Here is a 325,799-nt window from a genome sequence, read left to right on the forward strand (position 1 = left end):
GAATTTGCTTTCGATCAACAACACCAACCACAAATCCTGCAAGGTCATAGTGATTGTTACCATACATTCCAGGCATTTCTGCAGTTTCTCCACCAACTAATGCTATTTTAGATTCCTTGCACCCTTCTGCAATTCCCTGGATTACAGACAATAAAACGTTTTTGTTTAAAACTCCTGTTGCAAAGTAATCAAGAAAAAATAAAGGTGTTGCTCCTTGTGCAAGTAAATCATTTACACACATTGCAACTAAGTCTATACCTATAGTATCATGCTTATTCATCTCTTGAGCTATTAATAGTTTTGTGCCCACTCCATCAGTTGAGGAAACAAGTACTGGATGGTCATATTTCTTACTCAGCGAAGAAAAGTCAAACAATGCGGAAAATGATCCTACTTCACTAGTTACTTCTTCTCCTTTAGTCCTTTCAATAATAGGTTTAACTTTTTTTATTAGTTCGTTATATAGTTTAAGGTCTATTCCAGATTTAGCATAAGTATTCATAACGCCTTCGTAAATCTTATAATTATTAATACTATATTAATGCTTTGACACAAAAAGCGCAACGAAACTTTCTCTTAAATTGACTACCACGTGCCTACTAATATAGGGTTAACTTAAATCATTTATACTTTTATCCAATGAATAAAAACATAATGTTAATAACAGAATGCCTATCAGGACGAATTCTTCATGATTTTGCTAGTTCTATGCAAGGAATAATGGGTGGATTGGAAGAGCTTGAAGAAAACAACTCTAATATGCAAAACGAAGCATTGTCATTACTCAAAGAAAGCTCCGATGATTTAATATATAAATATAAAGTTATGAAGCAAGCGTATTCTCATTCATCAGATAATTTCAGCTTTGTTAAGACTAAATCCAATATAGAAAATTATTTATTAAAAAAAAAGTAAAGCTTCAGTGGAGAGTAAGTGAATGTCCTACAGAAAACTTAATTGAAAAAATAAATAAGATAATTTCCAATATGGTGATAACTATAATCAGTGCAGTGGCACAAATTGAATTAGTGTCTATTTTACTGACTAAAACAGAAGATAAAACACTGCTCACTATAAAAGTAGTAAATGAGCATAAATCAATAAGTACATCATTAGTGAGCAAATTAACAAAAAAAAATGATATTCGTTTGGATACAAAAGACATTATTATCTATATGACTTCTTTACTGTTAGAACAGTATAACACTAAAATCAATTGCACTTGTGAAAGTAATTCACTGAATATAGGCTTAACTATAACTTGAGATGGCTTCATATTTCATAAAAACGAATCGATACTATAAATTTGAATCTTGGATAGGGAAAGGAAAAATTTTGTGGAGTAACTTAGACATAAAATCTGTAGTTAATTTGCAGGAAGTGTTAAATAAACCATAGGCGTCAAGTTAAGGAAATATCGTGAAATATAGCGACATTTGAGATAGGTATTTTATTTGTTACATTTATTTTTAGGGAGTTCTTATCTAGAAGAAGGTAATTTTTTCAGAATAGTCTATAAATTAATAACTTTATTACTTAATATATAAAATAGTTTTTTTTTCGTTTCCTTTCTTCCTTATACCACTTTTCCTTAACTTGACGCCTATGGTTTATTTAACACTCCCTAATTTACCTCACAACTCATTTTAACATATATGAAAATAATGTTTAAAGAATTTTTTCCTGCAGTAATGAATTATTATGAAGCTTGCATTTTCTGTCGCTTACTACTGGGATAGTTTGATAGTTGCAGTACATATCTATCAATGATAAAATAAAGATCAGTTTATTTTGATACTATGATTAGGGTACTCTTTGTTGCACTATTATTTTTTTGTGGTGGTTATGCACTTGCAAAACAGGAACCAAGACCAATAGCTGGTGATAACCACATAAAGGTAATGAATTATAATCCACAGGCTATACATAAGTACACGGGCTTTTATGGTTATCAATCCAGCATATTGTTTGAGCCGGGGGAGGTAATAGAGAGTCTTTCAATGGGTGATGCAGCCGGTTGGCAACTCCTTCCTCAAGGTAATAGATTATTTATTAAGCCTATAGATGATATTGCCGATACTAATGCAACTATAATTACCAATAAAAGAGTTTATTATTTCGAATTTCATGCCGAAGAAGCAACCGGGCTAGATGATCCAAGGTTAGCATATGAAGTAAGGTTTCTTTATCCACTGTTCAACAGTGATGAAATTTATTCAACGAGTAATGGTGATATTCTAGAGCAAGCTAGCTATACCACTATCCCTGATATAAGTGATATTGAGGTTATAAAGAAAGGCTTGAATTTTAACTATTCCATATCGCACGTTAAAGGCAGTCAATCAATAATACCAATTAAGGTTTTTGATGACGGAAAATTTACATATCTACAATTTAATAAAATAAACTCTGATTTCCCGGCAGTTTTTATGGTTGATTCTGCAGGAAATGAGTCCTTGATAAATTTTCGTACAGTTGATGACTACCTGATAATTGAAAGAGTAAACTCGGTATTTACCTTAAGAAACGGATCAAGTACAGTCTGCCTGTTTAATGAAAACATACCTTTCAAAAAAGGTAAGTGATTAAAGGCTATAGTATTCTTATAGGTGCAAAATTCTTTCTATGGTGCTTCGTAATTCCATGAAGGCCAATAGCGCTGAGGTGTTCTTTTGTTCCGTATCCTTTATTTTTATACCAATTATATTGAGGATGTTTATTATGCAATTCTTCCATAAGTCGATCTCTTGTAACTTTTGCAACGATTGAAGCGGCTGCAATTGATATACTTAAACTATCACCATTCACTACAGACTTTGTTTGCCATTTCACTTCAAGTGGTTGGTTACCATCAACTAACACATAATCTAGTTCTAAATCTAAATTTACCAGCGCACGTTTCATTGAAATCTTTGTTGCTTGCAAGATATTGTATGAGTCTATCTCCTCTACACTTGCCATTCCTATACCAAATTTTGCAACAGACGTTATTTTTTCGTATAGAACTTGCCTACACTTAGGGGTTAGCTTTTTTGAGTCGTTTATTCCATCAATAACCGTATCTATATCAGTAAATATTACAGCTGCAGATATCACTGGACCGGCAAGCGGACCTCTTCCAACTTCATCTACTCCTGCTATAATTCCTGATAATGTATTTTCTAATGTGAAATCTGGATATTTCATAGTTCCTATAATAAGAAAGTTAAAGCAAAAATCGAACAAACGATAGAAATTATCCAAAATTTTATAACTATTGTATTTTCTGACCACCCTTTCTTTTCAAAGTGATGATGTATTGGTGTCATAAGGAAAATTCTTCTTCCTGCTCCATATCTAAATTTTGTATATTTAAAATATGATACCTGAATAATCACAGATAAAGTCTCTGTTACAAAGATTACTCCAATAATGGCAAGAAGCATTTCTTTTTTAATTAGAACACTAGTGAGTCCTAAAGCTGCACCGATTGATAGGCTCCCAACATCACCCATAAATATTTTTGCTGGATGTGTGTTAAACCACAAGAAACTTAAAATAGCTCCTATAAATGCAATGCAGAATAAAGTAATGTTTACATCTGCTTGAGTTACGTATGCAATTATTCCCAAAAAAGCAAAGGAAGTAATGGCTTGAGTTGCAGCAAGGCCATCCAGGCCATCTGTAAGATTCACAGCATTAGAAGAGCCGACAATTACAAATGCAGCAAACGGAAGATATAGATAGCCAAAGTCGATTGCTACCTCTCTAAATAGAGAAATTTTTGTAAAACCTTCAGCAGATTGTAGCTTAAGTATAAACATACAGACCAGAGTAACGACAAACTGAATAAGTATTTTGGTTTTTGCACTTAAACCTCGGTGGTGATTTGTCTTCAATTTTAAATAGTCATCAATAAATCCAAGTAGAGCAAAAAATACAGTTATAAATACCAGCAATGAAATTTCTGGTGTTAATTGAGTCCAAAGCAGGATTGGTAATAAAGCAGAAGTTAGTATTATTATTCCGCCCATAGGTGGTATATTCTTTTTTGTTATTAAATGGCTTTCTGGTCCATATGATCTGATTGGCTGTCCATCTTTACTTATCTTTTTTAGAAGTTTTATAAAATAGGGAAAGAGAATAAACCCAAAAATAAATGAGATAAAAAACGTCTTTGTAGCTGAGGTCACCTGCCTATTCAAAATTAACTAGGTATTATACCAAAAGCTTTACCTAATCTCAATTTATACCTTTTTATCAGCTCATTTTATTTGGAGTAAATTCAGTTATTGATTAGTTATAGCAAAGTTTGCATAAGGATCGTCTAGCATTCAGAATGCAGTATCAGGCAAGAACAAGCGTGGATATATCAAATTAGACAGTGATGAAGAATGGGATGAATTCTTTGATGGTAATAATGGTGCAACTCTCCTTGAAGGCAACAGTGTTACTGCAGAGCAGTTGCGTGCAAATAAAGAAGTCAAAATAGGTAAGAGACGTGAGCCAAAATCTTTATATGAAGAGTTAGTACCGCAATTGCAACGAAAGAGCTCTGAATCAGTCAAGGTTTTACAGCAGCCTTCAACAGATGCAACAAATGTGACAACAACACCAACTTCTACTTCTCAGAGATGCTCTTGACTAAATAAATAAGAAAAAGCGAAAATAGTATAACTTGCTTACAAGTGTAAGTAACTTGTACTTCTATGATGAATAACACAATACTACCAAGAAATTTCTATGAATGGCCAACTTTAACCGTAGATGGGGAGCTGCTAGGGAAGATGCTGAAATTTGCTAATTTTAGTGGAATAATAACTGAAGTTGAAGCGTATATAGGAATGGATGACCCATCTTGTCATGTAGCAAGAGGCTATACTAATCGAACCTCAGTAATGTTTGGTACGCCAGGGTTTTCGTACGTATATTTTATGTATGGAATGTACTACTATCTAAATATTTGTAACAGAAGTAGAAGGATTCCCAGCAGCAGTGTTAATACGAGGATTAAAGCTCACTGAACCGCTTGAAGCAAATTTAGGCGGGCCAGGGCATACTGTGCAAAAATTAAACATTACAAAAGAACATAATAAACAAGACCTTACTATAAGTCATGAATTTTGTCTCTATGAATATCACCTCAAACCAGACTGGCTTTATTGCATAGGACTGATAGGCATGTAAATCAAAGTAAATTTACGCAGATAATTTAAATTTAGCCATACCTATATCAGTAAATATGTTCAATAAGTAGCACTTAATTAACAGCTCTTTTTCATGATTTACCTCTGATTTATTTTTCAAGCTAAACACAAATATTTGCTTCAACCTATAGAAAAAGACTTCAATATAAGACCGTGCTCCATACTTAATTTTTTTCTTCCATTCATTAATACCATCTTCATAATTCTCATATGACCTAATTCTACTAATATACTCGTTTCCTTCTGATAAGTAATCAGCTAAACAAATTTTAGTATCCTTTCTAGGGCGAATAATAGGCACAATATTGTATTTTCTGCATTCTTTATACACACTTTTTATATCATAAGCCGCATCTGCTCGAATAGAACAAATATTATACTTATCACTGACTTCTTCTCACATATCACAGACCGGCAAATAGTCTACAGCAACACTACTAGTGTAGTTCATGCTTATTGCTTTCTTATCATTCACGTTTAAAACAACATGTAGTTTTCTTACTTGACCATAACCACTGTATTTTCTTTTTCGAGTATTAAGCTTACTGTGCCCACCGTTATTATTGTAGATACTAACTCTAGTGCTATCTACGGCAATTTCAATATTTTCAAAATCATCTTTATTGGCTCTATTGTCATCAATCTTCAAATTAAGCTTTTTAAATCTTCTGGAAGCTTGTGTATAGCTGATAATCTTAAGTTTTTTTGCCTATTTGTACCATATAACCTTTTACAAAACCTACAGCTTGCCTCAAGCCAATTCTAAAAAGATGAACTATTATGTGTATTAAAATCACAACCTTATCACTATAAGTAGTATTGCCACCTGCAACTTTTGGACTATTTTCATACCAATTTTCTATAGCTTGATTAACAAAATGAAAAATATTTCCTCTTTTTTTTGAGAAATTCGTTATATTCTCTTTGGTTGCTTACTCTCACTTTTTACAGCATAAGTTATGCTTGTTTGGAAAATGCCTATTCTACAACAAAATTCGTTAGTAGTCATATATTGAAAAGCTTTTCTTCTTACAATAACCTCTACCAACACTAGCTATGCAACAAAGCCAGCCCGACTAAGCTAAATAATGTAGAAGTGTTTTATCATTACTATCTGCAAAATTCTCCAATTTTATAATCAATTCTCTGCCCATACCAAGAATTAGAGATACAGCTATTTCAATATGAATATCATAATTCCTATTTTTCTTTTGTTCTTTCCCAATTCTTTCAATAGCCACTGTTAATAGCGAATAACCATCATTACTTGTTATATTCTATCCATCTTGACGAAATTTTTCAGCTAATGAATCACTTATATTTTCTGCTAAAATCGTGCTTTTTATACAATCAAGATTATTAGTACATATATTATAGTTTTCTTCTTGAGTTACTTTATTAATATAATCATATATGATTATTAGGTCTTGCTTATTGACTTTATTTTCTGAATTGCCTTGTAATCAAGAGAGTTCTATCTTACTAATTGCTCTGACCATACCAACGTTTCCCGCAACCAATAAACCTGAACTGGGTGTCTTTTCGCTTGTACTAGATTTAGCTTTGCAAACACTAGTAACTGTATCAAATTTATTTTTGAACATACTGCACCTCATAAATAATGATGCCGGTAGTGAATAAGGCTTTAGTAGATACCACTGTAATTTTTAAGCCTACAAAAATTCACCAGCGGCCGCATTGTATAGTAGATAATTTTTTGTGCTAGTAATATTTTTATAATTCCCACTTTTGCCTTGGTGCAAAGTCAAGAGAGTCTACATAGTTTCTCTGTAACCTTTCAATACCTGTCCATCCAACCATCACTGCATTGTCTGTACATAAATTGCTTGGAGGAGAAAGCACGTTCAAGTCTATGTGCTTTTTTAATCTCTCTTTCAGGAAATTATTTGCCGCAACTCCACCAGTAATTACAAAATCATTGATTTTAATATTTAAAGATACAGCGATACCAATAGCATTTCTGACTCTATCGAGTAATATGTCGCTAATACACTCTTGAAACGAAGCACACATATCACACACATCCTGTTCACTCATTACAAATTCTCGTGCTAAGTTTTTTACCGCTGTTTTAATTCCAGAAAATGAAAAATCACATCCAGAACGTTTTATCATTGCCCTTGGCAGCTTAAATCTCATACCATCACCTTTTTTAGCTAACTCTTCAATTAATGGACCTCCTGGATAGCTTAGACCCAGCATCTTAGCGACTTTGTCAAATGCTTCTCCTAATGAGTCATCAAGCGTTTCTCCAAGTTTGATGTATTTACCTACATCCTGTGCAATTAAAAATTGGCAGTGACCACCTGATATCAGAAGGACTAAAAACGGAAATTTAACCTCATATAGTAGTCTAACAACTAACGCATGTGCTTCTAAGTGATTAACTGCAATAAACGGTTTTTGTGTTACGTGTGCAATTGCTTTAGCTATCATTGTACCAACTATTAATCCACCTATGAGTCCTGGTCCTGATGTTGCTGCAATTGCATCCAAATCACAAAAATTAAGGTTATATTTTTCCATAGCACTTTTTATTAAACCACTTAAATGCTTCATATGAGCACGTGACGCTATTTCAGGTATTACCCCACCGCGTTTTTTGTGTTCTTCCTGAGAAAGAATTTCGTGAGCAAGGACTTGCTTATTACTATTTACAATTGCTGCTGCAGTTTCATCACAGCTTGTTTCAACAGCTAATATAGTTTTCATATATATTTGAACTCTTTAATTGTGAGAACTATAACTTGAAATGTTGAAGAAGTGAACTTTGTTCTGTTAAGCTAATTATCATCTCCAAATATAGAACCAATTTTTTTACTCCCAGAGGAAAATTTGTTAGTCCAGCTGCTTTGTACTTTATTTATATCTTTAAAGGCAGTTTTATCGCTATATTCCTTTACTTCTTTATCTATTCTCTCCATTATTTGTAGATTCAGGTAGCTCTTTTTCCATTGGTTGGTAGCAAGAAATAATTTATTTAAATCTTGAGTGCGAATTAGATATTCTTTATCTTTAGGATAAACTTCCTGAGCCCAAGCAAACAGCTCAAAATAGCGTGCGAATAACTCAGACGCACGTGATTTTGGAGTTTGATAAACTTGTATCTCTTCAAATATAATTTGACCAATAATTTTTTGTACCAGAATATTTGACTGCTTTAAGTTCTGCTCAATATCCTGATAAACTTTATAGAGAAATTCTTGCTCTAAGCTCAAGTTCAGTTCATTTTCAACCATATGTGAAAGTTCATGTACTATGATGTAAGGATTTGACCTTCTTAGCACAATAACATACTTATTTAAACCAGAAGAACGAATTGTCTTACACACTCCCTCTTCCATGTTCACTAATCCTTCTTGATATATTTCAAACGAGAGTCTATTTTGCTTTATTAGTGACAAAGTGAGGTTGAATGTATTTCTAAACTTCTCAAATTGATAGAGATATTTGACATATTGTATTAAGTTTTCACTATTTCCTACTTGAGTTGCTTGTTTTATTAAGTTCCTGATTAGCATGCTTCATGATTAAAGGAATTTTCTTTATGCTCAAGAATTATAAAGTGTTTTCAGGAAGTATAGCTAAAAAAGTTTAATTTACTTACATTCCGCTACTTATTATTAGCTAAGAGGCATCACGTCAGTATGACTTAGGAACGTACTAGATATAAAAGTGCAATATCAAATATATTTTACTAAAAATCAATCAACTTTTCACATGTTTGCTCTTCATAAAAGAAGCTCAATGTTATCGTAGTACCAAGTTTTGCTTCACTTTGAATGTTGAAAGTCCCACCCATTAACTCTACTAGTTTCTTGCTTAGAGGTAATCCGATACCTGTGCCTTCGTTTCTATATCCCGAATCTGCTTGGCCAAAAACGGACATAACTTTATATATGTCCTGCTGCATTATCCCTATTCCATTATCATGAAACTCAATAGTTAATAAATTTTTTTCTATATTCTCTTTAATAATCATTCTTATTAAACCACCTTGAGGAGTGAACTTGATTGCATTTGATAACAAATTTATTATAACTTGCTTCATTCTTTTTGGATCGGCGATAACTAATAATTGTTTATCAGATATCTCTTTCTTTAAACTAATACCTGTTTCTTTTAGTTTAGGTGATAACATTTTTAAGCACGAATCTATTATCTTATTCAGATTAAACTTCACTTTCTCTACTGTTAAACTACTTGATTCAGCTTTAGAAAAATCGAGCACATCATTAATCAAAGCAAGTAAATGTGTACCAGCATTATATATATCGTCTACGTATTCCTTGTATTCAGAGTGATCTACCGAACCTAAAGTTTCATTTTTGATCAACTTTGCAAATCCAATAATAGCATTCAGAGGTGTACGCAACTCATGTGTAACACTTGCAAAAAATTTTATCTTATTTGCGTTTTCTTGCTCTAATGCCTCTTTAACCCTTTGTAATTCAATATTAGTTTTATGCTGCTTGGCTAGCATTTGGGTATTGGAAAAGTGCAAATAAAGCATTATTAGTATTACGATAACCAGTAATAAGCCAATTAATATTGAAAATAGACTATATACCATAATATAAGAGTCATTATAGCTTTGAATGATCTTCAAAAAAAATGAAGGCTTAATGTCATCTTCATGAAATATAGGGAAAGTAGAAGTTAATGTATTTCCTGTAGCGTAAAATATTTCTTGATTGCTTAGCAATTTATCAATTTCATCATTTGTAAGCAACTGCTCACAGTCATGACCTTGAGTATTAAAATTACTGAAAATTACTCTGGCATTTTGATCATACAGTATTAAGCTAAAATTTCTTACTTTGCTTACTGATTGTAACAATTCAGCACGCAATTTTACCAACTGGTTCATGTAATCAAAACTGTTATATTTAGTATGATGTTTTTCTATTAGTAAATAATGATGTTTTTTTATTATACTATTTTCCAATATATCTTTTAAGTTTGCATTTGAATTGCGGTAAAAAGACAGAAAATTATTCTTTAATGAATAATTGCGGTATATTGTGCCCAATAAGACCACAAAAATTAATAAGAATAGCGAGATAATTTTTGTATCTCTATTTGTTTTTAGTGTAGTAAACATTAATTTACTTAATTTATACATATTCTTCTCATTTTCTTCTCATTGTGAAATAACGTCTTTTATGGTATTAATAAAAAATTAGCATATCATACTTTTATGACAATTTCTCCTATCTTGCCAGTTTATTCTCCTACTAACATAAATTTTTCTTATGGCAAAGGTATTTACTTGTATGATATCGATAATAAGCGCTATATAGATTTTCACTCTGGAATAGCTGTTAGCAGTTTAGGTCATGCCAACCCACGATTAACTGATGTCCTAAAATTACAAGGAGAAAAACTATGGCATATATCAAATACCTATAATATATCTACTGCCAACAAATTTGCAGAAAATTTAATAAACAACAGCTTTGCTAATACTGTATTTTTTGCAAATTCTGGATCAGAAGCAGTGGAATGTGGACTTAAAATCGCTAGGGCCTATCAAAATGGAAAAGGTAATAAAAATCGCTATAGAATTCTAACATTTCATGGTGCATTTCATGGAAGGACATTTTTAACTTGTGCAACAAACGATAGACAGAAATTTTCTGAATTACTGAATCCTTATATTGACTGGTGTGATAACATAGAGCCCAATATTGAGAGTGTAAAGAAAGCAATTTCTAATGGCATAGGTGTTATATTAATAGAACCAATACAGGGACAAGGTGGTATTAAAGTAATGAGTGAAGTCTTCATGAAAGAGCTAAGAGAACTATGTAACGAAAACGACATACTGCTATTTTTTGATTGCGTTCAGTGCGGTGCTGGCAGGACAGGAAAGTTATTTGCATATGAACACATAGGAATTAAGCCTGACATATGTGCTCTTGCAAAAGGAATAGGAGGAGGTTTCCCTCTGGGGGCTTGTCTTGCAACTGAAAAGGTTGCTAAGTACATGGCGGTTGGTATGCATGGTTCTACTTTTGGTGGTAATCCACTTGCAACTTCAGTAGGTAATGCTGTATTGGATGAATTGCTCAGCGCTGGCTTCTTAGAAAATGTTGAAGTTAGAGGTAAGTATTTAAAAAACAAACTAGAGGACTTAGCAAGCAAGTTTCCAATGATAGAAGAAGTGAGAGGGAAAGGGTTGATGCTAGGAATAAAAGTAAAAATGAATAACCAAAAATTTGCAGAAGAGCTAAGTCAACGTGGTTTACTTACTGTTGGAGTAACATCAGATAATGTTCTAAGAATCTTGCCTCCACTCATTATCACTGAAAAAGAGATTGATGAAGGCATTGAAATCCTCACTCAGTATTTATCTAAAAAGTTCTAGTTAAAAATTAAACCTTCCTGCTCACTAGTTGTTGGCTGTATCAAAATTGCAGATAAAGGAGTAGCTACAACTTTATCAGCTACTTCATTTGTACACTTTGCCTTTTCCTGTTCTATAAACCATACGCGTCAAGTTAAGGGAAAATGAGGAAATTTAGTGCACTCAAAGTTGATATTCTTGTTTTTCTATATTTGTCTTTTAAGGAGAATTTTGATCAGGTTAAGACGAGTTTTTTTGAGGAAAATTTGTACCTTACTGACTACACAATTTAATGTTAAGAATAGCTGTCTAACTCGCCTTTTAAGCTCAATAAATTCCTTTATTAGACTAAGTTCTGTACTCTTTTTTAGTTCTGTACAACCAACTATTCCATGAAATATAAGAATTGCGCACAATTTAGCGTATAGTTTACACCATACTCTGTATGGTTTTCCTGTAAGTTCGTCAAGCCTGATGTGACTCTTATACAATCTAAATAATAATTCAATCTGCCATCTTACTCGGTAAATTATTAATACCTGATCAGCACTAATTTTATTTTCTGGAACGTTAGTTATGAATATCGACCAATCCAGCAATTTTTGATTCTTTTGAGAAGATGTATATCCATGTGATTTTGCTAACCTATTAGCCCTTCTTCTAATTATAGACTGTTCTTCAGTTAATTTGTGACATATAATTCTCACTTTAATTTTTGTTTCTTTTCCTAATAGCACCTCATTTTCTAGAAACAATTTATCCTCTAAACATTCTAATAACTCTATTTTTTGATTTGTTTCTGTACCATATATGTTGGTACCAGATTTATAACGACTTATAAAATAAGCTCCGGCTCCATTGATTTGTTTAAAGGAACTTGGCACAAAATAACCCAAATCAGATATTAGTCAATCATTGCTCGATATATTGCTTAAATGTCTTCTATACCCCTGATCTGACCTTATTCCCTCAGTTATATTAAGCTGCTCTAATGTCTGGGTTAGGTAGTCAAAAACTAATTGTAACTTTATTCTATACTTAGTATTACTTTCATAAACACTGTAGCTAGTACCATAACCTTTATATATATTTTCCATACCATTAGGTATGGCTGATATAGCTACTATCCAATAGCTTAACACTTCTAAAGTGCTTCAAAATTCTGCAATCAACCTTTAAGATATTTTTAAATAAAACTAAAGACTCATTATACATTCTTTTCATAAATTCCACTGCTTCCTTGGTAAATCTAAAGTCCAGACCTTGTTTTGTTATATTTATCGAGTCTCCATTCAATAATTGACAAATTGTATCTATACTACAATTATCAATCCCTATATTACCCAAGACTATGGCTTTTACAAACGATGAGCCTTTTAGCTTCCTCTTTACTTTTTATGAATCCTGTTGTAGTTGAGATTTTATCTGCTTTTTCATTAAAAAATTCTTTGAGCTTTTTTGAGATGCAAACTATTCTTTTTATTGTATAAGTTCTCCATTTTGTTTGTTAAATTTAAGAGAACTTATATCTTCTTTTTCTTTTCTTTACACCAACTTTACCTCACTTCTTCTTAACTTGACACGTATGGTCTTGAATTGGAGACAGTGCCAACGATGTGCCATATTGCAATGTTTGTACAGTTGCGACTTAAGTCAATAAGGAAAGGTGCTATCCATTACCTCCTCTCTTGTCATCCCAGTATGGAATCCAGGAGTATAAAAATGGTGAATAAAATTTATGTAAAAAAATTGCTTGTGCTGACAATTGATTCTTAATATACTCGTTACATAATAATTTAATTTAGAGGTTGATATGCATGGTAACGATGATTCAGGCAAAAGAGTATTTGATAATACTGCTCCAGGAGGAGGAAAGATTAATCTGAAAAATTTGAGGGGTGAAAATGTTACAATAGATGATTTTAGAGACAGGATTAAACGTGAAGAGGAAAGAAAGAAAAATCAATCTAGTGGTCAAGGTAGTAGTAAGTAATTATGTTAATTTAATTTAGGGGGTGGTGTTATGCCTAGTAAAAGTAAAATAAATCGAGAATTAGTAAGAGCGTTTAACGTTATTATTCATTATAATAATGCTATTGCTACTAATCTGGTCGTAGAAAAAGGTTCTTACAGGGATCATATAGTTATCTCATTTGATGAAAACATGAATAAAGAGAAATGCATGAACTACCTGAGTAAGTTGAAAGAAAGTATAGTAGATAAGTATTATGGAGAATATGAAACAGGTGAGAGGTATGATGTAGCTAGATTGTCTTTTGATATGGATTCTTTTCCTTTTAAAGGTGATAAAAAGCTTTTAAAAAAAGATAAAGGGAAATATAAATTTTCAATACCAATAGATAATAAGGTGGTTTTTAATTTAAAATGTTTGGTAGCCAATGAATTTGTACATAGTCGAAAGAACTATTTAGTAAAAGAAGATCCAGATTCTATGGATAAGTATTGGGGGGAGGAGTTAGAAGTTAAGGATGGAAAAAATCACCTATATGCTGTACGTTTTGATTCCAATGGTAGAGAATTACAAGACAGGTTTAAAGATTTATTGTTATCAAAGATAAGAGAGTATAGGAAGTATCCTGAGGAAGCTTTAGAAATCAAGGGTAATGAGATACGTATAAAGTCAAACGTTTTTGATGAGATCCAGTTCATTAACAATATTGTAAGAGAAATCTCAATGATTGAGTATCGTGTTTTTGAAGTTTCAAATGATGATAATCCACTTTTTGTAGACGCAAAATTTTCGTTCATTGATTTATGTCGCAAAGCAGTCAGGTCAGTTAATACTACAATGCGTGTCCCTTGCTCTGATAAAGGACGCGCTGACTATCTGAGCAAAGGAGAAAAGTCAATTTTAATCCCTGCTTTTAAGTATAATGATGATCATCTTATACTTTTAAAAAGAGAAGAGGTTGATCATCTTAATAAGATATTTGGCATGGATGTATTAAATAATATGGAAGATTATATTGACGAGAGTGTGCTATCAAAGCTAGAGCTTAGTGGTGAAGGAATATATGCAATAGATTGTGCTAATCCAGACATTGCTTACTGTGTGATGAATAAAGTCATAGAAAGCTCTGTAATCAATGAGGATTACAAACTGTCCATTGATCCTGCGCGTGTGCCAGCTATGAAACCACAAACTCTTGCCCCTTCTGAAGAAAGAGTAGAGACGGATAAACAAGGTGCAGATACAAGTGCAGATAGTGGTTTTGTTGATTTACCTAATAGTTCAGTTAGAAGTAAATCATATACTGGAAACTTAAGCAAATTCCTTAGGCCCGACCACTATGGTGAAGGTAAAGGTGGGGATGATGCTTCACCACGATCTTCTTCTAATAAGCCCAAAACAAAATTTAACCAACCTTCTATATCACAGCCTGACCAATGTCCTACAAAAAAGCGGACATCAACTAGTAAAAAATCAGCTTGTTGTATTTCATAGCTAAAGAAAATTAGACTATTCGAGGACGAATTGTGAATGAAAGTTTATTTGCCAAGGTAGAGCTGCCTTGGCCTACAAATCTTGGTTTCTTTATCGTTTACCATTTCATACCACTGGGCAACCCAACCAGTGGTTCTCGCGAGTGCAAAAATGGGTGTAAACATACTGGAAGGGATACCAATAGCATTCATTATTATACCTGAATAAAAATCAACGTTTGGATACAACTTACGTGTAATAAAATACTCATCCTTTAAAGCTATCTCTTCAAGTTTTTTTGCAATTTCAAGTAATTCGTTGTTTTGCTCTAGTTTGCTTAAAATCTTATGACAAGCATCCTTTAATATAAGCGCACGCGGATCATAGTTTTTATAAACACGATGCCCAAATCCCATTAGCTTAAATGGATCTTTATCATCTTTAGCTTTCTCAATGAATCTATCTACACTTCCACTTTGCTCTATCTCTTTGAGCATATTTATAACTGCCTCATTAGCTCCACCGTGTGCTGGACCCCAAAGTGTAGCAACTCCTGCAGAAAGGCTTACAAATAGATTAGAACCGGCTGACCCTACCAACCTGACAGCTGCTGTAGAAGCATTCTGTTCATGATCAGCATGGAGAGTAAATATTTTATCCAGGGCTTTTACAAAAAGGGTGTTATTAACAGCACCGCCAAATATCATATTTAAGAAATTCTCACTATAACTTAATTTATTATTAGCATTTATGAATTCCTGATTGTTGATATGTCTATAAATCATAGCAACAATTGCAGGAACTTTTGCTATTGCAGAAATTCCAAAATCTAAATCTTCACCATTGACATTTTTGCCATGCATTTCATGGTAAGACGCTGACAAATTTGCAAAACATGCAACTAAAATCGACATAGGGTGAGCAGTTTTTGGAAATGCTTTGATTACATTTGTAACTTGCTCTGATACTTTGGATGATTCTTGTATTTTGAGAAGAAATTTTTTGTGTTGCTCTGAACTGGGTAATTCACCATAGAGCAATAAATAAATCACAGCAGTAAAATTATTATCCTCTGCCAAATCAGCTATATTATGTCCCCTATATTTAAGAACTCCTTCATCTCCATCAATAAATGTAATTGAAGAAGAACATGAAGCTGTGGAAACAAATCCTGGATCGTAAGTGAATAATCCTGTCTTCTTATATAAATCCTTAATATTTAACACATCAGGACCTACTGTTCCACTCAATACGGGGAGGTCAATTTTTGACCCATTACTTAGTTCCAATAACGCTTTTTTATCTATCACTTGAGCTACTTAATTTTATACAAAATATACAAACTGAAGAGTATATATTAATACAGCTAACTTTACATTAACCGTATCAAGCGGTCATCAATGCTTTTACTTTTGCATTTAAGCGACTTATTTTACGCGCAGCAGTATTCCTATGAATGACACCTTTATTTACACATTTGTGTAAATTGGATTCAGCATTCCGAAATGCCAAGACAACATTGTCTTTATCACCAGAATTGATTATATCAACTAATCTTCTAATAGCAGTACGAGTCTTGCTTTTTCGCATCTTATTTACTAAAGTACGCTTTGCTATTACCTTCATCATTTTTTTAGCACTCTTATGATTCGCCATATATTAATACCTGTACTTTTCTCTTAATTATAAAGTTTTTTTGTTAATTTGCAATATCAGTTTTTTCTGCAATTAATCTACTACTTCTTTCTTCAATGATTTTTTCTAAACTTTGCAAGAATTCATTTTTGTTTAACCCAGGATATATGGGAGGTAATATTTCTATTACCGCCTTTCCGGGATTCTTTCTCAGAGAAAGTATGCTTTTTGGCCAAAACAAACCAGTGTTTAAAGCAATCGGTAACACAGGAACAGATAATACGCTATATAAAGCAGCAATACCCGATTGATATTTCATATTTTGGTTTATAGTTGTTCTTGTACCTTCAGGAAATATTATTATGCCTCTATTTTCTTTTATACACACTTTTGCTAATTTCATGATATGACGCACAGAACTAATACCATCTGAGCGGTTAATAAAAATCATTTTTAATGCCATGAGATGCAAACCAATGAATGGAATCCATTTCAATTCACGTTTTAAAATAAAAACTGCTTTTCTAAAGAGTAGTATAAAAATAAATGTTTCAAATGGAGATTGGTGTTTAGATGCAATTATAAAAGGTTGCTTAGGAATGTTTTCCATTCCCCTCACTTCATATTTAATGCCACATAATAAACGCAACATGAACAACACAACTCTCACCGAGCAAACAAGGAAAATGGTTATTACACACTCAGGAAAGAAAATTACAGGGAGAGTAATTAAAGTATAGAATACTTCCCATAATATAAGGAATAAATTAAACAATAAACTTGTAATCACAAACACACGTAAACTTATTTGAATTTAACTTTACTACAAAACTAAAAGCAATAAGTTTAATTATTGATCATCTGAGTAATAGGATGAGAATCAGCTAATTTGTCCTTTAACTTTTCGTTAGCAATATGAGTATATATTTGTGTTGTGGAAAGATTAGTATGGCCAAGAATTTTTTGTATCAGCACAATATTTGCTCCGCTATTCAGTAGATGGGTAGCAAGAGAATGCCTAACCACATGTGGAGAGATTTTATTTTCATCAATATCGCACTTTCTTGCTAATTCCTTTATTAATTGACCAACTCTTTGCCTTGTAATTGGTTTATTAGGTTTATCACCTGGGAATAGCCAATCAGATTTTTTGTTGTTAGGGAGCAGATCGTCACGAATTGATAAATAATCTTTAAGGCTTTGCAATGCTTGCTCATTAAAAAAGATTTGCCTTTCTCTACCACTTTTTCCTTTTATTATTATATAGCCTTCTTTACCTTTACTGTTTACTAAATGTGATACTTCACATAACTTCATATTAATCAGTTCAGAAACACGCATCCCGGAAGAGTAAAGGATATCTAAAATTGCACATAGCCTTTTACTGCTTATCTTTTTATTCGATCCGCTTGCTGATTTTTTTACTGTTTCCATGAGCAAAAATATTTCTTGAACACTTAAATGCTTAGGCAAAGGACGGGAAACCTTTGGATTTCTTAATTCATTATCACTAGCTGGTGCTGGATTAAAGTCTATTATTCCATCATTAAATAGGCACTTATAGAAATTTTTGATAGCAGATATTTTTCTTGATATAGAGCTAGTTTTATATTTCTTTTGTGTACGTAAAAAGTTTACATAATCTTTAATATTAGCTTTACTTGCACCAACTAAGGTAGTGCCTCCTTCTAATAAAAATTTTTCAAGTTGGTGTAAATCTGAACGATAACTTTCCAAAGTATTTTGTGTAGAGGATTTTTCGGAAACCAAAGTATCTATGTAATACGTTATGTAAAGATTCTCTTTTTTATTTTGTAGTTGTTTATTTTTCATTATCAGCTCCTATATTTATTTCTTTGACTACAATCTGATTGAAAGTATTTTTTGTCTTTTTTGTAAGAAAATATGAGATAAGCAAAGCATTTATCAATAAAGCAAGTACTACAAACCTTTGTTTTAACCTTTTTTTTAAATTTGATCTTATTTTTACCATGTTTTCATTATAACATCAAATCTATAAAAAACATCCTGTAAAGTAAGTTTTACTATCGTATAAAATATCCCTTAGCTATGTCTGTTTATTCTTATTACATCACAGCATTTATTATAGTTTAAGAATAAAGAAATAGCGATTCCAACTTCATTATTGCATGGTTATTAATAAATTTCTAATATATAGAATAAACACTCTACAAAAAAAGCAATCAACTGGCACCTTTTTTTAATAAAGTGTTAATAAAAGGAATGGTTACATTTGATCCCATAGATTCATTATCTATTTTTTCTATAACTTTATTAATGCTGTGGAAAGAACGTTCTATTCTTGCTAGAATATAATCAATTACCTTTAGATCAATTTTTAACTGTTTATCTGAAAATTGTTTTATTAGCATTATTCTTAATAATTCCTCGCTTGCAGGTAAAATTTTTACGCTGATAGTTGATAATATTCGCGAGCTTAAATCTTTTAGTTTGAAATTAAGCTTTTTCGGTAAAATCGAAGAAGTAATTAGCAGTCTCTTATCATTTTCTTTCATGTAATTATAACAATGTAATAACATTTCCTCATCTTTAATGTTTTGTACATCTTCTAAAATAAACGCATCGCTGTACCTTATTTCACTTACAAAATTATTTACATCAATGAAAATAGCATCGTTTTTTGATTGCCAGATATGAGCAAGGTGGGTTTTCCCAGAGTTTTTAGGCCCAAACAGAATTAAGCATTTCCAAGATAAATCATTAATTATCGAGTTATATATGTGCTTGTTTTCGTCTAAGACGATATAATTTTGCCAACAATAATCAACTTGATTATTGTTAAATAAATTTAATTGCACGTAAAGCCTCTTACATTACTACTTTTTGATAATAATTTTTGCATAAAAATTTACTTGCATCTCTCAAATGTATCAGAGGTCCTTTTTCTTTTTATCGTGAACTAATTAGCCATTTTTATAAAGCTCACTTTCAAAATATTTATTAACTGTATATTCTACTAATACACTGAACATTGCTATTATTGGAATAAAAAATAATATACCTATAAACCCAAAATATGAGGTACATATGACAACTCCTAAAATCATGATAATTGGATGTATATGAACTTTTTTTCCTATTAATAAAGGCACTAATATGCTTGAATCTATTAATTGACCAACACTAAATAATAGCAAGACAGCAGCACTTTCAAACCATCCACTAAATTGAGTAATGGTGCTCAAAAATCCGATAATAGTGTATAATAATGGCCCTATATAGGGTATAAATGTTAATGTCCCTGATAAAATTCCAATAGCTACAGAATGCTTCAGCCCAATTATGCTAAGGCCCACGGAGTAAAAGATCATCATAACTATACATACGTTTAGCTGTCCCTTTAGGTAATTAGATATAATCAAATCTACTTTGGAAAAATAACCTACAGCTTTTTCTCTGTAAAGAATGGGAATTAGTTTACTAACCTTTTCTACAATTGAAGGCCAATCACGTAATACATAAAAAAACACCATAAGCGTAATAGCTATTAATGATACCATGTAAATAAAACTAAAGCTTGAACTTAGCACTTGAATTATAAGATTACTGCCCATGCTAAGAGCATTTATAAAATAAGATATATAATCACTGTAATTTTCTACTAGATTTTTAGACAAGTGACCAAATAAACTATCTTCAGTTTTTATATTAAGAAATTCTAGCACAGAAGGAATCACTTTAAGTTTTAGTGAAGGTATCTTATTCACTAAGAAATTTAATATTAAAGTAATTTGAAAATATATAATAGGTAAAACAAACGTAATAACTAATATAAAAGCTATCAATAAGGCAAGTGTTATAAAAACTACAGAACATGAACGCGGTATTCTGTATTTTTCAAACTTGGTTACTAGAGGGTTAAACAAATGTGCAACAAAAACGGATGTTAGACACGGAGCAATTATAGGACGCATCAAAAACAATGCCCCTATTATAAAAAGTAGTACACAACAAATAGTTATATGACGTTTTTGCATATGTCTAACATAGTCAATTTACCAAAAAATATACAGTTTTTTGTAAATACTATCTATGCATTGTTTTATTAAGTATCAGATCAGCTAAATTTTCATCCAATTCACAACCAGATAAAACTCCGTTGTGCGGGTCATATTCAAAGCTTTCCAAATTAACGATTTTGGTCAAATTGTTATTTAACGATTGATTATCTTCTAGTCCTTTTGCTAATTGCGCAGGATATGGTATTAAGGTGTCTCTTTCATGATTAATGATCGCTATTAATATATCATTTTTGTAGCTTTTGTATATTGCTTACTATATCAAAGTCTAAACTTAGGACCTTAAGCATTTTTTTAACAAACAAGAGGGTAATATGCTTAGAATTTTTGTCTGAGAAATTGGAAAATGCTTTATTGAATTGTAAAAAGAGCTGAAAGTGCTGGTAAAAATAATACCTCCGAGCTTAATATCTCTGTCTGTAAAATATTTCAGCACTTCTGATGCAATTGCTTCTCCAAAGGAATGGCCGAGAAGTATAATGTTTTCAGGCTTCACACCATTGTCAATTAATTTACTGATTTCTTTTACTGAAGGCTGAGACAAGCTTTGATTCTTATTTATAAGGTGCAAGTTAAAGCTGCTAAGATGGCTAAGCTTGATGTCCTAGATTTCATTGGATTAGTAAGTAATATTAAAGTTTGTAATAGTATTGATATTCCTAAAAACAAGAAACTAGCTGTTGCGTAAGTTATATAGTTTTGAAATGCAATTGGGTATTTATGTGCATGAGTGTGAAAATTAGACCTATGGAGATATGTAGATCTATCTTGTATATACCTGGCCACATTCTTATAATTATCACCTATTCCATGAAAAAATATAAGATGTATCTCATTTTCTTTATTATACTTAGCAACGTGTATTATTTTCCTCTAGCATATATTAGACCTAGTGAAAGAATATTCTTTTTTGAGAATTGGATCAACTTTTTTAAAATGCTAGATGACTTGTATTAACACCGAAAATGGTAAGCATGTACACTAACAGACTTGAGGAATACAAGATAGCAGCATTAATAGTTGCAGCAGGAGTAGGCAGTAGATGCAATGCCAAAATCCCTAAACAGTATATAAAATTGGCAGGTAAGTCTGTTTTATTTCACACAATTAGGAAATTCTTAGCTAATCAGTACATAAGTTACATAAGAGTGGTAGTGAATGAAAGTCAAAAAGATTTCTATAAAGAAGTTGCGTCATCAACTATAGATACTAAATTGCTGAGTCCAGTATGTGGAGGAAAAAGCAGGCAGAGTTCAGTTGAACTTGGACTGGAGAGTTTGCAAAAGATCAATCCAGATTTTGTTATTATACACGACGCTTGTAGGCCTTTTGTATCAAATATTCTAATAAACAACTTGATTGAATCTATGATTAATGGTCAATATACAGGAGTAGTTCCAGCAATAGAAGTCGAGGATACTATATCGTTGGTGAGTAATAATTTCATTGAATCTACGATTTCAAGAGAAAAACTTAGAGCCATGCAAACTCCTCAAATTTTTAATTTCAGAGAATTATTATCGTGCCATCAATCAGTCAAAGAATTTACTGATGATTCATCACTAATAGTGGAGCATAAAAAACATGTTGCGATTATTGAAGGTGAGAAAAAGAATTTTAAGTTAACTACAAAAGAGGATATCAATATGGCAAAACTTCTCTTTGGAGAGCCAAAATTCCGTGTAGGAACCGGTTATGATATACATAAATTTGTTAAAATTCAAAATGATGCTAAGAGCTTTATAAAAATTTGCGGTGTGGAAATTGAGCATAATATGGCAATAGAGGCACATTCCGATGGTGATGTTGCAATACATGCAATCGTTGATGCAATACTCGGAGCACTAGGATTTGGCGATATAGGAGAACATTTTCCTCCTAATTCCTCTAAATGGAAGGATTGCAATTCATCTCATTTTCTTGACTTTGCTGCTAAAAAAGCACAGGAAAAAGGATATAGCGTGTCTAATTTAGATATTACTATAGTTTGTGAAGAGCCTAAAATATCGCCTTACAAAGCAGGAATGAAGGAATTCATATCAAAAATATTAGAAATTAATGGTGAATTCGTAAGTATCAAAGCAACCACAGCGGAAAAATTAGGTTCTATTGGCAGAAATGAGGCAATAGCAACGTATGCTTCTGTGCTATTGCGTGCAAATTTTTATTGAAGGTAGAAACGAAACAACTTACTTGACAAACTCCACCATTTCACTTCCATTGCAAGGAAACTGGGAAGGTTTCTCAAGAAATTTCTATGAGCTACTTTCGACATTAATAGCTGATTCAAGTCTTCTATTCAAAATTTTCAATATAAAATCCAATTCATTTGAGTTGTTATAACGTATCATGACTTTACCCTTAGAATTACTTTCACTAATTTTGATCTTTAAACCAAGCTGAGAAGATATAGCTCCTTCTAATGCTGCCATATCTTGATATTTAGCACACTTATGCTCTTTTCGGTCGTTATTTTGTTGTAAGTCTTTTATCAATTTTTCAGTTCTCCTAACGCTCAGGCCCTGAGAAACTATTCTTTCTGCAATACTTTCCGCATTTTCAACATTAATCAATGCTCTTGCATGACCCATAGACAATTTTTTCTCGTTGATCATTGTTTTTACTCCATTAGGGAGTGACAGCATTCGTATCATATTGGTTATGTGACTGCGGCTTTTACCTAAAGTTAAGGCTAATTCTTCGTGTGTATAGGAGAATTCATCTATTAGTTTTCTGTACGCCTCACCTTCTTCTATTGGATTAATATCTTGCCTCTGTATGTTTTCAATTATCGATACTTCTAAGCATTCCTTGTCATTTAAATCTTTTATGATAACCGGCACACTATCAAGATTTATGACCTTACTTGCCCGCCAACGACGTTCCCCTGCTACTATTTCATAACCTTCATTATTTGGATCTTTGCGCACCACAACAGGTTGTATTATACCATTTTTCTCTATCGAACCTGCAAGTTCTTTTAATGACTCCTTATCAAAATATTTTCTCGGCTGAAATTTGCTCGGGTGTAGTAATGAAATAGGTAACCGATCTTCTTTATTACCATAATTATCTCCTATGAGGCCAGCAAGACCTCTACCTAAGCGCCTATTGTCCTTCACGCTGCACCCTCACTTATCAGCTTTTTCTCTTTACAGATGCTCATGTGTTTCTTTAAAATCTCTTTTGCCAAACTTATATATGCTTGTGCACCAGGACACTTAAGATCATATACAATAGCAGGTTTTCCATGAGAAGGCGCTTCTGATAACCGTACATTACGTGGAATAATGGTCTCATACAAGGGGATAATAGTTTTATATACTTTATCATCTAAATATTGGCAAATATCATTTTTAATCTGCTCACTAAGTTTGTTGCGTCTGTCATACATTGTGAGCAATATTCCCTCTATTAACAGGAAAGGGTTTAGGTTATTTCTTTTTATCAGCTCTACAGTCTTAACTAAATGGCTCAATCCTTCCAGAGCGAAAAATTCACACTGAAGAGGAACAATAATCGAGTCAGCAGCGGTCAGAGCATTGATAGTAAGCAGACCAAGTGATGGAGGACAATCGATAATTATGTACTCATAATTATTACGTACTTTCTCTAGCGTATCTTTTAGTACGAATTTTCCCTGCTCAAGTTGTGATAGCTCAATTTCTGCAGCTGATAAGTCAACCACTGATGAAATCAGCGATAGATTTGGAATTTCCTTTATATTGAAAATTGCCGATTCCACCAATTCACTTTCGCTGCTCAGCAGTATTTTATATATATTTTTTTCTTCCCTGCTACGATAAGAAATCCCAAGCCCTGTACTAGCATTTCCTTGAGGGTCAAGATCCACCAGTAAAGTACTTTTTCCCACAGCAGCAAAGGCTGTTGATAAATTTATACTAGTTGTAGTTTTACCAACTCCACCCTTTTGATTTACTACTGCAATGATCTTGCTCACGCCTTTTATCTTATGTATGAAATAACTCTATTGTATATATGCAAGAAATTTTTGCATTAGAAAATTTTTTTTGTTGCCAATCATGCTCAAAGTAAACTGCCTTTTTTTGTCTTGTGTAACACACTTTGAACCTTATTTCCTAACTCATTCAGAGTAAATGGTTTGGGTAAAAAATGGAAGTCTTCTATATTGATTTCATCGCTCTTTAAGAAAGCATCCTCTGCATACCCAGAAATAAAAATAACTTTGATGTTTGGCCTATGTATCAATGTTTCTTTAACTATTTCTGGACCACTCACCTCTGGCATGATTACATCAGTGATTATTAGATCTATGTGTTGATTTTTTTTTCTAATGATCTCTAGTGCCTCGCTGCCTATACTCGCTTCTATCACATTAAATCCTTTTCTTGTAAGAGCCTTAGCAGTAAATTCCCTTACTGAATCTTCATCTTCAATTAATAAAATTATACCATTACCTTTAATCTCTACCGGTTTCTCTATTTCTTTACTATCTTCCTCTTTATCATTTTCATCCGATATGTAAACTATGGGCAAAAATATGCTAAATTTAGTTCCATGATTTACTTTGCTGGCAACATAGATGTATCCTTCGGTTTGTTTAATAATGCCATATACAGTAGAGAGGCCAAGACCTGTACCAGAAGTAATATCTTTGGTAGAAAAAAATGGATCAAATGCCTTTTCAATTATATCACTCATCATTCCACATCCAGTATCAATCACTTCAATCACAACATAATTCCCATGTTCAATCGTTTCCTTATCTGGAGAAAACATATCCTGAGGTGTAGAATTTAATGAATCAACCTTTTGATTAAAGGTTCGTATGGTTAACTCTCCCCCCTTTTCCATAGCAGCACCAGCATTAACTGCTAAGTTAAGCATAACTTGCTCTAATTGTCCTTGGTCAGCCCTAACAGCACCCAAATCGCTACCATAATAAATATTAAATTTTATATTTTCACCTATTAATCTTTTGATCATTTCATAAAGATTAGCTATCGTACCATTTACATTAATAATCTTTGGCTGCAAAGTCTGTCTTCTTGAAAAAGCAAGCAGTTGTCTTACTAAATTTGACCCACGTTTTGCATTTTGCTGTATCTGTATTATATCTCTAAAAGATGGGTCGCTAGCTGAGTGCTGGAGTAAAAGCAAATCACAAAATCCTATTATTCCGGTTAATATATTATTGAAATCATGTGCAATACCACCTGCTAATTGCCCTATAGCTTGCACCTTTTGATAATGCTCAAGTTTTATCTCTAGTTTTTTACGTTCAGTATTATCAATAAAATAACAAAGTATGAACATCACTTTATTATGAAGAAACTTATTAAAATATATTTTCATGTTATTACCGCCATTGAGCTGCACATCAAAGGACGCATTATTTATCCTATTACTTGAAAAATATTCACGCACTTTCATATGATAACCATCTGATATCAATGTAAAGATAGAACCATTGTTTGACCCCGCAAGTTTTACTAATGCTATATTTTTCTTTATAAAATTGCCATTTATGTCGCATTGTGCAATAGCAATTGACGAATTTGTAAAACAAGGGTGTAGTTGATAATCAACAATATTTGATTCAGTTGGTGTTATAAAGCCGTGTATATAGCTATGATTGTATTTATCACAAAATATAGCAGTACTCATATAAGCCTTAAATGGAGCACCGTTTATAGTAAAAAACATAATTTCATTTTTGGTTATTGTATCGTCATACTTAGATTGAGATATAAAATCATTGATTGAGCTACCTTTTTCCAATTTTTTTAGTTCAAACATGTCTAAAAATCTTTTATTTACAGATAAGATACATCCCTTTGTATTTGCAACGTAAGTTGCTATATTGTGTTTCTCTATCAGCTCTTCATATACCTGCTCTTTGTTTACCTGAGTTGCCTTCAGTACAAAATACCCATTCGGTCTTGCTATTGGGGCTAATGATAAATTTAAAGTCTTGTTACTATTTATAGCAATTTGTGGATTATCCGGTATTGGTTCAGAGAGCAAAAGAAAGTTAGATATTCTACTCTTCTTGCTTAAGGAGATGCATATTTTTACGGAAGTGTTATTTCTTAACGCATGATAGAGTGATTTTCTGTCTTTTTCTGACACGTCTCCTGCTTCAAGAATTTTATCTAGCGTAACATCATCGTTTATGTGATCTTTAAACCTTTCGTAGAACCTCGCATCAGCATAAATAATACCCTCATCTTTATGTAAAATAAGACAAAACTCTGTATTATGATTCAGCGCATTTGCAAATATTGCATTTTGAAACTCTATGATATTGAGTAGATACTTGCAACGTTTTATATTATATACCACAAAGAGAGTCATTAGAATGCTAATTAATAAATTAATCTCTATATTAACATGCTGACTATATACATTAGAAAAATAGAGCACTGATATTGCTATTGGAGGTAAGAACATAATGACTGCCATCACAATAATTGATATCTCATAATTTCTTAGTATGAAGTCAACTCTGTTCTCTTTTTTGTTATCTATGTATCTTTTACCCATTATTATTGCTTAGCATCCTTGCACATATAAAAATATTCTACTATATTGATTAATTATTATAGATTTATTAACATCCTTGATGGGTAGTTACTATCCCAATCTAATCAAGTTCTGTAAATATAGAGTACAGTAATATTAACAAGCCAACAGAAGGCATTATGGAAAAACAAAAGATACAAGCATTTGAATGGTTCTGCGCACTGAGAAACAAGATCACCGAATCTTTCTTATCAATTGAGGTACAGTCATTCACACAACCAAAAATCGAAAAAAGAAAGTGGAACCGACCAGGTGGAGGAAGTGGTGAATCTACAATTATCTTTGGTAATATTTTTGAAAAAGTTGGAGTAAATGTTTCAAGAGTATACGGAAAGCTCGAAGACTCAGCCATTAATGAAATTCCTGGTGCAAGTGAAAGCAATGGAGAGTTTTGGGCAAGCGGTATATCTTTAGTGTCTCACATGCAATCTCCCCTTATCCCTGCAGCACATATGAACACAAGGCTGATATATACCTCAAAACAATGGTTTGGTGGAGGAATGGACTTTACTCCAATTTATAAAGATGAGGGAGATTGCAAATATATTCACGAATCAATTAAAGCAACTTGCGATGAGTTCAACATCGAATATTATCCTAAATTTAAAAAGCAATGTGATGATTACTTTTTTTTACAACATAGGAAAGAGCCACGTGGTATTGGTGGAATTTTTTATGACAATCTAACTTCTGGCAACTGGAAAAATGATTTTGAGTTCACAAAAGCAGTAGGTGAAGCCTTTTTAGAAATTTACTTACACATCATACACAAACATATGCAAAAATCTTGGACAAAAGAACAACGAGAAGAACAATTGATAAAACGTGGCAGATATGTGGAGTTCAATCTTCTCTATGATCGTGGCACAAGGTTTGGTTTAATGACTAATGGTAACCCCGATGCAATTATGATATCGATGCCGCCTCTTGTTAAGTGGGTGTGAAAAGCGGTTATTAATATAAAATAAATCGTTATAGTTTAAAATTGTACCAGAATGGTGATTTTGTATAGAGGGGTACAATCATGGGTTAGTAGATAGTTTTTTAATTAAATCCGCTAGAAATAGCAATATAAGAGGCGTGAGGCTAGCTTTAAGTCTTCATAATATAGTAAACAGCTTTGAAAAACTCTTTTCTAAAATTAATCCTTTTAGGAACAAGGGGTCATTTGGCTTGAATAATGATCAAACTTTAAATCGAGCTTTAGAGTATGCGGTAACAAATCTTGATCATAATGCAATGACGTTACTTGTTAGTGCTGGAGCAAATATTAATGAAATAAATAATATTATAGGAAATGTAATCCTTCAATACAAAATAGCATCAGAAGATATGCAGTACGGAGATAAGGAAAGTCTCAAAGATCCTAAAGAAAAATGTTGTTTAGCACTTGGTGAACTAATAAAAAAGAAAGAAAAGAAATATTGGAGATTTTGAAACAAACGGAAAGTTGTGACAAGCTTAAAGAGGAAGTAGGGCTAAAATTTAAGGCCGACTCACCTAAAAAACCTCCTAGAATTTTTGAGCATGATGATTTTACTTTTAAAAGAGCCCATTTATGATGAGGTATATGACGCTAAGGTTAGTAACTCATTAGAAGAGTTGAGAGCATCGGAAGAATCCATTTATGCTGAAGTATATGATATGCATAAAGGATCTGCTGAAAATTTATTATTGAAAGATAGTGGTTGTTCTAGTATATTGGGAGAACCTATTTATGAAGATGTATCAGATACAAAAGTTGAACAAATTAGAATTAGGATCTAAAGCTCCTAAATCTGAGATAGGTTCAGTAAGCATTGAACATGGGGTAATAGGAGGCTGTCGATATAAAATCACTGATATATCACTCTAACTGTGTGATTCAAAATAATTGAATTGACTTTATATGTATAATCGATATAACTCAGTTAGATTCAAAGCGACTCTTTCGTCTAGTGGTTAGGACACCACCCTTTCACGGTGGTAACACGGGTTCAAATCCCGTAAGAGTCACTCAAACAGAATGCAAATAACTAAAGTTTTAAATGAAAAAAATTAGGCTTTATGTTGAAGAAGCTTTATCACAAAATGTAACTTTGGTGCTTCATCCACGACAAAGTCACTATATTTACAATGTAATGCGGCTTAAGAAGCATGATAACATCTATCTTTTTAATGGAAAGGATGGAGAATGGTTAGGAGAAGTAGTGAATATATCAAGCAAATCGACAAAAATTATAATAAAAGAACGCACTAAACAACAACAACATGAAAAAAATCTATATTTGTATTGTGCTCTGGTAAAAAGCGGCGCCTTAAGCAACATAGTAAGACAAGCAACTGAAATGGGAGTAACCTGCATTCAATTTATTTCAACAGAACGTACAGTAGTAAAAAACATTAACCTAAGTAGAGCGAAATTACATGCAATTGAAGCTGCGGAACAATCCGGTAGGACAAGTATACCACAGATTTTTCTTCCTATTAATTTTTGTGAATTATCCGATTCTCAGAATAAAAATTTTGTTTTATGTGATGAAACAGGTGAAGGAAAACCTCCTAATAAAGTTCTAAAAGGCAAGAAAAACGTTGCTATTATTGTTGGCCCCGAAGGTGGTTTTTCATCTTGTGAACTTGATTCTGCCAATAAATTTTGTCAGAAACTGAGTCTAGGAAAAAGAATTTTGAGGGTTGATACTGCTGTAGTTGCTGCATTAACCTTCACTAATTGGTATAGCTAGATTTTTTAATACGGCTAGTGCAACTTGACACTCTATATAAAGAAATCTGCATTATATTTTTCCTAAAAGAAATAAATGAAACTTGCATTTTTCCGAACTATCGATACTCTTAGTAAAGAAGTCGGGGCGTAGCGCAGCCTGGTAGCGCATTTGGTTTGGGACCAAAGGGTCGGGAGTTCAAATCTCTCCGCCCCGAGATTAGAAAAATTACAAGAGCACTGTAGCCCAAGAGCAATTTTTATCAGCAAGTAAATGATTGACAGCAAAATGAAGATTTTTCATATGAATCACTGTATATCATATTCTATCGTTCAAGTTTGTAAAATAATTGACAATGTTAATTTTCTAATCTATAAATGGATCTTGAAGTGATTACCGAAGGAGGTGTAGAGTTTGATTGAAGTATCAGTGCATTATGGTGATGTAGATAGAGCTCTTCCAGTATTGAAAAAAATAATTCAAAAGGAGGGAAGAGGGATCAAAATGAAAAAAAAATATCACGAAAAGAAATCGGAGAAAACAGCTAAGAAAAAAGCTGAAGCAAGGAAAAAGAGGTATCAGCAGGAATGCAGAAGACAGCGTTATGGTTGGTAGCTTTTACTAAGGTTAATAATTAGTTATCTTATGAATATTCACGAATATCAAGCGAAGGAAATTTTACACAAGTTTAATGTTCCAGTACCAAAGGGTTTTGTTGCTACGTCTGCAGAAGAAGTAGCAACTCAAATAAACCAACTAAAATCTGACGTGTTTGTGGTTAAAGCTCAGATTCATGCAGGTGGTAGGGGTAAGGCTGGTGGCGTAAAGCTAGCAAAGTCAACTGAAGAGGCTCAACAACTTGTAAAGGACATGCTTGGCATGACTTTGGTTACTCATCAAACAGGGCCAAGCGGACAGCAGGTAAAGAGAGTATACATTGAAGAAGGTTCAAGTATTAAAAAAGAGTACTATTTGAGTCTAGTAGTCGATCCAAAGCTTAGTAGGCTAGTATTTATATTTTCTTCGGAAGGTGGAATGGATATCGAAGAAGTAGCAAAAAATTCTCCTACAAAGATTGTGAATTTTAGTATTGACCCTGCTACTGGTTTTACAGGTTTTGGTAACAATAAGCTTTGCAATAGCTTTAATCTGAGTTCAGAACAAATAGGAAAGGTAACGAATATTGCAAAAAATATATATGATGCGTTTATTACAACTGATGCGAGCCAGATAGAAATTAATCCACTAGTTGAAACGAATGCTGGAGATTTTATTGCACTTGATGCTAAAATTAATTTTGATGACAATGCTCTATACCGTCATTCAGAAATCGTGAGCCTACGTGATTACGATGAAGAAGTCAAAGAAGAAATAGAAGCTTCAAAGCATGGTCTCAGTTATATAAAAATGGATGGCAATATTGGTTGCATGGTGAACGGTGCAGGTCTTGCTATGGCAACAATGGATATAATAAAGTACTATGGAGCAGAGCCTGCTAACTTTCTAGATGTTGGTGGTGGAGCAAGTAAGGAAACTGTCACTGAAGCATTTAAAATTATATTATCTGATAGTAATGTAAAAGGAATTTTGGTTAATATATTTGGCGGTATAATGCGTTGTGATATCATTGCAAATGGAGTAGTTGAAGCTGCAAAAGAAATAGATATTAAGGTCCCTTTAGTGGTTAGATTATCAGGCACTAACTTCAAAGAAGGAAAAAGAATTTTAGAAGAGTCAGGGCTAAATATTATTGCTGCAGACGAACTTGATGAGGCTGCACGGAAAATAGTACAAGAGGTGAAGTAGAGTATGTCTGTTTTAGTAAATAAAGATACAAGGTTAATATGTCAGGGCTTTACTGGTGCACAAGGTACATTTCATTCAGAACAAGCAATTAGCTATGGAGTCAAAATGGTTGGCGGTGTAACTCCTAGCAAGGGTGGAAGCACTCACCTTAATTTACCAGTTTTTAATACCGTAGCAGAAGCTAAAGAAAAAACTGACGTGAATGCTACTGTGATATATGTACCTGCTAAATTTGCAGCTGATGCGATACTTGAGGCAATAGATGCAGAGATAGAATTAATAGTTTGCATCACAGAGGGCATTCCTATACTTGACATGGTAAAGGTAAAGCACGCTCTCGCTGGTTCAAACAGTCGATTGATTGGCCCAAACTGTCCAGGGGTTATTACACCCGAAGAATGCAAAATAGGAATTATGCCAGGACATATTCACAGACGTGGACATATAGGAATTATGTCTCGCTCTGGAACTTTAACTTATGAAGCGGTAGCACAAACAACCGCTGTTGGTCTTGGTCAGTCAACATGTATAGGAATTGGAGGGGATCCTATTCATGGTATGACGTTTGTTGATTGTATGGAGTTGTTTTTGAAAGATGATGACACTCATGGTATTATAGTTATTGGTGAAATAGGTGGAAACGAAGAAGAGGATGTATCACATTTTGTGAAAACAGAAAAAACTAAAAAGCCAATCATTGGTTTTGTAGCAGGTCAAACAGCACCTCCAGGAAGACGTATGGGGCACGCTGGGGCTATTATCTCCTCTAGTGGCGGAAGTGCTGGTGCAAAGTTAGAGGTTATGCGTAGTGCTGGGATTGCGATTGCAGAAACCCCTGCTGTGATTGGTAAAAAGGTGTTAGAAGTAATGAGTGTCAGTGCCTAGTCTAGGTCATAAAAACCCTATATCCCCAGTCATCAGTATATTTTGCGACCACTCAATCAGTAACTGACCTCCTGGTAAATGCACTGAAGTTTGTTTGGTAGCTAAGCACTGACGAAGTATAGATGCAACGAGTGCTGCACAAGCCGCACTACCACATGAAGCAGTAATACCTGTTCCTCTTTCCCAAACTCTTAAGTTTATTTCTCCAGATTTTTCTATTTGTGCAATACTAACATTTGTTTTCTGAGGAAATAATTCGTGATTTTCTAGCTTTGGTCCTAAATTCTGCAATGGTATTTCGCTTATGTTATCAACAAAAAAAACTATATGAGGGTTACCAATATTTACTGCAACTGGCTCTTTCAGCATTTCAAGCTCTATAGGTAGATAAAGGGGATCGCATTCACAAGAAAGAGGAATTTCATTCCATTTAAGCAATGGTTTACCCATATTGACCTTTATTGATTTATCACCTACTTTAAAACATTCTAAGATACGATTATTTATCAGCTCAATAGTGATATATTCAGTACCTTTTTCTAACATTATCAAATATCCAACACAGCGTGCTGCGTTTCCACACATTTCAGCTCGACTACCGTCAGCATTGTAGATATGCATAAAGCAGTTTGCAGCATTAGACATTGTTATAATTATCACTTGATCATAACTGCCTTGATCAGCAATTTGTCTATAATTCCAGTCTAAATTATTTGCTGAACGTGAGTCTATGATAACAAAACTATTGCCAGTACCATGCATCTTTACAAACGGGATCTTGTCTGTTAGGTTACTTACCATTATAGCAAAATTATATAAGTGAAAATTTTTCTTCTAATTACAGCTGTTTTGTATTCTATAGTTTTCTGTAATGTGAGTGCTAAGTCAATACCGGAGAACAGCAAAATGCTCTTTTGGCACACTGGAGTTAGAAAGGGAGCAAATGTTTTCAATAGAAAAGTTGATAGTGACTTAATCAAAGCAGCAAAGGAATACAAAATTGGTTTTATTCGTCTTGCTCCTGACAAATTTGAAACTACGCAACTTTACTCCCTATTAGGCAATGCAGACAATTATCCGGGCCTGATTTTCCAAAGACCTGAAAGTTCTGAAAGATGTTTTAGATACTTTTCATCAACAAAAAATACCAGTAGTGTTAACGATGCTTAGCTTACCTGGATCTAGATGGAAGCAAAATAATCACGATAAAGATGATTTACGTTTATGGTCAGATCAAGCTTTTCAAAAACAAGCAGCAAAATTTTGGCAAGATCTTGCGAAAGAGCTTAAAGATCATCCTGCTATTGTTGGATATAATATCTTAAATGAACCGCATCCAGAAAGGCTTTATAATACTGCAGAATCGGCTATTTATAACGTAGAACAAAGCAAAGTTCAGAAGAATCTATTTGGCTTTTATAGCAACGTGGTAAACAGTATCCGCCAAGTTGACTCAGATACCCCAATAATACTTGATAGCAGCAGTTATGCTGACTCTAATACTTTTAACAAATTTGAACCTGTTAGTGATAAATGTTCTTTATTCATTTCATATATATGAGCCCTTTGCTTATACAAACTTAAAATTAAACCAAGGTAACTTCGCCTACCCTGGACATGTTCAATCTTTTGATGCAAAAAAAGTAGAGTATTGGAGTAAAGATAAGTTAAAATCATATATAGAACATGTAAAAATTTTCCAAAAGAGGTATAATATACCAGATTATAAGATCCTTGCTGGAGAGTTTGGCGGGCACCGCTGCTCAAAAGGATTAGAGCACTATTTTCGAGATCTTACTTCTATTTTTAATGAATATAATTGGCATTTTGCTGTTTATGGCTTTCGAGAAGATATATGGGATGGACTATGAACTTGGAAATAAGAAATTATCGTGGAAAGATTGGCAAGCAATTGAAGAGGGTAGGATGAAAAAAAATTATTTGCCAAATAGTTCAATTTTTAAGATATTAAGAGAAAAATGGTCAAGTCAGCTCGCTGGCCATTCGTCATAAAAGAATATTTCTTTTATTGATCTTCTTTGTTTTTCTTTGACTTCAGCACCCTCTTTTTCGTAACCAACTGCTATCACTGACATTACATTAAAATCATCAGGTATATTGAATCTCTTAACTATTTTATCTCTATCAAATCCACCCATTTGATGAGCCACTAAGTTCATAGCTGCAGCCTGCAGCATAAGTGCATAATTTGCTGCACCAGTATCATGCTTAGCCCAAAAATTTTCTCCTTTACCTTGTTTGCGGAAGTTCTTAGCGCTTAGAGATATAATTAGTATTTGTGCATCTTTTGCCCACTTTTGATTAGATTCATCAAGACAACCGAGCAATTTTTTCCATGCGCTTTGATTGTTCTGTTTGTTGCATATCACATATCGCCAAGGTTCATCACCAAAACATGAGGGTGTGAGCCTTACAGCTTCTATTAAAATATCCATTTCTTTCTGAGATATTGCTCTTGTAGGATCGTATGAACGTCCGCTGTGTCTTTCTTTCATCAAAGATAATAGATCTTGTTTACTCATCGTTTTTAAATAGTGCATAAACAATTCATTGTAGCGCAATATAAGCAAAATTTAAATTGCAAAACCTCTTATACACATATATTACATTTAGTAAGTTATTTTTATTGGGAAGATATGTTTATAACACAATCAAGCAGTAGGTCAACACTGGCTGAAATATTGTCTTGTGTTTTACTTTTATTCTTGATGGCTCAAATAAGCATACCATTGCAGCCTGTGCCTATCACATTGCAAACTTTAGGATTAATGCTTGTTGGGCTTAAATTTAACCGCAGAACAGCATTCTATTCTGTGCTTACATATCTATCACTTGGTGCAGCAGGATTTCCTGTTTTTGCGAATTTTTCTGGTGGTCATCACATTTTTCTCGGGCCAACAGGTGGATATTTGATTGGCTGTTTAGTTGCTGTTGTAGTAATGAGCAGAGTAAATGAATTACTGAACTCTAAACATAAATCATTTATGTGTAATTCTTTAAGTTGTCTGGTGGGTACAGTCGTAGTCTTGATTTGTGGTATTAGTTGGCTTACTATTTACGTGGGTCTGAAACAAGCAATAATGGTAGGTGTTTTACCATTCATCCTTCCTGGTTTGGTAAAAATTTTTCTACTTGTAGCAGCTTTGCAGTATTTGAAAAAGTGATAAGGTTTCGTCCTCATCATTTTATGTGCACTCTTGCATTTCAAGGGTATGGATATTCTCAGAGCTTTGTAGAAAATTACAAAAAGATAGCAAGTAAAGTAATTAGTGATCCTAATACTAAAATCGAAGTAGTTGATAATCTTGACACTATTTGCAGTGTTTGCCCAAACCAGACTAAACAAGGTAAATGTACCACACAAGCTAAAGTTTTAGAGCTAGATAGAAGACATATGGAAATTTTAGGAATAAAAATTGGCGAGATTTTGACCTGGAGTGAAGCAGTCAAAAAAATTAGAAAGAAAATGTCTTTAGAGAAATTTGACTACGCATGTGAGGAGTGTAATTGGCAACCATATGGAATGTGTAGAAGTGCTCTTTTAACTCATTCTAAATAGTATCTGCCAATTAATAATATCTTTATTATTATATTAGATAAGTAATTTAGCATTTATGAATTTGTAATGTGTCGCGTATAGTTCAAAGAAATAAGATTTACTGGTTACGCTCTGCAGCCAATGCCACAATACTAGGATCTATCTTTGTCTGCATGTTAATTTGCTTTGTGATTTTATGGAGGTCTTCTGTTACCTATGCTAGTGAAAATTTGGAGATACAGGAGGTCTTTGATAGTGTTGTCAAGCATATAAAAGATGATAAAAAATATAAAGATCTTGATGTTCTCGAGAGAAAAAGTGACAAATTTAACATCAAAATTTCTCATAATTCTGGAAAGAATTTTGATATATACTCTATTTTAAAAAAAGCAAGAGATTCCTTTGAGTTAGGAGATAGTGAAACAGCTACTTCTCTCCTCAATCAGATTATTGCAAGATTTCCTTATCATGAAAGTGCTTTAATTGGACTAGGGAATATCTATTACGCTAACAAAGAATTTAAAAAAGCTGTAGAGATTTACACAAGACTGTTAAAAGAATATCCTGGCAACCCTTATGTATTAAAGAATTTTCTGACGATAATCTCACAATATGATCCTAATTTAGCATTGAGTGAAATGTTGAAATTGTATGATACACTCAGAAATAGCGCCCCTTTATCAGCAAATTTAGGTTTGATCTATATGAAAAAAGGGGATTACGTAAAAGCTAAAGAATATATGAAAGCAGCAACTTCTTTAGATCAAAATAATATTTTTTATACCTATAATTTAGCTGTTATTCTAGATAAGCTCTCAGATTTTAAAAATGCCACAGCATGTTATTCAAAGTTGTTGAACATGTCAAAAAATGCAAGTGAAAGAATACCTTTATACAAGGTAGCAGCAAGACTAAAATTTATACAACTCCATAATGCGCACCCAGCGATTCCATAATAGTTGCTTGTATCGCTATTTTTGTTTACAACAACAACATTGAACTCTAGAATTATATCTAGAGGGGCAATTAGCTCAGCTGGTAGAGCATCTCGTTTACACCGAGGAGGTCGGCAGTTCAAGTCTGTCATTGCCCATTAGCCTAGCTGAATATTAATATTACGATTATTTCAATCAAAGTATAGGAAATGCAAGACAACATAGTACCAGTTTCAATAGTGAAAGAGCTAGAGGATTCTTATCTCTCCTACGCAATGAGTGTGATCATAAGTCGAGCTATACCTGATGTGCGAGATGGATTTAAACCTGTTCATAGGCGCATATTATACGCAATGTCGAGGGCTGGGTTCGATGCCGGTAAACCGTATAAAAAAGCAGCTCGTATAGTCGGGGATGTAATGGGAAAATATCACCCACATGGCGACATGGCTATCTATGACTCCTTGGTCAGGATGGCTCAAGATTTTTCTCTTCTTTTACCACTGATTGATGGGCAAGGTAACTTTGGTTCGATAGATGGAGATCCGCCAGCTTCAATGCGATATACAGAAGCAAGGCTCCACAGAGTGTCGCATTTTTTACTAAATGATATTGACGAAGATACAGTTGATTTTAGGCCAAACTATGATGGAAATGAAACAGAGCCTGTTGTACTGCCTGCAGAATTTCCGAATCTATTGGTAAATGGTGCAAGCGGTGTTGCAGTTGGTATGGCAACCAATATTCCTTCTCACAACCTTGGAGAAATAATAGATGCTTGTATGTTATATATAGATAATCCTGAAGTTACTTTGGATGAGTTACTTGAAGTGATGCCAGGGCCGGATTTTCCAACTGGGGGAACGATTCTTGGAAGGTCTGGAATAAGATCAGCATTTGCAACGGGTCGTGGATCAATTTTTGTGCAAGGCAAGACTCACATGGAAGACCTGACACAAGATAGGCAAGCAATAGTGATTGATGAAATACCTTACCAGGTAAATAAAGTAAAATTAATTGAGAAGATAGGTGAGCTTGTAAAAGAAAAAAGAATTGATGGCATAACAGAAATTAGGGATGAGTCTGATCAGTCTGGTATTAGGGTAGTAATTGAGCTTAGAAGAAGTGCTGAAGTAAGTTTTATACTTAATCAAATATTGGGACTAACTCCACTAAGAAGTAGTTTTAGTGTTAACACTCTAGTCCTCAACAATAACAGGCCTGCTTTGATGTCATTAAAAGAAATCATAGCTGCTTTTGTTGATTTTAGAAAAGAAGTATTAATCAGAAGAACAGAATTTCGTCTAAGAAAAACGAGGGAAAAAGCTCATATATATATAGGGCTCTACATTGCGGTCTTGAGCATAGATGAAGTGATAAAAATCATCCGTGGTGCAAAAGATCCTGCGGAAGCAAGTAGAGAACTTTTAAATAAAGAATGGAAAACTTCAGCTGAGATAAACACAATTATTGGATTAATCTCAGACAGCATGAGCTTTTTGAAAGACGGAGTGTATAGATTAACTGAGTTGCAAACGAAAGCTATTCTTGACATGAAATTGCAACGTTTAACAGGCCTTGAAAAAGACAAATTAGAAGCTGAGCTAAGTTCAATGATCAACCTGATAAAAGAATATATCGCTTTTCTTGGCTCAGGAGAGAAGTTGATGAAAGAAATAAAAAACAATCTACAAGAAATAAAGAACAGATTTGCTGTGCCGCGAAAAACTTCAATAGAGGAATCAGATACGGATATTGAAGCTGAAGATCTAATTCCACAAGAGGATATGGTGATAACCGTAACTATGAATGGTTATATTAAGCGTGTGAAGCTTTCTCATTATAGAACTCAGCGTCGTGGTGGAAAAGGAAAGCTAGGACAAGGATTAAAAGAAGAGGATGTAACCACAAAATTATTTGTTGGGAATACCCATACTAGCCTTTTATTCTTTTCTAATATTGGCCGAGTTTATAGATTAAAAGTTTATAAGTTACCTCTTGCAGAGCCAACTGCACGTGGAAGAGCACTTGTTAATATATTCCCGCTTAGCGATGGTGAAACTATAACTAATATAATGCCATTACCAAGTGAAAATGACGAAAATCAAAACATAGTTTTTGCTACTGCTCATGGGAACATAAGGCGCAATTCTTTAGCGGATTTTCACTATATTCCAAGCAATGGAAAAATAGCAATCAAGCTCGATGAAGGAGATAAGTTAATATCAGTTAAAGTATGCAATGAAATTGATCATGTTTTTCTTTCAACAAGATTCGGCAAAAGTATCAGATTTGTTGTGAGTGATGTGCGTCAATTTAAAAGTCGCAATTCAGATGGCGTAAGAGGTATCAAACTTGCAAAGAATGACGGCGTGATATCCATGACCATATTAAATGGGATAGGTGTAGCAACAGAAACAAAAGAACTTTACTTAAAAGTTCCACTTGCAAAAAGACTGGGGGCTGCGATTAATAACTCCATTGATTCTAAATTGGAAAGGACTTTGAATGATTTAGGAATAGATAACGAATTATTCTTAAAACTTGCAGTGAATGAGGAGTTTATATTAACTATTACCGAAAATGGCTTTGGTAAAAGAACTTCTGCGTATGAGTATAGGGTAACAAATAGAGGTGGTGTTGGTATTACAAATATCCTTACTACCGATAGAAACGGTAATGTTGTTGCTAGCTTTCCAGTTGAACGGGGTGATAATATCATGCTTATTACAGATAAAGGAAAGTTAATTCGTATTTCAGTAAATGATATCAGAATTGCAGGACGTAGCACTCAAGGAGTCACTCTGTTTAAAACAGAGAGTAGAGAAAAGGTGGTGTCAGTAGCGAAAATTGAGGATCCTGATTCCACTGAAGATAGTATTTCCGAAATTGAAAACTCTGTTTCTTCTTAACTGTATAGCAAAGGTTAAGCAAATAGTGCAAATTTCTATTGATTAATCTATAGTATTTAAATTAGAATATATGTCTATGTTCAAGTAGAGATAGATGGATAAGAAGTTAACTAAAAATAAAAAATCATTGACTAATGAGAAGAATAAAAAAATATCTCTTGTTAAAGATTTTGCCAAAAATAAGAGTAGAAGAGATTTTATCACATTAACTGCATGTGCCATGGCAGGTATAGGAGCTGCAAACGGTCTTTGGCCATTGGTTGAGTCTATGAGTCCTTCTGCTGAGGTTTTAGCGATGTCTACGGTTGAGGTTAATCTATCTGATATTCAAGAAGGACAAGGAAAAAAGGTAAAATGGCAAGGTAAGCCAGTATTTATCCGCAAGCGCACAAAACAAGAGATTGAGGCTGCAAGAGCCATAAATGCAGAAAATTTGAGAGATCCTGAATCAGATGAAAAAAGAGTATACAAAGGGAAAGATGAATGGTTAATTATGATTGGAATATGTACCCATCTTGGATGTGTACCAGTTGATCACGCTACGAAAGACGGCAACGGTTGGTTCTGCCCTTGTCACGGTTCGTATTATGACACATCAGGCCGAGTAATTGGCGGTCCTGCACCAAAAAACATGGCCATACCTGACTACTTTTTTCCAAGTGAAAATATTGTAGTAATTGGCAAGAAGGCTTAACGGATTTTTATAATTAAAGTAATAAAAGTATACTCCATTTCAAGAAGCACACTGACTTCATAGGCAAAGCTCTTGAAGTCTATCAAGCTAATTTTATACTATGCACATATTCGGGTGATAATTAAGAAACTTGCCTGCCAAATCTTCAGAGTTGATAGCTAAATTTAAAACTTGTTCCTTTGCGTCAGAAAAATGCTGACTAACTTGCTTAAAGTTATTTTCTAACTCTTCGAGGATGGAGCTGAAATTAAAAAACTTTTCTGCATTTTATCAAGATTTTGAGTTATATAGCTTAATACATAAAGATAGAGACAAGAGGGGAAGAGATATGGTAAAGCAAGAAAAGGTTGAAAGTGAGGGATAAATGGAGTCAACATATCAATATGAATTAAGGGAAAGAGTGATTTCAGTGGAATCGGGAGTCGCAATAGTAAAAGTGAAAGAAATCTTCAAAGTAGAACTATCCCCCAAAGCTGCACATGGACATAGAATATCCTTTATCAGGTATGGACGTAAACATTGAAGATCTTCCCCTAGAGCTGGATATAGATATAAAGTCATTTATACCATTCCCTATATTCGGGAAAAATATCACATGCCAAGAACCTTGTCAAAATTATATAATCTATCTCTAGAGCAGGTTATTGAGAATGTCAATTCACATAAAAGAGCCAGGTATTCCTAACACCACTAAACTCATAAATTCATTTGCTAGAGTTTATAAGTATCTTGTTTATAATAATTTTGTTATATCGTAAAACCATCTATATCGGCCTATTTAAACAGTATTTTACTTTCCTTAAGGATTTTGAAAGACCACCTATTGAATTCTATGATATTATTTTTTGTGAGATCGTTATGCACGTTATGGCAAGGAAGGCAGAGAAATTTGTTAAGTAGTTTTTGCATCTATATGAGCTACTTGAATAATGGTTACAATATTTGTACAATCGTACAGCATGAGCTGAGTTCGCTTAGCCCCTATCTACATATTCAGTTCCACCAACAGTTATTGCATCGACCTTGAGTGTTGGCTGACCAACTCCAACAGGTACATTTTGCCCGTCTTTTGAGCACGTACCAACACCAGGATCTAACTTTAGATCATTACCAATCATTGATACTTTTTTTAGCACTGTTGGCCCATCACCAATTAGCGTTGCTCCCTTGACTGGTTGTGTAATTTTACCATTTTTTATTAGGTAAGCTTCCGAAGATGAGAAAACAAATTTTCCTGATGTTATATCAACTTGTCCACCACCAAAACTTACTGCATATAGGCCTCTCTTTACACTGGATATTATTTCTTCTGGTGTATATTTTCCTGGCAACATATAGGTGTTTGTCATGCGTGGCATAATAACTTCTTTGTAACTTTCTCTTCTACCATTACCAGTTGGATTTACACCCATAAGTTTAGCGTTCATATGATCTTGCATATATCCTCTTAGAATTCCATCTTCTATAAGCACATTATAGCCAGGTAAAGCACCCTCATCGTCTATGCTAATAGAACCACGCAAATTAGGCAGAGTTCCATCATCAATTACAGTAATGTTACTGGCTGCCACTTGTTTACCCATAGAATTTGAAAATGCAGAGATCCCTTTACGGTTAAAATCACCTTCAAGTCCATGACCTACAGCTTCATGCAATAATATTCCTGGCCAACCTGAACCTAAAACAACTGTCATCTCTCCAGCCGGAGATGGAATTGCCTCAAGATTTACTAGCGCTTGCTCTAACGCTTGGTTTGCAACTTCTTTCCACTTCTTCTCAGAAACAAATTTACTATAAGAGTCTCTTCCACCGTGCCCTGCAGAACCTCTCTCGGCTCGGCCATTTTTCTCTACGATGACTAGTACATTAAAACGTACCAAAGGCCTAATATCGCTTAACCTGTGATCATCTTTTATTATTTGTACAACTTGCCATTCTCCATTTAGAGTTATTTTTACCTGCTTCACGCAGTTATTCTTCGACCTTACATACTCATTAATCTCATTGAGTAGTTTAATTTTTGAGCTCAGATCCATTTCATTTATGGGATTAATCGTTGAATATAGGCTTTTTGCCTCCTCATTTAAGTTTACTGAATTTGTTTTGCTTAAAGATGCTGAACTTTTTACCATAGAAGCAGCTTTACTAATTTCTTTTTCGCTAATCTCAGAAGAGCAAACAAAAGACGTACTATCTTCACAAAAAGACCTTAGACCAAATCCTCTTCTGATATTTAAATCCATATGTTTTAATATATTATCATCAAAAATTAGGGATTCTGATTGGCAAAACTCTAAAAACAGCTCACCACCATCACTATTGCTCAAAGCGTTGTTGACTATTTTATATATATTATTAATATTCACATTGTTCTGAGTAAAAAATATTTGATCTAGATTTGGCATCACCTTTGAGCTAAAAACTACTTGAGTATATTATTTTATTTTAACATGGTAAATCACAAAAAGCCCGGGTGGCGGAATTGGTAGACGCGCTAGCTTCAGGTGCTAGTAACTTTTCAAGTTGTGGAAGTTCAAGTCTTCTCCCGGGTACTCTGTATTGATTTTCAAGTCAACTAATGTTATGATATAATGTGCGTTTGCTGCTAAGTTTGTGAGTTATGAGGAAGAGAGGCTTATTTACAGGAGAAAATACGAACTTATTCAAAACACTTGGTTACTGCACTATCTATTGTTTCTTTGATGGGGTATACAGCAGCATTAGCCCTAAATATTTCTTCCTTAAGCTTGTACTGTACTATTGTCAGCACTATGCTAGGTGAACTTTCGCTTGCTTTGAATATATGGTCATTAAATGATCATTTAAGGCAGTGTGGCCTTAATAAGCAACTCGATACCTCTTGGCAAGATAAATTAATGAAGATCTGCCTCGACATTACATCTAACGTTTCATTTTTAATAGGAGGAATTACATCTATATTACCTCTTGAATTTCCTATTATCCCCTTTATTTCCGTTGCTTTTTCTATTCTAGGCTGTACCTTTATGGCAAACAATTTCATTCGAACTATGATTAGTCAGCCGCAAATAGATGAAACCAAAACCTCAAAGCTAGTGAACATTCAATCTGCAATAGCTCCCTGCATTATTACATGTTAATAACTTAGCTTATTTAACTTGACAAATTACGCCATCTCCCTTACTACACTAGCGATAGTATTTATCCTTGTTTTTAATATCCGCGGATTTAACAGCAAAACTCGTTAAAAAATCAGATATTTATTGGCAAATTACATAAAAATTATAGCGGCTGTATGCCTTTTAAATTTTTTCTACATTTAACCAAATCGCGCCTAAAATAAGAGTTAGCACATTATTATAACGCCAATTTACATTATTATAGGGTCAAAACTCACTGCTGGGGGGTTTTGCCTTTTTTTTGGTAAATTTCTTGATATTTATTAAGAAAGTAATTTAAAAAGGTGTCATTCCAGCGCGTGACGCTGGAATCCAGCTTTTTCATAATCATCGGAAACATTGTATTTTAACATTACTTTTATACTCGTAAAATTCACTAGATCCCAGTGTCTAGCACTGGGATAACAGCATCATAAAGGAATCAATGTCAGATACTTGAATGACATCACTATAAAGTAGATTCCTGTGCTGAAATAGAGGCTACTTAAGTAACAAGATAGATAGAACTGGCATTAATCTGATTTGAGTTACTCAAATGACCAATGAAAACTGTAACCCTAAACATTGAAGCGCTATTATGCACTAAGTGATAACTTTCATACACTTATCATGGCAGTCGTGAAAGAAATAATTCATACAATAAGCATGAATGAAATGATTTGGAAATTTATATATTATAAAGTATTAATAGTTAGTTAATTTATTAGGTGGGGATATGGGGTATAAGTTAAGAAAAAGAGAATATAATTATAATGAAAGTTTATTTAAAGAGATAGGCATTCAGGTATAAGAAGTAGAAGGTCGTAACTTCTTAGAAATATCTAATATAACAGTAAAAATTATAGAAGGTTATCAAGAAAGTGTCACCCAGATAAACCAGGAGGTAGCGATGAAAAAATGCAGGCCTTTAACAGAAATAAAGCAGCACTTTTGCAATATATTAAACCACTAAGTGGAAGAATCAGGGATTAATCATTCCTGAGGAATGGAAAAGGTGTTTACAGTCAATTCAGCAAGGTCAGAATGATAAGCGTACAAAGTATTATTTTGTTTTTAGTTTAGTAAGATTCCTACTGTCCGTCTCGTCATTAGTGTCGTATATTTACTTGGGGTTGAAGCTATATAAGGCTGCTAATTTTACTGATGCACCTGGCATTTTGTTTAGTGCGAGCCTAATAACATTTGTTACAACTTTTTTTCTTATCTGGTTATTTGATAGCTTCTGTAGTTAAAGAAGCTGTGGACTTGCAAAATTCTCAACGGGAACAAGTTGAAAATTTAGATCAAGAAGAGAGACGGGAAGAAATATTAAAAAGCAAAAGATTTAAATATTTCATTTTTACTTCCCAATGTTCGAGTTATCTCCCTCCTATTTTATTAATAGCAGGTTTGGTGTTACAGTACCAATCTAGTTGCTTAAACAGTAAAATAATCATCGGATTCGCTGCATTATTAGGTTGTAGTTTATTACTACACTTAGCAAGTGAAATCTGCGAGAGAAAAGTTGTAAATCTTGTAAAAACTGAAGGAATAGGTGATGAACAAAATGTATCTATAGGAGCATTAACCGAAAAGCCAAGCAGCATTGTAAATCCTGATGGTGCTTTTAACGTCTCGGCTCATCAAGTAGGTTGATTATTCTCCATACTCAAATCTCTGGCTAAAAATAACGAGCCACAGATTAGTATGGTTTTGACGTTTTGTATAGAAGCTTTTAGTATGTGATTTGATATAGCATCTCTGATTGATTCACATTCAATAGCATTTACTCCTATATTATGAGCTCTTTCTCTGATTAAATCTGTACTTGTTGCTTTAGGTTCAGATTTAACACAAACGGCGCATAGTAGTTTGATGTATGGCTTTAAGTGCTCTAAGAACTCTGCCACATTTCTATTGCGAGTGACACCAAAGATCGTATAAACACCTTCAGCAAAATTGTCTTTTATCCACCCAGCTAACACTCTGGCACCATCACTGTTGTGTGCACCATCTAGAAATAATTGCCAATCTTTTGGTAATAAAGAAATTAAATTACCTTCTTTTATAGACTCTAGCCGTGCAGGCCAATAAGTGCTCTGTAAACCTGAAGCAATATCCTCTTCTCCAATATTAAATCCATACTTCCCACTCAAAATGCTACATGCTGCAATTGCGTTTCCTGCATTGATTATTTGATGGTCTCCTTTTAAAGATGGCAAAGAAAATTCTATTGATTGAATAGTCGATTGAAAGACCATCCTGTTATTCTGTTTTTTGCAATTCCATTCAAGTCCTCCTCTATACAGAGGAGATTTCTTGTTTATTGCATGATGTTCTAATGTGTTCGTTATAGATTTTTCTTGTGGTGCTATTACGCAAGGAACATTAGGTTTCATTATTCCAGCCTTTTCACCTGCTATGGTTTCTACGGTAGGACCAAGATATTCTGTATGGTCAAGTGCAATGGAAGTGATGATCGTTAGAATCGGATTATCTATAACATTTGTTGCATCAAGCCTTCCACCCATACCCACCTCAACTAAAGTAATATCCGCTTTATGGCGAGCAAAAGCCAAGAAAGCTGCAATTGTTGCGGCCTCAAATAGAGTGATAGGTTGTTCCGCAACTGCTATACGGCATTCTTCCAGTGAGTTATGTAATTCACTATCATCGACATCATTGCCTGCAACAACTATTCTCTCATTAAAATTCACTAAATGTGGAGAAGTGTACGTATGAACTTTATACCCTGCTGCTTGCATTATATATCTTATAAACGATAGCGTTGATCCTTTGCCATTAGTGCCAGCTATGTGAATTATTGGCGGTATTTTTTTCTCGGGATTACCCAATTTATTTAGAAAGATTTTTATGCGATCAAGAGAAAAATCCTTTGGCCTACTGCCAACCAGCTTAGGCCAATGAGGCATGTATATCATAAATTATTGTTACGTTTTAATTCATCTATTACACTTGCCATGCCATTCGTGTCGATCTTTTCACTAAATTGAGAACGTTGATTAATAGCAATACTTATTCCACTCATTACAACATCGTTTATTAAGAAAGAACTGTCACTTTTAGTAACTTTAAAGTCAATATTTGTAAATTCCTCGTCACTATAAGAAAATCTTGTTCCTATCAGGCAAGTTTCATCGTCAACTGCTCTTGTACTCATTATGATCATTTCACTATTATTTATGTATTTATACAAAATTTTAGCGCACAAGCGCGCGAGATATACTTCATATTCTTTTAGAAACTCTTCTTTTTGTTTCTGAGTAGATAAATTCCAATATTTCCCCATTACAAATCGAGATATTTCTTTGAGGTTAACATTATTCTGAATGATCTTCCGAAGCTTTTCGTGTATATGTTCTGAATTTTTTCTATTCCCTTTCATAGACGTATTATCTACTTGCTGCTTCATGGCAAGCACAAAAGTTTTGTGACCTATACAACTCGCGTAAGCACTTGAGGATATTAAAGTAAAAATGGTTAAGAGCTTAATAACATTCATAAGATATATTTATTAGCTATGATACTTAGAATGCAAAATTTAACAAAGGCAAAATAATAATCGCTAGCTTTAATATATCCATAGACATACTCTATATAAATAATCTATAATTGTTAGGGGTCTGTGCTATACGTTGTGAGTTAAGTTAAATTTCCCGAGCGATAATTCTGATAAAGGGAATTGCCTCTGCTAATTTCATTGAAATTGGTACGTGATGCCCACCTTAACTTTAGGTCTCAGGAGTATACTAAGACTGACGGTAGATATGGATCCCATTTTTATTATTCAGATTTATGTTACACCAATATAAAGAACAAGGTGTTTTTTTCTGTTCATCTCATAGGGTGTTTCAAGTTGTAATTGACGTTGAGAACTATCCTGATTTTGTTCCTTGGTGCAAAGCTGTTTATATAAAAGAAAAAACTGATAGCCAAATGATTGTGGATCTCCTTGCAGCTTTTCATGGCATTAAAGGAAGTTACACATCAGAAGTGACCTCCCTTGCTCCAAATGGAATAAGTGAAAGTTGGATAAAAGCTGTCTCTTCAAATGGAATATTTAAAAATTTATACAACGAATGGAAATTCACTCCTATGAGCAAAAATAAAACTATGGTAGAGTTCTATGTAGAATTTGAGTTTAAATCCAATTTGTTTTCTACTTTATTAAACTCGGTGTATAAATATGCACAAAATAAAATAATTACTGCATTCAAAGACAGACTAGAAAGTCTTGCTGAGTAAAAGTTATCTTGACATCATTTATATAAATGCATAAATTTTTAATAAGTTCAGTATTTACATTGTAATGATTTTTAGATTATTATTCTTACTTATTTTTACAAGTGTTAGTTCTTATGCAACTATTGAACAAAACTTACCCAACACTCAAAAAACTGATAAAATAACGCCAAAAGAACTACTGTCGCTATTGCCTGATGATAAATTATTAGGAGATCGAAAAGCACCAATTTTAATGATAGAATACGCCTCGCTCACTTGTTATCACTGTTCTCTTTTTCATAAGAAAGTTTTTCCTAAAATCAAAGAGAAGTACATAGATACAGGTAAGATGTTGTACATATTCCGTCATTTTCCTCTAGATTACAGAGGATTAAAGGCTGCAATGCTAAGTTATTGCTATGAAAAAGAAGAAGACTATTTTAATTTTAACAGAGCTGTGTTTAATGCAATAGACTCGTGGAACTACTCTAATTTTAGTGATTTAACTATACTACAAAAAATTGCTGCACTAAGCAATTTGAAGCGAGATGTATTTAACCAATGCATTAACGATAAAAAGATGATGGACAAAATTATAAATGATAAATCACTTGCAATTAATAAACTTGATATCAAAGCTACTCCTGTATTCATCATCAAGCTTAACAATGACAAATCATACGTAGAGAATGGCAAAATCAAACATGAAGGATACAGAGACCTGGAATACTTCACTAATGTAATAGATGAGTTATATGGAAAAGCTATAGTGAAGTAATAACACCGTAGCTTACCATATACAAAACCTATGCTGAATCAGTATTTTTTGATACTGTTTGTTGCTTTTTACGCTCAAACTCCCTTTTTTTACTGTGCCAAGCATAATAATACATAGCAATTTTATTCTCTATTAATACTATCGTTCCATCATAAAATTGGACCATATCCATAACTTTTTTCTGAGCCTCGTTAAAGCGTTCTTTGTACTTCTCGCGATAAGCTGGATTGTGCAGTAATTTCACTCCTTCATTATTATTAGATTTCTTGCTTAACTTTTCAACTTCGTTAGCGATGTTATAAGACATATAACCCCCTCTAATTGATCATAAAAATTACATTTTAAGAGAGATGTAAATAAACGATCCCTTAATTCTAGTATAACAATCGATTGTTATACTAGTTAACCATAGTAAAATATATAATAATCTTTGTCACTTAAAATTTTACTTTATAAAATAACAACTTAAAATAAAAATTTATTATTCTTAAATCTATTGTTATCTTTATAAATCCTATATAGATTAAACCTCCTTGGTTTATATTATAAAACTTAATGCGTCATAACTTTAGCAGAAAATCGTTGTACATAAGAAGCTTATTTGCAAAAGAGTATAAAAAAATAGAAGAACATTGTACTCTTGATAAGAAACAACGTATTCAAATTACTCCTGAAGAAGGAAAATTATTAAATTTATTTATCAAAATCCATAAAGTTAAAAGCATAGTTGAAATTGGCACGTTATATGGTTATTCGTCAATTTGTATGGTAAAAGCTTTACCGAAAGATGGTCATATCTATACAATAGAAAATAATCCTCAACACTCAAGAATAGCAAAAAAAAATTTTAGTGCTTTTAATCTAAGTGATAAAATTACTCTAATAGAAGGTGATGCACTGGAAAAAATTAATGAATTATCAGCAAAGGCACCATTTGACATGATATTCATCGATGCTGACAAAAGTAGTTATCCTAAGTATTTAGATTGGGCAGAGTCATACATTAAACAAGATGGGCTAATCGTTGCAGATAACACTCTATTATTTGATACAGTATTTTTAGAATCGCCTCCAAAAGAGGTATCAGAAAAGTCATGGCATGCTATGAGAGAGTTTAACGATAGATTGTCAGATGAAAAAAAATATTTCTCCATATTGATCCCTACTGACGAAGGAATGACTGTAGCTTTAAAACTAACGCAAGTTAAAAATCAAGGTCAGCGTAATGTCTAGGGGGAGTTAAGCCAAAAACTCTCTCTAACAATATTTCGCGAAAACAAGGCCTTGATTTAACAATGGAGTACCATTCTTTTAAAATCTTACTTTTTTCCCACGGGAAACTATTTACGTAGTCTATTATAGAAATATGTGATGCTAAAGTAATATCGGCTAAAGTGAACTTATCGGTTGCAAGCCAAACGTTCTTGTTAATTAAGTGTTCGATGTATTCCATATGGCAAGGCAGGTTATGCTGAGCTGCATGAAGAAATCTAGAGTCAGGGCTGCGGCTAGTAATTACTTTTTCATTCATAATATACTTAGTAACTTCATTGTAAAATTTGCTATCGAACCAATTGATTAAAGCGCGTATTTTAGACTTAATAATAGTGGATGAACCAAGTAATTTGACGTCACTATTGTAAGTCTCTTCCATATATTCACAAATGGCATTACTATCCGCTATTACAAAGTTATTATCTATTAATACTGGTACTTGTCCGATTGGATTGATCTCCATGAATTCATTCCGCTTTTCCCATGGATTTTCATATACAAAATCACAGCTCAGATTTTTTTCCTTGAGAAGAGCTCTAACTTTTCGTGAAAATGGACAAAGAGGAAAATGATATAAAATCATAATATTCCTCTTTTGTTATTCCAATACCTATATGTTGTCATTCCAGTACGTGACATTGGAATCCAGCTTATTTCATTACGGACACTACTTTTAACATATACTCCTAGAATCCATTGTCCATCGTATAATTTCCAAATATTTTTATACTTGGATCCCAGTACAACTGTACGAACATTGTAGTTTGAGAGCAATCCCCACCGGAAGGGTGTCATTTCAGTGATTGACACTTGAATCCAGTCCTTATTATACAACAGGCTAATGTATTCATTTAAAATTAAGTTTTCTGGATCCCAGTGTATGGGCACTGGGATGACAGAAGAAGAGTATTTTGGGTAACAGCTGTTTACTCCAAAGTAATGTTGCAAAAGGTCTAACATATAAATTATAATACTAATATAGAATATACCTTGCTAAAAAAAAAAAAAAGTATAACCTTTTGTAAGGTATGCAGGCAAAAATTCTGTAACTTGGTCAGGTCAGAAATGAAGCAACCATATCAGAATCTTTTTGGGTTGCATACCTATTTGTACTATTTGTTTTATTCTAGGCTATGAACATAGCATTGAAATATCGTCCTAGTAGCTTTAAAGATTTAGTAGGTCAAGATATATTAGTGCGTATACTAGAAAATGCTTTTACTCTCAACAAAATTCCACAATCTATGCTGCTTTCTGGTAGCAGTGGAATTGGTAAAACCACCACTGCAAGAATAATAGCTTTATGTTTGAACTGCTCATTGGGGCCAACTTTTGAACCTTGTGGATCATGTACAAGTTGTCTGGCAATAAAAAATTCAAGCCATCCAGATGTAGTTGAAATCGATGCGGCAAGTCACACTAGTGTTGAGGATGTTAGAGCGATCTTGGGAGATATTTGCTATTTACCAATAAGTTCTAAGTTTAAAGTTTACATTATAGATGAAGTACATATGTTATCCAGCAATGCATTTAATGCATTACTTAAAACTCTAGAAGAACCACCATCTAGCGTAAAGTTTATTCTAGCAACTACAGAAATAAAAAAGATACCAATAACTGTTATTGCACGTTGTCAAAGGTTTGACTTACATAACATTCCTTCAGCTAAGATAATGGAGCGTTTAAATGATATTGCACAAAAAGAAAATTATTTTATTGAAAAAGAAGCATCGGAATTAATTGCGCACCACTGTAGCAATTCAATGCGTAACGCTTTATTTTTGATGAATCAAGCAGTGCTGTATAGCAAAGATGGTACAATATCCACTCAAAGTGTTACAGACATACTTGGTCTAGTAGATAGAAACGTTATATTTGATCTACTGGAGGCAGTATTAGACAGTGATTTACAGAAGGCTTTGTTAGTATTCGACAATGTGGTAAAAACAGCAAATCCGCTCAATATTTTTGAAGATCTACTGCAAACAATCCAGTTAATATGCCGTTTTTTAATTACAAAAGAGATTGATACAGAATATGAGAAGAGCAGAGTAAAAGATTTGAGTGCAAAAAAGTCTTTAATATTTTTTTCGAGATTGTGGAAGGTGCTGCTTAAGGGTATTCAAGATATAAAGGTTTCAACATGTAATGAAATTGCCGCTGAAATGATATTAATTAGCCTTTGTTATCTTTCTGATTTGCCTTCTCCGGAACAGGTAATCAAAAAAATTCTTTCACAGAATGTGGAGCAAGGAAATAGACAGGGCAGACCTGTTGCACCTTCCCCTCCTGTCATCCCAGTGTGTGACACTGGGATCCATGTGAAAAATAAACAACAAAATTACGATTTTGATAAGATTTTGCAACTATTAAAGCGGAGTAACCAAATTTATCTTTACAAACAACTGTGTAGTAATCTACAATTAATAGATTGTAGATTTGGGTATTTAAGATTAAAAGCTGTATCTAACTTGAACAGTAATTTTTGTAGTGACTTGAAAAGTTACTTAAATCGAGCTACTAATCGGGAGTGGGTTATTATAGTTGATACGAGTTATATGAATGAGGAAGTGAGTAGTTTAAATTGTGCACCTGCAGTTAAGGATATATTAGATACGTTTAAAGGTGCAAAGATAGTTAATGTGGAAAATAAGGAGTAGGTTGTGGATTTCAGTCAAATAATGAAGCAAGCACAAGAAATGCAAAAAAAGCTTGCGGAAGCTCAAGAAAAGTATATTGGAAAAGAGTTTCAAGGTATTTCTGGTGGTGGTAAAGTTTCTGTATTAGTGGAAGTGATAAAAATAGGTAGCTATAAAGCTAAAAAGGTAAATATAGACTTAGAACTTATGAGAGATGAAGAAAAAGATATAGTAGAAGATCTAGTGACAGCGGCATTCAATGATGCCATCAAAAAAGCAGAAGAAGGTATGGCAAATGCAACCTCTGATCTTGCAGGTATGATGGGGTTACCACCTGGATTTAAACTTCCTTTTTAAATTTACTACTGAAGTTTGCCTGAGTTCAGTAACATAAGTGTTTTCCTTTTATTCCAGTACTTCCATGAAGTACATTCATATTACTGCATGAATACGCAGCAATTCACAATGATGAATCCAGATCAGAAGACAAAAAGACATTAGTGAAATAGGTATCAGAAGATCAAGAGTAAAAAAAAAAGTAGAGTAACTCTATTTATTAATTAATAAAATCTTTGTATTTTCCTAAAAGTTAGTTAAGATACAGAAGGTTTTGTGTTATTAAGTTAGCACTTGACATAACTTTAGTTATTATTTAGACTACTAGAGTGGAATTTTAATTTTTTAACGAGGGCAATTATGTATTATAAAAAGTTTTTTTCGGCAGCTGCTTTAGTGACGTTGCTAAGCCTATCAAACTCTGCTTTTTCATCAGACCCTATTGGTCCAATGAGTGATGAAGAAACTAGCTACTACGTTCGTTTACAATACAACGGTGAAATTTTACCTTTTTATACAAAAGTTGATGGTATTAAAAATGCAACAAGCAAAGAGAAGGATAGTCCTTTAAAAAGATCTTTTATAGCTGGTGGTGTTGCATTTGGTTATAAAATGGATGACATCAGAGTTGATGTTGAAGGGCTTTACTCACGATTGGCTAAAAATAAAGCTGTAATAGATGCTTCTGAAGCAAATGTTGCAGACAGTTTAACAGCATTTTCAGGATTGGTTAACGTTTATTATGATATAGTGATTGAAGATATGCCTATCACTCCATACGTTGGTGTTGGTGTTGGTGCAGCATATATCAGCAATCCTTCAAGCGCTGCTGACGTTAAAGATCAAAGGAGATTTGGTTTTGCTTATCAAGCAAAAGCTGGTGTTAGTTATGATGTAGCCCCAGAAATCAAACTCTTTGCTGGAGCTCGTTACTTCGGTTCTTATGGTGCTAGTTTTGATAAGGCAGCTAAGGGTGATGATGGTATCAAAAATATTGTTTACAACACTTTTGGTGCAGAAGCTGGAGTAGCGTTTAATTTCTAGTCTGTCTCAGTCTTGTCATCCCGGTGAGTTTTCCTTGTTATTCAAGTGGCTGGGATCTAGAAAAAAAAAGAAATGTGGGTTCCAGTGTTTGAGCACTGGAATAACACATTACTCATTTAGTGTAGTTCTTATCGTTATGCGCTAGCAATTTTGATGCTACATTTAGGTAGCTGTTGTTAAGATCTCAACTAGGTATAGGGTTGTACTTTTTTAATTAAACCTTGAATTTTTTCCTGAGAGTCAATATGTTATATACGTTGATTTTTAATTTGAGTTGTTATGTTGGCCCCAGTAGCAAATTTGTCTGTTAATAGTAGCACTAATCTCATGCAGTATATTGCTGAAGTACGAAAATTTCCTATGCTTTCCCAAGAAGAGGAAGTGCGATTAGCAAAAAATTGGCAAGAATACCAGGATATTTCTTCTGCTCACAGGTTGATTACTAGCCATTTGAATTTGGTAGTAAAAATTGCAATGAAATTTAAGAATTATGGTCTACTGTTGATGGACCTGGTCATGGAAGGAAATATGGGTTTAATGCATGCAGTGAAAAAGTTCAATCCTAACTTGGGATTTCGTTTTTCAACTTATGCAGTATGGTGGATTGAAGCTTCAATGAAAGACTTTATATTAAAATCTTGGTCACTTGTAAAAATAGGTACAACGCAAGCACAAAGGAGATTGTTTTTTAGTTTACGTAAAATAAAAAAAAGAATTTTACAATACACAAACAGAGAAACTTTGAGTAACGAAGAAATAAAAGCAATATCAAATGAGCTTTCTGTATCTGAGGAAGATGTTGTACAAATGAACTATCGTTTGGCTTGTAAGGATCAGTCGTTAAATAATTGTGTAAAAATAGGTGATGACTCTAAAAAGGAGTTACAAGATATGATTCCGTGTAATTTAGTTAGTCAAGAAGTAGCTTACCAGAATCATGAAGAAAAGGCATTAAAAGAAACAATTTTAAGCAATGCGCTGGCAAGTCTTAATGAAAGATCAAGAGATATTTTCATTAGCAGATATTTATCTGAAAGTACTCAGACTTTGGATGAGCTTAGCAAAAAATATTGTGTTTCAAGAGAAAGAGTAAGGCAGTTGGCTGAGCAAGCAATGAGTAAGGTAAAACAACATGTAAAATTAGAGAGTTTGAAACTCGGTTTACATGCGTAGTCTTTTTGTATTTCTAATATTTTTTTCAATAGGTATCCTTGCATCGGTTAGTAACGTACAACTGAAAGAAAAATATAAAGATTGGCTTGTGTACACTGCATTGGAAGATGGTGAAAAAGTGTGTTACATTGTATCTCATCCTAAGAAAAAAAGTGAACATTATACAGCTGACCGCAAGCCGTATGTAATGGTCAGTTACGTTGATAAAAAAGCAGATGAGGTGAGCGTCACTTCTGGCTTTCAGTATAATAATGAGCCTGTAGTTCTCAATATCGATAAAAAAATTAAATATCAATTGCCAATAATACAGGGAAGTTTTGCGTGGACAGATGATACAAAAATGGACCAAGATTTGATTCTAAAAATGAAGCAGGGATTATCAATGGTGGTTAATGGAAAAGTAAAAACATCAAATGTTGATGATACTTATTCCTTGCTTGGCTTTCAAAAAGCGTACCAAAAAATGCATGACTTATGCAATACAAAGTAAATTATTGATCACTAAAGTATAAGATAGTCTGTTTTGTCTCTCGGACAAAAATATGGATATCACTTTACATAGAATATCAATATCATTTAAATATATTTTTGAGAATTAATATGTCAAAAATTGTAGATATAGGAATCAAAGAACAAAGTTCTGTGTGTGAACAAATGCGTTTTAGTGTAAGTCGTGCAAGCCTTTTAAATACGCTATCCAGGGTAAGTGGAGTGGTTGAAAGGCGCAACGCGATAGATGTTTTAGCGTGTATAAATATCAAAGCACAACATGGCAGCATAAAATTGAAGGCTACTGATCTTGACATTTCAATATTTGCCTCACTTACTGCAAATGTATCAGCAGAAGGAGAAGTGAAAATCTCAGCACATACTTTACATGACATAGTGAAAAAATTGCCAACTAATTTGGATGTCAATTGCGAAATGAATAATCAAGGAAAATTATTGATATCCTGTGGAAATGCAAATTTTTCTTTACCGAACGTAGTTTCAAATAACTTCCCTGTTCTTGAAGAAGTTGATCATCAATACGATTTCACTCTACTAAGTACAGATTTGGTAGACTTGTTGACTAAAACGAAGTTTGCTGTGTCGCTGGATGATACAAGGTATAATTTAAACGGGATATATCTGCATACAGATGAGCAATTTCTGTACTGCGTTGCAACTGATGGCCACCGTTTATCATGTATAAAAAGGCCTAAACCTGAAGATATCAACGGAGAATTTGGGGTGATCATTCCACGTAAAACTATCATGGAACTGTTGAAAGTATTGGGTGATTGTAATGAGATAAATATAAAACTTTCAGATAGAAAAATCAAATTTACATGTGGTGAGTATATTCTAATATCAAAATTGATAGATGGGACTTTTCCAGATTACAAAGCTGTCATTCCAACGTCTCAAGATAAACAAATGATTGTTGAGAGTAGCGAACTTGCTAGTGTTATAGACCGAGTTTCCGTTGTTGTGTCCGATAAAATAAAATCAATTAAATTTTCATTGCAAGAGAATTTATTAACTCTACATTCAAATTCCCAAGAGTGCAGTGATGCAACTGAGTCTATAGAGGTGGATTACGATGGAGCTCTTATGGAAGTAGGATTTAATTCTCGTTATTTGCTTGATGCTTTATCTTGTATAAAAAACAAATGTAAGGTCAGCCTATCAGATGGTAATAGCGCTACAATTATCACTGATGAAGATGATCCAAGTGCACTATATATAGTAATGCCAATGAGGACTTAAGGCTAGTAATCTATCTTTACTAAGTATAAGCCGTGAGACGGCGCAGTGACCCCAGCGGCGTTTCTTTTACATTGACTTAATATGTTTAGCATTTCTTGTGGATTAGTTCTATTTTTTCCAAATTCAACTAAAGTACCAACAATAATCCTCACCTGGTTATGTAAAAAGGAAATCGCAGATATTTTGATGTATATGTGACTTCCGTTTTGTACTATATCAATATCATCGATTGTTCTGACCGGATTTGTAGCTTGACAATCTTTTGAGCGGAAGCTTGAAAGATTATGTTTTCCAAGCAGGTGTCTAGCAGCTTCACGCATGATGTTTACGTCAAGTGGGTTAAATACTTGCCACACATAACCGATTTCCAGAGCTGCAGGAGCGTAACGATTAATTATTCTATATTCATAATATCTTTTTTTTGCTGAAAATCGTGCATGAAATGCATCATCTACAGCTTCTGCACTAAGCACAGCTATAGGAATCGCTTTTAAGTGATAGTTTATTCCATTTCTTATTCTGTAAAGCTCGAATTGCCTTTCCATATTGAAATGAGCAACTTGCCCTAAAGCATGAACCCCTGTGTCAGTTCTGCCACCACAATGCAAAGAGACTCTCTCGCCACTGAAATTAAATATAGCGTTTTCTATGGTTTCCTGAATTGAGTTAGCAGAGTGTTGTTGCTTTTGCCAGCCAGAGAAACCACTACCATTGTATTCTATCGTTATTTTGTATCGCACTACAAAGTCTATCTATCCAATTTTAGGTAACTAACGTTCTTCGTTATTAAAATGGTTTCCTGAATTGAGTTAGCAGAGTGTTGTTGCTTTTGCCAGCCAGAGAAACCACTACCATTGTATTCTATCGTTATTTTGTATCGCACTACAAAGTCTATCTATCCAATTTTAGGTAACTAACGTTCTTCGTTATTAAAAAAGCCTTGGCAGATTGGTTGCGTTCAATTACCATGGAGACTACACAAGTTAATAAGTAATCCATGGCACATAATCCAGAAGAAAGGAATAATGATAAGCAAAAAGCACTAGATAATGCAATAAGTCAAATTGAAAAAGCATTCGGTAAAGGTGCAATAATGAAGCTAAAGCAAAACCCTGTAGAAAAAATAGACACGATATCTACAGGGTCGATTGCACTTGATTCAGCTCTGGGTGTTGGGGGATTGCCAAAAGGACGTATAATTGAGATATTTGGCCCTGAGAGTTCTGGTAAAACTACCCTTGCTTTGCATGTAATTGCTGAAGCACAGAAAAAAGGAGGTTTATGTGCATTTATCGATGCGGAGCACGCACTGGATGTTATATATGCTCGTAAACTTGGAGTAAACACCGATGATTTAGTGATTTCACAACCAGACACTGGCGAACAGGCGTTGCACATTGTTGAGTATTTAGTATGTTCTGGTGCAGTTGATGTAATAGTTATTGACTCTGTTGCAGCACTAACTCCAAGAGCTGAAATTGAAGGAGATATGGGCGACCAGCACATGGGACTACAAGCGAGACTTCTAAGTCATGGGCTACGAAAGCTCACCTCTGCAGTTTCAAAAGCAAACTGTATATTGATATTTATTAACCAAATTCGTATGAAAATAGGAGTAATATATGGAAATCCTGAAACTACCACTGGTGGGAATGCGTTAAAATTCTATACTTCTATAAGACTTGATATAAGAAAAGTTGGTGCGATAAAGGATAAGGAGAATATTACGGGTAATGAAACGAGAGTTAAAGTTGTAAAAAATAAAGTTGCTCCTCCATTTAGAGAAGCAAAATTCGATATAATGTACAATGAGGGCATATCAAAATTTGGAGAAATAATAGATATAGGAGCAAAGCTTGGTGTGCTTGAAAAGGCAGGTGCTTATTATTCATATAGCAATACGCGTCTTGGTCAAGGAAGAGAAAATGTAAAAAGTTACCTCAAGGCAAACAAAGAAATTGCAGATGAAATAGAAACAAAAATCAGAGATTTATTTAAAAATCATGATAATTCTATTGCAATAGAAGAAGAACGCGAACAACTTCTAGAAGAATCAGTATTCTAATCTAAATTAGTTTGTATTGGGCGGTATTCGTTTACTATACTAAAGTTTCACTCTCAACCGAGTTGATGAAAGCTGCGTTATCTCCTTGCAGCATTACGTTTATATTCCTTGCTATTTTTTCCACTAAGAGGATAGTATTATCAAAATTTTCAAATTTTGATAATACATAATCTGCTAAGCTTTTCCGATTTTCAGGCCTACCTACTCCAAATCTCAAACGCCAATAATCGTTACCAATAAAGCTATCTATAGACTTAAGTCCATTGTGTCCAGCAGAGCTACCGCCTTTTTTTACTTTTATTCTTCCGAATTTTAAGTCAGCATCATCATGTATGACAACAATATCGTCTAGCGATAATTTGTAAAAATTTTTTATTTTCGCAATAGGAATACCTGAATTATTCATAAATGAGTAAGGTTTTATCAGCATGATCCGATTATTATTCATTATGCCAGAGGTTATCAAGTAATCAGCTTTATTAGAAAATGACTGAAAATTCCAATATTTGTGAATTGCGTCAATAACTATGAAGCCAATGTTATGGTGAGTTAGTTCATATTTACTACCAGGATTACCAAGACCAGCTATTAAATGCACTACTCCTCTGTTTTTGTTTGAGGATCTTCAACATCACTATCAGCAGCAGAGATTGTTACAATGGTGAAATTTTCTTCTTCATGAGCTACAAATTTAACACCTTCTGGCAATTTTACATCATTGATATGTATAGACTGACCAATCATTTTGCCAGACAAATCAATTTCTATGACTTGAGGTATTTTCTCAGGAGAGCATTTGACAGTAATAGAACGACACAAAACATTGAGCACTCCACCTAATTTGATTCCTGGTGATTTACTTTCATTGATGAATGATAAAGGTATATCTATTTTAATTTCACTACCTTTATCAACAAACTGAAAATCAACATGTTGCACAGTATCCTTTACTACATGCCATTGAATATCACGAACAAGAGCATATTCTTTTTTCCCTGAAATATCTAGTTCTATTAAATGTGCAGAAAGAGCACCTGATTTATATTGTTTAGTAAATTCCTTTGCAGACAATGTCAAATTTACGTTATCATGCCCTTTACCATATATAACTGCAGGTATACTTCCCTTCTCCCTCAGAGCCTGCATCGCTTTCTTTTTTTTTACATCACGTAACTCTGCATTAATTGTTACCATTTCTTGCTGTGCCATTGATTACTCCTATTCAGCTAATCCTTTTAGTATAATTTAATAATATAACATAAAAATATTTATTTCAAACTTCATTCTTTCACACTAATTCTTTGTGGAAAAGTTTATTTAGACATATACTTAAGACTACGTAGTAAGGACTATGAGTATTGACGATCAAATAGTTTTTAAGATTTATAAGCCAACAAAAACTGCAACACAATCTGGTTTAGGTAATACAAAATTCTGGCACCTAAAAATTGAGCCTTGTTCTTACTATATTGAACCTTTGATGGGGTGGTTTGGATCAAAAGATCCCCAAAAACAGATTGTATTAAAGTTTGATTCTCTTGAAAAAGCAGTATCTTACGCAAAGAAACACAACACAAAGTACACAATTGAAATGCCAAAAGATGTTAAAAGACTGCCAAAATCTTATGCGAATAATTTCATATCAAAGTAAGTTTTATCGTAGTGTGTTTATCTAAAAGCCTAAATTTAAGAGCATATCTTGAAAGGGCTTAAGTGGTTGAGCATATATTAAAGAGTTCTTGAAGTAAGGAGAGCACGCTTATACGTCAAGCAAACAATGTTACCTAAAATTCTTTGACATTAGCAGCTTTCTTGCCCCGTTTTCAGTAACAGTGATTTTGTAATTCTTCTATATATTAGAAAAATTTTTATTTTAATTAGCCATAGGCGACTATTGGTTTTTAGCTAAAGTAAAGGTCAAGTATCTGGAATACTGGACATAAAATCCTCCTGTGTAAAAAAGATTAGAAAAAAGTTCAGCACACATATGACAGAAATTAAGCACACTTACATGCTCTGAAGAAGACACGCTACGCTTTTCGATTAAAAATTTGACTGAAAAGTCTGCAGACAAAGATAGATTTGAGCTCTTAAAATATCTCTAACTGTAGTGATAATCAGATTTAAAATATATGGAAGCAATTTTTTACGTTAATATTCCAAATTTCCCTTTCAAGATAGGTTCTAATTGTTACTCTAGGTTTTAAATTGTGCTAACGCACTGCGGCTATTTGGAGAGTTGAACCTGGCTAGCTAGTATCAAAGAGTTATTTTTTATATATTTCTCCATAAGCTTTACAAGCCCATTTTGGATTACTCAAATAACTTCGTTCTGCTTGAAGAACTTTTATGTTGCTTTGCACTAAATTAATTTCACGTTCTATTTGTGTTAGCTATTTATTTAGTGATTGGACATGTAATTTTACCTTAAATGACCCTATAATAAAAACATAGTTACTGAAATAATACAGAAGGTTCTCGTGACAACCTCTGTATAGCTCTTAATTTTGCTGAACGCGCACGCGGATTTGCATTTATTTCTTCCGCACTTGCTTTAATCACTTTTTTGTTTAAAAGGGAGAATGTCTTGGTAGGTCCTGGTTCACACAAATCTTTAAAAAGGGTTTTAACTATACGATCTTCTAGAGAATGAAAGGTAACTACAATTAATTTGCCGTTTTCACTTAAAATCTCAGATGCAGCTTTAATACCCTTTTCAAGCTCTCCTAGCTCATCATTTACCCATATTCTGATTGCCTGAAATGTTCTAGTTGCAGGGTCAATCTTGCTTTTTCCACGAAACACTACAGAACGTACAATATCCGCAAGTTCAAATGTAGTTTTGATAATTTTCTTCTTCCTCGCATTTACTATCGCTCTTGCGATTTTACGAGAATGATGCTCATCCCCATAATTATATATAGTGTTCGCAATCTCTTCTTCACGTAAAGCGTTAACAAACGTCGAAGCATTCATATGAGAATAGTTATCCATTCTCATGTTAAGTGGGCCATCACGTAGAAATGAGAATCCTCTATCTCCATTATCAAGCTGCATAGATGAAACTCCAACGTCGAAAACTATTCCATTGATACCTTTAATGTTATTACTATCTAATATATTTTTAATATTACTAAATTTCTCAATAAATAGATTTATTCTATCAGGGTATTTAACGTTCAGGTCATCATAAAATTTGGTAACTGTTTCATCCCTATCAATTGCGTACACTTTGCAATCAGCGGCTTCCAATATTGCTTTGCTATATCCTCCAGCTCCAAACGTGGCATCCACATATATACCACCACTGTGTGGTGACAATTGCAGTAGCATCTCTTTTAACAAAACTGGAATATGTGTCATATCAAGAGACTTTGTGCACTTAAATTAAAATAATTTTCTCGCCAAAAAATATATGGAAATATATAGGTATAGTATAAGAATATTTAAATATAATCAACAATATAAAAATATAATAAGATAATATTATTAATATAACATTTACATAATTCACGTTTGAAAAAGTAAGTAATATTACTATAATGTCAAACAAATTACGGAAGATTTCGTGCAACAAACAACAAAAGCAATACTATCAAGTTTAATTTGTAACACTTTGTTGTGGTATGATCACATGCTTTTCAGCCATCTAATAAGCATAATCGGGGATGTGTTTTTCCATCAGACGACAAATTAGTCAGCATACTTAAAGCTTTTGGAGTGTTTGCAGTGGGTTCCTTAATAAGAACAATTGGTGCTGCTATATTTGGCCACATTGGCGATAAATATGGAAAAAGGATTGCTCTATTTCTCTCTATCGTACTGATGACTCTATCAACCGTACTTATTGCATTTGTTCAAGGGTATCAGAACATTGGGGTACTCGTATCAGTACTGGTGGTATGTTTAAGATTATTGCAGGGTATATCTCTTGGAGGAGAGTCAGGAAATGCCCAATTTTTAGAGCATGCTCCTAAAAATAAAAGAGGATTCTTTGGCAGTATTGAAGTATTGAGCGCAATTCTTGGCTCAATATTAAGTCTTATAGTGGTGCTTATATGCAAAAAAGTATCCGATTTTGAATCTTGGGAATGGAGATTGCCTTTTATTTTCAGTTTTATAATAGGATTAATCATTATATATGTGAGATATATACTCGATGAAAGCCCAGAATATAAAAAGCAGGAAAAGCCACATGAATTACCGTTAAAAGAACTGTTAAATGGCTATAAAAAAACCTTTTCTAATATCAATTGGAGTTGACATAGTTGAGAATGCATCTCTTTACATATATTTAGTGTTTTTTAATCTACTTGCATCGACAATAAACACTCACTTTAATCACGCAGTAGAAATATTGAATCAGGTTGCAATTGGAGGATTGACTATACTATTTGCAATACTTTCGGATAAGGTAGGGAGAGAAAGAGTCATGAAATTTGCATTTGTGACTTTTATAGTAGTAAGTTATCCAGTTTTTTTCAATGATACTAAGTGGTAATAATTTGCTCACCATAATGGCGCACGTTCCTTTTTATAATCCCAATAGCTGCTTCTCTTGGTACTGTTAGCGCGTTTATGTGCGAATTATTCCCAATAAAGGTACGATAGAGTGGATTTGGTTTATCAAGAAATATAGCTTCAGGATTTTTTGGTGGTCTTGCACCATTTATATGCACAACTATTATCAAAGTTACAGGACAAGGAACTTTAGCAAATTTTTACATGATTTTCTGTGCACTAATTGGGTTAGTTGCTATATCACAAGTTAAGAGCTAGATTTTTTTCAAAAACCAAGTGTTTAAAAAATCTAATCATAAGGTGGAAAATGCCAATTTTTAGGTGATAGTGTAAATATTTCAACTCCATCTTTTGTGACTCCAAGCGTATGCTCAAACTGTGCAGAAAGTGAAAGATCACGTGTTGTCACTGTCCAGCCATCTAGCTTGCTGAGAAGAGTTTCATGTTTTCCAGCATTGATCATTGGTTCTATCGTAAAAAACATGCCTTCTTTTAAGATAAGATCCTCACCTTCATCATAAAAATGTACAACATTTGGTGGAGCATGAAAAATCTTTCCTATGCCATGTCCACAATAATTGCGTACGATAGAATATCCAAAATCTTCAATATATTTTTCTATAGCAAATCCTATTTCATTTAACTTATTGCCAGGCTTAACTTGTTTTATCGCTTCCATTAGGGCATTGTAGGCAGCATTACACAAACGCTTTGCTTTTATTGAGGGTTTACCAGTCCAAAACATGCGACTTGTATCACCATACCAGCCATTTAAAATCACTGTAACGTCAATATTTAAAATATCTCCATCTTTAAGAGGTTTATCATCAGGAATACCATGACATACAACAGCATTTTTCGAAGTACAAATTGATTTCGGATATCCCTTATAATTCAGTGGTGCTGGAATCGCACCTGCATTGATTATAAAATCGTGACATAGATCATTTAATTCATTAGTTGTTACACCTACTTTGACGTATGGTGCAATAAAATCAAGGGTTTCAGCTGCAAGCCTGCCAGCTTTACGCATAAAGTCAAAATCTTCTTGTGAATGTATAGTTATGTTCATGTTTCTTACGTTTTTATTGTAATTTTTTGCTTTTCTTACGGATACATCAGTGTAATAATACTATAAAAACAAGCTCCTAGATCAAGCCATTTGTACATTAAGAGATAAAGACAGAAATCTAGACTGTGACTTTTGATTTAACCCAATGGTATAACTTACTTATTTTGCCATCGTGACCAATCATTCCAGAACTATTTCTATAAAAGGTGTCAACTATTAGCTTTATAGAGCCTAAAGCAGCAGAAAATACAGGATTTTTGTCGTATTCGCCATCAAGACCGCTACAAGATTCAGGGCATCCGATACGGACTTGTTTATTGAATATATAGCTTGCAATTTCTTTCATGCTTGTGAGTTGACTGGTTCCACCTGTGACCACCACTTTATTAATTGGATCTTTCTGTTCTTGAAACTGTTCTCTTATCAGCTCAAGTATTTCCTCAATCCTTGGTCTTATGATGTTAACAAGTTCAGACTTAAACACTTGAGTTGGTTCATCGCTTTCATTACTTTGCACTGCAATACATTCATTCTCATCTATTGAAGTTACAATAGTGCTACCGTATAGTATTTTTATGCGTTCAGCATGCTCTATACTTGTGCATAGTCCATAAGCTATATCTCGGGTAATGTGAATGCCACCAATTGGAATGCTGCTTGTGTACACAAGTTTTCCTCTCTTAAAAATTCCAATTGCAGTGCATCCACCTCCTATGTCAACAACGGCAGTTCCTAGCTCTTTTTCATCTTTACTTAGACAGGCAAGGCCTGCAGAATATGCAGAAGCAACACAACCAGCCATACTTATCCCACTATTACTAGTTATACAATTTTCGATATTGGTAAGCGCTGGACGCGAAGCAGTGACAACATTAATATCAGCAGATAATCTTTTTCCATATAATCCACTGACTTCCTTTATGTCAGTCATATCATCTAAGTGATATTTCAGTGGTATATTGTGAATGATGACATTTTCTTCGATATATTTCTCAAATGTCTGAAAGACTACACGTTTTACGTCTCGGTCTGAAATTTCGTGATTAGCTGCAATTATTTCGTTATGTACGTAAAAAGATGAGATTCCACATCCGGCTACATTCACATATATCTGGTCTATAGTCTCTTCTGATACTTGTTCAGCTAAACCTACAGTTGATGAAATAGAGTAACGTGCATGCTTTGCGTCAGTTATTGATCCGCCACTTATACCTTCTGCACTTTTATAACCCGTTCCTATTATTTTATAGCTGAAATTGCTATTGATCTTAACGATGAGGCAGATAATTTTTGTTGTACCTACGTCTAAAACAGCAAAAACATTCTGCTTTGGTTTTGTGATTACTGCAGAGTACATTAGTTGACCTTATGACTCGATTCCATTTAAATTGTAGCTTCCCTGAATGAATTTATATTTCTATCATAAATTTAGCAACATTTTAATATACCTAGACAAAAAGAAAAATAAAACACAGAATTGCAATTTTTATGTCTAAGTTACCAATTGTAATTGCCCCTGACGAAAGATTAACCACACGCGCCAGCGAAGTAATGAGTATAACCGATAAAATTAAAGAATTAGTAAACGACATGTTTGAAACTATGTACGATGCAGAAGGTCTTGGTCTTGCTGCAGTACAAGTTGGAGTGCTGAAGAGAATTTTTGTCATGGACGTTAGTCCAGAGAAGGAAGAAGATGAGCTAGCAAGGTATGACTCAGTTGGCAAGTTTTGTATGATTAACCCTGAAATTAAGGAATTATCTGATGAACAAGTCATTATGAGTGAAGGATGTCTTTCAATTCCGGAGCAAAGCCATGAAATCAAGCGTCCAAAATATTTAACTGTAAAATATAAAAACTTAAATAACGAAGAACAAACGCTAAAAGCTAGTGGTTGGCTTGCAAGGTGTATTCAGCATGAATTGGATCACTTAAATGGTATATTATACATTAGACATTTATCTAGGTTAAAGTATGATTTGGCTATGAAAAAAGCACAAAAGGTTAAGAGGCACTATGAGCAATGAAGATCTAGAATTGTTGAAGTTCTATTATGAAGTGGGAGTTGATTGCACACTAACTGAAAGTGAAGAGGAAAAAAAAATGGAAAATGAGAGAGCTGCACAATCTTCTGTCATCGAGCAGAAAAAAGAACAACGAACCATGTTCCCAAGTGACTGGATCATTGAAGCAAGGAAGCTTGCAAGTCAATGTAGTAGTGTAGATGAACTAAGAAGTGCAGTTAAGTCATTTGAGGGTTGTGAAATAAAAAAAACTGCAACTAATACTGTTTTTTCTGATGGTAATCCGAATGAAAAAATCATGCTTATTGGTGAAGCACCAGGAGCAAATGAAGACCTGAAAGGCATACCATTTTGTGGTGCAAGCGGAATGCTGCTCGATAAGATGCTAGGTGCAATTAGTCTGGACCGGACTAAGGTGTATATAAGCAACGCGGTGTTTTGGCGTCCACCAGGTAATAGAAAACCAACTGACCTAGAGCTTGATATGTGCAGACCATTTGTTGAGAAGCACATTGCTCTTATTTTACCGCAAATTCTGATTTTTGTCGGAGGAATTGCATGTTATAGCCTTCTTGATAACACAAAGACTATATCGAACTTGCGTGGCAGATTTCATACTTATACTAACCAATATTTATCTCATTCAATTACTACATCCGCTATATTTCATCCAGCCTATCTACTTCGTCAACCAGCACAAAAACGCTTAGCTTGGGAAGATTTGAAGAAGATTAGGGAATATCTTGATAATACCAATAACTACACGGATGTTTAGCTTACTACTCGTTATCATCTTAGTACCGGCTAATTGAATTAAATATTGAAAAATCTACTAAACAGAGAAAAAGGCAAAAGAAAATCTATCAGCTACTACCTATTTTTTAATTGGCGTTTTTCATTCTGTTAAATCCTTCGATAAGCGCATTTTAGCTTATGTGGGTAAAAGTTTTATAAAGACATAGAGTGCACATAGTGCAAAAAAATTAAACATCAAGTATACTGAGCTTTTTGTCGCTTTATCTGCACAGACTGAAGATAAATAATACATCTTCACCCTTATTTTAAGGAGAATGGCGGAGTCCGTCGAGTAACTCTTGCCGTTGCTATAGCTGCTTGAGTTCCTATAATCACAATGTTGGTGCAATGCACGCATGGAATTTTATTTACTCTATAATATGTTGGTTTATAGTAGTACTAATGCAGAAATAAGTGGAGGAGACATTGGAAAGCAATATAAAAAAATTGAAAGGAAATTTTTTAGAACAAGCAATTAGAGTAAATCATGCTGGCGAATATGGAGCCATTTGTATTTATTCTGGTCAAAAATTTATTCTTAAAAAATCTTCCATAATTGACAAAATAATTGAAATGGAGGAGCAGGAAAAAAAACATTTCCACTATTTTAATGAGAAAATCAAGGAGCAAAGAGTTCGTCCTACTGTTTTGTTGCCAATTTGGGGTGCTTTAGGGGTGTCACTTGGTGTTGTAACTGCTATGATGGGTAAAAAAGCCGCTATGGCTTGCACTGCTGCAGTTGAAGAAGTGATCGGAGAGCACTACAAGGAGCAAGTCTTACATTTAGAAGATGGGGAATTAAGAGAAACCATAAGTAATTTTCGTGATGAGGAGTTAGAACACAGAGATATTGCAATTCAGCACAATGCCGAAAGCGCACTTGGCTACAACGTTTTATCTTTGTTCATAAAAACAAGCTGCAAAGCTGCTATTTATCTCTCTAAATTGATTTAATCAATCACTATTTGACAACCAACCACATTTGCCTTTAGTTCTTGTGCTAATTACTGGCCCATATCCTCTACTCCAATCGAATGCGTATGAATGTTTATGATTAATTTCTTAATTATTATCCTAAAAATACATTAATTTAATTCCCTATTAGAGTTTTCTTGTTGTTGTAAACATGTTTGCATAAGACTAGTAGATGGAACGTTTTTAATATTCTGAGTTAACTCCTCAGGAATATTTTCAAAACTCTTGACCATAACTTCTAAAACACTTTTCCCCTGTATAAGACAATTCCCTCCAAAGCTTGATTTGTTCTCCAACTTGCTAAATCTTATTTAGCTTTTCTCATCAATTTCTACTACCATTTTATTACCATCTTTCCGTAGATAAATACTAGTCTCTCCTATTTTAGTAGTAAAAAATATTTCAATACTACCTTTCAAGATATCTGTGTAATTTCAACTTTTACTATACTTCCCTCAATCTGAAATATGCCAACTTCTAAATCCTTAGCTTTTTCATTATTTAAAGTTCTTGCAGTTTCAACAATACTACCTTGTGGATACTTAGTATAAAAATATTTATTATCTACTTCTACTTCAAGATCATATTTATCAATTTGCTTGTTATTTTCTTTCACAATACCTTCATATTCTAGACCCTCTAGCATTTTTTTCTTACTCTTACATTGTTCGTTAAGATCGTTTAAATAATTAGATCCGTAATATCCGTCTTCAATATCGCTATAAAAAGATAATCCTTTTTCTACCCTACCTTTTAACACTAAATTATGAGTGATCTTTTGTATGATATTTTTTGTAGTTGAATTGTGTGGATTTGCATGAAAGCGATTAATTAATTCTTCCATTTTTTCAAATATAAAATATGTTACAGTCTTATTATCCTTACCGTAATATGAGTTTAATCTTACTCCTTGATTTAAATAATCCTCTATTGTGCGTTCCATGTACTTTAAACGCTTTCTTGCTCATCGTGTTCTGTTATACCTTTTATCATCTCATCACAAAATTTTTTAACTAGAATTTGTTCATCTGCAGTCAATGATATTTGCAATTTCGTAGAAGATGGGTCTCGCTCAAAAAGATAAATTATTGACAATTCCTCTGCTCTTTTAATAAAGTCACAACTCCTTAGATATTCTGCAACATCTTTGTTTTTTGCGTACCTTTTCTTGGTTAAATCCATATGCCTATCTTTACGACTTATAGTCGGTATTTGGATTTGATGAACTACTCTGTTGACTATTGAAGAACCTGTTAGAGAACTGTTCAGGCTCTAAAATAAGATTACTTTCACCTTGTTTACCTACTTTCTTAGAAATATTATATACCATAACCACTAAAACTTCTTAGTGATTACTTCAGTACATAGATAAGTTAATAAAATATCTTTTTCTCTTCAGTGCTAAAAAATTGTCAAAAATCTCAAAATTGGTTAATTGCATATAACCTACTTTCTAGTACACATCAAAGCTACCGTAGCAAGCTTCAAATTTGAAAGGGATTAACAAATAAAATTCTTGTACTTTGCCTCTACTAAAGTACAATCAGGCTTTATTAAATATTTTTCATGCTTGATGAAGTACATGAGGAGTGTGGGGTATTTGGCATAAGTTACAACCAAAGTGCTGCTTTTAACTCTATACTTGCTCTCCACGCTTTGCAGCATAGAGGTCAAGAGTCTTTTGGCGTAGTAACCAGTAACAACGATAAGCTGCACTCTTATCACTTTCAAGGCCAAGTGAGCAGTGTACTCTCTGATATAGATGAAATAAAGAAATCCTTACCTGGGGATTGTGCAATAGGTCATGTTCGATACTCAACAAGTGGTAGTAAATTTGGAGTGCAACCCATGTTTGGCAAAAGTGGCAAATTTGGGGATTTTGCCATAGCACATAATGGTAATTTAATTAATATTTCTCCGATACGCGAACAATTAATTAAACAAGAGTGCGTTTTTCAGTCAGATATTGATACAGAAGTAGTAGTACATCTGACAGCAAGCAGTGAAAAAGATAGCTTTTTAGAGAGTTTTATATATGCATTAAAGCAAATACAAGGTGCTTATTCTTTTGTGGCAATCAATCAAGAAGTAGTTATTGGAGTACGTGATCCATCTGGAATCAGGCCTCTTGTTTTAGGAAAGTTAAACGGTTCTTACGTTCTTGCATCTGAAACTTGTGCTCTTGATATAATAAATGCAGAGTTTATTAGAGAAATAGAACCAGGCGAATTAGTTACCATCAGTGCGGATAGTAAGCTAGCCTCAATGTTTCCTTTCCCACAGCAAAAATCAAGTTTTTGTATTTTTGAATACGTTTACTTCTCGAGACCAGACAGCATAATGGGGAAGAGGTCCATATATGATATAAGAAAAGAAATAGGAAGAATACTTGCAGAAGAGAGCCCACCAAAAAACAATGTAGATATGGTTGTACCAATACCTGATTCTGGAATACCTGCAGCTATTGGATATGCAAAGCATTCAGGATTACCCATGGAACTTGGGATAATTCGTAGTCATTACATAGGAAGAACTTTTATACAACCCACCGCTGAAGTACGTAAAGTTAGAATAAAATTAAAATTCAATGCTAATAAGCACACTTTGAAAGGCAAAAACATAATTTTAATGGATGATAGTATAGTGCGTGGTAGTACTCTCAGAAATATAATAGTTATGCTAAAGGATGCGGAAGTAAAAGAGATTCACCTCAAAATTTCAAGCCCACCAATTAAGCATTCTTGTTTTTATGGAATAGATACGCCAGAGAGCAAAGATTTAATTGCTGCAAATAAACCTGTAGAGGAAATTAAGGAAATTATAGGAGTAAATAGCCTAGCCTTCTTGAGTATTGATGGACTATACAGGGCTGTTAAAGAAGAAAAACGTAACAACGCTACACCGCAATATTGTGATGCTTGCTTCACTGGTGACTACCCACTTGGTAAGTAATCTATTATTAGTGAAGGTGAGGTTTTTTCTATGTTATATTAACAGTTTTAAAAATAGATTTTTTGCATAACCATATAATTTTTGCCTGGGCGTCATTTGAGTAAAAACTACTTTACAAATTTCGTCATTCCCTTTACTATGATACTGACAGTGTTTATGCTTGTTTTTGACCTACAGTCTCAATCACAAAATTCAGTAAAAAAACTCGATATTTACTGGCAAATTACACAAAAATTATAGCGGCTGCATGTCTTTTAAATTTTTTCTACATTCAGCCGAATCGCTCTTAATTTTAAGCGTTAGCACATTATTACAATGCCAATTTAATTATTATAGGATCAAAACTCGTTATACGGGGACTTTTTTGCATTTTTTCTTCGTTTAGTAAATTTCTTAATATTTGTAACTAAAGTAATTTTAGAGAGGCGTTATGTAAGTAGCTGACACACAGCTGTACGAGCATTCATTTTTGAAGATAGCAAAGGTGTCATTCAAGTAGCTGACACCGGGATCCATCTCTTGATACAGGCTCATCAAAAATATTGTGTTTTAACATAAAATTAGCTGCTTCTATGCTCATAAACTTAATATCCAATCAATTTCCTGGATCCCAGTGTCACGCACTGGGATGACAAGGGAGGGACTACTCGAATAACACCTTTATGGTGGCTTAAGTCACAAGTTCGTGCAATGATGGTGCTCCTTAAAGAAGCACCATTTGCTAATGTTTTGAAGCTTTAATGCTTATTATACGCATGTATTTTTTGTTGGATCCCATCTTTTACCATCAGGGCAAGCAGTTGTACCATCTTTACAAATCACACCACCTGGTACTATTTTTGAAACAACTACAGGTGCACCAAAAAACACAGCAATAAATGTACCAAGTGCAAAAAGCGCTGGCCATGGCATTCTGCCAAATATTGCCAGCAAAGCTGCACCTATTATCACTATTGTAATCATAGGTCCGCCTATACCGTGAGTATAGCCTACTATTTTGCATATTGTATTGGTTGTTGCATCATCAGTAACATCAGCAGCAAAAGCATTATCAAATGCAAAGGAAAGAATTAAAGCTACAAGTAGAAGAAAGTTTTTCATTATGCCTCCGTATTTAACGCTGTATTATCTATCATTTTGATTAAATTTAAGTAAACGTTGAGGATTTTTTGCTTAAAAGTATGCTTTATTTCATTTAGAATAGTTTTCTTAGTTTATTTATATATACAAGTGCTACAGAAATTTTATAGTATCGTTTATTGCCTTTATCGTGCTTTAGTTGACACAATTTATAATGATGGAGTGGAGCATGCAGGGTATCTATCATTTTTAATCCTGTTATCAATATTTCCTTTTCTTATTGTTTTAATAGCCATGGCATCAACGTTCGCAAATTTCTTAGATCAATACAATGTCGGCTGGGCATTTATTATTGATAACATGCCACAGGATATTTTATCATCTTTGATGCCACGTATTAGGGAGATAATATCAGGCCCTCCGCAAAGCTTACTAACCTTGGCAATTGTAGGCGCTGTTTGGACTGCCTCATCAACAATTGAAGGATTTAGAACGATATTGAATAAGGCCTATAAAGTTCCGGTTTCATCGCCATATATATGGAGAAGGGTGCTCAGTATATTACAATTTTTAGTAATTACGCTTATTACAACTCTGACTATAACATTTTTTACATTAGTGCCAATGTTAATTGATTTTTCTTACCAAGGGCTAAGTTATACTAGATATTTACTTATTGAGTTTGTGCTTTTTACCATAGTATCTTGGCTATATTTTACATTGCCAAACATAAAGCAAAACTTATCAGACGTATTTCCCGGATCTTGTGTAGCTGTTATTCTTTGGACGATCTCTGCTTCAGCTTTCAAGCAATATTTAAAAGCTTCCTTTGATCAACTGAATTTGATATATGGAAGTTTAGGTGGTGTGGTGATGTCGTTGCTATTTTTTTATGTGCTAAGTTTGATTTTTATATATGGAGCAAAATTTAATTTTCAGCTAAAATATTTCAATCAATCTTACTAAAGAGAAAGAAATGGGTAAGTTAGAAGGTAAAATAGCTTTAATTACCGGGGCTTCAGGTGGAATAGGCTCTTCTGTTGCAAAAAGATTTGTAAAAGAAGGTGCATGTGTGATTCTTATTTCCAGATCTCTTGATAATCTCAAGCCATTGTATAACGAAATTGAAGAGCTTAAAGAAGGCTCTGTAAAACTAATTCAGCTTGATCTTTTAGACTTTGAAAACGTAGAAAAACTGGCAAATATGATAGAAAGCCCAAAATTATCAGAATCTGGAACACTCGATATACTGATTACATGCACTGAAATTTTAGGTAAGTTGAGCTCTGTTCATGATTGTGAGCTTGAAGATCTACAGAACGTAATGAATACAAATTTTACTGCCAGTTGGTACTTGCTAAAAAATTTGGGTCCAATACTAAAAAAGTCTAATGCTGGAAGAGCGATATTCATGACCTCAGAGATAACACTTTCTCCTTCCTCTTATCCATATTGGGTGCCATATGCTGCAAGTAAGACTGCACTGGAAGTAATGGTGAAGATATATGCATCTGAGACAAAGCATACGAACTTATGCATAAATGCCGTGTATTCGGAAGAGCCTATCGATAGTGAAATGTATAAGCAAGCATTTTCGGGAAAAGATATATCTGAATTAGTATCGCCTGAGAAGTTAACAGATAAATTCGTAGAGTTAGCTTCTGATGACTGCAGTATATCAGGACAAATCTTGCCACTTAGCAAATCTACCGAGTAAATTACCGTAGTATCCGCAAAGACACCGTTAAGCCCACAACTGTATGAACGTTGTGATTTGAGTCCACTAGGAAGGATTTCATCCCACTGCCTCTATGGTTTCATCCCAGTCTGGGATGAAACCTCTGGGCACTGCCGTCATAAAGGAACCAGTATCAGCTACTTGAATGACATCATTTGCTGTGCAATTTACCTTGAAAAATGAATGTTTGTACACCTGTGTGTCAAGCACTGGAATCTGCCACGCAAATTGCAATGTTCGTACAGTTATGCGTCAAGCCTAAAAGTAGTTAGCTAATAGGTTTAATAAAAATTCACATACACAGGAAAGATTGGTAACATCATTTGAGACGAGACTATTATTGTAATTATGCCAAAACGCACAGATATAGAATCTATATTAGTAATAGGAGCAGGACCAATAGTTATAGGTCAGGCATGCGAGTTTGATTATTCCGGAACGCAAAGCTGTAAAGTATTAAAAAGTGAAGGTTATAAAGTCATTTTGGTTAACTCCAATCCTGCAACTATAATGACAGATCCTGAATTCTCTGATGCAACTTATATTGAGCCGGTACTGCCTGAAATCATAGAGAAAATTATAATCAAGGAGATGCCAGATGCAATATTGCCAACAATGGGCGGGCAAACAGCACTCAATTGCGTAATAAAACTTGCAGATGATGGAGTGTTAGACAAATACAACGTAGAATTAATAGGGGTAAATAGAGAAGCAATAAGAAAAGCAGAGGATAGAGAGTTATTCCGTAAGTCCATGGACAGAATAGGACTGAAATACCCCAAAAGTATCATTATAAAAAATCAAGAACAAATAAAAGAGGCTTTGTACTACATTGGATTACCAGCAATCATCCGCTCATCATTCACTCTTGGTGGTGCAGGTAGCGGCATAGCATACAATAAAGAGGAGTTTTTCAATATTGCAGAAAGTGCTCTCAAAATTTCGCCAATAAATGAAGTCCAGATAGATGAATCAATTATCGGCTGGAAAGAATATGAAATGGAAGTTATCCGTGATTGTAAAGATAACTGCATAATAGTTTGTTCAATAGAAAATATTGATCCAATGGGAGTGCACACCGGAGATAGTATTACGGTTGCTCCTGCTTTGACTCTGCGTGACGTAGAATACCAACAGATGAGAAATGCATCTATAGCAGTGCTAAGAGAAATTGATGTTAGTGCCGGTGGTGCAAATGTTCAGTTTGCAGTGAATCCTAAAGAAGATGGAAGCCTCGTTGTGATTGAAATGAATCCAAGGGTTTCTCGCTCTTCTGCACTTGCTTCAAAAGCAACAGGTTATCCTATTGCGAAAGTTGTAACTAAACTTGCTATCGGCTATTCACTCGATGAGATACGTAATGATTGCGCTCCAGTTATACCTGCTGCATTTGAACCAGTGATTGATTATGTCGTCACTAAAATTCCTCGTTTTGAATTTGAGAAGTTTAAGGGGACGAATTGTGAACTATCAACTTCCATGAAATCGGTGGGGGAAGTGATGTCTATAGGCCGCACTTTTAATGAGTCACTGCAGAAAGCTTTTCGTTCACTTGAAACTGGTCTTACAGGACTTGATGAAGTATTGCCTGAGAACATTGATATTGATCACGTAAAATCTCAATTAGCAAAATTGCTACCAAACAGGTTACTGATTGCTGCTGACGCAATGCGTCACGGAATTAGCATAGAAGAAATAAATTCGATTACAGGATATGACTTGTGGTCTTTGCAGAATATACAGCTAATTATATTAGCTGAACAAAAAATCAAGGAAAACGGTCTTCCTGAGACTGCATATGAAATGTTAGAGCTGAAAAAAATGGGGTTTTCAGATGCAAGATTGGCAAAATTAAGCAATAAGAAAGTAGAACAGATTGAAGCAATGAGAAAAAAATTTGGTGTTAATCCAGTTTATAAACGTGTAGATACTTGTGCAGCTGAATTTGAATCGAGCACTGCTTATATGTATGGCTGCTATGAGGGTGATGTTGAAAATAAAACGGAATGTGAGGCGAATATTTCGGACCGAAAAAAAGTTGTCATTTTAGGAAGTGGTCCAAATCGCATTGGTCAAGGTATTGAGTTTGATTATGCATGCGTACACGCAGCTTCTGCCGCCAAAGAAATGGGGTATGAAACAATAATGATTAACTGTAATCCGGAAACCGTTTCAACTGATTATGATACCGCTGATCGTTTATATTTTGCCCCACTGATTGCAGAGGATGTGCTTGAAATACTAAGCAAAGAGCAAGAAAATGGCACACTGGTTGGTGTAATGGTTCAAATAGGTGGTCAAACACCTTTAAAGTTAGCCAAAGTGCTTAACGAGAGAGGTTTCAAAATTCTGGGAACTTCGTTTGATTCTATTGACCTTGCAGAAGATCGCATGAGATTTAAAAATCTTGCTTTGCAACTTAATTTAAAACAACCCGAAAATTCTATCTGTCATTCAGTAAAGGAAGCGTTAATCAACGCAGAAAAGGTGGGGTTTCCACTAGTAGTTAGGCCATCATATGTCCTCGGCGGTCAGTCTATGTCGATTAGACACGATACTCAGAGCTTTAAAGAGTATGTCTTGAATCAAACCAAAATTTTTGAACACGGGTCACTGCTTCTTGATAAATTTTTAGTCAATGCAGTTGAGGTTGACGTTGATGCTGTATGTGATGGGAAAAAAGTTTTCATTGCAGCAGTCATGGAGCACATTGAAGAAGCTGGTATCCACTCTGGCGATTCAACATGCTCAATACCGACAAATACATTGAGTGACAAAGTAATAAAAGAGATCGATCTCCAAACTGAAAGAATAGCTCTTGCACTAGAAGTGAAAGGTCTGATAAACATTCAGTTTGCTGTTCAAGAGAGTGATGTATACATACTTGAAGTGAATTTAAGGGCTAGCCGTACAGTTCCTTTTATTTCCAAGGTAATCAATATTCCTATTGCAAAGCTTGCCACTCAGGTTATTTTGGGTAAAAAATTGAATCAGGAAAATAAGCCTTTCAATCATTTTGCAGTTAAAGCTGCTGTTTTTCCATTTACGCGTTTTTCGGGAATTGACACTTTACTTGGTCCTGAAATGAAGTCAACAGGAGAAGTGATGGGGATTGACTTATCTTTCGGAGCTGCACTTGCAAAAGTGCACATGGCTGCAGGATACAAGTTACCAACAGAAGGAACAGCTCTGGTTTCAGTAAAAGATGATGATAAAGAGTATATATTGCCTGTTGTACGAATGTTGAAAGAACTGAGTTTTGAAGTATATGCTACCAAAGGCACAGCTTTGCATCTGAACAATAACGGCATTGCTGTAAAAGCTGTAAATAAAGTGAGAGAAGGCAGACCCCACATAGTTGATATGCTCAAAGATGGAAAAATAAATCTAGTAATCAATACTTCAAAAGGTGTGAAATCAGTCTCAGATAGCAAAGATATCAGGAGAACTGCTATTTTGCAAAATATAGCTTATAGCACTACAGCTTCTGGGAGTAAAGCGTTAGCACTTGCCATTCAATATGTAAAGAATAGCAAATTGGAAGTGAAATCATTACAGCAGATACAAAATGTTTAAATATCAAGACTATAATAAATTATTACTTATTTCAAAATGAGGATCGTGTAAGCTAAGGCGAGAGAAATTTAATTAAAGGACTTTTTGTGTCAGTATCAATATATAACTGTCTTGAGCGTTTGTTGAAAGGCTTTGTACTAATTTTCTTGATTCAAACAATATGCTAGACTTTAACTTAAAAATCTTTGTAAGTGATCACGACTGAAAGTTGTTTTCATGTATTTTTACCTGAGTGCAATAAGTGTAATTCATGGAGTTTACAAAATTGATAATGAAGAAAAGCATTACTCGTCTAATAAAAGCAATTCAATACTCCTGTGAAGGAATAAAATCAGCTTTTATATCAGAAATTGCGTTCAGACAGGAGTTACTACTTTTTATGGTATGTGTTTCAACTTTGTTTGTTTTAGATGTAAATAATTTAGAACGTGTAGTAATGGTAAGTAGCCTATTTTGGTGTTAATTGTAGAAATTATTAACACTGCTTTTGAAACAACAATTGAGCGTATTTCAAGTGATCAACATATACTTTCAAAAAAAAGTGAAAGATCTAGGTAGTGCAGCAGTTTTTCTCTCATTAATTAACTTCTTGATAACATGGATGATAATATTGATATGAATGTTGTTAAGATATATTTTCAAATTCACCGATTAAGACTTGTATGTCTTGTGGTAAATCAGAAACAAATTCTATATATTCTTTACTTTTTGGATGATATAAGCCTAGCGTGTGAGCATGTAGTGCCTGTCTATTGAAATTACGGATAAAGTCAGAGTTTTTAGCATGTTTTTCACTTTTACTACTATTTTTTCCGTAAACTTGATCACCAACTACAGAATGTCCTATGTGGCTCATGTGTACTCGAATTTGGTGTGTTCTGCCTGTATCTAAAGTACATTTAACCAGGCTTGCTTGCCCTATAATTTTCTTCACTGAATAATGAGTGATTGCTAATTTACCTGCTGTTTTTGTGACACACATCATTTCTTTATTACTGCGTTTTGGAGTAATATGGGTTTTTACTGTTCCTTGCAGATTAGGTAATGCTCCCCAAATTACTGCTAAGTATTCCCGTTTTATTTTACGATTTGATAGCAGTTCAGACAAGAAGCTGTGGGATTGTTCATTTTTTGCAATTACCATGAGTCCACTAGTATCTCTATCAAGCCTGTGAACAATTCCTGGTCTTGTATTTATATATGGAATTTTGCCAAGGTGAGCGATCACTGCATTCAGGAGTGTATCATTGTTTGTTCCAGCACCTGGGTGTACTGTTAATCTACTTTGTTTACTCAGAACTATAATGTCCCCATCTTCGTAGATGATATCAAGCTTTATATTATAGTTAGGTTCAATTGATGTGGATATGTCAGGTTGAACGCGATGTACTATATACTCCTCACCTGGTTTTACTATGTGGTCATTATTAATTATTGGCGTGCCAAGTAATGTTACCCGCTCATCTTGTATCAATCTTTGTGCTTTACTGCGTGATATGTTATACCTTTTAGCTATGTAAGTATCTAGCCTTAATTTTTTTTTCGTCACTATTAACATTTAAGATTATATCTATGGTCACTACCCTGAGCAAGCTACTTTGAATGCTGCATGAACATCTGGATTCACAAATTCAACTTTTGTACTAGGTTGAATTTGAGGGCCGTCTTGTTTTTTAATATGGCAAATTGTTTGAGAGCCATCTTTCCAGTAAATTATTATTTTATTATCAAAATCCCGTAGCGTTAACTCCCTCTTTTCTTCTTTTTTATCTTTTTCTTCTAGCTTAATAGACTCTAATAAACAATATAGAAAGCCACTTGCTTTACCGTTAACTTTTTTTCTCCATTCATCCATTTTTTCTTGTTCAGATAATTCTTTTTCCAATTTTGCATTTTCCTGCTCCAGCTCTTTCATCCTTTTTTTTGATTTTAATAATCTATGTTGTTCTATTGCTTTTTTTTCTCTTCATCTCGCTGTTTTTCAAGAGAAGTAGCAGTAATACTGCCTTCACTGCTATTAGGTTCGGTTGATTGAGTTTGTTTATTCTTTAATTCTTCTAGTTCATCTTTTACTTTTTTTAGCTCGTGCTCTAATTTCTTCCTTATCTTTTCCGCCTCTTCTTTTTGCTTTTCCAACATATCTATAAACAAATGATCATCACTAACTGTGCTTTCCCTAGATTTAAAAAAGCCAATCAATCTGCTTAGTTCAAATCGCTCAACCTTATCTTCAGCGATTTTGATAGCATTATCTAAACTAGAAAAATACTTTCAATGTTTAGTGAACTTGCTCTTTTACCAGCCCTTTAGCTTCATTTAAAATGGGCGAGATTTCCTTGTGCAACTCATCCAAATCTTCTTTGATGTCTTCTCTGACTCTTCGTAGATGAACAAGTGTTTCTTTAATTTCATCATTTGCAGGCTTTATAAGCTTATTATCGAGTAGACCTTTAACTTCATCTAACTGCTTATCAAGTGAGTCAACAATTTTATCTGTAAAATCAGTCAAGTGCTTATCAAGTAATTTTATCAATCGCGATGTAGAATCATTTTCTTCCTCATCTTTTGTCTTTTTTTTTCCATTACTGATACAACCCACCTCTTCTGAATGGAAAGAGAATATCCAAATTGTTAAACTTTTTAACAATATTATGATTATTGTTTATCTCATTGTTTTTTAGCTTGCTGAATGTTGTACATATCACAACAACAGCAATGATACTAGCCAGTGTAACTATGGCCCATTCCAAATCCTGAACATTGGCAAAGCTAAATCTATTTTGTATTAACGCACTAACCATGATTGCAGTACTAACTACATATGGTATGGCAAGAAAAATGCCCTCATTCTTATTCTCTTGTCTTTGATCATCTAATATTTTTTTTGATTTTTAGAGATTGGCAAAATTATGATCTACTTTAACATTGAAGCGATTTGTTGTATCTAAAGGCATAAATCTCCTTATATCCTAATTAAGCAATTATATATAAATGATACTTTAAAAACAAGTTTTTGGCTTATGCCAAGGATGATTAGAACGCACTTTACTAACCTTTATACCACTATCTGTTAGCCAAACAGAGTGTGTGCCATATGCCTCTAAGTCAGCATATTTGATGATTTTAGTGTTGCAAGCTGGATAGTTAAACTTGCTTAATTGAATTACTAGATCGACATTGTTACAATTTTCTAAAATATCTTCTCTTTTGTGAGCTGGCAACACTGACTTACTATTTCTTTTATTACATATGCAGTCATAATCATTACATTTTAGCCTTTTGTTTGAATTACTGAATTTAGTATGATTCACAATTTGATTCTGCCCGTTTTGCTTTGCCCACGTTTTGACAACAAAATTTCTGTTTTTTTCTAGTAAGAGAATATAGTAAATTGTCATCTTCTTTTACAACAAGATTATCAGCACTGACTAGAATATCAGGAGTTGTATACATAGCCCTAGAGAAAATACCTAGCACAATAATAGCCCAAGCGTTATTATAATAATTAATGAGGCAGGAAAAGTGCGAATAGGAATAACCAAATACTGAAGACTGGCAATTGCGTTTGTTATATATAAAACGCTGTCAATTGGGCTTTCCATGAGAAGCGTTATAATCCACTGAGTACCTAAAGGAATCAATAAAACATAGATTATTCCAAGTGGAATAATAATGAGTGTAACTATTGGTATAGCAATCAAATTTGTGATAATGCCACTGATTAAAAAATAGTTAAAATTGTATATTGTGTACGGAACAGTTGCTGAACTTGCTATTATTGAGCTGATCATTATCGACACAAAATATTTTATTATTTTTATTTTCAATAACTTATTAGCATTGATCTGATAGCTGGCAACTAGTGCCAAAAAGCAGAAAATGACATTTGAAAACCTGGCTTTAAGATTGTTTCTGGCTCCACTATGAGTATCACCGAAGCAGCAAACGCAATTGCTATTAATCCTCGATATTTCCTTTCTATGATTATTGCAACAAGTACCAAGATCACCATGATGTAGGCACGCTGAGCAGAAATTTGCATACCGGTAATCAACAAAGAAAAGGTAGTTGGCAAGATAGTAAAGAATGAAGATATTTTTTTTAGTGTTATATTTAAGAGTCAAAGTTTCAGATATTGCAGATAAATTACGGAATACTATAAAAAAACAGACCAGCAACAAACGATAAATGTAAACCAGATATAGCGAATAAATGTGCTATACCTGAATCTCGCATCGCATTCATAGTTTTTTGATCTATCCCGTCTTTTTTGCCAATTAATAATGCAGAGATTATGTCCGCGTGTGGCTTTTTGGTATTTTGCTGTAGGTTTTCATAGATATGTTGACGGAAAGATTCTATATACTCTTGAAATTTTCTTTCTTCAGCTTTTTGTACAGGACTATTTTGCTTGTTGCAAAGCCTGTTGCACTTATTTTCTGATAATATGCTATTCTTGCAAAATCATATGCATATTCCGAAGGCGCAATTTTTGGAGGAAAGAGTTTTGCTGATAATTTCACTTGATCCCCTATTTTAATGCCTTCTTCCGCTTTGCTTCTAACTGATATTCTGATGTTATCCAGCTTGAACTTCGTGTTTTTTATTTCATAAAGCAAAAATTGCTCATACGAGCCCTTGTTATTAATATCCTTCACTGTAGCAACAATATCTTTCACATACCTTTCCTTATCAAGAATGTGAGTATTAAATGAATCTGTTCTGAATTTGCTGGCTTTAAATCCCATGAGCACTGCAATTAAAGAAATGCATAATATTGCGTGTTTCCTGTATAATATTGCAATCAGAATTAGTATGAGTGAAAGCAAGAGAAAAATAGATATAGTGAAAGCACAGCTTGGTTCAAAATTTAATGAGAAATAGGTTAAAATTCCTGCACACTGAAAAACAGGGAACCACAATATCAAGTTATATTTTTCATTGCACAGATTATTATGTATATAATTTACTATCATGTTAAGAAAGGTTAATAGATATATAAATATATGTAATAGTGTGATTTTATTCTTTTATTTATTATTATTACGCATATAATAATAGATAAGCAACGACGCGGGATGGAGCAGCTCGGTAGCTCGTCAGGCTCATAACCTGAAGGTCGTAGGTTCAAATCCTACTCCCGCAACCGTCTTTCAATTGTACAAACATTGTGGTTTCTCTTTATAATAGCAATGATGTTTCTAACTCGAAGCTTGTTTTTGACCTGTGGGCTCAATCGTAGCATTCAGTAAAAAAACTCAGGGTATTTATTGACAAAATTATAGCGGCTGCATGCCTTTTTTCTTTTTTCTTATTACATCAATAATTTCACTATACACTTTATTGTTGTCTTTATCTGCAATTACAGTAATAACATTACATCTATTAGGTTCTTTTACGGCTATTTCTTGAAATCCTTTTCGAATTTTGTGATAGAAATCAATGCTCATTTCTTCATACTTATTTTTATCCTTTGCTCTGCTGAGTCCAATTTGAACATCAATATCTAAAATAAATGTGATATCTGGATATTTAATTTCCACTAATTTGTGTAAGTCTCTTATTAGACTCAAGTCAACACCTAGTCCATACCCTTGATACGCAATAGTTGAATCGATAAATCGATCACAAATAACTGTCTTTCCCTCTTTGAGAGCTGGCAATATTAATTTTTTCATATGTTTGTGCCTCATCGAGATAAGCAGCAAGAGTTCAGAAATAGGATCAATATTATCCTTAAGTAGTAATCCTCTTATTTTTTCTGCAAAATCAGTACCACCTGGTTCTCTAGTAAATACGACATTATTTTCACCGTGAATTTGCTTGAAATAATTTGCAAGTAACTCAGACTGTGTTGTTTTACCAGAACCATCTATTCCTTCGAAGGTTATGAACATAAATTTTATAGTTACAATGCTAAATGCAAACAGTGTACATAGAAAACATTTGACATTTAAGCAATAAGATCATAGATTACGGTATAGAATTCTCTATGAGCTATGGTTACGCTAGACACTCCTAAGACAGAGTTAGACTTTGATGCAAAGAATTTTAATCTCCTGGGAGTGGATAACAAATATTATACATTAAGTGACTGCTATGGGGAAAATGGTCTCATTATAATGTTTATATGCAATCACTGTCCTTACGTTCAATCAATTATTAGCAATCTAGTAAGCGATGTTAATTTGTTGAAAAAAGATTATCAGGTAAACGCCGTTGCAATCATGCCAAATGATGTAAATGAGTACCCAGAAGACTCCTTTGAAAACATGATTAATTTTGCGAGGGAAAATAAGTTTACATTTCCATATTTGATTGACAATAACCAAGAAGTAGCTAAAGAGTATGGTGCTGTTTGTACCCCTGATTTTTTTGGCTTTAATTCCAAACTAGCCCTCTGCTATCGCGGGCGTTTTAACAACACAAAAAAAGAGAAAGTTCAAAATTACGAAGTAGGAAGTAGTGATCTATTTCAAGCCATGAAATTTATTGCAGAAACTAGCAATCCTCCAGTTGACCAAAAATCAAGCATTGGTTGTTCAATAAAATGGTCTAATTCTACAGGTTAAATATTATGCACAGCGGCTCTCAGCATTTGTTTGATATTATAATTTTACTCTCTGCTGCTGTGTTTATAGTCATAGCGTTTTGGAAAATGAATATTAGCCCAGTACTTGGTTACTTTGTTGCAGGTGCATTGATTGGTTCTCATGGATTTAATCTGATACATTCAGTTGAAGTAATGGATAACTTTGCAGAGTTTGGCGTAGTTTTCCTATTGTTCATTATAGGTCTTGAATTGACATTTGAACGCCTTATCGCTATGCGTAGGCATGTGTTTGGGTTTGGTTCCCTTCAAGTTATAGTTACCATGATAGCAATATGGTGTATTGCTCTTGCCTTTGGAGTAAATACAAACATGGCAGCAGTTATCGGTGGTGGACTTGCACTATCCTCAACAGCAATAGTGTTGCAGGTTCTGCAAGAAAAGGGTTCTCAAGCAAGCCAAGTTGGTAGATTGTCAATAGCAGTGCTACTAATGCAGGACTTTGCAGTGGTACCTCTAATAGTACTAGTGCCCCTGCTTACTGGCAATTCTGAACACAGCTTAATAAGCTCGTTGGCAGGCTCATTAGTGCAAGCAGCTATTGCATTGGTGTTGATATTTGTAACTGGTAGGTTGTTACTGAGGCCATTGTTTTCGGTTATTGCCAAAATGGAGAGTAATGAAATCTTTATATCAACAACACTTCTGATAATATTAGGATCAGCATTTATTACTGAACAATTTCATTTATCAATGGCATTAGGCGCATTTGTTGCTGGGTTACTAGTTGCAGAAACAGAACACAGGAATTCGGTAGAACATGCAGTATTGCCATTTAAAGACTTATTTCTTGGTTTATTCTTTATGACTGTTGGCATGTCTATTGATATTGACCTTTTATTCAATAAGTTACCAATCGTTACTTTATTATCAGTTATCCTTATCGTTTTAAAGACGTCCATTATATATACATTGTGTAGATTTTTTGGATTTAGAAGTGCACCTGCAATACAAGCTGGATTACTGCTTGCACAAGGCGGTGAATTTGCATTTATTTTATTCCGTTTAGCAAATGAATTAGATGTACTATCAAGTGAAATCGCTCAAGTGCTTATGATGGTAACTACAGTAACTATGGCTTTTACTCCTCTTTTATCGGGAATTGGAGACTGGATAGCAAATTCATTTAGCACTGAAAGAATAATACTAGACGATGAAGCAATCGAAACAGACACACAAGATCTTTATAACCACGTAATAGTTGCCGGTTTTGGTAGAGTGGGATATATGGTAACGAAAATGCTTACTGCGGAGCATTTAAGTTATGTTGTTGTTGATATTCAATCAAAAATAGTGAAAGAAGGAAAAAATGACAGTTTCCCTATATATCTTGGAGATGCTACAAGATATGAAATTTTAAAATCAGTAGGAATAGAAAGAGCTCAAGCTCTTGTGGTTTCAATAAAGAACGAAGTCACTATAAAGAAAATAGTTTCTCTAGTTGCAACAAACTTCCCGCATGTAAATATTATAATACGTTTACCAGATTTGAATAATGTGGAGGTTTATAAAGATCTAGGGGCTAGTAAAGTTATTCCCGAAACGTCTGAAATTGGATTGCAGCTGGGTGGAGCAGCATTAAGTTTAAGTGGTATTAGCGAGAGCGGAGTTACATCTTTAAAAGGTAAATTTAGAAAAGGCAACTACAGTATGTTAAAAGACCTTGGTAGTGATAAAGATGAATAATCCTCTATCACTTTAATTAGTGACCAGAAAAACGCATTTATTGAGCAACTATACTCTCTAGAAAGGTGAAATTGACCTTATTGTAACTATGAACAAAATAATAATAAAAAAATTTGGTGGTACTTCGCTAACTGACTTAAATCGAGTTGCAAATCTAATAAAAAACGATATTGAAAAAGGTTATAATGTAATTGCTGTTGTATCCGCTGCTGCAGGATTCACTGACCAAATGGCTTTTCAAGCCAGGCAAATTTCAAATTTAAATTGTAGACAAGAGTTATCAGAGTATGATGTCCTGCTTTCAGCAGGAGAGCAAGTCTCTTGCGGGTTATTAGCTATCACTCTTCTGTCTATTGGAGTTAATGCCAAATCATGGCTCGCCTGGCAGTTACCAATTCTAACGGATAATTTTTATTCTGAGTCTAAAATAAAAAAGATAAAAATTGACCATGTAAAAAGATCTTTTTCTGAGGGTTATACTACTGCAATCATTGCTGGTTTTCAGGGTATATACGATGATAGAATCACTACTTTTGGTAGAGGAGGATCTGACATCTCAGCAATTGCCTTTGCTGTAGTTTTTGGTATTAGGACTTGTGAAATTTTTACTGATATTGACGGAATATACACAGCAGACCCAAAAATTGTTCCAAGGGCACGCAAGCTTAAATCTATCTCTTACAATGAAATATTGGAGATGTCGTCATCTGGTGCTAAAATATTGCATAATCGTTCAGTACAACTTGCAATGAAGCATAATATTAAGGTGCAAGTGTTATCCACTTTTGAGAAAGGAGAAGGCACTACAGTACTACACGAAAAAGATGTACTGGAAAGATACTTAATTACTGGAATAACTTATAGCACTCACGAAGCTCTTGTAACTTTTACTAACTTTGCAAATACTCTGGATACTTTAAGAGATATAGCAGGAGCAAACGTTAAAGTTGACATGATACATGGGTCGAGCGTTTTGATTTCTAAATTTGATGTTGATTTAATGATAAAGTTATTGAACAAAAATGAAAATTATGTCGTAAACAATAATATAGCTAAAATTTCAATAATTGGTATTGGTGTTATGTCTAACACTGAAGTGATGTACCGCACACTCAAGGTTTTAAGCGAAAAAAAGATAGAAATACTTGCTATCACAATGTCCGAAATCAAGATCAGTATAGTTGTTCAAAAAAAACACGCTAAGGCTTTAATTAGAGATTTACATACCGAATATGAGCTTGATGTATGACAGCACGCTTGAAATTTATTTACTTGATAATTCAAAAAACTTGAAAGAGCAAAGATAGTTATTGAAATTATCTTGATTTACATCGGTTATCCAAGTTTGACATTGAATGCTTAACACCTCCTCAATTAACACCTTTCTGTAATCTTTATCCAGATGAGACATTATATCGTCAAGCAGGAGAAGAGGTGCTTTATTGTAATGAATACACCTTGCTTTTACACTAGATAAGATGATAGAAAGCAGTAATAGCTTTTGCTCTCCAGTAGAACAAAGATTTATTGGCATGTCCCCTTTTTGGCAAAAAACCCGAAAATTATCATTATGTACAGAAAAGGTTACTCTACCAGTTAATGAGTCTTTTTCTCTATTTTCCTTTAGACGATTCTGAAAATATTCTGCAGTATCGTTCAAAGTTAGCTGACTGCTAAATTTCAAACTTGCCTTTGGAAAAGACTCACAAGAATGGTTATCAATTGTGCTCTGTAGTATTTTTAAAACAGACAAACGCATACGTAAAATATCAACTGCATTGGTAGCCATGACATTTTCAAGGCTAGAGAGCCAATTTTCGTCTAAAATATTCTCTCTAAGCAGTTTACTTCGCTCATGTTTAGCTTTCCTGTATTTCATATAGCAATAAGTGTAATTTTCTTCAAACAGTGAGACGATACGATCTAAAAATTTTAATCTGTCACTCGGAGAATTAAGAAGAATATAGTCCATTTGTGGAATGAGCCATATTACATTGGATATTCTATACAGAGATGAATAACTTGATTGTGTTTTTCCATCAATTTGTATTAGTTTATTATTAAGATTCTTTCCTATACCAATTGAGTTAAAGTATGTTCCATTAAAAAAGTCATAATGCACTGCCCAATCTTCATTACTGAGTCTATTTTGCATCTCACTAATTTTTACTTTTTTCATGCCATTACTTTTAGCAAGCAATGAGATTGCTTCAAGTATATTAGTTTTACCAATACCATTTTGACCAGTTATTACAACCGATCTATTGTCTAAATCCAGTTCGAAATTTGAATGACTACGGAAATTATGTAATTTCAATTTTTTTATATAGCAATGGGTAGCCATTCTTTAATTTATATTCTGCTTACTTCCTCTAAAACCTCATCAACATGTCCACTCACTTTTACATTTTTCCAAATCTTCACTACTTTACCTTTTTTATCTATTAAAAAAGTAGTACGCTCTACTCCCATATACTTTTTGCCAAACATACTTTTCTCTACCCAAACACCATACTTTTCCAACATTTCAGCATTTTCATCAGAAACTAAAGAAAATGGCAGAGAATATTTTGCTTTGAAGTTAGCGTGGCACTTAACGCTATCTTTTGATACACCAATTATCACTGTGTCAAGAGAAGAAAAATTTTCTATATTGTCTCTAAAGCCTTTTGCCTCCATTGTGCAGCCCGGAGTATCGTCTTTAGGATAAAAATAAAGAACTACATTTTTTTTATCAAAAAATTCACTCAGTGATAAAATCTCACCAGAGTCTATTGGCAAGCTAAAATCAGGTGCATTATTTCCTATTGTTAATTCCATACTTTTCTCCATTATTAACACTTTTATGTTACAATATTATATTGTAGTAGGAAGGGAGGATAAATGAAAGTAGCTTTTCAGATGGATGAAAGTATAAATTTTGAAGCTGATACTACATTTTCATTAATAAAAGAAGCGCAAAGAAGGAGGTACGAAATTTTTGTTTATGTACCTAATAATTTAGCACTCAAGTTAAATCAGCCAATTGCCCTTGCTCAGAAAGTCAGTGTTGATGATTATAGCTTCATTTCAAAAGAGGATGTAGTAATCAACCTAAATGAAATTGATATCATATTTATCAGACAGAATCCACCATTTGATATGCGGTACATTACAACAACCTATATCTTAGAAAAGACTAATGCGTTAGTAATAAATAATCCAACAGAAATAAGAAACTGCCCTGAAAAATTAATTACTTTACTGTTTCCAGAGCTAATTCCTCCAACTTTGATCACTGAAAATATATCGATGATTAGAAATTTTTGTCACGACTATCAAGATATCATCTTGAAACCACTATATAGTTATGGAGGAAATGACGTAATAAGAATACAAGACCAAAATAGCATTCAAGTAGTAGTCGATCTCATGATTGCAAAATATGAATGTCCTGTAATTGCACAAGCGTTTTGTAAAAAGATAAATACAGATAAAAGAATACTGCTACTGGATGGAAAGCCAATAGGAGTAATGAAGCGAGTTCCAAAGTCTAGAGGAGAAATCAGAACAAATTTGAGACTCGGAGCAAGTTTTGAGCCTGTCCAAATGAATGATAGAGACAACGAAATATGTAATAAAATTGGTCCTGAGCTAAAGAAAAGAGGGTTAATATTCGTTGGCATTGATATTATAGATGACTTCCTTCTTGAAATTAACACAACTTCGCCTACGGGAGTAGTTTATATCAATAAGTTATATAGTAAATCACTAGAAAAAGAACTATGGGATGCATTTGAAGAAAAAGCAATTCGTCAACTAAGTTCTTGAGCTATTGCCTTAATAAATTCAGCAACTCCATTCCTTATTCTTGTTTTCTTAGCATTATTAGTCATGTCAAGCAATTTTTGACAATTTTGCAATAAATCAACTAGCAACTCTCCTAGATTCTTTTTCGCGTTACTATTTTGCTCAACCATTACAGCTGCTCCCGAATCTTCAATATGTTTTGCATTATAAAATTGATGGTTATCTTTTGAGTGAGGATAAGGAATATATACAGCAGGACGCTCAGCAAGAGTAATCTCTGCTATTGAAGTTGCCCCCGCTCTGCTAATTACCAAATGAGCATTGGCCAGTTTATTTTCCATATCATCGAGAAACTCACTTAACTCACAATCAATTCCTTCACTTTTGTATAGACTCTTGACCTTGTTTATATTTTTCTTCGTACATTGCTGCGTTACTCTAATCCTCTCTTTTACTTCAACAGTTAGATCACAAATTACGCTGCTCACTACATCATCAAAAAAATTTGCACCCTGACTGCCTGCTACTATTAACACGTTTAAAACTGTTTCAGCTCTAGAATAGCCTTGTGCTTCTATATCGACAAAATTTCCTGTAAAAACGCATTTACTACCTTCTGCATACTTAGTCTCTGGAAAGCTAGTTGCAATTAATTTTGCACTCTTGAAAAACAATCTATTTACTCTCCCTAAAACTATATTTTGTTCATGTAAAATTATAGGTATAGAAAAAATCTTTGCTGCAAAAAGAGTTGGAAAAGAAGCGTAGCTACCAAAACCAATGATTAGCTTTGGTTTTAGTTTTCTTGTTTGATACAGTGCTAATACGCAACTATACATTAATAAAAAGAGAAACTTCAATTTGTTGCCACTTGGCTTGCACAATGGTAAAATATAACTTTCTGCATTGATGGTTTTTTGATCAGTGAATAATATACAATTGTGCCCTTGTACCTTTAGTGCTTTTGCTAAGGTTATAGCTGGAAAAACATGCCCACCTGTACCGCCTGTTGCTAGAATAATATCCATCTGTAAATAGCAATTTGATAATAGATTATTAATCATTTTTTAATAACCTGCATGTTAAATTTTATCAAGCTTTATGATAGTTGAGTTTAAAATGCCTGAAAGTAGCAACAGTAAAAACGTGAAAAACAAGCCTCAAGAGCAAAGAGAAGGCGAAAGCCGAGGTTTTATAGGATTGTTGAAAAGCATAACAAAAGCTCTTTTTAACTCAGTTGCTGATCTACCTCAGCAAGAACAACTCAATAAAAATATTGATAGACGACAAGGTTTAGACAGTAAAAGAACAAGCCCAGAGGATCTTAATAAGGAAAAAAAACTTGAAGTGAAAGAAGCAGCTGAAGGGTTAAAAGAAAAGTTAGAAAAATCCGATATTGGTAATCAATCTATTAGAATTCAATCGCCTAATCAGGATAATTGTAGCTCTAAAACAATGAATCATTAGCTTAACTATTTAACGATTCATCATCTGCAGCAAGTACTGATTCGTGTATCATTTCCGAAATAGTTGGATGAGGAAAAATAGTAGATTTTATGTCGCAGTCTGTTCCCTCTAGTTGCTTTGCAAGAGCGAAATTGCTAATTAACTCTGTTACTTCCGCTCCTATCATGTGAGCTCCAAGAAGTTCGCCTGTTTTTTTGTCTATAATTGTTTTCACTAAACCTTCAGTTTCACTTAGTGCAATAGATTTACCATTAAAGTTGGAGTGAAACTTTCCTACTTTTATATCGCATCCACTTTTTATTGCCTGTTCCTCAGTAAGGCCAACGCTTGCTACTTGCGGATGAGAGTAAGTGCAATTTGGTATGCACTCTTTTTTTAACTTATGAGCATTTTTACCAGCAATTTTCTCAACACAGATTACAGCTTCATGACTTGCTTTATGCGCTAAACATGGGGGACCAGCTACATCACCTATTGCATACACACTTGATTCACTTGTTTCATACCACTCATTCGTTTCAATGAAACCAGAAGGACTCAACTTAATTTTTGTATTTTCTAAACCTATATTTTCAGTGTTTGCTTGAACGCCAACTGCAACAATTACTCTATCGAATTCTTTATTATCACCACTACTTAGCTGCACTTGAACAGAGTCTTTATTTTTAGTGAGAGTTTTTACACTATTGCTCGTATATATTTTTATTCCTTGTTTTGTAAATATCTCTTGTACTAAATTTGAAATGTCTTTATCTTCCAGCGGCAAAATAGTGTCTTTTACTTCTATAATTGTTACATCAACCCCCAAAGTACTATAAAAACTTGCAAATTCTATTCCTATCGCACCAGAACCTATGATTAGTAGCGATTTTGGTAACTTCTTTGGAGTCATAGCGTGCTGCGCATTCCATATTAAATCTCCATCCACCTCTATTCCAGGTAGATTTCGCGCTCTAACACCTGTTGCTAGAATGATATGATTGGAAGAAATTTCCTCCTCCTTTTTGTCATTAAGAATTTTTACAGTACGATTACCTGCAAGTTTACCAAAGCCTTGATGAACTTTGATGTTATTTTTTTTCATCAAATATGCAACACCGCTTGACAATTTATCAACAACGTTTCTTGAGTATTTCACTATTGATTGTATATCAAAACTTACATCCTTTACTTTTACGCCAAATTCTTCTGATCTTGTTATTAACCTATAAATTTCAGATGCTCTAAGTAGCGATTTTGTTGGTATACACCCCCAATTTAAGCATATACCACCCAAATTTTCTTCCTTTTCAATAATTGCAGTTTTCAATCCAAACTGTGCCGCTCTAATTGCTGCTATATAACCACCAGGACCGCTGCCTATAACTGTAATATCATACTCATTCATCAGCTTTCTTCGTATTCAAAAAGATTATATATAACAGATGGAACCCGTATGATCAATGCTCAGGTGCATAGAAGCGGCTTGACAAACCTTCCCACGTTTCTTCTTATACTAATAAGAGTATTTATCCTTATTTTTAATCTCCGCGGGTTTAACAACAAAACTCAGATATTTATTGGTAGATTACATAAAAATTATAGCGGCTGCATGTTTTTTAAATTTTTTCTACTTCAGCCAAAACACGCTTGTTAGCACATTATCAATTTACATTATTAAAACTCGCTATATAGGGATTCTTTTGCCTTTTTTTTACTTGGTATATTTATTAATATTTATAGCTAAAGCTTTAGGACAGCACTTGATGCTGAAATCTTTACTACAAATAGGCATATTGAGCACAAAATTATGCTAAAACACAACGTTTTGGTGAGACTATGGACAAACTTAATCCCAGTATCTGGGCACTGGGATGACAAGAAATAGGCTAGTTGAATAACAACGGAAGGTTATTTAGATGATAGTTACACCTCCAGTGTCAGCTGCTCGGATGACAAGAAAGAGGGCACTGACATGCTGAACCATAATGCTCGTACAGCTGAGCAAGAATCAGAGGGTGTGACTTGCCAAATTTTTAAATTACGGACAGCACCAAGTAACGTACAAGTACAGCGTCTATACCAGTTATTGTTGTGCCTTATTTCTTTCTCCACAATAGATTTTACCCGATAAGAATAGAGCTACTATAAGATAAATAAGATTCCATGTTGCTAACGAAACACCAAAGATATAATGAGGTCTGTCACAAGACGGAGAGTAGTTAGGGTTTAATAGATTATTTCTTAGCTCTTCTATGCTAACGTTACCACTTGCTTGCTCTGTACAGCCTAAAACATCATGAAATAAGTGGAGTTCAAGACCTACATGATAAAAAGATATTATTGCACCAATGAGATAGCTGCAAAACATCGCATAGATTAGGATTTTGTTTTCTTTGAACATGTACGCAACTGCAAGTAGCCCTGTAACATAGTAAGCTACTCGCTCATATATACATAACTTACACGGTATCATATTGAAAAAATACTCTAGCACATATGCAAAAATTAAAGCGACAGCGCTTGATAAGAGAAAAATTATAGAACTGTTATTTACACCTGACATAGTTAATGAATTACTACAATATCTGCGAATAGTCAACTCTTGTTTGACAACGTTTCATGTAACGATAGAACACTAAGTACTATGTTACCACTTTTACACCCTATACATATGCTCGACGTTGTATATTGGTTCAGTAATCAGCCCTTTCATATCAGTTGCAACTCTAGTATCACTATCTATTTTTGCAATTTCTTCTTTGGTATACAATTCATCCTTGTTTTTCGTCCAGCTATTGTCATATTGAATATCAACTTCTCCTCCATTGGTTTTTAAGCCAAATATTTCTTCTATAACTGATTTTTGTCAAATGAGTATTCATTATAAATTTCTGTAATCTTTATTCTACCAGCATCACTTACAGCAATGATAGCGTTCTCAATATCTATCATACCGCTGTAGCTGTGGCCTTTTCCTTCATTTTCAGCAAGTAGAAAGCCCTGTTTATCATGAATCTCACCAATTTTCTTGTCTTCTGTAGGTAAGATATCAAAATCAAAATAGATCATAGGAGACGTCAGTGCCAACAACATAAATATACGTATGCTGTCTATCTCAACACCAAAAGATAATCTTTCATCTTCTGGAGTGTAGGGTATAGATCTCTAAAATATTGAGACACCTTGTATAAAGAACATTTAGATTTTTCAATTTGCCACATTTTTTGTAAATGAAAGCTAAACTCATATTCCCCTAAATCCAGCTCATTAAAATCTATAAGTTCTATATTTTTGTTTGGGTTAAATTTTCTGTTTGATATTTTATTCTCCAACTCTTTACGTTGCATAGGAGTAAAACCAGATCCATTTATTACTAATTTCTCTACACGTATACTTTCCCTCTTTGCCCATTAGCTCAATCTCTCTAAGTATTTTCTGGGATTAGATATCCATATTTTCGGGGAAGCCACTGAAACACTAAGGATGTATCAACAAATCTTTTCCTTTATAATTCATAGCAAAAGTACTAAATAAGTTAATACTTTGCTATACAATATTAATTTATCAACTACTTATTTAAGTAATATTATTTATTAAAAATATTACTTAAATAAGATTACCTACTTTACATAGGGATTTTTGTTCTTTTTCAAAAGCAATCTGACTGGTACGCCTTCAACAAAGAAGTTTTTTCTAAGACCATTAGTCAAATAACGTTTATAACTCTCATCAACACTTTCCGGGACGTTGCATACCAAAGAAAAAGCTGGAGGTTTAGTGCCAATTTGAGCAATATACTTCATTTTAATTGCTCTACCTTTTATAAGTGGGTGAGAATGTTTTTCCACAGCATCTATTAGCCAATTATTCAGTTTTGCAGTGCTGATCTTCTTGTTTAAGGATTCACTCACTTCAAGACACTTATCTATCACATCACCACAGCGCATACCTTTCAATGCAGAAATTGTTACAGTTGGCACTTCCAAAAATAACCTAGTCACTTCCTTTTGTTTGACAAATTTTATTAACTTACTTCTGTCATCCTTACCTATTAAATCCCACTTATTTAAAACAATGATAATTCCCTTCCCCCCTTTAATTGCAGCTTCAGCAATTGATAAATCCTGCTGCTCAACACCAAGTAAGGAATCTAGCATTAAAATCACTACATGAGAGCGCTTTATTGACTCTATACTTTTTTCAACAAATCTTGATTCTAAGTTATCAACAACATTTGCCTTTCTGCGGATTCCCGCAGTATCGATGAGAGTGATTAATTTCCCATTATGGTCGTATGAAATATCCACAGAGTCACGCGTGGTACCAGGTTTTGAGCTTACTATTAGTCTATTTTCTGCAAGTAAACTGTTTAAAAAAGTTGATTTTCCAACGTTTGGGCGACCGATGATTGCAATCCTCAGTCTAATAGACTCACTTTCAGGCAGCTCAGTTTTTTTGTTAAAATCTTCAATAACACCAGCTAATATATCATAAAGATCAATCATACCAAGATTATGTTCGGCTGAGATGTACACCGGACCTATGAAGTTGAAGAACTGCAAATAATCAACATTTTCCGATTTATGACTTTCACATTTGTTTGCTATTAGTATTACAGGTTTGTTCGTTTTTCTCTTCAGCCACTTTGCAAACTCTTTATTCTTCTCGTTTTGCACTTTTGCATCAACAAGAAAAAAAATTACATCTGCGCTTAATAAAGAAAACTCTATTTGTTCAATAACTTGTAGTGAAAAAGTGGTTTGGTCATTCCATCCTCCTGTATCTATAACTTTAAACTCTAAATCACCAATTCTTCCAATTCCTTCACGCCTATCTCTCGTTACTCCTGGAATATCACTAACTACCGCTGCTTTTCTTCTTACTAGCCTATTAAACAGAGTTGACTTGCCTGCATTTGGAAGGCCTATTATGACTATTTTCAGCATAGTTTAAGAGCGTATTTTATACATAGTAAATTATAATCAAAATTTTTCATTTTAACTATTGACTTGATAGATTATACATCTATCCTAAAATTAGTATATTTTATCTTAAGTTTATTATGTAGAATTGGAGGCGCTATGCATAATGCAAATGAAACTTTAATAATGAATTTCGATCAAGTTGCTCAATTAACTCCTCAAATTTATAAATTAGGGACACCTTATAACAACAGGACACGTATATATAACTTTAGCTAAAGCATTGGAGAATCTCAATGATCGATACGTGTCAAGTTAAGAAGAAGTGAGGTAAAGTTGGTGTAAAGAAAAGAAAAAGAAGATATAAGTTCTCTTAAATTTAACAAACAAAATGGAGAACTTATACAATAAAAAGAATAGTTTGCATCTCAAAAAAGCTCAAAGAATTTTTTAATGAAAAAGCAGATAAAATCTCAACTACAACAGGATTCATAAAAAGTAAAGAGGAAGCTAAAAGGCTCATCGTTTGTAAAAGCCATAGTCTTGGGTAATATAGGGATTGATAATTGTAGTATAGATACAATTTGTCAATTATTGAATGGAGACTCGATAAATATAACAAAACAAGGTCTGGACTTTAGATTTACCAAGGAAGCAGTGGAATTTATGAAAAGAATGTATAATGAGTCTTTAGTTTTATTTAAAAATATCTTAAAGGTTGATTGCAGAATTTTGAAGCACTTTAGAAGTGTTAAGCTATTGGATAGTAGCTATATCAGCCATACCTAATGGTATGGAAAATATATATAAAGGTTATGGTACTAGCTACAGTGTTTATGAAAGTAATACTAAGTATAGAATAAAGTTACAATTAGTTTTTGACTACCTAACCCAGACATTAGAGCAGCTTAATATAACTGAGGGAATAAGGTCAGATCAGGGGTATAGAAGACATTTAAGCAATATATCGAGCAATGATTGACTAATATCTGATTTGGGTTATTTTGTGCCAAGTTCCTTTAAACAAATCAATGGAGCCGGAGCTTATTTTATAAGTCGTTATAAATCTGGTACCAACATATATGGTACAGAAACAAATCAAAAAATAGAGTTATTAGAATGTTTAGAGGATAAATTGTTTCTAGAAAATGAGGTGCTATTAGGAAAAGAAACAAAAATTAAAGTGAGAATTATATGTCACAAATTAACTGAAGAACAGTCTATAATTAGAAGAAGGGCTAATAGGTTAGCAAAATCACATGGATATACATCTTCTCAAAAGAATCAAAAATTGCTGGATTGGTCGATATTCATAACTAACGTTCCAGAAAATAAAATTAGTGCTGATCAGGTATTAATAATTTACCGAGTAAGATGGCAGATTGAATTATTATTTAGATTGTATAAGAGTCACATCAGGCTTGACGAACTTACAGGAAAACCATACAGAGTATGGTGTAAACTATACGCTAAATTGTGCGCAATTCTTATATTTCATGGAATAGTTGGTTGTACAGAACTAAAAAAGAGTACAGAACTTAGTCTAATAAAGGAATTTATTGAGCTTAAAAGGCGAGTTAGACAGCTATTCTTAACATTAAATTGTGTAGTCAGTAAGGTACAAATTTTCCTCAAAAAAACTCGTCTTAACCTGATCAAAATTCTCCTTAAAAGACAAATATAGAAAAACAAGAATATCAACTTTGAGTGCACTAAATTTCCTCATTTTCCCTTAACTTGACGCGTATGGTTTATAGAACAATCCCTTTTTGAAAGTTACAGATCGCTAAAAATATTTAAACAACTAATTTTTATAACTTTGCACCAATAAAACTATTCCACCTTAATTATCAAACAGTAACGTATAGAACTACAAACTTTTGTATATTAAGAAATTGTTTAAATTGCATATCTGGCTACTATGTCCCCTACTTCCAAGATAAAGTACCTTTCACTAAAAAATAGTGAATTTAATTTTTGTAATCACTTAAGTCTAGTATTATTTTGTTAATGTATCGTTCATTTGCATCCTTGATGATAAATTTTATACCATTTTTATATCTTATAACTTCATCTACAGAAGGTACCTTACCAGCAATTGAAAGAACCAAACCACTAAGTGTGGCATAATGCTCTTCAGAGTCACACAACTCTATTTTTAGATTTTCCTCTATATCCTTTATAAGGGCCCTTGCCGATATTTCAAACTTATTTTGAGATAATTCAGTAATGGTGTGCTCTGAATTTACCTCATTCTCGTTATCAATATTTGGTATCAATTCTTCTATAAGATCATTTATCGAAATTAAACCATCAGTTCCGCCATATTCATCCAGTACAATAGCTAAATATGACTTGGAAGATTTCATTCTAACAAAAAGATTTGTTGCTTTCATTGAGGCTGGAACAAATATTACATTTTGTATAATATTTCTCAGATTAAAATCTTTATTCTTATTGAAAATGACATCTTTTACGTAAAAAAAGCCTATTACGTTGTCAAAGTTATTCTTATAAGTTGGTATCTTAGCATGGTAAGTGTTCTTCACCTTCTTTATTACCTCATCCTTGCTCGATTCAATTTCTACTGCACATATCTCCTTACGTGGAGTCATTATATCCATGACACTACAATCACGGAATTTTAATAGACTATTAAGTATGTCAAGACCTGAAAGATCACCCATTAATGCCTCAGCCGCACATTTTTTTAATACAGAAGTTTTGTTGAAGAGAAAGAGAAAAATTCTATATGCTATTTTTTCTACTAAAGTTCTTTTCTTATTCAATTTATTCCCTTTAATGGTGAAAATATCTTTAGATAAGGTCTATCAAGATAACTGTTATTAAATGTTTAATAAGCATGTGAATAATGTCAAATTAATTTGTGAATTATTTGTTGAAATAAAATACTAACAATTGATCAACAATTTTTTCAATGACATATACATAATTATATAACAATCCATGATAGTAAATCTTTTTTCCATAAAAGAAAATTACTAACATTCTAGACATTCCACTTATACACATAAATAATAAAGGAAAATCAATAGTATAGAGAAGTTATTAACATATTTATTCACAAGCTAAGTAATATTAATTTTTACTGAATTTTAAGTTAATAACAATTTATTGATAGAACCACTACTACTGTTATACTTTAGTTTAGATAAAAAGTAGATAAAGTAGATTGAAAAGAAGTAAAGCAAAAGTAGCAAAAATCATCAGCCAGAACGAGTCAAATGAAAAAGTCCCTATTTGGTTAATGCGTCAAGCTGGTAGGTCTCTTCCTGAGTATCGGAAGGCAGTGAAAAACATGAATAATTTCATGGAGATATGTTATAGCACAAATTTGGTAACAGAGTTAACGTTGCAACCAATAACAAGGTTCGACATGGATGCAGCGATAATTTTTTCTGATATTTTGATAATAGCTGACATTTTAGGTTGTAATGTGAATTTTACTCGAGGTGTGGGTCCAATAATAAGAACTATAGAAAGTGCTAAAGAATTGAAGAGTCTACAAGGAATTGAATCTAACACATTACCAATCCTAAATGCTATAAAAGAAGTAAGAAGCCAATTGCCAGAAGAAAAATCGCTTATAGGCTTTGCTGGAGGGCCGTGGACGGTAGTTTCATACATCATAGAGGGCGGTGGTAGTAAAACTTTTTCCAAGGTGCTAAATTTTTGTCCATTGGCACTAGAGGAAATAATAAAAAAAATAACGGAGGCGACAATTATTTATCTGATCAAACAGATAGAATCTGGAGCAGATGTTATTCAGTTATTTGACAGCAATGCTGGTGTATTGAAGGGGAAACTATTTGAAAGATACATCATCAAGCCGACAAAGGAAATTGTTTCGGCAATAAAGAGTAGATTTCCCAATTTTCCAATAATAGGTTTTCCGCGCTCTGCTGAAAATCTTTATACAGATTACTGCGAACAAACAGGCGTATCTGCAGTAAGTATAGATTATAATGTTCCAATAGAATGGGCGAAAGAAAATCTAAAAATTCCTCTGCAAGGGAACCTTAATCCTAGTCTTTTGGCCTATAATAAGTCAGAAGCAATTGAAGAAGCAAAGCGTATAATAGATTGTTTTAGAGGGTTACCTTTTATATTTAATCTTGGACATGGAGTGCTTCCTGATACTCCGGTTGAAAATATTGCTGAATTAGTGGACCTAGTAAGAAACTACTAAAACTCTTGTATGAAAAGCCTTTATGAGTGTGGAATGAAACCCTTACTTGACAAACCTCATTCTCTTCCTTACTGTAACGATGAGAGTATTCATCCTTGTTTTTTGGCTCAAGGACAAAATTCAGTAAAAAAACTCCAATATTTATTGGTAAATTACATAAAAATTATGGCGGCTGCATGTCTTTTTTATTTTTCTATATTCAGAAAACGTGATTGTTAGCACATTATTACAGCGCCAATTTACATTATTAAAACTCGCTATACAGGTGTTTATTCGCCTTTTTCAATTTATTAAGCTTTTTAATATCTATATTTAAGAATACAAAAATACCAACCTTTATGTAAAATAATAAAACTTCTAGCTTTTTTATTGTGTAGAGTTTATCATTTTTATTTAACTTTAGTGAGATTATGTCAGACCTTGCAAAGAGGATGTCTCTGATAAAACCGTCGCCTACAATTGCTGTGACTGATAAGGCAAACAGATTAAAAAGCGAAGGAAAGAAAATTTGCGTTTTAGCTGCGGGAGAGCCGGATTTTGACACCCCAGATCATATAAAAAAGGCAGCTATTCAGTCGATAAATGAAGGTAAAACTAAATATACTGCTGTTGATGGAACTCATGAGCTTAAAGAGGCGATAATCAATAAGTTAAAAAGGGATAATAATCTAGAATATACACTGAACCAAATTTGTGTCGGCGCAGGCGCTAAGCAGGTGTTATTCAACTTATTTATGGCAACAATTGACCCTGGAGATGAGGCTATAATACCATCTCCTTATTGGGTTTCGTATGTTGATATGGTAAATCTTTTTGGCGGACTGCCAGTTATTGTAGAGTGCAAACAAAACTTTAAGCTTACACCGGAGTTACTGGAAAGCAATATAACTGAGAAAACTAAATGGTTAATTCTTAATTCACCGAACAATCCAGCAGGAATTGTCTATACATACGATGAATTGAAAAGCATAGCGAGAGTATTGCTTAAACATCCACATGTGAATGTTGTTACAGATGATATTTATGAGCACATAATATACGACGAAAAGTTTTTTACCATTGCTAAGATTGAGCAAAAACTTTATGATAGAGTTTTTGTGGTCAATGGAGTATCAAAAGCCTATGCAATGACTGGCTGGAGAATAGGTTATATTGCAGGTAGGAGTGATATAGTAAAAGCTATTTCTACACTGCAGTCTCAAAGTACTTCTAATCCAAATTCAATAGCACAAGCAGCAGCAGTTGAAGCGTTAAACGGTGATCATAGTTTTTTGAAAGAAAGAACAAAAATGTTTAGGGAACGTAGAGATTTTGTAGTAAAAAAGCTAAATTCTGCTTCAGGCTTGTCAGCATCTATTCCACAAGGTGCATTCTATTTGTTTGTCTCATGTGAAAGTTTATTGGGTAAGAGTACGAAAAGTGGTAAAGTAATAAATAGTGATCTTGATTTTGCCGAATATTTATTAGAAGACCATTTGGTTGCTGTTGTTCCAGGAATTGCATTTGGTCTGAAAAATTTTATCAGAATTTCTTATGCAACCTCTCAGGAACAATTAGAAATTGGATGTGATAGTATTACTAAAGCATGCGAAATGCTAAGTTAACTTTTTAATATTCCTGTGTGTAATATTTCAGTAAGATAGAGTTGATTTATGGCTTGGGTGTATTTGCTATTAGCTGGTTTGGTTGAAATAATATGGAGCACAGCACTGAAATATAGCAATGGCTTTACTCGTGTTATACCCGTAGTAATTATTTTAGTTAGCGGTTCTGTGAGTCTTTACTGGCTATCGTTAGCAATGAAGTCTATTCCTCTTGGAACATCTTATGCAGTTTGGACTGGTATAGGCTCTATAGGTGCAGCGATAATAGGAATAATGTTTTTTAATGACCCAGTAAATTTGGGGCGTTTATTTTCCCTTGCTCTGGTAGTGCTGGGTATCATAGGATTAAAAGTATTTTCCAATTAGGAAAAGTTAAGTACGTCTATTTTACCATCTCAGGACTTTCTAATAAAGTTGCTTTGGATTTTTTAGCTCTCGAAGAGGGCATTCCTATTGATTTAGAAAGTACCTTTCTAATGTTCAATATTTCACTCATTTTGTTGGATTAAGTTAATATCGTTTATTTTATTCACTAAATCTTTTCCTTCCTTTAAAATTTTTAAATCTCTTTTGTTGATATGATGTTCATTTTTAAATTCTGCAACGATTTCTTTCTTTTTTGGATGAGTATTCAGAAATTCTAATATCTGGTGTTTAGCAACAGCTTGAATAAACTTCTTATCGTGAAATATTGAATTGCTATGTAGTTCTTCTAGGCTTTTGTCATATTGTTTTTCTTCGTTTACAGTAAGTTTATTATTACTTCTGCACTACTTAAAAGTTCCCTGTATAACCTGTCGTATCTATTGTCTGTGTGTGCGGTAAATGTTTGTTCAATGTATTTTGTTATGTAGTTTTGCAGCGTATTGCCTATTTTACCTATTTTCATTCACTCATCTTGCCCTTATATTATGCTTTACACACGAAAAGGTTAATATTTAGTTAACTGCAGCGTTTTTGATACTGAATTTCATTAAAAATTATATTATTTAAAGTATAATCGTTATCACGAAATGAAAGCGTAAATAAAATGAACTTTGTAACAAAACTAAAACTTATAATAAAAAAAAATAAAGCTTAAGATGAACAAGGGTAAAATTATAAAAATCCTTATCATCCGTAGTATAATTTTTTTTCATATACCTTATCCATGAACCAGTTATAGATATGCTAAAAGTTCTCTTTTAAGAAAGATACTCGGATTAGAATAGATATCTAAAAAAGTATTGCTCCTTGCTGATAAAATACATATAATCCTGTTTTTTAAGTAATATTAGCATTGAAGAGAAGCTTTTTCATATGGTTGCTAGCATCGCTGTTTTATGCATACCAGTATATATTACGTGTAATTCCAAATATAATCGCGCCTGAATTAATAACGAAATTTAACATAAGTATTACAGATGTTGGTCAATTTGGTGGGCTATATTATATAGGCTATACGCTTGCTCACATACCTATTGGTCTTGCCCTTGATAGATTTGGACCAAAGTTTGTTTTTCCTGTGTGTATTGTCTTAACGTTTGTTGGTACATTACCACTAATATGCTTTGATGAGTGGTATTACTCAATACTTGGTAGAATGATTGTTGGAGTTGGGTCATCTGCTTCGTCAATTGGGCTCTTTAAAGTTGCAAGTATGTATTTCTCACAAGAGAAATCAGCAAGGATGGCTAGTTTATCTATAATAATAGGGTTACTGGGAGCTATTTATGGTGGATTACCTCTAGACTTTTTGCTCAATAAATTTGGTTGGAATTATGTTATATATACTTTCTCAGCGTTTGGTTGTTTGCTTGCTCTGTTGTTGCTTTTAATAGTCCCAAAAAGTAACATAGAGGAGAGTATAAATGACAACATACTTCAAGATTTAAAGACTGTACTTTTCAATAAAAATATCATTCTAATCAGCTTTTTTGGTGGCTTAATGGTTGGACCATTAGAAGGTTTTGCTGATGGTTGGGCAAAAGCGTTCTTATGTGAAGCATATCAAATCACCGGGGATCTGGCATCTTCGCTTTCTTCCCTTATGTTTATAGGTACGGGAGCTGGATCATTCTTTTTAGCTTATTTACTGGAAAAATACCCAGGCAAACATTACGAGGCAATTATTGCCTGTTCTTTTGCAATGATTGCTAGCTTTATCTTGCTTTTTATACAAGCTGGAGGTTTATATATTGCGCTAACTGCACTTCTTGTTATCGGCTTTGCGTCTGGTTATCAGGTAATTACTATTTACAAATCAATAAGTTATGTGAACAATAACTTGGTAGGCTTGGCCACAGCCATATCAAACATGATAGTTATGGCTTTTGGCTATTTTTTTCATACAGGAATTACAAAAATAATAGATTTATATTGGAATGGGATGGTAGTACAAGGAAATCCTGTGTATGGTACTGGGTTACTAGTAAAAGCAATATCAATTATTCCTATATTTTTGCTTTTAGCTGTTTTTGGATTTATATGGTTAAAGAAAAGTTCTTATGACAAGTATTTCAGAAAGAATTTATGACTCTAAAAGTAGTCTGAAGTCTTTTGATGATGAAGTTTATCAATCTATAGAGAGAGAACTGCGGCGACAAAAATCACAGTTGCAACTGATTGCATCAGAAAATTTTGCGAGTAAAGCAGTGATGGAAGCACAAGGTTCTTTTCTGACTAATAAATATGCAGAAGGTTATCCTGGTAAGAGATATTATTGTGGTTGTGAGTATGTGGATGAAATTGAAAGTCTAGCTATGGAGAGGCTCTGTAAGCTGTTTGGTGTTAAATTTGCAAATGTTCAACCTCATTCTGGTTCTCAGGCAAATCAAGCAGTGTTTGCTTCGCTGCTTACTCCGGGCGATACTATACTTGGATTGTCACTCAATTGTGGTGGACATTTAACTCATGGTGCAGCACCAAACCTTTCTGGTAAGTGGTTTAAGTCGATTCAGTATACAGTTAATAGAGATACTTATCTACTCGATATGGACGAGGTAGAAAAGCTAGCGCTGGAGCATAAACCGAAGCTAATCATTGCTGGTGCTTCTGCTTATCCAAGAGAAATAGATTTCGAGCGCTTTTGCAAAATTGCGAATAAAGTTGGTGCATATCTGCTTGCAGATATTGCTCACTATTCAGGACTTATTGCTGCAGGTTGTTACCCGTCACCTGCTGAATATGCGCATGTTATGACTTCTACAACTCACAAAACTCTACGTGGTCCTCGTGGCGGAGTGGTAATGACAAATGATGAAGCATTACATAAAAAAATTAGTTCTGCAGTTTTTCCAGGGTTGCAAGGTGGGCCACTTATGCATGTGATAGCTGCAAAAGCTGTTGCATTTAAGGAGGCATTAACGCCAGAATTTAAAACTTATAGTAAAAAAGTTGTAGAAAATGCAAAAGTGTTAGCTCAAGCGCTGCAAGAACATGGAATAAACGTTATAACTGGTGGCACTGACTCTCATATTGTGCTAGTTGATTTAAGGTCACAGAAGTTGACGGGAAAAGACGTTGTAAATAGCCTTGAGAGAGCTGGCATTACCTGCAATAAAAACTCTGTGCCATTTGACACGGAAAAGCCAACCATTACTTCAGGGCTACGTTTTGGTACCGCTGCTGAGACAACGCGTGGACTTGAGAGAGAAGATTTTAAAGAGATAGCTGATCTAATAAATGAAATAATTCAGGGATTAATCAATGGAAATAGTCCTGATATTGAAAGAGCAGTAAAAAATAAAGTTGAAAAGATTTGTAGTAATTTTCCTATTTATTAATTTATTTGGCATTCACATTTCCTTTCTTTACTTTGGGTTAAACTATTGTATAGCTATCTTATAGCTCTTTAATTTTATGATAAATGTACTTAGCATAGAGAGTTGTGATTTTCACAATAAAAATGTTCTGCTCAGGGTTGACTTCAATGTTCCTATAAAAAATGAAAGAATTTGTGATGCCACTCGTATTTTAAGAGCGCTACCTACCATTCAGTATTTGGCAAATGCGGGTGCAAAAGTTATTATTATCTCACATTTTGGGCGTCCAAAAGCCAAAGACAGTAACTTATCGCTAAAAAACGTAGCTGAAGCTTTATCGCAGCTGCTAAGCAAAGAAGTGAAATTTATTGATGATTGTATTGGTGAGGGAGTACAAAGAGTAATAAATGCGATGGATGGAGGAGATATAATATTACTAGAGAATCTGAGGTTTTATAAAGAAGAAGAGCAGAATGACTCAAATTTTGCTAAACAATTAGCATCTCTAGCAGATATATATGTAAATGATGCATTTTCTTGCTCTCATAGAGCTCACGCTTCTATTTCACGTATTACGGAATTTTTACCTTCTTATTCAGGATTTTGCTTGCAAGATGAGCTAAAATATCTTGAGAAAGCCATATCGTTTGATGCTAAACCTATTACTGCGATAGTTGGTGGAGCTAAAATATCCACTAAAATAAAAATGCTTATAAAACTAGCAGAAAAGGTTGATTACCTTATTCTGGGAGGCGCAATTGCTAATAATTTTTTATTATTTAATAAAGTTAATATAGGCAGGTCTTTTTTTCAAAATGGCGTTGATGATCTTCTGCACGATATTGTTAAGAAGGCAAATAAAAACAATTGCAAAATAGTTGCGCCAGAAGATGTTTTGGTTGCAGTAAATTCTGATTATAGCACTGGCGTTTTAAGAAAAACTGAATCCATTTTGGACGGTGATATAATTTTAGATATCGGACCTCAAACTTTAAGCACAATAAGCGGTATAATAGAAAGCAGTAAAACTCTGCTGTGGAACGGACCTATTGGTGTTTTTGAACATTCAGCTTTTGCAAATGGTACAGTAGAGGTGATGAGAGTAGTAAGTAATTTGACACACGAAGGAAAATTAACCAGTGTAATAGGAGGAGGAGATAGCCTATCTGCAGTAAATGCTGCAGGTCTTACTGATAAAGATTTTACATATATTTCAACTGGTGGGGGAGCATTTTTAAGTTGGCTCAGTGGTGATAAAATGCCGGGACTGCGATTAACATCTAATTAAAACTTTTTTAAGCTGTTGCTTGTACCTTAGCTTTTTTATACGTTGTGTTATGGTTATGTAGAAAGTAGCTAAATTAATCTTATGCTCAATACTACCAGTAGTAGGACTTATTTTTTTACATTAACGAGAATTACTTCAACAATACAAATTCACAAATTAAATCTGAGCCATTCTTCAAAACAGATTCTTCAGATCCAGACTATATTCTACTACTTCCGGAGCTGACTAACTTTAACAGAGGAATATTAAGGGTTTGTGGAGATTGGGGAACACAGCCTGATGAAGAAGATTTCAGAATTTTGCTTGATTGTCCGCAGCATCAAGAAGTGGTGAAAAAGATATACGATAAGCTTGATTATCAGGTGATTACACCCAGTGCAGACTTGGGGTTGTTTAAAGATGAATTGACTAAGATTTGGTTTACCAATAGCGGAACTGAAAAAGAAACTATAGGGTTTGGGCATATTTTTTGTGGTGAACCAGATAAATTGGGGCTTGGTAGTATGCATTTTGTAGGTAGATATGTTGAGGCTCAAGAGAATAAGTGGACGGGTGCGATTTTGGATAATGAATCTCTGTGCAATAAATTAGATATTAAGCCACCTGTTTACACATTTGGAATAAAATATCCAGGTAAGGATTGAGAAGTGAAAGTTAAGTGCCCAAGTGGATACGCGTATAACCTTCATACTGATGATATTTTAGTTTCTTCGACTAATGCGTTTAAGGAGCTGGGAAAAGATGGAATGTGTCTGTATAAAATGGAAGATGACAATTATCAATCAGTGTTTGTGAGAAAGAAAGACACTATACTCACATTCTATCCTGACTTAACACCAAAATGTAATGATAAGAGTATTAATTGTAGCTGTAGCAAGTCTTGATTCGCTGAAAAAAATAAACATTTTATGCTAATTTAGTTATATTAAGGGCAATTTGTAGAGCTACATGAAACTTATAGTAAAAAATGTTTGTCTGTTTTATTTCTGTTGCTGCTTGTAGCGCCTCTTGTATATGGACAACAATCTTGTTTAAGTGATATTGAGAACAATTTTCAAGATTTGAAAACATGATTAAAAATCCAATATTTTTAGATCCTGAACCGAGTTTAAATTATGATGATAGAGAAGGTAAAAAAGTGTTGATGGTGGTGCACCATACTGAATCACCAACATTAAAAAGTACAAAACACGCATTAAATTCTTCAGGGATATCAGTACAGCTTATTGTTGATAGAGATGGTAGCGTTACTCTGATGGTTCCACTTGAAAAACGAGCATGGTATGCTGGTATAAGTTATGCGAAAGTTCAAGTAGATAATGTGGTTGAAGAGCTACGAAAACTGAATGATTATTCTATAGGTATGGAGATTGTAAATACAGGGCTTGAGCCTTTTCCAGAAGAGCAAATGAAATCTGTCAAAGATCTGATTTGTACCTCATGAAGCGCTTTAAGATTAGAAAAGATATGATATTTAGTCACGCTGAGATAGGCACTATAGTGTACAACTCAGCAATTGAAGGTTACTCAATGCGTAAGCCTGATCCACATAAGTTATTTGATTGGGAGTTATTAGAGAAAAGTGGTATCGGATTGCATATAGGTGATAGAATCAGTCCTCAAGACGCAGAACAAAAAGTAAATGAGGTTTTATATAAGTTAGGCGATAAGGGTGAAAATATTTTGAAATTAAAAAAAGGTTAAACTGTTTTTTTATAAAATACTGCCTTGGAATGATAGGGAAGGTAATATGATTTTTCCTGACAATAATGCTAATTACTCAAATGAGTTTGATGAAAATTTTGCGTGGGTTATCAATCAGTTTTCAATGCACTACTTGCCGAAAGAGATTAGAAAAGACTTGCCTCTAAAATTAGAACAAGAAGATATTTTTCCTGAATTTTTAGTTAAGTATAGTAATCTTATTTTTAGTGAATTCTTATCTTTAAGTGATAAAACTAAATTAAGCTTAAAGCCACCATTTTTGAATGAAGAGGATTATAAGCATTTATTATCTTCTCTTGCAGAATATGAAAATAATATTTCTTCTGATGCATTTGCTATGCTCATGTACAAGATTAAGCTATATTATGACTCTTATCTAAGATACAATATAAGATCTTCACTTTATATTCCATTTAGACTTAATTCATTTGAAAAGCTGGATGTTTTAAAGAATGAAATATTATCTTTTAAGTCTATAAGCCCTGAAAAGGCTATAGAAGTCTCGAATTTGATTAATGAGTTTAGGTCGCAAGTTTTATCTAATTTCCAAAATTTTGAGAAGCAGTGGTTTCAAGAATTTAAGGACACTTGGAAACAAAAATTTATAACGAATATGGAGAAGCAAATGTCTTGGACTGTGGCTACACGAAACTGTGTTGGAATATTTAGAAAAGGCGAAGAAAGAAGTCTAATGAGTATTACAATGACCAGATGCATGGGCAGAGAAAAATAAAGGAATGGTTTCACATGCATCTGGAAGGATACAAAAATTTCTAAATGAGATTAATATAGTATTGGGATGACAGAGTTTAAAAAATAAGTTACTTTTTTTTATTTTTGGTAAATAGTAGTCTATGGGTATTAAAATTGCACCTTCTGTACTTTCAGCAGACTTTGCAAAATTAGGAGAGGAAGTAAAAAGAATTAGCAACTTGAATGTAGATTATATACACATAGACGTTATGGATGGAAATTTTGTTCCAAATATTACAATAGGTCCGAATGTTATCTCTGCGATACGTAAATATAGCAATCTTCCTTTTGATGTACACTTAATGATTAAATCTCCTGGTAACCATATTGAAAGTTTTATAAATGCTGGTGCTGATATTATTACTATACATGCAGAAGCAGAGATACATCTTGAGAGGCTAGTAAGAAAGATAAAATCATATAAAAACAATACAAAAAAAATAGTACAAGTTGGAGTTTCAATTGTTCCTTCAACTTCTCCAAGCGTGCTTGAGTATATAATAGATGAGCTAGATATTGTACTAATTATGACAGTCAATCCTGGATTTGGAGGACAGGAGTTTATTCATTCGCAGTTGAGTAAGATATCTACCGTGAGGAAAATGATACAGGACCGTAATCTTAAGACACAAGTTTCAGTAGATGGTGGAGTTAACTTTTCTAACGCAGCTGATATAATAAAAGCAGGTGCAAATATATTAGTTGCTGGATCAGCAATATTTAAAGCTGAAGACATGAAAAAGGCTATAAACGATCTTAAAAATCTTTCGTTATAACCCTATAGACAACACAAACCATTTTTGTTATCTTGTCAGTTTTAAAAATTCCTATTATCCCAGTGCTTCGACACTGAGATAACAGAAAGTAAGTTCAACCTCAATAGAAACCTGATGATGAGTCATTATTACCAAATTTTGGTCTGTGTCTATTACTAAAACCAGAACGAGGACGAGTAGGTCTATTACTATGATAATTATCTCCAGGTTTTTTATTAAACGAGCTGTTATAATAATTATCCCTATTATTTAAACCATCTCTCCTTTCTTGATTATAAAGCTTACCTTCAAAAAATTCACCTGTTTCTTGATCAACACGACGTCTTGATAATTTTGGACATCCACCTTTTTCAAAGTCAATTATCAAAGCTTTGAAGGTATCACCCTGTTTAAGTATATCCTCAATGGACTCTACATGTTGATTGGCTACCTCGCTTATATGCATTTTTCCTTTCCTTCCATTAAGAAGTTCTAGCTCTACAATAGACTTCTCTATCTTTACAACTTTAGCATCAATTATAGAACCTTGTTCTAGCTCTGTTATTGAATCAATCATCATATTTTTTGCAGCTTCAGCTTCAGTACTACTAATGGCAAAAACAGAAACTTTACCGTCATCCCCTATTTCAATTTTTGCATTACTTCTTTCACATACACTGCGTATATTTTTTCCTTTAGCACCAATAGCTGCAGAAATTTTATCTTTATCTATATAAAACGATAACACTCTTGGTACATGATCTTTTATATCCTTACGATGTTCTGAAATTACTGCATTCATTTTTTCTAAGATATGTAATCTTCCGACTTTTGCTTGTTCTAAAGATTTTTCAACAATTTCAAAGCTTATACCAGGAATTTTCATATCCATCTGCAGTGCTGTAATCCCTTCGCTAGTTCCTGCTACTTTGAAGTCCATATCACCAAGATAGTCTTCATCGCCCAGTATATCAGAAAGTATTATATGCTCATCTTTGTCTTTGATGAGACCCATAGCAATTCCTGCAACGGGAGCCTTTATTGGCACACCTGTATCCATTAATGCAACGGAAGTTCCACAAACTGTTGCCATAGAAGAAGAACCATCAGATTCCATAATCTCAGATACTACCCTTATTGTATAAGGAAATTCAGATTTATCAGGTAAAACAGGATGAATTGCTTTCCAAGCAAGTTTACCATGACCAATTTCTCTCCTTCCTGGTGCGCGTATAGAAGAAGCCTCTCCAACAGCAAATGGAGGAAAATTATAATGCAACATAAAATGTTCACGTCTATCCCCTTCAATGTCATCCACAATTTGCTCATCTTGTGTAGTACCAAGAGCAGTAACAACCAGTGCCTGAGTGCTACCCCTTGTAAATAGCGCAGAACCGTGAGTCTTGGGTAGAATGTCAGCCTCAATTTCTATCTGGCGTATTTCATCATACTTACGGCTGTCTATCCTCACACTTTTCCTTCTAATCATTTCACGCACTAAAGATCTTTCAAAGCTTTTTACTGCATAAGTAATTAACTTTTCGTCTTTTCCAGCCTCTTTAAGAGTATTCAATATATTATTCCTGACCACTTCTAGAGCTTGAACTCGCTCTTGTTTTACTATTTTTGAATATGCTTCTTCAAAGTCTTTTCGATATTTTTCAAGTTCTTGAGTTATATTTGATATATCAAAAGGAGCAAATCTTTCAGGTTTATTGCCTACTGTATCAGCAAATTCTTTTATAAGCTCAATAACAGGTTGAAGATGTTCATGGCCGAATTTTATTGCACTCAAAAGATTTTCTTCAGAGAGCTCTTTGACTTCCGATTCGACCATTAAGATCGAATTTTCATCACCAGACAAAAACAGATCCAAGTTGCTTGCTTTCATCTCTTGAACGGAAGGATTTAGTATATAATTGTTATTTTCATCACAACCGACCATAACTCCAGCTATAGTAAAGTGGAAAGGAACACCAGAAATTGCAAGAGCTGCGACGGTACCTATCAATGCTGGCACTTCAGGAGAATTGACCGTATCGTAAGTTAATAGATTACATACTATACTAATTTCATCATGAAAACCTTCAGGAAATAACGGCCTTATACTTCTATCTATTACTCTTGAAATTAAAGTTTCCCTATCAGATGGTTTTCCTTCTCTTTTAAAAAAACCACCAGGAATCTTACCCATGGCATAACTTTTTGCAATAAACTGCACATTTAAAGGGAGAAAATCAACACTTTCTTCCTTCTTTTTTCGTACAACAGTGACTAAGATAGAAGTATCTCCATAATTTACAACTACTGAACCACCAGCTTGACGTGCTATTTTCCCAGTTTCTAAAGACAAGGTACGCCCCTCCCAATCTATAGATTTTTTTATAATTTCAAACATACAAAATTCCTCGATTATTTTCTAATGCCTAACTTCTCTATTAACTCTTGATAGGCTTCATTACCAAATTTACGTTTTATATAATTTAAGTGCTTGCGCCTTCTACCTATCAATACAAGTAAACCGCGCTTAGAATTATGGTCATGCTTGTGCTTTTTAAAATGCTCAGTTAAATTACTGATTCTCTCGGTTAAAATTGCACACTGTACAAAAGATGAACCTGTATCATCTTCCTTAATTGCATATGTATTAATCAAACTTTTTTTCTTTTGGGATGTTATTGACATCTAAACCTCATTTCAAAATATTAAAAACACGAACAGGCTTCACATAACCATGAGTAAAACTGCAAATTGCAATAGGTAGATTACCCACTTTCGTACAAAAAGTATCATAACTCTTTAAATTACGCAAGTTATTTAATGTAATTTCTTGACCTTTTCTGATTTTATCCGCTTCCTCTAAGGAAATTTCAACTTTGAACATCGATTTTAAAGCCGATTCAATGGGGATGATGAAACTTTTTGTATTACCTACATCATCTTTTGCCATCCCACCTTCCTCTGTCATCCCAGTGTCAAGAACTGGGGAGAGTAAGTTTTTTTTAGTAAGTTGCTCAATTGTCACTGATTCATTTTCCCTAAAATCACCTACCATCGTTCTTCTTAATTGTGTAATATGTCCAAAACAATTTAATTCAATTCCAAGATCTCTTGCAATTGATCTTACATATACGCCGCTACCGCAGATCATAGAAAAATAGGCACTATTATTTATGGTGTCCAAAAATATCATCTTCAGTTCATGTATTTTGACGTGTCGAGGTTTTATATTTACCTTTTGCCCACTTCTTGCTAATTTATATGCTCTTGCTCCCTTGATTTTCACTGCTGAAAATTGAGGAGGAGTTTGTGTTATCTCACCAATAAAATTCTTAATCACACAATTTATTTGGTTATATTCAGGTTTTATAGTGCTAGTTCTAATAATATCACCATCTAAATCGTCCGTAGTTGTTTGCTTTCCCCATTTGATTGTGAAATTGTATGCCTTTAGGTCGCAAGATAAATACGGTATAGTTTTTGTTGCTTCACCAAGAGCGATCGGCAATACACCTGAAGCCAAAGGATCAAGTGTTCCCAAATGTCCGGCTTTTTTTATTCCAAAAATCCTTTTAATTTGAGTTACAGCTTGTGCAGAACTCATTCCTGTTGGTTTATCAAGATTCAGCCAGCCATTTACCATGTATCAATCTTACATAATTAGTAACAATTTAGAAAGTAGATAAAATATTAAGTTGTTAATAAAATGCTTGACTAGTGTGCATTGTTAATATACAATTAACTTTTTATTAATCTTAATTAAGGAGGAAGTAATTATGACTACTATATGGAAATTGAAAAATATAGCACCTATAACAAAAATTAGTATTGAAGGTACAGTTGCAACTGCATCTTTGGCAGCAGCAATAACAACAGTATTGATTGCTACTAAAGTAATTGCTGGACCTGCTTAGCACTTGTTGCTAGCCCTGCTGGAATTGCAGTTCTATTTATTGCCGCTGTATATTTTGCCGCAGCAGCTTATGCTTCATATCAGCAAATGAATGCAATAGAAAATGTTAAGGGTGAAAAAGGCGATAAGGGTGACCAAGGACCTGAAGGTACAGTGCTTTCTGACGAATATTTGAAAGAAAAATTTAAAACTTTCTTATTAGATACTGATGTTGTTAGTAAAGATGTTAAAGCATTATTTAAAGAATAATAGCTTAATAAATTAACATGACTAGAGGTGGATTTTCTACCTCTTTCTTTTTCCTTTCATCTGAACATGAAAAAGTTACAATAGCCTATCCCACACCTCAACTACATCCTCACTGAACTGTATTATCTTTACTTTTTTGAATCGGTAGCAGTTGTTTATGGATTGAATCCCTAGATCTCCTATAAAAGGAGTGGCATCGTTGCCTAGAATTTTACCACTGCGACAGATTATCAACCTGTCGATTAAGTTATGTTTTAATAATTCTGTAACTAACACTCCTCCACCTTCAACTAATAACCTTGTTATTCCAATTTCTGAAACAAGTTTTGATACCATGTCTTTTAAGCAGACTTTGCCGATAACATCATGTTCCGATGTCATTCCAGCGCGTGACCAGTTTTCACTACGCAATTGCTTGAAGTTTTCTGGATCCCAGTGTCTGGGCACTGGGATGACAGGAGAAGGCATTGGAATGACAGGAGAGTGTGTTGGGGTAACGGAAGAGTGAGCTGGAATGACAGGAGGTTTGTGGTTTGAATTGACTATCAAATAATTAATGTTTTTTATTTCTCTCTCTATTTCTCTGTTTGTAATTACCCAAGTTGTTACTTTATCTGCAGTTTTTGCAATATTATGCTCTTCCTTCAATTTCCCTTGGCTATCGATAATTAGCCTTACTGGCGACCTGTCTTCGAGTCCTGGCAATCTGCAAGTTAAAAGTGGATCGTCATTGATAAGGGTACTACTGCCAATCATAATTGCATCATATTTTGCTCTGAGCTCATGTACCCAATTTCTCGTATCTTCGCTTGTTATCCATTTGCTATCACCTGTAAATGTTGCGATTTTTCCGTCAAGAGTTGTTGCGATTTTGCAAGCTATAAATGGTCTATGGAGTTTCTTAGTGGTAAAAAAGCCAACATTTAGTTTCTCTGCTTCTTTCTGCATAATCCCTTGCTCAACTTCAATTCCTCCATCTACTAAGGCTTTTATGCCTCTGCCTAAAACTCTATTATCTGGATCAATTGCTGCAATCACTACCTTTCTTATTCCTGATTTTATGATTTCTGTAGTGCAAGGTTCTGTAACTCCAAAGTGGCAGCATGGTTCGAGAGTGACGTACATAGTTGCACCATGAGTTAAGTCTTTAGCATTTTGTAAAGCAACTACTTCTGCATGTGGACGTCCACCGATTCCTGTGTAGCCTTCACCGATCACCATACCGTTTTTTACAATGATACATCCAACAGTGGGATTTGGTGCAACACTTCCAAGACTTTTTTCTGCAAGTTTTAATGCGATCGACATGAAATAATCATCGGTCATTAGAAAGAAGTCATTTCGTATGAGGTATCAAAAATTCTTCTGTGCTCGTGTATGGCAAATCTATCTGTCATACCTGAGATATAATCACATATTATTACTGAACGTTGAGATTCACAAGCAAGCTTGTTCCACTCTATAGGTAATAACCCTGGGTTTTCATAAAAGCATTGCAAAAGCTCCTGTACTATACGTTTTGCTTTGTTCATTGTTCTATTCAATTTATAGCTTCTGTATATTTTTTCCATGTTAAATTTTTTCATCTCTTTTGTGGCATTTGAAATTTCTGGTGAAAATGTGACTAGCATTGTATTTAGACCTCTTACATCTTCTACGCTTTTTATTTCGTAGTCTTTAATATTTTTTTCAGTCTGAAAAACAACATCATTTATCATAATCCCTATAGTTCTACTCAGTGATTCATGTATGAGTTTGCTCTGAGACAAGTCTGAATATTCACTCCTTACGTTTTTAAACATTTTGCCAATTAAGGGAACATTAAGCAAATCTTCAATAGTTACTAAATTTGCTCTGAGTGCATCATCAAGATCATGCACACTGTAAGCGATGTCATCCGCAATTGAAGCAACTTGTGCTTCAATGCTTGAAAATTCCTCAAGTTTTAGATCATATTTTTCATTATATTTTAATAATAGCTGATTATTTGTAGAAGACTCTGCGTTTTGACCAAGCAAGGGACCGTTATGTTTTGCAACCCCTTCAATCACCTCCCAACTTAGATTCATACCATCAAAATCGGCATGTTTTTGTTCAAGATAAGTTAAAATCCTTATAGCTTGAACATTATGATCAAACTCATACTTCTCATTATCAAGATTCAAATCTTGAACTGATTTCTTTAGAGCATCTTCACCTGCATGACCAAATGGAGGATGACCAAGATCATGTGCGAGCGCTATGCATTCAGTGATATCCTCATTTAAGCCAAGTCTACGAGCAATGGACCTTGCAATTTGTGCAACTTCAAGGCTATGAGTAAGCCGAGTGCGATAGTAGTCGTGCTCATAATTGATAAAAACTTGTGTTTTATATCCTAATTTCCTAAACGCATTAGAGTGAATAATGCGGTCCCTATCACGCTGAAAGCAGCTGCGATTTTCATCTTCTGACTCTTTAAAATTTCTTCCTTTTGTTTTATTTGGAAAGCACGCGTAACTTAATAGAAAATTATTGTTTGACATGTAAAATTCCCACTATAATAGGTTATCAATAATGAAGGGTGGTTGTTATGTCAACAGATTACAATATTAGCTTAACTGACAACGCATTAAGGAAAATCCACTCCCTTGTAGAACAGGAAGGAGATGAGAGTTCTATTTTGCGGGTTGCAGTTTCAGGTGGTGGATGCTCTGGCTTCAAGTATGATTTTCTTATGGATCAAATAAATAAGAAGATGTCTTTGGATGACGATTTTGACGATGACGAAGATAGCGAGGATTATAGAAGCCACTCCAGTTTTAGTGAAAAAGGTAAAGATATAGTAATTAATGATGAGAATGGAAACCCTGTATTAATGGTTGATAATTGTTCAGCTAAATTTTTAAATAACTCAACTATAGATTATACTGAAGATCTAAGTGGTTCTGGTTTTCAAATCAAGAATGCTCTCGCTAAGTCTCGATGTGGGTGTGGTAACAGTTTCTCGGTCTAATTCTCCCTCCTGGATCTTTTTATAATATGGGTGATGGTGTAACACTAGAGCTAGCTTCTGTAAGTAAGAGCTTCAAAAAAAGTCCCGCTATTGTCGAAGATATCAATCTGAGTCTTACAAGAGGGCAAGTGGTTGCATTGATTGGTAGTTCGGGATCAGGAAAAACAACTATACTACAAATTGCAGGTCTATTGGATAAGCCAACTTTAGGTGTAGTGACAGTAGATGGAGTAAATTGTACGCAAGCCAACAATAAATATAAAACTCATGTAAGAAGAAATTTTCTTAGCTTTATTTATCAATTTCACTATTTATTACAGGAGTTATCAGTGTTGGAAAACATTATGCTTCCTCAGCTCATTGCAGGAAAAAGTAAAGCTGAAGCAGAAAAAAAATCGCAAGCAATATTGGAAAATTTTGGTCTGGAAAGTAAAGCAAGTAGTATGGTATCTAAAATTTCTGGTGGAGAAAGGCAGAGGGTTGCAATTGCAAGGAGCATTGTAAACTCTCCAAAGCTTTTACTTGCAGATGAGCCAACGGGAAATTTAGACCCAACAAATTCTTTGAATGTATTTTTGCTGTTACATTCATATGTAAAGGAAAATAACAGCTCTATGCTTGTAGTAACACACAACTATATCCTTGCAGAAAAAGCAGATCACATTTTTCAGTTAAAAGACCGATCATTAGTAAAGTTGTGAATGGAAGAAATAGTACAATACAAAGCTACCTATAACTTGTACTTACTTAACCAATGATCATTAACGGAGTATAATTCGCATGAAATGCCTTCATTGCTTTTTATGCACGGACTCTTTAATTTATGCTTTTTACTTGGAAGGCATCCTGACAGCATAAACATCGCTAAAACGAGAAATAATAATTGCCTAAACATAACAAGACTTTTTTTTATTTATATTAATACATTCATTTCTCTCATTTGTAAAGTTAGGCATATTCCTTTACCCTTATCTCTTTTTTTACTTTTTTGGAGGAAGTGACTGCACTGTTTAAGCGTATTTTTATATAATTATCTATAATTTGAGCTACTTCCTCTTCTTTATCCCTTAAAAAGTGGTTAGTATCGTCTACTATATGGTATTCCATATGGTTATTTTTTACCGAATTTATTAACCTTTGTGCTAATTCTGTTACATCGCTTTCTTCTGAAATTGTATCATTGTTACTTTGTATTATAAGTCCAGGAACTGGGCAAGGAGAGAGGAAAGAGAAATCGTATTTAGTTGTTGGAAGAGAAAGGGCAACAAAACTTACTATCTCTGGACGGCGCATTGTTAATTGCATAGCTACCCATGCTCCAAAAGAAAAACCAACTATCCAAATTGGAACGTTGTTAGAGTTATGCTCCTGAAGCCAATCAATAGCTACTGCAGCATCAGTTAATTCTCCTATACCCTTATCAAAAGTTCCGGTAGATTTTCCGACGCCACGAAAATTAATTTTCAACGCAGAAAAGTTATTATCGATAAAAGATTCATATATACTATGTATAATCTTACTATCCATATTACCACCATATTGGGGATGGTGATGTAAAATTAGCACAACCGGTGCATTGGTATCTTTGCTTTGATGGTATCTACCTTCTATCTTTTTCGTTGAATTATTTAAAAAGACTTCTACCATGATGACTCCTAATAAAAACCTGTTCTGACAGGGGTTGGTAATGTAAATTGCTTATTAATTATGTATTAATTTTGCTGTTTTTGCAATAAATTTTTATTGTGTTAAAGTTAACATGCATAATTAGTTGATGGTAAGTGACAAATAAGCCTGTGAGTTTATTCACCCTGGAAGATAGTAATTACGTGTATGCTGATTATAATGCAACTGCTCCAGTGAGTAAAAATGTAAAAAAAAGTATACTTGAGATTTTATCAAAACAAACACTAAATCCATCATCCCTGCATAAAAGGGGACAAGAAGCGAGGAAGATTCTTAAAGAGGTAAGAGATAACGTACGTGATGCTCTTAGCATTCCAGATGATAAAGAAATAGTTTTTACGTCTGGTGCAACTGAAGCAAACAACCTAGTCATGAGAGGAATGAAAGGCTATCTGCATGTAATTTCAGCTACAGAGCATCCTTCAATTCTTAATTCTGCATATAATCCACATATAATACCCGTTAATCAAGAGGGTATTGTTGACTTTTTAGAGCTAGAAAAAATTCTAAGCGAACTTGAAGGGAGTAAAGTAATAATTTCAGTGATGATGGCTAATAACGAAACTGGAGTTATCCAGCCTGTTAAGGAAATAGCTAAAATAGCACATAAATTCGGGGCAATCTGTCACACTGACGCTGCTCAAAGTATTGGGAAAATCGAATTAAATATGGAAGATTTAGAAGTGGATTTACTTACTTTATCTGCTCACAAATTTGGTGGTATAGCAGGTAGTGGAGTTTTGATATTTGACAAAAAGCTTGTAATAGAACCTACTATAACAGGTGGTGGCCAAGAAAAAGGGTTGCGTGGTGGTACAGAAAATATTATTGCAATAGTAGGTCTTTCTGCTGCGTTGCAAAACATTCCAGATCTTCTATCAAAGATGGATGAAGTAGAGAAGCTGCGTGATCAATTGGAGTGTGGGTTATTAAGTCTTGTCAGTGATATCAAGATCTTTGGCAGAAATTCTAAAAGATTGCCAAATACAAGTTTCATTTATATGCCGAGAGTGAAGAATGATCTGCAGCTCATGCACTTCGACTTAAATAATATTGCAGTCAGCAATGGTTCTGCATGTTCTTCTGGAAAAGTTGGACCTTCTCATGTTTTGCTTGCAATGGGAGCAACAAAAGAGCAAGCAGAATGTTCAATTAGAATCAGTATAGGTCCAGAGGTTAAACCGCGAGACATAGAAAAAATAGTGGATTGTTGGTATAGTGTCTATGAGAAGAATGCTTTAGTAAATGCAAAAACTACTTTCACCATTCCCCTTAAATCATGATAGAGGGAATGGTGAAAGTAGTTTCTATTGCCAGAGGTTGTTATAATAGTTAAATGCTGCTGAAAACCGATTTGCTTATAGTTATAGAAGAATTCTCTAATTGCATACCACGCCATTCAATTGGCGTATGTCATTTTATACTTGATAAAAACGCTGTGTTGTATTATAATATATCATCAAGAGATAATAAGGAGTTGCATATGTCTTATATGAAAAACGAACAGGATATTCGCTCTCAGGGCGTTTGTTATAGTGCTGGACTTAGGAGTTACCTAACTAAAGTATACAATTATATGGCTTTAGCTTTAGGTGTTACAGGGCTTGTTGCGTTTTTAACAGTGTTCTCTGGTCTTTTCCAGGTGATTTATTCCAATCCTGTTCTATCGCTTGTGGTAACGCTATCTCCAGTTGCATTGGTGTTTTATATGTCTTTTAGGCTTCAACACCTAAGTGCTCAGTCAACACTTACTGTATTTTTTCTATTCTCAGTTTTAATGGGAATTTCTTTATCTCATGTTTTTATAATTTATACTGCAGAAAATATAGCGAGAGCATTTTTCATTACGTCGATTATGTTTGGTTCTATGGCTTTATATGGTAATACTACAAAAAAAGATCTGACCAGCATGGGTTCTTTTTTGATTATGGGAATCTGGGGATTAATCATTGCATCTATAGTTAATCTGTTACTTGGGAGTAGTCCACTCTATTTTGCAATATCATTTGTGTCAGTAATAGTGTTTACTTTAATGACCGCGTACGATGCTCAGAGAATCAGAGATGTCTATTATAGGTATAATGATGGCTCAGAGGTTGCAGCTACTAAGCTGGCAGTACTTGGTGCAACTAATCTTTACTTTGACTTCATCAATATATTCCTCAATTTACTCAGGTTACTTAATTTATTCAACAATAAGGATTAGATGATTTCCTTTCTAAGGGGAAATAACAGAAATTCTATAGTTTTTTTCCTAGTATCTTTAGTGGTATTGATGCTGTGTCTTGCATATGCTTCAGTGCCATTGTATAGTATCTTTTGCAAAGCTACTGGATATGGTGGGACAACGAGAAAAGCAACTAATACGACAATAAATGCAACTGACCAAAAAATCAGGGTTTACTTCAATGCTGATGTAATGTCCGGTCTGCCTTGGGAATTTAAATCAGAAACTAACTATATTGATACGAATATAGGGCAAAAAAGTTTAGTGTTTTATTATGCAGAAAATTTATCTGACCAGCCTTCACTTGGAATGGCAGTGTATAATGTCACACCTTTTAAAGCAGGTAAGTATTTCAATAAAGTTGCATGCTTCTGCTTTGAAGAACAAATTTTGCAGCCAAAACAAAAAACAGCTATGCCAGTATCCTTTTACATAGACCCTGAAATAATTCGTGACAATAGTACAAAAGATTTAAGTGAAATAACACTATCATATACGTTTTTTAAGCTTAAGTAACAAACCTGTGCCTATTGTCGATTTAAATAATAGTTATGCAACAGATCTATTTAATTGGGCAGAAGCACTTATTTGTTTTTTTTGCACACTAAGTACTTGTATTGCGGTTTTTGGTATTGCGAATTCCCATTTCGTTTTCCAGATTAGTTCCTGCTTTTATTAAAACTTGCGCTAGATTTGTTAAAGTGTACGGTTTATAGTTAATGGCGATGAAAAAAAAAGACTATCTATTGGAAAGTCATCATAATCTTTCAAGTCAAATCTGTGGTTAACATCAAATCCTTTTTTTTCCAAGAAGTATATAAATATTTACAATAATCTCTTTTTTTTATCTGATTTTTGTATTCTATATTCTAACCTTTCTTTTATTTTTTTATTACATTGTTAACATCCAAATCATTATCTTCATCCACTTTGCACAACACATTGAATAAAACACCATAAAGCCAAATTTCTCTGTTCATGATAATTTGTGCCTCAAAACTATTAACAATACGCTTATGTAGTGTATAAACTCTAAATAACATTTTGCAAAATACTAATTGCTAGATAAGATAGTTAAAGTTTTTGTCTTACATTTATCATGGTTAGAGCTATACAAATTAAAAAAACTGGGGGTCCAGAAGTATTAGAATTTGTAGATAAGAGCATAGGTGAACCAAAAGATGAGGAAGTCTTAATACGTCATACAACTATCGGCTTAAATCGTTATGATTTAGAACATAGAAAAGGTATACGCAAAATTAAAGATTTGCCATCATTACTTGGAGTAGAGGCAGTAGGAGTTGTTGAAAAGCTTGGTAAAAAAAATAGTGATGGATTTAAGGTTGGAGATAGAGTTGGATATTGCACAGCTCTTCCAGGGGCATATTGTGAAAAGCGCATTGTACACCAGAAATATTTGATAAAAATTCCGAATGATATACCTAATGAAGTTGCTGCTGCAGTATTGTTTAAAGGTATGACAGCTCACTATTTAGTTAATCAATCTTATAAAATCAGGCCTGGTGCTTTTGTACTAGTTCATGGAGCTAATGGTGGTTTGGGGCAAATAATATGCCAATGGGCAAACGATAAAAAAGGTATAGTGATAGGTTCTATAAGCTCTGACGAAAAAATGAAGATAGCTTTACAAAATGGCTGCACATACGCAATAAACTACAATGATAAAGATTTCGTTTCTAAAATCATGGAGATTACGAAAAATAGAGGAGTAGGTGCAGTGTATGACCCTATAGGTTACGCTACAAGCAAGCTCTCTTTTGAATCTTTGGGTAAGTTTGGCATATATGTTTCCTATGGGCAGATATCAGGTAATACTCCTATTACTTTCTCTTTACTTAGTTCACGTTCGTTATTTGCAGCTGGAACTTCGATATATCATTACAAGCATAATAGACTTACGTTAGTGCTTACTGCAATGGAGATTTTTGAAATGATAAGAAAAAAACTTTTAATTGTACGAATTAATAAAAAATATAAATTTAATGAAATAATAGAGGCTCATCGTGACATAGAAAATAGAAAAGTAAGTGGGCTAAATATTATCAAAGTTTCTTAAATAACTTAGTAACCTAAAATAATTATTCATTAAGTCATATCAACAAGAATTTCACATGGTTAATTTTCTTTCTGGGAGAGTTAAAAGCATACAGCTGTAGCTAAACTGACTGAGATTTACCAACAAGTTTGGAAAACTTGTCATTCTGCTACTCGTTAGTGGCGTGGTAATGAAATGTTTTATCTATAGATATTATGTTCACAGTAGTTTCAAAAGAAGCTGAGTAAATAAGTTATATTTCAAATTAGATTTGATGTCACATCTAACATTTAAGTATTATAACTTCAATAGTATATGGAGCTGTTATTCTCCTTTTAAATAACTACTTTTCTCTATTTTACAATAATTTTAGGGTTAAAGTTATAGTACTTAGAAAGTTTACATTACCCTATGATTGTTTCTGTTGCTCTGACACATCCAGTAATCATAAATTCTCCTTTAATGGCATTCTGTTCTCATATTTTATATACCATTACACTCTTGGACCATACATATAGGCTAAAGTGTGCTGAAAGTCAATTAAAATTCCTTAATAAGTTGACTATATAAATTAAAAATGCTAGTATTATATTATTAATTTTAAGTAAGAGTGCATACTATGAGCTATACAAGAGAACAGTTAAAAGAGGCAAGGCAAGCAAAAAGTAGCCTAGAAAAGAAATTTGAATCAAAACTAGCAATAACAATAGCACTAGGAATGGCAGCTGTTACTGGGGCTCTTGCAGGTTTAACTCTAAGTTATGTTAACTTGCCACCTCTCATTGCAGGTGGAATCATTGGTTCTGGAATGTTATTAGTACGATGTGTAATCAGTGCTTGTTCTTTCTCAAAAACTACAAATCTCAACGATATACCAGAAAGCATGTCCGAAGAAAACAAACAAATTTTGAGAGAATATAGCAACAGTGCTGAATATAAAATTAAAAATTATGCACATACTATCAGTAGTATTGGTGTTTCTTTTGGAGTTGGAGCAGGGCTAGTTGCTCTTGGTGTAAAATCACCAGCAGCTATAGGTGCTTTAACTTTTGTAGTGAATATGATTCCTTGTATTTCTTTAAATTTATTAATTGATAAAGCAATTGAGTGCTTTTTTCCAGAAGGAAATAGACAGCCAGGCAGCTCAGTTGATAGCGACGTAAAAATTGTTGATGGGGATACGTGCAGGAGAGTATTTTAAGAAACGATAGATAGAAGTTTTTGAAGAGGATTTAGCACATTTTCATGTTAAGCATAATTGAATTATCCGCTCAAGTCCTCATCCTGAATAGTTAGTTGATTTTCCCACCCAAGAATCATTTTATTAGCTTGTCTTAATGTTTCAACGGAAGGCAAGTCTTCTGTGCTCAGTGGCAGACGAACAGTTTTGTCTTCTATGAGCCCAATATCATGCAGGAGTGCTTTAGTAGGTATTGGATTACTGGCAGTAAATATAGCTTTGCAAGCTTGTTGCCAACTGTATGCTTGAGGGTTCTTGCCACTCATGCATTGCTTAACATATTTATGTACTACACTTGGCCAAACATTGGCGGCAACAGAAACTAGACCAGCCGCACCCTTAGCAGCCATATCGGGTATCATATTATCATCTCCACAAAACACCTTAATATTTGGTGCAACTTTTTTATACTCAATTAAAGTGTAAACAGTTCCACTTGAATCTTTGATAGCCCAAAATTTTTCGTGGCTGGATAAGTTGAGTACAGTTTCAGCGTGAAGACTCACTCCTGCTCTTGATGGAATATTGTAAAGCATGGCTGGCACATGTGCTTTTTCAAGCAGCTTTTCAAACCATAAAGTTTGCCCCATGATTCCAGGCTTTGCATAAATGGGAGTTGTCATTAGATAGCCATGAATAGGGATATCCTTGCAAAAATCAAGCCATTCAAGAGTCTGATATAGATTCACTCCTGGTACACCAATTATAATTTTCGTATTTAATTTTAGCTCACATACAAATTCAACTAAGGTGCGCTTTTCAGAATCAGTAAGTGATAAGCTTTCACCTGTACTACCGAGCAACACTACACCATTTTTAGCTTGGGCCTGCATTACAAGCAAGCACTGCAAACTTTTGTAATCTACGCTATCTCCATTAAAATTAAAAGGAGTAACACAAGCAGTCCATAAAAATGTAGGTTTCAATTGAAGTTATTAAAATGGTATTTCATCATCGATTAGTTCATCTTTTATATCGTTGTCAAAACTTCCGTATTTATCTTTTTGTTCTGTTTCATTCTGTTTGTATTCACTTGGCTTGTAATCAGAGTTTGACATACTGTTTCGTGAATCTAAAAGGGTAAGGGCACTATTAAAGTTGTATAGCACCACCTCTGTTGTGTACTTTTCAGTACCATTTTGGTCAGTCCATTTTCTAGTTCTCAGAGAGCCTTCAACGTACACTTTACTACCTTTCCGTGCAAAGTCTTTAACAATTTTCACTAGTCCTTCACTAAAAATTACAATATTATGCCATTCTGTCTTTTCAGAGCGAGTACCAGAAAATTTGTCAGTCCAACTTTCAGACGTGGCTATTGAAAAACTTGCCATCTCTTTTCCATTTTGTGTAGTCCTAATTTCAGGATCTTTTCCTAAATTACCAACTAATATGACTTTATTTATAGTACCACTAGACATAATTGTGCTTTAGAATAAACATCCTTATTATCTTATGTGAGAGTATTATTGTCAAATTTAATCAGAAACGCGCTTGGAGGGATTCGAACCCACGACCTTTGCCTCCGGAGGGCAACGCTCTATCCAATTGAGCTACAAGCGCAGATGTATTAGATTATTTAATAGATAAACTTTCTAAATCAAACTTTTGTTCTGGATAAAGAGTAAACATAATACCCTCATGTCCAAAATTTACATTTTTAGAATTGCTTATCCTTTCTTTTGTTATCTTTTGGTTTACGTCCCATGAAAAAGTTACATAATTTTCAGTTACTGAATGCACTTTTAAATCCTTAGTATTTATAAACAACTTTCCATTTACCCATATTTTCCATGTATCAGGGGAAAAGTATAAAATTGAATCTAAACTGACTACTTTACAATTGAAATTTTCTTCCTCTGTAACTCCTGAAGACTGTAAGTTAAACTTTTCCATCTCACTAACTATTCTATTAACCTGCTCTTCATCAAAGAAAATGCTTTTTATGCTACCATATTGCGATAAAGTACTCTCTGCTGCCTCTTTTATTATATCGTCTCGATCTATATAGCTTAGTTCATAATTGTTGATAAAAAAACACTCCTTCGCACGCAAATTTGCTATATCAACGAAATCATTTATTTCTTGATTTCCAACTTTAAAAATACTTTTTAAGTACTCCTTTTCTATAATCATTCCATTGTTGGAATAATGACAGAGCATTTCATCATCGCCTCGTCTTTCTATATATACACACAAATTTTCACTATTTAACCCTAATATTTTATGCTCAATAAAATCTTCATCACTAATATGCTGTTGGCAAGAATATTTTTTACAAATCCCTATATTTTCCACAAGATCTTCACAATTGCAATATGCACTAACATTAAAAAATAGCAGCGTAAAAATAAAAAACAACTTTATATTCATCTACTTAATATGGTATACCAATCAAAAACTATACTAGCTCTCACTATCTCTATCATATTACCACTTAAAATCTGGTTTATAGCTGCAGAATCTATATTTCTCTGCTTATTCAAGGTAAGAGATCTGATCATAACATAACCAGGAAGATTTGGAAGAGACTGTAGAAATAAAAAAATATGCTTATCGCTAATTGAGCTTAAACTTAGAACCACTTCACTTCTTATTACTTTTGTACATTCACTTTTGTTGTGGAGTTCAGCTTCTTCAGGTATAGAAATTGATATTTCAGGTTCTAACATGTAGTGTTTTTTATATAGCTTGTGAAGCTCAAAATTTAAATTTGTAACATATCTGCTACTATGTAAGTTTGAAGAAGAAATTCTTTTCCATAAATCTAGGTTTTTATTTAGAACGACTTCTTTCTTTTGAATTTCAATGATCTGTAAATTAATAGAGCGTATTTCCTCAGCTGCAGTGTGATTTTTATTATAAACCTTTTTGTTATAGAGAATAAAACACGTTGATAACCCTATTAATACAATAGATAACAATAAATAATATATGCACTGAATTGTAGCTTTTCTTTTTAGTTGAGAGATAGTCATCAATCTACATTGCCTCTCCTATTTCAACATCAATAGGTAGATTTTTCTCTTTAGTAGTGGGTAAGCTAGAAATACTAATATCATGAGTACGGAAATTATCGTTTAAATTTTTCTTTAGTTTCTCGTATTGATAAGAAATGTCTTGACCAGATTGAAAATTAAACCTTAAAGTTGTGGTAATATAACTTTTTGCCTCATTGTAATTCCACTCAAACGATTGAAGCTCTGCACCTGGTACTTTTAACTTTTCTACATACTTAATTTGTGTAAGAGGAGAGTACTCTATTTTTGATAAAATATTATTTATATTAATAAAATCGTAAACTTCATCTATCTTTTTTACATTATAGCTTTGGCTAAGTTTTATTAGTTTGTTATTTAAAGCACTCCGCTTTGCAGATAAATTATCAGCAACATTAAAATTTGAATACAAATTTTGCAAACAAAAGGCGTTAATTACAACTAAAACCAAGAGTAGGTATAGAAAAATTTGAGGAGAATTTAAATAAAAATAATTAAATAGATAAAATTCTTTAGTTTCTTTTGTGTTAAAAATATTTATTGGCTTATTCTTAAAGCTATGGAACAAAATTGTAGTATCACAAAAGCTATCTTTTTTGCATATAGCTAATTCTGCTCCCAATAGTTTACCTAGCTCATATGGAGTCAATATGTTCACACTATTCTCTGAAAAATTTATAACTGATAAACTAGATTTAATAGCTTCTGATACTATGATGCAAAGGTCGATAGGGTCATTTTTTTCACATCCAAACTTAGTTAAAGATTGAATTGTATTTTTCACTTCCTGATATATTTCACCAGCAATGATTCCTGGTAAATTATCATTAGTAAATGGTATTAAACGTGTAAATATCATTTTGTTCTCTTTAAGAACCACTTGTCTATAGCCACCTGTTTTAGTTGCAGCAACTATAATTTTCCAGTTACTAGGATCTTTGTGTAGAATCTTTTTTGCTATACTGACTAGTTCTATAGGAAACATTAATATTCCTTTAAAGTTAGAGCCTATTTCAACAAACACGTCCAACCAATATGCTACTAAATGATTTGCTTTTGATGAAACAAATAGATACCACCAGTTCTGATTAAATTTATTCGGCTTTTCGACCAAGAGAATAGAATTTATATCATTATTATGAGCAAAATGCTCTACTTTTGTTTTTGCTGATAGATAAGCACTAATCCTATTTACTCTTGGGATAGACTGTAGCAAATAGTTCTGATCAGTGTGATTGAGAACCAGATATAAGTGTGCTTTTTTATCTGACGAGAGACATGAAATTAAGTCAGAAACAACTTTATTATTTTTGTCCTTAGCAAAATATCTTTTATTTAAAGTATCATTCTTAAAATATAGTAACATTGTGCCTTCTTTTCCTATAAAAAGCATAAACTTACTTTTTGGTTTTGACCCAAACATATTAACAAAGTGCATACTCAAAACATTAGATGACAATATTACTTATATTATAAGTTTTTGATAAAATTAGTAGTAACATTAACCCTTTTGTATGATGAAGGTTTTTTATATTTGTGCTAGACACAACTTAACCTGACAAACGAGGATTAATTATATCTCAGCTTGATATTTTATTCTCCAACAGACTGAAAATTGAATTGAGCTAAAGACTTGATTTGACGCACTTTGTTGCACATTACCATTTAGTATACTTGAACTGAACATTTTCAGTGAATCCATCTGGCATGACTGAAACTTTTGTATTCATATTTATTTTTAAGTAATTTACTAGCTCATCAACTAATATATCAGGAGCAGAAGCACCTGCAGTAATTCCTATTTTTTCTGCGCCCTGTAACCAATTTTTGTTCATACATTTATAATTATCAATCAAATAGGCTCTTTTTCCTCTGGAAATACACAGGTCTAATAAACGGTTTGAATTTGAACTGTTTTTACTTCCTACAATCAACACTACATCTGTAATTTTAGCCAATTTTTTAACAGCGTTCTGCCTATTTTGTGTTGCATAGCATATATCCTTTAAGTCGGGTCCTGTAATGCTTGGAAATCTGAGCTTCAGTGTAGCAATAATTTCTTTGGTATCGTCAATACTTAACGTGGTTTGTGTTACATAAGATAAATTATCTGGGTCTTTGATTTTTAAATTGTATACGTCTTGCATAGTTTGCACTAGAGATATAGGATTACTTACTCTTCCTATAATTCCTTTAACTTCTGGATGATTTTCATGTCCAATTAGAATTAATTCTTTACCACTATCCTCATACCTTTTTGCCTCTTTATGTACTTTGCTAACTAATGGACATGTTGCATCAATCACTTGAACACCCTTTCTTTTTGCCTCATCCTCTACACTTTTCGACACTCCATGTGCGCTAAAGATCAATATTCCTCTATTGTCTTTAATGTCTTCTATGCTGCCTACAAAAACCACTCCTTGCTTCTTGAAGTCCTCTACTATATACTTATTATGAACGATTTCGTGTAATACATAAACTTGGCGTTCATTTTTGTATTTCTTTAAAGTGATTGCTAATATCTCTACAGCTCTTTTAACCCCTGCACAGAAACCGCGTGGTTCAGCTAAGATAATCTCCATCTTTTTCAAATCAAGTAAGTATGTAAACATTGCTAAAAAGTAAGCTCCGCTCACTATGTTTCATATCATGACTGCTTTACTATAATTTCAAATTTATCATTACCAAGATTCTTATTAATATACCAGGAACCGTCATCTTTAATTACAAATTCAGGACCCTTGAGGTCTCTTGTTATTGTCCTTCTATCTTGGTCATCCATGGCAATATGGATATCGAATGTAGCGATGTCTAGATTTATTATAGCCTTTTTTCCCACTGAATGAATTTAGACTAAACTTGCCCAACATGACATCATTGACACTCACTCCTCCTGCATAAGTATCACACTGACCATCTACATAACACTCACTTTCAATATAAAAAAGGTCTGACATATTTACATCTATAAAAAAAAGAACTAAACCTACATACTAAATATAGCTTGCTATTAATAAGCAATTACAGATTACTTTGTCTACAACAATAATGCAACTGGAAGTATAAAATAATTAATTGTATAAGAAACTACACTTTAGAGAAATGGTTGTTTGGCTTTTTTATTAATTTTTCTCACCATACTGTCAATCATGTGTTTTATTCCTTGATATACAGAGTGTATACTTTCGTCACTACGCATATAAGCAGAGCAGGAAAATGTATTATGCTTTTCGTCTTCTATTGATAGCTTTGTATCGCATGTTATATGTTCGCCGCCGAGCTTCTCTATCAACTGGTCTTTGTCCTCCCCTATAGTTACCTTGATCTTACTTTCTTCTTTACCCATCTTGCTACTTAAAATTAAAACAATAATGGCTGAAGATATACATATAGTTCCTATTGGCTTTTTTGCAACAAAGAACTCTGAGACTAATCTTTCAAACTCAGGCATCACTGTTTTATTTTCAGCTAAGTCAGATAAATTTTTCGTAACTCCATATCCACCAGGTACGACTAGCATGTCAAAATTTTCAGCTTTTGCTTCTCTTAAATCATTTATCTCACCTCTTGCAATTCTTGCTGCTTCTACAAGTACATTCCTTTTTTCTTTTACCGCCTCTTTTGTTTTGTGGTTCATAACTTGTGTAATATCAATGTCAGGAGCAAAACATTTGACTTCAACTTCCTGCTGATCAAGCACAAGCAGAGTTAAGACCGCTTCTCTCACCTCTGTGCCGTCGAGGTGGCCGCATCCTGATAAAACCACAGCGGCTCTTAATTTTTTCTCACCCATAAAATACCTTGATTTCATATAATCTAGGTATTGTAATACAAATTCCATATTTGGAAAGGAGTAATTATATATATTAATTATAATATAATTAATATATATATAATTAGGCATATTTATAATTGATGGGAGTTAAATATGGTACAAGGCGGTACAGCAAGCCTAACCAATTCGGATAAGTTCATTGAAAGTATAGTAAAATATATGAGTGGAAAAGAAGATTTGTTACGAAAATTGCAAGATCTATCAGTACTACATAAATTTGAAAAGAAAGGTAAAAATTCTGATGAATCAACTATCAATGATATGTCTAAATTTCTGATGGAAAATAAAGATTTTTTTGGGGATGTAATAAGTCTTATATTGGAAGATTTTGAGAAAAACAAAGTTGAATCAAAAAAAAATTTGGAACAAGTAAATAAAGTAGAAGGCATGGAGAAAGAGCTTGAAACTTTAGGCAATTAACTGTTAGCTCAAGGATTGATAAGTGGAGCAGCAGTGACAACACTGACAGATGCACTAGCAGATTTATTAACAGTAGGAGGAGTGACCGGTGCATTAATTGTTGGTGGAGCAGCATTTGTAGGGTTTGTAGCACTAGTTGCTATAGCTGCTATTGGTTATGCTATATATCAGCATAGAGGTGAGATAAAAGAAGGAGCGATTGAAGCAGGAAAAGCAGTGAAAAGTTTTGTGAAAGATGTGATCGATAAATTAACTACGATTCAAGCAAGAGAGAATAATTTCGGAAAGTTAATAAGCAATTTAACAAAACAGGGTCACAAAGCTAATGAAGAAGAAAGAACAATTCTTGATCATAAAGTAAAAATAATAGAAATGCTTCAAAACAAAGAGCAATTAATGGCAATAAAGGAATTAGTAAAAGATCGAACCATTCAAAATTTTTCAAAAGATGATATGAGTAGACTTCTGGAAAAGGGCCTCAGTACTCATGAGAGTGATGAGAAAGCACTTGAGGATTCTATGGACAAATGAAAAGCTGCAATTACTGCAGATAGAAAAGCAGTAGAAGATTTTATACAAGAGATGAATAATAAAGCTAAAGAAATGAAGCCAAGTTCTAAAGTGAAAGAGTCAAATTCTGAACAAGTTGATGGAAACAACATTACAAAATAGAATTGATACATTTGGAGAGCGTTTTGATGTAAAAATGTATCTGTCTATCTTATTTTGCCACCCTGCTAAGTAGACACAAAAAAAAATTACTTCCGCATATTTTAAATCTGATTATAATAACGATCATAGATATTTTTAGAGCTCAAAAATCTATCTTTGTCTGCAGACCTTTTTATTAAACTCAAAAAAAATGTAGCGTATCCTCTTCAGTGTATACTTAATTTCTGTCATATGTGCGCTGCATTTTTTTTCTAATCTTTTTTACAGGGGGATTTTATGTCCATAATTCCAGATATTTGACTTTTACTTTAGCTAATAAAAACCAACTGTTACCTGCGGTTTTTATAGCTACGTTTCTCAAACAAGTTTCAAATGAATAGATTTCTTGCATGACTGGAATTCAAAAGTTGATGTCATTCTAGCACGTTACTCTAGAATCCAGTACTTTTGTGCAAAAAACGTTGTAAAGTGTTTACCAACTTAGTTGGGTCCCAGTGTCAGCTACTCTGATGACAAGAAAGGGAGTACAGGTTTCAATATTTCCATGTATCTGAACAGATAAGCAATGACTATCAGAAAGAGGGAGACTATGCTACTCCTTTCTATCCTCCTTCTTGAGCAATTCACTTTCAAATCTAACACATATCTCAGTGATTATAATATCCAATTTTTGATCATGTTTTTCTACAGGTAAATTTTTACAATATTGCTTCTCATAGGCTACACCTATAAATATTTTTCCAAGTGGCCGTGATTTTTTTATCATTTCATCATACCAACTACCGCCAAAACCTAACCTATTAAAATGATCATCAAAAGCAATAACAGGAGTAATGATTGTGTCGGGAATTATATCTTCATCTGCTTTATTCCATTCCTCAAATTTTAATAACTTATTTTTATTAGGAATTGCTACTTTATATCCTAAATCGAGTAAATGATGCATCAAAGGCACAACATTAATTTCTCCGTCTGTTGGAATGTACGCTGCTATTGTTTTACCTTTAACGCAACTTAAGTTTTTGTTAAAGAGATTAATAAGAGAATTTGCTGCATAACTAGAATAACTTTCATCAACATCTTTTCTTATGGTTCTATATTGCTTCCTTAGTTCCTCTTTGTTCTGTTTACTGTCTTTGAACATGTTCTATCCATTTTGTAGTGAGCTTTTCTTGTAAACTATTTTGCTTCAAGCGCTCACTTAAAAAATCAAAGTCAATAAGCTCCATATCCTGGTCTTGATTGCTGCAACTATAAACAAAACTTATTTCTCTTGTTTCCTTATTTATGTGTTGCTGAATACATTGAGCGCAGATTTCTTTCATCATGCACTGCATAGGAGAGTTAACTGATGATATTGCTATGTGTTTTGGTTTCAGATATAGCTTTAAAATTGTTTTTCTAGCTTCATTTATAGCTTTCATCATTTTATCAGAACCAATAGTGATGATTTTATCTATAGTGTTTAAACTAATAGTAATTTTACCTAACTTTCCTTGCTGATATGAGATTATTGCATCAACTATATTACCATGAAAGGATTTATCCTGTTCTCTGCTTGTTTCTATCAATCCTTCTTCACATGCCCAAATTACTGTACTTGATGCACGTTCTATCAGTGCTCGTTTAAATACATCACTTAATTTTTTATAGCCAGCGAAATATAAAACCTTATGATTGTTTTCAAGACATGCCTTCCCTATTGAAAATAACACTGCATTTCCAACTCCACCGCCAATGAGCATTATATTCTTCATAAACTTTTTATGGAGTAGAAAACCTCTCTAACTTCAATTAAACTGATAACTAACAGCTGCATTTTTACGTATATTATCCAATAATAGGCTGCTTTGTATCATAATCTTTTGTTGATACATTTCCTGTTTGATTGCTTCTATATCCATTGCATTATTTTTGATATCGCATAACATCATCAACTTTGCAGTGCTATTTTCTCTTAATTCTACTATTTCATTCATATTTGTTTTACTAAATAAAATCTGTAAATCAGGATTTAAATTTCGCATTTTTATTTCAAACTCTTTTGCGCTTGGCAACTTGAAATCATCTGCTAACTTGTCAAAATTTAAACAATTGACCTTTTGCTCCTTAAAATTAGAGAGTAAATTTTCTGAATCTTTAACCACAACTTGTTTTACTTTTAAAATACTTTCCAGCAGTGTATGATTGAGCTGTACCTTATCTATGACTTTTATAACAGAGTAACCTTCGCTTAAACTAATCGGACCTGCTACGTCATTGATTTCTGATCTTTCCAAAACGTCCTTGAGGTTACCTTTTATCTGACTTAAATTAACGGTTGCTTTGCGCATCTTTATTGAAGATTCTGGATTATTACTGGTACATAATTGTTTTATTAAATCTTCAGCCATCTTCTGATCAGGAATTACAAACTCCTGAAATGTAATAAGGTAGTCAGGTTTCTCTTTTTGTTTTCTTACATCATCCACTTCTTTATCGCTGATGTTGACAAGTGGCACAATTCCTACTTCAATAATCTTGTTCCACAGTAGCTGACACTTTACTTGTTTTTTTAGAGTATTGAGATCTATGTTATGCTTTTTTACGTATTGATCAACTTCATCAGCCCCAAGTTTTAAACTTTGAGTTAAGAATAACGTGACAGCATTATTTAACTCCTCGTTACTCAATTCTATATTCATCTTTTGTGCTTCGCTGACAATGATAATTTCGTCTATTAACTGTCTTAGAATTTGAGATTTTACCTCTTTTTGATTAATCTTCTGAGTGCCAAGCAATGAATTTATGAAGTTGATACGTCTTTCGATATCTAAATTTGAAATTGGCTCACCATTTACATCTGCAACAATTTCAATCTCAGTTGCAAGTAACCTAAGCGGCAGCATTATTAATATCAAAATTAGCATTTTATGCATATAAAATTATTTAGCTAATAACTAATTCTATAATAAATACTGAATAAACGCTAGCTAACTTTTTAATAATTAGAAAAGAGGCTGAAATTACTGTAATGAGTACCTAAACAATAATACACGGAAGGAGAGGGATTCGAACCCTCGATACGACTTTTCAATCGTATAACGGTTTAGCAAACCGCCGCCTTCAGCCGCTCGGCCACCCTTCCAAGTTTAGAACCTAATATTATATAATATCAAGACCTTTACTGCCTGTCTAATGCTTTTAATTGCAATATTTGTATCTGTTCAGATGCATGCAAATATTGAAACCTGTACCCCCTTTCTTGTCATCAGAGTAGCTGACACTGGGATCCAACTAAGTTGGTAAACACTTTACAACGTTTTTTGTGCGAAAGGACTCGATTCCAGTGGGCTTTGTTGCATAGCACCTTAAGCAGTGATGGTTTACGAAAAATTTATGTAATGATTTCAAATTTAGCCATACCAATATCAGTGAATTTGTTGAGCAAATAGCACTTAATTAGTAATTCTTTTTCACGGTTTACTTCAGATTTATTCCTACACAAATACTTGCTTCAACCTTGAGAAAAATCCTTCTATGTAAGATCTTCTTCCATAAATTGCTTCCTTTTTCCACTCTTTTACACCATCTTGTCCATATAATTTTTTTACCTAATAGCAGGATTTCTGTCAGACATATAATCTATTTGAATGTTCTGCTGCATCCTTTTTTGGTAGAACTTTTGTCTTTATATCGTATTTCTTACACAATTTATAAAGTTTTTGCCTATCGTATGCCCTATCTGCATATAATGCTTTTATTTTGTGCTGAAAATTAACTTCTTCAAGCAAGCTCCATAGTGGTCAGAGCAGACGCCATTACTGTATCTTGCAGCTATAGCTTTTTTACTATTCACACTTAACATAACATGTAACTTTCTTACTTGCTCATAGCTTCGGTACTTTCTATCTGCACTGTTTTCCTTACTGTGGCCAGGAGTGTTACTGTAAATTTGTACTATCTATGATAATTTCAATGTTTTCTATGTTGCTTTTATCAATCCTGCAATCATTTATCTTAATATTAAGTTTTTTTTTGATGCTTGTGAATAGCTGATAACTGCCAAATTTTTTCCTATTTGTTGCAGATATCCTTTTACAAACCCTACCGTTTGTCTTAAACCAATTCTAAAAAGGTTAACGATTATACACACCAAAATCACAACTTTATCACTATAAATATAGTTGCCGCCCTGCATTTTTGGACTGTTTTCATACCAATTTTTGATAGCTTCACCGATGTAACGAAAAATATTCCCCCTTTTTCAAGGAATTTGTTATACCCATTTTGGTTACTGACTTTCATTTTCTGTGGCATATTTTCTTCAACAATTAAATGGCTGTTTTATAATGAATTTTGTCAGTAGCCACCAGATTTTTTTTCAGTTGCTATGCAACAAAGCCATCCCAGTGTCACGCACTGGGATGAGAGGAGAGGAAATATTGGAACATTTATTTTTGAAAGCAAGTTGAATAGTAGATGATTTCATTCTAGTACTTGATACTGGAATCCAGGAATTTTGATTCTAAATTAGGTATTGGTCTTAAATTAAAATAAAAGTTTGTGATGAGATTATATGAACACTGGATCCCAGTGTCGGGGCACTGGGATGACAGGAAAAGGAAACGCTGGAATGAAAATAGAAGATCTAATTCCTTATATCAATTAATTCTCATCCACCTTTTATGTTACATAAACTCATCACTTTTATAGAACATCTCATTAAAATCATTCAAAATTCCAAAATCTTGATTTTTAATAAATAGATGCCCATCTGCAATATAGGACTCAGCAAGAGTAAATGGTTCATCATGATGCTGTGATGCTGGCCTAACAATTTCATTGTACAAAACCATTACTTGCTCATAATTGTATCCACTACCATCATGATATTTACCACGTATAGTGTCATAAAAATTTCTTACATCATCATACGTAACTTGCAGTTCTACCTTATATTTCCCTATTTCAACAGCCTCACCCACTTTGATTTTTAAAGGATGCTGTGATTCTTCTTTTACATTATCTATAACAATTGTTTCCTCTTGCTTCTCTTCGTCTCCTCTTATCGATCTTTTACTCCTTTCTTCACTTGCAGGTTGATCTGCTGGCATTTGGTCTATATCGTTAGAATCTTCTTCTTGCATAGTAATTTTTTTGAGATAGCTAAGCATATCCTTTCCAGCTTTTTCCCAAGTTGCAGCTTCTTTTGAAAGCTCACGATAATAAGAATCATTATCGCCTTTGCTATCTATTACATCTCTTGCTAGTCCTTTCTCTTCTGCCCATAACTCAGCATGTTCAACAAGTTTCCTGCCATCTTTACCTACAACGTCAACGTCAGCTTTGTTTTTTATTAGATATTCTATTGTATCTAACTTTCCATGCCTCACTGCATGAACTAAAGGTGTCCAACCATCATTATCCTGAGCATTAATATTCGCACCTTTTTCAACTAACTGCTCTATCATCTTCTTATTCCCAAGATCAACAGCAAGATGCAAAGGTGTTAAGCCGTAGCTATCCTGAATATCAATATCCGCACTATGCTCTATGAGATATCTAACTACTTCCATATTTTTCATGTGCATCGCAAAATGTAGTGGAGATTTACCAGAGCTAATATCACGGGTATCAACATCTATACCACGATCTATTAAGTATTTAGCAATTTCCGTCTGTTTTAGCTCAATTGCATAGTGCAGCAGTGTTTGAGCTGACGTGTTTTTGATACCAAGATCTGCGCCATGCTCAATTAAACTCTTAACTATTTCCGCATTCCCTAGCTTAATAGCAGCAAGTAACGGAAAAGTATAATAACTTTTGCTATTAGGATCTGCGTTATGATCTAATAGATACTTCACTATTTCTGTATTACCTGAATAAATAGCACTGTATAATGGCGTTTTGGAATAAGCATCTTGAATATTAGGATTTGCACCACGATCTATTAAGTATTTAGCTATCTCCATATTTCCAGACTCAATAGCATAGTGTAAAGGTGTCTTATAATACACATATTTAGTATTAGTTTTCTGATAATAATTGTCATGAACATTAAGATTTGCTCCATGATCAATAAGATATTTTGCTACTTCCGTATTTCCTGACTGAATAGCATAATGTAGTGGCGTTTGTCCATTATGGTCTCTTGTATCAATATATGAACTGTGTTTTAGTAGCGTTGCTACTTTGCTTAAATCTCCCAATGAAGCAGTAAAATGTAAACTAGTCTCACCTGTTACCTTATTTATCTCGTTTACTTTTCCTATAGTATTTTCTACATTATTGTCATCAATATTTGCCTTTAAGAAAGGCTGTTTATTATACTTTATAATTTTTGTTGTAACAGCTTTTCCTTGTTCGTCTTCACTCGCTTTTTTAGCAGGTTGCATAGAATCTTCTCTACTGACACTTGATTTAGATTCTATCTTGGTTTTATCACCACTTACATTATGTACTAGGCTATAACCGTATAGACCCTTACCTGCACTTTGTTGGCTTGTTGAACTTTCAACACTGTTAGATTCAACAACATTATATTCCATATGTTGTTCACCACTCAGTTCAGCTTTGACCCACTGTTTAAATTCCTGAGTATAACCTTTTAGCTCAGTCAAAAAATCCTCAAATGATTTATTACCTTGAGACCTATTTGCACCAGATTTAGAAAGGATCTTGAGCAAATTATCAATCATATCTGGGTGTTTATCTTCAAGAAATTTGATCACTTGTTCAGCATCCGAATGATAATGTTCCCCTTTATTACTCCAAATATTATTGCGCAATATTTCATCTGGTTTGAGACCTTTACTCTCTATTGCAATCAAGGCCTCTTTATCTCCCTGGTCATTGACATGCCGACCATCTTCTAAACTTGCCATATAGTTAGCAACCCCTTCATGCATAGCCTTAGATAAGACATCACCTGTACCATAATAGGAATTAATGATAGTTAAGGCGTGTCCCAATTCGTGTTTCAAAGTTTTACACGAGTCATCAAATTGTTCTTGTAGATAAAAATAAACATGAATTTCTGAGCCACGCCCTTGAACTGTTAAGCCAGAAGCGCCTTTATAGTTAACGCTCAACTCCTTAAGATAATTTTCGTAGTCACTCTTTGTATTAAATACGAAAACATTAACTTTATTTGGTATGTTGTGCCAAGGATGAGAATTATTAATGCCAAATGCTGAATCAAAATCTTTTATAGTACTCTCGATGGCATTTTTTACACTACTCAATTTGCTCTGAGTTAATTCCTCATCATCATATTTTATATTTATTTGAAGCTTGTGTTCGCCGAAAGTCATAACTTCATTATCTGGCACAAGATCTGCCACAATTTTATCGCCACTTTTTACATCCATCCACTGCTTAAATTCTTTTTCAACTTCTGAGTTATTCAAAAGATGCTTGAATTTTGATATCGCTTCTGCTCTATCGAAAGACATCTCAGTAAGCAATTGCTTTATGAATTGAGGATGTTTTTCTTGTAGGAATGTCACTAAGCAATCTGATATTCTACAGTCGTTAGACATACTTGCTATTTTATATGGTGTATCATGCCCAGATTCATTCATTTTATTGTACGCTTCTTTTATATAATGCATATCGCGAGTGCTTTCTTTTTTAGCCGCATCATAGCTCCACATGAAAAGCTTCATACCGGTACGTAAAACTTCAGGTACTGTATCCATATTACCGGTAGAGTACTCAAGAAATGCATCGCTCATTTTTTCCATTAAAATTTTAGATTTTGCACAAAGTAAGCCATTTACATCTCCAACAATAAAAGTCTTTGCTATCGTGCCGTCAGCTTCGTGTGCTCTCACTGTTCCACCACCCCATAATTCTCTATGGTCTTTACCACCTGAAAGTTCCTTTATGTGAGCCTTGTAATCATCGTAATTTTTCAGCACATAAAGCTGCAATTTTACTGGACCAGAATGAACGCTTTTTTGTGAATAGAAATTATCAGACCAGGCTCCGTAAGCATCTTGTACAGTTTGTTTTATATACTCAGGGGTATAACCAGCCAATCCACCATATTTCACTTCTATCGTAAGCTGATCGTTTATTACTATACTTTCCTTATTTGGAAATAACTTTTTAATCAACGTTTGTGATTTATCACATTCAGAATTTGTTTTAAATTTCATATTCACCTCTTAAAAATTTTCACTATAAATAAGTCTTGAGAAAAATGCGTTAACTTTAGATTCAGCCTTTACCTTATTTTTGCACAACTGCTGAGACAGTTGATCATCGCTGAAAAGCCGATTCTTAGTATTGAGATATTTAGCATAGCTTATAGAATTAAATTCAGGGATTGAGTAGAACCCACTTTCAAGTTCAAGATAAGAGCTGCTATTCAGAACAAAAAATAAATCGCTCTGGTCAAGCAGTACGTCATAACCAGAGCTCGTGCAATGTAAGTATTCATTGCTTTCGTACTCTGCTATGTAGTATTTACTTGCATCAAGATCACCATTAAGCTGTAGAATTGCTGCTGAACGTCCATTTTCAGTACTATGGCCTTTTATTACTTTAAGTACTTTAATCTCATCATTTTCTATGAGTTCTCTTAACTTTTCATTCTCTTGATTTAATTCTTCCTCTGCTTTTCTTCTGTCTTCTTCTAATTTTGTTTCTTTTTCAACAAGCTCATTTTGTATTTGCAAAAACATATCTTGAATGGTGAAGCCATTTAGAAAGTAATCCAATACACTTGACACAAACGGCTGCAATTCACCAGTATCTTCAAAGCTCTTTTCCTGCTTTTTATCATATTGAGTGGGATTATAGATTGCATACAGAGGATAAAAACCATAATTCACCTCGTCGAATGATAACTCTATCGAAAATCCGCTCTGATCAAGTGGAAGTTTAGTAGCTAAATATCTACCATTATCATCTCTGACATGTAGCTCATTTATACCATAGTGACCACTATATTTGTTGTAATAAATGTAAAAATTTTCAGGACTCAGATCAAAGTAATTATCTAGATTATCAAGCTGAATTGTACTTCCAAGCTTTTTACGCAAAAGATTTTTGCTCTTATCTGTAAGTTTGGCACGTGTAGAAAAGTAACACCGATCTATTCGGTCACCTTTTTCTACTTCAAAGTCTAGGACTATTTTATCGCTAAACATACAGAATTTCCTAACATTTCCAGTATTTATGATTATAAATGTGTACTATGAAAAAAGCATTAAGGCTTCTCTATGTATCTAAAAACAGCGCTAACTTATGACAAGAACAGTTGACGTATTACTGCCACTTCCAATTGATCAGCTATTTTCATATGCAGTTGAGGAAGATACTGAAGTTTCAATTGGAGATTACGTAGTGGTGCCGTTTGGCAGAAAGCCTTTGATCGGAATAGTTTGGAGAGAAAATAGCAAAAGCGGTCGAGAATTAAAATTTATTGAACAAAAGGTCGATTTGCCAAGCATCAGACCAAAACTGATCGAATTTGCAGAGTGGGTTGCGCAATATAATGTAATACCTATTGGTATGCTTGCCAAAGTGATAATGGGAGGAGTATTAAAGGTAAATCAAATAGATAAGTTAGTTTGCACTAAGCAAAAGCAGGAAATAAGTGAAATAGATTACCAATTAAACCCTGAGCAGCAAGCAGCTCGAGATAAAATAATAAGTAATTTGAATGAGTATTCAGTAACTTTACTTGACGGTGAAACCGGGTCTGGAAAAACGGAAGTTTATCTCTCTGTAATTGCACAGTTGATTAAGAATCATAGCATTTACGAACATTGTGATTTGGGTCTACGAGTAAGGTGTCATCCCAGTGCTCAGACACTGGGATCGAGTTTTTCATATAATCTCATCACAAATGTTTATTTTAATTTAAGACCAACACCCAACTTAGAATCAAAATTCCTGGATTTTAGTGTCAAGCACTGGAATGACACCTTTGCATTTAAGGCAAAACCCTCTGTAACATTTAGCATACTGCTTTTGCCAAGTACTGGAATGACACCATTTGCTATGCAATTTACTTTCAAAAATAAACGTTATGTCATTCCAGCGTTCAATACGCAACTAGACGAATGTTACAATATAAGAGTAATTTTTACCAACAAGGATGTCATCCCAGTGCCCCGACACTGGGATCCAGAAAACTTAATTTCAAATCAGTACACTAAGCAGTTGTACGATAAAGACTGGATTCCAGTGTCAAGCACTGGAATGATATCATCTACTACTAAAACTACCTGCAAATGTTCAAACACCAAAAGGTTACACACTGGAATGACACCAGAAGAAGGTAATGCACAAGTGCTAATCCTCTTACCTGAAATTGTCCTAACTTCACAATTGGTAAATCGCGTTCGCAGTCAGACATCTGGAAATATAGCTGAGTGGCATTCAGGACTTACTCCAAAAGCTCGCCGAAATAATTGGCTCAGTATTGCAAATGGAAGTGCGCAGATCATTATTGGGGCACGGTCAGCGCTTTTTTTGCCTTGTAAAAACCTAAAATTAATTATCGTCGATGAAGAGCATGACTCATCCTTTAAACAAGAACAGGGGATTATATATAATGCTCGAGATATCGCCATTATCTTAGCCAAGCTCGAAAATATTCCGATTATTTTATCATCCGCCACTCCGCTACTTGAAACAATTTATCACGTTAAAAAAGGGAATTACAATCATGTAAAGCTAATCGAACGATTCGGTGGTGCGGAGTTACCGCATATAAAAGTAGTGAATAATAAGCAATGGATTTCCAATGAGCTTTTCGAAGGAATAAAACAAACCATAGAGAAAAAACAGCAAGTTATGCTCTTTCTAAATCGCAGAGGATACGCACAACTTGCAGTTTGTAAAAAGTGTGGATACAAAATTTCCTGCTCAAATTGCACTGTATGGCTTACTTACCACAAGAAAAAGAACGTCCTTTTGTGTCACCATTGTTCTTATCAATCAAAACTTCCAGAAAAATGCTCTAATTGTCGAAGTGAGCAGTCATTGATTCTTTATGGTGTGGGAATTGAAAGATTAGTTGAAGAAATAGTGAAATTAATACCAAATGCAAAAACTGCAATTATCAGCAGCGATCAGAAGTCGCTTGGTAGCGTCATTGACTCAGTGCTCAAGGAAGAGGTGAATATTATAATCGGTACACAAGTGATTGCGAAAGGACATAATTTCCCTAAATTAACTTTAGTTGGAGTGATAAATGCAGATTTAGGACTTGAAAATTCTGATCTTAGGGCAGCAGAAAAGACGTATCAATTATTGCATCAAGTTGCGGGTAGATCTGGGAGGTTCAACGAAAAAGGAACGGTAATAGTGCAAACTAATAATCCTGAAAGTTTGATAATAAAAGCATTGCAGCAGCAAAAAAGGGATTTGTTTTATGAAGTTGAACTTGAGTCAAGACGCAAAGCTAAAATGCCCCCATTTAGTAGACTAATAGCGCTTATAGTTTGTTGTAAGGATCAATTTGCAACGCAGAAAGCAGCAAGTGAGATAACAAGCTTTTTGCATGATCAATGTTCAGCTACTATTCCTTCTGCGTTGTCATTCCAGTGCGTGAATAGAAAAGAAGAACTCGAAATTTTTGGTCCATCACCAGCAGCAATAAATTTTTTAAACAATAAATATCGTTATAGAGTGTTACTAAAGATACATACTAAACATAGTCTATTCATAAAGAAAAAGCTGAAACATTGGATTAAAAACTGTAATTCGAGTTCAAACATTACAGTAACAATAGATGTTGATCCTGTGAGTTTTTTTTAACAAAATTACGGAATTTATTTGACATTCACAGAATTAATTGTATTAATTTTTTAATTAAGAATTTGACTTTTATTAGAATTAATTTTATTTTTAGTATAAAATAGGTGGATAACATGACTTTACTTGAACTTGTTGCTAATAGAAAAATCAAAGAATTGCAAGATTATCTTAATTATAATAGCGAATTGTGATTAACAAGACGTTATTCATACAAGCTATTTCAAATAGAACCCCTGTAAATGGTGATCTTATCAATAAGGAAGGAGGAAAGATAGTATACCTATCTTGCATTACTGTATTAAACACGATAGCGCAAGGTCTGAAGAAGGAGATATATTACCGTTTCAAAACGCGTGAGGATTTTAGATGAAGCGGTGAATAGATTTGTTACTCCTCAGTATTTCTACAGATTGATCAATTTTCGAGATCAAAGTAGTGAAAGTACATTATTACACCAAGCTGTTATAAGTAATAACACTGACGCAATAGAAGCACTTTTGAAATATGGTGCAAATCCTTTGTTAAAGAATAAAGAAGGTAATATTCCATTAGATTTAGCTCAAGGAAATGCAAGAGAAGCACTCATTCAATCTATGAAAGACCAAGCTCAATCGAAAAAAAAGAAAGTGCTAGATGTAATAGTTTGATTGGCATTATACCTGGCGTTTTCTTGGCATTGGACTCGTTGTTGGTGGTGCTTTAGTCCCTTCAATGACTATTATATTATGCGCACTCGCGGTATCTGCTCTTGTTGCTGGAATAGCAATTGGAGTAGCTATATATTTCTTAAGTGAGGACTATAAACAGGCTAAATTAATAGAAGAAGCTGTTAACCCTCAACTCTCTTCTGTCAAGCAGAAAAAGTCTTATACAAATGAAGCAATTCTAAAAGATGAATAATAACTGTGAGTTTTTTAACATTAGATTCTTGCATAACTGGAATTCGAAAGTTCCAGCACATTTTTCTTATTGGATCCCAGTGTCAAGCACTGGGATGACATCTGATTGTGCAAGAAATCTATTCATTTAAAACTTATTTGAGAAAACGTAGCTATAAAAACCGCAGGTACCAGTTGGTTTTTATTAGCTAAATTAAAGGTCAAGTATCTGGAATTATGAACATAAGATCCCTCTGTATAAAAAAGATTAGAAAAAATGCAGTGCACATACGACGGAAATTAAGCACACTTACATGCTCTGAAGAATATACGCTACATTTTTAATGAGTTTAATTAAAAAGTCTGCAGACGGAGATAGATTTGTGAGCTCAATAAATATCTCCAATTGTAATTATAATGAGATAAAAACATGCGGAAGTAATTTTTTGTATCCGTTCAGCAGAGTGGTAAAATATGATAGACAAAAACATAGGAACAAATGGTGTCATTTGGCACGGGCATGACAGGGAAGGGCTTTAGGACGATGAAGGGAACGAGTAGCAGATGGTGTCATGCCAGTGCTTGACACTGGCATCCAGCTTTTTCATAATCATCAGAAACGTTGATTGCTTTTATACTCATAAATTTAACTGGATCCCAGTGCCTAGACACTGGGATGACAAAAAAGAAAGCGCTGGTTTCAATATGTTCACATTAGCCATGCATCTGAAAAGATGAGATACCCTACCTGAAATGCAACTTCTGTAAAAAAGAAATATGAAAGGCGAAATAAACGCTGCAGCAAATTTTCAATCAGAAGACTTTGTATCTAAAATACGGGTTTGATTGTTTAGCTAACTCTATAAGTGCTTCGAATGCAAAGCTAGAGAATAGTGTTAAAGCTAAAGATAAAAAGAATGAGGCGCCTTTTTCCAGTAGAAGAGGCAGATCGCATGTTTTAGAACTTTTTCTAATGAAAATATTGAGATTCACATTCAAGATAAAACGCCTTGTTCTGCTCGGAGTGAATCAGGTATAGCTGGAATATTTAGAGGTATAGCGGGGTTGTTTAAAGGTAGGAATAGTATGAACGCAACCCTTTCAATCTAAAGTGCAACGTAGCTCTGCAATTGATTACAGTACTACAGAAAGTATAGGGTCACGGCTACTAAATATCTGTGAAGGAGAAGAAGATATCTCTTTTGATCAAGAGATTAATTTTATATAAAGAGGGTTGTTTGTATGATGCCTTATTGTTGCAAGATGAAAAAAAATCAGGATACACCTTTACATGTGGCTATTAAAAAATCATGCTTATTTTGTAGAAAAGCTTTTGTGTATCCTTAATGAGCCATGCCGTGCAAATGAGTTTTAAAAGCACAAATATTTTGAACATGAGGAAGAGAATGAAAAGCCGCTTTTCAAAGTTATTAATACTAGGAACAAAGACGAAAAAGACGTAATTACTCTGACTATTGAAGGTAATAATTCAGAATGCATTTCAGCTCTTTTTAACTACTTAACTGATAAAAATATTAACAGAAGAAAAGATGTTGAAAATGAGTACACACCTCTACACGAAGCTGTGCTTCTTAACAAAAATGAAGCAATTAAAGAGCTTCTCAAGTCAAAGGATATAGATACTGAACTCATAGATAAGGAATCTTACAAAGCATATAATTATACTAATAACCAAGAGGCAATAGAATTGTTTATTAAGCACTATGGTAGTAAAATTAGTGAGTTGCGTATAAAATTAGAAGATAATAATAAAAAACTAGCGCGAATTAAGTGCATCCTAAGCAAAACAAAACTTACTTGTGTATGCTTAGCAGCCTTTGGCTCTTGTTTTAGAATGTATAGAAATTCCCATGACATAATAAATGAAGAAGTGAGCGAAGATATGTTATATTATTCTCTTGTGTTGCTTGTCAAAACTACAGGTCTAATATTATTCTTAATTATTTGATCGATACAATACTTTCCAAGTATGAAGAAAAATTCTAGTTTGAATAAAGAATCAGACAATTATGCAGAAGAAAGAAACATGTTGAAAAATAAATTGCGTCACTTTCAAAAAAAAAGAGGTACTGTGGCAACTATGCAAATGTATGAGATAATTTCAGTTACACCCGAGTCAGACTTAAGTTACAGTAGATTGTGATGAAATTACTTTTTTCAAGACAGTTTCTGAGAGAAGTGGAAAAATTTTTCTATAGATAGTCAAGATAAAGACTTACTACTTTCTTTACGAAAGGTTTGATGTTATCATTTTTGAACTATCTTGAATTTACTGAATGAACATTAATATAAGGAATTTAGTTCATGCTTTTTCTAAATTGCCAAGTTTAGGGCCATCGTCATCAAGAAGGTTAGTTATACATTTGCTCCAAAATAAAGAGAAAGTTATGCTACCGCTTGCATCTTTGATTAAAGAGCTAGCGAATCTTATAATAGAATGTAAGATCTGTGGAAACCTGGATACTAAATCACCGTGTTCTATTTGTACTAACCCAAAGCGTGACAGCAAGTTAATGTGTGTAGTAGAAGAGTTGGGTGATCTATGGGCATTTGAAAAAGGAAATATATATTCAGGTATGTATCATGTTTTGGGTGGAAGGCTATCAGCAATAAATGGTATAGGTCCAAAAGAACTGAATCTTGATAACATTTTCAAAAAAGTTACAGAATTTAAAATTGAAGAGGTCATTATTGCAATCAATCCGACATTAGAAGGCCAAGTTACTGCGCAATATATAATTGAATTGCTAAAGAATTCGAATGTAAAAATATCTCGCCTTGCTTGTGGTATACCGATAGGTGGAGAAATTGACTACCTAGATGAAGGTACGCTGAAGATAGCGCTTACGTCAAGACAGGATATTAAATAATATTCCATTTCTTCCGAGCAACATACCTTAAAAATACTATAACACACTTCAGCCTAGAAACTTGCTTGCTAATTGAAAATATTATACGTCTAAACATGGTGTTTTAAAATGAGGGGTTATGTTAACTTTTGCACTAGATGGAGTGCGTTATACTTATAATTGGTTAATCAAAAAATCAAGATCAACCGCTCTTGATTTCATTGCGCTATTTAACAAAGAATACGCAGATAGTAAACGAATTTGATATATAATAGAAGATCATCTGGTTGAAAAGGATCTGATAAATATTGAGCCTGAACTTAAAATCAAATATGAACTAAAAAGAGATCTGATGAATATTGAACCTAAATTTAAAATCAAAGAAGAACCTTTCCATTTCTGCAGTGATAGAAAATTGTGGATTATTTAAGTAAACTGATTCTTAACTTATAAAATACTATAGTAAAATATAGTGTAGGAGTCTTATGTGCTTAAAAAAACTTACATCCCTAATAACCTTCAGAAAAAAAGAAACGGAACATCTACCAAAGGTAATAACATGGGAAGGTGATTGCTTAGGCTATAAGCAAGTTGCAAGTAGATTTAGTAATATAATTAAGACAATTGATCAGTCTTTTTCGATCGTATCCTTAGAAGGATATAATGAGTGGGGTAAGACATTTTTTTTGAAAGAATGGGTAAAGGATCTAGAGCAGCAAAATGAAATTGCAGCTTATTACAGCGCATGGGATATTAGTGCGCTAGATCAACCATTGCCTTCTTTTTTGCATTTCCTGTTTGAGGATCTATTTGCGTCATACAAAGTAAAAAGAAGCGTTATACAGCAGTTCAAAAACATAAACCAAGAACTATTTTCTCTCAATACATTAGGAAAGCTAATCAGCAAATCTCCACTCGCTATGCTTTCAGTATTTCTCGATGCTGCAAAAGAAGATGATAAGAAAGACATAGGTTTTGTCTTGGGTGAATTAAATCTTCTCCAAAGGAGAAAAGAGAACATTAGAGATTTTAAAATACAACTAGTAGATGTGGTTAACAAAATCAGAAAAGGTAAAAACATTTATATAATGGTCGATAATCTTGATATATGCCGCACCAAATTCATTGTCGATTTTTTAGAATCCATAAAGTACATGCTTGATGTTGAGGGACTAGTTTTCATTATTTCTGTTAGTCAAGATAAAAGTAACGTGCACAGAGCAATCAGCACAATACTTGGACCAAATTTCAGTCTAAAATCTTTTACTGATCTCTCTTTGCATTTGCCAAAACAGCCAATAGAGAAATTTACAAGAAAGCTGTTTCAAAATATTGAATTGCCGAAAAAATCAAAGAGCTTAATTATAGATAGCTTTATATTTTATGCAGAAAGATTCTCATTATCATTGCAGGCAATAGAATACTGCGTAAAGAAAATAAAGGTATGTTATGCGAAAATTGATCCGAATTTATTTACATTTTTAGTAATACTAAAGTCAGTAAACACTGGTTTGTATGAGGAATTATATTCATCACCTCAGAAGGCACTGGAGAAGATTGAGAGCGCTTTGATTCTAAACGGTCAGGAAGAATGGGAAAATCTTAAAACTTCTCTTGAGACTACTTTTAAAGAAAAAGAATCAAAGACTCAAAAATCTTTGAAGCAAATAAGAAATATCTTATTCTAAGAATAAAGAGAATTGTAGAACAGAACCCTCTTCTTACCATTTCAGCTTGTATGACAAATTGGCTCACATAAATTTTAGCATATATGACCTTGAAAGATCGCTGTGCAATACCTAGATCATTAGAGTAGCAGGCTAATAATGGAGCTCAAAATGCATAACACACAAGAAACTGAAGATTTAAAATTTGACGCTGAAGTAGGCAAAGTACTAAATATAGTAATTCATTCACTTTATACCAATAAGGATATTTTCTTACGTGAGTTAATATCAAATGCATCAGATGCATGTGATAAATTGCGCTATGAATCGCAATTAAATCCTGATTTACTAGATTCAAGCGATGAATTGAAGATTACTATTAGCTCCAGTAAAGATAAGAATGAGCTGTATATAACCGACAATGGAATTGGCATGAACAGGCAAGATTTAATAGATAATCTTGGCACGATTGCAAGTTCTGGTACGCAAAAATTCTTGGATGCGATTAAGAATAATAAAGATTCAAACCAAGCTGTAGAACTGATTGGGAAGTTTGGTGTTGGTTTTTATTCAAGCTTCATGGTTGCCTCAGAAGTTATAGTAGAGTCAAGGAAAGCCGGAGAAGAAGAATCTTGGGTATGGAAATCTAAAGGAGATGGAGAGTATTCAATCAGCAAGTTAGATGGTCAGATCTCTCGTGGAACAAAAATTATGCTCATCATTCGTCCTGAAGAAAGCGAATTTTTAGACAAATTCCGTATTGAAAACATTGTTACTACTTATTCAGATCACATAAATTTTCCTGTTGAATTTGTAAATGAAGAAGGGAAAAGTGAAAAATTAAATAGTAAAGCTGCAATTTGGACTAAGCCAAAAAATGACGTTACTCAAGAAGAGCACAACGACTTCTTCCGCGGTGTTGCGCACGTAGGCGGTGAGCCTTGGATGATACTGCATAATAAAAATGAAGGTGCAATAGAATATACGAATTTGCTTTATGTTCCTTCTATCAAGCCTTATGATTTGTTTCATCCAGATAGACGCTGCTCTGTAAAGTTATATGTCAATAAAGTGTTTATTACCGAAGATAATGTACAAATTATACCACAATACCTGCGTTTCTTGAAGGGTGTGGTTGATTCACCAGATTTGCCTCTTAACATCAGCAGAGAAACACTGCAGAATAATCGCGTTGTTGAGCAGATTAGGAAATCCCTAACTAAACGCGCGGTATCAGAGCTCGGCAAAAAAGCAAAAGATAATTTGGAGGAATATACAAAATTCTGGGGCAATTTTGGTGCGGTGTTAAAAGAAGGTCTTTGCGAAGCTATGCCAACTGATGAAAGAGAAGCATTGCTTTCCATTTGTAGATTTCATAGCACCAGTGATGATAAGCTAGTTAGCGTTGATGATTATATAAGCAGAATGAAGCCTGAACAGGAACATATCTACTATCTCACAGGAAATAGTCTCGATTCAGTAAAAAACAGTCCACAACTTGAAGGATTCGTCAGCAAAGGATTGGAAGTGCTTCTATTTGTTGATCCAGTTGATGATTTCTGGACTAGCGTGATTCATGAATATAAAGATCAAAAATTTAAATCTGTAACTCGTGCTGATGTTGATTTAGAAAAATTCTCCTCAGAAGAAGGTAAGAAAAATGAAGAAAATAGATCGGATGAAAACAAAAGCGAAGAAAACGCGGATTCTATACTCGAATACTTCACCAAGGTTCTTGGAAGCTTAGTAAAAAGTGTAAAGATCTCTAAGAAATTAACCGATAGTCCTGTGTGTCTAGCAGTTGATGAAGGAACTATGGATCTTCGTATGGAGCGTTTTTTACGTGAACAGAAGCAGCTAAATTACCGCACGCCAAAAGTACTTGAAATTAACATTAAGCATCCTTTGATAAGAAACATGATGGAATCTCACGCTGAAAATGGTGAAAATCCAACACTTGGAGATATGATTTACTTATTGTTCTATCAAGCTTGTATAGTCGAAGGTGAAGAGATGGAAGACGTAAGTCTGTTTGCTAAAAGACTCAATAATTTGCTTGGCAAAATTTCTGTTTAATGCTATAATTAACTTGGCTAGTGTTCGGGGGTAAATCATAGGTGGTTGGAATTTATTCGATGCGCTCATGCTGCCAGCAGTAGATACTGCAGAAGAAAGGGAGCGTCGCTAGTCTGGAGATTTAAGTAATGAGAGTCAAGAGGAAGCTGATGTGAGGGATTCTGATGTTGAACCTAGTGTACCAATTACGTTACAGTTTCAACTGACACAATCTCTGCTAAGTCAAGTAAAGGCAAGTGAGAATAATAGGGATGCAAATTCTGGAAAGCAAGCTTACAAAGACCTACCCAGGATAGATTTTGTAATTAATGGTCAAGTTATAGACAAGAATTTCGTTAGCCAGCTTTGTGATAAATGTAATCAGAATGACCGACGCCAAATCGCAAAACATGTTTTTACAAAAATGTTTGAACATGCTAAAGCAGAAATTCCAAATGATAATCTATTAGAAGAATTAATTACTAGTTGCAATCAGGCTGGTTATGATGGCTCTTTGTTAATGCAGCTCTCTCCTATATTTTTGGGACACGATTTGCAATTGCCTGATGCTAATGATAGACATATAGAGATTGTCTGTAGTGATCAGGATTCTTTAAACGTTAAATATTTTCCAAATATGCCTATTAAGCAACTGGGTAAAGAAATATGCAGGGTTGATGCTATTTTAGAGTTCACCCTTAAGTTTTTAGATAGTAAGGTAGAGTATGAAAACGGCAAAGTAACATTTGCCATTCCTGAACAATTAGAGAATTACAAAGCTGATGGCAAAAGTTTGTTAGATGAAATAAATAGGCATTTCGAAGATGAGGATAATAGAATTACAGAGACTCTTGAGAAAAATATGAATGAAGGACCTAAGTCATTTGCTGCTGAAGAATTGTCTATTACTGAGAGTTCATCTGATAGCAGTGAAGTAGCAAACAAAGTAGTTGCTGATCCAGGCATTTTAGGTAATGTTGCGAATGTATTGGTAGGTGTTGCAGAAGTTACGGCAGTTGTAGCAACAGAGTTATTTTGGCCTCAAGATCAGGTTAATATAGAACCAAGGCATAATGAAGAAGAATTTACCATTATCCCTGAAAATTTAACCTTTGATGGATTAATAGACGTTATAAATAAAGCAAAAAATTATGGTGATTACGCAGATTTAGATAAAACTATAAATAATATAGAGGAAAGCGATAGATTTATTACTGATTTGAATTATGGTAATTTGAAGGATTTTTGCTCTCAACAGCTTAATTTGGCTGATCATATGCACAATGTACTGTTGAATAATAGCTATGATGAAACAAATGGTTATTGTAATCATTCAGTAAAAGAGCTTTCACTACTAGCCATTGCAGCTGATGACACACTTGTGGAAAGGTATGCAGAAACGCATAAAAGTATATTATTTACGCAAGATGAAGGGCTCGATAGGCTGCTTATTGGTGTTGGTGGACAACGTTATACTAAGCTTTTATTAGAAGATTTGGAAAAAAATCGAAGTACTATTCTACCTTGGCATAGCATATGTGAAAAACTTCGAAGGGCGTTGTCTATTCGTAATCAAGAATGCGTGAAAGCGGTATTAGATAAATTTAAAGATACTGAAGCCAAGTCTAGAGTTTCTGATATGTCAGAAGAATTTTTGCACTATGCTATACAACAAGATTTTATAGATGTAGCAAAGACTATTATTAATCATAAAATTGCTGATATTAATAGTATAGACAATTCAGGGCATGCACCTTTGAATTGGGCTGTGGCACGTAATAATTTAGAATTAATCGGCTTGCTTATTAAAAATGGTGCTAATATTGATGTTCAAGATGAGAGGTATGGCAGAACAGCTTTACATTGGGCTGCTTACCATGATAAATTTGAAATAGCAAAATTACTGGTAAATAAGGGAGCTGATTGCAACATTAAAGATAGAGATGGCAAAACAGCTTTAGATCTGGTAGGAACGAAAAGTTTATATTTGGTGAGGGAAGAAAACAGGGAAAAGTCTTCTGGTGAATCAAAAATCACAAAATTTCTTGAAGGTTTAGATGATAAAACACCTTTGCATTTAAATATTAAAAAAGATCCAGAATCCAAAAATATTGATAATCAACAGCCGCAAAAAAATATTGTTGATAAAGTAGAGAATATTATATACAATGGAGAGGCTTCAATAGAAGCTATGGGTAATAGTTATGAGGAGGGTGAGATGACCAGAAGAGATAGAGAAACTATACAACAAGGATTCTGTGATCATTCAGAGTTTCTTAAACAAGGAGCACTGTTGTCTGAAAAAAGCCCCGAGTGCGCTGATGCATCATCATCAGGCAGTGATGTGGGCGCTACTGCAATTGGTCAACAAATTCCTATGAAAGAGATTAAAGGAAGTGAATCAGATTCACCATCACTGGGTTCTGAAGATGATGGTTTTTCTAAACTTGAAGATAGTGGGAGTGATTGCTCTGCCGGAACTCCATCAGACTCTAATAGTAATTCTTCATTTAAAAAAGATAGTGGAGCAGTTCGTAAAACAAGAATCCCTGTAATTGACACAAAAGATGTTAATAGTGGTATTAACGTTAATCAACCTAATAAGTGTGTAGAACAAGTTGCTAAAGGAAATGGACAGCCAGAAAGTGGGAGTGATTGCTCTGTCGGAACTCCATCAGACTCTAATAGTGATTCTTCATTTAAAAAAGATAGTGGAGCAGTTCGTAAAACAAGAATCCCTGTAATTGACACAAAAGATGTTAATAGTGGTATTAACGTTAATCAACCTAATAAGTGTGTAGAACAAGTTGCTAACGGAAATGGACAGCCAGAAACAGGATTGCCAAGCATTAATGAGCAAAACAGCAAAAGTGGCCTCAAAAAAAATCCACAAAATACAAAGAGGCATGTTGTAGCTGCTTCTGCGCTTGCAATAGCCAGTATTGTTTCAGGGGTGGCTGTTGCAGTTTACTTGGAAATGTTAGCAATAGGAATAGCAGTTGCAGCTTGTTGTCTTATTGCGGCTACAATTACGTACTGCTATAGGCCTAAAAGCTTAGTTGAGGATAATCAGGTCAAAAGGGTTATACAGACAGAAGAATGTCAGTCTAAGTAATAAATATAGTAGTCTATCATTTAATAATTTATTATAGTTATACTGGTTGTTAATAGATAAAAACTTGGTAGACTACGAAGAAATATTCTTAAATAAAATCAAAGATATAAAAGAAGAAGGGCGCTATCGCGAATTTACGCACTTTGCGTCATTACCTGGCAAACTTCCCTATATTATGGATTATGAAAGAAATAGAGAGGTTATTGTCTGGTGCAGTAATAATTATCTGGGCATGTCACAAAACGATAGTGTCATTGCTGCTATTCAAAATTCATCTGTTGGTGCTGGAGGAACAAGAAATATATCAGGTACAACAAAGGAAGTTGTTGAGCTCGAGAAGTCTTTGGCTGACTTGCATCAAAAAGAAGCTGCTTTAACTTTTGCTTGTGGCTATCTTGCCAACCAAACTACACTTAGTACTTTATCGTCTATTATTCCGGGCGTGGTAATTTTTTCAGATGAGAAAAACCATTCTTCAATGATAGAAGGTATAAAATCAGGAAAAAGACCGAAGCACATATTTAGGCATAATGATGTTGATCACTTAGAGCAGTTGCTAAAGTCTATAGATATAAAAACGCCGAAAATAATAGCACTTGAATCTGTATACTCAATGGATGGTGATGTAGCACCGCTTGAAGCGATATGTGATCTAGCAGATCAGTATAATGCAATTACCTATTTGGATGAGGTACACGCAGTTGGCATGTATGGAACGCGCGGTGGCGGAATTGCAGAAAGAGAAGGTTTGATGGATAGAATAACTGTTATTCAGGGTACATTATCAAAGGCTTTTGGAGTGATGGGTGGATATATAGCGTCTTCAAAGAGCTTGGTGGATGTAATAAGAAGTTCAGCCCCAGGATTTATTTTTACTACTGCTATGTCACCCGTTTTAGCAGCAGCAGCAAAGGCAAGCGTTGAGCATTTGAAATCGAGCAATGTTGAAAGAGAGAAGCAAAAGCAGTCTGTTGAAAAGGTAAAAGACTCACTGAGAAACGCAGGAGTGAATTTTATGCAAACAGAAACTCATATAATTCCAATCATAATTGGCGATCCTGAGTTGTCCAAAAAAGCATCAAAATTGTTATTTGATGATTATGGAATATATGTACAACATATAAATTACCCAACAGTTTCAAAGGGGACTGAGCGCTTCCGTATTACTCCTACGCCTTACCATACAAATGAAATGATAGAGCATTTAACAAAATCTCTTGTAAAGGTTTTTAAGAAATTGTCTGTTTGTGTCTGTTGTTGAGTTTAGAGTTGCCAAGAATAAGGTATCTATTTAAAAGCATGGTTAATGCACAAAATCAGTGCTTTATTTCTTATCATGAAAGTAGCTAACACTGGGATCTATAGCTCATACAGGTAAAGTTTACTCTTTTGTCATCCTATGGCTTGACCATAGGATCCAGTCTAAACAATCTTGATTATAGTGTCACGTGCTGGAATGACACCTATTTGTTCCTACAGTTGTCTTTTCCCGTCTATCTTATTTTGCCACCCTGCTGCAATGAGGAGTAGGTAAGGAAAGATAACCATTTATTATTGTTACTACGTGACTTTTGCTCTTTTGAATGAACTTTAGTTTATATCTCCAGCAATGACAAGCGCGTTATCTTTCCTTAATCTCCCACCGCTTTCTTGCAGAAAAAGCCTACCGAGTGAAGTTTTATATTTATTAATTCCAGAGTAAATTATTCCATTGTATCTTCCGGCAGCAAGATATGCAAAACCTAGTACCGTTGAGCCAAGGGAGCGTAGATTATTATTGTCAAGTGGTAATTTATTTAACAAATTACCACTTATGTCTATTATTCCCCCTTCACGAGCTTTCATCCGCATTTTTATATGGCGAGATTTGAAATCTTCAAGAAAAGCTCCTTTCTTTTCCTCTGCCCAGAAAGTTTCTCTAAGTGCTGGAGCATCAATCACAGCTGCTACAACTCTGTTTTTATGAATGAGACAGACTGATACTGCAAAATAAACCATACAACTAAAAAGGTTTTCCTTGCCTTCTATAGGCATAATAAACCAAGTATAACTGCCTTCTTTTAGATCTTGGCCTACATTGTCTTCAAAAATAAAGTCATAGTTCTGGTTGTAGTTTTTCAAGCAATCGTACATAAGTTGCTTGGATTTCGAATAAGTTTTATTGATAAAGTCTGCTGACTTAACGCTTGAAATTTGCAATTCATTAAAATCACGTATAAGCTGCTTGGAGGCGCTGCGTACAGAATTAAGCATCACATTGATTCGTGGTGATGAAATTGCCATTTACTCTTTCACTCTTTCGTAATAGCTGTTATCAGGAGTATGTACTACAATTTTATCACCTTCTTTTATAAATTGAGGCACGTTAACGCGTATTCCGTTTTCCAAAATTGCAGGCTTATAAGAAGCAGTAACAGTCTGCCCTTTGATAACAGACTCTGTTTCTTTTACAGTTAGTGTAACGTGATCAGGCACATGTGCAGAAATTATTTTATCTTGATAAGTTACTACTTTAATTTTCATATTATCTTGCAAATAAGCCTTCTTTTCTCCTAATAAGTCTAAATTTATAACAATCTGCACGTAATTACTTGGATGCATAAGATTTACGATATTTTCTTCAGTAAAAAGATAAACATATTCATCTTCATCCAAAATAGCCCTTTTGATTGTTGCATCAGAGCGGAATCTTTCATAGTGCTTTGCTCCTGTTTGGATATTTTTCATTTCAGCTTGTATATATGCACCACCTTTACCAGGTTGAGTATGCATAATACTTACAACCAAAAATAACCCACCGTTATGTTCTAGTACCTGACCTGGCCTGATATCATTAGCCCTTTCTGCCATAATTACACTTTTAATTTAGTCTGATAATTATAAATAACTTTATACAAATATCAAAATTTTTATTGGCCAATGAATTCTGGCATGTTGATTACTATATATCTTTCCTTCATGTTGATGTATGGAAATATTTCTTTAGTGAAAGATAACATAATGTTTTTTTTTGTGCTGATAACTAAAATTTCTAATATATCCCCCGAGCCTAAATTATTCACAGACTTCACATAGCCATATAATTCATTACTCTCTAGTCTTACTTCCATGTTTACAAGATCATCTTGGTAAAATTCATCCTCATCATTTAACTGTGGTAGCTTATTTCTTTCTATATATAACTTTTTATTTCTAAAAAGTTCTGCTTCATTACGGGAATTCACACTGCTAATTGTTGCTATTACTAAATTATTACTGACAACAGACACCAAACTTATTTTATAATTTTCACTTCCGATTATTAGTCCACCATACAGGAAAATATTTTCGGGCTTTTCAGTAAAGGTTTTTATCTTAACAGCTCCTTTGATTCCATGGGGAGAAGTAATTATTCCGAGGCATATATTCATATTAATATGATAGTTGAAATCAGCTTTTTGTCTATAGAATTGACAATTTACTGAATTAACATACAATTAATATTGTGATAGTTATAGTGGGTAATGTGTGAGTTCTATCAGCAATCAAGAAAAGCAAAGTATTATAAGTGGCTTAGAAGAAATCAACTATAAGTTGCAAGGTGAATCTATAAAACTTGATGATACAAAGGAATCTATAATAGCAGCACGTCGTAAACCTGTTGTTGAAGGAGTATTAGAAACATCTGCGCAACCCTTCTACTACTAACTGTAATGTTATGATCGATGCAGAAACTGGGTTTGGCAAGACTTACGATATTGGAATACTGAGTCACGTACTAACCCAAGCAGGGTTTCATCATCTGGTTGCAGTACCAAGTGGTGACCTAGTGAATCAAGCTAAAAAATGATGAGCAGTGCATTTACTGTAAACATTAGGACACCTAAAACTTCTGAGGAAATTAAAATGCACTGAAGGCAACTAAACCTACAACAATTATAGTGACACATGACCTGTTATTAAAGCAAGAAAATGATCGTAAATTTAAAGACCAAAATACCAAGTTGTGGATTGGTGTTGATGAAGCAGACAGTATTAACAAGCAGCAGGATTTTGAGAACATGTGCAAGCTTGATGAGAAATATCCTAAGACTTACCTCACTGCAATACCAAAGAGAAGGATTTTAAATAGATGCGGAAAAGTTATCAGCCCGACAAGATTGAGTAGACGTTGTATTGCAAACGCCATCGAAACAGCAAGTGTTATTGCAAAAACCAAATAGGATAACAAATTTCAATCAAGAACTTGTAGTGAACATTGCTACCTCCATCATATCTTTAGCTATATTGTTTCCTATTATAAATAGTAATGTTGCTGACGTCATTGGTCTCACTTCAGATTATTGGCTGTATTCTGCTTGGATTGGGCAGCTATACTATACAATCTATGTTTATATTTGGTATGGTAATGTTGCCAGTTTGGTGGGTGCTAACTAAAGCAACTGGAGTGGAATCAAGAGAACTGCTCTCTAGATTTCTTGCTAACGTGCGTAGCTTGTTTACTAGAGAAAAATCCAGTCCAGCTCATGAGTATGTTGAAGAAAGCGAAGAAGTTTTTAATTACAGTAAACTTGTCGATAGCAATGATTTATTAACTTCTATAAGATGGAATGTGCAAAGCCCAATTGGAGAAAGTGCTCTGCTTTTAGATGATGTAAATAGTATAGTTAACCTTAACTTTGCGTTGCAGGGTAGAGATAATTTAGTATATGAAGGTAGTACACGTTATAAAGTGTATAATAAATTTTAGCCTGAAGGAATGTCATATCAAGACTAAAGGCCCCAATTACGTCAATTAAACTTTATAAACTGCGTTAAAAAGCAACATCCTAGTTTGACAGAAGAGCAGATATCTGAATTAAAAGAAAAGGTGGATTTTCAGTAGTACTGCTGAATATATAAAATATAGAGTAATGCATTCAATGATCGATCTTACTCTCTTATATTTAATAAAGTGTGATAATATTACCTTAGATAAAAAAAGAAGAGAAGATTTGAGTGAATTGATAGAAGATGTTAAAAAGAATGTTAGCACCACTAATGATAACAATATTATAAGCTACTTAGAGAGAAAAGGCTTTAGTGAGTAATTTGCTAGAGATGAGCTCTTACTGCAAATAAAGACAGTAATTGAAGCACTGAGTAAAAGTGATAATGAGCAATGCAGCTTAATAGTTGATAATTGGCGCTTAAGCAAAGAGCTCCATGACCTCATGGAAAGAGAGGAAGGTATACGACATAGTCTCATTGATTTCTGCAAACAAAATAAATGTATCTTTGCAGGAATTGGGAAAATGACTTGGTATTGGAGAAAATAGACCCTTTTCAGCGATAATACGTAATCAAATAGGTAATCGAACTATTTATTGTAATTATGAAAAAAGAGATTTTGATGCATTAGCTAAATCTGCGTTGGCAACGGTTATAGATGGATCGAAAGTTCGTGGATTTGATAGTGAATATAATCATGTTGCATCAATATTTGCAGATTCGGTTAGTCAGTTCAATAATCCATCTGAAGCCCTACAGAATCTTGGAAGAAATAGAGAGCGTAATGAGCGCAGACAATCATGGTTTTTCGCTGCTACAGGTCAAAAAGTTGAGCTATTTGTGAATAAGATCTTAGCAAATTTTAAAAACGAACCACAGAAATTTTGTCAGAAAGTTTTGTTTCCAGCTACTAATAAATACAATAAGTTGCTAAAAAATAGAATGGAAGAAGAACTTGGAAGAAAAGTAGAAATCTATATTAGTAGAAATATTGATGATTCAGCTCTGAAGAAGTTTTCTAGTGATTTGATAAAAGAAATGTATGAAAAAGTTCATGATATAAATGATTTTGATGTCAAAAAGACAGAACAAGATTCGCATAGGATTTTAAAAAGTACAGAGGCATACCTTCGTTCATATGAGAACAGAATTAAAAACAACGGTAAACTATCTTGCACACGCTCAGCTTTATTTTCTGTGGGGAGTGCTATAACAAAGGTAATGTATTATCTTTGGGCAGGGTTTGACTATTTAGTCTTTTTGGCTAAAGCGTATAATATAGATAAATCTGGAGATACCAGTGCAAGAGCGTATGTACACATAATCAGAAACTGTCACTGTGAAAGTAGTGTGAAGGCGCAAAATGTATTGGTTCATGAATTAGAAATTGCCAAAGAACATGACAGCAGTTTCAAAAGAAATAGTTTGTACGAAGGCAATGAGGATAGATGTAAAGAAAAAATCATCTCATAGGTAATATAGGGATTGATAATTGTAGTATAGATACAATTTGTCAATTATTGAATGGAGACTCGATAAATATAACAAAACAAGGTCTGGACTTTAGATTTACCAAGGAAGCAGTGGAATTTATGAAAAGAATGTATAATGAGTCTTTAGTTTTATTTAAGAATATCTTAAAGGTTGATTGCAGAATTTTGAAGCACTTTAGAAGTGTTAAGCTATTGGATAGTAGCTATATCAGCCATACCTAATGGTATGGAAAATATATATAAAGGTTATGGTACTAGCTACAGTGTTTATGAAAGTAATACTAAGTATAGAATAAAGTTACAATTAGTTTTTGACTACCTAACCCAGACATTAGAGCAGCTTAATATAACTGAGGGAATAAGGTCAGATCAGGGGTATAGAAGACATTTAAGCAATATATCGAGCAATGATTGACTAATATCTGATTTGGGTTATTTTGTGCCAAGTTCCTTTAAACAAATCAATGGAGCCGGAGCTTATTTTATAAGTCGTTATAAATCTGGTACCAACATATATGGTACAGAAACAAATCAAAAAATAGAGTTATTAGAATGTTTAGAGGATAAATTGTTTCTAGAAAATGAGGTGCTATTAGGAAAAGAAACAAAAATTAAAGTGAGAATTATATGTCACAAATTAACTGAAGAACAGTCTATAATTAGAAGAAGGGCTAATAGGTTAGCAAAATCACATGGATATACATCTTCTCAAAAGAATCAAAAATTGCTGGATTGGTCGATATTCATAACTAACGTTCCAGAAAATAAAATTAGTGCTGATCAGGTATTAATAATTTACCGAGTAAGATGGCAGATTGAATTATTATTTAGATTGTATAAGAGTCACATCAGGCTTGACGAACTTACAGGAAAACCATACAGAGTATGGTGTAAACTATACGCTAAATTGTGCGCAATTCTTATATTTCATGGAATAGTTGGTTGTACAGAACTAAAAAAGAGTACAGAACTTAGTCTAATAAAGGAATTTATTGAGCTTAAAAGGCGAGTTAGACAGCTATTCTTAACATTAAATTGTGTAGTCAGTAAGGTACAAATTTTCCTCAAAAAAACTCGTCTTAACCTGATCAAAATTCTCCTTAAAAGACAAATATAGAAAAACAAGAATATCAACTTTGAGTGCACTAAATTTCCTCATTTTCCCTTAACTTGACGCGTATGCCATTCAAGACGGTGTCATTCCAATACTTTCTCTCTTGTCATTCAAGTATCCTCTTTGGTATCATTAAGTAGCTCCTTTAATGTCATTCCAGTCTGGAATTCGGTAAATTTATTTATTATATATGAAAAGTTATTATATTTATACACTTGCAAGTGAACGCAATGGAACCCTATATACAGGTATAACATCAAATTTGACTAAAAGTACAATGTTTGTAAACTAGTCTATTTTGAAGAATTTCAAGACATAAATTTAGCAATTAGTAGAGAAAAACTCCTGAAAAGTTGGCAGAGAAAATGCAAAATAAACTTAATTGAAAAAACAAATTAAGAACGGAAAGATTTATATGATGAAATTGTATCTGGATGAAAGTGTCTGAGTACACAACTTTACGAGCATTGTGATATGGCGCATTGTTGGCACTGGCTTCCATTCAAGACGGTGTCATTCCAGTCTGGAATCTAGAAGAGAAAATGGATCCTAAACTGGAATGACAACTTTTTTAAAACTAAGTTCTCTGGATCCCAGACTGGAATCCAGATAAAAAACCAGTCTGGAACGACAAAAAGAGAGAGAACCTTCACACACTTCTCTTTTTGCTAACTGAAGAAACATGGTTTTCAACTCTTACATTATCAGTTAATCTTCCTGGCAGTTCAACAGAAGCATTAGACTTAGTAGCTTCTCGCTGATCACTATTGCGGTTATATTTAGCTCCTTCTTTACTTAATTTATTTGCATCGCAATTAAAGCGCCTAATTCTCCTGTGTTGCTTTTGCTCTGGAGCAGGTGGACAGACAGCTAATTTTTGTTTTTCATTTTTCCCTTCTTTTGCTTCTTTCTTTTCTTTATTCATTTTTTCCACTTTTTGTACCTCACTATTTTTGTGACTCATAACAGGTTTAGGCAGAGTGTCTACTAATTTTTCTACAGGCTTTGGTAAAATAGCACGTTCTTGCTTGTCTAGAACAATTGGCATTGGAACTTGAGATGAAAAATTAAATGGGGAAATTGGTGTGATTTCATTCACTTTTGTTTCTATTTCTCGACAAACTCCTTTTGATTCTGTTTTTTCTGCTTTTTTGTCTCTTTTTCCCTCAGTTACATCTTGCTCTACTACTGCTGCTAAATTAACTGTAAAAATTTCTGCAAACATTGCAATGACTGAGCCCACGAGAAAAGTTTGAAGCTTCAATTTTAAATTTTGCAACGCTTGCAAACGTTCGAGTATTGCTATTTCCTCTTCCGGAGATAACCCACCACTGAGTAATTTCTCCTGCAATTCTTTTATCTCTTTGTCTAGCCTTTTATCCCAATTTAAGTCTAAATCTTTTTTGAAGAACTTTTTAACTAATTTATTAAGCTTATCACGCAAAAACTTAATTATCGAAAGAAGTAGATTTTTCTCTTTCTTCTCCTTGAGCACTTTGTAGACTTGCGGATCTACATTTACTTCAAAAAGATTAAAGAGGGATTCAAAGAAATTTGCGAATACCCTTTGATTATTATCAGTAAAGTAATCCTCATTATCTTGTATCTGTAGCTCTACTTGAGATAATGTTTCATCAATGCAACTCACAGCCTGACGCTCAAGCTCTATTCTCTTGAGCTCAGCTTTCCTAGCAAGCTCCTCCATGAATCCTTTTAATTCATTGAGCTTCTTCTCTGCAGAGAGATCTTGCTGCCTGATTCGATTAATGAAGATTGAGCTACCGTCCTCTTCGTTGTTATTGATTAAAAAATTTTCCATTGCTTTTTCTCCATTAATTGAATTACTGTTTCTATGATCGTTTAGAAAGGTTTTTACCATTTTATCTTAGGTCTATAAAACATAATAATTCAATCTTACAATATGAAGTATTTAATAAGCATTAATCTTAAAAAATATCAATAAATTATTGATATTTTTACATTTATATTATGTAGAGACTAGAATATATTACGTAATTTTTCAAGAACATATTCACTATAACAGAAGACTTTCTTATTTGCCTCCAAAACACCTACAAATCATATAATAAAAGAATATTATAATTTTTAGTGTAATACTATACAATGTTATAAAATATAGTATAATACTAGCATACCACTGAATTAATGATGAGATATTCCTTTGCTTGATCAGTTAAAACACGTCCTCTTGGTGTGCGCTTTATGAAACTGACCTTGATTAAATAAGGTTCTATTGTTTCTTCAATATTGCCAACATCTTCAGATAGTGCAATAGATATGGTGTCAATTCCAACAGGTCCTGAGGTGTTAAACAAAAATCTCAGATAATCCATATCTAATTTATTTAGTCCCATTTTATCTATACCCAATTTTGATAGTGCAGAACCGGCAATTTCACAGGTAATTTTTTTATCATCTTTTACTTCAACAAAATCTCTTATTCTTCTCAGTAATCTCAAAGCAATTCTTGGAGTACCACGGGCGCGGCAGGCAATTTCTTGCACAGCATCCTTTTCGATTTCAGCACAAAGAACTCTTGCACCTCTTTTTATAATATCAACCAGTTCCTCAAAAGAATAAAACTCAAGATGGAGGGGAATACCAAAACGATCCCTCAGCGGTGCAGAAAGCAGTCCAAGACGTGTTGTTGCCCCAATCAGTGTAAATGGTGGTAAATCTATTCTTAAAGTTCTGGTAGATGGGCCCTCACCCACTAGTATATCTAGGCAAAAATCTTCCATAGCAGTATATAAAACTTCCTCAATGCTACGATTTAATCTATGGATCTCATCGATAAATAGAACATCTTTTGCATTTAAAGTAGTGAGCACTGCAGCTAAGTCCCCAGCTTTACTAAGCAATGGACCAGAAGTTGCACGAAAGCTAACCCTTAATTCCTTAGAGACAATTTGTGCTAAAGTTGTTTTACCAAGCCCTGGAGGACCATAGAGCAATACGTGATCCAAAGCTTCAGCTCTCGTCTGTGCAGCATTTATAAACACTTTTAAATTTTGTATTAAGTCTTTTTGCCCGACAAAATCATCAAGTTGCTCAGGCCTGATATTTAAATTACGTATATCTTCAGAGTATTCCTTACTACATGATATTGACTTCATATTGTTTTAAGCGCCATACGAATAATATCTTTAGTGTCCAAGTTTGGTGATTCATCTTCTATTTTTTTTATTGTATCATAAGCTTTTGTTCTTTCATATCCAAGATTGATCAAAGCTGAAAGAGCATCTTCACTAATTGAGTGAAAATGATTGTTATTTGTTTCTAATTTACTTACTTTGCCATTCAGCTCAGTAATAATTCGATTTATGAGTTTCAGGCCAAGTCCACTCACCTTAAGTGCTAGTTTATCCTCATTTATAATTGCCAAAAACAGTTGCTCTGGAGTTAATTTGCTCAAAATTGACATTGCGGTTTTATAGCTGACACCGCTCACTTTAACTAATAAACGCAGACACTGCTGTTCTTCTTTACTTATAAATCCATATAGCTGAGTAACGTTTTCTCTGCCATTTGCATAAGTGTCGATAAGTAATTTTACTCTACTTCCAATCGAACAAGCACTTAAAGTTTTGGCTGAAAGATATACGATGTAGCCAACATCATTCACATTCAGGACTATGTGATCGCTACACACCTCATCAACTATTCCTCTTAGATTTCCTATCATTTCTAGTACTTTATAAAATTCAGTTTAAATGCTCCTGAATCTTAGGTCAAGCAAACGAACATTATAGAAGTGGTTCCAGTTTCAATGTAGACAGGTTTGCAGGAAATCTATTTGAATATATTATTCCATACCAGTATGTGACTGGACCACGGAGTTACTTAGCAGCAGAATTGTGGTCTATTAACTAAGTAATAGAAATTCTATCTTTGGTAGAATAAAGGTAATTGTTTGCAGTTTGCGAAAATATTTGCATAATTTAAGTAACATTACTTGATAAGAATTAACTATGGAGCTTAATAAGATTGCGGCATCGATTTTGCTTTCTGGACTAATAATTATGATAGTTAGCAATGTAGTTGATATGCTTTATAGTCCAGAGGAATACAAGATTGAACATAAAACGATAGTAGCTGCTGGCAGCAATGAGTCTCAGCAAAAAATCGAGCAAGTGGTCCTCGATATTGGAGCGCTCATGCAGAATGCTAGCTTTGAAAAAGGCAAGTCAGCAGCAAAAAAATGTATAGCTTGCCATAGTTTTGAGAAAGGTGGAATGAATAAAGTGGGACCAAACTTATGGAACATAGTTGAAAATAAAAAAGCCCATCTTGGCAGCTCATTCAATTACTCAAAAGCACTGCTTGAAAAAGGTGGGAAATGGGGGTATGAGGAATTATTTGCTTTTTTAAAAAATCCAAAAGCCTACATAAAAGGTACACGTATGGCATTTGCAGGCATTTCCAATCCACAAGAGATTGCAGATCTAGTCAGCTATTTGCGTTCGATGAGCGATAGTCCGGTTGCCTTGCCAAAGTAGTATGAATTATTGTAAATTACTCGATGGAAGTAATGGCCGTATAGCATATCGAAAGCTACAAGGAAAGAAGGCTTCTATAGTTTTTCTTAGTGGTTTTGCATCCAATATGGATGGAACTAAAGCAACTGCCGTTTACAAATTTTGCCAAGAAAATGATATAGCACTTGTGCTCTTTGATTATTTTGGCCATGGTAATTCAAGTGGTGATTTTGCTGATTATACAATAAGTGATTGGCAAAAAAATTGTGCTAAAGTGATAAGTGAATTAACTAGCAATAAACAAATAATTATAGGTTCAAGTATGGGAGGATGGCTGATGCTGCTCACTGCCCTTCAATTTCCAGAAAAAATTGCAGCATTAATCGGCATATCATCTGCTCCTGACTTCACTGAAGGTTTAATATTCAAGCAATTGTCATACAAGCAAAAAGAAGAGCTAAGCTCTAAAGGTGTAATAGATTTTACTTCGGAGCACTGTGCATACAAAATAACTAAAAATTTGATCGAAGATGGCAGAAAGAACCTTCTTTTAAACAGAGAAGCAATAGATATAAACTGTCCTGTGCGCTTATTGCATAGCATTAATGATAAAGATGTTCCTTATCAAATTTCATTGAATTTAGCTGAAAAAATTAAGTCAACAGACGTTGAAGTACACCTAATAAAATCAGCAGAACACAACATGTCTGATAATCATTCACTGAAAATTTTATTTAAGACCATCAGAGAACTTTTGCCAGGAGAAATATATAATTGAAGTAATTCAGATGTGTTTGTCGTAAGAGCTGCAGTTATAGCTTCAACAGTAGGCACTATTCTTGATCACCTCGACATTTTCTCTTGGCAATTCTTTAATAAATCGAGAAGTGCGCATTGGTTGCCACTGATTATTAATTTCTCTCCTATCTGCACATGAAATGATCAACCTTTCTTTTGCTCTAGTTATGCCAACATATGCAAGTCTTCTCTCTTCTTCTAAAGCTTTACCACTTTTATCTTCAAAAGATCTTTGATGAGGAAATAATCCTTCTTCCCAACCAGGTAAAAACACGCATGGGAATTCAAGCCCTTTAGCCGCATGAAGAGTCATAACATATACAGTGTCATCGCTATTCATATTATCCACCTCCATCACCAAACTAATATGCTCCAAGAAGGTTATAGTGCTGTCAAAATTCTTCAAAGATGAAATGAGCTCTTTAACATTTTCTATTCGCGCTAAGCCCGTCACCCCTTCATTCTCAAGCATTTCCATATATTCTGATTGATTTGCTACGATTTTAACAAATTCATGAAGTGGTTTTACGCTTACTATTTCTTCCCAAGCTTTAATTTTATTTAAAAAATCATTTATTGAGAGTTTAATTCTTTCGGTTACTTGATCACTATTAACCAATATTTTTGCTGCCTGAAAAAAAGAAATTTTGTTATCCTGAGCAGTCGTATATATTTTCTTTAGAGTTGTAGCTCCTATGCTTCTTTTGGGACGATTTACGATCCTTTCAAAAGCGAGATCGTCATTATTATTTGTAACAAGCCTCAAATATGCAATTATATCCCTTATTTCTTGACGTTCGTAGAATTTTACGCCACTTATAATCCTATAGGGAATTGAATACTTTATGAAATACTCTTCGAACACTCTGGTTTGAAAAGTCGCTCTTACGAGCACTGCAATGTCACTAAATCTGTATTTATTGAGCTTTAATATCTGTTCGCTTATGAACCTTCCTTCAGCTTTCCCGTCCCATAACTTTATTAGATTTACCTTTTCCCCTTTAATGTTTATTGTCCACAACTTTTTTTCTAAGCGAGTCTTATTGTGATTGATGACATATGATGCAGTTGCAAGTATGTGGGATGTTGACCTGTAGTTACACTCCAGTTTAACGGTTTTTGCATTTTTAAAATCATCGGAAAATTTCAAAATATTTTCAACTTCTGCACCACGCCAACTGTATATCGATTGATCGTCATCTCCTACACAACAAATATTTGAGTGCTCTTTTGCAAGGTATTTTAGCCAAAGATATTGTATTGCATTTGTATCTTGATATTCATCTACCATGATATATTTAAACTTGTTTTGGTAGTAGGATAGAACCTCGTTCTTTTGATTAAAGAGTTTTATGTTATATAGCAATAAGTCACCAAAATCGACAGAGTTAAGGATTTTCAACCTTTCCTGATACTGGTGATAGACTTTGAGTGCAGTTACGTACACTGGCCTAAATGATTGAACGTCTTCCACTTCGAATGGAAGTAAACACTTCTCTTTCCATTGCTGAATAATATTCATAATGGTCTTACATTTTTCTGATAGGTAATCAGGGTTGATTTCATTCATGATGTTTTTTATTACCTGTAATTGGTCATCCACACCAATAATTGTAAAATTGGAATTTACCCCCACGACCTCAGCATGATGACGTAGAACTTTTGCTGCAATTGCATGGAAAGTGCCAAGCCATGGTATGTTTGTGCCCGTGAGTTCAAGCACTCTTGATATCATTTCATTTGCTGCTTTGTTCGTGAATGTAACTGCTAATATTTCATCAGAATAAGCGTGACCGTTTCTAATTATGTGCGCTATTCTTGAAGTAATCGTTCTTGTTTTTCCCGTTCCCGCCCCTGCCAGTATCAAAATCGGCCCATTTAAGTTAGTTACAGCTAATTGTTGTTCTTGATTTAACAGTGAGAGATAATCGTTCATTGAAGACCTATAGACTATAACTTCGTAAAGTTAAACCTATGATCCAAACATTGTAAAGATTTTATTGAATAGAACAGTTTAAAGAATGCTTCACTCAAGTACTACATATTTAAACGTAGGTTTTTTATCTATCTTGTTTTAGTAGCTTCAGGTGTATGTCGAGTAACAACAACTTGATTTGAGGTATTGGCACTAGAGCTTCTGCTTGTTGGATAGGTGGAGTTTTGAATGGCTTAGGCTTACGATTCAGTTCCTTCATCTTATTTCCTCAGCTTTAACAGAAAGTTTTTCTGGAACATAGAAGTTATGCATTTCAGGTCGTTCAGTGAGATTTTCATATGTTTCTTTCAACTAATCTCCGATATCATATATAAAACCATATGCTTTTTCTTTAAATCATCTCCATGATCTGCCTAGTGTATTTTATTGAAGTAAATTGTCACATAATCTCTTGTGGTATATTAATAATTCTCTCTATTTAATTTTTCACTTTGCTTGTCACAAGTTTTGAAGTAACCAAATATGTTATACATTTTGAGCCATTACTAACTATTAACATGCATATATTATACATTAATAAATTAAAATTGTCAAGAGTTTTTATGTGACTGAGAAAATGCTCTATTTAAAATGGAGCTGAAGCTTGTAGTAGAATATTTTCAAACGTTTAATATAACATTGACTTTACAGCAATAATTACTTTAAGTTAGTAGCTATTGTTGCAGTTAAAGTATCGATGCCTTTTTTCTTTTATTCTTTTGCAGTTCTAAGCATCTTATCTGCCTTTTGTGTAATTAGCGTAAGGAATCCTGTGCATGCAGTGTTATTTTTAATTTTCACTTTTGTTAACTCTGCAGTGCTTTTTATTCTCCTTGGAGCTGAATTCATTGCTATGATGGTGCTGATAGTATACATCGGTGCAGTTGCAGTGTTATTCCTCTTTGTAGTCATGATGCTCGATATCGACTACATAAGATTGCATCAGGGTTTTGCAAAGCATTTAACTCTTAGTGCTATGTTATGTGTTGTGTTTTTTCTAATCATCGGATTTGTAATCCGCAGCTCAGCACCAAATATAAGCAATGTTATAAACTATAATACCAATAACGTGAAAGCTATCGGTAATTTGCTCTACACTGACTACATGTACGCTTTTCATCTTTCTGCAATTTTGCTACTTGTTGCAATTGTCGGTGCAATTGCTCTTACTTTGCAGGACAAGAAAAAAGGAATTAAAAAACAGAATGTATTAAAGCAATTGACACAATCTTCATCTGTAAAATTGATTAAGGCTAAATTTGGAAAAGGAGTAGAATGGAAATAGGATTAAATCATTTTTTGATAGTTGCTGCTATTTTGTTCACTATTGGCGTGTGTGGTATTTTCATTAACCGTAAGAGCATAATCAATATACTGTTATCAATAGAAATATTATTGATGGCAATTAATATCAATCTAGTTGCTTTTTCTGCCTTTATGAATGATATAGTTGGGCAGATTTTTGTGATGTTTGTGTTGACTGTTGCGGCAGCAGAGTCAGGAGTTGGGCTTGCAATATTGGTTGTATATTATAGAAGCCGTGGCAATATAGATGTTGAACAAGCAAACTTAATGAAAGAATGAAAGTATGATGGATATACTGAAATTAATAGTATTTTTGCCACTCTTTGGTTCGCTATTTGCAGCACTTTTTAGAAAAAGTCAGTTAGTTACAACGGCAGGGATTGGAATATCTGCAGTTTTATCTTGGTATGTTTTTCTCACCTTCTCTGAAAATTATCACTTGAGTTTATTTCCTTTGTTTTCATTGAGCATCTTAAAAGCAAATTGGGCAATTAGTGTGGATGCTCTCTCATCCTTAATGCTTGTTGTTATTACCACCGTTTCACTGGTAGTACATCTCTACTCTATCGGTTATATGGAGCATGATAAGGGGAAGTCGAGGTTTTTTTCTTACCTATCGCTATTTACGTTTTGCATGATTGTGCTGGTTGTGAGCGATAATTTCGTGCAGCTTTTTTTTGGCTGGGAAGGGGTTGGCCTATGTTCTTATTTACTCATAGGATTTTGGTTCCAAAAATATTCTGCAAATAATGCAGCAATTAAAGCATTTGTTGTGAATAGGGTAGGAGACTTTGCACTATTGATTGGAATCTTTCTTATTTATTATACATTTCACTCTTTGAATTTTACTGAAGTTTTTGACACAACTGATCTTCTTGGCACGCAGAACATTAGGTCATTCTGCTGTGAATTCAAAGTAACTCATATAATATGCATATTACTTTTTATTGGCTGTATGGGTAAATCTGCACAGCTTGGTTTACATGTTTGGTTGCCAGATGCAATGGAAGGGCCAACTCCTGTTTCTGCACTTATTCACGCAGCAACGATGGTAACAGCAGGTATATTTTTAGTAGCAAAGTGTTCTCCATTGTTTGAGTTATCAAATGTGGCACGAGAATTAATAGTTATCGTTGGAGCACTCACTGCTTTTTTTGCAGCCACCGTTGCAATTACTCAGAACGATATAAAGAAAATAATTGCTTATTCAACCTGCAGTCAACTTGGTTATATGTTTATGGCATGTGGGCTTTCTGCTTACAATGTTGCTATTTTTCATTTAATGACACACGCTTTTTTTAAAGCTCTACTATTTCTTGGTGCTGGCAATGTGATTCATGCAATGCATCATGAGCAAAACATTCAGAAAATGGGAAATTGCTGGAAGAAAATCCCTTGCACTTATACTCTCATGTGGATTGGATCTCTTGCGCTTTCTGGAATATTTCCATTTGCAGGTTTTTACTCAAAGGATTTGATAATTGAACATGCTTATAGCACGGATAGCTTTGCTTTTGTAATAAGCCTAGTTGTTGCATTCTTCACAGCTTTTTACTCTTGGAGGTTATTGCTTCTTGTGTTCCACAGCCAAAAACAAAGTAAAATTAATATACATGAGGTACCAAAGATTATGCTTATACCATTACTGATACTCGCTTTTGGATCAGTATTTTCTGGAATATGGGGAGCAAATATTTTGAACATAACTAGTAATGCGTTTTGGAAATCAAGTTTAGTGATGATTGATGAGCATGGAGTTCATAATTTCTTTATAAAACTACTACCAACCTTAGCAAGCCTAAGTGGAATAGCACTTGCGTACCTAATTTACCAATATCAAGTAATTAGGCAAATTAAGAGTAAATTTTTACTTAAGTTTTTGCAGAATAAATGGTACTTTGATGAGGTGTATGAGTTTGTTATAATTGCACCGATAAGGTTTATGTCTAGGCTTCTACGGAAGTTTGATGTTAAGGCTATTGATTCATTTGGACCAAATGGTGTTGTAAGGTTGGTTAATGAATGTTCAAAAAGTTCTATAAAGTTGCAAACTGGTTATATATTTGATTATGCATTTATTATGTTTGTTGCTTTAATAATCGGTGCTTTATATATTATTGGAATTAAATAGAAGGTGTTGTTACTTAGTATATTCTTACTTCCACTGATAGGAGCGTTGATTTTATCCTTAATCAGGATTAATCATCAATCTATACACTTAAGATTCCTTGCTCTATTTTTTGCTGTACTTCCATTTTTGCTTAGCATTGTAGCTTGTATAGAATTTGATTATAACGATACGAACTTTCAGTTTGTCAGCTACCCAATTAGAAATGTTGGAATAGGGATAGATGGTATATCGTTGCTTTTCCTTCTGCTTACAACTTTCTTGTTTGTAATTTGTATACTCTACAACTGCAAAATGAGTTATACAACCCTTAGGCTATATATGGTATTATTTCTACTGCTTGAGAGTTTTGTAGTCGGTTTTTTCGTTTCACTGAATGCTATAAGCTTTTATGTGTTTTTTGAAGCTGTTTTAATACCAATGTTCTTTATTATTGGCATTTGGGGAGGAAAACACAGGGTATATGCAACGTTTAAGTTATTTCTTTATACATTAACTGGCTCATTATTATTTCTACTTGGATTGGTGTACATCTATAGCACTTTTGGGACGTTTAATATACAAAAATTAGCTACATTAGTGCCAAACCTTGATCTTGAAGTGCAGTCATTGCTGTGGATTGCATTTTTTATTTCTTTTGCAATAAAAGTACCGATGTTTCCATTTCACACTTGGCTTCCTGATGCACATGTGCAATCACCAACTTCTGGATCTGTGATTTTAGCTGGCTTGCTTATTAAGATGGGGGGATATGGATTTTTAAGGTTTTCTATTCCAATGCTTCCTCAGGCAAGTTTGTATTTTTCAAATTTCGTTGTTGTGCTGAGCATTATTGCGGTGATATATGCTTCGCTAGTTGCGTTTGCTCAAGATGATATAAAGAAGTTAATAGCTTATTCTTCAATAGCACATATGGGGATCGTTACCGCTGGCCTCTTTTCATTTTGTGAGGAAGGAGTACTGGGTAGTATATTTCAAATGATTAGTCATGGCCTTATTTCTGCTGCTTTATTTTTATGTGTTGGAATGCTATATACTCGAACTGGGACTTTGGAGATTGCAAAATATTTTGGCATAGTAAACACAATGCCAAAATTTGGTTTTATGTTCATTTTATTTTCAATGGCTTCAATAGCGCTACCTGGAACATCTGGGTTCGTAGGTGAGTTTTTGGCTATGGTTGGGATGTTTAAGAGCATAGGGTTTTTTACAGGATTTGTCGCACTTGGCACTATTTTAAGCGCAGTTTATGTGCTGAATTTATGTAAGCAAATAATATGGGGGGTTAGCTATTCTAAATTATTAAATAACCGTTTGGATAGCATAGAATTTTCTGTCTTAATTCTGCTTGCAGTGTTTGTTATTTTCCTTGGATTTTACCCAAACCTTGCACTGAATTATTTGAAGCCATGTATGGCAAATTTGTTAGTCAAATATAATGCGTTATGAATTATATACAGATATTGCCGGAAACGTTCTCTATTATCTCCTCGTTGGTGTTGTTGCTGCTTGGGATTATATTTAACCGCAGAACTATCAACTTATTAGCACTTGGCTGCACAGTGGTAACTTTGATTATTTTAATTCTTTCTGCAGAAAACAATGAAATTTTTCTCTTTAATTCGTTGTTAAAACTCAATTTATGCATCAGGTCAGCCCAAGGGTTAATTCTCAGCACAGGAATTTTAATACTTTTGATGCTGAATTTATCAAAATATGACTATAAATATGAATTTTCAATACTGATTCTTTTTGCACTGTTTGGCATGATAACTTTAGTTTCGGCAAATAGTATGATTTCTTTTTACTTAGCTTTTGAGTTGATGAGTATATCTTTGTATGTTCTTGCGAGCTTTAATAAAGATTCGATTTATTCATGTGAAGCAGGAGTGAAATATTTTGCACTTAGTGCACTATCTTCCTGCATTATGCTATATGGAATGTCTCTGCTTTATGGATATACAGGACAAGTCAATTTCCCTGAGCTCGGTTCATTCTTGCAAAACCATCAGATAACTTATGGAATAGTTTTTGGGTTAGTCTTTCTCCTAATTGGTTTGTGTTTTAAGCTTGCTATTGCTCCTTTTCATATGTGGGCTCCAGATGTCTATCAAGGTGCACCTACCATAGTAACTGCGTTTTTTTCTACGGCCCCAAAAGCTACACTTGTAACATTTTTAATTCGATTGGTGAATGAAGAGTTAGTAAATGTAAAAAGTTATGTTCAGCCTATTTTCTTATACGTTTCAGCATTGTCTGTGCTTATCTCAGCTTTTGGGGCCTTGCGTCAGCAAAACTTAAAAAGGCTGTTTGCTTACAGTTCAATTGGTCACATTGGTTTTATATTTGCTTCACTTTCTATTTTTACACAAGCAGGAACAGATAGTGCCTTAATGTATCTGGTGATGTATATCATCACAAGCATAGGGCTATTCTCATATCTCGTACAAATTGACGATGATGATTGTGATATTGCAAATTTATCTGGTATAGGAAAAAAGCAACCAATTTTAGCATTCCATCTTTCTATACTATTACTCTCGATGTCGGGAATACCTCCACTTGCAGGTTTTATCGCTAAATTTTTTATATTCAAAAGTTTAATAAATTATGGCTTTATCAGCCTGTCTTTGATTCTTGTAATAGCGAGTGTGATATCATGCTACTATTATTTAAATATCATGAAAGTTATGTATTTTGATAAAGCTAGTGGTAATAAGGTTGCTTATTCTAGGGGTCTATTCATTATCACTTCAGTGGTTTCACTGATCAATCTCGTTCTTTTCTTGTATATAGAAGATCTTGACTCACTCATTAAACTAAAGGGCTGACAAGGTGATCCTTGAAGGTTTTCGTATTTATCATTACAAAGAAGTTCTAAGTACTAATAAAGAAGCATTGGGTTTAATTGAGAAAGGGATATCTAATGAAACTATTATTATTGCCGATAAACAAGCAGAAGGCAGGGGACGTACTGGAAAAAGCTGGATTTCTCAAGAGGGTAATCTCTATGCAAGTTTGATAATTAACCAAGAAAAGGATGTCAGCAAATTGACAGAATTGACTTTTGTGACTGCTCTTGCTGTTGGAAATACTTTATTATCGTTAAATTTCTTGAATAATCAAATACACTGCGACGTCATCCCAGTGCGTGACACTGGAATCCATACTTTTTCTTCTGGATCCCAGTGTAAAAGCACTGGGATGACAAGAGATCAATTCATAAACGATCTCAATCTTCAACATAAATGGCCAAATGACATTCTAATCGATGGCAAGAAAATAAGCGGAATATTGCTTGAAAAAAAATTCAATTCAAATTGGCTCATTATAGGAATTGGAGTTAATATCAATCATGCGCCACTTCCAGGCACAACGTGCATTAGCAATTACGGTGAATCTGTGTCTTACATGGATCTATTAAAAGAGTTAATAATAAACTTTAATAAGCTAAGAAAGCAATGGCTATTTGATGGGTTTTATGCTATAAGAAAAATGTGGTTAAAAAAAGCATTCAAAATGAATGAGCAAATCAGTGTAAAGTTAGCTGACAAATTGTATGAAGGAATTTTTGCTGATATAGATAAAAGTGGTAAATTGGTATTGCAGCGAAAGGATGGAAGCTTAATTTATTTTGATGCAGGTGAGTTATTTATTGGCAGTGCATTATGAATACGTATGTAATTTTTGCTTACCTTATTAGTTTTACGTTGATTACCGGAGAACTGATCCTTACCATTTCTTGCTATACTAAAAGTAAAAAAATTCTAAAAAGCCTGAAAGATAATAATGAAGAAGAAATATAAGCGATTAATTATAACTTTAGGAATTTTCTGCTTTTTAAGTTGCATAGTCTTTTTTATTTTAACAACGCTCAAAGAAAATATCTCATTTTTCTATACAGTAAGTGAAGCCATAGTCTTGCCAAATAATCAAAAGCCAATCCGTGTTGGTGGAATGGTTGTTGAAAATAGCGTGATACGGAGCGAAAGCGAAGTGGTTTTTCAAATGACAGATTTTAATAAGAGCATTATGGTGAAATATCAGGGAATACTTCCACCAATGTTTTCAGAAAAAAGTGGTGTTGTTGTGCAAGGTAAAATATTTGATAATAGTACCTTTCTTGCAGATACGGTGTTTGCAAAACATGATGAGAACTATATGCCAAAAGTTTTAAAGTAGATTCCCTAATGCAGCTGTATTGAAATGATATGTAGAGAGAGTAACAGCCTGCTAGTAAGCTGTTACTTTCCTAACTACCATAGTATATCAGAGTGAGTTGGTGCTTCCCATTCTACGTTATTATGGTCAATTATTGCTGCTTTTAACCCTTGAACTTCTCCCCTTAGGTGATCAAGTTCTTCTGCCCATGTTCTATAGTTTTTATTATTATCAATAAATCCATCCTGTTGAATTAACTCATTCAAATGAGATAAACCTTTGGCCAAGCGTTGGTTTGTATCAAGAGAATCTTTTCGAAGTTGTACTATGTTTTTGATAAGTGAGACATTCAAATTAGAAACAAACTTCTCATTTAAATCGTAGATTAACTTATCCATAACTTGATAGACGTAATGAATTGTTGCAATTTTATCTTCAATGTCCTCAAAGTTTGTGGGCTTAACTTTAACTTCTATATTGTCTATTTCTTCAAAGTTATTTTCGCTTTCTTGTTTACTGTTGTTACTCATGTTAGCTCCTATTGAAATGGCATATACAGACTGGTATGAGGCTGTTACTTTCTTATACTTTACAACATGTCATAATAGGGTGGCGCCTCCTCAGGTAACATATCATTTAATTTAGCGGTTAAATCTGCTAGATTTTTTTTGTAATCCTTGAGTTTCGTCGCCTATTATATCTTCCAAACTTTTAACTTTAGCTTGCTCTTTTTCTAACATAGTATTCAAGCTAATAATAAGTTGTTTATTAATATTATTAACTAATTCATCAATTGCTTTTTTAACAGTACCACCACTAACCGCTTTTTTAAGGTCCTGTATATCCTTACCAGTACCTGTCTTAAGTGTAATAAGATCAAGAGCGCTTATAAGTTGTTTTCCACTATTATCAGTAACATTATCCACTCTTTGTAAAAGGTTTTGCGAGTTCTCACTCATATAAATTACCTCTAAATTACCTCCATAAATTATTAAAGTTTAAATTATTTTTTAGTTTCACATGCACACTGTTGATTTATCAATATCCAAGTTCACAATAAATGATCTGTTACTGCAAACTCAGCATTAACATTTTGAAGAACGTAAGTTGATGGATGTGCATCATTCCAATTTGCTTCACTCTTCTCAGGAAGCATTCGTTCAACCTTACTCATAAGGTCTTTCATTTTTTCATTTTGCTCGTTAAATTTTTCCTTCAATGCATTAATAATAGCACTAGACTGATCTTTACTGCCAAGATCACCAATCACAGATATAACTTTCTCGTGAGGCAATCTGTGAATAATATCTTTAAGCTCTCCTGCACCTAAATTATCCAAAAGTTCTTTAAACTGCTCATGAGACATACTATGAGCAAAAGCTTTAAGTTTTTCTGGGTTGTTAGCTAAAGACTTAACAACCATCTGAATCTTATCAGAATCATCAGTTAACTCTCGAGTTACTATTGCAAGTTTCTCATGGTCTAGCTTATTAATTAAATTATGTAATTTATCTCCTTCTAACATTTTACTAGAGTTGGAAGTCGATCTTTTAATGTTTCATATAAAAAGAGTGTTGAAAGTTTTCTCATCTGCATCTTTTATTAATTCTACAAACTGATCATTGTATTAATAACTTCCTGAAACTGATCCATTTTCAAGTGAGAGAAAGTTTCTTTTACTTGATCTAGGTTAAAGTCTTTTACTAAGTTTGCAACCTGATCCTTATTTAATAAGGGGACTATTATTCCTAACTTTTTTGAATCCAATGTGTGAGTAAGGGCTTTTAATTGATGATTGGTTAGATGATTCACTAAAGCTAGGAATTGGTTATCTGTTAAGTGCTCCCCTAAGACCTGCAACTGGTTTGAGCTCAGCTCAGGAATTATTTTGTAATTGCTCATTATTAAAAGTATTGGCAAGAGTTTTGAGTTGGTTGCTTGTTAGACCCTGAGCAAAGATTTTAGTAAACGTGTTAGATGACATCATTTCTTCCAATCAATTAGACAATATTATTTCTTTCAAATTACTATAATCATTATATGATATACTCTTGTTTAGTACTACACTGTGTAAGAGGCTAATAGTAGGCTCTTCAGAATCTCTGTCTATCATATTTCCTTGATAATCTGACAAGTAAATTTGATAATCATCACCGCTATTTTCAAGTCTAATATATTGGTATTCCACTGGTTCTATAAGAATACATGAGGATCCTTCTAACGATGTGGGTTTTATACTTACCAACCTGGCATTAAAGTATGCAAGAGAAAGGCATGGTATTGAAGCAATTACATTTTTTGCTTGGTCACAGACAGTAATGAAAGGATACTGTATTATTCCCGGTCTTACTTCAAATTTTGGGTAAAGAACACGCATTTCATCATCTAACGCTTCAAAATTCACTTTGGCAAGATTATATTCAGAATATTTTTTCTGCCTGTAACGTAGGGAGATTGTTGAAACTGTTCAAAAATAGGAATATCGTTAGTATCACTAAAAGATTCTCCAGGCACAATCTTAAAAATATGTTTTTCTCCACTCATAGGTATTACCAAACCAATTTAATTATATCTATTATAACATTTATTGATTAATTTATTACCAAGTTAGAATGTGTTGGAATTATAATGACAAACATCACTTGTGTTAGGAAAAGTTATAAGAAGAAATAGGGATTTTTGGGAAATAGCTTAAAATAAGCTGTTTTGATAGGACTTATAGTATCCTAGGGATAATATAGATTGGTGGAGGCAAGCGGGATCGAACCGCTGACCTTCTGCGTGCAAAACAGATGCTCTACCAGCTGAGCTATGCCCCCAATTCCCACTTAAAGCATAAATCACTCACGCTGAAATGCAAGAAATATTTATCTGTTATGTTATTACTCAATAGTGTGCAAACTCTGCAGTTATGTAAAATTCTCTATCTTTTTAGAGTTGTATTTCAGCTTTGCCAAATAAATCTGTTAATTAACAAGAAATTTTCCTTCAAAAATTTTTAATTAAATTACCACTAACGCAGTATATTATATAATTTATTTAACCACGCATGAAAATTTTAGTTTGATTAAAACAGATAAAAACTATATTACTGTTTAGTGTATCTGAAAAATAAAATGATCCCGTAGCTCAGCCGGTAGAGCAACTGACTTTTAATCAGTGGGTCACGCGTTCGAATCGCGTCGGGATCACTTACAATCTTAAAAGCATGCTAAAAGAACAGGACAAAATATTCACAAACTTAAATGGTAAAGAAACACCACTACTTGAGGGTGCAAAAAAACGTGGCAGTTGGCAAAAAACAAAGGAATTACTGGATTTAGGATCAGAAAAAATCATTGAGGAAGTAAAGAAATCTGGCTTGAGAGGTCGAGGGGGTGCAGGATTTTCTACTGGCCTTAAGTGGAGCTTTATGCCTAAAAATACTTCAAAAGCGTATTTAGTAGTCAATGCAGATGAGTCAGAACCTGGTACGTGTAAAGATAGAGATATATTACGATATGAGCCATATAAGTTACTTGAGGGAATTCTTCTAGCTGGCAGAGCGATCAGCGCATCAGTTGCATATATTTATATCAGGGGTGAATTTTATAATGAATATTTAGTTCTAAAAAAGGCACTTGAGGAAGCCTATAAAGAAAACTTAATTGGAAAAAATGCCTGCAAATCAGGTTATGATCTTGATGTATTCATTCACAGAGGTGCAGGAGCTTATATATGTGGAGAAGAAACAGCTCAACTTGAATCAATTGAAGGAAAAAAAGGCTTTCCTCGCATGAAACCTCCATTCCCTGCGGGTGTTGGACTTTTTGGCTACCCAACCACAATAAACAACGTTGAAACTATAGCCATGGTTCCAGATATTCTAAATCGTGGAGGAGAGTGGTTTGCATCTCTGGGTAAACCAAATAATACTGGCACTAAGGTCTTTTGCATTTCAGGGCATGTAAATAATCCATGTAATGTTGAAGAAGAGCTCGGAATTTCACTGCGTGAATTAATTGAAAAATACGCAGGTGGAGTGAGAGGAGGTTGGGATAATTTACTTGCTGTAATACCTGGTGGGTCTTCAGTCCCATTAATTCCAAAATCTATATGTGATACTATTGAAATGGATTTTGATTCATTAAGGGCTGCACAATCAGGGCTTGGTACTGCTGCTGTAATAGTGATGGATAAATCAACTGACATAATAGCTGCAATAGAAAGATTATCACATTTCTATATGCATGAGTCCTGCGGACAATGTACACCATGCCGTGAAGGCACTGGATGGATGTGGAGAATTATGAGAAGAATGGTAGCAGGAAATATTAAACCTGGTGAAGTAGATAAGCTACTTGACCTTACAACTCAAATAGAAGGGCATACAATTTGTGCACTTGGCGATGCTGCAGCTTGGCCAGTTCAAGGATTAATCAGACATTTTCGTCATATAATTGAAGAGAGGATAGTAACTTAACTTATACTTTTAAATGATTTTACTACTTAGCAGCTAAAGTTAAAGAATATTGATTTCCTTCCCTTTTAGGTGCTAATTCTACTTTTGCAATATCTTCAGCGTCTCTAATTAGCCGTTCTAATTTTTTCAGCCCAACTTCAGTGTTTATAAGCTCTCTCCCTCTAAATCTCATTGTGACTTTAATTCTATGTCCATGCACAAGAAAATCCCTTGCTTGACGCAATTTTGTTTCGTAGTCGTGATCACCAATATTAGGACCCAGTTTAATTTCTTTTATAGTTAATGTTTTTTGTTTCTTTTTTGCTTCACTTGCCTTCTTTTTTATATCGTACTTTTGTTTGCTATAGTCCAGTATCTTACATACTGGAGGAGTTGAATCAGGTGCGATTTCCACCAAGTCTAAATTAACACTTTGTGCAACTTCCAAGGCTTGCTCTATTGGAACAATTCCGACCATTTCACCACTATGATCAACTAAGCGTACCTCCCTAGCTGTGATGAGTTCATTAATTCTGTTTTTATTGTTCTTTTTGACTTGCAAATTTTAGCTCCATTAATTCAAATTAATAATTTCTAACAGCAATTCAGTAGCATTCTCCAAAGAAAAAGACTCCTGTTTTTCCGATCCTAAATTTCTCACTGACACGGTTTTATTTGTAACTTCATTTTTGCCTATGATCCATAATATAGGTACCTTACTTGAACTATGCAAACGTATCTTATAGCTAATTTTTTCATTGGTCAAATCAGTTTTGATTCTCACACCTTGTTCTTTTAAAACGTTGCTGATTTCTGTAGCATAACCGTCAGCCTCATTTGTAATGGTCAGAATAGCAAGCTGTGTTGGAGCAAGCCAAACTGGAAATTTTCCTGCATAATTTTCTATTAAAATTCCAATAAAACGCTCAAAAGTTCCAAGAATTGCCCTATGTAACATGACAGGGTGATGCTTGTGCCCGTCTTCTCCTATATAAAAAGCTCCAAGCCGCTCCGGTAAAATAAAATCAACTTGCAACGTTCCACATTGCCAATTTCTACCTATTGCATCTTTCAAAACAAACTCTAATTTTGGACCATAAAATGCACCTTCACCAGGATTAAGTTCATAACTAAGCCCTGCTTCCTTAACTGCTTCAAGCAGTGCTCTTTCAGCTCTATCCCACACTTCATCATTACCTGATCTAGTATCTGGACGGTCTGAAAATTTCACAGAAATTTCATTGAACCCAAGTTCTGAATATACTTCTTTTAAAAGGTCACAAAACTTCACAGTTTCAGAATTCACTTGTTTTTCCATACAAAAAATATGTGCATCATCTTGCGTAAAACCACGCACTCGCATCAGTCCATGCAATGAGCCTGAGCTTTCATTTCTATGGCATGTGCCAAACTCTGCCATACGTATCGGTAAATCACGATAGCTTCTGGTGCAAGAATTAAAAATCTGCACATGACAAGGGCAATTCATGGGTTTTATTGCTAGTTTTTTACTTTCAGATTCATCAATAATGAACATATTTTCACGAAACTTATCCCAATGTCCCGATTTTCCCCACAGCTCTTTGCTTACTAAAATAGGGGTTTTTACCTCAAAGTAGCCATTGTTCATTAACTTTTTTCTGATGTAAGACTCAAGAACATTATATAAAGTATATCCCTGTTCATGCCAAAAAATCTGCCCAACAGCTTCCTCTTGAATGTGAAATAAGTCCATATCCTTAGCAATTTTGCGGTGGTCGCGTTTTTCTGCTTCTTCCAGACGTTTAAGATAAGTATTTAATTCATCCTTATTTCTCCACGCGGTGCCATATATTCTTTGCAACATTGGGCCCTTAGAATCGCCACGCCAGTATGCACCTGCTACTTTCATAAGTTTAAACGCTTTAACTCTGCCAGTTGATGGTGAGTGCGGACCACGACATAGGTCTACAAAGTTGCCTTGTTTATAAACAGTTAGGTTTTCGTTTTCTGGTATTGATGAGACAATATCAACCTTGTATCTTTCACCTATATCACTAAAGAAATCAATTGCCTGCTTACGAGTCCAAACTTCTCGGACGAATCTGTGGTTACTTTTTATAATTTCCTTCATTTTTTTTTCTATTGCAGTAAGATCTTCCGTGTTAAAGGCACGATCTGTGGCAAAATCATAGTAGAAACCATCTTGAATTGTTGGCCCGATAGTAATCTGAGTATTAGGAAAGAGCTCTTTTACTGCCTGTGCCATTATATGAGCAGCATCATGCCTTACTATATCTAAACCCGCTTCGTCACTCAGTTGTATTACCTCTATCCCTGTATCAGATTCAATTTCACGTGAGAGATCATACAACTCACCATTTACCTTGAAGGCAATTGCTTCTCTCAAAGCATCGGGTTGTAATATATCAAAGCCAGTGACTCTACCACTGTATTCTTTTACTTTTTGTTCGGCTAAAAAGGTAACTTTTATCATTCATGAGACCTTTTGTCATCCCAGAGCTTGACATTGGGATCAATGTTTCTTTCTTTTCTAGACTCCAGCGTCATGCGCTGGAATGACACCAAAAGATGAGCTACTGATCTTTCAGTTAAATAACAGTTGTACAAGAGATCTATTACATACTTGCTGTAAGAAATTTTAATTGTTGACATACCTAGTTAATAATAGGGACTGTTCTTTTTTAACCTGAGTGCAATTGCTTCCTCCCAAACTTCACCATTACGCAATAGCTTTTCTTTATTATACATTAGCTCCTCTCTTGTTTCAGTAGCAAATTCAAAGTTAGGACCCTCCACAATTGCATCAACTGGACATGCTTCTTGGCAAAGTCCACAATATATGCATTTTGTCATGTCAATATCATAGTGTGTGGTGCGGCGACTACCGTCTTCTCTTTCCTCTGCTTCAATAACTATTGCTTGAGCAGGGCAGATAACTTCGCATAACTTACACGCTATGCATCGTTCTTCACCATTTGGGTACCTACGCAACGCATGCTCACCACGAAACCTTGGACTTAAAGGGCCCTTCTCTATAGGATACCTCAAAGTAACCTTTGGTTTAAACATATATTTTAATGTAATAACAAACCCTTTAATTAACTCCACAAAAGACCAGTACCAAGCTAATTTCTTGAGCATAAAATATTTAAAACTTGTGTTAGTCATTATAAATCATATTATCAGTTTTCAAAATAAATATTTTCACCTGGGTGACTTTTTAGGTATTTTGGTTTCTTAAGTGTAATATTGCTAAGTAGTTAATATCAATAATGACAAACACAAATGAAACTATTTTCGCTCTATCGACCGTATTTGGTAAGTCAGGAGTTGCAGTAATCAGAATTTCAGGCAACTACGCGCTTAAAGCTTTAAATCATTTTCATATTAAGAAAGAAATTAAACCAAGATTTGCTACTTTAGTTGATCTATATGATGATTCCAGTCAATTGATAGATAATGGAATAATTATCTATTTCCCTGCTCCAAACAGTTTCACTGGCGAGGATGTTATAGAGTTACAAGTGCATGGAAGCAAGGCCGTCATAAAAATCATCTTGGAGGAATTATCAAAAATTTTCGTTATGGCCAGGCCTGGAGAATTCTCACTTAGGGCTTTTCTAAATGGTAAATTTGACTTAATGCAAATAGAAGGGATTGCAGACTTAATTGATGCTGAGACGAAAATGCAAGCTAAACAAGCGATTAAGCAGATATCAGGAGAATTGGAGAGAGTATACAGCAATTGGAGGCAAAGATTGATAACGATACAATCCAAAATCGAAGCATATATAGACTTTGCAGAGGACATTTTGGCAGAAAAAAGTGAATTGGAAAAAATTAATAATGAAGTGCAATCTCTTATGCAGTTGATACAAGAGCATTTAAATGATAATAGACGGGGCGAAAGGTTGCGTGAGGGTTTACATATTGTAATAACTGGTGAACCAAATGTCGGTAAATCAACTCTGTTTAATTTCTTAGCCAAGAGTGATATTGCTATTGTTTCTGAATATGCAGGCACAACAAGAGATATACTTGAAGCTCATATTGACATTGGTGGATACCCAATCATTCTCTCTGATACTGCTGGAATTCGTGAGAGTTCAGATCCAATAGAATCAGAAGGTATAAGTCGAGCGAAAAAAAGGTCTTTTGAAGCTGATTTAAGAATAGAACTATTTCCTTTTGAACAGCGTCATAATATCAATTGCAACGTTGTAAATAGCGATACTATTTATGTATTGAGCAAAGCTGACGATGTTATCAATAATCACAATATAAAAATTAATTGCATAGATCTTTTACCCATTTCTATTCTAAAGGGGATAGGTACAAACAAATTGATCTCTCTCATAAAAGAGAAGGCAAAGGAAAAATTTGGGCATGATAGAGACACTCCTGTGATTACTCGGCAAAGACATAGGAATCACATGCAGAAAGCACTGGAACATTTACAGCGTTTTAATATCGATAATCCAATTGAGTTGATATCTGAAGACTTGAGGCTTGCTGCATTTGCACTTGGTGCAGTGATTGGAACTATTAATGTTGAGGAAATATTGGATAGTATATTTAGCAAATTTTGCGTGGGCAAGTAAAGCTTTTATAGATTGCTTAAAATCAAATATTGTGATACAAAAGAAATGGACGGATGGCCGAGCGGTTTAAGGCACCAGTCTTGAAAACTGGCGTACGTGATGAGCGTACCATGGGTTCGAATCCCATTCCGTCCGCACAGCATCTCGCTATGATAGCTGATTTAGAGCTTATTGAGACTATGTGGTTCATAACGCTAGAAATCTTATCTAATCTAGCCACACCTTTTAAAAATACATCCCTTTGTAATTTGACCTTGTTAGCAAAGAAAGCTAATATCTACAAATAGATCACCATCTGAATATGGAAACCGATATCGTAATAATAGGTGTGGGGCCTGTTGGAATATTCACTGCTTTTCAAGCGGGAATGCTTGATATGAGATGTCATGTAATAGATGTTTTAGATCAAGTAGGAGGACAATGCACAACTCTTTACTCAGAAAAGCCGATATATGATATACCTGGTTATCCTGTAATTACTGCCCAAAAATTAATTGAGCGACTAATGGAGCAAGCTTCACCGTTTGAGCCTGTTTACCATTTAAGTCAAAAAGTGGAAAAGATTTTAAATAACGAAGGTGAAAACTTTACTATCATAACGAACATAGGTACAGAGGTAAAATGCAAAGCCGTTGTCATTGCTGCAGGTAACGGAATGTTTGAACCTAACCGTCCACCCTTAAGTGGTATATTAGAATATGAAAATAAATCTGTATTTTATAATGTAAATAAAATTTCTGATTTTCATGACAAAACTATAGTCATTGCAGGGGGGGGGGATTCTGCGGCTGATTGGACTGTAGAACTTTCTAAAGTTGCAAAGAAAATTTATGTGATACATAGGAGAAAGGAATTTCGCTGCACTCCTGAAACTAGAAATAAATTAGAATCACTTGAAAATAATGGAAAGATAGAACTGGTAGTGCCATATCAATTACACAAACTAGCAGGAGGTAATGGGCAATTGAGCGCAGTGATAGTAAAAAACATTGCCTCTCAGGAAGAAAAAGAAATATCCGCTGATTTTTTGCTGCCATTTTTTGGATTGTCAATGAATCTTGGACCAATAAACAGTTGGGGTATAGAGTTAGAACATGGCCGCATAACTGTCGACCCCGCTACACTTAGAACCAGTAGAGATAGAATATATGCAATCGGAGATATAGCTGCTTATCCAGGCAAACTAAAATTGATACTAAATGGCTTTGCTGAGAGCGCCATGGCTTGTTATCACATATACAAAGTAATTCACAATTCTCCAGTTAATTTTCAATATTCAACTTCAAAGGGAATTCATGGAAATTAAAGAGTCAGGAGATCCATGAACCTACATGGAGTTATCTCAGGCATAAGGGAATACAAACGAAAAAGATTACTTTACAAATTTCCCCAACTCCCTTGCCATGACAATAAGAGTACTTATCCTTGTTTTTGACCTGCAGGCTCAATGATAAAATTCAGTAAAAAACTCAGATATTTATTGGCAAATTACACAAAAATTATAGCGGTTGCATGTCTTTTTTATTTTTTCTACATTCAGCCAAAACGCCCTTTAAATAAGCGTTAGCACATTGTTACAATGCCAATTTACATTATTATAGGGTCAAAACTCTTTACACGGGGGTTCTTTTGCCTTTTTCATTTGGTAAATTCTTAATACTTGTAACTAAAGCTTCAGGCCAGAACTTGATGCTGGAATCCAGAAATCTTTTGAGCACAAAAGTTATGCTAGGTTTTTGTTGGTAAGAAACCAGTGTCAGCTACTCGGATGACACCAAAGGGGCACTTGGATAGAGGCTACTTGAATAAAACCATCATAAGGTGAAACTAGATTCCAGTGTCAAGCACTGGAATGACAAGAAAAGGGCTACTTGGATGACAAGAAAAAGGAGGCTGATATGACACCAAAGAGGCTGACACCACCATAAAGTAAATTCCACTCACACTATAGGAGACTAACATGAACTTTTTAAAATTTGTCGAACTATTCTTTCAAACGGTAGTACCGGGGTGTGAGTATAATGATTATCAATATATAAAAGTCATAGCGGATAGGCTTGAAGCGGCAAGTTCAGGTGAAGTGAAAAGAATAATATTCAATATGCCGCCACGTTCAATGAAGTCCATTTGTCTAAGTGTTGCGTGGCCTGCATGGATACTCGGGAATCAGCCAACTGCAAGAATAATAGTTGCAAGTTACTCTCGGTTGCTTAGCGAGAAGCACTCACTCGATACAAGGTGCATAATGCAATCTGATTGGTATAGAGAGCTATTTCCGAAAGTATAATTATGCAAAGATCAAAACACTAAATATAAATTTCAAACAGTGCAGAGAGGATGTCGAATTGCAACCTCAGTTGGAGGAACATTAACCGGTGAAGGTGGAGATTTCATTATCGTGGATGATCCACTAAGTCCCGCACAAGCTTTGAGCAAAACATTTAGAAAGCGTGCTGCAAACTGGTTTGATCAGGCTTTAGTAACCAGGCTCAACGACAGAAAAAAAAGGAGTTATCGTTCTTGTGATGCACAGACTCCATTTAGAAGATTTAACTGGTCACCTCCTCTGTAAACCAAGAAACATATTGCATCATGTCTGTTTACCAATAACAGCTGAAGATAAGGAGATTACTTATTCAGTTAATAATCTGATTCCAGAGCATGAACAGGAAATATACTCAAGAGAAGAAGGTCAATTGTTGTATTCCCTAACTGAAGGAAAAGAAGAAATTGAGATGATAAAAGCTGAACTTGGGAGTTATGGTTTTTCTGCTCAATACCAACAAAACCCTCTGCCACTTTCAAGTGGTATAATTAAACGAGAGTGGTTGAAGAGCTATAAAAATTTTCCTGATATCCTCTTGCATCTAACACAAAATTGGTATACTGCAATTTCAACGAACAATACAAGTGACTTTAGTGTCTGCACTACCTGGACAAAAGTAGAGAATACATTCTATTTACTCGATGTATATCGCGCAAAACTTAAATATCCAAAACTTAAAGAGAAAGTTCTATCGCTGGCTGCAAGGTGGAAGCCACACGCAATTTTAATCGAAGCAAAAGCAAGCGGTCAGCAATTGGTTCAGGAGCTCAGGAAAAACAGTGATTTACCTATTATTCAAATAGTACCACATGATGACAAATTAACTAGATTTCACCGAATTGTCCCAATTATACAATCTGAGCGGGTTTTTCTCCCTAAACAAGCAGTATGGCTTAGCAACTTTGAGTATGAGATTTTAATGTTTCCAGAAACCCGTCACGATGATCAAGTAGATAGTATCGTGCAATATCTTCAGTGGGTAAGAAATAATATTGCTCTAGTGGCAGCTATACGTTCATTGTAGCTTGAAAAGGTTCTTCATAATTGTGTATAATTTTTTAACTGAGCTTATTTAACTTATCCATTTTCTGAATGATACTTTAGGGTTTATTGAAATAAATACTACACAAAAATTCTATCTCTGGGTGCTTAGATGAATATCTTTATATTAGACGAAAATCCTGTAACTGCAGCACAAATGTTATGCGATAAGCACATAGTAAAAATGCCGCTAGAAACTGCTCAATTGCTTAGCAGTGTTTTTTCAATAGCATTAAAAGAGCCAAATCCTTTAGTCAGCATTACAAACCAGAATATAGAAGTTCCATATAAAATTACTCACAAAAACCATCCTTGTTCTTTATGGGCTAGACAGTCAAAAGGAAACTTTGATTGGTTAATAAAACATGGAAAAGAATTGTGTATAGAATATAGCTTGCGATACAAAAGAACGCATAAATCCGAAGAAGTTATAGATTGGTGCGATAATAACAAGGATTTGCTAATATTTCGATCAGCTGATATACAAGCTTTTACACAAGCGTTACCTGATCGATATAAATGTAGTAACCCAATAGAAGCATATAGAGAATATTACCTAAAAGAAAAGAGGAGATTTGCTAAGTGGGAAAAAGGTAGAGAAGCACCAGGTTGGTTGCTAGACAAAATGCTATAGGTTATAAAATTATCCAACCGATCGTAAAAAAGGTAGAATTTAAGTTGCAAAAGCAATGCTGGCTGATAACGTTGATGTTTATCAAGTTTATTGATCTTTCCATTTGTGAGATTAAAGAATTCAGTAAACTGTTATTCACAGTGTATGGTAGGCTACTTCCACTACAGAGTGTCATGTACACATCTGTACTAACAAGCAGAGGTAAATCTAAGTCAGTTTAGATATAACATTTACTTTAAAAAACTTTATTTTACGCTGATATTCTAGCGCTTTTCTGTGGTATTTTGTTGGGGTGTAATTTGCAAAACTATCTTCCTTATAGGTTAAAAAATTACACTGCTTTATATGTAACTCTATCCACTCTGCGTAATCCTGATGATCAGTTGCAATAAATATTTCCCCTGTGACAAGTATTTTTTTTGCTAATAAATTTAAAAATTCCGTATTAATTAACCGTCTTTTGTTGTGACTTCTTTTTGGCCATGGATCTGGAAAGAGAATAAAGAATTTTTCAACACTGTGGTCAGGAAAATTGACAATTAATTCTCTTGCATCTTCTGTCCATATTAAAATATTTTTTATGCTGTGTGCTTCTATGCTTTTTAGCAAGGAAGAGACCCCCCTTAAATAAGGCTCACATCCTATAAATAATAGATCAGATTCATTGAATGCCTGATGGAGTATATTTTCACCATTACCGAAACCTATTTCTACCCGTATTCTTTTTTGTAAGTCTACGATCTTTTTTATAGATTCCTTGCTATTTTTAATAGAATGCTTCTCCAAAACATTCAACTTCAACCTAGATCTTCTGGAAAATGACCTAATCCAATTATTATTCCTAGATAACATATCTTATATAACTTAATCTTTTATAGCTTAAACAATTCTCGAAATGAATTAATGAGAATTTACTTGTCACTAATTATTAATATTATATAATATATGAGTTCTAATGAAGTTGAAATTAAAAGGTATGGAAAGTACAGTTGCTATCAAGAGGCTATCATCAAATAGGTTCATAGAAGAGATATTTCAAGATCAATTTGATAATCAAGACAATGACTTTTGTGAAGATTCTTTTGCTAACAAAATCAAAGAAGGAGATGTGGTAGAAGGTATAATCACAAGAAGAAATTCTAATGACATTGTGGTTGGTGTTGGTTTAAAGTCAGATGGAAGAATTCTGATTAAGGAGCTCGGTTGTAATGATGATATCACTGTTGGCTCGAAAATTAGAGTTTACGTTGAAAGAATTGAAGATTACCATGGTAATGTTGTTCTTAGTCGTGAGAAAGCAATCAGAGACGAAAAATGGAATAAATTGGAAGAAAGCGCAGTTACAAAAGATGAAGTAACAGGAATCATTAAACGCTCAATTAAATGCGGTTTTATTGTTGATCTTGGTGATGGAATAAGTGCGTTTTTACCTCTGAGTCATGTGGATTTGAAGCAAATAAAAGATGCTAATCACCTTATTGAAACTGAACAAAAATTCATCGTTCTTAAAATGGATAAGAAGCAGGGGAATATTGTAGTATCAAGGAAGTTGATATTAGAGAAATTGCATGCTGGTGAAAAAATTAAGTTTTTAGAATCTTTAAATGAAGGTGATGTAGTAGAAGGCAAAATAAAAAGCATCACTCACTACGGTGCATTTGTTGGCATTCATGAATCAGATACAGTGGGAGTTATAGATGGACTGCTACATATTACAGATATCTCTTGGAGTAATGTAAGTCATCCATCTGCAATTTTTTCTTGTGGTCAGCATATAAAAACTAAAATTATAAAAATAGATAGAGAAAATGGAAAAATCTCCCTTGGTGTAAAACAATTAGGAGATAATCCTTGGCAAGATCTAGAGTCAAAATGTCCAATTAATAGCGTACACAAAGGATGTGTGACGGGTATAAAAGATTGTGGATTCATTGTTGAGATTAAACCTGGGATTGCGGGTTTGGTACACTCATCAGAAATAACTTGGAGCAAGAGTAATTTACCAATCAGTAGTTTTGTAACAGTAGGACAAGAAGTGGATGTAAAAATTCTCAGTATTGACATTATTAAAAATAAGATGAGTTTAAGCACAAAAAGGTGCGTAGAGAATCCTTGGCAAGTATTTATTGATAAATATCCTCTTGGTTCTATTGTTTCTGGTAAAGTTAAAAGCAACAATGGTTCACAAATATCTGTGACTTTTGATAATTCTGAGATATCTGAGGACGTAGAAGGGACAATTTATATGCAAAATCTAAGTTGGTCGAAAAACAATTCAGATGAGATAAAAAAGTATAATGTAGGTGATGAAATAGAAGCAAAAGTGATAAGGGCTAACGTAGATCGGACAAGAATTTATCTTGGAGTAAAGCAAATAGAGTATGATCCTCTTGAAGAACTGATAGAGAAAGTTAAAGTAGGGGATAAAATTCATGTTACTGTAAGTAAGAGAGAGGAAAATGGTCTAATCGTTGAGCTTGAGAACAATGTAACCCTTTTAGTAGATCAAGAGCATTTGCCAGAAAATAAAAAGTTTTCTATATCAGAAAAAATACAAGTTGAAGTAGTAGGTATTGAAAAATATAATATAATATTATCTGCCAAATAACTTCTTGTGCTTCATATAAATGGCAACGAAATCTGATATAATAGCAAAAGTGGCAAAAAAACACCTTTTGTTAGATAAGGTCATTATAGCAGTCATAGTTGATAGTTTCTTTCGAGTGTTTTCAAACACGTTGAAATATCATAACAGAGTTGAAATCAGGGGCTTTGGTTCTTTTTCAATTAGAAGCTATAACTTGAAAGAAGCAAGTAATTTGAGGTCACAGAAGATTGCAAAACATCAATACTTTAAAACTTATTTTCGTAGCAGTAAAAAGTTATCCCTCTTGATAAATGAATGAAAATCTATATTGTAAATTTGAGAGTTGCACAATATAGCATCATATGCAAGTAGTAGAAATAGTTATACGTAATAACACATATAAAATATCTTGCGAAAGTAAAAAGAAGGACCATTTATTACAACTTGCTAATAGCTTCAACAAGCTAGTTACCTCCATATCTCAAAGAACTGGAGGTAAGGGCTCAGATGCATTAAATTTCTTACTTGCAGCATTGACTCTCGAGGACAAAATTTTAGAATTAACAAAGCGATTAGACGAAATAAATCAAGAATGCAAAAAGTATAGGGAGAAAAAAAGAGTAGAATATGCTGGAGTATTAGATAGGGTAAACAAGATTATTGGGTGTATAAGTGATTAAAGCAAGCAATCAAATTGACTACCTCACTACTTAAATCAGGTGGGAGAAGTTTCTTACGAGTTATGTAACAATACAATTCGCAATCATCAAGATCAACTATTTTTTCGTATTCAATTAGTTCACTTAAGGAAAATTTGTCAAGATATTTCAACGCAAAATGCCCTAAAAGTATATCAGTTTCTTTACAACCCCTATGCCAACTCCTATACATCAGTTTTCTTCTTAATAAGGAGGTATCTATCATTGTCATTAAACTTTCTTTTTAATTTAAAGACTAAACTAAATACTTGTCAAGCAAGGCGCATTTTAATATACTCAACGTTTGATTAAGATTTAGAACATAGGTGGAATTAGTTTCTCATCAACTTGGCGCTGGAATATATTATTTTTTATCGTTTTCTTTAATAATTTCTATCATAGTATTCGTGCATGAATGTGGGCATTATATTGTCGCTAAAGTATGCAAGGTTAAAGTTGAATCTTTTTCTATAGGCTTTGGTCCTGAAATTTTTGGTTTTAACGACAACTCTGGGACTAGATGGAAATTAAGTGCCTTTCCATTGGGTGGCTACGTTAAAATGTTGGGGGATACTAATGCAGCAAGCGTTCCTGTCGATCAACAAAAATTAACTGAAGAAGAAAAACTATACTCATTCCATACAAAACCTCGATATCAAAAAGCAGCAATAGTTTTTGCAGGGCCTTTTGCAAACATGATATTTACCGTTATAGCTTTCACAATATTTTTCAGTGTGGTAGGTTATTATCGTACTCCACCAGTAATTGGTAATGTAATTGAAGAAAGTGCAGCAGAGCAAGCTGGCCTATTACCAGGTGACACTATTACACAGATCAATGAGTACAAAATAAAATACTTTGAAGATATTTCACGCGTGATAATGTCCAACCCTGAAACAAGAATAGAAATTAGGTATAGCAGAAATAACGAAGAGTACAGAACTATTCTAACTCCGTTTACAGTTGAGGATAGAGATGTCTTTGGTAACATAATAGAAAGAAAAACTATAGGAATTACCTCAATGAATATGATAGGGTTAAAACAGTCATCTTTTCTTGGAGCTGCTAGCCTATCAGTGAATGAAACCTACCATACTATGTGTTTAACAATCAAAGCACTCTTTCAAATTGTTGTTGGTAAAAGGAGTATAAATGAAATAGGTGGGCCAATAAAAATTGCAAAATATTCAGGGCAATCAGCTAAAAAGGGACTTATGATGGTTCTATATTTTATGGCAATTATTTCAGCTAATTTAGCTGCAATTAACTTGCTGCCAATACCAATACTAGATGGTGGGCATTTATTTCATTATATTATAGAAGCAGTTATACGTAGAGATTTGAGTTTGAAATATCAAAAATATGCAGTCACTTTTGGTGCTATCATACTGTTTTTGTTGATGGCAGTTGCAATCACAAATGATATTAGGCATCTTTTTTAAGATACATATGAAAAAGTTATTTCACATACTAATAATAATACTTACTTCTTTTCCTACTCTACTTGTTGCTCTAGAAAATAAAGAAAAAGTACAGATAAAAAATATTAAGTATATTGGCAATGAGCGAGTAAGTGATCAAACAATAAGGTTTTATACAAAATTAGAACCAGGTAGTCATATAAATGATGATGATGTAGACTCAGTTATAAAAGATTTATACAAAACAAAGTTATTTGCTAGTATTAACGCCTATATCGACGATGAAAAAAACTTAGTAGTAAAAGTTCATGAGAGCCCATTAATTAATAAAGTAATATTGAAAGGCAATAAGTTATTTAACAGTAAAGAGTTGCTAAATAACGTTATCCAGTCAAAATCACTAACTATTTTCACTGAAACAAAATTACAAAACGATTTAATAAATCTAGTTACTCTTTATAGGAACAGTGGTAAAATTGGTGTTAAAATTGCATATGAGCTAGATAAACTTGGTAGCAATAGGATAAACCTAATTTTTAAGATAAAAGAAGGAAGAACATCTAAAATTAAGGGTTTACGATTCATAGGTAATAAAAACTTTTCAGCAAATGAGCTAGAGCAAGTTATCAAAAGGAATAGCAATGATATATTTAGTAAGTTATTTAGAGCCATTTTTAAAAGAGGAACTCATTATTCACCTCAATATCCACTGATTAGCACAGAACTGCTTGATCGCTTCTATTCATCTAAGGGGTATATTCAAAATAATATCCAACCAATTGTTGAGGTTGATAATAACAACCAAATAGAGTTAACTTTTTTGCTTAATGAAAAGCAGCAATACTTATTTGGAAATAATGAAGTTGATATTGAAACTGAGATTCAGGATTTAAGTTTAAGGGAAGAAATATTAGAATTTATCAAAGAGGAAAATAATCAAATATTTAATAGAGTTAAAATTAACAATACAGCAGAAAAAATCAGTAAACATTTAAATGAAAAAGGATATATATTTGCAAAAGTTAATCCAGAATACACACAACATAACAATATTGTGGATGTAACTTACAAAGTGCTACCAGGTAAAAAGATTTATATAAACCAAATTACTATTGATGGCAATGACCGCACTTTAGATAAAGTAGTTAGAAGAGAACTTAGCATAGCAGAAGGTGACGCGTATAACACATCTGAGATTCAAAAATCACGTAGAAAACTTCTATATAGCGATTTTTTTGAAACAGTAAAAATAAATAGTTATATAGTGGATGAAAATGCAGCAAATCTTGATTTAAATGTCAAAGAAAAAAGAACTGCCTCGTTATCTTTAACAGGTGGCATGTCCCTTCCTGGTGGAGTATTTGTTAAAACCGATTTCACAGATCGTAATTTATTTGGTAGTGGTAAAGAGGTATCTTTTGCTCTTGAAAAAAGTCAATATGTCTTCTCTACTAGTATAGACGCTGTTGAAAATAATTTTAACGATTCTGATACTTCACTAGGCATGAGTATTTTTTATGAAAAACAAGACAAACCAAACACTACTTTCGATACCTCCAACTGGGGAGGAATAGCAAAAGTATCATATAAAATCTCAGAAAATCTAACCAATTCCTTTCAATATTCTTATAAGTATAATCACATACACATGGACAATAAGGGTGGAAAAGATGAGGATATCTCTGAGATAATAAGAGATCAAGAAGGTAAGTATCAGGTTTCATCAGTGGGATACACGTTAGCGTACAATAAACTGGATAACCTCTATACTCCTAAAGAGGGATATTTATTGCGTTTAAGTCAGGATATTTCAGGATTATGGGGAAATGTAAATTTCCTAAAATCTGAATTCTTATCTTTTTATATACACCCTATATTAAGCAAAATTGATGATGATATAACATTGCGCTTTAAAGTAGCAGCAGGTCATATTTTTTCCTATACTAATAAAGAGCTCAACATTGGCCAGCACTTCTTTAAAGGTGGCAATGAGATTAGAGGATTTGACCTTTCCGGAATTGGACCAAGAGCAGAAGACAAAAATCAAAGCTCATTGGGAGGCAAAACTTATTTTAATTTAACACAGCAAGTAGATTTTCCACTATCTAAATTATACGACTATGCTGGTATCAAAGGCTCACTATTTGTTGACTATGCAACACTTTTTGGTTTGGGTGAAAAGAAGGGATATAGTGGGAAATATTACGATAGTAAGCTTATGAGAGTATCACTAGGTTTTGGCTTTTCAATGCCTTCTCCTTTTGGTAGGCTGAGATTAGACTTTGGGTTTCCTTTAGTAAAGGAAGCTTATGACATAATACCATCGACAAATATTAAAATTTCTATTGAAGCGGGGATTTAAATGAAATATATACAGTTATCTACATCAGTTATTGCCTTAATTATTTCCTTATTAGTGGGGTATAAGTTTGTAGGGTATCAACCTCAGAGCGCGATTAATACAAAGGCTGCCATTGTTGATAGTGACAAAGTTATCAATGAATCTCTGGCTCTGCAAAATATACAACAACAAATAAAGGAGCAGAATTCTAGATTACAGCAAGAATTTGAAAATGAGTTAGAAAAATTTAAGCCATCGAAAGAAGAATTTGACCTTTTTTCAGAAGAAGCAAAAAAAGAAAAGACGGAACAATTTAGTAAGCATACTGTAAGCGTTAGGGATGATTACGCCAAGAAAATGTCACATTTAGAAGAAAATTATCGAGAAGCAGTAGAAAGTGTCCTTAAAAAGATAAAAGAAGTTGCTAAAAGAACGGCAGAAAGAAACAATATAGATTTAGTACTATTTATTTCAAAAAAGAATCAAGTTTTATACTCCATGGATGAAGTCGATTTATCGGATGTGGTATTAAAAAATGTAAACAAGGAAATACCTGAATTTGCTTTGCAAAGTATTGAGTAGGATTATGCAATGTAATATCAATGATATTATAAAAATACTACCACATTCTTATCCTTTTCTCTTAGTAGATAGGGTTATAGAATGCGAACCTGGTAAAAGTATAAAAGCAATCAAAAATGTTACTTTCAACGAGCAATTTTTTATTGGTCATTTTCCTGGCCATCCGATAATGCCAGGAGTTTTGATAATTGAGTCTTTAGCTCAGGCATCTGCTATATGTGTTCTCGGTAAAAAAATAGTAGAAAATAAAGTTGTATACTTTATGTCCATTGAAAATGCAAAATTCAGAAAGCCAGTCACTCCAGGAGATACCTTAATTCTTCAATCCAACTTTGAAGGTTTGCGTTTAGGTGTATACAAATTTAAGTGTGTTGCATCTGTTGAAAAAGAAGAGGTTGCGGGAGCAACAATCTTAGCAAAACTGCAAGATAAATAAAATCTTCATCTATAAGAAACAGTATTTACACTGTATAGTATAAAGATGAAACTGAATTTCAAAATCTCATTTTCAAACTTATATACTCGTAGTGAATTAATAAAGTTAGATAAGGCGTTTTTGGATTACATAAGATCGTGCGATGAAAGCTTGTTTTATTCATTAGTTGAAGCAAGAGAAAAAGCAGCTTCTTTTTTGATGTCATCTCAGTGTTCATCCCAGTGCTTGACACTGGGATCCAGAAAACAAAAAGGATGGATTCCAGCTTGGATGGAAGATGGTTGTAATAGCCAGTTAATAATGGATCTCTCACATTTACTTGATGAATTTATTGCAAAATTTTTCAATATTGAAAAAGAAGTAGAAGAGTTAAAGGAAAAACACAACGACTTTGCTGTAATATACAGATGCAAAAGATTATTTGTTCAGCGTTATGCATTGAAGAAATACACTGATGTAGCAAATATTGATTATGTCACTCACAAATTAAATAGTTTCATTACTTTACCGACAACAGAAAAAAACTTTTCTGAGCAGGTAATGAGTTGGCTTGAAAATAAAGAGGATCACAAAGAAGAAATAGAACTTGCGGCTCAATATGCAGTTTGGAGAGTGAAAAATAAACAGAGTATACTATTTAGCATACATAAGAAAATTGATTACGAAAATCTCGTATCATTCTTGAAAAAAGAAGTAGATGAGGTTGAGGTTATGTATTCAAATGAGGTGAAAAGAAGATATGGTTTTGATCTAATAAGCAAAAAGGTGAGTTTGAATAAAGCACTAGATGATGCTCACTACTGCATATTTTGTCATAAGCAAAGTAAGGACAGCTGCTCAAAGGGGCTAATCAATGATGACAACACTTTCACAAAGTCTCCACTTAGAGTTGAGATGCACGGCTGCCCACTAGAGCAGAAAATATCAGAAATGAATCTGGTAAAAAGCGAAGGATATAGCATAGCAAGTCTTGCAATTGTGATGATAGATAACCCATTATGTGCGGCTACTGGACACAGAATATGCAATGACTGCATGAATTCGTGCATATATCAAAAACAAGAACCCGTAAATGTGCCAGCAATTGAAACAAGGATTCTAGATGATGTGCTTAGTTTACCGTATGGATTTGAAATATATTCTCTGTTTAGCCGTTGGAATCCTTTAAATTTTCAGCGTCCATTGCCAAAAGGAAACACTGGAAAAAACGTCCTAGTTGTAGGACTTGGTCCTGCGGGTTTTAATTTAGCTCATCATTTATTAAACGATGGGCATAACGTTATCGCCATTGACGGACTAAAGATTGAACCTTTGATCGATAATTTACAGCTAATTAAAGATTTTGAACGCGAAAAATTGAGTGAACGCACGGCAGATGGGTTTGGTGGAGTTTCAGAATACGGCATTACTTCTAGGTGGGATAAAAATTACTTAAAGATTATTAGATTACTGCTGGAAAGACGTGAGAATTTTGCACTTTATGGAGGCATTCGTTTTGGCAGCACGATAACTGTTGATGACGCATTTAACTTGGGTTTTGATCACATTGCCTTGGCACTTGGCTCTGGTAAGCCACGAATGATCAAAGTAAAAAACATACTAGCCCGTGGAGTGCGCATGGCATCTGACTTTCTTATGTCGTTACAACTGACTGGTGCTCTTAAATTTGATTCTATAGCAAATCTGCAAGTTCGTATGCCGATAGTTGTCATAGGTGCAGGACTCACTGCAATTGATACTGCTACTGAAGTTTTAGCTTACTATCCGATTCAAGTAGAAAAATTTCTTCTTCGTTATGAAATATTAGTTGATAAGTATGGAAAGAAATATGTTGAAAAAGATTGGAAAGAAGAGGAATATGAACTTGCAAATGAGCTGATATCGCATGCACAATTGATCCGAAAAGAGCAAGAATCAGCAAAAAAAGAGAATAGAGAAGCAAAAATATTGGAACTAATGCAAAGTCTAGGGGGAGTGAAAATTTTATATAGAAAAGAGCTAAAAGATTCACCAAGTTATCGATTAAATAGCGAAGAGGTGCAAAATGCACTATCAGAAGGGATTTACTTTATTGAAAACTTAGAGCCGATTGAAGTTGTAATAGATAAATATAACCACGCTGAATCAATAAAACTAATAGACACAAAATCTTATGAAATCAAGCATATAAAAGCACGTTCTATTTTGATAGCATCAGGTACTGAGCCAAATACAGTTATTGCAACAGAAGATAAAAAGCATTTTAAATTAAGTAACGGATATTTTACTCATTTGAATTCATCGGGAAAAGAAATAGATCCTATCTTTTCTCCTAAGATGCGAGATAAAGATAGAATATTAGTGTATAAGGAAGGCAATAAAACAATTAGCTTTTTTGGTGATCTTCATCCCTCGTATAGCGGCAGTGTAGTCAAAGCTATGGCAAGCGCTAAGAATGGTTACCCTATCATTTCTCAGCTTTTGAATAGAGTTAATAGCTTCATTTATGTCACTCCGGCTAGACTCTCGGAGTCACATGCACAATTGTATGAATATTGTAATATAAGAGTAACTTTCACAAAAAAAGATGTCATTCCAGTGCCCAGACACTGGAATCCAGAAAACTTAATTTTGAATGAGTACACCAGATGGTTGTATAGTCAGAACTTGATTCCAGTGTCAGCTATTTGCACGACACCACCTGCTATGCGAATTACCTACAAATTGCAGCATTTGCACGCTAAAGCGTCACGCGCTGGAATAATATCAGAACACCCAGCTAACAAAGAATTTTTCAATAAAATAAAAGAGCAATTCACTGCAAAGGTTATAAAAGTTCAATATTTAACAAACAAAGTTGTAGAAATAGTGATCAAAGCACCACTTGCGGCAAAGAATTTTAAACCTGGACAATTCTTTAGGTTGCAAAATTTTGAAACCAATAGCAGAAAAACCAATAATACAAACCTTGCTATGGAAGGTATAGCAGTAACCGGCACTGAAGTAGACAAAAAAAAAGGATTTATTTCCACTATTGTGCTTGAAACTGGCGGTTCCACTAATTTATGTAAATGTTTTAAAAAAGGTGAACAAATAATTCTTATGGGTCCAACTGGCAGTCCTACTGAGATTGGTTAAACCTATTTTGTACTAATTATACCATAATATATATTATTTATTAATAAATCTATACTGCAATAATAATTTTTATTAAGGTAGTATTATGACACAGGAGTTTATAGCAAAAAACGAAGACGTAGGTATGAAATTTCTTATCTCTACTAAAGATGATACTGGCAAAACAGGAAAAATGTCCCTTTGTAAAGATAAGTAACGGTCAAGATTAGTGTACAACATCCTACACAGTTCAATTTCCAGTAATTTATAATGATCTTTTTAATGATAGCTTGAGCTACGTAAGTGTTCTTTTGGATCATGATAAAGGACATTTAACCAGGATGCGCAATGAATTCGATAAATATAATATTGATTACACAGTTATGGACAATGATACAACACAGAATATGTTGTCAGAGATTTTTATATAATCTAATTTTCATTATACAGCTACTCAGAGCTCTCTTGGTTCCATTATCTCTACTCGAATGCCGTCATTACAGTGCTTGATACAGGGATTTATAGATAAACAATTTAATATTCCACTACGTGTTAGCGGAACCTATCCATATCATTATCCAAAAAAAACATAAAAAACTAAATTAATGAAGAATTCTTTAATATAATCAGATATTGCGAAGAGCATAAAAGTCGAATGAGTGCATTAAAAACTGGCAGCTCCATTATATTTATGCAAATACTGAAGAGAAAGAGATTAAATAACTCTCAACTGACAGACTTCATGAAGTTCTAGATATTAAAGTAATGCCAAACTTTATCTCAAAAAGTAAATAATTTACTAACGCTCGCGCACAAATTAAAAATAAATTGTGCGCGAGTGTAGCACTGTGAATTAGGAGTGCTATATTGAAGCTTACCTCACTATTAAAGCTATCGGTCAGATTAGATTAAAACCTAATCTGACCGGTTTCTCCATAACCTCGTAGACCCTGATATAATTATATGGTAATTAGCTTAACTAGTGGTTAATATGCAAATTGATTTTATTTGTATGTTGAGGTAGCATAAACCATACTGTTTTACATCATTGTGCAACTTTATAAATTTTTATTGCTATTTCTATTGGCTACATTAATAGTGATAGCCCTAGTATTACCTGAAAATTTAGGTACTACACTGAATTTCCCTCATCCAGTTCTAAATTTTGATTTATCTTTTCGTATCGTACTAATATCTTTTTTGTCAGTTGCATTTTTAGCTGTTCTACCAGTACAAAATTTGACTTTTTCAGAGATGCTATCTTTTGCTGCTTACACTATTAGTTCACTTTATGCAGTTTTATCTGAACATATGATATTGGTTATAATATTCTGTGAATTAATGACTGTCAGTGCATTTTTTACTATCGCATCTGGCTGTAGAGATAGTGGACCTGCAATAAGGTACGCTTGTGTACACTTTTTCGTTGGAGTTATGTTAATAGCAGGATTGGCACTTCAAAGCACTAACCTGATAATTTGGGGTTTATTGATAAACTGCGCTTGTTTTCCTTTTTCGTTTTGGATTGTTGATGCATATCCTGCTGCATCGCTACATGGCACCACATATCTCTCTTTATTTACCACTAAAGTCTCTTTTTTAGTGATGCTTTTACACACTTATAACCTATGGCAAGATTGTACTGAAATATTAGCGCTTGTAGGTGCCATCACTGCAATTTACAGCATTATATTTTCTTCTCTTGAGCAAAATATTCGCAGATTTTTATGCTATAATGTTGTAGGACAAATGGGCTTGCTGATTATTGCAGGAAGTTTACTCAGTCCTTCGGAAAAAGCAATACCAATTTTGATACTACATATAATCTTTTCTCTTGTTTATCAATCATTATTGTTTGTGGTCAGTAACTCGATTATTGTACAAACAAAAACAATTAGTTTTAATGGAGTGGGTAAACTGATGTCAGTGGAAGGCATGTGTGCTATAATCGCAATACTTACAATGGCTGCATTTCCTGGAACCGTTGGATTTATCAGCAAATCATATATCACAGCTGAAATTGAAATGAACACTGTTGCCTTAAAAGGGTATAAAAATCTATATAAGCTTCTAAATTTGCTGCTTCATTCAAGCGTGGGGCTAAAGTTTCTTTATTACTTATTTATTGCAAAAAGTAAGTCAAAACCTTTAGCAGAGAGGGGAAGCAAAATTACTATGATTATTTTAGCATTTATATGCGTAATCGCTGGCAATCCTTACTTACCTATTTACAATAAACCTTCGATTTTCGATTTTGTGTACAACACAAAAAATGTTTTGTCGCAATTAAATTTATTACTATGTACCACTTTATTGTTTATTCCTTTACGCAAGTTACTTTACCCGAGAGTAAATTTTAAAATGGATGTTGATTGGATTTTTAGAGTTTTCATATCCTATATTGTCTTGTTGTTCAATCAGTTAGTCTCTCAAACTAGAGAAATGTTTGCTAATGTACTGCAAAACTTGACTAATTCACTTACTAGTTTATACTCTGATAATATTACCAAACTTAAAGAAGTGCTGAGTTATAACTCGGTGAGTTTTGTTTCAGCTTCTTCTCTCTTTTTAATGAGTATTCTGCTAATGCTGTTATGTTTAAATCGTTAACCGAAAGTTTAAATTCCGTATTTAGTAAATTGAGAGGAAAGTCAATCATTTCTGAAGATGATTTTAATCTTGCCATGCGTGAAATACGTATAGCTTTAATTGAAGCTGATGTTTCACTTGAAGTTGCGAAAAAATTCATCAATGACATTAAAGATAAAGTGATCGGGGAAAAAGTCATAAAAAGTGTTTCCCCAGCGCAAATGATAATCAAAATTGTGCAGGATAATTTAGTTGCAGTTCTCGGATCAGAGAAAAGCGATTTAAACCTAGCAACTAAACCCCCTGCTGTGATTATGATGGTGGGCTTACAAGGTGCAGGTAAAACAACTACCTCAGGAAAGCTTGCTTTAAAACTAAAAAAGCAAAAGAAAAAAGTGATGCTTGCCTCTTTAGACATTTATAGGCCTGCTGCCCAGAAACAACTTGAGGTGCTGGGTAAACAAATAGACGTACAAACTTTATCTATAATAATAAATGAAGGGCCTATTGCAATTATAAAAAGGGCACTAGCAGCAGCAAAGAACGATAATTATGATGTATTAATACTAGACACCGCAGGCAGGCTTCATATTGACAATAATATGATGAATGAGTTGAAAGTGGTAAAGGAAATAGCTTCACCTACAGAAGTTATTTTAGTAGCCGACGCGATGATAGGCCAGGATGCGGTCAACATTGCCAAATCATTCAATGAGGTAATAGGTGTAACCGGCATTATTCTCACCCGTGTTGATGGTGATGCACGTGGTGGTGCTGCTCTTTCTATGAAAATGATCGCCAATTGTCCAATTAAATTTATTGCTTGTGGTGAAAAATTAAGTGACCTCGATGATTTTTATCCCGATAGAATTGCAAAAAGGATACTTAGCATGGGTGATGTTGTATCATTGGTTGAAAAAGCTGCTGAGATTGTTGGTCAGGAAGAAATTGATAAGTTACAAAAGAAAGTAAAAAAGGGTAAATTCGACCTAAATGACCTAGTGGGAATGTTAAAAACTCTGAGTAAAATGGATGGCATTAGCAACATAATGAAATTCATCCCTAGTTCATTCACAAAAAAGCTAAGTAGCAGTGTGCCAGATGACAATAAAGTGAAAAAATATATAGCCATCATAAACTCAATGACCGAAAAAGAAAGGCAAAATCCAGATATTTTAAATGGCAAAAGAAGACTTAGAATTTCTAAGGGGTCCGGAACAAGTGTAACTGACGTTAATCTTCTAATTAAGCAGTATAATCAAATGAGCTCTATGGTGAATAAGTTCAGTAAAGTTGACCATAGTAAACTCAAAGAATCTGATTTGATGGATATGCTAAGCAGAAAGTAAGTCAGCAGGTAGTGGAATGAAATAAAATCATCAGTTGTAATTGCTGTTGAATAGTAAAGTATATTATTTTAGCCTGAAGTAATAAGTTCAATAAATTTCTTCAGTTGGAATTGACATGATAATAAAAATTGATACAAGTTACTTTATCTATATTTAATGCGCTGTTTTATAGCTAGCACACTATACCACCGTAGCACTACACTAGTAACAGACCGAAGGTTGTCGATATCTCAAGTTGGGCTAGTTGCAGCATCCACAATATCGTTTGTAAACCTGTAGCTATATACAATAAATGAACTTTTTTATATATTCGTTGTTAGTATTTTGTATTTCCTGAACAGTTCCGTAAAAAATGATCTCCCCTTCATATAATACTGCTATTTTGTCAGCTATTTTAAATGCACTATGAATATCATGTGTAATCGCGATAATTGTAGGACGAAGATCTTGAGATAATTTTATTATTATCTCGTTTACTACATCTGACATGATTGGGTCTAATCCTGAAGTTGGCTCATCCAATACAATAATTTCTGGGTTGTGTGCAATTGCTCTTGCAAGTGCAACTCTTTTCTTCATTCCACCTGATAGTTCTACTGGAAACATTTCTGCTATGTTTTCTTCCAGTCCAACGTCATTTAACTTCTCGATTGCTAGGCGTTTTGCCTCCTTTATGCTGATATTAAAGCGTTTTTTATAATTAAAAGATATATTTTCCCACACTGTAACGTAGTCAAACAAAGCGGAATTTTGAAATAAGACTCCAAATTTATTTTTGCTTTTACTATTTATTTTAATAGACCCTGAGTCTGGTTTCAGTAATCCAATAATTATTTTTGTTAATACAGATTTACCACTTCCTGAGCCGCCAAGTATGACCAATGATTCTCCTTTCGATATATTGAAAGTTATGTTGTTTAATATCGTTCTATCATCAAAGGATAAGCTTAGATTCAATATTGATATTATCGGGCTATGCATGTATTAAAGTAATTAAGTAATTTGCTAAAATTATCAATATAGAGGATATAACAACAGTTGATGTTGTTGCAATACCTACTCCTCGTGCACCTTCCCTACAATGGTAACCGTAATAACAACTTGAAACAGAAATTATGGCGCCAAAAGCAGTAGCTTTCATTAGCCCAACAATAAAATCGTACATATTAAAGAATTGCGCTGTATATTTTATGTATATATTTAAATTGTGGTTAAACTCAAAGACTGCAGTGACATACCCTCCAAATATTCCTATTAGATCTGCACATACTGTAAGTATTGGAAATACTATAACTGACGCTAGAATTCTTGGTACAATTAAATATTTGAAAGGATTGATGTCCAAAGTTGTAAGTGCATCTATTTGTTCAGTGATGCGCATCGTGCCAATTTCTGCTGTAATTGAGGACCCAACCTTTCCTACCATTATTAAGCTGATCAAAACTGGCCCTAACTCTTTAATGATAGTGATCGTAACAAGTTTAGGTACTACTTGTTCTTGATTAATCAATATACCACTTAAGCTACTCTGTAAAACTATCACTGCTCCTATAAAAACTCCAGTGAGCCCAACAATTGGCAAAGAGAAAAAGCCTATCTCTATAATTTGTCTTGCCACATTGCTAAAATAATATGGAGGAATAAAGCAGTGGTATAGAGATTGAATAAAAAATACAAATGCGTTACCAATATTCAACAGAAAGTTGATAAAGCATCTACCGATTATTCTAACGCTGTCTATATTAAAGGAACTCACTTTACGTTTATCTTAGCTAAAATTAGTTTTACTGATTTTATTAAAATTTTTGTCAACTTCGCCAGAGTATAGTCAAGATATGTCTTAAGTTCAATATACTTTGATCAAAATGCTTAAGTTTATAAGAGTGAATTGTATAAGAAAACCTTACTTATTTCTCTATTTACTTCTTATAAAAAACATGCTACTAGTAAATTGTGTTATATAATTGAATTGGAGTAAGTTTTGGCAGTTCCGAAGAGAAAAAAGTCAAAGTCAAGGCGTAATATGCATCGTTCTCATCATGCTATTAAGCCTAAGAATATTGTGGTATGTACAACGACTGGAGAACTCATGTTGCCTCACAACATAGCAGTTGACAATAGTTACAAGGGAAAACGTGTTTTCATTAAACAAAAAGCGGAGTAACTCATGATATGCTACCCACGGTCAACAACAACATAGTTATCGCACTTGATGCTATGGGAGGGGATTTTGCACCTCTTTCCGTAATTCAGGGTGCTAGTTTTTTCTTGGATGGTCTTGTTAACCCGGGTATTGAAGTTTTTTTTCATATTTATGGAGATCAGAGAGAAATATCTCCTTTGCTTTCAAAATATAAAAAAGTAAGAGATAACTCCGAATTTACCCATTGTTCTGATAATGTTCTTCAAAATGATAAACCATCTTTTGCACTTAGACATCGCAAAGATTCAAGTATGAAGGCAGCTGTTGAAGCAGTGAAAAAAGGTAAAGCTTTTGGGATGGTATCTTCAGGCAACACTGGAGCATTGATGGCTATCTCCAGATTTATTTTAGGAACATTACCCAATATCTATCGTCCTGCTATTGCATCTGTCTGTCCAACTAAGACAAAAAGCTTTGCATTGCTTGATCTTGGTGCAAATGTTGACTGTAATACTGACTCATTATTTCAATTTGCATTAATGGGGAGTATATTTGCAAAAATAGCATTAAAAGTTGAAAATCCTGAAGTCGCTTTGCTAAACATTGGTACAGAGGAAGTGAAAGGTACTGACTCAGTAAGAGGAGCTTTTGAGTTACTCAAAAATGCTCCAAGTATTAACTTCAAAGGATATATAGAGGCAAGTGAATTTTTAGATGGTAATATAGACGTAATTGTTGCTGATGGTTTTGTTGGTAATGTAATGCTCAAGACAGCTGAGGCAACTGCTGGTACTTTTATCAGTCTAATAAAACAGGAAGTATTTAATTCATGGATGACAAAAATGCTTGTCGGCATATTGTTGAAACCCAAGCTCAATAAAGCATTAGAGCGTTTTAATCCTAAAATCAGAAGTGGAGCTATGTTTTTAGGGCTAAATGGTATCATTATAAAGAGCCACGGAAATTCTGATGCTATTTCTTTTGCTCACGCTATAAAATTTGCAGTAAATGCAATCAGTGAAAATTTGAACCAGAAGATAATTAACGGGGTAAGTCATATTGAATAAAAGTTTCATATTGAGCACTGGTTCTTACCTACCAAAAAAAAATTTGAGTAATAACGAAATTGCATCGATAGTTGAAACAAACGATGAATGGATAAGGCAAAGAACAGGAATAGTTCAAAGACATATAGCAGATGAAGGAGAATTAACGTCAGATTTAGCTGTTAATGCAGCGAAAAATGCTATAGAAAAAGCGAAAATTTCAATAGATGAAATTGGTTTGATCATAGTTGCAACAACAACACCTGACAAAACTTTTCCTAGCTGTGCAACGATTATACAAAGTAAACTAAAGTGTAAAAATGCATTTGCTTTTGATGTACAGGCAGCATGCTCTGGTTTTATATATGCAGTTACAGTTGCTGATTCACTTATAAAGTCTAACGATAGAGTTAAATACGCGCTTGTTATTGGTGCTGAAACAATGTCTAGGATTGTTGATTGGGAAGATAGGTCAACTTGTGTACTCTTTGGTGATGGTGCTGGTGCAGTGATAATGAAATCAGAAATGAGTAGCAGTAGCATTATATCAACAAACTTACACTCTGATGGCAATGTGGACTTATTATGTACAAACGGAGGAATATCCTCTACTCGTGATTCTGGAAAGATACTTATGAATGGAAGAGAAGTGTTTAAACATGCAGTAGAAAAATTAATAGCCTCAGTAGAGGAAACTCTAAAATGCAATAGTTTGAAGATTACTGATATTGACTGGTTAATTCCCCATCAAGCAAACATTCGCATTATTGAAGCAGTAGTAAAGAAATTAGATTTTCCTATAGAAAAAGTAATTAATACAGTTGATAAGCATGCAAACACCTCAGCAGCGTCAATTCCACTAGCCTTAGACTATGCAGTACAAGAATCAAAAATAAAGTCAGGAAATCTGATATTGCTGATTTCAATAGGTGCAGGCCTGACCTGGGGTTCTGTGTTACTGCGCTATTAGACTTCCTATTACCCACGCTTCTTTTTTCAGTTTTATCTTTATATGCTGTACTGACAAAGTTTTGAGATGTTATCACAAACATTATATTCACAAGAAATACTTGACTTCACGTGTACTAAGAAGCATTTTATATACGATGTGTGCCCGTAGCTCAGTTGGATAGAGCAACAGCCTTCTAAGCTGTGGGTCGTAGGTTCGAATCCTACCGGGCACATTCTTCTATCAACGCTTTCTATAAATTTTCAAGTATTCTGGTACCACATTTTCAATTGCTAGTGGTCTAATTTTCATTGTTCCGAGATCATCTGACCTTTTGATTGAACTATTCATCACAACTTTAACCTGATCTCGAGTAAGTATAGGGCTTGCATTTCCGGTTATAGGTTTTAACAGCGCAGAAACAACTTTACTTTCTAAGAAAAAGGCTATCAATTTTGCCATTGGAAAAGGTACATTGATCAGTAGACACTTTCTGTTAGTCACATTCAGAATAAACTTTAATAAGCTTTTAAAAGAGTAAACTTTTGGTCCACCTATATTATAAATTTTTTTATCTTGCTTATTAAAGCTGATAATACGATATACCACTTCAGCTAAGTTTGTTACACATATCGGCTGAAATTTCGTTATTCCACTACCGATTAACGGCAAAAAAGGAAGAATTGTTGCTAATCTTGCAAATTTATTGAAGAAACTATCTTCTTTACCGAATACAAGACTTGGCTTAATTATTATTGCTCCCTGAAATGCTGAAGTTACAGCTTTTTCACCTTCTAATTTACTTTGGGCGTATCTTGACAGCTTACTATTTTCTATTCCCATGGCAGAAAAATGTATCATCATGTATACACTTTTTATTTGCGCGGCTTTTGCTATTCTTTCAGCTACTCCGACATGAACGTCATAGAAATCGTGCTTTCTTGTCTCATATAGTATTCCTACTAAATTTATAACAACATCACACCCCTCCATACTTTCTAAAATTGATTGTTCATTAAAAAAATCTCCTTCAATTATTGATATTTGTCCTAAATTTCCACATAACTTCAGACAAGCAGCTTTTTCCTGATCACGAGCAAATATTCTTATTAAATACCCCGCCGCTGCCAAGCGTCTTACGATATGTTTTCCTATAAATCCCGTTCCACCAAAAATAACTATACGTTTTATCACAGTTAAAACTCCCAATAACTTAATTTTAAATTAATACAATAGTTTTATTTAATATTCTATCGTGAATTCCTGCATTATAAGGTCCATTCTCATTCTATGAGAACCTTTAACTAAAATTACATCATTACCTTGAACAATATTAGCTAAATTTCTTTTCAATTTGTTAGAATCATCGAAATGCATGCCTTGTATATTCTCCGGTAAAAGTTTATTCAATTCTAACATAAATTTACCAACCGTATGAACTTTATTCACATTTTGTTCTACTATAGAGTCAAGCAATTCTGTGTGAAATACTATGCTTTCATTACCAAGTTCTAACATATCGCCAAGTAGTGCCACTTTTCTTAAATTAGAATATGTACCTAAAGTTCTTATTGCAGCCTTCATTGAAGTAGGGTTAGCATTATAGGAGTCGTTAATCAAATGTACTAATTTTCCATTGTATTTAGCTTGATGAATATTACCTCTACCTTCTGTTACAGTAAAATTCTCAAGTGCTAGTGGTAATTTAGATAAATCAAGTTCGAGACTTTGCAAAACTGCTGTAACAACTAATGCAGAGTATGCAAAATGTTCGCCTTTTACAGGTAAATTACAGTTCATAATTTGACCACTGTTCAGTTTGATTTTTAAATTTAGACCGTTATCGTCTCTTATGAGGTCTAACAAACGAACAGTAGCACTTTCATTCTTACCAAAGCTTACTACATTTCTTTTAGCATTTGATAAGAGATAATCATAATGTTCATTATCCTTATTCAAAACCAAAGTACCATTATTTTTCATACCATGTAGAATTTCTAATTTCGCTTGCGCAATATCAAGTAGAGATGAAAAATTTTCAACATGTGCAGGTTCAATGTTGGTAATAACTGCAATATCCGGATTGCTAATCTCCGATAACTCTTTTATTTCACCAGCTCTACTCATTCCTATTTCAAGGATTAAGTACTGGCAGTCTTCTGGCGCTTTTAGAATCGTAAAAGGCAATCCTATATTATTATTCAAGTTACCTTCATTTACATGAGATACTCCATAATGCAACAAAACAGTGTTAAGCATATCTTTTGTAGTGGTTTTCCCAACACTACCTGTAATTGTGATAACTTTAGCATTAACAAGAATATTGCTAATGTAATATGATGCCATATTATGCAAAGCTTTTAGAGTATCTTGCACAATAATTAGAGGAAAATTTCTACATTTATCTTCGCTTACTACTGCAGCAACAGCTCCTTTTAAAAATGCTTCATGTAGAAAATCATGCCCATCAAATTTCTTTCCCTTGAGAGCAATAAATAAATCACCTTTTTTTATGCTTCTTGTATCCGTTGAAATATTTGAGCTATATACCGAATGACAAACACCCCGCCCTCTTCCGCCAGTAGCATCGATAATATTATTTGCGTTCCATTTTAACATAATTTATCTTTATAAGGTAATTTGAGCAAGAAAAGCAGCAAAAGTACTACATACTTTGGTAATGTACAAATAATGATTGCTATTTTTATAATTTCATCTTATAATAGATATACAAACTTAAATGTTTTCGTCTATCATTGGGTGTATTTTAGTGTCTGACTGCAGAAAGTGACTTGGGGGTATGTATGGCAAAAGATCAGTCAAATAAGAAGTCTATTCTAGCTAAGATAAAGGGCGTGTTTTTTCTTGTACCTAAAGCACTTATTTATCCTATAAAGAAACCGTTTGCTTCAATTGATGAAATGAAGCATGATGCTAAAGTTTCATTAAAAAACGCTGTGAGTGATGTACCTAAAGAAGAAGAGAAATATGACCCATCTATAAAAACCACAGAAGCTAGTAGGTACCTTGGCATACAAATAACAAAACAAGAAAAAGGTAAGGTAAGTTTTTTAGCGTCAAGAACTTTGACGGGGGATATACCTTGCTTGAGTCCAGAGAAATTAGATAAAATAAGGGAAGATCTGCCCAATATAACTATTTTTAGAGAAGAAAACAAAATTGTAATTGAAGTTGATGTTGAAAAGATTATCCAAGAAATAAAAGATAAAAATCCAGGTATGGATGAAAAAGTCATGAAAAAGTACGCTCTTGAAGGAATTTATGATAAGATTGATTGTGATCTTAAAAATTTGGCAAAAATTACTGGTGGAGAGTTTAAAGTTCACACAGATCGGAAATTGCTTTATGGTATTGCAGAAAAGTTGTATAGTGGATATGATAGTGAAAAGCAGAAGTCACAGGAAGTTGTAAGGCCTGTGGATAAGGAAAAGTCATCAGAGAAAATTTTAAGTAATTGGCAGAAAGCTATTAAACAAGATTTTGAAAGTTGCGAAAGCATAAGAGGTGGGGGGAAATAAATTATGGAGAGTGTTATGAAAGAAGTTCAAATAGAGGAAAGGTATCATAGCCTAACTGTTCCTGGAGATATGTATCATTTACAACCAGAAGTTATTGCTGCAAGAAGGGCAAATAGAATAGAAAAGTTTTCAAAAAGACACCAAATGGACTATGGGTCGGTTTTGCGTAGACAAGATATACAGCCAAAAGACGTTTCAAGTCTTGAAGATGCTTCTAGCGAAGCAGCAATAACCCCACCTTCTACACCAAATCATAAGCAAAATAGAAGAGGAGCAGGAATTTAATAAAGTATGGGTAGTACGGATTATGATGACACTAATATCTTTGCTAAGATATTAAGAGGTGAGTTGTCTTATGAGGAAGTACATAAAAGTGAAAACGTGCTAGCTTTTCTTGATAAGTATCCTGATGCACCAGTTCATATTCTGGTTATACCAAAAGCTCAATACGTTTCATACGATGATTTTGCTCTTAAAGCTTCCGAAGAGGAAATAGTAAGTTTTTTTAAAACTGTTAGAGAAATAGCACATAAATATCACTTAGAAAAAACAGGATATAGATTAGTTACTAATCACGGTAAAGATGGAGAGCAAGTTATACCGCACTTTCACATACATATTTTAGGTGGTAAAAGATTAGGAAAGCATGTAAATTCATAGTGTTATATGTTTTTTAAATGAGTGAATATTTAACCATATTAGTTTTTATCTGTGTATCAATTGTATTATCCTTTACTTTAGGTGTATTACCTATGTTTCTTGCAGTCAGTAACCCAGATGGCGAAAAGCTTTCTACATATGAGTGTGGCTTTAATCCTTTATCAAGAGCCAGAAAAAGTTTCGACATAAAATTTTACTTGGTTGCAATATTATTTATAATATTCGATTTAGAAGTTGTTTTTCTTTTTCCTTGGGCAGTTTCTTTATCTAAAATAAGCTATTACGGATTTTGGTCTATGATGATATTCCTTGCTATACTTACTATAGGCTTTATTTATGAGTGGTGTAAAGGTGCGTTAGAATGGTAGTAAATTTATCTAATAGCGACTGGAATCGTTACAAAAAAGAAGGTTTTCTTATCACTAAATTTGGCGATTTAATGGATTATATAATGAACTGGGCAAGGTCTGGTTCATTGTGGCCAATGACATTTGGTCTTGCATGTTGCGCAGTAGAGATGATGCACACTGCATCCAGTCGTTATGATCTTGATAGATACGGCATAATCTTTCGTGCAAGCCCAAGGCAAGCAGATGTTATGATTGTTGCTGGCACGTTAACTAATAAAATGGCAGCAGCATTGCGTAAAGTTTATGATCAAATGGCGGACCCCAAGTACGTCGTTTCTATGGGAAGTTGTGCAAATGGCGGTGGCTATTATCATTATTCTTACTCGGTAGTCCGTGGTTGCGATAGAATTGTGCCAGTTGATGTATATGTTCCTGGATGCCCTCCAACTGCTGAGGCGTTACTGTATGGAATGCTATGTCTACAAAATAAAATAAAACGAACTAAGAATATATAGCATGGATAAAACTGCAAAATACATACAAAAAAAGACTAAATGTAAATGTATTCAGAAAAATGATGGCACTATTGTAATATATTCAGCTTTGAACGAAATTGAAAATCACTTACTCTTTCTACGTGATGATGAAAAGTGTAGGCTTGAATTATTAGTTGACATTTTTGGAGTTGATTACCCAGATAGAGGAAAACGTTTCGAGCTAATATACAATTTGCTCAGCCTTGTGCACAATATCAGAGTGCATATAAAGCTTCAGTTATGTGAAGGTGATATACCTCTAAGTGCAGCAAAGATATTTAATGCAGCTTCGTGGTTTGAGCGTGAAGTATTTGATATGTATGGAATAGAGTTTTCTAATCACCCAGATTTACGTAGGATTTTAACGGATTATGGATTCAAAGGTCATCCAATGTTAAAAGATTTTCCTCTCACTGGCTACGAGGAAGTAAGATACGATATAGAGGCAAAAAAGGTTGTGTATAATCCTATAGACTTACCGCAAGATTTTCGTATGTTTGACAGCTTATCCCCTTGGGAAGGTAGTAAAGCCACAAAAGTAAATATAAAGGAGTAGAAAATGACAGCACAAAGAAAAAAAATATCTTTGATTGGTGCAGGAAATATCGGTGGGACTCTTGCCCATATGATTGCACTAAGAGAGCTAGGAGATGTTATTTTGCTTGATGTAAGCGATGGAATACCACAAGGTAAAGCACTTGACATTACAGAATCATCTCCTATTGATCGATCTAATGTCAATATTACTGGTACAAATAGGTATGAAGATATAAAAAACTCTGACGCAATTATAATAACTGCTGGCATTGCCAGAAAACCTGGAATGAGCAGAGATGACCTTCTGCAAACTAATGCTGCAGTAATGAAAGAGGTTGGGGAAAATATTAAAAAACATTCTCCAAACGCATTTGTAATAGTGGTTACCAATCCTTTAGATGCTATGGTTTCAGTAGTATACAAATCTTCAAACTTGCCAACTAATATGATTGTTGGTATGGCAGGAGTGCTTGACTCTGCTCGTTTTCGTTATTTTCTTGCAAGTGAGTTAAATATTTCTGTCGAAGATGTATCTGCTTTTGTGCTTGGAGGACATGGTGACACTATGGTACCACTAATCAATTATGCTTCAATTGCTGGCATTCCACTTACCCAAATCATTGAGATGGGTTTGATTACGCGAGGAAAAGTTGATGAAATAGTTGAGCGCACTCGTAATGGTGGAAAAGAAATAGTTGATCTACTTAAATCTGGATCTGCATACTATGCTCCTGCATCTTCAGCCATAAGCATGCTAGAATCATACTTAAAAGATAAAAGGCGTATATTACCGTGCGCTGCTTATCTTAATGGTGAATATGGTGTGAAAGACTTATTCATTGGTGTTCCTACTATTATTGGCAAAAATGGAGTTGAGAAAGTTCTAGAAGTTAAAATGAACGATAGTGAACAAGAGATGTTTTATAAATCTGTAAGTGCAGTAAAAGAGCTCTGTCAGCTAAATTAATTGCCCTATAGAATTTCTTTGAGCTCAAGCTTCGAAAACAGTCTAAAAAAATTATTTGTAGTTGTTTTTGCTACTTGTTCGGACGATTCATTCCATAATTCTGCTAAACAATTCACAACATATTTCACCATTGCCGGTTCATTTTTTATTCCTCTGTAAGGCTCAGGAGATAGATAAGGTGTATCAGTTTCAACTAAAACACGCTCACGTGGCACATTTTGTGCAATTTCTCTTAGTAAGTTCGCATTTTTAAAAGTAATAATTCCAGAAAATGAAATGTATAATCCCAAGTCCATAGCCTTATAAGCAAGCTCTTTAGAAGAAGCAAAGCAATGCATTACTCCACTAAAAGCGTCCTTCTTCATTTCTGAATTTAACATATCAATCATCTCACTATCAGCATTTCTAGTGTGAATAACTAAAGGTAATCCTGTTACTTTTGTCGCTTCTATATGTAATGCAAAACTTTTTTTTTGATTGCTTTTGTTATCAGATTTATAAAAATCCAATCCAGTTTCACCGATACTAATTACCTTTTTGCCCTTAGTAAATTCAATCAATGCATCAGCATTTATACACTCACCTTTTTCCACATTAGTATCAAGCGGATGTATACCAACGGAGCAGTAGACTTGATCATAGGATGAAGAGATTTTTAATAATTTAGGGATATCATTAATGCTTATACATATGTTATGCAAAATTCTCACACCATTTTGCCCTGCTCTTGAAATTACCTTTGGTATTTCATCATCAGAAAAATAAGTTAGATGACAATGAGAATCAACTATCATAAATAGATCCTTTTATGGTAGAAGAAAACTCTTCTATCACTTTTTTATAAACTTCTTTTTTGAACGGTATGGCACTGGCTACCAAATCATCCATATTTTGCCAACGCCACTCTTTGAACTCTGGATGATCAGTATAGTTAATATTAATATCCTTATCCTTCCCACAAAATTTCATCAAGAACCACCTTTGCTTTTGGCCAGAATATCTCCCATTCCAGCATATCGGTATAACTTCCTCGGGTAAGTTGTAATATATCCACTCTTTATTTTGAGCCACAACTTCTGCTTCATCAGTACCAACTTCCTCCAATAGCTCACGTAGCGCTGCCTGCTCTAGCTCTTCACCTTCATCAACTCCTCCTTGTGGCATCTGCCAATAAGAGTCACTATCAAAACGTTTTCCAATAAAAATATTTCCCTGTTTGTTAAATAACATTATGCCAACACAAGGGCGATACTCTTTCTCCTCACTAATCACAAATACTCTCTATTGCTAAATTATCTATCATAGAAGTTCCAACTACTTTTTTACTATTCATTTTTTCAACGATTTTTTTTGCAACTTCTTTTGCGCTTAAGTTTGAGTTATCAATTTCAAGTGAACCTTGAGGCATAAATAGTTTCTTTCCTTTAATTCTTCTCATAGCAAAATCTGAATCAGTAATTTTTCTCTCCTGCTCTCTTTCCTTAAATTGAACGCGCTTTACTAGTTCTCCACTATTACAATATAACACCACAGGGAGAATCTCCACGTTCATTTTTTTACTTAAATTCACCACCGAGTTATATACTTTTTGATCATAGTAATCACCTTTTATCAATTCGTTTGTAAATATATAATGCTTTGATTCTATATGGTATTTTTCCAATATTGCTAATATATTCTCTCTAATCACAAAAATTCTTCCATATTTCACTTGTAACCTCAGCGTTTCTGAAATCAATCATATCAAATATAATATTATTAAACAGGTTATTGTCTACTATCACCCCATCAATAATATTACACAGCTCTTTTGCAATCGTAAGTTTGCCACTACCCGGAAATGCGATTAAGTAAATGATCATACCATCAGAAAACTATAATATATTACAAATGTATGTATTATAAACGTTACACTAGAAACGTATCAAAATAGTTAGTATTCAGAAATTTTGAGTGTATCATTACAGATAAGTTATATAATTTAGAATAATGAATGGTGATACAGAATCAATAAAAAATACAATTGTAGGTGTAATAGATCAAAACAAAGGTCAAGATATAGTTACTTTTGATGTACAGAATAAAACTGTCATTGCAAAATATATGATCATTGCATCCGGTGATTCGAGCCGCCATGTAAAAGCATTAGCTGAGCACGTGATAAAAAATCTCAAGCAATATGATGAAATAGATGTAGAAGGTATGGATGAAGGTAACTGGGTGATTGTGAATTTTCAAGGTATAATGGTTCACCTATTCAGGCCAGAAGTAAGAGAGTATTATAAGATAGAAGAGTTATGGAATTGATTGTCCAGGAAGCTAGTATACACTTGCTCAAATGTTGTAGTAATTTTGAAAGCAACCCTTATGAAGTTGGTGGTGTCATTCCAGTGCTTGACACTGGAATCTAGAAAACTTAATCATAAACGAGCACACTATACAACATTTTTGATGAAATTTCATAATAAACTGGATTCCAGCGTCAAGCACTGGAATGACACCATCTTTAACAACACCGTTTACACACAAAATAACATATTATGAAACATAAATCCGAGTTTTTAAACTTCATTCAAGAAAGAGGATACCTATATCAATGTACAAACATTGGTAGGTTAGACCAGCTATTATCACAAGATAATTATATAGTTGCATACATTGGGTTTGATTGTACGGCACCAAGTTTGCATATTGGCAGTCTCATTCAAATCATGATGCTCCGTCACCTACAAAAATTCGGTTATAAGCCAATAGTTCTACTTGGAGGTGGCACAACAAAAATTGGTGACCCATCTGGTAAAGACAAAGCAAGAAGCGTCTTGCCGATAGAAGATATCAATCAAAATATACTTGGTATAAAGAAAACCCTCGAGAAGATGATATCTTTCGATTATGGAAAAACTGGTGCAATCATAGTAAACAACACAGATTGGTTAGATAGCATAAAATATATAGACTTTTTGCGTGATATAGGGACACATTTTTCTGTAAATCGCATGTTAGGCTTTGATAGTGTGAAAATTAGGCTAGACAGGGAGCAAAATCTAAGCTTTCTAGAGTTTAATTACATGTTGTTACAAGCCTATGATTTTGTCGAGTTGAATAAAAAGTATGGCTGTCGTCTCCAGATTGGAGGGTCAGACCAATGGGGAAATATAGTAAACGGAATTGAACTTAGCAAAAAGTTAAATTTACCTGAGCTGTTTGGTCTTACCACATCTCTTTTATTAAACGCACAAGGAAAAAAGATGGGCAAAACTGAAAGTGGGGCAGTATGGCTTGATGGCAGCATGCTAAATTCTTATGACTATTGGCAATATTTTCGTAATGTTGATGATCAAGATGTTGGTCGTTTCTTGAGACTTTTCACTGATTTACCAACTGATGAAATTAAAAAACTAGAGTCCTTGAAGGATCAAGAAATAAATGAAGCAAAAAAGATCTTGGCAACAGAAGTGACAAAAATATGTCATGGTTGCAAAGAAGCTGAACTTGCACGATCTGCTGCAATCTCTGCTTTTGAAAATGAAGATAGTTCATTGCTTTCTGGTTACACTCTCACAAGAGAACAAGTTGCAAATGGCATACTCCTGATAGACTTGCTTCATGACACCGGTTTTGAACCTTCAAAAGGTGCGGCAAAGCGTTTAATACAGGGAAATGGATGTAAAGTTAATGATAATACTATAAACGATGTTAACTATACAATAAACTCTGAAAGCTTTGAAGGTCAGCCATTTATCAAATTATCTGCAGGAAAGAAACGCCATATTAAAATTTTAGTGAGTGAAGTAAGAAAGTAAATTTGTCTCTGTTCAGAAGAATAGTAAAATAAGGTAGCCAAGAAAAGACAATTATAGGGACAAATGGATATCATTGAAGCAGCTGAAAATGTGGAAGAATCGCTAGGTAACCCTACTATCGCTAGCAGTTTCTTGCTGTCGATTTGCTGAGATTGGTTTATCAACTTGAGTGTCAGGCTTTGACAATTTATATATAGCATTGCCAACTATTAATGCTGTTCCTGTAATTGCAACTACCACTATAACTACAGGTATTAACTCAGCTGTAGTTGCTCCGGCTGTAAACAGTGCTATAGATATAGCAGTACCTAATAGTGCAGTTACTCCACCGGCAATCCACCCTATCTTAATTGCTGGACAATTAAGATAGTATAAAGGAGAAAGGAGTCTCTCCTCACATATCTACTGCATTAACATTGACACCTCTTTCTACAAGAGCATCTATTATGGCCATACTGCGAAATAAAGCAGCATAGCGTAAAAGAGTCCTTCTCCATATATTTATTGCATTAACATTTGCACCTTTTTCTATGAGAGCGTTTGCTATATAAGTAGTATTATGTAAAGGAGTATCTCCTTTTACATCTTTTTCATTAACATTTGCCCTTTTTCCCATGAGAGCCTTCGCTATATTTTTTTAGGTTAAAGGAAGCCACCAAGTGCAAAAGAGTCGCTTTTTCACCATCTTTAAACACATAATTTATATCAAAGCCAGACTTTTCCCACTCTTCATATTCCTTTGAATATCTTTTCAGCTCATTTTGTATTTTTTCAATTACGTTATCTTTGCTTAAATCTTTGTCAAAATTAACTAAATTCAATAATTCGTGCCAATTTGAAATTTCCATTGCTATAACCTTACCTTTAATTTTCAATAATGTATTTAATTATATGATAAGAAGTCAATTTAAATAAATTACACATATATGGAACTTATCAGATAAATATATAATATGAACTAGATTCCAGCGGGCTTTGTTGCATCACTATCTATGAAAGGCTAACTATACAAGCAGCTTATTGAAAGTCTTATTTTTTGCAATCAATCTGATTAAATTTAAGAATAGTAATTTATTGTTTGTACTAGTAAACTTAATTCTACTTAAAATAGCTAAAGCATTGAAATTCTTCAATTCTAGCTAGATTAGTGAATGATAGTAAAACTTCTTTTATTTAAATTTAGATACTTACTGACTATCCTTACTATAAATGCTAGAATAATAAGCTATTGATATTCTACATTTTTATCTTTTATCCATCATAGATAGCGATTCAATATGGCGTCAACTTAAGGAAAGATGTTAAGGAGTAAAATACTGTAAAAAATAGGACCTTTGGTTTCTATTTTATTTCAATAAAGAGGATATCAGTAAAGCTTATCTATTAAGGTGTCACATAGAGGAGTGCTATAAACGACTCAAAGTAGAAGGAGAATTAGAGAATTTTTCTGCGATAAATTTAGAAACAAGAATTTTGTGCAAACTTGGTCATGTGCAATACTTCATATTTGTGATGCACAAGAGCCTTGGAACCCAGATCAAATTGCTGAGTATCGTTTAAATTTTCAGTTTTATTTTGTGTAATGAGACAGAAACTTTATCAGGTGCTTGTTGGAACCAAAAAATTCCCAAGCCCTTTTTAAGTATACGCACTAAAGTTAACGTGAAGATTGTATAGCTGCAATAAAGTAGATAAGCCTAAACGCCATCATGCCTTTAGGAGAGCTTGCTAATTTATTCTCTTAAGTTAACGCCATTGCCTGAACAGATACATAAAAAAGTAGTACTTGCAAGAAAGAGTTACTTAAGAAATTAACTAACTTTGCTATTTTCTCTAACATACCTAGAAGAAATAGATACATTATCTGACGTAGTTCTAATACTAGCATTGTTCTCATTAACAACTACAGCTAGCTTAAAAGCATCCAAAGTATATTAACCATATAGAAACATTATAGTACTGACTGCAGTCAGTGTATCTTGTAGCATGGCACTATTTTGAACTCGTGTTAAAATAGAATCGACACACTTATTATTACCTTTATACATAGCAAAGGCAAGTGGTTTAATGATATACGTCACGCCTGTAAGCTGCACAATATCTTTAGAAGTAAGGATATTTCCCAGTGTATCACTATTTTGAGCTCGTATAAAAATAGAGTTGTTGCCTTTATATATAGTAAAGTTAAGTGGCGTTAAAGTATACGCTATAATATTTAAATACTGTACAATATTTCTAGAAGCAAGGATATCTTGTAATATACTATTTTCCTGGGCTTTTGTTAAAATAACATCAACATATCTTTCCTTGTTGTAATGTATGGCAAAGCCAAGCGATGTTAAGTTGTACATCAAACCATCTTGATAATTTATAATATTTGGAGCAGTAAGAATATCTTGTAGTATACCACTATTTTGAGCTTGTTCTAAAATAGAATTAACACATTCATTATTGTCTCTATGTATAGCTAGGCTAAGCAGTGTTAAAGTGCGTCCTCCACCTGTTGGAAATCTTGTAGTATATCAAGTGATAAGAACTTTTAGTAAATCATTTCCTGAAACTGCTTCCAAGATATCGCTGATGCTCCTTCCATTCCATATGGATCTTTTTAGCTGAAAATACAAATCTTTTTGTTTTCGTGTTAAATTTTGATGATTTAGCATATTCTTGTAACTTCGTTTTAAAGTCAGTGCAGTTTAATTATTCTATGTTAGTATACACCAATAGAAAAATTCATCATATGTTCTGGAAAAAATTTACACAGGTTAATGAGGAAACCGTAAGAGAGAGCCTAAAAAAGGTTATAGAGAAGAAAAGTGGTAAGAATGTTGGTGTAGTATCCTCAATTATTATTAAAGGTAAAGATGTTGCTTTTGCTCTTGAAGTTACTGATCCAAATGAAGAATTAAGAAAAAATTGTGAGCAAGCTGTTAAGGCGATACCGGGAGTAGGAAAGGTTACTGTAGTTGCTACTGGTCAAAAACAAGCTAGGCAACAAAAAGCTAAACTTCATATCGAAGGAGTGAAAAACATAATTGTCGTTGCTTCTGGTAAGGGAGGTGTGGGTAAGTCGACAGTTGCACTAAATCTAGCTCTTTCGTTAGCAGAATTAAAACATAAAGTTGCGCTAGTTGATGCAGATATATATGGTCCTTCGATTCCTAAAATGTTGGGCACTGAGAAATTGAAACCAGAAATACAGAGTGGTAAAGCAATGCCTATAGAGAAACATGGTCTCTATACTATTTCAATTGGCTATTTTATTGATAAGGACCGCGCAGCAATATGGCGTGGACCTATGATCACAAAAGCACTTTACAATTTGCTAATGGGAACAAGGTGGTCGGATATAGAATATTTAATCATTGATACACCACCTGGCACTGGCGATGTACATTTAAGTCTGATGGAGAATTTTAGTTTAACTGGAGCAATAATAGTCTCAACTCCACAGGAGCTTTCTTTAGTCGATGCACGAAAAATTTATGATATGTTCACAAAACTCAGCGTGCCAATTATCGGCATTGTGGAAAATATGAGCTATTTTATTCAAGATAATTCAAAAATACACATATTTGGAAAAGGTGGTGCAAAAAAAATGTCTGAAGAGCTGGGAGTCAAACTCTTGAGCAGAGTTCCTCTAGATCCGCAAATATGTAGTGCTTCTGATTGTGGAAATCCTTCAATACTAAGTGAGGATTTAGTAAGGATTTATGAAGGCATTGCTAAAGATGTTAGGTCTTTTGTATGCAGTCTATAAAGTTTTTTTTAACTACTTTTAAAATAGGTAAAATGTAATTTTAGGTGAATAAAATATTTCAAATGGCAGCAGCTACCTCGTATCTGGACAGACAATAGACTTCTTGGATAACTTAAGAAACAAGTAGTAGAAGCAATATTAGGGAAGGTATAAATTTTGAGCAGGTAAGTAAACTTGATGAAGAGAAGCTTCGAAGACTAAGAGGAGTAAAAAGAGAAACATTGGAAAATAATAGAAATTTTAATAGAGGAAGAGGCCAAGAAAAAGGCAAGAGGAGGAAAACCAAATATATTTATTAATGGCACTCGAATATTTGTGTAAATACCGTACATATTTCCATACAGCGCAAAGCTATGGAATAAGTGAAAGTTCTTGCTAACGGCTGAATAGAAGATGCATTGATAAAACATCGAGATTTTAGGAAGATAAAGAGCTATTAAAGTTAAATAGGAGTATGCAAAAGTTTTATAAAAGGGAATGTTCAACTTCCCCATAGAAGATCAAAAAATATCCTTAGGTTATCCAAGAAGTCTATTGTTAGTAAACATAAAAGGCTATTTGCCTTTTTATCTAGTTTATGCAGGAGGTCTAATATTTATTGTTGAGTGTGATTTTAGGCATGTCTGCTAAAACGCAACTTTTAAATCGCCAAAATTTCTCCTTGCCTTTACTAATTCCGATTCTTGGAGTGCACACATAATCTGGCTGGCTTTGTTGCATAGCTAGTGTTGGTAGAGGTTATTGTAAGAAGAAAAGCTTTTCAATATATGACTACTAACGAATTTTGTTGTAGAATAGGCATTTTCCAAACAAGCATAACTTATGCTGTAAAAAGTGAGAGTAAGCAACCAAAGAGAATATAACGAATTTCTCAAAAAAAAGAGGAAATATTTTTCATTTTGTTAATCAAGCTATAGAAAATTGGTATGAAAATAGTCCAAAAGTTGCAGGTGGCAATACTACTTATAGTGATAAGGTTGTGATTTTAATACACATAATAGTTCATCTTTTTAGAATTGGCTTGAGGCAAGCTGTAGGTTTTGTAAAAGGTTATATGGTACAAATAGGCAAAAAAACTTAAGATTATCAGCTATACACAAGCTTCCAGAAGATTTAAAAAGCTTAATTTGAAGATTGATGACAATAGAGCCAATAAAGATGATTTTGAAAATATTGAAATTGCCGTAGATAGCACTAGAGTTAGTATCTACAATAATAACGGTGGGCACAGTAAGCTTAATACTCGAAAAAGAAAATACAGTGGTTATGGTCAAGTAAGAAAACTACATGTTGTTTTAAACGTGAATGATAAGAAAGCAATAAGCATGAACTACACTAGTAGTGTTGCTGTAGACTATTTGCCGGTCTGTGATATGTGAGAAGAAGTCAGTGATAAGTATAATATTTGTTCTATTCGAGCAGATGCGGCTTATGATATAAAAAGTGTGTATAAAGAATGCAGAAAATACAATATTGTGCCTATTATTCGCCCTAGAAAGGATACTAAAATTTGTTTAGCTGATTACTTATCAGAAGGAAACGAGTATATTAGTAGAATTAGGTCATATGAGAATTATGAAGATGGTATTAATGAATGGAAGAAAAAAATTAAGTATGGAGCACGGTCTTATATTGAAGTCTTTTTCTATAGGTTGAAGCAAATATTTGTGTTTAGCTTGAAAAATAAATCAGAGGTAAATCATGAAAAAGAGCTGTTAATTAAGTGCTACTTATTGAACATATTTACTGATATAGGTATGGCTAAATTTGAGATAGCTTCATGAATTTATTCCACGTTACCTATTATCCGAAGAGTGATGCAACAAAGCCATCCCAGTGTCAGCTACTTGCATGACATCATTTAGTCGTCTTTTCTCTTTTTCTTATTTTACTACTCTGCCGAACAGATACAATTGAATATAGTATAGTCTTCTGTTCTGACGAGAATAGTTTTATTCCATCCATCAAAAAATGCTAAATTGAGGTATGTATCACCCTTATAGGGCTTGTGAATTTCAGTCATAATAAATTCTGAGATTAGGTTATGCTCTAAAAAAAGGTGTGCTATTTGTGCCCCACCAATCACAAAGACTTGAGAACTACTTTGAATTGACAGAAATTCTTGCATGGAAGAGACAACAGTACATTTTGGGCCTCTATTAAAACACTTGTTACGGGAGAAAACAATAGGTGTACGATTCTTTAGTATGCTCTGAGGCACGGTTTCAAATGTCTTTCTTCCCATCACAATAACTTGCTTGTCGGTTACTTGACAAAAATGTTTGAATTCACTTGGATAACGCCAGGGCAAACCATTATTTATTCCAATTACCCCATTAGGGTCAACAGCCATAATTCCAATAATCTTCATCCCTTTAAGACAGCTTGGGCTACAAAAAATCTCATGTGGTCACGTACATTATGCACTCTAAGGAAATCAACCTTATTTTGCAGTACAGCAGATGTAGCAATTGTTTCTAAATCTCTATTAGAGGGAGATTCTATGGAAAAAGAGGAAATAAATGACTTTCTGGAATGGCCAACTAAAACCTTGCAGCCAAAATTTTGTAAAGTTTCTATACTGCGTAAAATCTGAATATTCTGATACATAGATTTGCCAAAACCAATACCAGGGTCAATAATTATTGAATTTTCATCAAAACCCAGGCCTAGTAGTTTGTTAATGCTCTTCTCTGCCCAATTATTTATGATATCAATTGGGTCAGTGTCATGTGGAATAATATTGTCCTTATGTGGTGGTATTGAAAGTGAATGCATAATAACGACACTACGCCCACTGCTAGCAACTTCTTTTAAGGTGTTACTACTCAGATCTCCCTTCTGATCATTTACCCAGGCAATATTGTAGTGCTTCAAAACGTTTAAAATAACGTCTGGCCAAAAACTATCAATGCTGACTTCAATATCACCATTTTTCATATAGTCGCTAAGATTATCAAGTACTGGTTTTAGACGTTCATACTCTTCCTCTGGCGTCTTTATTGAAGCTCCAGGCCTTGTTGATTGAGCTCCAAGATCAACTATGCTTGCACCATCTGATACCATCTGCAACGCCTGCTTGGTTGCTCGATTCACATCATAATAAAGACCACCATCTGAAAATGAATCAGGGGTAATATTGACGATACCCATAAGCTTTGGTGCAAGCGTAAAACTCTTTGAAAAACAGTCTTGAACATTGAAAGCAAAGGTTTTGTTAACCATCGCCATCAAGTGGAGCAAAAATGGTCTCTTTAATAATTCTGGGTGAGGAATTTTAAGGTCAGGTATATCAAGCGTTAGATCATCCCATAACAAAATATCTAAATCAATAACACGAGGTGCCCATTTTTCGTAGACTTGTGGACGACCAATATCACATTCGATTTGTTTTAAGCCTTTTAGTAGATCCTCAGGAGAAGAAGAACAATTTCCATAGATAATCATGTTGAGAAATGGCTTGTTCCAATCAGGTGGAGCACCATTTGGTAAAATAGCCTTAGTTTCTAGAATGATTGAAGATTTTAAGTCTTTTAAATAGATCTTCTTTATTAACTCAGTAGCTCTTTGTAAATGGGAAAGGCGATTCCCTATATTTGATCCAATAGAAATATAGATCATTCTTGCAATTCATTACAGTAAGTAAAAAAAACGCCCCCATGCACACCAGGAACTGGTGGTGCGATTTTGTGAGTAGTCACCCTGACAGAAGAAATAATATGCTTCTTTCGCAGCAAAAGGTTATTGATGGCTCTGTATATCTCATGAGTTAAATGCTCGATTAAATTAAATTGCTTGCCATGAACAAGAGATTGAATATTTTGCACTACTTCCAAATAGCAGATAGTATCTTTAAGTTGATCAGCTGTAAGGCCTGAAGGAGGAGATTTAAAAGTGAAATCAGCATCAATACTCACCAATTGGGGAGAAAACTTCTCTTCTGTACTACATCCCAAATGAACCCAAAGCCGTAAATCAGATATAAGAAGATTACATGCTACCACTGAATTTAGTACCTACTTATAATTAATGACAAACGTTAACATTCATCATGCCATCAAGAAAATCCCATAAGAGTTTTGCTCCTTTTTTAGCGCCTTGAATAACTTTCTCTTGCTCTTCTTCGCTTAAATCTGCAATAAGGTTTGCACATTCTTCAGAATGCCACTCATCAGCTTCCATATGAACGGTAAAAAATTTGAGAGAACGTTCGTCGTTTATTGAATAGTGTTTTTTCAGACCTTCAATTTTAGACTTAGAAACCTCTGGAGTTTGACGTTCATAAGCGTACAGAGCTCCAAGACCTGCTGCAAAATCTGATTTTACAATGTCAAAATAACCATCAACTAATTCTCGTGTCTCCTTAATTTGTGCATTTTCACAAAGTTTTGAACGTGCTACTCCCAGTCCTTCAGCAAAACGCTGCCATAATTCTGGGTGATTCTCGTCACCTTGTTCTTCCTCTATTAAATTACCAAGTAAAACTTGCCGCATTTTCAAATTCGGACACAAGGAATGTATACCGCTGATATAACGAGGAAAAGCAGCAACATGGTGATAATATTCCTTAGCATAGGTTTGCAGAACCTGCAGGCTTAAGCTACCTTCATTCCATGACTTGTAAAATGGGTGTTTTAATAAGTGTAAACTATCTAATTGATTATTAAGTGATTGAACAAATTTCATAAATAAACACCAAATTGTTTTAGGCTACGTTTGGGTTTATCAAATGTCAAGAGACATTTCTCATTACTACCTTAATTCCAATAAATACAAAGATAGATACGCTGTAAATTAATTTTTTATTCCATATATATTCTCTAATGGTGATAAAATGTCACGCTTAAAAAGATCAAGCGCACGACCATCACTGAATGCACTTTTTACAGATGTAAATGCCACTTTCAATGCTGTATATATCTCCTCTCTATACATATATACTTCTTTAAGAGCCATCAACGGAGCAGAAAATATGTCATAGCGTTTGAATAGCAGATAGCATGCTTTTAGAGCTGCAACTCCAATAAATAAACCAATAGATGCAGGTACTGCAACGGGGAAACAAACTATCAAATAAGGCAATAATATAGGGCTAAAGCAGTAAAAGTATAGACTGAAACGTAGGGTGATGCCAGCAGAACCAAAGTAATAAGAGCACCAGCTGTTTTTAGAATTGGCTTGAGGCAAGCTGTAGGTTTTGTAAAAGGTTATATGGTACAAATAGGCAAAAAAACTTAAGATTATCAGCTATACACAAGCTTCCAGAAGATTTAAAAAGCTTAATTTGAAGATTGATGACAATAGAGCCAATAAAGATGATTTTGAAAATATTGAAATTGCCGTAGATAGCACTAGAGTTAGTATCTACAATAATAACGGTGGGCACAGTAAGCTTAATACTCGAAAAAGAAAATACAGTGGTTATGGTCAAGTAAGAAAACTACATGTTGTTTTAAACGTGAATGATAAGAAAGCAATAAGCATGAACTACACTAGTAGTGTTGCTGTAGACTATTTGCCGGTCTGTGATATGTGAGAAGAAGTCAGTGATAAGTATAATATTTGTTCTATTCGAGCAGATGCGGCTTATGATATAAAAAGTGTGTATAAAGAATGCAGAAAATACAATATTGTGCCTATTATTCGCCCTAGAAAGGATACTAAAATTTGTTTAGCTGATTACTTATCAGAAGGAAACGAGTATATTAGTAGAATTAGGTCATATGAGAATTATGAAGATGGTATTAATGAATGGAAGAAAAAAATTAAGTATGGAGCACGGTCTTATATTGAAGTCTTTTTCTATAGGTTGAAGCAAATATTTGTGTTTAGCTTGAAAAATAAATCAGAGGTAAATCATGAAAAAGAGCTGTTAATTAAGTGCTACTTATTGAACATATTTACTGATATAGGTATGGCTAAATTTAAATTATCTGCGTAAATTTACTTTGATTTACATGCCTATCAGTCCTATGCAATAAAGCCAGTCTGGTAAAGAAGATATTTTATGTTTTGTGATAGAAAATTCTAATTTTGATATTAAATAAGCAGTAAGGAATAAAGATAGAGATGGTAAAACACCACTACACTATGTGGCTAAATCTGGCAACAAAGAATGCTTGAAAATTCTCATAGAAAATGAAGCAGATTTTAATTGCACTGCCAATAATAAAACCGAGTTACACTATGCTGCCAGAAGCGGAAGTCCTAACCTCCCAGAATATTTAAAAGAAATATTGAAGCAAAAGGAATTTTTGATAGAGAGAAAATTAAAACAGATAAATATGGAAATAACGCATTACACTATGCTGTGCAATCTGGAAATGCTGAGTGCATAGAATTCTTCATTGATAATCAAGTGCAATTTTTAAAAAATAAATATAATGATAATCCTTTTAATCCAAGCGGTTCAACCTCAAGAGAAGAGTGTGGTAACAATCATAGTGTAGAGCGTCATGTGAGTTATGGTAGTGCAAATAATTCTGTGAGTGATAAGGAAGTTAGTAAATCTCCATCTCTAATACTTTCTAACTTTGAGGAGGGGGGATTACTGTTGACTATTTTAAATTCGAAAGATATAGACCAAGGGTACATTCAAGTCCATCTTGTGTGATAAAAAGAGCAATTACAGCTAGATCATTGGAATATATAATACTTCCTGATCATATAGAAAGAGGAAAAGAGATGCAGATTGTAGTCACTGACTATGATAGCATCAACTTTCAGAGGAGTGATAGTAAGCATTCTAGTAAACTGTCATTTAGTAGTAGATAAGAAAAACGTAGAACAATTGGCAAGGCTATCGTATAAGGTTATAGTAGAGAAGAAATTAGATAGCCTTGCTAAATTTCCATGAAAAAGTTTATATTCGCATATCATTAATATTTTATTACATTAATGATATGACAAGGCAATAACTGTTAATACTTTTGACAAAAAAACTATATATGGTAGATATAATTAAATAAAAAGGAAGATTGTGGAAATCACTCCGTCAATAAAAAAGGAACTAAAGCGAAGTATACTATATACTTGTCTAGAGAAGTGCAAGAGTGCGTTTTGGTTTATTTTCTGGTTTAGCTCAGGGATTAATGCGTTAATGTTATTTTTGCCACTTTATACCTCTCAGGTACTTGATCGAGTGATATCGAGCGAGAGTGTGTCAACACTGGTTATGCTGACGATTATTACTTTATCTGCGTTTGCATGTTCTGCAATGCTTGAAACTTGTCGATATTTAGCTATGGCTAAAATTGGTGATTGGATTGATAAAACTGCAACACCAGATCTAATAGTAAGGTCAATCAGGTTAACATCAGTACAAAGCTCAACTTCAAGTGGTGAAGCAATACGAGATCTTGGAGTAATAAAAAATTTCATTACAGGAAATGGTATATTTTCACTGTTCGATACTCCATGGTCGCTAATTTACCTTGTTGTGATCTTTATGATACATACCTCTACAGGGTTTATAGCTATTGCCGGGATCATTATATTAGTTTCAATGGCAGTATGGAATGAACTTGCCACTAGGCGTATATTGCGAGAAACCAATGAAGAAACTATACGTAATATTAATGCTATAGATGTTGCAACAAGAAATGCAGAGGTGGTTGAGGCTATGGGTATGTCAGAATTTATAGTTTCTGATTGGTGTAAACGGAATGATCAAAATCGTGCAATGCAAGTCACAGCACAGAATCGTTCTAATGTAATTACTGGTATTACTAAATTTTTACGTTCAACTCTCCAAATTTCAGTAATTGGAACAGGTGCATTACTTGCAATCACAGCTCACAAAACTGCCGGTAGCATTATTGCTGCCTCGATTTTGATGGGTAGAGTATTGGCTCCATTTGATGCAGCAGTTCATACTTGGAAATTTTTAAATCAAGCCAAGATGTCATATGGCAGGCTGCAAAGACTTATCCTAACATCTCCAAAAAGAGAGCAAACTATGGCTCTACCAGAGCCTGAAGGGAAATTGGAATTTGATAGGGTGTTTTTTACTCCTTATGGGAGCAATAAGCCAACAGTAAAAGGAATCTCATTTGTAATAGAACCAGGGGATGTTGTTGGTGTTATTGGTGCAAGTGCTTCTGGTAAGTCGACCATTGCAAAACTAACCGTTGGTGTTTGGAAACCCATATCAGGTGTAGTCAGACTAGATGGTGCTGATGTATATACTTGGAATCGAGAAAACTTTGGTAATTATGTTGGTTACTTACCTCAAGATATTGAGTTATTTAACACGAGCGTTAAAGCTAATATTGCCCGCATGAGACCAGATCCAAATCCTGAAGAAATAATCAAAGCAGCAAAAATTGCAGGAATACATGAATTAATACTTAGCTTACCAAATGGGTATGATACAATAATAGGAGGACCTGGAGGAGTAATACTCTCTGGTGGCCAAAAACAGCTTCTTGGACTTGCAAGGGCTTTTTATGGTAATACTAAGCTTTTAGTGCTTGATGAACCGAATGCTAACTTAGACAGTAATGGAGAGGCGCGCTTGATTAATGCAATCAATGTTGCAAGAGAGCAAAATACTACCACTGTTATCATCACTCATAAGCTACCGTTACTATCCGTAGTTGATAAAGTGATTATCATGTCAGATGGTGTTATTTATGATATGGGACCAAAAGATGAGATTTTGAGCAGATTAGTTGCTCTATCACCAGATGCCACAGAAGATAAACGTTCTTCAGCAAGTGGTTAAGAAAGGGAGAAGCTGTCACACTTCTCTTTCTCTTATAGAGTACTATATGCACAGTTTATAAAATCTTAAGCAATTGTTATTCGAAAAATCCAATAATGATTAACCGCGGAATCTATTTGCTAATTCTCTCACATTGACCTTAGACATTTCTGATGTAGGCTCTTGTCTATGTGAGACATCAGATTTAACGCCTTTTTTGTCATGACCTTTAGTAATAGAACATACTACAGTATCAGCCTTTACATGCTTAATACTTGGATCTGATTGAAATCCATGCTTTCTTTCCATTTGTGCTTCAAGCTTACTGCTATCATGTGTAACCCTACACCTTTCTAGATTACGGTCACGTTTGCCAGGAGCTACATATCCATCTATATCACTACATAAGAACGGTCGCACTTTGAACCTGTCTGAACTAACACCATTTTCAACACTTGCAGAATTATGAGCTTTTCTATTATTGCGCATTTTATCTACAGCTTCCTTTATTTTTTCTTTTGATGGTTTTGGCAGCAGTGCTGGCTTATATGCACATGCTGGTAGTTCTGGAAACGAGTCCTCCTGAAACAGCAAATAACTTTGGTTTCTCTTACTATCTGATTCTTCAATATTCTTTATTGGTGTCTTGAAAGAGTTTTCATTTTTCTTTCTTAGATCTAACTCATTTAATCCGCTTCCAACATTATTTTTTCTTGTTGTAGTGTGAATAACACCTGGAAGTTTCACTTCATACTTAAATTTTTTACCAATGGTATCTATTGACTCATTAGATGAGGAATCTATTTGAAACCTATCGTTTGAAAATTTTGATTTTGTAGCATCAAAAGATATACTACGTTTTTCTATCTTTTTATCAGTCATATTTTACCTCTAAACCTATTAACTAACAAAAGTATAAACTAAGAGCTATTAATTTTATTGTAATAATAAAGGCTCAAGAAGCATCACCGTAGGGTTTTCTATATAGTACTTAAAGGCATTTAAAAATTTTGCTCCGAGTGCTCCATCAACCGCTCTGTGGTCAACAGAGAGAGTAACTGTCATTATCTCTGCTATCTCTATTTTTTCACCTATGACAACCGGCTGTTTTTTAGATTCACCAACAGCCATAATGCAAGATTGCGGTGGATTGATTATAGCGCTGAAAGTTTTTATACCAAACATGCCTAAGTTGGAGATAGTAAATCCTCCTCCTTGAAATTCTTCAGGCTTTAGTTTTCCAGATCTTGCCCTATTTACTAAATCTTTCACTTCTTTTGATATAGATAAAACACTTTTTTCATCAGCATTTTTTACTATAGGAGTGATCAGTCCATCCTCAAGCGCTACAGCAATTGAGATATCTATATTTGAGTATCTTACTATTTTACTATCTATCCACGATGAGTTTATATCAGGAAATTTTTTCATGCTGAAAGCCACAGCTTTTATAATTAAGTCATTAATTGTTACTTTATTGTTCTCATTTGCTGAATTAACCTCATTTTTGAGCGATATTAGCTTATCAAAGTGGCAGTCTACAGTTAAATAAAAGTGTGGAATATTTTGCTTAGATTCAACTAGGCGCTGCGCTATCACTTGGCGCATATTACTTACTTCAACTATTGTATTTTCCTCAAATCTCTCATAGCTTTTAGTTTGATCTAAAAATTCTAATACATCAGCTTTGATGATACGACCATATGGACCTGTACCTTTTAATCGCTTTATATCAACACCTTCATTTTGAGCTATTTTTTTAGCTAAGGGGCTTACTTTTATTCTATTTTCTGTTGCTCTATCCTCTTTTTTAGATCCCAGTGTCACGCACTGGGATGACATTGAAGAGCTAGATGAAATCGAAGGGTCGGATGATACTGAAAAACCGTCTTCAACCTCCTTCTCAACCTTGGTATTGATGGCAGAAGCTAAATCAAGTGCGCTTTTATCTTCTCCTTCCTCTAACATTAGAGCTATCAGTTGATTTACAGCCACACCACTTGTTCCTTCCGATACTAAAATTTTTGCTAAAACTCCTTCATCGACAGATTCAAACTCCATTATGGCTTTATCAGTCTCAATTTCAGCGATTACATCACCTATTTCAACTTTATCTTGTACTTTTTTACACCACTTTACAATTTTTCCTCCAGTTTTACTCATCGTTGGGGAAAGAGCGGGCATCAATATTTCTATAGGCATTCATTCTGCATTAAAAGATCTATTTAATTTTTAATTTACTCTTTACCCTATGTCAATCTAATCGTAAATTATGATACTTATATCATCCTAGTACGTGATGCTGGAATCTTGGTTGACTACTGTTATCCTACTATTTCTATTGCTTAGTCCTAAACAGAGTACAAATAGTAAGATCGTCATGAAAATAGACGAATCTGTTATAATGGAAATAGAAAAATGTAGTGCTTACTATCCTCTCACAAACATATAGCTTAGGTACAGAAAAAATTTATATGAGGAGCTGGTTAAATTAATAAAAGATCAGAATTAATAGTAGTTTCCGAATCCTCCTGTTCTCTTTATAGAACTACCACAAAAACTCCTTAACATCTTTTCAGCAGATGAATTTAAAATACGTATAATAGACTTTTCACTTTGTTCTTTCAGCGATTGATCCATTCTAGAAATCAACTCGGAAAATTCACTACCTTCTTTTCTAACTTCACTTTCTATTTATTTTTATGCTTTCTATATTACTTTGGTTAATTTCTTCTTTCGTTCTGTTAAATGAATTAGCAATGCCTTGATACTTAATCTCACAATCGCCACAGCCAACTATGCAAAGAGCAATAGAACCGTATATTTCACCTGCAGCTGAATTATGGATAGTTAAGCTAAGCAATTTTCATGATATTTAATGCCAAGCTGTTGCTCTATCAACTAAGAAACTTCATTTTTAAAGACATAAAGTACCTCCTTCTTACATTACTGTACCTTCTGATTAAAGTACAACAGCTGCTCATAAATGGCAATCTATATATGGTTTACTTTAATAAAGTATTAAAGTAAGAAGCTTTTACATCCTAAAACATAACTTAGATAGGCCAATGTAAAAAAAATTTAAATGAGAATTATTGTATATATACATATTACTTATTTGCCAAAATTATTTTGGCAAAATAGCATATAAAAGTTGAGGCTAATTATGCATATTAAAGAATGAAAGGATTTACAACAGGAGTTATTAGGAATTGTTTTCAATATATACCCATAGAAAGTGAAGATAGCGCCGTAGAAGCTATGGAAACAAGAGCAGTAGAGATAATTAAAAAACTAAAGGAACACATTAATGATGATATGGAGTATGGTGGTTAAAAAAAGCCAATTTTAGATTGGGTTATTGTTTGTGATTCTCAGAATAATGTCAGACTAAATAACAAGTCGCTATTAAAATTTGAGAAGGCAACTAAGGATATTGGAGGAAGAGCACCGCTAAATGAAATAAAAAGTACAATAAGATTATTAGTAGAACAAGCACAGCTAAATCATGTTAGAATTAGAGGTGAGAGAGAAGTACCACTAAACATCTTTGAGGAAAACATGATAATGAGAGAGCGAAGAAGGGCAAGAGAATAACAAATGCGGCCAAATTTTATTAGAGAAAGAGAAGCGTCATTGAATCTTTTTGGAAACAAGGATGAAAATGTAATAATGAGAGGAAAAATGAGGTCACGCTATATTAGGCGTATTAGACGTGAAAGAGAAGTGCCACTTAGTTGAAAAATAGGACAATTAATTGGTGTAGTTTCATCCATAATTGTAGGTTCTTTCATTGGTATAATGGTTGGTATGGTCATTGCTGGTTTATGTATTGAGCTTTGTGTAATCACCACTGCAGAACCGATTCTTCTCATCATGGGTGCTACTGCTGTTATAGAAGCTATTGCAGCAGGCACTGCTCCTGTATAAAGCTAATAGAGACGTTTAAAGGTCAAGAACCTAATCTTTCTCCTAGTAGCGGTCCGGAAAGCTCTAATACTGAATATACTTATTTAAATAGGTAAAGAGTTATTTAGAAAAAAAATTGGAAGAATGTTCAAAAAAGTCTATTTATAAAATACATCGGCTTAACTATGATCTTACAACTTAATCTAATTAATTAAAAATTTTTGTTTTAGCGGTTAAATAAAGCCAGATCTTATTAGAGAGAGGATCTTCTTATCTCTTCTTTACCTTCATTTTCATTTCTAATAATTTTTTTTCCACTTAATATGTCTCTTATTTCATCTCCTGTTAAAGTTTCAAACTCCAGTAGATTTTCAGCAATGAGCTCCAAGTCTTTCCTACTCTTGGTTAAAATGTCTTTTGCTTTTTCATAGCAAGAAAATACGACTTTCTTTACTTCCTCATCTATAAGTCTTAACGTATCTTCAGAAATTGTTTCAGAATCATGTGTGGTTTGTTCGCGATTATGATAGATCGGACCTATTTTGTCGCTCATTCCCCATTTTGTCACCATAGAACGTGATAAATCTGATGCTAGTTTTATATCTGAAGATGCACCGCTTGTGACTTTATCATAGCCAAAAATTAGCTCTTCTGCCACACGTCCACCCATTGCAACAGTTATATCTGCTAGCATCTTTTCTCTTGTGAGGGACACTCTATCTGTTTCTGGTAGTCTCATAACTAAACCGAGTGCTCTACCACGTGGAATAACTGTTGCTTTGTGTATAGGATCAGAAGCAGGCATATTAACTGCAACTACTGCATGACCAGCTTCATGGTAAGCAGTAAGCTTTTTTTCTTCTTCTGTAATGACTAAGGACCTTCTTTCCATGCCCATCATCACTTTATCACGTGCATACTCAAAATCATCCATGGTAACAATTTTCTTATTTCTTCTTGCAGCAATAAGCGCAGACTCATTCACTAAATTTGCTAGATCAGCCCCTGAAAAACCTGGCGTTCCCCTCGCAACTGTTTTTACGTTTACATCTGGTGCTATTGATATTTTCTTTATATGTGTATTTAATATTCTCTCACGCCCATTTATATCAGGTAAAGAAATAGTAATCTGTCGATCGAAACGACCAGGTCTAAGTAGTGCTGGATCTAGGACGTCTGGACGGTTAGTTGCAGCAACTATTATCACACCTTCATTAGACTCGAAACCATCCATCTCAACCAGTAACTGGTTTAATGTTTGTTCCCTTTCGTCGTTACCGCCACCAAGACCGATGCCGCGATGCCTACCTACTGCATCTATTTCGTCTATGAAAATTATACAAGGAGCATTTTTCTTGCCTTGATCAAACATATCCCGGACACGGCTTGCACCAACACCGACAAACATTTCAACGAAATCAGATCCAGAAATACTAAAAAACGGTACATTAGCTTCACCTGCAATTGCACGAGCAAGTAGAGTTTTACCAGTTCCAGGGGAACCAATTAAAAGACATCCTTTTGGTATCTTCCCACCTAACACTTGAAATTTTTGCCTCTGTTTAAGAAAATCAACAATTTCAACCAACTCTTCTTTTGCTTCATCAATCCCAGCAACATCATCAAATGTCACTTGTTTTCCAGTAGTCATAAGCCTAGCTTTTGATTTGCCAAAGCTTATAGTTCTATTACCTCCTGCTTGCGTTTGTTTAAAAAGGAAAAGTAATAAACCGATAAAGATAAGCGTCGGAACCCATTGAATAAGTAATCCACCGATTATACCTATTGCAGAGTCTCCAATTGAAAAGGAGAACTTCACTTTCCTATCATGCAAACTTTTTATTAAGTCACTGTATATAACACCACTTGAGTTAAAGGCTGACCCATCCCTAAACTTTCCTTCGATGTTTTGGTTTCTTATTGTAATATTTTCTATATCATTATCTTCTAGTCTAGTTAAAAATTCTGAAAAAGGTATGGTTGTTTTACTCTTACTTATACTTCCGCTAAATTGAATATAAGCAACTGAAATAAGAACAATAATCACTAACCAGATCAATAAGCCTTCTAAAAATTTTTTCATTTACATTTCTAATTAAATACTAATCAAGCTTACCAAATTTTGCTTTATTGTGCTATTAATAATGCATTGAACTTTATCGTCATTGGTATTTTTTTCGTTATAATTTATATCAGGATAAGCAAGTACTTTTCCATCTTTTTGTACTGTAGGCAAAGAGTAGAAAACTTCGGGGCAGCAGTTGTAATCCTTCAGAAATTCAGGAACTTTTTGTGTTTTTTTTAGCGGAGCAATAGTTACTGAACACTTCTGATTGCTAAGTATTGTACAGCTAAATCTATTGTCCCATTCAACAGGGAGATTTAATGTTAGGTGTACAGTAATTTCCTGTATCTTTGATGATTCTCTCATTATCAAGATGCTCCCTCCATATTTTCTTATTTTGCACCCAGAGAGTGTACAGTTAATATCACTATCTTTTTGCGATACTTTGTTAAATATTGTGATAAGGCTACGGTACCTTGGCTTATAGTGCTCGTTGACAATTGCCATTATAGAATAAAGAAGAAGCCTTAAAGCTATTTCCTCTGGCAGTTTATAAAGTTCATCTAGTTTAATTTCAATATAACCAAGATCATGAATATTAACGCAGTCATTAAGTGCAAGGCGTGTGTAGTGCATCAACGCTTTTGCAGCTCTTTTCATATGAAGGGCTGTGAGGCATATTCGCTCTGTTAAAATCTCTTGATTGTCACTTGCTTTAAGTAAGTTACGGTATAAAGTTCGTCTGTATTTTAAGTCATAATTGCTTCTATCTTCGATCCATTTTAACCGGTGAAGATTAGCGTACTTTTCTATTTCACTACGACTAAAATTTAACAACGGCCTCAATATATAAATACCATTTAAGAAAGATTTGTAATCCATTGATGATAATCCATCTACGCCACTACCTCGCTCCAATCTTAATAAGAACGTTTCTGCTTGATCATCTTTGTGATGAGCAACGAGCAAACATTTAACATTATTGTTTTTACACCACTCTTCTAGTAACTTATATCGTGCTTTTCGTGCCTGTAACTGAATATTACCTTTAATATTTTGCTTCTCCCAATTTAATATGAACGATTCCTTTGCTCCAAGTTGTTTTGCATAACTTATAACAAAATCAGCCTCTTTTTGGGACTCTGAACGTAACCCATGATTTACTGTTAATGCTATAGGAAGTGAAAGCTTGTTTTTTTTTGCCCAGTTAGTCATCAAATGCAGTAAGACTATACTATCTACACCACCTGATACTGCGACTGCGATTTGGTTATGGAAAGCAAAGCTATTGGCTATATTTTGAAATAATAACTCTAATTTCATTATGTTTCTTGATGACCAGATATCCTCTACATCATGCAGCGACTTATTTATGGTATGTATAGATCCCGCTAACAAGTAGCGGAATTGCTCTCTTTTGTCATCCCAGTGCAAGCACTGGGATCCAGGTTTTAATGCAAGAAACTACTTCTTTATTCCAGAAAATGAAAATTCCACTCTACGATTTTTAGCATGCTCTTTTTCATATTTAGAATTTCTAGAATCATCTTTTACATCAACCAAAGGCTCAGTTTCACCTTTAGAAGCAGTCTTTATTCTATTTTCTAGATAAGGTGTACAGCTGACCATAAATTTTTTAGCTGCATCTGCTCTTCTAGCTCCTAGTGCAAGATTATAATCGTGAGAACCACGATTGTCAGTATGACCAGTTAAAGTGACCTTTGCTTCAGGATTATTTTGTAATACTTCCATCACGTCAAGTAATGTATCTGCACTCACTTCACTGATACTAGAGTCATCATAACCAAAGAAAACTCTTTTACTACCTATCTGCTTAACAACAGCACTCATTTTATTTGTCGTATTTACTCCTTTTTTGGGGCAAGAACTTACACCAGTAAGCAGTAAACAAAAACAACACATCATAACCAGTCTACTCCACATCACTAAACCTCCATAAATTCAAAATATAGTGCGCAATTCTAATTTTAGTACTAATCATCCCTCTATACCAGAATAGAGTCAAGGGAAATAAAATACTAAATGCTTTCTTTACAATCTTATAATTAATTTTCTGATAAGATGCCTCAATTCTTAGCAATGAAGTACAGTAAAAGAATAAAAGTACAATTTTTTATTGTACTTTCAGCAAATATACTTTTAACTTTATTATTAATCTATTACGATGTTAAGCAGATGTTTCAAAGCAATGAATAAAAATGAGATCTTATAAGTTTTTAGAGGAAGTATTACATAAGGTAAGGAATATCGAAAATATACTAAAACTACTAAGCAAAAGCCAATTGAATGTAGAGGACAAAGTTGAACAAATGTGTCTTCTAGAGGAAATCAGACATGAAATTATCTCTCATGATGCAATAAAGGAATCGTTAGCGAATGCGCTTAGGAATAAAAAGAGTTCTAATATTCAGCAGCTAAAGTTAATAGAGGGGATACACGAAAGCAGCAGTGCTATTCCTATTGATTTAGTAAAATCTTTGTCCAAAGCTAAGATTGAATGCCAAAACTTATGGAGGCTAACTAATTCCGAAATTAGTAACTTAGAAAAGCTGAAAGAATGCTTTACTAACCTAATTAAGCTTACTCGTGAAGCAGCTTCTCTAAAATCGCAGCAATTAAAGCGCTCAAACTATGAGTCATTGCTTGCTGACTATGACTCTAATATCACAGAAAAGAACATAAAGGAAATATTTCCTAAGCTAGGTAAATTTTTTAGTGAAAATGTAGAGAAAGTAACTCAAAAGCAGAAGAAGGATAAGGTTGCTAATATACAAAAAGTTACGGTTCAGAGACAGATTGAACTTGGTTCCTTATTCTTACAGCAAATGAGTGTTACACCAAATGAGATTTCCATTTCTTATTACGATCCTATCGATTATGATGAATCCGACCTTTCTTATGGTTTATTTTTACTTTTACGGTATACTGGTTATGCAATTCATCAAAAATGTTTAGCGCAAAATTCTATAAAGAGCTCAATTACAAAACATACTATGTGTGAAACTCAAGGGTTACTCATGGAAAGGATCATTGGAACATCCAGAGAATTTATTGAGTTCATTCAACCACACATAAAGGAGAAACTTTCTACAAAAGGCAAAATTAATAGTAGTGTTGAAAATTTGTATTTGATTTTCAATAAAGTAAATCTTTCATCTTTTTTGAAGAATGCGGATGAATTTAGTTTATTGGCTCACATTATGCTAAGAACTAAATTAGAACAAGATCTAATAAATGGTAAGTTAGAAGTTAAAGATCTACACGATAAATGGTTGGAAGGTATGAAGCATTACAAGATTTCAGTAAAAGCTAAAAATGAGCTAGAAACTTATTTTCAAGATGAGTATTGGATAAGTGGTGTTATAGGATACTTTCCTATTAAAGTCATAGCGTTAATCGCTGCTGTGCAGTTTTTTTCTTTCATTAAGAAAAATCATTACGAATTTTTAGATTCTATAGTAAAAGGAGATTTCAGTTTACTTATCGATTGGTTCTCTAAAAACGTATATAGTGCAAATTATGGCTTTTTGGAACAGCTAAAAAGGGTAACAGGTAGGGATTTAGATATTGAGTGCTACACTAGTTACTTATCTGAAAAGTATAATTTGTCTCAATAAATGGTTTTCTTGAGTTGTGTATGAGTTTTGTTCTGAATTCAATCAGAGATTTTTTTACTTTCAAAGGTTTATTCGCTAGCGATATTGCTATAGATCTTGGTACTGCAAATACTTTAGTTTATCAGAAAAGCCAGGGGATAGTGCTTGATGAACCCTCAGTTGTAGCAAGAGTAAAAGAAAAAGGAAGTTACGTTCCTTATGCTTTTGGCAAAAAAGCTAAGATGATGCTCGGAAAAACACCTGGAGAAATAGAAGCGATAAGACCCTTGAAAGACGGAGTTATTGCTGATTTTAAAAGCGCGGAAGAAATGTTAAAATATTTCATACGCAGCGCAAACAAAAGATTCACTGTTAATAAGCCTAGTATTATCATATGTGTTCCATCTGGATCTACCCCAGTTGAAAGGCGTGCTATACAAGATGCAGCAGAAAGTGCTGGTGCAAATGAAGTATTCTTAATTGAAGAACCAATGGCTGCAGCAATTGGGGCTGGACTTCCAGTTACCGAACCTGAAGGTTCTATGATTGTTGACATAGGAGGTGGTACAACTGAAGTTGCAATTATTTCTTTAGGTGGAATTGTTTATTCACGTTCTGCCAGAGTAGGTGGTGATATTATGGATGAGGCAATAAAGTCATACATTCGTGAAAATCATAAGTTATTGATTGGCGAAACAACTGCTGAAAAAATTAAGAAAAACGTCGGTTCAGCCAGTCTGCCAGTTGAAAACAACAAAGAGGGAATGATAATTAAAGGCAGGGATTTAGTGAGTGGTATGCCAAAAGAAATGCTTTTATCAGAGTATCAAGTTGCAGAGAGCCTAATAGAGCCTGTACATCAGATAATTTCTGCTATTAGAACTGCACTGGAGAGTACTCCACCCGAACTTTCTTCTGATATAGTTGATAGAGGAATAATTTTATCTGGTGGAGGTGGGTTGTTGCGCAACTTGAGTAAAGTTATTAGTGAAACAACAAAATTACCAGTTCGTGTTGCAGATGATCCACTTTGTTGTGTTGCCCTGGGTAGCGGAAAAGTACTTGAAAACATGGACTATTTTGGCCATGTTTTATTCAAGCAAGATTAAGTTGTTTTTGAAGATAGAATTGTTTTGATGGAATTATGTAATATAAATGGGATCCTAGTGTCACGCATCAAGTAATTTAAAGGCAACTTCCAGCAGAAGGGGTGTCATCCCAGCGCTTGACACTGGAACTTGACTACAAATAAGTACGCTGTCTCAATGAAATTGTGTAATAGAAACTGGATTCCAGTGCTTGACATCAGGTTTGTGTTTATAAATTATATGCTAAAAGAATTTGAAATTGAACCCTTATTAAAAGATAAAGCTCCGCATCAAACTAAGGCTATTGTTGCAATGTCCGGGGGAGTTGATAGCTCCGTTGCTGCAGCACTGCTTTATAACCTTGGGTACGAAGTGATAGGTGTGACTCTTCAGCTATATGGCACTGATGGCAATGCTAATACAAGAAAAGGTGCATGCTGCGCTGGACAAGATATTTATGACGCCAAACACGTAGCTGAAAGTGTTGGCTTTCCTCATTATATTTTAAATTACGAAGAAATATTTAAAAAGGAAGTAATAGAAGATTTTGCGAATACTTACATGCGTGGGGAAACCCCCATACCATGTGTAAGATGTAACCAAACAGTCAAATTCCGTGATCTATTGCAAGTCACAAAAAATCTTGGTGCGGATGTGCTCATAACAGGACATTATGTAAGAAGATTAGAAGAAAATGGTGAGGTAAAGTTGTGCAGAAGTATTGATAAAAGTAAAGACCAAAGTTATTTTTTGTTTGCTACAACTGAGGAGCAGTTAAAGTTTTTGCGATTTCCACTAGGTGGGTTCTATAAAAGTGATGTAAGAAAATTAGCAAAATATTTTAGCTTACAAATCTCTGAAAAGCCGGATAGTCAAGATATATGCTTTGTTTCCGAAAGCTATAGTAAAACAATAGCTAAATTAGCTCCACAATCTGTACAGAAAGGTAAAATAGTAGATATTCATGGAAAAGTGCTAGGTGAGCACAGCGGCATAGTAAATTTTACAGTGGGGCAGAGAAGAGGCCTCTGCATTGCACACAGTGAGCCTCTTTATGTAGTGAGAATTAATACAGAAAATAATGAAGTTGTAGTAGGACCGATCAATGCTCTAATGCAAAAAAAGATATTGGTCAAAGAGTTAAATTGGTTAGAACAACCAAAAGAAGGCATGGAAGTAACTGTGAAGCTCAGGTCATCACATTCAGGAAGCTTAGCGACAATATATTCAACTGACGAAAAGAACAAAGCCTGTGTAATTTTAAACGACGATTACTTTGGCATCAGTCCAGGTCAAGCCTGTGTAGCATATAAGGGCGAACAAGTTATCGGTGGAGGTTGGATATGCTCCTAACTTGGTGGTTTAATTTTTTAATGCAGAATGTAAACATACAATACAATCTATTGCTGTTTTATCCTACATTCTTTATACTATAAAGATAATTATTATATTGTGGACTGGAGGGATGGTTAAAGAAGTTGAAGAATTAATAAAAATTGTTGGTAAAGGCAGTTTATTAGAGGCATTGTTTATTTTTTTAGGCAATTTTCAACATGCTAACTTAACTGGCAAAATAGACCACAGAAACCATATTGGTTTGTCTTTATTCGTGAGAAAAAAAAAGGGGGAATCATTAGATAAATATTTGAACTTAAAATTTAGTCTACAAGGATTGTTCTTAATTTATACTCAAGCTTATAAAATTTTAAGCGGGAATAATAATCTGAGCACTCAAGATATCATAGATGAAATATATAAAGTTATTAAGGAATCTGAGTTAGGTAAAGACATACACGAAGTAGTAGATGGAAGAAAATTAGATTTACTTAACGTTTTGGCAAATCCAAAGAGAGAATCAATATTTAAAACAGCAGAAGATTTTGAAAATAAGGTTCTTATTGATGTTAGAAAGTTACTAAGTGAAGAAAATGCATTAAACGAATATGACAGAGAATTTACCTTAAGTAGATGCATTATTGATTTCTATTATTCTATTCATCAAGACATAAAAGTAGAAAGGGATGTAGTATTATTATTTTCTATATTTAGCGACTATCATAAACTTTCTGAACATCACGCAGAGTCTATAAAAAAGGAAAGTTTATCAATAATAGATAACGTGGTCGTTTCCAGTTATATAATGGCTTTAATTGGATTACTGCAAGGTATTAATTTGAAAGATCAAAATAGAGCCACTAAATATACTCTGGATTGTGAGAAGATAGGTAGTCTAAACAGAACATTCAATATATTGTCATCTGCAGGTTATAATAATCAAGGTTTTTTATGCCTGAAAAGAGCTGGACCAACTTTGAAACAGCTGTTAAAAGAACAAAATAGCAATAAGTTTGAAGAGAGGATAATAAACAACACACATTATTCAGCACCGCAAGAAGAGGATAAATGTAGGCCAAATTTGATACTCAGCAAGAAAAATCATAAAAACACAGTCTGTAAACTTATTTTAGGTATGTTTGTATTGTCTGTTGGGTTATATGTTGCTGATTATTTCCTTATGGGGCAAAAATTATTTAATCCAATAAAAGGTGTCCTACCACAGGATAATTTTGCTAATCTAGTAATTGCTGCAGTGCTTACTATCGTAATAGTATATGTTTTATTTCAACTACTAAAATCACCTCAAGAACCGCCACATTCAGCAGTCAATGGTGCAATTATTAATGATCTCACAAATGGTCCCATACAGTCCAGGCGTTCATGAATCTCTACTTATAAATGATAAATGTAGCACTTTTAAAGTATATGCTATATAATATCTTCTCTTGAAGAATGAGGTAATCCATGGATTTAAGCAAAATAACAACAAAACCAGATGCAATAAGTGTAGTAATTGAAATAAGTGCAAATGCTGAGCCTGTAAAGTATGAATTTAATAAAGAGCTTGGGTTGTTACAAGTTGACAGATTTTTGTCTACCTCAATGACTTATCCTTGCAATTATGGGTTTATACCAAATACCTGCGCAGGTGATGGTGATCCTGTGGATGTTTTAGTGCTAACTCAATTTCCTTTAGCGCCTGGAGTTTTGATATCGGTGCGTCCAGTAGGTGCATTGCTTACCAAAGACGAGAAAGGAGAGGATGAAAAAATATTAGCTGTACCTATCTCCAGTGTTGATAGCTATTATGACAATATAAAAAACTATTCTGATTTATCTAAAAACCTACTAGATAAAATAGCTCATTTCTTTTCTCATTATAAAGATTTAGAAAAGGGAAAAACGGTGATAGTTGGAGAATGGGCTGATGTAGAAGAAGCAAAAAAAATCATTGAAAAAAGTGGAAATTAGTTTGCGTTGATTTAGCCTGAAATTACAGTTGTTCGGAAAATGTTATTGTTTTTAATGGATAAATATTGGTATCTGTTCAGGATAGCGGCAAGGTAGTATAACCATAGAGTAAAAGTGAGTTTAAAACAAATGGTGTCATCCCAGTGCGTGACACTGGAATCCAGCCTTTTTTTACCAATAAAAACTTAGCATAAACTTTCGTGCTCAAAAAATTTCTGGATTCCAGTTGGCTTTGTTTCATAGGTCAAATAAAAAGAACTGGCAGTTACTGACAAAATTCACTATAAGACAAGCATTTAACCTACTAAAGAAAATATGCTGTAAAAAGTGAGAGCAAGCAACCAAAGAGAATATAACGAATTTCTCAAAAAAAGAGGAAATATTTTTCATTTTGTTAATCAAGCTATAGAAAATTGGTATGAAAATAGTCCAAAAGTTGCAGGTGGCAATACTACTTATAGTGATAAGGTTGTGATTTTAATACACATAATAGTTCATCTTTTTAGAATTGGCTTGAGGCAAGCTGTAGGTTTTGTAAAAGGTTATATGGTACAAATAGGCAAAAAAACTTAAGATTATCAGCTATACACAAGCTTCCAGAAGATTTAAAAAGCTTAATTTGAAGATTGATGACAATAGAGCCAATAAAGATGATTTTGAAAATATTGAAATTGCCGTAGATAGCACTAGAGTTAGTATCTACAATAATAACGGTGGGCACAGTAAGCTTAATACTCGAAAAAGAAAATACAGTGGTTATGGTCAAGTAAGAAAACTACATGTTGTTTTAAACGTGAATGATAAGAAAGCAATAAGCATGAACTACACTAGTAGTGTTGCTGTAGACTATTTGCCGGTCTGTGATATGTGAGAAGAAGTCAGTGATAAGTATAATATTTGTTCTATTCGAGCAGATGCGGCTTATGATATAAAAAGTGTGTATAAAGAATGCAGAAAATACAATATTGTGCCTATTATTCGCCCTAGAAAGGATACTAAAATTTGTTTAGCTGATTACTTATCAGAAGGAAACGAGTATATTAGTAGAATTAGGTCATATGAGAATTATGAAGATGGTATTAATGAATGGAAGAAAAAAATTAAGTATGGAGCACGGTCTTATATTGAAGTCTTTTTCTATAGGTTGAAGCAAATATTTGTGTTTAGCTTGAAAAATAAATCAGAGGTAAATCATGAAAAAGAGCTGTTAATTAAGTGCTACTTATTGAACATATTTACTGATATAGGTATGGCTAAATTTAAATTATCTGCGTAAATTTACTTTGATTTACATGCCTATCAGTCCTATGCAATAAAGCCAGTCGGGCTCACCCTTTTTGCCTGTAAGACCTTGTGTACCATTGAAGCCCCTCAGACCTGGCTCTCCTTTTGAACCTGGCAACCCATCTGATCCTTTGGGACCTTCTGGATCTTGCAACCCATTCGCACCTGGTTCTCCTTTGTTACCTTTAGAACCTATCTCTCCTTTCTTACCCATATCACCTTTTGTTCCCATGACTCCATCTAATCCTTTAGGAACAATATCTCCTTTTTCTCCCTTTGGACCTTGGACTTCTCCTGGATTTTTCCTTAGTTCTTCTGCAATGCTTTGTGTTAGCTCGGTATTATTTGCAAGGTTTTCTACTAATGTATGATTAGCATCACTTAGTAACACATCTTCTAGCTTTTCCATTCTGTTATCAGCTAATGCAATGGCTATTCCTGTTTGAATATCTTGATTACTAATAATTCTTCCTGCAACTTGCTTCTCTAATACCAAATCTCCGCCTTGGTCACGATATTCAAGCACCTGATTAGCAATAGTGCCTATTAATTAATTTTTGTGCAACTTCTTCAGGACTTGCATTTCTACCTTTATTACCTTTAGAACCAGTATCTCCTTTGGGACCTTTTATCTTTTATTGTTTTTGCTGCATTCACATCGCCTTTTAATTTCGCATACTCAAGCAAATACTTAACTAATTTTCCTTTTCTATTTCTTTCTTCATGATTTCTAGAGTCTTTGGCTGCTTATTTAAAGCACTATGAAGCAGAAGATACTTAGCAAGTGCCCAATCGCTCACCTTACCTTTTATAAGATTGTGAGCTTCTATCTCGCTCATACTGCTTCTATCAACAAGTAGTTTAGCAAGCTTTTCTGCAATTTTATATTTTTGGAAGGCTATAGGATCGGGATTATTTTTCTTTATGGAATCGCTTGTTATCTTACTCACAGTATCTTTTATAATGTTTTTTGCTTCCTCTAAAGAAAGTTTACTTACTACTCCTTCAGTAAGTTTTGCTACATCAATTTTATTCACAAGTTCCTGCGAATTAAGATTAATTTTACCGGCAATCTGAGTTGCAAGATTTTCACCTTTGATACCATTTGCGTTAAGAACTGCTTCTCCTAGCTTGGCTTTTTTACTGGTAACTAATTCAGTTGTAATTTCTATAGCACTTGAGGCATCTCCCTTCTCACCTTTTGAGCTAGTATCTCCTTTAGAACCTTCTGGACCAGGAAAACCTCGGTCACCTTTATTACCTTTGGAACCTTGTTCGCCCTTTGAACCCCTTTCACCGTTACGACCTGGTTCGCCCTTTTGACCTGGAGGACCTTGTATGCCCTTAACTAACGCTTTTAAAGAATCTTCTCGCTTTACACGCTCACCAAAAAATGTGCTATTCTTTCTGAAAATCCTATGGAATTACGCTAATCTTCTTCCATTATAGCTGCTGCTAAAGGATACAGATGGGCTCTGTTAGAAGAAAATTAGGTAACAACTTGATTAATACTTGGAGTTATTCCATTTTTTTCATGACCAGCTAGATAAATAGCTACTTCTTCAATTTGATTGAAGTAAAAAACTGGTTTCCATTGCGGTAAATAAGCAACATTACTGAATCTTTGCCTTCTTTCTTTACTGCTGAATCAATTTGTTTTTGAAAATCATCAGTATTTTCAATATTGATTCCATCTAGTTGAATAATTATATCACCTTTCTTAATAACACGTAGTGTAGAATTACTACTACTATCCACACTAGTAACTACTACACCCTTTGTGGGTGCATTGTTTTTTAGTTCTTTTGGCAAATTTGAAACGGTTAAACCACTTATATAACTAGATGTTGATTTATTTTCTTCTTGATTATTACCTGAATCATCGTTTGCAGATTCCTCGATTGCAACCTTGATATTGACTTCTTTACCTTTTCTAAGTAACTTAACCTGTACTTTGTTTCCGGGCTTAGTCCGTGAAACCATATGAGGTAATTGAGTCATTCTATCAATTTTTTTGCCGTCAAACTCTAATAGTATATCACCTACTTTGATTCCTCCTTTCTCTGCAGGACTGCCCTTTACTACGCTTGCAACTAATGCACCTTTGATATCTTTCAAACTCAAGGACTCAGCAAATTCTTTTGTCATAGGCTGAACTTGCACGCCAAGCCAACCATGTTTTATTTTTTTACCACTTTTTAATGTGTCAATAATTGAAATAGCTAGATTAGATGGTATAGCAAAGCCTATACCCACGTTACCGCCAGACTCAGATGGAGAATAAATAGCAGTATTAATACCTATAACTTTTCCATTCAGATGAAAGAGTGGTCCCCCTGAGTTACCTCTATTAATTGCAGCATCAGTTTGAATAAATTCATTCATAGTACCAATACTAATGTCTCTAGATCTTGCAGACACAATTCCTGTACTTACAGAGCCACCCAAACCAAAAGGGTTACCTATTGCAATAACTGTATCACCAACTCTTGCTTTGTCAGAATTACCAAATTCAACAAAAGGAAGATCTTTATCAGAATTAATCTTAAGCACAGCAAGATCAGTTTTTACATCATAGCCTAAAACTTCTGCTTTGAAATAAGTATTATCGTTCATAGTAACTGTAATATCTTGGGCATTTTTAATGACGTGATAGTTGGTCACTATGGTTCCACTTTTATCTATAATAAATCCAGACCCAAGTAACGTCACTTCCCTATTAATGCTAGGAGCTCTATCGAAAAACTGATCAAAATGCTCGAAAAATTCTCTAAAGTCATCAAAGAAATTATTTCTTGGCGTAAAGGGAATTTTAGTTCTACTGTTATTTTCTTGCTTAACTATTTGCTCACTTGAAATATTTACAACTGCGGGAATAAGTTCTTCCACTATATCAGCAAGCCCTTTACTACAACTACATACAGGATCTGCAACTGTTTTTTCAAACAGATTAGCATATGAAGAAAATGAAATTAAAAAATATGCAAATATAGATAAAACAAATGCTTTACTTTTCATAAACTATTTCCATCCCTTGTTCAAAATATCTAAGAAATTATTATTTGGTGAAAGCACAAATTTAGTATTACCCTCAGCAAATGATTTACTGTAAGCTTTCATAGAGCGATAAAAGTTAAAGAACTCTTCATCAACCTTGAATGCCTCATTATAGATTCTAGTTGCTTCAGCATAACCACGGCCTCTTATTTCATGTGATTCTTTTACTGCACTAGAAACAATTCCCCTTTTTAATTTATCAGCTTTTGATCTAATTTCTTGTCCAGCTTGTTCTCCTTCTGCTCTAATTTCTTTTGCTTCCTTTTCTCTTTCAGTTTGCATGCGGCGGAATATTGCAGAACTATTTTCTTCTGGTAGGTCTGCTCTCTTAATTCTTACATCTATTATCTCTATGCCAAATTTTCCAGCTTCAGAATAAACTCCACGTTGAATTAATTGCATAACTTCTGATCTCTTTTCATTCAACAAACTAATTAATGAAAATCTTCCTATATTCTCCCTTATGTGAGCTTCTATGACAGGATATAATCTTCTAACTAGCCCTGATTCATTTTTTACAGTTTGATAAAAAGTAATAGGATCTATTATTTTATATTTTGCATAAGCATCTACTATAATACGCTTTTGATCTGCAGTTATCACTTCCCTTGGAGTTTTATCAGGACTTAAATCTAAAATTCTCTTATCAAGAAATTCTACGTTATTTATAAATGGCAATTTAAAATATAAACCACTGTCCCTAACATCTTTTACGACTTTACCGAGTTGTATAACTATTGCTTGTTTTGTTTCTTGAACAACGAAGATTGAATTAGACAATGCAATCAACAACACAACAAATACAAAAGCAAAAACAGTTTTAATATTACTAGTCATGACTATTTTCCTAGATTTGTAAGGGGTAAATAAGAGAACATACCTTTCAGATCGTCTGTTATAACAAACTTATCTACCTTGCTAAAAATATTTTCCATAGTTTCAAGATAGATACGATTCTTAACAAGAGAAGGATTTTGTCTATATTCTTCATGAAGAGATAAAAAGCGATTTGCATTACCTTTTGCTTCATTTATTATTTCATTCTCGTATGCCTCTGCATCTAATTTTATCTTTATTGCTTCACCTTTTGCACGAGGTATAATATCATTGCTGTAAGCGTATGCTTCGTTTATGGTACGCTCCTTATCTGCGCGAGCACTTTGTACATCCCTAAATGAGCTAATCACCTTTTCTGGTGGATCAATTTTTTTCATTTGAACGGATAAAATCTCTATACCCATTTGATATCCATCAAGAATATGTTGCAATAAAACTCTAGTATCTCTGGAAATTTCAGCCCTGCCTTGACCTTCGAGTGCGAAAGAGATCGTATTCTTACCTATTATTTCTCTCATAGCACTTTCAGCAGCATTTTTAACGCTAAAACCAGGTTTATAATCCCGTACTTTGAATAAATAATCTTTAGCGTCCCTGACTCTCCATTGGACCTCAAAGTTAACGTTGACTATGTTCTCATCTCCGGTAAGCATCACTCCTTCACCACGATCTGTATCTCGCCCATAAGAGCTGCTTATCCCAATTTCTTCACGATTTACTTCTTTAACGTTCACTTTAAAAACCTTGCCAATAGGGTAGGGAAAGTGATAACGCAAACCAGATGTTTCTGTGTTGGAATATTTGCCAAAAGTAAGTTCTATACCTTCCTCACTCGGATGGACAATATAGAAACCAGTACAAGAATAAAAAAACAAAACAATGAAAGTGATGAAATAAGGTTTTTTCCCCCTATTTCTGTTTAAGCCATTAAAAAAGCGTCTTATATCAGACACAGCTTTACTTAAAATATCTTCATTACCTGGACCTGAGGGTTTCTTTCGAAGATTCCAAGGATTACGCTCATCCATAAATTATTAATTGTATAACTAATACGCTGATATTACTTAATCTTATCAAAAAATGCAAAACTATTTTGTTTACAAATCAATGATCAGATTGAAGGATGTGATCATACACTTCCTTTTTTCTATATGTTATGGTCAGTTCTACAGAATTTCTAGCTTTTTTTTTGAATTCTTTATTGTCGTTTTTGATAAGTATCGTTAGTTGTATATTAATTATCAACATAAAAGACAATGCCTGGGATTTAGGAAACTTAATTTTAATCAGGTAGCTGCATAATAAATCATTGTCAAGTGATGGAATGACATTATCTACTATGCAAATTACAATGTTCAAACAATTGTGTATCTGAGTTTTGAGATGACGAAACTAGAGTTGTATAATCTATACATATTTGTGATAACTTCTCACCTTCGCTCAAATAACTTTTCAATGTCGCTTAATTTCATTTCTATATAGGTTGGCCTTCCGTGATTACATTGTCCAGAATAAGGTGTCTTTTCCATTTGCCTCAATAATTCATTCATCTCCTCCAATTTCATTTTTCTGCCTGCTCTTATTGATCCATAACAAGCAATTGTGGCTAGTATTTTATTCACCTTATCCTCTATAGGTAATGTATCTTCTATTTCTGTTAGTCTATCCACTATATCAATGAGTATTCTCTTTGTGTCTACTGCCCCTAAGATTGCAGGCACTTCTTTTACTATGATCTTATTTTCTGATTTAATTTCAATCTCAAAACCCATCTCAAAAAGTTTATCTTTATAAGTTTTAATCATCTCCATTCCAGCTTGATTTTTGATTTTAACCATTTCAGGCAAAAGAAGTTTTTGTCTTTTTATACTTGATTTTTCCTTTAAGCACTCGTATACCAGTCTTTCATGGGCTGCATGCTGATCTACTATAATTAGTTTGTCTCTTACCTCAGCAATAATGTAAGTATTGTAGATTTGACAGTGTGCAAACCCAAGTGGATGGTCCCTTATCAGATCGGTTTGTTTCCTTTCCAAAATTGTAGTTTCTGCTCGTGGAGGAGATTTTTGCATACCAGTATAATCAAACGATTTTGAATGCTCTGATAAGCTTTTTGTCTCTATATTCGGTGAAGTAAATTCTCTCATTAACTGGTTTTCAAAAGGATCCGACCTTCTTCCATAGAATTTATTTTTAAGACTAGACCTACTAAAAGGATCTGATGATAGATGATTCGTTGTTGTTCCAGTCTGGACCAATACAGTTTCTACAAGATCTATTCTCTTTGATAGCACCTTTATTAGCCCCCTTCTCACTATTTCATATATTAGTCTCTTGTTCTGAAACCTTACCTCTGATTTATTTGGATGAACATTTACATCAACTTGATCATACGGTATCTCTAAGTGCAGCGCTGCGAAAGGATATCTATTGTTTGGAATAAGGTCGTGATACGCATAACGAATTGCACCAATAAGTAGATTATCTTTAATTGGTCTACCATTAACAAATGTATAGATCTGAGTTGAATTGCTACGATTGACAGTAGGTTTACAGATGTATCCTGTAAGTCTAATGCCATCTTCTTCTTCACTAATTTGTAAAGAGTTTTCATGAAATTCTTTTTCTACTTCGCATAGCCTGCTAAATAATGAGGTCTGCTTAGCATACTTAAGAAGCTTCTTATTATCGGAGATAAGAGTAAACTCAATTCCATAATTGATCATTGCTAAGTTGTTTACAATATCAACAATGCTTTGTGTTTCTGCCCTTTCGGTTTTGAGAAATTTTAGTCTATTTGGTGTGGCAAAAAATAAATCTCGTACTTCAATATATGTTCCTATCGATAAAGGATAAGGAACAAGCTCTCCTATTTTTTCTCCCCCCTCATACCTTATAGACCATGCTTGATCCGCTTTGCTTGCCTTAGATGATAATTTTATTCTGCTTACTGCTGCAATTGAGGGCAAAGCTTCTCCTCTAAAGCCAAGATGCTTGATCTCTATCAATTCACTGTCACTCAATTTTGAAGTAGCATGGCGCATAAACGCAAGTTCTAAATCATCCTTTTTTACTCCGCTACCATCATCGATTACAGTAATGAGGTTACGCCCACCACTTTCTATCTTAATTTCTATCTCTGAGCTTCTGGCATCTATTGCATTTTCCACTAATTCCTTTACCACACTTGCAGGCCTTTCTATTACCTCTCCTGCTGCTATACGATTTATGGTTTTTGTATCTAAAAGAACTATTGCCATTATAATGTTGGTTTTTCTTTTACTGCTTGAGTTTGCTCCTCTCTCCATTTTTTTAATCTATCTGCAATTTCACTATTAGAAATCGACAATATAGATGCAGCAGTAATAGCGGCATTGCATGCTCCACTCTCTCCTATAGACATTGTTGCAACTGGAACACCTTTTGGCATCTGCACTATAGATAATAGACTATCTAGCCCATTTAATTGTTTGCTATGCACAGGAATACCGATAACAGGTAAATAAGTAAGCGATGCAGTCATACCAGGTAAATGAGCCGCTCCTCCTGCACCAGCTATAATAACCTTAAAGCCTTTTTCTTGAGCAGACTTAGTAAAATTAAAGAGTCTCTCTGGTGTTCTGTGTGCTGATATGATAAATATATCATGTGAAATTTCTAATTCTTTTAATAGGTTAATAGCATGCACCATAGTGCCATAATCCGACTCGCTTCCCATAATTATAGCAACATCCTTTTTCATTTTTCTGTATTAGACATGATTTTATTTACTAACCAAATAGTCTTTCAGAAGCAACAGATATTTAAATTAAATTACGAATATGATATAGCATTCTCATTAAATAGAAACTTTAAAAATTGAAATGAATCCCTACATCAAAATACAGAGGTACAAGTTTCGGATATTAAGGGTCTATTCATAATCCTTTTAGAAGCAAAGGGGTGGAAGCAAGAAGGCGATTTATAGGCTAGTATTGAATTTATCATAATTGTCTACACTTTTCTATCAGAGTGTTAGAGACTTACCTTTTGACAATAGGGCAAAGATCTCTACAGCTAAATCCTTTTATTTGTTCCTTTGCAACTACTTTTTTATATACGTTTCAAAACACTTTCTTTGCTTCCGCTATGTTTTTTACTTCATTTATTAAAATGATCTTGCCATTTTGAAAACATTGTTGATTCACTGAAGCCACTTTTTAGGACCTGTAACACTATGTAAAATTCATCCTAAATATTCTTGATTTTGTTTCTTTCTACAGAACTCTACTTAGTTTTTCTCCTACTCATCTTGCTCTGTTTTCATAATTTACATACTCTATCTCCGGCTTTATTCCTTTCTTGAGATCACGTACAGTCTCTAAAACGAGTTTGTAAAATGATTATTTCTGTATTTTAAACTTTGCAATTTCAACTTATTCTCTTTAATAGTAAGTTTTTTACAAAATAATAGTTTGAAATTACTAGTATTCTGATAAAAATTATAGTCAATTAAAACTTTGAGTATCAGATAGTTATTGACAAGTTATGTACTATTAATGTATTGGTATATTAAATATCGTGATATCATATTTAATGAAGCTAGTTGATATGTGAGAGTGAAAATTATGGAAACAATATCATTAAACAATCTAGATAGTGAAACAATAAAAAAAAGGTTGCTTGGCATAATAAGTAAAATTATAGGAAAAAATACTTGGACTCAAGCTTGTGCAGCTGAGAAACTTGGTATTGATCAACCAAAGGTATCACAAATTAAAAGTGGTAAGGTAAGTGGTTTTTCTTTAGAGAGACTGTTAGGTTTTTTGAAAAAGCTTGATCATGAAATAACAATTACAATAACAGAAAATCAATCAGTAAAAGCCAGAGAAGAAAAAGTAGAATGTAGAATTGGATCTTAATAGATCTGAAGTTGACATCTTATTTTTTGTGATATAGTATAAGGCTTATCAAGGTAGTATTTTATGGTTGAGTCTATTGTAGAAAAGTGTGTAGAACAGGTACACAACCGTTTTAAATTGGTTCTGCTAGCAAGTCAAAGAACGCATGATTTGAGTACAGGGGCAAGCGATCCCGTTGAAATGGTTAAATTTAAAGATCATAAGGATACGATAGTTTCTTTATATGAAATAGCGGAAAAGAAGGTGAGTACTCATGAGTTGTTTTGCCTTTTAGTCAAAAGGTGCAAGGAGCACATGAAAGGAAGCACAGATAATACTTATATTAATAGTCCAAGTAAGCTAGCAAATTTGTTAAATTTTTCTGATCATCGACTTGACACAAGTCTGGATGTAAGTCAAGAAAGCCGCGATGATGAAATAGATGATCAAGATAGTGGTGAAGAGGTACCGATTTAGAAATCTGCAGAGGTTATAATAGTTTATAAATGATTAGTATCGCTATCTATGTGCTTTTTTTCTGTATGAGTGTAATGTTATGTTGTATAGTGTTTAGGTCAAGTGATGTTTACAATAAGATTTTAGCATTCAATAATTTATCAACACAATTAGTTTTACTTATAACAGCAATATCGGTTGTTCTGAATGATCTTTTTTTAATTGATATAGCGTTACTATATGCTAGCATCAGCTTTATATCAACTATAGCGCTAATGAGATTAATGTTGTTTTGATAATTTATGGTAGCATCCATTCTCATATTTTTAGGTGTTTGTTTAATAGTCATTTCAAGCGTAGGAGTAGTAGTATTTCGTGATTTCTATACTAGATTACATGCTGCGGGTATTGCAGATTCTAGTGGCGCAATGTTGTTGTTGATTGGTTTTGCTTGGCAAAATCAATTTTCAATCAATACTATTAAAGTTATATTATTGATTTTTATAATATGGATAGCTAATTCAACTAACAGTTATATTTTAGCGCTTACTTATTATAAAAGTAAAGACTATGAAAGAAGGTTAAGATGCTAGAAACACTGAATCTAATATTACTTTTGCTGTTACTCACGGTTGCGGTTTTTATAGTTCTTTCGAAACATTTGGTTGTAAGTGCTGTTCTAATGTGTGTATTTAGTGCACTTATTGCACTTATGTACTTGATTATGAATGCGCCAGATGTTGCAATTACTGAAGCTTCTGTTGGTGCAGGATTGAGCACAGTCTTTACGTTTGCAGCACTCTCTTTGGTAAAGAATTACAAAGCAAATTTATCTCATAGCCCCACAACACTTTTTTTTATGTTATTTTTGACTGCATGTTTATCATACTTTATGATCCAATTACCAGATTTTGGCAGTCATAATGCTCCAGTTCACTTGCACGTTGCTCCTTATTATGTAGAAAGTACTGAAAAAGCTATTGGTATTCCTAATATAGTGACAGCTGTTTTAGCAAGCTTTCGTGGCTATGACACATTTGGAGAAACTATAGTAGTTTTTACTGCTGCACTTTGTATAATGTTAATATTAGAAGAGAAAGAAAGTGATTAAAGATCCAGTATTAAGTGCAGTAACATTTTTGATGATACCTTTTATCATCTTGTTTGGTTTATATATACAGTTTCATGGTGACTATACTCCAGGTGGAGGTTTTCAGGCAGGAATAATTATTGCTTCTGGGATAATATTATATTCTATGTTATTTGATGTACCTACAACTTTAAAAGCAATACCTTACTCTATTATCAAATTTACCAACGTATTAGGTATTTTAACCTATGGAGGAGCTGGTATTATAACAGTTTTATTTGGCCAAAATTTTTTATCCTATAGTATATTGTCAGCTGATAGTAGAACAGGTCAAAAATTGGGTATTTTCTTAGTGGAACTGGGTGTATTGCTTACCGTTTCTTCTTCCATGTTAATCATATATATAAATTTTGCTCGCAAGAAAAAACAATGACTCTATATAATTATGTAGGCATTACTATATTAATGGTGCTAGGTTTCTATATTATTGTAAATGATAAAAACTTAATCAAAAAGGTGATGGGATTAAGTGTCTTACAAGCATCTGTTTTGTTGTTTTACATATCTTTAGGGTATGTAAAAAGTTCTTTACCTCCTATATTGACTTCAAATTTTCACTTATATACCAATCCTATACCTCACGTCTTAATGCTTACTGCTATAGTGGTTGGAATTGCAACATTTTCAGTTGGATTGTCCATGGTAGTAAGAATAGAGAGATTGGTTAATTAAGAAGGGTGTGAATAAATTGATGGTATCTTAAGCTATGTGAAGTAGCAAGTAACTATAAATTAAGAATAAAACTATAAACTTGCCAATTGTAAGTTTATTTGATAAATAAAGAGTAAAATTGTAAACTGTAAAGGTAATGATGTCAACTGTTAATGGTACGGAAGATAGGAAAAAGATCATCAAAGATCTTGTAACCAAAAGTATAAGAAAGGGCGGTTTTATCACTTTTGATGATATAAATGATAAGTTGTCAGATGAAAATTTTTCAACTGATTTTATAGATGATACAATAGCTTTATTGCAAGACTCTGGAATTAACATGCTCGAAAGTAGTGAAGATGAGGAAGAAGCTCCTTCTAATGATGATGGTAATAAGCTTGATGATGAGACATCGTTGAATGCTACTACAACTTTAGTACAAAATGATGATCCAGTAAGGATTTATTTACAGGATATGAGCTCTGTAAAGCTTTTGTCACGAGCAGATGAAATTAAGATAGCAAAAAAAATTGAATCTGAAAAGCATAGCATGTTACGTGCAATAATTGAAACATCAGTTGCATTCAAAATAATCAAAACATGGCGTGATGATTTGAGTGGTGGAACTTTTTTACTGAGAGAAATTATAAATCTGGATGCAATTTATAACTCTGATTTTAATATGGTAGACAAAGAAGAAAGTGAAGTTGAAGATGTTAGAGATTGTGTTAATGATGAGGAAAAAGGTAATGATGAAAAGGGAAATGAGAGTGAAGACATAAGTTCAGCTAACTTAAATATTTCTGTTCTTGAAATGGAAAGTGATTTATTGCCAAAGGTTATCACGGCATTGGATGAGATCATTGCTTTAACAAATGAAGCATTGGTATTGAAAAAAAATTCTAAAGATTTCTCTAATGAGCTAGAAAATTTATATAATCAAATATGGTCTGTAGCATTACAAATTCAGTTTAGTGATGCTGCTATTACCAGAATTACACAAAAACTTTACGAAATAAGTAGACTAATCACGTTTGAAGAAGCTAATCTTATTACTGAAGCTAGAAAGTACGGTATTGATAGAGAAAGTTTGTATAATGTTTATGATGATGTGCTTTTAGAGCACGAGTTTAGTGAAATAAGTTTTCTCAAGATTAATGAAAATCAATCTCTTTTTACAGGTGAATTAAAAAATCAATTCTTAAGTTTTATAAACGATAGCTATGAGTATATAGCTGGTGCCTTAAGCAATATTAAGAGTTATGTACAAGGAGATAAAGTTCAGGATTTTAAGAAGATAATCAAGAGAATACAGAAACATGAACAAGAAGTCTCTCAAGCAAAGCAAGAAATGATTAAGGCTAATTTAAGGCTGGTGGTTTCGATTGCTAAAAAGTATTCAAAAAGAGGCCTTGATCTGCTTGATTTGATACAAGAAGGTAATATTGGTCTTATGAAGGCTGTGGATAAGTTTGATTACAAACGTGGGTATAAATTTTCGACTTATGGTACTTGGTGGGTAAAACAATCAATCACTAGGGCAATACCTGAACAGTCTAAAGTAGTTAGAATACCAGTACATATGGTGGAAATCATCAGTAAAATCAACAAAGCATTAAGAAAGATGACTCATGAAATGGGTAGAGAGCCTACATTAGAGGAATTGAGTATAGAATTGGCGATGCCACTAGAAAGAATACGCAAAGTTATGAAGATAGCAAGAGATCCGGTAAGTCTTGAAGCTCCAACAGGAAAGGATGATAGTAGTACCTTCGGTGATTGTATAGAAGATAAGCGAGTTTCTAAACCAGAGGATGCTGCAATACTTTCCGACTTGCGTGGCATTACGACCAATGTTCTTGCAACTTTAACACCAAAAGAAGAAAGAATTTTAAGGATGCGCTTTGGCCTTGGTAAAGATGGAAGGGAGCATACCTTAGAAGAAGTAGGAAAAATTTTTAATGTTACACGTGAAAGAATTAGGCAAATAGAGGCAAAAGCACTACGTAAGTTGAAACATCCAAGCCGTGCTAAAAAGCTTAGAGGTTTCTTTTAAGGTAGAAGGGCTGCTCAAAAAAAATAGGTAAAATTCAGCCAAAATTCTATAATTCTACCATATTTTTCTTTTTTTATAGGCTTTATAGAGCAGTATGATTAGATGCTGAATGTTATGGCAAATAAAAATAATAACTCTAATTCAAAGTGTAAAAATTTTTATGTTCTGGGTGATAGTTTATCTGATAATGGTGTAATTACTGAAATTTTAATAACTTCTCCTTTGTAAGAAACGTGAAACTTAATGCCCCTTTTTATTAAGGAGGATTTTAGCAATGGCCTTACTGTTGTTGAATACGTAGCAAAGTATTTAGGTTTAGAAAATTTGAGTCATCATGGAGATGCTCATTTTTTGATCGATACTATGAACAGCAAGATCATAACTATGCGGTTTTATATGCAACAGCATCTGAAATTCTTAACCCTATTTTTCTTATTTCCTCAATAAATTTCGTTTAGTTAATCAGCTAAACGCAGTAATTAAACATCATCCAGACGTAGGTAAAGGAGATTTTATTTTTCATTATAATCGAGGAATAATATTATGGGTGCCACTGCTTATAACAATGTTAAAGCAGAAAAAGTATTGAAATAAAGCGGTTAGTGAAATATGTAATGCATTTGGTTCTAAATTAATATGGTGTAAAGCATGTGATTGTTGCAAATATGACTGAGGTTGGTTTGATACTAGCTTTAATAAAGACGAAAAGCAAGAGAGCTGGCTGCAAAGCTTACATAGAGTTTCAATACAAAATTAGCTAATAATTTAGATTATATGAAGGAAGGTGCAGATCTTGAAATAAAAGCATTCGATCTTAACTCTAAAATGAAAAGTATGCTTGTTAAATATAAGAGCAAAGGGTTAAATGATCGAGATGCATACCTATCAAACATCGTAGACTAGTTTGGGGTAGGGTGATTTGGAAAAAGTATGAAGATAATCTTGTCGATATTTAAAGGAAGGCTTGATACTTACTATAATTCTGGATGCAGCACAGAAATACTAAAGGATTATTCTTTTTTTTGATTATTTTTATCCAACTGCAGAACCTTGTTGTGAAGTTGGTAATGAAATGTATGAGTTGATAAAAAATTAGATTTCTTTTAAACATCTTTACGGTTTGTAGTAACTATCTGCGTAGCTGAATGGTAAAGGGAGTGGATAAACAAAGTAATCTAAAATATAGAGAAAATACAACGGTGCTTGATACAATAGCTGTTGCGATTTTATCCTCTTTTTATCATTTTAGCGCTAGAATGACATTCTGCTAGTGAAGTTTATTCTTTGATATATTAACTCTAAATATAGAGAAGTCTTGCTAAATAAAAAGGTAAAAGGAACCTCTGAATAGTGAAATTTTGACTCTATATTACTGTAAGTGGTGCTGTAATAATGTTCTAACAAGCGCTACTTGGCTGAGTATAGAAAAAATTTAAAAAACCGCTATAATTTTACGTAATCTACCGATAAACACCTAAGTTTTTACTGGATTTTGTGATTGATCCTACAGTCAAAAACAAATTTTGAGTCATAACTACTTTTAGTGCCGTAATAAAATAGGGAGGTTTGTCAAGTAAAGTTCTTTATTTCATCAGATGCGCTGCCAAATTATTATGCAAGCAAGTTTTTTTTAGTTTTCGTATATCCGAAGTAATTCTTCTGCATTGGCCTTGATTAGAGTCGGACATTCTCTATCATTTAATAATGAACGCAATATTTCAATTGCACCTTTAATGTCGTTACTGTGTATCTTTACTATAGCGATAGCTTCTTGGCTTGAATAAGGATACACCGCATTTGATTCTAAATTACTCATTTTATCTCTATTTGTTTTTTCACCGCTGGAGTGAAGTAATCTCATTACTTCTAAGTATTGTGCTAACTCACGCAAAACATCAGGAGCATCTTTATCGTCTGCCAAATCATTATAAATAATAGATGCCATGTCTGTTGCCATTGAATCTGAGATATGATTGAATGCGCGTTCAAAATTTGCTAAATACCTCCAATTTGAATCTATTTCTTCTAGCAGTGAGTTATTATCCTTTTTTAAGAATAATACTTCGTAAAACTTGTCACCTGCAGTTATAGATTGTTTTGTGTTATCAATGTTACGCAATAAGTATAATGTGATGCCAACTAACATTGGCGCAAGTGCAAGCAGAAAGATGTATTTTTTCATGGTAATATTCCAAATAGTTATATATTTATACATTAATGTTTTTGATTTGCAAAAACATATTGACATAGTGATTATATCACATAATAATGTTCTTAGAGTTGTTTGAATAGTTGGAGATTAAGATATTTCTAAAGTAGAAATAAAGACAGCAGTATTAAGCTAAATTATTTTTTGTCGGATTTATCCGACGTACCCTCAACCTTTTATAGGTTGAAGTCTAAATTTGAGAGTTTGATCCTGGCTCAGAATGAACGCTGGCGGCAGGCCTAACACATGCAAGTCGAACGGAGTTATGTTGTAGCTTGCTATAGTATAACTTAGTGGCAGACGGGTGAGTAATGTATAGGAATCTACCTAGTAGTACGGAATAATTGTTGGAAACGGCAACTAATACCGTATACGCCCTATGGGGGAAAAATTTATTGCTATTAGATGAGCCTATATTAGATTAGCTAGTTGGTGGAGTAATAGCCTACCAAGGCAATGATCTATAGCTGATCTGAGAGGATGATCAGCCACACTGGAACTGAGATACGGTCCAGACTCCTACGGGAGGCAGCAGTGGGGAATATTGGACAATGGGCGAAAGCCTGATCCAGCCATGCCGCATGAGTGAAGAAGGCCTTTGGGTTGTAAAGCTCTTTTAGTGAGGAAGATAATGACGGTACTCACAGAAGAAGTCCTGGCTAACTCCGTGCCAGCAGCCGCGGTAATACGGAGAGGGCTAGCGTTATTCGGAATTATTGGGCGTAAAGGGCGCGTAGGCTGGTTAATAAGTTAAAAGTGAAATCCCGAGGCTTAACCTTGGAATTGCTTTTAAAACTATTAGCCTAGAGATTGAAAGAGGATAGAGGAATTCCTGATGTAGAGGTAAAATTCGTAAATATTAGGAGGAACACCAGTGGCGAAGGCGTCTATCTGGTTCAAATCTGACGCTGAAGCGCGAAGGCGTGGGGAGCAAACAGGATTAGATACCCTGGTAGTCCACGCTGTAAACGATGAATGTTAAATATGGGAAGTTTACTTTCTGTATTACAGCTAACGCGTTAAACATTCCGCCTGGGGACTACGGTCGCAAGATTAAAACTCAAAGGAATTGACGGGGACCCGCACAAGCGGTGGAGCATGTGGTTTAATTCGATGCAACGCGAAAAACCTTACCACTTCTTGACATGGAAATCATACCTATTCGAAGGGATAGGGTCGGTTCGGCCGGATTTTACACAAGTGTTGCATGGCTGTCGTCAGCTCGTGTCGTGAGATGTTGGGTTAAGTCCCGCAACGAGCGCAACCCTCATCCTTAGTTGCCATCAGGTAATGCTGAGTACTTTAAGGAAACTGCCAGTGATAAGCTGGAGGAAGGTGGGGATGATGTCAAGTCATCATGGCCTTTATGGAGTGGGCTACACACGTGCTACAATGGTGTCTACAATGGGTTGCAAGGTGCGCAAGCCTAAGCTAATCCCCAAAAGACATCTCAGTTCGGATTGTACTCTGCAACTCGAGTACATGAAGTTGGAATCGCTAGTAATCGTGGATCAGCATGCCACGGTGAATACGTTCTCGGGTCTTGTACACACTGCCCGTCACGCCATGGGAATTGGTTTCACTCGAAGCTAATGGCCTAACCGCAAGGAAGGAGTTATTTAAAGTGGGATCAGTGACTGGGGTGAAGTCGTAACAAGGTAGCAGTAGGGGAATCTGCAGCTGGATTACCTCCTTAGGCTTTGTACGTAATTCACCATTTCAAATAATAGTGTCATTATGTACTATACTGCTGTCTTTACTTCTACTTTATTTTTTAATTTCTCGATCACGAAATTTTATGAGTAATAGGCCTCTTTCCCCGCATTTACAAGTATACAAAGTACAAGTTACTAGTTTTTTTTCTATTATGCATAGATTGACTGGTATCTTGCTATTTCTTTTATTAATCATACTTTCTTGGTATTTTATATTATATGTTTACTCCCCTAAGTTAATTATAGTAAGGTGCTTAAATGCATTATTCTTCACTCCTGTTGCTAAATTAGCTTATATCTTATGCTTTGCAAGCTTTATGTATCATTCTCTTAATGGTATTCGTCATTTATTGTGGGATGCTGGGCTTAATTTAGAAATTGCTGGTGTTTCAAAAAGTGCTATGTTACTAACAATAATGCTATTTCTTTCTGTTGTGGCTTTTTTATTTGTATTTATATGAGTCAGTCTGTAAATTCAGTACGTTATTGGTGGATCCAGCGTGTTTCTGCGGTGATTTTGTTATTTTTATTTCCTTGGTTTATTTACTCATTTTCTTGTACATTTTATGTTGATGGCCCTTTATCTTTTAATGAAAAATTGCTTCAGGTTATTAATCATCCACTAGAGCTTTTGTTTTTTGTTATACTGCTGTTTTGCATTTTTTGGCATGCAGTTCTTGGAGTTCAGGTAGTCTGTGAAGATTATATAGACAGCGTACCTCTAAGGATTTTTACAATTACATGCATAAAATACTTATCAAGCATTACTTATATAGTCCTTGCTTTTACGACTTTTTTCTTTTATAGGCATATTTTCTTGTAAAATTGTTAGTTTTGTGTTAATATATTATTAGTTTACTAGTTTTATTATTGAACTATAGCGATTTTGGTTTGGCAACATGTTCGGAGTGTTAAAAAAAGCGGTAACAGATTTTACACTTAAAGCAAAAGCTTTATTTGCTTCATCTGAATCTCAAGTTTATGTCAAGAATCTTAGAAGGGTAATGACCTATACAGATGGAAGAAAATGCAAATATCCAACGAATTACGATCAGATTGTAGAATCTGGGAAAATTATAGAAAGTAAGAATAGTGATGGTGAGACTATATATAAACTTTCATATGGCGAGAGAGGTCGAAGGCGGTCAAGCTGTGAATTAGCTTTTGTCAAGGAAATGGACGATAGGTCTTATTTTACTATTGACTTTTTAGTTAATCGGGAAAAAAACAAGGATGTTAAGCATTATGATGGCTACTATAAACCATTTGGGTTTTCAAAAATCGATCTTGAAAAACATATTCCAATTTTTGAAGCTAAAAAAACTAATGATCCTAAATACCCGTTTGAATTAACTCACTTTTCTGTGCCAATGAAAAAGGTAAAAAATGGAGAGGGTAAAGTTCATGGATTTGTTGATGAAAAGGGAAGAAATGGAGAATTACTATACACTAGTAATTATAAAAAGTTAAGCAATAATTTTTCAGAAATTAGAGATCAAAATGGTAGTCTAGAGCTAGATAAAAGTCTGATATCTGTTCCTATTGTTTTTGTTGCAGGTTTAGCTAAGATTTGTGCTAGAATGCTGACTTTTATTCCTATTAAATTAGGAGAGAACTTGATAGCTAGAAAAAATCGAGTTGCAAAATCTTTTGGTTATCTTTTTTTCACTCCTGCAGTGGTAGTAAAAAATTTAGTAAATATGGGAGCTACAACACTTAAGGTTCCAATTTTATTATTTGTAGAAAATGAGAAAAAGTATGGTAATGCTTATCTTATTATGTTGAAACACCAATTGAAAGAATGTTGGAAAGAGGCAAAAAGTGACTTTAATATTATTAAAGGTGAAGAAGGGCTAAAGCCGGAGCAGAAGGATCATAAGCCACTCAGCATAGTGGGTACATGGGATGAGCTTGACGCTAGAAGTCCAGGTATTGAAAGAGACTTAGAAAAGGCGCTGGATAAAAGTAGTGAAAGTATAGATAAATCCAGAGAACCAGGTGTGGGAGAAAGCTTAAAGGAGAAGCCGCAAAACAAAACTGATAAAAAAATAGCTGCAGCCGTTAATCAAAAAAGCAGCATTCCTCATATTGACAGAGAGATAGAAAGAAGACAAGACTCATCACGAAATGTAGGGATTCCATAATGCTCGTAGTCAACCATCACTTTGAATTACTTTTTACTTTAATCATCTCATGATAAAAACTTGTATGCATTTTGCCGTTAGTATAAGATATTAATCAAATGTTAATATCTTAATAAATGTGCCCTGTAATACTGTGTGGTGGTAGTGGCAGCAGACTTTGGCCTCTATCTAAGCCAAGGTAATTTCAGAAAATATTTAGTCAGAATACTATGTTTCACAACACTTTGTTGAGGCTAAAAAGCGATTATATGCAACCCATCATTACCACAAATTATACAATATGAGTCATTATTGATGCAGGAATTACATGCATTACAGGAATGTAAAGTAGTTTTTGAACCAGTTAAAATTGGGACAGCGGCAGCAGTACTAGGTGATTTGAATAGTTTATGTTTCTATTGAGAAAGCGTCTAAGTTAGCCTCTGAAACTGACTCTATAGTCACTTTTGGGGTAAAGTCTCATGAATTCAATTCTGAATACGGCTATATAAATGCAGTATATGGTCAGAAAGAAAAATGTCATATAGTAAAAGATTTTACAGAAAAACCCGAGCGTAAGGTAAGTAACGATCATTATTAGAACTCTCGAATATTTGTGTTTAGAGCAAAACGCTATATAGATGAGATAAAAAAATTGCTCCGAATCTCTATAATTTATGTTGTAAAAGTATGAAGCATTTTGTACCACGAGAGAGATTTCTGTGTTTAGAACAGCAAAATTGTGAAGGAATGGGTGATACATCCATTGATCACCTAGTGATAGAAAAAGCAGAAAATATTGTAATGATAGAAGCCAATTTCGATTGGATGGATGTTGGCACTTGGGGTTCAGTTTTAGAGTTAAGTAAGAGATTTAATAAGAATTTTGAGTCGTTTCAAGCTGTAACCAAAGGAAGAGAGACAGTTTTGATGACAGAAAATGATGCAAAAATTTACTAGGTAGAGTTTATAAACAGCCAAGTAAGAGCCTAATGTTGTTCATTAATAAAGTTAAGGAAGTAAAGCCAATAAGGAAAGAGATTAAGCCATGGCGATTTTATAGTGTAGTTTTAATGGGCAAGGATTTTCTTATAAAATATCTTTTTATAAATCCACTAAGCTGCATTTCTAAGCAAATTCACCACTATAGAGATGAGTACCATATAATACTATCAGGAGTTGGATATGTTAGTTTAGATGACAAAACATATGCTATAACGAAAAATCATGTAATAGAGATTGCAAGGAAAGTGTTTCATAGAATTGAGAATAAAAGTACAAGATTTCCTCTTGAGATAGTTGAGTTTCAGGTAGGAAAGTTTTTATCTGCTAATGATATAGCAAGATTGGACGATATATATTGAAGGTCTTAATATAGAATATTGAATATATTCTATAAGCTTGCTAAATTTAGACAGCCTAATTTGAGGTAAAGGAAAAATTACAGTTATATGAAGCATAAAAAGTATGATATTTAAATCTTAGTATAATGTCTATTGCCTTTGAATTTACTATGGCTATTCGCTATTTGCGAGCAAAGAACTCTAGATTTTGCTCTATAATGGCCTTGTTTTCTATTATTGGTATTGCTCTTGGAGTTGCAACGCTAATAGTAGTAATGTCTGTAATGAATGGGTTCAGAGCAAAGCTGCTCGACTCTGTACTTGGCATTAATGGCCATATTAATGTTTACTTTGATAGAAGCATAAATTCAGATTACCGCGTAGTGTTAAAATCTATTGAGAAAATCCCAGGTGTATTAAAAGCTACTTCTATGACCAATGATCAAGTGATCGTTGCAGCAAATGGTGGAATTGTCGGTAGCGTAGTCCGTGGTGTGTCAATTAAAGACTTACTTAATAATACTACCGTTAAGAATAATGTAATTATGGGTAACGTGGAAAAATTCGATGAAGGTATCATAATAGGGGCAAGATTAGCAGAAGCTTTGAGTGTTGATTATGGTGATAACATTATGCTTATATTACCTGAAGGATTTGACGCATTGTCTGGTGAAATACCAAAAATGAAAGAATATAAAGTTGTAGCAATATTTGATATGGGTATGTTTGAGTATGATAATACTTTGGTGTATATGCCCATAAAGTCAGCTCAAGCTTTTTTCAATTATAAAGGTAATGTGAGAAGTATAGAAGTGTTTGTAGATGATATTGCTATGGCTAATAAGCTAGCAAACGCTATAGCAAAAGAAACAGGAATGAGAGCTGAAAGTTGGCAATCTCAGCAAAGCCATTATGTTAATGCTTTAAAGACTGAAAGAAATGTGATGTTTTTAATTCTTACTTTAATTATAGTTGTAGCAGCATTCAATATTGTTTCAAGTTTGATGATGATAGTGCAAGAAAAGAAATCTGCAATTGCAATTATGCGTACATTTGGTGCAACAAGCGGAAGCATTATGCGCATATTTTGTGCTTGTGGATTGCTCATTGGTTTTACAGGAACTTGTCTTGGCTCTATTATAGGGGTTGTTTTTTCTCTCAATATTGAAAGTATTAGAGTGTTTTTAGAAAACATTACCAACACCAAGCTATTTGATCCTATGATATACTTTTTTTCAAGTTTGCCAATGATATTAGTTTGTCAAGATGTAGTGAACATTTCTGCACTTGCATTGTTCTTGTCATTTTTAGCAACAATTCCTCCTGCATTGCAGGCAGCTGCACAAGACCCAGCGGAGATATTACGTTATGAATGATACTCGAAAAAAATGCATAGGTTGGTTCTTAATTGTATTGTTATTTGCCAGCTATATTACAATAAATAACATAATATTTTTTAAAATAAATCAGCAAGAAAGTGAAGAAAGTATAAGTGTTTTAACGGAAAAGATAGATGAACTTAGAATGTTGCTTGAAATTAATCAATCTAGGGTAGAAAAAAGGATATTTGACTTAAAGAGAAATCTTCACACTCAATGTGAGCAGGGTGATGGTAGTTTAAGGCATAAGAACCTCGCAAAGTTGCTGCTACTTGTGATTAAGATGAAGAATTCGTTATTGCGAGGAGCCAAGTTTGATAATCATATAAATTCAATAAAGCCTTTGATATCAGAGCTTGACGATCCAGAAATAGAAAATGCAGTAAATGAATTGGAAAATTTGAAAGAGGTAGATACTTTACGCGGGTTGAAATTGTCTTTTGCGAAGAACATGACTGCTATTAACTACAATAAAAGTAACTTGTTTAAAAAAATCATTTCAAATTGGATAAAGATAGATGATAGTAGTGATCCACTCAGGTTAAAGCTTGCGGAAATTGAAGAATTAATAAGCGATAATGATTGGCAGAGCATAGCCACCGCAATAAGTGACTTAACATACCCAGAATTCAAACCATGGCTTAATAAATTGAATGATTTTATTGTAGCTTTCAAGAATACTTCAATAATATATCGTCACTTATTACAATACATCTCATGATTTATTTTATAATTTTTGCTTTTTCGTTTTTATTTGGCATGTGGATCAAGGTAAGTGGTGAAGTAATAAAATTGGAATTAGGCAATTACACTATAAGTATTGATCTATATTTCGTTATTCTTGCTTGCGTAGTCTTATTATTTTTATTGATTACAGTTGCACGTTTTTGTTCTTCTATTTCATCAACATTTGCTAACATAAAAAATAGAAGAAGAAGTAGGGAAGAATTGCTTCTCTTTGAAGCTTTCTTTAGCTTAGACTTAGGTAATACAGAGAACACCAATAAGCTAATTAAAAATCTAAATGAAGAAAGTGATAAATTATCTTTAGTAAAGCTCTTTAATTTAGGTAAAACGGGAAATTACAGCTTTTTCAGCCATAATTTAACGAGTATTGCAAGTAAAAATCGCAACTTAGCTCTACTTCTGATCAATAAACTGATTATTCACCTAAAGCAAGAAAGGTTAGTCTTTCAAAAATTTATAGAATATTGCTCTAGTTCAATTAATGATAAAATTTTGTCTATTCCCTTTCAAATAGAGCATTGTATATTGCAAGAAGATTGGATAAATGCAATTTCAAAGTTAAAGGAAGCTATCAAATTCAATATTTTTCTTCCCTTTGATCGTAAAAAGATGTTAGCGGTTTTTTATTGCGCTTTAGCAAAGCAATACGAAAGTAAAGGAAGTTTTTACAAAGCTATAGATTATTTAGCTAAAGCACAAAGTTATTATGCAACTTTTCAGCCCATCAATTATTTAAAGGCAGAATTATATATCAAGCTTGAAAAAATCAGAAAAGCTTCCACAGTATTAGAGGAAGAGTATAGAGTAAATCCTACTCCTCAATCAGCTAGAATGTATATCAAGTTAAATAATAAAGGCGCTGAAAGACTATATAACTTACGCCCTGATTATTATTTTAGTTATTGCTTGCTTGCTTTGTCTTCAATTAGCTTAGGGAAATATGATCTTGCAAGTCATCATTTAGATATTGCTATGAAAAAAGCTAATTACATATCAATCTACCTTGTGATGGTACAGCTCAAGATTATGCTACAAGAGTATGATCAAGCAATTTACTGGCTAAATAAGATGGACTCAGAAGCTGTCCCTGATCCAAATTGGAAATGTGTTGATTGTAATAAAGAGCTAAAGCAATGGGATTATAAGTGCTCAAGTTGCAATAGTCTTAATTGTATTTACCTTATATCATAAGACTCCATAAGGTGTGATACTTTTACATCGAGATTGCTTTAATGTAATCTTTATCTCAAAACAGTAAATCTGTGAGTTTCTTAGTTGGGTTTGACTCCAATGTCAAAAAAACTTGTTTTTAGACATTACCAGTTATATATTTTGATAAATTAGAATTATATATATAAAATGAAGAGCTTAAAGGAATTATCCTTAAGAATTAAAAATATTAAGTCTGTGCAGAAAATCACGAAAATAATGAAAATGGTTTCTGCAGCAAAATTATTACAAAGCCAAAAGAAATTATCAAATTCAAAATTGCATATATCTAAGCTGCATAGCATTATTTCTTCACTAGCGCTATCAGCGGATCAAGAGTTACTAGCAAGAATTCTAAATATCAATAATGAAGATTCTTTCCTAGTATTTATTATTGCATCTGATCGTGGTTTATGTGGCAGTTTCAACTCCTCTGTTGTTAAATTCAGTCAGGAGCATATAAACAAATTAATTGCAAATGATAAGAAAGTAGACATTGTTTTTTTTGGCAAGAAAGCTTTTGAGACAGGCAAAGATAGATTTAATTCTAAAAATATCTTGAAGTTTGAAAATAGTAAGGGAATCACACTAAAGCGTGTGGAAGCCTTGGTTAGTGATATAGGTCTAAGTAAATACAATAAAGTTAAGGTTTTTTACAGTAAATTCTATAATACCTTCATGCAAAAGCCAATATTAGAAACAATAAAACCATGGAGTAAAGACTCATTATTAATTGATAATTCTGTAGTTAGTCCTCTAACAGATTATAGTTATGAGTATGAACCACAAAATGTTGAGTTTATTTTAAAATCTTTGACTCAAGATTATGTTACAGCTGCTCTTTATTCTGCTTTACTTGAAAGTGCAGCAAGTGAAAATAGTGCTAGGATGGTTGCTATGGAATCAGCAAACAGAAATACAAAAGAAATGCTAAATAAACTAGCATTACTTTATAATCGTTCTCGTCAAGCAGCAATTACAACTGATTTGATTGAAGTGATAGGTGGTGCAGAATCTTTATAGAAACTCAAGGAATGAAAAATGAATATATTAAATATTGCAGCAGATATCACTAAACTAATAAAAAAGCAGAATCAAGACGCAGAAGTTACAATATATGAAACTAATAAGACCTCGGTTTCTCAGCGTCTATCAAAAATTGAACAAATATCACAATCTAAAAACTGTACTGTCGGAATTAGAGCTATAGCAGGTAAGAACAAAGCTGCGTATATTTCCACAAATGATTTGAATAATCTTAGTAGTGCAGTGAGCCAAGTGGTGGAAATGGCAAAGAATGCCCAGGAAGATCCTTATATTAGTTTTGCTATAGATGGCAGTAATTATATCTCTTCTGCAGATTTAAATATCTCAGATAATAATGTTGTAACAATTAATAAATTAAAAGAAATGACTGAAGCTACAGAAAATTCAGCTCTTGCACATAAAAATATTATTAATTCCGAAGGAGCTTCATCTTCACATACTTCAGTAAATACAGTATTATCAACCGTTTCTGGTTTTGTTGGTTCATTTAGTAAGTCAACTTTTGTTAATCAGGTTTCTGTTGTTGCTGGAGAAAAGAGTGAAATGAAAATAGGCTACGATTACGATGTAGCATGCAACTTCAGTGATTTAAAAACACCGGAGTCAATAGGGAAAGAAGCAGCAAAAAGAGCAGTAGATCAATTGGATTCATGTACAATCAGGACGGGCAAATTTCCGGTTGTTTTTGAAAAAAGAGCAGCAAAAGAGCTAGTAAAGAGCTTTGCTTCTGCCATAAATGGTAGCAATATTGTAAATAATAGCTCTTTTTTGAGAAATAGTTTAAATACTCAAATTTTTAATTCTGAGATTGACATTATTGATGACCCATTGTTACCAAGGGGTATAACATCAAGACCGTTTGACGGGGAAGGAATAATGAGCAGAAGAAATGAATTTGTAAAAAATGGAGTACTGCAAAACTTGATTTTAGATCTATATTCGGCTAGGAAATTAAACTTGGAAACGACCGCAAATGCAACTCGTGCAAGTAATGCTGCAATTATTCCTTCAGCTAGTAATTTCTATTTCAAAAATGGTAATAGATCGTTTAAGGAATTAATTGAAGAAGTAAAAGAAGGAATATATGTAACTGATTTATTTGGTTTTGGTGTTAATTTAATCAATGGCGATTATAGTCAAGGTGCATGCGGATTTTTTATAGAAAATGGTAAAATAACGTATCCAATACACGAGATTACTGTTGCCGACAATTTGAAAAATATGTTTAGCAATTTAGTTGTTGCAAATGACCTAACTTTCTGTGGGCAGTTTAATTCACCAACGATTAAAGTTAGCGAAATGACAGTGGCAGGTTCACTTGGTGATTAAAATTTTAGTTGCATTAAGTACAATAATTGTGTACTACTACTATGTAATGTTAAGAATAGACTATGGAGTATAGAAGTTTAGTTGCAGTAACTAAGCTTAAAGCATTCTAAATCGTAATTTCAAAGTTTTTCATCACATTAATAATATTAGTTGGTAGTTTAGGAGTTATCCATATGGAATTTGGTAATATAAAATGGTTTAATGTTGAAAAAGGCTATGGTTTCATCAAGCCAGAAGGTAAAGGTGAGGACGTTTTTGTGCATGTTAGTACATTAGAACGTTCAGGAATAAGACCTGATACACTTCGAGGAGAGGATAAAAAGAAAGGAATAAAAGGGGAAAGAGTAAGTTATGAGCTTAAAGAGGAGCGTGGTAGAAACGGGGAAGATAAAAAGTCTGCAATAAATTTAAGATTAGAAGATTAGTCTATCGTGAAGCTTTTTAATAGGGTAATGTATTGTGAGTAATTTTCATGAAATGGGGCTTCCAACTTTGCTTAGGCAAGCTCTAAGTAAAAATAATCTTTGTGTTCCAACCCCGATTCAAATGCAAGCGATTCCTCTAGCTCTCCAGGGCAAAGATATCCTTGGATCTGCTCAAACGGGAACTGGAAAGACTTTGGCATTTGCTATTCCACTGGTTGCTAAATTACTGAATGAGCCAAGCATTGGTTCAGCTTTAGTCATCGTGCCAACCAGAGAGCTTGCTCATCAGGTAACAAATGAGATAAGAAAACTCTTATCTCAAAATTCTGTACTAAGAGTCGCTTTGTTGATTGGAGGTGAGCCTATTTTTAGGCAGCTAAATCAGCTTCAGAAAAAACCACAAATCATAATAGGTACTCCTGGTCGTATTATGGATCATATTGAGCGTAAAGCTTTGATTACTCGCAATGTCAGCACTCTTGTGCTTGATGAAACGGATCGTATGTTTGATATGGGCTTTGGAATTCAAATTGAAGGGATCATGAAACATCTGCCAAAAATACGTCAGACTCTTATGTTTTCTGCAACTCTTCCTAGTGATATAGTTAAACTTACTGAGAAGTACCTTAATCAGCCAGAGCGTGTTTCTGTTGATTGTCAGGCTACAACTGCTGCAAAAATTAAGCAAGAAATTGTTTATGCGTCAGAATCAGAAAAATATGGAAAACTTGTTACACAATTATGTCAGCGCAAAGGATCGATCATTATTTTTGTCAAAACAAAGCGAGGAGCGGATCAGCTAGCTGACAAATTGCACAAAGATGACTATAGCGCTTTGGCAATTCATGGTGATTTAAGGCAGCACAAGCGTGAAAGAGTCATTAATTCTTTTCGTCGTGGCCGCAATCGAATCATGGTTGCAACAGATGTTGCTTCTCGCGGCCTTGATATTCCGCACATTCAACATGTTATCAATTATGATGTACCACAATCGCAAGCTGATTATGTTCATCGTATAGGTAGAACTGCACGTGCGGGAGCTGAAGGATTTGCATTATCTTTTATTACACCTCAAGATCAGAGAAGACTGCCTGCACTAGCAGATAAAGAAGGAGAGCCAAATTTTGATTGTAGTATGCAACCTCAAAAACGTAACGGCAAAAAGATCTTTAAAAGGCCAAGTGCGTTAAAGGCTAAATACGGTAGAAAAAAGATCAATGTATTTAAGAAGAAAAGTAGAGTGCTAGAAAAAGCGTATTAATGTACTTAACTATTCTTCTATTCTTTAAAAGCTCCAGTAAGCTTACTGCAAAGTGAAGTGATTGGAGGATGGTAGAAAGAATATATACCTAGCCCAAATTGGATTTAGCTACAATTTGATAATCTTAATTCCCCTGCTTATAATGTTTTGAGATTGTCACAACGGTATAATGTTAGGCTGTGTGGACTATAACCTGTAGCTTCATTCAATTTGGCTACAACGAGCTGCTAGATTTTAGTTTTTTTAATAATTGTGTGCTACTGATCATATATAAATTTACACTTTTAAAGAGAATAGATGATTTCTAAAAATTTAGAGGCAAGTTTAAATAGAGCGTTACAGATTGCTTCTGATTGTAAGCTTAAATACGCAAAAGTGGAACATTTGTTGCTAGCATTAACCAAAGATGTGGATGTAAATTATGTTTTATCAAGATGCAACATCAGAGCTGGTGAAATCATAAACATAGATAATATCATATTAAGGAATGATCATGGTAATAATACAAAAGATTTTTTACAAGACAACTCCGAATTAACTGTCAATAAAGTTGAGCCTGATGTGCTATTTCAACGCATAATACATAAAGCCGTGATACGAGCTCATCGTCTGGGAAGAAAAGAAATAAATGGGGCAAGTATTCTATTAGAGATTCTGTCTGAGCAAGATTTATACATTGAAGAGCTATTACGCAAACAGAATGCAAAGGATTCTAATTTAATTTATAACATATCCAATATAAAATATTCAGGTGATACAGAAGAATATGTAACTAATCGCAAGATAAAACTTGATAAGAATAACGATATCTCTACTGTAGCAAATAAAGGTGAATTGTTAAGAGATGAAGAAATTCTACAAAATTATTGTAGAAATTTAAATGACTATGCAAGAAGCAAAAAAATAGATTATGTCATTGGTCGTGATTATGAATTAAATCGCACTATAGAAATCTTGCTAAGACGCACAAAAAATAACCCTTTATATGTCGGAGAACCAGGTGTTGGTAAAACAACAATAGTTGAAGGCTTGGTATTGAAAATTATTGAAGGTAGTGTTCCGAGTGCACTGAGATCCAGCATAATTTATGCTTTGGATTTAGGATCACTTCTTGCAGGAACACGCTATAGAGGTGACTTCGAAGAGAGAATAAAATCTATAATAAAAGTAATTGAGGCAAAACCTGGCGCTATTCTTTTCATTGATGAAATACACACTATTATTGGAGCAGGTTCAACAAGTGGCAGCTTTCTTGATGCTGGCAATCTGCTCAAACCTGCACTTGCAAGAGGTGCGTTGCGCTGTATAGGTGCAACTACATATAGAGAATATAGCAATAGCTTTGAAAGGGATAAAGCATTAGCAAGGAGGTTTCAAAAAATTAATGTAAAAGAGTCTTCTATTAATGATACAGTAAAGATACTAGATGGTATAAAGCATTACTATGAAAGGCATCATGGAGTATATTACACGAAACATGCCATTAAATCTGCAGCTGAACTTTCACACAAGTATATTACTGGGAGAATATTACCTGATAAAGCAGTTGATGTTATAGATGAAGCAGGGGCATATTGTAAGTCACAAAAAAGCAGGCGAAAAATTATAAACAGTAGAGACATTAAGAGTACTATCGCTAGGATTACAAAAGTACCTTGCGGGTTTGATGATATGCAAAGAGTAAAATCTTTGAAAGAAAATCTCAATAGGGCCATTTTTGGTCAAGAGCAAGCGATAGAGTTTCTCGTTAATTCTATTAAAATTGCTAAATCTGGTCTGAGAGGTTACGATAAACCCTTGGCAAAGTATCTTTTTGCAGGGCCAACTGGTGTAGGTAAGACTGAGCTTGCGAAACAACTAGCACAAAATATGGGTATGAACCTTATCAGGTTTGATATGTCTGAGTATATGGAACCTCACACAATATCTAGAATGATTGGTTCCCCTCCTGGATATGTGGGTTACGAACAAGGTGGATTGCTTACAGAATCTGTATCTAATAATCAATATAGCGTGGTACTTCTTGATGAAATTGAGAAAGCTCATAGTGATATTTACAATATATTACTACAAATCATGGATTATGGTTGTGTTACAGACACTTACGGACGTAAGGTTAATTTTTCCAATACGATTTTAATTATGACAACCAATGCAGGGGCATTTGAACGCAACAAAAGTTCTATTGGCTTTGGGTATAAAAACTTTAACATCAGTGACAGTGAAAAAGCAATGGAACGGGTTTTTAGCCCTGAATTTCGTAACCGTCTTGATGCAGTCATTTCCTTTTCTGATTTGGGTGCGGATGTCATTTTGAACATTGTGGATAAATTTATTCAGGAATTAAAAAAACAACTTGTGCAAAAGGGTATAAGCTGCTCAGTGGAAGAAGAAGTAAAGTCTTATCTTGCTCAAACAGGTTATAGCAAAGAGATGGGGGCACGCCCGATAGAGAGGCTGATTGAAAAAGAGATAAAAAGTCATTTGGCTGAAGAAATACTGAATCGTCGATTAATTAAAGGAAAAAAATTAAGGATTTATATTGGTAAACACGGAATTGCTTTTGATATAGTTTAAATTCTTGCTTGAGTGTTAAATTTGTAGTAGAATCGCTGTTTTTTAATGAGGCTGTAGTGGCAAGTTTAACCAGAGATCAACATTACAGTAATCAAGATTTACAGAACTTATTTTCAAGGCTGGGAATAAAAGCAGAAGAAGTAATAAGCCAGGAGTTTGATGATGTACTTAAGTTAGTTGAGCGGCACTTTAGAAGAGCTTCATTAAAATGTCACCCTGATAAAGTAGTAGCAGGAGAGAAAGAGAAAAAATAGCTGAAGAAAAGTTTAAAAAACTTAGTGCAGACAAAGATAAGCTAGAGAAATATCTTAACGACTTAAAAGCAGGAAGAACTCCCGGTATATCTATAACATTACAGCGAGAAGTGCAGGAAAAACGAAGGAGAATCAATGAGATTCTATTGCGTAGAGAGAAAGCTGTAAATAGAGCACGTTTATTTTTTATATTAGTAAATTTGGTACTTGGTCCGTCGCCTCAAGTCAAATATTGCTTATCACAACTTGCTAACAGTGGCAAAGTGCAAAATATTTCTTATAAATTTTATGCATTCAGCATCGGAGTTTGGCCATGGCTATTTATTATATCCTTATATAGTATAATCTATGCAGCGAGTAAACAAAGAGGCTCACAAGAAGAAAATCTAGATAGGTTAAATAGAAGATACAATCTACTTATTGCTGCTGATAATTGTGTGCTGTGTATAGCAGCAGCGTTTACTATGTGCAGTTTAGTATCGGAAATTGCACAAAATGGCTGGCCTGTTCAATATGGAATGGTGCTTATTGCTAATTTAGTATTAGATTTATTACTTATTGCTTTACTTAGAACTTTTATAAAAGCTTTTGAACTACATGGTGAATACTGTAACCAGTGTTTATATGAAGAAGATGCTTAATTTAGTTATAAAGAAAAATTTGCATGGTATGACTACAAATTAGTACTTATGCCGCTCGTTCTTCCTATTGTTAAAATGTATTTTGAAGATTTAGTTCAAGAAAAACCACAACATCATAATACTGATCCTAAAGTTACACCTTTAAATATAGGGGTAGGAACAAGAGCATAAAAAGGTCTTTGCTTCAACTATAGTTTTTGCTACACTTTGAGTAAATTTGAAGATATTAATGAGTGAAGAAGTAAAACAAATCCTAAGTTACTACGAAAGTGAAAACCCTGGAGTAAAAGCGAATCTTACTCGCATTCTTATGCATGGGAAACTTGGTGGAACTGGCAAGTTAGTAATTCTCCCTGTAGACCAGGGATTTGAGCATGGACCAATAAAAAGTTTTGAAGTTAACCCTGATGCTTACGATCCACATTATCATTTTCAGCTTGCAGTTGATTCAGGAGTAAGTGCATACGCTGCTCCGCTTGGTATGATCGAAGCTGGTGCTTCAACTTATGCTGGAATGCTACCACTTATTTTGAAGCTTAATAGCGCTAACTCTTTGCACTCAAAAAGCTTAACTTCAGATCAAGCAATAACTTCCTCTGTAAAAGATGCTCTACGTTTGGGATGTGTGGCTGTTGGGTTTACTATATATCCTGGTTCTGCTAAGTGTTTTGATATGATGGAAGAAGCTCGCAAAATTATAGCTGAGGCTAAATCTTGTGGCCTTGCTGTAGTGCTATGGTCTTATCCACGTGGTGAAGGGATTTCCAAAGAAGGTGAAACAGCAGTTGATATCATTGCTTATGCTGCGCATATAGCGGCTTTGCTCGGTGCCAACATAATAAAAGTAAAACTTCCAACCAACCATATGGAAAGAGAAAAAATAGAAAATATTGAATCATTGTTCAAAAGAATTGAATATATTAAAAAGTCTTGCTTTGCAGGAAAAAGAATAGTAGTTTTCTCTGGTGGTGAGTCAAAGTCAGTGGGTGATATAAGTAGTGAGGTAAAAGAAATTAAGCAAGGCGGTGGTAATGGCTCAATAATTGGGCGTAATACTTTTCAACGCAAAAGAGAAGAAGCTTTATCTATGCTAAAAGATATAATTAATATCTACGCGTAAAAAATGGCTGGGTGGCAGAATGGCTTATGCGGAGGACTGCAAATCCTTTTATACCGGTTCAATTCCGGTCCCGGCCTCTTACTCGAATTAGATCATTGATTTTATTTAAATCAAAATAAGATTCCTACACTAATAAAATCTCAAATTAACAAATTTGGCTATCTAGAATTACTAGATAAAAATACTAATCAAGTTGTTGTTTCCCTTCAGAAAAATTAGTTTTTTCTCTGCATAGAAACTATATACTTACTATTTAGATAAACCTCAGTCTTTCTAAGTTATTCTTGTTGCATGGTAAAAAATAAACTAAAAATGAGCAAAGTGTTTTACAAAATGATATTGCGTAATTTACTATTTTTGCTATCACCTGAAATTGCTCACTTCTTGGTAATAATGGCGTTAAAAAAAATGCCCTTTAAGAAACCTATAGAGCTACCAGAGTCTTTAAATGTAAACTTTTTTGGTAATAAACTTAGAAGTCCTGTGGGTCTTGCCGCAGGCTTTGATAAGAATGCAGAAGTTCTAATGCCCATGCTCTCATTTGGTTTTGGATTTATTGAGGCTGGTACTGTAACTAAATATCCCCAATATGGAAACAAAAAACCGAGAATTTTTCGGTTAATTAAAGATGAAGGAATAATTAATAGATTGGGATTCAATAATAAAGGGGTGGACTATTTTCTTAAGCAGATAAGTGAAACTAAGCTTGATAATTGCATTTTTGGCATCAATATAGGAAAGAACAGTACATCAAAGGACCAAATCAGCGATTATGTTGACTTAATAAAGATAGTATATGGAAAGAGTAATTATATAGTACTGAACATCTCATCCCCAAATACACCTAACTTGCGTGATTTACACAACAAACAAGAATTATCTAAGTTGTTGAAGTCTATTACTCTAACCAAAAAATCAATTGATAGCTCTGAATCGATACCGATAATATTAAAAATTTCTCCAGATATAGATCAGCAAACAAAAGAAAATATCGCTGAGCTTGCACTAGAATATAAAATTGACGGCTTAATAGTGAGCAACACTACGATAAGTCGAGATTCTTACTATAATGAGAGTGGTGGGTTGAGCGGCAGGCCATTATTTCAACTTTCAACCGAGTTATTGAGTGACATGTACAAGCTTACTAAAAGCAGAATTCTATTGATAGGATGCGGAGGAATTTCAAGTGGTGTTGATGCATATGAAAAAATAAAGGCAGGAGCCTCTTTAGTACAACTGTATACTGCTCTTGTATACCAGGGGCATCAAGTTGTGAACAAAATCAACCTGGAACTTGCGGAATTGGTCAGAAGAGATGGATTTAGTAATGTTGCTGAAGCAGTAGGTTGTATACATTAGACTGTACATTTTAGAAGTTATGGATATTGTCTTAGTGAAATAGAGCTAACTTTTTAGTGTAGAGGTATGATAGAGAGTGTTTTTCTATTGAATGATTAATATGAGAGCTTTGAACGATACAATATCTAAAGTTATTAATTATAAATTTACAGATTATGCAATATTAGAAGAGGCATTAACCCACCCAAGCGTAAATAAGAGAAATAGCGAAGACCAGGTTGTAAGCTACGAAAGGCTAGAGTTTTTGGGCGATAGTGTTTTGAATATGGTTGTGTCTGTTATGCTGTTTAAAATGTTTCCTGAAGAAAAAGAAGGAGCATTGGCAAAAAGAAAAACGGATTTAGTTTGTGGCAGTACCATTGCTAATGTTGCTAAAGAAATAGAGTTAGGTAACTTTATTATCATGAATAATAGTGAACGTTGTAACGGAGGAAAATGTAACTTAAAAAATTTAGAAAATTCGCTTGAAGCACTAATAGGTGCAATTTATATTGACGGCGGACTTGAGAGTGTTGAGAAATTTATTATCCGACATTGGGAAAAGCTAGCTAAGGACATCCTCGATCCTCCTCAAGATCCTAAAACTTCACTGCAAGAATGGACTCAGAGAAATAAATTACCTTTACCGAAGTATGAGCTTGTAAAACAAATTGGACCAGCACACAATCCTGAATTTACTATATCAGCTTGCATAGAGAGTTATGGCAAAGTTTCTGCATGCGCTCCTAGTAAGAAAATTGCTGAACAAAAAGCTGCTGAGTTGATCCTAGAAAAAATTAAAAAAACGACTTAGTTTAATCAAAATACCTGTTAGCATAAATTTAAAGTAAGCTAAGCTCTTTAGTTCAGCTTACATATTTTTTTATCTCAGCCAGAATCTTATCAGATTGACTTTCATCTGAATTTAAATCAGCTACAAAGTGTGTTACATATTTTCCTTCAGGGCTAATAAGGTATATCACTGAAGAATGGTTAATTTCCTCTTCTCCATCTACTTTACTTGCATATACTTTATACTTTGCAACTACTTCATCTATTTTTTTTCTTTCACCAGTTAGCATTTGTATTCTATGGTCAAATTGCTGCTGAAATTCTTTAAGCCTTTCTGTGTTATCGCGCTCAGGATCAACTGTGATAAAAAATGTTTGTAGCTTATTGTCAGTTTTCTTATCTAACTTTGCAAGTGCTTCTGAAATTATGCCGAGATTCATAGGGCAAATTCTTTTGCATGAGGAAAATCCGAAAAAAATCATCATATACTTATTTTTAAAATCACTACTGCGTACTGTTTGTCCGTCTTGATTGATCAAAGAAAAATCCCCACCTACCTTAATTTCTGTATTTTGTGAAACAAATATGCCTTGCTTGGTAAAATAACAATAACCTAAGAAGATAGCTGCTACTGTTATTAGCAAACTAGACAATAACCTTATAAACTTTATCATTAAAGCGTTTCCAATAAAGTTAAATCATATATTGATTAGTTGATTGATTCAATATGTTCCTTCCAAAGTGGGTTGTTAATTTTATCTAACAATTTCTTATGCTCATCAATTTCTTTAATACTTGGTGAATGTTCTCTGTGGGCTAAATTACGCACTTTATGCTGAATAAACGTAGAGTTATTGTCCTGAGCACATTCATTATTAAATAAAAAGGTTTGCAATCCTCCTGTAAGCTCAACATAGACCTTTGCAAGCAATTGAGCATCAACTAATGCTCCGTGTAACTCTCTACCTTCTAGCGATATATCAAAACGCTTGCATAATGCATTTAAAGAAGCAGGTGATCCTACAAACTTTTTTCTTGCAAGTGGTAATGTATCTAGCACTCTATCTGAGGAAATTAACCTGGCATTCAATTTGTTTAACTCCATATTAAGGAACTTAATATCAAACTCAGCATTATGAATTACCAAGATGTCACTAGATATGAAGTCAAGAAATTCAAGTGCAACATCTGAAAATAGTGGCTTATCTTCCAAAAACTCCTCACTAATACCATGAATCTTAAATGAGTGGTAAGGTATATCTCTCTTTGGATTAAGATATCGATGAAATGTTTTACCTGTTGGAATACGGTTAATTAGTTCTACACATCCTATCTCAATAATTCGATGGCCAGACTCAGTGTCAAGACCTGTAGTTTCAGTATCAAGTACTATTTCTCGTATCCTACTTTCCATTGGTGTAACTAATCTTACTTGTCATTTGCTGTTAAGTTTTTATCGGTACTTGCCTTCTTGTAGTTAATGGAAACAAGCAACCAGGTTGGATCTGATGAATTAATATTTTTTTTGAATTGCCATACATCCTCAACTTTGTTAATAGTAGACGTACTACCTGATATGATTTCTCCTTCACCATTCTTAACGAAGTTAATTTGCTCTGAAAGGAAGTATACTGCAATAAATACTACGTTTTTTACTAGCTTTATTTCTAAGATCTTTTGTGAAACGATAGAAACAATTATGGACTCATGTGTCTCTTTACGATGTTTAATCTTATCCACAAAACTGTTATATAAGTCCTTGTCCAGAAGGGATTTTAATTGAGGTAAATTTCCTTGGTTAAAATATTTTATTATTAGTTCAAAAGCTATGCTTGAACCTTCTATAAAATTGGAAATAGAGAACTCTCTGTTTTTTTGTAATATTTGTTCATAAGTAGCTTCTATTGAACTTTTGTTATTGCCATAAGTATAATCTTCGACATTTTCTACCACATCCTCTTTACTTGGACTTACATCTAATACACCTGTTAGCTTTTTTAGATTGAGACTGGATGATCTTCCTAAAGAATTATATAAGCGTGAAAAAATAAAAGCCGCTAGTAAAGCATATATTACAAGCTCTATCATGGTAACTTACTCCTTGACATATAAAGTATCTAAATATTATTAATTATTGATAAAAATATGTTTTTCATATTAGCCTATAGTTAGGTTTACTATTCATTTGTAAATGGATATATTATATAGGAAAGTATTAAACATCTCAACTTAATTAAAGGAGACGTAAGAAATGTCACAACACAAAATGAAAATTCATGTTCAGTATGTCAAAGATTTTTCGTTTGAGAATCCAAATTCGCCATTCCTTCCTTCTAGTAGAACTCCTGATATTAATGTAATGGTTAATATTAATTCAGCAAAATTAGAAGGAACAGAAAATAAAAAAGGAATAAGTGAAGAAAAGCCTTTTCATGAAATTACTTTGCATATAGAAGCCAAAGCAACGGTAAAAGATGAAGATGTAAAAGATGATATAGCTTTCATTTGCGAGGTAAAGTATTGCGGTATTTTCTCAATAGAAAACTTTACAGAGCTAAGTGAAGAAGAGGTGAGACAAGCTCTATTTATTGGTGGACCTACTTTTCTTTTCCCTTTTGCAAGAGAAATAATTGCAAGGACTACAAGTAGTGGTGGGTTTCCTCCACTTATGCTAGATCCTATAGATTTTGAAACTATGTATCAGCAGCAAAGTCAACAACAAAAAAGTAGCGCTAGTAATTCCAATTTTAACTAATATAGGATGAACAATTCTTTAAATGCAAGGACGACTTTAAATATTGATGGAAGGTTATATAACTACTTTAACCTAAGTAAAGCTGGTGAATTCTTAGGAGTAAATTTAACCAAATTGCCTTGTTCACTCAAGGTATTGCTTGAAAATTTATTGCGCAACGAAGATGGAGTAAGCGTTAAATTAGATGACATAAAGATATTAGCAAATTGCGTCAAGAAACACATTAATCACGAAATTAGCTACAAGCCAGCAAGGGTTTTGATGCAGGATTTCACAGGGGTTCCTGCTGTCGTTGACTTAGCTTCAATGCGTAATTATGTGAAGAAAAACGGAGGTAAACCAAGCAAAATAAATCCATCTGTAACTGTTGATCTTGTGATCGATCACTCTGTTCAAGTAGATAGTTACGGAAACACTTCTGCATTTGGTAAAAACGTTGCACTGGAAGTAAAAAGAAATCTGGAGAGATATCAATTCTTAAAATGGGGAGAGTCGTCCTTCACAAATTTTAGAGTAGTGCCACCAGGTACTGGAATTTGCCACCAAGTGAATCTTGAATATTTAGCACAAGTTGTATGTGACGATAGCGGAGTTCTATATCCAGATACCTTGGTCGGTACAGATAGTCACACTACTATGGTAAATGGTTTATCGGTTCTTGGTTGGGGTGTTGGTGGAATAGAAGCTGAGTCTGTGATGCTTGGTCAACCAATTAGTATGGTAATTCCAGAAGTAGTAGGATTTAAATTAATAGGAAGACTTTTAGATGGAGTAACAGCAACTGATCTAGTGCTAACGATTACTAATATCCTGAGAACAAAAGGCGTTGTTGGCAGATTTGTGGAATTTTATGGTGGTGGCTTAGATTGTTTATCTTTGGCAGATAGAGCAACCATAGCTAATATGGCTCCAGAGTATGGTGCAACTTGTGGATTCTTTCCAATTGATCAGAAGACACTAGATTATTTAAACTTAACCGGAAGGCCAAAAGAGTTGGTTAAATTGGTTGAAGTCTATGCGAAGGAACAAGGGCTGTGGCGTAGTAATGACGAATTGGCGTTCTTTGACACACTGGAGCTTGATTTATCGAGCATAGAGCCAGTAATGGCCGGTCCAAAAAGACCGCAAGATAAGGTTTTTCTTTCGCAAGTGGAAGAATCTTTTTCTAAATCATTTCCAGTTAATAAGTCAGAGGAAAGTGATAAACTCCAAGATGGAAGTGTAGTTATTGCAGCAATAACAAGCTGCACTAATACTTCAAACCCAAGTGTAATGATTGCTGCTGGACTTGTAGCGAGTAATGCAGTCAACCTTGGATTAAAATCAAAGCCTTGGGTTAAAACTTCTCTTGCTCCAGGGTCACAAGTTGTAACAGAATATTTAGAAAAGTCAGGGTTACAGGAAGATCTCAATGCTTTGGGTTTTAATTTGGTTGGGTATGGCTGTACAACTTGTATTGGAAACTCCGGTCCGCTTAATGAAGATATAGAAAGTGATATTAATGATAAAAACTTGACTGTTGCATCAGTTTTATCCGGTAATCGTAACTTTGAAGGAAGAATCCATCCTTTAGTCAAAGCGAATTACTTGGCATCTCCGCCACTTGTTGTTGTGTATGCACTTGCAGGTACTGTAAAAATTGACCTGACAAAAGATCCTATATGCAAAGATAAGAATGGAAGTGATGTTTATCTCAAAGATATATGGCCAACAAATAGTGAAGTTGAGAGCTGTGTTAAAAGTGTTGTGACGCGTGAAATGTTCATACAAAAGTATAAGGATGTTTTTTCTGGTGATGAGCATTGGCAAAAGATAAAGTGTGAGAAAAGTGAAATCTATGATTGGGACGCGAAAAGCACTTATATACAAAACCCTCCCTATTTTGATAATTTATCGATTAAGAACAATAAAAGCAACATAGTTGATATAAAGAATGCGCAAATACTAGCGATATTTGGCGATAGCGTCACTACCGACCACATTTCCCCTGCTGGAAATATTGCCTCAAATAGTCCTGCAGGCATATATTTAAAAGGTCTTGGAGTTGAACCGCAAGATTTCAATTCATATGGATCTCGCCGCGGTAACCACAATGTAATGATGCGTGGAACCTTTGCTAATATCAGAATAAGAAATAAGATGGTGAGTGCTGAGGGTGGCTATACAAAACATATTCCTTCTCAAGAAACTATGTCAAATTTTGATGCAGCAATGCAATATAAAAAAGAAGCTGTTCCATTAGTTGTTATTGCAGGAAAAGAATATGGTACGGGTTCAAGTAGGGATTGGGCAGCAAAGGGTACTGCATTGCTGGGAATTAAAGCTCTGATTGCAGAAAGTTTTGAACGCATACATAGGTCCAACTTGGTCGGTATGGGTGTTCTTCCACTTGCATTTCAGGATGGAGTAACGAGAAAGATATTTGATGGTAGTGAGATGGTGAGCATAAAAGGTGAAGTAGTACCAAGTGGAAATCTAGAATGTATCATTAAAAGAAAGGATGATTCAGAGCAATCCATTCAACTCAAGTGCTGTGTACAAACTGCAACTGAGGTTAAGTACTTGATGAGTGGTGGGGTGTTGAGCTATATACTTGCGCAGTCCTTTTGAGCTATCACAGTTATCAACTAGGTTTTGAATTGATTCTGGCTCTTTGTTTAAATAATAATTTATTCGATGTAAAGTTATGATATAATCTCATCTTATGTATGGTAAAGGGTGTTTTATAGATAATTATGATCAGTTCTATACAAGAGCCTAACGCATTACGAAAACGATTGCAGGCATTTTATCGTGCTGATGAAAAAAGTCACGTACGCTATCTTGTAGAAAAATCAGAACTTTCGGCTGATTCAAAAAACATAATTTACAATATTGCAAAACAAATTGTCGAAAAGATTAGAGGTAGTAAATTAGGCGTTATAGATTCTTTTATACAACAGTACTCACTTTCTAATGAAGAAGGAGTAGCACTAATGTGTCTTGCTGAATCATTGCTTAGAATACCAGACGATTACACAATAGATGAATTGATCAAAGATAAAATTGCCAACCAAGAATGGAATAAACACCTGGGGCGTTCCTCTTCATTGTTTGTTAATGCTTCTACATGGAGTTTAATTATAGGAAGCAGTATATTGAGAAATAATGAAGAGGATTCAAAATTCTATCACATAATTTCCAGGTTATTGAAAAATTTAGGAGAGCCAATAATCCGCAAAGCGGTGAAACAAGCAATATCCATTCTTGGCAAGCATTTTATTGTTGGAGAAACTATAGAAAAAGCATTGGAAAGTGTGAAGTCAGATGACTACGGTAAGTATTTATGCTCTTTTGATATACTTGGTCAATCTGCTTGCACAGTTGAGGATGCGGAAGAGTATTTTAATTTATACATGCATGCAATAAAAGCCATAGGTGAATCTGCTGACATAAATGATTGCTTTAAATCTCAAGGGGTTTCAATCAAATTGTCTTCACTGCACTCACGTTATGAATTTAGCCAATTTGGTAATATAGCTGAGGAGCTGAGAGCTAAGTTGCTGGAACTGTGTCATGAAGCGAAGAAATATAACATTTCACTTTGTATAGATGCAGAAGAATCAGAAAGACTTGAGATGTCATTAGTTTTATTTGAGCAATTGCGTCTTGATGATTCACTTTCTAAGTGGGAGGGGCTTGGCTTGGCTGTGCAAGCGTATCAAAAACGTGCTTTATCTGTTCTTGATTTTGTTGAAGATGTTGCTATTCGATCAAAGCATAAAATTATGGTGAGGCTTGTAAAAGGATCATATTGGGACTCAGAAATCAAGCGCACACAAGAATTAGGGTTAATTGGTTATCCGGTGTTTACTAGAAAAAGCTACACAGATGTATGCTATCTTGCCTGTGCGCAGAAACTTTTGAGCAAAGAGAATCACTTTTATCCATGTTTTGGAACTCATAATGCTTATACTTTTGCTACTATAATAGAGCTTGCCGATAAAAATCATCCTGGGTTTGAGTTTCAGTGCTTACATGGAATGGGTAAAAGTTTGTATGATTATGCAATTTCAGAACTTGCAACAAGCATCAATTGTCGTATATATGCACCAGTTGGTAAACATAGTGATTTATTGCCATACCTTATTAAGCGCCTTCTTGAAAATGGAGCTAATAGCTCGTTTGTCAATCAAGTAAATGATTCTGACGTGAAAATTGAAGAATTAGTCTCAGATCCATTAGAAAAAGTAAAAAGCTTAGAGTATGAGCCTCATCCAAGCATTCCGTTGCCACGAGATATTTTTGGAGAGGAAAGAAAAAACTCCTTGGGAATGGATATTAGCGATTCAATTGCGGTTTCACAATTTGCAAATGATGTAAGGGAATTTAGTGAAAAGAAATGGCAAGTTGGCCCAATAATTGATGGAGAGTCGTTTCTTGACAGTGCGAAATTTACCGAAGTAGTGAATCCTGCACATTTGGAAAATGTAATTGGAGAAGTGTCAAGTGCAACAAGTGCTCAGGCTTTAAATGCTCTTGAAATAGCACATAGTGCTTTTACTAAGTGGCAGAATGTTTCAGCAGAAGAGCGCGCTAAATGCCTTGAAAAAGCTGCAGATTTGCTTGAGGAAAGGATGAAAGAGTTAATTTATATTCTGATTGTAGAAGCAGGAAAAATTTTATCCGATGCAATAGCAGAAGTAAGAGAGGCAATCGACTTTTTGCGCTATTATGCAATGATAGCAAAAAATGAACTGAATGACTGGAAAAAATTGCCAGGTCCAACAGGTGAAGATAACTTCATCTTTTTTGAAGGTAGAGGAGTTTTCTTATGCATATCACCGTGGAATTTTCCACTCGCTATCTTCATTGGACAGGTTTCAGCTGCACTTGCAGCAGGTAATGCAGTGCTGGCAAAACCGGCAGAGCAAACGCCGATTATTGCCTATGAAGCCGTTAAGATACTACACGAAGCTGGAATACCAAAAAATGTGCTACACCTTATTCCAGGGGATGGTTGGTATTTGGGTAAAACATTAGTACCAGATAATAGAATTTCCGGTGTAGCTTTTACTGGTTCAACACAAACTGCTCAAATGATTAATCGAATGCTTGCTAGTAGAAATGGTCCTATTGTGCCACTTATCGCTGAGACTGATGGATTAAATGCTATGATTGTTGATAGTTCTGCTCTTTTAGAGCAGGTAACTAAGGATGTTTTAATTTCTGCATTTCGCAGTGGCGGTCAACGTCGTTCCGCTCTCAGAGTGCTATTTATTCAAGAAGATATAGCAGAAAAACAGATAAAAATGATATGCAATGCAGCTCAAGAACTAAAGATAGGTGACCCAATACAACTGAGCACAGATATTGGTCCAATAATTGACAAAGCATCTATTGATATGCTCACTAAACATACGGAAAAAATATCAAGGGATGAAGATTCAAACCTTTTGTCGAAGGTACCCATGGATACAAATTCTTATAATGGTTATTTTTTTCCTCCGTATATTTATGAGATACAAAAAATTTCGCAATTAAAGCAAGAAGTGTTTGGGCCTATTTTACATATCATACGTTTTAATAAGTTGCAGTTAAATGAAGTTATAAGTGATATAAACAATACAGGATATGGACTTACGTTTTCTTTGCAAAGCCGTGTGCAAAGTCAGATCGATTTAATAAGCAAGAAAATATCAGTTGGAAATGTATACATCAATCGCAATCAAATAGGTGCAGCAGTCGGAACACAACCATTTGGCGGTAGAGGACTGTCAGGTACCGGACCAAAAGCTGGTGGTCCTAATTATCTGCAACGTTTTTCTATAGAAAAGGTTGTAAGTGTCAACACTACAGCATGTGGAGGTAACATTACACTTGCGTGTTTGGATTGATTTGCAATTTCTAAATTGGAAGTCCGTGCAGTTGTGTATGCAGTACTAAAACCTAAAACTCATACACTGAAAGGATAGTTGTGATTCTGAGGAGGCTTCAAGGGAAGTCTTGTCTTTAATAAAATAAAAAGGTTGCTATAATTCTGATAAAGGCACTATAAACAAAATGAATGTAAAAAATATCTTATTAGCGTTTTTAGTACAATTTATATTCGATTTGTCATTATCTGCAGCTGATCCTATTTTGCTTAATTGTATTGAAACTCCAGGGATTTATGATCTTGAAACAAGGCCAAAAAGCTTTAACTATTCAAATAATTTAAGAAGAAAACCCGGCTCTCCAAATAATGCAGCAGGAGAATTAATAAATGTAGTGGGTAGAGTTACTGATGTAAATTGCTTACCGATACAAAATGCTGTGGTTTCTATATGGCACGCAGACTCACTTGGCATGAGCTATTATGATGAAAATGTGGAGCTTGATCCAAATTTTTCTGGATCAGGAAGATTTATAGTAAATAACCTTGGCTATTATAATTTTATTACAATAGTACCAGGTAAAATTGGTGATAGGGCTCCACACATCAACTTTTTGGTCCAACATCCAGATTTTCCAGAATTCACAACACAAATGTTTTTTGCTGATCATAATTGCGATAACTGTGATGATCTTCTTTTTGGTAATCTTATTGAGAGTGGACTTGCAAGCCTTCTGATAGCACCATTTACTTATAACAATCAGGCCATGAAGACCTACACATTTAATATAACCCTAGGTGGGCATAACAAATTTTCTGATAAAAGATAAAGCCCTTGCATATCAGGGGAGTTAATAGTAACCTTAAGCGCTATTGTACTTAAAATGTACATGAAAAATATCTTACTAATGTTTTTTACTATGTTTTATGTGCAGCTTACAATTATTTTGCAACGGAGATGTCAACGATGAAGATAACAATTTCTAAAGCTTTGCCCGATTTTGAGACGCTAGTGGTAGGTTTGTTTGAGGGTGATAAGCTCATAACTAATGTTCTACAAGATAAGCAAGCTATAGATAATATCAAGAAATTTAGTGGTTTTAATGGAGGTTTTGGTGAATTTTTCTCCATTACTTCATCAGAGGGAAAAAATATTATAGTTGCTGGTCTTGGGATGAGAGATGAATGGGATGAAAGCAAAGGATTAAATATTGGTGGTAAAATATATCGTGAGCTAAGCAGATTAAGAATCAAGCGAGCAGCTATTTCAATCGAGGGCAGTACAGCAAATGTTGCATATGGAGCATTTCTGCGCAGTTTCAAGTTTAATAAGTATAAAACTAAAAAGGATGAAAAAATTACAGAAGTAGAGGAAATTACATTATTAGTAAAAGATGAACAGTTAAGTAGCATTGAAAAATCATTTGAGCGTTTAAAACACGAAGGTGAAGGCATCTTTCTTGCACGTGCTTTTACTACTGAGCCACCTAATATTTTATATCCAGAGTCTTACGCTAATCGTATAAAAGCTGAACTTACTAAACTTGGTCTTGAGGTTGAAGTGCTTGATAAAAAGCAAATGGAAGAGAAAAAAATGGGGGCCCTGCTTGGAGTAGCACAAGGAAGTAGTAAAGAGCCAAAGTTAGTGGTGATAAAATGGAATGGGGCTTCCCAAGAACAAAAACCAATAGCTTTTATAGGCAAGGGTATAACGTTTGACACTGGTGGAGTGTCACTTAAACCCTCACGCGGTATGGAGTCAATGAAATATGACATGGCAGGTTCTGCTACTGTAGTTGGAGTGATGCGTACTCTAGCTGGGCGAAAAGCAAAAGTAAATGCAATTGGTGTGGTTGCACTTGCAGAAAATGCAGTGGATGGTAATGCTCAAAGACCGAGCGATGTAGTCACTTCAATGTCTGGACAAACAATAGAAATATTAAATACCGATGCAGAGGGAAGACTAATACTTGCGGATGCTTTATGGTATACACAAGATAGATTTGCACCGAAATTTATGATCGACCTTGCAACTTTAACTGGTGCTATAGTGGTTGCACTGGGAAATAATGAATATGCTGGTCTTTTTTCAAATAACGATGAATTAGCGAATCATCTGATTGATGCAGGAAATGAAGTAAATGAAAAATTATGGCGCTTTCCTATGAATGAAACTTATAACAAAATTATTGATTCGCCGATTGCTGATGTGCAAAATATAGCTCCTGCAGGTTCTGGTGGAGATAGTATAATGGCTGCACAGTTTCTACAGCGTTTTGTAAACGACACTTGTTGGGCACATTTAGACATTGCAGGCACTGCTTGGCACGAAAAAGGCACTGATATTTCTTCAAGAGGGGCAGTAGGTTTCGGTGTAAGGTTGCTAAACAAGTTGGTTGAGAAGTACTATGAGATCGATTATTAAGGATCTTTGTATTGAGTTTATAGCTTAATTTACGGCTACATGAATATCTATTTATAAGACGTAGAAAATGATATCATCAAAGTAACTTACATTTTCTTTTTTGGGGATTATAAAGTTATACACTTGAGCAGCATCAAGAGAAAGTATTTTGTTCAAATGATGATTGTAATAATGTACTATTAAAACTTTAAAGCTATTTAGTATTGACAGTGTATACCTAAGTCCTAAAATAAAATAGGAAGTTTTTAGGAGTTTGTATGGCAGTAGGAAGGAAAGCGAAAACAGCTAGTAAAAATAACCCTACTCAGCGTAAGAAAGCTGAGCAAAAAATGTATAAAGATAAACCTGTAAAGCCTGTTAGATATATAGATCGTGACTCGCGCATGAATTATATGTCTGCTCAATATGAAAACGGCAATCTAGTTGAAGATGAGATAAGCTGCACTCCTATAAAGTGGGAAGCTCTATAATGGTTGTGGTTAAAGTTACTATTAATTCTAAGGAATGTGAAGTAGAGCATGGGCTCACTATAATGCAAGCTTGTGAAGTTGTGGGCGTTGAAATTCCACGTTTCTGTTATCATGAGCGTTTAGCAATTGCTGGTAACTGTAGAATGTGTTTGGTTGAAGTGGAGGGTGGACCTCCAAAACCAGTAGCCTCTTGTGCAATGCCAGTTGCAGAAGGGATGGTTATTCACACTGATACCCCTGAGGTTAAAAAAGCACGTGAAGGTGTGCTTGAGTTTTTGCTAATTAACCACCCGCTTGATTGCCCAATTTGCGATCAAGGTGGTGAATGCGATTTGCAAGATATTACGATGGCTTATGGGAAAGGAACCAGCAGACTTGATGGGCATAAGAGGGCTGTGCCAAAAAAACACTTCGGACCACTGATTGAGACTGCGATGAATCGATGCATTCATTGCACTCGATGTGTTAGATTTTTGTCTGATGTTGCAGGTACAAATGAACTTGGAGGAATCGGAAGGGGAGAAAATGTAGAGATTAGCACTTACATAAAAAGGCATGTTAGTTCTGAATTATCTGGAAATATCATAGATCTCTGCCCGGTAGGGGCTTTAACTTCAAAGCCTTACTCCTTTACAGCGCGTCCGTGGGAGCTATCACATTGTGAGACTATAGATGTGCTAGATGCTGTGGGAAGTAGCATTAGAGTTGATTATCGTGGCCTGGAAGTTATGCGAATATTACCAAGGCTGAGCGAAGAGGTAAATGAAGAATGGATATCAGATAAAACGCGTTTTGCCTATGATGGACTAAAAGTTCAGCGTCTTGATCAACCTTATGTAAAAAAAGATGGTAAATTAGCCCCAGTTGATTGGAATGAAGCACTAACTGTTGCTGCAAAGAAATTAAAGAATACAAAATCAAATAAAATAGCTGCAATTGCAGGTGATTTAGCAGATTGTGAGTCTATGCTTCTACTCAAAGAAGTGATGCGGAAGCTCGGCTCGGGGAATATAGATTGTAGGCAAGATGGAGCAAAGCTTATACCAAATAATCGTGGGTCATATGTATTCAACACCACTATTGAGGGTATAGAAAATGCAGATTTATGTCTGCTTATAAATACAAATCCAAGAATAGAAGCACCAATAATTAACGCAAGATTGAGAAAGAGATATTTACAAGGTAATTTCACTATTGCAAATATTGGTCCTAATCTTGAATATCTATATAATGTTGAAAGATTAGGTGATGGTCCAAACGTTCTAAAAGAAATAGAAGAGGGAAATCACAAACTCTGTGAGTTACTCAGTGCAGCTCAGAACCCTATGCTAATTATCGGTCAAGATGCATTAATAAGAGGTGATTCTGAATCAGTTTTAGCTCTAGCTGGCAAAATTGCAGAAAAATTTAACATGATCAGAGATGACTGGAATGGCTTTAACGTACTGCATAAGGCTGCAGCAAGGGTTGGTGGACTCGATATTGGATTTGTTCCTAGCGAAGGTGGAAAAGACATTAATCAGATGCTAAAACAGGCAGAAAGTGGTGAGATAGAAGTAGTTTATCTTCTTGGTGCAGATGAAATTGATATATCAAAGTTAGAAAGTACATTTGTAATTTATCAAGGCCATCATGGTGATAGTGGAGCACACATAGCAGATGTTATTCTACCTGGAGCTGCTTACACAGAGAAATATGCAACTTATGTAAATACTGAAGGGCGAGTACAGAGAACAAATTTAGCTGTTTTTCCTCCTGGTGAAGCAAAGGAAGATTGGTTGATTATAAAAAATTTATCCCAATATTTGGGCCTTTCCTTACTATACGATAATTTATTTGATGTGAGGAAGAAATTATACACTATTGGTCCACAGTTTAGAGATGCTGACCGAGTGGTGAAAAACAAATGGATACCAATTACCTGTGATGAAATAAAATTAAGTAATACCTCTTTTACTCTAGAAAAGTGTAATTTTTATATGACAGACTCAATAAGTCGCGCTTCAAAAATAATGGCAGATTGTACTAGGGATTTTTTATGAACACTCCACTTAATATTTTATTTATTCTAACACCATTATTACTAATAATTCTGGTATATTTTCAACGAAAATTAAACTCTGTGTTGTTGTGTAAAGAACAAAATGCATTAGAAAAACAGTTCATTTATAGGCTAGCTGGTTCTATCAGTGATGTTATGGCACTATTTACGGATGGATATGTATGGATTGCAATAGCATTTATTATAGTTAGCAAGGGAAGAGGAGATTATTTGCCTCTCACAATTGCCTTAATTATGATGTCACTAGTGTCATTCGTATCCATGTCATTTTACTATTCTATTAAGCTAAATGCTGTACAGAAAAGTTTTGTCCTATTAACTTCAATAGGGACATTGTCTGTTGTGTCTAGAGCACTTGCTGTATTTTTTGTTGCCACAATTATGAACTATTTTTTGATTTGCGGTTGAATGTACTTGATATTTGATATTCTTTTTCTTCTTATTCCACTTTTGCTTTCAGTAGCATATTTAGTGTACTTTGAGCGTAAAATTATTGGTGCAATTCAACTAAGGCATGGTCCAAGTGTAGTAGGGCCATTTGGTCTGCTACAGCCATTTGCAGATGCTATCAAGTTGATAATTAAAGAGCCGATAATACCATTTAGAGCAAACACCATACTGTTTATTATGGCTCCAATGCTCACCTTTATTTTAGCATTAATTTCCTGGGCAGTTATACCATTTGGAGCTGAAATAATTACAGAAGATGGACAGCAGGTAATAATCCCTAAGGTAATAGCAAATATTAATGTTGGAGTGCTTTATGTGCTAGCTATATCCTCTTTGGGAATATATGGCATTATTATTGCAGGCTGGTCTAGTAATTCTAATTATGCATTTCTTGGCGCTATAAGGTCAGCTGCTCAAATGATTTCATATGAAATTTCAATAGGTCTGATAGTTGCTACAGTTGTTATTACAACTGGCACATTAAATCTTGGAGAGATGGTGGTAGCGAAACATAATATGCCCTTTTGGATTGATTTATTACTAATGCCTATAGGAATAATATTTTTTATTTCTTTGCTTGCCGAAACTAATCGTCACCCATTTGACTTACCAGAAGCTGAAGCAGAGCTCGTTTCTGGGTATAACGTCGAGTATTCATCAATGCCTTTTGCTCTCTTTTTCTTGGGAGAATATGCAAATATGATTTTAGCAAGCGCTATGATGACAATATTCTTTCTAGGAGGGTGGTATCCTCCATTAGAGCTTAGTTTGCTGTATAAAATTCCTAGTTTAATCTGGTTTGTTTTGAAGATAGTTGTACTTTTATTGATATTTGTTTGGATTAGAGCTACAGTACCTCGTTATCGTTATGATCAATTAATGCGTCTTGGTTGGAAAGTATTTTTGCCAATATCGGTACTTTGGGTAATACTCATTTCAGGAGTGTTGCTTTTTACTGGGAATTTTCCTGGATCCAATGTTTAGTTTCCCAGATACAAGGTTAAGGCGTAGGCGCTCAGGCAAGTGGATTCGCAATTTAACAAGTGAAAGCACTTTATCAGTAAATGATTTGATTTTTCCCTTGTTTGTTCGTGACGGAGAAGAAACAATTGAGCCAATTTTTGGCTTACCTGATATCAAATGTTATTCAATAGATGGATTGATTTCTATAATTCAGAAAGCTAAGGACTCGGGGATTAATGCTGTTGCAATTTTTCCTGTAGTTGATAGTAAACTAAAATCTGAAAACGCCGAGGAAGCCTACAATCCTGACAATTTAATCTGTAAAGCAATTTGTGCTGTAAAATCAAATGTACCGGATATTGGTATTATTGCAGACATTGCACTAGACCCATACACTACTCACGGTCATGATGGCATTTTAAAAAGCAGTAGGATAGATGTAGAAAATGACGAGACTGTGTCAGCATTATGTAAGCAAGCACTTGTTTTAGCAAAAGCAGGATGCGATATAGTCGCTCCTTCTGATATGATGGATGGCAGGATAGGAAAAATAAGAAAAACATTGGATGATAATAACTTTCAGAATGTGTCAATATTGTCCTATGCAGTAAAGTACTGTTCTAGCTTCTATGCGCCGTTCAGGCAAGTTGTCGGTTCGTGCGCATCATCAAATTTCATCGACAAAAGTGGTTATCAAATGGATTATAGAAATGCACGTGAAGCAATCTGCGAAATCGAAATGGATATAGATGAAGGTGCAGACTTTATTATGATAAAGCCAGGTATGCCATACTTAGATGTAATAAAAACAGCAAGTGAAAAGTTTAATTTTCCGATTTTTGCTTACCAAGTAAGCGGTGAATGCGCAATGATAAAAGCTGCAGCAAGTAATGGCTGGCTGGATTATAACAGAGTGATTTATGAGTCCTTAATTGGTTTTAAACGTGCAGGTGCAAGTGCAATATTTACCTATGCTGCACTTGATGTTGCAAAAAATTTGCTATCTACTTAGCAGTGTGGAACATCTAAGTAGGTAGCTGGACGAAGTGGCTTGAAAAACCTTCCCACTTTCCTTATCATATTAACAAGAGTGTTTATCCTTGTTTTTAGTCTCTGCAGACTTAACAACAAAAATTCAGTAGAAACTCAGGTATACATTGGCAGGTTACATAAAATTATAGCGGCTGCATGTCTTTTTTTTTGTCTACATTCAGCAAAAACACGCCTATTTTAGGCGTTGGCACATTATTACAATGCCAATTTACATTATTATAGGGTCAACTCACTACTGGGGGATTCTTTTGCCTTTTTTTCTCCTGGTAAATTTTAATATTTATAGTTAAAGCTTCAGGCCAGCGCGTGACCAGTTCTTATTACCTGTTCTGGATACCAGTACTGGGATGATGCCATCATAGAGATCAGCTGCTTGAATGATGCCCATATTACAGTACGTATAACGGTGTTATTCCATAGTTTGAGATCAGATGTAAGAATATTGAAGATCTCATTCCAGTACTGGAATCTAGAAAAAAAAAAGAGCCAATCCCTGGGCACTGGGATGACGATAGAAGGGGCAACGGTTATTGCTAAACTTAGATCGTTTTTAACTATTTGCCTTTTTTCTATGCAAGAAGTGTATTGATAAGTCCATTACAATTAAGTATTATGAAAAATATAAGTCAAGTGTTAGTTAGGACATGGGAATTTTTTTTCAATTTTTGGGTGAAGTGCTAGGCAAGGTTTTTCCTGCCAAAATAGTAAGCTCTTTTTTAGGAGTAGGGTATTTACCGGGTTGGCAGCATTATTGGTCTTCTTTTCTAATATTATTTATTACCGACATTATATTAATGCTTACATACGGAGGTGATTTTATACTATATAAAATGCCGAATACAGGCATAGTTGTAGCTGCCATTTTTACCAAGCTAGCAATAGTTATGTTAGTGCTGCAATTAGTTGCAATATCCATTTTTCACATTCAAGATCCTTCAGCTAGCAGTGATGAGAATATAGTGATACAAATAGCATCAGGACAGGTGCTGACTGTTGCGCTTTCGATGCCGGCAATAATGTCAATTTATTATACTGTAAGTAAATTCTATCTAAGTATATGTAAAGCAATACTTAAATGTCCATTTTGGTTTAATGATCTTATGCATTTGTTCTTTTTCTTTATGATACCTTATTTATTTTTTAATATTGTAGAAGTAATAAAACCATGGCCAATAAGTACGATACAGCTTAGTTATAACAATGCAATATCAATCACATTTGAAGGGATTTTTCATGTGTTTTATGCAGTGATTTTATTGTACTTGACTGCATTTATATTCTGCGATCTGACTATGCATGATGCGATTGTTTTAAACAAAAGCATATTTGAGTATGTAAAAGAAAGTTCAATAGCCTTGAGTGACTATTTTCATGGCACTATTAAAAAAATAAGTATAGAATAGTGCTTATTTGCTTATGTATTCAGTTTAAAAGATATACAATTTGCGTGAATCTACAGGATATAATAAAGGGATTACAAGATTTTTGGGTAGACGAAGGGTGTACTATACTTCATCCATATACGTCTGAAGTTGGAGCTGGAACACTACATCCCGCAACAATCATGTCAGCGATTGACGAAAAATCAGCAAAAATTGCGTACCTACAACCAGTAATTAGACCTGCAGATGGACGATATGGCGACAACCCTAATCGTTTATATCAGCATCATCAATACCAAGTTATAATAAAACCATCTGGCAGCAATGTGCAAGATATTTACTTAAATAGCTTAAAAGCTCTTGGCGTATCGACAAAAGAATATGATATTAAGTTTATTGAAGATGATTGGGAAAACCCAAGTGTTGGTGCATCCGGTCTTGGTTGGGAGGTTACATGCAACGGAATGGAAGTAACACAACTTACTTATATACAGCAAGTGGGAGGTATTGACTGCAGAATAATTCCTGGTGAAGTAGCATATGGGTTAGAGCGTTTAGCAATGTGCATACAGGGTGTAGATAATGTTTACGACATAATGTGGAACGGTAGCGGTGCAACTTATGGAGATATTTTTAAACAAAGAGAGCGAGAGTTTTCTTACCTGGCACTTGATTATTATGATACTAAAGTAGTACAACAGCAGTTTGAGGATACAGAAAAACTGTGTAAATTCCTTGTTGAAAAAGAATTGCCGATAGCGGCTTATGACCAATGTATTAAAACGAGCCATCTACTTAATCTACTTGATGCAAGAGGTGTGCTTGGTGTGAATGAACGTACAGCCTATATTAGTAGAGTGAGAGAATTAACAAAAAAATGCTGTGAATTATATAGAGCAAAGTAGAATATGTTGTCACAATTATTGTTTGAATGTCTTTCAGAAGAAATTCCATCAAGAATGCAGAATTCATCTGCAGCTCAGGTTAAGAGCTATATCACTAATGCTTTTAGTAAAAATAATGTGAAATTTGCATCTATAGAAGTTTATGTGACTGCACGTCGCATTGCTCTTTTTATTGATGGTATAAGTGCTTTGGAGCTAAAAGGTTCTAACAATGATATTAAAGGACCAAGAGTTAATGCACCGAAAAGTGCTATCGAAGGTTTTTTGAGAAAAAATCGGAAAGGTGAAGAAGATTTACTCATTCGCAAAGTAAATGATGAAGATTTTTACTTCATTAAGAGAGAAAGCTGCTTATTTAACATCAACGGGTTTCTCAAAAATCAACTGGAGGAAATGCTAAAAAACTTTTCTTGGCCAAAGAGTATGAGATGGAGTGAAAGAAAAGAGAGATGGGTTAGGCCAATTAAAAATATTCTATGTATTTTAAATGACGAAATAATACCTATATCTTTTGCAGGGGTTACAGCATGCAACGTGACGTATGGTCATAGGTTTCTTTCAGGTGATGCAGTACTTACTGTTAAAACACCCAAAGACTATTTTGAATTGTTAGAAAAAAATAATGTCATTCTCCAGTTGGACAAAAGAAAGCAATTTATACTAGATCAGATTAATAAGTTTACAAAAGAGGAGAACTTACAACTTGAAAAAAATGATTATTTACTTAATGAATTGGCAGGGCTTATAGAGTGGCCAATAGTACTATTTGGTAAAGTAAAATCATCAGAATTACCGAAGGAAATAATACTTAGTATAATTAACACGCAGCAAAAGCATCTTGCTTTAAGTGACGGACAGAAAATATCACATTTTGTTACTGTTGTAAATGTTAACAACAATGAAGTTGTCAAAGGCCATGAAAGAATATTAGAAGCACGTCTTGCTGATGCCCAGTTTTTGATATCTCAAGACAAGAAGGAAAACCTAGATTACTATGTCAAAAAATTGAGCTCTATTTCATTTCATGCTTCGCTCGGTAGCGTAGAAGAAAAAGTGAAGCGTATTATCGCTCTTTCAAAGTATATAGCGGTATTTGTTCCACATGCTTCATTAATTAAAGTTGAACGTGCTGCATATTTAGCAAAGGCAGATCTTGCAACGTTGATAGTGAAAGAATTTCCGGGATTGCAAGGAGTAATGAGTGGATACTACGCTTCTTATTTTCAAGAGGATAAAGAAGTAGTGGAAGCTATAACTGAGCACTATAAGCCAGTTGGATCCGACCAAGAATGCCCTAAATCTCCTACTGCGATTGCTGTAGCTATTGCAGACAAAATGGATGGTTTGGTTGGCTTAATTGCAGCAGGTGAGAAAATCTCTGGTTCGTATGATCAGTTTGGTTTGCGGAGAATGACAATTGGTATAATTAGAACAATACTTGAAAATAATTTGCATATTCCAATTAGATTGCTGATAGATAAGTCATTATCTTTATGTTCAAGGCTTCTATTGAATACAAATATAACTCCAGTTGATAAGCCAAGTGAAAAACAAATTTCAGAACTAGTATTTAAATTCTGCTTAGAAAGGTTCAAGATTATTTTAAAAAATAGAAATATAAGGCAAGATGTTGTAGATTCAATACTATACAAAGTCGATATTAATGATCTGCTGAAAGCGGAAAAGCAAACTGTGATATTGGATCGTTATCTTAGTACAAAAGAAGGTGAACAGGTTCTAAGCACTTATAAAAGAGCCAGTAACATGATGAGCAAAGTGAGAAAAAGTGATGGCACTACTTATAATGCATCTTACAGTAAGAAGTTTTTGATTGAAGATGAGGAGATTGCGCTATCAAATTGTGCTATAGCTGCTTGTAAAAACATCAAACAAGCGATGGAAAATAACGACTTTAATACAGCGCTTGATGAACTTGCTCGTTTTGCTCCATTTATCAATCAATTTATGGACAGTGTAAAGATTAACTGTGATTCTAATGAGCTTAGAATAAACAGGTTATCTTTGCTTGCAAATATTGTTTCTACCTTTCATTTAGTAGCAGAGTTTAACCTTATACAGGTTAAACAATTGATAAATGCTCAGGCAATATAAGGAACAAATCAAATCATCTCCACAATCCTGTGGCGTTTATAAGATGGTTGGAGATAAGAATAAGGTTTTATACGTTGGTAAAGCAAAAAACTTGAAGTCGAGATTATCCGACTACCTTCAATTCGAAAACCTTTCTGAACGAATCAGAGTAATGATCTCGCAGGTTATTAAGGTTGAAATATTCATCACTGATAATGAAATCGAAGCATTGCTTCTTGAAGCACAGTTAATAAAATCGTTAAAACCATCTTATAATATTTTGCTTAGGGATGGAAAATCTTATCCTTATATAACAATTTCTAAGCATGATTATCCAAGAATAGCGAAATATAGAGGTAAGTTTAAGAAGAATGAGTTTCATTACTACGGCCCTTTTCCATCTGCCGATGCTGTTAAGAACACTATATTATCATTGCAAAAAGCTTTTCTCTTAAGAGTATGTTCAGCTCAATATTTCTCTTCAACAAAAAGACCATGTCTTGAGTATCAAGTTAAGCGCTGTTCAGCACCGTGCGTAGATAAAATTACAAAAGATGATTACTGCAAATCAGTAAAACAAGCACAAGATACTCTGCTAGGAAGGAATAAAGAAGTGCAAAGACAGCTATTTTCTACAATGGAAAAGTGCAGTAGGGAGATGAACTACGAGCTTGCTGCTGTCTATAGAGATCGATTGAAATTTCTTCAGCAAATTCAAATGCAGCCAATGGATTTTTCTTTTGAAGAAGATGCAGATTTCTTCAGCATTGTACGTGAGGCAGACTTAGCATGCATTGGTGTACTCTCTTTCAGAGATAAAGGTAACTATGGAAGCATTCCTTACTTAATTGAGAATTGTAGTGAGCATCCAAATGATGAAATTTTATCCACCTTTTTGGTCAATTTGTATAATCCAGTTAATACACCACCAGCGCAAATTTACGTTCCCGATTTTATTAAGGATAAGGAAATTATAGAACAAGCACTTTATGCTCTTACTCAAAAATCAATAAAAATTTTATATGCGAAAAATAGTAAAGAGCGTGATTTGTTGAATTTTATTTACAATAATTCTAAGCATAGCCTAGAGCAGAAGCTTACTGATTATAGAAATAACCTGGAAAAGCTCAAAGAGCTTAGGAAGATCTTCTCGTTACCAAATATTCCAAAGCGTATCGAGGTTTATGATAATAGCCATATATCTGGAAATCAACAAGTTGGTGTGATGATTGTTGCAGGGCAGGAAGGTTTTTTGAAAAGTGAATACAAAAAATTTACTATAAAAGAAGAAATTTCAGGTGATGACTATAAAATGATGAGAGAAGTGCTGACTAGACGTTTCTCTGGCAGTATAAAAGATATAATCCCTGATTTTTTACTGATTGATGGCGGTCCAGTACATGTTTCCATAGTGCAGAATGTATTGGAAATATTGGATATAAAAGTTCCTTTTGCTTGTATGGCGAAAGGTCATGATCGTAATGCAGGAAATGAAAGATTTTATGTGCCGGACAGAGAAGAATTTACTCTAGCAAGTGACAGCAAGGTCATGCTTTATTTACAATTTCTGCGTAATGAAGCTCACCGTTTTGCAATCACTTCGCACAGAAAAAAACGCGATAAACAGTTTTTTGCTTCACAATTAAGCAAAATATCTGGTGTTGGCAGTAAAAGAAAGAAGGCACTCATGTCTCATTTTGGTTCGGTAGAAAACATAAGCAAAGCTTCTCTAGCTGAAATTCAAAACTTACCTGGAATTAGTAAAGGTTTAGCAGAAATCATTCTTCAACACGTTAATTCTAAGAAAGGTACTCCTAAATAGGTACTCTAAAATTAACCTTTATTTCTTCTTAATAAGACATAAAAAGCTCCCTTGCCACCATGTTTTTTTATGGCTTGCTGACAGTATAAGATCATATTCTGAACTTTTGTGTCATTCAACCACTTATTTAAGCTATTCTTTATAGTGTCTATTTTATCTGTACTATTACCATGCCCCGTAATTACCAATAAGCACCTATTCCCTGCTTGATAATTTTTGATAATAAAATCTATCAATTTACAATAAGCATTATCTATACTATAGCCATGCAAATCGAGTTTATCGCTTATAAAATATTTGCCCCTATCGATCTTTAATTTTGTATTGTAGTCAAGACAAAATGATGAATCACCATTATCAGTATTAAGAAAATTTTCTTGTAAACTAGAGGCACCTTTATCAATCATAGATTTTATATTTACTTTGTGATTAACTTTCAAAGTAACTTTTCCACATTCTATTGGCTTAACATTTTTTTGCCAATCTAACTCATCGTCTGACATAAATTCATTAATTGAACTGCATAATTTTACAATAATATATAAACACAGTAAAATATTGCTTACTCTATAAAAATCTGATTTTTAATAATGAGATGAAATCATCAAAAGCTAATGAAAACTGTTGGATATATGGAAAGCACACTTGTATTTCAGCATTAAGAAACAAAAATAGGCGGTGTGTAGAACTGTTAGTGACACAAAATTTCTACAGAGAATTTGAGAAAGAAATTAAACAATGTGCAGATAGTAAGGGCATTAAAGCTCGACTGGTAGATAACAAAATGTTCAATGATGTTTTACCCAAAGGTGTAAATCACCAAGGAATTGCTTTAAAAGTTACTCCTATTTTTCACAGCTTAAATATTGAAGAAATAGCTGAAAGATCAGGTGAAAACTCTACTATAGTCATTTTAGATCAAATTACTGATACACACAATATAGGGTCGATTTTAAGAACCTCAGCTTGTTTCAACATTGATGCATTGGTTTTACCGTATCACCATTCACCAAGCGAAAATGCATCTATCGCAAAAACAGCAAGTGGCGCATTAGACATTGTTCCTCTAATATACGTTACAAACATAGTAAAGACGATGGAGTCTTTAAAAAAGATAGGCTACTGGTGTTATGGGTTTGATTGCAATGCAAAGGAAAATATAGATGAAATAAAGAATTTTGGGCAAAAAAGAGTAATTGTTTTTGGTTCTGAAGAGAAAGGAATGCGGAGATTAGTGAAAGAAAGTTGTGATTATCTTTTAAAAATCTCAATGTCAAACGTAATTGATAGCCTAAATGTTTCAAATGCAGCAGCAATAGGACTATATTCCATCTACATTAAAACAAAAATCACTGCAAATTAGTTGCAATGAAAAATATAATTCTTGCCTGCTATCAAGACCTTTGGAATCTAGAAAAAAGAATGCCATTTTAGCTTCACATGCACAGCTGGAAGATGTCATGCCAGTGTCATGCACTGGCATCCAGTTAAATTTGCGAGTATAAAAGTAATGTTAAAATAAACGTTTCTGATGATAGAAAAATGGATGCCAGTGCATGACACTGGCATGACATCTTCCTACAGAATAATGTTCTTACAGCTGTGTATCACATGCTGGAATGACAACAGTGAATGACATAGCGAGATATCATCTACTGGCACTTACGTTACCAATTCCAAGAAAGTGGTTCACTTGGATCTATTGGAATCTCGAAGGATGGATGTGAAATTACTTCCTTTACAGCTGCTTGAAATTCTGGGTCTTGAGAACTTATTTGAACTTTGTTACTAGCTTGAAAAACTGGGTTTTTTGCTAGCTCGGCGGCTACATCTTCAGGCGTTGGTTTTAATCCTTTATCAGCTAAGAAATCTTTTGCTATCTTTTCACTACCTTTAGCACCATATACTTTATCGGTAGCTTTATCATCTGCAACCCTATCCAAAGCTTCACCAAGTTCATTTATTAAGATTGATTTTTGGCCATCTTTAGCAGGAAGAATAGCTTCTGCAAAAGCTTTTTGATTTGCTTCTGTAAGGTTGGAAGCATCAATTTTAGCAAAACTAGTATCTACTGTGCCTTTAGTGTAAACCTTTTTAGTATCATCAGTACCAACTGTTGCAAGAGCAGGAACTAGAACATCCACAACAGCTTGTTCTGCAACTTTTGTTGCAAGATCTGTAGCTTTAACGAATGCAGTATCAGCAGCTTTTTTAGTATAAACTTCATCAGCTGGAGCAGCTTTAATGTATACCTTATTTTTAAAATCAGAAGAAGCAGTTATAGCATCCACGACATCTTTTGCTGCAGCTTTTGTTTTAAGCTCTGTAGCTTTAACGAATGCAGTATCAGCAGCTTTTTTAGTATAAACTTCATCAGCTGGAGCAGCTTTAATGTATACCTTATTTTTAAAATCAGAAGAAGCAGTTATAGCATCCACGACATCTTTTGCTGCAGCTTTTGTTTTAAGCTCTGTAGCTTTAACGAATGCAGTATCAGCAGCTTTTTTAGTATAAACTTCATCAGCTGGAGCAGCTTTAATGTATACCTTATTTTTAAAATCAGAAGAAGCAGTTATAGCATCCACGACATCTTTTGCTGCAGCTTTTGTTTTAAGCTCTGTAGCTTTAACGAATGCAGTATCAGCAGCTTTTTTAGTATAAACTTCATCAGCTGGAGCAGCTTTAATGTATACCTTGTCATTAAATTCTTTTAATGCCGTTAGGGCTGTTATAAAACCAGCATCGTCTGCTGCATCTTTTATTGTAGTAGTCATACCACCCTCTGTTAATTATAAAAACTACAATGTGCATAAAAATAATATAAATTCCGTAAATACTAGATTTTGCCTAAAATTCCCTTTAGGCTTTTCGCTTCAGAATTCTTCTCTTGTGATCTAAGTATGTAGCAGACGATGTCATCCTAGTAGCCCCTTTTGTGTCATTACAGTGCGTGACACTGGAATCCATTTTTCCATCATAAGAAACGTTGATTACTTTTATACTTGCAAATTTAACTGGATCCCAGTGTCTGAGCACTGGTATGACACCATCATAAGGTGAATCAGTGTCAGCTACTTGAATGACAAGAAGAGGGCAGGGCCCTCCTTGTATATTAGATATAGGATGAGTTATGATCGTGATAAACGTGATCGCTTGCACAGTCGAACATTTTCACAAAACCATTCTCTAGATAGAGATTATATTCATGATGTTGATCTAATAACTCAAATTTATCTTGTGTTTCTAAGCTGAAGTGACTTGAATCTGATAGCAATTCGTAATTTGGATTATCTATTTTACTAATGCTGCTTATTACTTTGCCATTACCATTTGATATAGCCAAACTATAACTATCACCATCCTTCATTATTTTGATGGATACCTTATCTTCAGGTAACACTATAAGCTTTTTCGTATCACTATCGTGAATTAGAAATTTGCCATCTTTAAAGTAATACTTGTCTTCCGGCAAAGCGCCAACCTTATAATCTGATGTGTGCAGTTTGTTCCAAAAATCTAACACAGATTGCTTATCTGCTCCTTCTGCTCTATTATACAAGGCCTTTACATCATTATAATCTATGATTACATTTGCCTTATGCTTTCCTTCTACATCTCTATCATAGCTCTTTTCTATTTTCAAGATTGTGTCTTTCAACACTACCTGCTCTTTCTCCTCCACTGAATATGACCTTTTTGCCCTTGTTGGAATTTGTGGTTGATCAGACTGTATTTCACTATTGTCGTTTGATACAGTTCTCTCTTCAGCAACAACATTAGTAGTACTATGGCTCATGTTAACCTCTGTCTTAGTTTCACTTACTTGCCCTTTTGGACTTTCGGTTTGTTTCTCTTTTGTGAATATTCTCTGATAGTCCGTGTAGCCTCTGTTAGTATTGCCGATATCGCCACTGCCTTGATCGAAGGTTATTTTTTTGCTTTCATTTCCCATATTCTCAATTTCAACTTGAGGAGAAACAGATGCGAGGAAATCGTTATAACTGTAGTTATAATCAGCAGAAAAGAATATTTTTCCTTTGAAGTTATGGAAATTATTAGATAACATTCCAATTTCTTCATCAGTATCACCATCAAATAGTTTTACTTTAGTGAAATATCTTTGATTGTTGATTCTCACTATTTCACCACTTGAGTTTCTTTGTATCTGATAATCATTTGGATCATGTTTAATGGTAAAAAGTTTACCAGGGGCATATTTTTCTAAGTTTATAAGGCCCACATTTATATGTTTATGAGAATAATCTCTCTTTTCATATTCATGTGCAAATACTGGGTCAATATATTTGTATTCGTCTGGTATGCTACTGTATTCTCTTCCTTCAGAATCAGATGGTGCTAATTTATATTGTCCATCTTTTTCCACCAATTTTAGGTGAGTAACATTGCCTGGCAATTGAAACCTTACGTTTTTTCCATGATCATGAATGAACAAGTTACTTTCATTTATAACTTCACCTCTTTCATTTTTCATCTCTTCAGTGATATAGAAGCCCATATTTTTGAATGCATGTAGATTTTCGCCTCCTTGCTTTATAACCGCTTCGTATACATCGTCGTCTGTTCTATCAGTCCCTTTATCATCCAATAATGTTCCTTTTTCTACGATTATGCCGCTTTCTCTTTGCTCATCAGAATATTGAGCATGCTTTGAATCCTGATGATTTAGAATTTTGGTCCCTCTAAGAAGCAGAGAATCTAAATCTTTTTGAATGTGTCCAGTGCTAGGGTGCAACAATTCATTTTCATGTAAATGTGCTTCATCAAAGTATTCATCACGTTCAACTGTTCTGCCATCTATCAGAGAAGCTTTATAATGACCGTTTTCTTTTGTAATTGCCATATAAGCACCTCCATCATATTGAATATTCAAGTTATGCAATATGTCCTCAAAAACAAAAGTTTCTTTAGTTTGACCTTCAACTTGCTTAAAAAAGCCCGATTCGCTCGACAACTCTCCAAGCTTTGTATTCCCATCATATATAGATAGTGCACCCATATCTCCGTGACCAAGAGCTTGCATAGAAAAAATCTTGCCTTCTTGTAGATCAATATGATTTGTACCTCTTATCAAGTTTGGATCGATATTGACCAGCTCTCCTAATATTTTTGCTGCCTGAGGATTATTTTCAATCTCATCAACTGTTTTGTTTTTTAGTTGATCAAACTTTAAGAATGCTGGCCTGTATTTTGTATTTTCCTCATTACGTAACTCTTCAATAGTAATCTCTCCTTTATGATATTTTTGATACATTTCACCACGTTCTTTATTGAAATTATCGAATTTATCTGCCTCACTATTAATTTTTGTATCATATTTTGATAATATTCTAAAAGCCTGGTTTTTATACTCTTGACTGTTTTTATATTCATTACCTTGTTGGTCAGAGTAAGTTAGTTTATCCTGTCCATCAGGAGTTTTTACTACCTTTAAAAAATGATATTCCTTTGATATATCGAGGTTATCATTTGTTGCCCTATTAATAGCACGAGCAACATCATAAAATGCAACATGTTCTACAGGAGAAAAACTTCCAACGTTTTCTCCATCTATTTTTTCTATATTTGCTTTATAATACGATACATCTTTAATTTCTCCACCCAATATTTCTTGAACAGTTGCTATAAAATCTCCTTTTGTAACTTGCAAAGCGTTGAGATGTTCCATTGCAGTTTCTGTATCATCCTCAGTAAGCCAACTTTTGAAGTCAGCATCATGTCCTTTTATGTCTTTCAAGAAACTTTTTGATTCATCTGAGTTACCTTGACGTAAAGCATCTAGGTAGTCTCTTAATAAACTAGGATCTTTTTCCTGTAAGTACATTATCAACGCATGACCAGTTTTATACACTAAACTGTTTTCTTCACCATTGGCTGAGTATTGTAAATTTAAAATTCCACCTAGATCCAAATTTGCGGCTTCAGTTTTATCAATGCTTGACCCTTGAGCATTGAACTTGTGATCTGAATGATGTTCAAAGTAATCTGCAATTCCCTCCATTAATACTGTAGGTAGAGATTTTCCTCCTGTAGCCAAGTAAGTTAAACCATGTGCAAATTCATGCTGAAGGTTATGAACGCCACCTTGCTGATAGACATACATCTCAGCAAAAATATCAGCTTCTCCTTTGTAGTAACATTTACCACCTTCATCTCCAAGGTAAGAACCAAAACGTTCGCTTCCACCAAGGTGAGTGTAATCAGCCTTATCATCAAACACATAAATTTTGAACGTTTGTTCTGAGCTAACAGGCTCCAACTTAAATGCATCTTTAAAATTAGTAGCTGTTTCTCTTATCTCACTTTCAATGTGAGCAACTTTACTTGCTCTTAAATTATGAGAATAAACTTCTACTTTAATATTTAAATCTTTAACTTCTATTATATGCTTATTGTTAAAGTATTCTTCTTTAGTTATATTTTTATTTATTCGTCGATTGATTTTCATAATTCTGACCTCTAATTTATTAGCCTTTACAATATCAAGCATAAAGTGACTCATCTGAAAAAAACGTAAATTCTCATATTGGTATAACTTATATCTTAATAAAAAAGTATAGATAGTTAACTTAATATGTAACATTTAGAATGTGGCTAAAATTCTATAGCTAACCTTAGGTGGCTGCTAACAAGTAACGGAATTATAAATATTAAGAAATTTATCAATTTTAAAAAAGGCAAAAAAAAATCCCTATATAGCGAGTTTTGACCCTATAACAATGTAAATTGGCGTTGTAATAATGTGCTAACGCTTATTTCAAGCGCGATTTGGCTGAATGTAGAAAAAATAAAAAAGACATGCAGCCGCTATAATTTTCATGTAATTTGTCAATAAATATCTTAGTTTTTTTTACTGAATTTTTGTCATCGAACCCGTGAGGATCAAAAACAAGGATAAATACTCTTATCAGTATCGTAAGGAAAGTGTGGAGGTTTGTCAAGGAGTTTCATTCAGCAAGAAATCTAAAAGCAAATTGACTTCCATTCCACTGAAGCACTATACTAAAGCTACGATGGGTAATTAGCTCAGTTGGTAGAGCACTTGCTTGACGTGCAAGGGGTCGCTGGTTCGAGCCCAGTGTTACCCACGTTTTTTTGCTCATAAAAAGATTTTATATGATAGCAATGCACAATGGCAAACACTCAATAGCAGAGTCCAATCGCTTAATTTATTCCATAATAATAGTTGCAATAACAATGCTTATGGAGATAGTAGGTGGAGTAATTTCACACTCGCTTGCTCTGTTATCAGATGCAGGGCATATGCTCACTGATCTTTTTGCCTTGATTTTAAGCTGGGTAGCGCACAAATTTTCAGCTAAGAAATCTGATTTACAGAGGTCATATGGGTATCACAGATTGCAGATAATTGCAGCATTTGTTAATGGTTTAACTCTATTTTTCATTGCAGCTGTCATTATAATTGAATCAATAAAGAGATTCATTTGTCCGGTCAATGTTGAATGGAAAGTAATGCTAATAATTGCTACACTTGGCCTGATCTCTAACATTATAGTCTTTTTTATATTACATAGTAAATGCGAAAGTAATATAAACATAAAAAGTGCTGTATTGCATGTTATCGGAGATATTTTAGGTTCTGTAGCTGCTATACTTGCATCCATAATTATCATGTTTACCGGATGGCAAATAGTGGACCCTATTTTGTCAGTATTTGTCAGTGTAATAATCTTAAACAGTGGCTATAAAATTCTCAAGAATTCTTGCCATATACTCCTTGAAGGTACACCTGATAGTGTATCTGCTGAGGAGATAAAAAGTGAGATTGTATCTAAGTTACCTGAAGTGATAGATGTGCATCATATACATGCATGGTCACTATCTGATAATTATTTTATACTTACTATGCATGCCAAGATAAAGCAAAATGGACAACACACTAATATTTTGTATGAGATAAAAAAAATACTATTAAATAGGTTCGAAATTGCGCACTCTACAGTTGAAGTTGAATACGATGAGTGCGTAGACAGTAAAATAATTAAGCATTGACATCTATAGGCTATTTGTTATTGTTACAATATCACAATGCTGAGGAGAGTAGTTTATGATAGGTGTTTCCCAAATACAAGTTCCTGCAAGGGATTCTTGCAAATTAAGGAGATTAAGTTACGTCGCATCTCTTGTTTCTTTAAGCATTTTAACTAATCCTGCCGATCTCATTTTATCTTCTGCCGCACTTTTTTTTAGATCTGAAATGCAAACTTTTTACATTTATAAAGACATAAAAGCTGCAAAGCGGGAAAAAATAAGTAAAAAGGAATATTGGAAAATATTTTTTGAGAAAAATAAAATTAAGGCAGCATCTTTCCTTTTATTTTCTGCTTTTGTAGCATATCTAACTTTTACAACTACTTTTCTACTTGTTTCGTTATTTGCAACAATACCACTTGCAATGGTTTTAATTCTATTACAAAGTGAATCAAGGCCAAAGGATCTTAGTCCATTTACGTTACTCAAAGCTGCTATGCATCTCTTTTTAGAAGGTATGAAAGAACGTACTCGCAGTATGCTGAATCAGCTTGATGTTGCTGATGAGCATTTACTGCCCCATAAAGTGGATGAAGATGTTATTAATAATACTGTTAAGTTAGCACGCAAATATGGTCCAGTACCAGAAGACGCTACTAATAATGAGAGATTTAAAGAATTTATTGAATATATAAATCGCTTAGATACGCTTGATGGCCAACCATTTAGTAATGAGAATAAGGGAAAATTAGTAATGTTTTTGCAAGACTTTTGCGAACGTGATGAGAAACATTTATCTGGCTTCACTGGTGGACAAATTCTTCTGTTAGTTCTTAGAGCCTGCAATGATGGAGGAGATGTGAAAAATAAAAAAGAAGCGTTGATTGCAAATTTACTAGATAGCCAAACTTTCTCTAGAAAAGAACTAATTCCTAACACATGTCTTACTGGTATTATCTGCAGAATGTTAAGTTCATTAGAGGGTACTCATTCCGATCCAGAGATTGAGTTTAGAGCACCTAGAGGAATGCTCATTGTAGAAGCAAAAAATCGAGCACGTGAGTTTATGTTAGACAGGCTAAAAAATAAGAAAAACAGTAAAGAAATTCTTAGGGCTTGGCATGACGTCGGAAATAATTATGAAGATGATAAAAGTCAAAAAGTAGTTGATGATTTTATTGCAGAAGTAAGTATTCCCTTAATGAGAAATTTACTGAGTTCTACTCCTCGATTTACCGAACAACTTGTAGCGTTGTTAATGAGAAATATTAACTCTGTAGAGTTAAATAAATTAGAGCATTCTAAATTGAATCAATACATAAGAAATAAATTACAAGATCATGATTTAGGTAATCATATTGAAAATATCAAAGAAAAAGTCTTTTTGAAGCTTTTAAATTGTGATTTACTTAAAACAGATTTTTCTCTCCAGGATTCATCTTTAGATGAAGCTAAGAGAATAGCTGATAGGGTAATAGAGGAAGAAATTAAGGAATTTAGGCTAAAAGCTGAGAAGAAGTTTAAAGGTCAAGTGCACGGAATATTAGATTATTTCAGAATGTTACCACTAGAGCAAAGGTGTTATAGGGTATGCAGAATACTGAGTCAAAATAGCAGAGACGGTAAAGAAGAAATAAAGAAAATTCTACAAGAAAAGCTAGCAATAACAGAAGCAGTGATAAATGACATGTTAAAAAAAGAAGCTTCACGCAGGCTAGAGATAGAGATTGGAGATATTTATAATAAAAATAAGGGCGATGTAGCCACACTTTATAAACAAATACAAGAAGTGAAGCAAAGATTCATTAAAGATGGATTTTTAATACCTCGAGAATTAGAGAGTATAATAAGAGAAAAAATTATAATCTTAAATGAAGAAGATAAAATAATACCATCAGGCACTTTATCTCGATCTCGTAGTTTAAGTGTCAGTGGTTTAACATCTCATCGCTTATAAAAACTTATGCTCTCTGCCTTGCAGAAGATTTGCAATATTTTTGTAATGCTTCAAGAAAATTAATATCGCTACAGTGAGTAGTATAAGGAATAACTCCTTTTGAAAAAAGAAAGATGCTATAGCGGCTGCTGCAGTAGCAGCCAAGGAAGCAAGAGAGGAGTACCGAAAGACAAAAAATACTATTATCCATACAAGTACAAATGCTAATGCTATAGAAATGTTAAGTGCTATCAAAGCTCCCAAAGTTGTTGCAACCCCTTTTCCTCCATTGAACCTTAGCCAAATAGGAAACATATGCCCTAGAAGTGCTAAAATTGCAGATACATATATATAAAAATTGTTATTATCACAAAATTGTTGTGCTGTATAAACCGCGACAAATCCTTTCAAAGAGTCTAAAAATAATGCGAGGACAGCAAGTCTCTTATTTCCTGTTCTTGCAACATTTGTAGCACCAATGTTTCCTGAACCTACTTCTCTTAAATTTATACCATTTATTTTTGCAATAACTAAGCTAAACGGTATTGAACCTAGTATGTAGGATAATATAAGAATTATATATTTCTCCATTATTCTAGCATCCTCTCTCTTTTCATCCCAGTGCGTGACACTGGGATCCAGCGAACTTTATTCGCAAACGAATCTAGTAGATAAATATAAAATTTTACATTAAAATATAACACTAGGGTGGAACTATATGTAAAATAGGTCCCAGCTTCACGCACTGGGATAACAAAAGGGAATTTTGCTATGAAAAGAAGATGACACTGGAATAACATCTGTTGTTGTACCTTCATATGCCATAATTTAACTAATTTTATTATTCCTTAGCCTTTTTAGATAACATTGGACTTCATTGTTAATCTGATTGCTAAACAGTATAAGTGCTGCCATATTGATGAGTGCTAAACAAGAGAATAAAGCCCCACCAATATTAGCAATAGCCATTATATCTTTAGACAAACCTGACAAAAATGCAACTACCACCACCGCTATACGATATATCACTACACTTTTGATACCAAACAAATACAGCCATCCCATTTCACAACAATATACAAATGAAGTTACTGAGGAAAACGCAAACAAAGGCGCAGCGATGGTTAAAAGTATAGGAAACCAAGAAGAAACCGTTTCAAATGCTTTTTGGGTAATCAATATTCCCTCGCCAATGCAGGTCTGGTATGCACCTGTTATTACTATTGTTATTCCTGTCAAGCAACAAATGAACATTGTATCAAAGCATGGTTCTATCATCGCAACCAGCCCAGCTCTAACTGGCTCCTCATCTTTAGCTACTGCGTGAGTGATTGCAGCAGAACCAACACCTGCTTCACTGGCAAAAATTGCTCTTTGAATTCCAGCAACAAATGCTCCTACTACTCCTCCACCAACAGCATTGAAGTCTATCATACTTGAAAACAATATTTTTAATGTATTGCTAAAATTGTGAATATTGAATGCAATAATCGTGAAACAACTCAAAATATATATGAGTGACATAATAGGCACCAGTGCAGAAGAGACTTTAGCTATTCTCCCGATTCCACCGATAATCACTAGAGCAAGTAATGTAGAAATTATGGAAGAGAGAAACCAAGGATGACCATCTATCCAATTTGAATAGCCAGATAATATTGAAACCATTTGGTTAGTCTGAAATGCCACACTTCCACCAAGACCTGATAGTACAAAAAACACTGCATATATTGCAGCTAGGACAATACCAAGTTTCTTAAATCCAAATTTCTCTAGTCCATTTCTTATATATTGAAAGGGACCACTGAATAACTGCTCCTGGCCCTCTGTTCTGTGTCTGAATGCTAAAGTTACTTCAGCAAACTTTGCAGACATACCAAAAAAACCTGTAATCATCATCCAAGGTACCGCTCCTGGCCCTCCCGCTGAAATTGCGATTGCAACACCAGCAACAGTTCCAAGACCTACTGTGCTTGACAGCGCGGTTACAAATGCCTGAAAATGCGTAATGTGACCATCATGATGATCTGTGTCATATTTTCCACATAAAATAGCGAACGCGTGCTTAAACATTCTTATGTTGAGAAATCTAAAACGTAGTGTTAGAAATATATAACCAAAGGCCAATATAAGAATTATAAATGGTACGTGAAAGATCTTGAAAAACAACACTTCATTCATGAAGTCGCTTACTCCATTTAATGCAGTGTCATAATTTTTATGAAAAACTGAAGCAGCGTATACATCATTAAATGGTAGGCAAAATAACACTATATAAATCATTCTACAAATCATGTTTAATACCTTTTGTAATAAGAATCTATTATATTTAAGACTTCCTTTCTCAGTAGATATATCGCAACAGCATTTGGAATCATAAGGCACATAAACAGGCTATCACCTAAATAAGATATAAATTCTATATTTTTTGATATACAGCTGATATACACTGAACCCACTATAAAAAACTGAAACAATATCAGTAGTTTTTTGTTACCAAACAAGTACACTAGGGCAACTTGACAGTAGTAATAGTAAGCTATTATTGTGGAAAATGCAAAGGAAAACATTATCAGCGGAAGAGCTAGCTTGCTAAATGAAGGTAAGGCTGTTGAAAATGCTGAGCTAACTAACGTAATATCACCTACGGTATTAGTGATATGCATATCAGTAATAATTATCACAATACCAGTCAAAAATGAGACTAATATTGTGTCTACAAATGGTGCAATCATTGCAACACTTCCAACTTTAACTGGGTCTTTCTCTTTTACAATCGAATGTGCTATAGCTGCTGTTCCAGTACCTGCTTCATTAGCAAATACTGACCTTCTTACCCCTGCTATTAATCCACTCAATACTCCACCTCCTATAGCTGATTTGTTAAAGATATCTTGAAATATTATAGATAGAGCATTCAGTAGATTATTTCCGTTTACATAGATTAAATATATACACATGCCTACATATAACATTATCATGATCGGCCCTAAACCTGTTGCAACTAAAGCAATTCGCTTTATTCCTCCTAGTGTTACAATTAATACAAATAGCGAGATAATAACAGATGTGTTGTATTCAAATAAGTTACTTGACAACGCTGTAATTTGGTTTGCCTGAAATGGTATGCCGCCTAGAATCATTGCAGCAAGCAGCATAACTGCGTAGATAAATGCAAGGAATTTGCCAGTCTTAATAAATCCAATCTTTGCAAGTCCATGTTCCATATAATAAAAAGCCCCACCAGTTGTGTTTTCAGAGCGATAAGTAAATGCAAGCACTACTTCAGCAAATTTTATTGACATGCCAAGTACCCCGGTAATTATCATCCAAAAAACTGCACTTGGCCCCCCTATCATAATAGCTATTGCAACTCCTGATATTGTTCCAAGACCAACTGTTCCTGAAATTACCGTTGCAAATGCCTGAATGTGGGTGATTATGCCGTTATTATTATGGCTCTCTAGGTTGAACAGTGTTTGTATCCCATATTTGAACAACCTAAAGTTAATGAATTTGAATCGAATCGTACAAAAAACCCCAGTTGCAATTACCCAAATAATTATAAATGGTATGTTGAATATCCTTATATATAAAAAAGAGTTTAATAGATCAGTTACTTTTATAATCATGCTGCTCACTATTTTTATATAGCTGGCTAGTTTTATACGCGTAATGTATATAAAGTCCGGTACTTATTGGAATAGTCAAGATATACACTGCACCTAAAATTGGTAGTGTTATCCAGGGCTTACTTATAAAAAATATGATCAATATTCCAAAAAATGACACAAATATATAGGATAAACTTTTAGGGACATAAATGTATTTTGCAGAGAAAGTTGGAATATGACTTATCGAAAAAAATGAGATGGTCAAAAAGTAACAAGCTGTATTCTTTACGTTAAAAAATTGCTCTATAATAAGTAGATATTCACTTTCATGAGATTGAAAGGTAACAATTATTGGTAACAGAGCGAGTAAAGCACATACAGGAGCTGGAACACCAGAAAAGAAAATTTTTTTCCAGTATAATTGCTCTGAGTGTAGCGAAACATTGAATCTTGCAAGTCTTATTGATATGCAGATTACATATATCATTACTAAGATCCATCCTACAACTTTAATTTCATTTAACTTCCAAAAATATAAAAGAAAAGCAGGTGCTGAACCAAAATTTAGAAAATCTGCAAAAGAATCGAGTTGTGCTCCAAAATCGCTAGTTGATTTTAAAATTCTGGCTATCCTGCCGTCCATTCCATCTATTATTGCTGCAATGATAATAAAAACTGCTGAAAATTCCCACTGTTCATTAAATGTGAATTTAAGTGAAGTAAGGCCAGCACATAAACCTAGTAAAGTTATAAAATTTGGGAATAACTTGGCAATAGGTAAAAATTTACTGTTACTTTCATCATTATTCATATAACATCAAAAGTAAGCTTTTCTTGTTTATTGAAATCTGCTATAACCGTTTCACCGCCAATAACAGTTTGCCCTTCTGAAACTCTTACTTCTATGTCAATGGGAATATAAATATTTACTCTGCTACCAAATCTTATAATTCCAAATCTTTCACCTGCTTTTACACCCTGAGATGTCCTCAAATTACAAACAATACGGCGTGCAATAAATCCAGCTATTTGCTCTACAATGATTTCTTTTCCCTTCTCATATTCAATTGCAATAACCTGCTTTTCATTCTCATTACTAGACCTATTGCTTATTGCGGAAACAAACTTGCCTTTTTTATAACTCATTTCCTTTATTGTACCAGATATTGGTATACGATTCACATGAACATTCAAAACACTTAGAAATATGCTGACGAGTGTAAACCTCTTCTCTTCTCCATTTTCTGCTGACAAAGGGTAACTAACTTCTTCAATCTTTGAAATCACACCATCAGCGGGGCTTAATATAAAATCCTTATTGCTTGGTACAGCTCTTGCTGGATCACGAAAAAAATAGGTACATAATAACGTTGGAAACAAGCAAGTAATTCCAGCTCCCCAAGATATAGAGAATGCTATACATGTTACGACAAAGGAAACAACGATAAATAAATAACCTTCTCTGTTTATGTTAGGTAAACCAAAGCACATAATTTATTCTCGATAGTTCATTATTAATAATTTATCATTTATAATTTCTCATGAAAAGCTTTTTTTCACTTCTTCACTTTTGGAATGCTTATATAAGCATTGATGGATATTAAATCTTTAATAAAAATTAAAGATTTTTAGCTGTTGTTAATATTATTTTAATAAAAAATTAATAATTATTCTTAATAGTATATGAATTATTATGTTCGTAATTTCGTATGACAGGGGAAATAGAAAAAGATGAATCTCCTTCCTTATACTCTGCAATTCGGATGGGTGATATTGAAGCTACAGAGCTGGTAATAAAGTTTGGTGAAATGTCAATGATAACAATGATAATTATGAACGTAATCGTACACCACTACATATTGCTATCGGGTATAAGTAGTTTGAAATAGCGAAATTTCTGATAAATAACGGAGCAAACGTTAACGCAAAAACTGGAAATCATGGCAAAGATGACTTAACATCAATGCACCTTGCAATTTTTGCAAACACGCCAGAGTTTATAGAATTGCTAGCTAGCAATGGTGCGTCAATTGATGAAAGAGAAAGCACTGAAGGACATACACCTTTTCACCTTTCTACCCTATATGGAAATAGAAGTGTAATACAAGCTTTAGTTGACAAGGGACAGAATTGTTGAAGATGTTGATAATAGTGGGCGTACAGCTTTATTTTTAGCTACTAGGCAATGCACTGAAGCAAATGATGATAGCAGAGTAGAAGTTATCGAGTATTTGATAAATAAACTCAAAGCAGACATAACGAAAAAAGATAATAATAACAACACAATACTTTTTCCTGCTGCTAATAATTGTCCTGGAAAAGTAGTGGAACTCATCATTAAACAATATATAGAAAGCTTTGGTAGAGATCGGTTGAAGAATTTTATCAACCACAAAAATAAAGCTGGAATGGATGCCTTGGATATTGCACTCAATAGTGGAAATGAAAAGGCCATTGAAGTGCTTAGCTCATATGGAGCAAATATCGAGAATAAAGTAACTCCCAAGATTACTGTAGAAAAACCAAATAGTACCTTAGATGGAGCGGAAAGTATAGAAGTGGTATCCCCAATCAAACAAAAAAAAAGCAGCTCTAAATTCCTTGTTTTATTTACATTCTTTACTACAATGTGAAATATTAATGTTAGGATGAGGTATATTTCATGTTTGCAGGTCAAAATGATAATCAACAGCGAAATAGAGAAGTACAGCTTTTGATGGAAAGGCTTCAAAATGGTTACAACAGCACTAATAAGATTAAAAGATTCATTAACATAGTTTTATTAGTAAGTATAATTCCTTCACTTTTTCTTTTTTTACAGAGCCTTTTGTATTTATTTTTAGTAAATTATTTTTTCAAATCAAGGGAAAATGAAAAAAGATTATCAGCATGGCCAAAAAATGTTGTTAGAATGACATTAAGCGTTTTGGTAGTTATACCACTTATTGGTTGCTCTGTGCTTTCGTTACTGCCTGTATTGTGCTTATGGTTGCTAAACAAACCACGCGTTGAAGGAATGCGGCAGATTAACGTTTTTGCGCGACAAATTCTAGAGGGGGAAAGGCCTTATTTCGTTCAAGATTTAGTAGGAGATCGTTTTATGCAACAAACTACTCATGACCCAAGTGTAGTTGCTAGTATAAACTTGAGTGTTGATAGACTCATAGAAAAGTATAAAGGGAATTTAAGCAAAGATGAATTCTATGTACAGCTAAATAGAGGCAACATAACCGACGTTGAAGAGTACATCAAACAGTCAAATGAATTTACAGAAGGCGATAAATCTCATGCACTTGAATGCTTAAGATTTATCAATAGAACAGGAGATGATTTTAAAGACAATCATAGTAATTTAACACTAAAGCAAGCAGCTATTTTATGTTGGAAAGCCTGCAATGATAGAAATACAGGAACAGAGAATCAAAGAACTCCTTTGAATAATGAAGACATAAAAAACAGAAAAGATATGTTTTTAAAAGGTCTTGTAGACGCTGCAACAACTTACGGTGCTCGAGGTCAAAGTTGTGCAGGTGGAACATATAATAAACTATTTGAGTCTTTATCTGGCTTACATCCATCAGTGGTTATTACACTCGATAGAGAAGAGGCTAGAGCAATGATAAAAGCAGCGATCACACAGGAATTCCCTAAAATGGCCATAGCCAATTTCACCAATTTCTCTGGAGCAGAACAAGAAAGGATCAGTAGCGAGTTACCAGAGTTGTCATCTGAAACAGTAAGGTATATTACGACTACGCATTCAGCTCTTGAGAGAAGGTGTCAAGAGTTAGGCAATAGATTAAACAATGATAAAAAGAATGAAATATTAGAAGAGTGTATGAGCAACTTATCCTTTGTTGAGCTAGAAAGTCCAATTGAAATAAAAAAGTAAATTGTATTTGATTGTAGCCATTTATCTTGAGATATGAGGCGGAGTTTGTATGATTATTTGAACTTCAGTTTATGTATTGAAATAACATGTAAAACCGCTTCGTATAGGTGATATGTTATGTTTTATCTATATGTCAAGGATCCTTCTCTCAACTTAAAGATGTTGCTAATCAGCACATACAAATGTAGTATTAATTAATATTTATAGATAAAGCAATTCCATGGAAAGTAACTATAACGCTGACGCAATAAAAATCCTAAGAGGTCTTGATGCTGTGAGAAAGCGTCCGGGTATGTATATTGGTGACACTGATGATGGATCAGGCTTGCACCATATGGTGTATGAGGTTGTTGACAATGCGATAGATGAGTCTTTGGCTGGGTATTGCAGTAAGATTGAAGTTAGCATAAATGAAGATGGTTCAGTTTCTGTAACCGACAACGGTCGTGGCATTCCAACAGACATTCACCCAGAGGAAGGGATATCAGCAGCAGAAGTGATAATGACCCAATTACATGCAGGAGGTAAATTTGACAGCAATTCCTATAAGGTTTCTGGAGGATTACATGGTGTTGGAATTTCAGTTGTTAATGCGTTATCTAGTTGGCTGGAATTAACCATCTGGCGCAATAAAAAAGAACATTTTATGCGCTTTGAAGATGGTGAGTCTGTTGAATCTTTAAAGATAATTAATGAAAACACAAATAAAAGAGGAACTAGAGTAAGGTTTATGCCATCAACGGGGACTTTTAGTAGTATTGATTTTAGTTACTCCACTCTTGAGAGTCGCATCAGAGAATTGGCATTTTTAAACTCAAATATTGAGATCATTTTGTGTGATCTCCGTAATAAACCACATGTAAAGTCTCATTTTAACGATGGTAAAGAGTCTGAGGATAATTTTGGTACAGCTAATTTTGTACGGTACTTAGACAAGAATAAGACACATGTTACTAAAATTGCCAGCATTAGAGATAATGTAAGAGATCTAGGTACCAGTGTAGAAATATCAATGGAGTGGAATGATTCCTACTATGAGAATATGCTATGCTTCACAAATAATATAAGACAACGGGATGGTGGTACGCATTTGGCGGGGTTTAGATCTGCACTGACCAGATGTATCAATAACTATGCAAACAATGAAGGTTTTTTGAAGAAGGCAAAAGTGAATTTGACTGGAGAAGATGTTAGAGAAGGCTTAACTTGTGTTTTATCTCTCAAGATGCCTGATCCTAAATTTTCTTCACAGACAAAAGATAAGTTGGTCAGTTCTGAAGCGCGGGCGGTTGTAGAGAGCATAGTTTTTGACAAGTTTAGTACAATACTTGAAACTGACCCCAAGTTAGCAGCAAGTATAGTAGAAAGAGCGATTAGGTCAGCAAAAGGAAGAGAAGCCGCAAGAAAAGCACGAGAGTTAGTTAAAAATAAAAACAATATTAATATTGCAACTCTACCTGGAAAGCTTGCTGATTGTCAGGAAAAAGTTCCTGAGTTATCGGAATTATTTATAGTAGAGGGTAATTCAGCAGGTGGTACTGCAAAGCAGGGACGTAATCGTAAAACACAGGCGGTACTTGCTTTAAGAGGGAAAATTCTAAATGTAGAACGTGCAGGGCTGGATCGTATTTTTTCATCTGCAGAAATTGGCTCTCTGATCACGGCAATTGGGGCTGGAATAGGGAGTGAGAACTTCGATATTGAAAAAACTAGGTATCATAAAATTATCATCATGACAGACGCAGATGTTGATGGCTCGCATATAAGAACTTTGATTCTAACTTTCTTTTTTAGACATATGCGTGAAGTAATTGAAAAAGGATATTTATACATAGCGCAGCCACCTCTCTATAAAGTTACAAAAAATGCTAAAGATACTTATATCAAAGATGATGAAACTTTTGAAGATTATATAGTAAATTCAGCGATTAAAAGATTAACACTAAATGGTGTAGGCAAAGATTTGCGTTTCGTTTTGAATAAGTGTCTCAGTATTTCAAACATTAGTAAAAATTATGATAGGGAAATACCAAAAGATCTCTTAGAATCATTGCTAATTTTAAGCAAAAAGAATGCTCTATTCTCTGCTGATGAGATATTAAAATATTTAAAATTGATGTATAGTGAATACAATTGGGAAGTAGAAGTGAAAGATGAGGAAATTCACATTGCTAAATTGTTTCAAGGGTTAGCAGACAAATATGTATTCTCGCTTAGTATGCTTGAAAGCAAAGAAATACGGAATATATTGAGTTCTCTTGAGAACATAATTGACTTATTTAATGGTGATTCATTTTTACAGTTGCAAGAAACTGAAATAAAAATAAAGTCTCCAAGTGCACTCGCAAAAATAGTGATGGATTATGGTAAAAAAGGTTTAACTCTGCAGAGATTTAAAGGCCTTGGTGAAATGAATGCTGATCAGCTTTGGGAAACTACACTCAATCCAGAAACTAGAACTCTGTTAAAAGTTGAAATAAAAGATTGTGAGGAAGCAGATAGTATATTCTCGGTGCTAATGGGTGATATAGTTGAACCACGTCGTGACTTTATAAATAAAAATGCACTTAACGTGCATGATATTGATATTTGATTTTAGAAATCTAGATATGAAGGCCCTTAGGGCTTGTGATTCCAGCATTGTGTGCCGACACAACATTTAAAACGTACTACTAATCAGTCTATTTCAGAAATCTGAATTGATCTTGATTGTATTCCTATTTTCGATCATAAATATATAGATTTCTGCCCTACTGTTGTTATAATTAGTACCTCGCTAAAATTGAATATTAATGAATGAATTGAGAAGGCTCACTATTACAGAGATGCATGATGGACTAAGGCGGGGGGATTTTTCTGCTGTTGAGCTTGTAGAGACGCATGTTAATGCAGTCGAAAATGAGCAACTGAATGCATTTGTAACAAAAACCCCAGAAATCGCGATAAAAGCTGCTAAAATAGCAGATGAATACTTTTTGAAACAAAAAGATAATATTTCATCACTTATGGGCATACCAGTTGGTGTTAAAGATTTATTCTGTACACAAGGAATAAAAACAACAGCATGCTCAAAAATGCTGGAAAATTTCATCCCTACTTATGAATCTACGGTATCTAATGTGCTTTTAAAAAGTGGAGCAGCCATGCTTGGTAAACTTAACATGGATGAATTTGCTATGGGCTCTGCGAACACAAATAGCTATTTTGGTCCTGTTAAAAATGTATGGATTAGAAAAAGTGACGGAGAAAAAGTTGTTCCTGGTGGATCATCTGGTGGATCTGCAGCATCAGTTGCTGGGTTTTTATGCGCTGGAGCATTAGGAAGCGATACTGGTGGGTCTGTACGTCAACCAGCAGCTTATTGCGGAGTAGTGGGAATAAAGCCAACTTATGGAAGGTGTTCGCGTTTTGGTATGATTGCATTTGCGAGCTCTCTTGATCAAGCAGGAGTAATTACCCGTTCCGTTTCTGATTCAGCGTTAATGCTGGAAACAATTTGTGGCTATGATGAAAAAGATTCAACATCGAGCGAAAGACCAGTGCCTAAATTCTCTAATCTTATAAATGGTGATATCAAGGGTAAGCGCATTGGTATACCAAAAGAATATAGAATGGATGGGATTTCAGAAGAAATCGTTCATCATTGGGAAAAAGTTTCTTCCAATTTAAAAGAAAATGGTGCTGAAGTTGTTGACATTACTCTGCCTCATACTAAATATGCGATACCGGTTTACTATCTAATTTGTTCTGCTGAAACCTCATCTAACCTTGCTCGCTATG

307 protein-coding genes, 13 tRNA genes, 1 rRNA gene, 2 other RNA genes and 25 pseudogenes (1 of these 348 only partly in view) are annotated in these 325,799 nt (G+C 34.0%); 213 read left to right on the forward strand and 135 right to left on the reverse strand.

Annotated elements, in window-relative coordinates; genetic code table 11:
* Positions 1-502 carry the beginning of a phosphoribosylformylglycinamidine cyclo-ligase gene (gene purM, locus wTKK_RS02195; protein WP_407511813.1) on the reverse strand. 536 nt of this gene lie to the left of the window's left edge, so the window shows 502 of its 1,038 coding nt (coding positions 1-502); the start codon lies at positions 500-502; its stop codon lies beyond the left edge, outside the window.
* 137 nt (positions 503-639) lie between these two features.
* On the opposite strand from purM, the gene wTKK_RS02200 reads away from it, so the two are divergent.
* The 3 genes from wTKK_RS02200 (at position 640) to virB9 (ending at position 2,585) form a co-directional block, all read left to right on the forward strand.
* Positions 640-915, forward strand: coding sequence for a hypothetical protein (locus tag wTKK_RS02200; RefSeq protein WP_407511814.1), 276 nt, complete (start codon positions 640-642; stop codon positions 913-915).
* On the forward strand, positions 900-1,265 hold the full coding sequence (locus wTKK_RS02205) for a histidine phosphotransferase family protein (protein WP_407512211.1): 366 nt from the start codon (positions 900-902) through the stop codon (positions 1,263-1,265). The genes wTKK_RS02200 and wTKK_RS02205 overlap by 16 nt, the downstream gene beginning before the upstream one ends.
* 534 nt (positions 1,266-1,799) lie before the next feature.
* The gene (gene virB9 / locus wTKK_RS02210; RefSeq protein ID WP_407511815.1) at positions 1,800-2,585 is read left to right on the forward strand and encodes a P-type conjugative transfer protein VirB9; all 786 of its coding nucleotides are present in this window, start codon (positions 1,800-1,802) and stop codon (positions 2,583-2,585) included.
* Positions 2,586-2,592: 7 nt separating this feature from the next.
* On the opposite strand, the gene wTKK_RS02215 is transcribed toward virB9, so the two are convergent.
* Together wTKK_RS02215 and mraY are read right to left on the reverse strand one after the other, a co-directional pair.
* Positions 2,593-3,186: a ribonuclease HII gene (locus tag wTKK_RS02215; RefSeq protein ID WP_407511816.1), complete on the reverse strand. Its 594-nt coding sequence runs from the start codon at positions 3,184-3,186 to the stop codon at positions 2,593-2,595.
* Between the two features lie 5 nt (positions 3,187-3,191).
* On the reverse strand, positions 3,192-4,172 hold the full coding sequence (gene mraY / locus wTKK_RS02220) for a phospho-N-acetylmuramoyl-pentapeptide-transferase (RefSeq protein ID WP_407511817.1): 981 nt from the start codon (positions 4,170-4,172) through the stop codon (positions 3,192-3,194).
* A 271-nt stretch (positions 4,173-4,443) separates the two neighbouring features.
* On the opposite strand from mraY, the gene wTKK_RS02225 reads away from it, so the two are divergent.
* Complete coding sequence (locus wTKK_RS02225) at positions 4,444-4,623, forward strand: hypothetical protein (RefSeq protein ID WP_407511818.1); 180 nt, start codon at positions 4,444-4,446, stop codon at positions 4,621-4,623.
* Between the two features lie 68 nt (positions 4,624-4,691).
* Positions 4,692-5,166, forward strand: a pseudogene (locus wTKK_RS02230) (DNA-3-methyladenine glycosylase).
* Between the two features lie 12 nt (positions 5,167-5,178).
* Here wTKK_RS02230 and wTKK_RS06230 read toward each other — a convergent pair.
* The 6 genes and pseudogenes from wTKK_RS06230 to wTKK_RS02270 all read right to left on the reverse strand — a co-directional run bounded on the left by wTKK_RS06230 (position 5,179) and on the right by wTKK_RS02270 (position 10,332).
* Positions 5,179-6,128, reverse strand: a pseudogene (locus tag wTKK_RS06230) (IS5 family transposase).
* A 134-nt stretch (positions 6,129-6,262) separates the two neighbouring features.
* A complete protein-coding gene (locus wTKK_RS02250; RefSeq protein WP_407511820.1) occupies positions 6,263-6,427 on the reverse strand; it encodes a hypothetical protein in 165 nt (54 codons plus the stop codon).
* A 222-nt stretch (positions 6,428-6,649) separates the two neighbouring features.
* Positions 6,650-6,790: a hypothetical protein gene (locus wTKK_RS02255; protein WP_407511822.1), complete on the reverse strand. Its 141-nt coding sequence runs from the start codon at positions 6,788-6,790 to the stop codon at positions 6,650-6,652.
* A gap of 130 nt (positions 6,791-6,920) precedes the next feature.
* Positions 6,921-7,919: a tRNA (adenosine(37)-N6)-threonylcarbamoyltransferase complex transferase subunit TsaD gene (gene tsaD, locus wTKK_RS02260; RefSeq protein ID WP_407511823.1), complete on the reverse strand. Its 999-nt coding sequence runs from the start codon at positions 7,917-7,919 to the stop codon at positions 6,921-6,923.
* Positions 7,920-7,990: 71 nt separating this feature from the next.
* Positions 7,991-8,728 (reverse strand): WD_0702 family putative metalloprotease, encoded by a 738-nt coding sequence (locus wTKK_RS02265; protein WP_407511824.1) that lies wholly within the window; start codon positions 8,726-8,728, stop codon positions 7,991-7,993.
* A gap of 176 nt (positions 8,729-8,904) precedes the next feature.
* Positions 8,905-10,332 carry a sensor histidine kinase gene (locus wTKK_RS02270; RefSeq protein WP_407511825.1) on the reverse strand — a complete coding sequence of 476 codons (1,428 nt, stop codon included), beginning with the start codon at positions 10,330-10,332 and terminating at the stop codon, positions 8,905-8,907.
* Between the two features lie 75 nt (positions 10,333-10,407).
* Here wTKK_RS02270 and wTKK_RS02275 point away from each other — a divergent pair, with 75 nt between their 5' ends.
* Complete coding sequence (locus wTKK_RS02275; protein WP_407511827.1) at positions 10,408-11,577, forward strand: aspartate aminotransferase family protein; 1,170 nt, start codon at positions 10,408-10,410, stop codon at positions 11,575-11,577.
* 133 nt (positions 11,578-11,710) lie between these two features.
* Here the strand turns inward: wTKK_RS02275 and wTKK_RS02280 are convergent.
* A pseudogene (locus tag wTKK_RS02280) lies at positions 11,711-13,039 on the reverse strand (IS4 family transposase).
* Positions 13,040-13,369: 330 nt separating this feature from the next.
* Here wTKK_RS02280 and wTKK_RS02285 point away from each other — a divergent pair.
* Both wTKK_RS02285 and wTKK_RS02290 read left to right on the forward strand, forming a co-directional pair.
* Positions 13,370-13,549 carry a hypothetical protein gene (locus wTKK_RS02285; RefSeq protein WP_407511828.1) on the forward strand — a complete coding sequence of 60 codons (180 nt, stop codon included), beginning with the start codon at positions 13,370-13,372 and terminating at the stop codon, positions 13,547-13,549.
* Between the two features lie 30 nt (positions 13,550-13,579).
* On the forward strand, positions 13,580-15,022 hold the full coding sequence (locus wTKK_RS02290; protein WP_407511829.1) for a hypothetical protein: 1,443 nt from the start codon (positions 13,580-13,582) through the stop codon (positions 15,020-15,022).
* A 44-nt stretch (positions 15,023-15,066) separates the two neighbouring features.
* On the opposite strand, the gene wTKK_RS02295 is transcribed toward wTKK_RS02290, so the two are convergent.
* The 7 genes and pseudogenes from wTKK_RS02295 to wTKK_RS06235 all read right to left on the reverse strand — a co-directional run bounded on the left by wTKK_RS02295 (position 15,067) and on the right by wTKK_RS06235 (position 21,561).
* The gene (locus wTKK_RS02295; RefSeq protein ID WP_407512212.1) at positions 15,067-16,308 is read right to left on the reverse strand and encodes a citrate synthase; all 1,242 of its coding nucleotides are present in this window, start codon (positions 16,306-16,308) and stop codon (positions 15,067-15,069) included.
* 79 nt (positions 16,309-16,387) lie between these two features.
* Positions 16,388-16,657 (reverse strand): 30S ribosomal protein S20, encoded by a 270-nt coding sequence (gene rpsT / locus wTKK_RS02300; protein ID WP_407511830.1) that lies wholly within the window; start codon positions 16,655-16,657, stop codon positions 16,388-16,390.
* A gap of 43 nt (positions 16,658-16,700) precedes the next feature.
* Positions 16,701-17,426 carry a lysophospholipid acyltransferase family protein gene (locus wTKK_RS02305; protein ID WP_407511831.1) on the reverse strand — a complete coding sequence of 242 codons (726 nt, stop codon included), beginning with the start codon at positions 17,424-17,426 and terminating at the stop codon, positions 16,701-16,703.
* 56 nt (positions 17,427-17,482) lie between these two features.
* Positions 17,483-18,469 carry a site-specific tyrosine recombinase gene (locus wTKK_RS02310; RefSeq protein WP_407511832.1) on the reverse strand — a complete coding sequence of 329 codons (987 nt, stop codon included), beginning with the start codon at positions 18,467-18,469 and terminating at the stop codon, positions 17,483-17,485.
* A 371-nt stretch (positions 18,470-18,840) separates the two neighbouring features.
* Positions 18,841-19,476 carry an HdaA/DnaA family protein gene (locus tag wTKK_RS02315; RefSeq protein ID WP_407511833.1) on the reverse strand — a complete coding sequence of 212 codons (636 nt, stop codon included), beginning with the start codon at positions 19,474-19,476 and terminating at the stop codon, positions 18,841-18,843.
* Between the two features lie 105 nt (positions 19,477-19,581).
* Entirely contained in the window at positions 19,582-20,655 is a 1,074-nt protein-coding gene (locus wTKK_RS02320) for an AI-2E family transporter (protein WP_407511834.1), read from the reverse strand.
* Positions 20,656-20,704: 49 nt separating this feature from the next.
* Positions 20,705-21,561, reverse strand: a pseudogene (locus wTKK_RS06235) (alpha/beta hydrolase family protein).
* A 101-nt stretch (positions 21,562-21,662) separates the two neighbouring features.
* On the opposite strand from wTKK_RS06235, the gene ispD reads away from it, so the two are divergent.
* The gene (gene ispD / locus wTKK_RS02325) at positions 21,663-22,868 is read left to right on the forward strand and encodes a 2-C-methyl-D-erythritol 4-phosphate cytidylyltransferase (RefSeq protein WP_407511835.1); all 1,206 of its coding nucleotides are present in this window, start codon (positions 21,663-21,665) and stop codon (positions 22,866-22,868) included.
* A gap of 84 nt (positions 22,869-22,952) precedes the next feature.
* Here ispD and wTKK_RS02330 read toward each other — a convergent pair whose 3' ends face one another.
* The 3 genes from wTKK_RS02330 to wTKK_RS02340 all read right to left on the reverse strand — a co-directional run bounded on the left by wTKK_RS02330 (position 22,953) and on the right by wTKK_RS02340 (position 27,225).
* Positions 22,953-23,819, reverse strand: coding sequence for a ParB/RepB/Spo0J family partition protein (locus wTKK_RS02330; protein WP_407511837.1), 867 nt, complete (start codon positions 23,817-23,819; stop codon positions 22,953-22,955).
* Positions 23,816-24,658: a ParA family protein gene (locus wTKK_RS02335; protein WP_407511838.1), complete on the reverse strand. Its 843-nt coding sequence runs from the start codon at positions 24,656-24,658 to the stop codon at positions 23,816-23,818. The genes wTKK_RS02330 and wTKK_RS02335 overlap by 4 nt, the downstream gene beginning before the upstream one ends.
* Before the next feature lie 86 nt (positions 24,659-24,744).
* Positions 24,745-27,225, reverse strand: coding sequence for a response regulator (locus wTKK_RS02340; protein ID WP_407511840.1), 2,481 nt, complete (start codon positions 27,223-27,225; stop codon positions 24,745-24,747).
* 158 nt (positions 27,226-27,383) lie between these two features.
* Here wTKK_RS02340 and hemF point away from each other — a divergent pair, with 158 nt between their 5' ends.
* The 9 genes from hemF (at position 27,384) to sucD (ending at position 32,657) form a co-directional block, all read left to right on the forward strand.
* Positions 27,384-28,208, forward strand: a complete 825-nt coding sequence (hemF, locus tag wTKK_RS02345) for an oxygen-dependent coproporphyrinogen oxidase (protein WP_407511842.1) — start codon at positions 27,384-27,386, stop codon at positions 28,206-28,208.
* Positions 28,209-28,344: 136 nt separating this feature from the next.
* Positions 28,345-28,701, forward strand: a complete 357-nt coding sequence (locus wTKK_RS02350; RefSeq protein ID WP_407511843.1) for a hypothetical protein — start codon at positions 28,345-28,347, stop codon at positions 28,699-28,701.
* A gap of 90 nt (positions 28,702-28,791) precedes the next feature.
* Entirely contained in the window at positions 28,792-29,031 is a 240-nt protein-coding gene (locus wTKK_RS02355) for a hypothetical protein (RefSeq protein ID WP_407511845.1), read from the forward strand.
* Between the two features lie 156 nt (positions 29,032-29,187).
* A tRNA-Glu gene (locus tag wTKK_RS02360) sits at positions 29,188-29,259 on the forward strand.
* A 32-nt stretch (positions 29,260-29,291) separates the two neighbouring features.
* Positions 29,292-29,987, forward strand: a complete 696-nt coding sequence (locus wTKK_RS02365; RefSeq protein ID WP_407511846.1) for a 16S rRNA (uracil(1498)-N(3))-methyltransferase — start codon at positions 29,292-29,294, stop codon at positions 29,985-29,987.
* 122 nt (positions 29,988-30,109) lie between these two features.
* Positions 30,110-30,183: transfer RNA gene (locus tag wTKK_RS02370), tRNA-Pro, on the forward strand.
* A 197-nt stretch (positions 30,184-30,380) separates the two neighbouring features.
* Positions 30,381-30,581, forward strand: coding sequence for a 30S ribosomal protein S21 (rpsU, locus tag wTKK_RS02375; RefSeq protein WP_211907618.1), 201 nt, complete (start codon positions 30,381-30,383; stop codon positions 30,579-30,581).
* A 30-nt stretch (positions 30,582-30,611) separates the two neighbouring features.
* Complete coding sequence (gene sucC / locus wTKK_RS02380; RefSeq protein WP_407511847.1) at positions 30,612-31,772, forward strand: ADP-forming succinate--CoA ligase subunit beta; 1,161 nt, start codon at positions 30,612-30,614, stop codon at positions 31,770-31,772.
* Between the two features lie 3 nt (positions 31,773-31,775).
* Entirely contained in the window at positions 31,776-32,657 is an 882-nt protein-coding gene (gene sucD, locus wTKK_RS02385) for a succinate--CoA ligase subunit alpha (protein WP_407511849.1), read from the forward strand.
* A gap of 6 nt (positions 32,658-32,663) precedes the next feature.
* Here sucD and dapF read toward each other — a convergent pair whose 3' ends face one another.
* Positions 32,664-33,458 carry a diaminopimelate epimerase gene (gene dapF / locus wTKK_RS02390; protein WP_407511850.1) on the reverse strand — a complete coding sequence of 265 codons (795 nt, stop codon included), beginning with the start codon at positions 33,456-33,458 and terminating at the stop codon, positions 32,664-32,666.
* A 72-nt stretch (positions 33,459-33,530) separates the two neighbouring features.
* Here dapF and wTKK_RS02395 point away from each other — a divergent pair, with 72 nt between their 5' ends.
* From wTKK_RS02395 to wTKK_RS02405, 3 genes are read left to right on the forward strand one after another with little or no spacing between them, the layout of a single operon-like run.
* Positions 33,531-33,827, forward strand: coding sequence for a hypothetical protein (locus wTKK_RS02395; RefSeq protein WP_407511851.1), 297 nt, complete (start codon positions 33,531-33,533; stop codon positions 33,825-33,827).
* Positions 33,811-34,218, forward strand: a complete 408-nt coding sequence (locus wTKK_RS02400; RefSeq protein ID WP_407511852.1) for a cellulase family glycosylhydrolase — start codon at positions 33,811-33,813, stop codon at positions 34,216-34,218. The genes wTKK_RS02395 and wTKK_RS02400 overlap by 17 nt, the downstream gene beginning before the upstream one ends.
* Positions 34,172-34,528 (forward strand): glycoside hydrolase family 5 protein, encoded by a 357-nt coding sequence (locus wTKK_RS02405; RefSeq protein ID WP_407511853.1) that lies wholly within the window; start codon positions 34,172-34,174, stop codon positions 34,526-34,528. Before wTKK_RS02400 ends, wTKK_RS02405 begins: the two co-directional genes overlap by 47 nt.
* A 117-nt stretch (positions 34,529-34,645) precedes the next feature.
* Here wTKK_RS02405 and wTKK_RS02410 read toward each other — a convergent pair whose 3' ends face one another.
* A complete protein-coding gene (locus tag wTKK_RS02410) occupies positions 34,646-35,218 on the reverse strand; it encodes a nitroreductase family protein (protein WP_407511855.1) in 573 nt (190 codons plus the stop codon).
* Between the two features lie 96 nt (positions 35,219-35,314).
* On the opposite strand from wTKK_RS02410, the gene wTKK_RS02415 reads away from it, so the two are divergent.
* The 8 genes from wTKK_RS02415 (at position 35,315) to wTKK_RS02450 (ending at position 41,280) form a co-directional block, all read left to right on the forward strand.
* Positions 35,315-35,842 carry a biotin transporter BioY gene (locus wTKK_RS02415; protein ID WP_407511857.1) on the forward strand — a complete coding sequence of 176 codons (528 nt, stop codon included), beginning with the start codon at positions 35,315-35,317 and terminating at the stop codon, positions 35,840-35,842.
* Positions 35,839-36,237, forward strand: a complete 399-nt coding sequence (locus wTKK_RS02420) for a DUF1284 domain-containing protein (RefSeq protein ID WP_407511858.1) — start codon at positions 35,839-35,841, stop codon at positions 36,235-36,237. Before wTKK_RS02415 ends, wTKK_RS02420 begins: the two co-directional genes overlap by 4 nt.
* Before the next feature lie 68 nt (positions 36,238-36,305).
* Positions 36,306-37,172 carry a tetratricopeptide repeat protein gene (locus wTKK_RS02425; RefSeq protein ID WP_407511860.1) on the forward strand — a complete coding sequence of 289 codons (867 nt, stop codon included), beginning with the start codon at positions 36,306-36,308 and terminating at the stop codon, positions 37,170-37,172.
* A 64-nt stretch (positions 37,173-37,236) separates the two neighbouring features.
* A tRNA-Val gene (locus tag wTKK_RS02430) sits at positions 37,237-37,309 on the forward strand.
* Positions 37,310-37,360: 51 nt separating this feature from the next.
* Positions 37,361-40,063, forward strand: coding sequence for a DNA gyrase subunit A (gene gyrA, locus wTKK_RS02435; RefSeq protein WP_407511861.1), 2,703 nt, complete (start codon positions 37,361-37,363; stop codon positions 40,061-40,063).
* Between the two features lie 94 nt (positions 40,064-40,157).
* Positions 40,158-40,757 (forward strand): ubiquinol-cytochrome c reductase iron-sulfur subunit, encoded by a 600-nt coding sequence (petA, locus tag wTKK_RS02440; protein ID WP_407511863.1) that lies wholly within the window; start codon positions 40,158-40,160, stop codon positions 40,755-40,757.
* A 235-nt stretch (positions 40,758-40,992) separates the two neighbouring features.
* Positions 40,993-41,121, forward strand: coding sequence for a hypothetical protein (locus wTKK_RS02445; RefSeq protein WP_407511865.1), 129 nt, complete (start codon positions 40,993-40,995; stop codon positions 41,119-41,121).
* Complete coding sequence (locus tag wTKK_RS02450) at positions 41,122-41,280, forward strand: hypothetical protein (protein ID WP_407511866.1); 159 nt, start codon at positions 41,122-41,124, stop codon at positions 41,278-41,280. It begins immediately after the preceding gene.
* Between the two features lie 451 nt (positions 41,281-41,731).
* On the opposite strand, the gene tldD is transcribed toward wTKK_RS02450, so the two are convergent.
* Positions 41,732-43,162 carry a metalloprotease TldD gene (gene tldD / locus wTKK_RS02455; RefSeq protein ID WP_407512215.1) on the reverse strand — a complete coding sequence of 477 codons (1,431 nt, stop codon included), beginning with the start codon at positions 43,160-43,162 and terminating at the stop codon, positions 41,732-41,734.
* 62 nt (positions 43,163-43,224) lie between these two features.
* Here tldD and wTKK_RS02460 point away from each other — a divergent pair.
* From wTKK_RS02460 to wTKK_RS02470, 3 genes are all read left to right on the forward strand, one after another.
* A tRNA-Leu gene (locus wTKK_RS02460) sits at positions 43,225-43,309 on the forward strand.
* A 150-nt stretch (positions 43,310-43,459) separates the two neighbouring features.
* Entirely contained in the window at positions 43,460-43,876 is a 417-nt protein-coding gene (locus tag wTKK_RS02465) for a hypothetical protein (protein ID WP_407511867.1), read from the forward strand.
* Positions 43,877-45,154: 1,278 nt separating this feature from the next.
* Entirely contained in the window at positions 45,155-45,550 is a 396-nt protein-coding gene (locus tag wTKK_RS02470; protein ID WP_407511868.1) for a hypothetical protein, read from the forward strand.
* On the opposite strand, the gene wTKK_RS02475 is transcribed toward wTKK_RS02470, so the two are convergent.
* Positions 45,538-46,836: a bifunctional folylpolyglutamate synthase/dihydrofolate synthase gene (locus tag wTKK_RS02475; RefSeq protein WP_407511869.1), complete on the reverse strand. Its 1,299-nt coding sequence runs from the start codon at positions 46,834-46,836 to the stop codon at positions 45,538-45,540. The two genes, wTKK_RS02470 and wTKK_RS02475, sit on opposite strands and share 13 nt — an antisense overlap.
* Positions 46,833-47,417: an MlaC/ttg2D family ABC transporter substrate-binding protein gene (locus wTKK_RS02480; protein WP_407511870.1), complete on the reverse strand. Its 585-nt coding sequence runs from the start codon at positions 47,415-47,417 to the stop codon at positions 46,833-46,835. The genes wTKK_RS02475 and wTKK_RS02480 overlap by 4 nt, the downstream gene beginning before the upstream one ends.
* A gap of 115 nt (positions 47,418-47,532) precedes the next feature.
* Between wTKK_RS02480 and ssrS the strand changes: the two genes are divergently transcribed.
* From ssrS to wTKK_RS02495, 3 genes are all read left to right on the forward strand, one after another.
* A non-coding RNA gene (gene ssrS / locus wTKK_RS02485) (6S RNA) lies at positions 47,533-47,693 on the forward strand.
* A gap of 17 nt (positions 47,694-47,710) precedes the next feature.
* Positions 47,711-48,160, forward strand: coding sequence for a type II toxin-antitoxin system RatA family toxin (locus wTKK_RS02490; protein WP_407511871.1), 450 nt, complete (start codon positions 47,711-47,713; stop codon positions 48,158-48,160).
* A gap of 64 nt (positions 48,161-48,224) precedes the next feature.
* Positions 48,225-48,917, forward strand: coding sequence for a thioredoxin domain-containing protein (locus tag wTKK_RS02495; protein WP_407511872.1), 693 nt, complete (start codon positions 48,225-48,227; stop codon positions 48,915-48,917).
* A gap of 28 nt (positions 48,918-48,945) precedes the next feature.
* Here the strand turns inward: wTKK_RS02495 and wTKK_RS02500 are convergent, their stop codons facing one another.
* Entirely contained in the window at positions 48,946-49,224 is a 279-nt protein-coding gene (locus wTKK_RS02500) for a DUF2671 domain-containing protein (protein ID WP_407511873.1), read from the reverse strand.
* Between the two features lie 248 nt (positions 49,225-49,472).
* On the opposite strand from wTKK_RS02500, the gene wTKK_RS02505 reads away from it, so the two are divergent.
* Complete coding sequence (locus tag wTKK_RS02505) at positions 49,473-50,150, forward strand: O-methyltransferase (protein WP_006013497.1); 678 nt, start codon at positions 49,473-49,475, stop codon at positions 50,148-50,150.
* Here wTKK_RS02505 and wTKK_RS02510 read toward each other — a convergent pair.
* Both wTKK_RS02510 and wTKK_RS02515 read right to left on the reverse strand, forming a co-directional pair.
* Positions 50,122-50,775 (reverse strand): glutathione S-transferase family protein, encoded by a 654-nt coding sequence (locus wTKK_RS02510; protein ID WP_407511875.1) that lies wholly within the window; start codon positions 50,773-50,775, stop codon positions 50,122-50,124. The genes wTKK_RS02505 and wTKK_RS02510 overlap by 29 nt on opposite strands.
* Positions 50,772-51,152, reverse strand: coding sequence for a WPE palindromic element domain-containing protein (locus wTKK_RS02515; RefSeq protein WP_407511877.1), 381 nt, complete (start codon positions 51,150-51,152; stop codon positions 50,772-50,774). Before wTKK_RS02515 ends, wTKK_RS02510 begins: the two co-directional genes overlap by 4 nt.
* A 58-nt stretch (positions 51,153-51,210) precedes the next feature.
* On the opposite strand from wTKK_RS02515, the gene ffs reads away from it, so the two are divergent.
* The 7 genes from ffs to dnaN all read left to right on the forward strand — a co-directional run bounded on the left by ffs (position 51,211) and on the right by dnaN (position 57,136).
* An RNA gene (gene ffs, locus wTKK_RS02520) (signal recognition particle sRNA small type) lies at positions 51,211-51,309 on the forward strand.
* A gap of 16 nt (positions 51,310-51,325) precedes the next feature.
* Complete coding sequence (gene dnaX / locus wTKK_RS02525; protein WP_407511878.1) at positions 51,326-52,852, forward strand: DNA polymerase III subunit gamma/tau; 1,527 nt, start codon at positions 51,326-51,328, stop codon at positions 52,850-52,852.
* 21 nt (positions 52,853-52,873) lie between these two features.
* Positions 52,874-53,188 carry a YbaB/EbfC family nucleoid-associated protein gene (locus tag wTKK_RS02530; protein ID WP_407512217.1) on the forward strand — a complete coding sequence of 105 codons (315 nt, stop codon included), beginning with the start codon at positions 52,874-52,876 and terminating at the stop codon, positions 53,186-53,188.
* Between the two features lie 339 nt (positions 53,189-53,527).
* Entirely contained in the window at positions 53,528-54,211 is a 684-nt protein-coding gene (locus wTKK_RS02535; protein WP_407511880.1) for a P44/Msp2 family outer membrane protein, read from the forward strand.
* A 279-nt stretch (positions 54,212-54,490) separates the two neighbouring features.
* Positions 54,491-55,384, forward strand: a complete 894-nt coding sequence (locus tag wTKK_RS02540) for an RNA polymerase factor sigma-32 (RefSeq protein WP_407511881.1) — start codon at positions 54,491-54,493, stop codon at positions 55,382-55,384.
* On the forward strand, positions 55,377-55,874 hold the full coding sequence (locus wTKK_RS02545; protein ID WP_407511882.1) for an invasion associated locus B family protein: 498 nt from the start codon (positions 55,377-55,379) through the stop codon (positions 55,872-55,874). Before wTKK_RS02540 ends, wTKK_RS02545 begins: the two co-directional genes overlap by 8 nt.
* A gap of 110 nt (positions 55,875-55,984) precedes the next feature.
* On the forward strand, positions 55,985-57,136 hold the full coding sequence (gene dnaN, locus wTKK_RS02550) for a DNA polymerase III subunit beta (RefSeq protein WP_407511883.1): 1,152 nt from the start codon (positions 55,985-55,987) through the stop codon (positions 57,134-57,136).
* 2 nt (positions 57,137-57,138) lie between these two features.
* On the opposite strand, the gene truA is transcribed toward dnaN, so the two are convergent.
* Positions 57,139-57,876 (reverse strand): tRNA pseudouridine(38-40) synthase TruA, encoded by a 738-nt coding sequence (gene truA, locus wTKK_RS02555; protein WP_407511886.1) that lies wholly within the window; start codon positions 57,874-57,876, stop codon positions 57,139-57,141.
* 257 nt (positions 57,877-58,133) lie between these two features.
* Between truA and recA the strand changes: the two genes are divergently transcribed.
* Positions 58,134-59,201 (forward strand): recombinase RecA, encoded by a 1,068-nt coding sequence (recA, locus tag wTKK_RS02560; RefSeq protein ID WP_407511888.1) that lies wholly within the window; start codon positions 58,134-58,136, stop codon positions 59,199-59,201.
* Between the two features lie 34 nt (positions 59,202-59,235).
* Here recA and pth read toward each other — a convergent pair whose 3' ends face one another.
* The gene (pth, locus tag wTKK_RS02565; RefSeq protein ID WP_407511889.1) at positions 59,236-59,799 is read right to left on the reverse strand and encodes an aminoacyl-tRNA hydrolase; all 564 of its coding nucleotides are present in this window, start codon (positions 59,797-59,799) and stop codon (positions 59,236-59,238) included.
* The gene (locus wTKK_RS02570; protein ID WP_407511891.1) at positions 59,799-60,410 is read right to left on the reverse strand and encodes a 50S ribosomal protein L25/general stress protein Ctc; all 612 of its coding nucleotides are present in this window, start codon (positions 60,408-60,410) and stop codon (positions 59,799-59,801) included. Before wTKK_RS02570 ends, pth begins: the two co-directional genes overlap by 1 nt.
* A 142-nt stretch (positions 60,411-60,552) precedes the next feature.
* On the opposite strand from wTKK_RS02570, the gene wTKK_RS02575 reads away from it, so the two are divergent.
* Positions 60,553-60,852 (forward strand): ETC complex I subunit, encoded by a 300-nt coding sequence (locus wTKK_RS02575; RefSeq protein WP_407511892.1) that lies wholly within the window; start codon positions 60,553-60,555, stop codon positions 60,850-60,852.
* 803 nt (positions 60,853-61,655) lie between these two features.
* Here the strand turns inward: wTKK_RS02575 and rsmH are convergent.
* Positions 61,656-62,564 carry a 16S rRNA (cytosine(1402)-N(4))-methyltransferase RsmH gene (gene rsmH / locus wTKK_RS02580; protein ID WP_407511894.1) on the reverse strand — a complete coding sequence of 303 codons (909 nt, stop codon included), beginning with the start codon at positions 62,562-62,564 and terminating at the stop codon, positions 61,656-61,658.
* A gap of 205 nt (positions 62,565-62,769) precedes the next feature.
* Here rsmH and wTKK_RS02585 point away from each other — a divergent pair.
* A pseudogene (locus wTKK_RS02585) lies at positions 62,770-63,980 on the forward strand (MFS transporter).
* Between the two features lie 31 nt (positions 63,981-64,011).
* On the opposite strand, the pseudogene map reads toward wTKK_RS02585, so the two are convergent.
* Together map and ftsA are read right to left on the reverse strand one after the other, a co-directional pair.
* Positions 64,012-64,809: pseudogene (gene map / locus wTKK_RS02590) on the reverse strand (type I methionyl aminopeptidase); the annotation flags it as partial.
* A 103-nt stretch (positions 64,810-64,912) separates the two neighbouring features.
* Positions 64,913-66,151 (reverse strand): cell division protein FtsA, encoded by a 1,239-nt coding sequence (gene ftsA, locus wTKK_RS02595; protein WP_407511895.1) that lies wholly within the window; start codon positions 66,149-66,151, stop codon positions 64,913-64,915.
* Positions 66,152-66,282: 131 nt separating this feature from the next.
* Here ftsA and def point away from each other — a divergent pair, with 131 nt between their 5' ends.
* The 3 genes from def to wTKK_RS02610 all read left to right on the forward strand — a co-directional run bounded on the left by def (position 66,283) and on the right by wTKK_RS02610 (position 68,568).
* Positions 66,283-66,822, forward strand: coding sequence for a peptide deformylase (gene def, locus wTKK_RS02600; protein WP_407511898.1), 540 nt, complete (start codon positions 66,283-66,285; stop codon positions 66,820-66,822).
* Positions 66,812-67,594, forward strand: a complete 783-nt coding sequence (locus wTKK_RS02605) for a uracil-DNA glycosylase (protein ID WP_407511899.1) — start codon at positions 66,812-66,814, stop codon at positions 67,592-67,594. The genes def and wTKK_RS02605 overlap by 11 nt, the downstream gene beginning before the upstream one ends.
* 446 nt (positions 67,595-68,040) lie before the next feature.
* The gene (locus tag wTKK_RS02610) at positions 68,041-68,568 is read left to right on the forward strand and encodes a demethoxyubiquinone hydroxylase family protein (protein ID WP_407511901.1); all 528 of its coding nucleotides are present in this window, start codon (positions 68,041-68,043) and stop codon (positions 68,566-68,568) included.
* A gap of 436 nt (positions 68,569-69,004) precedes the next feature.
* On the opposite strand, the gene wTKK_RS02615 is transcribed toward wTKK_RS02610, so the two are convergent.
* Together wTKK_RS02615 and wTKK_RS02620 are read right to left on the reverse strand one after the other, a co-directional pair.
* Positions 69,005-69,532, reverse strand: a complete 528-nt coding sequence (locus wTKK_RS02615; protein ID WP_407511903.1) for a hypothetical protein — start codon at positions 69,530-69,532, stop codon at positions 69,005-69,007.
* Between the two features lie 5 nt (positions 69,533-69,537).
* Positions 69,538-69,771 carry a hypothetical protein gene (locus wTKK_RS02620; RefSeq protein ID WP_407511904.1) on the reverse strand — a complete coding sequence of 78 codons (234 nt, stop codon included), beginning with the start codon at positions 69,769-69,771 and terminating at the stop codon, positions 69,538-69,540.
* 384 nt (positions 69,772-70,155) lie between these two features.
* Between wTKK_RS02620 and purF the strand changes: the two genes are divergently transcribed.
* Positions 70,156-71,541, forward strand: coding sequence for an amidophosphoribosyltransferase (gene purF, locus wTKK_RS02625; protein WP_407511906.1), 1,386 nt, complete (start codon positions 70,156-70,158; stop codon positions 71,539-71,541).
* A gap of 747 nt (positions 71,542-72,288) precedes the next feature.
* Here the strand turns inward: purF and wTKK_RS02630 are convergent.
* Positions 72,289-72,642 carry a TrbC/VirB2 family protein gene (locus wTKK_RS02630; RefSeq protein ID WP_407511907.1) on the reverse strand — a complete coding sequence of 118 codons (354 nt, stop codon included), beginning with the start codon at positions 72,640-72,642 and terminating at the stop codon, positions 72,289-72,291.
* A 129-nt stretch (positions 72,643-72,771) separates the two neighbouring features.
* Here wTKK_RS02630 and wTKK_RS02635 point away from each other — a divergent pair, with 129 nt between their 5' ends.
* Together wTKK_RS02635 and wTKK_RS02640 are read left to right on the forward strand one after the other, a co-directional pair.
* Entirely contained in the window at positions 72,772-73,587 is an 816-nt protein-coding gene (locus tag wTKK_RS02635) for a YihY/virulence factor BrkB family protein (RefSeq protein ID WP_407511908.1), read from the forward strand.
* Between the two features lie 10 nt (positions 73,588-73,597).
* Positions 73,598-74,338, forward strand: coding sequence for an SDR family NAD(P)-dependent oxidoreductase (locus tag wTKK_RS02640; RefSeq protein WP_407511909.1), 741 nt, complete (start codon positions 73,598-73,600; stop codon positions 74,336-74,338).
* A gap of 78 nt (positions 74,339-74,416) precedes the next feature.
* Here wTKK_RS02640 and wTKK_RS02645 read toward each other — a convergent pair whose 3' ends face one another.
* The gene (locus tag wTKK_RS02645; RefSeq protein ID WP_407511910.1) at positions 74,417-74,569 is read right to left on the reverse strand and encodes a hypothetical protein; all 153 of its coding nucleotides are present in this window, start codon (positions 74,567-74,569) and stop codon (positions 74,417-74,419) included.
* Positions 74,570-74,707: 138 nt separating this feature from the next.
* Between wTKK_RS02645 and carB the strand changes: the two genes are divergently transcribed.
* The 3 genes and pseudogenes from carB (at position 74,708) to wTKK_RS02660 (ending at position 78,554) form a co-directional block, all read left to right on the forward strand.
* A complete protein-coding gene (gene carB, locus wTKK_RS02650; protein WP_407511911.1) occupies positions 74,708-77,935 on the forward strand; it encodes a carbamoyl-phosphate synthase large subunit in 3,228 nt (1,075 codons plus the stop codon).
* Between the two features lie 271 nt (positions 77,936-78,206).
* Positions 78,207-78,493 (forward strand): annotated as a pseudogene (locus wTKK_RS02655) (diacylglycerol kinase).
* The gene (locus tag wTKK_RS02660) at positions 78,477-78,554 is read left to right on the forward strand and encodes a diacylglycerol kinase (RefSeq protein ID WP_407512218.1); all 78 of its coding nucleotides are present in this window, start codon (positions 78,477-78,479) and stop codon (positions 78,552-78,554) included. Before wTKK_RS02655 ends, wTKK_RS02660 begins: the two are co-directional and overlap by 17 nt.
* A 6-nt stretch (positions 78,555-78,560) precedes the next feature.
* On the opposite strand, the gene wTKK_RS02665 is transcribed toward wTKK_RS02660, so the two are convergent.
* The 5 genes and pseudogenes from wTKK_RS02665 to wTKK_RS02685 form a co-directional block, all read right to left on the reverse strand.
* The gene (locus wTKK_RS02665; protein ID WP_407511912.1) at positions 78,561-79,493 is read right to left on the reverse strand and encodes an RluA family pseudouridine synthase; all 933 of its coding nucleotides are present in this window, start codon (positions 79,491-79,493) and stop codon (positions 78,561-78,563) included.
* Positions 79,494-79,514: 21 nt separating this feature from the next.
* A complete protein-coding gene (locus tag wTKK_RS02670; RefSeq protein WP_407511913.1) occupies positions 79,515-79,820 on the reverse strand; it encodes a hypothetical protein in 306 nt (101 codons plus the stop codon).
* Positions 79,821-79,882: 62 nt separating this feature from the next.
* Complete coding sequence (locus tag wTKK_RS02675) at positions 79,883-80,134, reverse strand: hypothetical protein (protein WP_407511914.1); 252 nt, start codon at positions 80,132-80,134, stop codon at positions 79,883-79,885.
* A 79-nt stretch (positions 80,135-80,213) separates the two neighbouring features.
* Positions 80,214-80,534 (reverse strand): hypothetical protein, encoded by a 321-nt coding sequence (locus tag wTKK_RS02680; protein ID WP_407511915.1) that lies wholly within the window; start codon positions 80,532-80,534, stop codon positions 80,214-80,216.
* Between the two features lie 400 nt (positions 80,535-80,934).
* Positions 80,935-82,911: pseudogene (locus wTKK_RS02685) on the reverse strand (ComEC/Rec2 family competence protein).
* 96 nt (positions 82,912-83,007) lie between these two features.
* Here wTKK_RS02685 and wTKK_RS02690 point away from each other — a divergent pair.
* Positions 83,008-83,081, forward strand: a tRNA-Met gene (locus wTKK_RS02690).
* A gap of 133 nt (positions 83,082-83,214) precedes the next feature.
* Here the strand turns inward: wTKK_RS02690 and tmk are convergent.
* Complete coding sequence (tmk, locus tag wTKK_RS02695) at positions 83,215-83,832, reverse strand: dTMP kinase (protein ID WP_407511916.1); 618 nt, start codon at positions 83,830-83,832, stop codon at positions 83,215-83,217.
* A gap of 102 nt (positions 83,833-83,934) precedes the next feature.
* Here tmk and wTKK_RS02700 point away from each other — a divergent pair, with 102 nt between their 5' ends.
* The 3 genes from wTKK_RS02700 (at position 83,935) to wTKK_RS02710 (ending at position 87,480) form a co-directional block, all read left to right on the forward strand.
* On the forward strand, positions 83,935-84,507 hold the full coding sequence (locus tag wTKK_RS02700) for a thioredoxin family protein (protein ID WP_407511918.1): 573 nt from the start codon (positions 83,935-83,937) through the stop codon (positions 84,505-84,507).
* A 5-nt stretch (positions 84,508-84,512) separates the two neighbouring features.
* On the forward strand, positions 84,513-86,231 hold the full coding sequence (locus tag wTKK_RS02705) for a monovalent cation:proton antiporter-2 (CPA2) family protein (RefSeq protein WP_407511919.1): 1,719 nt from the start codon (positions 84,513-84,515) through the stop codon (positions 86,229-86,231).
* Positions 86,232-86,319: 88 nt separating this feature from the next.
* Entirely contained in the window at positions 86,320-87,480 is a 1,161-nt protein-coding gene (locus wTKK_RS02710) for an aspartate kinase (RefSeq protein ID WP_407511920.1), read from the forward strand.
* 15 nt (positions 87,481-87,495) lie between these two features.
* Here wTKK_RS02710 and recF read toward each other — a convergent pair whose 3' ends face one another.
* Positions 87,496-88,575 carry a DNA replication/repair protein RecF gene (gene recF / locus wTKK_RS02715; protein ID WP_407511922.1) on the reverse strand — a complete coding sequence of 360 codons (1,080 nt, stop codon included), beginning with the start codon at positions 88,573-88,575 and terminating at the stop codon, positions 87,496-87,498.
* An 8-nt stretch (positions 88,576-88,583) separates the two neighbouring features.
* On the reverse strand, positions 88,584-89,051 hold the full coding sequence (gene bcp, locus wTKK_RS02720; RefSeq protein WP_407511923.1) for a thioredoxin-dependent thiol peroxidase: 468 nt from the start codon (positions 89,049-89,051) through the stop codon (positions 88,584-88,586).
* Between the two features lie 63 nt (positions 89,052-89,114).
* Here bcp and gshB point away from each other — a divergent pair, with 63 nt between their 5' ends.
* Positions 89,115-90,041: a glutathione synthase gene (gene gshB, locus wTKK_RS02725; RefSeq protein WP_407511924.1), complete on the forward strand. Its 927-nt coding sequence runs from the start codon at positions 89,115-89,117 to the stop codon at positions 90,039-90,041.
* Here the strand turns inward: gshB and wTKK_RS02730 are convergent.
* On the reverse strand, positions 90,026-91,048 hold the full coding sequence (locus tag wTKK_RS02730) for a UDP-N-acetylglucosamine--N-acetylmuramyl-(pentapeptide) pyrophosphoryl-undecaprenol N-acetylglucosamine transferase (RefSeq protein ID WP_407511925.1): 1,023 nt from the start codon (positions 91,046-91,048) through the stop codon (positions 90,026-90,028). The genes gshB and wTKK_RS02730 overlap by 16 nt on opposite strands.
* 73 nt (positions 91,049-91,121) lie before the next feature.
* Here wTKK_RS02730 and wTKK_RS02735 point away from each other — a divergent pair, with 73 nt between their 5' ends.
* Complete coding sequence (locus wTKK_RS02735) at positions 91,122-91,487, forward strand: hypothetical protein (protein WP_407511926.1); 366 nt, start codon at positions 91,122-91,124, stop codon at positions 91,485-91,487.
* 1 nt (position 91,488) lies between these two features.
* Here the strand turns inward: wTKK_RS02735 and lpdA are convergent, their stop codons facing one another.
* From lpdA to der, 4 genes are all read right to left on the reverse strand, one after another.
* Entirely contained in the window at positions 91,489-92,874 is a 1,386-nt protein-coding gene (gene lpdA, locus wTKK_RS02740; RefSeq protein ID WP_407511928.1) for a dihydrolipoyl dehydrogenase, read from the reverse strand.
* A 678-nt stretch (positions 92,875-93,552) separates the two neighbouring features.
* Positions 93,553-94,032, reverse strand: coding sequence for a disulfide bond formation protein B (locus wTKK_RS02745; protein WP_407511929.1), 480 nt, complete (start codon positions 94,030-94,032; stop codon positions 93,553-93,555).
* A 287-nt stretch (positions 94,033-94,319) separates the two neighbouring features.
* A complete protein-coding gene (locus wTKK_RS02750) occupies positions 94,320-94,562 on the reverse strand; it encodes a hypothetical protein (RefSeq protein WP_407511930.1) in 243 nt (80 codons plus the stop codon).
* 527 nt (positions 94,563-95,089) lie between these two features.
* Positions 95,090-96,415, reverse strand: coding sequence for a ribosome biogenesis GTPase Der (gene der, locus wTKK_RS02755; RefSeq protein ID WP_407511931.1), 1,326 nt, complete (start codon positions 96,413-96,415; stop codon positions 95,090-95,092).
* A 383-nt stretch (positions 96,416-96,798) separates the two neighbouring features.
* Here der and wTKK_RS02760 point away from each other — a divergent pair.
* Positions 96,799-98,127 (forward strand): annotated as a pseudogene (locus wTKK_RS02760) (IS4 family transposase).
* A gap of 234 nt (positions 98,128-98,361) precedes the next feature.
* Here wTKK_RS02760 and wTKK_RS02765 read toward each other — a convergent pair.
* The gene (locus wTKK_RS02765; RefSeq protein WP_407511932.1) at positions 98,362-99,180 is read right to left on the reverse strand and encodes a transporter associated domain-containing protein; all 819 of its coding nucleotides are present in this window, start codon (positions 99,178-99,180) and stop codon (positions 98,362-98,364) included.
* A gap of 404 nt (positions 99,181-99,584) precedes the next feature.
* Between wTKK_RS02765 and hemE the strand changes: the two genes are divergently transcribed.
* The 4 genes from hemE (at position 99,585) to wTKK_RS02785 (ending at position 102,571) form a co-directional block, all read left to right on the forward strand.
* On the forward strand, positions 99,585-100,601 hold the full coding sequence (hemE, locus tag wTKK_RS02770; protein ID WP_407511933.1) for a uroporphyrinogen decarboxylase: 1,017 nt from the start codon (positions 99,585-99,587) through the stop codon (positions 100,599-100,601).
* Between the two features lie 9 nt (positions 100,602-100,610).
* Positions 100,611-100,820, forward strand: a complete 210-nt coding sequence (locus wTKK_RS02775; protein WP_407511934.1) for a hypothetical protein — start codon at positions 100,611-100,613, stop codon at positions 100,818-100,820.
* Positions 100,821-101,011: 191 nt separating this feature from the next.
* A complete protein-coding gene (locus wTKK_RS02780; RefSeq protein WP_407511935.1) occupies positions 101,012-102,205 on the forward strand; it encodes a pyridoxal phosphate-dependent aminotransferase in 1,194 nt (397 codons plus the stop codon).
* Positions 102,206-102,253: 48 nt separating this feature from the next.
* Complete coding sequence (locus tag wTKK_RS02785) at positions 102,254-102,571, forward strand: DMT family transporter (protein ID WP_407511936.1); 318 nt, start codon at positions 102,254-102,256, stop codon at positions 102,569-102,571.
* A 16-nt stretch (positions 102,572-102,587) separates the two neighbouring features.
* On the opposite strand, the pseudogene wTKK_RS02790 reads toward wTKK_RS02785, so the two are convergent.
* Positions 102,588-103,094 (reverse strand): annotated as a pseudogene (locus wTKK_RS02790) (hypothetical protein).
* Between the two features lie 390 nt (positions 103,095-103,484).
* On the opposite strand from wTKK_RS02790, the gene wTKK_RS02795 reads away from it, so the two are divergent.
* From wTKK_RS02795 to rpe, 8 genes and pseudogenes are all read left to right on the forward strand, one after another.
* Positions 103,485-104,720, forward strand: a complete 1,236-nt coding sequence (locus tag wTKK_RS02795) for an MFS transporter (protein ID WP_407511937.1) — start codon at positions 103,485-103,487, stop codon at positions 104,718-104,720.
* Positions 104,692-105,969 (forward strand): serine hydroxymethyltransferase, encoded by a 1,278-nt coding sequence (glyA, locus tag wTKK_RS02800; RefSeq protein ID WP_407511938.1) that lies wholly within the window; start codon positions 104,692-104,694, stop codon positions 105,967-105,969. Before wTKK_RS02795 ends, glyA begins: the two co-directional genes overlap by 29 nt.
* Positions 105,970-106,048: 79 nt before the next feature.
* Complete coding sequence (locus wTKK_RS02805; RefSeq protein ID WP_407512219.1) at positions 106,049-107,236, forward strand: phosphoglycerate kinase; 1,188 nt, start codon at positions 106,049-106,051, stop codon at positions 107,234-107,236.
* Positions 107,237-107,312: 76 nt separating this feature from the next.
* A pseudogene (locus tag wTKK_RS06240) lies at positions 107,313-108,120 on the forward strand (EndoU domain-containing protein).
* A 185-nt stretch (positions 108,121-108,305) separates the two neighbouring features.
* Positions 108,306-108,680, forward strand: coding sequence for an N-acetylmuramoyl-L-alanine amidase (locus wTKK_RS02820; RefSeq protein ID WP_407511943.1), 375 nt, complete (start codon positions 108,306-108,308; stop codon positions 108,678-108,680).
* Positions 108,677-108,940, forward strand: a complete 264-nt coding sequence (locus wTKK_RS02825; RefSeq protein WP_407511944.1) for a hypothetical protein — start codon at positions 108,677-108,679, stop codon at positions 108,938-108,940. The genes wTKK_RS02820 and wTKK_RS02825 overlap by 4 nt, the downstream gene beginning before the upstream one ends.
* A 46-nt stretch (positions 108,941-108,986) precedes the next feature.
* Positions 108,987-109,694 (forward strand): hypothetical protein, encoded by a 708-nt coding sequence (locus wTKK_RS02830; protein ID WP_407511945.1) that lies wholly within the window; start codon positions 108,987-108,989, stop codon positions 109,692-109,694.
* A 121-nt stretch (positions 109,695-109,815) separates the two neighbouring features.
* Positions 109,816-110,490 (forward strand): ribulose-phosphate 3-epimerase, encoded by a 675-nt coding sequence (rpe, locus tag wTKK_RS02835; RefSeq protein WP_407511946.1) that lies wholly within the window; start codon positions 109,816-109,818, stop codon positions 110,488-110,490.
* A gap of 100 nt (positions 110,491-110,590) precedes the next feature.
* Here the strand turns inward: rpe and pnp are convergent, their stop codons facing one another.
* From pnp to truB, 3 genes are read right to left on the reverse strand one after another with little or no spacing between them, the layout of a single operon-like run.
* Positions 110,591-112,867, reverse strand: a complete 2,277-nt coding sequence (pnp, locus tag wTKK_RS02840) for a polyribonucleotide nucleotidyltransferase (RefSeq protein ID WP_407511947.1) — start codon at positions 112,865-112,867, stop codon at positions 110,591-110,593.
* Between the two features lie 14 nt (positions 112,868-112,881).
* A complete protein-coding gene (gene rpsO / locus wTKK_RS02845; RefSeq protein ID WP_407511949.1) occupies positions 112,882-113,154 on the reverse strand; it encodes a 30S ribosomal protein S15 in 273 nt (90 codons plus the stop codon).
* Positions 113,155-113,161: 7 nt separating this feature from the next.
* On the reverse strand, positions 113,162-114,112 hold the full coding sequence (gene truB / locus wTKK_RS02850) for a tRNA pseudouridine(55) synthase TruB (RefSeq protein ID WP_407511950.1): 951 nt from the start codon (positions 114,110-114,112) through the stop codon (positions 113,162-113,164).
* A gap of 133 nt (positions 114,113-114,245) precedes the next feature.
* Here truB and wTKK_RS02855 point away from each other — a divergent pair, with 133 nt between their 5' ends.
* Together wTKK_RS02855 and wTKK_RS02860 are read left to right on the forward strand one after the other, a co-directional pair.
* Positions 114,246-114,383, forward strand: a complete 138-nt coding sequence (locus wTKK_RS02855; protein ID WP_407511951.1) for a hypothetical protein — start codon at positions 114,246-114,248, stop codon at positions 114,381-114,383.
* 86 nt (positions 114,384-114,469) lie between these two features.
* Positions 114,470-114,631: a hypothetical protein gene (locus wTKK_RS02860; protein WP_407511953.1), complete on the forward strand. Its 162-nt coding sequence runs from the start codon at positions 114,470-114,472 to the stop codon at positions 114,629-114,631.
* Positions 114,632-114,706: 75 nt separating this feature from the next.
* Here the strand turns inward: wTKK_RS02860 and ribD are convergent, their stop codons facing one another.
* Both ribD and wTKK_RS02870 read right to left on the reverse strand, forming a co-directional pair.
* A complete protein-coding gene (gene ribD / locus wTKK_RS02865; RefSeq protein ID WP_407511955.1) occupies positions 114,707-115,957 on the reverse strand; it encodes a bifunctional diaminohydroxyphosphoribosylaminopyrimidine deaminase/5-amino-6-(5-phosphoribosylamino)uracil reductase RibD in 1,251 nt (416 codons plus the stop codon).
* The gene (locus wTKK_RS02870; protein ID WP_407511956.1) at positions 115,957-117,156 is read right to left on the reverse strand and encodes a deoxyguanosinetriphosphate triphosphohydrolase; all 1,200 of its coding nucleotides are present in this window, start codon (positions 117,154-117,156) and stop codon (positions 115,957-115,959) included. The genes ribD and wTKK_RS02870 overlap by 1 nt, the downstream gene beginning before the upstream one ends.
* Positions 117,157-117,203: 47 nt before the next feature.
* Here wTKK_RS02870 and wTKK_RS02875 point away from each other — a divergent pair, with 47 nt between their 5' ends.
* Both wTKK_RS02875 and wTKK_RS02880 read left to right on the forward strand, forming a co-directional pair.
* Positions 117,204-117,626 (forward strand): HesB/IscA family protein, encoded by a 423-nt coding sequence (locus tag wTKK_RS02875; RefSeq protein ID WP_407511957.1) that lies wholly within the window; start codon positions 117,204-117,206, stop codon positions 117,624-117,626.
* 26 nt (positions 117,627-117,652) lie between these two features.
* Positions 117,653-118,327, forward strand: a complete 675-nt coding sequence (locus wTKK_RS02880) for an ABC transporter ATP-binding protein (protein ID WP_407511959.1) — start codon at positions 117,653-117,655, stop codon at positions 118,325-118,327.
* Positions 118,328-118,574: 247 nt separating this feature from the next.
* On the opposite strand, the gene wTKK_RS02885 is transcribed toward wTKK_RS02880, so the two are convergent.
* Positions 118,575-119,273 carry an alpha/beta hydrolase gene (locus tag wTKK_RS02885; protein ID WP_407511960.1) on the reverse strand — a complete coding sequence of 233 codons (699 nt, stop codon included), beginning with the start codon at positions 119,271-119,273 and terminating at the stop codon, positions 118,575-118,577.
* A gap of 134 nt (positions 119,274-119,407) precedes the next feature.
* Here wTKK_RS02885 and wTKK_RS02890 point away from each other — a divergent pair, with 134 nt between their 5' ends.
* The 5 genes from wTKK_RS02890 to wTKK_RS02910 all read left to right on the forward strand — a co-directional run bounded on the left by wTKK_RS02890 (position 119,408) and on the right by wTKK_RS02910 (position 124,796).
* Positions 119,408-120,595, forward strand: a complete 1,188-nt coding sequence (locus tag wTKK_RS02890) for a cysteine desulfurase family protein (RefSeq protein WP_407511961.1) — start codon at positions 119,408-119,410, stop codon at positions 120,593-120,595.
* A 200-nt stretch (positions 120,596-120,795) separates the two neighbouring features.
* Positions 120,796-121,518 carry a Bax inhibitor-1/YccA family protein gene (locus wTKK_RS02895; RefSeq protein WP_407512221.1) on the forward strand — a complete coding sequence of 241 codons (723 nt, stop codon included), beginning with the start codon at positions 120,796-120,798 and terminating at the stop codon, positions 121,516-121,518.
* Positions 121,519-122,055, forward strand: coding sequence for a cytochrome c oxidase assembly protein (locus tag wTKK_RS02900; RefSeq protein WP_407511962.1), 537 nt, complete (start codon positions 121,519-121,521; stop codon positions 122,053-122,055). It begins immediately after the preceding gene.
* Between the two features lie 583 nt (positions 122,056-122,638).
* Positions 122,639-123,616 (forward strand): quinone oxidoreductase family protein, encoded by a 978-nt coding sequence (locus wTKK_RS02905; RefSeq protein WP_407511964.1) that lies wholly within the window; start codon positions 122,639-122,641, stop codon positions 123,614-123,616.
* Positions 123,617-124,214: 598 nt separating this feature from the next.
* Entirely contained in the window at positions 124,215-124,796 is a 582-nt protein-coding gene (locus wTKK_RS02910; RefSeq protein ID WP_407511965.1) for a hypothetical protein, read from the forward strand.
* A 62-nt stretch (positions 124,797-124,858) separates the two neighbouring features.
* Here wTKK_RS02910 and dapA read toward each other — a convergent pair whose 3' ends face one another.
* From dapA to elbB, 9 genes and pseudogenes are all read right to left on the reverse strand, one after another.
* Positions 124,859-125,761, reverse strand: a complete 903-nt coding sequence (gene dapA / locus wTKK_RS02915; protein ID WP_407511966.1) for a 4-hydroxy-tetrahydrodipicolinate synthase — start codon at positions 125,759-125,761, stop codon at positions 124,859-124,861.
* 9 nt (positions 125,762-125,770) lie between these two features.
* A complete protein-coding gene (gene ssb / locus wTKK_RS02920) occupies positions 125,771-126,253 on the reverse strand; it encodes a single-stranded DNA-binding protein (protein WP_407511967.1) in 483 nt (160 codons plus the stop codon).
* Between the two features lie 68 nt (positions 126,254-126,321).
* Positions 126,322-126,395 (reverse strand) — tRNA-Arg (locus wTKK_RS02925).
* A gap of 12 nt (positions 126,396-126,407) precedes the next feature.
* The gene (locus wTKK_RS02930; protein WP_407511969.1) at positions 126,408-127,205 is read right to left on the reverse strand and encodes a hypothetical protein; all 798 of its coding nucleotides are present in this window, start codon (positions 127,203-127,205) and stop codon (positions 126,408-126,410) included.
* Positions 127,202-127,810, reverse strand: coding sequence for a hypothetical protein (locus wTKK_RS02935; protein WP_407511971.1), 609 nt, complete (start codon positions 127,808-127,810; stop codon positions 127,202-127,204). The genes wTKK_RS02930 and wTKK_RS02935 overlap by 4 nt, the downstream gene beginning before the upstream one ends.
* Before the next feature lie 4 nt (positions 127,811-127,814).
* On the reverse strand, positions 127,815-129,254 hold the full coding sequence (locus wTKK_RS02940; RefSeq protein WP_407512222.1) for a hypothetical protein: 1,440 nt from the start codon (positions 129,252-129,254) through the stop codon (positions 127,815-127,817).
* A 235-nt stretch (positions 129,255-129,489) separates the two neighbouring features.
* A complete protein-coding gene (gene ispH / locus wTKK_RS02945) occupies positions 129,490-130,416 on the reverse strand; it encodes a 4-hydroxy-3-methylbut-2-enyl diphosphate reductase (RefSeq protein WP_407512223.1) in 927 nt (308 codons plus the stop codon).
* A 65-nt stretch (positions 130,417-130,481) separates the two neighbouring features.
* Positions 130,482-130,791: pseudogene (locus wTKK_RS02950) on the reverse strand (hypothetical protein).
* Positions 130,792-130,928: 137 nt separating this feature from the next.
* The gene (gene elbB / locus wTKK_RS02955) at positions 130,929-131,627 is read right to left on the reverse strand and encodes an isoprenoid biosynthesis glyoxalase ElbB (RefSeq protein WP_407512225.1); all 699 of its coding nucleotides are present in this window, start codon (positions 131,625-131,627) and stop codon (positions 130,929-130,931) included.
* Positions 131,628-131,762: 135 nt separating this feature from the next.
* On the opposite strand from elbB, the gene wTKK_RS02960 reads away from it, so the two are divergent.
* Positions 131,763-132,089: a hypothetical protein gene (locus wTKK_RS02960; RefSeq protein ID WP_407511972.1), complete on the forward strand. Its 327-nt coding sequence runs from the start codon at positions 131,763-131,765 to the stop codon at positions 132,087-132,089.
* Positions 132,090-132,104: 15 nt separating this feature from the next.
* Complete coding sequence (locus tag wTKK_RS02965) at positions 132,105-132,620, forward strand: hypothetical protein (protein ID WP_407511974.1); 516 nt, start codon at positions 132,105-132,107, stop codon at positions 132,618-132,620.
* A gap of 733 nt (positions 132,621-133,353) precedes the next feature.
* Here wTKK_RS02965 and wTKK_RS02970 read toward each other — a convergent pair.
* From wTKK_RS02970 to wTKK_RS03000, 7 genes and pseudogenes are all read right to left on the reverse strand, one after another.
* Positions 133,354-133,905, reverse strand: a complete 552-nt coding sequence (locus wTKK_RS02970) for a 5-formyltetrahydrofolate cyclo-ligase (RefSeq protein WP_407511975.1) — start codon at positions 133,903-133,905, stop codon at positions 133,354-133,356.
* Positions 133,889-134,518, reverse strand: a complete 630-nt coding sequence (locus wTKK_RS02975) for a ferredoxin reductase domain-containing protein (RefSeq protein ID WP_407511976.1) — start codon at positions 134,516-134,518, stop codon at positions 133,889-133,891. Before wTKK_RS02975 ends, wTKK_RS02970 begins: the two co-directional genes overlap by 17 nt.
* A 33-nt stretch (positions 134,519-134,551) precedes the next feature.
* Entirely contained in the window at positions 134,552-135,679 is a 1,128-nt protein-coding gene (locus wTKK_RS02980; protein WP_407511977.1) for a SurA N-terminal domain-containing protein, read from the reverse strand.
* A gap of 118 nt (positions 135,680-135,797) precedes the next feature.
* Positions 135,798-135,888: transfer RNA gene (locus tag wTKK_RS02985), tRNA-Ser, on the reverse strand.
* Between the two features lie 249 nt (positions 135,889-136,137).
* Positions 136,138-137,060 (reverse strand): annotated as a pseudogene (locus wTKK_RS06245) (transposase).
* Positions 137,061-137,431: 371 nt separating this feature from the next.
* Positions 137,432-140,905, reverse strand: a complete 3,474-nt coding sequence (locus wTKK_RS02995) for an ankyrin repeat domain-containing protein (protein ID WP_407511979.1) — start codon at positions 140,903-140,905, stop codon at positions 137,432-137,434.
* A 9-nt stretch (positions 140,906-140,914) separates the two neighbouring features.
* Positions 140,915-141,901, reverse strand: a complete 987-nt coding sequence (locus tag wTKK_RS03000; protein WP_407511980.1) for a hypothetical protein — start codon at positions 141,899-141,901, stop codon at positions 140,915-140,917.
* A gap of 97 nt (positions 141,902-141,998) precedes the next feature.
* Here wTKK_RS03000 and priA point away from each other — a divergent pair, with 97 nt between their 5' ends.
* The 12 genes and pseudogenes from priA (at position 141,999) to hemA (ending at position 156,367) form a co-directional block, all read left to right on the forward strand.
* Complete coding sequence (gene priA, locus wTKK_RS03005) at positions 141,999-144,521, forward strand: replication restart helicase PriA (protein WP_407511981.1); 2,523 nt, start codon at positions 141,999-142,001, stop codon at positions 144,519-144,521.
* A 187-nt stretch (positions 144,522-144,708) separates the two neighbouring features.
* A complete protein-coding gene (locus tag wTKK_RS03010) occupies positions 144,709-144,891 on the forward strand; it encodes a hypothetical protein (RefSeq protein WP_407511983.1) in 183 nt (60 codons plus the stop codon).
* A gap of 4 nt (positions 144,892-144,895) precedes the next feature.
* Positions 144,896-145,168: an ankyrin repeat domain-containing protein gene (locus wTKK_RS03015; RefSeq protein WP_407511984.1), complete on the forward strand. Its 273-nt coding sequence runs from the start codon at positions 144,896-144,898 to the stop codon at positions 145,166-145,168.
* 64 nt (positions 145,169-145,232) lie between these two features.
* On the forward strand, positions 145,233-145,421 hold the full coding sequence (locus tag wTKK_RS03020) for a hypothetical protein (protein ID WP_407511986.1): 189 nt from the start codon (positions 145,233-145,235) through the stop codon (positions 145,419-145,421).
* Positions 145,422-146,873: 1,452 nt separating this feature from the next.
* Positions 146,874-146,984, forward strand: a pseudogene (locus tag wTKK_RS03025) (hypothetical protein); the annotation flags it as partial.
* The gene (locus tag wTKK_RS03030; protein WP_407511988.1) at positions 146,985-147,368 is read left to right on the forward strand and encodes a hypothetical protein; all 384 of its coding nucleotides are present in this window, start codon (positions 146,985-146,987) and stop codon (positions 147,366-147,368) included.
* Positions 147,369-147,407: 39 nt separating this feature from the next.
* Positions 147,408-147,563, forward strand: a complete 156-nt coding sequence (locus tag wTKK_RS03035; protein WP_407511989.1) for a hypothetical protein — start codon at positions 147,408-147,410, stop codon at positions 147,561-147,563.
* A gap of 139 nt (positions 147,564-147,702) precedes the next feature.
* Positions 147,703-148,290, forward strand: a complete 588-nt coding sequence (recR, locus tag wTKK_RS03040) for a recombination mediator RecR (RefSeq protein WP_407512227.1) — start codon at positions 147,703-147,705, stop codon at positions 148,288-148,290.
* Positions 148,291-148,754: 464 nt separating this feature from the next.
* The gene (locus tag wTKK_RS03045) at positions 148,755-149,957 is read left to right on the forward strand and encodes a P-loop NTPase fold protein (RefSeq protein ID WP_407511991.1); all 1,203 of its coding nucleotides are present in this window, start codon (positions 148,755-148,757) and stop codon (positions 149,955-149,957) included.
* Between the two features lie 150 nt (positions 149,958-150,107).
* Positions 150,108-152,012, forward strand: a complete 1,905-nt coding sequence (gene htpG / locus wTKK_RS03050) for a molecular chaperone HtpG (protein WP_407511993.1) — start codon at positions 150,108-150,110, stop codon at positions 152,010-152,012.
* 151 nt (positions 152,013-152,163) lie between these two features.
* Positions 152,164-155,106, forward strand: a complete 2,943-nt coding sequence (locus wTKK_RS03055; RefSeq protein WP_407511995.1) for an ankyrin repeat domain-containing protein — start codon at positions 152,164-152,166, stop codon at positions 155,104-155,106.
* Positions 155,107-155,170: 64 nt separating this feature from the next.
* The gene (hemA, locus tag wTKK_RS03060; RefSeq protein ID WP_407512228.1) at positions 155,171-156,367 is read left to right on the forward strand and encodes a 5-aminolevulinate synthase; all 1,197 of its coding nucleotides are present in this window, start codon (positions 155,171-155,173) and stop codon (positions 156,365-156,367) included.
* Between the two features lie 329 nt (positions 156,368-156,696).
* Here hemA and wTKK_RS03065 read toward each other — a convergent pair whose 3' ends face one another.
* Genes wTKK_RS03065 through rimM form a run of 3 tightly spaced genes read right to left on the reverse strand, consistent with a single transcriptional unit; the run spans position 156,697 to position 158,516 of the window.
* Positions 156,697-157,389, reverse strand: coding sequence for an inositol monophosphatase family protein (locus tag wTKK_RS03065; protein WP_407511997.1), 693 nt, complete (start codon positions 157,387-157,389; stop codon positions 156,697-156,699).
* Entirely contained in the window at positions 157,390-157,956 is a 567-nt protein-coding gene (gene efp, locus wTKK_RS03070; protein ID WP_407511998.1) for an elongation factor P, read from the reverse strand.
* Positions 157,957-158,015: 59 nt separating this feature from the next.
* On the reverse strand, positions 158,016-158,516 hold the full coding sequence (gene rimM / locus wTKK_RS03075; RefSeq protein ID WP_407511999.1) for a ribosome maturation factor RimM: 501 nt from the start codon (positions 158,514-158,516) through the stop codon (positions 158,016-158,018).
* Positions 158,517-158,613: 97 nt separating this feature from the next.
* Between rimM and wTKK_RS03080 the strand changes: the two genes are divergently transcribed.
* The 7 genes and pseudogenes from wTKK_RS03080 to wTKK_RS03110 all read left to right on the forward strand — a co-directional run.
* On the forward strand, positions 158,614-158,793 hold the full coding sequence (locus tag wTKK_RS03080) for a hypothetical protein (protein ID WP_407512001.1): 180 nt from the start codon (positions 158,614-158,616) through the stop codon (positions 158,791-158,793).
* 10 nt (positions 158,794-158,803) lie between these two features.
* Positions 158,804-158,935, forward strand: coding sequence for a hypothetical protein (locus wTKK_RS03085; RefSeq protein ID WP_407512002.1), 132 nt, complete (start codon positions 158,804-158,806; stop codon positions 158,933-158,935).
* Between the two features lie 91 nt (positions 158,936-159,026).
* On the forward strand, positions 159,027-159,308 hold the full coding sequence (locus tag wTKK_RS03090; RefSeq protein WP_407512004.1) for a hypothetical protein: 282 nt from the start codon (positions 159,027-159,029) through the stop codon (positions 159,306-159,308).
* An 86-nt stretch (positions 159,309-159,394) separates the two neighbouring features.
* A complete protein-coding gene (locus wTKK_RS03095) occupies positions 159,395-159,835 on the forward strand; it encodes a hypothetical protein (protein ID WP_407512006.1) in 441 nt (146 codons plus the stop codon).
* A 163-nt stretch (positions 159,836-159,998) separates the two neighbouring features.
* Positions 159,999-160,175: a hypothetical protein gene (locus wTKK_RS03100; RefSeq protein WP_407512007.1), complete on the forward strand. Its 177-nt coding sequence runs from the start codon at positions 159,999-160,001 to the stop codon at positions 160,173-160,175.
* A 322-nt stretch (positions 160,176-160,497) separates the two neighbouring features.
* Positions 160,498-161,328, forward strand: coding sequence for a hypothetical protein (locus tag wTKK_RS03105; protein WP_407512008.1), 831 nt, complete (start codon positions 160,498-160,500; stop codon positions 161,326-161,328).
* Positions 161,313-162,517: pseudogene (locus wTKK_RS03110) on the forward strand (IS4 family transposase); the annotation flags it as partial. The gene wTKK_RS03105 and the pseudogene wTKK_RS03110, both read left to right, overlap by 16 nt.
* Before the next feature lie 594 nt (positions 162,518-163,111).
* Here wTKK_RS03110 and wTKK_RS03115 read toward each other — a convergent pair.
* The 3 genes from wTKK_RS03115 to ruvA form a co-directional block, all read right to left on the reverse strand.
* The gene (locus wTKK_RS03115; protein WP_407512010.1) at positions 163,112-164,341 is read right to left on the reverse strand and encodes a hypothetical protein; all 1,230 of its coding nucleotides are present in this window, start codon (positions 164,339-164,341) and stop codon (positions 163,112-163,114) included.
* A 268-nt stretch (positions 164,342-164,609) separates the two neighbouring features.
* Entirely contained in the window at positions 164,610-165,599 is a 990-nt protein-coding gene (gene ruvB / locus wTKK_RS03120) for a Holliday junction branch migration DNA helicase RuvB (RefSeq protein ID WP_407512012.1), read from the reverse strand.
* On the reverse strand, positions 165,596-166,168 hold the full coding sequence (gene ruvA / locus wTKK_RS03125; protein ID WP_407512013.1) for a Holliday junction branch migration protein RuvA: 573 nt from the start codon (positions 166,166-166,168) through the stop codon (positions 165,596-165,598). Before ruvA ends, ruvB begins: the two co-directional genes overlap by 4 nt.
* Positions 166,169-166,454: 286 nt before the next feature.
* Here ruvA and wTKK_RS03130 point away from each other — a divergent pair, with 286 nt between their 5' ends.
* Both wTKK_RS03130 and wTKK_RS03135 read left to right on the forward strand, forming a co-directional pair.
* A complete protein-coding gene (locus wTKK_RS03130) occupies positions 166,455-166,982 on the forward strand; it encodes a c-type cytochrome (protein WP_407512014.1) in 528 nt (175 codons plus the stop codon).
* Between the two features lies 1 nt (position 166,983).
* Positions 166,984-167,739, forward strand: a complete 756-nt coding sequence (locus wTKK_RS03135; protein WP_407512015.1) for an alpha/beta hydrolase — start codon at positions 166,984-166,986, stop codon at positions 167,737-167,739.
* Positions 167,740-167,781: 42 nt separating this feature from the next.
* Here wTKK_RS03135 and wTKK_RS03140 read toward each other — a convergent pair whose 3' ends face one another.
* Complete coding sequence (locus tag wTKK_RS03140) at positions 167,782-169,695, reverse strand: ATP-dependent helicase (protein WP_407512017.1); 1,914 nt, start codon at positions 169,693-169,695, stop codon at positions 167,782-167,784.
* 124 nt (positions 169,696-169,819) lie between these two features.
* Entirely contained in the window at positions 169,820-169,954 is a 135-nt protein-coding gene (locus wTKK_RS03145; protein ID WP_407512018.1) for a hypothetical protein, read from the reverse strand.
* 477 nt (positions 169,955-170,431) lie between these two features.
* Between wTKK_RS03145 and wTKK_RS03150 the strand changes: the two genes are divergently transcribed.
* Genes wTKK_RS03150 through ccmE form a run of 8 tightly spaced genes read left to right on the forward strand, consistent with a single transcriptional unit; the run spans position 170,432 to position 177,349 of the window.
* Positions 170,432-171,019 (forward strand): NADH-quinone oxidoreductase subunit J, encoded by a 588-nt coding sequence (locus wTKK_RS03150; protein WP_407512019.1) that lies wholly within the window; start codon positions 170,432-170,434, stop codon positions 171,017-171,019.
* On the forward strand, positions 171,010-171,318 hold the full coding sequence (gene nuoK / locus wTKK_RS03155) for an NADH-quinone oxidoreductase subunit NuoK (RefSeq protein ID WP_407512020.1): 309 nt from the start codon (positions 171,010-171,012) through the stop codon (positions 171,316-171,318). Before wTKK_RS03150 ends, nuoK begins: the two co-directional genes overlap by 10 nt.
* Before the next feature lie 4 nt (positions 171,319-171,322).
* Positions 171,323-173,170, forward strand: a complete 1,848-nt coding sequence (gene nuoL / locus wTKK_RS03160; protein ID WP_407512021.1) for an NADH-quinone oxidoreductase subunit L — start codon at positions 171,323-171,325, stop codon at positions 173,168-173,170.
* 3 nt (positions 173,171-173,173) lie between these two features.
* On the forward strand, positions 173,174-174,616 hold the full coding sequence (locus wTKK_RS03165) for a complex I subunit 4 family protein (protein ID WP_407512022.1): 1,443 nt from the start codon (positions 173,174-173,176) through the stop codon (positions 174,614-174,616).
* Positions 174,613-175,998: an NADH-quinone oxidoreductase subunit N gene (locus wTKK_RS03170; RefSeq protein WP_407512023.1), complete on the forward strand. Its 1,386-nt coding sequence runs from the start codon at positions 174,613-174,615 to the stop codon at positions 175,996-175,998. Before wTKK_RS03165 ends, wTKK_RS03170 begins: the two co-directional genes overlap by 4 nt.
* Before the next feature lie 4 nt (positions 175,999-176,002).
* Positions 176,003-176,839, forward strand: coding sequence for a biotin--[acetyl-CoA-carboxylase] ligase (locus wTKK_RS03175; protein WP_407512024.1), 837 nt, complete (start codon positions 176,003-176,005; stop codon positions 176,837-176,839).
* On the forward strand, positions 176,836-176,973 hold the full coding sequence (locus wTKK_RS06250; protein ID WP_458695411.1) for a CcmD-like small membrane protein: 138 nt from the start codon (positions 176,836-176,838) through the stop codon (positions 176,971-176,973). The genes wTKK_RS03175 and wTKK_RS06250 overlap by 4 nt, the downstream gene beginning before the upstream one ends.
* Positions 176,957-177,349 carry a cytochrome c maturation protein CcmE gene (ccmE, locus tag wTKK_RS03180; protein ID WP_407512025.1) on the forward strand — a complete coding sequence of 131 codons (393 nt, stop codon included), beginning with the start codon at positions 176,957-176,959 and terminating at the stop codon, positions 177,347-177,349. Before wTKK_RS06250 ends, ccmE begins: the two co-directional genes overlap by 17 nt.
* 74 nt (positions 177,350-177,423) lie before the next feature.
* Here the strand turns inward: ccmE and wTKK_RS03185 are convergent, their stop codons facing one another.
* From wTKK_RS03185 to wTKK_RS03210, 6 genes are all read right to left on the reverse strand, one after another.
* Entirely contained in the window at positions 177,424-177,858 is a 435-nt protein-coding gene (locus tag wTKK_RS03185; RefSeq protein WP_407512026.1) for a hypothetical protein, read from the reverse strand.
* A 111-nt stretch (positions 177,859-177,969) separates the two neighbouring features.
* Positions 177,970-178,287, reverse strand: coding sequence for a hypothetical protein (locus wTKK_RS03190; protein ID WP_407512027.1), 318 nt, complete (start codon positions 178,285-178,287; stop codon positions 177,970-177,972).
* 92 nt (positions 178,288-178,379) lie between these two features.
* A complete protein-coding gene (locus wTKK_RS03195; RefSeq protein WP_407512028.1) occupies positions 178,380-178,853 on the reverse strand; it encodes a hypothetical protein in 474 nt (157 codons plus the stop codon).
* Positions 178,854-178,936: 83 nt separating this feature from the next.
* Positions 178,937-179,230 carry a magnesium transporter MgtE N-terminal domain-containing protein gene (locus wTKK_RS03200; protein WP_407512030.1) on the reverse strand — a complete coding sequence of 98 codons (294 nt, stop codon included), beginning with the start codon at positions 179,228-179,230 and terminating at the stop codon, positions 178,937-178,939.
* A 94-nt stretch (positions 179,231-179,324) separates the two neighbouring features.
* Positions 179,325-179,732 (reverse strand): hypothetical protein, encoded by a 408-nt coding sequence (locus wTKK_RS03205; protein ID WP_407512031.1) that lies wholly within the window; start codon positions 179,730-179,732, stop codon positions 179,325-179,327.
* A gap of 339 nt (positions 179,733-180,071) precedes the next feature.
* Positions 180,072-180,147: transfer RNA gene (locus wTKK_RS03210), tRNA-Ala, on the reverse strand.
* A gap of 299 nt (positions 180,148-180,446) precedes the next feature.
* Between wTKK_RS03210 and wTKK_RS03215 the strand changes: the two genes are divergently transcribed.
* Together wTKK_RS03215 and nuoF are read left to right on the forward strand one after the other, a co-directional pair.
* A tRNA-Lys gene (locus wTKK_RS03215) sits at positions 180,447-180,519 on the forward strand.
* A 17-nt stretch (positions 180,520-180,536) separates the two neighbouring features.
* Positions 180,537-181,790 (forward strand): NADH-quinone oxidoreductase subunit NuoF, encoded by a 1,254-nt coding sequence (nuoF, locus tag wTKK_RS03220; protein WP_407512032.1) that lies wholly within the window; start codon positions 180,537-180,539, stop codon positions 181,788-181,790.
* 22 nt (positions 181,791-181,812) lie between these two features.
* Here the strand turns inward: nuoF and infC are convergent, their stop codons facing one another.
* The 3 genes from infC to nuoI form a co-directional block, all read right to left on the reverse strand.
* Positions 181,813-182,331: a translation initiation factor IF-3 gene (infC, locus tag wTKK_RS03225; protein WP_407512033.1), complete on the reverse strand. Its 519-nt coding sequence runs from the start codon at positions 182,329-182,331 to the stop codon at positions 181,813-181,815.
* A gap of 12 nt (positions 182,332-182,343) precedes the next feature.
* Positions 182,344-184,245 carry a threonine--tRNA ligase gene (gene thrS, locus wTKK_RS03230; RefSeq protein ID WP_407512035.1) on the reverse strand — a complete coding sequence of 634 codons (1,902 nt, stop codon included), beginning with the start codon at positions 184,243-184,245 and terminating at the stop codon, positions 182,344-182,346.
* A gap of 185 nt (positions 184,246-184,430) precedes the next feature.
* Positions 184,431-184,913, reverse strand: coding sequence for an NADH-quinone oxidoreductase subunit NuoI (gene nuoI, locus wTKK_RS03235; protein ID WP_407512230.1), 483 nt, complete (start codon positions 184,911-184,913; stop codon positions 184,431-184,433).
* Positions 184,914-185,044: 131 nt separating this feature from the next.
* Between nuoI and mnmE the strand changes: the two genes are divergently transcribed.
* The 5 genes and pseudogenes from mnmE (at position 185,045) to wTKK_RS03260 (ending at position 190,374) form a co-directional block, all read left to right on the forward strand.
* Positions 185,045-186,373 (forward strand): tRNA uridine-5-carboxymethylaminomethyl(34) synthesis GTPase MnmE, encoded by a 1,329-nt coding sequence (gene mnmE, locus wTKK_RS03240; protein ID WP_407512036.1) that lies wholly within the window; start codon positions 185,045-185,047, stop codon positions 186,371-186,373.
* Positions 186,374-186,420: 47 nt separating this feature from the next.
* A tRNA-Ser gene (locus wTKK_RS03245) sits at positions 186,421-186,508 on the forward strand.
* Between the two features lie 166 nt (positions 186,509-186,674).
* Entirely contained in the window at positions 186,675-187,679 is a 1,005-nt protein-coding gene (locus tag wTKK_RS03250) for an NAD(P)/FAD-dependent oxidoreductase (protein WP_407512037.1), read from the forward strand.
* A gap of 654 nt (positions 187,680-188,333) precedes the next feature.
* Positions 188,334-189,723, forward strand: a pseudogene (gene terL / locus wTKK_RS03255) (phage terminase large subunit).
* Positions 189,724-189,852: 129 nt separating this feature from the next.
* Positions 189,853-190,374: a pyrimidine dimer DNA glycosylase/endonuclease V gene (locus wTKK_RS03260; RefSeq protein WP_407512038.1), complete on the forward strand. Its 522-nt coding sequence runs from the start codon at positions 189,853-189,855 to the stop codon at positions 190,372-190,374.
* A gap of 207 nt (positions 190,375-190,581) precedes the next feature.
* On the opposite strand, the gene trmB is transcribed toward wTKK_RS03260, so the two are convergent.
* Entirely contained in the window at positions 190,582-191,226 is a 645-nt protein-coding gene (gene trmB / locus wTKK_RS03265; RefSeq protein WP_407512040.1) for a tRNA (guanosine(46)-N7)-methyltransferase TrmB, read from the reverse strand.
* 103 nt (positions 191,227-191,329) lie between these two features.
* Here trmB and wTKK_RS03270 point away from each other — a divergent pair, with 103 nt between their 5' ends.
* From wTKK_RS03270 to wTKK_RS03280, 3 genes are read left to right on the forward strand one after another with little or no spacing between them, the layout of a single operon-like run.
* Positions 191,330-192,982, forward strand: coding sequence for a 30S ribosomal protein S1 (locus tag wTKK_RS03270; protein WP_407512041.1), 1,653 nt, complete (start codon positions 191,330-191,332; stop codon positions 192,980-192,982).
* Between the two features lie 19 nt (positions 192,983-193,001).
* Positions 193,002-193,280, forward strand: coding sequence for an HU family DNA-binding protein (locus wTKK_RS03275; RefSeq protein WP_407512042.1), 279 nt, complete (start codon positions 193,002-193,004; stop codon positions 193,278-193,280).
* Positions 193,281-193,323: 43 nt separating this feature from the next.
* Positions 193,324-193,641: a cell division protein ZapA gene (locus wTKK_RS03280; RefSeq protein ID WP_407512043.1), complete on the forward strand. Its 318-nt coding sequence runs from the start codon at positions 193,324-193,326 to the stop codon at positions 193,639-193,641.
* On the opposite strand, the gene wTKK_RS03285 is transcribed toward wTKK_RS03280, so the two are convergent.
* Positions 193,619-193,885: a succinate dehydrogenase assembly factor 2 gene (locus wTKK_RS03285; RefSeq protein ID WP_407512232.1), complete on the reverse strand. Its 267-nt coding sequence runs from the start codon at positions 193,883-193,885 to the stop codon at positions 193,619-193,621. The genes wTKK_RS03280 and wTKK_RS03285 overlap by 23 nt on opposite strands.
* A gap of 100 nt (positions 193,886-193,985) precedes the next feature.
* Here wTKK_RS03285 and rseP point away from each other — a divergent pair, with 100 nt between their 5' ends.
* The 7 genes from rseP (at position 193,986) to ffh (ending at position 205,473) form a co-directional block, all read left to right on the forward strand.
* Positions 193,986-195,101, forward strand: coding sequence for an RIP metalloprotease RseP (gene rseP / locus wTKK_RS03290; RefSeq protein ID WP_407512044.1), 1,116 nt, complete (start codon positions 193,986-193,988; stop codon positions 195,099-195,101).
* 7 nt (positions 195,102-195,108) lie between these two features.
* Positions 195,109-197,442: an outer membrane protein assembly factor BamA gene (bamA, locus tag wTKK_RS03295; protein ID WP_407512045.1), complete on the forward strand. Its 2,334-nt coding sequence runs from the start codon at positions 195,109-195,111 to the stop codon at positions 197,440-197,442.
* On the forward strand, positions 197,443-198,003 hold the full coding sequence (locus wTKK_RS03300) for an OmpH family outer membrane protein (protein WP_407512046.1): 561 nt from the start codon (positions 197,443-197,445) through the stop codon (positions 198,001-198,003).
* Between the two features lie 4 nt (positions 198,004-198,007).
* On the forward strand, positions 198,008-198,439 hold the full coding sequence (gene fabZ, locus wTKK_RS03305; RefSeq protein ID WP_407512048.1) for a 3-hydroxyacyl-ACP dehydratase FabZ: 432 nt from the start codon (positions 198,008-198,010) through the stop codon (positions 198,437-198,439).
* Positions 198,440-198,484: 45 nt separating this feature from the next.
* Positions 198,485-201,556 (forward strand): WPE palindromic element domain-containing protein, encoded by a 3,072-nt coding sequence (locus wTKK_RS03310; protein ID WP_407512049.1) that lies wholly within the window; start codon positions 198,485-198,487, stop codon positions 201,554-201,556.
* A 1,029-nt stretch (positions 201,557-202,585) separates the two neighbouring features.
* Entirely contained in the window at positions 202,586-204,145 is a 1,560-nt protein-coding gene (locus wTKK_RS03315) for a proton-conducting transporter transmembrane domain-containing protein (protein ID WP_407512050.1), read from the forward strand.
* Positions 204,130-205,473 (forward strand): signal recognition particle protein, encoded by a 1,344-nt coding sequence (gene ffh, locus wTKK_RS03320; RefSeq protein WP_407512051.1) that lies wholly within the window; start codon positions 204,130-204,132, stop codon positions 205,471-205,473. Before wTKK_RS03315 ends, ffh begins: the two co-directional genes overlap by 16 nt.
* Positions 205,474-205,752: 279 nt before the next feature.
* On the opposite strand, the gene wTKK_RS03325 is transcribed toward ffh, so the two are convergent.
* Entirely contained in the window at positions 205,753-206,454 is a 702-nt protein-coding gene (locus wTKK_RS03325; RefSeq protein WP_407512052.1) for an ABC transporter ATP-binding protein, read from the reverse strand.
* Positions 206,447-207,229 (reverse strand): MlaE family ABC transporter permease, encoded by a 783-nt coding sequence (locus tag wTKK_RS03330; protein ID WP_407512053.1) that lies wholly within the window; start codon positions 207,227-207,229, stop codon positions 206,447-206,449. The genes wTKK_RS03325 and wTKK_RS03330 overlap by 8 nt, the downstream gene beginning before the upstream one ends.
* Before the next feature lie 225 nt (positions 207,230-207,454).
* Between wTKK_RS03330 and rpmF the strand changes: the two genes are divergently transcribed.
* From rpmF to wTKK_RS03350, 4 genes are all read left to right on the forward strand, one after another.
* On the forward strand, positions 207,455-207,637 hold the full coding sequence (rpmF, locus tag wTKK_RS03335; RefSeq protein ID WP_407512054.1) for a 50S ribosomal protein L32: 183 nt from the start codon (positions 207,455-207,457) through the stop codon (positions 207,635-207,637).
* Positions 207,638-207,645: 8 nt separating this feature from the next.
* A complete protein-coding gene (plsX, locus tag wTKK_RS03340) occupies positions 207,646-208,683 on the forward strand; it encodes a phosphate acyltransferase PlsX (RefSeq protein ID WP_407512055.1) in 1,038 nt (345 codons plus the stop codon).
* A complete protein-coding gene (locus wTKK_RS03345; RefSeq protein ID WP_407512056.1) occupies positions 208,676-209,632 on the forward strand; it encodes a beta-ketoacyl-ACP synthase III in 957 nt (318 codons plus the stop codon). Before plsX ends, wTKK_RS03345 begins: the two co-directional genes overlap by 8 nt.
* Before the next feature lie 140 nt (positions 209,633-209,772).
* Positions 209,773-209,846 (forward strand) — tRNA-Arg (locus wTKK_RS03350).
* Positions 209,847-209,854: 8 nt separating this feature from the next.
* Here the strand turns inward: wTKK_RS03350 and wTKK_RS03355 are convergent.
* Together wTKK_RS03355 and wTKK_RS03360 are read right to left on the reverse strand one after the other, a co-directional pair.
* Positions 209,855-210,805, reverse strand: a complete 951-nt coding sequence (locus wTKK_RS03355; RefSeq protein WP_407512058.1) for a complex I NDUFA9 subunit family protein — start codon at positions 210,803-210,805, stop codon at positions 209,855-209,857.
* A gap of 48 nt (positions 210,806-210,853) precedes the next feature.
* Positions 210,854-212,230: a UDP-N-acetylmuramoyl-tripeptide--D-alanyl-D-alanine ligase gene (locus wTKK_RS03360; protein WP_407512059.1), complete on the reverse strand. Its 1,377-nt coding sequence runs from the start codon at positions 212,228-212,230 to the stop codon at positions 210,854-210,856.
* 185 nt (positions 212,231-212,415) lie between these two features.
* On the opposite strand from wTKK_RS03360, the gene wTKK_RS03365 reads away from it, so the two are divergent.
* From wTKK_RS03365 to mdh, 7 genes are read left to right on the forward strand one after another with little or no spacing between them, the layout of a single operon-like run.
* Positions 212,416-213,150: a hypothetical protein gene (locus wTKK_RS03365; RefSeq protein ID WP_407512060.1), complete on the forward strand. Its 735-nt coding sequence runs from the start codon at positions 212,416-212,418 to the stop codon at positions 213,148-213,150.
* Between the two features lie 3 nt (positions 213,151-213,153).
* Positions 213,154-213,435, forward strand: coding sequence for a hypothetical protein (locus wTKK_RS03370; protein ID WP_407512061.1), 282 nt, complete (start codon positions 213,154-213,156; stop codon positions 213,433-213,435).
* A gap of 6 nt (positions 213,436-213,441) precedes the next feature.
* Entirely contained in the window at positions 213,442-213,810 is a 369-nt protein-coding gene (locus tag wTKK_RS03375; RefSeq protein ID WP_407512062.1) for an HIT domain-containing protein, read from the forward strand.
* Positions 213,811-213,827: 17 nt separating this feature from the next.
* Positions 213,828-214,178: an NADH-quinone oxidoreductase subunit A gene (gene ndhC, locus wTKK_RS03380; protein WP_407512064.1), complete on the forward strand. Its 351-nt coding sequence runs from the start codon at positions 213,828-213,830 to the stop codon at positions 214,176-214,178.
* Complete coding sequence (locus wTKK_RS03385; protein WP_407512066.1) at positions 214,172-214,675, forward strand: NuoB/complex I 20 kDa subunit family protein; 504 nt, start codon at positions 214,172-214,174, stop codon at positions 214,673-214,675. The genes ndhC and wTKK_RS03385 overlap by 7 nt, the downstream gene beginning before the upstream one ends.
* A gap of 1 nt (position 214,676) precedes the next feature.
* Entirely contained in the window at positions 214,677-215,252 is a 576-nt protein-coding gene (locus wTKK_RS03390) for an NADH-quinone oxidoreductase subunit C (protein ID WP_407512068.1), read from the forward strand.
* 3 nt (positions 215,253-215,255) lie between these two features.
* On the forward strand, positions 215,256-216,200 hold the full coding sequence (gene mdh, locus wTKK_RS03395) for a malate dehydrogenase (RefSeq protein WP_407512070.1): 945 nt from the start codon (positions 215,256-215,258) through the stop codon (positions 216,198-216,200).
* A gap of 5 nt (positions 216,201-216,205) precedes the next feature.
* On the opposite strand, the gene wTKK_RS03400 is transcribed toward mdh, so the two are convergent.
* From wTKK_RS03400 to wTKK_RS03410, 3 genes and pseudogenes are all read right to left on the reverse strand, one after another.
* Positions 216,206-216,994, reverse strand: coding sequence for a TatD family hydrolase (locus wTKK_RS03400; RefSeq protein ID WP_407512072.1), 789 nt, complete (start codon positions 216,992-216,994; stop codon positions 216,206-216,208).
* The gene (locus wTKK_RS03405; RefSeq protein WP_407512073.1) at positions 216,984-217,472 is read right to left on the reverse strand and encodes an RNA pyrophosphohydrolase; all 489 of its coding nucleotides are present in this window, start codon (positions 217,470-217,472) and stop codon (positions 216,984-216,986) included. The genes wTKK_RS03400 and wTKK_RS03405 overlap by 11 nt, the downstream gene beginning before the upstream one ends.
* Positions 217,465-218,062: pseudogene (locus wTKK_RS03410) on the reverse strand (AAA family ATPase). The gene wTKK_RS03405 and the pseudogene wTKK_RS03410 overlap by 8 nt, the downstream one beginning before the upstream one ends.
* A gap of 127 nt (positions 218,063-218,189) precedes the next feature.
* On the opposite strand from wTKK_RS03410, the gene rsfS reads away from it, so the two are divergent.
* The 3 genes from rsfS (at position 218,190) to wTKK_RS03425 (ending at position 220,373) form a co-directional block, all read left to right on the forward strand.
* Positions 218,190-218,507: a ribosome silencing factor gene (rsfS, locus tag wTKK_RS03415; protein WP_407512075.1), complete on the forward strand. Its 318-nt coding sequence runs from the start codon at positions 218,190-218,192 to the stop codon at positions 218,505-218,507.
* Positions 218,508-218,740: 233 nt separating this feature from the next.
* Positions 218,741-220,003, forward strand: a complete 1,263-nt coding sequence (gene tyrS / locus wTKK_RS03420; protein WP_407512077.1) for a tyrosine--tRNA ligase — start codon at positions 218,741-218,743, stop codon at positions 220,001-220,003.
* 169 nt (positions 220,004-220,172) lie between these two features.
* Positions 220,173-220,373 carry a hypothetical protein gene (locus wTKK_RS03425; protein ID WP_407512078.1) on the forward strand — a complete coding sequence of 67 codons (201 nt, stop codon included), beginning with the start codon at positions 220,173-220,175 and terminating at the stop codon, positions 220,371-220,373.
* Positions 220,374-220,397: 24 nt separating this feature from the next.
* Here the strand turns inward: wTKK_RS03425 and wTKK_RS03430 are convergent, their stop codons facing one another.
* The gene (locus wTKK_RS03430) at positions 220,398-220,619 is read right to left on the reverse strand and encodes an ankyrin repeat domain-containing protein (RefSeq protein WP_407512079.1); all 222 of its coding nucleotides are present in this window, start codon (positions 220,617-220,619) and stop codon (positions 220,398-220,400) included.
* The gene (locus wTKK_RS03435) at positions 220,597-220,878 is read right to left on the reverse strand and encodes a hypothetical protein (RefSeq protein WP_407512080.1); all 282 of its coding nucleotides are present in this window, start codon (positions 220,876-220,878) and stop codon (positions 220,597-220,599) included. The genes wTKK_RS03430 and wTKK_RS03435 overlap by 23 nt, the downstream gene beginning before the upstream one ends.
* 475 nt (positions 220,879-221,353) lie before the next feature.
* Here wTKK_RS03435 and wTKK_RS03440 point away from each other — a divergent pair.
* Positions 221,354-221,735, forward strand: a pseudogene (locus wTKK_RS03440) (IS4-like element ISWosp8 family transposase); the annotation flags it as partial.
* Between the two features lie 202 nt (positions 221,736-221,937).
* Here the strand turns inward: wTKK_RS03440 and wTKK_RS03445 are convergent.
* A complete protein-coding gene (locus tag wTKK_RS03445; RefSeq protein WP_458695412.1) occupies positions 221,938-222,483 on the reverse strand; it encodes a WD_0033/WD_0034 family tandem repeat-containing protein in 546 nt (181 codons plus the stop codon).
* 260 nt (positions 222,484-222,743) lie between these two features.
* Here wTKK_RS03445 and wTKK_RS03450 point away from each other — a divergent pair, with 260 nt between their 5' ends.
* Both wTKK_RS03450 and wTKK_RS03455 read left to right on the forward strand, forming a co-directional pair.
* Positions 222,744-223,763 carry an Mrp/NBP35 family ATP-binding protein gene (locus tag wTKK_RS03450; protein WP_407512082.1) on the forward strand — a complete coding sequence of 340 codons (1,020 nt, stop codon included), beginning with the start codon at positions 222,744-222,746 and terminating at the stop codon, positions 223,761-223,763.
* Positions 223,764-223,912: 149 nt separating this feature from the next.
* A pseudogene (locus wTKK_RS03455) lies at positions 223,913-224,136 on the forward strand (helix-turn-helix domain-containing protein); the annotation flags it as partial.
* A gap of 215 nt (positions 224,137-224,351) precedes the next feature.
* On the opposite strand, the pseudogene wTKK_RS03460 reads toward wTKK_RS03455, so the two are convergent.
* Positions 224,352-224,471, reverse strand: a pseudogene (locus wTKK_RS03460) (DNA-3-methyladenine glycosylase); the annotation flags it as partial.
* Between the two features lie 126 nt (positions 224,472-224,597).
* Here wTKK_RS03460 and wTKK_RS06255 point away from each other — a divergent pair.
* A pseudogene (locus tag wTKK_RS06255) lies at positions 224,598-225,547 on the forward strand (IS5 family transposase).
* Between the two features lie 107 nt (positions 225,548-225,654).
* Here the strand turns inward: wTKK_RS06255 and wTKK_RS03480 are convergent.
* The 5 genes from wTKK_RS03480 to wTKK_RS03500 all read right to left on the reverse strand — a co-directional run bounded on the left by wTKK_RS03480 (position 225,655) and on the right by wTKK_RS03500 (position 228,845).
* The gene (locus tag wTKK_RS03480; RefSeq protein ID WP_407512083.1) at positions 225,655-226,134 is read right to left on the reverse strand and encodes a dihydrofolate reductase; all 480 of its coding nucleotides are present in this window, start codon (positions 226,132-226,134) and stop codon (positions 225,655-225,657) included.
* The gene (gene folP, locus wTKK_RS03485; RefSeq protein WP_407512084.1) at positions 226,131-227,384 is read right to left on the reverse strand and encodes a dihydropteroate synthase; all 1,254 of its coding nucleotides are present in this window, start codon (positions 227,382-227,384) and stop codon (positions 226,131-226,133) included. The genes wTKK_RS03480 and folP overlap by 4 nt, the downstream gene beginning before the upstream one ends.
* Positions 227,381-227,767, reverse strand: a complete 387-nt coding sequence (locus wTKK_RS03490; protein WP_407512086.1) for a dihydroneopterin aldolase — start codon at positions 227,765-227,767, stop codon at positions 227,381-227,383. The genes folP and wTKK_RS03490 overlap by 4 nt, the downstream gene beginning before the upstream one ends.
* A gap of 22 nt (positions 227,768-227,789) precedes the next feature.
* Positions 227,790-228,449, reverse strand: coding sequence for a CADD family putative folate metabolism protein (locus wTKK_RS03495; RefSeq protein ID WP_407512087.1), 660 nt, complete (start codon positions 228,447-228,449; stop codon positions 227,790-227,792).
* A gap of 108 nt (positions 228,450-228,557) precedes the next feature.
* On the reverse strand, positions 228,558-228,845 hold the full coding sequence (locus wTKK_RS03500; protein ID WP_407512088.1) for a hypothetical protein: 288 nt from the start codon (positions 228,843-228,845) through the stop codon (positions 228,558-228,560).
* Between the two features lie 202 nt (positions 228,846-229,047).
* On the opposite strand from wTKK_RS03500, the gene wTKK_RS03505 reads away from it, so the two are divergent.
* The 6 genes from wTKK_RS03505 (at position 229,048) to wTKK_RS03530 (ending at position 232,488) form a co-directional block, all read left to right on the forward strand.
* Positions 229,048-229,299, forward strand: a complete 252-nt coding sequence (locus wTKK_RS03505) for a hypothetical protein (RefSeq protein ID WP_407511684.1) — start codon at positions 229,048-229,050, stop codon at positions 229,297-229,299.
* 33 nt (positions 229,300-229,332) lie between these two features.
* Positions 229,333-229,704: a transposase gene (locus wTKK_RS03510; protein ID WP_407511737.1), complete on the forward strand. Its 372-nt coding sequence runs from the start codon at positions 229,333-229,335 to the stop codon at positions 229,702-229,704.
* A 151-nt stretch (positions 229,705-229,855) separates the two neighbouring features.
* A complete protein-coding gene (locus wTKK_RS03515; RefSeq protein ID WP_407512090.1) occupies positions 229,856-230,101 on the forward strand; it encodes an ankyrin repeat domain-containing protein in 246 nt (81 codons plus the stop codon).
* Complete coding sequence (locus wTKK_RS03520) at positions 230,032-230,376, forward strand: ankyrin repeat domain-containing protein (RefSeq protein ID WP_407512235.1); 345 nt, start codon at positions 230,032-230,034, stop codon at positions 230,374-230,376. Before wTKK_RS03515 ends, wTKK_RS03520 begins: the two co-directional genes overlap by 70 nt.
* A gap of 93 nt (positions 230,377-230,469) precedes the next feature.
* Complete coding sequence (locus tag wTKK_RS03525; protein ID WP_407512091.1) at positions 230,470-230,619, forward strand: hypothetical protein; 150 nt, start codon at positions 230,470-230,472, stop codon at positions 230,617-230,619.
* A gap of 123 nt (positions 230,620-230,742) precedes the next feature.
* On the forward strand, positions 230,743-232,488 hold the full coding sequence (locus tag wTKK_RS03530; RefSeq protein WP_407512092.1) for a type I secretion system permease/ATPase: 1,746 nt from the start codon (positions 230,743-230,745) through the stop codon (positions 232,486-232,488).
* Positions 232,489-232,587: 99 nt separating this feature from the next.
* On the opposite strand, the gene wTKK_RS03535 is transcribed toward wTKK_RS03530, so the two are convergent.
* From wTKK_RS03535 to wTKK_RS03545, 3 genes are all read right to left on the reverse strand, one after another.
* A complete protein-coding gene (locus tag wTKK_RS03535) occupies positions 232,588-233,349 on the reverse strand; it encodes a hypothetical protein (protein WP_407512094.1) in 762 nt (253 codons plus the stop codon).
* A 54-nt stretch (positions 233,350-233,403) separates the two neighbouring features.
* Positions 233,404-234,669: a pyruvate dehydrogenase complex dihydrolipoamide acetyltransferase gene (locus wTKK_RS03540; protein ID WP_407512096.1), complete on the reverse strand. Its 1,266-nt coding sequence runs from the start codon at positions 234,667-234,669 to the stop codon at positions 233,404-233,406.
* Between the two features lie 481 nt (positions 234,670-235,150).
* Positions 235,151-235,330, reverse strand: a complete 180-nt coding sequence (locus tag wTKK_RS03545) for a hypothetical protein (protein ID WP_407512097.1) — start codon at positions 235,328-235,330, stop codon at positions 235,151-235,153.
* A 348-nt stretch (positions 235,331-235,678) separates the two neighbouring features.
* Here wTKK_RS03545 and wTKK_RS03550 point away from each other — a divergent pair.
* A pseudogene (locus wTKK_RS03550) lies at positions 235,679-236,492 on the forward strand (hypothetical protein).
* Positions 236,493-236,629: 137 nt separating this feature from the next.
* Here the strand turns inward: wTKK_RS03550 and ftsH are convergent.
* From ftsH to wTKK_RS03565, 3 genes are all read right to left on the reverse strand, one after another.
* A complete protein-coding gene (gene ftsH, locus wTKK_RS03555; protein WP_407512099.1) occupies positions 236,630-238,459 on the reverse strand; it encodes an ATP-dependent zinc metalloprotease FtsH in 1,830 nt (609 codons plus the stop codon).
* Positions 238,460-238,471: 12 nt separating this feature from the next.
* On the reverse strand, positions 238,472-239,764 hold the full coding sequence (gene tilS, locus wTKK_RS03560; RefSeq protein ID WP_407512237.1) for a tRNA lysidine(34) synthetase TilS: 1,293 nt from the start codon (positions 239,762-239,764) through the stop codon (positions 238,472-238,474).
* A gap of 141 nt (positions 239,765-239,905) precedes the next feature.
* Positions 239,906-240,385, reverse strand: coding sequence for an OmpA family protein (locus wTKK_RS03565; RefSeq protein ID WP_407512101.1), 480 nt, complete (start codon positions 240,383-240,385; stop codon positions 239,906-239,908).
* Between the two features lie 275 nt (positions 240,386-240,660).
* Between wTKK_RS03565 and wTKK_RS03570 the strand changes: the two genes are divergently transcribed.
* From wTKK_RS03570 to wTKK_RS06260, 6 genes and pseudogenes are all read left to right on the forward strand, one after another.
* A complete protein-coding gene (locus wTKK_RS03570; RefSeq protein ID WP_407512102.1) occupies positions 240,661-242,079 on the forward strand; it encodes a gluzincin family metallopeptidase in 1,419 nt (472 codons plus the stop codon).
* A gap of 20 nt (positions 242,080-242,099) precedes the next feature.
* The gene (locus tag wTKK_RS03575) at positions 242,100-243,167 is read left to right on the forward strand and encodes a rod shape-determining protein (RefSeq protein WP_407512103.1); all 1,068 of its coding nucleotides are present in this window, start codon (positions 242,100-242,102) and stop codon (positions 243,165-243,167) included.
* A 219-nt stretch (positions 243,168-243,386) separates the two neighbouring features.
* Positions 243,387-244,499 (forward strand): tRNA 2-thiouridine(34) synthase MnmA, encoded by a 1,113-nt coding sequence (gene mnmA / locus wTKK_RS03580; RefSeq protein ID WP_407512104.1) that lies wholly within the window; start codon positions 243,387-243,389, stop codon positions 244,497-244,499.
* 112 nt (positions 244,500-244,611) lie between these two features.
* Positions 244,612-245,868: a WD1261 family protein gene (locus wTKK_RS03585; protein ID WP_407512106.1), complete on the forward strand. Its 1,257-nt coding sequence runs from the start codon at positions 244,612-244,614 to the stop codon at positions 245,866-245,868.
* 80 nt (positions 245,869-245,948) lie between these two features.
* The gene (gene ppa / locus wTKK_RS03590) at positions 245,949-246,455 is read left to right on the forward strand and encodes an inorganic diphosphatase (RefSeq protein ID WP_407512107.1); all 507 of its coding nucleotides are present in this window, start codon (positions 245,949-245,951) and stop codon (positions 246,453-246,455) included.
* Positions 246,456-246,782: 327 nt separating this feature from the next.
* Positions 246,783-247,731: pseudogene (locus wTKK_RS06260) on the forward strand (IS5 family transposase).
* Between the two features lie 12 nt (positions 247,732-247,743).
* Here the strand turns inward: wTKK_RS06260 and wTKK_RS03610 are convergent.
* The 7 genes from wTKK_RS03610 to purE all read right to left on the reverse strand — a co-directional run bounded on the left by wTKK_RS03610 (position 247,744) and on the right by purE (position 255,351).
* A complete protein-coding gene (locus wTKK_RS03610; RefSeq protein ID WP_407512110.1) occupies positions 247,744-248,265 on the reverse strand; it encodes a collagen-like domain-containing protein in 522 nt (173 codons plus the stop codon).
* 169 nt (positions 248,266-248,434) lie between these two features.
* Positions 248,435-248,776: a hypothetical protein gene (locus wTKK_RS03615; protein ID WP_407512111.1), complete on the reverse strand. Its 342-nt coding sequence runs from the start codon at positions 248,774-248,776 to the stop codon at positions 248,435-248,437.
* A 517-nt stretch (positions 248,777-249,293) separates the two neighbouring features.
* Entirely contained in the window at positions 249,294-250,757 is a 1,464-nt protein-coding gene (locus wTKK_RS03620; RefSeq protein ID WP_407512113.1) for a DegQ family serine endoprotease, read from the reverse strand.
* Between the two features lie 3 nt (positions 250,758-250,760).
* Positions 250,761-251,633, reverse strand: coding sequence for a protease modulator HflC (gene hflC / locus wTKK_RS03625; protein ID WP_407512114.1), 873 nt, complete (start codon positions 251,631-251,633; stop codon positions 250,761-250,763).
* A 2-nt stretch (positions 251,634-251,635) separates the two neighbouring features.
* Complete coding sequence (gene hflK / locus wTKK_RS03630; RefSeq protein WP_407512115.1) at positions 251,636-252,661, reverse strand: FtsH protease activity modulator HflK; 1,026 nt, start codon at positions 252,659-252,661, stop codon at positions 251,636-251,638.
* A 402-nt stretch (positions 252,662-253,063) separates the two neighbouring features.
* Positions 253,064-254,941, reverse strand: coding sequence for a DNA mismatch repair endonuclease MutL (gene mutL, locus wTKK_RS03635; protein WP_407512116.1), 1,878 nt, complete (start codon positions 254,939-254,941; stop codon positions 253,064-253,066).
* Positions 254,893-255,351, reverse strand: a complete 459-nt coding sequence (purE, locus tag wTKK_RS03640) for a 5-(carboxyamino)imidazole ribonucleotide mutase (protein WP_407512117.1) — start codon at positions 255,349-255,351, stop codon at positions 254,893-254,895. The genes mutL and purE overlap by 49 nt, the downstream gene beginning before the upstream one ends.
* 889 nt (positions 255,352-256,240) lie before the next feature.
* Between purE and wTKK_RS03645 the strand changes: the two genes are divergently transcribed.
* The 9 genes from wTKK_RS03645 (at position 256,241) to wTKK_RS03685 (ending at position 261,729) form a co-directional block, all read left to right on the forward strand.
* On the forward strand, positions 256,241-256,534 hold the full coding sequence (locus wTKK_RS03645; protein WP_407512118.1) for a helix-turn-helix domain-containing protein: 294 nt from the start codon (positions 256,241-256,243) through the stop codon (positions 256,532-256,534).
* Between the two features lie 63 nt (positions 256,535-256,597).
* Positions 256,598-256,990 carry a DNA-directed RNA polymerase subunit omega gene (gene rpoZ, locus wTKK_RS03650; RefSeq protein ID WP_407512119.1) on the forward strand — a complete coding sequence of 131 codons (393 nt, stop codon included), beginning with the start codon at positions 256,598-256,600 and terminating at the stop codon, positions 256,988-256,990.
* 29 nt (positions 256,991-257,019) lie between these two features.
* Entirely contained in the window at positions 257,020-257,265 is a 246-nt protein-coding gene (locus tag wTKK_RS03655) for a monovalent cation/H+ antiporter complex subunit F (RefSeq protein WP_407512120.1), read from the forward strand.
* A 6-nt stretch (positions 257,266-257,271) separates the two neighbouring features.
* Entirely contained in the window at positions 257,272-257,562 is a 291-nt protein-coding gene (locus wTKK_RS03660) for a monovalent cation/H(+) antiporter subunit G (protein ID WP_407512122.1), read from the forward strand.
* Positions 257,556-258,080: a DUF4040 domain-containing protein gene (locus tag wTKK_RS03665; protein WP_407512124.1), complete on the forward strand. Its 525-nt coding sequence runs from the start codon at positions 257,556-257,558 to the stop codon at positions 258,078-258,080. The genes wTKK_RS03660 and wTKK_RS03665 overlap by 7 nt, the downstream gene beginning before the upstream one ends.
* Positions 258,073-258,492, forward strand: coding sequence for a Na(+)/H(+) antiporter subunit B (locus tag wTKK_RS03670; protein ID WP_407512125.1), 420 nt, complete (start codon positions 258,073-258,075; stop codon positions 258,490-258,492). Before wTKK_RS03665 ends, wTKK_RS03670 begins: the two co-directional genes overlap by 8 nt.
* On the forward strand, positions 258,489-258,791 hold the full coding sequence (locus wTKK_RS03675) for a cation:proton antiporter subunit C (protein ID WP_407512126.1): 303 nt from the start codon (positions 258,489-258,491) through the stop codon (positions 258,789-258,791). The genes wTKK_RS03670 and wTKK_RS03675 overlap by 4 nt, the downstream gene beginning before the upstream one ends.
* A gap of 139 nt (positions 258,792-258,930) precedes the next feature.
* Positions 258,931-260,826 (forward strand): RNA polymerase sigma factor RpoD, encoded by a 1,896-nt coding sequence (rpoD, locus tag wTKK_RS03680; protein WP_407512238.1) that lies wholly within the window; start codon positions 258,931-258,933, stop codon positions 260,824-260,826.
* 774 nt (positions 260,827-261,600) lie between these two features.
* Positions 261,601-261,729: a GDSL family lipase gene (locus wTKK_RS03685; protein ID WP_407512128.1), complete on the forward strand. Its 129-nt coding sequence runs from the start codon at positions 261,601-261,603 to the stop codon at positions 261,727-261,729.
* 727 nt (positions 261,730-262,456) lie between these two features.
* Here the strand turns inward: wTKK_RS03685 and wTKK_RS03690 are convergent.
* Positions 262,457-263,074: a hypothetical protein gene (locus tag wTKK_RS03690; RefSeq protein ID WP_407512130.1), complete on the reverse strand. Its 618-nt coding sequence runs from the start codon at positions 263,072-263,074 to the stop codon at positions 262,457-262,459.
* 153 nt (positions 263,075-263,227) lie between these two features.
* Between wTKK_RS03690 and wTKK_RS03695 the strand changes: the two genes are divergently transcribed.
* From wTKK_RS03695 to rnc, 20 genes and pseudogenes are all read left to right on the forward strand, one after another.
* A 16S ribosomal RNA gene (locus wTKK_RS03695) occupies positions 263,228-264,731 on the forward strand.
* Between the two features lie 102 nt (positions 264,732-264,833).
* A complete protein-coding gene (gene sdhC, locus wTKK_RS03700; protein WP_407512131.1) occupies positions 264,834-265,211 on the forward strand; it encodes a succinate dehydrogenase, cytochrome b556 subunit in 378 nt (125 codons plus the stop codon).
* Positions 265,208-265,573 (forward strand): succinate dehydrogenase, hydrophobic membrane anchor protein, encoded by a 366-nt coding sequence (gene sdhD, locus wTKK_RS03705; RefSeq protein WP_407512133.1) that lies wholly within the window; start codon positions 265,208-265,210, stop codon positions 265,571-265,573. The genes sdhC and sdhD overlap by 4 nt, the downstream gene beginning before the upstream one ends.
* Positions 265,574-265,649: 76 nt before the next feature.
* Positions 265,650-266,894, forward strand: coding sequence for a hypothetical protein (locus tag wTKK_RS03710; RefSeq protein WP_407512135.1), 1,245 nt, complete (start codon positions 265,650-265,652; stop codon positions 266,892-266,894).
* Between the two features lie 116 nt (positions 266,895-267,010).
* Positions 267,011-268,237, forward strand: a pseudogene (locus wTKK_RS06265) (sugar phosphate nucleotidyltransferase).
* A 125-nt stretch (positions 268,238-268,362) separates the two neighbouring features.
* Positions 268,363-269,592 carry a lipoprotein-releasing ABC transporter permease subunit gene (locus tag wTKK_RS03735; protein WP_407512141.1) on the forward strand — a complete coding sequence of 410 codons (1,230 nt, stop codon included), beginning with the start codon at positions 268,363-268,365 and terminating at the stop codon, positions 269,590-269,592.
* Positions 269,585-270,316 carry a hypothetical protein gene (locus wTKK_RS03740; RefSeq protein WP_407512143.1) on the forward strand — a complete coding sequence of 244 codons (732 nt, stop codon included), beginning with the start codon at positions 269,585-269,587 and terminating at the stop codon, positions 270,314-270,316. Before wTKK_RS03735 ends, wTKK_RS03740 begins: the two co-directional genes overlap by 8 nt.
* Positions 270,313-271,533, forward strand: a complete 1,221-nt coding sequence (locus wTKK_RS03745) for a tetratricopeptide repeat protein (RefSeq protein WP_407512146.1) — start codon at positions 270,313-270,315, stop codon at positions 271,531-271,533. Before wTKK_RS03740 ends, wTKK_RS03745 begins: the two co-directional genes overlap by 4 nt.
* A gap of 168 nt (positions 271,534-271,701) precedes the next feature.
* Positions 271,702-272,574 (forward strand): ATP synthase F1 subunit gamma, encoded by an 873-nt coding sequence (gene atpG / locus wTKK_RS03750; RefSeq protein ID WP_407512147.1) that lies wholly within the window; start codon positions 271,702-271,704, stop codon positions 272,572-272,574.
* Positions 272,575-272,592: 18 nt separating this feature from the next.
* Entirely contained in the window at positions 272,593-273,927 is a 1,335-nt protein-coding gene (locus wTKK_RS03755) for a TldD/PmbA family protein (protein WP_407512148.1), read from the forward strand.
* A gap of 173 nt (positions 273,928-274,100) precedes the next feature.
* Entirely contained in the window at positions 274,101-274,352 is a 252-nt protein-coding gene (locus wTKK_RS03760; protein WP_407512149.1) for a cold-shock protein, read from the forward strand.
* Between the two features lie 34 nt (positions 274,353-274,386).
* Positions 274,387-275,613 (forward strand): DEAD/DEAH box helicase, encoded by a 1,227-nt coding sequence (locus tag wTKK_RS03765; protein ID WP_407512150.1) that lies wholly within the window; start codon positions 274,387-274,389, stop codon positions 275,611-275,613.
* A gap of 297 nt (positions 275,614-275,910) precedes the next feature.
* Entirely contained in the window at positions 275,911-278,190 is a 2,280-nt protein-coding gene (locus tag wTKK_RS03770; protein WP_407512152.1) for an AAA family ATPase, read from the forward strand.
* Between the two features lie 8 nt (positions 278,191-278,198).
* Positions 278,199-278,444, forward strand: coding sequence for a hypothetical protein (locus tag wTKK_RS03775; RefSeq protein WP_407512153.1), 246 nt, complete (start codon positions 278,199-278,201; stop codon positions 278,442-278,444).
* A gap of 146 nt (positions 278,445-278,590) precedes the next feature.
* Complete coding sequence (locus tag wTKK_RS03780; protein WP_407512156.1) at positions 278,591-279,085, forward strand: hypothetical protein; 495 nt, start codon at positions 278,591-278,593, stop codon at positions 279,083-279,085.
* A 48-nt stretch (positions 279,086-279,133) separates the two neighbouring features.
* Positions 279,134-279,256: a hypothetical protein gene (locus wTKK_RS03785; RefSeq protein WP_407512157.1), complete on the forward strand. Its 123-nt coding sequence runs from the start codon at positions 279,134-279,136 to the stop codon at positions 279,254-279,256.
* 58 nt (positions 279,257-279,314) lie between these two features.
* Complete coding sequence (locus wTKK_RS03790; protein ID WP_407512159.1) at positions 279,315-280,205, forward strand: class I fructose-bisphosphate aldolase; 891 nt, start codon at positions 279,315-279,317, stop codon at positions 280,203-280,205.
* Between the two features lie 5 nt (positions 280,206-280,210).
* Positions 280,211-280,282: transfer RNA gene (locus wTKK_RS03795), tRNA-Cys, on the forward strand.
* Positions 280,283-280,496: 214 nt separating this feature from the next.
* Positions 280,497-281,564, forward strand: coding sequence for a quinone-dependent dihydroorotate dehydrogenase (locus wTKK_RS03800; RefSeq protein ID WP_407512161.1), 1,068 nt, complete (start codon positions 280,497-280,499; stop codon positions 281,562-281,564).
* A 100-nt stretch (positions 281,565-281,664) separates the two neighbouring features.
* Entirely contained in the window at positions 281,665-282,357 is a 693-nt protein-coding gene (gene rnc / locus wTKK_RS03805; protein ID WP_407512242.1) for a ribonuclease III, read from the forward strand.
* A 52-nt stretch (positions 282,358-282,409) separates the two neighbouring features.
* Here the strand turns inward: rnc and wTKK_RS03810 are convergent, their stop codons facing one another.
* Genes wTKK_RS03810 through wTKK_RS03820 form a run of 3 tightly spaced genes read right to left on the reverse strand, consistent with a single transcriptional unit; the run spans position 282,410 to position 284,423 of the window.
* A complete protein-coding gene (locus tag wTKK_RS03810; RefSeq protein WP_407512162.1) occupies positions 282,410-283,009 on the reverse strand; it encodes an SCO family protein in 600 nt (199 codons plus the stop codon).
* A 35-nt stretch (positions 283,010-283,044) separates the two neighbouring features.
* Complete coding sequence (dnaQ, locus tag wTKK_RS03815; RefSeq protein ID WP_407512163.1) at positions 283,045-283,749, reverse strand: DNA polymerase III subunit epsilon; 705 nt, start codon at positions 283,747-283,749, stop codon at positions 283,045-283,047.
* A gap of 14 nt (positions 283,750-283,763) precedes the next feature.
* A complete protein-coding gene (locus tag wTKK_RS03820; protein WP_407512164.1) occupies positions 283,764-284,423 on the reverse strand; it encodes a Tim44/TimA family putative adaptor protein in 660 nt (219 codons plus the stop codon).
* A gap of 163 nt (positions 284,424-284,586) precedes the next feature.
* Between wTKK_RS03820 and secB the strand changes: the two genes are divergently transcribed.
* The 14 genes from secB to uvrC all read left to right on the forward strand — a co-directional run bounded on the left by secB (position 284,587) and on the right by uvrC (position 304,567).
* Positions 284,587-285,090 carry a protein-export chaperone SecB gene (gene secB / locus wTKK_RS03825; RefSeq protein WP_407512165.1) on the forward strand — a complete coding sequence of 168 codons (504 nt, stop codon included), beginning with the start codon at positions 284,587-284,589 and terminating at the stop codon, positions 285,088-285,090.
* Positions 285,091-285,096: 6 nt separating this feature from the next.
* Positions 285,097-287,700, forward strand: a complete 2,604-nt coding sequence (acnA, locus tag wTKK_RS03830) for an aconitate hydratase AcnA (protein ID WP_407512166.1) — start codon at positions 285,097-285,099, stop codon at positions 287,698-287,700.
* 125 nt (positions 287,701-287,825) lie between these two features.
* Positions 287,826-290,966: a bifunctional proline dehydrogenase/L-glutamate gamma-semialdehyde dehydrogenase PutA gene (putA, locus tag wTKK_RS03835; RefSeq protein ID WP_407512167.1), complete on the forward strand. Its 3,141-nt coding sequence runs from the start codon at positions 287,826-287,828 to the stop codon at positions 290,964-290,966.
* 166 nt (positions 290,967-291,132) lie between these two features.
* On the forward strand, positions 291,133-291,774 hold the full coding sequence (locus wTKK_RS03840) for a protocatechuate 3,4-dioxygenase (RefSeq protein ID WP_407512169.1): 642 nt from the start codon (positions 291,133-291,135) through the stop codon (positions 291,772-291,774).
* 137 nt (positions 291,775-291,911) lie between these two features.
* Entirely contained in the window at positions 291,912-293,369 is a 1,458-nt protein-coding gene (locus wTKK_RS03845; RefSeq protein WP_407512171.1) for a leucyl aminopeptidase, read from the forward strand.
* 257 nt (positions 293,370-293,626) lie between these two features.
* Entirely contained in the window at positions 293,627-293,839 is a 213-nt protein-coding gene (locus tag wTKK_RS03850; protein ID WP_407512173.1) for a hypothetical protein, read from the forward strand.
* 5 nt (positions 293,840-293,844) lie between these two features.
* Positions 293,845-295,881: an NADH-quinone oxidoreductase subunit NuoG gene (nuoG, locus tag wTKK_RS03855; RefSeq protein ID WP_458695413.1), complete on the forward strand. Its 2,037-nt coding sequence runs from the start codon at positions 293,845-293,847 to the stop codon at positions 295,879-295,881.
* Positions 295,878-296,309 (forward strand): hypothetical protein, encoded by a 432-nt coding sequence (locus tag wTKK_RS03860; protein WP_407512175.1) that lies wholly within the window; start codon positions 295,878-295,880, stop codon positions 296,307-296,309. The genes nuoG and wTKK_RS03860 overlap by 4 nt, the downstream gene beginning before the upstream one ends.
* Positions 296,310-297,335 (forward strand): NADH-quinone oxidoreductase subunit NuoH, encoded by a 1,026-nt coding sequence (nuoH, locus tag wTKK_RS03865; protein WP_407512177.1) that lies wholly within the window; start codon positions 296,310-296,312, stop codon positions 297,333-297,335.
* Positions 297,328-298,326, forward strand: coding sequence for a porphobilinogen synthase (gene hemB, locus wTKK_RS03870; RefSeq protein WP_407512178.1), 999 nt, complete (start codon positions 297,328-297,330; stop codon positions 298,324-298,326). Before nuoH ends, hemB begins: the two co-directional genes overlap by 8 nt.
* A 685-nt stretch (positions 298,327-299,011) precedes the next feature.
* Positions 299,012-299,770 (forward strand): phosphatidylglycerophosphatase, encoded by a 759-nt coding sequence (locus wTKK_RS03875; RefSeq protein ID WP_407512180.1) that lies wholly within the window; start codon positions 299,012-299,014, stop codon positions 299,768-299,770.
* Positions 299,771-299,814: 44 nt separating this feature from the next.
* Positions 299,815-300,654, forward strand: a complete 840-nt coding sequence (locus tag wTKK_RS03880) for a glycine--tRNA ligase subunit alpha (RefSeq protein ID WP_407512181.1) — start codon at positions 299,815-299,817, stop codon at positions 300,652-300,654.
* Positions 300,655-300,657: 3 nt separating this feature from the next.
* Positions 300,658-302,766: a glycine--tRNA ligase subunit beta gene (gene glyS, locus wTKK_RS03885; protein WP_407512182.1), complete on the forward strand. Its 2,109-nt coding sequence runs from the start codon at positions 300,658-300,660 to the stop codon at positions 302,764-302,766.
* Positions 302,750-304,567, forward strand: a complete 1,818-nt coding sequence (gene uvrC / locus wTKK_RS03890; RefSeq protein ID WP_407512183.1) for an excinuclease ABC subunit UvrC — start codon at positions 302,750-302,752, stop codon at positions 304,565-304,567. Before glyS ends, uvrC begins: the two co-directional genes overlap by 17 nt.
* A gap of 11 nt (positions 304,568-304,578) precedes the next feature.
* Here uvrC and wTKK_RS03895 read toward each other — a convergent pair whose 3' ends face one another.
* Positions 304,579-305,070 carry a Smr/MutS family protein gene (locus wTKK_RS03895; protein WP_407512185.1) on the reverse strand — a complete coding sequence of 164 codons (492 nt, stop codon included), beginning with the start codon at positions 305,068-305,070 and terminating at the stop codon, positions 304,579-304,581.
* A gap of 92 nt (positions 305,071-305,162) precedes the next feature.
* Between wTKK_RS03895 and rlmB the strand changes: the two genes are divergently transcribed.
* Positions 305,163-305,930, forward strand: coding sequence for a 23S rRNA (guanosine(2251)-2'-O)-methyltransferase RlmB (gene rlmB, locus wTKK_RS03900; protein ID WP_407512186.1), 768 nt, complete (start codon positions 305,163-305,165; stop codon positions 305,928-305,930).
* Positions 305,931-306,234: 304 nt separating this feature from the next.
* Here the strand turns inward: rlmB and wTKK_RS03905 are convergent, their stop codons facing one another.
* Both wTKK_RS03905 and wTKK_RS03910 read right to left on the reverse strand, forming a co-directional pair.
* A complete protein-coding gene (locus wTKK_RS03905; protein WP_407512187.1) occupies positions 306,235-307,341 on the reverse strand; it encodes a hypothetical protein in 1,107 nt (368 codons plus the stop codon).
* Positions 307,342-307,679: 338 nt separating this feature from the next.
* On the reverse strand, positions 307,680-311,075 hold the full coding sequence (locus wTKK_RS03910) for a peptidase M2 (protein ID WP_407512188.1): 3,396 nt from the start codon (positions 311,073-311,075) through the stop codon (positions 307,680-307,682).
* Between the two features lie 525 nt (positions 311,076-311,600).
* Here wTKK_RS03910 and wTKK_RS03915 point away from each other — a divergent pair.
* The 3 genes from wTKK_RS03915 to wTKK_RS03925 all read left to right on the forward strand — a co-directional run bounded on the left by wTKK_RS03915 (position 311,601) and on the right by wTKK_RS03925 (position 314,534).
* Positions 311,601-311,673 (forward strand) — tRNA-Val (locus tag wTKK_RS03915).
* Between the two features lie 28 nt (positions 311,674-311,701).
* Positions 311,702-312,598, forward strand: coding sequence for a cation diffusion facilitator family transporter (locus wTKK_RS03920; RefSeq protein WP_407512190.1), 897 nt, complete (start codon positions 311,702-311,704; stop codon positions 312,596-312,598).
* Between the two features lie 55 nt (positions 312,599-312,653).
* On the forward strand, positions 312,654-314,534 hold the full coding sequence (locus tag wTKK_RS03925; protein WP_407512191.1) for a hypothetical protein: 1,881 nt from the start codon (positions 312,654-312,656) through the stop codon (positions 314,532-314,534).
* On the opposite strand, the gene plsY is transcribed toward wTKK_RS03925, so the two are convergent.
* The 5 genes from plsY to wTKK_RS03950 form a co-directional block, all read right to left on the reverse strand.
* Positions 314,529-315,104, reverse strand: a complete 576-nt coding sequence (gene plsY, locus wTKK_RS03930) for a glycerol-3-phosphate 1-O-acyltransferase PlsY (RefSeq protein WP_407512192.1) — start codon at positions 315,102-315,104, stop codon at positions 314,529-314,531. The genes wTKK_RS03925 and plsY overlap by 6 nt on opposite strands.
* A 237-nt stretch (positions 315,105-315,341) precedes the next feature.
* A complete protein-coding gene (locus wTKK_RS03935; protein ID WP_407512193.1) occupies positions 315,342-316,808 on the reverse strand; it encodes an alanine/glycine:cation symporter family protein in 1,467 nt (488 codons plus the stop codon).
* A 2-nt stretch (positions 316,809-316,810) separates the two neighbouring features.
* Positions 316,811-318,145 carry an alanine/glycine:cation symporter family protein gene (locus wTKK_RS03940; RefSeq protein ID WP_407512194.1) on the reverse strand — a complete coding sequence of 445 codons (1,335 nt, stop codon included), beginning with the start codon at positions 318,143-318,145 and terminating at the stop codon, positions 316,811-316,813.
* Positions 318,126-318,938 carry a CDP-alcohol phosphatidyltransferase family protein gene (locus wTKK_RS03945; RefSeq protein ID WP_407512195.1) on the reverse strand — a complete coding sequence of 271 codons (813 nt, stop codon included), beginning with the start codon at positions 318,936-318,938 and terminating at the stop codon, positions 318,126-318,128. The genes wTKK_RS03940 and wTKK_RS03945 overlap by 20 nt, the downstream gene beginning before the upstream one ends.
* The gene (locus wTKK_RS03950; protein WP_407512197.1) at positions 318,935-319,618 is read right to left on the reverse strand and encodes a phosphatidylserine decarboxylase; all 684 of its coding nucleotides are present in this window, start codon (positions 319,616-319,618) and stop codon (positions 318,935-318,937) included. Before wTKK_RS03950 ends, wTKK_RS03945 begins: the two co-directional genes overlap by 4 nt.
* Positions 319,619-319,836: 218 nt before the next feature.
* On the opposite strand from wTKK_RS03950, the pseudogene wTKK_RS03955 reads away from it, so the two are divergent.
* The 4 genes and pseudogenes from wTKK_RS03955 to wTKK_RS03970 all read left to right on the forward strand — a co-directional run.
* A pseudogene (locus wTKK_RS03955) lies at positions 319,837-320,760 on the forward strand (ankyrin repeat domain-containing protein).
* Between the two features lie 29 nt (positions 320,761-320,789).
* Positions 320,790-322,019, forward strand: coding sequence for a hypothetical protein (locus wTKK_RS03960; RefSeq protein WP_407512198.1), 1,230 nt, complete (start codon positions 320,790-320,792; stop codon positions 322,017-322,019).
* A 220-nt stretch (positions 322,020-322,239) separates the two neighbouring features.
* Complete coding sequence (gyrB, locus tag wTKK_RS03965; protein WP_407512200.1) at positions 322,240-324,612, forward strand: DNA topoisomerase (ATP-hydrolyzing) subunit B; 2,373 nt, start codon at positions 322,240-322,242, stop codon at positions 324,610-324,612.
* 199 nt (positions 324,613-324,811) lie between these two features.
* On the forward strand, positions 324,812-325,799 hold a 988-nt coding region (locus wTKK_RS03970), incomplete at its 3' end, for an amidase (protein ID WP_407512201.1).

Origin of the sequence: Wolbachia endosymbiont of Trichogramma kaykai, from assembly GCF_045765165.1 — a bacterium.
Lineage (GTDB): Bacteria > Pseudomonadota > Alphaproteobacteria > Rickettsiales > Anaplasmataceae > Wolbachia.

Bases quoted from the DNA above. Each gene is read 5' to 3' on its own strand.
- wTKK_RS03685 (WP_407512128.1), top strand. From the start codon at position 261,601: ATGAAGGAAGGTGCAGATCTTGAAATAAAAGCATTCGATCTTAACTCT.
- purF (WP_407511906.1), top strand. From the start codon at position 70,156: ATGCTTGATGAAGTACATGAGGAGTGTGGGGTATTTGGCATAAGTTAC.
- ssb (WP_407511967.1), bottom strand. From the start codon at position 126,253: ATGTCTAGTGGTACTATAAATAAAGTCATATTAGTTGGTAATTTAGGA.
- wTKK_RS03840 (WP_407512169.1), top strand. From the start codon at position 291,133: ATGAATGTAAAAAATATCTTATTAGCGTTTTTAGTACAATTTATATTC.
- hflC (WP_407512114.1), bottom strand. From the start codon at position 251,633: ATGACTAGTAATATTAAAACTGTTTTTGCTTTTGTATTTGTTGTGTTG.
- tsaD (WP_407511823.1), bottom strand. From the start codon at position 7,919: ATGAAAACTATATTAGCTGTTGAAACAAGCTGTGATGAAACTGCAGCA.
- wTKK_RS02535 (WP_407511880.1), top strand. From the start codon at position 53,528: ATGTATTATAAAAAGTTTTTTTCGGCAGCTGCTTTAGTGACGTTGCTA.
- wTKK_RS02995 (WP_407511979.1), bottom strand. From the start codon at position 140,905: ATGAAATTTAAAACAAATTCTGAATGTGATAAATCACAAACGTTGATT.
- tmk (WP_407511916.1), bottom strand. From the start codon at position 83,832: ATGTTCATAACCTTCGAAGGAATAGATGGTTCTGGTAAAACAACACAG.
- wTKK_RS03665 (WP_407512124.1), top strand. From the start codon at position 257,556: ATGCTAGAAACACTGAATCTAATATTACTTTTGCTGTTACTCACGGTT.
- wTKK_RS03935 (WP_407512193.1), bottom strand. From the start codon at position 316,808: ATGATTTGTAGAATGATTTATATAGTGTTATTTTGCCTACCATTTAAT.
- wTKK_RS02860 (WP_407511953.1), top strand. From the start codon at position 114,470: ATGAATGCAATAGAAAATGTTAAGGGTGAAAAAGGCGATAAGGGTGAC.
- tldD (WP_407512215.1), bottom strand. From the start codon at position 43,162: ATGCCAAATCTAGATCAAATATTTTTTACTCAGAACAATGTGAATATT.
- hflK (WP_407512115.1), bottom strand. From the start codon at position 252,661: ATGGATGAGCGTAATCCTTGGAATCTTCGAAAGAAACCCTCAGGTCCA.
- folP (WP_407512084.1), bottom strand. From the start codon at position 227,384: ATGATCTATATTTCTATTGGATCAAATATAGGGAATCGCCTTTCCCAT.
- wTKK_RS03760 (WP_407512149.1), top strand. From the start codon at position 274,101: ATGGAATTTGGTAATATAAAATGGTTTAATGTTGAAAAAGGCTATGGT.
- efp (WP_407511998.1), bottom strand. From the start codon at position 157,956: ATGGCAGAAAGGGCTAATGATATCAGGCCAGGTCAGGTACTAGAACAT.
- carB (WP_407511911.1), top strand. From the start codon at position 74,708: ATGCCAAAACGCACAGATATAGAATCTATATTAGTAATAGGAGCAGGA.
- wTKK_RS02495 (WP_407511872.1), top strand. From the start codon at position 48,225: ATGATTTTTAGATTATTATTCTTACTTATTTTTACAAGTGTTAGTTCT.
- wTKK_RS03365 (WP_407512060.1), top strand. From the start codon at position 212,416: ATGGCAAAAGATCAGTCAAATAAGAAGTCTATTCTAGCTAAGATAAAG.
- wTKK_RS03690 (WP_407512130.1), bottom strand. From the start codon at position 263,074: ATGTCAATATGTTTTTGCAAATCAAAAACATTAATGTATAAATATATA.
- wTKK_RS03480 (WP_407512083.1), bottom strand. From the start codon at position 226,134: ATGAAGATTATTGGAATTATGGCTGTTGACCCTAATGGGGTAATTGGA.
- wTKK_RS02285 (WP_407511828.1), top strand. From the start codon at position 13,370: ATGCATGGTAACGATGATTCAGGCAAAAGAGTATTTGATAATACTGCT.
- wTKK_RS02275 (WP_407511827.1), top strand. From the start codon at position 10,408: ATGACAATTTCTCCTATCTTGCCAGTTTATTCTCCTACTAACATAAAT.
- elbB (WP_407512225.1), bottom strand. From the start codon at position 131,627: ATGGGTGAGAAAAAATTAAGAGCCGCTGTGGTTTTATCAGGATGCGGC.
- rpe (WP_407511946.1), top strand. From the start codon at position 109,816: ATGGGTATTAAAATTGCACCTTCTGTACTTTCAGCAGACTTTGCAAAA.
- wTKK_RS02570 (WP_407511891.1), bottom strand. From the start codon at position 60,410: ATGGCACAGCAAGAAATGGTAACAATTAATGCAGAGTTACGTGATGTA.
- wTKK_RS03450 (WP_407512082.1), top strand. From the start codon at position 222,744: ATGTTCTGGAAAAAATTTACACAGGTTAATGAGGAAACCGTAAGAGAG.
- wTKK_RS03370 (WP_407512061.1), top strand. From the start codon at position 213,154: ATGGAGAGTGTTATGAAAGAAGTTCAAATAGAGGAAAGGTATCATAGC.
- wTKK_RS03280 (WP_407512043.1), top strand. From the start codon at position 193,324: ATGCAAGTAGTAGAAATAGTTATACGTAATAACACATATAAAATATCT.
- wTKK_RS03960 (WP_407512198.1), top strand. From the start codon at position 320,790: ATGTTTGCAGGTCAAAATGATAATCAACAGCGAAATAGAGAAGTACAG.
- wTKK_RS02975 (WP_407511976.1), bottom strand. From the start codon at position 134,518: ATGAAGAATATAATGCTCATTGGCGGTGGAGTTGGAAATGCAGTGTTA.
- dapF (WP_407511850.1), bottom strand. From the start codon at position 33,458: ATGGTAAGTAACCTAACAGACAAGATCCCGTTTGTAAAGATGCATGGT.
- wTKK_RS03820 (WP_407512164.1), bottom strand. From the start codon at position 284,423: ATGATAGAGCTTGTAATATATGCTTTACTAGCGGCTTTTATTTTTTCA.
- hemF (WP_407511842.1), top strand. From the start codon at position 27,384: ATGGAAAAACAAAAGATACAAGCATTTGAATGGTTCTGCGCACTGAGA.
- dnaX (WP_407511878.1), top strand. From the start codon at position 51,326: ATGAACATAGCATTGAAATATCGTCCTAGTAGCTTTAAAGATTTAGTA.
- bamA (WP_407512045.1), top strand. From the start codon at position 195,109: ATGAAAAAGTTATTTCACATACTAATAATAATACTTACTTCTTTTCCT.
- wTKK_RS03085 (WP_407512002.1), top strand. From the start codon at position 158,804: ATGATCGATGCAGAAACTGGGTTTGGCAAGACTTACGATATTGGAATA.
- wTKK_RS02935 (WP_407511971.1), bottom strand. From the start codon at position 127,810: ATGACTATCTCTCAACTAAAAAGAAAAGCTACAATTCAGTGCATATAT.
- wTKK_RS02605 (WP_407511899.1), top strand. From the start codon at position 66,812: ATGAGCAATGAAGATCTAGAATTGTTGAAGTTCTATTATGAAGTGGGA.
- wTKK_RS02785 (WP_407511936.1), top strand. From the start codon at position 102,254: ATGGCTTGGGTGTATTTGCTATTAGCTGGTTTGGTTGAAATAATATGG.
- sdhC (WP_407512131.1), top strand. From the start codon at position 264,834: ATGAGTAATAGGCCTCTTTCCCCGCATTTACAAGTATACAAAGTACAA.
- wTKK_RS02270 (WP_407511825.1), bottom strand. From the start codon at position 10,332: ATGTATAAATTAAGTAAATTAATGTTTACTACACTAAAAACAAATAGA.
- wTKK_RS03950 (WP_407512197.1), bottom strand. From the start codon at position 319,618: ATGTGCTTTGGTTTACCTAACATAAACAGAGAAGGTTATTTATTTATC.
- wTKK_RS02475 (WP_407511869.1), bottom strand. From the start codon at position 46,836: ATGATATACATGCCTCATTGGCCTAAGCTGGTTGGCAGTAGGCCAAAG.
- wTKK_RS03130 (WP_407512014.1), top strand. From the start codon at position 166,455: ATGGAGCTTAATAAGATTGCGGCATCGATTTTGCTTTCTGGACTAATA.
- wTKK_RS03170 (WP_407512023.1), top strand. From the start codon at position 174,613: ATGAATTATATACAGATATTGCCGGAAACGTTCTCTATTATCTCCTCG.
- nuoF (WP_407512032.1), top strand. From the start codon at position 180,537: ATGCTAAAAGAACAGGACAAAATATTCACAAACTTAAATGGTAAAGAA.
- rpsT (WP_407511830.1), bottom strand. From the start codon at position 16,657: ATGGCGAATCATAAGAGTGCTAAAAAAATGATGAAGGTAATAGCAAAG.
- wTKK_RS02355 (WP_407511845.1), top strand. From the start codon at position 28,792: ATGATGATTTTACTTTTAAAAGAGCCCATTTATGATGAGGTATATGAC.
- sdhD (WP_407512133.1), top strand. From the start codon at position 265,208: ATGAGTCAGTCTGTAAATTCAGTACGTTATTGGTGGATCCAGCGTGTT.
- gyrA (WP_407511861.1), top strand. From the start codon at position 37,361: ATGCAAGACAACATAGTACCAGTTTCAATAGTGAAAGAGCTAGAGGAT.
- wTKK_RS02830 (WP_407511945.1), top strand. From the start codon at position 108,987: ATGATTTTTCCTGACAATAATGCTAATTACTCAAATGAGTTTGATGAA.
- wTKK_RS02415 (WP_407511857.1), top strand. From the start codon at position 35,315: ATGTTTATAACACAATCAAGCAGTAGGTCAACACTGGCTGAAATATTG.
- wTKK_RS03655 (WP_407512120.1), top strand. From the start codon at position 257,020: ATGATTAGTATCGCTATCTATGTGCTTTTTTTCTGTATGAGTGTAATG.
- gshB (WP_407511924.1), top strand. From the start codon at position 89,115: ATGAAAGTAGCTTTTCAGATGGATGAAAGTATAAATTTTGAAGCTGAT.
- wTKK_RS03800 (WP_407512161.1), top strand. From the start codon at position 280,497: ATGGTAAAAAATAAACTAAAAATGAGCAAAGTGTTTTACAAAATGATA.
- wTKK_RS03745 (WP_407512146.1), top strand. From the start codon at position 270,313: ATGATTTATTTTATAATTTTTGCTTTTTCGTTTTTATTTGGCATGTGG.
- rsmH (WP_407511894.1), bottom strand. From the start codon at position 62,564: ATGACACATATTCCAGTTTTGTTAAAAGAGATGCTACTGCAATTGTCA.
- sucD (WP_407511849.1), top strand. From the start codon at position 31,776: ATGTCTGTTTTAGTAAATAAAGATACAAGGTTAATATGTCAGGGCTTT.
- wTKK_RS03275 (WP_407512042.1), top strand. From the start codon at position 193,002: ATGGCAACGAAATCTGATATAATAGCAAAAGTGGCAAAAAAACACCTT.
- wTKK_RS02620 (WP_407511904.1), bottom strand. From the start codon at position 69,771: ATGGATTTAACCAAGAAAAGGTACGCAAAAAACAAAGATGTTGCAGAA.
- wTKK_RS03940 (WP_407512194.1), bottom strand. From the start codon at position 318,145: ATGATTATAAAAGTAACTGATCTATTAAACTCTTTTTTATATATAAGG.
- wTKK_RS02750 (WP_407511930.1), bottom strand. From the start codon at position 94,562: ATGTTGTTGGCACTGACGTCTCCTATGATCTATTTTGATTTTGATATC.
- wTKK_RS02340 (WP_407511840.1), bottom strand. From the start codon at position 27,225: ATGGGTAAAAGATACATAGATAACAAAAAAGAGAACAGAGTTGACTTC.
- putA (WP_407512167.1), top strand. From the start codon at position 287,826: ATGATCAGTTCTATACAAGAGCCTAACGCATTACGAAAACGATTGCAG.
- glyS (WP_407512182.1), top strand. From the start codon at position 300,658: ATGTTGTCACAATTATTGTTTGAATGTCTTTCAGAAGAAATTCCATCA.
- rsfS (WP_407512075.1), top strand. From the start codon at position 218,190: ATGAATGGTGATACAGAATCAATAAAAAATACAATTGTAGGTGTAATA.
- wTKK_RS02640 (WP_407511909.1), top strand. From the start codon at position 73,598: ATGGGTAAGTTAGAAGGTAAAATAGCTTTAATTACCGGGGCTTCAGGT.
- wTKK_RS02780 (WP_407511935.1), top strand. From the start codon at position 101,012: ATGTCAGACCTTGCAAAGAGGATGTCTCTGATAAAACCGTCGCCTACA.
- mnmE (WP_407512036.1), top strand. From the start codon at position 185,045: ATGACAAACACAAATGAAACTATTTTCGCTCTATCGACCGTATTTGGT.
- lpdA (WP_407511928.1), bottom strand. From the start codon at position 92,874: ATGAATGAGTATGATATTACAGTTATAGGCAGCGGTCCTGGTGGTTAT.
- bcp (WP_407511923.1), bottom strand. From the start codon at position 89,051: ATGGAATTAACAATAGGAAATAATGCACCTGATTTTAGCTTGCCAATA.
- wTKK_RS02910 (WP_407511965.1), top strand. From the start codon at position 124,215: ATGAGCTATACAAGAGAACAGTTAAAAGAGGCAAGGCAAGCAAAAAGT.
- wTKK_RS03845 (WP_407512171.1), top strand. From the start codon at position 291,912: ATGAAGATAACAATTTCTAAAGCTTTGCCCGATTTTGAGACGCTAGTG.
- wTKK_RS03190 (WP_407512027.1), bottom strand. From the start codon at position 178,287: ATGAGTGAGAACTCGCAAAACCTTTTACAAAGAGTGGATAATGTTACT.
- gyrB (WP_407512200.1), top strand. From the start codon at position 322,240: ATGGAAAGTAACTATAACGCTGACGCAATAAAAATCCTAAGAGGTCTT.
- wTKK_RS03645 (WP_407512118.1), top strand. From the start codon at position 256,241: ATGGAAACAATATCATTAAACAATCTAGATAGTGAAACAATAAAAAAA.
- wTKK_RS03200 (WP_407512030.1), bottom strand. From the start codon at position 179,230: ATGAGCAATTACAAAATAATTCCTGAGCTGAGCTCAAACCAGTTGCAG.
- wTKK_RS03945 (WP_407512195.1), bottom strand. From the start codon at position 318,938: ATGAATAATGATGAAAGTAACAGTAAATTTTTACCTATTGCCAAGTTA.
- wTKK_RS03300 (WP_407512046.1), top strand. From the start codon at position 197,443: ATGAAATATATACAGTTATCTACATCAGTTATTGCCTTAATTATTTCC.
- wTKK_RS02630 (WP_407511907.1), bottom strand. From the start codon at position 72,642: ATGAAAAACTTTCTTCTACTTGTAGCTTTAATTCTTTCCTTTGCATTT.
- wTKK_RS03140 (WP_407512017.1), bottom strand. From the start codon at position 169,695: ATGAACGATTATCTCTCACTGTTAAATCAAGAACAACAATTAGCTGTA.
- wTKK_RS03185 (WP_407512026.1), bottom strand. From the start codon at position 177,858: ATGAGTAACAACAGTAAACAAGAAAGCGAAAATAACTTTGAAGAAATA.
- rpoD (WP_407512238.1), top strand. From the start codon at position 258,931: ATGTCAACTGTTAATGGTACGGAAGATAGGAAAAAGATCATCAAAGAT.
- wTKK_RS02705 (WP_407511919.1), top strand. From the start codon at position 84,513: ATGCACAGCGGCTCTCAGCATTTGTTTGATATTATAATTTTACTCTCT.
- recF (WP_407511922.1), bottom strand. From the start codon at position 88,575: ATGGCTACCCATTGCTATATAAAAAAATTGAAATTACATAATTTCCGT.
- wTKK_RS02450 (WP_407511866.1), top strand. From the start codon at position 41,122: ATGGAGTCAACATATCAATATGAATTAAGGGAAAGAGTGATTTCAGTG.
- wTKK_RS03325 (WP_407512052.1), bottom strand. From the start codon at position 206,454: ATGCATAGCCCGATAATATCAATATTGAATCTAAGCTTATCCTTTGAT.
- wTKK_RS02700 (WP_407511918.1), top strand. From the start codon at position 83,935: ATGGTTACGCTAGACACTCCTAAGACAGAGTTAGACTTTGATGCAAAG.
- wTKK_RS02265 (WP_407511824.1), bottom strand. From the start codon at position 8,728: ATGCTAATCAGGAACTTAATAAAACAAGCAACTCAAGTAGGAAATAGT.
- wTKK_RS02480 (WP_407511870.1), bottom strand. From the start codon at position 47,417: ATGAATGTTATTAAGCTCTTAACCATTTTTACTTTAATATCCTCAAGT.
- rpoZ (WP_407512119.1), top strand. From the start codon at position 256,598: ATGGTTGAGTCTATTGTAGAAAAGTGTGTAGAACAGGTACACAACCGT.
- wTKK_RS03660 (WP_407512122.1), top strand. From the start codon at position 257,272: ATGGTAGCATCCATTCTCATATTTTTAGGTGTTTGTTTAATAGTCATT.
- wTKK_RS02900 (WP_407511962.1), top strand. From the start codon at position 121,519: ATGATTTCCTTTCTAAGGGGAAATAACAGAAATTCTATAGTTTTTTTC.
- truB (WP_407511950.1), bottom strand. From the start codon at position 114,112: ATGGTAAATGGCTGGCTGAATCTTGATAAACCAACAGGAATGAGTTCT.
- wTKK_RS02510 (WP_407511875.1), bottom strand. From the start codon at position 50,775: ATGATTTTATATCATTTTCCTCTTTGTCCATTTTCACGAAAAGTTAGA.
- wTKK_RS02545 (WP_407511882.1), top strand. From the start codon at position 55,377: ATGCGTAGTCTTTTTGTATTTCTAATATTTTTTTCAATAGGTATCCTT.
- acnA (WP_407512166.1), top strand. From the start codon at position 285,097: ATGAACAATTCTTTAAATGCAAGGACGACTTTAAATATTGATGGAAGG.
- plsX (WP_407512055.1), top strand. From the start codon at position 207,646: ATGCTACCCACGGTCAACAACAACATAGTTATCGCACTTGATGCTATG.
- wTKK_RS03675 (WP_407512126.1), top strand. From the start codon at position 258,489: ATGACTCTATATAATTATGTAGGCATTACTATATTAATGGTGCTAGGT.
- wTKK_RS02735 (WP_407511926.1), top strand. From the start codon at position 91,122: ATGATAGTTGAGTTTAAAATGCCTGAAAGTAGCAACAGTAAAAACGTG.
- wTKK_RS03540 (WP_407512096.1), bottom strand. From the start codon at position 234,669: ATGCCTATAGAAATATTGATGCCCGCTCTTTCCCCAACGATGAGTAAA.
- wTKK_RS02710 (WP_407511920.1), top strand. From the start codon at position 86,320: ATGAACAAAATAATAATAAAAAAATTTGGTGGTACTTCGCTAACTGAC.
- mnmA (WP_407512104.1), top strand. From the start codon at position 243,387: ATGCTAAAAGAATTTGAAATTGAACCCTTATTAAAAGATAAAGCTCCG.
- hemB (WP_407512178.1), top strand. From the start codon at position 297,328: ATGTTTAGTTTCCCAGATACAAGGTTAAGGCGTAGGCGCTCAGGCAAG.
- wTKK_RS03045 (WP_407511991.1), top strand. From the start codon at position 148,755: ATGTGCTTAAAAAAACTTACATCCCTAATAACCTTCAGAAAAAAAGAA.
- wTKK_RS03910 (WP_407512188.1), bottom strand. From the start codon at position 311,075: ATGCTTGATATTGTAAAGGCTAATAAATTAGAGGTCAGAATTATGAAA.
- wTKK_RS02730 (WP_407511925.1), bottom strand. From the start codon at position 91,048: ATGGATATTATTCTAGCAACAGGCGGTACAGGTGGGCATGTTTTTCCA.
- wTKK_RS02775 (WP_407511934.1), top strand. From the start codon at position 100,611: ATGAAAAGCCTTTATGAGTGTGGAATGAAACCCTTACTTGACAAACCT.
- wTKK_RS03790 (WP_407512159.1), top strand. From the start codon at position 279,315: ATGAGTGAAGAAGTAAAACAAATCCTAAGTTACTACGAAAGTGAAAAC.
- wTKK_RS03250 (WP_407512037.1), top strand. From the start codon at position 186,675: ATGGAAACCGATATCGTAATAATAGGTGTGGGGCCTGTTGGAATATTC.
- wTKK_RS03810 (WP_407512162.1), bottom strand. From the start codon at position 283,009: ATGATAAAGTTTATAAGGTTATTGTCTAGTTTGCTAATAACAGTAGCA.
- atpG (WP_407512147.1), top strand. From the start codon at position 271,702: ATGAAGAGCTTAAAGGAATTATCCTTAAGAATTAAAAATATTAAGTCT.
- wTKK_RS02310 (WP_407511832.1), bottom strand. From the start codon at position 18,469: ATGAAAAATAAACAACTACAAAATAAAAAAGAGAATCTTTACATAACG.
- wTKK_RS02875 (WP_407511957.1), top strand. From the start codon at position 117,204: ATGTCAACAGATTACAATATTAGCTTAACTGACAACGCATTAAGGAAA.
- nuoL (WP_407512021.1), top strand. From the start codon at position 171,323: ATGATGGATATACTGAAATTAATAGTATTTTTGCCACTCTTTGGTTCG.
- wTKK_RS03920 (WP_407512190.1), top strand. From the start codon at position 311,702: ATGATAGCAATGCACAATGGCAAACACTCAATAGCAGAGTCCAATCGC.
- wTKK_RS03285 (WP_407512232.1), bottom strand. From the start codon at position 193,885: ATGATAGATACCTCCTTATTAAGAAGAAAACTGATGTATAGGAGTTGG.
- wTKK_RS03135 (WP_407512015.1), top strand. From the start codon at position 166,984: ATGAATTATTGTAAATTACTCGATGGAAGTAATGGCCGTATAGCATAT.
- recA (WP_407511888.1), top strand. From the start codon at position 58,134: ATGGCACATAATCCAGAAGAAAGGAATAATGATAAGCAAAAAGCACTA.
- wTKK_RS02575 (WP_407511892.1), top strand. From the start codon at position 60,553: ATGAGTATTGACGATCAAATAGTTTTTAAGATTTATAAGCCAACAAAA.
- wTKK_RS02880 (WP_407511959.1), top strand. From the start codon at position 117,653: ATGGGTGATGGTGTAACACTAGAGCTAGCTTCTGTAAGTAAGAGCTTC.
- wTKK_RS03095 (WP_407512006.1), top strand. From the start codon at position 159,395: ATGTTGCTGACGTCATTGGTCTCACTTCAGATTATTGGCTGTATTCTG.
- dnaQ (WP_407512163.1), bottom strand. From the start codon at position 283,749: ATGGAAAGTAGGATACGAGAAATAGTACTTGATACTGAAACTACAGGT.
- wTKK_RS03710 (WP_407512135.1), top strand. From the start codon at position 265,650: ATGTTCGGAGTGTTAAAAAAAGCGGTAACAGATTTTACACTTAAAGCA.
- wTKK_RS02930 (WP_407511969.1), bottom strand. From the start codon at position 127,205: ATGAATATAAAGTTGTTTTTTATTTTTACGCTGCTATTTTTTAATGTT.
- wTKK_RS02290 (WP_407511829.1), top strand. From the start codon at position 13,580: ATGCCTAGTAAAAGTAAAATAAATCGAGAATTAGTAAGAGCGTTTAAC.
- wTKK_RS03020 (WP_407511986.1), top strand. From the start codon at position 145,233: ATGACTATTATATTATGCGCACTCGCGGTATCTGCTCTTGTTGCTGGA.
- wTKK_RS03385 (WP_407512066.1), top strand. From the start codon at position 214,172: ATGGTAGTAAATTTATCTAATAGCGACTGGAATCGTTACAAAAAAGAA.
- nuoI (WP_407512230.1), bottom strand. From the start codon at position 184,913: ATGCTCAAGAAATTAGCTTGGTACTGGTCTTTTGTGGAGTTAATTAAA.
- wTKK_RS02515 (WP_407511877.1), bottom strand. From the start codon at position 51,152: ATGTTAGACCTTTTGCAACATTACTTTGGAGTAAACAGCTGTTACCCA.
- dnaN (WP_407511883.1), top strand. From the start codon at position 55,985: ATGTCAAAAATTGTAGATATAGGAATCAAAGAACAAAGTTCTGTGTGT.
- wTKK_RS03755 (WP_407512148.1), top strand. From the start codon at position 272,593: ATGAATATATTAAATATTGCAGCAGATATCACTAAACTAATAAAAAAG.
- wTKK_RS02615 (WP_407511903.1), bottom strand. From the start codon at position 69,532: ATGGAACGCACAATAGAGGATTATTTAAATCAAGGAGTAAGATTAAAC.
- wTKK_RS03115 (WP_407512010.1), bottom strand. From the start codon at position 164,341: ATGGTAAAAACCTTTCTAAACGATCATAGAAACAGTAATTCAATTAAT.
- wTKK_RS02855 (WP_407511951.1), top strand. From the start codon at position 114,246: ATGACTACTATATGGAAATTGAAAAATATAGCACCTATAACAAAAATT.
- ffh (WP_407512051.1), top strand. From the start codon at position 204,130: ATGTTTAAATCGTTAACCGAAAGTTTAAATTCCGTATTTAGTAAATTG.
- wTKK_RS02490 (WP_407511871.1), top strand. From the start codon at position 47,711: ATGTTACACCAATATAAAGAACAAGGTGTTTTTTTCTGTTCATCTCAT.
- fabZ (WP_407512048.1), top strand. From the start codon at position 198,008: ATGCAATGTAATATCAATGATATTATAAAAATACTACCACATTCTTAT.
- ndhC (WP_407512064.1), top strand. From the start codon at position 213,828: ATGAGTGAATATTTAACCATATTAGTTTTTATCTGTGTATCAATTGTA.
- wTKK_RS03895 (WP_407512185.1), bottom strand. From the start codon at position 305,070: ATGTCAGACGATGAGTTAGATTGGCAAAAAAATGTTAAGCCAATAGAA.
- ftsH (WP_407512099.1), bottom strand. From the start codon at position 238,459: ATGAAAAAATTTTTAGAAGGCTTATTGATCTGGTTAGTGATTATTGTT.
- tyrS (WP_407512077.1), top strand. From the start codon at position 218,741: ATGAAACATAAATCCGAGTTTTTAAACTTCATTCAAGAAAGAGGATAC.
- plsY (WP_407512192.1), bottom strand. From the start codon at position 315,104: ATGGAGAAATATATAATTCTTATATTATCCTACATACTAGGTTCAATA.
- purE (WP_407512117.1), bottom strand. From the start codon at position 255,351: ATGGGAAGCGAGTCGGATTATGGCACTATGGTGCATGCTATTAACCTA.
- wTKK_RS02500 (WP_407511873.1), bottom strand. From the start codon at position 49,224: ATGTCTTATAACATCGCTAACGAAGTTGAAAAGTTAAGCAAGAAATCT.
- rlmB (WP_407512186.1), top strand. From the start codon at position 305,163: ATGAAATCATCAAAAGCTAATGAAAACTGTTGGATATATGGAAAGCAC.
- mutL (WP_407512116.1), bottom strand. From the start codon at position 254,941: ATGGAGAGAGGAGCAAACTCAAGCAGTAAAAGAAAAACCAACATTATA.
- wTKK_RS02540 (WP_407511881.1), top strand. From the start codon at position 54,491: ATGTTGGCCCCAGTAGCAAATTTGTCTGTTAATAGTAGCACTAATCTC.
- der (WP_407511931.1), bottom strand. From the start codon at position 96,415: ATGCTGAAAATAGTCATAATAGGCCTTCCAAATGCAGGCAAGTCAACT.
- wTKK_RS03260 (WP_407512038.1), top strand. From the start codon at position 189,853: ATGAATATCTTTATATTAGACGAAAATCCTGTAACTGCAGCACAAATG.
- priA (WP_407511981.1), top strand. From the start codon at position 141,999: ATGACAAGAACAGTTGACGTATTACTGCCACTTCCAATTGATCAGCTA.
- wTKK_RS03000 (WP_407511980.1), bottom strand. From the start codon at position 141,901: ATGTTTAGCGATAAAATAGTCCTAGACTTTGAAGTAGAAAAAGGTGAC.
- def (WP_407511898.1), top strand. From the start codon at position 66,283: ATGTCTAAGTTACCAATTGTAATTGCCCCTGACGAAAGATTAACCACA.
- wTKK_RS03525 (WP_407512091.1), top strand. From the start codon at position 230,470: ATGATAGCATCAACTTTCAGAGGAGTGATAGTAAGCATTCTAGTAAAC.
- uvrC (WP_407512183.1), top strand. From the start codon at position 302,750: ATGCTCAGGCAATATAAGGAACAAATCAAATCATCTCCACAATCCTGT.
- wTKK_RS02215 (WP_407511816.1), bottom strand. From the start codon at position 3,186: ATGAAATATCCAGATTTCACATTAGAAAATACATTATCAGGAATTATA.
- wTKK_RS02745 (WP_407511929.1), bottom strand. From the start codon at position 94,032: ATGTCAGGTGTAAATAACAGTTCTATAATTTTTCTCTTATCAAGCGCT.
- ruvB (WP_407512012.1), bottom strand. From the start codon at position 165,599: ATGAAGTCAATATCATGTAGTAAGGAATACTCTGAAGATATACGTAAT.
- wTKK_RS02820 (WP_407511943.1), top strand. From the start codon at position 108,306: ATGATTAAAAATCCAATATTTTTAGATCCTGAACCGAGTTTAAATTAT.
- wTKK_RS03270 (WP_407512041.1), top strand. From the start codon at position 191,330: ATGAAGTTGAAATTAAAAGGTATGGAAAGTACAGTTGCTATCAAGAGG.
- wTKK_RS03785 (WP_407512157.1), top strand. From the start codon at position 279,134: ATGCCGCTCGTTCTTCCTATTGTTAAAATGTATTTTGAAGATTTAGTT.
- wTKK_RS02465 (WP_407511867.1), top strand. From the start codon at position 43,460: ATGGGGTATACAGCAGCATTAGCCCTAAATATTTCTTCCTTAAGCTTG.
- wTKK_RS02665 (WP_407511912.1), bottom strand. From the start codon at position 79,493: ATGTTAATAGTGACGAAAAAAAAATTAAGGCTAGATACTTACATAGCT.
- wTKK_RS02870 (WP_407511956.1), bottom strand. From the start codon at position 117,156: ATGTCAAACAATAATTTTCTATTAAGTTACGCGTGCTTTCCAAATAAA.
- trmB (WP_407512040.1), bottom strand. From the start codon at position 191,226: ATGTTATCTAGGAATAATAATTGGATTAGGTCATTTTCCAGAAGATCT.
- wTKK_RS03875 (WP_407512180.1), top strand. From the start codon at position 299,012: ATGGGAATTTTTTTTCAATTTTTGGGTGAAGTGCTAGGCAAGGTTTTT.
- wTKK_RS02410 (WP_407511855.1), bottom strand. From the start codon at position 35,218: ATGCACTATTTAAAAACGATGAGTAAACAAGATCTATTATCTTTGATG.
- secB (WP_407512165.1), top strand. From the start codon at position 284,587: ATGTCACAACACAAAATGAAAATTCATGTTCAGTATGTCAAAGATTTT.
- virB9 (WP_407511815.1), top strand. From the start codon at position 1,800: ATGATTAGGGTACTCTTTGTTGCACTATTATTTTTTTGTGGTGGTTAT.
- wTKK_RS02530 (WP_407512217.1), top strand. From the start codon at position 52,874: ATGAAGCAAGCACAAGAAATGCAAAAAAAGCTTGCGGAAGCTCAAGAA.
- ccmE (WP_407512025.1), top strand. From the start codon at position 176,957: ATGAAGAAGAAATATAAGCGATTAATTATAACTTTAGGAATTTTCTGC.
- wTKK_RS02320 (WP_407511834.1), bottom strand. From the start codon at position 20,655: ATGCAAAAACGTCATATAACTATTTGTTGTGTACTACTTTTTATAATA.
- wTKK_RS03400 (WP_407512072.1), bottom strand. From the start codon at position 216,994: ATGATAGTTGATTCTCATTGTCATCTAACTTATTTTTCTGATGATGAA.
- wTKK_RS03100 (WP_407512007.1), top strand. From the start codon at position 159,999: ATGCATTCAATGATCGATCTTACTCTCTTATATTTAATAAAGTGTGAT.
- wTKK_RS03925 (WP_407512191.1), top strand. From the start codon at position 312,654: ATGATAGGTGTTTCCCAAATACAAGTTCCTGCAAGGGATTCTTGCAAA.
- wTKK_RS03195 (WP_407512028.1), bottom strand. From the start codon at position 178,853: ATGTTAGAAGGAGATAAATTACATAATTTAATTAATAAGCTAGACCAT.
- wTKK_RS03740 (WP_407512143.1), top strand. From the start codon at position 269,585: ATGAATGATACTCGAAAAAAATGCATAGGTTGGTTCTTAATTGTATTG.
- petA (WP_407511863.1), top strand. From the start codon at position 40,158: ATGGATAAGAAGTTAACTAAAAATAAAAAATCATTGACTAATGAGAAG.
- wTKK_RS02200 (WP_407511814.1), top strand. From the start codon at position 640: ATGAATAAAAACATAATGTTAATAACAGAATGCCTATCAGGACGAATT.
- htpG (WP_407511993.1), top strand. From the start codon at position 150,108: ATGCATAACACACAAGAAACTGAAGATTTAAAATTTGACGCTGAAGTA.
- wTKK_RS02970 (WP_407511975.1), bottom strand. From the start codon at position 133,905: ATGTTCAAAGACAGTAAACAGAACAAAGAGGAACTAAGGAAGCAATAT.
- wTKK_RS03360 (WP_407512059.1), bottom strand. From the start codon at position 212,230: ATGTTAAAATGGAACGCAAATAATATTATCGATGCTACTGGCGGAAGA.
- glyA (WP_407511938.1), top strand. From the start codon at position 104,692: ATGACAAGTATTTCAGAAAGAATTTATGACTCTAAAAGTAGTCTGAAG.
- nuoH (WP_407512177.1), top strand. From the start codon at position 296,310: ATGTACTTGATATTTGATATTCTTTTTCTTCTTATTCCACTTTTGCTT.
- ribD (WP_407511955.1), bottom strand. From the start codon at position 115,957: ATGACCGATGATTATTTCATGTCGATCGCATTAAAACTTGCAGAAAAA.
- wTKK_RS02255 (WP_407511822.1), bottom strand. From the start codon at position 6,790: ATGTTCAAAAATAAATTTGATACAGTTACTAGTGTTTGCAAAGCTAAA.
- sucC (WP_407511847.1), top strand. From the start codon at position 30,612: ATGAATATTCACGAATATCAAGCGAAGGAAATTTTACACAAGTTTAAT.
- wTKK_RS02940 (WP_407512222.1), bottom strand. From the start codon at position 129,254: ATGTTTGGGTCAAAACCAAAAAGTAAGTTTATGCTTTTTATAGGAAAA.
- wTKK_RS03770 (WP_407512152.1), top strand. From the start codon at position 275,911: ATGATTTCTAAAAATTTAGAGGCAAGTTTAAATAGAGCGTTACAGATT.
- wTKK_RS02980 (WP_407511977.1), bottom strand. From the start codon at position 135,679: ATGCATAAAATGCTAATTTTGATATTAATAATGCTGCCGCTTAGGTTA.
- tilS (WP_407512237.1), bottom strand. From the start codon at position 239,764: ATGAAATTAGAGTTATTATTTCAAAATATAGCCAATAGCTTTGCTTTC.
- wTKK_RS03375 (WP_407512062.1), top strand. From the start codon at position 213,442: ATGGGTAGTACGGATTATGATGACACTAATATCTTTGCTAAGATATTA.
- ftsA (WP_407511895.1), bottom strand. From the start codon at position 66,151: ATGTACTCTGCAGTAATCACAAAACCAAAGCAGAATGTTTTTGCTGTT.
- wTKK_RS03390 (WP_407512068.1), top strand. From the start codon at position 214,677: ATGGATAAAACTGCAAAATACATACAAAAAAAGACTAAATGTAAATGT.
- ppa (WP_407512107.1), top strand. From the start codon at position 245,949: ATGGATTTAAGCAAAATAACAACAAAACCAGATGCAATAAGTGTAGTA.
- wTKK_RS02905 (WP_407511964.1), top strand. From the start codon at position 122,639: ATGGTTAGAGCTATACAAATTAAAAAAACTGGGGGTCCAGAAGTATTA.
- wTKK_RS02445 (WP_407511865.1), top strand. From the start codon at position 40,993: ATGGAGCTGAAATTAAAAAACTTTTCTGCATTTTATCAAGATTTTGAG.
- wTKK_RS03620 (WP_407512113.1), bottom strand. From the start codon at position 250,757: ATGAAAAGTAAAGCATTTGTTTTATCTATATTTGCATATTTTTTAATT.
- wTKK_RS03150 (WP_407512019.1), top strand. From the start codon at position 170,432: ATGCCTTTTTTCTTTTATTCTTTTGCAGTTCTAAGCATCTTATCTGCC.
- wTKK_RS02505 (WP_006013497.1), top strand. From the start codon at position 49,473: ATGCGTCATAACTTTAGCAGAAAATCGTTGTACATAAGAAGCTTATTT.
- wTKK_RS03860 (WP_407512175.1), top strand. From the start codon at position 295,878: ATGAACACTCCACTTAATATTTTATTTATTCTAACACCATTATTACTA.
- nuoK (WP_407512020.1), top strand. From the start codon at position 171,010: ATGGAAATAGGATTAAATCATTTTTTGATAGTTGCTGCTATTTTGTTC.
- wTKK_RS02885 (WP_407511960.1), bottom strand. From the start codon at position 119,273: ATGGTAGAAGTCTTTTTAAATAATTCAACGAAAAAGATAGAAGGTAGA.
- ruvA (WP_407512013.1), bottom strand. From the start codon at position 166,168: ATGATAGGAAATCTAAGAGGAATAGTTGATGAGGTGTGTAGCGATCAC.
- wTKK_RS03535 (WP_407512094.1), bottom strand. From the start codon at position 233,349: ATGACTGATAAAAAGATAGAAAAACGTAGTATATCTTTTGATGCTACA.
- rpsO (WP_407511949.1), bottom strand. From the start codon at position 113,154: ATGTCAATAACATCCCAAAAGAAAAAAAGTTTGATTAATACATATGCA.
- mdh (WP_407512070.1), top strand. From the start codon at position 215,256: ATGACAGCACAAAGAAAAAAAATATCTTTGATTGGTGCAGGAAATATC.
- ispH (WP_407512223.1), bottom strand. From the start codon at position 130,416: ATGGAGATTATCTTAGCTGAACCACGCGGTTTCTGTGCAGGGGTTAAA.
- rimM (WP_407511999.1), bottom strand. From the start codon at position 158,516: ATGAATATATGCCTCGGAATAATTACTTCTCCCCATGGAATCAAAGGA.
- wTKK_RS03905 (WP_407512187.1), bottom strand. From the start codon at position 307,341: ATGACTACTACAATAAAAGATGCAGCAGACGATGCTGGTTTTATAACA.
- wTKK_RS03065 (WP_407511997.1), bottom strand. From the start codon at position 157,389: ATGGCAATTTCATCACCACGAATCAATGTGATGCTTAATTCTGTACGC.
- wTKK_RS03495 (WP_407512087.1), bottom strand. From the start codon at position 228,449: ATGAAATTTGTTCAATCACTTAATAATCAATTAGATAGTTTACACTTA.
- wTKK_RS03430 (WP_407512079.1), bottom strand. From the start codon at position 220,619: ATGGGAAAAAGGGCAAATGTTAATGAAAAAGATGTAAAAGGAGATACT.
- wTKK_RS02960 (WP_407511972.1), top strand. From the start codon at position 131,763: ATGGTACAAGGCGGTACAGCAAGCCTAACCAATTCGGATAAGTTCATT.
- wTKK_RS02825 (WP_407511944.1), top strand. From the start codon at position 108,677: ATGAAGCGCTTTAAGATTAGAAAAGATATGATATTTAGTCACGCTGAG.
- wTKK_RS03310 (WP_407512049.1), top strand. From the start codon at position 198,485: ATGAAACTGAATTTCAAAATCTCATTTTCAAACTTATATACTCGTAGT.
- wTKK_RS03575 (WP_407512103.1), top strand. From the start codon at position 242,100: ATGAGTTTTGTTCTGAATTCAATCAGAGATTTTTTTACTTTCAAAGGT.
- wTKK_RS03565 (WP_407512101.1), bottom strand. From the start codon at position 240,385: ATGTGGAGTAGACTGGTTATGATGTGTTGTTTTTGTTTACTGCTTACT.
- wTKK_RS03850 (WP_407512173.1), top strand. From the start codon at position 293,627: ATGGCAGTAGGAAGGAAAGCGAAAACAGCTAGTAAAAATAACCCTACT.
- wTKK_RS06250 (WP_458695411.1), top strand. From the start codon at position 176,836: ATGAATACGTATGTAATTTTTGCTTACCTTATTAGTTTTACGTTGATT.
- wTKK_RS03735 (WP_407512141.1), top strand. From the start codon at position 268,363: ATGTCTATTGCCTTTGAATTTACTATGGCTATTCGCTATTTGCGAGCA.
- ispD (WP_407511835.1), top strand. From the start codon at position 21,663: ATGGTAAGCATGTACACTAACAGACTTGAGGAATACAAGATAGCAGCA.
- wTKK_RS02365 (WP_407511846.1), top strand. From the start codon at position 29,292: ATGAAAAAAATTAGGCTTTATGTTGAAGAAGCTTTATCACAAAATGTA.
- wTKK_RS02895 (WP_407512221.1), top strand. From the start codon at position 120,796: ATGTCTTATATGAAAAACGAACAGGATATTCGCTCTCAGGGCGTTTGT.
- wTKK_RS03145 (WP_407512018.1), bottom strand. From the start codon at position 169,954: ATGAAGGAACTGAATCGTAAGCCTAAGCCATTCAAAACTCCACCTATC.
- wTKK_RS03570 (WP_407512102.1), top strand. From the start codon at position 240,661: ATGAGATCTTATAAGTTTTTAGAGGAAGTATTACATAAGGTAAGGAAT.
- thrS (WP_407512035.1), bottom strand. From the start codon at position 184,245: ATGATAAAAGTTACCTTTTTAGCCGAACAAAAAGTAAAAGAATACAGT.
- rnc (WP_407512242.1), top strand. From the start codon at position 281,665: ATGAGAGCTTTGAACGATACAATATCTAAAGTTATTAATTATAAATTT.
- wTKK_RS03585 (WP_407512106.1), top strand. From the start codon at position 244,612: ATGGTTAAAGAAGTTGAAGAATTAATAAAAATTGTTGGTAAAGGCAGT.
- pnp (WP_407511947.1), bottom strand. From the start codon at position 112,867: ATGTTTGAAATTATAAAAAAATCTATAGATTGGGAGGGGCGTACCTTG.